At 70.7% G+C, this 326,824-nt stretch carries 248 protein-coding genes and 14 pseudogenes (1 of these 262 running past the window's edge); 141 read left to right on the forward strand and 121 right to left on the reverse strand.

The annotated features are described in order from the left end of the window. From NW895_RS16050 to NW895_RS16070, 5 genes are all read left to right on the forward strand, one after another. Nucleotides 1-1,206: the 3' portion of a cytochrome P450 gene (locus tag NW895_RS16050; protein WP_289936214.1), read on the forward strand. It extends 189 nt beyond the left edge of the window; only the last 1,206 of its 1,395 coding nucleotides appear in the window; its start codon lies beyond the left edge, outside the window; its stop codon occupies nt 1,204-1,206. 13 nt (nt 1,207-1,219) lie between these two features. Further along, the gene (locus NW895_RS16055; protein WP_289936215.1) at nt 1,220-2,194 is read left to right on the forward strand and encodes a (-)-alpha-amorphene synthase; all 975 of its coding nucleotides are present in this window, start codon (nt 1,220-1,222) and stop codon (nt 2,192-2,194) included. Nucleotides 2,195-2,376: 182 nt separating this feature from the next. After that, nucleotides 2,377-5,286, forward strand: a complete 2,910-nt coding sequence (locus NW895_RS16060) for an AAA family ATPase (RefSeq protein WP_289936216.1) — start codon at nt 2,377-2,379, stop codon at nt 5,284-5,286. A gap of 591 nt (nt 5,287-5,877) precedes the next feature. Continuing rightward, the gene (locus tag NW895_RS16065) at nt 5,878-8,793 is read left to right on the forward strand and encodes a glycosyl hydrolase 115 family protein (protein ID WP_289936507.1); all 2,916 of its coding nucleotides are present in this window, start codon (nt 5,878-5,880) and stop codon (nt 8,791-8,793) included. A 175-nt stretch (nt 8,794-8,968) separates the two neighbouring features. Further along, on the forward strand, nt 8,969-9,424 hold the full coding sequence (locus NW895_RS16070; RefSeq protein WP_289936217.1) for a (2Fe-2S) ferredoxin domain-containing protein: 456 nt from the start codon (nt 8,969-8,971) through the stop codon (nt 9,422-9,424). Here the strand turns inward: NW895_RS16070 and NW895_RS16075 are convergent. The 4 genes from NW895_RS16075 to NW895_RS16090 are packed head-to-tail and all read right to left on the reverse strand — an operon-like array spanning nt 9,384 to nt 14,212. After that, nucleotides 9,384-10,562: an XdhC/CoxI family protein gene (locus tag NW895_RS16075; RefSeq protein WP_289936218.1), complete on the reverse strand. Its 1,179-nt coding sequence runs from the start codon at nt 10,560-10,562 to the stop codon at nt 9,384-9,386. The genes NW895_RS16070 and NW895_RS16075 overlap by 41 nt on opposite strands. Next, a complete protein-coding gene (locus NW895_RS16080) occupies nt 10,555-12,672 on the reverse strand; it encodes a xanthine dehydrogenase family protein molybdopterin-binding subunit (protein WP_289936219.1) in 2,118 nt (705 codons plus the stop codon). The genes NW895_RS16075 and NW895_RS16080 overlap by 8 nt, the downstream gene beginning before the upstream one ends. Then, nucleotides 12,669-13,661 carry a xanthine dehydrogenase family protein subunit M gene (locus tag NW895_RS16085; RefSeq protein ID WP_289936220.1) on the reverse strand — a complete coding sequence of 331 codons (993 nt, stop codon included), beginning with the start codon at nt 13,659-13,661 and terminating at the stop codon, nt 12,669-12,671. Before NW895_RS16085 ends, NW895_RS16080 begins: the two co-directional genes overlap by 4 nt. After that, nucleotides 13,658-14,212, reverse strand: coding sequence for a 2Fe-2S iron-sulfur cluster-binding protein (locus tag NW895_RS16090; RefSeq protein ID WP_289936221.1), 555 nt, complete (start codon nt 14,210-14,212; stop codon nt 13,658-13,660). Before NW895_RS16090 ends, NW895_RS16085 begins: the two co-directional genes overlap by 4 nt. 294 nt (nt 14,213-14,506) lie before the next feature. Here NW895_RS16090 and NW895_RS16095 point away from each other — a divergent pair, with 294 nt between their 5' ends. The 11 genes from NW895_RS16095 to NW895_RS16145 all read left to right on the forward strand — a co-directional run bounded on the left by NW895_RS16095 (nt 14,507) and on the right by NW895_RS16145 (nt 29,054). Further along, nucleotides 14,507-15,085 (forward strand): TetR/AcrR family transcriptional regulator, encoded by a 579-nt coding sequence (locus NW895_RS16095; RefSeq protein WP_289936222.1) that lies wholly within the window; start codon nt 14,507-14,509, stop codon nt 15,083-15,085. 212 nt (nt 15,086-15,297) lie between these two features. After that, complete coding sequence (locus tag NW895_RS16100; protein WP_289936223.1) at nt 15,298-16,275, forward strand: cytochrome c oxidase assembly protein; 978 nt, start codon at nt 15,298-15,300, stop codon at nt 16,273-16,275. Between the two features lie 133 nt (nt 16,276-16,408). Further along, nucleotides 16,409-17,506, forward strand: a complete 1,098-nt coding sequence (locus NW895_RS16105; protein WP_289936224.1) for a GDSL-type esterase/lipase family protein — start codon at nt 16,409-16,411, stop codon at nt 17,504-17,506. A gap of 30 nt (nt 17,507-17,536) precedes the next feature. After that, the gene (locus NW895_RS16110) at nt 17,537-19,168 is read left to right on the forward strand and encodes a cellulase family glycosylhydrolase (protein ID WP_289936225.1); all 1,632 of its coding nucleotides are present in this window, start codon (nt 17,537-17,539) and stop codon (nt 19,166-19,168) included. Nucleotides 19,169-19,382: 214 nt separating this feature from the next. Beyond that, nucleotides 19,383-20,345, forward strand: coding sequence for a MoxR family ATPase (locus NW895_RS16115; protein WP_289936226.1), 963 nt, complete (start codon nt 19,383-19,385; stop codon nt 20,343-20,345). Between the two features lies 1 nt (nt 20,346). Then, nucleotides 20,347-21,378, forward strand: coding sequence for a hypothetical protein (locus tag NW895_RS16120; RefSeq protein WP_289936227.1), 1,032 nt, complete (start codon nt 20,347-20,349; stop codon nt 21,376-21,378). Further along, entirely contained in the window at nt 21,375-24,440 is a 3,066-nt protein-coding gene (locus NW895_RS16125) for an alpha-glucosidase C-terminal domain-containing protein (RefSeq protein WP_289936228.1), read from the forward strand. Before NW895_RS16120 ends, NW895_RS16125 begins: the two co-directional genes overlap by 4 nt. 21 nt (nt 24,441-24,461) lie before the next feature. Beyond that, nucleotides 24,462-26,099 (forward strand): alpha-amylase family glycosyl hydrolase, encoded by a 1,638-nt coding sequence (locus NW895_RS16130; protein ID WP_289936229.1) that lies wholly within the window; start codon nt 24,462-24,464, stop codon nt 26,097-26,099. Beyond that, nucleotides 26,096-27,328: a toll/interleukin-1 receptor domain-containing protein gene (locus tag NW895_RS16135; RefSeq protein WP_289936230.1), complete on the forward strand. Its 1,233-nt coding sequence runs from the start codon at nt 26,096-26,098 to the stop codon at nt 27,326-27,328. Before NW895_RS16130 ends, NW895_RS16135 begins: the two co-directional genes overlap by 4 nt. Nucleotides 27,329-27,397: 69 nt before the next feature. After that, the gene (locus NW895_RS16140; protein WP_289936231.1) at nt 27,398-28,513 is read left to right on the forward strand and encodes a hypothetical protein; all 1,116 of its coding nucleotides are present in this window, start codon (nt 27,398-27,400) and stop codon (nt 28,511-28,513) included. Nucleotides 28,514-28,718: 205 nt separating this feature from the next. After that, on the forward strand, nt 28,719-29,054 hold the full coding sequence (locus tag NW895_RS16145) for a hypothetical protein (protein WP_289936232.1): 336 nt from the start codon (nt 28,719-28,721) through the stop codon (nt 29,052-29,054). Here the strand turns inward: NW895_RS16145 and NW895_RS16150 are convergent. The 5 genes from NW895_RS16150 to NW895_RS16170 all read right to left on the reverse strand — a co-directional run bounded on the left by NW895_RS16150 (nt 29,046) and on the right by NW895_RS16170 (nt 38,066). Next, nucleotides 29,046-33,077 carry a tetratricopeptide repeat protein gene (locus tag NW895_RS16150; RefSeq protein WP_289936233.1) on the reverse strand — a complete coding sequence of 1,344 codons (4,032 nt, stop codon included), beginning with the start codon at nt 33,075-33,077 and terminating at the stop codon, nt 29,046-29,048. The two genes, NW895_RS16145 and NW895_RS16150, sit on opposite strands and share 9 nt — an antisense overlap. Beyond that, nucleotides 33,074-34,042, reverse strand: coding sequence for a hypothetical protein (locus tag NW895_RS16155; protein WP_289936234.1), 969 nt, complete (start codon nt 34,040-34,042; stop codon nt 33,074-33,076). The genes NW895_RS16150 and NW895_RS16155 overlap by 4 nt, the downstream gene beginning before the upstream one ends. A gap of 5 nt (nt 34,043-34,047) precedes the next feature. Beyond that, a complete protein-coding gene (locus NW895_RS16160) occupies nt 34,048-35,031 on the reverse strand; it encodes a MoxR family ATPase (protein ID WP_289936235.1) in 984 nt (327 codons plus the stop codon). A 32-nt stretch (nt 35,032-35,063) separates the two neighbouring features. Next, entirely contained in the window at nt 35,064-36,380 is a 1,317-nt protein-coding gene (locus NW895_RS16165) for a toll/interleukin-1 receptor domain-containing protein (protein ID WP_289936236.1), read from the reverse strand. 135 nt (nt 36,381-36,515) lie between these two features. Next, nucleotides 36,516-38,066: an MFS transporter gene (locus NW895_RS16170; RefSeq protein ID WP_289936237.1), complete on the reverse strand. Its 1,551-nt coding sequence runs from the start codon at nt 38,064-38,066 to the stop codon at nt 36,516-36,518. A 277-nt stretch (nt 38,067-38,343) separates the two neighbouring features. On the opposite strand from NW895_RS16170, the gene NW895_RS16175 reads away from it, so the two are divergent. The 3 genes from NW895_RS16175 to NW895_RS16185 all read left to right on the forward strand — a co-directional run bounded on the left by NW895_RS16175 (nt 38,344) and on the right by NW895_RS16185 (nt 49,061). Next, nucleotides 38,344-39,351, forward strand: a complete 1,008-nt coding sequence (locus NW895_RS16175) for a peptidase (RefSeq protein ID WP_289936238.1) — start codon at nt 38,344-38,346, stop codon at nt 39,349-39,351. A gap of 165 nt (nt 39,352-39,516) precedes the next feature. Continuing rightward, the gene (locus NW895_RS16180; RefSeq protein ID WP_289936239.1) at nt 39,517-47,565 is read left to right on the forward strand and encodes a type I polyketide synthase; all 8,049 of its coding nucleotides are present in this window, start codon (nt 39,517-39,519) and stop codon (nt 47,563-47,565) included. Then, nucleotides 47,565-49,061, forward strand: coding sequence for a tryptophan 7-halogenase (locus NW895_RS16185; protein WP_289936240.1), 1,497 nt, complete (start codon nt 47,565-47,567; stop codon nt 49,059-49,061). Before NW895_RS16180 ends, NW895_RS16185 begins: the two co-directional genes overlap by 1 nt. Before the next feature lie 11 nt (nt 49,062-49,072). On the opposite strand, the gene NW895_RS16190 is transcribed toward NW895_RS16185, so the two are convergent. The 3 genes from NW895_RS16190 to NW895_RS16200 form a co-directional block, all read right to left on the reverse strand. Continuing rightward, a complete protein-coding gene (locus NW895_RS16190; RefSeq protein ID WP_289936509.1) occupies nt 49,073-49,852 on the reverse strand; it encodes a carbohydrate ABC transporter permease in 780 nt (259 codons plus the stop codon). A gap of 50 nt (nt 49,853-49,902) precedes the next feature. After that, nucleotides 49,903-50,829 (reverse strand): sugar ABC transporter permease, encoded by a 927-nt coding sequence (locus tag NW895_RS16195; RefSeq protein ID WP_289936241.1) that lies wholly within the window; start codon nt 50,827-50,829, stop codon nt 49,903-49,905. 130 nt (nt 50,830-50,959) lie between these two features. Next, nucleotides 50,960-52,234: an extracellular solute-binding protein gene (locus NW895_RS16200; RefSeq protein ID WP_289936242.1), complete on the reverse strand. Its 1,275-nt coding sequence runs from the start codon at nt 52,232-52,234 to the stop codon at nt 50,960-50,962. A gap of 345 nt (nt 52,235-52,579) precedes the next feature. Between NW895_RS16200 and NW895_RS16205 the strand changes: the two genes are divergently transcribed. After that, entirely contained in the window at nt 52,580-53,332 is a 753-nt protein-coding gene (locus tag NW895_RS16205; protein WP_289936244.1) for a DeoR/GlpR family DNA-binding transcription regulator, read from the forward strand. Then, entirely contained in the window at nt 53,329-54,690 is a 1,362-nt protein-coding gene (locus NW895_RS16210; RefSeq protein ID WP_289936245.1) for a 6-phospho-beta-glucosidase, read from the forward strand. Before NW895_RS16205 ends, NW895_RS16210 begins: the two co-directional genes overlap by 4 nt. Before the next feature lie 14 nt (nt 54,691-54,704). On the opposite strand, the gene NW895_RS16215 is transcribed toward NW895_RS16210, so the two are convergent. Further along, on the reverse strand, nt 54,705-55,127 hold the full coding sequence (locus tag NW895_RS16215; protein WP_289936246.1) for a secondary thiamine-phosphate synthase enzyme YjbQ: 423 nt from the start codon (nt 55,125-55,127) through the stop codon (nt 54,705-54,707). A gap of 123 nt (nt 55,128-55,250) precedes the next feature. Between NW895_RS16215 and NW895_RS41195 the strand changes: the two genes are divergently transcribed. The 6 genes and pseudogenes from NW895_RS41195 to NW895_RS16240 form a co-directional block, all read left to right on the forward strand. After that, complete coding sequence (locus NW895_RS41195; RefSeq protein ID WP_313884353.1) at nt 55,251-55,334, forward strand: putative leader peptide; 84 nt, start codon at nt 55,251-55,253, stop codon at nt 55,332-55,334. A 133-nt stretch (nt 55,335-55,467) separates the two neighbouring features. Next, the gene (locus NW895_RS16220) at nt 55,468-56,337 is read left to right on the forward strand and encodes an ABC transporter permease (RefSeq protein ID WP_289936247.1); all 870 of its coding nucleotides are present in this window, start codon (nt 55,468-55,470) and stop codon (nt 56,335-56,337) included. Then, nucleotides 56,310-57,047: an ABC transporter ATP-binding protein gene (locus tag NW895_RS16225; protein WP_289936248.1), complete on the forward strand. Its 738-nt coding sequence runs from the start codon at nt 56,310-56,312 to the stop codon at nt 57,045-57,047. The genes NW895_RS16220 and NW895_RS16225 overlap by 28 nt, the downstream gene beginning before the upstream one ends. Before the next feature lie 33 nt (nt 57,048-57,080). Further along, nucleotides 57,081-58,109, forward strand: a complete 1,029-nt coding sequence (locus NW895_RS16230) for an ABC transporter substrate-binding protein (protein WP_289936249.1) — start codon at nt 57,081-57,083, stop codon at nt 58,107-58,109. A gap of 1 nt (nt 58,110) precedes the next feature. Continuing rightward, nucleotides 58,111-59,256, forward strand: coding sequence for an LLM class flavin-dependent oxidoreductase (locus NW895_RS16235; protein WP_289936250.1), 1,146 nt, complete (start codon nt 58,111-58,113; stop codon nt 59,254-59,256). A 42-nt stretch (nt 59,257-59,298) separates the two neighbouring features. Continuing rightward, nucleotides 59,299-60,030: pseudogene (locus NW895_RS16240) on the forward strand (NAD(P)-binding domain-containing protein); the annotation flags it as partial. A 118-nt stretch (nt 60,031-60,148) separates the two neighbouring features. Here NW895_RS16240 and NW895_RS16245 read toward each other — a convergent pair. Next, on the reverse strand, nt 60,149-60,460 hold the full coding sequence (locus NW895_RS16245; RefSeq protein ID WP_289936251.1) for a hypothetical protein: 312 nt from the start codon (nt 60,458-60,460) through the stop codon (nt 60,149-60,151). A gap of 172 nt (nt 60,461-60,632) precedes the next feature. Between NW895_RS16245 and NW895_RS16250 the strand changes: the two genes are divergently transcribed. Then, complete coding sequence (locus NW895_RS16250; protein WP_289936252.1) at nt 60,633-60,863, forward strand: winged helix-turn-helix domain-containing protein; 231 nt, start codon at nt 60,633-60,635, stop codon at nt 60,861-60,863. A gap of 378 nt (nt 60,864-61,241) precedes the next feature. Here NW895_RS16250 and NW895_RS16255 read toward each other — a convergent pair whose 3' ends face one another. From NW895_RS16255 to NW895_RS16280, 6 genes are all read right to left on the reverse strand, one after another. Continuing rightward, complete coding sequence (locus NW895_RS16255) at nt 61,242-62,018, reverse strand: hypothetical protein (RefSeq protein ID WP_289936253.1); 777 nt, start codon at nt 62,016-62,018, stop codon at nt 61,242-61,244. An 862-nt stretch (nt 62,019-62,880) separates the two neighbouring features. Beyond that, on the reverse strand, nt 62,881-63,147 hold the full coding sequence (locus NW895_RS16260) for a helix-turn-helix domain-containing protein (protein ID WP_289936254.1): 267 nt from the start codon (nt 63,145-63,147) through the stop codon (nt 62,881-62,883). 768 nt (nt 63,148-63,915) lie between these two features. Next, complete coding sequence (locus NW895_RS16265; RefSeq protein WP_289936255.1) at nt 63,916-64,485, reverse strand: hypothetical protein; 570 nt, start codon at nt 64,483-64,485, stop codon at nt 63,916-63,918. Nucleotides 64,486-64,489: 4 nt separating this feature from the next. Then, nucleotides 64,490-64,705 (reverse strand): hypothetical protein, encoded by a 216-nt coding sequence (locus NW895_RS16270; protein WP_289936256.1) that lies wholly within the window; start codon nt 64,703-64,705, stop codon nt 64,490-64,492. Nucleotides 64,706-64,787: 82 nt separating this feature from the next. Then, complete coding sequence (locus tag NW895_RS16275; RefSeq protein WP_289936257.1) at nt 64,788-65,030, reverse strand: hypothetical protein; 243 nt, start codon at nt 65,028-65,030, stop codon at nt 64,788-64,790. 93 nt (nt 65,031-65,123) lie between these two features. Then, the gene (locus tag NW895_RS16280; RefSeq protein WP_289936258.1) at nt 65,124-66,668 is read right to left on the reverse strand and encodes a recombinase family protein; all 1,545 of its coding nucleotides are present in this window, start codon (nt 66,666-66,668) and stop codon (nt 65,124-65,126) included. Nucleotides 66,669-66,757: 89 nt separating this feature from the next. Between NW895_RS16280 and NW895_RS16285 the strand changes: the two are divergent. Next, nucleotides 66,758-67,129: pseudogene (locus NW895_RS16285) on the forward strand (pyridine nucleotide-disulfide oxidoreductase); the annotation flags it as partial. A gap of 240 nt (nt 67,130-67,369) precedes the next feature. Here the strand turns inward: NW895_RS16285 and mltG are convergent. Both mltG and NW895_RS16295 read right to left on the reverse strand, forming a co-directional pair. Continuing rightward, the gene (gene mltG, locus NW895_RS16290; protein WP_289936259.1) at nt 67,370-68,266 is read right to left on the reverse strand and encodes an endolytic transglycosylase MltG; all 897 of its coding nucleotides are present in this window, start codon (nt 68,264-68,266) and stop codon (nt 67,370-67,372) included. A gap of 43 nt (nt 68,267-68,309) precedes the next feature. After that, nucleotides 68,310-70,112: an ABC transporter ATP-binding protein gene (locus NW895_RS16295; RefSeq protein WP_289936260.1), complete on the reverse strand. Its 1,803-nt coding sequence runs from the start codon at nt 70,110-70,112 to the stop codon at nt 68,310-68,312. A 94-nt stretch (nt 70,113-70,206) separates the two neighbouring features. Between NW895_RS16295 and NW895_RS16300 the strand changes: the two genes are divergently transcribed. Then, complete coding sequence (locus NW895_RS16300; protein WP_289936261.1) at nt 70,207-70,665, forward strand: MarR family transcriptional regulator; 459 nt, start codon at nt 70,207-70,209, stop codon at nt 70,663-70,665. An 85-nt stretch (nt 70,666-70,750) separates the two neighbouring features. On the opposite strand, the gene NW895_RS16305 is transcribed toward NW895_RS16300, so the two are convergent. The 3 genes from NW895_RS16305 to NW895_RS16315 all read right to left on the reverse strand — a co-directional run bounded on the left by NW895_RS16305 (nt 70,751) and on the right by NW895_RS16315 (nt 74,721). Next, nucleotides 70,751-72,133, reverse strand: coding sequence for a cation:dicarboxylase symporter family transporter (locus tag NW895_RS16305; RefSeq protein WP_289936262.1), 1,383 nt, complete (start codon nt 72,131-72,133; stop codon nt 70,751-70,753). A gap of 171 nt (nt 72,134-72,304) precedes the next feature. Continuing rightward, nucleotides 72,305-73,900 (reverse strand): peptide-N4-asparagine amidase, encoded by a 1,596-nt coding sequence (locus NW895_RS16310; RefSeq protein WP_289936263.1) that lies wholly within the window; start codon nt 73,898-73,900, stop codon nt 72,305-72,307. Nucleotides 73,901-73,977: 77 nt separating this feature from the next. Continuing rightward, nucleotides 73,978-74,721, reverse strand: a complete 744-nt coding sequence (locus tag NW895_RS16315; RefSeq protein WP_289936264.1) for a class I SAM-dependent methyltransferase — start codon at nt 74,719-74,721, stop codon at nt 73,978-73,980. A 524-nt stretch (nt 74,722-75,245) separates the two neighbouring features. On the opposite strand from NW895_RS16315, the gene NW895_RS16320 reads away from it, so the two are divergent. Beyond that, complete coding sequence (locus NW895_RS16320; RefSeq protein ID WP_289936265.1) at nt 75,246-75,890, forward strand: hypothetical protein; 645 nt, start codon at nt 75,246-75,248, stop codon at nt 75,888-75,890. A 70-nt stretch (nt 75,891-75,960) separates the two neighbouring features. Here NW895_RS16320 and NW895_RS16325 read toward each other — a convergent pair whose 3' ends face one another. Further along, complete coding sequence (locus tag NW895_RS16325; protein ID WP_289936266.1) at nt 75,961-76,716, reverse strand: L,D-transpeptidase family protein; 756 nt, start codon at nt 76,714-76,716, stop codon at nt 75,961-75,963. Between the two features lie 164 nt (nt 76,717-76,880). Between NW895_RS16325 and NW895_RS16330 the strand changes: the two genes are divergently transcribed. The 4 genes from NW895_RS16330 to NW895_RS16345 all read left to right on the forward strand — a co-directional run bounded on the left by NW895_RS16330 (nt 76,881) and on the right by NW895_RS16345 (nt 81,682). Continuing rightward, the gene (locus tag NW895_RS16330; RefSeq protein ID WP_289936267.1) at nt 76,881-78,686 is read left to right on the forward strand and encodes an ABC transporter ATP-binding protein; all 1,806 of its coding nucleotides are present in this window, start codon (nt 76,881-76,883) and stop codon (nt 78,684-78,686) included. Beyond that, on the forward strand, nt 78,683-80,464 hold the full coding sequence (locus NW895_RS16335) for an ABC transporter ATP-binding protein (protein ID WP_289936268.1): 1,782 nt from the start codon (nt 78,683-78,685) through the stop codon (nt 80,462-80,464). Before NW895_RS16330 ends, NW895_RS16335 begins: the two co-directional genes overlap by 4 nt. 411 nt (nt 80,465-80,875) lie before the next feature. Next, the gene (locus NW895_RS16340; protein ID WP_289936269.1) at nt 80,876-81,346 is read left to right on the forward strand and encodes a DUF5709 domain-containing protein; all 471 of its coding nucleotides are present in this window, start codon (nt 80,876-80,878) and stop codon (nt 81,344-81,346) included. Nucleotides 81,347-81,415: 69 nt separating this feature from the next. Further along, nucleotides 81,416-81,682 carry a type B 50S ribosomal protein L31 gene (locus NW895_RS16345; RefSeq protein ID WP_289936270.1) on the forward strand — a complete coding sequence of 89 codons (267 nt, stop codon included), beginning with the start codon at nt 81,416-81,418 and terminating at the stop codon, nt 81,680-81,682. A 29-nt stretch (nt 81,683-81,711) separates the two neighbouring features. Here NW895_RS16345 and NW895_RS16350 read toward each other — a convergent pair whose 3' ends face one another. After that, the gene (locus tag NW895_RS16350) at nt 81,712-82,506 is read right to left on the reverse strand and encodes a metal-dependent hydrolase (RefSeq protein ID WP_289936271.1); all 795 of its coding nucleotides are present in this window, start codon (nt 82,504-82,506) and stop codon (nt 81,712-81,714) included. Between the two features lie 145 nt (nt 82,507-82,651). Between NW895_RS16350 and NW895_RS16355 the strand changes: the two genes are divergently transcribed. Both NW895_RS16355 and NW895_RS16360 read left to right on the forward strand, forming a co-directional pair. Beyond that, nucleotides 82,652-85,165 (forward strand): DEAD/DEAH box helicase, encoded by a 2,514-nt coding sequence (locus tag NW895_RS16355; RefSeq protein WP_289936272.1) that lies wholly within the window; start codon nt 82,652-82,654, stop codon nt 85,163-85,165. Nucleotides 85,166-85,184: 19 nt separating this feature from the next. Further along, entirely contained in the window at nt 85,185-86,057 is an 873-nt protein-coding gene (locus NW895_RS16360; RefSeq protein WP_289936273.1) for an acyl-CoA thioesterase II, read from the forward strand. 39 nt (nt 86,058-86,096) lie between these two features. Here the strand turns inward: NW895_RS16360 and NW895_RS16365 are convergent, their stop codons facing one another. After that, on the reverse strand, nt 86,097-87,014 hold the full coding sequence (locus NW895_RS16365) for a DUF6397 family protein (RefSeq protein WP_289936274.1): 918 nt from the start codon (nt 87,012-87,014) through the stop codon (nt 86,097-86,099). Between the two features lie 133 nt (nt 87,015-87,147). Further along, the gene (locus NW895_RS16370; protein ID WP_289936275.1) at nt 87,148-87,561 is read right to left on the reverse strand and encodes a roadblock/LC7 domain-containing protein; all 414 of its coding nucleotides are present in this window, start codon (nt 87,559-87,561) and stop codon (nt 87,148-87,150) included. A gap of 105 nt (nt 87,562-87,666) precedes the next feature. Here NW895_RS16370 and NW895_RS16375 point away from each other — a divergent pair, with 105 nt between their 5' ends. Continuing rightward, the gene (locus NW895_RS16375) at nt 87,667-88,095 is read left to right on the forward strand and encodes a PPOX class F420-dependent oxidoreductase (RefSeq protein ID WP_289936276.1); all 429 of its coding nucleotides are present in this window, start codon (nt 87,667-87,669) and stop codon (nt 88,093-88,095) included. 53 nt (nt 88,096-88,148) lie between these two features. Here NW895_RS16375 and NW895_RS16380 read toward each other — a convergent pair whose 3' ends face one another. The 5 genes from NW895_RS16380 to NW895_RS16400 form a co-directional block, all read right to left on the reverse strand. Continuing rightward, the gene (locus tag NW895_RS16380; RefSeq protein ID WP_289936277.1) at nt 88,149-88,754 is read right to left on the reverse strand and encodes an ATP/GTP-binding protein; all 606 of its coding nucleotides are present in this window, start codon (nt 88,752-88,754) and stop codon (nt 88,149-88,151) included. Between the two features lie 166 nt (nt 88,755-88,920). Then, nucleotides 88,921-89,331, reverse strand: coding sequence for a DUF742 domain-containing protein (locus tag NW895_RS16385; RefSeq protein WP_289936278.1), 411 nt, complete (start codon nt 89,329-89,331; stop codon nt 88,921-88,923). A 22-nt stretch (nt 89,332-89,353) separates the two neighbouring features. Continuing rightward, entirely contained in the window at nt 89,354-89,788 is a 435-nt protein-coding gene (locus NW895_RS16390; protein WP_289936279.1) for a roadblock/LC7 domain-containing protein, read from the reverse strand. Next, on the reverse strand, nt 89,785-92,307 hold the full coding sequence (locus NW895_RS16395; protein WP_289936280.1) for a nitrate- and nitrite sensing domain-containing protein: 2,523 nt from the start codon (nt 92,305-92,307) through the stop codon (nt 89,785-89,787). The genes NW895_RS16390 and NW895_RS16395 overlap by 4 nt, the downstream gene beginning before the upstream one ends. A gap of 39 nt (nt 92,308-92,346) precedes the next feature. Next, entirely contained in the window at nt 92,347-93,120 is a 774-nt protein-coding gene (locus NW895_RS16400; RefSeq protein WP_289936281.1) for an MHYT domain-containing protein, read from the reverse strand. A gap of 152 nt (nt 93,121-93,272) precedes the next feature. On the opposite strand from NW895_RS16400, the gene NW895_RS16405 reads away from it, so the two are divergent. Then, nucleotides 93,273-93,872: a class I SAM-dependent methyltransferase gene (locus NW895_RS16405; RefSeq protein ID WP_289936283.1), complete on the forward strand. Its 600-nt coding sequence runs from the start codon at nt 93,273-93,275 to the stop codon at nt 93,870-93,872. 4 nt (nt 93,873-93,876) lie between these two features. Here NW895_RS16405 and NW895_RS16410 read toward each other — a convergent pair whose 3' ends face one another. After that, nucleotides 93,877-94,632 carry an alpha/beta hydrolase gene (locus tag NW895_RS16410; RefSeq protein ID WP_289936284.1) on the reverse strand — a complete coding sequence of 252 codons (756 nt, stop codon included), beginning with the start codon at nt 94,630-94,632 and terminating at the stop codon, nt 93,877-93,879. Between the two features lie 126 nt (nt 94,633-94,758). On the opposite strand from NW895_RS16410, the gene NW895_RS16415 reads away from it, so the two are divergent. From NW895_RS16415 to NW895_RS16425, 3 genes are all read left to right on the forward strand, one after another. After that, the gene (locus tag NW895_RS16415; protein ID WP_289936285.1) at nt 94,759-95,283 is read left to right on the forward strand and encodes a PadR family transcriptional regulator; all 525 of its coding nucleotides are present in this window, start codon (nt 94,759-94,761) and stop codon (nt 95,281-95,283) included. Between the two features lie 129 nt (nt 95,284-95,412). Continuing rightward, nucleotides 95,413-95,709: a hypothetical protein gene (locus NW895_RS16420; RefSeq protein ID WP_289936286.1), complete on the forward strand. Its 297-nt coding sequence runs from the start codon at nt 95,413-95,415 to the stop codon at nt 95,707-95,709. A gap of 135 nt (nt 95,710-95,844) precedes the next feature. After that, a complete protein-coding gene (locus NW895_RS16425) occupies nt 95,845-96,687 on the forward strand; it encodes a hypothetical protein (RefSeq protein ID WP_289936287.1) in 843 nt (280 codons plus the stop codon). A gap of 278 nt (nt 96,688-96,965) precedes the next feature. Here the strand turns inward: NW895_RS16425 and NW895_RS16430 are convergent, their stop codons facing one another. Next, on the reverse strand, nt 96,966-97,148 hold the full coding sequence (locus NW895_RS16430; RefSeq protein ID WP_187827720.1) for a hypothetical protein: 183 nt from the start codon (nt 97,146-97,148) through the stop codon (nt 96,966-96,968). Nucleotides 97,149-97,420: 272 nt separating this feature from the next. Between NW895_RS16430 and NW895_RS16435 the strand changes: the two genes are divergently transcribed. Together NW895_RS16435 and NW895_RS16440 are read left to right on the forward strand one after the other, a co-directional pair. Continuing rightward, nucleotides 97,421-100,279: a DEAD/DEAH box helicase gene (locus tag NW895_RS16435; RefSeq protein WP_289936288.1), complete on the forward strand. Its 2,859-nt coding sequence runs from the start codon at nt 97,421-97,423 to the stop codon at nt 100,277-100,279. After that, the gene (locus NW895_RS16440; RefSeq protein ID WP_289936289.1) at nt 100,276-101,550 is read left to right on the forward strand and encodes an SWF or SNF family helicase; all 1,275 of its coding nucleotides are present in this window, start codon (nt 100,276-100,278) and stop codon (nt 101,548-101,550) included. The genes NW895_RS16435 and NW895_RS16440 overlap by 4 nt, the downstream gene beginning before the upstream one ends. 12 nt (nt 101,551-101,562) lie before the next feature. On the opposite strand, the gene NW895_RS16445 is transcribed toward NW895_RS16440, so the two are convergent. Together NW895_RS16445 and xylA are read right to left on the reverse strand one after the other, a co-directional pair. Then, on the reverse strand, nt 101,563-101,991 hold the full coding sequence (locus tag NW895_RS16445) for an NUDIX domain-containing protein (RefSeq protein ID WP_289936290.1): 429 nt from the start codon (nt 101,989-101,991) through the stop codon (nt 101,563-101,565). Nucleotides 101,992-102,174: 183 nt separating this feature from the next. Then, nucleotides 102,175-103,341, reverse strand: a complete 1,167-nt coding sequence (gene xylA / locus NW895_RS16450) for a xylose isomerase (RefSeq protein ID WP_289936291.1) — start codon at nt 103,339-103,341, stop codon at nt 102,175-102,177. Nucleotides 103,342-103,532: 191 nt separating this feature from the next. On the opposite strand from xylA, the gene xylB reads away from it, so the two are divergent. From xylB to NW895_RS41200, 5 genes and pseudogenes are all read left to right on the forward strand, one after another. Further along, a complete protein-coding gene (gene xylB, locus NW895_RS16455) occupies nt 103,533-104,972 on the forward strand; it encodes a xylulokinase (protein WP_289936292.1) in 1,440 nt (479 codons plus the stop codon). A 34-nt stretch (nt 104,973-105,006) separates the two neighbouring features. Beyond that, the gene (locus NW895_RS16460; RefSeq protein ID WP_289936293.1) at nt 105,007-106,215 is read left to right on the forward strand and encodes an ROK family transcriptional regulator; all 1,209 of its coding nucleotides are present in this window, start codon (nt 105,007-105,009) and stop codon (nt 106,213-106,215) included. A 93-nt stretch (nt 106,216-106,308) separates the two neighbouring features. Continuing rightward, the gene (locus NW895_RS16465) at nt 106,309-107,580 is read left to right on the forward strand and encodes a GAF domain-containing protein (protein ID WP_289936294.1); all 1,272 of its coding nucleotides are present in this window, start codon (nt 106,309-106,311) and stop codon (nt 107,578-107,580) included. A 100-nt stretch (nt 107,581-107,680) separates the two neighbouring features. Continuing rightward, complete coding sequence (locus NW895_RS16470) at nt 107,681-109,204, forward strand: aldehyde dehydrogenase family protein (protein ID WP_289936295.1); 1,524 nt, start codon at nt 107,681-107,683, stop codon at nt 109,202-109,204. A 168-nt stretch (nt 109,205-109,372) separates the two neighbouring features. Next, a pseudogene (locus NW895_RS41200) lies at nt 109,373-110,160 on the forward strand (IS5 family transposase). Nucleotides 110,161-110,566: 406 nt separating this feature from the next. Here the strand turns inward: NW895_RS41200 and NW895_RS41205 are convergent. The 4 genes and pseudogenes from NW895_RS41205 to NW895_RS16505 form a co-directional block, all read right to left on the reverse strand. Further along, nucleotides 110,567-111,145 carry an AAA family ATPase gene (locus NW895_RS41205; RefSeq protein WP_354670094.1) on the reverse strand — a complete coding sequence of 193 codons (579 nt, stop codon included), beginning with the start codon at nt 111,143-111,145 and terminating at the stop codon, nt 110,567-110,569. 264 nt (nt 111,146-111,409) lie between these two features. Beyond that, nucleotides 111,410-112,023 (reverse strand): annotated as a pseudogene (locus tag NW895_RS16495) (IS5/IS1182 family transposase). Nucleotides 112,024-112,421: 398 nt separating this feature from the next. Beyond that, complete coding sequence (locus NW895_RS16500; protein ID WP_289936301.1) at nt 112,422-113,138, reverse strand: GPR1/FUN34/YaaH family transporter; 717 nt, start codon at nt 113,136-113,138, stop codon at nt 112,422-112,424. Nucleotides 113,139-113,419: 281 nt separating this feature from the next. Beyond that, nucleotides 113,420-113,995, reverse strand: a complete 576-nt coding sequence (locus tag NW895_RS16505) for a DNA starvation/stationary phase protection protein (RefSeq protein ID WP_289936302.1) — start codon at nt 113,993-113,995, stop codon at nt 113,420-113,422. A 230-nt stretch (nt 113,996-114,225) separates the two neighbouring features. On the opposite strand from NW895_RS16505, the gene NW895_RS16510 reads away from it, so the two are divergent. From NW895_RS16510 to NW895_RS16525, 4 genes and pseudogenes are all read left to right on the forward strand, one after another. Beyond that, the gene (locus NW895_RS16510) at nt 114,226-115,593 is read left to right on the forward strand and encodes an NAD(P)/FAD-dependent oxidoreductase (RefSeq protein WP_354670095.1); all 1,368 of its coding nucleotides are present in this window, start codon (nt 114,226-114,228) and stop codon (nt 115,591-115,593) included. 74 nt (nt 115,594-115,667) lie between these two features. Continuing rightward, nucleotides 115,668-116,812, forward strand: a pseudogene (locus NW895_RS16515) (low temperature requirement protein A). A 109-nt stretch (nt 116,813-116,921) separates the two neighbouring features. Continuing rightward, nucleotides 116,922-117,284 (forward strand): transposase, encoded by a 363-nt coding sequence (locus NW895_RS16520; RefSeq protein ID WP_289936303.1) that lies wholly within the window; start codon nt 116,922-116,924, stop codon nt 117,282-117,284. 42 nt (nt 117,285-117,326) lie between these two features. Then, entirely contained in the window at nt 117,327-117,734 is a 408-nt protein-coding gene (locus NW895_RS16525; protein WP_289936304.1) for a transposase, read from the forward strand. Between the two features lie 495 nt (nt 117,735-118,229). On the opposite strand, the gene NW895_RS16530 is transcribed toward NW895_RS16525, so the two are convergent. Together NW895_RS16530 and NW895_RS16535 are read right to left on the reverse strand one after the other, a co-directional pair. Next, nucleotides 118,230-118,955 carry an alpha/beta hydrolase gene (locus NW895_RS16530; RefSeq protein WP_289936305.1) on the reverse strand — a complete coding sequence of 242 codons (726 nt, stop codon included), beginning with the start codon at nt 118,953-118,955 and terminating at the stop codon, nt 118,230-118,232. A gap of 20 nt (nt 118,956-118,975) precedes the next feature. Next, on the reverse strand, nt 118,976-119,947 hold the full coding sequence (locus NW895_RS16535; RefSeq protein WP_289936306.1) for an alpha/beta hydrolase: 972 nt from the start codon (nt 119,945-119,947) through the stop codon (nt 118,976-118,978). A 373-nt stretch (nt 119,948-120,320) separates the two neighbouring features. Here NW895_RS16535 and NW895_RS16540 point away from each other — a divergent pair, with 373 nt between their 5' ends. The 7 genes from NW895_RS16540 (at nt 120,321) to NW895_RS16570 (ending at nt 127,377) form a co-directional block, all read left to right on the forward strand. Further along, nucleotides 120,321-122,213 carry an amidohydrolase gene (locus tag NW895_RS16540; protein WP_289936307.1) on the forward strand — a complete coding sequence of 631 codons (1,893 nt, stop codon included), beginning with the start codon at nt 120,321-120,323 and terminating at the stop codon, nt 122,211-122,213. Between the two features lie 126 nt (nt 122,214-122,339). After that, nucleotides 122,340-123,002 (forward strand): hydrolase, encoded by a 663-nt coding sequence (locus NW895_RS16545; RefSeq protein WP_289936308.1) that lies wholly within the window; start codon nt 122,340-122,342, stop codon nt 123,000-123,002. A gap of 38 nt (nt 123,003-123,040) precedes the next feature. Next, complete coding sequence (locus NW895_RS16550; RefSeq protein ID WP_289936309.1) at nt 123,041-123,568, forward strand: DoxX family protein; 528 nt, start codon at nt 123,041-123,043, stop codon at nt 123,566-123,568. Further along, complete coding sequence (locus NW895_RS16555) at nt 123,549-124,286, forward strand: YoaK family protein (protein WP_289936310.1); 738 nt, start codon at nt 123,549-123,551, stop codon at nt 124,284-124,286. Before NW895_RS16550 ends, NW895_RS16555 begins: the two co-directional genes overlap by 20 nt. A gap of 68 nt (nt 124,287-124,354) precedes the next feature. Continuing rightward, nucleotides 124,355-126,022, forward strand: a complete 1,668-nt coding sequence (locus NW895_RS16560) for an MFS transporter (RefSeq protein WP_289936312.1) — start codon at nt 124,355-124,357, stop codon at nt 126,020-126,022. Between the two features lie 101 nt (nt 126,023-126,123). Beyond that, a complete protein-coding gene (locus NW895_RS16565; RefSeq protein WP_289936515.1) occupies nt 126,124-127,008 on the forward strand; it encodes a pirin family protein in 885 nt (294 codons plus the stop codon). A gap of 30 nt (nt 127,009-127,038) precedes the next feature. After that, nucleotides 127,039-127,377 carry a GNAT family N-acetyltransferase gene (locus NW895_RS16570; protein WP_289936313.1) on the forward strand — a complete coding sequence of 113 codons (339 nt, stop codon included), beginning with the start codon at nt 127,039-127,041 and terminating at the stop codon, nt 127,375-127,377. Between the two features lie 98 nt (nt 127,378-127,475). Here NW895_RS16570 and NW895_RS16575 read toward each other — a convergent pair whose 3' ends face one another. The 11 genes from NW895_RS16575 to NW895_RS16625 all read right to left on the reverse strand — a co-directional run bounded on the left by NW895_RS16575 (nt 127,476) and on the right by NW895_RS16625 (nt 143,761). Next, the gene (locus tag NW895_RS16575; protein WP_289936314.1) at nt 127,476-128,333 is read right to left on the reverse strand and encodes a helix-turn-helix domain-containing protein; all 858 of its coding nucleotides are present in this window, start codon (nt 128,331-128,333) and stop codon (nt 127,476-127,478) included. Nucleotides 128,334-128,451: 118 nt separating this feature from the next. After that, nucleotides 128,452-129,447, reverse strand: a complete 996-nt coding sequence (locus NW895_RS16580; protein ID WP_289936315.1) for an alpha/beta hydrolase — start codon at nt 129,445-129,447, stop codon at nt 128,452-128,454. Nucleotides 129,448-129,558: 111 nt separating this feature from the next. Then, entirely contained in the window at nt 129,559-132,372 is a 2,814-nt protein-coding gene (locus NW895_RS16585) for a LuxR family transcriptional regulator (RefSeq protein WP_289936316.1), read from the reverse strand. Nucleotides 132,373-132,415: 43 nt separating this feature from the next. Further along, a complete protein-coding gene (locus tag NW895_RS16590; protein ID WP_289936317.1) occupies nt 132,416-132,859 on the reverse strand; it encodes an SsgA family sporulation/cell division regulator in 444 nt (147 codons plus the stop codon). Between the two features lie 60 nt (nt 132,860-132,919). Further along, nucleotides 132,920-133,996, reverse strand: coding sequence for a helix-turn-helix domain-containing protein (locus NW895_RS16595; protein ID WP_289936318.1), 1,077 nt, complete (start codon nt 133,994-133,996; stop codon nt 132,920-132,922). Between the two features lie 83 nt (nt 133,997-134,079). Continuing rightward, entirely contained in the window at nt 134,080-136,920 is a 2,841-nt protein-coding gene (locus tag NW895_RS16600) for a LuxR family transcriptional regulator (RefSeq protein ID WP_289936319.1), read from the reverse strand. Between the two features lie 179 nt (nt 136,921-137,099). Further along, nucleotides 137,100-137,714, reverse strand: coding sequence for an FMN reductase (locus tag NW895_RS16605; protein ID WP_289936320.1), 615 nt, complete (start codon nt 137,712-137,714; stop codon nt 137,100-137,102). Then, complete coding sequence (locus NW895_RS16610; RefSeq protein ID WP_289936321.1) at nt 137,711-138,796, reverse strand: LLM class flavin-dependent oxidoreductase; 1,086 nt, start codon at nt 138,794-138,796, stop codon at nt 137,711-137,713. Before NW895_RS16610 ends, NW895_RS16605 begins: the two co-directional genes overlap by 4 nt. Nucleotides 138,797-139,394: 598 nt before the next feature. Then, the gene (locus tag NW895_RS16615) at nt 139,395-140,231 is read right to left on the reverse strand and encodes an alpha/beta hydrolase (protein WP_289936322.1); all 837 of its coding nucleotides are present in this window, start codon (nt 140,229-140,231) and stop codon (nt 139,395-139,397) included. A gap of 694 nt (nt 140,232-140,925) precedes the next feature. Continuing rightward, nucleotides 140,926-142,230: an RICIN domain-containing protein gene (locus tag NW895_RS16620; RefSeq protein WP_289936516.1), complete on the reverse strand. Its 1,305-nt coding sequence runs from the start codon at nt 142,228-142,230 to the stop codon at nt 140,926-140,928. Nucleotides 142,231-142,330: 100 nt separating this feature from the next. After that, a complete protein-coding gene (locus NW895_RS16625; RefSeq protein WP_289936323.1) occupies nt 142,331-143,761 on the reverse strand; it encodes an endo-1,4-beta-xylanase in 1,431 nt (476 codons plus the stop codon). 688 nt (nt 143,762-144,449) lie between these two features. Here NW895_RS16625 and NW895_RS16630 point away from each other — a divergent pair. The 25 genes and pseudogenes from NW895_RS16630 to NW895_RS16750 all read left to right on the forward strand — a co-directional run bounded on the left by NW895_RS16630 (nt 144,450) and on the right by NW895_RS16750 (nt 179,559). Next, nucleotides 144,450-145,916: a non-reducing end alpha-L-arabinofuranosidase family hydrolase gene (locus NW895_RS16630; RefSeq protein WP_289936324.1), complete on the forward strand. Its 1,467-nt coding sequence runs from the start codon at nt 144,450-144,452 to the stop codon at nt 145,914-145,916. A 371-nt stretch (nt 145,917-146,287) separates the two neighbouring features. Further along, nucleotides 146,288-147,508, forward strand: a complete 1,221-nt coding sequence (locus NW895_RS16635; protein ID WP_289936325.1) for a metallophosphoesterase — start codon at nt 146,288-146,290, stop codon at nt 147,506-147,508. A gap of 335 nt (nt 147,509-147,843) precedes the next feature. Then, a complete protein-coding gene (locus NW895_RS16640; protein WP_289936326.1) occupies nt 147,844-149,457 on the forward strand; it encodes a glycoside hydrolase 43 family protein in 1,614 nt (537 codons plus the stop codon). A 542-nt stretch (nt 149,458-149,999) separates the two neighbouring features. Then, nucleotides 150,000-151,130: an MFS transporter gene (locus tag NW895_RS16645; RefSeq protein WP_289936327.1), complete on the forward strand. Its 1,131-nt coding sequence runs from the start codon at nt 150,000-150,002 to the stop codon at nt 151,128-151,130. Between the two features lie 727 nt (nt 151,131-151,857). After that, nucleotides 151,858-153,336: a sugar transferase gene (locus NW895_RS16650; protein ID WP_289936328.1), complete on the forward strand. Its 1,479-nt coding sequence runs from the start codon at nt 151,858-151,860 to the stop codon at nt 153,334-153,336. A gap of 82 nt (nt 153,337-153,418) precedes the next feature. Then, nucleotides 153,419-154,735 (forward strand): nucleotide sugar dehydrogenase, encoded by a 1,317-nt coding sequence (locus NW895_RS16655; RefSeq protein ID WP_289936329.1) that lies wholly within the window; start codon nt 153,419-153,421, stop codon nt 154,733-154,735. After that, nucleotides 154,725-156,019 (forward strand): annotated as a pseudogene (locus NW895_RS16660) (glycosyltransferase family 4 protein). Before NW895_RS16655 ends, NW895_RS16660 begins: the two are co-directional and overlap by 11 nt. Beyond that, nucleotides 156,016-157,410 (forward strand): Wzz/FepE/Etk N-terminal domain-containing protein, encoded by a 1,395-nt coding sequence (locus NW895_RS16665; protein ID WP_289936330.1) that lies wholly within the window; start codon nt 156,016-156,018, stop codon nt 157,408-157,410. The pseudogene NW895_RS16660 and the gene NW895_RS16665 overlap by 4 nt, the downstream one beginning before the upstream one ends. Further along, a complete protein-coding gene (locus tag NW895_RS16670; protein ID WP_289936331.1) occupies nt 157,407-158,960 on the forward strand; it encodes a Wzz/FepE/Etk N-terminal domain-containing protein in 1,554 nt (517 codons plus the stop codon). The genes NW895_RS16665 and NW895_RS16670 overlap by 4 nt, the downstream gene beginning before the upstream one ends. Nucleotides 158,961-158,963: 3 nt before the next feature. Beyond that, the gene (gene asnB, locus NW895_RS16675) at nt 158,964-160,898 is read left to right on the forward strand and encodes an asparagine synthase (glutamine-hydrolyzing) (protein ID WP_289936332.1); all 1,935 of its coding nucleotides are present in this window, start codon (nt 158,964-158,966) and stop codon (nt 160,896-160,898) included. A gap of 17 nt (nt 160,899-160,915) precedes the next feature. After that, entirely contained in the window at nt 160,916-163,093 is a 2,178-nt protein-coding gene (locus NW895_RS16680) for a bi-domain-containing oxidoreductase (RefSeq protein WP_289936333.1), read from the forward strand. Further along, nucleotides 163,090-165,048: an alginate lyase family protein gene (locus tag NW895_RS16685; protein WP_289936334.1), complete on the forward strand. Its 1,959-nt coding sequence runs from the start codon at nt 163,090-163,092 to the stop codon at nt 165,046-165,048. The genes NW895_RS16680 and NW895_RS16685 overlap by 4 nt, the downstream gene beginning before the upstream one ends. 148 nt (nt 165,049-165,196) lie before the next feature. After that, the gene (locus tag NW895_RS16690) at nt 165,197-166,732 is read left to right on the forward strand and encodes a right-handed parallel beta-helix repeat-containing protein (RefSeq protein ID WP_289936335.1); all 1,536 of its coding nucleotides are present in this window, start codon (nt 165,197-165,199) and stop codon (nt 166,730-166,732) included. 1 nt (nt 166,733) lies between these two features. Next, entirely contained in the window at nt 166,734-167,969 is a 1,236-nt protein-coding gene (locus NW895_RS16695) for an O-antigen ligase domain-containing protein (RefSeq protein ID WP_289936336.1), read from the forward strand. Between the two features lie 2 nt (nt 167,970-167,971). Beyond that, complete coding sequence (locus NW895_RS16700) at nt 167,972-169,216, forward strand: glycosyltransferase (protein WP_289936337.1); 1,245 nt, start codon at nt 167,972-167,974, stop codon at nt 169,214-169,216. Next, entirely contained in the window at nt 169,213-170,463 is a 1,251-nt protein-coding gene (locus NW895_RS16705) for a class I SAM-dependent methyltransferase (protein WP_289936338.1), read from the forward strand. The genes NW895_RS16700 and NW895_RS16705 overlap by 4 nt, the downstream gene beginning before the upstream one ends. After that, the gene (locus NW895_RS16710; RefSeq protein WP_289936339.1) at nt 170,460-171,266 is read left to right on the forward strand and encodes a glucose-1-phosphate cytidylyltransferase; all 807 of its coding nucleotides are present in this window, start codon (nt 170,460-170,462) and stop codon (nt 171,264-171,266) included. The genes NW895_RS16705 and NW895_RS16710 overlap by 4 nt, the downstream gene beginning before the upstream one ends. Beyond that, entirely contained in the window at nt 171,263-171,910 is a 648-nt protein-coding gene (locus NW895_RS16715; protein ID WP_289936340.1) for a PIG-L deacetylase family protein, read from the forward strand. Before NW895_RS16710 ends, NW895_RS16715 begins: the two co-directional genes overlap by 4 nt. A 3-nt stretch (nt 171,911-171,913) precedes the next feature. After that, on the forward strand, nt 171,914-172,948 hold the full coding sequence (locus tag NW895_RS16720) for an SDR family oxidoreductase (protein ID WP_289936341.1): 1,035 nt from the start codon (nt 171,914-171,916) through the stop codon (nt 172,946-172,948). Further along, complete coding sequence (locus NW895_RS16725; protein ID WP_289936343.1) at nt 172,936-174,219, forward strand: DUF4910 domain-containing protein; 1,284 nt, start codon at nt 172,936-172,938, stop codon at nt 174,217-174,219. The genes NW895_RS16720 and NW895_RS16725 overlap by 13 nt, the downstream gene beginning before the upstream one ends. 5 nt (nt 174,220-174,224) lie before the next feature. After that, nucleotides 174,225-175,511, forward strand: a complete 1,287-nt coding sequence (locus NW895_RS16730) for a hypothetical protein (RefSeq protein ID WP_289936519.1) — start codon at nt 174,225-174,227, stop codon at nt 175,509-175,511. Next, nucleotides 175,508-176,455, forward strand: a complete 948-nt coding sequence (locus tag NW895_RS16735; protein WP_289936344.1) for a glycosyltransferase family 2 protein — start codon at nt 175,508-175,510, stop codon at nt 176,453-176,455. Before NW895_RS16730 ends, NW895_RS16735 begins: the two co-directional genes overlap by 4 nt. After that, nucleotides 176,452-177,678 carry a polysaccharide pyruvyl transferase family protein gene (locus NW895_RS16740; RefSeq protein ID WP_289936345.1) on the forward strand — a complete coding sequence of 409 codons (1,227 nt, stop codon included), beginning with the start codon at nt 176,452-176,454 and terminating at the stop codon, nt 177,676-177,678. The genes NW895_RS16735 and NW895_RS16740 overlap by 4 nt, the downstream gene beginning before the upstream one ends. Beyond that, nucleotides 177,675-178,226 carry a dTDP-4-dehydrorhamnose 3,5-epimerase gene (rfbC, locus tag NW895_RS16745; RefSeq protein WP_289936346.1) on the forward strand — a complete coding sequence of 184 codons (552 nt, stop codon included), beginning with the start codon at nt 177,675-177,677 and terminating at the stop codon, nt 178,224-178,226. The genes NW895_RS16740 and rfbC overlap by 4 nt, the downstream gene beginning before the upstream one ends. Nucleotides 178,227-178,233: 7 nt before the next feature. Then, a complete protein-coding gene (locus NW895_RS16750; RefSeq protein ID WP_289936347.1) occupies nt 178,234-179,559 on the forward strand; it encodes a glutamate-1-semialdehyde 2,1-aminomutase in 1,326 nt (441 codons plus the stop codon). A gap of 7 nt (nt 179,560-179,566) precedes the next feature. On the opposite strand, the gene NW895_RS16755 is transcribed toward NW895_RS16750, so the two are convergent. The 3 genes from NW895_RS16755 to NW895_RS16765 all read right to left on the reverse strand — a co-directional run bounded on the left by NW895_RS16755 (nt 179,567) and on the right by NW895_RS16765 (nt 183,050). Continuing rightward, on the reverse strand, nt 179,567-180,226 hold the full coding sequence (locus NW895_RS16755) for a phosphatase PAP2 family protein (RefSeq protein ID WP_289936348.1): 660 nt from the start codon (nt 180,224-180,226) through the stop codon (nt 179,567-179,569). A gap of 695 nt (nt 180,227-180,921) precedes the next feature. Continuing rightward, nucleotides 180,922-181,785 carry a 3-hydroxybutyryl-CoA dehydrogenase gene (locus NW895_RS16760; protein ID WP_289936349.1) on the reverse strand — a complete coding sequence of 288 codons (864 nt, stop codon included), beginning with the start codon at nt 181,783-181,785 and terminating at the stop codon, nt 180,922-180,924. Between the two features lie 44 nt (nt 181,786-181,829). After that, nucleotides 181,830-183,050, reverse strand: a complete 1,221-nt coding sequence (locus tag NW895_RS16765) for an acyl-CoA dehydrogenase family protein (protein ID WP_289936350.1) — start codon at nt 183,048-183,050, stop codon at nt 181,830-181,832. Nucleotides 183,051-183,169: 119 nt separating this feature from the next. Here NW895_RS16765 and NW895_RS16770 point away from each other — a divergent pair, with 119 nt between their 5' ends. The 6 genes from NW895_RS16770 (at nt 183,170) to NW895_RS16795 (ending at nt 189,969) form a co-directional block, all read left to right on the forward strand. Then, entirely contained in the window at nt 183,170-183,991 is an 822-nt protein-coding gene (locus NW895_RS16770) for an enoyl-CoA hydratase/isomerase family protein (RefSeq protein ID WP_289936351.1), read from the forward strand. An 86-nt stretch (nt 183,992-184,077) separates the two neighbouring features. Next, a complete protein-coding gene (locus NW895_RS16775) occupies nt 184,078-184,695 on the forward strand; it encodes a hypothetical protein (RefSeq protein WP_289936352.1) in 618 nt (205 codons plus the stop codon). After that, entirely contained in the window at nt 184,692-187,265 is a 2,574-nt protein-coding gene (locus tag NW895_RS16780) for a putative PEP-binding protein (RefSeq protein ID WP_289936353.1), read from the forward strand. The genes NW895_RS16775 and NW895_RS16780 overlap by 4 nt, the downstream gene beginning before the upstream one ends. An 8-nt stretch (nt 187,266-187,273) precedes the next feature. Then, a complete protein-coding gene (locus NW895_RS16785) occupies nt 187,274-188,380 on the forward strand; it encodes an acyl-CoA dehydrogenase family protein (protein ID WP_289936354.1) in 1,107 nt (368 codons plus the stop codon). 18 nt (nt 188,381-188,398) lie between these two features. Then, a complete protein-coding gene (locus NW895_RS16790; protein ID WP_289936355.1) occupies nt 188,399-188,818 on the forward strand; it encodes an OB-fold domain-containing protein in 420 nt (139 codons plus the stop codon). Then, complete coding sequence (locus NW895_RS16795) at nt 188,815-189,969, forward strand: thiolase family protein (protein WP_289936356.1); 1,155 nt, start codon at nt 188,815-188,817, stop codon at nt 189,967-189,969. Before NW895_RS16790 ends, NW895_RS16795 begins: the two co-directional genes overlap by 4 nt. Before the next feature lie 71 nt (nt 189,970-190,040). Here NW895_RS16795 and NW895_RS16800 read toward each other — a convergent pair whose 3' ends face one another. Beyond that, nucleotides 190,041-190,694 carry a TetR/AcrR family transcriptional regulator gene (locus tag NW895_RS16800; protein WP_289936357.1) on the reverse strand — a complete coding sequence of 218 codons (654 nt, stop codon included), beginning with the start codon at nt 190,692-190,694 and terminating at the stop codon, nt 190,041-190,043. Between the two features lie 153 nt (nt 190,695-190,847). Here NW895_RS16800 and NW895_RS16805 point away from each other — a divergent pair, with 153 nt between their 5' ends. Further along, complete coding sequence (locus NW895_RS16805) at nt 190,848-191,453, forward strand: TetR/AcrR family transcriptional regulator (protein ID WP_289936358.1); 606 nt, start codon at nt 190,848-190,850, stop codon at nt 191,451-191,453. Nucleotides 191,454-191,462: 9 nt separating this feature from the next. On the opposite strand, the gene NW895_RS16810 is transcribed toward NW895_RS16805, so the two are convergent. The 4 genes from NW895_RS16810 to NW895_RS16825 form a co-directional block, all read right to left on the reverse strand. Continuing rightward, complete coding sequence (locus NW895_RS16810) at nt 191,463-192,845, reverse strand: 2-oxo acid dehydrogenase subunit E2 (protein ID WP_289936359.1); 1,383 nt, start codon at nt 192,843-192,845, stop codon at nt 191,463-191,465. 5 nt (nt 192,846-192,850) lie between these two features. Continuing rightward, nucleotides 192,851-193,876: an alpha-ketoacid dehydrogenase subunit beta gene (locus tag NW895_RS16815; protein ID WP_289936360.1), complete on the reverse strand. Its 1,026-nt coding sequence runs from the start codon at nt 193,874-193,876 to the stop codon at nt 192,851-192,853. Between the two features lie 5 nt (nt 193,877-193,881). Then, nucleotides 193,882-194,868 (reverse strand): thiamine pyrophosphate-dependent dehydrogenase E1 component subunit alpha, encoded by a 987-nt coding sequence (locus tag NW895_RS16820; protein WP_289936361.1) that lies wholly within the window; start codon nt 194,866-194,868, stop codon nt 193,882-193,884. 96 nt (nt 194,869-194,964) lie between these two features. Then, the gene (locus NW895_RS16825) at nt 194,965-195,396 is read right to left on the reverse strand and encodes a VOC family protein (protein WP_289936362.1); all 432 of its coding nucleotides are present in this window, start codon (nt 195,394-195,396) and stop codon (nt 194,965-194,967) included. Between the two features lie 169 nt (nt 195,397-195,565). On the opposite strand from NW895_RS16825, the gene NW895_RS16830 reads away from it, so the two are divergent. The 7 genes from NW895_RS16830 (at nt 195,566) to NW895_RS16860 (ending at nt 203,926) form a co-directional block, all read left to right on the forward strand. Further along, on the forward strand, nt 195,566-196,855 hold the full coding sequence (locus NW895_RS16830) for an aromatic ring-hydroxylating dioxygenase subunit alpha (RefSeq protein ID WP_289936363.1): 1,290 nt from the start codon (nt 195,566-195,568) through the stop codon (nt 196,853-196,855). 29 nt (nt 196,856-196,884) lie between these two features. Beyond that, nucleotides 196,885-197,676, forward strand: coding sequence for an SDR family NAD(P)-dependent oxidoreductase (locus NW895_RS16835; RefSeq protein ID WP_289936364.1), 792 nt, complete (start codon nt 196,885-196,887; stop codon nt 197,674-197,676). Between the two features lie 41 nt (nt 197,677-197,717). Continuing rightward, entirely contained in the window at nt 197,718-199,454 is a 1,737-nt protein-coding gene (locus tag NW895_RS16840; RefSeq protein WP_289936365.1) for a PEP-utilizing enzyme, read from the forward strand. Nucleotides 199,455-199,496: 42 nt separating this feature from the next. Continuing rightward, nucleotides 199,497-199,811, forward strand: coding sequence for a putative quinol monooxygenase (locus NW895_RS16845; protein ID WP_289936366.1), 315 nt, complete (start codon nt 199,497-199,499; stop codon nt 199,809-199,811). Nucleotides 199,812-199,903: 92 nt separating this feature from the next. After that, on the forward strand, nt 199,904-202,315 hold the full coding sequence (locus NW895_RS16850; RefSeq protein WP_289936367.1) for a glycosyltransferase: 2,412 nt from the start codon (nt 199,904-199,906) through the stop codon (nt 202,313-202,315). Between the two features lie 109 nt (nt 202,316-202,424). Next, nucleotides 202,425-202,817, forward strand: a complete 393-nt coding sequence (locus tag NW895_RS16855; RefSeq protein ID WP_289936368.1) for a hypothetical protein — start codon at nt 202,425-202,427, stop codon at nt 202,815-202,817. Between the two features lie 146 nt (nt 202,818-202,963). Further along, nucleotides 202,964-203,926, forward strand: coding sequence for a glycosyltransferase family A protein (locus NW895_RS16860; RefSeq protein ID WP_289936369.1), 963 nt, complete (start codon nt 202,964-202,966; stop codon nt 203,924-203,926). Nucleotides 203,927-203,945: 19 nt separating this feature from the next. Here NW895_RS16860 and NW895_RS16865 read toward each other — a convergent pair whose 3' ends face one another. From NW895_RS16865 to NW895_RS16880, 4 genes are read right to left on the reverse strand one after another with little or no spacing between them, the layout of a single operon-like run. After that, nucleotides 203,946-205,001, reverse strand: a complete 1,056-nt coding sequence (locus tag NW895_RS16865) for an NADP-dependent oxidoreductase (RefSeq protein WP_289936370.1) — start codon at nt 204,999-205,001, stop codon at nt 203,946-203,948. Nucleotides 205,002-205,005: 4 nt separating this feature from the next. Beyond that, on the reverse strand, nt 205,006-205,221 hold the full coding sequence (locus NW895_RS16870; RefSeq protein ID WP_289936372.1) for a transposase: 216 nt from the start codon (nt 205,219-205,221) through the stop codon (nt 205,006-205,008). Nucleotides 205,222-205,228: 7 nt separating this feature from the next. Then, entirely contained in the window at nt 205,229-205,561 is a 333-nt protein-coding gene (locus NW895_RS16875; protein ID WP_289936373.1) for a 2Fe-2S iron-sulfur cluster binding domain-containing protein, read from the reverse strand. Further along, nucleotides 205,546-206,952: an aromatic ring-hydroxylating dioxygenase subunit alpha gene (locus NW895_RS16880; protein WP_289936374.1), complete on the reverse strand. Its 1,407-nt coding sequence runs from the start codon at nt 206,950-206,952 to the stop codon at nt 205,546-205,548. Before NW895_RS16880 ends, NW895_RS16875 begins: the two co-directional genes overlap by 16 nt. A gap of 274 nt (nt 206,953-207,226) precedes the next feature. Between NW895_RS16880 and NW895_RS16885 the strand changes: the two genes are divergently transcribed. From NW895_RS16885 to NW895_RS16900, 4 genes are read left to right on the forward strand one after another with little or no spacing between them, the layout of a single operon-like run. Beyond that, nucleotides 207,227-208,369, forward strand: coding sequence for a substrate-binding domain-containing protein (locus NW895_RS16885; RefSeq protein WP_289936375.1), 1,143 nt, complete (start codon nt 207,227-207,229; stop codon nt 208,367-208,369). Between the two features lie 56 nt (nt 208,370-208,425). Continuing rightward, on the forward strand, nt 208,426-209,916 hold the full coding sequence (locus tag NW895_RS16890; RefSeq protein ID WP_289936376.1) for a sugar ABC transporter ATP-binding protein: 1,491 nt from the start codon (nt 208,426-208,428) through the stop codon (nt 209,914-209,916). Next, the gene (locus tag NW895_RS16895; RefSeq protein ID WP_289936377.1) at nt 209,913-211,037 is read left to right on the forward strand and encodes an ABC transporter permease; all 1,125 of its coding nucleotides are present in this window, start codon (nt 209,913-209,915) and stop codon (nt 211,035-211,037) included. Before NW895_RS16890 ends, NW895_RS16895 begins: the two co-directional genes overlap by 4 nt. A 1-nt stretch (nt 211,038) precedes the next feature. Next, entirely contained in the window at nt 211,039-212,082 is a 1,044-nt protein-coding gene (locus NW895_RS16900) for an NAD(P)-dependent alcohol dehydrogenase (protein ID WP_289936378.1), read from the forward strand. On the opposite strand, the gene NW895_RS16905 is transcribed toward NW895_RS16900, so the two are convergent. From NW895_RS16905 to NW895_RS16915, 3 genes are read right to left on the reverse strand one after another with little or no spacing between them, the layout of a single operon-like run. Continuing rightward, a complete protein-coding gene (locus tag NW895_RS16905) occupies nt 212,048-212,839 on the reverse strand; it encodes a ThuA domain-containing protein (protein ID WP_289936379.1) in 792 nt (263 codons plus the stop codon). The genes NW895_RS16900 and NW895_RS16905 overlap by 35 nt on opposite strands. Nucleotides 212,840-212,842: 3 nt before the next feature. Beyond that, nucleotides 212,843-213,607 (reverse strand): SDR family oxidoreductase, encoded by a 765-nt coding sequence (locus NW895_RS16910; RefSeq protein WP_289936380.1) that lies wholly within the window; start codon nt 213,605-213,607, stop codon nt 212,843-212,845. A gap of 16 nt (nt 213,608-213,623) precedes the next feature. Then, complete coding sequence (locus NW895_RS16915) at nt 213,624-214,877, reverse strand: acyl-CoA dehydrogenase family protein (RefSeq protein ID WP_289936381.1); 1,254 nt, start codon at nt 214,875-214,877, stop codon at nt 213,624-213,626. A gap of 194 nt (nt 214,878-215,071) precedes the next feature. Here NW895_RS16915 and NW895_RS16920 point away from each other — a divergent pair, with 194 nt between their 5' ends. The 8 genes from NW895_RS16920 (at nt 215,072) to NW895_RS16955 (ending at nt 225,257) form a co-directional block, all read left to right on the forward strand. Continuing rightward, nucleotides 215,072-216,607 (forward strand): AMP-binding protein, encoded by a 1,536-nt coding sequence (locus tag NW895_RS16920; RefSeq protein ID WP_289936382.1) that lies wholly within the window; start codon nt 215,072-215,074, stop codon nt 216,605-216,607. A 25-nt stretch (nt 216,608-216,632) separates the two neighbouring features. Next, nucleotides 216,633-217,229: a histidine phosphatase family protein gene (locus NW895_RS16925; RefSeq protein ID WP_289936383.1), complete on the forward strand. Its 597-nt coding sequence runs from the start codon at nt 216,633-216,635 to the stop codon at nt 217,227-217,229. Between the two features lie 30 nt (nt 217,230-217,259). Further along, the gene (locus NW895_RS16930; protein ID WP_289936384.1) at nt 217,260-218,456 is read left to right on the forward strand and encodes an acetyl-CoA C-acyltransferase; all 1,197 of its coding nucleotides are present in this window, start codon (nt 217,260-217,262) and stop codon (nt 218,454-218,456) included. 34 nt (nt 218,457-218,490) lie between these two features. Then, complete coding sequence (locus NW895_RS16935; protein WP_289936385.1) at nt 218,491-219,450, forward strand: PDR/VanB family oxidoreductase; 960 nt, start codon at nt 218,491-218,493, stop codon at nt 219,448-219,450. A gap of 187 nt (nt 219,451-219,637) precedes the next feature. Continuing rightward, nucleotides 219,638-221,341, forward strand: a complete 1,704-nt coding sequence (locus NW895_RS16940) for an NAD-dependent malic enzyme (RefSeq protein WP_289936386.1) — start codon at nt 219,638-219,640, stop codon at nt 221,339-221,341. A 122-nt stretch (nt 221,342-221,463) separates the two neighbouring features. After that, nucleotides 221,464-222,513, forward strand: a complete 1,050-nt coding sequence (locus tag NW895_RS16945; RefSeq protein ID WP_289936387.1) for an AEC family transporter — start codon at nt 221,464-221,466, stop codon at nt 222,511-222,513. A gap of 27 nt (nt 222,514-222,540) precedes the next feature. After that, on the forward strand, nt 222,541-224,262 hold the full coding sequence (locus NW895_RS16950; protein WP_289936388.1) for an FUSC family protein: 1,722 nt from the start codon (nt 222,541-222,543) through the stop codon (nt 224,260-224,262). Between the two features lie 56 nt (nt 224,263-224,318). Further along, nucleotides 224,319-225,257, forward strand: a complete 939-nt coding sequence (locus NW895_RS16955) for a LysR substrate-binding domain-containing protein (protein WP_289936389.1) — start codon at nt 224,319-224,321, stop codon at nt 225,255-225,257. A 275-nt stretch (nt 225,258-225,532) separates the two neighbouring features. On the opposite strand, the pseudogene NW895_RS16960 reads toward NW895_RS16955, so the two are convergent. The 8 genes and pseudogenes from NW895_RS16960 to NW895_RS16995 all read right to left on the reverse strand — a co-directional run. Continuing rightward, nucleotides 225,533-225,628, reverse strand: a pseudogene (locus NW895_RS16960) (hypothetical protein); the annotation flags it as partial. A 78-nt stretch (nt 225,629-225,706) separates the two neighbouring features. Then, on the reverse strand, nt 225,707-226,615 hold the full coding sequence (locus NW895_RS16965; RefSeq protein WP_289936390.1) for a dienelactone hydrolase family protein: 909 nt from the start codon (nt 226,613-226,615) through the stop codon (nt 225,707-225,709). 343 nt (nt 226,616-226,958) lie between these two features. After that, nucleotides 226,959-227,603 (reverse strand): response regulator transcription factor, encoded by a 645-nt coding sequence (locus NW895_RS16970; protein ID WP_289936391.1) that lies wholly within the window; start codon nt 227,601-227,603, stop codon nt 226,959-226,961. Then, complete coding sequence (locus NW895_RS16975) at nt 227,594-228,802, reverse strand: sensor histidine kinase (protein ID WP_289936392.1); 1,209 nt, start codon at nt 228,800-228,802, stop codon at nt 227,594-227,596. The genes NW895_RS16970 and NW895_RS16975 overlap by 10 nt, the downstream gene beginning before the upstream one ends. A 65-nt stretch (nt 228,803-228,867) precedes the next feature. Then, the gene (locus NW895_RS16980) at nt 228,868-229,530 is read right to left on the reverse strand and encodes a DedA family protein (RefSeq protein WP_289936393.1); all 663 of its coding nucleotides are present in this window, start codon (nt 229,528-229,530) and stop codon (nt 228,868-228,870) included. A 228-nt stretch (nt 229,531-229,758) separates the two neighbouring features. Then, nucleotides 229,759-232,698 carry a hypothetical protein gene (locus NW895_RS16985; protein ID WP_289936394.1) on the reverse strand — a complete coding sequence of 980 codons (2,940 nt, stop codon included), beginning with the start codon at nt 232,696-232,698 and terminating at the stop codon, nt 229,759-229,761. A 2-nt stretch (nt 232,699-232,700) separates the two neighbouring features. Beyond that, on the reverse strand, nt 232,701-234,557 hold the full coding sequence (locus NW895_RS16990) for an HSP90 family protein (RefSeq protein WP_289936395.1): 1,857 nt from the start codon (nt 234,555-234,557) through the stop codon (nt 232,701-232,703). 161 nt (nt 234,558-234,718) lie between these two features. Continuing rightward, nucleotides 234,719-235,705 (reverse strand): hypothetical protein, encoded by a 987-nt coding sequence (locus tag NW895_RS16995; protein ID WP_289936396.1) that lies wholly within the window; start codon nt 235,703-235,705, stop codon nt 234,719-234,721. Nucleotides 235,706-236,214: 509 nt separating this feature from the next. Here NW895_RS16995 and NW895_RS17000 point away from each other — a divergent pair. The 4 genes and pseudogenes from NW895_RS17000 to fdhD form a co-directional block, all read left to right on the forward strand. Beyond that, entirely contained in the window at nt 236,215-237,186 is a 972-nt protein-coding gene (locus NW895_RS17000) for a serine hydrolase domain-containing protein (RefSeq protein ID WP_289936521.1), read from the forward strand. Nucleotides 237,187-237,443: 257 nt separating this feature from the next. Next, nucleotides 237,444-241,106, forward strand: coding sequence for a LamG-like jellyroll fold domain-containing protein (locus NW895_RS17005; protein WP_289936397.1), 3,663 nt, complete (start codon nt 237,444-237,446; stop codon nt 241,104-241,106). 203 nt (nt 241,107-241,309) lie between these two features. After that, on the forward strand, nt 241,310-242,692 hold the full coding sequence (locus NW895_RS17010; protein WP_289936398.1) for an L-serine ammonia-lyase: 1,383 nt from the start codon (nt 241,310-241,312) through the stop codon (nt 242,690-242,692). 78 nt (nt 242,693-242,770) lie between these two features. Next, a pseudogene (gene fdhD, locus NW895_RS17015) lies at nt 242,771-243,409 on the forward strand (formate dehydrogenase accessory sulfurtransferase FdhD); the annotation flags it as partial. Between the two features lie 97 nt (nt 243,410-243,506). Here the strand turns inward: fdhD and NW895_RS17020 are convergent. Both NW895_RS17020 and NW895_RS17025 read right to left on the reverse strand, forming a co-directional pair. Further along, the gene (locus NW895_RS17020) at nt 243,507-245,801 is read right to left on the reverse strand and encodes an FdhF/YdeP family oxidoreductase (RefSeq protein ID WP_289936399.1); all 2,295 of its coding nucleotides are present in this window, start codon (nt 245,799-245,801) and stop codon (nt 243,507-243,509) included. 3 nt (nt 245,802-245,804) lie between these two features. After that, nucleotides 245,805-246,947 (reverse strand): aromatic ring-hydroxylating dioxygenase subunit alpha, encoded by a 1,143-nt coding sequence (locus NW895_RS17025; protein ID WP_289936400.1) that lies wholly within the window; start codon nt 246,945-246,947, stop codon nt 245,805-245,807. Nucleotides 246,948-247,186: 239 nt separating this feature from the next. On the opposite strand from NW895_RS17025, the gene purU reads away from it, so the two are divergent. Both purU and NW895_RS17035 read left to right on the forward strand, forming a co-directional pair. After that, nucleotides 247,187-248,059 (forward strand): formyltetrahydrofolate deformylase, encoded by an 873-nt coding sequence (purU, locus tag NW895_RS17030; protein WP_289936402.1) that lies wholly within the window; start codon nt 247,187-247,189, stop codon nt 248,057-248,059. A 95-nt stretch (nt 248,060-248,154) separates the two neighbouring features. Then, complete coding sequence (locus tag NW895_RS17035) at nt 248,155-248,946, forward strand: IclR family transcriptional regulator (RefSeq protein WP_289936403.1); 792 nt, start codon at nt 248,155-248,157, stop codon at nt 248,944-248,946. Between the two features lie 106 nt (nt 248,947-249,052). Here the strand turns inward: NW895_RS17035 and NW895_RS17040 are convergent, their stop codons facing one another. The 12 genes from NW895_RS17040 to betA all read right to left on the reverse strand — a co-directional run bounded on the left by NW895_RS17040 (nt 249,053) and on the right by betA (nt 267,254). Next, nucleotides 249,053-249,658, reverse strand: a complete 606-nt coding sequence (locus NW895_RS17040) for a sarcosine oxidase subunit gamma family protein (RefSeq protein WP_289936404.1) — start codon at nt 249,656-249,658, stop codon at nt 249,053-249,055. Continuing rightward, nucleotides 249,651-252,905: a sarcosine oxidase subunit alpha family protein gene (locus NW895_RS17045; RefSeq protein ID WP_289936405.1), complete on the reverse strand. Its 3,255-nt coding sequence runs from the start codon at nt 252,903-252,905 to the stop codon at nt 249,651-249,653. Before NW895_RS17045 ends, NW895_RS17040 begins: the two co-directional genes overlap by 8 nt. 20 nt (nt 252,906-252,925) lie before the next feature. Beyond that, nucleotides 252,926-254,158, reverse strand: coding sequence for a sarcosine oxidase subunit beta family protein (locus NW895_RS17050; RefSeq protein ID WP_289936406.1), 1,233 nt, complete (start codon nt 254,156-254,158; stop codon nt 252,926-252,928). Next, nucleotides 254,155-255,438, reverse strand: a complete 1,284-nt coding sequence (gene glyA, locus NW895_RS17055) for a serine hydroxymethyltransferase (RefSeq protein ID WP_289936407.1) — start codon at nt 255,436-255,438, stop codon at nt 254,155-254,157. Before glyA ends, NW895_RS17050 begins: the two co-directional genes overlap by 4 nt. Beyond that, a complete protein-coding gene (locus NW895_RS17060) occupies nt 255,435-256,298 on the reverse strand; it encodes a bifunctional methylenetetrahydrofolate dehydrogenase/methenyltetrahydrofolate cyclohydrolase (RefSeq protein WP_289936408.1) in 864 nt (287 codons plus the stop codon). Before NW895_RS17060 ends, glyA begins: the two co-directional genes overlap by 4 nt. Nucleotides 256,299-256,320: 22 nt before the next feature. Further along, a complete protein-coding gene (locus NW895_RS17065) occupies nt 256,321-258,759 on the reverse strand; it encodes an FAD-dependent oxidoreductase (RefSeq protein WP_289936409.1) in 2,439 nt (812 codons plus the stop codon). Nucleotides 258,760-258,984: 225 nt separating this feature from the next. Next, nucleotides 258,985-259,947 carry an ABC transporter substrate-binding protein gene (locus NW895_RS17070; RefSeq protein ID WP_289936410.1) on the reverse strand — a complete coding sequence of 321 codons (963 nt, stop codon included), beginning with the start codon at nt 259,945-259,947 and terminating at the stop codon, nt 258,985-258,987. Between the two features lie 13 nt (nt 259,948-259,960). Beyond that, nucleotides 259,961-261,973, reverse strand: a complete 2,013-nt coding sequence (locus tag NW895_RS17075; RefSeq protein ID WP_289936411.1) for an ABC transporter permease subunit — start codon at nt 261,971-261,973, stop codon at nt 259,961-259,963. Beyond that, the gene (locus NW895_RS17080; RefSeq protein WP_289936412.1) at nt 261,973-263,061 is read right to left on the reverse strand and encodes a glycine betaine/L-proline ABC transporter ATP-binding protein; all 1,089 of its coding nucleotides are present in this window, start codon (nt 263,059-263,061) and stop codon (nt 261,973-261,975) included. The genes NW895_RS17075 and NW895_RS17080 overlap by 1 nt, the downstream gene beginning before the upstream one ends. 20 nt (nt 263,062-263,081) lie before the next feature. Next, entirely contained in the window at nt 263,082-264,551 is a 1,470-nt protein-coding gene (locus tag NW895_RS17085) for an aldehyde dehydrogenase family protein (RefSeq protein WP_289936413.1), read from the reverse strand. A 195-nt stretch (nt 264,552-264,746) separates the two neighbouring features. Beyond that, complete coding sequence (locus NW895_RS17090) at nt 264,747-265,583, reverse strand: methylenetetrahydrofolate reductase (RefSeq protein ID WP_289936414.1); 837 nt, start codon at nt 265,581-265,583, stop codon at nt 264,747-264,749. Then, nucleotides 265,584-267,254, reverse strand: a complete 1,671-nt coding sequence (gene betA, locus NW895_RS17095) for a choline dehydrogenase (protein ID WP_289936415.1) — start codon at nt 267,252-267,254, stop codon at nt 265,584-265,586. A 208-nt stretch (nt 267,255-267,462) separates the two neighbouring features. Here betA and NW895_RS17100 point away from each other — a divergent pair, with 208 nt between their 5' ends. Continuing rightward, nucleotides 267,463-268,209 carry an IclR family transcriptional regulator gene (locus tag NW895_RS17100; RefSeq protein ID WP_289936524.1) on the forward strand — a complete coding sequence of 249 codons (747 nt, stop codon included), beginning with the start codon at nt 267,463-267,465 and terminating at the stop codon, nt 268,207-268,209. Here the strand turns inward: NW895_RS17100 and NW895_RS17105 are convergent. The 14 genes and pseudogenes from NW895_RS17105 to NW895_RS17170 form a co-directional block, all read right to left on the reverse strand. Beyond that, nucleotides 268,181-269,317: an aromatic ring-hydroxylating dioxygenase subunit alpha gene (locus NW895_RS17105; RefSeq protein WP_289936416.1), complete on the reverse strand. Its 1,137-nt coding sequence runs from the start codon at nt 269,315-269,317 to the stop codon at nt 268,181-268,183. The two genes, NW895_RS17100 and NW895_RS17105, sit on opposite strands and share 29 nt — an antisense overlap. A 132-nt stretch (nt 269,318-269,449) precedes the next feature. After that, the gene (locus NW895_RS17110; protein ID WP_289936417.1) at nt 269,450-270,613 is read right to left on the reverse strand and encodes an FAD-dependent oxidoreductase; all 1,164 of its coding nucleotides are present in this window, start codon (nt 270,611-270,613) and stop codon (nt 269,450-269,452) included. Continuing rightward, complete coding sequence (locus tag NW895_RS17115) at nt 270,610-270,972, reverse strand: bifunctional 3-phenylpropionate/cinnamic acid dioxygenase ferredoxin subunit (protein WP_289936418.1); 363 nt, start codon at nt 270,970-270,972, stop codon at nt 270,610-270,612. Before NW895_RS17115 ends, NW895_RS17110 begins: the two co-directional genes overlap by 4 nt. 169 nt (nt 270,973-271,141) lie before the next feature. Next, a complete protein-coding gene (folP, locus tag NW895_RS17120) occupies nt 271,142-271,972 on the reverse strand; it encodes a dihydropteroate synthase (protein ID WP_289936526.1) in 831 nt (276 codons plus the stop codon). A gap of 359 nt (nt 271,973-272,331) precedes the next feature. After that, a complete protein-coding gene (locus tag NW895_RS17125; protein ID WP_289936420.1) occupies nt 272,332-272,967 on the reverse strand; it encodes an MBL fold metallo-hydrolase in 636 nt (211 codons plus the stop codon). Beyond that, nucleotides 272,967-274,052 carry an S-(hydroxymethyl)mycothiol dehydrogenase gene (locus tag NW895_RS17130; RefSeq protein ID WP_289936422.1) on the reverse strand — a complete coding sequence of 362 codons (1,086 nt, stop codon included), beginning with the start codon at nt 274,050-274,052 and terminating at the stop codon, nt 272,967-272,969. The genes NW895_RS17125 and NW895_RS17130 overlap by 1 nt, the downstream gene beginning before the upstream one ends. A 122-nt stretch (nt 274,053-274,174) precedes the next feature. Then, nucleotides 274,175-274,639, reverse strand: a complete 465-nt coding sequence (locus tag NW895_RS41210) for a BCCT family transporter (RefSeq protein ID WP_354670097.1) — start codon at nt 274,637-274,639, stop codon at nt 274,175-274,177. Between the two features lie 9 nt (nt 274,640-274,648). Further along, a pseudogene (locus tag NW895_RS41215) lies at nt 274,649-275,258 on the reverse strand (BCCT family transporter); the annotation flags it as partial. Between the two features lie 211 nt (nt 275,259-275,469). Continuing rightward, entirely contained in the window at nt 275,470-277,272 is a 1,803-nt protein-coding gene (locus tag NW895_RS17145; protein WP_289936425.1) for a trehalase family glycosidase, read from the reverse strand. A 67-nt stretch (nt 277,273-277,339) separates the two neighbouring features. Next, a complete protein-coding gene (locus tag NW895_RS17150) occupies nt 277,340-278,164 on the reverse strand; it encodes a carbohydrate ABC transporter permease (RefSeq protein WP_289936426.1) in 825 nt (274 codons plus the stop codon). Continuing rightward, complete coding sequence (locus tag NW895_RS17155) at nt 278,161-279,147, reverse strand: sugar ABC transporter permease (protein ID WP_289936427.1); 987 nt, start codon at nt 279,145-279,147, stop codon at nt 278,161-278,163. Before NW895_RS17155 ends, NW895_RS17150 begins: the two co-directional genes overlap by 4 nt. Nucleotides 279,148-279,179: 32 nt before the next feature. After that, nucleotides 279,180-280,424 carry an extracellular solute-binding protein gene (locus tag NW895_RS17160; RefSeq protein ID WP_289936428.1) on the reverse strand — a complete coding sequence of 415 codons (1,245 nt, stop codon included), beginning with the start codon at nt 280,422-280,424 and terminating at the stop codon, nt 279,180-279,182. Nucleotides 280,425-280,553: 129 nt separating this feature from the next. Then, complete coding sequence (locus tag NW895_RS17165; protein ID WP_289936429.1) at nt 280,554-281,600, reverse strand: LacI family DNA-binding transcriptional regulator; 1,047 nt, start codon at nt 281,598-281,600, stop codon at nt 280,554-280,556. 289 nt (nt 281,601-281,889) lie between these two features. Continuing rightward, on the reverse strand, nt 281,890-282,909 hold the full coding sequence (locus NW895_RS17170; protein WP_289936430.1) for a LacI family DNA-binding transcriptional regulator: 1,020 nt from the start codon (nt 282,907-282,909) through the stop codon (nt 281,890-281,892). A gap of 301 nt (nt 282,910-283,210) precedes the next feature. Between NW895_RS17170 and NW895_RS17175 the strand changes: the two genes are divergently transcribed. From NW895_RS17175 to NW895_RS17195, 5 genes and pseudogenes are all read left to right on the forward strand, one after another. Next, on the forward strand, nt 283,211-284,602 hold the full coding sequence (locus NW895_RS17175) for an extracellular solute-binding protein (protein ID WP_289936431.1): 1,392 nt from the start codon (nt 283,211-283,213) through the stop codon (nt 284,600-284,602). 5 nt (nt 284,603-284,607) lie between these two features. After that, on the forward strand, nt 284,608-285,528 hold the full coding sequence (locus NW895_RS17180) for a sugar ABC transporter permease (protein ID WP_289936432.1): 921 nt from the start codon (nt 284,608-284,610) through the stop codon (nt 285,526-285,528). Nucleotides 285,529-285,532: 4 nt separating this feature from the next. Further along, nucleotides 285,533-286,375, forward strand: a complete 843-nt coding sequence (locus NW895_RS17185; protein WP_289936433.1) for a carbohydrate ABC transporter permease — start codon at nt 285,533-285,535, stop codon at nt 286,373-286,375. A 46-nt stretch (nt 286,376-286,421) separates the two neighbouring features. Beyond that, on the forward strand, nt 286,422-288,047 hold the full coding sequence (locus tag NW895_RS17190) for a glycoside hydrolase family 13 protein (protein ID WP_289936434.1): 1,626 nt from the start codon (nt 286,422-286,424) through the stop codon (nt 288,045-288,047). Between the two features lie 71 nt (nt 288,048-288,118). Next, a pseudogene (locus tag NW895_RS17195) lies at nt 288,119-288,550 on the forward strand (NUDIX domain-containing protein); the annotation flags it as partial. Between the two features lie 16 nt (nt 288,551-288,566). Here the strand turns inward: NW895_RS17195 and NW895_RS17200 are convergent. Next, nucleotides 288,567-288,815: pseudogene (locus tag NW895_RS17200) on the reverse strand (alpha-L-arabinofuranosidase C-terminal domain-containing protein); the annotation flags it as partial. Nucleotides 288,816-288,838: 23 nt separating this feature from the next. Here NW895_RS17200 and NW895_RS17205 point away from each other — a divergent pair. Beyond that, on the forward strand, nt 288,839-289,336 hold the full coding sequence (locus NW895_RS17205; protein WP_289936435.1) for a hypothetical protein: 498 nt from the start codon (nt 288,839-288,841) through the stop codon (nt 289,334-289,336). Nucleotides 289,337-289,525: 189 nt separating this feature from the next. Here the strand turns inward: NW895_RS17205 and NW895_RS17210 are convergent, their stop codons facing one another. From NW895_RS17210 to NW895_RS17225, 4 genes are all read right to left on the reverse strand, one after another. Next, complete coding sequence (locus NW895_RS17210) at nt 289,526-291,007, reverse strand: GH1 family beta-glucosidase (RefSeq protein ID WP_289936436.1); 1,482 nt, start codon at nt 291,005-291,007, stop codon at nt 289,526-289,528. A gap of 63 nt (nt 291,008-291,070) precedes the next feature. After that, a complete protein-coding gene (locus NW895_RS17215; RefSeq protein WP_289936438.1) occupies nt 291,071-291,874 on the reverse strand; it encodes a MerR family transcriptional regulator in 804 nt (267 codons plus the stop codon). Continuing rightward, complete coding sequence (locus tag NW895_RS17220) at nt 291,867-292,403, reverse strand: VOC family protein (protein WP_289936440.1); 537 nt, start codon at nt 292,401-292,403, stop codon at nt 291,867-291,869. The genes NW895_RS17215 and NW895_RS17220 overlap by 8 nt, the downstream gene beginning before the upstream one ends. Before the next feature lie 60 nt (nt 292,404-292,463). Further along, complete coding sequence (locus NW895_RS17225; RefSeq protein WP_289936442.1) at nt 292,464-293,435, reverse strand: aldo/keto reductase; 972 nt, start codon at nt 293,433-293,435, stop codon at nt 292,464-292,466. A gap of 324 nt (nt 293,436-293,759) precedes the next feature. On the opposite strand from NW895_RS17225, the gene NW895_RS17230 reads away from it, so the two are divergent. From NW895_RS17230 to NW895_RS17240, 3 genes are all read left to right on the forward strand, one after another. Beyond that, nucleotides 293,760-293,921, forward strand: a complete 162-nt coding sequence (locus NW895_RS17230; protein WP_289936444.1) for a hypothetical protein — start codon at nt 293,760-293,762, stop codon at nt 293,919-293,921. Between the two features lie 71 nt (nt 293,922-293,992). Further along, nucleotides 293,993-294,187 carry a hypothetical protein gene (locus NW895_RS17235; protein ID WP_289936445.1) on the forward strand — a complete coding sequence of 65 codons (195 nt, stop codon included), beginning with the start codon at nt 293,993-293,995 and terminating at the stop codon, nt 294,185-294,187. Between the two features lie 2 nt (nt 294,188-294,189). Next, nucleotides 294,190-294,615 (forward strand): aminotransferase class I/II-fold pyridoxal phosphate-dependent enzyme, encoded by a 426-nt coding sequence (locus tag NW895_RS17240; protein WP_289936446.1) that lies wholly within the window; start codon nt 294,190-294,192, stop codon nt 294,613-294,615. A gap of 54 nt (nt 294,616-294,669) precedes the next feature. Here NW895_RS17240 and NW895_RS17245 read toward each other — a convergent pair whose 3' ends face one another. Genes NW895_RS17245 through NW895_RS17260 form a run of 4 tightly spaced genes read right to left on the reverse strand, consistent with a single transcriptional unit; the run spans nt 294,670 to nt 300,008 of the window. Then, complete coding sequence (locus NW895_RS17245; RefSeq protein ID WP_289936448.1) at nt 294,670-296,367, reverse strand: amidohydrolase; 1,698 nt, start codon at nt 296,365-296,367, stop codon at nt 294,670-294,672. Between the two features lie 25 nt (nt 296,368-296,392). After that, nucleotides 296,393-297,373: an ABC transporter permease gene (locus tag NW895_RS17250; protein WP_289936450.1), complete on the reverse strand. Its 981-nt coding sequence runs from the start codon at nt 297,371-297,373 to the stop codon at nt 296,393-296,395. Continuing rightward, the gene (locus NW895_RS17255; protein WP_289936452.1) at nt 297,370-298,989 is read right to left on the reverse strand and encodes a sugar ABC transporter ATP-binding protein; all 1,620 of its coding nucleotides are present in this window, start codon (nt 298,987-298,989) and stop codon (nt 297,370-297,372) included. The genes NW895_RS17250 and NW895_RS17255 overlap by 4 nt, the downstream gene beginning before the upstream one ends. Further along, nucleotides 298,986-300,008 (reverse strand): sugar ABC transporter substrate-binding protein, encoded by a 1,023-nt coding sequence (locus NW895_RS17260; protein WP_289936455.1) that lies wholly within the window; start codon nt 300,006-300,008, stop codon nt 298,986-298,988. The genes NW895_RS17255 and NW895_RS17260 overlap by 4 nt, the downstream gene beginning before the upstream one ends. A 219-nt stretch (nt 300,009-300,227) precedes the next feature. On the opposite strand from NW895_RS17260, the gene NW895_RS17265 reads away from it, so the two are divergent. Beyond that, entirely contained in the window at nt 300,228-301,247 is a 1,020-nt protein-coding gene (locus NW895_RS17265) for a LuxR C-terminal-related transcriptional regulator (RefSeq protein ID WP_289936456.1), read from the forward strand. Between the two features lie 6 nt (nt 301,248-301,253). On the opposite strand, the gene NW895_RS17270 is transcribed toward NW895_RS17265, so the two are convergent. Further along, on the reverse strand, nt 301,254-302,195 hold the full coding sequence (locus tag NW895_RS17270; protein WP_289936457.1) for a TIGR03619 family F420-dependent LLM class oxidoreductase: 942 nt from the start codon (nt 302,193-302,195) through the stop codon (nt 301,254-301,256). A gap of 101 nt (nt 302,196-302,296) precedes the next feature. Between NW895_RS17270 and NW895_RS17275 the strand changes: the two genes are divergently transcribed. After that, on the forward strand, nt 302,297-302,869 hold the full coding sequence (locus NW895_RS17275; RefSeq protein WP_289936460.1) for a MarR family transcriptional regulator: 573 nt from the start codon (nt 302,297-302,299) through the stop codon (nt 302,867-302,869). 10 nt (nt 302,870-302,879) lie between these two features. On the opposite strand, the pseudogene NW895_RS17280 reads toward NW895_RS17275, so the two are convergent. The 3 genes and pseudogenes from NW895_RS17280 to NW895_RS17290 form a co-directional block, all read right to left on the reverse strand. Further along, nucleotides 302,880-303,335, reverse strand: a pseudogene (locus NW895_RS17280) (gamma-glutamyl-gamma-aminobutyrate hydrolase family protein); the annotation flags it as partial. Then, nucleotides 303,334-303,861, reverse strand: a pseudogene (locus NW895_RS17285) (aldehyde dehydrogenase family protein); the annotation flags it as partial. The pseudogenes NW895_RS17280 and NW895_RS17285, both read right to left, overlap by 2 nt. A gap of 71 nt (nt 303,862-303,932) precedes the next feature. Further along, the gene (locus NW895_RS17290; protein ID WP_289936462.1) at nt 303,933-305,393 is read right to left on the reverse strand and encodes an APC family permease; all 1,461 of its coding nucleotides are present in this window, start codon (nt 305,391-305,393) and stop codon (nt 303,933-303,935) included. 251 nt (nt 305,394-305,644) lie between these two features. Here NW895_RS17290 and NW895_RS17295 point away from each other — a divergent pair. The 11 genes and pseudogenes from NW895_RS17295 to NW895_RS17345 all read left to right on the forward strand — a co-directional run. Further along, nucleotides 305,645-305,866, forward strand: a pseudogene (locus NW895_RS17295) (cytochrome P450); the annotation flags it as partial. 702 nt (nt 305,867-306,568) lie between these two features. Beyond that, complete coding sequence (locus NW895_RS17300; RefSeq protein WP_289936463.1) at nt 306,569-307,411, forward strand: sugar phosphate isomerase/epimerase; 843 nt, start codon at nt 306,569-306,571, stop codon at nt 307,409-307,411. Nucleotides 307,412-307,453: 42 nt separating this feature from the next. After that, a complete protein-coding gene (locus NW895_RS17305) occupies nt 307,454-307,879 on the forward strand; it encodes an acyl carrier protein (protein ID WP_289936466.1) in 426 nt (141 codons plus the stop codon). Next, nucleotides 307,876-311,340, forward strand: a complete 3,465-nt coding sequence (locus NW895_RS17310) for a thioester reductase domain-containing protein (RefSeq protein ID WP_289936468.1) — start codon at nt 307,876-307,878, stop codon at nt 311,338-311,340. The genes NW895_RS17305 and NW895_RS17310 overlap by 4 nt, the downstream gene beginning before the upstream one ends. Before the next feature lie 14 nt (nt 311,341-311,354). After that, nucleotides 311,355-312,221, forward strand: a complete 867-nt coding sequence (locus NW895_RS17315; RefSeq protein ID WP_289936527.1) for a 3-hydroxyacyl-CoA dehydrogenase family protein — start codon at nt 311,355-311,357, stop codon at nt 312,219-312,221. Beyond that, complete coding sequence (locus NW895_RS17320; RefSeq protein ID WP_289936469.1) at nt 312,218-312,523, forward strand: acyl carrier protein; 306 nt, start codon at nt 312,218-312,220, stop codon at nt 312,521-312,523. The genes NW895_RS17315 and NW895_RS17320 overlap by 4 nt, the downstream gene beginning before the upstream one ends. Further along, nucleotides 312,520-313,632 carry an acyl-CoA dehydrogenase family protein gene (locus NW895_RS17325; RefSeq protein WP_289936470.1) on the forward strand — a complete coding sequence of 371 codons (1,113 nt, stop codon included), beginning with the start codon at nt 312,520-312,522 and terminating at the stop codon, nt 313,630-313,632. The genes NW895_RS17320 and NW895_RS17325 overlap by 4 nt, the downstream gene beginning before the upstream one ends. Beyond that, nucleotides 313,629-314,624, forward strand: coding sequence for a 3-oxoacyl-[acyl-carrier-protein] synthase III C-terminal domain-containing protein (locus NW895_RS17330; protein WP_289936473.1), 996 nt, complete (start codon nt 313,629-313,631; stop codon nt 314,622-314,624). The genes NW895_RS17325 and NW895_RS17330 overlap by 4 nt, the downstream gene beginning before the upstream one ends. Next, entirely contained in the window at nt 314,624-315,712 is a 1,089-nt protein-coding gene (locus NW895_RS17335) for an HAD-IIIC family phosphatase (protein WP_289936475.1), read from the forward strand. The genes NW895_RS17330 and NW895_RS17335 overlap by 1 nt, the downstream gene beginning before the upstream one ends. A gap of 38 nt (nt 315,713-315,750) precedes the next feature. Continuing rightward, on the forward strand, nt 315,751-317,010 hold the full coding sequence (locus NW895_RS17340) for an MFS transporter (RefSeq protein ID WP_289936478.1): 1,260 nt from the start codon (nt 315,751-315,753) through the stop codon (nt 317,008-317,010). A gap of 62 nt (nt 317,011-317,072) precedes the next feature. After that, on the forward strand, nt 317,073-318,620 hold the full coding sequence (locus tag NW895_RS17345; protein ID WP_289936480.1) for an amino acid adenylation domain-containing protein: 1,548 nt from the start codon (nt 317,073-317,075) through the stop codon (nt 318,618-318,620). 3 nt (nt 318,621-318,623) lie between these two features. On the opposite strand, the gene NW895_RS17350 is transcribed toward NW895_RS17345, so the two are convergent. Together NW895_RS17350 and NW895_RS17355 are read right to left on the reverse strand one after the other, a co-directional pair. Next, nucleotides 318,624-319,349 carry a 4'-phosphopantetheinyl transferase family protein gene (locus NW895_RS17350; RefSeq protein ID WP_289936481.1) on the reverse strand — a complete coding sequence of 242 codons (726 nt, stop codon included), beginning with the start codon at nt 319,347-319,349 and terminating at the stop codon, nt 318,624-318,626. 25 nt (nt 319,350-319,374) lie between these two features. Next, a complete protein-coding gene (locus tag NW895_RS17355) occupies nt 319,375-320,160 on the reverse strand; it encodes a hypothetical protein (protein ID WP_354670096.1) in 786 nt (261 codons plus the stop codon). A 154-nt stretch (nt 320,161-320,314) separates the two neighbouring features. On the opposite strand from NW895_RS17355, the gene NW895_RS17360 reads away from it, so the two are divergent. Continuing rightward, nucleotides 320,315-326,824: non-ribosomal peptide synthetase (locus NW895_RS17360; RefSeq protein ID WP_289936483.1), on the forward strand; the 6,510-nt coding region annotated here is incomplete at its 3' end.

Here is a 326,824-nt window from a genome sequence, read left to right on the forward strand (position 1 = left end):
GAACTGGTCCACCAGGTACTCACCGACACCCGCACTTTCGACAAAGGGGGACCGCAGTACGACAGGCTCCGTTCGGTGATGGGCGACGGCGTCGTCACGTGTCGTCACGGGGAACACCGGCGCCGGCGCAGCCTGCTGCAACCCAGCTTCCGCCCGTCCCGCGCCGCCGCGAGTACGGGTCTGATGGCCGAGGAGGCCCGGGCGGCGTGCCGCGACTGGCGGCCGGGGCGGAAGGTCGACATCGCCGGGGCGATGGTGACCCTGTCGACGCAGGTGGCGAGCCGGCTCCTGTTCTCCGACTCACTCGACGCCGCGAAGGTCGCCGAGCTGCGGGACTGTCTCACCGTCGTCGCCCGTGGCCTGTTCGTCCGTACGGTCGTGCCGGTCGACGCCCTGTTCCGTGTCCCCACACCCGGCAACCGGCGCTATCTGCGGGCGGTCGACGGTCTGCACGCGATCATCGACTCGGCCGTCGCCGAGCGCCGGCGGGGCGTTGCGCGCGACGACCTGCTGGGGGTGCTGCTGGAGGCGGCGCGCGGCGACGGCGGCGCGGCGGCGATCAGCGAGCAGGAGATCCACGACCAGCTCATCACGATCCTGCTCACCGGAGTCGATCCCACCGCGCTGTGTCTCACCTCGGCGTTCAGTCTCCTCGCGCAGCATCCGGACGTGGAGCGCCGTCTGCACGCGGAGGTCGACACGGTTCTCGACGGACGGCTGCCCGGCCCCGACGACGTGCCGCGCCTCGTCCACACCGGCCGCGTCATCACCGAGACGCTGCGTCACTCCCCGCCCGGCTGGCTCTTCACCCGCATCACCACCCAGGAGACCGAGCTCGCCGGGCACCGCCTCCCCCGGGGGACCACCGTGCTGTACAGCCCTTATCTCCTGCACCACGATCCCGCGTCGTTTCCCGACCCGGACCTGTTCCTTCCCGACCGCTGGCTGCCGGAACGGGCCGCCGCCGTGCCGGCTGGCGCCTGGTTGCCGTTCGCCGCGGGCAGGCGCACCTGCCTGGGCAACGCCGTCGCCCGGCAGGAGGCCGTGGTCGCCCTGGCGACCATCGCCGGCCGCTGGCGCCTGCGCCATCCGGCCGGACCGGTCGCACCGCCGCGTCCCGCGGCGACGCTGGGGCACAGGGCGCTGACGATGATCTGCGAGCCGCGTTCGCACGGGGGAGGTGACAACGGTGTCACAAACACATGAGGACGCCGCGGTCATGAGGCGGGACGACACTCCGGCCGCCAGTCTGAAGGACCTGATCGACGCCCACCTCTACATGCCCTTCCCCTTCCTGCGCAATCGCCACGAACGCGAAGCGGAGGCGGGCGTCGAGGCATGGCTGCGTACCTGGGGCCTGACCGACGAACCAGAGGTGGCGGCGATGATCGCCTACACCCGCCCCGCCGAGCTCGCGTCCTGCATCAGCCCGACCGTGGATCCCGGCCTCCTCCAGATCGTGGCCAACCAGGTCGCCTATCAGTTCGTCTTCGACGACCAGGCGGAGGAGACGGGCCGGCTGGGTCCCGGCCAGCTGTTGCCCATGTTGTGCGAGAGCATCGGAATTCTGCGGGACGACCGCCCGCCCAGTACTCCCCTCGGTGCGGCCCTGACCGATCTCTACCGTCAGGTTCAGCTGCGGTGCACACCCGCACAGGCGGCCCGATGGGCCTGGCAGAGCCGCGAGTACGTGCACGGTCTGCTGTACGAGGCGGTGGCCCAGAGTCACTCCGTCCCCGTACGGATGGAGCTGTGCTGTTCGATACGGGCCCTCATAGCGGGCGTCGAGCCCTTCTACCCGCTGTGCGAGGCCGCGCAGCCGGGCGAGCTGGCCGCCGAGGAGCTCCATCACCCGGTGATGCGCCGCCTCGGGCGGCTGTCCGCCGACGCGGCGGTGTGGATTCCCGACCTGTTCTCCGCGGTGAAGGAGCAGCGCGCGGGCGGACTGATCAACCTCGCCCTCGCCCACCAGCGCGCCCACCACTGCTCTCTGCCCGAGGCCGTGATGCTGGCCATCGGGCGGATCAACCGTACGATCCGCGAGTTCGAGGAACTCTACGAAGAGTTCAAACCGGAGTTGAGTCCCGCCGGCGTCGGCTACGTGGAAGGCATGATCGGCTGGATCCGCGGGTGCTACCACTGGTCCCGCACCGTGCCCCGCTACGCGGACGCGGCGGCTCCCGCCCTGCCGTGAGAACAGGGGGCGCCCGGAATCCGACTCGGGCAGGAATACCCGACGGGCAGGCACCCAAACCGTTGCGGCGGACAATTCACCCGTCCTGTCCTCCTCGTTCGGCACAGCGTTCTTGAGCATGCACGAGGCGCGTACGCTCGGCGCTGCCCTGCGAGGACCAGTGACGGGAAGTGGTAGAGCTCATGGCGCAAGAGTCGCGGCAACCGATCACCGAGGCCCGGCCGTTGCTTGAGCGTCAAAGAGAACTCCAGGCACTGGACTCCGCGTTGTCGGCGCTCCGCGGCGCCGCCGACGGAGTACCGCGAACGCGCCCCAACGGACTGCTCGCCTTCACCGGTCCGACCGGGCGGGGGAAGACGGCACTCGTGTCGGAAGCCCGCGCCCGCGCCGTGACACAGGGGTTCACGGTGCTTTCGGGCAGGGGCGGAGAAAAGGAACAGGAGCTGGCGTTCCATGTGGTGCGCCAGCTCGTCCAGCCCACCCTGGCCGTCATGGACGAGGCGGGACGCCGGGACTTCCTCGGTAGCTGGTACGGCATCGTCTGCGCCGCGCTCGGTCTGGAAGCGACGGGCACCGCCCATGTACCGGACCCGATCGGGGTGCGCGACGGTCTCGACTGGGTGATGACGCGCCTGACGGTGATGAAGGCGCCCGTCGTCATGCTCCTGGACGATCTGCACTGGGCCGATGCCGAGTCCCTCGCCTGGCTCACCTCCTTCGCCCCGCGTGCGGTGGACCTGCCGTTGCTGATCGTCGCCGCCTACCGGCCCGGCGAACTCCCGCCCGAGGCGGACGCTTTCGGCGCACTCGTCGCGGATCACGGCGACCGCCCCTACTCTCTCGCGCCCCTCAGCCGCGCCGGGGTGGCCCGGATCGTCCGGGACGAAGTGGGAGAGGGGGCCGAGGACGAGTTCTGCGAGGAGTGCTGGACGGTCACGGGCGGGAGCCCGTTCGAGGCGGTCGAGCTCGCCATCAGACTCGGCGAACGGAACTTGAAGGGCGCCCAGGAGGATTTGCCGGCGATGCGGGACCTCGCCGCGGCGGTCAAGGGTCCCGGACTGATCGAGAGCCTCCAGCGGCTCGGCACGACCACCGTCCGCTTCGCGCATGCCGCGGCCGTACTGGGTGCGCCCGTCTCACCGGATCTCGCCGCCACCATCGCGGTGGTCGGCAGCGAGGCGGCCGCCGAGGCGATCGAGAGGCTGCGTGCCGCGCGGATCCTGACGGACGGCCATGAGGCCGGACGGGGCCTGGAGTTCGTCCATCCGCTGATCGCGACGACCATCTACCGGTCCATCCCTTCGGGCCTCCGGGTGGGTCTGCACAACAGCGCGGCGGAGGCCCTCCGCGCGGCGGGGGGCAGTCCCACCGCCGCCGCACGGCACCTGCTGGAGGTTCCCTGCGAGGGCAAGCCCGAGGCAGTCCGGTGCCTGCGGGAGGCCGCCCGTGAGTATCTGCGTGCCGGTGCCCCCGAGGCTGCCCGGCGCGCCCTGACCCGAGCGCTGCAGGAACCGCCTCTTCCGGAGGACCGGGCCGCGCTCCTCCACGAACTCGCCTGCTCGACCTTTCTCATCGAGCCGAGGGCCACGGTCAGGCACCTGAGGGAGGCGCTGGCGGAGCCGCGCATCGACCCCGATCTGCGGGCCTCCATCGTCTACCGGCTGACCCAGGCACTGGCCCACACCGACCGGATCGCCGAGGCCGCGGAGGTGTCCGCCGACGAGGCGCGGCAGGCCGCCCATCCCCGCATCCGCCTGCGGATGCAGGCGGACCACTTCAGCTGGAGCTCGGCTCGCGCCGACGAACCCGACTCCTCCGCCCGGTCGCGCAGGCTGGCGCGGCTGGCCGAGCGGCTGACGGGCCGCGGCCTCGAGGAGCGGTCCGTCCTGGGACTGCGGGCCTGGGACGCCATGCTGCGCGGGGAGCCGCACCACACCGTGCTGGCGTGTGCCGAGGGCGCCCTGCGCGGTGGGCTGAGCTGGACCGACGAGGACCGGGGCTTCGAGGTGCCCGTCTCGGTCGCCATGGTCTTCGCGTACTGCGACCAGCCCCGCCGGGCCGAGGAACTGTTCACCAAGGGCATCGCCGAATGCGGGAGCAAGGGCTGGCGCGGCTCCCACCTGGCCCTGGGGCAGACCCTCTTCGGCTACATCCGCTACCGGCGGGGAAGTCTGGCCGAAGCGGAGCAAATGGCACGAGAGGGACTGCGTATCGCCGAGAAGGTCGAAGGCGCCGTCCCCGCCCAGACGTTCGCCATCGGCATCCTCATCCAGAGCCTGCTGGCCCGCGGACGGACCGGCGCGGCGCGCCGGCTCGCCGACCAGTACCGGTACGGCCAGACGGTCCCGAACGCCGTCATCTACCCCGACCCCCGCACGGTGTACGCCGAGTTGCTCCTGGCGGAGGGCCGCCATCGCGACGCCGCATGTCTGCTGACGCAGGTCGGGCGCTGGCTGGACGGGCGTGACTGGCGCAACCCCGCCTGGTGTCCCTGGCAGTTGGACCTGGCGTACGCTGCCGCCCGTACCGAGCCGGGCCGGGCGGTCGGCCTCGCCCGGGACGCCGTCAAGCGGGCCCGGGACTTCGGTGCGGCGTCCGTGATCGGTCAGGCGCTGCACACCGAGGCGGAGGTGACCGGCGGGCCGTCGGCGCTCGGCCTGTACGCGGAGGCCGTCGAGCATCTGGAACAGTCCCCTGCCTCGTACGAGCTGGCACGGGCGCTGGTCGGGCACGGTGCCGCACTGAGCCGGAACGGCCGACTGCAGGAGGCCGCCGACCGGCTGTACCGAGGCCTGGAATGCGCGGTCCACTGCGGCGCCGAGGCGCTGGCGCTGCGCGCCAGGGACGAGCTCTCCTCGGCCGGGCTGCGTCCGTTGCCGCTGCGGTACGGGCAGACGGACACGCTGACGGCGCACGAGCGCAGGGCCGCCGAGATGACGGCCCAGGGCGACCCGGTGTCGGTCGTGGCGAAGGAACTGCGTCTCAGGGAGCAGGGCGTGAGGCAGCTGCTGTCCTCCGTCTACCGCAAGATGGGCACCGACGCGTCCGGTCTCGCCCGAGCACTGGAGTCCTGTCCCCGGCCTCGGGTGTGAACCGCGTGCGGTAGGGCGGGGCAGGCAGCCGGGCGGGCCGGGACACCGCCCGGTTCGTGCGGTGCGAGGAGTTTCGCAGGGTGAGGAAGACCGTCGCCCGGGTCGCCGGCCCGGCCCCCGGCTCGCCGGGCGCGTGGCGCGCGTCGGCCCGTGGCCGCCCCCGCACTCCCGGCCGGCACGATGGTCGCGGCCGCCGCCCAGGCGCGGCGACCATGCCGAGCCACGAGTGCCGCCCGGGCCGCCCGAGGCCGCGTTCCCGGTGCCCGCGGCGTGCCGGCACACCGTCCGACAGGCGCGGGCACACCCCGGCGCGCCGGCCTCGCCCGCCGGGCACGCTCCCGGCGGAGCACCGCACGGGCGGAACCGCGGCCTGCTTGCTGCGCCACGTCGCCGACGGCATGGCTACGGGTGCCCCGAACACACCGCTCTGGACGAGCTGATCGGCCTACCTTAGGGTCAGCCGGAGCAAGCGCTTTCTAGCATGGTCATGCCATCCCTCCCTCGCTCAGCCGCGAAAGGAAGCGTCTCGTGCCGCACAGCGAACCCCGGGGACCGTCCCAGCCGTTGACCCGTAAGTCGTTCCTGCGGGGCATGGCGGCCGTCGGAGCGGCCCCGTTGCTCCCGGTGGCCCTTCCCGCGACCGCCGAGGCGGTGCCGTCGGGCCGGCCCGACTTCCCGCTGGTACAGGGCGGCACCGCGGTCGACGTGTTCGTGGACGCGGCCGACGACCCGGCCGTGATCCGCGCGGCCGGGGATCTCCAGGCGGACGTCGAACGGGTCGGCGGGGTCCGGCCCGGCCTGCGGCACACGCTGCCGGAGCGGGCCGCGCGGCTGATCCTGGTGGGCACCATCGGCGCGAGCCCCGTCATCGACCGGCTCGTCGCTCAGGGCCGTCTGGACGTCTCGCGGGTCAAGGGGCGCTGGGAGGCGTCGGTGACCCAGGTGGTGGACCGCCCGGTACCCGGCGTGGACCGCGCGCTGGTGATCGCGGGCAGCGACCGGCGCGGCACCGTCTACGGCGTCTACGACACCTCGGAGCGCATCGGAGTCTCCCCCTGGTACTGGTGGGCGGACGTGCCCGTGTTACGCCGCGACACCGTGACGGTGCCGACGCGCACCTTCAAGCGGTACGAGCCGTCGGTCCGCTACCGCGGCATCTTCATCAACGACGAGCAGAACCTCACCACGTGGTCCCACCGCACCCAGGAGCCGGACAAGAACATCGGCCCCGAGACCTACAAGCGGATCTTCGAGCTGCTGCTCCGCCTGAAGGCCAACTACCTGTGGCCGGCCATGCACCCCTACTCCGACTTCTTCAACAAGCACCGCGAGAACCCCGAACTCGCCGACCGCTACGGCATCGTCGTCGGCTCCAGCCACCCGGAGGCACTGCTCCGCAACGGCGTCCACGAGTGGGCCCCCTGGGCGGAGGAGCACCGCGGCCCGGACGGCACCCTGCCGGTGTACGACTACACGGTCAGCCCCGTCGTCATCTCCGACTACTGGAGAGCCCGGGCGCACCAGAACGCCGGGTACGAGAGCAGCTGGACGCTCGGCATGCGCGGCCTGCACGACTCCGCGCTGGAGACCAGGTACGCCACGACGATTCCGGAGAAGGTCGCGGTGATGAACGACATCATCGCCGACCAGCGCCGGATCCTGGCCGAGGAGGTCGGCCCGGCGGCCGAGCCGCAGATCTTCATCCCGTACAAGGAGGTCCTGGAGCTGTACAACGCGGGCGTGAAGGTCCCCGACGACGTCACGCTGATCTGGCCGGACGACAACCACGGCAACATGCGTCAGCTCCCGAACGACACAGAACGCGCGCGCTCCGGCGGCAACGGTATCTACTACCACCTCTCCTACTGGGGCCGCCCCAAGAGCTACCTGTGGCTGGACACCACCCAACTGGCCAAGGTGTGGCAGGAGTTGCGCCGGGTGTACGAGCACGGCGTCGACCGGATGTGGATCTTCAACGTCGGTGACATCAAGTCGATCGAGACCGGGCTGTCCTTCAGCATGGACATGGCCTGGGAGGTGGACCGGTGGGGCGCCGGGGAGGTCGAGGACTTCCTCGCGGAGTGGGCCGGGCGGCAGTTCGGGCACCGGCACGGCCGGGAGATCGCCGCGATCCGCACCGAGTACTACCGGCTCGCCGCCGAGCTGCGCCCGGAGTTCGTCGCCGGCGGACTGATCTCCACGGTCCACCACGGTGACGAGGCGGGACGACGGATGGGGGCGTACGACCGGCTGCTCCAGCGGGTCCGGACGCTGGGGGCGAAGCTGCCCGAGGCCTACCGGGACGCCTACTACGAGCTGGTCGAGTACCCGGTGCACGGCGCCTACTTGATGAACCTCAAGTACTACTGGGCGGATCGCAACGCCCTCGCGGTCCGGCAGGGGCGCGGCGCGGGGACGAACCGTTTCGCGGACCTGGCCGAGGCCGCCCACGCCGAGGAAGCGGCGATCACCAAGCGGTACAACACCCGGCTCGCGGGCGGCAAGTGGGACGGGATCGTCAACCCGTACCCCTCACAGATCCCGAAGGCTCCGGGTCGCCCGAGCGTCACCAGGGTCGCCCGGCAGGAGAACTCGGGGCTGGGGGTGGCGGCCGAGGGCAACGAGACCGGAGCGGACCGGCCGCTGTCCTTCTCCTCCTGCACCCGTGACCGGCGCTTCGTGGACGTCTTCAACACCGGCTTCCTGCCGGTGGACTGGACCGCCGAGGCCGGCCGTCCCTGGGTGCGGCTCAGCAGCGCGGGTGGCTCGCTGACCGAGCAGGTCCGGCTGTGGGTGGAGATCGACTGGGCGCGGGTCCCCGAGGGCACGCACGACACGACGGTCACCGTCAGCGGGGCCGGTCGGCGTATCGAGGTGCCGCTGCGGGTGCGCAACGACGGGGAGCGGGCGCGTCGGCGGGCCCGCGGCTTCGTCGAGGCCCATGGCTACGTGTCGATCGACGCCGTGCACGCCGACCAGCGGGTGGCGCGCTACGGCTGCCGCTGGCGGACCGTGCGCGGACTGGGGCGCCGTACGGCCGCGGTGGAGGCGGTGCCGTCGACGGCGGCCCCGATCACGGCGGACTTCGCCTCCAGGGCGCCGGAGCTGAGGTACCGGGTCCGCTTCGTCACCACCGGCACCTTCCCCGTCACCGTCTTCCGTCTGCCCTCCCTCGACGAGCGCGGCCACCGCCGGATCGCCGTCGCCCTCGACGACCAGCCGGTCACCGTCCTGTCGGGGCAGGCCGTCGCCACCGGCAACCGGGGCGACGCCTGGGCCCGCAACGTGGAGGACGGCATCGAGAAGCTGACGGGCACCGTGACCGTCGCCGAACCCGGCGAGCACGTCCTGCGGCTGTTCATGGCCGACCCCGCGATCGCCGTGGACCAGATCGTCATCGACACCGGCGGACTGCCCGCCACCTACCTCGCCCCGCCCGAGAGCTACCACCCGGTGTTCAACCCCGATCCCGCCACCGCGGCGGGACTGGACTCGGCGGACAGCTAGGCCCTGTCGTTTGGATCACCCCGGCGTCGCGGGGTCTGATCCAAACGACAGCGCCTAGGGCTCCGTCCGCAACGTCGCGCCTGCCCCGCGACACCCGGCACGCTCCCCCGGGCGAACGGCGCGACTTCGCGGACACCCCCAGGACCGGGCGCGGGCGGCGTGGCGGGCGGGACGTATGATCCACTACCGAACCCGGCGCACGCTGACGGAGGTGAACCGCGCCCTGAACGCCCGCTTTTCGCCCGTGTCGCGATCGCGTCCCTGCACCCTGGTCGTCTGCCGGGGCTGCTGCTGCGGCAACCCGCGCAAGCATCCCGGCACCGACCACGCCTGGCAGTTGGAGCGGCTGCGGGCCGGGGCGGCCGCGTCCGGGGGCGCCTTCGAGGTGCGGACGACGGACTGCCTCGGCCCCTGCGACCAGGCCAACGTCATCGTCGTCCAGCCCTCCACCGCAGGCCGGCTGGCCGGAGGCCGGGCGGCCTGGGTCGGTTTCGCCATGGACGACGACTGCACGGACGACATCCTGCGCTGGGCCGCCGACGGCGGGCCCGGGATCGCCGAGCCACCGGTCACGCTGGAGCTGCAGTTCGTCAGCCCGCCGCGCGGGGCGCGGGCCCGGTCACGCCGGTGACGGTGACCGGTCCGCCGAAGCCCGCCTCTCGACTCCCGTCGCGATGGATCGGCGTCTCCGAGTCCGTCAGCGGCAGGCCCGTCCCGCCCCTCCTGGACGCGACGATCTCCGCCGCGATGGACAGGGCGGTCTCCTCGGGCGTACGGGCGCCCAGGTCGAGGCCGATCGGCGACCTCAGCCGGGCCAGCTCCCGCTCGGACAGGCCGGCCTCACGCAGCCGCCGGTGACGGTCCGCGTGGGTGCGGCGCGAGCCCATCGCCCCGACGTACGCCACCGGCATCCGCAGTGCCTCCTCCAGCAGGGGGATGTCGAACTTGGCGTCGTGGGTGAGCACGCACAGCACCGTGCGTCGGTCGGTGTCCGTCCGCCGCAGGTAGCGGTGCGGCCAGTCGACGACGATGTCGTCGGCCTCGGGGAAGCGGGCCCGTGTCGCGAATATGGGACGGGCGTCGCACACGGTCACGTGGTAGCCGAGGAACTTGCCCGCGCGGACGAGCGCCGCGGCGAAGTCGACCGCCCCGAAGACGAGCATCCGGGGCGGCGGCACGCTCGCCTCGACGAGCAGGGAGAGGCCGCCGGGGCAGTGCGTGCCGTCCTCGGAGAGCTCGACCGTGCCGGTCCGGCCGGTCTCCAGCAGGGCCGAGGCCTCCGCGGCAGCCGTCCGGTCCAGGCCGGCCTCACCGCCGAGACCGCCCTCGTACGACCCGTCGGGCCGCACGAGCAGGGCTCGGCCGAGGAGGTGGGCCGGACCCCGGGCGACTCGTGCGAGGGCCGTCGGCTCGTTCCGGGCGGCGGCCGACAGTGCCGCCCGGAACAGCGGCGCCTGAGCGCCGACCGGCGTGACCAGGACGTCGATCACCCCGCCGCAGGTCAGCCCGACGGCGAAGGCGTCCTCGTCGCTGTAGCCGAACCGTTCGAGCACCGTCTCGCCGTCCGCCAGGGCCTGCCGGCACAGGTCGTACACCGCTCCCTCCACGCAGCCGCCGGAGACCGAGCCGATGACCGTGCCCTCGCTGTCGACGGCGAGGGCGGCACCGGGACCGCGCGGTGCGCTGCCGCCGACGGACACGACGGTGGCGACGGCGAAGTCCCGGCCCTCCTCGGCCCAGCGGCTCAGCTCCTCGGCGAGGTCAAGCATGCGGGCCGGCCATCAGGACGCGGTCGGGCCGGATGGGCAGGTTCCGGTGGCGTACGCCGGTCGCGTGCCAGACCGCGTTGGCGATCGCCGCCGCGGCGCCCACGATGCCGATCTCTCCGATGCCCTTGATGCCGACCGGGTCGTCGGGGTCCGGGTCGTCCACCCAGTCCGCCTCGATGAGCGGTACGTCGGCGTGCGTGGCGACGTGGTAGCCCGCGAGGTCGGCGCCGTAGTGGCCGCCCGTGGCGTGGTCCCGGACCGCCTCTTCGTGCAGGGCCATGGAGATGCCCCAGGTCATGCCGCCGACGAACTGGTTGCGGGCGGTGAGCGGGTTGATGATCCGGCCCGCCGCGAAGATGCCCAGCATGCGCCGCACGCGCACCTCCCCGGTGGCGGGGTCCACGGCGACCTCGGCGAACTGCGCCCCGAAGGAGTGCCGTTCCTTCTGGGCGAGGGCGCCGATGGCCGCGGTGGTGTCCGACCGTACGGTGATGCCCTCCGGCGGGACGCCGGGGGTCAGGGCGAGCCGCTCCCGCAGTTCGCCGGCCGCGGCCTGGACCGCCCACGACCAGGAACGGGTGCCCATCGAACCGCCGGCGATCATCGCCGGGCCGAAGTCGCTGTCACCGATGCGCACCTGGACGCGGTCCGGTGCCACCTCCAGCGCGTCGGCGGCGACCAGGGTGAGCGCGGTCCGGGCTCCGGTTCCGATGTCCGCGGCGTTGACCCGCACCGTGAAGGTGCCGTCCGCCTCGGCCGTCACGGCCGCCGTGGAGGGCATGGCTCCCACGGGGAAGGAGGCCGCAGCGGTGCCGGTGCCGAGCAGCCAGCGCCCCTCCCGGCGCAGGCCGGGACGCGGGTCCCGGTCCGCCCAGCCGAACCGGCGGGCGCCCTCCCGGAAGCAGGCGAGCAGGTTGCGGCTGCCGAACGGCAGTCCGGACACCGGTCCCCGCTCGGGCTCGTTGCGCACGCGCAGCTCGATCGGGTCGAGGCCGCACCGCTCGGCGAGTTCGTCGAGCGCCGACTCCAGCGCGAACGAGCCCGGTGCCTCGCCCGGCGCTCGCATCCAGGTCGGGGTCGGCACGTCGAGCCGTACGAGCCGGTTGGCGGTGTGGTGGGCGTCGGCGTCGTACATCGACCGTGAGGCCCCGGCGCTCGGCTCCATGAACTCGTGCACGGTCGAGGTGAGGCTCAGGGAGCGGTGCTCCAGTGCGCGCAGCCGCCCGTCGGCGTCGGCGCCGAGCCTGAGGCGCTGGGTGGTGGGGCTGCGGTAGCCGGCCAGCGTGAACATCTGACGACGGGTCAGGACGACGCGGACCGGGCGCTGCAGGACGGTCGCGGCCATCACGGCGGCCACCTGGTGGGCGCGCAGCCCCTTACTGCCGAAGCCGCCGCCGACGTGTTCGGAGCGCACCCGCACGGAGGCCGGGTCGAGCTGGAACATGCTCGCCAGCTCGCTCGCGACCCACGTGGTGCCCTGGTTGGAGTCGACGACCTCCAGTCGGCCGCCCTCCCAGAGCGCGGTCGCCGCATGCGGTTCCATCGGGTTGTGGTGCTCTTCCGGGGTGGTGTACTCGGCGTCCACCACGAACGCGGACGCGGCGAGTTCCGCCTCCAGGTCGCCCTTCTCCGTCACCGCCGGCATATGGCCGTCCAGCGGGTAGGCGTCCGGGCGGTCGGCGGAGAAGGTGATGTCGTGCGGCTCCTCCTCGTAGTGCACCACCAGCGCCTCGGCGGCCTCCCTGGCCTGCTCGGGCGTCTCGGCGACGACCAGCGCCACCGGCCAGCCCACATGCGGCACCCGGTCGTGCTGGAAGACGGCGGCGGTCGGGTCGGGGAAGCCGAGCAGGCCGGTGTAGCCGGTGTCGACCCGCGGAGCGTTCTCGTGGTGCAGGACGGTGAGCACGCCCGGCATGTCGAGGACGGGAGCGGTCTCCAGCGCGCGTATGCGGCCACGGGCGGCCGTGGACACCACCAGCCAGCCGTGGGCCAGTTCGGCGAAAGGTATCTCCGCCGCGTAGCGGGCCGCTCCGGTGACCTTGTCACGGCCCTCCACGCGGGTGTGCGCGGTACCGACGGAGCCCTTGTGCGCCGAGGGGGCGGTGGTCATCGGGCGGCCCCCTCGGCGAGTTCGGTCAGCACGGCCACGACGAGGTTGCGCATCAGTGTCACCTTGTATCCGTTGTGCTGGAGAGGCTTGGCGGCGGCCAGTTCGGCGTCCGCGGCCGCGGCGAAGGTGTCGGCGTCGGCCGGCGCACCGGCCAGCACCCGCTCGGCCGCCCGGGCCCGCCACGGCCGGGACGCGACCGCCCCGAAGGCCAGGCGGGCATCCCGTACGACGCCGTCCTGGACCTCCAGCGCGGCGGCGATCGAGCCGATGGCGAAGGCGTACGAGGCGCGCTCGCGCACCTTCCGGTAGCGGGAGTGGGCGGCCACCGGGGCGGGCGGCAGGGTGACGCCGGTGATGAGGGCACCCGGCGGCAGGGCGGTCTCCCGGTGCGGGGTGTCGCCCACGGGCAGGTAGAACTCGGCGAGCGGCAACGCTCCCGGCCCGTCGGTCGTTTCGAACGTCACGACGGCGTCGAAGGCGGCGAGGGCCACGCCCATGTCGGAGGGGTGGGTGGCCACGCAGTGGGCGGAGGCGCCCAGAATGGCGTGGTTGTGGTGCTCGCACTCGATGGCGGGGCAGCCGCTGCCGGGGACGCGCTTGTTGCACGGTTTGGTCACGTCGGCGAAGTAGCCGCAGCGGGTGCGCTGGAGCAGGTTTCCGCCGACGGTGGCCATGTTGCGCAGCTGACCGGACGCGCCGGCCAGCACGGCCTGCGTCAACGCCGGGTAGCGGCGGCGGACTTCGGGGTGGGCGGCGAGGTCGCTGTTGGTGACGGTCGCGCCGATGCGCAGGCCGCCGTCCTCGGCCGGCTCGATCCGGTCCAGGGGCAGTTCACGGACGTCGACGAGGCGGGCGGGCCGCTCGACGCCGGTCTTCATCAGGTCGACGAGGTTGGTGCCGCCGCCGAGGAAACGGGCGTCCGGGTCGGCGTCGAGCAGCGCGACGGCGCCGGCGACGTCGAGGGCGCGCTGATAGCCGAACTCCCTCATGCCACCGCCTCCGTCGTCTCGGTCCGGGCCGCGGCCGCGCGGGCGACCGCCTGGACGATCGACACATACGCGCCGCAGCGGCACAGGTTGCCGCTCATCCGCTCCCGGATCTCGTCGGGGGTCAGCGGAGGTGGTCCCGCCTCGGGACGGACGTCGTCGGTGACCGCGCTCGGCCAGCCCGCCGCGTGCTCCTCGATCACCGCCACGGCGGAACAGATCTGGCCCGGCGTGCAGTAACCGCACTGGTAGCCGTCCAGGTCGAGGAACGCCTGCTGCACCGGGTGGAGTCGGTCGCCCTCGGCCATGCCCTCGATGGTGGTGATCTCGCGCCCCTCGGCCGCCACCGCGAGCTGCAGGCAGGCCACGGCCCGGCGTCCGTCGAGCAGGACGGTGCAGGCGCCGCACTGGCCCTGGTCGCAGCCCTTCTTCGTGCCGGTCAGATCGAGACGCTCGCGCAGGGCGTCGAGCAGGGTCGTGCGGTGGTCGACGGACAGCGTGTACTTCTCGCCGTTGATCTTCAAGGTGACGGCGCTGGACGTCGATGGGGCCATGAGCAGCCTTCCTTCGTGTCCGGAACACGTCCGAGGGGACGGTCCGGCAGGCAGAGGAACAAGAGAACGAAGCAGGGGACCAGGAGATGGCGCTGTACAGGAGGTGATCGGTTCGGAACGATGCGGGATGCGGGACGGTACTCCGAGGGCTCTCGCCACCGGCCGGCCCGCACCGGCCGCGTCCACCGCTATCGTGGACGTAACCGGACAGCTGTCCGCTCATTGAGAACGTAACACGGACAGGTGTCCGCTTAGCAAGGACGGGATTCGGCCAGGAGCCCGCGAGGAGGACGAGTGCAGCAGAAGAAGGACGCGCCTCTGCGCTCGGACGCGCAGCGCAATCGCGAGCGCATCCTGGAAGTGGCCCTGGTCGAGCTGACCCACTGCGCGGACGCCCCGCTGAGCGCGATCGCCAAGAAGGCGGGCGTCGGTCAGGGCACGTTCTACCGCAACTTCCCCAATCGCGAGGCGCTCGTCCTTGAGATCTACCGCTACGAGATGCAGCAGGTGGCCGACAGCGCGACCCAGTTGCTCCGGACCCGGGAACCCGACCGGGCCCTGCGCGAGTGGATGGACCGTCTCGCCCGCTTCGCCATGGCCAAGGCCGGGCTCGCGGACGCGATCCGCCAGGCCACCAGCGGACCGGGAAGTCCTGCGAAGCCGGGCCACACCCCGGTGAGTTCCGCGGCCGAACTCCTGCTCCGGGCCAACGAGAAGGCCGGCACCATCCGCCCGGGCGTCACCGCGGACGACTTCTTCCTCGCCATCGCCGGGCTCTGGCAGATCGACCCCGGCGGAGACTGGCAACCGCGCGCCACCCGGCTCCTGGACCTGGTCATGGACGGGCTGCGGGCGGGGGCACGCGGCGGCTGAGAACCGCACAGGCCGCCGCAAGCCGCCACGCCGAGCTGCGGAGCGGTCCGGCCGTGTGCCGCTCGGAGTGACGGCGGCACCGGACCGGCAGCCACTCTCCCGGGTATGTGCCCGGTATGAGCCCGGTATGACGACGGTTGCCGCGGCGGCCGGGCGCCCCTCCCCCGCCCGTGCGCGGCGTAGAGTGCCTCGGCGTCAGGAGGGAGAGGGCGTTGGGGAGTCCGCCGGAGCTCACCCTGGGGCGGTTGCTGTCCTCGTGGGAACTGGACGTGCCGGTCCTGCTGCTCGTCGCCCTGCTCGGCGTGCCCTACGGCTGGGGCGTGCTGCGGCTGAGGCGCCGGGGCGAGCGCTGGCCTCTGCCACGCCTCGCCGCGTTCGCCCTGCTCGGCCTCGGCACGCTCGTCGTGGCCACGATGTCCGCGCCGGCCGTGTACGCCCACGCGCTGTTCTGGCCGGCCGCGCTCCAGAACGTCCTGCTCGACCTGGTCGCCCCCCTCGGCCTGGCGCTGGGCGATCCACTGCGGCTGGCCGTGCGCGCCCTGCCCGAACGGGCCGCCGGCCGCGTCCGGCGGGCGATGACCGGGCGGCTGGTGCGCCTGCTCACCTTCCCGCTGGTCAGCACGGCGCTCGTACTCGCGACCGAGCTGACCGTGTACTTCACCCCGTACTTCGGAACCGCCCTGCGACACGGCTGGCTGCACGAGCTGATGTATCTGCACCTGCTGCTCGCCGGATGCCTCTTCGTGGTGCCGGTGCTCACCCGCGAGGAGGCGCTGCCGCCGTGGTGCACGCACCCGGTGCGGGCGGCGCTGGTGTTCGTCGACGGGGTCATCGACGCCGTGCCGGGGATCGCGGTGATGACCCACGGCTCGTTGATCGCCGGTGCCTGGTACCTGCACCACGCCCCGTCCTGGGCGCCGGACGTGCACCACGACCAGCAGCTCGGCGGCGGCGCGATGATCGGCACAGCCGAACTGGTGGCGCTGCCCTTCCTGCTGGCGATCCTCGTCCAGTGGGCGCGCGCCGAACGCGCCGAGACCGCCGTACTGGACCGCCGTCTGGACGCGGAGCTGGTCCCGGCGGCGCCCGCAGCCGGACCGGCGCAGGGCCCGGAACTCGTACGGCCGTGGTGGGAGACCGAGAACGGCGAGGTCGCCCAGCGCATCAGGCAGCGGCGGCCGAGCCCCTGAGCTCCCCTGTTTTCCCCTCCCGCCCACCGACATCTTGACGCGTAAATGACAACGATGGCTTGATGTCCTGATGGGAGCGCTCCCACCCCGCGCGCGGAGCGCGCTGATGGATGCAGCCAGGGAAGGGAACACCATGCGCAGCACCCGCCGCTCGCCCTTACGGATCCTCCCGCTTCTGGGGCTGTTGGCCGCCCTGCTCCTGGGGCTGACCGTGGCACCACGCGCCGCGGCAGCACCCACGGCCGACGCCGTACGCATCATGCCGCTGGGCGATTCGATCACCGGCTCGCCGGGCTGCTGGCGGGCGGTGCTGTGGAACCGGCTGCGAAGCGCCGGGTACACGGACATCGACTTCGTCGGCACCCTCCCGCCCCAGGGCTGCGGGCAGGCACACGACGGCGACAACGAAGGCCACGGCGGCGAACTGGTCACCAACGTGGCAGACCAGAACCTGCTGCCCGCACGGCTGGCGGCCACCCTGCCGGACATCGTTGTCATGCACTTCGGTACGAACGACGTCTGGAGCAACATCGCCCCCGACCGCATCCTCGCCGCCTACACCAAGCTCGTGCAGCAGATGCGTGCCTCCAACCCGGACATGAAGATCCTCGTCGCGCAGCTCATCCCCATGAACCCCGGCAACTGCACGGCCTGCGCGCAGCGCGTCGTCGACTTCAACGCGCGGATCCCCGACTGGGCCCGGGCGACCAACACCAGCCGTTCCCCCGTGACCGTCGTCGACCAGTGGACGGGCTTCAGCACGGCCGCCGACACCTACGACGGTGTGCACCCCAACGCCTCCGGTGACAGCAAGATCGCTGCCCGCTGGTACCCGGCCCTGACCGCGCTCCTCGACGCGGGCACACCCGGAGACCCCGGCGACCCCGGTGACCCGGGCGGCGGCGACCCCGCCTGCACCGCGTCCTTCCGGGCCGTCTCCACCTGGCAGGGCGGCTATCAGGGCGAGGTGACGGTGACCAACACCTCCGGCTCTCCGGTCTCGGGCTGGACCGCGACGGTCGTCCCCGCCGAGGGCGTACGTCTCACCCAGGTCTGGAACGGCAGCCTCACCACGGCCGCCGACGGCAGGGCCACCGTCACCAACGCGGCGTGGAACGGCGCCCTGGCCCCGGGTGCGAACGCCACCTTCGGCTTCATCGCCACCACCCCGGCGACGGCCGGCACCCCCTCGGCCGCCGTCAGCTGCACCGTCCGAGCCGCTACCTCCTGACCCACCCCCCTCCCCCTCTTTGGAGCCGCCGTGAGATCCCGCATCCGCACCGCCCCGAGAGCGGCCGCCCTGGTGGGCGCCCTCCTGAGCCTCCTCGTCCCCTTGCTCTTCTTCGCCACGCCTGCCCAGGCGGCCGCCACCGGCCTGCACATCCAGAACGGCCGGCTGCTGGAAGGCAACGGAAACGACTTCGTGATGCGTGGCGTCAACCACGCCCACACCTGGTACCCGGGCGAGACGCAGTCGCTGGCCGACGTCAAGAAGCTGGGTGCCAACACCGTCCGCGTCGTCCTCTCCGACGGCCATCGCTGGACCAGGAACAGCGCCCAGGACGTGGCGGGCATCGTCGCGCAGTGCAAGGCCAACCGGCTCATCTGCGTGCTGGAGGTGCACGACACCACCGGCTACGGAGAGGAGGCCGCCGCCGGGACCCTCGACCACGCGGCCGACTACTGGATCGGCCTGAAGGACGTGCTCACCGGCGAAGAGAACTACGTCATCATCAACATCGGCAACGAGCCCTGGGGCAACACCAACCCGGCCGGCTGGACCAACCCCACCATCGCGGCCGTCAAGAAGCTGCGCAACGCCGGATTCGCGCACACGATCATGGTGGACGCTCCCAACTGGGGCCAGGACTGGCAGGGCGTCATGCGCGCCAACGCCCGGTCCGTCTATGACGCGGACCCGACCGGAAACCTGATCTTCTCGATCCACATGTACAGCGTGTACGACACGGCCCAGGAGATCACCGACTACCTGAACGCCTTCGTCAACGCGAAACTGCCCCTCCTCATCGGCGAGTTCGGAGGCCCGCCCGACCAGTACGGCGACCCGGACGAGGACACCATGATGGCCGCCGCCCAGCAGCTCGGACTCGGCTATCTGGCCTGGTCCTGGAGCGGCAACACCGACCCGATCCTCGACCTGGCGACCGACTTCGACCCCACACGGCTCAGCTCCTGGGGCCGGCGCGTCTTCAACGGCGCGAACGGCATCGCCGCCACCTCGGAGGAAGCCACCGTCTACTCCTCCGGCGGAGGTGACACCACTCCCCCGACCGCTCCCGGGACACCGACCGCCTCGGACGTGACCTCGTCCTCCGTGAAGCTGACCTGGTCCGCCGCCACCGACGGGACCGGCGTCACGGGCTATGACGTCGTCCGCGTCAGCGGCACGACCGAGACGGCCGTCACCAGTACGACCGGTACCTCCGCCACCGTCACCGGCCTCACCCCGTCCACCTCCTACGCGTTCGCCGTCTACGCCCGCGACGCCGCCGGCAACCGCTCGCAGCGCTCCGGCACGGTGACCGTCACCACGTCCTCCGGCGGATCGACGGCGTCCTGCGGGGTCGGTTACCGGGTAACGAACCAGTGGCCCGGCGGTTTCCAGGGCGAGATCGTCCTCCGCAACACCGGAAGTGCGGCGATCAACGGCTGGACGCTCCGCTGGACCTTCCCCGACAGTCAGCGCATCTCCAGCCTGTGGGGCGGCACCGCGACACAGACCGGCGCCGAGGTCAGCGTCGCCTCCGTCTCGTACACCGCGGCGATCCCCGCGTCGGGCTCGGTCACCCTCGGGTTCACGGCCACGCGGGGGAGCAGCAACCCCAGCCCCACGGCCTTCACCCTCAACGGCTCCAACTGCACGGTGGGCTGACACTGATCACTCGGACCCGTGGCTGACCCGGAGGGCAGGCGAATCGTCCTTCCGGGCGGCCACGGACCTGCGGCCGTGAACGGACCCCGATACCCGATCTGCGGGTGCTGCCCAGGGGCGCTCGATACACTCGAACCGGGGGAAAGGGGCCAACCACGCCTTTCCACATGCGTGTTGCTGCCCAGCCACGGGGTCCGAGACCGGGGGAAGCCGTATGAAGTACACGAAGCTCTTCAACCCTCCCCCTCCCGGCCCGCCGCCGTCCGCGGACGACGGCCCTGCCGTGCCGGCGTCCGCGGACGACGGCCCTGCCGTGCCGGACGACTCGACGGACAGCGTCTACGTCTTCTACGACGAGGAGTTGGTCCTCGCCGTCAACGTGGCACTGGCCACGCGGCGGCCCCTGCTGGTGTTCGGGCCACCCGGCTGCGGGAAGAGCTCACTGGCCAGGAGCGCGGCCCGGGAACTCCACCGGCGGTTCTGTCCGTACGTCGTCACCGCGCGCACGGAGCCGACGGACCTGCTGTGGACCTACGACGGCCTGCGCCGCCTCCACGACGCCCAGTCACGCAGACTCAGGAAGGAGGCCGCCTACTACGCACCGGGCGTGTTGTGGGAGGCGTTCAACCTCGGACTCGCACCACAGACGCAGCCGGGCGGCAGGACGGCCGCAGCCGCACGGCCGGCCGCGGACAGGCCAGCCGTCGTCCTCATCGACGAGATCGACAAGGCGGACCCCGATGTCCCCAACAGCCTTCTGGAACCGCTCGACACCCTGAGCTTCCGGCTTCCCTTCGGGGGAACGGTGCACGCCTCCGAGAACGAGTCCCCCCTCGTGATCATCACCAGCAACAACGAACGCGACCTGCCCCGCCCCTTCCTGCGCCGCTGTGTCACCACCACCGTCAAGCCCCCGACCACGGACCAGCTCCTGCTGGTTGCGCGAGCCCATTTCGGGGAAGGCACGGACGCACTGGCCGCAGCAGTGGCATCGCACCTGCAGCGGCTGCGGAGCGAGGGGACCGCGGAGGGCGAAGGGCTGAGCACCGCCGAGTACCTCGACACGGTCCGCGCCTGTCTGAGACTGGGCGTCACCCCGGACTCCCCCCAGGTCTGGCCGCTGCTGACGCGCGTGACGCTGCTGAAGAACCGGGGCCGGCTCGGCGAAGAGCGCTGAGATGAAACGCGAGATCGGCCTGGGCGACGTCGCACGGGCCCTGGCTGTCCTCCGGCCCGAGGACCCGCGCACAGCCAGGGCGATCGCGAGGATGCTCGGCCACGACCTCGGGGCGGCCGCGGAGGAGCGCGCTCCGTTCGCCACCGTGACGCCCTCCGTCGCCTCCCGGCTTTCGTCCCCGGCGGCGGAAGCCGCCCCGCCGTCGGCACCGCAAGGGCGGCGCACTCTTCCCGACCGCCCCGCCGCGCCGGCCGAGGACGTCCCGTCGGTGCTGGAAGAGCTCACCGTCGCCGACACCCGGCACTACCCGGCATGGCTGGAGGCCCAGACCCCACTGGTACCCGGAGGCCCGCCTCCGGCGGTACGGAACGACGGCCTCGCGTACCGGGGCCACCAGGAGTCGCACGTGCCCCTGACCGTTCCCCGCTGGGCACCGGGCATCTTCCACGCCGCCTCCCAACACCCCGACGCCACACGGGAGGTGGACCTCGGCGCGGTCCTGCGCGCGATGCTGTGCGGGCGGGTACTCACACGCGTGCCGTACCGCAGACGGCTGAGCAGCCGCCTGGGGGTGCAGCTGCTGCTGGACATGGGCCCCGGCATGGCGCCCTACCAGGCCGACCGCCACTGGCTGCGCGCGCATTTCCGCCGTCTGCACAGCAGTGACCGGCTGGAGATCCTGTCCTTCTCGACCTCTCCCCTACTCGCCGGCACCGGACCGCGTCACCGCTGGGCCCCCTACCGTCCGCCCCATCCGGGAACGCCTGTGGTGGCCTTCAGCGATCTGGGACTGACGCTGGGGTCCGAGGACGGGGACGACTCCGACGGCCCGGCGGAGGCCTGGCTGCGCTTCGCCGCCATGGCGGCGCGCGGTGGGGGCCTGCCGCTCTGCCTGACGCCGTACCCGGTGACCGCCTACCCGGCCGAACTGCGCCGGAGCCTCGTCCTGATCGAGATGAGCCGGACGACGACGGCCTCGCTGCTCAGGCACGCGGTGGTCAAACGGTCCGAGCCCGGCAGGAGGCGCTGGTGAGGAACAGACACCGGGACCTCGGCGCGGACGAGAACACGACGTACGCCCGGGCCCTGCTGGCGAGGACGCGGCCCGACATCGTCCGGCTCGCGGAGGTGGTCTCGCTCGCGCTGTACGTGGAGCTCCCACTGCTGCGCACCGCCCGGCTCGTCTTCCTGCCCGGTGCCCCGGCCTCGCTGGAGGCCAACCTGTGCTTCGGCCCTCTGGTCGACTCCTTCAGCTTCGGCAGGGTCGTGCTCGACACGGATGTCGCCGAGGTGCTGCGCGAGCGGCTGGCTGAAGATCCGGACACCCTGCGACAGAGCCGGGAGATCATCGCCCGGGCGCATGACCACGCCCCCGAGACCGTGCGGCTGTGCGAACGGCTGATCCTGAGATCCGTCATGGACACGGGGGACGCGTCCCGCCCGTACACGGAACTCGGCCGGGTGCTCCGCACCATTCTCGACGAGCCCACACGTGCGGACGACCTGAGCCGCTGGGCACTGACCGTGCTGCCCGGCCTCCCCCGGTCCGTCCGGGAGTCGGAGCCCGCCCGGTTCCTGCACCAAGCGGCGGCCGCCTGTCTGGGGCTTGAGCCGCCGACCCGCCCGGGTCCTGAGGGCTCGGCCACGGTGCCTCCCCTCGGGACCACTCAGGTGGGCGTACGGCTGACACGCACCGGAGTGACGCTCGGCGTGCCGCCCGGGGAAGGGGCGCACACCTGGCAGGTGGCCCAGCCGCTGCCGCTGAGCCTGCAGGTGGACATCGAAGGGGCGCGAGGCGTCCCCGTCACCGTTCGGCTGCGCCGCGCGGAAACGCACGAGGTGCCCCTGACCACGCTGCACTGGTCGGCACCCGACGAGCCGGACCAGCAGCCCCTGGGCATCGAGGGGGCCGTCGTCGCCCTGGCCGCGGACCGGTCGCTGAGCTGCTTCGCCGCGCTGTGCGCGGACGGAAGAGTGCTCATCGGCACCACCGGCGAGGACGAAGTCCGGCGGCTGGGGCGAGAGGAGGAGGAAGCTCGTGGCGGCCGGGGCCCCGGTCCGATCGTCGTCTCGCCGACGGGGGACCTGGTGGCGGTGGCCTCGGGCCCGGTCCTCGAACTCTGGGACCCCGGTTCGGGCACATCGCCGGGGCAGTGGCGGTTCGACAGCGAGGTGACCTCCCTCCGGTTCTCCGACCCTGATGCCGACCTGGTGGTGAGTACGGCCGACGGAACCGACCGGGTCATGCCCACGGCCAGTCGTGCCCCTGCGGGCAAAGCGTCCGGCCTTTTCGTCCGGGCGGCCCGCACCCAGGGAAGGCAGTCGGTGCCGGGCCCGTACGGCACGGCCACCTGGCCCCTCCCTCACGACCAGGACGGGGTCGGGTCCCCGCCCGTGCGGACGCTGCTGCCCCGGCGAGCTGCTGCTCTCCTACCGCTCTCCACCGACCCTGCGCACAGTGGCCCCGAGTTGCTCGTTCGCGCCGTCGGCGGAGGGATCTGCGTCTTCGCGGGGAACAGCACGCTCTGGCGCCTGGAATGCCGGCCCTCCGGCACCTGGTCCAGCACCGTGGCCGCAGTACTGCCGGGCACCGTGAGCGCCCTGGCTGCCGACCCGGAGGCACGCCGGGTGCTGGTCGCCGTCACCGGCGGGCCCGTACAACTGACGGCCCCTGGCGGACAGCGGGCACGCCTGGCCCCGGTGGACCGGCCAGGCAGATCACCGCAGCCGACCTGGTGGGAGACGGCCGTGTTCTACCGCGTCTGGCTGCCGGCCTTCATGGACAGCGACGGCGACGGGATCGGAGACCTGGACGGTCTGGTCGCCAAGCTGGACTTCCTCCAGTGGCTCGGCATCGACTGCGTACTGCTCGCCTTCCCCGAGGCGCTCGTCGCCGACGCACCCGAGACGCCGGCGTACTTCCCGATGTTCGGTACCTCCGTACCGGTCGATCGGCTGGAGCACGTGGCAGCACAGTGTCACGCGCGCTCCCTGCGACTCGTCGTGGAAACGCCCCTGAGCTGGACCTCGGCGCAACAGCGTCGTCATCTCCCGACGGCCCTGGAGGGACTGCTGCACCTGGGCCTGGACGGTCTGTGCCTGGACAGCACCACTGATCCGGAGGCCTGGCGGCTGGCCGACGAGCTGCGTGCTCGGATGACGCGGCATCACCCCGACCACGTGCTCGTCGTCCGGCCACTGCCGGACGCGCCGGGGGAAGCACCGGAGCCGGAAAGCCGTCGCCCCGGCGGCGGCCCCTACCACCTGACGCTGTCGACGGCCCTGCCGGCGACCGTGCTCACCGCCCTGGAGCGGGATTCCCGTCACCCGCTGCAGGAACTCCTGGAGAACCGTCGCCCGGGCACGCCCACGCCGTCGGCGTTCTTCCTGCGCGACCAGTTCGACCTGGACCTGGTGCACACATCCGCCGACCTGCGCGACCGTCTCCTGACCCGCAACCCGGAGCACGGACGTACAGCCCTCCGGCGCAGGCTGGCACCCCTGCTGGACTACGACCGCGGCCGGATGGAACTGCTGACGACCCTGCTCCTGAGCCTGCCCGGGCCCCCCGTGCTGTACTACGGGGACGAGATCGGCATGGGCGACGACCTCCGGCTCGGGGAGAACGCCGTGCGCACACCGATGCAGTGGACCCCGGACCTCAACGGCGGCTTCTCGCCTGCCGCCCCTGGCCGGACCGTCCTCCCTTCGGTCACGGACGGGCTGTACGGTCATCAGGTCACCAACGTCGATACGCAGATGTCGTCGTCCGCCTCCTTCCTGCTCTGGACCCGGCGCATGCTGGAGGTCCGCAGGCACAGCCCAGCCCTCAGGCGCGGCACGGGCATGACCCTGTGCCCCTCCTCGAACCCCGCGGTCCTCGCCTTCCTCCGGCAGCACGAGGACGAGTCCGCGATCTGCGTGTTCAATTTCTCCCGCTTCCCGCAGCCCTCGGAGTTCGAGCTGCGGGACCTCATCGGGCTGACGCCGACCGAGATGACGGGCGGTGTCCCGTTTCCGGCCATCGGGGAACTGCCGTACCTGATCACCCTGGCGGGACACCAATCGCTGTGGCTACGGGTGCGCCGCACGTGACCAGCAAGGAGCGATACCACCGTGATCGTCAACCAGCCCGTCCCGGAGGACCTCCCGAACACCCCCGCGGTGCAGGACCCGGAGTGGTACCGGCGCGCCGTCTTCTACGTGGTCCTCGTCAGTTCCTTCCAGGACAGCAACGGTGACGGGATCGGTGATCTGAAAGGCGTCACGGCGAAGCTGGACTACCTGCAGTGGCTCGGCATCGACTGCCTCTTGCTGTCTCCCGTCTTCCCCTCCCCCTGGCGCGACGGCGGCTACGACGTCTCCGATTACACCGGCGTCCATCCCGCCCTCGGTGACCTGGCCGACGTGGTCGAGTTGGTGGATGCCGCCCACCAACGGGGAATCCGTGTCTGTCTGGACGTCGCCCTCACCCACACCAGCGACCAGCACCCGTGGTTCGAAGAGTCCAGCACAGACCCCGACGGCCCCTACGGCGACTACTACAACTGGTACGACGACGACGGCCAGGACCGTGTGTTCTCCCCCTCACGCCGGCAGTACTACGCCCACGGCCGCCACACTCACGAACCGTCCCTGAATCTGGAGAACCCGGCCGTCCACGAGAAGCTGGTCTCCGCCCTGCGCTTCTGGCTCGGCCTCGGCTTGGACGCCGTCCGGGTGACCTCCCTGCCCCGCTCCGGCGACGAGTACCGTCTCGCGCGCTGCCACCTGCTCCTCAGGACGATCCGTTCCGTCATCGACGCCGAACACCACGGCGCGGTCCTCCTGGCAGAGGCCGACGAGTGGCTGCCCGACCTCGCGAGGTACTTCGGGGCCCCTGCCGAGGGCGAGCGCGAGTGCCACATGGTCTGTCACCAGCCCCTCGCACCGCAGGCCTTCCTTTCCATACGGCAGGAGTCACGGCATCCGGTGTCGGAGACCCTGGCCACCACACCGACCATCCCGCCCGATTGCCAGTGGGGCCTCTTCCTGCGCAACCGGGACGAGCTCGCCCTCGACAGGCTCACGCACGAAGAGCGCGCGTACCTGTACGCCGAGTACGCCCCGGACCCGCGGATGACCGACGGTCTCACCGGAATCCGCCGCCGGCTGGCGCCACTGCTGCAGAGCGACCCGAAGCAGGTGCAGCTGCTCACCTCCTTGCTGCTGTCCCTTCCGGGCTCGCCGATCCTCTACTACGGGGACGAGATCGGCATGGGCGACAACATCTGGCTGGGCGACCGGGACGCGGTGCGCACACCCATGCAGTGGGCCGCGGACCGCAACGCCGGCTTCTCGTCCTGCGACCCCCGCCAGTTGTTCCTGCCCGTCGTCGCCGATCCCCTCCATGGCTGGCGGGCCACCAGCGTCGAGGCACAGATGTCCCTGCCGACCTCCCTCCTGCACGGGCTCGGACGGTTGATCGACCTACGCCGACGGCATCCCGCCTTCGCCCTCGGCAGCTACACGGAAGTGGATTCCTCCAACCCGTCCGTCCTGGCCTATGTCCGCGAGCACGGCAGCGACATGATCCTGTGCGTCGTCAACTTCTCGCGGTTCTTCCAGCCGGTCGATCTGGACCTCCGGCATCTGATCGGCCGGTCTCCCTTCGAGCTCACCGGCGGGGTCCGCTTCCCCGCAGTCGGCGAGCTGCCGTACCTCCTCACGCTCGGCGGGCACGGCTTCTACTGGATACAGCTGCGGGCGTCATGACCACGGCCAGGGATGAGGAGCGACCGAAGCCGCTGATCTTCTTCAGCCACAGTGCCGAGAGCGAGGCGGACTTCGCGACGCTGTCGTCCATCAAGGCCACTCTCGTCGACGCGGGTTTCGACGTCTTCGTGGCGAGCGAGGACATCCGGAAGGGCGAGGAGTGGCGCCCGGAGATCCAGCGCAAGCTGATGCGCTGTCACGGATGCCTGGTCCTGCTGTCCCGGCCTGCTCTGAAGGCGCCCTGGGTCTTCCTGGAAGTCGGCGTCGTGATGGCGAGACGGGCCGACTCACAGGGCGCAATGCCGGTCCAGGCACTCCTCATGGAGGACGTCCGGGCCGGTGAGGTCATGGAGAGCAAGCTCCGGCACACTGGTCTGCCGAGCCTGCAGTACGACTTCCTGTCGGCGGACTGCGAGCTTCCCGGTCCCGTCCTCACCCAGCTCAGGGCTCTGCACGAGGAGTACGGCTACCACCCTTACGCGGCGTTGGAGGGCCGCTTCGCGGACGGCCTGAGCCTCCTCACGGACGGCAGTCTCCGCGTCGCCGCCAAGGCCCTCCCCGTCGATGTGGCACCGCACGCGGAGCGGCACCTGCCGAGGCAGATCGCCCGGGCGCTCATCACGGCCGAGCACAACCGGATGCGCGCCTTCCTGGAGCAGGTCGGCGCGCAGCTCGGCCAGAAATTCCGGAAGGACGCCATCGACGTCAGCACGGCATGGACGTCGATCCCGGAGGAGGCCGCGGCCCAGGTACTGGCCGTCAGCGGTTCCGCCTCCCGTTGCAGCGCCGCTCTGCCGGTGGAGAAGATCCGGACGGCGAAGCTCTACGTACGACGGGCCTGTCTCACTCCCCGGGTGTGGTGTACGTACGACATCGCACCCATGGAACCGGAGGACTGGGGAACGCGGCTGCGCCGGGAGGTCCGACGGACGTTGTCGGAGGAGCACTTCCGCGTGGACGACGGGGAACTGAGTGACGACGAGCTCAGAGAGGCCCTCGCGGAGCGCGGCGGAGACAGCCCCATCGTCTTCCTCCTGCGAGGGGTCGTCGACAGAGACCTCGTGGGACAACTGACCTCGGACTGGCCCGGTGTTCTCTTCCTGCACGTGGACACCAACGTCATGGGCGCGGACGGGGAGCCTCTCTACGAGCTGCTGGCCCCGCCCCCGACGCTCCCGGAAGGGAGGCTGCTGCTCCGGCTCGGAGATCTCAACAGCACCTACCTCTGACGTCGACCGAACCGGCGCAGTTCTGAAGATTCCCGGTCGCGGGAAATATGCCTGTGCCTAAACTGCCCCATGTCCTCAAGTCGCCCCGCACGACCGTTGATTGCCATTGTTGGCAGTGTCGACGCGACCCGCACCATCGTGCCCCCGCTGAAAGCCGTCGACGAGGCGTCGGATGCCTGCCGCCGGCTGGGACAGGAACTGGCACGGGCCAACTGTGACGTGGCGGTCTTCTCCAGCAAACCGAAGTACGTGGAAGCGGACGTGGTCCGGGGATACGCGGAGGGATGCAGCGCGGACAACCCGGGCCGGGTCGCCGCGTTCCCGCCTCGTCACCGGGACGTGGACTTCGCCCTGCCGGAGGGCAGTCATGTCACGGTGGACGTGGTGCGGGACACCAGCGGCGAATGGGAAGTCGCTTACTACCGGACCCTCTTGAAATGCGACGGTGTGCTGCTCGTGGGCGGCGGCCAGTCCACGCGCGTGGCGGGGATCATCGCCCTTGCACAACGGATTCCGGTGCTCCCGGTGGCCGCGTTCGGTGGTGGAGCGAGCCAGGTGTGGGTGAACCTGGACAAGGTCAGGAACGACACCGACGATGCCGATATCGCGCTCCTCGGCGGGAACTGGGCGGTGGACACGGCGCCGCGGCTGGTGGAATGCCTGCGCAGGCAGTTGCAACGGCGCGACGCGCAGACACGGGAGGAAGAGCAGCAGAGGCGTTCGGCGGCATGGGCGTCCGCGGCCGGGTGGCTGGTCGCCGTGTTGTGCATGTGCGCATCCGTGGCGGGCCTGGTCACGGCCGGCTCGCCGAGGGAGGCGGACCCGCACAATCTCTCCGTACTCGTCGGTGCGCCGCTGCTGGCCGCCGTCGCGGGCGCGGTCATCCGGAACTCGTTCGAGACCGAGTCCCGTTGGACACGTGCCTGTATTCGCGGTTTGGGAGCCGGTCTGGTTACGGTTTTGTTGTACGTCGCCTCTCAGTTGCTGAGTGTCCCTACCCTGATGGAGCGACTGGATGTCCGGCGGTTGCTGTTCATCACCATTCCGCTGGGTTTCACGGCCGGCTTCACGTTCGACTTGGTTTTCGAGCGTCTGAGGTCGGGGGCGGCAGGGGGCGCGCCTCCGGGTTCGGATCTGTTGTCGACGTCTGCTCCATCCGTGGGACAAGGGCAGCCAGGCGGATGACAGCCCGGCGCTTCAGGCTTCCGCAGTCGTTGTGACGGGTACGAACAACGCAATCGATGCCGGTTGCACGGCCCCGGCATCCTGCGGCTGGTGGACAAGGGGGGACCCAGTGGGCGCGGTACATGTGTCGGCGGCACTACTGGTGAAGGTGGCTTTGGAGGCCACTGGTTCGGGAGCTGCGCTGTGGCGCAAGCTTGAGTCGCTCGTGAGCGGTATGGGGGGATCCGGCGCCCTCGCCGGCCCGGATGCTCGGAGGCTGAGCGTCCTCGCGGACGCGCCGTACAGCGTGGAGGCGGCCCAGACTCTGTTCACCGAGCTGGCAGAGCGGGCGCGGCGGGACGACGGGTTTCGGGCGGCGCTGGAGGCCTGGGCGAACCAGGCGGCGGGACACCTCACCTACGAGTCACGCGGAAGCGTTCCCACAGGCTTGCTGAGGGTGTCCGCAGTGCAGGAGCGTCCCGCGGTCGAGGCGCATTACTCCATCTCGGGCGGCGCCGAGGACGGCCCCAGTCAGTCGTCGGGTGCCTTCGCCTCATGCTGAGGGGCGGCGGACCAGGTGAGCCGCGGCGCGGAGCGCCGCCTCGGCCCGGGTGTGATCGTCGGCGGCGGTCAGCAGGTGGCTCACCCGCAGAAGGTCATGGGTGAGGGCGTCGATCTCGTCGCGCAGATCGTTCTCCAGATGGGCCTGAGCGACCATCGCGTCGGCCGGGGCCGGTGAGTCGACCGCTCCGCGGTGTGTGTACGTCTGCTCGATGCCGAGTTGCTGATAGAGCTCCGCGCTGCCGGACAACGCCACGAGCGCGGAGGGAAGGTCGCCGTGCCGTTCGCATGCGTTGCCGAGACGGTGCAGCGCCTGGGCCTGACCCTGCTGGTCGCCCAACGCCTCGAAGTGCGCTCCGGCGTTGCGCAGGGCCGGGATCGCTTCTGTGTAACGGCCCATGTCGAGCAGGATCGTGCCGACGTTCCGCAGGGAAATGGCCGCCTCCTGGTCGTTCTGGCCTCGCTCGTACAGAGTGCGCGCCGACAGCATCTGTTCCAGCGCCTCCTCGTGACGACCGAGCCTGTGCAGGGCGAGGCCGAAGTCGGTGCAGGCATGCGCCTCGGCGATGGGGTCACCCAGTGCCGTGAACAGCTGGCGGGCGGTCATGAAGTGGTGGTGTGCCTCCTCCGGGCGCTGGGTTTGGAGGAAGAGCGCGCCGAGTTCCCGGTGCAGGCGAGCCTCGGTGACCTGGTCCCCCAGCTGATCGAACAGGCGGGCCGCGAGTTGGAGCCGTTCGGCTGCTTCCTCGGTGCGTCCCAGGGCCTTGAGCACCTCCGCCAGGTTGTGCAGGAGGGCACCCTCCTCCGCAGGGGGAAGCGAATACTGGGCGGCAAGTTGTTCCGCCTGCTGCAGGGTCTGCAGCGCCTGATCGGTCCGCTCCGCCTGGTGCAGGGCGGCCCCCAGGTTGCACAACAGGGAGATGAGGGCCACGGGGCGTTCGCGGCGGTGTTCCGAAAGGGCGTCCGTCAGCAGGGTGATGGCCTCCCTGGTGTGTTCGGTCTCCAGGAGAACCGCCCCGAGGTTGCTCAGCAGACGTAGGTACTCGGTTCGTTGGTGCTCGGCGTCCAGCAGCTCCGCCGCGGTGTCCATGATGGAGCGGGCCGTGTGGAAGTCACCGGTGGCGGCACTGCTCACCGCCAGGTTGTTCAGCGCGGCTGCCGCGGCGGCACGGTCGCCGCTCTCCCTCGCCCATTCATAGACACGCTTCATGAGCTGCAGCAGTGGGGTGAACTCCTTCTGGTGGAAGAGGAAGGAGGCGAGGCGGAGAGCGATGGCGGCACCTTCTTCGTCCCACCCCCGCTCGAAACACTGATTGCTCAGCGCTATCAGGTTTCCGTGCTCTTCCTGCAGCCATGTGATCGCCTTGTCGTGCTCGCCTGCGGCCGTTCCACCGCGTTGGTGGGAGAGGTTTTTGCGGAACGCCCGATCCGCCGCGAATGCGGCGGCGTGCTGCGCCTCGATAACCCGGCGCAGAGCCTCGTCTGCTTCCTGCCTGGTCATGTGCTGATCGGCGATGGTCCGGCCGTAGGTCTGCAGGATGGGATGCATGGCCCAACGGCCGGGCTGGTCCAGCTCGCTGATCAGGTGGTGCCGAGCGAGGCTGTCCAGCAGTCCCACCACGCTGTTGCGCTCGCCCAAGAGAATCCGGGCCAGAGCGCTCGTGAAGCTGGTACCGGGCAACAGGGCCAGGAGGCAGAAGGCCCTGCGTTCTGTGGGGGTTGCTCCGAGGAAGGTCAGCTCCAGAGCCCGCGCCACGGGGCGCTCGCCCCTGTGCTGCAGTTCGAGGGCTGAGGAGAGGCGCAGCATGACCTCCAGGTCGGCCACGCTCCGGTGCGGATCGGCGGTCAGCCATGCTGCCGCGGTCGCCAACGCCAGGGGGAAGTGACCACACAGGGCCACAACGCTCTGGGTCGCTTCCGGTTGGGACTGCAGACGGTGGTCGTCCGGGTCCCGCTGTTTCAGGAAGAACTCCAGCACTTGCACGGCGTCCGCCTCGGGCAGGGGTCCGAGTTCGACCACCGTCGCACCGGTCAGGCTCAGGGATTTGCGGGAGGTGGCCAGTATGGCCAGGCCGGCCGGCGCGATGGCGAGGACGTCCAGCAGCTGTTCCTGCGTCACGTCGTCGAGGACGAGCAGGATCCGGCGGCTCGGGCCCGACAGCAGCATGAGCTGGGCCGCGCAGAGGAGACGTGCGTGGTCCTCGTCCCAGCGCTGAGGCCTTGCCTCTCCCAGTGCCCGGAGCAGCGCGGCCCACGGAGGTCCTTCCGTGCCCACGGTCACCATCAGCACTCCGCCGGCGAACCACCCCCGCTCACGCGCCAGATGCGCCGCCTGAACCGCCGTGACCGTCTTGCCCGCTCCTGGCACTCCGGTGATCACGCTGAGCAGCAGCACCGCTTGCTCGGGAATGAGCCCGTGGGCAATCGACTCCAGATCGCTGCGCCGGCCTGCAAGGGCGGGCAGGGCAGGCGGCAGCGTTCCGGTTGGGTACAGACGGGGATACGGTGAGTCCCTCTCGTTCGCTGAGGTCGTCAGCTCGAATGCCAGGGCCTGCCGCAGGAGCAAGGTGGCCGACGGCCCCAGTCGGGACGCCGCTGTGTCTGCCGCGGCGGCCGTGGCCATGATGAGCACGGGTTGCCGGCCGGCGTCGTCGAGCAGGTCCAGCAGGGCGTCGGCCAGCTGCTCCCCGTTGTACGTGTCCGCCAGGGCCCGGTCGATGTCATCGAGCCACAGGACTGTCTGGGAGCCGATGCCGTCCTCGGCCAGGGCCTGCAGGACCGTGTGGTTGCGGTCGATGGGCGGCGGCGACCAGATCCACCAGGTGGGCAGGGTGTCCCGTACAGCCTCCCATGCGGCTCGGGTCCGTCCGCTTCCGGGAGCACCCCGGACCAGCACGATCTCGCTCTGGGAGGGCAGAGTGATCGCGCTGCGCAGGGCTCCGTCGATGTGGGTGGGCCGGTAGGGGTTCAACGGAGGCAGGAGCAGACCGGTCTGTTTGATGTCACGCAGACCTGGTGCGATGCCGAAGTGGGGGTAGTCGCGATCGTGCAGGTCATCGATGGGCTGACCCAGCAGGCGTGCTCTGGCCAGACGTCCGGAGGGAGGCCGGCTGATCACCTCCGACCCGCCAGGAGCCCCGACGCGGTACACCAGGCCGCGCGCCGTCCGCACGTACATGGGAACGTGGGCGGCTTCCGCGGCGGTGAATCCGCCGCGTGGGACCCTTACTTCCGCGGCGTTCTCCCAGTCGTCCAGGTCATGAGCCAGTTGCAGGATCCGCGGCTGGGTGTCCGGGACGAGGATGCCGTCGGCGGGCCAGGTGGAATCGCCGAACGCTATGACGTTGCCGTCGTGGCGGACGGGCAGGACGACGTCCTGGACGTCCGGAGAGACAGTCGACTGCTCGGCCGCCGAGATGAAGAGCTGATGCGAGGGCGGGCCGAGCAGTTCGTTCAGGTCCAGTGCCGTGGACGTCTGGCGGACGCGCCGGGGCAGGCGTTCCCACGCGTGGGCGAACCACCGGCGCAGCCCGTCCCGTCGACGCGGATCCTCCACGGCGGCGCGCAGCACGGACTGCAGCAGCCTGTCGACGTCCGCCGTGTGCGGTGGGTCGATGCCCGCTTCGGCTGTCAGCGCCGCCCACGTCACGCGCTCCTCCACGGCCAGGATGGGAGGAAGATGGTGGTGTGCCTGTTCGATGACCCATCCGGCTCTCCGGATCGGATCGGTGGGAGAGCTCCGGGCGAGTTCGTCGACGAGGAGGGCGCGGGCCTGATGCAGCACGGGGCGGCGCAGCGCCATGTACTGCCTGGCACGATGAGCCGCCCAAGGGCCGAACCACAGCCCGGACTCCGCCCCCACGTCCAGGGTGGGCCGCACCTGGAGACGCATCGCCCGGATGAGTTCGGGCTCGATACGCACAGCGGACGCGAGGGCCACCGCGAGGGAACGCGCCGTCTCCGGCAGGTCGTCGATGGACGGATCCCTGCGCAGCGGATGGTTCCTCAGGCGGGTGCGGGTCATGCCAGCCTCGTGTACGCGGTGGCCGCCGTGGTCGTCCGGTCCCAGGTGAGGACCGGCATCAGGGTGCGCAGCCACTGCGGCTGGAGACTCTGCGGCAGCGGCGTCAGGGCGACGGGCAGGCAGCCAGCGCGGTGGAGCATCGTCACCACCTTCTGCCAGGTGCCGGGATCAGCACCGGTTCGGGACCGCGGGATGCGGTGCCGCCCGAAGTCGCTGAGCACCAGCACGCGCGTGCCCAAGGGAGGCGCCGTGTACGGTTTCCACGTCCAGCCCGCGCCGCTTCCGTTGTACATCGGGTCGTCGGCGAAGTACCGGACGTCGCAGGCGTGCCGACCGGCCACGGCGGCGATCCGGTTGAGCAGTTCCTCCTCGTCACGCAGGAACAACTCCATGCCGTCCCCGATGTCGACGAGCACCTGCACCCCGAATCGCAGGGTGCGCACGGGGTGGCGCGGCAGGTAGCTCACGTACTGGCCGCTGGTCAGGATGGTCAGGGTCCGTTCCACGTCGATGGGCCCCTCGTAGACCCTGCGCGACAGCAACTGGCGGAGAATCGCCGGCTCGGACCGGGGAGGCAGCAGCGACTGGTAGACGCCGCGGGTGACGGTACGGCGTGCGGGTGTTTCGGCGAGCACGGGCTCGGTCCACGCACGCTGGACGGCCAGTTCCGTGCCGAGCGGGACGAGGAGGGACATGGGGGGCGCCGGTTCGCGCCGCGCCCGGGTGTTCTGCTGGTCCGGCCGTTGACGAGGGGGCGGCTGACTGTGGGGTTCTGCGCGGGAGGCCACTTCTGCGGCCGCCGTGCCCTGCTTCACGCGGTTTCTGGTCTGAGCCGGGCTTGTCTGCCGCAGGCTCAGCATGGCCGCGACCTTATGCAGGGCGGCGGCGTCCAGGGACGGCAGGGCGGTCATGGCGCGTGCCATGTCACCGATCCAGTTCTCGCCCTCCGGGAACTTCTTCGCCATCCGGCTCAGCCCTTCATGTGCTGGGGCTTGACGAGGGTGAGGTGACGCAGCTTGTCCCACCGGTCGTCGTCCCCTCCGACCCGGATGCCGAGGGCGCGGCAGGCCCACAGCGCGTCGAGGTACTCCGCGGTGCTGGGGGGGCGGATCCCGTCCCGCATGGCCGTGGCCCGCACTTCCAGCAGTTCCTCGGCGAGGGCCTGGGCCAGGGCGACGTCTTTCGCCACCGCGCGCCGCAGACGCGCCCGGAGGTGCGCTTTGGCGATCTTGACGAGATCGTCCACCGCTTCGGGTTCGGGAGCGCTCGCGATGACACAGCGGCGAAGGAACGCCTGGGGCAACTCCCTTTCCTCGTTCGTCGTGATGATGACCAGGTGGCGCGAGAACGGCCTTCTCGGTTGCGGCCGCTTGGGCGGTTCGACGTCGACCCGCCTGCCGGTCTCCGTGACGGTGAAACCGTTCGAGGCAAGGGGGACGAGCAGTCCGTTGGGAACGTCCGGGTCGGCTTTGTCGATCTCGTCGATCAGCACGACCGCGTGGTCGTGGTCGCGGCCCTGGTTCCACCGCTCGTCGCGGGGGTCGCCGCCGTCCACTCCGCCGGCGCGACGGTTGCCGCGCACAGTGCGGGCCTGGTCGACGACGTCCGCCGCCGATGTCGGAGCGAAGGCCCACCACAGCGGACCGGGCTCGACGTAGATGTTCTCGTCGACCTTTTCCGCTTCCTGCTGTGTGTACCGTGCCATCTGCGCGTCAGCCAGGCGGCGAACGCCGTCGAAGGTCCACAGGAGATCCGTCGCCCGAGTCTGCGAGGTCACGACGTACTCGTAATAGCGCCAGTTCGCCTTGCGGGCGACATAAGGAGCGAGCGACGACTTTCCCGAGCCGGGATTACCACGCAGCAACAGCGGCCTGCCGGTCGCCTTCGCCACCTCGACGGCCAGCTTCAGGTCGGGCGGCATCACATAGACCAGACCGTCTCGGCGATCCGGCATGTCGGACACGTTCGTCTCGGCCACTTCGGCATTCATGCACACTGCTCCAGGAGTTCATCGATCGACTTCACCATGGTGAACGCCGCGGCCTGCGTGGCTTCGTCGGGCGCGGGAGTGACGCGTATCGCGTCGGTCAGTCCGTTCGCTTCGAGCTCCTTGGGATCCGGTAAGCCCTCAGGAGTGAGAATCACAAAGCCGAGCCAGGGCCAGCGTGCCTGCAGTCTTCTGGCCACCTCGGATATCACGTCCAGTGCGTAATCCTCCCGGCTGACCACCAGGTACTGGGTCACGCGCTCGTCATGGCGGACCGTTTTGAGTTCCTTGTCCCACGGAGGTGCCCGGAACACTCCGGCAAGGCTGCTCAGACAGGCGTCGTACAGCCAGTCGGCCAGGGACTCGTCGCTGAGCGCCAGGTCGGGCTCGTCCTCCAGGGCAGCGCCGCGCCAGCTCATGGGTTTCACGAACAAGGCGCGCTGCACGTGGTGATCAGCCATCCAGGCGTCGTACGCCGGAAAAATGATCACCCGCCCTCGGGGGCCCTCCTGGGTCTGCTCGGGCAGGAAGCACCGCGCCGCGTCGGCGTCCACCCAGCCGGGCTTCAACTGTTCGGCGAGCTGCTTGAGCGAGGAGGTGCGCAGGGCGGGTTGCAGCTCCGCCAGCGCCTGGGCGAGAACGACGCCCTGACTCGCTGCCGCGAGCAGCCGGAACGCAAGGAGGAGGTGGGACCCTATGCGTGCCGCGATCTGCTGCAGATCGCCGCCTTGCAGGCCGAGCCGCTCCGCGGTCTTCACGACACGCTTGTGACTCCGCTCGCTGGCGGAATCGATGTAGTCGGCGATCCGGTCAGCCCACTCGAAAACGTATTCGTCGCTGCTCACGTGCCCGACGTGCGCGAATTCGCGGAGCAACCACTCCACGACCTCCTGGACGGTGGCGGCCTGGCCCGGCCGCGGGTTCGGGTTCTCCGCACGGTCATGGATCTTGGTCTGCAGGCGGAGCAGCGGGCCGTACCCCTTCGACCTGGCTTCCCTGGTCCCGGCCCCGCCCAACAGAGCCGGCAGTACGTGCGGCAGACTCCTCATGACATGGCGTGCCATGAGTATCTCGGTCTCGCGGCGCACCCACTCGGAGTCCGCGACCGTGTGCGGACCGAGCAGGACCACAGCGGCATCGCAGCGGAAGAGTTCCATATAGAGCTGCTCTGCCCATACGTCCCCCGAGCGAAGGCTCTTCACGTCGACGAACACCTCGTAGCCACGGTGCTCCAGCTCGGGTACCAGCAGCTCCAGGGCTTCTTCGACACACTCGTCCTTGCCCGCCCCGTGGCTGATGAAGACCTTTAAACCCACAGCCCCCCGCTTCACGTCCCCCTCGCAGGCACATATCGCCTGCCCGCACCGGGATTGTGACGTCTCGTCACCCCTCCGCGCAGCGCTTTCGGCAAATGCCTCTCACGCGACGGGCGTTCGTTTCGCCGAAGTGCTTCAGACCGGGCCGGCCCCCGTCCCGCCCTTGAGACGCTCCAGGTCGGACGGGCGGACCTGGATGACCAGGACGGCGATCAGCGCGGCGACGACTGTGAAGATCGCCGCCATGACGAACGCGGCCGAGACCCCGGCCGTGAGGACCTCGTCGCCCCAGGGCGGTGGGAGCTGATCGGTGCGCTTGAAGCTGAGGCGCTCGGCCGGGGTCGCCTGTGCCAGGAAGTCCGGAACCTGTTTCTCCCTCTCGTTGTTGCTTGCCGTGCCGAACATCGTGACGAGGATGGACAGCCCGAGGGAGCCGCCGACCTGTTGGGTGGCGTTGAGCAGTCCGGAGGCCGCACCGGTCTCCGGGACGGGCACGTTGGAGAGCGCCATCAGCGTCAGCGAGACGAACTCCATGCCCATGCCCAAGCTGAAGACGAGCATCGGGCCGAGGACGCTGCCCGCGTAGGTGGAGTGCACATCGGTCAGGGTCAGCCAGGCCAGGCCGGACGCCGCGAGGATCGCGCCCAGCACCATGAAGGGCTTGGGGCCGTACACCGGCAGGAACCGCGAGGCCAGCCCGGCGCCGGTCGCGATCAGGGCGCTCACCGGCAGGAAGGCGAGCCCGGCCTGCAGCGGGCTGAAGTCCAGCACGTTCTGCACGAAGAGCGTGAGGAAGAAGAACATGCCGAAGATCGCGGCGGCGAGGCACAACATAATGCCGTAGGTGCCCGCGCGGTTACGGTCGGCGAACATGTGCAGCGGAGTGATCGGCTGTCTGGAGCGCCTCTCGACCAGGACGAACGTGGCGAGGACGACGGCGGCCGCGGCGAACGAGGCCAGCGTGAGCCCGTCCCGCCAGCCGTCCTGCGCGGCCCTGATGAAGCCGTACACCAGCAGCACCATGCCCACGGTGGAGGTCAACGCGCCGGTGATGTCGAAGTGGCCCGGGTGGCGTTCGGACTCCCTGATCCAGCGGGGCGCGGCCAGGGCGATGAGCAGTCCGATCGGGACGTTGACGAAGAGCACCCACCGCCAGTTCAGCCACTCGACGAGGATGCCGCCCGCGAGCAGCCCGATCGCACCCCCGCCCGCGGAGACCGCGGCGAAGACCCCGAAGGCCCGGTTGCGTTCGGGGCCCTCGCGGAAGGTCGTGCTGATCAGGGCGAGAGCTGTGGGGGAGGCGATGGCGCCGCCGACGCCCTGGAGGGCGCGTGCGGCGAGGAGTTGGCCGGAGTTCTGGGCGAACCCGCCGAGCAGGGAAGCAAGCGCGAAGAGCAGTACCCCGAAGATGAAGACCCGCCGTCTGCCGAGGATGTCGCCGGTCCGGCCGCCGAGCAGCAACAGGCCCCCGAAGGTGAGCGTGTAGGCGTTGACCACCCAGGACAGGCTGGTGGTGGAGAAGTCCAGGGAGCGCTGGATGTGCGGCAGCGCGATGTTCACGATGGTGATGTCCAGCACCACCATCAGCTGGCACGACGCGATGACCAGTAGCGCCATCGCGTTTCCGCCGCCGGTTTCCCTGGCGGCGGTCTGTTGTGCGGAGGTCGGCTGCGGGCTGCTGCTCATGACGTGTCGCGCTCTCGGAAGGGGGCGAGCCCTCGCGAGGGGTCAGTGAACGCTTGCGTCCACTGCGGTATCCACCGTTCGACCGTACGCCCGTGTCCTGGCCGTCACCACTCGATCAACGACGGGGAAGATCCGTGCATTTTTGGACCAGGACTGACGTGTACCTGTCCAAGTACGCCGCCGGATGGCACCCTGCCTCCTGACCGCACGCAGCACCACCCTGCCGGCTCGGGCGGATGGCTCCCACCGCCCATCCCTCATCGCAGAAGGAGACCGCGTGAAAGGCAGCCTCCCCCGGCTTCGCACATCCGGCGGCATACGCGTCCGCCGCACCGTACTCGGCGCTCTGGCGGGCGCGGCCGCGCTGCTGGGCACCAGCGTCGTCGTAGCTCCGGCGAGCACCGCCGGTCCGGAACCGGGAGCGGTGGCGCTCTCGGCCCAGGAACGCGCCCGTGACTTCTGGACCCCGCAGCGGATGCGTCAGGCCACACCGCTCGACGTGCTGTCCGTCGACCGCTCCGACGTGACGGCGTCGGCTCCTCGTCAGGGCGAGAAGACCGTCGTCTCGCCCAGCGCGCCGGCCTCCGCCGTCGGCCCCCTCGCCTTTCCCCAGGGCGGCGGGCCCTGGAGCGGGGGCGGAGCAGTGGTGCGGACCGCGGGGCGGGTGTTCTTCAGCTACCAGGGCCGCACCGCCTCCTGCTCCGGCAACGCCGTCACCAGCGCCAACAAGAGCACCGTGATCACCGCTGGACACTGCGTGAAGCTGGAGGGCTCCTGGCACACCAACTGGGTGTTCGTCCCCGGCTACCACGACGGACAGGCGCCGTACGGCACCTGGGCGGCGTCCAAGACCCTGTCCACGCCGCAGTGGACGGCCAGTGAGGACATCAACTACGACATCGGCGCGGCCGTGGTGGCCCCGCTGGACGGCAAGCGGCTGACCGATGTCGTCGGTGGCCAGGGCCTGGCGTTCAACACGGGCTACAACAAGGCCATGTACGCCTTCGGCTTCCCCGCCGCGGCCCCGTACGACGGCGAGAAGTTCGTCTACTGCAGCGGTACCACCTACCGGGACTTCCTCCTGTCCAGCGACCACGGCCTGACCTGCGACATGACCGGCGGTGCCAGCGGCGGGCCCTGGTTCACCCAGTTCGACGAGGCCACCGGCACGGGGCTGCAGTCCTCGGTGAACAGCTTCAAGTACAACTTCCTGCCGACCGCCATGTACGGGCCGTACTTCGGCGCGGACGCGCAGAACCTGTACCGGACGGCCCAGTCCTCCTGAGCCACCGGCCGGGCACGCGGCTTCCCGGCCGCGTGCCCCCCGCTCGAAACGCCGTTCGCGGAAATGTCCGGTCATCCGGTCCTCCTGCCCGTAGGCTCAACGCCGTTGTGACGCGGGGAGATTGACGGCGACCGCGGCGGGGCGCGCGCCGGAGGGGCGGGGAACATGACGCGGGACGAGCTGATCCGGCCGCTGCCGGAGCTGCTGAAGACGCATGCCGGGACGGCACCCTCACGGGTGGCGTTCGCCGACGACGTGCGCGCCGTCACCTACGCCGAGTTGGAGCGGCGCACCGGTCGGCTGGCCGCTCACCTCGCCCGGACGGGCCTTCGGCGCGGGGACCGGGTGGCGATCTGCCTCGGCAACCGCGTGGAGATGGTGGAGAGCGTGCTGGCCGCCGTCAGGGCGGCGGCGATCGGTGTGCCTCTCAACCCTCGGTCCTCCGACGCCGAACTCGCCCACTTCCTCCAGGACAGCGGCGCCTCGGTCCTCGTCACCGACCCCGCGCACCTCGACCGCCTGCACCGCCTCGGCTCCGCCGTCGGCTCGATGCGCGTCCTGCTGACCGGCCCGGGACCGGTCCCCGCGGACGCCCCTGCCGGCACCGTCCTCTTACAGACCGCCGCCGAGAGCGACGACCCCGCCGAGCCGCCCCGGGACGACCTCGGGATGGACGAGCCGGCCTGGATGCTCTACACCTCCGGCACCACGCATCGCCCCAAGGGCGTCCTGTCCACGCAGCGCGCCGCCCTGTGGTCGGTGGCGGCCTGTTACGCCCCGCTCTTCGGGCTCTCCTGCGAGGACCGGCTGCTGTGGCCGCTGCCGCTGTTCCACAGCTTCGGGCACTCCCTGGCCATCCTGGGTGTCACCGCCGTCGGCGCGAGTGCCAGGATCACCGGCGACCTTCTGCCGCCCGGCGGTCTGCTGCAAGAGATCCGCACACCGCACCACGCCGTCGGCGGTTCCTACACCGTCCTGGCGGGGGTGCCCACGACCTACCACCAGCTGGTGGCGTCGGCCGGGGAGGACGCCTGCCCGCCCGGTCTGCGGACCTGTGTGGTGGCGGGCGCACCGAGTGCCCCGGCGCTGCGCCGCGCGGTGGAGGAGCTGCTCGGGGCTCCCCTCCTCGACGCGTACGGCAGCACCGAGACCTGCGGCATGATCGCGGTGAACCGTCCCGGCGGACCGCGGCCCGACGGTTCCTGTGGGCCTCCGGTCCCGGGCATGGAGGTGCGGATCGTCGACCCGGGCTCCGGCAACGATGTCGCCGACGGCGCCGAGGGTGAGATCTGGGTGCGCGGGCCGAGCCTCATGGCCGGCTACCACAACCGGCCCGAGGCGACGGAGGCCGCGCTGCGGGACGGCTGGTACCGCACCGGCGACCTCGGCCGCCGCGTCGAGCACGGCCATCTCGTGCTCACCGGCCGGGTCAGCGAGCTGATCATCCGCGGCGGGGAGAACATCCACCCCACGGAGGTCGAGCAGGCCCTGCTGCGCTGTCCCGGCGTGCGGGACGCGGTGGTGGTGGGCAGGCCGCACGAGGTACTCGGCGAGGTTCCGGTGGCCTACGTCGTCCCGGGACCGGAGGGGGTCGACGCGGGGCGGGTGCTGGCCGCGTGCCGTGTCCGGCTGGCCGAGTACAAGCTGCCTGTGGAGATCCACGAGATCGCCGCCGTCCCGCGTACGGCGTCCGGCAAGATCGCCCGCCATGCGGTGGCGCGGGAAGCGGCCGGGCCCGTGCCCGCCTCCTCCTCCACGCCGGCCGACGGGCCCCTGCGCCGGCGGCTGCTGTCCCTGCCGCCGGAGGGGCGGGAGCGTGCGCTGCGTGAGGCCGTGCTCGCCGAGACGGCCGCGGTCTGCGGAGGCGGACCGCACGAGCGGCTCGACGGCGACAGCACCTTCACCGATCTCGGGCTGACGTCCGCGGGCGCCGTCACGCTGATCGACCGGCTCGGCGAGGCGACCGGACTGGGGCTGCCCTCGACGCTCGTCTTCGACCACCCGACACCGGCCGGCCTGGCCCGGCAGGTGCACCGCGTCCTCTTCTCGCCGTTCGCCGCGGCTCCGCCCGCCTCAGCCGTGGAGGTGAGAGCGGACGATCCGGTGGTGATCGTCGCCATGGGCTGCCGTTATCCCGGCGATGTCCACTCCCCGGAGGACCTGTGGCGGCTGGTGTCGGACGGCCGGGACGCGATCACCGGCTTCCCCACCGACCGGGGCTGGGACCTGGCCGCCCTCCACGACCCCGACCCCGACCGGATCGGCACCTCGTACACCCGCAGCGGCGGATTCCTGCACCGCGCCGCGGAGTTCGACGCGGGCCTGTTCGGTATCTCGCCGCGCGAGGCGCTGGCCATGGATCCACAGCAGCGGCTGCTGCTGGAGACCTCGTGGGAGGTATGGGAGCGGGCGGGCATCGACCCAGCCACCCTCCGGGAGAGCGACACCGGCGTGTTCGTCGGCGTGATGCACGGCGACTACTCCGTCCGCTTCACCCGGCACGAGTTGGAGGCGCATCTGGCCCTGGGCTCGGCCGGCAGCGTGGCCTCCGGCCGGATCTCCTACGTGTACGGCCTGCGCGGGCCGTCCATCACGATCGACACCGCGTGCTCCTCCTCGCTGGTGGCGCTGCACTGGGCGGCGAGGGCGCTGCGCTCCGGCGAGTGCTCCCTGGCCCTGGCGGGCGGGGTCACGGTGATGGCGACGCCGAAGCCGTTCACCGCGTTCAGCCGCCAGCGGGGTCTCGCGCCCGACGGCCGCTGCAAGTCCTTCTCGGCCGCGGCGGACGGCACCGCCTGGGGCGAGGGCGCGGGACTGGTGCTGCTGGAACGGCTGTCCGACGCCCGGCGCCACGGTCATCCGGTGCTGGCCGTGCTGCGCGGCTCCGCCGTCAACTCCGACGGCGCGTCCAACGGCCTGACGGCCCCCAACGGCCAGGCCCAGCAGCGGCTCGTCACCCAGGCCTTGGCGGACGCCGGCCTGCGCCCGCAGGACGTGGACGCCGTGGAGGCGCACGGCACGGGGACCACACTCGGCGACCCCGTCGAGGCGCGGGCCCTGCTGGCCACGTACGGCCAGGGGCGGGGCGAGGAACGGCCGCCGCTGTGGCTGGGCTCGGTGAAGTCCAATCTCGGGCACACGCAGGCGGCGGCCGGGATCGCCGGGGTCATCAAGATGGTGCAGGCCCTGCGGCACGAGGAACTCCCCCGGACCCTGCACGCGGCGACGCCCACCCCGCACGTCGACTGGTCCGCCGGCCGGGTGGAGCTGCTGACCGAGGCCCGCCCGTGGCCGGCGACGGACGCCGGGCCGCGCCGGGCCGGCGTGTCGGCCTTCGGCATCGGCGGGACCAACGCACACGTGATCCTGGAGGAGGCCCCGCGGCTCGCGGACCCACCGGTCCGGGAGGAGCCCGACCCCGTTCCGTGGCTGCTCTCCGGCGCCGATGAGGGCGCCCTGCGGGCCCAGGCCCGCCGGCTGGCCGCCCACCTCGCGGCCCGGCCGCACCTCTCGGCGGCCGATGTCGGCTTCTCCCTCGCCGTGTGCAGGTCGGCGCTCGCCCACCGGGCGATGGTGCCGGCGGGCGACCGGGCGCGGATGCAGGCGGCGCTGCAGTCCCTCGCCGAGGGCGACGGCATCGACTCGGTGCGGGCCCTCGCCGATCCGGCCCTCCGTACGGCCTTCCTGTTCACCGGCCAGGGGTCCCAGCGAGCCCGGATGGGGGCCGAACTGCGCTCGGCGTTCCCCGTCTTCGCCGATGCCTTCGACGAGGTCTGCGGGGAGCTGGAGCGCAGGCTCGACGGACCACTCGGGCGGGCGCTGTCCGCCGAACCGGGTTCGCCGGAGGCCGCCCTGCTCGACCGTACGGACTTCGCGCAGGCCGCACTGTTCGCCTTCGAGGTGGCCCTGTTCCGGCTGCTGGAGTCCTGGGGAGTGCGCCCCGACTTCCTGGCCGGGCACTCGGTCGGCGAACTGGCGGCGGCGCATGCGGCCGGGGTGCTGGATCTGCCCGACGCGGCCGAACTCGTCGCGGCCCGCGGCCGGTTGATGCAGGCCCTGCCCGAGGGCGGGGCCATGGTGGCGCTGCACGCGACGGAGGAGGAAGTGCTCACCGCGCTCGCGGACTGCGGCGACCTGGTCGCCGTCGCCTCGGTCAACGGGCCGCACTCGGTGGTGATCTCGGGCGAGCGGGACGGGGTGCTGGCCGTGGCGGCCCGGTTCGAGGCGCGCGGCCGCAGGACGGTCCGGCTGCGGGTCGGCCATGCCTTCCACTCCCCGCTGGTGGAGCCGGTGCTGGACGACTTTGGCCGGGTCGCCGAAGGGCTGGTCTTCCGGCCGCCGCGGATACCGGTGGTCTCGGCGGTGACGGGCCGCCCGGCCGAGACCGCGGAGCTGTGTTCCCCGGAGTACTGGGTACGCCATGCCCGCCTGCCGGTGCGGTTCGCCGACGCCGTGCGATGGCTCGGGGACAACGGCGTGTCGGCGTTCCTGGAAGTCGGCCCCGGTGCCGCGCTCACCGCCGCGGCCGAGGACTGCCTGACGGACGCCGGCGTCGACGGCCCGCTGTGCGCCGCCGCCACCCGTGGCGGGGAGCCCGAGCGGCAGACCCTGCTGTCCGCCGTGGCCCGGCTCCATGTGCGCGGGGCGCCGGTCGACTGGGCCGCGGTGTTCGCGGGCACCGGGGCGAAGCCGGGAGCCTGGCGGAGGGTGGACCTGCCGACGTACCCCTTCCAGCGGCAGCGGTACTGGCTGGACGCCCCGCGTCCCGCGGAACCCGCGGCGGACCCCCACGGGCATCCGCTGCTGGGTCCGGCGTTCACCGTGCCCGGCACCGACCACACGGTGTTCTCCGGTCTGCTCTCCCCCACGACCCACGCCTGGCTCGCCGACCATGTGGTCGCCGGGAGAGCCCTCGTCCCCGCGACGGCGTTCGTCGAACTGGCCGTACGGGCGGGCGAGGAGGTCGGCTGCCGCGTACTCGACGAACTCGTCGTCCTGGCCCCGCTCGGTCTGCCCGCGGCCACGGACATACGGGTCCAGGTCGTCGTAGGCGCGCCGGACGAGTCGGGCCGTCGCCCGGTCGACATCCATGCCCGGTCCGACGAGACCGGCCCCGAGCCGGCCTGGACGCGGCATGCCACCGGGTTGCTGGGCCCGGCCCCCGCCGAGACGTCACCGCCGGACACGGGACTGGCCGCGTGGCCGCCGCCGGGCGCGACCGAGGTCGGCCTGTCCGACGACGCGTACGGCAGCCTCGCGGACGGTGGCCTCGCCTACGGGCCGGCCTTCCGCGGTGTCAGAGCGGTGTGGCGGCGCGGTGACGAACTGTTCGCGGAAGTCCGGCTGCCGGCGCCGGAGTCGACGGGTGCCGGCCGGTTCGGGATCCATCCGGCGCTGTGGGACGCGGCTCTGCACCCTCCGCTGCTCGCCAGGTCGGAATCCGCCCCACTGCGGGTGCCCTTCGCGTGGACCGGTGTGCGCCTGTACGCGGCCGGCGCGTCGGACCTCCGCGTGCGGGTCACCCCGACCGGGACGGACACGGTCTCGGTGACGCTCGCCGACCCGGCGGGCCGCCCGGTGGCGCGGGTGAAGTCCCTGACCGCACGCGAACTCCCCTCCGAAGCCGGCGACCTGACGGCTGACGTGGTGCGGCGTGCCCTGTGGCGCCCCGACTGGGCCGCCGTCGAGCCGTCCGACGGCGAGCACCGGCGGGACACCGGCCGCTGGGCGCTGATGGGCCCGGACGAGCTGGAGCTGCGCGCGCAGGTTCCCGGCGTCGTGGACACCGCCGTACCGGGACCGGACGCCGTCGCCGTCACCGCCGTGGGCCCGACGGGCCTCGACCCGCTGCGCGCCGTCCATCTGCTGACCGCCCGGGTGCTCCGCGCGGTGCAGGACTGGCAGGACGATCCGCGGGCAGCGGGCTCACGGCTGGTGGTGGTGACCCGGAACGCGACCGCGGCGGAGCCGGATCTGGCCGGCGCCGCGGTGTGGGGGCTGGTGCGTACGGCCCAGTCCGAGCTGCCGGGACGTGTCGTCCTCGTCGATGTGGACGGGCGGCCCGAGTCCCTACGGGCGCTCCCCGCCGCCGTGGCCACCGGGGAGCCTCAACTGGCCATCCGCGAAGGGAAGCCGGTGGCTCCCCGGCTGACGGAGGCGCTGGGAGACGCGCCCGGAGCGTCGCCCCGCCTGGACGGCACGGTGCTGATCACGGGCGGTACCGGCGCCCTGGGTGCGGCACTCGCCCGCCACCTCGTCCTCTCGTACGGCGTACGGCACCTGCTGCTCACCGGACGCCGTGGGCCCGAGGCACCGGGTGCCGGGGAACTGCGCGGCGCGCTGGAGGAGTTGGGCGCCGAGGTGCGGATCGTGGCCTGTGACGTGGGCGACCGTGCCGCGCTCGCCGAGCTGGTCGGGGGATGTCGGCCCGCGCTGACCGCCGTGGTGCATGCGGCCGGGGTGCTGGACGACGGGGTCCTGGCCGCGCTGACCCCCGAGCGGATGGCCGCGGTGCTCCGGCCGAAGGCCGACGCGGCCTGGCATCTGCACGAGCTGACCCGGGACCTGGACCTGTCGGCGTTCGTCATGTTCTCGTCGGTGTCCGGCCTGCTGGGCCGCGCCGGCCAGGGCAACTACGCTGCGGCCAACTCCTTCCTGGACGCCCTGGCCCGTCACCGCACCGCGCGCGGACTGCCCGCGGTCTCCTTGGCATGGGGCCCGTGGGCGACCACGGGCGGCATGACCGCCGCACAGCTCCGGGACGGTGAAGGTACCGGCGGTGATGTGGTGCGTGCGCTCTCCGTGGAACAGGGCCTGGCACTGTTCGACGCGGCACTGTGCGAGGGCGGACCCGTCCTGGCGCCGTTTCTGCTGGACCGGAGTGCCCTCGGGTCCGCCCCGAGACCGCTGCCGCCGCTCCTGCGCGGACTGGTACGCGCTCCCCGGCACGCCACCGCTCGCCCACCTGCCAAGGAGCAGCCGTGGGAGCCGGGAGCATGGCGGAAGCTGCTGGCCGAGCTGCCGGTCGGACAACGCGAGGAGAAGCTGGCGGAGTTGATGCGCGGGGACGTGGCGGCCGTGCTGGGGTACCCGGACGCCGGCGCGCTGCCGGCCGGCAAGTCCTTCGCCGAACTGGGCTTCGACTCCCTGATGGCGGTTCAGGTCCGCAACCGGCTGAGCATGGCCCTGCGGCTCAGGCTGTCCGCCGCCGTGGTCTTCGAGCACCCGACGGCTGAGGGGCTGGCCCGCCACGTACTCGGTCTGCTCGAAGACGAACTGCCCCGGACAGCGGGGGTGCCGGAGCCGGCGGGGGCGGGCGACGGCCGGCCTGTGCAGACGCTCTCCTCGCTCTACCGGCGAGTCTGCGATGCCGGTCAGGTGGTGTCCGCGATGCACATGCTGGTCACGGCGTCCTACGCGGTGCCGACGTACGACGCGTCCTCCAGCCGGCAGCACGCCCTACCGCCTCTGCGGCGGGCAGAGGGTCCGGGCGGCGGTCCGGTCGTGGTCTTCTTCGACGGGTATCACCCTCCCTTCCTCGGCCCGGGCGGAGGAGCCGCGGCTCTCCACCGCTGCTTCCAGGGCGACTGGGACGTCCTGGAGTTCCCGCACCCAGGTATCAGCGAAGGAGCGGCGGTGCCGGACGGCCGGGAGACACTGGCCCGTACCCACGCCGAGACGGTGCTGCGGCACGCGGGCGGGCGGCCCTTCGTCATCGTCGGCTCGTGCACCGGAGGCGCCGTCGCGCACGTCGTGACCCGGCGCCTCGAAGCGCTGGGGGCCGCTCCCGTCGGCCAGGTGCTGCTCGACACGTACCTCGTCCACGAGGGCAACCGCAGCACGTACTGGCTGCTTGCCCTGCCGGCTTCCTTCGTCCCAAGCCTGGAAGGGGACCGGTCGACCGGAGACGACGACACCGCCCTGGCGGCGATGGGCGCGTACACCCGGATGTTCCTCGGCTGGGACCCGGAACCCGTCGGCACCCCGACCTTGCTGGTCCGGGCCACACAGCCGACCCCGGAGATGGCAGCGAAGGCGGAGGCGGACTGGCGGACGTCCTGGCCGCTGCCGCACGACCGCGTCGACGTCCCCGGTGACCACTTCTCACTCGGGCAGGAACACGCCCCGGCCACCGTGGCCGCGATCCGCACCTGGATCGACTCCCTCGGCCGCGGGGACGCTCGGCCGACGCCGACCGCACCAGGAGGACAGTGATGAGCGCGAGCCCGCCCGTGGAGGAGTTCGACGTCATCGTCGTGGGCGGCGGCCCGGCCGGAGCCACCGCCGCCGCGGCCGTCGCCCTGCGGGGCCACCGCGTCCTCCTCCTGGAGCGGCAGACCTTCCCCCGGTACCAGATCGGTGAGTCGCTGCTGCCCTCCACCGTGCACGGCGTGTGCCGCATCCTGGGCGTCGAGGACGAGGTCGCCCGGGCGGGCTTCAAGCTCAAGCGCGGGGGCACCTTCCGGTGGGGCCGCAACCGGGACCCCTGGCAGTTCTCCTTCGCGCTGTCCCCCCGGCTGGCCGACCCGACGTCGTTCGCCTACCAGGTCGAGCGGTCCCGGTTCGACGCGATCCTGCTGGACAACGCCCGCCGGGTCGGTGTGGACGTCCGCGAGGGCTGCCGCGTCACCGGCGTGCTCGGCGACGAGGAACGGGTGCGGGGCGTCGGCTGGACCGGCCCCGGCGGCGCATCGCGTGAGGCCCGGGCACGCTACGTCGTGGACGCCTCCGGCCACGGCAGCCGGATCCACGGCGAGGTCGGCGGCAGGCGGACGTACTCCGACTTCTTCCGGAACATCGCGGTGTTCGGCTACTTCGCCGGGGGCGGACGGCTCCCGGAGCCGAACGACGGCAACATCTTCTGCTCCGCCTTCGACGAGGGCTGGATCTGGTACATCCCGCTCCGGGACGACCTCACGAGCGTGGGAGCGGTGGTGAGCCGGGAGAACGCCGACCGGATCCAGCGGGACCCGGTGGCGGCCTGGCGCCGGATGATCGACTCGTGTCCCGGGATCCGGGACTTGCTGCACGGGGTTCCGCAGGCCACGGAGGTGCCGTACGACCAGGTCCGCGTCCGCCGGGACTGGTCGTACTGGAAGTCCCGGCTGTGGCGGCCCGGCATGGTGCTGGCCGGTGACGCGGCGTGCTTCGTCGACCCGGTGCTGTCCTCCGGTGTGCACCTCGCCACCTACGGTGCCCTGCTCGCGGCCCGGTCCATCAACAGCGCCCTCGCCGGAATGCCGGACGAGGACCGCCTGTTCGGCGAGTTCGAGGCCCGCTACCGGCACGAGTACGGCCTGTTCCACGAATTCCTGGTCTCCTTCTACGACATGCACCAGGACGAGCGGTCGTACTTCTGGAAGGCGCGCAAGGTCACCGAGGTCGGTACGACGGAACTGGAGGCGTTCGTCGACCTGGTGGGCGGGCTGGCCTCCGGCGACTCGTCCCTCGGGGGGCCGGAGCAGGCGGGTGCCCGGCTGTCGGCGGCCGCCTCGGACCTCGACGGGGCCGTGGGCCGGCTCCCGTCATCCGACGGGCTGCGCAATCCGCTCTTCGAGTCCGCCACCGTCCGTCAGGTGTTCCACGAAGGTGCCGTCCTGCAGGAGCGTGGCGTCTTCGGCGGCCCGCTGGAGGACGAGACGCCGCTGCGGGCCGGCGGTCTCGTGGCCTCCGAGGACGGGCTCACCTGGGTGGACCCCGCGGACAGGTGAGTCATGCCGCCTCAGCGCAGGGCGCCCTTGGTGGCGTCGGCGATGAAACCGCGGGCGAAGAAGGTGAACACCAGCACCAGCGGGATGACCGCCAGCAGCACTCCGGCCATCACCATGCTGTAGTCGGTGGAGTGGCCCGCGTACAGCTGCGCCAGCGCCACCTGGAGGGTGAGATGGCTCGGGTCGACCAGCATCACCAGGGGCAGGATGTAGTCGTTCCAGGCGGCGATGAAGGTGTAGATGCCGAGGAATGCCAGCGCCGGGCGGACGCACGGCAGCACCACGTGCCAGTACTGGCGGAAGAACCCGGCGCCCTCGATGCGTGCGGCGTCCAGCAGTTCGTCGGGGACGCCGGTGCTGGTGTACTGGCGCATCCAGAAGATGCCGAAGGCGTTCGCCGCGGCCGGCACGATGAGCGCCTTGAGCGTGCCCAGCCAGCCGAGCTGCACCATGATCTCGTACTGCGGGATGATCGCCAGCTGTGTCGGCAGGATGTACAGCGCCAGCAGCAGCCCGAACAGGAACTTCTTGCCCGGGAACTCGTACTTGGCGAAGGCGAACGCGGCCAGCGAGTCGAAGAACAGCACCAGCGTCGTCGTACAGACCGCCACGAGCACCGTGTTGAACAGTGATCCCCAGAAGTCCATCTTGGCGAACAGGTGCTGGATGTTGGTCAGCAGGTTGCCGCCGAACCACAGCTTCGGTGGGTAGCTGTAGATGTCCTGCGAGGTGTTGGTCGCCATGACGACGATCCAGTAGAACGGGAACACCGAGATGGCGACGCAGGCCATCAGGATGATGTGGACGCTCAGACCTCGAAAGCGCCTGCGGTTCTGGCTGTTCACGGCCGTCGCTCCTTACGCTGCACCAGGCGCCAGTTGATGAGGACGATGAGCAGGATGACCAGGAAGAAGGCCCAGACGATGGCGGCGGCGTAGCCGAAGTCGTTGTGGTCGAAGGCCTGGCTGTAGAAGTACAGCAGCGTGGTCAGTCCCGCCTGGCCCGGGCCGCCGGAGTTGGGGTTGGTGGACGCGTCACTGCTGAACAGCACCTGGGGTTCGGTGAAGCTCTGCAGTCCGGTGACGGTGGAGATCACCACGGTGAACAGGATGATGGGCCGCAGCAGCGGGATCGTGAGGGAGAAGAAGATCCGTGCCGGGCCGGCGCCGTCCATCCTGGCGGCCTCGTAGAGCTCGGAGGGGATCGCCTGGAGGCCGGCCAAGTAGATGATGGCGTTGTAGCCGGTCCATTGCCAGGTCATCAGTGCCGAGATCACCAGCTTGATCGTCCACTCGTTGCTCATCCACGGCACGGCTGACAGGTGCAGCGCCCTCAGGATGGCGTTGATGAGGCCGAAGTTGTTGCTGAAGACGGCGCCGAAGAAGATCGCGACCGCCACCAGCGAGGTGATGCTCGGGATGAACAGGGCCACCCGGTAGAAGCCGGTGAAGCGCCGGGTGGAGTTCACCAGGACCGCCAGCACCAGCGCCATGAAGAGCATGGGGACGGTGGACAGCACCCAGATGACCAGGGTGTTGCGCAGGGACAGCCAGAAGATGGGGTCGTCCCACAGGAAGCGGAACTGCTGGAGTCCGACGAACTGCATGTCCCCGATGCCGTCCCACTTCTGGAACGCCAGGTACACGGTGTACAGCATCGGGAAGAGCATGAAGACCGTGAAGAGCAGGTAGAACGGCGAGACCGCCAGGTACTGCGGCCAGTACCGGGCGATCCCGCGTCGCGGCCCGCGCCGGGCCCCGGCCGACACCGGCCGGATCCGGCGGCCGGACCGCCCCGGACCGCGGCGGTGATCCGGGGCCGGGCGGCCCGTGGGTCCGGTGGCGGGTCCCGTGGACGGGCCGGTGGGGGCCGGGCCCGCTACCGGGCTTGACGACATGTCACTTCACTCCCTGCCGCTGGGCGATCTGCTTGGCCTGGCTGACCGCGTCCTGCCAGGCGTCCTCGGGCTTCTTGCCCTTGGCCTCGATGTTCGTCAGCTCGTTGAAATAGGCGGCGGAGACCGCGGCGTCGGCCGGGGCCTCGTAGGCGGCGGGGATCTTCTCGGCTGCCGGGCCGAAGATCTCGATGGTCTTCTGACCGCCGAAGAAGGCGTCGCCGCCGGTCAGCGCGGGCAGCTTGTACGCGGCCGGGGCGGTCGGGAACAGGGCCGCGTCGGTGAAGCCGCGGGCCTGGTTCTCGGGGCTGAGGATCCAGGTGATGACCTTGAACGCCAGTTCCGGGTTGGCGCAGGTCGCGGGCAGCGCCAGGAAGGACCCGCCGAGGTTGGAGGCGCCGCCCGGCAGGCTCGCCACCCGCCACTTGCCCTTGGTGCCCGGAGCGGCGTTGGAGATGTCCAGCGCGTGCCAGGCGGCGCCGAGCTCGGTGCCCAGGGTGCCGTTGCCGATGGCGGCGTTCCAGGTGTTGTCGTTGATCTTGGCGTCGATCTTGAGGGTGTAGGGCTTCACCGCGGTGGTCCAGGCGGTGCGGATGTGGTCCTGGTCGCCGATGAACCTGTTGTCCTCGTCGATGAACCGCTTGGTGCCCTGACCGATGAGCATCGAGAACACGGCGCCGATGTTGTTGATCAAAAAGGTCTTGGGTATGGCCTTGTGCAGTTCGACACCGGCGTCGAAGTAGTCGTCCCAGGTGGACAGCTGGGCGGAGACCTTCGCCGGGTCGGTGGGCAGGCCCGCCTTCTCGAAGAGGTCCTCGCGGTAGTACAGCGCGCAGGGACCGATGTCGATGGGGAAGCCGATGAGCTTGCCGTCCTGGCTCGTGGCCTGCTTCAGCTTCCACGACAGGTACTGCGGTGCCAGCTTGTCGGCGCCGACGGTGTTCAGGTCGATGAAACGGTTGGCGTTGGGCAGGAAGGAGGCGATGTCCTCGCCCTTGATGCCGGTGATGTCGGGGGCGGACGCGGCGGACTTCAGACCGGTGAGCAGCTTGGTCTTGAAGTCGCCGCCGACGACGGACGTCTTCAGGGTGGCGTCGGAGAAGTGCTTCTTGGCGTCGGCCACGACCTTGTCGCTCAGGCCGCCGGCCCAGTACCAGAACTTCAGGTTCTTGCTGTCCTTGCTGCCGCTCGCCCCGGAGCCGCCGCACGCCGCGGTGGCGCCGGCCGTGGCGGCCGTCAGTACGGCGGCCTGAAGGAATCGTCTGCGGGAAAGGTCCACGATCTTCTCCTAGTTTCGGCGTGTCCGGCATGTCCGGCAGGACCTGTGAGCCGTGGGCTTCGGGGGCGCGGCGGGGGCCGAGTGGCTGAAGAGCATCGGCGTGGTGGGAACCCTTCAGCCACCCGGGGCCTTTGACCTGGTCCTCTCAGACGGTGCCGACGCGTCCGTGACGGCGGAAACATGCCGTTCATCCGCTTCGGCCGACCGGAGTGGGGTCCGGACCCGGCTCGGAATTACGCAAGAGAGTGCACCCGGTGCGCGACTTTGACAAGGGTCAAGCAGAGATCGAGACATTCATGCGCGACTTTGCTTGAGTTTGGCGAGTTGGCGAGTATGGTCAGCGGCATGCTCCCTGACCGAAGACATCAGCTGATCCTGCGTGCCCTGCGCGCGGACGGGCCCATCACGGTGGCCTCCCTGGCCGAGAAGGTCGGGGCCAGCCAGGCCACGGTCCGGCGCGACCTCGCCCAGCTGGAGGAAGAGGGGCTGCTCAAGCGGGTCTACGGCGGTGCCGCCCCGGTCGTCGGTGAGGACGACCCGTTCGCCGATGTGGCCGCCGTCAGGGTCGAGGCCAAGGACGCGCTGGCCGCCTGGTGCGCCGATCTGGTCAGGGACGGCGAGACGGTGCTGCTCGACATCGGCACCACGGCCCACCGGGTGGCCCGCCATCTGCACGGCCGGTCCCTGACCGTGATCACCAGCAACCTGGCCGTCTACGAGGAACTCCAGGACGACAAGGACGTCCAGCTGATCCTGCTGGGCGGCGTGGTCCGGCGCGAGTACCGCTCGCTGGTCGGTTTCCTCACCGAGGACAACCTGCGACAGGTCCATGCCGACCGGCTGTTCCTCGGCACCAGCGGGATCCGCCCCGACGGGCAGGTGCTGGACACCACCGCCGTCGAGGTCCCCGTGAAGCGGGCGATGATCGCCGCGAGCGCCCAGGTGGTCCTGCTGGCGGACGCGGGCAAGTTCCCCGGCACCGGCATGGCCCGGGTGTGCGGTCCGGAGGAGCTCGACGTCGTGGTGACCAACGCCCCGGGGGACGAGAAGACCTGTAACCGGCTGCGCGAGGCCGGAGTCGAGGTGGTCGAGATATGAGACTCACGGTCCTGGGCGGCGGGGGCTTCCGCGTCCCCCTGGTCTACCGGGCGCTGCTGGGCGACCGCGGCGAAGGACGCGTCACCGACGTGACCCTGTACGACCTGGACGCCTCCCGGCTGGCGGCCATCCGCAAGGTCCTGGCCGACCAGGCCGCCGGGCACCCCGACCCGCCCGCCGTCACCATCACCACCGACCTGGACGAGGCGGTCACCGGAGCCGACTTCGTGTTCTCCGCCATCCGCGTCGGCGGGCTCGCCGGACGGGCGGCGGACGAGCGGATCGCCCTGGAGGAGGGCGTCCTGGGCCAGGAGACGGTCGGCGCGGGCGGCATCTCCTACGGGCTGCGCACCATTCCGGTGGCGCTCGGGATCGCCCGCCGTATCGCCGCCCTCGCGCCCGACGCCTGGGTCATCAACTTCACCAACCCCGCCGGCCTGGTCACCGAGGCCATGACCGCCCTCCTGGGCGACCGGGTGATCGGGATCTGCGACTCACCGGTGGGGCTCGGCCGGCGCGTGGCCGGAGCGCTCGGCGTCGACCCGGCACGTACCCGCCTGGACTACGTGGGCCTGAACCACCTGGGCTGGCTGTGCGGCCTGTACGCCGACGGCCGGGACCTGCTGCCGTCCCTGCTGGCGGACGAGGCCGCCCTGACCTCCTTCGAGGAGGGCAGGCTCTTCGGCGCCGACCTGCTGCGCACGCTTCGCGCTCTGCCCAACGAGTACCTGCACTACTACTACTTCCACCGCGAGTCGGTCGGCTCCGCGCGCGCCTTGGAGCAGACCCGCGGCGCCTTCCTCCACTCCCAGCAGCAGCGCTTCTACGACTCCCTGGGCACCGGCACCGACGGCTCGCCCGCACCCCGCGCCGCCTGGAACGCCTGGGACGCCACCCGCCTGGAGCGGGAGACCACCTACATGGCCGAGAACCGCGACGCCGTCGGCATGGGTGAACGGGACTCCTGCGACCTGGAATCCGGCGGATACGAGCAGGTGGCCCTCGCCCTGATGCGGGCCATCGCCCTGGACGAGCGGACCACCCTCGTCCTCAACGTCCGCAACCGTGGCCGCGTCCCCGTCCTCGACGACGACGCCGTCGTCGAGGTGCCGTGCCACGTGGACGCCAACGGCGCACGCCCCATCACCGGAGCCCCGTTGCCCGACCACGGCCAGGGCCTGGTGTGCGCGGTCAAGGCAGCCGAACGCGCGGTGATCCACGCGGCCACGACCGCCGACCGCGCCCACGCGGTCAAGGCGCTGACCATCCACCCGCTGATCGACTCGTACGCCGTCGCCAAGCGTCTGCTGGACGCCTATCAGCGGCACTTCTCCGAACTGGCCTACCTGGGCCGTTGAGCGTCAGCTCATGCTCAGCCCAGGAAGCTGAGCCGGACCCGGCGGTCGGCGTTGTCCTTGTTCGTGTCCACCAGACACACCGACTGCCACGTCCCCAGCTCCAGCCGTCCGCTCACCACCGGCAGCGTCGCGTGGGGCGGGACGAAGGCGGGCAGGACGTGGTCACGGCCGTGGCCGGGGCTGCCGTGGCGGTGCTGCCAGCGGTCGTCGGCGGGGAGAAGGGTGTGCAGGGCGGCCAGCAGGTCGTCGTCGCTGCCGGCGCCCGTCTCGATGATCGCGATGCCCGCCGTGGCGTGCGGGACGAAGACGTTGAGGAGGCCGTCGCGGCCGGCCGCCGCCTCGCGCAGGAAGGACTCGCAGTCGCCGGTGATGTCGACGACCCTCTCCGCGGAGCCGGTGGTGAGGTTCAGGACTCGGGTGGTGAAGGCATCTGACATGCCCCCATCCTGACGCATGCGCCCCGGTTTCACCCGGGCAGGTCCGCCCGTCCGGCGATACGTGCGTCCACCGGTCGAGACGCCCATTGACCGTGGGCACGCCATCTGGCTACGTTCAGGTGCATGTTGCGTTCAGCCCTGCTCACCACGCGCGGTCATATCGACCTGCTGCGGGTGGCCTCCGCAGCATGTCGCCGCGGCCGCTGACGCGCCTCCTCTTCTCTCTTCTCTCCCGCCATCGTTCCGCCCACCCGCACGCCCGCTGATCGGTTCGGCTGATCTCTCCGGCGTGGCGGTGACGAGGCGTGCTCGCCTGTCGTTCTCCTCCAGTGGAGCACTCATGAGCATCAGCCATGCCCCTCCCAGCACGACTGACTCTGACATTTCGGGAATATCGGGCCCCGTTCTCGACCTCGAACCGATCGTCCCCACCTCCGACCGCCGCACCCGTCTCCCCCGCTGGCTGCGCCGCACCACCGGCCCGGTCCTGTTGCTGGCGCTCTGGCAACTGCTCAGCAGCACCGGCGCGTTGACCCCCGACGTGCTGGCCGCCCCCGGCCGTATCGCCCAGGTCGCCGGGAACATGATCAGTGACGGTTCCCTGCCCTCCGCCATGGGCACCTCGCTCCAGCGCGTGGCGATCGGCCTGCTGTTCGGCACCGTCACCGGCACCGGACTCGCCCTGCTCTCGGGCCTGTTCCGGATCGGTGAGGACCTCGTCGACGCCCCCGTACAGATGCTGCGGACGGTGCCGTTCGTGGGTCTCATCCCGCTGTTCATCATCTGGTTCGGCATCGGCGAGGCCCCGAAGATCGCCATCATCACGCTCGGCGTGACCTTCCCGCTCTACCTCAACGTCCATGCCGGCATCCGCGGGGTGGACTCCCAGCTGATCGAGGCCGGGGAGTCCCTGGGGCTGTCACGGTGGGGACTCGTACGGCATGTGGTCCTGCCGGGGGCGCTGCCCGGCGCGATGACCGGCCTGAGGTACTCGCTCGGCATCGCCTGGCTGGCGCTGGTCTTCGCCGAGCAGGTCAACGCCGACTCCGGCATCGGGTTCCTCATGGTGCAGGCACGGGACTTCCTGAGGACCGACGTGATCGTGGTCTGCCTGATCGTCTACGCCTTCCTCGGCCTGCTGGCCGACTTCATCGTCCGCCTCCTCGAAAGGCTGCTGCTGCAATGGCGACCGACGTTCACCGGCCGGTGACCACCCATGCCGTCAGGGTCGAGGGGCTGACCCGCTCCTTCGGCGGCCGGACCGTCATCGGCAATCTCCAACTGGGCGTACGCCCGGGCGAGTTCGTTGCCCTGCTCGGCCGCAGCGGCTGCGGCAAGTCCACCCTGCTGCGCATCCTCGCCGGCCTCGACCGGGACATCGAGGGCACCGTCCTGGTCCCGCGCCGCAGGGCCGTCGCCTTCCAGGCGCCGCGGCTGATGCCGTGGAAGAAGGTGTGGCGCAACGTCCTGCTGGGCCTGCCCGGCAAGCCGGAACGCGCCGTCGCCGACCAGGCCCTGGAGGAGGTCGGTCTCAGTCACCGCTCGGACGCCTGGCCCAAGACGCTCTCTGGCGGCGAGGCCCAACGTGCCTCCCTCGCCCGCGCGTTGGTCCGCGAACCCGATCTGCTGCTGCTCGACGAGCCGTTCGGCGCCCTCGACGCGCTCACCCGCATCAAGGCCCAGCGTCTGGTGGGCGAGCTGTGGCAGCGCCGCGGCTGCGCCGTACTGCTGGTCACGCACGACGTCGAGGAGGCGGTGCTGCTCGCCGACCGTGTCCTGGTGATGGACGGCGGCGTCATCGCCCACGAGCAGCGCATCGACCTCGACCGGCCGCGCGACATCACCGACCCCCGCTTCGCGGAGCTGCGCGCCGCCCTGCTCACCCGCCTGGGTGTCGAGCCCACCGCCGAAGCCGCCTGAACGGCCCTGCGCAATCGAAGAACAGGAACCACCATGCGACGACGCCTCGCTCCCGCCGCACTGCTCCTCCCCCTCGCCCTCCTGCTCAGCGCCTGCGGCGGCACCTCGTCGGCCGGCACCTCGGACGGCGGGACCGACGGGCAGGGCTCCGTCACGCTCGACGTCGGTGACCAGAAGGGCGGTTCGGAGGCCATCCTGCGGGCCGCCGGAGAGCTCAAGAACCTCGACTACAGGATCAAGTGGTCGACGTTCACCTCCGGCCCGCCCCTGTTGGAGGCCATCAACGCCGGGGCCGTGGATACGGGCGGCGTCGGCAACACCCCGCCGGTCTTCGCGGCCGGCGCCAACTCAAAGATCAAGGTCGTGGCGGCCTGGCACGGCACGTCCAAGGGCGACACCATCCTCGTACCGAACGGCTCGAAGCTGACCTCCGCCGCGGAGCTCAAGGGCAGGTCGATCGCCGTCGCGCAGGGTTCCTCCGCGCACTACCAGCTGGTCGCGTCCCTGAAGAAGGCCGGGCTGAGCTTCGGCGACGTCAAGGTCAAGTACCTCCAGCCGGCCGACGCGCTCGCCGCGTTCACGTCCGGAAAGGTCGACGCGTGGGCGGTGTGGGACCCGTACACCTCGCAGGTGCTCCAGGCCAGGCAGGGCCGTGTCCTGACCACCGGCGACGGCGTCACCAACGGGCTCACCTTCCAGGTGGCGGCACCCAAGGCGCTCAAGGACGAGAAGAAGGCCGCCGCCCTCAAGGACTACCTTCAGCGGCTGCGACGCGCCTACAAGTGGGTGTACTCCCACGAGAAGGAGTGGGCGAAGGTCTGGGCGAAGGACACCGGTCTGCCCGAGGACGTGGCGCTGGCCGCGGTGAAGCGCACGTACACCACCCGGATCGCGGTCGCCGTCGACAAGCCGCTCATCTCCTCCGAGCAGCAGATCGCCGACACCTTCACCCGGCTGAAGCTCATCCCGCGCAAGGTCGACTTCGCCGACTTCACCGACGCGCGGTTCAACGACGACCTGCCGCCGTCGACCACCACACCCCGCCCCTCGGAAGGCTCGTGACATGACCGTACGTCTCCACTGGTTCCTGCCGACCGCCGGCGACGGCCGCACCCTCGTGGACCGGCACGCGTACGCGCCCAACCAGGCCGGGCAGCCGAGCGGCGTGCGCGCGCCCGACATCGCGTATCTGGCCCAGATCGCCAAGGCGGCCGAGCGGTTGGGCTTCGAGGCGGTGCTCACACCGACCGGCACCTGGTGCGAGGACGCCTGGCTGACGACGGTGGCGCTCGCCCAGCACACCGAACGGCTGAAGTTCCTGGTCGCGTTCCGGCCGGGCCTGATCTCGCCGACGCTGGCGGCGCAGATGGCGGCGACCTATCAGCGCGTCACGCGCGGACGGCTGCTGCTGAACGTCGTCACCGGCGGTGACTCGGCCGAGCAACGCCGGTTCGGGGACCGGCTCGACCACGACCGGCGGTACGCCCGTACGGACGAGTTCCTGTCGGTCGTCCGCGGCGTGTGGCGCGGTGAGCCGTACGACTTCCACGGCGAGCACTACCAGGTCGACGGCGGGCTGACCGCGCTGCCGCCGGACCCGGTGCCGCAGCTGTTCTTCGGCGGGTCGTCGCCGGCTGCGGGTCCGGTCGCGGCGCGGCACGCGGACGTGTACCTGACGTGGGGCGAGCCGCCCGCGCAGGTCAAGGAGAAGATCGACTGGATCCGGGCGCTGGCCGAGCGGGAGGGCCGCGAGGTCCGGTTCGGGGTCCGGTTGCACACGATCTCGCGTGACTCGGCGGCGGACGCCTGGTCGACCGCGCACCGGCTGCTCGACGACCTGGACGCGGACACGATCGCGTCCGCGCAGGCGGCGCTGGGACGCAGCGAGTCGGTGGGGCAGCAGCGGATGCTGGCCCTGCACGGCGGCTCACGCGAGGACCTGGAGATCTACCCGAACCTGTGGGCGGGCGTCGGGCTGGTCCGTGGCGGCGCGGGCACCGCGCTGGTCGGCAGTCATGCCGAGGTCGCCGAACGGATCGAGGAGTACCACGCGCTGGGCGTCGAGCACTTCGTGCTCTCCGGGTATCCACACCTGGAGGAGGCGTACTGGTTCGGGGAGGGGGTGATTCCCGAGCTCGCGTCGCGTGGGCTGCTGGAGACGACGGCCGCGGCGGGTGGCGCTCCGCTCCTCGTCGCGAGCGGGCGGTGAGCCGACGGGAAGATCCACGCCCTCGCCGGTGTTAGTACAACCGTGAACAACATGCGCGAGGTCGAGGTAGTCGTCATAGGCGCTGGTCAGGCCGGACTGTCCAGCGCCTATCACCTGCGGCGCACCGGGTTCGAACCCGAGCGGGACTTCGTGGTGCTCGACCACTCGCCCGGCCCGGGCGGCGCCTGGCAGTTCCGCTGGCCGTCACTGACGTACGGCAAGGTGCACGGGATGCACTCCCTGCCCGGCATGGAACTGACCGGCGCCGACCCTGCGCGGCCGTCCTCGGAGGTCGTCGCCGAGTACTTCGCGACGTACGAGCGCACCTTCGGCCTGCGGGTACGGCGGCCTGTCGACGTCCGTGCCGTACGCGAGGGCGGCGGTGGGCGGCTGCTCGTGGAGACCTCGGCCGGGGTCTGGTCGACGCGGGCGCTGATCAACGCGACCGGTACCTGGGACCGGCCCTTCTGGCCACGCTATCCCGGCCAGGAGACCTTCCGCGGGCGGCAGCTGCACACGGCGCAGTACGCCGGGCCGGAGGAGTTCGCCGGGCAGCGGGTGGTCGTGGTGGGCGGGGGTGCCTCCGGCACGCAGCACCTGCTGGAGATCGCCCCGTACGCGGCCGCCACGACGTGGGTGACCAGACGGCCGCCGGTCTTCCGTGAGGGCCCCTTCGACGAGGACGCCGGCCGCGCGGCGGTCGCGCTCGTGGAGGAGCGGGTACGGCAGGGGCTGCCGCCCAGGAGCGTGGTGTCGGTGACCGGTCTGCCTATCACAGGACTTTGACAACACACTCCCGTGACCAGGGATGATGACTGTCCGTAGATCTGAGCATGAGTAAGGCCCCTGGTCATGGTGCTCACCAGGGGCCGTGTCTCTGGGGTGCAGCCTGCTAGGGCAGGGTGTCTAGCCGCTCCTGCCTGGACTCAGCGACACGCACCGCAGCACGGGCGGACTGTGCCAGGAAGAACAGGGCCACCGTGAGTTCCGCCCTGGTGACCTTCTCGTCCTCTGCCACGGACAGGGCCCGGACCACGTCCATCCTGGCCACTCCCAGGATCGACTCTTCCCAGGACTGCATGTCCCTGGCCTCAGATGCTCGGGGAATGAGGAGAGCCCTCTTGAGAAGTTGCTCGATCCTGCCACCCGCTTCACAGATGACAGTCTTGGCCGGCTCTGACTGACCCTCTGGGATGATGCCCATAGTCCCTACCTCCATAGGGGCAAGGCCCCGGTGTCAGAGCTAGTCCCTCTGCCCGGGGCCGTTCTGTGTCTCCAGCGGGTACCGGAGAAGGGTCAGCGTACTCGTACCCTCGAATACTCGAAAGGTCGAATCATCGGATGCGTGTATCCCCGAACGGTCGCACGCTTGGCCCATGATCGACCGGACGCAGCCTGTCTACCCGCAGCTTGTGAGCATCCTCAGGGCCAGGATCACCGATGGCACCTACGCCTCAGGGTCACGCATGCCTGCTGTCCTCGCCGTGGCGAGTGAGTTCGACGTAGCTGCGTCAACAGTCCAGCGGGCATTTGCAGCCCTCAGGGCAGACGGACTGATCATCACTTGGTCTGGCCGCGGTTCATTCGTGGCAGACAAGAGCACTTAGCCAGAACGTTTACCCTGTGCCGTTGCCATGGGGCCCAAGTCTCTGCCCCTGACCTCTCCTGCTCTGTCTACTCTCTAGCTTGTCAGTGTCGTTTCGCATGCCACCCACCAAAGGCATGCCGGCATTGTCTGCACCTGCCCAGGTATATACACACGCACACCCCCGGGGTAATGCTTGGCTTTCCGCTTGGCGAACCCGCCGGGAGCGCCTTCCCGGAATCGTGTACGAGTTTGGGAACTTTCATGATCGGAAACACCCCCGTCTAGAGTCCTTGCATTCGAGCATGTACGGGTTTCAGGATTCCCAGAAGAGCCGGCGCCAAACACAAAAGCCGGGGACCCTGACAGCCACGAACGGCGCCAGAATCCCCGGAGTGTGTCAGTGCTCCCAATTACTACTATATCCGTCAGCCTTGGCAATGAACATCTTAGGCTTGTAAGTGCGCCAGAATTCAGCGTCAGCTTCCGCGGCCTCATCCTTTACCGGCTCTGGCATGACAATGAGTCCATCAATGACGCCTACTCCCTCATAGCCAAGGGCAATGGCTGCCTCTGTAGTGAGCCGGCCATCATCGGACAGCTCCCAATACTCAACGTTGTTACCGGCACTGGCCCCTTCAAGGGGCGTGGTCTCGTAGTCTCCTGAGGTGGCACACCATGCAAACAACCCTGCATGACGTTCCAGGGCGCGCCTAGCGTCCATGGCAGCCTTATAGAGCCGCTCCCACTCCTCGCGCGCCTTGGCAGCCTTCTGGGCCTCCTTAAGGCCCATGGTCAAGAGGTCATCCCTGAGTGCGTCTGAGTACTCCCGGTGAGCCTTCTCCACAAGGGCATTGAGGGCAGGCACCATACGCTTGTATTCGTCCACCTTGGCCTGAATGGGGCGCAGCACCGAATCCCTATCGGGCAGTGCCTTACCGGCCGCTACCGCGGCAACTTCCTGTTCCTGCAATTCCTGCTCAGCCTTGACCAGGGCCGGAATCTCGTAACGAGTAGTGGCCTCGTATTCCCTGGTCACATTCCGTGTGGCATAGGCTGCATTCTCTTGCTTGTACTCAGACAGCTTGGCCTTGGCATCCTCGTACGACTTACGCAGCGCCTTGACCTTGGAGGAAAGGGGAAGGTCATTCGGGGGCTCAACAATGTAATCAGTCATGGTCTCTCCCAGTCGGTGTCAGCATTGATGACACCTAGTTCTCAGTCAGTGTGTTCCTTACTCGCCCCGGACATTGAAGTGTCCGGCCCTAATGGCCTCATACACTTCTAGGGGCGTCATATCATTCACCTCTGCATGTGTCTGCTGTCCGGCTATCAGGCTGTCCGTAGTGTTGTCATCCATGGCAGTCCCCTAGGCAGTGAGCTGAGAGAGGTATCGGGCCCCGGTACGCTCCGAGACCTTGAATGCAGCAGCAAGAGCCTTGGCAGTGACCTTCTCGCCTACCGCGTCAAGGTTCTGTGCGGCATCCCGGATAGCCGCTAGAGACGCCTTAGGACGTCCCTTGGAGCGGCCTGCCAGACACTCATCAGGGGCCTGAGCCTCTGTGTCGTTCTCGTCACTATTAGGTCCCTCACCGACTGAATCGTCATGAGTGACACCGACAGCATCCTTTGGCGTAGCGCACAAATGGAGCATGTGACAGGCCGCGAGTGCGGGTACGGAACTGACTGCCGAAACCAGGAACGGGCCAGAAGTCATGTAGCCACTGGAGATTAGGTGTCCGACTACCTGAGCAGAGAGGGCCAGACCCAGGGCAACGCCACTGCCAGCAATGGCGGACTTCCGGCCCTTTGCACCACGTGGCCTAGTGGCAGCAATGACAGCAGATGCCGCGGAGTACAGGGAAAGCGTCAGAGGCATGAGGTATTCGAACCCGTCCCCAAATCCAGAGGCACGGGCTAGCTGAATCTCTGCCGGCATTGAGATGACGAGAGCAGAGATAAGGACCAGGGGTCGAGAGATGACAGCGGTAAGCCTGGCATACAGAGGAGTGTGATTCATTCGCCATGTGTCCTAACGTCTAGTCGTCGTAAGCGGCTCGAATAGCCGCTCTAACCCCAGGGTCCTTGATCTCAGACAGGAGGGTTCGCAATGGAATACCCAAGATCTTGGCCATGGTGATTTGGTGCTTAAGCTTGGGGTTACGGTTGGCACTGTTGCTGTTGAACCACTTCTCCGGAGTGCCCTCGTAAACGTCGCAAGCCTCGGCAATCTGCCGATAGGTAATACCCTTCACTTCTCGGATGGCGCCCCAAGTGCGCCTATCCCATACAGAGGTCTTGCTCATTGAGATCACGTCCTTATGCCATGTGTGGAGTTGTGGGGTCAGTGGGCACAAAAAATGACCCCGGTCCCTATGACATGGCGAACATAGGGACCGGAGCCACTTACCTAGGCAACCCTGAGCCAGAACCTAGGAGAGGGGAACGCATGACCACCGACTACGGAGGAGGTGTTGAGAGAGGGGGAAGCCTGTTTCCCCTCTCTCTTCACTTATGACGTCGGTGTCACTCAGGGGGGTAGTGAGACACAAAGTGAGGGAACTGAGAGCTAGATCACAGGAGAGACACTGTCCCCGGTCTCGGAGCCAAGGACAGGGCCCAACACAGCGGGCACAGACAGGCCTTGACGCTCTGTACGCCCTTCTGGGGGCCGCACAGAGGCTCAGATGACCAGAGAGGCCAGGAAGCTACTCAGAGGCCGCTACAGAGCCACACAGAGGCTCTGCGGGGCGCGGGACAATCTCTAGTCGAGACAAGCTCTCCACTCGACTAAGTCTCGTGTCTCACTGCCAGACCCCTAAAAGTCTGGCTAGCTCGACTAGCTCCCTCACTCCGTTCGGTCACTGCCTTGGCTGACCAGGATCCCCCTTGGCCCTTGAGAGGCCAAGGAACCTACTTACTAAGTCACTAGTACTAGTAGATGTTTAACTACCCTCCTACGTAAGTAGGAGGGTATGTATGTTTGGGGGGTCGTCCTGACCCTCCCTGGAGAAGGTTGTTACGACCCTCCCTTGTAGAGGGTCGTCCTGACCTCAGGTACCTAGGGAGGGTTCTTACGACCCTCCCTCTACCCATGTCCTCTGGACACCGATGTGCCGAACCTTGGTCCCGCTCATCCCAGGGCGCACCGCGGGACGCATGCCGTTCTCTCGGATCCAACCATCCTTGGTTAGCCGGCTCAGCCTCTTACGGAAGTTGGCCACGTCTATGTTGGCTTCCTCGGCCAAGGTCTCATTGGAGGCAGTGCAGCCACGGCTATTGACGCCACAGTGCAGCGCCACAACGCCAAGGACACTTTTGTCAGCATGGTTGAGGCTAGACCGGTAGACGTGACGCATGTAGTCCATATTCCTGGCAGTCATGTCTATCCAGTCAGGGTCATCAATCAGCACTAGGCCATTTCTGCCAATGGCCTCTGACACTTCCTCTGTCTGCTCTGTCTCGGGCCCGTAGACCTCTGCCAGGATCTCCGCTAGTTCCTCGGCAGACGGCATTTCCGGCCCATCCTCGGCCGTCTCAGAGCCTCCCTGCTGCACACTGGTGGTGGCGTCATTGAATCCCGGGGCGTACCTCTCCCAGGGACTCACAGCGCCCCAGGGGTCTACCGCCGTTTCGTCAGTCATCTGCTTAGTTGTCATTGGCGTTCCCAATCTTCACTAGGTTCGTGTCCACCTCTGCTGTCATTGCCTTTGTCATAGCGTCTGCCACTAGCGTTTCTGCCTCGGGATAGCTCACATGCAAGAGGCCGGCCACAAACCAAACGGCAGCATTGATAGCCATCGCACCTCCCCACGCCATCTGTCCGACGCTGTCTATGGCAAATGCCCTCTCTGCCTCTGTCACTTCCTGTCCCCTCCTGCTCGACACTCAGGCATGACAGAGGGCCCGTAACTGTTGTCACGGGCCCTCACGGGGTATTGCTTATTCAGTTGTCGCCGTACTCCAGCGCAGACACTCTGTCGTCAACCCAGAGGCCTATCAGGAACTCTGCGGCATCATCCTCGGTAAGGCACGCTGTCTGTGCGTAGACCTTGACTGCTGCTGCCAGGGTCAGTATTCCTGCGTTCCAGTAGTCCCCCAGAGCGTTGACTAGCTCAGTCAACGTCTCCAACTGCCCTTCCTCTCGGCCGGACAGCCCTTCCCCGTTCTCGTCAACGTACAGCGCCATGTATCCTGGCCCCTCCTTCACAGGAGACACGGGGCGTGTACTTGTTTGGCGACAGGCACGCCCCGTGCCTATGTAACAACGGTGTGTTGCTGGTTATTCCCCGGGCTCGCTGCTGACAGTGTCCGTGTCAGTCATGTGGCCAAGTCGGATGAGCCGAGCCTTCCTCTCGGGCCATGTCTCAGGCTCAGGCCCCGTGACCTCAAACTTCCCGTGAGCCAACTCAACTCGGAACCCGGACCGGATGAGTTGCTTCCTACGGCCCTCAGCATCGAGAGTTGGCCAGAGTTCCCCGTAGGTCTGTCCCGTGCTCACCTCAGACCAGTGACCCTCGATCACTGGTTCCGCGGCAAGCTCATCCCTGCGCCCCATGAGAGACGCCATGAGACCCCGGAAGCCTTCCTGATCGTCATCCCAGAGGCCGGCCACAGAGTCTCGCCTAAGCCGGTCAATGCGCTTGCGCACTTCCTCAAGCTCTCGGGTGTTGTCTGTGCCAGGAACCCATACCCTCTCGGTTACCGGCTCATGGAACCAGCGTTGGAGGAAGAGCACCTCCATCCACTCTTCAAGCTCATCTGCACGCACAGAGCCCTTGCAACGGTCTTCCTTGGGGAAGGATCCACAGACCGCGTATCGGTATGTGATGTCCCCTCGGGTACGGACTTTCTGCACTGCCTTGGCTCCGCAGATGGCACAGAAGGCGACACCGTACAGGGGGTTAACCTTGTTCGCCCTCTTGGCCTTACTGAGTGTCCGCCGCTGGATAGCGGCCTGGAGTGACTCCCACTCCTCCTCAGTGAAGACAGGCTCTGCCAACCGGACAGGTGCCCCATCCGGCCCATAGAGCAACTCTCCCTGATACTTCTTCAAGCCCTGGGTTGACTCACTGGTGAGGACGTTCTTGACCGTGGTCTCTGCCCACTTCTCCTGTACGCCCTCCCCCTTGCGGCTCTTGACAGGCTTACCCTTGCGGAGCCTAGCCCTGTCCCTGGCAGTCAGCACGCCCTTGGCGTTGAGGTACTTAGCCACCCCAAGGAACGACTGTCCGTCAATGATCTGCTGTCGCATCTCATGGAGGATCTCGACCATTTCAGGGTCACGTTCGAGATACGCCGCAGTCTTACCGTTCTCGTACCGGTTGACAGGGCGGAAGCCAAAGGGAGGGAAACCGCCGTGCCACCGTGCGGTGAACCTGCGCCGTTCGTGGCTGTCCCTGACTCGAACCTTGATGCGCTCTAGTTCCCTGGCAGGACCGATGGACTGTACGTAGGCAATGGCACGCCCCTCTGGCGTGCGGAAGTCAAGTCGGGGGTTGTCCAGGATGACAACCGTCTTACCCCACTCATGAACCACACGAGCCATGAACGCATGGGCATGCATGTCGTTACGAGACAGACGATCCTGCGTGGTGACCCATAGCTCATCCCACTTTTGCCGGCCCTCTTCTGTCAGCCACGGCCCCAACTTCTTGCGCTGGAACGGGTCAACGTCACCGGAAACAGAGATGTCGTCAGCTACGCCAATGATGGTCACGTCCTCTGCCTCGGCATGTCGACGCAACTTCTTGTCCTGCGCTTCAATGCTCTCGGAACGCTCCCCCTTGGCGTCACTGATGCGTTCACAGAGCAATACGCGGCGCATGCTGTCCCCTCCCCTATGCACTGGAGGACTGCGTGCCCTGTCCCCCTCTACCTCCAACTCTCCCAGGGGCTATGCATAGTTGTCAATCATCTGTGAGTGGGCTGCCGCTCAACGACGCGATCCGGCGGGGCATCGAGGACGGGGTCCTCGACCGGCAGCCCATGTTCGACCGCATCACGCCCGACGGGGTGGAGTGGAGCGGGGAAGGGCGGCGCGTGGACGCCGACGTCATCCTGTGGGCCACCGGCTTCCGGCCCGCCATCGACCACCTGGCCCCGCTGAAGCTGCGCGAGGCGGGTGGCGGAATTCGCGTCGAGGGAACCCGCGCGATCGCCGATCCGCGCATCCACCTCGTCGGCTACGGCCCCTCGGCCAGCACCATCGGCGCCAACCGCGCGGGCCGCGCGGCCGTACGGGACATCAGGCGGCTGCTCACCGAGGAACCACTCGCCGCCGCGTGACGGCCCCCGTGGGCATCACCGCCAAAGGCTCAGCCGGGACGGCGGGATCCGCGTCGAAGGGACGCACACGGCCGCCGCCCCGCAGACCCACCTCGCCGGCCGACACCATCGGTCGCCCACTCCGCCCCGCAGATCCACCTCGTCGGCCGGCAAACCCTCGGCGCGGGCCGCGCGGCCGTACGGGACATCAGGCGGCTGCTCACCGAGGAACCACTCGCCGCCGCGTGACGACCCACCGGGTCATCCCACCGTGGGCATCGTCGCCGGAGGTTCAGCCGGGACGGCCGGAGCGGCCGGAGCGGGTGAGTTCTGCTGGTTCCCGTTGAACTCGGCGACGTTGCGCTGGTGTTCGGCGTAGTCGGCGGTGAAGCGGGTGTCGCCCGGTCTGACCGTGACGAAGTACAGCCAGTCGCCCGGCGGCGGGTTGATCGCGGCATGCATCGCGTCCTCGCCGGGGTTGCCGATGGGGGTGGGCGGCAACCCCATGCGCTCGTACGAGTTGTAGGGGCTCTGGATCCGCGTGTCGCTCTCCGTCGTCCTGAGGGCGGAGCGCCCCAGGGCGTAGTTGATGGTGGAGTCCATCTGCAACGGCATGCCCCGTTCCAGGCGGTTGAAGATCACCCGGGCCACCTTGCCCATGTCGGGCTTGGTGGCGGCCTCGGCCTGCACGATGCTGGCGATGGTGACCGTCTGGTACACGTTCATCGCGTTGCGCTGCGCGCCCGCGGTGACCGGGGCACCGTTGAACTTCCTGTTCGCCGCGTCGACCATGGACGACAGCAGCCGCTCCGGCGTCGCCTTCTCGTCGAGCGGATAGGTCGCCGGGAAGAGGTAGCCCTCGGGGTTGCCCTGCGCCTCGCCCGGCAGCTTCAGATTCGCCTTGGAGAGGGACTTCTTGGTGGTGCCGGGCGGCAGGGTCAAGGCCTTGTCGACGGCCTCGTACACCTGGCCGGCGCGCCAGCCCTCCGGGATCACCAGCGTCCTGGGCTGGGGCTCGCCCTCGCGTCCCATGATCAGCAGCGGTACCGCCACAGCAGTGCCGGCCACGACGACTCCGGCCGCGATCAGGACGAGACGGCCCCGGCGCGTCAGTCGGATCGCGCTCCCAGTGCTCCGTGACGGAGTGTTCGTCTCCATGCGGGCACGGTAAACCACCTGAACCCATAAACCCGGCATATCATCATTTTGTCGGCTCCAGTCGGACGTCCCGGCGCACCAGCGCCGCATAGCGCCCGTCCCGCTCCAGCAGTTCCTCGTGCGCGCCCCGTTCGGCCACGCGCCCGGAGTCGAGGACCACGATCTGGTCGGCGGCCCGGATGGTGGATAGGCGGTGCGCGATGGTGAGCGTGGTGCGGTTGGCCGACAGGGCGTCGATGGCCTCCTGGACGGCGGCTTCGGTGCGGGTGTCCAGGGCGCTGGTCGCCTCGTCGAGGATGAGGACCGGCGGGTCGCGCAGGATGGTGCGGGCGATGGCCAGCCGCTGCTTCTCGCCCCCGGAGAAGCGGTGGCCGCGCTCACCGACGACGGTGTCGTAGCCGTCGGGCAGGGAAGCGATGTGCTCGTGGATCTGGGCCGCCTTCGCCGCCTGCTGGATCTCCTCGTCGGTGGCGTCGGGCTTGGCGAAGCGCAGGTTGTCGGCGACCGAGGCGTGGAAGAGGTACGTCTCCTGCGAGACGACGCCGACCGCGCGCGCGAGGGTGTCGAAGTCGAGGTCGCGGACGTCGACGCCGTCGAGGGTGACACGGCCGCCCGTCACGTCGTACAGCCGCGGCACCAGATAGCCGAGCGTGGACTTGCCGGCGCCGGTCGGGCCGACGACGGCGAGGCTGCCGCCCGCGGGCACGGTGATGTCGATGCCGTCCAGGATCGGAGCGCTCGTGGCGTCGTAGCGGAACGTCACGTCCTCGAAGCGGACCTCGCCCTTGATCCGGTCGAGCCGGATGGGCCGTTCGCGCTCGCTGATGTCGATCGGCAGGTCCAGGTACTCGAAGATGCGCTGGAAGAGCGCCAGCGAGGCCTGGATCTGGACGCCGGTGCCCAGCAGACTGACCGCCGGGCGGAACAGGCCCTGCTGGAGGGAGACGAAGGCGACGATCGTGCCGATGGAGACCTCCGGGCCGCCGAGCTGGAGAGCCATGCCCGCGGTCCAGTAGATGACGGCGGGCATCGCGGCCATGACGATCGTGATCACCGCCATGCGCCAGCGGCCGGCCATGTTCGACCTCACCTCCAGGTCGACCAGGCGCTCGGACTCGTCGGAGAAGGACCGGGTGAGCGAGTCGGAACGGCCCATCGTGCGACCGAGCAGGATGCCGCTGACGGAGAGCGACTCGGTGACCGTGGCGGCCATCGCGGCCATCTGCTTCTGCCGCTGGGTGGTGATCTTCTTGCGTTCGTTGCCGACGCGACGGCTGATCCACACGAAGACGGGGAGGAGGAGCAGTGAGACGACGGTCAGCCGCCAGTCGAGGGCGACCATCGCCACGATCGTGGCGACCACGCTGGTCAGGTTGGAGACCAGGGAGGTGGCGGTGGAGGTGACGGTGGCCTGCATGCCGCCGATGTCGTTGGCGATGCGGGACTGCACCTCACCGGTGCGGGTGCGGGTGAAGAAGGCGAGCGACATGCGCTGCAGGCGGCCGTAGACGGCGGTGCGCAGGTCGTGCATGACGCGCTGGCCGACCGTCGTGGAGATCAGGGTCTGCAGCACGCCGAAGACGCTGGTGAGGACGGCGCTGAGGATCATGCCGAGGGCGAGCAGGCTGAGCAGGCCGGTACGCCCCTCGGGGATCGCGACGTCGAGGATCGCCTTCAGCAGGAAGGGCGTGGCGACGCCGACCAGTGAGGAGGCGCCGACCAGCAGGCCGACGACCGCGAGGCGGCCGCGATAGGGGCGGAAGAGCCGCAGGATGCGGCGCACCTGCCGGGGCTGTTCCTTGGCGTCGGCCGGCGGGTTCCAGGAGGGTTCGTGGTCGGGGTGCATGGGCTCCTACGAGACATACGAGGGCGAGGACTGCGGGAGCATAGCTCATTGTTACCTATACTCACAATGAACGTCGTCCTGATATTGTTCCCGCATGACCAGCCCCGATTCCGACGGCCCGCTCGCCGATCAGCTGCTGCGGTTCACCCGGCGTGTGCACCGCATCCAGAAGCGGCACATCGAGAGGTGCGGCGTGGGCGTCACCCCGGCGCAGTCCCGGCTGCTGCGCACCCTCGCACACTACGACTCGCCGCCCCGCATGGCCGACCTCGCCGAACGCCTGGAAGTGGTCCCCCGAGCCGTGACGACGCTGGTCGACGGACTGGAGGCGAGCGGCAAGGTGCGACGGGTCCCCGACCCGGCCAACCGCCGGGTGATCCGCATCGAGCTCACGGACGACGGGCACAAGGCCCTGCGGGAGCTGCACGGCGCGCGCCGGTCGGCCGCGGAGGAGATCCTGGCCCCGCTGACGGACGAGCAGCGCGAGGTACTCGGGGGACTGCTGGACACGCTGGTGGACGGGGCCGTCCCCGGGCCTGGACGGCACTGCTGAGCAGCGAACGGCGAGCGCACGACGGGCCGCGGCCACCACTCCCCGTTGCCGGAGTGGTGGCCGCGGCCCGTCGTGCGCCGTGGGGTCAGCCGGTCTCGGCCGCGGTCTCCTTGGTGGGCTGGGCGGGCACGCCGGCGAGTTCGTCGGCGGGCGCTTCGGGCTCCGGCAGTTCCTGGACCTCCTCGCCGGCCAGGACCTTCTTCGCCCGTGCCGCGTCCAGCGCGCCCTCCCAGCGGGCGACCGCGAAGACGGCGACGCAGTTGCCGAGCAGGTTGGTGACGACACGCATCGAGTCCATGATCCGGTCCACGCCCAGCAGCAGGGCGACGGCGCCGGCCGGGATGGCACCCAGCGAGGAGGCGGTCGCGGACAAGGCGAGGAAGGCCGAACCGGGGATGCCGGCCATACCCTTGCTGGTCAGCATCAGCACCAGGACCACGGTGATCTGCTGGCTCAGACTGAGGTCCACGCCCACGGCCTGGGCGATGAACAGCGTGCCGATGGAGAGGTACAGCGAGGCGCCGTCGAGGTTGAAGGAGTAGCCGGTGGGCAGCACCAGGCCCACGGCGTCGTCGCGGGCGCCGGCCCGGCGCAGCTTCTGCATCACCCGCGGCATGACGGACTCGGTGGAGGCGGTGCCGAGCGCGAGCAGCATCTCCTCGCGGATGTAACGGATGAACTTCCAGAGGCTGAGGCCGGTGACCATCCGGAGCGCGACGGCGAGGAGCACGATGAACAGCGCCGCGGCCGCGTAGCACAGCACGATGAGCTTGGCGTACGTCTCCATCACGCCCAGCCCGTACTGGCCCACCAGGTAGGCCATCGCGCCGAACACCGCGATCGGGGCCAGCCGCATGATGAAGCCGACGACAGCGAAGATGATCTCCTGCGCCTGCTCGATCGCCGGCAGGACCTTCGGCACCTTGGTGTGCCCGAGGTGCAGCAGGGCGGCGCCGACCAGGCAGGCCAGGATGAGCACCTGCAGCAACTCGTTCTCCGCGAAGGCACCGATGAAACTCTGCGGGAGGGCGTTGAGGACGAACTCGGTCGTCGAGGGCAGATGGCCGCCGCCCGTCTTCTGGTCCACCGCCGCCGCGTCGAGCGTGGACGGATCGACGTTCATGCCCCTGCCGGGCCCCACGGCGTTGGCGGCGACCAGGCCGATGAGCAGGGCGAGCGTGGAGGCGACCTCGAACCAGACGAGGGCCTTGACCCCGATCCGGCCGAAGGCCTTCAGGTCACCGGCCTTGGCGATACCGACGACGACCACGCAGAACACCAAGGGCGAGATCACCGTTTTGATGAGCCGGGTGAAACCGTCGCCGAGCGGCTGGAAAGCCGTGGCCGACTCCGGCCACAGCTTTCCGACGACGATACCGAGCACAAGCGCACAGGCGACCTGCGTGAAGAGAGAGGTACGCAGCAGGCGTGCGACCCGTCGCGGGAGGGACGGTACGGACGGCGGCACGGGCACTCCTAGGGGGACGGCGGCGCATGCAGAAGCCGGGGACAGGACTTCTGCCATACGGAAAGCGGATTCCGTGACTGCCACTTTGTAGGTCCCGTTGCGTCCGCACAAGACCCTCGCGTTTCAGCCAGGTAAATCACGTCCCGAGTGACGCATCGCACGCCATCTGTCTCAGCAGCCCCTGCGATCCTCCGTGAGCACCCCCTGAACGGTCGTCAGGGAGCGGTCGTAGCAGCCGGATGAGCCCGTGAGGCGGTAGCGCTCACTCGTCGTGCCGACGGCGTGCCGCTGGTCGCGCGGAACGTTGAGGGTGAAGGTGGCATCGCCTGTGTAGGTGTCGTCGAGCCGTGACCACACGGTGCGCCCACGCCCCCGGGACTCGACCGCCGTGGCGCGGTCGCCGAGCGTCAGCACCGTGCGCAGCCGGTCGTCCGCGCCTGTGGTCGTCGTCCCGTCCATCGTGTACGTCCGGTGCGTTCGCGTCGTGCGGGCCGGTCCGCGCCCGTCGACGGTGACCGACTCGTCGTCCGTCCAGGTGGCGTCGAGCCCGTCCACGGTCTCGCCGTCGGTCCAGCGGTGCACGGAGGTGTTGGCCAGCGAGCGGCTGACGGTGGTCGTCACCCGGCCGTGCGAGGTGTCGACGTATCCGGCGACGGTGAGCCGGTGACTGCCCCGGGTGTCCAGGCGGTGCTCCGAACCCGGCGTGTATGTCGAGGAGTTGGCGAGGGCGCCTTCCCTGTGCGCGGTGAGCTCGCCGGTGACCTGCGCCGCGCGGGCGTCCTGCCAGACGAGGACGTTCACGGGAGCGCTCCAGCCGCTCTGCCCCTCGGGCACGCCGGCTACCGAGACCTCGACGCGGTGCGGGCGCCCGTCGTTGAGGATCCCGGCGAAGGGCGTCAGGTCGTATTCGATCGGCTTGATGTCGAAGGCACGCGGCCCCGGTACGACGTACCAGAGGAAGGGGTTGGACCAGCCACCGGTCCATACGTGCGGGAAGGGGGTCGCGATGCCGGCGAGTCGGCCGTCGACCTTGATCTGCACCTCTCGGTAGGGGCCGTTGCCGGCCTTGCAGGAGTACGGGGCGGAGTCGGGCACGGTCAGGTACCAGTACTCCTCGCAACCGCCACCGGAGCCGGTGGCGTACACCTCGGCGACTATGCGTTCGCTGTTGCGCGGGGTGGTGAGGGTGCCGTCCTGGAGCGTGCGGACACGGTCGGGGGTGTGCGCCCGGGGAGGCGTGCCCGGGTAGAACGTCAGAGTGACCTTGACGTCGATGACCCCGGTGTACGTGTCGTCGACAACGTTGCCGATGAGCATCTCGACGTCCTGGCCGCGGTGGAAGGTGTCGCTGTAGCGCGTGACGTCCTTCTCGACGGACCAGGCGATGCCGTCGGGGGACGGCTCGGGGGTCGACGTACGGAAGATCTCGACGCCGCCCACGTGCAGAGAGCCGAGCCGGTCGAACTGCCGCCCCTTGACCTTGCCGTCGAGGCGCAGCACGACCTTGCTCCAGCGGTCACCGCAGCCCTCGGGCGGCGTGTAAGTGCCCTTGTACGGCGTGAAATCGCGGAACTGCGCCTCGGCGACGGTGACTCGGCAGGACGGGCCCGAGGGCTTGGGGACGGGCGGAGCGGCTGTGACGGGGTCGTGCCAGTCCGTTCCGAACTCGGCGGGGACGTCGGCGGACCGAGCGGGACCCGCCCCGAGGAGGGTGCTCGCCAGGAGGGCCGCTCCGGCGAGCATGGACATGATGATCCGTCTCTTCATGGCCGGTGTTCTACGGGGCTCTCGACGCCTGCGCAACGGGTACCGTCCCCCGCTGCCAGACCCCGTCCCTGTGGCGGCTACGACGTCTGCGGCATGCGATAGACGGAGACATGAGAACGCGACTCGGCGGTGAATGCGGCGCCGCCCCAGTCCGCATGCCTGGTCTCCAGCTCGAACCCGGCAAGCTGAGCCATCAAGTCGAGTTCCGCCGGCCAGATGTAGCGGTGAGGGCTGCGGAACAGCTGGGCCTGCTCCGTCTCGTCGAATCGGATGTGATGCGATACGACGTGCTGCCGCAGGACGTCGTAGGTGTCCAGACCGATGTAGCCGGGTTCGGACTGCCACACGGTGGCCGTCTGACCCGGTGGGAGCTTGCGCAACTCGGGCACCCAGAGCTCGATCACGAACCGGCCACCAGGCTCAAGGTGCCGGGCCGCATTGCGAAAGCATGCGACCTGCTCAGCCTGGGTGAGCAGGTTGGAGATCGTGTTGTAGACGAGGTAGACCAGGCTGTACGTCCCCGGCACGACAGTGGTCGCCATGTCCCCGATGACCACCGGGATCGTCGCTTCGTCCGCCTTGGTCCGCAGTTGCTCCACCATCGGCCGTGACAACTCGATACCGGTGACGGAAACGCCCCGCTCGGCGAGCGGCACGGCTACGCGGCCGGTCCCGATGGCGAACTCAAGTGCCGCTCCCTCACCTGCGAGCTCAGCGAGACGATCCACGGTCGGCCCCAGGACCTCAGGCGCGAACATACCGTGTCCCGGCGTGTCATAGCGCTGCGCAACATCAGCGTCCCAGATCTTCCCTTGTTGCATTCCGCCAACGCTCGCCGCTGACGTTCGCGATGTCCAGCGAATATCTGCCGCCCCGGCGGGGCGGCGTGAGCGCCTGGGGCGCACCGGGCGCAAGAAGACAGCCTGCTACTTGTCATGAGATGTGCTGAACGCGGCGAGCCGCCCGCCCATGTCCCCCGTGGCGGGCGGCTCGTGCTCGTGTTCAGAGGTCAGAGTCGGCGGCGGCACAAGGCATCCTCGGCCACTGGACGACACCGGCCGAGGCCGGCGGCGGGATTCGAACCCGCGTCTCCCGCTTGACAGGCGAAGTAGCCGCAGCCTTCGCACCTGAACGACGCCCACCGTAGTGCGGGAGCCGTCGGCCCGCACGTGATTTGTGCGGAGCCGGGAGCGGGGCGCCGTGTGGCAAGTGAGGCGCCCGGCACAAGTTCACGGTCATCCATTGCGCCCTGGCGCGACACACCTCGGTGGCTGTCGGTGCGCGGCGCTACGCTGCGGCAGCAGCCGGCGGCTCCGTCAGCGGCGCGCAGACAGAGGAGAGACCGATGAGTCCGCTCGACTTGCTGGTCAGGGAGTATGTGGCGCCAGTGATGAGAGCAGTCGGCTGCAAGCGGTCCGGCCGCACCTTCCGCTTCGTCACGGACACTGGTGACCAAGCTGTTCTCGGGTTCGTCCGGCACTACGTCGACCCGGACGCCGCCGTGTTCGAGGTGGGGTACCGCATTGTTCCGGCTCCGTACTGGGAGTGGATCAACCGGCGGCACTGGACCAGCGGCGAGGTGGGGGCTCCCCGCGCCTTCGGTCCGGCGGTTGTGGCCGGCGACGTGATTCCACCACCACGGGCAGCACATGTGCCCGACAGCGAGGGGCGGCTCCGCTCACGCTGGGCTCTACGCGAGGACAACCGAGACATCCGCGGTGAGGCGCTGGCAAGCGCGTTGCGCGACGAAGCGATCCCGCAGATGGTTCACCTCCTCGACCGAACCAATCTCCTGCGGGAGTGCCGCCGTCCCACCATTCCGGTCATCCGACTCGTGCCGCTGACCAGATTGGAGATCTTGCTGCGCGTCGATGACGCATCCGGTCGCGAGATGGAAGCGATGCTGGCAGACGTGCAGCCGGCAGGACCCGGAGACGACTTCGCTGCCTGGGTGCGCCGGAGACTGGAGACACGCCGCTTCGCCACGTAAGGCGCCCGCTGAACAGTCGACCGGGCACCGAACTCCTGCGGTACCCGCAGCTCCATCACAACCCGGTGCCTCAGGCCCGCAGGCCCGCCCTGTCCCCCATCACCACCACAGGATGCCGACCCGGGTCGAGCGTGCGCAGCAGGTACCGCATCGCCGGCTTGGGCAGGCTGACGCAGGCCGACGTACCGCTTCCGTGGTCCAGATGCAGCCAGATTCCACCGCCCCTGGACGTGCCCTGGGGACGGGTCGGGTCGTTCGGAGGGGTGCCCTTGACGCGGTTGTAGTCGATGGCGATGACGTAGTCGAAGTCGTGCCAGTACGACCTGGCCCACCAGCGCGGGGCCGCGAAGGAGGCCGACCGCGTGTACGGGAGCCTGGCACCCGGGTCCGGGAGCACGCCGCCCGCGTCGCTGAGCGTGAACACCCCGACGGGACTGCGGTTGTCGCCCTCGTGATGGTCGGTCGTCCAGCCCTTCTTGCCGTTGTGCGCCGCCCAACTGCGGGTCCGCTGCCAGCTGGAGCCCTGCCTCGTGTACAGCACGACCGTGGAGTCGGCGGAATCCCTTCCCTCGCCGTAGACCACGACGACCTGGCGTGAGTCGGCGGGGATGCGCCGCTGGAGTCGGTCTCCGACGTCCGGGATGCGGGTCGGGTCCGTGGAGGCGGGACGATCGGCGGGGCGGGTGTGCGCTGCCTTGCCCGCGGTTCCCGTCCCGCCGCCGCCGTGGTGCCCGGTGCCCGAACCGCCGCAGGCCGACAGGGCCGTCAGCAGGGATCCGAGGGCCGCCGTCGCAACCACCGCACGCCGTACGCCGTCAGTCCGCATCACTCCATGCTCGCACCGTGGGCCGCTGCCGAATCCGCGCCACGGCCGGGGAAAACCGTTTGATTTTGACCATCCTGTGACGCGAACCTTTCACGGCTTGTTACCGCTCGATCCGCGTAGCGCGGCTCTCCCCCCATCCCCTGACACGAGCCACTTGGGACGTCATGCAGATTCAAGACCTTCCGTATCCCGACCCGGGTGTACCGGACGCGCGCTCGGGTCCCCGATTCCTGAGATGGCTCTTCCGGAACCAACTGGGCGGACAGCTCAGATCGCTGGCCTGGGGGCTGCTGCACTTCACCTCCGTGACCTCGCTGCCGTTCTGCGTCGGGTTCGCCGTCCAGGCCGTCGTCGACCACTCCGGCGCACGGCTGGCGCTCGCGGGCGCGCTGATGGCGCTGGCCTGCGTCGGCACCGCGGTCGGCGACACCTTCCTGCACCGCGCCGCGGTCACCAACTGGATCACGGCGGCGGCCCGCGTTCAGCAGCTGCTGGCCCGCAAGGCCGCCCTCCTGGGCTCGGCACTGACCCGGCGTGTCGCGGCCGGCGAGGTCGTGGCCGTGTCCACGGGTGACGTCGAGAAGATCGGCTGGTTCGTGGAGGCCCTCTCCCGGTTCACCGCGGCGGCGCTCACCATCGTGCTGGTCTGCGTCGGCCTGGTCGTCTACCAGCCGGCGCTCGGCGTGGTCGTCGCCGTGGGCCTGCCCGTGCTGGCGGTCGCGGTGCTGCCACTGCTGCCCCGGGCGACCCGGCGCGCCGACTTCCAGCGCGAGAAGGCGGGCCGCGCCACCGAACTTGCCTCGGACACCGTCGCCGGTCTGCGCGTGCTGCGCGGTATCGGCGGCGAGGAGCTGTTCCTCGACCGCTACCGCCGCGCCTCCCAGGAGGTCCGCCACGCGGCCGTGCGCACCGCACGGATGTGGTCCCTGATCTCCGCGGTCCAGGTACTGCTGCCGGGGCTGCTGCTGATGACGGTCGTCTGGTACGGCGTGCACCTGGCCCATCAGGGCCGGATCACCGTCGGCGAACTGGTCACCGTCTACAGCTCGGTCATGATCCTCACTTATCCGCTGCGGCACTTCGAGGAGATCGCCATGGCGTACTCCTTCTCCCGGCCCTCGGCCAAGCGGGCCGCGCGCGTGCTGGCGCTGGAGCGGGCCACGGACACCGCGGGGTCGCGCGCGGCCGACGTCCCCTCCGGAGACCTGTACGACCCGGCCACCGGTCTGCTCGCGCCCTCCGGCCGGTTCACCGCCGTGGTGTGCGGCGACCCGGACGCGGCCGGACGGCTGGCGGAACGGCTCGGCGGGCATCCCGCGGAGAAGGCCACGTCGGTGCTGCTGGGCGGTGTGCCGCTCGACGAGCTGCCGCTGGACGCCGCACGTACGGCCGTCCTGGTCCAGGACAAGGATCCGGTGCTGCTGTCCGGCACCCTGCGCGACCTGCTCGACGTGCCCGCGTCGGGCGACGTCGGCGCCGAGCAGGCGCTGGCGGCGGCGCAGTGCGACGACGTGCTCGCGGCGCTCGTGCAAGGGTCGATCGACGCCGAGGACCCGATGGACGCCCGTATCACCGAGCGCGGCCGGTCCCTGTCGGGCGGCCAGCGCCAGCGCCTCGCGCTGGCCCGGTCGCTGATCACGGACCCCGAGGTGCTCGTCCTGGACGAGCCGACCTCCGCCGTCGACTCGCACACCGAGGCGCGCATCGCGGAGGGGCTGCGGGAACTGCGGGCGGAACGCACGACCGTGGTGTTCACCTCGTCGCCGCTGCTGCTGGACCGCGCGGACCGGGTGGTGTTCCTGCACGACGGCGAGGTCGCGGCGGTCGGCGTCCACCGGGAGCTCGTGCACAGCGAACACCGGTACCGGGCCGTGGTGACGCGGGAGACCGATGACGAGGCCGCGCTGCGCGGCGCGCTTGACGAGCTGGACGACCTGCAAGAGCTGGAAGAGATCGAGGAGACAGCATGATCGGCGTGGCGCCACCGGCGTACGACCCGGCGGCTCCGACGACGGCGAGCACCCTGCCCGTCGGCGCCCCCGCGACCGTACGCGCCTACGTGGCCGAACTTCTGCGCCGGCACCGGCGTGCCTTCCTCGTCCTCGTCACCGTCAACACGGTCGCCGTCGTCGCCTCGATGGTGGGGCCGTACCTGCTGGGCGGGCTCGTGGAACGGCTGTCGGACGGCGCGCGGGAGCTCCATCTGGGGCTGACCGCCACGCTGTTCGTGCTGGCGCTGGTCGTCCAGGCCGCGTTCGTGCGGGAGGTGCGGCTGCGAGGTGCGATGCTCGGCGAGCGGATGCTGGCCGACCTGCGCGAGGACTTCCTCGTGCGGTCGGTCGGGCTGCCGCCGGGCGTTCTGGAGCGGGCCGGCACGGGTGACCTGCTGTCCCGTATCACGACCGACATCGACCGGCTCGGCAACGCGATGCGCGAGGCCGTGCCGCAGCTGGCGATCGGCGTGGTGTGGGCGGCGCTGCTGCTCGGCGGGCTGGTGGTCACGGCGCCGCCGCTGGCGCCGGCCGTGCTGCTCGCCGTGCCGCTGCTGGTGACCGGCTGCCGCTGGTACTTCCGGCGGGCCCCCTCCGCCTACCGCTCGGAGGCCGCCGGGTACGCCGCCGTGGCCGCCGCGCTCACCGAGACCGTGGACGCCGGGCGCACCGTCGAGGCCCACCGCCTCAGCGCCCGCCGCATCGAGCTGTCGGAACGCCGGATCAGGGAGTGGACGGCCTGGGAGCGCTACACGCTCTGGCTGCGGTCGGTGCTCTTCCCGGTCATCAACGTCACCCATGTCACGGTGCTCGCCTCGGTGCTGCTCGTCGGCGGGGTGTTCGTGCTGCGGGGCTGGATCGGAGTCGGCCAGCTGACCACGGCCGCGCTCATCGCGCAGATGCTCGTCGACCCGGTGGGGCTGATCCTGCGCTGGTACGACGAGCTGCAGGTGGCCCAGGTGTCGCTGGCCCGGCTGGTCGGAGTCCGGGACATCGAACCGGACACCGGGGACGGCGCGCTGGCTCCGGACGGGCGGGACGTACACGCCGACCGGGTGTACTTCGGCTACCGGGACGGCGTGGACGTCCTGCGCAAGGTGTCCCTGGAGGTGGCTCCCGGCACCCGGCTGGCGCTGGTCGGCCCCTCGGGCGCGGGCAAGTCCACCCTGGGCAGGCTGCTCGCCGGCATCTACGGGCCCCGCGCCGGCCGGGTCACCCTCGGCGGTGCCGAGCTGTCCCGGATGACCGCGGAGCGGGTCCGCTCGCACGTCGCCCTCGTCAACCAGGAGCATCACGTCTTCGTGGGCTCGCTGCGCGACAACCTCCGGCTGGCCCGCACCGAGGCCACCGACGCCGAGCTGTGGGCGGCACTGGGCGCGGTCGATGCGGACGACTGGGCCCGGGCCCTGGACGAGGGCCTGGACACCGAGGTCGGATCGGGCGGCTTCGCCCTCACCCCGGCCCAGGCCCAGCAGATCGCGCTGGCCCGCCTGGTGCTGGCCGACCCGCACACGCTGGTCCTGGACGAGGCGACCTCCCTGCTCGACCCACGGGCCGCCCGTCACCTGGAGCGCTCCCTCGCGCGTGTCCTTGACGGCCGCACGGTGGTCGCGATCGCCCACCGCCTGCACACGGCCCACGACGCCGACGTCATCGCCGTCGTCGAGAACGGCCGCATCAGCGAGCTGGGCAGCCACGACGAGCTGGTGGCCGCGGACGGGGCGTACGCGGCGCTGTGGCGGTCGTGGCACGGGTGACGGCGCTACGGGGGGCGGGGGGCTGAGCCGGCAGGGTCCGGCGGCGCCCCCGCCCGACGGGAGCTCCTGTGCGTCGACGGCTCCCCCTGCCCGGCGCCGGACACGCCCCGCGCCGGACACGCCCCGCTCCAGGCGCGATGCCCCCGGCAGGGCGCGCCCAGCAGCGCGCTGGATCGGTCGGGGCGCAGACCACGGGTGCGCCGGCCCGGGCCGTCGGTGGGCCGTTCCGGGGGCCGGGCCCGTGCCGTTGCGCGGTCCCGAACCGGGGTGGAAGTCTGGGGGTAGGCACCGGCTGGGGGAACGCCCGGGAACCACGCGGATCCTCGACGGGTGGCGCCAGTGCCCCGTGCAGCGGCGGCCCGGCGCGGGCCACGGTGAGAACGGGCCCGTCCCACCCCCCTGGAGGTACCCGTGAACAGCGCCGACGGTTGGGGAGACGACGTCTACCAGCCCGACAGGTCCGAGCAAAGAGAGGACACGGGGCTGCTCGACGCCGAGGACACCCTTGAATACGACGGCGTCGACGATCCCCTCGACCGGGGCTGGTCCCCTCCGGAGCGCCCCTGGGCCGTGGAGCACAGCGGCGTGACGGCCGCGGAGCGCCGGCGCGGCGAAACGCTGGACCAGCGGCTCGCCGAAGAGCTGCCGGATCCTGGCGAACCCGACGGTGACGGCCTCGGGGACTGCCAGGGCACTGACGGGGAACTGCTGGACAACGAGGTCGGCGCCGTTCGCTCCGGCCGTCTCGTGGCACCCGACGAGGGGGCGCACGAGGACGAGGAGCCCGCGCTGGTCGCCACGGACGTGGGTATCGACGGTGCGGCCGCCTCCGCCGAGGAGGCCGCGGTGCACATCGTCGACGAGGACACCCAGTCCCGCTGACCCCGTCGGCGCCACCGTCCCCACTGGCCCCGCACCGCCATACCGACCTGCGCCGCACAAGGAGCAGCCATGCAGCAGGGCAAGCACCCCGACTACCACCCCGTCGTCTTCCGCGACCGCGCCGCCGGTTACGCCTTCCTGACCCGGTCCACCGCGACCAGCGAGCAGACCATCGACTGGGACGACGGCGAGACGTACCCGGTCGTGGACGTGGAGATCTCCTCGGAGAGCCACCCCTTCTACACCGGCAAGGCGCGGACGGTGGACTCGGAGGGCCGTGTCGCCCGGTTCGAGCGGCGTTACGGGGGTGGCGAGGGCGCCGGCGGCACGGGCTGACCTGCCCGGAACAGGCGCCGGTCGAGGGCTCAGATGACGTTGAGCGCCGCCGCGCAGCCCACTCCGCCGAGCACCATGAACGCCGGCATCAGCACCTTGAGCTCGACCCAGCTGCCGGCCCGGAACCGCATGGCCTTCGGCGGACCGACCGGGTACCAACGCTTGCGGCCCACCGGGATCGGCCACAGTATCGGGCAGCCGGAGACGGTCAGCGCGTCCCCGATGTCGTGCACTATCGCGCCCAGCAGGACCGGCAGGCCCAGCCACAGGTACTCCTGCCCCGGCGCGCCGAACAGCCAGTCCGAGCCGTTGCCCGGCTTGTCCAGCACACCGGCGACGATCCACGCGCTGGTCGCGGCCAGCAGCCACACCAGGACGTCGGCGCTGGAGCCGCGCGTCGCCCGCCACAGCAGGCCTTCGATCGCCAGCACCAGGTGCACGAAAAGGATCGCGAGCACCCCCCAGCGGTCGCCGGTGATCGCCACGGCCGAGCTGCCCGCACCGATCAGCACGGCCCACAGCCAGGTGTGCGTGAGCGTGCGATGCCCGCCCGAGCGACGCGGGTCGCCCTGCTTCTTCGTGGCCTTGTAGACGGCGTAGGAGAGCTTGTCGACGATCTCGCACAGCCAGCGTGACAGCGGCCCGAAGGACCGCGAGATCGTGGCGGCCTTGTGGTCGAGATCGGGAGCGAGCGCGGCTCCGGCGCAGATCAGCGCCCCCGACAGCAGGACCGGCCAGGGCATCGGGTGCCCGGCTGCCGCGGCGGCCGCCCCGACGCCGAGCCAGGCCGCGGCGCCCGACAGTGAGTGTGCTGGTCCCATCATCGCCGTTGCCTGCCCCATTCCTCGTGTGCCGCTGTCCAGTTGACCGGGTGCGTTGACGCTCCGTCGGCGACACAGCGTAGCGTTCGCGATCTTCGGACTGGCATCCGATTCCCGCGGAGGGGAGGAGGCCAGGCAAGATGGGTGCGTGACCCTCATCGATCAGCTGCCGCCGACCGCCGACCCCGACGACCTGTACGAGGCTTTCGAGTCGTGGGCCCAGGAGCGTGGCCTCACGCTCTACCCCCACCAGGAGGAAGCGCTGATCGAGGCGGTATCTGGTGCGAACGTGATCGTGTCGACGCCCACCGGCTCCGGCAAGAGCATGATCGCCGCGGGTGCCCATTTCGCCGCGCTGGCCCGGGACGAGGTCACCTTCTACACAGCTCCGATCAAGGCGCTCGTGTCGGAGAAGTTCTTCGAGCTCTGCAAGCTCTTCGGCACCGAGAACGTCGGCATGCTGACCGGCGACGCGTCCGTCAACGCCGACGCCCCCGTCATCTGCTGCACGGCCGAGGTTCTCGCGTCGATCGCGCTGCGTGACGGAAAGGACGCGGACGTCGGCCAGGTGGTCATGGACGAGTTCCACTTCTATGCGGAGCCGGACCGTGGCTGGGCCTGGCAGATCCCCCTGCTGGAGCTGCCGCAGGCGCAGTTCGTCCTGATGTCGGCCACGCTCGGCGACGTCTCCTTCTTCGAGAAGGACCTCACGCGCCGCACGGGCCGCCCCACGGCGGTGGTCCGTTCGGCGACCCGGCCGGTGCCGCTCTCGTACGAGTACCGGTACACGCCGCTCACGGAGACGCTCACCGACCTGCTGGAGGCCCGGCAGGCGCCCGTCTACATCGTGCACTTCACGCAGGCGCAGGCGGTGGAGCGGGCGCAGGCGCTGATGAGCATCAACATGTGCTCGCGTGAGGAGAAGGACCAGATCGCCGAACTGATCGGCAACTTCCGCTTCACCACCAAGTTCGGCCGCAACCTCTCCCGTTACGTACGGCACGGCATCGGTGTCCATCACGCCGGCATGCTGCCCAAGTACCGGCGCCTGGTGGAGAAGCTCGCGCAGGCAGGCCTGCTGAAGGTCATCTGCGGCACGGACACGCTCGGTGTGGGCGTCAACGTGCCCATCCGGACGGTGCTGTTCACGGCACTCACCAAGTACGACGGCAGCCGTGTGCGTACGCTGCGCGCCCGCGAGTTCCACCAGATCGCCGGCCGGGCCGGGCGCGCGGGCTTCGACACGGAGGGTTTCGTCGTAGCCCAGGCGCCCGAGCACGTCATCGAGAACGAGAAGGCACTGGCCAAGGCGGGCGACGACCCGAAGAAGCGGCGCAAGGTCGTCCGCAAGAAGGCGCCCGAGGGCTTCGTCGCCTGGACGGAGAAGACCTTCGACAAGCTCATCGAGTCCGAGCCGGAACCGCTGACGTCCCGCTTCCGGGTGACGCACACGATGCTGCTGTCGGTGATCGCCCGGCCCGGCAACGCCTTCGAGGCGATGCGGCGCCTGCTGGAGGACAACCACGAGCCGCGCAAGCAGCAACTCCGGCACATCCGGCGGGCGATCGCCATCTACCGCTCGCTGCTGGACGGCGGCATCGTCGAGAAGCTCGACAAGCCGGACGCCGAGGGCCGCATCGTCCGCCTCACCGTGGATCTGCAGCAGGACTTCGCGCTGAACCAGCCGCTGTCCACCTTCGCTCTGGCCGCGTTCGAACTGCTGGACCCCGAGTCGCCGTCGTACGCACTGGACATGGTGTCCGTCGTGGAGTCCACGCTGGACGACCCACGGCAGATCCTCGCCGCCCAGCAGAACAAGGCGCGGGGCGAGGCCGTGGCCGCGATGAAGGCGGACGGCGTCGAGTACGAGGAGCGCATGGAACGCCTCCAGGACATCACCTACCCGAAGCCCCTGGAGGAGCTGCTCTTCCACGCGTACAACACCTACCGGCGGAGCCACCCCTGGGTCGGCGACCATCCTCTGTCGCCCAAGTCGGTCATCCGTGACATGTACGAACGGGCGCTGTCCTTCACGGAGCTGGTGTCCTTCTACGAGCTGGCCCGCACCGAGGGCATCGTGCTGCGCTACCTCGCCAGCGCCTACAAGGCCCTCGACCACAACATCCCGGACGACCTCAAGTCCGAGGATCTGCAGGATCTGATCGAGTGGCTCGGCGAGATGGTGCGCCAGGTCGACTCCAGCCTGCTCGACGAGTGGGAACAGCTCGCCAACCCGGAGGAGATGACCGCCGAGGAGGCCCAGGAGAAGGCCGACGAGGTCAAGCCGGTCACCACCAATGCACGGGCCTTCCGCGTCCTCGTCCGCAACGCCATGTTCCGTCGCGTCGAACTCGCCGCCCTGGACCAGGTCGAGGAACTGGGCGAGATGGACGCCGACTCCGGCTGGGACGCCGAGGCGTGGGGCGAGGCGATGGACAAGTACTGGGAGGAGTACGACGACCTCGGCACCGGTCCTGACGCCCGCGGTCCGAAGCTGCTGCTGATCGAGGAGGAGCCGCAGAACGGCCTGTGGCGCGTCCGGCAGATCTTCGACGACCCGAACGACGATCATGACTGGGGTATCAGCGCGGAGGTCGACCTCACGGCCTCCGACGCGGAGGGCCGCGCGGTCGTCCGCGTCACCGACGTCGGCCAGCTGTGAGCACAGGAGAAACGCACCCATGACGACGAACCCGGCCGAGAGGCTCGTCGACCTGCTCGACCTGGAGCAGATCGAGGTCAACATCTTCCGCGGCCGCAGCCCGCAGGAGTCCTTGCAGCGGGTCTTCGGCGGCCAGGTGGCGGGCCAGGCGCTGGTCGCCGCCGGGCGCACCACGGACGGCGACCGCCCTGTGCACTCGCTGCACGCGTACTTTCTGCGCCCGGGCAGGCCGGGCGTGCCGATCGTGTACCAGGTGGAGCGGGTCCGGGACGGGCGGTCGTTCACGACCCGCCGGGTCACCGCCGTGCAGCAGGGCCGCACGATCTTCAATCTCACCGCCTCCTTTCACAAGACCGAGGAAGGGAGCTTCGAGCACCAGCTGCCGCCGGCCCGCAAGGTGCCCGATCCGGAGTCATTGCCGACGGTCACGGACGAGATCCGGGAGCATCTGGGCTCGCTGCCGGAGCAGTTGGAGCGGATGGCGCGCCGCCAGCCGTTCGACATCCGTTATGTGGACCGGCTGCGTTGGAGTGCCGAGGAGGTGAAGGACGCCGAGCCGCGCAGCGCCGTGTGGATGCGCGCCGTCGGGCCGCTCGGCGACGACCCGCTCGTGCACACCTGCGCCCTGACCTATGCCAGTGACATGACTCTCCTCGACGCCGTGCGCATCCCGGTGGAACCCCTGTGGGGCCCGCGGGGCTTCGACATGGCGTCGCTGGATCACGCGATGTGGTTCCACCGGCCGTTCCGTGCGGACGACTGGCTGCTGTACGACCAGGAGTCGCCTATCGCGGTCGGCGGTCGGGGTCTGGCCCGCGGCCGGATCTACGACCGCGAGGGCCGGCTGGTCGTGTCGGTCGTACAGGAAGGGCTGTTCCGCAAACTGGGCTGACATGGCGGCGAGAGAACCCGACAGGCCAGGGCGCTGTGGTCACGAGCTTCTGCGGCGCAGCCAGTTCAGCAGGCCGCGGGATCGTTCGGTCTCCGCGGTCGGCTTCCGTTCCGGTGCGGGGCGGGCTGTGGCGGGCTTCGGGGCGGGGCGTGGCGCCGGACGGTGTGCGCGTGCGTCGTCCAGTTCCTGCGCCAGCCCGGCCCGGAGCCATGCGATCTCGTCCGGGTCGTCCGCGGTCATGAGTTCCTCGGCGAGCTGCGCGGCCGGTGAGCCGGGTGAGCCGTGGGCCGGTGGCGCCGGGCGGATCCGGTTCAGATAGGACCGCTCGTACGGGTCCCTGACGACCTCCGAGAGCTGAACCGGGTCGAGCAGCGACGCCACGACGGCGGCCCTCGCCCACGAGTCGTCCGCCTGACGGAGCATGAACCCCAGGTGCCGGTTGCGCCAGTTGCGCGGACGCAGATCCACTCCTCTGCCCAGCAGGGTCCTCAGTGCCTCTGGCGTACGCCCCTTCAGCAGCGGGGCGTTCTCCCTGTCCGCCGCGAACTGCCGTAGCTCGTCGGCCAGATAGAGCCAGATCACGGTCCGGTAACGGTTCAGGTAGAACTTCACGGGCATCAGCAGTCCCAGCCGTGCGAGGCGTGTGAACCGTTCCCTGGACACCTCCATCAGGGCCGCGCCCTCCGCGGCTCCCACGGCCTTGACGCTGTCCCGCAGTGCTTGAGGAAAGCCCTCCTGGGCGCGGAGCCGTTCGATCTCGGCGTGGGTGACGCGCCGGCCGCCTCCCCCGTCGTCGGGAACGGTGCGGATGCGCCCCAGATGTACGCCGATATCGAATTCGCTGCGCTTCAAGCCGAGTTCGCGTGCCGCTCGGCTCTGCGTGACCGAGGTGTCACGGGTGCTGGTGATCTGCTCGATGGTGCCCGTGGCCGCATGCGTGATGGTGTTGCCGGACATGCTCGTCTCCCCCGTGGAGTCGTGAAGTGTGCCTGGCCGGCTCCGTGTGCGCCCGCCTGAAAAAACCGTAGCCGCTTCGGCCGATCTCGTGGCGAGCCTGTGGATAACTCCGCGGGGGTGACGAAAGGCCAGGTCAGAGGTCTACGACAGGGGCCCGCTCGGGCTGCCGGGCGTCCACGTCGAGGTGCTCGCCGACCCGGTTGACGAGCAGCGTCATCTCGTAGGCGATCTGGCCGATGTCGGCCTCGGCGCCGCTGAGCACGCACAGACAGCTGCCGGTGCCCGCCGCGGTGACGAACAGGACCGCGTCATCGAACTCGATCATCGTCTGGCGTACTCTGCCGGCGCCGAAGTGGCGGCCCGAGCCCTTGGCCAGGCTGTGCAGTCCGGACGAGACGGCGGCGAGGTGCTCCGCGTCCTCGCGTCGCAGTCCCGTGCTCGCGCCCGTGACCAGTCCGTCGTTGGACAGGACGAGTGCGTGCCGCACATGTTCGACGCGCTCGGTCAGGTCGTCCAGCAGCCAGCCAAGTCCCTGGTTCTGCGCCATGATCCGGTCTCCCCGTGTTCTCCCCGTGCGATGCGTCCCCCTGGCCGGAGGATCTGTTCGCCAGCCTTCCCCACGGCCGGGCTCCGAGCAAGGAGGATGGGAGGCATGGCGCAGAAGATGACCGACGAGGAATGGCGGGAGTTCGTCTCGTACGGCACCCGCACCGGCAAGCTCTCCACCGTCCGGGCCGACGGGAGTCCTCATGTGACTCCCGTCTGGTTCCTGCTGGACGGTGACGAGGTGGTGTTCAACACCGGAAAGGACAGTGTGAAGGGACGCAATCTGGCGCGGGACGGCCGGGTCGCCCTGTGCGTGGACGACGACCGGCCGCCGTACGAGTTCGTGGTGCTGCGGGGCCGTGCCCGGCTTTCGGAGGACCTTGAGGAACTGCGGCACTGGGCCACCCGCATCGGGGCGCGGTACATGGGTGAGGAGCGTGCAGAGGAGTTCGGTGCCCGCAACGGCGTGCCGGGCGAACTCCTCGTCCGCGTCACGATCGACAAGGTTCTGGCGGAGAAGGGCGTGGCGGATTAGGCGCCGGTCCGCCGAACCGCGCCCTGCCGGTCCGCCGAACCGCGCCCTGCCGGTCAGCTCACGGAGTCGAGCAGTCGGGCGGTGTGCATCCGCCCGGCGTACTCGACGAGCCGGATCAGCACCTCCTTCCCCGAGTCGCGGTCACGGGCATCGCAGAGCACCACGGGCGTTCCCTGGTCGAGGTCGAGGGCGCGCGCGACGTCCTGGGCGCCGTGGAGTCGGGCGCCGGCGAAGCAGTTGACCGCCACCACGAAGGGAATGCGCCGGTGCTCGAAGTAGTCCACCGCGGGGAAGCAGTCCGCCAGGCGCCGGGTGTCGGCCAGGACGACGGCGCCCAGGGCACCCTGCGACAGCTCGTCCCACAGAAACCAGAAACGGTCCTGGCCCGGTGTCCCGAAAAGGTAGAGGGACAGCCCCGACCGAATGGTGATCCGTCCGAAGTCCATGGCGACGGTCGTCGTGACCTTCTGGTCCACACCGCCGGTGTCGTCCACCAACTGGCCTGCTTCGCTGAGCAGTTCCTCGGTACGCAGCGGCCTGATCTCACTGACCGCGCCCACCAGGGTGGTCTTGCCCACGCCGAAACCGCCGGCGACCAGAATCTTCAACGCCAGGGCGGTCGTCTCGCCGTCTGTGGCATCGGAGTGCTCGGAGACCATCGATCACTTCTCTCGGGAGTGCCGGAGTCAGCATCATGACAACTGACGTGTGCCTGTGGTGAGTTGGACAGTTATGCAGCCGATGTGACCGGTCGGCGGTCATTCGGTGCCCGGAACCATGCGCAAGGTGAGCGCCATCGGCGTCCGGGTGGGCGTGAACTTTCCTCTACAGCGCTCGCAATCCCGCGATCACCTCGCGCAGAATCCGCTCGTCAGGCAGTTGCGCGGGCGGTACGGGGCGGCTGACGGTGACGCAGGCGAGTTCGAGCAGGTCGCCGAGGAGCACCCTGACCACGCCCACGGGCAGGTCGGCGCCGGCGGCGAGTTCGGCGACCGACTGGGTCTCCGTGCGGCACAGGTCGATGAGCGCCCGGTGTTCCGGCCCGAGCGCGGTGTCGTCGACACCGGGCGCGCCCGGGTCCAGCGTGACGAGGGCGATCAGATCGAAGCGCACGCCGGTGGGGCCCGGCCTGGTGCGGCCGCCCGTCATGGCGTACGGGCGGACCAGCGGCCCTGCCTCGTTGTCGTACCACTGGCTGCCCTGCGCGCGCGGGGCGTCTGGCATGTCCTCGGTCATCCGTTCCGACCGCCCTTGCGTCTCATCCGGCGGGCGGTCGCGCGGCGGCGCGCGGTGCCGTGTGGAGGTGCTCACCGACGCGTTTGACCAGCCGTGCCATCTCGTAGGCCACGAGGCCTATGTCGGCGGTGACGGCGGTGAGGAGGGCGAGGCACGAGCCGTCGCCCGCCGCGGCCACGAACAGGAAGCCGTCATCCATCTCCACCATGGTCTGGCGCACGCCGCCGGCGCCGAAGTGGCGGCCCGCGCCCTTGGCCAGGCTGTGGAAGCCGGAGGCGACCGCGGCGAGGTGTTCCGCGTCCTCGCGCCTCAGGCCGGTCGACGCTCCCACGGCCAGCCCGTCGTTGGACAGCACCACGGCGTGCCGTACCTCACTCACGCGCACGACCAGGTCGTCCAGCAGCCAGTCGAGTTCTCCGGCTCGCTGGGCGGCCTTCATGCCCGGGTCCTGGATCATGCGGGGTCTCCTTCGCTGCTGTCACTGCCCGCCGCGGGACCGGAAGCGGCGCCGCGGCCGGGTTGCCTGCCACCACCGCGCGCCCAGCCGTCGCGGTACGCCGCCATGCGGTCCCGTACGAGTTCGGGGGTGCGCTCGTCGTCGCGTGGGGCGGACGCCGGCGCCGGTTCCTCGGGACGTCCGTCCCGCAGTTGGGGGGCGAGGCTGGCCTGCCGTACGCGGCGGGGCAGGTCGTCGGACTCGCCGGAGTCGTCCTGGGGGCGGTGCAGGCGCAAGGTGGCGACTCCCGGGGGTGGTGTGTGAGTCGTGGTCTCCGCGGCGGCCGGTACGGGAGCCACCAGTGCGGGCCGGCCGGCCGGTGCCGGCACGGGCTCCTGCTGCCGGTCGGTGCCGGGCACGCGCGCGTACGCGTGTTCCTCGGGCTGCCGTGCCTCCGCCGTCTCACGGGAGGAGGGTTCCGTGGCGCCACTGTGCAGCAGGGCGGTGGGCAGCAGGACGACCGCGGTGGTGCCGCCGTACGGCGATGGCCTCAGGTGCACCTGGATGCCGTGCCGGGCGGCGAGCCTGCTGACCACGAACAGGCCGAGCCGGTCGCTGTCGAACAGGTCGAGCGCCTCGGAGTGGGCGATACGCCGGTTGGCCTCGGCGAGGGTCTCCTTGCCCATGCCGAGACCTCGGTCCTCCACCTCGACGGCGTAGCCGTTGCCGACGGGTTCGCCGGTGACGCGCACGCGTGTGTGCGGAGGCGAGAACTGGGCGGCGTTCTCGATGATCTCGGCCAGAAGGTGGGTGAGATCGGCGACGGCCGCGCCGACGACGGACGCCTCGGGGAGTTGCCGTACCTCCACGCGCGCGTAGTCCTCGACTTCGGAGAGGGCCGCGCGGACCACGTTCGTCAGGGAGACGGGCATGCGCCAGGCACGGCCGGGTGCGGCACCGGAGAGGATGATCAGGCTTTCCGCGTGGCGCCGCATGCGGGTGGTGAGGTGGTCCAGGCGGAAGAGGTCGCTCAGCTCGTTCGGGTCGTCGGAGCGGCGCTCCATGCTGTCGAGGAGGCTCAGCTGACGGTGGACGAGGATCTGGCTGCGGCGGGCGAGGTTGACGAAGACTCCCGAGATGCCGCTGGCGAGTTCGGCGCGCTCGACGGCGGCCCGCAGCGCAGCGCGGTGCACGGTGGTGAGCGCTTCGGCGACCTGCCCGGTCTCGTCCTCGGCGGGCGGTCCCGACGGCGCCTCGGCCTGGATGTCGATCTCCTCGCCCGCGCGCAGTTTCCGCATGGCGCCGGGGAGTTTGCGCCGGGCGATCTCCAGGGCGCTGTTGCGCAGGCTCTCCAGTTCGACGACGAGGCCGCGGCCGATGCGCACGGAGATGACGAGGGACGCGGCGACGGCGGCGAGCCCGAGCAGGACCGCGGCACCGGCCGGCGTGAGCAGACCGCGGGTGAACGGGTCGGCCCGGTCCGCCACTCCGCGCCCGGCCTGCTCCTCGATCGCCCGCATGCCCTCCTGCACACGCGTGTGTGCCGTGTCCCACCTCGCTTCGGGTGCCGCGGCGACCGCCCGGGCGCCCGGACCGCTCGCGAGGACCTTGTCCTCGGCGGCGCTCAGGGCGGCGTAGGCGCTGCTGTCGGCAAGGTTGCGCCAGGCGGCGCGTTCGGAGCCGCGCAGGTCGGCGACGGCCGACTCGGTGAGGGCGCGGCGCCTGTCCACGGCACCGGTGAACAGCCGTAGCCGCTCGCCCGTGAGCCCGCCGGCGAGGTGGGCACTGGCCAGTGCCGCGTCCTCCTGGGCCAACGCCTCTCCCGCGCGGGAGAATTCGAGCAGCACGCGCGCGTCCGACCCGAGGTCGCCGTCCTGGATACCGGTGAGGGCGCCGCCCAGGCCGAAGGCCGTCGCGATGGTCTTCGTGTACCGCTCGTACGTCTCCTGCCAGCCGGCGCGACGGTCGAGCACATCGGCGCGCAGCGAGCGCAACCGCTCGGCTCCGGCGACGAAGGTTTCGAGCCGCTGGGCCACGCCGGTGGGCAGTTCCTCGCCGTCGGCGACGGTGTTGCGGTCGCCGAGCCGGAGCTTGGCCACAGCCTGGTCGGTGCTTTCCGAGAGTTCCTCGTAGTCGCGGCCCGGCACCGCGGACGGTTCGGTCGCACGGCGTACCGCTGCCGCGCGCTCGGCCTGCAGAGCGGCGACGGCGGCGGCGACGGGGGCTCGCACCCTGGCGTCGACGCGTTGCACCTGCCGCAGCCGGGAGATGTCCTGGGCGGTGCTGACGGTGGCGTACGCCCACAGGGCCAGCAGGGAGACGACCGGCACCATCAGCAGGCAGACGATCTTGGCGCGTACGGTGCGGGGCCGTATGTGCCGACGCCCCGCGCGCGGGGGCGCCCCGTCCGCCGCGGTGTCCGTGGGCGGCTCGTGCGGGCCTTCGTCGGCGGGTGGTCCGGCGTGCGCGCGGCGGCCGCGGACGGGCTGCGGGGGCGGCGGCTCGGCGCCGGCTGTGGGGGTGCTACGGGGTGTACGCATGGCCTCCTCGCTCGGGAGTGGTTCAGGGCGTGGCCGCCGCTAGCGGGCGGCGCTCTCGACCGGCTGCTGGGCCGAGGCTGACGCCTCCCGCTCCCCCGCCGTCGGCGACAGCGCGACGAAGGCCGAGGTGAGGAACAGGTAGGACCCGAGGCCGACGGCGAGGGGGAAGACGAACTGCATCGCCGTAGCGCCGGGCAGGACGTCGCTGGAGGGCGTGACGTGCACGGTCACCGCGAACATGGCTGTGTAGTGCATGCTGCTCACCGCCGCGCCCATGATCAGGGAGGCGACGGTGACCGCGAGGGGCGACTTGATGTTGAGCCCCGCCCACAGGGCCGCCGTCGCCGCGACGACGGCGATCAGGACGGACAGGGCGACGCGCATCGGGTCGTAGCTCACCTCGCCGTGCAGACGTACCGCGGCCATGCCCAGGTAGTGCATGCTCGCCACGCCGAGCCCGGTGGTGAGCCCGCCCAGCAGCAGTGCGCGTCCGCGGTCACGGCTGTGGCCGACGGCGAAGACGCCGGCACAGACGACGATCATGGCGACCAGCAGGCTCGCGACGGTGAGCGGCACGTCGTAGCGGATGTCGGTGCCGCTGACGCTGAAGCCGAGCATGGCCACGAAGTGCATGGTCCAGATGCCGGTGCCGATCGCCGAGGCGGCGGTGACGAGCCAGTTGCGGCGCGAACGGCCGGTGGCGGCGAGCGCGCGGACGGTGCAGCGCAGCCCGAGGGCGGCGCCGGTGCAGGCCATCGCGTACGACAGCACGGGGGTCAGCCAGCCGAGGGCGGCGTGGTCCAGGTGTCCCATGGCCCCGGGACGCTAGTCCTGGAGGGGGCGCACAACCGGAGCGCATTTCGAAAGCTGCTGGAATATGTCGAAGAGATGTACCTGAACGATCGCGTCATGCTCGAACGTGTGCACTGCGATGTCATCTGCGCCGGTGAGGGATCATGCGGAACATGAGCGACGACCACACACATGTCCAGGAGTTCTTCACGGCCCGCGCCGCCGACTGGGACAGCCGGTTCCCGGATGACGGTCCCGCCTACGCGGCCGCGGTCGCCGGCCTCGGGCTGCGTGAGGGAGACCGCGTGCTCGACGCGGGCTGCGGCACCGGACGCGCCCTGCCGCCGCTGCGTACGGCCGTGGGGCCCTCGGGAGTGGTCGTCGGGGCCGATCTGACCCCGGCCATGCTCCAGGCCGCCGTACGGGCCGGCAGGGACCGTGACGGGCACCTGCTGCTGGCCGATGTCACCGCGCTGCCGCTGCGGTCGCGGTCACTCGACGCCGTGTTCGCCGCGGGCCTGATCGCGCATCTGCCGCATCCGGCGGACGACTTGCGGGAGTTGGCCCGTGTGGTGCGCCCCGGCGGCGTCCTGTCGCTGTTCCATCCGATCGGCAGGGCCGCGCTCGCGGCCCGCCAGGGCCGCCGGATCACGCCGGACGACCTGCGCGCCGAGCCCAATCTGCGCCCGCTTCTGGAGCGTTCGGGGTGGCGCATGACGTCGTACGTCGACGAGGACGCCCGCTTCCTGGCGCTGGCAGTCCGCGAGGACTGACGGTTCAGCCCCGCCCCGCGACCGCCGCCGCGAAGGCGTCCGGGTTGTCGAACATGACGTTGTGCCCTGCGCCGGGCACGGACACCACGCGCACGCCCGCGGCCTCCAGGGCGTCCCTGCCCTCCAGGTCGCCGCTGAACTCGCCCTGCAGGTACACGCGCTCGATCGGCAGCCCTTGCAGGATGCTGCGCATCACGGGCTCGGATCCGTGCCTGAGCCCGACGGCCGAGCGGTGCAGGGCACGCGGGTCGGCCAGCCGCATCGTCGCCGCCCACGTGGGGCCGGCCTTCTCCAGCACGCGCGCGTACGCACCGTTCACGAAGGCCTCCTCCTCGTAGGAGGCGATGCCGCTGCTGCCGGCCGTCGGCGGCGGAAAGGCGTCGAGGTTGGCCTCCGTGAGGACCAGGCGGGAGACGAGTTCGGGCCGCCGGTGGGCGAGCACGATCGCGACGGCGCCGCCCATACTGTGCGCGATCAGCTCCGCGCCGGTCAGTCGGGCCGCGTCCAGCGCCGCCGCCAAGGCGTCGGCGTGGTCCTGGAGTGAGTAGCCGAAGTGTGCGGGCCGGTCGCTGATGCCATGTCCGGGAAGATCGACGAACAGGCTGCGCCGGCCGGCGAGTTCGGGACGGGCGGCTATGTGGGCGTGGTACACGGCCGAGACCGACCCGAGCCCGTGCACGTACACCCGCGCCGGCTCCCCGCCCGGTGCCTCTGTCCAGCGGATGCAACTCCCCTTGCCGTCGAACTCGGCCTGCTGCAACGCACCCTCCCTCATTCGTGACACCACCGTTGTCGGCGCGCCGAGAGAGAATACCTCGGTTACGAGGTATTCTTCACCCGATGTACAGAAGCTGCGATGTACAGCGGGATGCTGAAGAATGCGGGCATGCTGGAGCTCGCCATCCTCGGATTCCTGTACGACACCCCGCTGCACGGCTATGAGCTGCGCAAGCGCATCACGGCGCTGACGGGGCACGTGCGGCCCGTCGCCGAGAGCACGCTGTATCCCGCGATCAAGCGCTTGGAGAAGGCGGGCCTCCTGGCGCGCGCCACGGCTCCGGGCACCGTGGCCGCGCCGCGTCATGTCCTGACGCTCACCGAAGCGGGCAGGCAGGAACTGCGCCGCCGACTCGCCGAGCCCGCGCAGCGCGACATCACCGACGAGAACCGCTGGTTCACGGTGCTCGCCTTCCTCCGGCACCTGGACGACGCCGCCGCCCAGGCGGCCGTGCTCCGGCGCAGGCTGGCCTTCCTGGAACAGCCGGCGAGCTTCTTCCACGACGGAGACCGTCCGCTGCGCGCCGAGGAGATGGACGATCCCTTCCGGCGCGGGATCCTCACCATCGCGCGTGCCACGTCCCGGGCAGAACTGTCCTGGCTGCGCGAGACGCTCGGCTCACTCGACGGCTGAGCCGCGTTCCCGCCGTTCGCAGTGCTCGGCCGCCTCCTGCCCCTTCTGTCGTCGGGGCTCCAACTCCGGGTTGAGGATCGGGAGATGGGCGGTGTGTCATGGCAACCACACAGGGAGAAGGTGGTCAGCATGTTCGGCAGGGTCCGCAAGGCCTGCGCCAGATTCCTCGACGCCGCGCGCGCAGGGGCGAACACCGGCCGGGACAAACCCACACACAATCTTTTCGAAGCTGCCGCGGCGTACGTCTCGGCGTGCGCGGAGGACGATCGGGATGGGATCGACGAGGCCGCGGGCTGGGTGTCGCCGGAGGCGCTGTCGTTCGGCGTGAACGAGCTGGCCTGCAGGGCCGTCATCGCGCTGGCTCGGGAACGCGGCGAGTCGCCCCGCGCCGTCGCCCGCGCGCTCCTCGGGCTTCCGGCGGCCTGACCCGCCGGCGGCGTGTGGTCGATTCGCCCCGTCCAGCCGGAAAACTGCAGCTCCGAGTGGGCTGAGAGGTCGTGACAACCGCCTTCCTGTCGCACTAGGGTGCGCGCGATCGGACGAACTGATGGGGAGGCTGGGATGCCCGAGACGGAGGAGGACGCCGTCGCCACCGCCGACGACGCGCTCTATGTACTCACGGCGGCCCTGCTGACGCCGGCGCAGTACCCGAGCGTGCTGGGTGACGACTACCCGGAGGCGTGCGCGGCGCTCGGTCTGCCGCCGCTCGCCGACGGGTACGGTCTGGTACTCGGCCAGGACGGCGAGGGCGCCCGGTGGACCGTGGTCATCGACGACGTCTCCCTGGTCGCCGTCGCCATCGCGTCATGGGACTGCGGCATGGAGTACGAGTTGTCGCCCGACGATCGTTCGGTCGTGGCGGCGCTGCCCGGCTGGCCCCTGGAGGTCGCCGTCGCGGCTCCCGGCGTTCCCGCGCCGCACGACCCCGATCCCGGGCTCGGCGACGGTCCGGCGCTGTCGGCGCCGGACACGTCCACCTGGGGGCCCGCGCAACGGCGCCTGGGCGCCGACACGATCGCGCTGCAGTGGTCGCTGTGGCGGGAACAGGTCGACGACGCCGCCTTCTCTCCACCGGCCGACACGACCGATACGGCCGACGCCCCGCAGCAGGCCGGAAGCGACAACGGGCGCAAGGGCCACAGGGGGATCCGGCGGGCACTGGCGGAGGCCCGCGCCTACGTCGACGCGCCGCCGCCCCTGGGCCGCGTCCGGTCGTCCTTCGCGCCGGGTGACGCGCGCACGCTGCGTGTCGACGGTCCTGGCTGGTCGCTGGTGGCCAGGACCGACGACATCGCCTTCGTCCTGCTCGACGAGGAACCCGGCGAGGTGCTGCCGGTGGGCCGGGGACCGGAGCTGCCGGGCCTGCTGGAGGCCCTCGACAAGATGGCCGTACGTCCCAGCTGAACCCGGCGGGCGCCGCGGTGACGCCACAGGCCGGCCGGGAAGGGCGACCGACCCCGTCGGGGCCGGCGTTGGCCGCGTACGGACGGACAGCCGATCCCCTGCCTCTGCTCCGCGCCGTCGACCCGGTCGACGACCCCTACCGCCGTCGAACCGGCAGCTCCCCGTGCCAGGAATCCCGCCACAAAGCCGTCCGCGGACCACAGGTCGGCGGGCCCGCGGACGGCGACGCGGTCGGCTTCAGCAAGCCGGTGGTCCTGCCGCACCGGGACGTCAGGCGCTCAGCGGCCGAGCTCCTTGCGTGTGACACGGCGCAGCCTGCGCCGCTGCGAGGGGTCGAGTGTGAGGTATGCGGCGGCCGGGACTCCCAGGATTATCAGGAGGGCGGCCCACCAGGGCAGCCAGATCAGCAGGATGAGCCCGGCCGCCACACCCCCTGCGGCGATCTTGGCGTTCTTCGACATGTGCGTCGCCTCCTTCACGGCCATTGCCGCTCTCTGTCCTGAAAACGGACCCGCGATTCCCGCGGTTCCGCACCGCGACCCTGAGGCGCCCCTGAGGCGGGACCCTGACTCATCCCTGAGACCCCGCCGATGACCACTCCTCTCCGGGGGAACACCGCCCTCACCTTGATGGTGACCCAAATCACAGACCAGAGATACTGGGTAGCCGCCGGGAATGTTGTATCATCGGCAACTCCGCTCCACTAGTCAAATTTGAGGAATACACCACAGCCGTGCAGACGACTCCTGCGGCAACACCCTCCGAAATATCCCAACTGGCCCACTGCTGCGCGGTGTTCCTGCCCGGCGACCCCGCCCGCACCGGCTGCCTCGCCTTCTGGCGACCCGACGGTGCGGCCCCTCCGGACGCCGGATCGGGAACCACCGCCGACCTGGCGGTCGTGTTACCCGGCGGCGACGGTGCCGAGCTGGTGAGCGTGCCCGCCGTGCTGCTGCCGGTGCGAGCGGCTCTGCCGGTTCTCACACGTGCGCGCGCCGCTGGGCACGGGCACCGGGCGACGGCGTTCTGGGGCGCCGCCGCCGTGCACGCCCTGCACCTCGTGGCGCGCGGACTGCTGTTGCCCGGCCTGTCCGAGGGCGATCACGACGCCTGGCGCGCGGGCCCGCTGCGCTCGGAGGAGGTCGAGCGGATGCGTCACCTCGCCGCCGCGATGCCACCCGAGGCGCACGCCGTGCCGGTGGAGCACGCCCAGCCCCTGCTGCTGCCCGACCCGGAGCGGTTGCTGCGCGCCTTCCTGGACGCCGTCGCCGACACGCTGCCGCGCTCCCCCGCCGCCGCACTCCTGACGGGCGGACCTGCCTACGCGGTACGGGAGCCACTGTGCCTGCCCGAGCTGCGCACCTGGGCCGCCGATGTCGCGGCGGGCCATGACGCGGGTGTACGGCTGTCCCTGCGGATCGAGGTGCCCGGTCTGACGGCCACCGCGCCCGAGGGCGCGGCGCTGACGTTCCGGGCCGTACCGCAGGTGCACAGCATGAGCGATCCCGCGCTCGTCGCGGACGCGGCCGAGGTGTGGGGCGATACCACGAGCGTGGCCTTGGGCCCGCGCGCGCGGATGGACGCCCTGCTCGCGCTCCGGCGTGCGGCCCGGGCCTGGGCTCCGCTCGCGCCTCTGCTGTCGGCCGCCGTGCCGGAGGCGGTCGAACTCGCCGACGAGGAGATCACCGACCTCCTCGGGGAGGGCACCCGGGCGCTCGCCGGCGCCGGAGTCGACGTGCACTGGCCGAAGGAGCTGACCCGCGGCCTGACCACCCGAGCGGAGGTCGGCCCGCCCGACGACGAGCCGGAGCCCGGCACGCTCTCGCCGGAAGGGTCCTCGTTCCTGTCCGCCGACGCACTGCTCGCCTTCAACTGGTCGTTCGCCCTGGGCGACGAAAGGCTCACGCGTGCGGAACTGGACCGTCTCGCGGAGGCCCACCGCCCCGTCGTACGACTGCGTGACCAGTGGGTTCTGATCGACCCCCGGGAGGCGCAGCGCGCCCGCACGCGGCAGGACCAGAAGGTCACGCCCGTGGACGCCCTGGCCGCGGCGCTGACCGGCTCCGCCGAGATCGACGGCCGGCGGTTCGAGGTACGGCCCACCGGATGGCTGGCGGCGCTCAGGGAGCGCCTCGCGGACCCCGAGGCACAGGAGCCGGTGGGTCAGCCGGCCGCTCTCGCGGCCACACTCCGGGACTATCAGCGGCGCGGCCTCAACTGGCTGGCCCGCATGACCTCCCTGGGCCTCGGCTGCTGTCTCGCCGACGACATGGGTCTCGGCAAGACCATCACGCTGATCGCCCTGCACCTGCACCGGCAGACCGACGCCTCGGCCGCGGGCCCCACCCTCGTGGTCTGTCCGACGTCCCTCATGGGCAACTGGCAGCGGGAGATCGAGCGGTTCGCGCCCGGCACGCGCGTGCGCCGCTTCCACGGCACGCGGCGTGATCTGGAGGGCCTTGCCGACGGGGAGTTCGTGCTCACCACGTACGGCACGATGCGCCTGGACGCGCAGCGGCTCGCCGAGGTGGCGTGGGGCCTGGTCGTCGCGGACGAGGCCCAGCACGTGAAGAACCCGTACTCGGCCACGGCGCGGCAGCTGCGTTCCATCGGCGCACGCGCGCGTGTGGCGCTCACCGGCACTCCGGTGGAGAACAACCTGTCGGAGCTGTGGGCGATCCTCGACTGGACGACCCCGGGACTGCTGGGCCGGCTCGGCACGTTCCGCAGGCGGTACGCGCGAGCCGTGGAGGGCGGCCAGGACCCGGCTGCCGCGGAACGGCTCGCCCGGCTCGTACGGCCGTTCCTGCTGCGCCGCCGCAAGTCGGATCCCGGCATCGCGCCCGAGCTGCCGCCGAAGACGGAGACCGACCACGCCGTGTCGCTCACCAAGGAGCAGACGGGGCTGTACGAGGCGGTGGTGCGCGAGGCGCTCGCGGAGATCTCCGGCGCCGGCAGCATGGAGCGGCGCGGACTGATCGTGAAGCTGCTGACCGGCCTGAAGCAGATCTGCAACCACCCGGCGCAGTTCCTCAAGGAGGAGCGGCCGACGATCGCCGGCCGCTCGGGGAAGCTGGAACTCCTGGACGAGCTGCTGGAAACCGTCCTCGCGGAAGGGGCGAGCGTGCTCGTCTTCACCCAGTACGTGCAGATGGCGCGTCTCATCGAGCGGCACCTGACGGCCCGTGGCGTGGCCTCCTTGTTCCTGCACGGCGGCACGCCCGTCGCTGAGCGGGAGACCCTGGTGCGGCGCTTCCAGGACGGTGACGTTCCCGTCTTCCTGCTGTCGTTGAAGGCGGCGGGCACCGGACTGAACCTCACGCGGGCCGAGCACGTCGTGCACTACGACCGCTGGTGGAACCCGGCCGTCGAGGCGCAGGCCACCGACCGCGCCCACCGCATCGGCCAGACACGGCCCGTGCAGGTGCACCGGCTGATCGCCGAGGGGACCATCGAGGACCGCATCGCCGCTCTGCTCAGCCGCAAGAGGGAGCTGGCCGACGCGGTGCTCGGCTCCGGCGAGGCGGCGCTCACGGAGCTGACGGACGCGGAGCTGGCCGAACTGGTGGAACTGCGAGGGGGTACGCGATGACTCGGCACGACGGTGACACGGAGCGCACGTTCGCCGCGCTGCCACCCGCGCGGGGGCGGGGTTTCGCGCAGACGTGGTGGGGTCAGGCGTGGCTGAAGGCACTGGAGGACGCCGCGCTGGACTCGGCGCAGGTGAAGACGGGCCGCCGGCTCGCGCGCGCCGGAGCGGTCGGAGCGGTGTCGGTGCGACCGGGGCGCATCACCGCCGTCGTCCAGGACCGGGACCGTACGGCGCACCGGGCCGACGTCCTGCTGGAGGAGCTGTCCGAAGCACAGTGGGACCGTTTCCTGGACCTGGCCGTCGAGCGGGCCGGGCACGTCGCAGCGCTACTGGACCGCGAGATGCCTCCGCATCTGGTCGAGGACGCGGCGACCGCCGGCATCGAGCTGCTGCCGGGCATGGGCGATCTGGAAGCGGAGTGCGACTGCGGCGCCTGGGACCACTGCGGGCACACGACGGCGCTCTGCTACCAGGTGGCGCGGCTGCTGGACCAGGACCCCTTCGTCCTGCTGCTGATGCGGGGACGCGGCGAACGCGCCGTGCTGGAGGACCTGCAGGCCCGCAGTGGCGCGCCCGCCGAGGAGCGGTCCGCGCAGCCGGAGGGGGTGAACGCCGTCGAGGCGTATGCGGTGGGGGACATCCTGCCGCCGCTGCCCGGCCTGCCCGAGCTCCCCTGGGAGCCGGGTGTGCCGCCTTCCCCGGACACCGAGACCCCGCCCCCGCCCGGCATCGACCCGGCCGCCCTGGAGGTCCTGGCCGCCCGAGCCGCCGCGGAGGCCCACCGCCTGCTCGCCGAGGCGCTCCGAGCCGGTCACGAGCGGCAGGCGCTGGAAGCGGAGTTGACTGTCGCTCAGGACGCCGTGCGCCTGGCCGCGGGCGATCTCGGAAGCGGCGCGCAGGACCGGCTCGCGGGCGGGTCGGGGCGGGGTCGGGAGGAGCTCGCAGTGGCTGTGCGCGCGTGGGGCCACGGGGGCGTGGCCGCGCTGTCCGTGCTTGAGGAGGAGTGGGCGGTCGAGGGCGAAGCGCTCGCACGCGCGCGTGCCGCCCTGGAGTCGGCCTGGGACGAGGACGAGCGGCCGTCGCTGCGGCAGCGGAACAACCGGTGGACCGTGGTCGGCGCACCGAGTCAGCTGCGTCTGGGACGCGACGGCCGGTGGTGGCCGTATCGCAAGGAGCGCGGCGGTTGGGTGCCCGCCGGCGGCCCGGCGCAGGATCCGGCGACGGCTCTGGCCTGGACGGAGGTGGCCTTCGATGAGGAACCGTCCGGATGAAGCCGGAGGGAGTCACCGTGTCAGGGCACCGCGTCGCCTCAGCAGGGGGAGGATGTGGTCCGTGAGGGCGGGCGAGAGCCGGACGTCGCGCTCGTGCCCGGAAATCCATTTCAGGTCGGCGAGTTCGGCGGCCGGCCGGGGTGCCCGGTCGATGTGTGCCTCGAAGAGGGTCAACTTCATGGGCACCCCCTCCAGGGCGGCCACGGCCTCGACGTGCCCCAGGAACCGAGGCTCCAGGGGCTCGACCCCCAACTCCTCGTCCAACTCCCGGAACAGGGCCTCCAGCGGGCCCTCGCCCGCGTCGGGCTTGCCGCCGGGCAGGTAGAAGACATCGGGAGCGGCCTGCTTGCTCACCACCAGCAGGCGCCCCTCCTGAACGATCGCGGCCGCCACCACGGACAGCGGCTCGCCCTCACCCGGGCCCGGGGCGTCTTGCGTCATACAGGACATCCTCCCAGTGCACCTGGCCGAGATCCTGGCTTCCGCGGAAGGGGACACAGACTCATCCCATGGATCGCATGATGCCGGAGCACTCCGCGTGGGGGCCGCCCATCACCGCCGTCTACGCGCACCGCGCGCGACCGGTGTGTGCCGTCGGCAGACGGCACACACACGCGCGTGCGCTCAGCCGCGTGCCCCCAGCAGGTGGTCCATCGCCAGCTGGTCCAGGCGCTCGAAGGCCATCCCGCGCGCGGCGGCCGCCTCCGGGTCGAAGTCCTCGAAGGCCGTGCGGTCCGCGAGCAGCGCCTGCAGTCCGTCCGCCGCGGTGGGCTGCGCGAGCTGGTCCAGGCGGGAGGCGCGCAGGGCCTCCTGGACCTCCGGGTCGGCGCGGAAGGCGGCCGAACGCTCCTTGAGGATCAGGTAGTTGCGCATGCAGCCCGCGGCGGAGGCCCACACGCCGTCGAGGTCCTCGGTCCGCGGCGGCTTGAAGTCGAAGTGGCGCGGCCCGTCGTAACCGGCGCTCTCCAGGAGGTCGACCAGCCAGAACGCGGCCCGCAGGTCACCGGCGCCGAAGCGCAGGTCCTGGTCGTACTTGATGCCGGACTGGCCGTTGAGGTCGATGTGGAAGAGCTTGCCCGCCCACAGGGCCTGCGCGATGCCGTGCGGGAAGTTCAGCCCGGCCATCTGCTCGTGGCCGACCTCGGGGTTGACGCCGTACAGCTCGGGCCGCTCCAGGCGGTCGATGAACGCCAGGGCGTGGCCGACGGTGGGCAGCAGGATGTCGCCGCGCGGCTCGTTCGGCTTGGGCTCGATCGCGAAGCGGATGTCGTAGCCCTGGGAGGTCACGTACTCGCCGAGGAGGTCGAAGGCCTCCTTCATGCGGTCCAGTGCGGCCCGTACGTCCTTGGCGGCGCCGGACTCGGCACCCTCACGGCCGCCCCAGGCGACGTAGACCTTGGCGCCGAGCTCGACCGCCAGGTCGATGTTGCGGATCGTCTTGCGCAGGGCGTAGCGGCGCACGTCGCGGTCGTTGGCGGTGAACGCGCCGTCCTTGAAGACGGGGTGCGTGAAGAGGTTGGTGGTGGCCATCGGCACGGTCATGCCGGTCGCGTCCAGAGCCTGGCGGAAGCGCTTGATGTGCGACTCGCGCTCGGTGTCGGAGGACCCGAAGGGGATCAGGTCGTCGTCGTGGAAGGTCACACCGTAGGCACCCAGCTCGGCCAGGCGCTGCACCGTCTCGACCGGGTCCAGGGCACGCCGCGTGGCATCGCCGAACGGGTCCCTTCCCTGCCAGCCGACGGTCCACAGGCCGAAGGTGAACCTGTGCTCGGGGGTGGGCTGGTAGTTCATGCCGCGGCTCCTTGCTCGCTTACGACTATTTCGTCATGGCGGTTTACAAATTAGTATGCGGACGCATCCCTGGGAAGGGACAAGATGTCCCTGAAGGAGTGATGCTTGTCGGGCCAGGGCCGCCGTGGCCCCGGCACACCGCCACAGCCCCAGGTCAGATCCCGCTGAGCCGCGGAAGAGGGAGTAGCCCGATGTCAGCAGCCGAGGGTCCGCTCGTCGTCGGCGTGGACACGTCCACCCAGTCCACCAAGGCGCTGGTGGTCGACGCGGCCACCGGCCGGGTCGTCGCGAGCGGCCAGGCGCCGCACACGGTGTCCTCCGGGGCCGGCCGCGAGAGCGATCCGCGCCAGTGGTGGGACGCCCTGTGCGAGGCCCTGCAGCAGTGCGGGGAGGCGGCGCACGAGGCCGCCGCGGTGGCGATCGGCGGGCAGCAGCACGGCCTCGTCACGCTGGACGACCGGGGCGAGCCGGTGCGCCCGGCCCTGTTGTGGAACGACGTGCGCTCGGCGCCCCAGGCCCGCCGTCTGACGGAGGAGCTGGGCGGGGCGAAGTTCTGGGCCGAACGCACCGGTTCCGTCCCGGCGGCCTCCTTCACGGTCACGAAGTGGGCGTGGCTGGCCGAGAACGAGCCGGAGGCGGTCCGCGCGACCAGGGCCGTACGCCTCCCCCACGACTACCTCACCGAGCGCCTCACCGGGCAGGGCACGACCGATCGCGGCGACGCCTCCGGCACCGGCTGGTGGGCGTCCGGGACGGAGACGTACGACGAGGAGATCCTGGCGCACGTGGGCCTCGACCCGGCGCTGCTGCCGCGTGTGGTCCGGCCCGGCGAGGTGGCGGGCACCGTACGCGACAGCCACGACCTGCCGTTCTCCAAGGGCACCCTGGTCGCCCCCGGCACCGGTGACAACGCCGCCGCCGCGCTGGGCCTCGGACTGCGCCCCGGCATGCCGGTGATGAGCCTCGGCACGTCGGGCACGGTGTACGCCGTGTCGAAACGACGCCCCGCAGACCCGACCGGCACCGTCGCGGGCTTCGCCGACGCGCACGGCGACTGGCTGCCGCTGGCCTGCACCCTGAACTGCACGCTCGCCGTCGACCGCGTCGCCACCCTGCTGGGCCTGGACCGGGAGGCCGTCGAACCCGGCACGAGCGTCACACTCCTGCCCTACCTCGACGGCGAACGCACCCCGAACCTCCCGAACGCCTCCGGGCTGCTGCACGGCCTGCGCCACGACACGACCGCCGGCCAGCTGCTGCAGGCGGCGTACGACGGTGCCGTCCACTCACTGCTCGGTGCGCTCGACCTCGTGCTCGACGAGGACGCGGACCGCTCGGCGCCCCTGCTGCTGATCGGCGGCGGCGCCCGGGGCACGGCCTGGCAGCAGACCGTACGACGGCTGTCGGGGCGCCCCGTCCAGATCCCCGAGGCCAAGGAACTGGTCGCGCTCGGTGCCGCGGCACAGGCGGCCGGGCTGCTGACCGGCGAGGACCCGGCCTCGGTCGCCCGGCGCTGGAACACGACCGCCGGACCGGTGCTCGATGCGGTGGAACGGGACGAGGAGACGCTGGCCAGGATCGCCGGGGTACTCTCCGACGCGGCTCCGCTCCTGGAGAGGCCCGCTCACTGAGACCGTACCGACACCACTGAGGACTGACGGAGGCATGACCGCACCCCCGCACGAGGCGCGCCCGCCCGGTCGTGGGCGCGCGCTGCCGGACACTCAGCAGGGCATGCGCCGCCGCAACCTCGCCCGGGTGATGCACGCCGTCAGCGCCGAGGGGCCGCTCTCCCGTGCCGCCGTCGCCTCGCACATCGGACTGACGCGGGCGGCGGTGTCGACCCTGGTGGACGAGCTCATCCGCGCGGGCCTGCTGGAGGAGTTGGGCCCGGAACGTCCCGGCAGGGTGGGCCGGCCCGGCTCGGCGCTCGCCGTCAGCGGGCACGGTCCCGCCGGCATCGGTGCGGAGGTCGGCGTGGACCACCTGGCGGTCTGCGCCGTCGACCTGCGCGGACAGGTACGGTCGCGGGCCGTCCGGCACGGCACCAACCGCGCCCGCCCGCCCGAACCGGTGATCGAGGAGCTCACCGAACTGGTGCGCCGGGTCGTCGCGGAGGCGGAGGGCGAGGGGCTGTGGCCGGCCGGGCTCGCCGTGGCGGTCCCGGGGCTGGTGGCGCGGGACGCGCGAACCGTCGTACGCGCGCCCAATCTCGACTGGCATGACACGGACCTGGGCGCCCTGCTCCCCGTGGACCTCCCGCTGACCGTGGACAACGAGGCGAACTTCGGCGCGCTGGCCGAACTCTGGCTGGGTGACGGCACCCCTCGGGACTTTCTGCACGTCTCCGCGGAGATCGGCATCGGTGCGGCCGTGGTCGTGGACGGGCTGCTGCTGCGCGGAACGCGTGGTTTCGCGGGCGAGTTGGGGCACATACCGGTGCATCCGGACGGACCGGAGTGCGCGTGCGGCGGGCGCGGGTGCCTGGAGCAGTACGCCGGTGAGGACGCGGTGCTGCGCGCGGCCGGTCTGGAGCCGGGCGAGGACCGCGTCGGACTGCTCTCGGGGCGCGCCGCGGAGGGCGACGAGGACGTACGAGGTGCTCTGCGCGACGCGGGAACGGCGCTCGGCATCGCGTTGACGGGGGCGGTCAATCTGCTGGACCCGGAGAGTGTGGTGCTGGGCGGTGCGCTGTCCGGTCTCGCGCCCTGGCTGTTGCCGTCCCTGCGGGCCGAGTTGGCTCGGCGTACGGCGGGTCCGGTCTGCCCCGTGTCGGTGTCGGGACTGGGGCCCGAGGGACCCTTGCTGGGCGCCGCGCACTCCGTGGTGCGGGCCGTGCTGGACGATCCGGCGGCGGTGGCGGAACGGCCCTGAGGCGCGGCCGCCCCCATCCCTCCCCCAGAGCTTGTCGATACTCGCCCCCGGAGTGACGATGTCCCCAGCCGCATCGCCGTCGGGGAGGCAGAGTTGACCGATCCATGGGTGGCTCTGGAACCCGGAGCCGACCCCGTCGAGCGCGCGCGCATGCTGCGGCGCGCGCACGAGACGTTCACCGAGGCGGGCACGGTTCCGCGACCGGTGCGTACCGTGGTGGCCGATTCCTGGCGGCGTTCGGCCCGGGCCGGCGTCGGGCCGGACGGCACCGCCAGCGTGGAGCTCGTGGACGCCGACCTCGGCGCCTACCGGGCGGAACATCCGCTCGCGCGGGTGATGCCGCTGGTCCGTGAGCTCATGGGTACCTTCGCCGCCGACGGGGAGCATCTCCTCGCCGTGTGCGACGAGCACGGCAGGCTGCTGTGGGTGGAGGGCCACCCGGCCACGCGGCGGCGGGCGGGGCGGATGAACTTCGTGCCGGGTGCGCGATGGGCGGAGACGGCCGTCGGGACGAACGCGCCGGGCACGGCCGTGGCCGTCGACCGGCCGGTGCAGGTCTTCGCCGCCGAGCATTTCATCCGGCGGGTGCAGCCGTGGACGTGCGCGGCGGCTCCGGTGCACGATCCGCGCACCGGGCGGGTGCTCGGCGCCGTGGACATCACCGGCGGGGACGGGCTGGCGCATCCGCACAGCCTGGGCTTCGTGCAGGCGGTCGCGCGGGCCGCCGAGTCCCAGCTGGCGCTGCTCGCTCCTCGGCGGTCCGCCGTCGACACGGCCGAGCTGACGGCGCTGGGCCGTGACGAGGCGCTGCTGGTGGCCGGTGGTCACCGGATCCGGCTCAGCCGCCGGCACAGCGAGATCCTGGTGCTGCTGGCGCGGCACCCGGAGGGGCTGACCGGCGACGAGCTGCTGTGCGCGCTGTACGAGGACGAGTCGGTGACGCCGGTGACGTTGCGCGCCGAACTGGCCCGGCTGCGCCGGACGCTCGGGCCCGGTCTGCTGGCCTCGCGCCCCTACCGGCTCACGGTGCCGGTCGAGTCCGACGTCGCCGTCGTCGAGCGGCGCCTGCGGACGGGTGCGGTCACGGCGGCCGTGACCGCGTACGCCGGTCCGCTGCTGCCCGGTTCGCAGGCCCCGGCCGTGGTACGGCTCAGGGACCGTCTCGCCGACGGTCTCCGTACCGCGCTGGTCGCCTCCCGCGACCCCGACCTGCTGGCCGACTGGGCGTACGCGCCGTGGGGCGAGGACGACCTCGACGTGTGGCGGGCGCTCGCCGCGCTGCGGCCGACGGCCGCGGTACGGTCCCGTCTCGCGGCGCTGGAGTCGGAGTTGGGGGCACCACGAGCTCTCCGGGCATCTCCCTGACGCGGGTCGCTGGCGCAACCTGCTTGCAACGTCCCCTTTCCTAGCCTCGCGCCGAAAGCTGCCCAACGGCGGGCAGCGCTTCTCCGGGAGGCAGACCAGGATGACCCGTTACGCGGCGCCCGGCACCGAGGGCGCGATCGTCTCCTATCAGGCGCGCTACGACCACTTCATCGGCGGCGAGTACGTGCCGCCGGTGCGCGGGCAGTACTTCGAGAACCCCTCTCCGGTGAACGGGCAGCCGTTCACCGAGGTCGCGCGTGGTACGGCGGAGGACGTGGAGCGGGCGCTCGACGCGGCGCACGCGGCAGCCCCGGGCTGGGGGCGCACGTCCGTGACCGAGCGCGCCGACACCCTGCGGCGGATCGCCGACCGCATGGAGGCGAACCTGGAGGCGCTCGCGGTCGCGGAGAGCTGGGAGAACGGCAAGCCGGTGCGCGAGACGCTGGCGGCCGACATCCCGCTCGCCATCGACCACTTCCGCTACTTCGCGGGCGCGATCCGCGCGCAGGAGGGCTCGCTCAGCGAGATCGACGACGACACCGTGGCGTACCACTTCCACGAGCCGCTCGGCGTGGTCGCGCAGATCATCCCGTGGAACTTCCCCATCCTGATGGCCGCCTGGAAGCTCGCCCCGGCCCTCGCGGCCGGCAACGCGGTGGTCCTGAAGCCGGCCGAGCAGACCCCGGCCTCCATCCATTACTGGCTGAGCCTGGTCGCGGACCTTCTGCCGCCGGGCGTGCTCAACGTCGTCAACGGCTTCGGCGCGGAGGCGGGCAAGCCGCTGGCCTCCAGCCCGCGGGTGGCGAAGGTGGCGTTCACCGGTGAGACCACCACGGGGCGGCTGATCATGCAGTACGCCTCGGAGAACATCAAGCCCGTCACCCTCGAACTCGGCGGCAAGTCGCCGAACATCTTCTTCGACGACGTGTGGGCGAAGGACGACGACTTCCGGGACAAGGCTCTTGAGGGCTTCACGATGTTCGCGCTCAACCAGGGCGAGGTGTGCACCTGCCCGTCCCGGGCGCTGGTCCAGCGCGGCCACTACGCCGAGTTCGTCGAGGCGGCGGTGGCCCGCACCGAACTGATCAGGCCGGGCCACCCCCTCGACACCGACACCATGATCGGCGCCCAGGCCTCCAACGACCAGCTGGAGAAGATCCTCTCCTACCTGGACATCGGCCGGCAGGAGGGCGCGAAGGTCCTCACCGGCGGCGAACGCGTCGAGCACGACGGCGAGTTGAAGGGCGGCTACTACGTCCAGCCGACGATCTTCGAGGGGCACAACCGCATGCGGATCTTCCAGGAGGAGATCTTCGGGCCGGTCGTGTCCGTGACGTCCTTCGACCACTTCGACGACGCCATCGAGATCGCCAACGACACGCTGTACGGCCTCGGCGCCGGCGTGTGGACCCGGGACGTCAACACCGCGTACCGCGCGGGCCGCGCGATCCAGGCGGGCCGCGTCTGGACGAACTGCTACCACGCCTACCCCGCGCATGCCGCGTTCGGCGGTTACAAGCAGTCCGGGATCGGGCGGGAGACGCACAGGATGATGCTGGAGCACTACCAGCAGACGAAGAACCTGCTGGTGAGCTACTCGCCGAAGAAGCTGGGCTTCTTCTAGGCGCAGAAGAAGGGCGCCTGACCCCGGGCAGATGCCCACCAGGCGCCCTTCTTGGCACACATCCAAGAGGGTGGTATGTGAGTAAATAGATGGTTTGTCGTCACCTGAACGTGTGGCAGGACGGTATCCCGGCCGGTCGGGGGCCGTGGGCGTGCTGGGCTGGTCGTCGTGAGCGAGCGCAAGCCCTACAAGACCGACCTGACCGACGAGCAGTGGTCGCTGGTCGGGCCGGTGATCACCGCATGGAAGGCCGCGCACCCCTCGGTCAGCGGCCATCAGGGCCGCTACGCGATGCGGGAGATCGTCAACGCGCTGCTCCAGCAGGGCCGCGCCGGCTGCCAGTGGGACCTGCTCCCGCACGACTTCCCGCCGCCCGGCGCAGTGAGGTACTACTTCTGCATCTGGCGCGACGACGGCACCGACCAGACCATCCACGACCTGCTGCGCCGGCAGGTGCGGGAGAAGGTGCGCCGGAAGGCGGACCCGAGCCTGGTGGTGCTCGACACCCAGAGCGTGCACGCCGCGGCCGGGGTGCCCGCACAGTCGACGGGGCGTGATGCGGCAAAAAAGTGCCGGGCGCAAGCGCGGCCTGGCCGTTGACGTCCTGGGCTGGTGATCGCGGTGGTCGTGGTGGCCGCGTCGGCGCACGAGAACGCCGTCGGCATCACGCTGCTGGACAAGCTCGTTGCCGACACCGACACCATCGAAAAGGCGCTGGTCGACCAGGGCTTCAAGAAGCCGTCGTCACGCACGGTCAGAAGGTGGGCATCGAGGTAGAGATCGTCGAGCGCAACCCTGCACAGACCAGGTTCGTTCCGATCCCCGAACGGTGGATCGTGGAGCGCGCCTACGGGATCTTGATGCTGCACCGCAGGCTGGTACGCGACTACGCGCACCAGCCCCGCAGTTCGGAGTCGCGGGTGTACTGGGCGATGACCGCGGTGATACTGCGCTGACTGACCGGGGCGACCGCGCCGGCCTGGCGCACCGCATGACCGGCGGGGAACTGACACTCGGCGCGTTGCTGGCGCGACTGGAGCCCGCAAGACGCTGCTGGAGCTGCCCGAGCCGGTCCCGCCCGCGCCGCCGCCCCCGAAGCTGCCGGACCATCCGGCCTACCAGCAGATCATGGCGGCGTTCGCCGTGGCCGACGCCCCGCTGCGGGCGCGGCAGGTGTGTGAGGCGATGGACATGGAGATCGCACCCAGCATCAACGACACCCGCCTGAAGCTCAAGCGGCTCGCCGAGCGCGGGATCCTGGTCGGGACCGAGCAGGGCTTGTTCCCAGCCGCGGCCGTAGCCCCCCGGCGACACGGCGGCCAGCCCGCTTGCCCCTCCCGAAAGCGCGAAACGGACATCGACCTATGCGCCGCCTCTCAGCTCCTGAACTGCATCGATCACGCTATCCACCACCTCGGTCACCGGCTTGGACGCATCGATGATCGTCGCGCCACGGCTTTCGTAGATCGCTCGCATCCGAGGATTCCACTTCAGGGCCGCTGCGAGCTCTTCGGGATGTTGACCGAATGGGTTCGTAGTACGGGTCGCGAGCCGGTGACGGAGGGTGTCCTCGTCGATCACCAGGCACACGAGTACGTCGAAAAGATCGAGGACGTCTGCCTCGTTCTCCGCCGACCCGCACAAGAACGCGATTCGGGAACGAGACTCCTCGACGAGGGTCTCAACGCGCTCGCGGACGATCTCCCACCCGTGTCGATCGAGCCAGCCCCCGGGAACCGGATACGGGGGATCCGCTACGACCTCGCCATTGGCTCGGTCGATCCAGCGACTGAAGCCTTCTTCGTCGGCGTCAAGTGCGACGTGGCCACGCGCTCGTAACACCCCGCAGACCGTGGACTTACCAGTCCCTGAATTGCCCGTCACCCACACCAATGTCACACCGCCAGCGTAGACATGACCAACCCGGGCTAGCGACGCCACCGCCGCGATCAGGCAAGGTGTAGCTTCTACCGAGTGACTGCTCCGGCACAGCCTGCGGACCCTCAAAGCCCCAGCTCAGCTACCAAAGCCACGTGCATCAAGCACATCATCGCGACCGGTCGCTCAGCCTGACCTACACCCAAGCCGAAACAGGCATTGGCTTACATACCGCCCTCTCAGGATGATGTACGGGTCCTCCACGACCCGGTGGGCCACCCGTTCTGCCTCTTTGTGCGCACCAGCTCGAGCACCTGACAGGTTGGGTCAGGTGGTGAGTCGGCGGTAGCCGATGAGGGCTGCGGCCATCGCGACGAAGGCGAGAAAGCGCTCGGCCTTGCGTTCACAGCGGCGGTGCAGGCGTCGACACCCGGCCAGCCAGGACACGGTGCGTTCGACGACCCAACGGTGGCGGCCGAGAGCTTGGCCGGTCGTCGGCGCCGCGGGCCGCGCCGCGAGCGGATCGGTGGGATCCCGCGTACCAGCGGCTCAGGCCCAGACTGTCGTGCATTCTGGCGCCGGAGATGCCCAGCGACAGAGGTAGCCCGTTCCGGTCCGTGATCAGGTGGATTTCCGATCGGTTCTTGCCGCGGTCGGTCGGATTCGGTCCGGTCAGTGGCCCCCTTTTTGCAGCCCTGAGGCTGACGGAGTCGATGGCGCACCGCGACCAGTCCAGCTCACCGCGGGCGCCGAGCTCGTCCAGGAGGATGCGGTGCAGCCTGGCCCGAGGTGGCTACGAAAATGATCCCCGCCAGGCATTCGCGGTCACCCGCCCGCCGTCGGCCGCCGCCCTGCGGACGTATGACCTCCGTTGGCGGCACCACCCGCCGGAACAGCGTCCATAACTCATCCGGCACCAACCGCTCCGTCAGTTCCGTCATGCGCGGCTCAACAAACGATCACGCCAAATGAAACGACTTCCTAACGGAACACGCGTGGAGGCATTCTCCGGGGTCAACGCCGACCTCTTCACCCACCTGAGCCGCGGGCCGCCTGGAGCAGAGCTGAGTTGGAGCTTCGGGTACCCCTTCGCGATCGGCCCGATGGGGGTGGTTTACATGATTTTGTACGTAATTTTCAAGCGCCGGGACTGGCTCTAGGAGCCTCCCACCGCGCTCAGCCCTTCCTTGCTGCTCGCTCTCGCATCGGTCAGGGCTCGGGCCAGCATCACCCCTGGGGAGCCCCTGGGGAGCCCCTGGGGAGCCCCTGGGGAGAAACGAATGGCAGCCCACGTCTCGCTTCTCCCGAAATGAGCCCGCTTGACTCCCTGCTCAACGACTCACAGCGTCCGTCGCACACCCGCCTGACGTTCGAGGTTGCGCAGCTGCACAGCCAGGTCCCCTTCCACGGCGTCGTGCGCCGGGCCCCGGCGTCCTACAGGCAGTACCTCCCCGCCCCTCATGTCCTCCAACATGAGAGCGAACGCGGCATACATAGCCACACCCGCGAGGAGCAGTCCGAAAACTCCGGAAATGTAGCCAAGCCAGGCTGCCCCGGTGAAGTTGAAGAGCGAGGCCGCCGCGAAGCGGGGCACAGCCACACACAGCACGAGCCACATGGCACGCTTGCGGGTCGCGACGGTAGCCATCATCAGGGCGAACACGGCGAACACGAGATTGAGCACGCCGAGCACCTCGGTGCCCGCCCGCGGAGCGAGGGCAAGCACCAGGGAACTCGCCAACCAGGTACCGGAGAAGCACGCCATGAGCGTTGCCGCGAGAACGTCCCTCGCCCCGAACGCCAGAATGCTGACGATCAGTTGCAGGATGAAGGCGGGAAGGATCGTCAGGGCGACCGCCCGATGAGCATCGTCTCCCAGAAATCCCAGCTGCAGGCTTCCGACGATGACGGAGGCGATCGCCACCGCGAAGAAACCAACCGGCATCGGGGAGGCGATGGGATGGAGGTTGATGCGGGTCATCGGCCGCAAGTCCGGCTCGAAATGTCTACCTGTCGGCTCGGCCTGCTCCCCTGACGGGTGAGGACTGCTCCTCATGGTGAACTCTCCTCTTAGTCGTGTTTTGCAAAGGATCCGGAGGGCTGATGATCACGGCAGTCGGCATGTGACACTCCGGGCATCGCCAGTGCCAGCCCCGCCGAAGGCATGCCGTCCAGCACACAGCCGAGCCCGCTCCGTGTGACGTGGAAGTTGGGGAAGTCACTGATCGCCAGTGCACATCACGTGCACCACGCACTTACTCTCGAGGCGCGCTTCGCTCGGCGGCAATGCATGAAGCGGCCGAGCCGCCGCCGCGAGCGCCGGCGGCTCACACCCGTTCAGGCACGGACCAGGGGCGTGTCGACCAGATGCTCGGCAAGGAACCACGCCTGCAGTTCGCCGGTCCGGATCACCTGGGAGACCAACAGGTCATTGGTGCCGTCGTCACCCAACTCCCCTGTCCGGGATGCCGCGTCATGGGCTTCGGACAGAATCGCCTCGTGCGCTGCCAGCAGCCGCGAGAGCATGGCGGGCACTTCCTCCACGCCGTCCGGAGGCCGCGGGATCGAGGTGATCTCGGCGACGTGCCGGGGGTCGCCCACCGCGACACCGCCCAGGGTCTGGACCCGCTCGGCAAGGGTGTCGACGAGCGCTAGCTGTTCCCCGGCGTGCTTGTCCAGCACGAGGTGCAGTTGGTAGAAGGTCGCGCCGCGTACCAGCCAGTGGTGCTTCTTGTAGAGGCCGTAGAGGATCTGGGTGTCCGCCAGGATCTTGTTCAGGCGCTGGCAGGAGTACATGCGCGCCTCGTAGGAGAGGCCGAGCGGGAACTGCTTGACGGTCCCGAAATCCTGGATGATCTCTCCCCTCTGGTGCAGCCACGGCTGGCTGCCAAGGTGCTGCCTGCTGCTGGTCACTGTCCGCCTCCTGGGGTGTGGCTCTGCTTGCAGGAGTGACGCTAGGTGTCCACACGACGGCATCGTTGTCCAGAAGCGCACGTCCTGGTGCTCGGCAGCGCACTGAGCGAGGGGATGGCGCCCAGTGTTCGTTCTCGGGCAAGTCCCCGTGCGCGGGCGGGCGCGCCCCTGTGCCTCGCCCGCTCTAACTTCTCGCCGACGGCGTCAGCCGACGTACGGCGAGGAGAGGCATGAACGTGAGCGAGCAGGCCGATGTGGTCGTCCTTGGACTGGGGCCCGGCGGCGAGTACGTCGCGGGTTGTCTGGCGGAGGCCGGGCTGGATGTGGTGGGGATCGAGGCGGAACTCGTCGGGGGCGAGTGCCCGTACTGGGCGTGTGTGCCCAGCAAGGTGATGATCCGGGCCGCGAACCTGCTCGCCGAGGCAGGCCGCGTGCCGTTCCTCGCCGGTGAGGTGGAGGTGACGCCGGACTGGGGGCGGGTCGCCGGGCGTATCAGGGGCGAGGCCACCGATGACTGGAACGACCAGGTGGCCGCCGACCGGCTCGCAGCGAAGGGCGTCCGACTTGTGCGCGGAAGGGGACGGCTCACCGGGCCCCGGCAGGTGGCAGTCGGCGGACGCACGTTCCGGGCCCGGCGGGGCGTCGTCCTGGCCGCCGGCACCCGGCCGTGGATTCCCCCGGTCCCTGGCCTGGCCTCGACGCCGTACTGGACCCACCGGGACGTGATGGCGGCCAAGGAACTGCCGCCCTCGATGATCGTGCTCGGGGGCGGCGCCATCGGCGTGGAGCTCGCCCAGGTCTTCGGCCGTTTCCGGTGCGCGGTCACCGTGGTGGAGGGGCAGGACCGGCTCCTGTCGCAGGAAGAGCCGGAAGCCGGGCGGCTGGCCGAAAAGGTTCTGTGGGAGGACGGCGTCACTGTTCTCACCTCGGCCCGGGCCGGGCAGGTCGGTCATGACGGCACCGGCTTCTTCGTCCAGTTGGAGGATGAGGAGGAGCCCCTGCGCGCCGAACGGCTTCTCGTCGCCACCGGGCGCCGCGCCGACCTCGCCGCGTTGGGCGTCGACGCGGCGGGTCTGGATCCCTCGGCGCACGTCGTGCCGACAGACGGACAGATGCGTGCCGGGGACGGGCTCTGGGCGATCGGCGACATCACCGGCCACGGCAGTTTCACCCATGTGTCCATGTACCAGGCCGAGATCGCCGTACGGGACATCCTCGGCTGGCCAGGGCCCGACGCCGACTACCGGGCGCTGCCCCGGGTCACCTTCACGGACCCCGAGATCGCGGCCGTGGGACTGACGGAGCGGCAGGCGCGCGATCAGGGACTGCGGGTGCGCACCAGTCTGCTGCCGATCTCCTCCTCCACGCGCGGCTGGATCCACGGGCGAGGCAACGAGGGGTTCATCAAACTGGTCGAGGATGCCGACCGGGGCGTGCTGATCGGGGCGACGTCGGCAGGACCGGCGGGAGGAGAGGTGCTCTACGGGCTGAACGTCGCCGTCCACGCGGAAATTCCCGTCGAACGCCTCCGGCACATGATCTACACCTACCCCACCTTCCACCGGACCGTGGAAGCCGCTCTGGGAGCCCTCCGCTGAGCCGCTTCTCGCCCGTGCGTACGCTGCGGGCCGGGCGATGGCCGGGAGGACGGCACGGTGCATCCCACGGAACCATGCCGGGCCGGGACCCCGGTGAGCCGCACAGGACCGCCACCTCGTTGGAGCTCCTCTTCGACCTGTGCTTCGTCATCGCGGTGGCGCAGGCATCCGAGAGCCTGAGTGCGGCGGTGATCGGCGGGCACTACATCGCCGGTTCCCTGCGCTTCGCGCTGGTGTTCTTCACCATCTGGTGGGCGTGGATGAACTTCACGTGGTTCGCTTCCGCCTACGACCCGGACGACGTCCCGTACCGGTTGGCGGTACTGGTCCGGATCACGGGGTCCCTCATGCTCGCGGCCGGTGTTCCCCGGGCGTTCGAGGACGGCGACCTTCGCGTCATCACGCTGGGATATGCGGTCCTTCGCACCGCCCTGGCCGTTCTGTGGTTGCGTGCGGCGCGATCGGACCCCGGTCGGCGTCGAACGGCTCTCCGCTTCGCCGCCGGAGTGACGGGCTGCCAGATCGGCTGGGTCGGGATACTCTTCCTGCCTGCCCGGCTGCAGTTGCCGGCCATCATCGTGCTGATCGTTGCCGAGGTCTGCGTCCCGGTGTGGGCGCAGTCCGCCGGGATGACCCCGTGGCATCCGCACCACATCGCCGAGCGGTACGAACGTTCACCCTCATCGTGCTTGGTGAGTCCATCGCAGCCGCAGCGGTGGCCGTACGCGGTGCCTTCGACCGGAATCACGACGCCGGCGCGCTGTACACGCTGGCGATCGGTGGCCTGCTCATGGTCTTCGCCATGTGGTGGCTGTACTTCGCCAGACCGGCGCACACGCTGCTCGCCACGACGCACCAGGCCCATCCCAAGAGGTTCACCTGGGCGTACGGCCACTACCTGATCTTCGCCTCCGCTGCCGCTGCGGGCGCCGGACTGGCGGCGTACGCCGAGCTCGTCACGCGCAGCACCGATGTGCCCTCGGTGGCAGCGAGTGCCGCGGTCACCCTGCCGGTGGCGATCTTCCTGCTCACCACGTGGGCCGTACACATTCGGCCCCACCAGCAGAGCACGGTCGAGCAGTTCGCGTATCCCGGTGCCGCGATCGCTGTCCTGGCTGCCGCTCAGTCCCCGGCACCGGCCTTGGTCGCCGGTCTGCTGGCTGCGGCCCTGGTCGTCGTGGTCACGGTGGCCGACCGGGCCGGGGGCGAGAGGCTCTGAGGCCGAATTTGAGATCTGCCATGTCCCGTGGCGATAGTGGTCGTTGAGGCAGCCTTGACCGGTACTGCGGGGGGATCCGTCGGACCTGACCGATGAGCAGTGGACGCTGGTGGAGCTGTTGCTCCCGCCGCCACGGACTGGGCCGAAGGGCGGGAGACGTGAGAAGCACGCGCGACGACGGATCGTGGACGCAATCTTCTGCGTGGTGCGGACAGGCTGCGCTTGGCGGCAACTGCCGCACGACTTCCCGCCGTGGCAGACCGTGTACTGGTACTTCGTACGCTGGCACGACGAGGGCACCGCCACCCGAGTCCACGACGCCCTGCGCACCCAGGTCCGCCGGGCCGAGGGGCGAAGCCGGGAACCAAGCGCCGGGCTGATCGACTCGCAGTCGGTCCGCACCGCTGACACCGTCCCCGCGGCCACACGCGGCTTCGATGCGGGTAAGAGGGTCAAGGGCCGCAAGCGGTAACTGGTCACCGACACCCTCGGCCTGCTGCTGGCCGTCCACGTCATGACTGCGAGCATCCAGGACCACGACGGAGCCAAGCGCCCGCTGCTGTGGGCCCGGCTGGACCACCCGTCCGTGCGGAAATGCCGGGCCGATCAGGGCTTCGCTGGCCGCCTGGTCGACTGGACCGCCCAGATACTCGGCCGCGATCTGGAGATCGTCCCCAGGGACGCCGGCCAGCGGCGTTTCCGGGTCCAGCCCAAGCGGTGGGCGATCGAGCGGACCTTTTCCTGGCTGACCGCTCATCGCCGCCTGACCCGCGACTATGAGCACCATCCCGCCCACGCCGAGACCATGATCCGCCGGGCCGTGATCGCGTGGTGGTCCGTCGGCTCGCCCGGGGAGGCCCGGCCACGCGTCCAGGCCCTCGCCCCTTGCGCCGCATCGCTGCGGAGTGAAGCAGACCCGTAGGCGATGATCGCCGCATGGAACGTGTCGTAGACCTCGATGAAGCCGCTGCCGCCGTCGCGGCCCGTCGGCCTGCATGGCAGACTGCGGGGCTGGTCGCCGACCCCGTAACCTGGCGCGAGGAGGCGGCCCCGTGGCCCCAGCAACTGAAGACAGAGCGCTCCCAGGTCAAAGACCCCGACTCAGTCGGCATTCATCTGCACGGTCTCAATGAGGCCGAACTCCTCGTTGTCCTCTACTGCGGCGGGTGGGCCGACATCGACTACATGGTTGATGCCCACGACTCCGGTGTGATCCCTGCTCCGACGGTAGCCTCCGCTCAGGCGTTCGCCTCCCTCCTCGACGCCTGCATCACTCGCGTCTTCGGCATCAGCTACGACGTCGAGTGGAGAGCAGATCTCAAACGCGGTCTGAGGGGAAAAGCAGCTGCGCGGACGAAACGAGTTCATCCGCGCAGCTGGTGTACGTCCTCTGGTCAGCTGGTGTACCCCCCCCAGGTCAGCTCGTCGTCCGTACCGCGTCGCGGATCAGGTCGGCGACTTCCTTCGGCTGGGAGACGGCGACCGCGTGCGACGCCTCCGCGATCTCGACGACGGTCGCCCCGGCGCGCTTGGCCCCGAACCGCTGGACCTCGGGGTTGATCGCCTGGTCGGCTCCGGCCACCAGGGCCCACGACGGCTTGGTCTTCCACGCCGCCGCCGAGGCCGTCTCCTCGAACGCGGCAGCGGCCAGCGGCCGCTGGGCCACGGCCAGGACCTTGGTGACGTCGGCCGGCACATCCGCGGCGAAGACCGACGGGAACGCGTCGGCGGCGATGGTGACCTCGACCGCGGGGTCACCGCCCTCGACGGGGTACGTCCACTGCTTCAGGTTGCTCACCAGCGGGGAGAGAGGGAAGCGTCCCTGCAGCTCACCGAGGCTCTCGCCCTCCTCGAGGACGTAGGCGGCCACGTAGACGAGACCGACGACGTTCTCGCTAGCGCCGGCCACGGTGATCAGCGCGCCGCCGTACGAGTGGCCGACCAGGATGACGGGACCGTCGATCTGGGAAGCCAGGGAGGCGATGTAGGCGGCGTCGGCGGCCAGTCCCCGCAGCGGGTTGGGTGGGGCGATCACCGGGACGCCGTGACGCTGCAGTTCCGCTATGACCCCGGACCAGCCGGCCGCGTCGGCGAACGCGCCGTGGACGAGGACGACGGTGGGGGTGGGGGTGGATGTGGTCATGTGTGGTTTCTCCTTGTCGTTCAGGCGGTGTGCAGGGCGGAGCGCAGGGTGTCGGCGGCCAGCGTGATGGCGGCCTCGGCGGCGTGGGTCTCGCGCAGGGCGTTGAGCATCACGAAGTCGTGGATGATGCCCTGGAAGCGGACCGCGGTGACCGGGACCCCGGCCTCGCGGAGCTTGCCGGCGTACGCCTCGCCCTCGTCGCGCAGGACGTCGGCCTCGGCGGTGATGACCAGGGCCGGGGGCAGACCGGTGAGCTGCTCGGTCGTGGCGCGCAGCGGGGAGGCGGTGACCTGGGCGCGCTCGGCCTCGTCGGTCGTGTACTGGTCCCAGAACCACTGCATGCCGTCGCGGCGCAGGAAGTAGCCCTCTGCGAACTGGTGGTAGGAGCCGGTGTCGAAGCTCGCGTCGGTGACCGGGTAGAACAGCACCTGCTGCACCAGCGGGATACCGCCGCGTTCCTTGGCCATCAGCGTCAGCGCGGCGGCCATGTTGCCGCCGACCGAGTCACCGGCGACGGCGATGCGAGCGGGGTCCAGGCCCTTGGTCGCGCCCTGCTGGACGACCCACTGCGCGATCGTGAAGTTCTGCTCGATGGCGACCGGGTAGCGGGCCTCGGGTGAGAGGTCGTACTCGGGGAAGACCACGGCGGCGCGGGCGCCGACGGCGAGTTCCCGCACTAGACGGTCGTGGGTGTGGGCGTTGCCGAAGACCCAGCCCGCCCCGTGGATGTAGATGATCACCGGCAGGGTGCCCTCGGCACCGGCGGGCTTGACGATCCGCGCACGGACGCTGCCCGTCGGCCCGCCCGAGACGGTGATCCACTCCTCGTCGACCGCGGGCTTGACGACGTCGCCCGACTGCACCTCGTCGACGGCCTTTCGCCCTTCCGCCGAAGGCAGTTCGAACAGATACGGCGGATGGGCGGTCGCCTCCGCGAAGGCGGTGGCCGCGGGTTCCAGCACCGGCTGAACCGGCTCGACGGCATAGGGCATGGGAATCTCCTGGGTGCTCATGGGCGCGCCGGTTCTTCCGGCAAGGGCACGCTAAAGCTGTCGGCAGGCGGCAATTGCCCTTGAGCGCACTGCTTGTTTCCTCACAGTGCAGGGCTGTCTTCTGTCCTCCACGATGAAGTTCGGCGAAGAGCGCGACCGTGCGCGGTGAGGCAAACCGCTGTGCACTCGCAGGACATGGAGATGCGTCTGTCCTGCCTATCGTGTTGGCGAAGCAACAGCGGTCCCCCGCCCTTCCACACAGGGCTCGATTCGATCCGAGCAGACGGGCATTCGAGTGGGACTGCGTCACCGAAGTCCGCCGTTGCCGGCCATGACTTGGATCGAAGTCGTTTTCCCAGAGGGGTTTCAGGAGATGTCGACAATGCCCGTCGGCGGGCTGGTTCCGCGCGCCATGGACGAAGCCGCGGACCTCGTCGTCCGCAACGCGAAAATCCACACCGGGGACCCGGCCCGCCCGCAGGCGGAGGCGCTCGCCATCTGCGACGGCGTGATCACGGTCGTCGGTGACGACAAGGACGTGGCGCCCCACGTCGGCACCGGCACGAAGGTGGTTGATTCGCTGGGGCGACGGGTGATACCCGGCCTCAACGACTCACACCTGCACGTGATCCGCGGGGGACTGAACTACGTACTGGAGCTGCGGTGGGACGGTGTGCGCAGCCTGCGTCAGGGTCTGGCGATGCTGCGTGAGCAGGCAGCTCGCACCCCGAAGGGCCAGTGGGTGCGCGTGGTGGGGGGCTGGTCGGCCGAGCAGTTCGCCGAACGCCGGCTGCCGACCGTCGCCGAACTGAACGCCGCCGCGCCGGACACCCCGGTGTTCGTCCTGCACCTGTACCAGTCGGCCGTGCTCAACCGCGCGGCGCTCAAGGCCGCCGGTTTTACCCGGGACACCCCCGACCCCAAGGGCGGCCAGATCGTGCGCGGCCGGGACGGGGAACCGACCGGCATGCTGCTCGCCGCTCCCAGCGCCCTCATCCTCTACTCGACCCTGGCCAAGGCGCCGGTGTTGCAGAGCGACGAGGACAAGAAGACCTCCACCCGGCATTTCCTGCGCGAGTTGAACAGGTTCGGACTGACGTCGGCGATAGACGCCGCCGGCGGATTTCAGAATTTCCCTGACAACTACGCCACCGTCATCGAACTGGCGAAGGCCGGCCAGCTCTCGCTGCGCATCGCCTACCATCTCTTCCCCCAGACGCCCGGCCAGGAGATCGACGACCTGGCCCGCTGGATCGACATGGTCCGCCCCGAGGACGGGGACGCATGGCTGCGTCTGAACGGCGCGGGTGAGAACCTCACCTGGTCGGCCGCCGACTTCGAGAACTTCACCCAGCCGCGTCCGGAACTCACCGCCGGCTACGAGGCGGAATTCGAGAAAGCCGTACGCCTCCTCATGGAAAACGGGTGGGGATTCCGGCTGCACGCCACCTACGACGAAACCATCCGCCGTGACCTCGCGGTGTTCGAGAAACTCGCCACGGAAGGGCTCTTCCCCGCCGGGAGCCGGTGGCTGTTCGACCACGCGGAGACCGTCTCCACCGAAAGCCTGGACCGCATCGCCGCCCTCGGCGGCGCGATGTCCGTACAGAACCGTCTGTCGTTCCAGGGCGAGGCGTTCGTGCGGCGTTACGGCCCCGGAGCGGCCGCGGACGCCCCGCCTATCCGGGCCATGCTGGACCGCGGCCTGACCGTCGGCGCCGGCACCGACGCCACCCGGGTCTCCACCTACAACCCGTGGGTCGCCCTGCACTGGCTCGTCAGCGGCCGCACCGTCGGCGATCTGGCGCTGCGCCCGCTGGCGAACCGCGTCGACCGGCAGACGGCACTGGCGATGTTCACGCGCGCCGGCGCCGCACTGACCGGCGAGGACAAGGTCAAGGGCGTGCTCCAGCCAGGTTGTTACGCGGACCTTGCGGTCCTCTCCGACGACTACTTCACCGTGCCCGAGCCGGACATCGCCCACATCGAGTCGCTGCTGACGGTGACCGGCGGCCGGATCGTCTACGGCGCCGCCGAATACGAAGGGCTCGACGAGGAACTTCCCCCCGTCAGCCCGGCCTGGAGTCCGGTGGCGCACTTCGGCGGCTACCAGGCGTCCCAACGGTCGTCTCTCGTCGGCGCCCGCCAGGCGGAGTTGCTCGGCCAGGCCGTCGCCGAGTCGAAGCAGCACCGTCAGTGGCGCATCGCGCGCGGCCTCGCCGTGGACTCCGCGAGCACCCCGATCGATCCCTGCTTCTACCTCTGAGCTCCCGGAGGGGGCCTGGCCCTGAGCGCCCCTTCCGGGACACCCACAGGCTCCGTCCGACAGGACGGTCTTCCCAGGGCACGGACAGCAGTCCGCGCCACCACTTGCCGAGAAAGGCACACACTCATGGTCAACATCGCCGAGGTCACCGCTGCCCCCAGTCCCGACCTGCTCACCCCGGACAACTGCGCGGTGCTGTTCATCGACCACCAGCCGCAGATGTTCTTCGGCACCGGCAGCGGCGACCGCACCGCCATCATCAACTCCACCGTGGGCCTGGCGAAGGCCGCGAAGGTGTTCGACGTGCCCGTCGTGCTGAGCACCGTGGCCTCCGAGTCCTTCTCCGGACCGCTCATGCCGCAGCTCGCGGACGTCTTCCCCGACCAGAAGATCATCGACCGCAGCACGATGAACGCCTGGGAGGACGTCAACTTCGTCGAGGCCGTCAAGGCCACCGGCCGTGAGAAGCTCGTCATCGCCGGCCTGTGGACCGAAGTCTGCGTCGTCCTGCCGGTGCTGTCCGCCATCGCCCAGGGCTACGAGGTCTACGTCGTCACCGACGCGTCCGGCGGTGTCAGCCCGCAGGCCCACGAGCACGCCGTCCAGCGCATGATCCAGGCCGGCGCGGTCCCGGTGACCTGGGTGCAGGTGCTCCTGGAGCTCCAGCGCGACTGGGCCCGCACCGAGACGTACGCCGCCGTGGGCGACGTGGTCAAGGAGCACGGCGGCACCTACGGTCTCGGCCTGGTGTACGCGCAGGCCATTCTCGGCGCTCACGCCGCCGGCTGACGCACGGCACGGACACGTCAGGGACAGGCAGGTACACGATGGACGCTGGACTGTTGGTCCTCCGGCTGGTGGTGGGGCTGCTCATCGCCGCGCACGGTGTGCAGAAGGTGAGCTTCCGGCTCGGGGGCAACGGATTCGCGGGCGGGACCGAGGAGTTCCGCCGGGACGGATTCCGCGGCGGCCGGCTGACCGCGCTCGTCGCGGGAGCCAGTCAGATCGGTTCCGGCCTGTTCCTGACGGCGGGGCTGCTCACGCCCCTGGCCGCGATGGCCGCGATGGGTGTGATGACCGTTGCGGGCACCGTGAAATGGCCCAAGGGGCTGTGGGTCCAGAACGACGGCTACGAATATCCCCTGGTCCTGGTCGTCGTCTCCGCCGTCCTGGCCCTGACCGGGCCCGGACGGTGGTCCGTGGATCACGCGCTGGCCGTCACCCCCTGGCCGGTGTGGGTCTCCGTCGCCGCGATCGTGACGGGTCCGGCGAGCGGCCTGCTGACGCGCGTGGTGCTGCACCGGCCGGCCACCGCCGCACCGGAGAGGGCGCGGCATGCGCAGGCTGCTGAGTGACGCGCTGCGCACCCTGGTACCGCGCGGTGAGGAACGGCACGGCCCGCTGCCTCCCCTGATGCTGGTCCTGACGGTGGTCACCGGTCTGGTCGACGCCGTGAGCTACCTGGCACTCGGGCACGTCTTCGTCGCCAACATGACCGGGAACGTGGTCTTCCTGGGATTCGCTCTGTCAGGCGACGAGAGCCTGTCCGCGCTCGCGTCGGTCGTCGCGATGGGCTCCTTCCTCGTCGGCGCGCTCGCGGGGGGCAAGCTCAGCACTCGGTTCGCCACGCACCGGGGCCACCTGCTGAGTTCGGCCGCGGCTGTGCAGACCGTCCTGGTCTTGGTCACGGTGGTGGCCGCCGCCGTATCGGACGGCCGGGTCACCCCCGGCGTCCAGTACACGCTGATCGTGTTCCTGGGCCTCGCCATGGGTCTGCAGAACGCGGTCGCCCGGCGCCTGGGGGTCCCGGACCTCACGACGACCGTCCTGACCCTGACCCTGACGGGCCTGGCAGCGGACTCCACTCCGGCCGGCGGCGAGGCGCCGCGCCCCGGCCGCCGGGTCCTCTCCGTGCTCGCGATGTTCCTCGGCGCGCTCATGGGAGGCCGGCTCGTCCTGCACGGCCATCTTGTCCTCACCCTGGGCCTGGCCGTGGTGTTGCTCGCGGTCACCGCCGTGGTCACGCATCGTCTGTCGTCGGCCGATGCGAGCTGGGTCCGGCCGAGGCCCTGAATGACCCACCGGCCCACCGGTGGCTGCACCGACAGTCAACGCGTTCGCACTCACCCGCATGGACCAGCATGAGCACCTCACCGTCCTCCTCATCCACCCAGCCCCCGAAGCCGGATTCGCCATGGGCACCGCTCGCAGCACGCCTCTTCCGGGCCCTGTGGATCGCCCAGCTGGTCTCCAACATCGGCAGCTGGATGCAGATGGTGGGCGCACAGTGGCTGCTGATCGGACATGACGCGGCACTGGTGACGCTGGTCCAGACGGCCTCCAGCCTGCCCGTGGTGCTCCTGGCGCTGCCCTCCGGCGTGGTCGCCGACCGCTATGACCGTCGCGGAGTGCTCCTGACCGCGCAGCTGGCCATGCTCGCGGTCTCCGGCGTGCTGACCGCGCTGGCGTTCGCGGACGCGCTCACTCCCTTGCTGTTGCTGATCCTCACCTTCCTGCTGGGATGCGGCACCGCGTTGATGGGCCCGGCCTGGCAGGCCATCCAGCCGGAGCTGGTGGAACGCCGCCAACTGGGACAGGCCGCCGCGCTCGGCGGCGTGAACATGAACCTGGCCCGCGCCGTCGGGCCGGCCGTCGGCGGAGTGGTCGTGGCGGCGGCGGGCGCGGGCTGGGTGTTCGCCTTCAACGCCGCTTCCTATCTCGGCATCACCCTCGTGCTGATGCTCTGGCGGCGTCCCCGGGCTGTCGCCACCGCTGCGGGAGGCGAGAAGCTGCTGAGTGCCCTTGACGCAGGCCGCCGCTATGTCTGGTACGCGCCGGACGTCCGCAGGGTCCTGCTGCGGATGGCCCTGTTCATCCCCGGCGGCGCCGCTCTGTGGGCGCTGCTTCCCCTGGTCGCGAGTCGCTCCCTGCACCTGGGCTCGGGCGGCTACGGACTGCTGCTGGGCGCGGTCGGGGTCGGAGCGGTCGCGGGCGCCTTCGTGCTGCCTCGCAGCAACAGAGTGCTCGGCGCCAACGGCACTCTGTGCGGCGGCGCCCTGGTCTTCGCGGGTGTCCTCGTCGTCCTGGCCACCATACGGATCCCGTGGTTGGTCACCGTGGCGCTGCTGTTCGCCGGGCTGGCGTGGATCGGGGTGCTGTCCACCCTCAACGCGGCCATGCAGACGCGGCTCCCCGGCTGGGTCAGGGCCCGCGGCCTCGCCGTCTATCTTCTTGTCTTCCAGGGCGGCCAGGCGCTGGTGGCACCGCTGTGGGGCGCCCTCGCCGACCGGCTGGGGCTCACCGTCCCGCTCCTGACGGGCAGCACGTTGCTGCTGCTCAGCGCCACCAGCGTGCGTCGCTGGCCGCTGCACGGGACGGAAAGCATCGACCCCTCCCCCTCCGCGCACTGGCCGGTCCCGCCCCTGGTGTTCGAGCCGGGCCCAACCACCGGCCCGGTACTCATCACCGTTTCCTACCGCGTCGCGCCAGGAAAGGAACCAGCCTTCAGCGACTGCATGGACCACGTCGCCCGTTCCCGGCGGCGCACCGGAGCCCTGACCTGGGGTCTGTACCAGGACGGACAGGATCCCGGGCACTTCATCGAGACCTACCTCGTCGTCTCCTGGTCCGAGCATCTCGCCCAGCACAGCGACCGGCTCACCCGCACCGACCGCCGCTACGAGGAGCGGGCACGCCGTCTCCTGGTCCCCGGCACCCGGCCGGAGGTGACCCATGCCTTCGACGCGTCCTCGGGACCCGTCGTACCGGCGACAACGCATCCATCGTGGAAGGGAGACGGTGCACAGTGAGCAACGTCGAGACAGAGCCGACCGAGTCGCACGGCCCGACACCGGCCGACAGCGGCCGTGACGCGAGGGCTCCACGCGTCGACGTACTCGCCCCGAGGGACGTGCCCCTCGGCGGCCCACGGGCGATGAAAGTACGGCGCACACTGCCGCAGCGCGCCCGGACGCTGATCGGCGCCTGGTGCTTCGTGGATCACTACGGCCCCGACGACGTCGCCGACACGGGTGGCATGGACGTCGCTCCCCATCCGCACACTGGGCTGCAGACGGTGAGCTGGCTGTTCAGTGGAGAGATCGAGCACCGCGACAGCCTCGGCAGTCACGCGCTGGTACGACCGGGCGAGTTGAACCTCATGACGGGCGGGTACGGCATCAGCCACTCGGAGGTCTCGACGGCGCGGACCACGATCCTGCACGGCGTCCAGCTGTGGGTGGCGCTGCCCGACCAGCACAGGTACGGCGAACGCGACTTCCACCACTACGTGCCCGACCCCGTACGGATCACGGGAGCCGAAATCAGGGTGTTCCTGGGCTCCTTCGCCGGGTCCGTCTCCCCTGTACCGACCTTCACGCCTCTGCTCGGCGCCGAAATTCTCCTGGCTCCCCGTGCGACCGTCACGCTCGCCGTCGATCCCGCCTTCGAGCACGGCCTTCTCGTCGACCGAGGACCTGTCCGCGTGTCCGACGCCCTCCTGCATCCCGCGGAGTTGGGATACACGGACACCGGGGACCGCACATTGACGCTCACGAATGAGTCGGACCACGCGGCACGGACCGTCCTGCTCGGTGGAACGCCCTTCGACGAACAGATCGTCATGTGGTGGAACTTCATCGGCCGCGGCCACCAAGAGATCGTCCGGGCTCGCGAGGACTGGCAGAACGCCTCCGACCGCTTCGGCGCGGTCGAGGGATACGACGGAGACCGCCTTCCCGCGCCCGCCCTGCCGAACGCCGCCATCGCACCTCGCGGAAACCCCTCGCGCCGCTGAGCCGCACCCACCGAAAGGATCCCGACCCCCATGAGCCAGCCCTCCGCCACCCCGACCGTGGAACGGGTGGACGCCCGGCACCGTTACGAAATCCTGGTCGACGGCAGGCGCGTCGGCCTGACCGCCTACCGCGACCGAGGTGAGCAGCGGGTCTTTCACCACACCGAAGTCGACGACGCCTTCACCGGCCAGGGACTCGCAGCCCAGTTGGTCCATGAGGCACTCACCGACGTGCGCAGGTCGGGCAAGCGCATCGTGCCGGTCTGCCCCTATGTCGCCAAGTACCTGACCCGGCATGAGGAGTTCGACGACATCACCGATCCGGTGACCCCTGAGGTCCTGGAGTGGCTGGACACGGAGCTGGGCTGACGGCCGGGTCGGTCCACTCACCCACCTACGGATGTCCCGAGCCCGACGGGAAAGGGCCTGGCAGCGTCGGCTGCCGGGCCCTTCGTCGCGCAGCACGGTCAGCTGGCAACCCACGCGTCGGTGGCCGGAGAGCCGACGCCCGAGGCTGCCAGCGCCTGCCATTCGCTGGGGGACATCCCGTACGCGTCCCGGAAGGTGCGGCTGAAATGCGCTGGGCTGCTGAAACCCCACCGGTGCGCCACAGCGGCCACAGTGATCCGTCGGTTCGGTGTCCGGCTCAGTTCGTGTCTGCACGCGTCGAGTCTCCGCTGGCGCACCCACTGGCTCACCGTGGTGCCGTCGTTCTGGAAGAGCTTGTGCAGGTAGCGGACCGAGATGTGGTGCGCGCGTGCGATCGCCTCCGGTGACAGGTCCGGCTCCATCAGATGCTCTTCGATATAGGTCCGGATCCGGAGCAGCATCTCGGTGCCGGCCCTCGACACACTCGACGCCTCGGCAGCGGTCTCCGTCTCAAGGAGTTCCATGACAAGGACAGTGACGAGATCCATGGCACTGCGGGCGAGCCGGTCACCGATCACCGACGTCCGGAACTCCGTCTCGGCGGCGAGCGCGGAGAGAAGGTCCGACACCAGCGCGCCCAAGCCCCGGCAGCCTCGCACGGTCGCCCCCGCGACGCGGTCCAGATCCGACTCCGAAACTCCCAGATAGCAGCGCGGTATACGGAAGACCGTCATCCGGCAGTCGTCGCTGAACCGCAGGGAATGACGCCGACCTGGATCGCAGAAAGCAAGGTCACCCGGCTCCAGGTACACCTCGTCCCCTTCCCAGGTGATCGCGACCGAGCGGCGGTCGAACATTCCCAGGTAGAGGACTTCCTGATTCTCCTCGTCGGGCACGGCGGCAACGATCTGGACGCATCCGGATGCCGTGGTCGTTTTGGGTTCGGCGGTGGGCATGCTGCTCTTCCCAGGTGAAGGACGTGCCGACGTAGGCGGCCTCATGTCCCTTCAGCCTGGCAAGAGCCTGCTGCGCAGGCATCAGTAAGTTGACGGTCGATTCCTCAGGAGCGGGCCGTCAGCTCCGGTCGGCCAGGGCGTCCCCGAGGAAGTGGCCGCCCTGGCTGATCGCGGCCCGCGTCGGAGGGCTGTTCCGCAAAGGGTTCAGGGAGACGAAGTCGTGCACCGTCCCCAGATAGCGAACGGCGGTCACGGGCACCCCCGCCAGCCGCAGCGAGCGAGCGTACTGTTCGCCCTCGTCCCGTACGACATCCGCCTCCGCCGACACGACCAGGGCAGGGGGCAGTCCCGCGAGATCCTCGGGGGTGGCCCGCAGCGGCGCGGCCGTGGGCTCCGCGAGGTCGCGCTCGTCGTCGACGTACTGCCGCCAGTACCACTCGACAGCCGCGCGCGTCAGGAGGTAGCCGTACTCGAACTGTTCTGCCGACTCGGTGTCGCTGTCCGGGTCGGTCATCGGGTAGTAGAGCAACTGCGCGCGGATGCGGGGACCGCCGCGCTGCTTGGCCAGCATGGTGAGGGCCGTGGCCATGGTCGCGCCGACGCAGTCGCCGGCCACCGCCAGCCTGCGGTCGTCCAGGGCCAGTTCGGCCGCCTGCTCGACCACCCAGGTCAGCAGCGCGTACGACTCCTCCAGCGGGACCGGGTAGCGGGCCTCCGGAGTACGGGTGTATTCGGGCACCACGAAGGCGGCGCCACTGATGGCTGCCAGCTCGCTGATCATCCGCGCATGCGTCCGGCCGTCACCGAGCATCCAGCGGCCGCCATGGAGGTACACGACCACGGGAAGGGGACCGGTCGGCCGCGTCGGCCGGAACAGCCAGAAGCCGACGAGCCCGGAGGGACCCACCGGTGCCACCCTGAACTCCGCGTCCACGGCGAAGTTGTCCGGCGTGTGGCCCTGCATCTCCAGCAGTGCCTGCCGACCGTCGACGGGTCCGAGCTGGTGCAGGTACGGCGGTGCGGCACAGGCGTCGACGAGCCGCTGGACGAGGGGATCGAGGACGACGGCAGGACGGTCGCGTCCGCCGGAATCCGTGGGGGGGTCGAAGTTCACACATCTCCCTGCAACGTCACTGTTGCGCGCTGTCGGTCCTCATGCCGAAGGCCATGGCAGGTGAGGCCGAATGGCAGGAGTGCCTCTACCGTACGGCTCATCGTTGCGGCCTCACAGGTCCTCGAAGAGACCGCGGAGCTGGTTGCGGCTGCTGACCCCCAGCTTCGGATACACGTTGTAGAGGTGGGAACTGACCGTGCGAGGGGACAGCATCAGCTGCTCGGCTATCTCCCGATTGCGCAGCCCCCGCGCGGCCAGCCGGACGATCTCCCGCTGCTGGGCGGTCAGTTCCGCCAGTGGGTCGGCCTTGGCGGGCTCGGTGGCCACGCCGCTGGCCCGCAGCTCCACCCGTGCCTCGCCCGCCAGGGCCGCCGCGCCGAGCCGGGTGAACGACTCCAGGGCCGTGGCCAGGAGCGGGCGGGCATCCAGAGGGCGCCGCCGCCTGCGCAGCCACTGCGCGTAGTGCAGCCTTGCCTGCGCCCTTGCCAACGGCCACTGATCACCCGCCGGGTTCACCGTGGCGAGCCGGAAGTGGTGCTCGGCGTCCTTGGGGTCGCCGGTCAGCGCGGCGGTGTGGTGCAGCAGCAGCGTCATCCGGGTCGTCGGCTGCGGCCCCATCGCGGCGCGCACCGCCTCGACGATGCGCGCTGCCTCCTTCTCCCGGCCCGTGCGCTGGGCGGCCGCGGCGAGATCTGCGATCGACCGGGGTGACAGGAAGTAGTGCAGAGGCGTGCCGTCCTCGCCGAACAGCAGCCGAAACTGCCGGAACGCGCCGTCGAAGTCGCCGGCCGACACGGCAGCGGTACCCGCGGCCCGCAGGAGGCGGGCGTGGGTGGCGCGGTTCTCCTCCAGGCCGACCGCCGTCCAGGCCGGGTCCGCCGGCAGGTCGCCGGTCTCGCCCCGCAGGGCCCGCAGGGTGGCCCGCAGGGCCTCGACGTCGATCTGCACATGCCGCCACTTGTGGACGGCCGCCAACGCCGCGGACTTGTCCATGTGCTCGTCGGCCTCCGCCCATCGGCCGGTGTCGATCAGCGCCGTCGCCACCGCCGTGAGCGAGGGTGCGGCCGAGCCCAGGGCACCGTACGCGCTGAGCATGGCGTACCCCTGTCGGTGGGCGTCGACGCACAGGTCGGACTCGTCGGCGTACCAGGCCAGCGCGCCCAGCCCGAGGAGGCGGGTCATCGCCGCCACGCCGGTCGACTCCTCGGGCATCCCCGGGTCCAGGATTCGCCGGAGCAGCACGGGGGCCCGGGTGGGGTCGGCTCCGGCCAGGGAGGAGGCCTGCACCGCGTCGGAGCTGTGTCTCGTCGCCAGCTCGGCGTAGGGGGTCTCGGAGTTCCCGGTCCGCACTCCCTCCCGCAAAGCCACGACCGGGCGCCTGACTTCGGGCAGACCCGACTGGTAGCCGACTGCCGCGAGGATGCTGGTCAGAGCGACCACCGTCATGCCGTTCTCGGGGGGATTCGGCTCCAGCGCATTCATCAGTATCCGGAACGCCTGCCGCTGATGACCGAGCAGGGACATGCCCATGCCGGCGGCACAGGCCGCCATGCCCAGCAGATCCCGGTCCTCGGTCAGCGCGGTGACCTTGTCGAACAGCTCGCACACCCACAAGGAGTCGCCGACGTTCTGGGCGGCTCTCAGCGCCTTCGCGTACCGGCGGGCCCGGTCGGTGATCGCGGGGCTGCACTCGGCGGAACGTTGCAGCGCCTGGCCCGCCGCGTAGAAGCCGCCGCGCTTCTCGGCGAGTTCGGCGGTGTCCTCCAGAGCCGCCGCCACGGACTCGTCGTGGCCGACGCATGCCGCGGCCAGGTGCCAGGCGCGGCGGGCCGGGTCCGTCGTGAGGGCGTCCGCCAGGTCCCGATGAACCTGTTGCCGCAGGTGTGCCGGGGCCGCGTGATAGGCGCCCGTGCGGACCAGCGGATGCCGGAAGAGCACCTGCCCGTCCATGACGGAGACGAGGCCGATCTCCTCGGCCGGGGCCCATGCCGACAGATCGGACCCTGCGCCGGCGGCGGCCATGACGGCGGCGAGGTCTTCGCCCTGCGACGCCGCGGCATACAGGATCAACCGCTGAGTCATCTGCGGCAGTTCGCGAAGCCGGGCGGCGTACAGCTCCTGGATGCGCTCCGTCCTCGGCAGTCCGCTGCCGGGCAGCACGCCCAGGCCGCCCGTTCCGGCCGCGCGGCACAGCTCGATGATGGCCAGCGGGTTGCCACCGGCCTGCCGCAGCAGCTCGATCCGTGTCCGGCCTGTGGGTGCCTGCGGCTGGGCGTCCAGGAGTTCGGCCGCTGCCTGTTCGGTCAGCGGCCCCAGCAGCACGGTGGGCAGGTCCGCCGGGACCCCGGTGGGGGCCGTGTGGCCACGTGCGGTCAGCAGCACTGACACGTCCTGTGCCGAGATTCGGCGCATCACGAAACCGCACACGTCGAGGGAGTCCCGGTCGAAGTGCTGGACGTCGTCGAGGGCCAGCAGGACGCGCTGCCGGTTCGAGACCTCGCTCAACAGCGCCAGGACGGCCGTACGCAGCAGCATGGAGTCGGGCGGTCCCTCGACAGCGATGCCGAACGCAGTGTCGAGTGCCTTGCGCAGATGGTCGGGCAGCGCGGCGGCATCGGACAGAACGGGGAGGAGCAACTGGTGCAGGGACGCGAAGGACTGAGGCGACTCGGCCTCGATGCCCTGGGACGCCAGGACGAGCGTTCCCTTGGCCCGGGCGTGGTCCACTGCGGCCGCCAGCAGCCTCGACTTGCCCGTGCCGGCGTCGCCGAGCAGGAGCAGCGTCCGTGGTGCGGTCCGCCCCTCCTCGACGATGTCCAGGACCTGAGCGACCTCGGCCTGCCGGCCCACCAGCTGTATGCCGGATACCGGGGAGTGCGTGCTGCCGCGCCTGGCTCCCGGCTCGACCTCGGTCAGTTCGGCCACGCCGTCTCCTTCTTCGTTTCGTCCGGGCCCGCCCGGAGGGCGATCATTCGCTTCCCGCCATGAGCTCGGCGATGACACGGTCCACGTCCACATGAAGCCCCTCCGTGCCCGGTGGTACGAGCAGATCGGTCTGCCGCAGGAACGCGGTGACCGCGGAGGCCGCGATGTCGAGCAGGGTGGCTCCCACGGGGGACCTGACGACCACCCGTACCGACTGCCGGTGGCAGCAGCGGCGGGGTATCACCAGGACGTCTCCGACGCCCATCGGTCTGTGCAGGCCCTCCGACAGCAGGCTGCGGGCGAACACCCAGTCGACCGTGCCGGTCGACGTCGCTCCGAGGGAGAGGCACACGGCGTAGGGATCGGTCCTGTCGTAGCGCAGCTCCGCGGGCAGCGGTACAGGCGGCTGGTCCGCGAGGGCGACGTGCACCACGACTTCGTGGGTGACCGGTAGCTCGTCGGCGGCATCGGAAAACGGTTTGCTCATTTCGTACCCCGATCATGGGCTTCCGCAGAGGTGATCCCTCTGCGGACAACCTAAATCGGCTCATACGAACACCTTCTCCGGGAACGTACGGGGTGTTGCCTGAGAAGGAAGAGCAGATTCCGGCCGGTGGACGTCCCGCCATTCGCTGGGGGACACCCCATAAGCGGCCCGGAACACGCGGCTGAAATGGGCGGCGCTGGTAAAGCCCCACCGGCGTGCCACCGCGGCCACGGTGAGACCCGTGTTCTCCCGGCGGCCCAGATCCCTCAGGCACGCCTCCAGTCGGCGACTCTGGATCCACCGGCTGACCGTTGTGCCCTCGCGCTCGAACAGTTTGTGCAGGTAGCGCACGGAAATGTGGTGGGCGTGGGCGATGCTCTTCGGGGACAGATCCGGGTCTTCGAGATGCCGCCCGATGAATGCCCGGATCCGCAGCAGCAGCGCCGCGTCGCCGCTCGGGGTTCCGGTGGAGATCCTGCCGAGCCGCTCGTCGGCCAGCACGGTCAGGATGTCCACCACATTGCGGGCGATCGACTCGCCGGTGTGCGCACGGTACGTTCCGGCCTCGTCCGCGAGCCGAGCCAGGCAGGTGGACAGCAGCTCGCCGAGCGCCGTGCCGGAGCGCAGGGGAGATGCCGTGATGTGCCGCAGGTCCGACTCGCTCAGGCCCAGGACCTGCCGGGGTACCACGAGGGACTTGGTCTGGAAGCAGTCACCGAGGATCAGCCGGACCGGGCGCGCCAGGTCGTAGATGAAGACCTCCCCCTGCCGCAGGGCGACGTCGCGGTTGTCCTGCTCGAGCCGGGCGTCCCCCTTGCTCAGCAGCTTCACCACGACGTACTGCTCCTCGGCGCCCTGGGCGATGAGCCGCGGCGTGCGCCGGGCCTCCAGCGGACCACCGTCCACCGTGGTGACCTGGAGCCGGCCGAGCGGTGCCGTGCGGATCGTTCCCGAGTTCACCTCTCGGGGGACCGACATGTCCACGGCGCCGAAGGTCCGGGACAGGGCCTCGCGCCAGTAGGCGCGTCGTTGGTGGGCGGGCACCGTGGCCGTGGTGAGCACGTTGCCCGCGAAGCTTTCCTCGTCGGTTGCCGGTGCGCCCGCCATCTCCCCCTGCCCTGCGCTTTTCTGAACCACCGCTCCATCTTTCACGACGCGCCGGTGCCCGGACATCACACGGACCGTGCGATGCGGGACGGGCCCCGTATGATACGAAGCGGTTACTCTCCGCTGTCACGGGCGCCGGCCAGGTGGGCCAGCTCCACCCGCGAGGTGATGTCGAGCTTGGTGAAGGCGCGTCGCAGGTGCGAGCTCACCGTGTGCGGCGAGAGGGAGAGACGCTCGGCGACCTGCCGGTTGGTCAGTCCCTGAGCGACGAGCCGCACCACACCGACTTCCGAGACGGTCAGCTCCGGCCAGCCCTTCACGGTTCCCGTGGACGTGGTGCGGCGCCGGACGCCGGCGGCCCGCAGGCGGCTGCGGACGCGCGCGACGTCGCGCTCGGCGCCCGCCTCCGTGTAGAGGGCGAGGGCGGTGTCGAGGTAGGGCACGGCTTCGGACGCACGGGTGGCGGCCAACTTGCGCCCCGCGTCCTCCAGCGCCGACGCACGCGGCAGAAGGCGGGGACAGCCGTCGTACAGGCGTACGGCACGCAGGAGCTGAGCGAGGTCGTTGTCGAGCAGGCCGCGCGCGTGAGCGGCCGATGCCGCCAGGATGGTGAAGTCAGGGTTGAGCCTGGCACGTCGCTCCGCCACGCAGACTGCCACTTCGGCCTTTTCATGGGCACCGGCCCGCAGCGCCATGCGGACGAAGACAGGGGCGTCGGCGGGATCGTCCGGGCTGGCGAGGGAGGGGCGCTTCTCGGGGATCGCAACGGCCGCTTCGTCGAGTAGTCGCACGGCGCGGTCGGGTCGGCCCTCGAAGTCTGCCACCAGCGCCGTCATCCAGGAGCCGACATTGCGGACGAGCGGCGCCTCGTCCCGCAGCATCCGCTCTGCCTGGGCCGCGTACATGCGTGCGGCTTCCTGATCGTTGGTGTGGACGGCGACTCGCACCAGCGTGTACAGGAGTGTGGCGTCGGCGAAATTGCCCATGCCCAGCTCGTCGACCATCGCCGACGCGGCTTCCGCCTCGGCCCGGGCATCCGCCAGCCGCCCGGCGTCCAGAAGTGCGCGCGAGCGGTTCATGAGCCACAGGAGCATCGCGGCGGCCTGGCTCTGGCGCCGGGTGTCCCGGACGCCGGCCTCGGACTCCGCGAGCGCCTCACCGGACCGCCCTGCCGCGTTCAGCAGGAACGCCTTCCACAGTGCTTCCGGCACCCACAGGGAGTGGGCGATGCCGAGGTCGGTCGCCAGTGCGGCGGCCCGGTCCGCCTGCCGGAACGCCGCTCCCCAGTCCATCCGGTAGAAGAGCACGACCGAGTCGACGGCGATAGCGGTGGCCTCGGCACCCCGCTCCCCCGCCTGCGCAGCGGCGTCCAGCGCCTCGGTCACGGCGTGGGCGCATGCCGTCATGTCCCCCATGTTCGCCAGGTTGAGGCACAGCAGCGCCAGCAGCTGGGCCCGTAGCGGTGCCGGCAGACCGGGCAGCGCAGCCCCGGCACGGGCCTGCCGGACCGCTTCCATGAAGTCGAACTGGCTGGACAGGCGCGCCAGCCCCATGCGCACCTGTGCCTCGTCCTCGGGGCGGAGGATCCCGGGCAGGGTCGATGCACCGAGCGCCTTGGCACGCGCGGCCTGCCCGCTCTGCCACAACAGAAGGATCGTTTCGGCAACGATCGCGGGCCGTTCCGGCGCGTCCTCGGGGGTCAGCTCCAGGGCCCGACAGCTGAGTTCGGCCGCCGGCGTGGACGCGGTGGACGCGAGTTCCGCCGCAGCGGTACGCAACCGCTCGACGGCCAGACGGTCACCGGCCTCCGCGCTGTCGGCCAGGAGCGTGGCGGTCTCCACAGCGGGCGCACCCTGTGCCAGCAGCACGTCGGCGGCATGACGACGCAGGGCCCGGCGTACGGAGACCGGCAGTCCGGCTTCGACCGCCTCGCGGATCAGGTCGTGGCGGAAGTACAGACGTCCGTTCCGTTCGACCAGCAGGTCGGAGTCGAGGGCCTCCCGCACCGCGGTGAGCAGTGCGGCGGCCGGTCTCCCGAGCAGCTCGGCCAGCAGCTCCACGGTGACCGAGCGGCCCACGGCGGACGCGGTCTGCACGACGTCGCGGGCCGGTTCGGACAGCAGATCGATGCGGCGCCCGACGGTGGACAGCAGACGTGCTGGAATGGCTTGGCCCGACAGCCGGGCCACGTCGTCCGCGACGGTGACGAAGTCCTCGTCCCGCAGCCCGCCGAGCATCTCCACGAGCAGCAGCGGCAGACCCTCGGCGCGAAGAGCGACCTTCAGGACCTCGGAGTCGGGCACCGCGCCCAAAACGTCCTCGGCGATCTGCGCCACAGCCTCGTCCGCGAGCGGTCCAAGGCGCAACTCGTGCCCGCCGGCCTGTCGCAGTCGGTCCAGTGCCCCCCGCACCAACGGGCTCGTGGTCCCGCGGCGAACGGCCACCAGCCAAAGGATCGCGTGCGACGACAGCCTGGCCGAGAGGGTGCGGACAGCGAGAAGGGTCAGGTCGTCGCACCACTGAAGGTCGTCGAGAACAATGAGCAGCGGCCTGTCGAGGGCCATCTGCTCCAGCCGGTCCTGCAGTTCCTGGAGCAGCCAGAACCGCTGGTCAGGGGCCGTGGAGAGCTCCCGCAGCTTCTCGGCGTCGAGCAGAGGTTCGACGCCGGACTGCAGCCCGTCCAGCAGCGGGCCGAGCGGCACGAAGTGTTCGTCGGGGTCCGCGCCGCCCAGGAACGTGCGAAAGCCGCGCCGCACCGCGGCGGCGTGTCCCTCCGCCAGGAGCCGGCTCTTGCCACTGCCCGGCGCGCCCTCGACGCACACGACCCCGCCGAGGCCACGGGCGAGGGCGTCAAGTCGTGCGTCGAGGAATGCCAGTTCCTCGTCCCGGCCGCGCACCGGTGCCTGCGCGGCACCCGTTCCCCCGACAAGGAGCCGCTTCGTGAACCGGTCCACGCACCATCCTCATAAGCCATGGCCGCACGGAATGCGACTACGGCAGGCGTGCGACGAGGTGAATCTGCACGAAGCATGCTATATGCGCGCCGGAACGCAGGAGTGTCCTCCTTCATGGAGGTGCTCGCCCCCAGCGCCGGAGGCGGCCCTCGCAGTGGTGCGCTCCGCCAGGGTCGGCTTCAGTCGAACCGCAGGTCGGAGAGCTGCCGCTCGAGCGCGGTGATGTCGTCCTCGGGCGCCTCCCCGGCCGGTCGGGCGGCCATCATGGCGGCCAGCTCCCCGCCCGCCCGCCGTATGCGCGCGGGCAGCCCCGCGGTGTACTCGTCGCCGTCGGAGCCCCAGTCCTCGGACGCCGCGTACACCGCGGTGGGGACGACGGCGGCGCGCAGGTAGGCGAAGAGCGGGCGCAGGGCGTGTTCCAGGACCAGGGAGTGGCGGGCCGTGCCTCCGGTGGCCGCGACGAGGACCGGCTTGCCGGTGAGGGCGTCCGGGTCGATCAGGTCGAAGAAGGACTTGAACAGCCCGCTGTAGGAGGCGGTGAACACGGGGGTCACGGCGATCAGGCCGTGAGCGCCCGTCACCGCGTCGATGGCGGCGGCCAGGGGCGGCGGAGGGAATCCGGTCACGAGGTTGTTGGCGACGGCGACGGCCAGCCCCCGCAGCTCGATGACCTCGGTCTCCACCTCCTGGCCACGGGCGGCGAGTTCGCCGCGGGCCGACTCGGCGAGACGGTCCGCGAGCAGGCGGGTGGAGGACGGGGTGCTCAGCCCCGCGGACAAGGCGACGAGCTTCATGCGGCGGGCACCTCGCGAACGGCTCGCAGCGACTCGTGCGTGGGAGCGTCCGGCACATCGGCCGGGCGGCCGATCGCGAACTCCTTCCGCAGCACGGGCACCACCTCTTCGCCGAGGATGTCGATCTGTTCCAGCACGGTCTTCAGGGGCAGGCCCGCATGGTCCATCAGGAACAGCTGTCGCTGGTAGTCGCCGACGGTCTCACGGAAGGACAGGGTCCGCTCGATGACCTGCTGGGGAGAGCCCACCGTCAGCGGGGTCTGCTCGGTGAACTCCTCCAGCGAGGGGCCGTGCCCGTAGACGGGCGCGTTGTCGAAGTAGGGGCGGAACTCCCGCACGGCGTCCTGGGAGTTCTTCCGCATGAAGACCTGCCCGCCGAGACCGACGATCGCCTCCTCGGGCCGGCCGTGACCGTGGAAGGCGTATCGCCGCCGGTACAGCTGGACTATCTGCCTCGTGTGGTGGGCGGGCCAGAAGATGTTGTTGTGGAAGAAGCCGTCGCCGTAGAAGGCCGCCTGCTCGGCGATCTCCGGCGAGCGGATCGAGCCGTGCCAGACGAACGGCGGTACGCCGTCCAGCGGGCGCGGCGTGGAGGTGAAGCCCTGCAGCGGCGTACGGAACTGCCCCTCCCAGTTCACGACGTCCTCGCGCCACAGCCGGCGCAACAGGGCGTAGTTCTCCTTGGCCAGGTTGATGCCCTGCCGGATGTCCTGGCCGAACCAGGGGTAGACCGGTCCGGTGTTGCCACGGCCCATCATCAGGTCGACCCGGCCGTCGGCCAGGTGCTGGAGCATCGCGTAATCCTCGGCGATCTTCACCGGGTCGTTGGTGGTGATCAACGTCGTGGCGGTGGAAAGGATCAGCTTCTCGGTACGGGCGGCAATGTAGCCGAGCATCGTGGTCGGGGACGACGGCACGAACGGCGGGTTGTGATGCTCACCGGTCGCGAAGACGTCGAGGCCGGCCTCTTCCGCCTTCAGCGCGATGGCGACCATCGCCTTGATGCGCTCACGCTCCGAGGGGGTACGGCCGTTGGTCGGGTCGGGGGTCACGTCCCCCACCGAGAAAATTCCGAACTGCATGGGGCCTCTTCATTCCGGCAACTGTGTGGATGCCGGAAATGTAGGCAGCGGTCGGACGGTCGTCATGCCTGTGCGTGCAGGGGTGCTTGCCCGTGAGTGCCCTGTCCCGGCCCGCGTTGTGGGTCGCTGCCTGTGCAACCGCAACCGTGCAGCCTGAGTCAAGCGCAGTGGCGCTCGGGGGCAATCGTCGTACCCGGTCGGCTGTCTGGTGGCGGGGCCACAGGGCGGCGTTCATGTCGCCCACACACACCGGTGGGCCCCGGCGGACGCCTGCTGTCCCAGGCGCAGCGAAGGCGCCTTGACACGGCACGTGCCGTACTGAGGCGTCCACCGATGCCTGCTGCTCGACGAGCCGGTGGCCGGTCTGGACCACCCCACCGCCGAGGCGCTCCTGGCCGCACTGCCCGACACCGCACTCGTGATCGCCCTGTAGGAGCAGGACCTCACCGAACTCAAGCGGATGCCAACAGCGGTCGTTCACTCGGGCAGGCCGCCGAACGGCCGCTCCATCCTCAGCAGGTGGACTCACGGCGGGGACAACAACCTCGGACATGCGGGAGCCGGGCCGCCTTCGACAGACGGCCCGGCTCCCGTGTGATTACTTCCGCAGGAAGGTGAGGAGTGCCGAGTTGACCTCCTCCGCGTGGGTCCAGAGCAGGCCGTGCGGGGCGCCCTCGATCTCCACGTAGTCAGCGGACGGGAGCGCCTTGTGGAACGGCCGCGCCGTTCCCTCGACGGGCAGGATGCGGTCGCCCGTGCCGTGCAGGATCAGGGCCGGCACGTCGATGGCCGGTATGTCGGCCCGGAAGTCCGTGTACCAGGTCGAGGGCGCGGCGGCGGCTGCGAAGAAGCCACCGCCCCCAGCGACGTTCCAGCTGTTGCGGACGGCCTCCTCACTGATCCGGGTGCCGAGGTTCTCGTCGAGGTTGTAGAAGTCCTGGTAGAAGCTGGTGTAATACGCGTAGCGGTCAGCCTTGACGGCCGCGACGACGCCGTCGAAGAACTCCTTCGGTGCGACGCCGGCCGGGTTGTCGTCACTCTTGAGCAGGCAGGGCTCCAGCGAGGCCAGGAAAGCGACCTTGGCGACTCGGGCGGAGCCGTAAGTGGACACGTACCGGGCGACCTCCCCGGTGCCCATCGAGAACCCGACGAGAACGGCGTCCCGCAGGTCGAGGGTCTCCATCACGGTGTTCAGATCGGCCGCGAAGGTGTCGTAGTCGTAGCCGGCCGTCGGCTGACTGGACTGCCCGAAACCGCGGCGGTCGTAAGTGATGACGCGGTAACCGGCGTCGAGCAGCACGGCACTCTGCCTCTCCCAGGAGTGGCCGTCGAGCGGGAAGCCGTGAATGAGGACGACCGGCTGCCCGGTTCCGTGGTCCTCGTAGTAGAGGTCGATGGTCGTGGAGTTCTCCTGGCCCACTGTGATGAACGGCATGCGTTGATCCCTTCGTTCGCGAATGAGTGTGCGTGGTTACGGACTCGGTCACGCTAGGACGGGCGCCGCACGGGCAGTTGTCGCCGAGTGCACCAGTCCTTGCCCGCCCACGCAGGGATGCCGGGTCGGCATGCCAGGCCAGGCACATACCCGCCACGCTTGTCACTCAGCGTGCCTGCGGCAATCCTGCGGATGGGCCGGGCCTCCCGGGTCGCCACTGCCCTGGCAGTGGCAAGCTGTGGGGAGAATCTGGGGAGTCTCGACGGCTGTGGGGAGCGCGTGGGGAGAATCGGCTGCGTGACGCGAGACCATGCTGAAAGATGCCGAAAGACTCATCTTCGCAGGCCAGAGGCGGCCGGAGTCGCGTCGTCGCAGGTCAGAACCGCCAAGTAGACGACTTCAAGAAGACCTCCTCGTCTCCGGATTCCCGAAGCGTGGCCCGCCGGCCATGCCCGACCCGGGCCTCGCCCGGTTCACGACCAAGATCCGGACCATAGGCGGGCCAGAATCCACCAGCTGCCCTTTGAACCTCGCATCCGCGCTGGTGAGGGCCCTGCGAGGGGTGTACCACCAGCAGACGAAGAACCTTCTTTGCTCCTACAGCCCGAAGAAGCTTGGTTTCTTCTAGAGCGTGAAGTGGGTTCGACGGAGTGGAGCCAGGACCGTCCTGGCTCCACTCCGCGGTGCGGGCGGGTCACTGGAACTGTGCGAAGAACCTCCAGATCTCTGCCTTGGTCCAGGTGGCGACGCCGCTTTCGTTGGGGGAGCCGTCGACGGGACCGGGCATGTGGCCTCCGTCGAACGCGGCCCATTGGACCGGGTATCCGGCACGGCAGCCCGCGTAGGTGGTGGTGATGTGCGTTCGGCTGCCCGGTGCGGGCTCGCGCGGGCTCTGGGGGGTGCAGCCGTTGTTGCTGACGAATCGGTCGCGCAGGGACCGTCCTTGCGCGATGTTGAGGACGGAGTCGCTGATGCCGTGGATCCCGAAGTAGGCGATGGGCTGGGTGCCGCCGCTGCACCCGCTGATCTGAGCGCCGGACATGACCGCGACGGCCCTGAAGACGTTCGCCCGGCTGCACGCGAGCGCGTAGCTCATACCGCCGCCCCAGCTGAATCCCGTGGCGAAGCGCTGTGCCGGGTTGACACAGAGGCCGCCCTCGATTCGCCGGATCATGTCGTCGACGAAGGTGACGTCCTCACCGCCCGAATTGGCCCAGCCGTTGCCGAGGCCCTGGGGGGCGACGAGGATCGCGGTGTTGTTCGACTGTTCCTGTTGGCCGTAGTAGGACCAGGCGCTCCCGCTCGTGCCGCCCGAGGCGACCTCGCCGGCGGTTCCGCCCCGCCAGTGGAACGCGAAGATCAGCCGGTAGGGGTGGCTGTTGTCGTAGTTGGCGGGAACCCTGAGGATGAAGCTGCGGGTCTTACCGCCGCTCTGAATCGTGTGCGTACCGCTCGCCAGAGTCGGGGCCCTGCCGCATCCGCCGGCGCCGCCATCGGACGACAGCTTGATCATCTGCCATTGCTGGTTGGCGCCGCCCCAGTCGGTGTACTGGACGACGTTGCCGCCGTCGGCGGTGGAGGCGCCCTGCACCTCCACCGCCTTGCTGCTGGTGCGGTTGATCAGCCGGACGTGGCCCGCGTCGGAGTCGGCCAGGCGAAACTGCTGGTTGGCCCCGTTGTGGTCGGCCCACTGCTGGATCGCGGCGCCGTCTGCGGTCGAGGCGCCGGCCACGTCGAGAACCTTGCCCGAATGCCGGGCCTTGAGCCGGTAGAAGCCGTCGCCGGAGTCCACGAACTGCCACTGCTGGTTGGCTCCGTCGTTGCGCGTCCACTGGCTGACCCGCGCCCCGTCGGCGGTGGACGAGCCGGAGACGTCCAGCGCCTTGCCGCTGTTGCGATTGACCAGGACGTACCAGGCATTGGTGTCCACCGTCGCCGCCTCGGCGGGCGCCGGACTCACCGCGGTGAGCATGCCGATCGCGAGGGTCGCCGCCACCACGGCGGCGACCCGGGACCACCAGCGATGTCGTCGTGGAGGGGCGGGGGAAGCCGCACCATAGGGCTTCATCGATTCACCCTTTCGTCTGTGGCGGGCCCCATCAGGTGCGGGTCCAGCGTTGGTTGCTGCCGTTCGAGCAGGAGTAGAGCTGGATCAGGGTGCCGTTGGCGGTGCCGCCCGCGACGGCGTCGAGGCAGAGGCCGGACTGGACGCCGACGATGGACCCGTCGGAGTTGAGGCGCCATTTCTGGTTGTCGCCGCCCCAGCAGCTGTAGATCTGGACTTTGGCGCCGTTGCCGGTGCCGGCGGCGTCCAGGCACTTGTTGCCATAGACCCTGAGCTCGCCGGCTGCGGTGTACGTCCACTGCTGGTTGGTGCCGTTGTGGCAGTCCCACAGGTTGAGCTGGGTGCCGTCGGTGGTACTGGCGCCGGGCACGTCCAGGCAGCGGCCCGAACCGACGCCCTTGATCTGTCCGGAGTCCGAAGGGGGCGTGGAGGTGCCGCCGTTGAGTGCGTTGAGGACGGCGGTGTAGGCGGGCTTCTTGCTGCCGTCGCCGTTGAACAGCAGCGGCGTCTGCCCCGCTCGCCAGGAGTCGGTGTCGCGCACACCCCAGACGGTGATGCCGAGGCAGCGCGGGACGGCCAGGCAGTCGTTGGTCACGTTGGCGTAGGTCGTGGCCGAGGCGCCCTGGATGTCGAGTTCGGTGATGGCCACGTCGACGCCGAGGGCCGCGAAGCTCTGCAGGGTGGTGCGGAAGTTGCTGTTGTACGGGCTGTCGTTGTTGAAGTGCGACTGGAAGCCGACGCAGTCGATCGGCACGCCGCGCTGCTTGAAGTCTCGGACCATGGCGTACACGGCCTGGGTTTTGGCCCAGGTCCAGTTCTCGATGTTGTAGTCGTTGTAGCAGAGCTTGGCGGCCGGGTCGGCGGCGCGCGCGGTGCGGAAGGCGACCTCGATCCAGTCGTTGCCCGTGCGTTGCAGGTTGGAGTCGCGCCGGGCTCCCGAACTGCCGTCGGCGAAGGCCTCGTTCACGACGTCCCACTGGACGATCTTGCCCTTGTAGTGGGCCATCACGCCGTTGATGTGGTTGATCATCGCCTGGCGCAGCGTGCTGCCGCTGAGGCTCGCCATCCAGGCCGGCTGCTGGGAGTGCCAGGCCAGGGTGTGGCCGCGCACCTGCTTGCCGTTCTGCACCGCCCAGTTGTAGACGCGGTCACCGGCGGCGAAGTTGAACTGGCCCCGCTGCGGTTCGGTGGCGTCGATCTTCATCTCGTTCTCGGCCGTCACCGAGTTGAACTCACGGCCCGCGATCGTCGTGTAAGCCGAGTCGCCCAGCCTGCCCGAGGCGATGGCGGTGCCGAAGTAGCGGCCGCTCTGCGCCGCCGCGGCGCCGAGCGTGTTCTCGGCGGCGTGTGCGGCCGGCGGCGCGATCAGTGCGGCGACCGCAGGGAGGACGCCTAGGACCAGCGCCAACAGCAGGCCGTGGATCTTCCGGCGGATAACGGGTCTGGGAAGGGCATGCGTGCCCATGACTGTGCCTCCAAGGTAGAGATCACGGAAGGACTGAAGCGCAGGGGGATGCGTCGTCCGCTCCCCTTCGGCAGACGGACGGACGGTCGGTGGGACCGGGACTATCTCAGCCGGCACGGACGGCACCCGGTCGGTCGTCGGGTGGCGTACGGCGGGCGGCGGCGGTGTTTCGACAGAGGCATGGGGGTACTCCATCGCGGCTCAGCCGGGGGACCGCCACGCGGCGTCGCACCTGTCCCACTGCGCGAAGAGCCAGGATGCGCTGGTGCGAATTTCACCGGAACGTGACGGGGTGGCGCAGGCTTTGGTGCGCGGATCTGTCGTGCGGCTATGCGTGGGTCTGCCGTGCAGCACAGCCATGGTTCGATATTTCGAACTACGACCGGCCTTCAGGCAGGGATGATTGAGGTATTGACGATGGATCGTCAATACTCCCTGCAGAAAAATTTCGTTCCCCGCCCGAAACTTTCCGGCAACTCCGGCGAGCGGGACAGCGGAGCCCCGATCCGAGGGGAGGCGCATTGTGGACAGATCAGCGACAGACCTTGACCAGAAGGCCCAGCATTCCTAGCTTGTGGCGTCAACGCATTCGGAAATCCTTCGAAACATTCGAGATTCCCCTCCCCCAGTACGTCCGCTCTGCGGTTCATCGGGTCACCTCACCCCCGCCCCCAAAGGAGGCCCTCTGATGTGGTTTCGCCACCCGTCCCCGGTCCGTCCAAGACGCTTACTCGCCGTCCTCGCGCCCTTGCTGCTCGTGGCTACCTTCCTCGGCGCCCAGCCCGCCGGCGCGGCGACCATAGACCCCAACGCCTCGTATGTGCTGGTCAACCGCAACAGCGGCAAGGCCCTTGATGTCTACAACATGGCGACCAACGATGGCGCCCGCATCACCCAGTGGACCAGGAACGATCAGAACCAGCAGCAGTGGCAGTTCGTCGATTCCGGGGGCGGTTACTACCGCATCAAGTCCCGCCACTCCGGCAAGGTCCTGGACGTCCACAACTGGTCCACCGCCAACGGGGGCTCGATCGTCCAGTGGTCCGACCTGAACGGCACCAACCAGCAGTGGCGGCTGGCCGACAGCTCGGACGGTTACGTGAGGCTGATCTCGCGCCACAGCAACAAGGCCCTCGAAGTACAAGGTGCCTCCACCGCCGACAACGCGAACGTCGTCCAGTACGACGACTGGGGCGGCACCAACCAGCAGTGGCAGCTCGTCAAGGTCGGCGCCGGCGTCCCCGGCCCGTGCGATCTTCCATCGACATACCGCTGGACATCAACGGGCGCGCTGGCGCAGCCCAAGCCGGGGTGGGTCTCGCTCAAGGACTTCACCGTCGTCCCCTACAACGGCAGGCAACTCGTCTATGCGACGACGCACGACACGGGGACGCGCTGGGGCTCGATGAACTTCGGCCCGTTCACCAATTGGTCGGAGATGGCCTCGGCCAGCCAGAACACGATGTCGACCTCCACCGTCGCGCCCACGCTCTTCTACTTCGCGCCGAAGAACATCTGGGTGCTCGCCTACCAGTGGGGCAGGACCGCCTTCTCCTACCGGACGTCGAGCGACCCCACCAACCCCAATGGCTGGTCATCCGAGCAGGTGCTCTTCTCCGGAAGCATCTCCGGCTCCGGAACAGGACCCATCGACCAGACGCTCATCGGTGACGGGACGAACATGTACCTGTTCTTCGCCGGTGACAACGGCAAGATCTACCGGGCCAGCATGCCGATCGGGAACTTCCCGGGCAGCTTCGGCACTACCTCGACCGTGGTCATGAGCGATACGACGAACAACCTGTTCGAAGCCCCGCAGGTCTACAAGCTGCAGGGCCAGAACCGCTACCTCATGATCGTCGAGGCGATCGGCTCGCAGGGCCGCTACTTCCGCTCGTTCACGGCCACCAGCCTGAACGGCTCATGGACACCCCAGGCCACGACCGAGAGTCATCCCTTCGCCGGCAAGGCCAACAGTGGCGCCACCTGGACCAACGACATCAGCCATGGCGAACTGATCCGCACCAGCCCCGATCAGACCATGACCGTCGACCCCTGCAATCTGCAGTTGCTCTACCAGGGACGCAGCCCCAACTCCGGCGGCGACTACGGCCTCCTGCCCTACCGTCCGGGTCTGCTGACACTGCAGCGCTGACGGCGTGAGACGAGTCCGGCTCCGGCATGGAGCCGACGTGGCGGGCTCGGCGGAAGGCCGAGCCCGCCCGGGTCATGCGACAACGCCGGCGCGCATATGGGTGAGTGAACATCGCCCCGGCCCCTTGGGCACTCCAGCGCGCGGCGGCGACGCGGTTTCCCGACGCCTGCATGATGACGTCGTGGAAGGAGAGCCGGCCCGCCCGGCGCGTCCGGTGGTCCCGCTCAGGCCATCGTCACGCCGGGACACGCTCCACCGGCGGCAGTACCAAGCCGGGGCAGAGCGCCCTGATCGCCCATGAACGCCGGTCCGGTCTGCCCAAGGCGACCGGATACAGTGCGCGAGACGGCAGCCTGGTCAGGGAGGCAAGCGTGACCGACACCAGCAACACCCGGCCCGCCGAGGGTGCAGCGCAAGCTCCGCGGCAGAGCCGACTGCACCGCCTGATGCGCTACATGCCTCTGATCGCCCCCGTCCTGCTGTGGACCGTGCCCTGCTGGGTGCTTCTGCACACCGGCCAGCACTGGCCGCAGCCCGTCACGCTGGTCGGCACCGCCCTGTTCGTCCTCGGCCTCATATGTATGCCACTGGCGATGGTGCGCGGCCACGGCCGGCGTCAGCACGACCGGGCGGCGATCCTCGGTGACACCCTGTTGGGCGCGAGCTGGGTTCTGTTCACCTGGTCCGTTCTGCTCGGCGTCTTCTTGCGGCTCGCCCTGACCGTGGCCGGCGTCGGCGAGAGTCAGGACCGGGCCCGAATCGTCACCTGGACCGTCCTGGGTGTGACCGCCGTACTGCTCGCCTGGGGATACGCCGAAGCCCGGCGCGTGCCGCGCGTGCGCCGACTCGACGTGCAACTTCCACGGCTGGGTGCCGGGTTGGACGGCATCCGCGTCGTCCTCATCACCGACACCCACTACGGCCCACTCGATCGCGTCCGCTGGTCGGCACGGGTGTGCGAGACGGTGAACACCCTGGAGGCCGACCTGGTCTGCCACACCGGCGACATCGCGGACGGCACGGCCGAACGCCGCCGCGCCCAGGCCGCCCCACTCGGAACAGTGCGGGCCACCCGGGCCCGTGTGTACGTCACCGGCAACCACGAGTACTACAGCGAGGCTCAGGGCTGGATCGACCTGATGGACGAGCTGGGCTGGGAGCCGCTGCGCAACCGCCATCTGCTGCTCGAACGCGGAGGCGACACCCTCGTGGTCGCCGGCGTGGACGACGTCACCGCCGAGTCCTCCGGCCTGGCAGGCCACCGCGCCCACCTCGCCGGAGCCTTGAGCGGCGCCGACCCCGACCTACCCGTCCTGCTCCTGGCGCACCAGCCGAAGTTCATCGACCGAGCGGCAGCCGCCGGCATCGACCTCCAGCTCTCCGGCCACACCCACGGCGGCCAGATCTGGCCCTTCCACCATCTCGTCCGCATCGACCAGCCCGCCCTCGCCGGCCTCAGCCACCACGGCTCCCGCACCCTCCTCTACACCAGCCGCGGCACCGGCTTCTGGGGCCCGCCGTTCCGCGTCTTCGCCCCCAGCGAGATCACCCTGCTCGTGCTCCGCTCCCCGCACCTGCCCACCTCGACGTAACGGCCACGTTTTACCGAGACATCGAGGCAGCCCGGCGTGGACGTTGCGGATCGACCCGTCGGAGGTGATGGTCCACGTCTGGTTGGACAGGCCGATCTTCCGAATGTTTCGAATGTGCTTGCGCATCATGCGAGGGGTATTGACGGGGCCGGCCGGGCTCCTATCATCCAGGATGCTCGACAACCCGATCTGCGTTCGACATCACGAACCCTGTGGATCGACCTCGGTCACTTCCCACCGCACGAACCAGGGGCACTCCCGAGTCAACCCCGGACCACAACGGCCGGGCCGCACAAGGAGACTGACACATGGATATGTCATGCCCTCATCAAGGCATGCCTCGTCGGCGGGCGCTGGCCGCCGCCACCGGCCTGGTCACCGGCGCGTTCCTGCCTGCCTCCCGGGCCGCCGCCTCCGCTCCGGCCCAGGGGCCGGCCCTCGCGGCCGCCGCGGACTACACGAACCCGGTGATCTGGCAGGACTTCGCGGACATCGACGTCATCCGCGTCGGCGGCACCTATTACGCCTCGGCCTCGACCATGCACTACTCGCCGGGCGCGCCTGTCCTGCGTTCGTACGACCTGGTGAACTGGGAGATCGCCGGTCACTCGGTGCCCGTCCTCGACTTCGGCGCCAAGTACGACCTGAACGGTTCCCGTGGCTATGTCAGAGGGATCTGGGCGTCGTCGCTGGCCTACCGCCCGAGCAACAGGACCTTCTACTGGCTCGGCCAGATCGACTTCGCCCGGACGTACGTCTACACCGCCACCGCCGTCGAGGGGCCGTGGAGCAGGCTGACGACGATCAGCACTCCCTACTACGACGCGGGGCTGCTCGTCGACAGCGACGACTCCCTGTACGTGGCGTACGGGAACACCACCATCAGTGTGGCCAAGCTGTCGCCCGACGGCCGCAGCCAGGTCCGTACGCAGCAGGTCTTCACGACACCGTCGAGCGTCGGCACCCTTGAGGGCTCCCGCTTCTACAAGATCAACGGGCAGTACTACATCTTCCTGACCCGCCCCGCGAACGGGCAGTACATCCTGAAGTCGTCGAGCGGCCCCTTCGGTCCCTACACCATGCGCCAGGTCCTCCTCGACCTGCGCGGGCCGATCCCCGGCGGTGGCGTCCCGCACCAGGGCGGGCTGGTGCAGACGCAGAGCGGTGCCTGGTACTACATGGCCTTCGTGGACGCCTACCCCGGCGGCCGGATGCCTGCCCTGGCGCCGGTCACCTGGACCCCGGACGGCTGGCCCGTCGTGCAACTCGTGAACGGCGCATGGGGGACCTCGTATCCCAGCCCGGCCGTGCCCACGCCACCCCGCCAAGTCACCCCCATGATCGGCGTCGACACCTTCGACAGCACGACCCTCGCACCGAGATGGGAGTGGAACCACAACCCGGACAACACAAAGTGGTCCGTCGGCAACGGCCTGACCCTGCGCACCGCGACCGTCACCAACGACCTGTACTGGGCCCGCAACACCCTCACGCACCGCATCCAGGGGCCCACCTCCACCGCCACGGTCCGGCTCGACCACTCGGCGATGCGGGACGGCGACCGGGCCGGACTGGCGCTGCTGCGTGACTCCTCCGCCTGGATAGGCGTCAAGCGGGACGGCGGCAGGACGCGGGTGGTGATGGTCAACGGGCTGACCATGGACGGCAACTGGAACACCACCGGCACCGGCACGGAGGTCGCGAGCGCGCCCGTCTCCGGCAATCCGATCTGGCTGCGCGCGAGCGCGGACATCCGCCCCGGTGCGGCACGCCCCGGGACCTTCTCCTACAGCACCGACGGCACCAACTTCACCCGCCTCGGGCCCGCCTTCTCGCTGGGCAACGACTGGCGGTTCTTCATGGGCTACCGCTTCGCCCTCTTCAACCACGCCACGCAGGCCCTGGGCGGCGCGGTCCGCGTCACCCGGTTCGAGCTGTCCACACCCTGAACCGGTCCGGTCCATCGCAGGAGCCGGCGCCGAGCCTCGGCGTCGGCTCTCCTGGCGGCCGGCGCCCTGCTGGTCACCGGTACCGCGGCTGCCGCGCCCGACGTCACCGTCCGGGCATCCGCCCTGGGGGCCCAACAGATCGTCAACGGGGCGGCGGCCCGCGGGCAGCGAGTGCGCGAGCAGCGGCCGGCACCGCTCCCGGTGTTCCAGAACCTGCTGGGCGACGGCTTCATCGAGCGGGCGACGGAGGCCTGAGCAGCCGGTCTCTGCTCCGTCGAGTACGGCGACGGACAAGCGGTTGATCGCGCCGATCTTCCAGCGGTCATCTCAGTTGCAGTAGGTCACGTTTCCCGTTGATCCTTGGCCTACTCGACGAACAAGGGGAGAGCGGTCGTGGGGCTGATTCTGTGCCCGGGAGACGGAGACACGAGCAGCCCGGACGCCGACTCATGACCGACAGGTTCGCGACGAAGGCCACCTATGGCCAGGTCTTCGCGGTCACCCAGTTCCGTGCCATATTCGCGGGTCGGCTGCTCGGCGTCATGTCGGACACGCTGCGGTCCGTCGCACTGGCGGTGCTGGTGTTCAGCCAGACCAACTCTCCGTTGCTGACGGCGACGGCGATGACGATCGGTTTCCTCCCCCAAGCCGCAGGCGGCCTGTTTCTTGCCGCGATGGCGGACCGGTTCTCGCCGCGGACCCTCATCACCACGGGCTACGCTCTCCAGTGCGCGGTCGGGCTGCTGCTCGCGTTCGGACACCTCCCGGTCGCGGCCAGCCTGCTCCTCGTCGCGGCCGTGGCCTGCCTGACACCGGTCACCACCGGGGCCGCGGGCCGAGTCATGGCGGAGGTCCTCACCGGCGACACCTACGTGCTCGGGCGTTCGCTGTCCTACCTCGTCGCCGTTTCGGCGCAGATGGCGGGCATGGCCGCCGGCGGGACGCTGATCGTGTGGCTGGGCGTGGATCGGACGATGCTCGTCACCGCAGGGGCGCACCTGCTCGCGTCGGTGATCAGCCGCCTGTTCCTGTCGCGCACCGAGGCGGTCCGCGCGGGCGGGCCGGTCGTGGCGAACGGGTCGATCGTGCGAAAGACCTTGCAAGGCAACGCCGCGCTCGTCGCCGCCCCCGGGGTCATCGAGCTGATCATGGTCCAGTGCGTGCCCGCCGCGTACTTGGCCGCAGCAGGAAGCCTGCTCATCCCGTACTCCGCGCAGCGTGCGTTCAGCCCGACGGAGACCGGCACCCTCTTGGCAACCACGTCGGTCGGAATGCTCATCGGTGACGTCGTGGTCGGGCGAGCGTTCGCGCCTGCCACCCGGGAACGACTCGTCCTGCCACTGCTGCTGGTGATGGGCACGCCCCCGATCGCGCTCATCCTGGACCTGCCGTATCCGGCGATCGCCGCGGTGTACGTGATCACCGGCGTGGGTTCCGCCTACTTGCTCGGACTGCAGCGACGTTTCCTGGAGGCAGTCCCTTCCGACCGCCAGGGACAGGGTTTCGCCCTGCTCAACACCACCACCATGACCATCCAGGGGATCGGGCCCCTGGTTTTCGGCGTGTTCGCGGAATTCCTCGCGGTCGGCCTCGCGATCGCCCTGACCGGAGTGAGCAGCGTGATCACCACACTCCTCCTGCGCAACGCCATCCGACCACGCCCATCCGGCTGAGGCCGCAGCACCCGACCCCGATCAGAACCAGCGTCACATGCGCGTCAGCGCAGCGTCGAAGCCTTCGCGGCCGGGGGTGAGCCTCCCCCCGGCCAGAGCATGTTCGGAAGCCTTCCGGACGGGTTCTGCCGCCGAGCACCGACATGATCAAGCCGTTCAGCGACAGGCCGTGGTGCACGAACAGCGGGAAGCCGTTGCCGAACTTGCCGCCGTATCAGGCTTGCTGCAGCTCTCCGAGCTGCGGGGGCGGGCGGTGGCAGGCCGGGCGCCGGCGGGCGGTCGCAGATCGGAGAATCCAGTCTCAAAGCTGAGCACAAATTCCACACATCCCCTCTACATACTGACCCCCCATGGTCTAGATTGATCGAGCTTCAGCTATTCGAACACGAAGCGACCGTTAATGATCTATACGTCCGGCGTGACAAACAGCCAGTAGTCGCGTCCCCGGCGGCAGCCGTGGGTTGATCAATTCTTGGAGCCCGAGACGGGTCCTTGGGTGCGGGGAGCATCCGAGGTTTCGACGGGTTCCCGCACTTGGAGAGTCCGGCAGGACATGCGAGTCCGCCCACCGGGGTGGGCTGTTCAAGCAGCGCTGAAACAGCCGGGATGTTGTGCGCCGGGGGGCGGGGGTCTCCCGAGGGGAGGAACAGCGCGGGGGGCGGGGGCCTCCCGGGCGAAAGACAGTGTTGGGCGAACACGTCGAACCACTGGCGACAGGGGGGGTCCTGTGCAGCAGGGGGAATTGGTCGACCCGTTTCCGTCGGCGCGCGGGCGTCTGGCGAACGGTGCAATCAGCCGGCCCGCGATCGACTGGGAGCAGCGGTACCGCCGTGCCGTGATCACCAGCGATACCGTGGCCACCGCCTTCGTGGTGGCGGCTATCGGCAACTTCTTCGGGGCCCGGGACGCCGCCAACTGGCATGAGAAGTGGGGAATTCTCGCATTCGGCACCGAGCTGCTGGTGCTGGGGGCGCTTGCGGTGAGCCGGTCGTGGGCTCCTGCCGTGCTCGGCCAGGGCGCCGAGGAATTCCGCCGGCTCGGACGCTCACTGTTCATGGCGACCGTCGTACTGGCGCTCGGCGGGATCGCCCTCACTTCGCGCAACATCAAACTCTGGATCTTCGTCGCGATCCCCGCGATCGCGCTCATCACCATGATCGCGCGGTATCTGCTGCGCCTCTGGCTGCACAAACAGCGGAAGGAAGGACGGTGTCTGAGACCGGTGCTCGCTGCCGGGAGCCCGGCCACCGTGCGCGACCTGATCACCCGAACCCGCAAGTTCCCGCACCTCGGCTGGCGGGTGGACGCGGTGTGCACGACGGACGGTCTCGGGCTCGACGGTGACCAACTGGACGGAGTGCCGGTCGTCGGCCGGCTGGCGGAGGTCGCGGGCCATGTCCGCCGCGACGGCTACCGTGTCGTCGCCGTCACACCGGACCCGCACTGGTCACCGGACCGGCTGCAGCGGCTGGCGTGGAACCTCGAAGGCAGCGACGCCGAGATGGTCGTGGCCCCCGTCCTGATGGAGGTGGCCGGCCCCCGGCTGCACGTCGACGCGGTGCTCGGAATCCCGCTGCTGCGGGTCAGCATGCCGACCTTCACCGGGGGCCGCCGGGCGATCAAAGGGGTCGTCGACCGGATGGGCGCGGCGGTTCTGCTGATGCTGTTCGCACCGCTGATGGTGCTCATCGGGCTGCTGGTGCTGGCGGACAGCCGGGGCGGGGTGTTCTACCGCCAGCGCAGGGTCGGCAAGGACGGCCGCGAGTTCACCATTCTCAAGTTCCGCACCATGGTCGCCGGAGCTCACGGGGCACGTGCCGAGCTGGCCGACCGCAACGAGGGCGCCGGCCCGCTGTTCAAGCTCCGCCGGGATCCGCGGGTGACCCGGGTGGGAGCGGTGCTGCGCCGGTACTCGATCGACGAGCTCCCGCAGCTCTTCAACGTACTCACCGGATCGATGTCGCTCGTCGGTCCGCGGCCTCCGCTACCGGAGGAGTCCGCCGCGTACGGCCCCGACATCCGGCGGCGGCTGCTGGTCAAGCCCGGACTCACCGGCCTGTGGCAGATCAGCGGACGCAGCGACCTGCCGTGGGAAGAGGCGGTCCGCCTCGACCTGCGGTACGTGGAGGACTGGTCGCTCGCCCTGGACGCGGTGATCTTGTGGAAGACGCTGCGCGCGGTGATCCATGGGCAGGGGGCCTACTGATGCGCGGGGGGTTGCAACTCGACGGTCCCGCCGACGCGTGGACCGCAGGCCGCAAGGGCCTGCCTGGGGGGAGGAACGGGTCGTGAGAGTCAGCGTTTTCGGGCTCGGCTACGTGGGCTGCGTGTCGGCCGCGTGCCTGGCCAGCATGGGTCACGAGGTCATCGGGGTGGACGTCAACCAGGTGAAGGTCGACCTGGTCAACGACGGCAAGGCCCCGGTGGTCGAGGAGCGGATCGGCGAGCTCATCGCCGAGGTCGTGCGGACCGGGGCGTTGCGCGCCACCGGCGACGTCCGCGATGCGGTCATGGACAGCGAGATCTCGCTGGTCTGCGTGGGCACGCCGTCGGAGCCCAACGGCAGCCTGTGCACCACGTACTTGGAGCGGGTCACCGAGGAGATCGGCGCCGCGCTCGCCGAACGCGGCGGGCGGCACACCGTCGTGTTCCGCAGCACCATGCTCCCCGGCACCTGCCTGAACCTGCTGGTACCGATCCTGGAGAAGTACGTCGGCGGCACGGCCGGGGTGGACATCGGGGTCGCGGTCAACCCGGAGTTCCTGCGCGAGGGCACAAGCGTGCGGGACTTCTTCGACCCGCCCAAGACCGTGATCGGCGAGCTCGACCCGGCGAGCGGCGACGCGGTGACGGCGCTGTACGACGGTTTGCCCGGCGAGGTGTTCCGGGTGCCGGTCCCGACGGCCGAGGCGATCAAGTACGCGGACAACGCGTTCCACGGCCTCAAGATCGGCTTCGCGAACGAGCTGGGCGCGGTGTGCCAGGCGCTCGGGGTGGACTCGCACCAGGTGATGGACGTGTTCCTGGCCGACCGCAAGCTGAACATCAGCCCCGCCTACCTGCGGCCCGGCTTCGCCTTCGGTGGCTCCTGCCTGCCCAAGGACCTGCGCAGTCTGGTCCACGCGGCACAGCGGGCCGACGTCTCGGTGCCCATCCTCGCCCACGTGCTGCCCTCCAACTCCGACCATCTGCAGCGCGCGGTGGAGCTGGTCGAGCGCACCGGAAGGCGCCGGGTGGGCCTGTTCGGGCTGTCCTTCAAACCCGGCACCGACGACCTCCGCGAGAGCCCGCTCGTCGAGCTGGCGGAGAGGCTCTTCGGCAAGGGTTACGACCTGAAGATCTACGACGCCAACGTGAGCCTCTCCCGGTTGCTCGGGGCGAACCGCGAGTACATCGAGACCCGGCTGCCGCACCTCGCGCAGCTGCTCGCGGAATCCGTCGACGAGGTGCTGGAGCACGCGGAGGTGTGCCTGGTCGGGACCAGGGACCCGGCCGTGCTGTCGGCGCTGCCCCATGGCGACGGCCCGGTGATCGTCGACCTCATCCGCCTTCCCGACGCCGAGGCGCGCCGGGCCGAACCGGGGTACATGGGCCTTGCTTGGTGACACGTCTTTCGGTGACACGACTTTCGGTGACACAGCCGGCGGCGACCGGCCGGCCCGGCGCGCGCTGATTCTGGTGGAGAACCTGTCGGTGCCGTTCGACCGGCGGGTGTGGCAGGAGTGCACGACGCTGCGCGACGCGGGCTGGGAGGTGCACGTCATCTGTCCCCGGGGGGAGAAGCGGGACACGGAGCCGGAGGCGGAGATCGACGGGGTGCGGATCCACCGCTACCCGTTGCGCGCGGCCACCGGAGGGCCGGCGGGCTACCTGCGGGAGTACGGATCGGCGCTGTGGCACACGGCCCGGCTGGCCCGGAAGGTCGGCCCGGTCGACGTGGTCCACGCCTGCAACCCGCCCGACCTGCTGTTCCTGCCGGCACTGTGGCTGAAGCGGCGCGGCGCGCGGTTCGTCTTCGACCAGCACGACCTGGTACCCGAGTTGTACCTCTCCCGGTTCGGCCGCGGCGAGGATCTGCTCTACCGCGCCGTGTGCGCGCTGGAACGGCTGACCTACCGGGCCGCGGACGTCGTGCTCGCCACGAACGAGAGCTACCGGGACGTCGCGGTGCGCCGTGGCGGTCGACGCCCCGAGGACGTTTTCGTGGTGCGCAGCGCGCCCGCGGTCGACCGGTTCCGACCGGTGCCGCCCGAGCCGGAGTTGAAGCGCGGAAAGCCTCATCTGCTGTGCTACCTCGGCGTCATGGGCCCGCAGGACGGCGTCGACTACGCCTTGCGGGCCCTCGCGAAGCTGCGCGACGAGCTCGGGCGGCGGGACTGGCACGCGGTGTTCGTCGGCGCCGGCGACGCCTTCGACGCGATGGTGGAGCTGTCCCGGCGGCTCGGGCTCTCGGAGCAGGTGCAGTTCACCGGCCGCATTCCGGACGCCGACCTGGTGCGCTACCTGTCCACCGCGGACGTGTGCCTCTCCCCCGACCCGCGCAATCCGCTCAACGACGTGTCGACCATGAACAAGGTCCTGGAGTACATGGCGATGGGCCGGCCGATCGTCTCGTTCGACCTGAAGGAGGCGCGAGTCTCCGCCGGTGACGCCGCCGTCTACGCGCCCGCCGACGACGAGGCCGAGTTCGCCGGGCTCATCGCGGCGCTGCTGGACGATCCGGAGCAGCGGGCCCGGATGGGCAAGCTCGGCCAGGAGCGGATCAGCGGGCCGCTGTCCTGGCGGAACTCGCAAGCGTCGCTGCTCGCCGCCTACGCCGCTGCCTGCCGTGTCCATGTTCCGGCTCGGCGGACGCGCCGGTCCGGGCACAGAGGAGGCAGCGCCGTTGAGTGATGAAACGATACGCCTGGTCACGATCGGGCGGATTCTCCGTCGGCGCCGGCGGCTTCTCGCCATCGTCGCCGTGGTGGGCGCGCTCGTCGGCTACGGCGCCTCTGTGCTGTTCCCGCCGAGTTACACGACGTCGGCATCGGTGCTGCTGGCGGGGCAGTGGGAGGAGCGCGAGCTGCTGACGCAGGCGGAGATCGCGACGAGTTCGGTGGTGGTCGACCGCGCGGCTGCCGCGCTCGGCTGGACCGGGGTCAGCGGCAGCGAGCTGCGGGATCGGGTGAGCGCCAAGGCCGCCAACGGGAACATCATCAAGATCTCGGGCACGGCCGACACCCCGGAGCGCGCGCAGCGGCTCTCCGACCAGGTGGCCCAGCAATTCGTCTCCTTCGCCGCGCGGATCGCGGGCGACAGCACCGACTCCGACGCTGCGGCGGGGACCGAGGCGCTGCGGCAGAAGGTGGCGCAGACCAACCGCCGCATCACCGACCTGGCCGATGCGGCCGATCCGGGGCAGACCGTGGAGAGCGTGCAGGCCCGCACCGAGCTGGAGAAGCTGCGCACCACGCTGCAGGAGGCCATGCAGAAGCTGGACGAGGCCGACCCGGCGACCGACGAGGCCGACATGGTCGTCATGGGGCCGGCGGCCCGTCCGACCGGCGAGGCACCGCCGACCAGGGTGCAACTCATCGTCGCCGGGGCGCTGCTGTTCTTCCTGCTCGCGGTCATCGGCCATCTCGCCGCCGCACGGATGAGCCGCCGATTGCGCACCGAACCGGAGATCGCCGCGGCGCTGGGCTCGGCCCTGCTGGGTACCGTCGACGTGCCTGGTGAACGGCCCGCGCGCCGGCCGAAGGGCCGTGGTCCGGGAGCCTGGATCCGCTGGCTGCTGGGCGTCGACACCCGGTGGGACGTACCGACTCCGCAGCCGTCCGACGAGGCCGGCAGGCAGATCCGCTACCGGCGGGTGTGCGCTCGTCTCCGGGATCAGCTGCCGGCTCCCCGACGGCTGCTGGTTGTCGTCCCGGACGGCGACGAGATCGCCCGCCGGGCCGCCGGGCAGCTCGTCGCCGAGGCCGAGAGCGACGCTTCCCCAAGCTCGTCGAGCAGGGGGAACCCCATGCTGCGAGTGGTGGGTGTTTCGGTGTCCCGGCCGCTGGTGCCGGACCGCGACAACGAGTCCGGTGCCCTGGTCGTGCTCAGCGCGGGCAGCTGGACCGCGGGGGAGCTCGCCGGCCTCGCCGAGGCGTGTGCGGACGCAGGACATGAGGTCGTCGGCACCGTCCTCGCCGGCACGGTCCGGGCCCGTCCGAAGCGGACTGCCGGCGATCCTCCGCATCTCGCCAGGCCGGCGATCGCGGTCGGCGACGACGCGAGGGTGGGTTCAGTGTGACGACGAGCAAGACTTCGGAGTCGTCGACCGCCGCTCCGCTGCTGGACCTGCAGGCGCTGGTGGCGGCGGTGCGCAGGCGCCACCGTCTCTGGTGCTCCTTGGCGCTGCTGGGGCTGCTCGCCGGCGCGGCCGTGGCGGTCCTGCTGCCGCCACCGCCGACCGCGGTGACCACGGTGCTGGTCGCGCATCAGGAGGACCAGCCGAACGACACCGGAACGCTGATCCGCACCGACGTGGAGCTGCTGGGTACCACGCGGATCGCCGAGAAGGCCCTGCGGTCCCTCAAGTCCCCGGAGAACCCCGAGGACTTCATGCGGGACTACCGGGGTGCCGGCTTGACCAACAACCTGCTGCAGATCACGGTGGCAGGTGACAGCGACGCGGAAGCGGTGGCCCGGGCCAAGGCGCTGGCCGATGCGTTCGTCGCGGACCATGTGAAGCGGATGCGGGAAGCCGCGAACGCCGAGGCCGAGGCCCTGCTCGACCAGCGTGACCGCATGCGGGGCGAGCTCGCCGAGGTCAACAAGGCCATCGGAGACCGATCGCCGGAGAGCGACCCGAAGGCGTCGGCGAGCATGGAGACGCTCTTCGCCCGCCGGGCCGAACTCAACTCGCGGATCGCCGATTTCGACCAGCGCGCCGCGGAGGCGCGCACCGGCACGCCCAAGGTCATCGCCGGCACACAGATCGTGGACGCGCCGCGCGCGGTGCGACACTCCCTGCCCAAGGCCGCTGCCACCGACGCCGCGATCGGGCTCGTCCTCGGGCTCGTCCTCGGGCTCGTGCTGGCCGCGGTCGGCACGGTGGTGGCGGACCGCCCCGTGCTGCGCCGGGACATCGCGGCGAACCTGGGCGCCTCGGTCATCGCGGAACTGCCCCGCCGGTCGGGCAGGCTGTGGCAGCGCCGACGGACCCGGGCGGCACACGAACGGCTCACCACGACACTGGCCCGCACCGTGCGCGGCTCCGCGGATCCGGTGTCGTTGCTGGAACTGGGCTGTGCGCGCAGCACGAGCGTGATCGCGCTGAACGTCGCCAGGGCTCTGGCGGCGGAGGGGCCAGTGGTCGTCATCGACGGTCTGCCCGGCCCGCAGTTCGCAGGCCGCCGCCAGAAGCCAGGAGACCCCACCGTGGTCAGCGGCGAGCGTGCCGCGACCGTGCCGCCTCAGCAGCGCCGGCTCGGGGTCGGTTCGGTCGCGCCCGGCACGGCGTGGACCGACCTCCAGTACCTCGGTGGCCAGACCGTGCTCGTCGTGCGCGCCGGGCACGGCAGCGCCACATGGCTGCACACCGTGGCACGGCAGCTGGCGGACCAGCGCATCCCGGTGATCGGGGTGGTGCTGATCGACCCCGATCCGCGTGACCGGACCGACGGCACGCTGTGGGACGGGCTGCACATCGCGCTGCGGGGCCAGAGCGAGCGGCTGGCCCGGCAGAACGGTGGGGGTACCTCCCACGCCGTTCAGGCAGTGGGGGAGGGCCAGGTGCGGAACGAGCGGCTGCCGATGTGGGCCGCACGAGTCCCGGACAGCGACCAGGAGGCGCGGTAGGACATGTGTGGCATCGCAGGCGCATACCGATGGCCGGACGGGAAGGCCGTGACCGACCGGCTCACCGACACCCTCGCCCACCGCGGCCCGGACGGGGCGGGCCGGTACAGCCACCCGGCCGGTGACGGCGAAGTGCACCTCGGGCACCGCCGGCTGGCCATCATCGACCTGTCCGGGACCGGCGCCCAGCCGATGGTCTCGGGCGGCCTCGCCCTGACGTACAACGGTGAGCTGTACAACGCGCCGGAGCTGCGTGCCGAGCTGGCAGCCGCCGGGGTGCGCTTCCGCGGTACCTCCGACACCGAGGTGCTCCTTGAGGCCTGGCGGCGCTGGGGCACGGACTGCCTGCCCCGGCTGCGCGGCATGTTCGCGTTCGCGGTCTTCGACGAGCGCACCGGTGATCTGGTGCTCGCCCGCGACCAGCTCGGCATCAAGCCGCTGTTCCTGCTCCGGCGCGGCGAGGGCCTGGTGTTCGCCTCCGAGCTCAAGGCGCTCGCCGCCGCGACCGGCGGGTCGCTGGAAGTGGACCATGCGGCGCTGGTGGCCTCGTTGCTGTACTACTGGGTGCCGGACTCGCGCTGCGCGTTCCGCGAAGCGGAGAAGCTGCCGCCGGGGAGCTGGCTCAGGTGCCGGCCCGACGGCCGGGTGGAGCGCGGCCGGTTCTGGCATCTGAGGGACGTCGCCGCCGAGGGCCGGGAGCGGGCCCGCAGCGGCGAGCGGCCGGACCTGGCCGCCATCGTCGAGGAGTCGACCCGGCGCCACCTGCTCTCCGACGTACCCGTGGCGACCTTCCTGTCCGGCGGCCTCGACTCCAGTTACCTGACCGCGCTGGCGGCCCGCCACCAGCCAGGGATCTCGGCTTACACGATCGGATTCCGTGCTCAGGACGCCAAGTTCGAGGCGATGCCGGACGACCTGCGCTATGCCCGGCAGGTGGCCGAGCGGTTCGGCGTCGACCTGCACGAGATCGAGATCGCCCCGAATGTGCTCGACCTGCTGCCGCAGATGACGTACCACCTGGACGAGCCGATCGGCGACCCCGCCGCGATCAACACCTTCCTGATCTGCTCGGCCGCCCGGGAGGCCGGGGTCAAGGTGATGCTCTCGGGGATGGGCGCCGACGAACTGTTCGCCGGTTACCGCAAGCACCTGGCCAACCTGGTCGCGCTGCGCTACCAGCGCGTGCCGCGACCCCTGCGGCGAGGGGTGTCCAGGGCAGTGGACCGGCTGCCGGTCGCGACGAGCCGCCGGGGGTACCGGTCGGTGCGCTTCGCGAAGCGGTTCCTCTCCTTCGCCGATCTGCCGGAGGAGACCGCGTTCCGGCGCAGCTACACCATGTACGACCGGGACGAGCTGCTCGCCCTGATCGATCCGGACCTGGCCCAGGCGGTCGAGGACGTGCTGACCGAGCACGCGGACATCTACCGGGACAACGACCTCGACGACTTCGTCAACCGCATGTGCCTGGGCGACGCCCGGATGTTCCTGCCGGGCCTGAACCTCGCCTACACGGACCGGTCGAGCATGGCCGCGTCGACCGAGGTGCGGGTGCCGTATGTGGACGTCGAGGTGGTCAAGGCGGCGTTCGCCGTCCCCGGTGATCGCAAGATCGTCGGACGGCAGGGCAAGGCAGTCCTCAAGGAGGCGGCCGGCTCGATCCTGCCCCGGGAGATCGTGTACCGGCCCAAGGGCCTGTTCAGCGCCCCGCTGCGCGCCTGGATGAGCCGGGATCTGGCACCGCTGGTGCGCGAGGTGGTCAACGACGGCGAGCTCGTCCGCTCCGGGTTCCTGCGCCGCGACGCGCTTCGGCGGCTCGTCGCCGAGGACGCCGCCGGGCATCGGGACTTCTCCAAGCATCTGTGGCACGTGCTGACCCTTGAGTACTGGTATCGCGGCGCGACCTCCGGGTCCGGCCAGAACTCTCCCTTGACGGCGTAGAGACAAGAGGACTTCGGGTGAAACAGGTTGTGCAGAACTACAAGAGCGGCGAACTGGCGCTGCTCGACGTGCCGGTGCCGGGGTGCAAGCCGGGTGGTGTGCTGGTCAGGACCGCCTACTCGCTGATCTCCACGGGGACCGAGCTGATGAAGGTGTCCGAGGCCGGCATGTCGATGGTGGGCAAGGCCCGCTCCCGGCCGGACCAGGTGGCCAAGGTCATGCAGAGCGTGGCCACCAACGGGGTGCCCGCCACCTACCGCAAGGTGATGGGCAAGCTGGACTCCTACACGCCGCTGGGCTACTCGCTGTGCGGGGTGGTCGAGCAGGTCGGCGCCGGGATCGACGAGGTGAAGGTCGGCGACCTCGTGGCCTGCGCCGGCAACGAGCACGCCTTGCACGCCGAGCTGAACTGGGTGCCGAAGAACCTCTGGACCCCGGTACCGGACGGCCTCGCACCGCGGTACGCGGCCTTCGGCACCGTCGGGTCGATCGCGCTCCAGGGCGTCCGCCAGGGCGGGCCGCAGCTCGGCGAAGTGGCCCTCGTCATCGGCCTCGGGCTGATCGGGCAGCTGGTGGTGCAGCTCCTCGCCGCCTCGGGCGTCCGCGTCGTCGGCGTCGATCCCGACCCGGTGCGCTGCGAGCTCGCCGAGCGCCTGGGCGCCGCGGCCTGCGGCGACCCCGCCTCCGCGGCCGTGGAGAACTCGGTCGCCGAACTCACCGGCGGTCACGGCGTGGACCAGGTGTACCTGGCAGCGGGCGGCGGCAGCAACCAGCCCGTCGAGCTGGCCGCCCGGCTCTGCCGGGACCGCGGCCGGGTGGTCGACATCGGCAAGTGCCGCCTGGACCTGCCGTGGAACGCGTACTACGAGAAAGAACTCGACGTCCGGTTCTCCCGCAGTTACGGCCCCGGGCGCTACGACCCGGAGTACGAGCTTCAGGGGCGCGATTACCCGATCGGCTACGTGCGCTGGACCGAGCGCCGCAACCTGGCGTGCTTCCTCGATCTCCTCGCCCGCGGCAGCGTCGACGTGGAGCCCTTGGTCTCCCACATCGCCGACTTCGACGACGCGGTCGAGACGTACCGGCGTCTGAAGGACGGCGACCTGAAGGCCGTGGCTGTGCTGTTCCGCTACCCCGAACACGCGGGGGAAGCGGCAGCCCCGGCCGTGGCCGTGCCCGCGGTGAACGTGAAGCGGAGTCCGGCCCGGGCCGCCGAGGCGCCGGTGCGGCTGGCGTTCGTCGGCGCGGGCACCTACGCGACGTCGATGCTGCTGCCGCACCTGGCGCAGCGCGACGGCGTCGAGTTGTCCACGGTCGTCACCACGACGGCGCTGTCCGCGGCCAACGCGCAGCGGAAGTTCGGCTTCGCCGGGGCGACCACCGATCTCGACGCCGTGCTCGGCGACAAGTCCATCGACGCGGTGTTCGTGGTCACCCGGCACAGCTCGCACGCCGAACTGACCCGGAAGGCGCTGCTGGCCGGCAAGACGGTGTTCGTGGAGAAGCCGTTGGCGCTCACGGAGGACGAACTGGCCGGCGTGCTCGCGGCGGTGGAGGAGTCCGGCAACGACCGTCTGCAGGTGGGCTTCAACCGCCGGTTCGCACCGCTGCTGCGGGAGGCCAAGCAGCGGTTCGGCGCCCGGACCGGTCCGGCGAACCTCCGCTACCTGGTCAACGCCGGCCGGCTGCAGCACGGCAGCTGGTATCTCCAACAGGGCACCGAGGGCTCACGGTTCGCCGGCGAGGGCGGGCACTTCATCGACACGGCGAGCTGGCTGCTCGACGCCGATCCGGTCTCGGTGTACACGGTCGCCACGTCCGGCAACGAGGACCTCCACGTCGTGCTGCGCTACCCGGACGGGTCCACCGCCACCATCAGCTACGTCACCACCGGGCCGGCCGGCTTCCCCAAGGAGACGCTGGACCTGATCGCGGACGGCAAGGCGCTGCGGCTCGACGACTTCGTCCGTGCCACCGTTCACGATGGCCGCCGCAAGCGGTGGGTCGGTTCGCGGCTGCCCAAGGGCCGGGACAAGGGCCAGAACGCCGAGCTGGCCGCGTTCGTGAAGGCCGTGCGGACCGGCGGCCCGATGCCCGTGCCGCTTCAGTCGCTGGTCACCACCACGGCGGCCACCCTCGCCGTGCGGACCGGCCTGGCGGGCGGCGCGCCGGTGACGCTGGCGAGGACGCGATGACCATGAGCGCGGGCTGGTACCTGCGGCGGCTGTCCCGGATGGGACCGCGGGAGGTCGGCGGCCGGGTGGGCGACGCGGTGCGCAGGCGGCGGTGGCGGTCGGCACGGCCGCAGTGCCCGGGCGTGACCGGCGCCCGGTTCACCGCGGTGCTGCCCGCAGGGGCGATCGAGGCGGTGCCACCGGACGCCGCGAAACGTCTCATCGCCGAGGCGGACCGGCTGATGGCCGGGCACGCCGAGTATTTCGGGGTGGACCGCGACGACCTGGCCGACCCTGACTGGTGGTACGACCCGAAGACCGGGCGACGTGCTCCGTGGGGCTACGCCTTCGACGTGCCGTACCGGAACGAGGACGCGGTCGGGGACATCAAGCAGATCTGGGAGCTGTCCCGGCATCAGTACCTCACCGTGCTCGCCGCCGCCTACGCGATCACCGGTGACGAGCGGTACGCCGAGCGGGTGGCCGCGCACCTGCGGTCGTGGTGGGCGGCCAACGCGCCGCTGCGCGGAGTGCACTGGACCAGCGGCATCGAGCTGGGGATCCGGCTGCTGTCCTGGGTGTGGATCCGCCGGCTGCTCGACGGCTGGCCGGGCGTGGCCGGGCTGTTCGAGGACAACCCGGTGGCGTTGAACCAGATCTGGCACCACCAACGCTGGCTGGCCGCCTTCCCCAGCCGGGGATCGTCGGCGAACAACCACGTCATCGCCGAGGCCGCCGGGCAGTTCGCCGCGGCCTGCGCGTTCGGGTGGTTCCCCTCCTCGGCACGTTGGCGGGCCGACGCACTGCGGTCGCTGGAGCGGCAGCTGCGCAGCAACACCTTCGGCTCCGGGCTCAACCGTGAGCTGGCATCCGAGTATCACGGACTGGTGCTGGAGCTCGGCCTGGCCGCGGTGGCCGAGGCGGATGCCGCAGGCAGTCCGGTCCCCGCGTCGATCCGGCTGGTGCTGCTGCGGATGACCGACGCGCTCGCGGCCGTCGTGGACAGCCGGCTACGGCCGCCGCGCCAGGGGGACGCGGACGACGGTCACGGTCTGGTCGTGGACGGCGCGGGCACCGACCGGTGGGCCTCGCTGCTGGCCACCGGGGACGCCGTGTTCGGCCGGCTCGACTGGTGGCCGGTGGTGACCGGCACCGATGTGCGCACCCCGCTGCTGGCCGCGCTCATCCGGCCGTACGCGGAAAAGGGAACGGCACCGGCTCTGACCCGCCCGGCAAGCCGACCGGCCCACTTCGCCGACGCGGGGCTCACCATCCTGCGCGGTCCGGAGGAGATCTGGTGCCGCTGCGACGGCGGTCCGCACGGCTTCCTGTCCATCGCCGCGCACGCCCACGCGGACGCGCTGTCCGTGGAGGTCCGGCACGACGGGGTCGACGTGCTCGCCGACCCGGGGACGTTCTGCTACCACGGGCAGCCGGAGTGGCGGCAGTACTTCCGGTCGACCCTCGCCCACAACACCCTGCAGCTGGACGGCGGTGACCAGTCCGTCTCCGGCGGCCCGTTCCTGTGGACCCGGCATGCCCGCAGCCGCGTCCTGGCCGTGGACACCTCCGGTGACGGGGTGGCCCGCTGGTCCGCCGAGCACGACGGTTACCAGCCCTCCGTGCACCGCCGCCGGGTGGAACTGACCGCCGCGAGCCAGGAGTTGAGGATCGTCGACGAGGTGCGCGGCCCGCGCCGGGCCGTACGGCTGGCGTTCCACCTCGGCCCCGCGATCACCGCGGATCTGGAGGGGAACCGGGCACAGCTCACCTGGACCCGGGACGGCGAGGACCGCTCCGCGGTGCTCGACCTGCCCGCGCGGCTGTCCTGGCGGGCGCATCGCGGCGAGACCGATCCGCCGCTGGGCTGGTACTCCCCCGGCTTCGGGCGCAAGGAGCCCAGCACGACGCTGATCGGCACCGGCTTCGCCGACGGCGCGGAGGGGTTCACCACCGTACTCGGGTTCCGCGGCTAGGGGGCTTGGGATGGAGGTCCGCGGAGGAAGGAGCGCCCGCCGCGCGGCGGACGAAGACCGCAGTCGGTGCTCCCCCGCTTCGGTGGGGGCGCGCGCCGGGCGTCGCGACGCCGCGGAGATCCGTCAGCAGCCCCCTCGGGGGAGACGCGTGGGGGTCAAGTGGCGGAATTGGGCGTGGCCGGCGGCACCGCTGGGGCTGGTCCTGCTGGCTGCGACCGGCTGTACGAGCACGCCGGGTGCCCCGGCGGAGGCGTCCGCCTCGCCCTCCACGTCCGGGGCCCGGTCCGCCGTGGGCCGGGTGTGCGCCGAACCTGCGGCCGGGCCGGCGACGGCGCCGAAGGGCGCGGTGACGGTCGATCCCGCGGTGGTCGGTGACCTGGCCGCGAAGACGCGGAACAGCCCCCCACACACCACGTTCTGGCTTCGACCGGGCAGGCACAGGCTCGAACCGGAACGCTACGCCCAGGTCGTTCCCAAGGAGGGGAACCGCTACCTCGGCGCGCCGGGCGCGGTGCTCGACGGCCGGAGGAAGAACCAGTACGCGTTCGGCGGCAGTGCCCGCGACGTCACCATCCGCCATCTGACCGTGCAGGGTTTCGTCCCGCCGCACGACGAGGGCGCGGTCAACCATGGCTCGGCCGACGGGTGGGTGATCGAGCACGCGAAGATCCAGTACAACTCCGGTGCCGCGCTGATGGCCGGTGCCCGCCAGCAGGTCCGCGCCAACTGCCTGCGCGGCAACGGCCAGTACGGCATGAACGCGTACAAGGAAGGCAACTCCATCCGGGACCTGGTGGTCGAGGGCAACGAGATCGTGGGCAACAACACCGACGACTGGGAGCGGCGAAAGCCCGGCTGCGGCTGCACCGGAGGCATCAAGTTCTGGGCCGTCGACGGCGCCGACATCCGCGGCAACTGGGTGCACGACAACCGCGGAACCGGGCTGTGGGCGGACACCAACAACAACGACTTCCGCATCGAGAACAACGTGCTGGAGGCCAACGACGGTGCCGCGCTGATCTACGAGATCAGCTACAACGCGGTCATCCGGAAGAACACCATCCGGCGGAACAACTGGGTCGAGGGCCGCAGGAACGCCGACCGCGGCGACAGCTTCCCGTTCGCGACGGTCTACCTGTCCGAGGCCGGCGGCGAGCCACGGATCGACGCCCGCACGGACAAGATCGAGATCTACCGGAACGTGCTGGAGAACAACTGGAACGGGATCACCCTGTGGGAAAGCGCCGACCGGTTCTGCAACAGCCCGGCCAACACCTCGTCCGGTGACTGCACGTTGCTGGTGAAGGACACCGACCGCTGCAAGAGGCCGGCCATCGCCACCGCACCGCTCTATGCAGACTGCCGGTGGAAGACCCAGCGGGTGGACATCCACGGCAACCGCTTCGTGCTGGACAAGTCCGTCCTCGACTGCACGGTGAAGTGCGACCGGATGGCGGTGCTGGCCAACTACGGCACCTATCCGGACTGGTCGCCGTACAAGGGCGACGGGGTGGCCCGGGCGATCACCCGCGAGCAGCACAACCGCTGGCACGACAACGTCTACGTCGGACCTTGGAGGTTCGTCGCCCACGACCCGAGCCGGGTGTACGACTTCGCGCGGTGGCAGGGCACTCCGTACCAGCAGGACGCGGGCAGCACCCTGGACCCAGGGGCCGGTGGTTGAGATGACGGCGGATCACACACCGAAGAGCGTCGGGATCGTCTGGGCGCTGCTGGGCCTCAACACGCTGGGCTCCGCCGGGGCGCAGACCATCGTCCCGCTGCCCCGCTCCCTGATCCAGCTGGTCACCATGGGCTCGCTGGCCGCCGCGTTCACGCTGGCGCTCGCGCTCAATCTCCGGCTGCGCATCCGGGCCAGCGCCTTCCTGCTCCTGCTCACCCTGCTGCTGGTACCGAGCGTGATCTCCAGCGTGGACCTGGAGTCCGGCTTCGGCGCGCTGTTCCGCTGCGCCCGGCTGGCTGTCTTCGTCTGCACGCTGTGGCTGCTCAGCCGCTGGTGGGACGGCAGCCTGACGTTCGTCCGGTACCACATCCGGATGTACTTCGCGGTGCTCGGGTCGGTGGTCGCCGGCCTGGTCATCTCGCCGGGCGCGGCCATGCCGGAGCTCTACGGCGGGCGGCTGGTCGGCGCGTTGTGGCCGCTCACCCCGCCGCAGATCGGCCAGTACACCGCGGTGATCACCGGGCTCACCGTGCTGCTCCTGCTGGGCCGCCGGACCGACCGGGCGAGCGCGGCGGTCGTCATCGTGCCCTCACTCGTCCTGCTCGCGCTGACCCATACCCGGACGGCCACGCTCGGCCTGCTCATCGGGCTGGTCCTGGCGGTCGGCTCGCTCGTCCTGACCAGCGCAGCCGCCCGCCGGTTCTTCACCTGGTCGGTGCTGTGCGCCACGGTGGCCGCGGTGGGGTTCGCCTCCGCGCTGCGGACGTGGTTCCTGCGCGGCCAGTCCCAGGAGAACTTCACCAGCCTCACCGGCCGGGCCAAGGTCTGGGACGCCCTGCTGGCAGCGCCCCGGACGACCCGGGAGAAGTTGTTCGGCGTGGGCCTGGGCGACAAGTCGTTCGACGGGCTGCCGATCGACAACAGCTGGCTGGCCGTCTACAACGAGCAGGGTCTGACCGGCGTCACGCTGGTGGCGGCGTTCATCATCGTGCTGGGCGGTGTCGCGTTGCTGCGGCCACCGTCGCTGCCCAGAGCCTGCGCGGTCTTCCTGATCAGCTACGTCGCGATCTCGTCGTACACCGAGGCCGGGCTGGGGGACGCCTCGCCGTATCTGCTGCATCTGGCCCTGGCCGCCACGCTGCTGGCGGCACCTGCCGAGGCCACGCCCCACTCGACGCCCGAAGTCCCCCGACGACACCGTATCCCGCGCTGGACCCGGGACCGGGAGGTGGCCTGACCATGCACGTACTCGTGGTGCACAACCGGTATTCCTCGGCGCAGCCGAGCGGGGAGAACAGGGTCGTCGACGAGGAGGTGGGGCTGCTGCGCGCGGCCGGCCACCGGGTCGAGGTGTTCGAGCGGCGCAGCGACGACATCGCCACCCGGTCCCTGCTGGGCAAGGCCGCGGTGCCGCTGCTGGTGCCGTGGAACCCGGCGGTCCGCGCGGAACTCGCCGCGCGGCTGCGCGCCGAGCGGCCGGACGTGGTGCATGTCCACAACGTCTTCCCGCTGCTGTCGCCCGCGGTGCTGGCCGCCTGCGCCGACGCCGGCGTGCCCGCCGTCGCCACGCTGCACAACTACACCCAGGTCTGCCCGCCCGGCACGCTGCAGCGGGACGGCCGGACGTGCACCGAGTGCGTCGGGTCGGCGGCGGCCCTGCCCGCCGTCCGGCACGGCTGCTACCGGAACTCCCGGCTGGCGACGGTGCCGCTCGCGGTCAGCCTGTCGGTCAACCGGCGGCGGTGGTGGTCCGGCGTGGAGCGGTTCTTCTGCGTCTCAGCCACGCAGCGCGATGTCCTGGTGCGGGCCGGCATGCCACCCGGGCGGCTGGCGGTGAAGCACAACTTCGTGCCCGACCCGGGTGCCCGCCGAGCGGACACCGGCGAGCATCTGCTGTATCTCGGCCGGCTCGCGGAGCCCAAGGGCATACGGCTGCTGATGGCCGCGTGGGACGAGATCGCCGCGGCCGGCGGAGTCGGCGTACCGCTCGTGGTCGCCGGCGCGGGGCCGCTGGAGCGCCGGGTGACCGCCTGGGCGGCGGGCCGCGACGACGTGCGGTACGTCGGCCTGTTGGACCCGGCGGAGTCCCGGCGGGCCGTCGCGCGGTCGGTCGCGGTGGTGGCTCCCTCGATGGCCCTGGAGACCTTCGGCCTGGTGGTCGCGGAGGGGATGGCGGCGGGGGTCCCGGCCGTCGCCGCCGGTCACGGCGCCTTCGTCGAACTCGTCGAGGACGGGGTGACCGGGCTGCTGCACCGGCCTGGCGATGCCGCCTCGCTCGCGGACCGCATACGCCGGATCACGGCCGAGCCCACCCGCAATGGGGAGATGGGCCGGGCGGCCCGGCGCCGTTACGAACAGCACTTCAGCCCGTCCGTCGGGCTGGAGCGTCTGGTGGAGGGGTACCGCACCGCGATCGCGGGTCGGTCAGCACTGGCTCGTGGCGGGGACACCCGCACGAGCAGGGGGGATGGAGACAGTAGATGACACGATGCCGACTCTGCGGCTCGGAAGCGATGGCGAGCGTCGTCGATCTCGGGGCGACGCCACCGTGTGAGAGCTTTCTCGCCGCGGACCAACTGGACCAGCCGGAGCCGGCGTACCCGCTGCACCTGCGGGTCTGCACCGACTGCTGGCTCGCGCAGATCCCTCCGCTGATCACGCCGGAGGAGACGTTCACGCAGTACGCGTACTTCTCCTCCTACTCGACCTCCTGGGTGGAGCACGCGCGCACGTTCGTCGCCGACGCCGTACAGCGGGTGGGTCTCGGCCCCGACGCCTTCGTGGTCGAGGTCGCGAGCAACGACGGGTACCTGCTGAGGCATGTGGTGGACCGGGGGATCCGCTGCCTGGGCATCGAGCCGTCGGTGAACGTCGGCGCCGCGGCCCGGGAGGCGGGTGTACCCACGCTCACGGAGTTCCTGAGCCCGGACACCGGCTCGGCCGTCCGCGCCGAGCGCGGCCCGGCGGACCTGGTCGTGGCCAACAACGTGTACGCGCACATCCCCGACGTGGTCGGGTTCACCCGGGGGCTGCGCGCCCTGGTCGCCGACGACGGCTGGGTCTCCATCGAGGTACAGCACCTGCTGACCCTGATCGAGGAGAACCAGTACGACACGATCTACCACGAGCACTTCCAGTACTACACGGTCGCGTCCGCGACCCGGGCGCTGGCGAGCGGCGGACTCACGCTGGTGGACGTCGAACTGCTGCCCACGCACGGCGGCTCCGTCCGGCTGTGGGCCCGGCCGGCCGAGGTGGCGGGAGAGCCGAGCCGGCGAGTGGCCGACGCGCTGGCCCGGGAGAAGGCCGCCGGGCTGCAGGAGCTGTCCGGCTACACCGAGTTCTCCGCCCGGGTGGCCAAGGTGCGCCGGGACCTGCTGAAGTTCCTCATCGAGGCGGCCGAGCGCGGCGAGACGGTCGTCGGCTACGGCGCCCCAGGCAAGGGCAACACCCTGCTCAACCACTGCGGCATCCGGCCCGACCTGCTCCCGTACACGGTCGACCGCAACCCCTACAAGCACGGCCGGTTCACCCCGGGCACCCGCATCCCGATCCTGCCGCCCGAGCAGATAGCCGCCGACCGACCGGACTACGTCCTCGTCCTCCCGTGGAACCTGCGGGCCGAGCTGGTCGAACAGCTGTCCTACGTGCACGAGTGGGGCGGCCGGCTGGTCTTTCCCATCCCGGAACTGAGCATGGTCGAGGTCGCGTCCCGAAAGGTCACAGCATGAAGGTCGTTCTGTTCTGCGGCGGTTACGGGATGCGGATGCGAAGCGGTGCCGCCGACGACGTGCCCAAGCCGATGGCGATGGTCGGCCCGCGACCCCTGATCTGGCACGTCATGCGTTACTACGCGCACTTCGGGCACACGGAGTTCATCCTGTGCCTCGGGTACGGGGCGCACCACATCAAGGACTTCTTCCTCAACTACGAGGAGACGACGTCCAACGACTTCGTGCTGCGGGGCGGGCGGACCGAGCTGCTGTCCACCGACATCTCGGACTGGACGATCACGTTCGCGCAGACCGGCATCGAGTCACCGATCGGCGAGCGGCTGCGCCGCGTGCGGCACCACCTGGACGGCGAGGAGATGTTCCTCGCCAACTACGCCGACGTGCTCACCGACGCCCCGCTGCCGGAGATGATCGACCGGTTCGCCCGGCGCGACGCCGGTGCGTCGATGATGGTGGTGCCGCCGCAGTCCTCGTTCCACTGCGTGGAGTTGGGCGAGGACGGCCTGGTGGGCGGCATCACCGCGGTGAGCGAACTGCCGCTGTGGGAGAACGGCGGCTACTTCGTGCTGCGCCAGGAGGTCTTCGACCACATACCGGAGAACGGGGACCTGGTCGCCGACGGATGCGCCCAACTGGCCAAGCGCGGCCGGCTGGTGGCGCACCGGCACCGTGGCTTCTGGAAGCCGACCGACACGGTGAAGGAGCGGGCCGCGCTCGACGCCGCCTACGCCCGGGGCGACCGCCCGTGGGCCGTGTGGGAACGGGACGGTGCGGGAGCGGGCGCCGGGGTGACCGCGTGATCCGGCTCGGGGCCGGGCGCCTGGACCGGATCGTCGCGGTGGGCGCGCACTGCGACGACATCGCCATCGGCGCCGGCGGCACACTGCTGACGCTGTGTCATGCCCGGCCGGGTCTCCGCGTCGACGCGCTGGTCCTCTCCGGCGGCGGCACCGAGCGGGAGCAGGAGGAGCAGGCCGCGCTCGCCGCCTTCTGTCCGGGCGCCGACCTGCGGCTGACCGTGCACAAGCTGCCGGACGGCCGCATGCCCGTGCACTGGGACGAGGCCAAGGCCACGGTCGAGGAACTGCGCGCGCAGACCGACCCCGATGTGATCCTGGCCCCGCGCACCGACGACGCCCACCAGGACCACCGCGGCCTGGCGAAGCTGATACCCACCGCGTTCCGCGACCACCTGGTCCTCGGCTACGAGATCGCCAAGTGGGACGGCGACCTCGGCCGGACGGCCGCGTACCAGCCGCTGTCGCCGGAGATCGCCGAAGAAAAGGTGCGGCTGCTGCAGGAGCACTACGCCTCGCAGCGGCACCGGCCCTGGTACGACCGCGAAGCCTTCCTCGGACTGGCACGAATCCGCGGCATCGAATGCCACGAGCGCTACGCCGAGGCGTTCGCCGTCACCAAACTCACGCTCAACCTGGGGGGTTGAACCATGCGCGTACTCCTGACCGGACACCAGGGCTACCTGGGCACCGTGATGGCCCCGGTCCTCGCCGCCGCCGGGCACGAGGTCGTCGGCCTCGACGCCGGCCTGTTCGCCGACTGTGTGCTGGGCCCGACGCCCGCGGACCCGCCGGGGCACCGGGTGGACCTGCGCGACGTCACGGCCGAGCACGTGGCCGGGGTGGACGCCGTGATCCACCTGGCCGCCCTGTCCAACGACCCGTTGGGGTCGCTGGCGCCGGAGCTCACCTACGACATCAACCACCACGCGTCCGTGCGGCTGGCCCGGCTGGCCCGCGACGCGGGGGTGCGGCGCTTCCTGTACGCGTCGACCTGCTCGGTCTACGGCGCCGCCGGAGGCAGTGACTCGGCGCACTTGGTGACCGAGGACGCCCCGCTGCGCCCGGTGACGCCGTACGCGGAGTCCAAGGTGCGGGTGGAGGACGACCTGCACTCGCTGGCCGACGGCGACTTCACCCCGGTGTTCATGCGCAACGCCACCGCCTTCGGCTACTCGCCCCGGCTGCGCGCCGACATCGTGCTGAACAACCTGGTGGGTCACGCGCTGCTGTCCGGCGAGGTGCTGGTGCTCTCCGACGGCACCCCCTGGCGCCCGCTGGTGCACGCCGCCGACATCGCACGGGCCTTCACCGCCGCGCTGACCGCGCCGCGGGAAGCGGTGCACGACCGGGCCTTCAACATCGGCAGCGAGATCAACAACGTCACGGTCGCCGAGATCGCCGAGCAGGTCGCCGCGGCGGTGTCCGGCTCGCGAGTGGTGATCACCGGGGAGACCGGTGCCGATCCGCGGTCGTACCGGGTGGACTTCTCCCGGTTCCGCGCCGCGGTGCCCGGCTTCGACTGCGAGTGGACGGTGAAGCAGGGCGCGCTCGAACTCGCCGACGCCTACCGCGAACACGGGCTCACCCGGGAGGACTTCGAGCGACGCTTCACCCGGCTGGCCGTGCTGCGTACGGCGTCCGACGCCGGCGCCGTGGACGACACCCTGCGGTGGCGCCGGTGACCGCGTCCGGCGACGAGATGTACGCCCTGGTGGAGCGGCTGTACCCGCTCTGCCGGAGCATCACCGGCGACGGTGTGCGCGCCACCCTGGACATCGTCGGCGAGTACATCCCGCTGCAGGTGCACGAGGTGCCGACCGGGACGCAGGTGCTCGACTGGACGGTGCCGCAGGAGTGGAACATCCGGGAGGCGTACATCGCCGACTCCGCCGGCAACCGGGTCGTCGACTTCGCCGCGTCCAGTCTGCACGTGCTCGGCTACAGCGTGCCGGTGTCGGCGACCATGCCGCTGGCCGAGCTGCGCGGACACCTGCACACCCTGCCGGACCACCCGGCCTGGGTGCCGTACCGCACCAGCTACTACAAGCCGGAATGGGGGTTCTGCCTGGCCCAGGAGACCCTGGACGCGATGCCGGACGGCGAGTACGAGGTCCGCATCGACTCCACCCTGGCGGACGGCCACCTCACCTACGCCGAGCATGTGGTCCCCGGGCAGGTCCCCGACGAGGTCATCGTCTCCTGCCACGTCTGCCACCCGTCGCTGGCCAACGACAACATGGCCGGTGTGGCGGTGGCGACGTTCCTGGCCCGGGAGCTGGCGCGGCGAACGCCGTACTACACCTACCGGTTCATCTTCGCGCCCGGCACCATCGGGGCGATCACCTGGCTGGCCCGCAACGCCGAACGGGTGGAACGGGTCAAGCACGGCCTGGTGCTGGCCTGCGCCGGAGACCCGGGCCACCTGACGTACAAGCAGAGCCGGCGCGGCGACGCGGAGATCGACCGGGTGATGCGGCACGTGCTGACCGCCTCCGAACGCCCGCACCGCATCACCGAGTTCACTCCGTACGGCTACGACGAGCGGCAGTACTGCTCGCCCGGGTTCGACCTCGGCGTCGGCTCGCTCACCCGGACTCCGTACGCGGGCTACCCCGAGTACCACACGTCGGCGGACAACCTGGACTTCGTCTCCCCGGAGGCGATGGCCGACACGCTCGCCGTGTGCCGCGAGGCGTTCGCGGTCCTCGACCGCAACCGGCAGTACGTCAACCTGAGCCCTTACGGCGAACCGCAGTTGGGCCGGCGGGGGCTGTACGACGCGCTCGGCGGCCGCAGCGACACCAAGCAGGCCCAGATGGCCATGCTCTGGGTGCTCAACCTCTCCGACGGCGAGCACAGCCTGCTGGACGTCGCCGAGCGCTCCGGGCTGCCGTTCGACACCGTCACCGCCGCCGCCGACGCCCTGCACGGCGCCGGTCTGATCAAGGCATGACGCCGATGACCACCGAGGAGAGGACGACGACGCCGGCCGGATCCGCCAAGCGGGCCCTCGTCGGGCGGCTGTCCTGGGGGCTGGCCGACCAGGCGGCCTCCAGCATCAGCAACTTCGCGGTGGGCATCTACGTGGCCCGCTCGCTGGGCGTGACCGCGTTCGGCGTGTTCAGCCTCGCCTGGGTGACCTACGGCGTGGTGCTCAACGTCTCCCGGGGCCTTGCCACCGACCCCCTCGTGGTGCGCTTCAGTGGTGGTCCGGACGCGTCCTGGCGCGGGGCGGTGGCCAGGTCGTCGGGCGCCGCGCTCGGCGTCGGTGCCGCCCTCGGCGCTGCCTGTGTGGTGGTCGGCCTCGCGGTCGGCGACCGGGTGGGGCCCGCCTTCGCCTGCCTCGGCGTCGTCCTGCCCGGGCTGCTGCTGCAGGACGCGTGGCGGTTCGCGTTCTTCGCCGCCGGCGCCGGGCGGAAGGCGTTCGTCAACGACGTCGTGTGGGGCGTCGCGCTCGTCCCCGCCATGGTGGTGGCGGCCCGCGTGGGCAGCGTGTCCGCCTTCGTGCTCGCCTGGGGCGGATCCGCCGCCGTGGCCGCGGTGTACGGCTGCTTCCAGTCCGGCATAAGGCCCCGTCCCACCGGTGCGCGCGAGTGGCTTCGCGCGCACCGCGACCTCGGTACCCGGTACCTGGTCGAGAACGTCAGCAACAGCGGCGCGAGCCAGCTGCGGGCGTACGGGCTCGGCGCGATCGTCGGGGTCGGCGCGGTGGGCGTGGTCCGGGGCGCCGAACTGCTGCTCGGCCCGTTCATGGCCGTGCTGATGGGACTGTCGCTGGTCACCGTCGCTGAGTCGGCACGCGTGCTGCGGCGGGCCCCGCACCGGCTCGGCGCGTTCTGCCTCCTGCTGGGCGGCGGGCAGGCCGTCGCCGCGCTGCTCTGGGGCGGCGCGCTGCTGCTGGTGCCGGACCGGCTCGGCGAGCTCGTGCTCGGCGGTGTGTGGAGCTCCGCCTCCCAGCTCATCGTCCCGGTCACGCTCGGCGTCGCGGGCGCCGGCCTCGGCACCGGCGCGGCGGCAGGGCTGCGCGCGCTCGGCGCGGCCCGGCGCAGCCTGCGCGCCCAGCTGTTCGCCTCCGCCTGCTACGTCGGCGGCGGGCTCGGCGGAGCGGCCGTGGCCGGCACGGTCGGCTCGGCCTGGGGCGTCGCCGCGGCGACCCTCTGCGGCTCGGCTCTGTGGTGGCTGCAGCTGCGGTCCGCCCTGCGCGAGCACCACCGGAACACCCTTCGCGAAGTGAGGACGCCATGACTGCGCACCCCCGGCTGAGCATCGGCCTGCCCGTGTACAACGGCGAGGAGTACCTGGCCGAGTCGCTCGACGCCCTGCTCGGCCAGACCTACGAGGACTTCGAGCTGGTCATCTCGGACAACGCATCGACCGACGGGACCGAGGACATCTGCCGCAAGTACGCCGCGCAGGACTCCCGCATCCGCTACATCCGGCTGCCCCGGAACATCGGCGCCGCGCCGAACCACAACCATGTGTTCACCGAGTGCCGCGGCGAGCTGTTCAAGTGGGCGTCGCACGACGATCTGTACGCCCGCGACCTGCTGCGGCGCTGCGTGGAGGCGCTGGACGAGCGGCCCGAGGTGATCCTCGCGCACGCCGACCAGGCGGTCATCGACGAGGACGGCCAGGTGAAGGTCCCGTACGCGTACACGCTCGCGACCGCCTCGCCGCACGCGCCGGAGCGCTTCCGCAGCATGCTGTTCGAGCCGGGCGGCGACGACTTCTACGGGGTGATGCGGGCGAACGTGCTGCGCCGGGTGAGGCCGCACGACAGCTACCACCACGCGGACCGCACGTTCGTCGCCGAGATCGGCCTGCACGGGCCCTTCCACCAGGTGCCGGAGCTGCTGTACTTCCGCCGCGACCACCCCACCCGCGCCGAGCGGGCGAACCCGTCCAAGCGCTCCCGCTGCGTCAACCTGGACCCGCGCCGGGCGGGCCCGCTGCACCCGACATCGCGGCTGCTGGCCGAGTACGTCTGGGGCTTCGTCTCGGCGATCCGGCGGGCGCCGTTGTCCTCGGCCGAACGGCGCGAGTGCTACCGGCACTTGGCCGCGTGGATGACCAGCCGGGCCCGGCCGGGCGCCGGTGAGCGGGTCGAGGACCGCGCGCCGGTCGACCCGGCCAAGCTCTCCGTCTCGGTCGACGCGCTCGTCGCCGGCCGTGAGGGGCGGCGGACATGAAGACCGCGCCACGCGTCGGGGTGTTCGGCCTGCTCGGCTCCGGCAACCTCGGCAATGACGGGTCGCTCGAAGCCGTGCTCGGATACCTGCGCGCCGAGCACCCGGAGGCGGTCGTGGACGCGCTGTGCGGCGGGCCCGAGGTCGTCGCGGCCCGGTACGGGATCCCCGCGACACGGCTGCACTGGTATCGCGGGGAGTACCGGACCGCGTCCCGTGCGGGCGCGATCGTGGCCAAGGGCCTGGGCAAACTCGTCGACGTCTTCCGCACCGCCGCCTGGGTGCGCCGGCACGACGTGGTGATCGTGCCGGGCATGGGCGTCCTGGAGGCCACGCTGCCGCTGCGGCCGTGGGGCTTCCCGTACTCCCTGTTCCTGCTGTGCGCGTCCGGCCGGCTGCTGCGCACCCGGGTCGCGCTGGTCGGCGTCGGCGCCGCCCCGATCGGCGACCGGCCGACCCGGGCCCTGGTGCGCTGGTCGGCACGGCTGGCCGCGTACCGGTCGTACCGAGACGACCTGTCCCGTGACGCGATGCGGGCGATGGGCGTGGACACCGCACGCGACGAGGTGTACCCGGACCTCGCGTTCGCCCTGCCTGTGCCGGAGGCGAGCGCGCCCTCGGGCTCGCGGGACACGGTCTGCGTCGGCGTCATGGACTTCCACGGCGGCAACGACGACCGCGCCCGGGCCGAGGAGATCCACCGGCGCTACCTCGACGGGACGACCCGGTTCGTCCGCGCGCTGGTCGAGGAGGGCAGGCCGGTCCGGCTCCTCACCGGCGACGAGTGCGATACGTCCGTGGTCGCCGCGATCCTCGACGCGGTGGACTCGCCGCTGGTCACCGCCGCCGAGGCGGCCTCGCTGGCCGACCTGATGAAGGAGACGGCGGCCGCCGGCACCGTGGTGGCGACCCGGTACCACAACCTGGTCTGCGCGCTGAAGGCCGGCACTCCGACACTCGCGCTCAGCTACGCGGCAAAGAGCGACGCGCTCATGGACCGGATGGGCCTGGGCGCGTACTGCCACCCGGCGCGCGAGGTGGACGCCGACCGGCTGCTGGAGCAGTTCCGGGAACTGGAGCGGCGATCGGCGGAGCTGCGGCGGACCATCACCGAGCGGAACCTGGCAGCCGTTCGGCAACTCGAAGACCACTTCACCGCGTTGACCGCGGCCCTGTTCCCGGCGGCGGACCACGACCGTGCCCCCACCCTGCGGAAGGTTCCATGAAAGCGACCGAAGTCACGGAGATAGCCGGGGCGTTCCTGTTCGAGCCGACGCCGTACGCCGACGAACGCGGCTTCTTCTGCCGCACCTTCGACGCCGACGTGGTCCGCTCGGTCGGCCTCGACCCGCACGCCTTCGTCCAGGACAGCGTGTCCCGTTCGGCCAAGGGGGTGCTGCGCGGCCTGCATCTGCGCTCGGGCGCCGGCGAGGCCAAGCTGGTGCGGTGCTCGTACGGCAGGATCTTCGACGTCGTCGTGGATCTGCGGCCCAAGTCGCCGACGTACCGGAACCGGGCCTTCTTCGAGCTGTCCGGCGACACGCAGAAGACCCTGTACATCCCGGCGGGGTGCGCGCACGGCTTCCAGGCGCTGACCGACACCGCCGACACCTCGTACCGGATCGACCGTCCGCACGACCCGTCCGAGGACGTGACGATCGCCTTCGACGACCCGGAGCTGGCCATCCCCTGGCCGCTGCCGGTCACATCGATGTCCCAGCGGGACCGGGAGGCGCCGAGTCTCGCCGAGGTCCTGAAGCACACGGAGAGTTGAGGTCGGCGTGGACACCGAAGAGTTCCGACTGCCCCGGTCGCGCGCGGCGAACGAGCGGCTGCACGCCATGATCCCCGGGGGCGCGCACACCTACGCCAAGGGCGACGACCAGTACCCCGAGAACCTGGCCCCGGTCATCAGCCACGGCCGCGGTGCCCACGTGTGGGACATCGACGGCAACCGCTATATCGAGTACGGCTCCGGCCTGCGGTCGGTCAGCCTCGGCCACGCCCACCCACGCGTGACCGAGGCGGTGCGGCGGGAACTCGACCGCGGCAGCAACTTCGTCCGGCCCTCCATCGTGGAGGTCGAGGCCGCGGAACGCTTCCTGGCCACGGTGCCGACGGCCGAGATGGTGAAGTTCGCGAAGAACGGCTCCGACGCCACCACCGCCGCGGTGCGCCTCGCACGTGCCGCCACCGGGCGCCCGCGGGTGGCCCTCTGCGCCGACCACCCGTTCTTCTCCGTCGACGACTGGTTCATCGGCACCACGCCGATGTCCGCCGGTGTTCCGGCGGCGACCACCGAGCTCACCGTGGCGTTCCCTTACGGGGACCTGGCCGCCACGGAGGAGCTGCTCGCCCGGTACCAGGACGAGGTCGCGTGCCTGATCCTCGAACCCGCCACCCACACCGAGCCGCCGCCCGGCTACCTCCCCGGCCTGCGCGAGCTGGCCGACCGGCACGGCTGCGTACTGATCTTCGATGAGATGATCACCGGCTTCCGCTGGTCCGAGGCGGGCGCTCAGGGCCTGTACGGCGTCGTCCCCGACCTCTCCACGTTCGGCAAGGCGCTGGGCAACGGGTTCGCCGTCTCCGCGCTGGCCGGGCGCCGCGATCTCATGGAGCGGGGCGGGCTGCGTCACTCCGGCGACCGGGTGTTCCTGCTGTCCACCACGCACGGTGCGGAAACGCACTCGCTGGCCGCAGCGATGGCCGTGCAGACCATCTACGCCGAGGAGGGCGTCACCGCGCGGCTGAACGCCCTCGGCGAGCGGCTGGCCGCCGGTGTCCGCGACGCCGCCGCGAGCATGGGCGTCGGCGACCACGTCGTCGTCCGGGGCCGGGCCAGCAACCTGGTCTTCGCCACCCTCGACGAGAACGGGCAGCCGTCGCAGGAGTACCGCACCCTGTTCCTGCGCCAACTCCTCGCGGGCGGGGTGCTGGCCCCGTCGTTCGTGGTGAGCAGCGCGCTCGACGACGCCGACATCGACCACACCGTCGAGGTGGTGGCCCAGGCGTGTGCGGTGTACCGGAAGGCACTGGACGCCGCCGACTCCACCCCCTGGCCGGCCGGGCGACCGGTGAAGCCCGTGTTCCGGCGCTTTGCGTGACGTGCCGTCAGCGACGCTCCCGCCGACGGACGTCAGCCATCCGGTCGACCAGCCATGCGGTCGCCGGTATCACCGCCAGCGCGGTGCACCAGCCGCCGAGGACGTCGGTCGGGTAGTGCGCGCCCAGAGCGACCTGCGCCCAGCCCATGGCGGCGCCGGCAACCAGCGCCGCCGCGAGCACGAGTGACGTGCCGGCCGTCCTGCCGAGGCCGAGCCGGCCGGTCACGAGCAGCGCCACCACGAGGGCGAGCGCGGTGCAGAAGGCGGTGTGGCCGCTCGGGTAGGACAGGTTGCCGTCGCCGTGGATGGTGCGTCCCACCAGGGGCTTGAGCAGCGTGGTCGTCCCCACGGTGGTGCCGACGCCGGCAACGACCAGCACCGCTGCGCGAGGATGCCGAAGCAGCAGGCAGCCCGTCACGGTGGCCAGGACCAGGGTCGCCGCTCCGGCGGGCTCCCCCAGGAAGTCCGTGGCCAGAGCGACGTGCCGCCACGGCGGCCGCATACCCTCCACCGCCGGCTGGGTCCAGGCGTCCACCCTGCCGGGCCTGCTGTGGCCGGCGTACAGGGCCCCGAGCACGACGACCATCAGCGTGGCGAGGGCCGCGATCGGCCCGAGCCACGCGCGCAGCGGCGGGGGCAGCACCGCGGGCGCGGGCCGACCGGTCACACGCCCACCGTGTCCGGTCGGCCTGCGGCAGTTTGCCGTGATCGGTCCCGCCTCCCCACGCGTCAGTCCCTGCCTGCCACCCTGCCCAACCATGCGATCGTGGCAAACCACCGTCGGACGGTCCGCGTGTCAGCTCGCCGGTACGGCGTTACTCTCGGCTCCACCTCTGGGTGGCGTTCCCGAGAGTCGTCCACAGTTGCACGCCGTCACCGGCCGCCGCGAGTGTTGAGCAGGGTCGCAGGACTGGCAGCTCGTCCAGGACCCCCTGCCGACGGACGGGACCTTCACACTCAAGGTTCGCGTTGCCGGAGCGGTCGTGCCGGCGCTGCCCCCGGAGCGGCGGGCCGGCCGTGTGCGCGGCCTCGCCACCCGCACCGGAGTCACCGTCGACGAGCTGACGTGGAACGTGGACTAGGGAACGGCCCGAGCCGTGGTCGGCTCACCGCGCGAGCGGTCCGTCACCCTCGTGTGCCGCGACGCGCGGAAGCCCGCGGACCGACGCCGCAGTGTCCGCCTTCCGGCGGGCCCAGCCGTGACGATCACCGTCGCCCTGGCACACCGTCGCTGACCGTGGGGCGCGGCACCGAGGCCGGGACGTGCAGCACCACTTCGGTCGCCGGCTCGATCCGCTTCGAGGCAGGCTGCTCGTCCCGAACGAACGCCCCTGCTCATGTCGGACCGGCCGAGCCCCGGCATCAGGCGCTGTAGTCGTAGAATCCCTGCCCGCTCTTGCGGCCGAGGCGTCCCGCGGCGACCATGCGGCGCAACAGCGCGGGCGGGGCGTAGAGGGGTTCCTTGAACTCCTCGTACATCGACTCGGCGACAGCCTGGGCGGTTTCGAGCCCGATGAGGTCGAGCAGACGGAGGGGGCCCATCGGATGGGCACAGCCCAGTTCCATGCCACGGTCGATGTCCTCGGCGCGGGCGGACCCGGACTCGACCATGCGTACCGCGGCCAGCAGGTAGGGCACCAGGAGTGCGTTGACCACGAAGCCTGAGCGGTCGGTCGCCTCCACGGCCTCCTTGCCCAGGTGCTCGCAGGCGAAGGCACGGGTCCGTACCACCGTGTCGGAGCTCGTGGTGAGCGCGGGGATGATCTCGACCAGTCTCTGCACCGGTACCGGGTTGAAGAAGTGCATGCCGATGACCTGCGCGGGCCGCCCGGTGCTGACAGCGAGGTCGACGATCGGGATCGACGAGGTGTTGCTGGCGAGAACCGCCAGGGGATCGGTGACGACCCGGTCGAGGGCGGCGAACACGCCGGTCTTGAGGTCGCGGTTCTCGGCGACGGCCTCGATGACGAACTGACGGTCCGCCATGGCGCCGAAGTCGTCGGTGACCGTGAGACGGGCGCGTGCGGCATCCCGTGCGGCTTCGGTGATCCTGCCCCGGCGCAGTCCGCGGTCGAGGGATGCTTCGACACGTCGGCGGCCGGCTCGGGCGGCTTCCGGGGAGGACTCGGTGACCAGGACGTCGACGCCGCCGAGGGCGGCGACTTCGGCGATGCCGGAGCCCATGAGGCCGCAGCCGACGACGCCGAGGCGGGAGATGGTTTCCATGTGATGGTCCTTGGGATGGAGGGATTTTTCCTCGCCCGCCGCGATCACGAACCGACGGCGGCGTCCGGGCGAGGCCGCCGGTAGGGCTTCAGTGCGCGGCGTGCGATGGCGAACCGGTGCGTCTCGGAGGGGCCGTCGTAGATGCGGAAGGGCCGCACGTCCCTGAAGAGACGGGCCAGGGGGGCGTCCGCGGCCGAGACGCCGAGCGCTCCGCAGATCTGCACCGCCCGGTCGACCACTCGGTTCACCGCCTCCGCCACGAAGGTCTTGGACATGGAGCTGAGCTGCGGGGCGGCCGCCGAGCCGGTGTCCAGTTCCCAGGCGGTCCGAAGGATGAGCGCGCGACTGGCCTCGATGTCGATCTCGGAGTCGGCCAGCATCTGCTGCACCATGCCGAGGTCCCCGAGCACCGAGCCGAAGGCCGTCCGGCTTCCCGCCCGTTGCAGCGCGATGTCCTGAGCGCGGCGGGCGGCTCCCAGCCAGCGCATGCAGTGCGTCAGACGGGCGGGGCCGAGCCGGACCTGGGCGCCTTCGAAGCCGTGGTCCACCGTGCCCAGCACCTGGTCGCCGCCGACCACGCACCCTTCGAAGACGATCTCGCAGTGCCCGGCGAAGAAACCTTCGTCCAGGGTCTCGATGTCCCGTACGACGCGCATGCCGGGCGTGCCGGCGTCGACCAGGAACATGGTGGCGCCGCCCGGGTCTCCGGGGCCGCCGGTGGTGCGGGCCATGACGATGGTGAAGCCCGCGCCGTTCGCCCCGGTGATGAACCACTTGCGTCCGTCGATGCGCCATCCGCCGGGCACCCGGGTGGCGGTGGTGCGCAGGGACCGGGGGTCGGCGCCCGCTCCCGGGGCCGGTTCGGTCATCGCGAAGCAGGACCGGCACTCGCCGGAGGTGAGCGGACGCAGATAGCGCTTCTTCTGCTCCTCGGTGGCCACCTTCTCCAGCAGGTGCATGTTGCCCTCGTCCGGGGCGGCGCAGTTCAGCGCCAAGGGGCCGAGCAGGGAGTACCCGGCGGCTTCGAACACCGCCGCCTGTCCGCGCAGGTCGAGTCCGTGCCCGCCCCACCGCTTCGGCACGTGCGGCGCGAAGACTCCCGCCTCACGGGCACCTTTCTGCAGGGACTCGCGCAGGGCCTCGGGAGCGTCGTGCACGGATCCGCCGCACTCGCGCTCGGCCGGGATCACCACCTCGCGGACGAACTCGGCGGTGGTCTCGGCGAGTCGGGCGACGAGTGGGTCGACATCGAACTGGACAGGCACGGTTCCTCCCGCCGACGGGCGTACGGGCGCCCCTGCCCGTCGCGACCTAGAAACTGTACAACGTCTCCAGTATCTTGCGGAGCCCGAGTGGCAGCCGGTGACGTTGGGAGACGACCGCCATGAGCACACCGCCGGTCCGGGTGGTCCGCCACCCCGATGGAGTCGCGGAGTTGAGACTGGACGATCCGGGGCGGGGCAACGCCCTGGATCTCCCGACGGCCGAGGCACTGCGGGACCGCGCCGCCGAGGTGGCCGCGGACCCGGGTGGGGCGGTGCTGCTCCGGGCGTCGGGCCCCACCTTCTGCGTGGGTGGTGACCTGCGCGCCTTCGCCGGTCGCGGCGCGGGCACCGGTGCCTACGTGCACGCGGTCGCGACCGCCGCGCACGCGGCGGTGCTGACCCTGTACGACCTGCCGGTGCCGGTCGTGACCGCCGTGCGCGGCGCCGCGGCGGGGGGCGGCATCGGCCTCGCGCTCGTCGGCGACATCGTCCTGGCCGCCCGGTCGTCACGGTTCCGGCTGGCGTACACGGCGGTGGGCCTCACTCCGGACTGCGGGGCGTCGTGGCTCCTGCCGCGCCTGGCGGGTCCCCGGCTGGCGGCCGAGCTGATCCTGACCGACCGGGTCCTGACCGGCGAGGAAGCCGAGCGCCGCGGTCTGGTCACCCGGACGGTGGGCGACGACGACCTGGACGACATCGCGCACCGGACCGCCGCCGAACTGGCCGCCGGGGCGGGCGAGGCGCTGCGCGCGGCGAAGGGCCTGCTGCGCGGTGACACCGGCGACGACCTGCGCCGTCATCTCGCCGAGGAGGCTCAGTCGATCGCGGCTCTGGCGGACGACGCGGAGGCGCAGACCCGCATGGCGGCGTTCCTGGCCGCGCGGGCCCGCACGAGAGGTGGCGACCACACCGCACCGCGAGAGCCGGAAAGTGTTTCTTGAGTCCCTCTTCACTAACAGCCCCGCCGGAGCGTAACCTCCGGGCAACACAGCACCGAGGAAGAGGTGTGGCGATGCAACCTGCTGCCGTGACCGGGACGGACGCTCTCGACGAGACGCTCAGCGAAGCCGTGCTCGACCTGGTTCTGCGAGGCATGTGGCGCGGCAGGCCGGAGTCCGTGTACCGCCCCCTGGCCGACGCCGGGCTCGCCATGGTGAAGGGCCCGGTGGTACTGCCGACCGAGCACGCCAAGGCGATCGCCGCGCAGGCCCTGCGGGTCCCCGAGGGTTCCGAGCAGGAGGAGCGGATCACCGCCGCCTACCACGCCTTCCTGCCGGTCAACCGCCGGATCCGCGAGGTGTGCACGGCCTGGCAGTGCCGCCCTGACGGCGCCCCCAACGACCACACCGACAGCGTCTACGACGCCGAGGTGCGCGAAGCTCTGGAGGACGTGCACGAGGCCATCCAGCCCGTGCTGCGCAGGCTCGAACGGGTGCTCGCGGGCAGCGGGCGGTACCTCACCGACCTCGACGACGCGCTGGACCGCTTCGACGACGGCGCGGTGGAATGGCTCGCCTCGCCGCTGTGCGACTCGTACCACACGGTCTGGATGCGGCTGCACCAGGAGCTGCTGCTGGTGCTCGGCATCAGCCGGGCCGAGGACGAGGCCCTGGAAGAGGAGTTGGTCACGAGGAGCCGGGGTTGAGCGTCACCGAGCGTCCGGCCGGCGCACCCACCCGGGCGCACGCTCCCGCCCACGCCCTGGTGCCGTACGGCCAGGGGCGGATCCGCGGGCTGGGCGCCGATGACCTGGGCACGCACGGCATCGCCATGGACCGGCTGGTGGCCCTCGGGCTCCCCGTGGTGCCGGGGCTCACCGTGCCGGCCGGGTCGGCCGCGTCGCTGTGCGAGCCGGACATCGCACGAGCCGCTCTGGAACTCGTGGAGCAGCTGTCGGGGCGGCGGATCGGCGACCGGAGCAGACCGCTGCTGCTGCGTCTGTCGGCGAGTGCGTCGACCGAGGTCGCGGGGCTGCCTCCGGACCTCGCGGGGATCGGCCTGGCCCCGCCCGGTGCCGGCGACCTGTGCGCCGTCATCGGCCGCGAGGACGCGCTGCACGAAGTGTGGGCCTCGACCCTGCGGATGACCGCCGAGTACGCCCTCGACGTGCCCGGTGCCGAGCTCGACGACGCCCTCCTCGACGCCGCGTCGACACGGGCCCGCGTCGACGCGCTGCTCGCGGCCATCGCCCGGCACACGGAGCGCACCTACCCGGACGACCCGGCCGAGCAGCTCGCGCTGGCCGCCCGCGCGGTGCTGGCCCGCTGGGCCTCGCCCCGGGCCAGGCGGTCCCGCAAGGCCCAGCGGCTGCCCGCCGACCTGGGCATCGCGCTGCATGTCCAGGCGCTGCGCATCGGCCCGTGGGACCGCTCCGGCTACGGCACCGCGGCCGGCCGGGACCCCGGCAGCGGCCGTTTCGCGCCGCACGGCTCCTTCTTCCGAGGCGTACGCCGCAGCGCGCCGCCTCCGCACCCGGGGGAGCCGCTGGAGGAGCTGGGCCCGGCCTTCGCCCTGCTGGAACACGCGCTGCTCACCCTCGAACGCCATCTGCACGCCCCGGTCCGCGTCGACTTCGAGCTGCGCGACGGTGAGATCGCGCTGCTGGCCGCCTCCGAGGTGAGCCGCCCCCCGCTGCGCGCCTCGGTGTGTCTCGCCGCCGACCTGGGCGCACAGGGCGCGCTGGACCGGGAGGAGGCCGTACGCCGGGTCGCACCCGCCCAGGTGCAGGAGTTGCTGCACCCCAGGCTGGAACCGGCCGGAGTGGACGAACCCCTCGTCCGCGGGCTGCCCGCCTCCCCCGGAGCCGCGGCCGGCCCCATCGCCCTGTCCAGCGAGCGCGCCCTCGAACTGGGGGCGGCCGGCACGCCCGCCGTACTGGTGGCCCTGGAGACCACTCCGGCCGACGTGCCCGGCATGCTGGCCGCCGCCGCGGTGCTCACCGGCACCGGCGGCATCGCCTCGCACGCCGCCGTGGTGGCACGCGGCGCCGGCAGACCGGCTGTCTGTGGGGCCGAGGGCCTGCGCGTGGACCCGGCGGCCGGCACGGTCCGGATCGGAGACCGCCTGTTGCACGAGGGCGACCCGGTCTCGCTCGACGGCCGCACCGGTGCCGTCTACGCCGGAACGCTGCCGGTCACCGTCGCCGGTCCCCCGCCGGAGCTGTCGACCCTGCTGGACTGGGCGGACGGCATCCGACGGCTCGGCGTACGCGTCAACGCCGACACGGCGGCGGAGGTGAACACCGCCGTCGCCCTGGGCGCGGAGGGGGTCGGCCTGTGCCGCACCGAGCACCAGTTCCTCGGCGACCGGCTGCCGCTCATCCGGCGGGTGCTCCTCGCCGCCGGCCAGGCCGCCCGGGACGAGGCGCTGCGCGCCCTGGAAGAGGCCCAGCACGAGGACTTCCGGGCCCTGCTGTCCGCCGTCGGGGACCGCCCGGTCACCGTACGGCTGCTGGACGCGCCGCTGCACGAGTTCCTGCCCGCGCCGGGAGAGGCCGGCGGCCCTGAGGCCGAGCACCGGGCCGCCGCACTGCGGGAGGCGAACCCCATGCTCGGGCTGCGCGGAGTGCGCCTGGCGCTGCTGCACGAGCGGCTCTACCCGGCGCAGGCCGAGGCGCTCTTCGCCGCGTGGGCGGACGTCGCGGCCACCGGTGTCCGGCCCACCCTGGAGGTGATGATCCCGCTCGTCAGCCTGCCGGAGGAACTGGCCGCCGCGGCGGCGTACGTACGCGGGGCCGCCGACGCGATCGCCGAACGTACCGGCGTCCGCGTCCCGTACCGGCTCGGCACGATGATCGAGACTCCGCGCGCCGCCCTGCTGGCCGCCGAACTCGCCCGGCACGCCGAGTTCTTCTCCTTCGGCACCAACGACCTCACCCAGCTCACCTACGGCTTCTCCCGCGACGACGTGGAGCGCCAGGTGCTGGGCACGTACCAGGAGCGCGGGTTCCTCACCGCGAGCCCGTTCGCCCGGCTCGATCCGCACGGCGTGGGCGCCCTGATCCGCCTGGCGGCCGAGCGGGCCAGGAGCGTACGCCCCGGCATCAAGCTGGGGGTGTGCGGTGAGCACGGCGGGGATCCGGAGTCGGTCGCCCTCTGCGACGACCTGGGCCTCGACTACGTCTCCTGCTCCGCGCACCGGGTGCCGGTCGCCCGGATGGCGGCCGCGCACAGTGCGCTGCGGGAGCGGCGGAGCGAGAGCGAGAGCGCACCATGACGAGCACCGTGACCGACAGCACGGCCCTGTCGGACGCCGAACTGGACGACCTGCGCGAGACCGTGCGGTCGGTGTGCGCGGACGCCGGCGGCACCGCCGCGGTGCGCCGGCTGCCCGAGGACTCTCCCGGTATCGACGCCGAGCTGTGGGACACCCTCGGCCGGCAGGTCGGCCTGGCGGCCCTCGGCCTGCCCGAGGCGGCCGGAGGAGTCGGCGGCCTCGCGGAGATCGCCGTGGTGTGCGAGGAGTTGGGCAGAACGCTGGCGCCGGTGCCCCTGTTGTCGTCCACCGTGCTGGCCGGGCAGGTCCTGGCGGGCTGCGGCACGGCGGACACCGCGCTGGCGCGGCTGGCCGAGGGCAGGGTGCACGCCCTGGCGGTGGCGGCACCCGACGGCGTCTGGCGGCCGGAGGCCGTGCCGGTGGCCGTCGCCTGGCACGGCGGCGTCCCGGTGCTCGACGGCACCGCGCCCTTCGTGCTGGACGGCGCCGACGCCGAGGCACTGGTCGTCGCGGCCACCGGCACCGACGGCGTGGACCTGTTCCTCGTCGATCCGCGCGAGCCGGGGGTGACGGTGCGCCGAGTGCCCACGCTGGACATCAGCCGCGGCCAGGCGGTCGTGACCTTCTCCGGTGCGCGGGCCCGGGCCCTGACCGCCGGCGGCGAGGGCGCGGACGTCGTCACCCGCGCCCTGGACGTGGCCCTGGTGGCTCTGGCCGCCGAGCAACTCGGCGGCGCGCAGGCCGCGTTGGACATGACCGTCGCCCACGTACGGGACCGCACCCAGTTCGGCAGGGCCGTCGGAAGCTTCCAAGCGGTCAAACACACCTGTGCCGACATGCTGCTCCAGGTCGAGTCCGCACGGTCGGCCGTGGTGCGCGCGGTCCGCGCGGCCACAGCGCCTGACGCGCTGGCCGAGGCGGCCGCGGTGGCGCAGGTCTGGTGCGGCGAGGCGTTCGTGTCCGTCGCCGCCGAGTGCGTGCAGCTGCACGGCGGCATGGGCTTCACCTGGGAGCACGACGCGCACCTGTACTTCCGGCGCGCCCAGTCCGACGCGGTGCTGCTGGGCGGCGCCGCGCACCACCGGGAACGGCTGGCCGGGCTGCTCGGCTGGTGACGTGGAAGGCGGGACGGCATGACCAGCAGACTCATCGACGAGACCCTGTTCGACAGCGCGGATCCACCGCGTCTCGTGGGGGCGCGCTGCACCGGGTGCGGCACCGTGGTCTTCCCCCGGCAGGACTCCTGCCCCAGGTGCCCGGACGGGGCCATGTCCGCGCACGCGCTGCCGATGAGCGGGCGGCTGTGGTCGTGGACGCTTCAGGCGTTCCCGCCCAAGCCGCCGTACCGGCCCCCCATCGGGGGCTTCGAGCCGTACCACGTGGGCTATGTGGACCTCGGTGAGGTGCTGGTGGAGACACGGCTGGCGATTCCCCGCGAGCAGATACGGATCGGGCTTCCGGTGCGCCTGACCACGGTGGAGGCGTACCACGACGAGGACGGGACCGAGGTGCTGACCTTCGCGTTCGGACCGGATCCGGAGGGCGGAAGGTGAGCCGGAGGGACGAGGTGTACGTCGTCGGCTGCGGGATGCATGCCTTCGGCCGCGACGAGAGCGTCACCGGGATGGACATGGCCGAGCGGGCGGTGCGTGCGGCGCTGGCCGACGCCGGTGTCGCCTGGGAGGACATCGGGTACGCGGTGGGCGGCTCCGACGTGTCCGGGAAGCCCGACACCCTGGTGGGCAGGCTGGGGCTGACCGGAGTGCCGTTCGTCAACGTGCAGAACGGCTGCGCGACCGGCGCCTCCACCGTGCTCGCGGTGGCCGGCGCGCTGCGCGCGGGCGAGGCCACGCTCGGTCTGGCGGTGGGCTTCGACAAGCACGCGCGGGGCGCGTTCAACGCCTCCGCGGCCCGCTATGGGCTGGGCGACTGGTACGCCGAGAGCGGTCTGATGCTCACCACGCAGTTCTTCGCCCTGAAGACCCGGCGGTATCTGCACGAGCACGGCGTCTCGGAGCGGGTGCTGGCGATGGTGGCGGCGCGGGCCTTCCGCAACGGCTCGGTGCATCCCCTCGCCTGGCGCCGCAAGCCGCTGACCGAGCAGGAGATCCTGGACGCCGCCGAGGTCAGTCCGCCCCTCACCCAGTACATGTTCTGCTCGCCGGGGCAGGGCGCGGCGGCGCTCGTGCTGGCGCTGGGCGACCGCGCGTTCGACCTGTGTGAACGGCCGGTCAGGCTGGCGTCGTTGGCCCTGCGCACCCGGCGCTTCGGCTCGTTCGAGGTCTTCTCCCCCTGGCTGCCGCCGGGCCCGCACCGCAGCCCCAGCGTCGACGCGGCCGAGGCGGCCTTCCGCAGGGCGGGCGTGCGTCCGGCCGACGTGCGGGTGGCCCAGGTGCAGGACACCGACAGCGGATCGGAGCTGATCCACCTGGCGGAGACCGGGCTGTGCGGTCACGGCGAGCAGGAGGACCTGCTGGCCGCCGGGGACACCGATCCCACGGGCCGGCTGCCGGTGAACACCGACGGGGGCTGCCTGGCCGGCGGGGAGCCCGTCGGCGCCTCGGGACTGCGCCAGTTCCACGAGGTCGTACGGCAGTTGCAGGGCCGGGCCCCGGGAGCACAGGTGCCCGGCGGGCCGCGGGTGGGCTTCACGCACGTGTACGGGGCGCCGGGGATCAGCGCGTGTTCGGTGCTGACGGTGTGACCGTCCATCGGTGCCGCCACAGCCGGCACACATGCCCGCGGACCGCGGGACGGTTCGCCCGCAGCTGGTGCTCAGGCCGACGGGACGGCCACTCCCTGCTCCGCCGCGATGATCCGCAGCGCCGTCGACCTGACCGCCTGCTGCACGGCACGCGGCGGCAGCCCGGCCAGTGGCCCGCCTTCCGCCCGCAGCGCGGTGACCAGCATGGTGGTGCTGATGAGGGTGCGGACCGCGAGCGCCTGCGCGGCGTGCCTGGCCTTGGCGGCGCGGGGGCTGCGCGTGGTCGTCTCGGGCAGGTAGTCGTACGCACGCTGGATGTGCCGCTGCTCGAACTCGTCGCGCAGCAGCTTCACGTTGCCGTTGGCGGAGGCGATCTGGACCTGGAACAGCCGGGCCTCGTCCGGGTTCTTCTCCACCCAGTCCCACACGGCGTCGATGACGCGCAACAGCCCCTTGGCGTCGCCCGGCTCGGTGTCCGGACGGGCTTGCTCCACGACGGCGTTCAGCTCGTCGAAGACGCGGCGCATGGCCAGTTCGAGGAGTTCCTCCTTGCCGTCGAAGTGGTAGTAGACGGCCGTGGGCACCACCTGGGCCTCGTCCGCGATGTCCTGGATGCTGGTCTCCGCGAAACCCTTGCGGCCGAAGACCCGCACCGCGGCACCGATGATGTGCTGTCGCCGCGAGGGCCGGTGAGCCGGCTGCTTGCCGTTCTGCTTGGTGGCCATGTGTGCTCCCCTTGCGGCTTGACGATGCGATGCCCCTGCGTCCGGTCCACTGACCATGCTATCGAGGCTGTCGAGTAACTCGGTCGCGCAGGTGCCGTAAATCCTGGTACCACAGTGATGCTGGTGCAGGTGGGGGTTGGCATACTTGACACCATGACGACTTCCGGAACCCGCGCCGCTCACCGCCCCTCGCGTCGGCAGTGGGTGATCGAGGCCGCCACGGAGCTGTTCGCCACCCAGCCGCCGGACGAGGTGACGGTGGCCGACATCGCCGCGCGCGCGGAGATGACGTCCGCGGCGGTGTACTACCACTTCTCCTCCAAGGACCAGGTCCTGGTGGAGGGCATGCGGGTGTTCGCCGCCGCGCTGCGCGAGCAGCTGGAGTCGCTCACCGAGGCGCACACGCCCGGTTCGGGGATCGGCACGGAGGTCAACGCTCTGCTGGCCTGGCTGAGCGAGCACCGGTCGGCCGCCACCGTGTTCTTCGTCTCCTCGGCAGGGATGAGCCAGGAGGCGGAGGTGCTGCGTCATGAGATCCGTACCCGGTTGCTGGCGGAACTGGTGCGGCTGGTGCGCAAGGACCGGGAACCGGTCACCGAGGCGGAGGCGGCGGTGACCGGCCTGGGCGTGCTGGCGCTGCTGGAGAACGCCGCGATCTCGCAGATCCGGGGCGACGAGGTCTACCGGGCGCTCGGGCACCGGGCGTTCACCGAGGAGGTCCACCGGCTCGCCGACCGGATCGCCGGGGCGCAGGACTGAGCCGCCGCCTCACATCAGCAGCCGCAGCGGCCTGCGCAACAGGCCCTCCACCGTGCGCAGGTACTCGGCGGCGGGCGCACCGTCGACGGCCCGGTGGTCGAACGTGAGGCTGAGGGTGAGCACCCGCGTCCGGAGCGGCCGGTCGTCCACCCACTCGACGCCGTCCCGGAGTCTGCCCACCCCGAGGATGGCGACGTTGCCGGGGTTGATCACCGGGGTGAAGAAGTCGACGCCGTAGCCGCCGAGTGAGGTGACGGTGAACGTGGCCCCTTCCAACCGGGCCGGGGAGATGCGTCCCTCACGGGCGGCGTCCGCCAGTTCCCGCGACCGGCGGGCGAGCTCGGGCAGCGGCAGCGCCGCCGCGTCCTCGATCACGGGGACGAGGAGGCCGCCGGTCACCGCGACGGCGAACCCGAGGTGGATGTCCTCGTAGAGGTGGATGCCGTCCTCGTGCACCGCCGCGTTGAGCAGCGGGTGTTCGCGCAGTGCCAGGGCGGCGGCCTTCAGCAGGAAGTCGTTGAGGCTGGGCACCGGCAGGTCGCCGCCGGCCCACTCCTGCTTCAGCTGGGCACGCAGGGCCACGACGGCGTCCATCCGCACCTCGTAGCCGTGCGTGAGCTGAGCCATCTCCTGGAGGCTGGCGTGCATCCGGCGGGCGATGGTGCCGCGCATGCCGGTGAGCGGGATGACGTCGCTGGAGCGCACCGGGGCGGGTGCCGGTGCGGTGATCACGTCGAGGTCGGCCCGGCGGATCCGGCCGCCCGCGCCCGTGCCGCGTATGCCGGCGAGGTCGATGCCGCGCTCCTTCGCCAGACGGCGCACGAGAGGCGAGACGGGGACGACCTGATCGCCGGGCAGGACGGCGGGGGCCTGCTCCGCCGGGGCGGCGGCGAGGTGGTCCTCCACGTCCTCGGAGAGGATCCGGCCGCCCGGCCCGGTGCCGCGTACGGCGCCCAGGTCGACGCCGGCCTCGCCCGCCACTCGTCGCGCGTTGGGCGAGGACAGGATCCGGCCTCCGTTTCCGGGCCGGGCGGCGTCGCCCTTCATGGACGCCGCGCCGCCCACGGCGGGTGCCGCGGACGGGGCCGGGGAGGCGGTGCCGTTGCTCCCGGGCCCGGCGGGCATCGGCGTACCCCCCGGGCCCGGCGGCTGCTCGCCCTCTGCCAGCAGCCAGCCGATGAGCGTCCCCGCCGGGACGGTGGTCCCCGCGGGGACGGCAGGGTGGAACAGTCCCCCGGCCTCGGCCTCGACGTCCACGTCGACCTTGTCGGTGGCCAGCCGCAGCAGCGCGTCGCCCTCGCGTACTGCGGTGCCGGCCGGCACCAGCCACTCGTCGATCGTGCCGTCCTGCATGGTCAGGCCGATCTTCGGCAGCAGAACCTCGACCGCCACGTCCTTCACGACCTTTCGAGCAGACGCCGGCAGCCCTGTGCGATGCGGGCCGCGTCGGGGACGTACGCCTTCTCCAGCACCGGGGAGAACGGCACCGGGGAGAAGGGGGCGCCGATCCGCAGGACCGGAGCGTCCAGGTGGTCGAAAGCCGCGTCCTGGATCTGGGCGGCGATCTCGGCGCCGAGGCCGCCGAAGGTGACGGCCTCGTGCACGACGAGCACCCGGTTGGTGCGCCGCGCCGAGGCGATCATGGTCGCGGTGTCCAGGGGCTGCACGGTGCGCGGATCGATCACCTCTGCCTCCACCCCTTCGGCGGCGAGTTCCTCGGCCGCGGCGAGGGCCTCGCCCACCATGCGGCCGAGCGCGATGACGGTGACGTCGCAACCCGGCCGCGCGGTGTGGGCCCGACCCAGCGGGATGCCGTAGATCTCCTCCGGCACCTCGCTCCTGCTGCCCAGCAGCACCTTGTTGAGCATGACGACGACCGGGTTGTCGTCCCGGATCGCCGAGACGGTCAGGCCCTTGGCGGTGTACGCGTCGCACGGCATCACGACCTTGAGGCCGGGCACGTGAGCGAGCCAGGCCTCCAGGCTCTGGCTGTGCTGGGCGGCGGCGCCGAGGCCCGCGCCGGAGGCCGTGGTGATGGTGAGCGGCACGGATACGGAGCCGCCGAACATGTACTTCATCTTGGCGGCCTGGTTGACGATCTGGTCCAGGCAGACGCCGATGAAGTCCATGAACATCAGGTCGACGACGGGGCGCAGGCCCCGGGCGGCGGCCCCGACGCCGAGCCCGACGAGCGCGGCCTCGGAGATCGGCGTGTCGATCATGCGGCGGGGCCCGAACTCGTCCAGCAGGTTGTCGAACATCCGGAAGACGCCGCCGTACCCGGCCACGTCCTCTCCGGCGACGAAGACGTTCTCGTCCTCGCGCATGGCCTGCGCCAGCCCCTCGTTGAAGGCCTTGACGTAGGTCAGGGTGCGGGCCGTGCCGGGTGGGGCGACGGCCGGTGCTTCCGTGGTGGCGGTCATGGCGGTCACCCCGAGTAGACGTTGAGCAGCAGGTCAGTGGTGTCGGGCAGCGGGCTGCCCTCGGCGTACGCGATGGCCTCGGCGATCTCTTCGCGCGTGCGCCGCCATACGTCGTCCAGTTCCGCGCGGGTGGCGGCGCCGTCGGCGACGGCGCGGGCCTGGAGCAGGTCGATCGGGTCGCGGGCCTTCCACTCGTCGACCTCCTCCTGCGAGCGGTAGGGGTGGCGCAGGCCCTTGACGCCCTGATGGTCGAAGTAGCGGTAGGTCTTGGCCTCGATCATCATCGGGCCCTCGCCGGCCCGGGCACGTGCGACGGCCGCCGCGGCGGCCTGGTACACGGCGACGGCGTCCATGCCGTCGACGGTCACGCCGGGCATGCCGTAGGCGGCCGCCCGGTCGGCGACGTCGGTGAGCAGCATGTGCCCGGACTGCGGGGTGAACTCGGCGTAGCCGTTGTTCTCGCAGACGAACAGCACCGGAAGGCCCAGCACGGCGGCCATGTTGGCGGCCTCGTGGAAGGAGCCGATGTTGGTGGCGCCGTCGCCGAAGAAGGTGACGGCGACGCTGTCCTCGCCCCTGTAGCGGGCGGCGAAGGCGGCGCCGACGGCGATCGGGATGCCGGCGCCGACGATGCCGTTGGCGCCGAGCATGCCGAGCGTGACGTCGTTGATGTGCATGCTGCCGCCGCGGCCGAGGCAGGCGCCGGTGACGCGGCCGTACAGCTCGGCGTACATCTGCCGGAAGCCCACGCCCTTGGCCACGGCGTGCCCGTGTCCGCGGTGGGTGGAGGTGATCTGGTCGTCGTCGCGCAGCGCCGCCATCACCCCCGCGGCCACGGCTTCCTGGCCGACGTAGAGGTGCAGGAAGCCGGGCAGCCTGCCCGCCTCCATGAGCTTTCCCGCCTCGGTCTCGAACAGCCGGATACGGACCATGCGCTCGTGCAGGTCACGCAGGACCTGCGCGGTCGGCTTCTGCGGTGTGGTGTGAGCCATCGTCGGCCCCTTCGCCCCGAGGGAGGTGTCCCACCGATCGGACTTTATTGTGTCGGTCTACAGTAACTGACAGGGGCACCTTACTGAAGAGGCTGTCTAATTACTACGGCAGTCCACCACCTCGACGACATTGCCCTCCGGATCCGCCCAGAAGCTGATCCGCCGTCCGCGCGCTTCCACCACGACCGGGGACGACAGCGGCCGGGCACCGGCCGCCTCCAGCGCGGCGACGACAGGTATGACGTCGTCCAGGTGGAAGGTGAGATACGACAGACCGCAGCGCGCGGCGAGCGGCATCCCCGCCCGGCCCCGCACAGCGGCGACCCGGGGGTGCAGCAGCTTGATCCGGCCCCCCGACGGCACCTGGAGCCAGACCACCACGAGCTCCCCGCCCAGCCCCGCCGGTCCTGCGATCTCCTGCGGCACCACCGAGCGACGCACGGGAAGACAGCCGAGGGCCTCGCGGTAGAAGCACTCCATCAACTCTTGGTCCGCCACGACGATCCCGGCCTCGAAAGGCCGGGTCATCGACACACCGAACTCCACCGACCCTCACCCCCACACGGCGATCCGCCCGTCACTTTTCCTACTTACTATTGACAGACAACACTAAGCCCTGTTGTTTTGTCGCTCACAGCCCAGCTGCCGCAACCGGAGCCGTTCCCCAGCTCTCGGCTGGGAGGATTGTGAGGACACCGTGGTCCGGACCAGTTCCCCGGGGCCCCTGGAGGCGACTGACCAGCCTCAGCCGCCCAAGGCCCCCGAATACACCTCGTGGATCAGCCGGGACCGGTCCACCGATCCCGCCGCCACGGCGATGCGGCAGGACGCGGCCGAACTCGTCGAGCGCGTGCTGGAGCACTACCGCGCGGGCACGACGCACGAGGCCGCGGACCAGTGGACGGAACCCGTCGCGCACTACCTCGACGCCGACCGATGGCAGCGCGAGATGGACGCCGTCCATCGCAGCGTCCCGCTGCCGCTCGCCATGTCGTGCGAGCTCCCCGGGCCGCACTCGTACAAGGCGATCGACGTGCTCGGCGTTCCGGTCCTGATCACCCGTGACCGGCAGGGCACCGTCCACGCGATGATCAACGCCTGTCGGCACCGGGGGGCCAAGCTCCTCGAACCCGGCTGCGGGGTTTCGAAACGGCTGACCTGCCCTTATCACTCCTGGTCGTACGACCTGGCCGGGGAACTGCGGGGCGTGTACGCCGAGAAGACCTTCGGCCCGGTGCCGCGTGAGGGCCGCAGCCTGGTGCGGCTCCCGGCCGGGGAACGCGCGGGTATCGTCTTCGTCTCGCTGGACCCGGCGGCCGAGCACGACCTCGACGCGTGGCTGGGCGACCTGGGGCCGCTGCTGGAGGGGCTCCGCCTGGCGGAGTGCCACCACTACTCGACGAAGGAACTGACCAGCCCCAACTGGAAGGTCACCCTCGACGGGTACCTGGAGACGTACCACTTCGCCTCACTGCACCCCAAGACGGTGTTCGAGACGAACCTGTCGAACATGATGGCGCACGACACCTGGGGTCCCCACCAGCGCATCGCGCCGGCCCTGCGGCCCATCGCCCGGGCGGTGGACCTGCCGCCGGACCAGCGCGACCCCGGGGACTGTGTCGGCCCCATCTTCTGGCTCTTCCCGGGACTGGCGATCGCCGGCGGCTGGCGGCAGAAGATCGCCGTCTCGCTGGTACTGCCCCGGACGGCCACCGAATCGGTGACCCAGCAGATCATCCTGCTGCGCGAGCCGGCCGTCACCGAGGAGGAACGCAAGGCCGCCGACCAGTTCGGCGAGTGGTTCCACGAGGTGGTCCGCGACGAGGACTACGCGACGACGTACGGGGTCCAGGAAGGGCTGCAGGCCCTTGCCGGAGCCGGAACGGACTTCGTCTTCGGGCGCAACGAGCCCGGCCTCCAGCACTTCCACCGCACCGTTCATGAACACCTGGACGGCGCTGACAGCGCCGCGAGAGCCGCCAGGTGACGTACCGACAAGACACGCAGGAGAACAGCATGGTGGCTACGGGCAGCCTCGACGGACGTGTCGCGGTGATCACGGGCAGCACACGCAGCATCGGACGCGCCATCGCCGAGGCGTTCCTCGCCGACGGCGCCACGGTCGTGGTCAGCGGCCGCAGCGAGGTCAAGGGCAAGCAGGCCCTGGAGGAGATGGACGCCGGGGACCGGGCCGTCTTCCACGCCTGTGACGCGAGCAGCCAGGAGGACATCGAGGCCCTCGCCGACTTCGCCGCGGAGCGGTTCGGGCGGCTCGACGTCTGGGTCAACAACGCGGGCGGCAGCCAGGGCTTCGCCCCACTGCACCAGTTGAGCGACGAGGCCTGGAACCACGCCCTCGCCTTCAACCTCAACGCCTACTTCTACGGCACCCGCCGGGCGCTGCCGAAGATGCTGGAGCACGGCTGGGGACGGATCATCAACATCTCCTCCGTCGAGGGCAAGCAGGCCAACAAGCCCGCGATCAGCCACTACATCACCAACAAGCACGCCATCCACGGCCTGACGAAGGCGACCGCGTTCGAGTACGGCACCCAGGGCATCACCTGCAACGCCATCTGCCCCGGCGCCGTCGACACCGACCTGATGCGGGCGGCCGGTCCGGCTGCCGCCGAGGCCGAGGGCATCAGTTACGAGGAGTGGCTCGGCCGGTTCGCCGAGCATGCCGCCACCAAGAAGATCACCACGGTGGAGCAGATCGCGGCCGTCGCCTCGCTGCTGGCGAGCGACGCGGGCGCGGGCATCACCGGCACGCTGATCAGCGTCGACGGCGGAACGGCACAGTGGTAGGCCCCGGCAGCACCGGGACGGACGGCGGGAGACCTTCGGCCATGCAGAGCTGGATCACGGACTGGCAGCGCAGTGAGCGTCTGCCGCACTACACCCGCGCCAACGCGGGTGAGACCCTGCCGGACCCGGCCAGCCCGCTGGGCTGGACGCTGGTGTGGGGGCGCGGGCTGCAGGGCTGGCGCAGGGGCTTCGTCGGGTTCGGCGTCTACCACGAGCGGGAGGTGACCGGTCCCCGGCCGCCGTTCGTCGGGATGTTCGGCGGCTACTTCTACCTGAACCTGTCGCACATGCGGCTGTTCGGCATCCGTATGGGCCAGACGGCGGACCAGATCGACACGGCCTTCGTGGGCCAGCGCTCCGACACCCCGGTGTACGTGCCGCATCCGGAGGACCCGGACGAGGAGCTGACGGCCAAGGCGGGCGCGACGCTCCAGCGGATGCTCGGCCAGGCGAACTTCCCGGAGGCGGACGCCGACCGGGAGCGGCTGCGCCGCCTGCGCCGCGAGCGTCCCGGCCTGTCCCGGCTGTCCGACGCCGAACTGGTGGCGCACGCCCGCTCGTTGCTCGGCGAGGTGGAGACCACCTTCCAGCGGCACGTCGAGTCCTCGCTGCCCGCGTCCGTCGGACCGGCGATCCTCGGCCCGCTGTGCGCGAGCGTGGACCGCCCCGACGCCCTGCTCGACCTCATCGGCGGTCTCGGCGACGTCGACTCGGCGTCCCCCTCGACCGGGCTGTGGACGCTGTCCCGCCAGGTGGCGGCGTCCGCGGAGCTCACCGCGCTGTTCGACCAGGGTCCGGCCGCGGTGGAGCAGGCCCTCGACGGGGCGAGTGGGGACGTGAAGGCGTTCCGCGACTGCTTCGAGGAGTTCCTCGCCGAGTCCGGCGACCGCGGCCCCAACGAGTGGGACATCCACGCCCTGTCGTGGGAGGCGGCGCCGATCCAGGCACTGGCCCTGGTCGACCGGATCCGGCACAGCTCCGACGACGACTCCCCCGCCGCCCGCGGACAGCGTCTGACCGAGCGGCGTCAGCGAACGGCGCGGGAGATCCGGGCTGTGCTTCCCGAGGACGCGCAGCCGGTGTTCGACGCCGGCATGCACGCGTCCCAGGTCTGGATCCCGGCCCGGGAGCGCACCAAGGCGAACTGTGTGACCGTCGTCAACGAGATCCGGATGGCGCTGCGCGAGCTCGGCCGCCGCGGGGTGGAGGCAGGGCGCCTCGCCGAGCCGGAGGACGTGATGATGCTGCTGGACACCGAGTTGGACGACTATGTCGCCGACCCGGAGCGCTTCGGCCCGGTCATCGCCCAGCGGCTCCAGGAGTACGCGGCACTGCACGAGCTGGAACCGCCGTTCTTCGTCGCGGACGACACGCAGACCGACATCAGCACCTGGCCGCGGCGCGCCGAGGAGCGGTCCGCGGAGGCGGCCGAGGGCGATGTGCTCGGCGGCGTGGGCGGCAGCCACGGCACCTACACCGGCACGGTACGGGTGGTCACCGACCCGGCCTCCTGCGAGGCGCTGGAGCCCGGCGAGGTGCTGGTGGCGCCGATCACGGACGCGGCGTGGACCCCGCTGTTCCTGGTCGCCGGCGCGGCCGTCGTGGACGTGGGCGCCCTCAACAGCCACGCCGTCGTGGTCTGCCGCGAGCTGGGCATCCCCGCTGTCATCTCCGTCGAGGGCGGCACGGGGCGGCTGCGCGACGGGATGGTGGTCACGGTCGACGGGGACAAGGGCACGGTCACCGTGGACAGCGTTCCGGCGGCACTCGGCATCTGAGGAGGACCGCGGACCCGCGGGCACGACCGTGAAAGGAACACCGTGTCGGAGGAGATCATCGTCGCCGGCTGGATGGACTACGAGCCGGGCGACCGCGACCCGATGCTGGGACATCTCGTGGAACTCGGAAGGCGCACCCGGGAGGCGGAGCCCGGCTGCCTGGACTACGCGATGACCGCCGATCCCACGGACGGGCGGCGGATCCGGGTGTACGAGCGGTGGACCTCCCAGCAGGCGCTCGACGGGCACTTCACCACCGCGCACATGAAGGAGTTTCGGGCCGCCACGACCGGGCTGACCCGGGTGGGCGTGTCCCTGAACACCCACCGCATCGCCGCCTCACAGCCGATGCGCTGATCAGCAGGAGTCGATGGGCCATTCAGGTGATTGCCTCGGCAACGGGGCATCACCGTCATTTCCGTCGCCCGACAGCTCGCCATACTGTGCGAATGTCAGCACAGAAGACGATTCCCCCGTTGATCCATCAAACATGGAAAGACACTGATCTTCCTCCGAAATGGCAGAGGTGGGCGGAGTCGTGGCGGCTGCACCACCCCGGGTGGGGCTACCGGTTGTGGACCGACGCGGACAACCGCGCGTTTCTCCAGGAGCACTATCCCTGGTTCCTGCCGGTCTACGACGGCTATCCCGAGGCGATCATGCGGGCGGACGCGATCCGCTATTTCCTGCTGGACCATTTCGGCGGGGTCTACGCGGATCTGGACTTCGAGTGCCTGAAGCCGCTCGACGGAATCCTTGACGGGCAGGAACTCGTCCTGGGCTGCGAACCCGAGGCGCACACCCGATTGCTGCTGGCCCGCCAACGCGGATTCACACGCATCGTCGGCAACGCGTTCATCGCCTCACGGCCGGGCCACCCCTTCTGGGCCCATGTCCACCGTCAGCTGGTCGGCGCCCACAGACTGCCCGGCGCTCTCGACGCGACAGGGCCGTTCTTCCTCACCCGAGCGGTGGACAGCACCCCGGAGCCGGCCTCGGTCACGGTGGTCGGGGCCGAGCTGCTGTACCCGGAGGTGAGCCCGTACGCCACAGAGCTGTTCGGCCCTCAGGAGGCCGACCACGACCGTGCGTACGCCGTGCACCACTGGTCGGGCAGCTGGGCGTGCGACACATCCGGCCCGCCACGGGGCTCGGCGGGCAAACGCTTCCCGTTCTGGGCGAGCCAGGAGCTGCAACCGGTCGCCGACGGCCTGCTCAGCCTGGAGGCACAGCGCCGCCGCTGGACCGCGGGCGCACCCGCGCCGACCGTGTCCTGCCTGATGGTGACCAAGGACCGCTCGGCGACGGCACGACGAGCCATCAGCTGCTTTCGTGCCCAGACCTACCCGAACCTGGAACTGGTCGTGGTGGAGGACGGCACCGACGACGGCCTCGAACGGCACATCCGCGCCCTGGAGGACCCGCGCATCCGCCACCACCGGCTCCCTCCGGAGGGACGGACCCTGGGCGAACTGCGCAACGAGGCGGTGGATCGGGCCACGGGGCCCTACGTCTGCCAGTGGGACGACGACGACCTGTACGACCCCGAGCGGGTCGAGACCCAGATGGCGGCGATGCTCGCACTCGGCGCCGACGCGTGCTTCCTCGCCCGTGAGCGGCTGTGGTGGCCCGCCCGCCACAAGCTCGCGATCTCCTGTGCGCGGATCTGGGAGGGGTCGATGGTGTGCGCGAAGGAGCGGCTTCCGCGCTACCCGGCCGAGCGCCGGGGCGAGGACACCCCGGTGGCCGAAGAGGTGGTCCGCACCTGCCGGGTCGTATCGGTCGACGCACCCGAGCTGTACACCTATGTGTGCCACGGCGGCAACACGTTCGGCGAGTCCCATTTCGCGGAGCACTTCGAGGTGGCGACCCAGATCTGGGCCGAGCCGGGCGCCTACGCCGAGCGGTTGCTGGCCATGGCGACCCGGCTGCCGCTCGACCCGCGGGACATCGCCCACGCCGAGACCGTCGCCGGCACCGCCCGGACCTCCCGGCCGAGACCGCACGCGGCCCCCGAGCCCGCGCCGGCCCCGGCCGGCGAGCGCCCCTCGGTACTGGTCCTCACCCCTCTCAAGGACGCGGCCGCGTTCCTGCCCGGTTATCTGGACCGCCTTCGTGCGCTGGACTACCCGCGCGAGGCGATCTCGCTGGGCCTGCTGGAGGGCGACAGCGAGGACTCGACGCCGGAACTGCTCCGGCAGGCCCTGCCGAGCCTCGACGCGCGGTTCCGGCGGGTGACCCTTGTGCACCGCGACTTCGGCCTGCAGTTGCCCGGACCTCGCTGGGAGCCGGGCGTCCAGCGCCGGCGCCGGTCGGTCCTGGCCAGGGTGCGCAACCATCTCCTCTCGCACGCCCTCGCCGACGAGGAGTGGGTACTGTGGCTCGACGCCGATGTCACCGGCTACCCGTCGGACTTGGTGCAGCGGCTGCTCGGCGCGGGCAAGGACATCGTCGTTCCGCACTGCGCCACGGCGCCCGGCGGGCCGACGTACGACCTGAACACCTTCGTCCTCAAACCTGGGGCCGGCACGCTCAACTGGAACCAGTGGCTTCGCGACGGCATCCTTCAGCCTCCCCGGGGTTTCGGCCGGACGTACCTGGACGAGTTGCGCGGGCGGGGACTCGTGCGCGTCGACTCGGTCGGCGGTACCGCGCTGCTGGTGCGCGCCGATCTGCACCGCGACGGCCTGAACTTCCCGTCCTTCCCCTACCGGCGGCTCATCGAGACCGAGGGGCTGGCCGCGATGGCCCTGGACATGGGTGTCGCCTGCTGGGCGCTGCCCGATCTGGAAGTGGTGCATCCCCACCACGGCGTCCCGCAGCCGGAGCGGACCGGCACCATCGCTACCCACAGTGAGTAATCGTTTTGACGCATGGAGTGACCAAATTTACGGTGGCTTTGCTGCCCACGCCACGACGCACGCCGGCTTCCCTGGGCAGTTCCCCCGCATCCAAAGGAAAGGCGCCACCGTGAGAACCCGTGTCATGACCTCTCTGGCCCTGCCCGCCGCGCTGGCCACCGCCGGACTGCTGAACACCGCCGAGGCGGCCTACGCCGCCGTCGCCCCGGACGATCACACAGGGACGGCGACGTACGGGTACCAAGGACCGCTCCCCGACGGCGATGTCACCCTCATCCCCGGGTCCGCCCACCCCTGCCCGCCGATCGGCAACGTCACGATCACCGACTACGGTCACTGCTGTCCGCCGGTGGGCAACATCACCATCAGCGACTACGGCCACTGCTGCACGCACATCGGCAACGTGACCATCCCCGGCTTCGTGTTCTGCCGGGACGACCACGATCACGACCACGATCACGACCCCTACATCCACGCGCGCAAAGATCACCAGCACAGCTAGCGGACGTTCCGGCGGCCGGCCCGGGCGTGGGCCTGCGGACAGCACGGGGGGGGAGGGCCGACGCCCGGCACGCCTGATCCGACCACCCACTCGCAACGTCCCGGCTCCCGCCCCCCTGTTTCCCGTTCCGAAGCGAAAGACGGCGCATGCCTCTCAGTTCCGACCCTGCGGTCTCGGTCGTCATCCCCTGCCATGACTACGCCCGCTATCTGCCCGAGGCCCTGTCCAGCATCCTCGCCCAGACCTTCCGCGACTGGGAGGTCGTCATCGTCGACGACGGCAGCACCGACGACACCGCCGAGGTGGCCCGGTCCCTGATCGCCCGCCACCCCGACCGGCGCATCAGACTCGTCCAGCAGGCGAACGCCGGCGTCTCGGCCGCGCGCAACACCGGGATCGCCGCCGCCACCGGCCGCTACGTCCTTCCCCTGGACGCCGACGACGTGATCGCTCCCACGATGCTGGAGAAGACCGTCGCGGTACTGGACGGCGATCCCGGCATCGCGATCGCCTCCACCGATGTGTTCACCTTCACCGACGACGATCTGCCTCCGCAGCCGATGCCCCTGCCCGCCTACAGCAGAGAACTGATGCTCCAGCGGCTCATCATGTTCTACTGCTCGCTGTACCGGCGTGAGGTGTGGCAGACCGTGGGCGGCTACGACGAGAGCATGCGGGCCGGGGAGGACTGGGACTTCTGGGTCGGCTGCGTCGAGCACGGTTTCGACGCCCACCACATCCATGAGCCGCTGTTCGGGGCGCGCAACAAGGACACCGGGCTGCATGTGGAGGCCGCCGAGAACGACCTGGCCATCCGGGCGCGGATCGTGGCCAACCACCCGGGCCTGTTCAAGCCGATCACCCGGGGGTGGGCGCGGGCCGTGCTCAGTCAGGACGCGGAAGCCTGCCTGCGGGACGAGCACGTGCCCGACGACATCCTCACCCGGGCCGCCGAGATGGACCAGTTCCTCACCGCGGTCATGGCCCTGCAGCGCACCGCGAGGGTGCAGCACTACCACATCAGACGGCTGGAAAAGGAACTGGCCACCCACCGCCGCGCGGCCGGCCCGCCCGCCGGGGAGAAGGATCCCGCACCTGCCGCCGTCTAGGCCCTGTGGCGGTGGTGGCTCATCCGGTCGTCGTTCCCGTGGCGCAGGGGTCGGATGCCAGCCGTACCAGCATCTTGCCGACGTTACCGCCGCCGAGCAGGGACAGCAGCGCACCCGCCGCGTTCTCCAGGCCGTCCACCACGGTCTCGCGGGCGACCACCTCGCCCGAACGGAGCCAGCCGGCGACCCGGCGCTCGAACTGCGGCCGAAGGTCCTCGTGGTCGCGCACGATGAACCCGCGCAGTGTGAGCCGTTTGAGGACCGCCTGGATCAGCTGGTTGATGTCGGCGGACACCCTCTCGCGGCCGAACTGCGACATCATGCCGCACAGCGCGACCCGGCCGCCGGGCCGCAGGGCGTGCAGGGCGGCGGCGAGCTGCTCGCCGCCGACGTTGTCGAAGCAGACGTCGATGCCATCGGGCGCCAGCCGGGCCAGCGCGTCGCGGGCCGGCTCGGCACGGTGGTCGGCGGCGGCGTCGTAGCCGAACTCCTCGACCATCAGGGCGCACTTGCCCGGCCCGCCCGCGGTGCCGACGACCCGTTCGGCGCCCAGCAGCCGGGCGAACTGGCCGGCGGCGCTGCCCACCGCCCCGGCCGCCGCCGATACGAAGACCGTGTCGCCGGGCCGGAGTTCCGCGATCCGCGTCAGTCCGACGTACGCGGTGAAGCCGGTCTGTCCGAGCAGCCCCAACCACGTCGGCAGTGGCGCGAGTCCGGGGTCGATGCGCCCTGCGCCGTCCGTGTCGGCGGCGTCGAGGACGGCATGTTCCCGCCAGCCCAGCTGGTGGCGTACATAACTGCCCGGTGGCACCGAGGTGCAGCGGCTCTCCTCCACGATGCCCAGCGCCCGGCCGTCCAGAGGCGCTCCCGGCGTGAAGTTGTGCGTGTAGTGCTTCTCGGTGCTCTCCAGCCGGCCCCGCATCGAGGGGTCGACGCTCATGTAGAGGTTGCGTACGAGCAGCTTCCCCTCGCCGAGGGGCGGCAAGGGGCGTTCCTCGATCGCGAAGTCGCCGGGGACCGGCTCTCCGAGCGGGCGGCGGACCAGACAGACCACGCGGGTGGTGCGGGCCGTCACCGGCTCACTCCTCCGGCTGCCGGGCGGACCGCCGCTGGGCCAGCCGGCCCACCCAGCCCGCCATCTGCAGGTCGGCGTGGCGCAGTTCACCGGACTGCCAGCGGGCCTGGAAGTCGAAGATGCCCCGCGCCCCCGTCCTGGGATCGGTCACCTCGACCAGGCCGTCCTCGGTGAGCCGGTACACGTGTCCGGTCAGCGGATGGATCACTTGCTTGGGCATGCTGCTCTCACTCCTGCACTGGGCGGCGCACGCCGCGTTTCGTCACGGTCACCGGGCCGGCGACCCGGAGCTGGCAGGCGAGCCGGGTCCGGCCGTCCACCGGCTGCCGCAGAGCCTGGATGCCCTCGCGCTCCAGCGGGCCGACGGGTGAGCAGTGCTCGGCGCCCTCGTCGACCTCCACGAAGCACGTGCGGCAGGTGCCCTTGCCGCCGCAGACGGTGGGCCAGCGGTAGCCGAGGCGGCGGGCGGCGGTGAACAGGTCCTCGCCGTCGCGTACGTCCAGCTCGGCACCCGAGGGGCGGACCGCGACACGGTGGGCGGCGGTCACCGGTTCATCCACTGGTCGAGGGTGTGGTTGAAGTGCCGTATCCGGCTCTCCTGGTAGTTGGCCAGGGTGATGCCGGGCTTGCGCATGGTCTTCAGTCCCTGCTGCACGTACGGCAGGTTCTCGCAGTCCTGGTCGAACACCGGGCCGAGGATGCCGAGTTCGGGGATGTCGGCGAAGAGCAGGTCCTCAGGCACCCAGCGGATCTTCGCCGGGGGCGGTGTCTCCCCGGACTTCGGCGGGGACGACATGAAGAGGATCTCGGCGATGCACGAGTCCGGATCGAGCCCGTTGGGCCGGAACCGGTAGACGATGTTGGACTTCACGCCGCCCCACGGGTTGAAGTTGGGGAACAGCAGGTAGTTGATGGCGTCCAGCAACTCGCTGTCGGAGGTCTGTGAGAAGTCCTGGTCCGCGCGGGCCGCCAGTTGCTCACGCATGCGGTCCGCGAGGACCTGGCGGGCGGTGCCGCCGGGCGGGATCGGTGGGAGTTCGCCGCCGTCCGGGAGCGCCAGGTCACGGCCCTGGGTGGCGGCGTAGAAGGAGCGCGAGTAGTAGAACGTCTCCAGGACGTCCTCCTCGGTGACCGAGTCCGCCACATGGGGGCTCGGGGCGCCCTGGATGTTGATCATCCGGTTCCAGTGGGGCTGGCCGGCGGTGACGTCGTACTGGGAGTTGGCGTCGGCGAGCCACGGCAGCATCTGCGGGTGAGTGGCGATCACGTGGAAGGACTCGATGAACGCGTCCTGCGCGACCTTCCAGTTGCAGGGCAGCACCTTGGCGATGTGCAGCGACTTGTAGCGCTTCTCCAGCGGCCAGATGTAGTACTCGTCGAAGGTGCCCCGATAGGTGTCGAAGGACTCGGCGTACGGGTCCATGGTGATGAAGACGAAGCCGCGCCAGGTGGCCACCCGGGCCTCCGGCAGGGCGAACTTCTCCGGGACGACATGGGGGAAGTCCCAGGCGCAGGGCGGGGTCTGCATGGTCCCGTCGAGGTTCCAGGCGAAGCCGTGGAAGGGACAGCGGAACTCGGCGACGTTGCCGCCGGTCGTACGCAGCTTGCGGCCCCGGTGCAGGCAGGCGTTGACGAACGCGCGGATCTCGTCGGGGGCCGTACGCACGATGATCAGCGAGTCGGTGCCGATCTCGTAGACCTCGTGGTCGCCGACCTCGGGGATCTCGCTCTCCAGGCAGGCGAACTGCCAGACCCGGCGCCAGACCTGTTCCATCTCGCGCTCGGCCCACTCGCGCGAGACGAAGCGGGCTGCGTCGATGTCCTCGCTGCCGAGGTGATCGTTGCGGTCGTACCTCAGTGCGGGCGGGACCGGTCGGCTGTCCCGGTCGAGGTAGTCCTGGACGCTGGGCCCGGGGCACCGTGCGGTGACCGACTCCGACGATTCGTCCATCATCTCTCCTCCGGCAGAAACTATAGAACGAGTGTAGTTAGGCAGCGCGCACCGGAGCAACAGCCGCAAGGGCACCGGACGGCGTATCACCCGGGAGCCCTGAGAGATTCACCTGTCAGGCCTTGAATTTCTCGCGGCCACCCTCTCCCCAAGCCGATGGCGGCGTGCCACACTCCGACGCACTCAGGACTGTAGTCCCTCATAAGTTTCTTGCGCCCGGGGCGCGGCCGGGCCCCTCCACGTTCCTCGCGCCACCTCACAGGAGTGCTCAACGATGAGTTGCAGACCTGTCCGCGCGGTCCGCCGTGCGCTGACCGCGATCCTCCCCGTCACCGCCCTGCTCGCCCTGGCCGCGTGCGGCGGGGGTGCCACTCCCGCCGCCGGCTCGTCGCAGGCGGCGGTCTCCGACTCCCCCGGGCTGGCCGCGGCCCGGGCAGCGGCGCAGAAGTACTCCGAGCGCCCGGCACACATCCCCGTCACCGAGGCGGTGGGCAAGGACATTCCCAAGGGCAGGACGATCGACTTCATCCTGTGCGGCGTCCAGTCCTGCAAGGACCTCGCCGACCGCTTCACCGCCGCTGCCCGGGAACTCGGCTGGAAGGTCAGGACGATCGCCACGCAGGGCACGCCCGAGTCCGTGCAGGCCGCCTGGGAGCAGGCCGTGCGTGACAAGCCGGACGCGGTGGTGGCCTCGGGCTTCCCCCGCGCCGTCTACGCCAAGCAGCTGGCGCGACTGAAGGCAGCGCACATCCCCGTCATCCAGTCGAACGCCGACGACGTGGTGGGCGACGGCATATCCCTGCTGAAGAACGGCCCTGACGACGTGGGCGTCCAGGGCGAGATGATCGCCTCCTGGGTCGTGTCGAACAGCGGCGCGAAGGCCGACACCGTCTACTTCGACCTGCCCGCCTACACCATCCTGAAGCCCGTCAGGGTGGGGTTCGAGGCCAAGTACCGGAAGTGGTGCGCGGGTTGCCGGCTGGACACCGTCGACGTGCCGATCACCGCGATCGGCAAGGACATGCCGGACCGGGTCGTGTCGTACCTGAGATCGCACCCGAAGGTGACGCACGTCGTCTTCTCGCTGGGTCTGCTCAACGTGGGTGTCCCGGCCGCGCTGAAGACCGCGGGCATCACCGGGAAGCACATCGTCGTCAACGTCGGTGACGCGCAGAACTACCAGTACATCGCGAGCGGCCTCACCGACGCCGCGATGGCGCTGAACCAGTACGAGACCGCCTGGATCCAGGTCGACGCCCTGGCCCGCCACTTCACCGGTCAGTCCATGGGCGTGGACCAGAAGGCGGTGCTGCCCAACATGCTGATCACCAAGGACAACCTCCCGTCCACGGACGGTGACTTCCCGCTGGTCAAGGACTACGACGCGCAGTTCAAGGCGCTGTGGGGCCTGAGGTGACGGGGACGGCCCACCAGCGGGACGAGACAGTGCGGCCGGTACTGAAGGTGTCCCGGTTGTCCAAGCGATTCGGCGGGACCCAGGCGCTGAAGGACGTGGACCTGGAGATCGCCCCCGGCGAGATCCACGCCCTGATCGGTCCCAACGGTTCCGGCAAGTCCACCCTCATCAAGGTCCTCGCCGGATACCACCACGCCGAGCCGGGAGCGTTCGCCGAGCTCGACGGCGAGCCGTTCGGCCTGGGGCAGGTCACCGGGTCGCGGCACGACCGGCTGCGCTTCGTCCACCAGGAACTCGGGCTGGTGGAGGAGTTGAGCGCCACGGACAACCTCGCGCTCAGCCATGGTTTCGCCCGTACGGCGTTCGGCAACATTCACTGGCCGGAGATGGAGCGTCGCACCGGAGCACTGGTGGAACGCTTCGGTCTCGGCATCGACGCGCGCCGGCCGCTGGCCCTGGCCACGCCCGTCCAGCGCGCGGTGGTGGCGATCGCCGCCGCGTTGCAGGGCTGGGAGGGCCGACGTGGCGTCCTGGTGCTCGACGAGCCGACGGCCGTACTCCCGCCGGGGGAGGTGGCCAGGCTCTTCGACATCGTGCGGGAGGTCCGCGCGGCCGGCGCGAGCGTGCTGTACGTGTCACACCGGATGGACGAGATCTTCGCCCTCGCCGACCGGGTCACCGTACTGCGCGGCGGACGCCGGATCGCCACCCGCCCGGTCGCCGAGCTCACCCCCAGGTCACTGGCCGAGCTGATGGCGGGCCGCGAGGTGGAGACCGGCCACCGGCCGCAGCCGTCCTCCCCCGCCGTCGGTGAGGCCGCGCTGGAGGTCCGCGACCTGTGGGCCGGTCCGCTGCGTGGAGTCTCCTTCGATCTCGCCCGGGGCGAACGGCTCGGCATCACCGGCCTGGTCGGCTCCGGCCACGCGGCGGTGCCGTACGCGGTGAGCGGGGCGTGGAGCGGACCGGTGCGCGGCAGGGTGCGGCTGCCCGAACGCTCCGTGCGATGGGCCGACGTACGCAACGCCCGGGGACTCGGCATTGCCCTGGTGCCCGCCGACCGCGCGCGCGAAGGCCTGGTCGGTGAGTTCTCCGTCGCGGAGAACCTCACCCTGCCCCTGCTCGACCGGCTCCGCGCCCGCGTCGGCCTGCTGCACCGGGGACGGGAGAACGCGCTCGCCGAGCAGTGGGTCCGGCGCGTGCAGGTGCGCACGGCCGGACCCGGCGCCCGGATCACCACGCTCAGCGGCGGCAACCAGCAGAAGGTCGTCATGGCCCGCTGCCTGGCCCGGCGGCCACCCGTGCTGGCGCTGTGCGAACCGACCGCGGGCGTCGACATCGCCACCCGGCTGCAGCTGTACGAGCTGATCCTGCGTCAGGCGGCCGACGGAATGGGCGTGATGGTGTCCTCCTCCGACACGCAGGACCTGCTCGCGCTGTGCACCCGCGTCCTGGTCGTACGGGACGGCCGCGTCGCAGAGGAGATCAGCGGCCGGGACATCACCGAGCCCGCGCTCGTCCACGCCATGGAAGGAACCTCAGCGACATGACCTCCACCCCGATCCGCGCGGCGGATCACCGGCCGGCCGAACCGGACGGGTCCGCGGCGCCCGACGCGGACGCACCCCTCGCACTGGTCCGGCGGGTGGCAACCGCCCTGTCGTTCCGGAACATCGGCGCCGTCCACGTCTGGCTGCTCATCGTCGCGATCTTCTCCCTGTGGGCGCCGGAGACGTTCCCGACCCTCACCACCGTCAAGCAGGTCCTGAACGGCAACGCCGTGGCCGGGCTGGTGGCACTGAGCGTCGTCCCTCCGCTGGCCGCACGGGTCTTCGACCTGTCGGTCGCCTACACCATGTCGCTCACCAGTGTGCTGACCGCCCACTTCCTGGTCGCCTCGGGCCTCGGTCCGGGCGCCGCGATCGCGTCGGCCATGGCTGCCGCCCTGCTGGTCGGGCTGGTCAACGGGATCGTGGTGGTGGTCCTGCGCGTCGACTCGTTCATCGCCACGCTCGCCACCGGCGCGCTGATCCAGTCCCTCATCACCATGGTGACCGACGACAGCTCCATCACCGGCGTGCGGCTGCTCGCCAGACCGTTCGCCGGCATCGCCCAGCTGGAGGCGGGCGGCATCACCCTGCCGGTGCTGTATCTGCTCCTCGCCGCGCTGGCCGTTTGGTACCTGCTGGAGCACACCGCCACCGGACGCCGGCTGTACGCGACCGGCTTCAACGAGAACGCGGCACGCCTCCAGGGGGTGCGTACCGGGCGGCTGCGGTTCATGACGCTGGTGACGTCCGCGCTGCTGTCCGGATTCGCCGGAGTCGTCTTCGCCTCATCCGTCGGGTCCGGATCCCCGACCGCGGGCACACCCCACCTGCTGTCGGCCTACGCGGCGGCCTTCGTCGGCGCCACCCAGCTGCGTGCGGGCCGCTTCAACGCCTGGGGCACGGTGATCGCGGTGCTGCTGCTCGGCACCGGCGTCACCGGACTCGGGCTCGCCACCAGCGCGCCGTGGGCCACGAGCCTGTTCACCGGCTCGGTCCTCATCGTCGCGCTGGTCCTGACAGGCGGGCGGATCTCCCTGCCCGCCGCACTGCGCCGCCGGAGGGCGCGCCCCGCCGCCGCGGCGGGGGCCGCCGTGGTACCCGTCTCCGACAAGGAGGTATGACATGAAGGCCGTCCAGTACCTGACCGTGGGCCGTGCGCCCGAGGTCGTCGAGATTCCCGTGCCCGAGCCCGGCCCTGGCCAGGTGCTGCTGAAGGTGACGGCAGCCGGACTGTGCCACTCCGACCTCGCGGTCATGGGCTGGCCCGCGGAGCAGTTCCCCTATCCGCTGCCGCTGACGCTCGGCCATGAGGGCGTCGGCACCGTCGCCGCCCTGGGCCGCGGCGCCGGTGGGGTGGCCGAGGGCGACGAGGTGGCGGTGTACGGGCCATGGGGCTGCGGCCGCTGCCGCGTCTGCGCCGAGGGCAGGGAGAACTGCTGCCCGCACGCCCCCGCGCTCGGCATCATGCCGCCCGGTCTCGGCTCCCCCGGCGCCCTCGCCGAGTACATGCTGGTGGACTCACCCCGCCACCTGGTGCCACTGAACGGGCTCGACCCGGTGCAGGCGGCCCCGCTCACCGACGCGGGACTGACGCCGTACCACGCGCTGAGCAGATCCCTGCCCAAGCTGGTGCCGGGCAGCACGGCGGTGGTGATCGGCGTCGGGGGCCTCGGTCATCTCACCGTCCAGCTGCTGCGCGCACTGACCCCGGCCCGGGTGATCGCCCTCGACGTGAACAAGGAGAAGCTGGAACTGGCCGGCACCGTCGGCGCGCACGAGACCCTGCTGTCCGACAGCGGGGCGGCGACGCGGGTCCGGGCACTGACCGGCGGCGTAGGGGCGCAGGCGGTCCTGGACTTCGTGGGTGTGGAGGCGACCCTGGCGGTCGCCGCCGCCTCGGTGGCGACGGGGGGCGACGTGACCGTCGTCGGCATCGGCGGCGGCACCCTCGCGGTCGGCTTCGGCGGCGGTCTGCCGTTCGAGGTCTCCGCCTGCGCTCCCTACTGGGGGAGCGTGCCGGAGCTCTTCGACGTCGTCGAACTCGCCCGGCAGGGGCTGGTCTCCTGCCACGTCGAGACGTTCTCCCTGGAGGAGGCGCCCCTGGCGTACGAGCGCCTGCACGCAGGGGAGATCACCGGCCGGGCGGTCGTGCTGCCGCACGGCTGACCGCCCGCTCCACGCAGCGCCCGAGGACCGTACGGAACGCCGGCGCGTCCCAGGGCCCCCGGTCCACGCGCCCGGTGTCGGCCACGCCGAGGTCCTGTGTGTCGTACCGGCCCCGGCAGTGGCCGAGGGTGAAGTAGCAGACCTCGCCCCGCCCGTGCCGCTTCAGGTACAGCACCGGACGGGGAGCGTGGTCGAGTGCCGCCGTGTCGCCCTCGGCGAAACCGCGGCAGGGCCCGGTGTACTCGGCGTGCAGCAGGACGTCCAGGTCTCCGTGCAGCTCGCAGACGTACAGCTCGTCGGTGACCGTGAACGGCTCGACCCCGGCGACCAGCGGATGGTCCGGCCGGGTCACCCGCACCTCGTACGGCTCGATCGGCGGGTGGGCCACGAACTGGCTGCCGAGCACCCCGGCCAGCTCACCGAGGAGCCGCGGGGTCGTGAAGAGCCGTGGCCCGCCCGGGGTAGGTGGCTCGATCACGGAGTTGGTGCCGTGCAGGGCGAGCCAGTACCCGCCCCGCTCGACGAAGTGCGCGAGCGCCTTGCGCTGCCCGGTGTCCGGGCGTACGTCGCAGGTGTACGTGACCAGCAGGTCGGCGGCCTCCAGTGCGGGCAGGCAGTCGTAGTCCTCGTACACCCGGGTGCGGATCCGCGGCTGGTCCGCGAGCAGTTCCAGCAGTCGCAGCCGTGCGAAGTCGATGTCGTGCCATCTGCCGCCGCAGACGAGTACGGCGTCCAGGCGGCCGGCCGGGCCCGCCACGGCTCAGTACTGGACGCGGGTCAGCAGCCCGCCGTCCACCACGAGGTTGACACCGACACAGAAGGAGCCGGTGCGGCCGAGCAGGAACGTGACCGCGTTCGCCACGTCCTCCGGGGTGCCGTAGCGGCCGATCGGCAGCTTGGCCAGCACCTCCTCGTAGACCTCCGGGCGGGCGGTGCGGATCGTCTCCCAGGCGCCGCCGGGGAAGTCGATGGGGCCGGGCGAGACGGTGTTGACCCGGATGCCCTTCGGGGCCAGGGCGTGGGCGAGAGCTGAGGCGTGCTGGACGACGGCCGCCTTCAGGGCGGAGTAGGAGTTGGCTCCGGCGGGGCGAGCGGTGTCGGAGGCGTTGGTCGTGCCGATGGCCACCACGGCGGCCCGGTCGGAGGCCTCCAGGTGGGGCAGGGCCGCCTCGACCAGTCCCGCGAACGGCACCAGGTCACCGCGCAGGCTGGCCTCCCAGGATTGCGGCCCCTTCACGTTGCCCGCCGAGACGTTGGACACCAGCAGGTCCAGGCCGCCGAGTTCGTCCGCCGACCGCTGCACGAAGGCCGCGAGGGCGGCCGGGTCGGTGACGTCGACCGGTTCTGCGTGGACGGTCGTTCCGTCGGCGCGCAGTTCGGCGGCGGTCTTCGCCAGCGCCTCCTCGCCCCGCGCGCACAGCGCCAGCGTGCAGCCCTCGGCGGCCAGCGCCTCGGCGACCGCCCGGCCGATACCCCGGCTGGCGCCGGTCACCAGCGCCTTCGCGCCTGTCAGTCCTGTGTCCATCGGTCACGCTCCTCGGTCAGTCATGGGGCAGTTCGGAGAACGGCACCCGGTCGGTACGCGGCTCACCGGGCAGTCCCAGGACGCGTTCGCCGATCAGGTTGCGCTGGATCTGGTCGGTGCCTCCGGCCAGCCGGTAGCCGGGGGCACCGAGCAGGTGCTGCGTCCAGGCGAAGGTGTCCGGCTCCCCGGTGTCGGCGCTGATCCGGGCGCCCATGAGGTCGGCCGCCACCTGCCCGGTGCGGGTGAGCAGGTCGGAGGCCATGAGCTTGGTCAGCGACGCCTCCGGCCCCGGCCGGCCGCCGGCCGCGCTCGCCCGGGCGACCCGGTCCACGGTGGCCGCACGCAGCTCGGACCGGACGTACAGGTCGGCGAGGCGCTGGCGGACGAGGGGGTCCCGGGTGCGGCCGAGGGAGCGCGCGAGGGCGAGGACATCGGCGAAGGTGCCGCCCTTGCGCCGGTTGCCGCCACCGGAGGCGGTCCGTTCGAAGGCGAGGGTGGCGGTGGCGACCTCCCATCCCTGCCCGGGGCACCCGATCCGCAGCGCGTCCGGGACACGGACTCCTTCGAGGAACACCTCGTTGAAGGAGGCCCCACCGCTCATCTGGCGGATGGGGCGGATCTCCACGCCGGGGGCGTCCATCGGGACCAGGAAGGCGGTGATGCCGGCCTGCTTGACGACGGCCGGGTCGGTGCGGGCCAGCAGCAGCCCGTAGTCGGCGAACTGGGCTCCCGAGGTCCACACCTTCTGGCCGTCGACCATCCACTCCTCGCCCTCCTGCCTGGCGCGGGTGCGCAGCGCGGCGAGGTCGGATCCGGCGCCGGGCTCGCTGAAGAGCTGACAGGCCAGCAGGTCGGTGCGCAGGAACGCGCGGGCGTAGGTGTCGCGCTGCTCGGCCGTTCCGAACAGAGACACGGCCATCGCGACCAGCCGCACGGTGACGCTGATCAGCTCGGTCGACGGCGGCACCGCGAAGGCGGACTCCTCCTGGGCGAAGGCCGCCGCGTGGGCGGCGCTCAGGCCCGCACCGCCCTTGTCGGTGGGGAGGGTCAGGGCCTGGTAACCGGCGTCGAAGCGGGCGCGCTGATAGGCGCGGCAGCGCTCCAGCAGCAGGCGTTCCTCGTCGTCGGGGAGGTTGTGGAAGACGGCGAGACCGGCTGCTCGCGAGGTGGACTGCGGCGCCCGGCCCGGTTCGAGCACGGTGGCCAGCCACTGCCTGGCCGCTGCGCGCCAGGCGTCCATGTCCGGCTGGCCCACATCCGGCTTGGACATGGCTCCTCCTTGAGGCACTTACCAGATGACAGTTGCAGTAACGCGGGAAGGAAAGAGTCCGCGCTCGGCCATCGAGCAGGTGCGGACAGCATCGGCTCCGATCAGAGTGTTCCGCACTTTCTTGATAAACGCTACAGTCTCCGCATCGTCTCCCCACGGACGCAGGGGAAGACCGAGGAGCCGCCGGAGGAGCCATGTCCCTTCCACCACTCGACCGCCGCGCCCAGGAGACACCCCACGAGCCCGCCCTGGTGGACGACCGGGGTGTGCTGTCCTGGTCCGGGCTCGCCGACCAGGTCGAGCGGGCGGCCGCGCGGCTGCTGGAGTTCGCGCCCGGCCCCGGCCACCGCGTCGCCGTCCTCGGCGACAACGCGATCCCCACGCTCGTGGCCCATCTGGCCGGGCTGCGCGCGGGAGTGGGGACGGTGGCCACGTCCCGTCAGCTGCGGGTCGGCGAACTCGTCGACCAGCTCGTCGACGCCGGTGCGACCGGGATCGTCGCCGGACCGGTCGGCGCGGGTGTCGCCGTGGAAGCGGCCCGCGAACTCGGCCTGCCCGTCGTGACACACGGCACCGAGCCGGCCGGACACGCCTTCGACTGGGACCTGTGGCTGGGCGCGGCGCCCGCCACCGCCGCGCCGGCGGACCGGCCCGCGCGGCCCCTCCTCGTCTACACCTCGGGAACCACCGGCCGGGCGCGCGGCACCGAGGTGCGCTGGGTGAGCGGCCCGGTCGCCGACAGCGCCGCCTACCTGGCCGAACTGGCCGCCCGGCCCGGCTTCCCGCCGGGCCCCCACCTGGTGTGCGGCCCGCTCCAGCACAACGGCCCGCTGACCTCGCTCCGGCACCTGGCGGCCGGTCAGCCGGTGGTGATCCTCGGCAGGTACGACCCGGAGGCGTTCCTGCGCCGGGTCGAGGAGTGGCGGGTCACCTCCACCGTGATGGTGCCCACCCACTTCCAGCGTCTGCTCGCCCTGCCCGGGGAGCTGCGCGCCCGGTACGACGTCTCCAGCCTGCTCCAGGTCTCGCACACCGGGTCCGCATGCCCGCCGGACGTCAAACGCGCCATGATCGACTGGTTCGGCCCGGTGCTCACCGAGTCCTACGGTGCCAGCGAGGCGGGCACCCTCGCCCGCATCGACAGCACCGAGTGGCTGCGGCACCCGGGTTCGGTCGGCCGTGTCCAGCCCCCTTTCGAAGTGCTGGTGACCGACGACGACGGCACCCCGCTGCCGCCCGGCGAACTCGGCCTGCTGGCCTTCCGCGCCCCCGAAGGCCGGGGCGTGCGCTACCACGCCGACCCGGACAAGACGAAGTCCGCCTACCTCTCCCCCGGCGTCTTCACCCTCGGCGACATCGGCTACGTGGACGCGGACGGCTATCTCTTCATCACCGACCGGGCCGCGGACGTCGTGGTCTCCGGCGGGGTCAACCTGTACCCGGCGGAGAGCGAGGCGGTGCTGCGGCTGCACCCCGCGGTCGCCGAGGTCGCCGTCATCGGTGTGCCCGACCCGGACTTCGGGGAGGCGCCGCGAGCGCTCGTCGTGGCCGCCGGGGGCGAGCCGCCGGCCGAGGAACTGGACCGGTTCTGCCGCGAGAGGCTGGCCGCCTACAAGTGTCCCAAGTCGTACGAGTTCGTCGCCGAACTCCCGCGCAACGCCATGGGCAAGCTCGACAAACGCGCGATGCGCCGCCCCTACTGGCGCTCCGAGCGCACCATCGCCGGCTGAGCCGGTCCCACCGCGAAGGATCCTCATGACCGAACTCCTCCTCATCCGGCATGGCCTCCCCGTGGCCGGGGTGTACGACCCCGGCCTGTCACCGGAGGGCGCCGCGCAGGCCGAGCGGCTCGCCGCCTGGCTCGCGCGCGAGGACATCGACGCCCTGTACGTCAGCCCGTTCCGGCGTGCCCGGGAGACGGCGGCGCCCCTGGAACGGCTCACCGGCCTGACCGCCACGGTGCTGGACGACCTGCGTGAGTGGGACACCGACGTCTCGCAGCCCTACACGCCGCCGGAGCAGATCAACGCCGACGACCCCCGGTCGGTGGCGCTCGCCGAGGGACGGTACGAGGACTTCGTGCCGGACCTGGACCGGGACGCCTTCCGGGCCCGGGCGCTGCGGGCCATGGAGACCATGCTGGCCGCCCACCCCGGCGAGCGGATCGCGGCCGTGTGCCACGGCGGCATCACCAACACATATCTGGCGACGGTGCTCGGCCTGCCCCGCATGTTCTGGTTCCATCCCGGCTACACCTCGGTCAGCCGGGTCCGGCGGATGCCGGGCGGACGGATCGTCCCGCATTCGGTGAACGAGACCGCCCACCTCGTCGCCGAGCACGCTGTCGCCTGACCCCGCCCCCGCACCCAGGAGGTCCCGGCCGTGCCCGGATCCGTCATCGTCGCCGGAGCCAGAACACCCATCGGGAAACTGATGGGCGCCCTGAGCACCCTGTCCGCCGCCGGCCTCGGCGCGCACGCCATCGGCGCCGCCCTGTCCTCCGTACGGCTGGACCCGGCCGCCGTGGAAGCCGTCGTCATGGGCCACGTCGTCCAGGCCGGGGCCGGTCCGAACACGGCTCGGCAGGCGGCCGTACGCGCGGGCATCCCGTTCGCCGTCCCGGCGAGCACCGTCAACAAACTGTGCCTGTCCGGTCTGCACGCCATCGCCCTGGCCGACCTCATGGTCGCCTCCGGGCGCCACGAGGTGGTCGTCGCGGGCGGCATGGAGTCCATGTCGGGCGCCCCGCACCTGCTGCGCGGCACACGTGGCGGCTGGAAGTACGGCTCGGCCACCGCCGAGGACGCCCTCGACCGGGACGCGCTCGTGTGTGCCTTCGACGGCGTCTCCATGGGCGCGGCCACCGAGCGCCACCAGCAGCCGTACGGCCTGACCCGCGAGGAGCAGGACGAGTTCAGCGCGCTGTCGCACCAACGGGCCTCGCGCGCTCAGGAGTCGGGCGCGTCGGCCGAGGAGATCGCCCCGGTCACGGTGCCCGGACGCCGGGGCGAGACGGTCGTCGACACCGACGAGGGCGTACGGCCGGACAGCACCGCCGAGAGCCTCGGACGGCTGCGGCCCGCCTTCTCCGGCGACGGCGAGGGCACCATCACGGCGGGCAACTCCTCACAGCTGTCCGACGGCGCCGCGGCCGTCATCGTGATGAGCGCGGCACGCGCCGAGCGGGAGGGCCTCACCCCGCTCGCGGAGATCGGCGCCTACGGCACCGTCGCGGGCCCCGACCCCTCGCTGCTCGTCCAGCCGGCCGCCGCGGTCCGTGACGCCCTGGCCAGGGACGGCCGCCTCAAGGCCGCCGACCTGGACCTGTTCGAGATCAACGAGGCGTTCGCCGGGGTGGCCCTGGCCTCCGTGCGGGACCTCGACGTCCCGCTGGACAAGGTGAACGTCAACGGCGGGGCCATCGCCCTGGGGCATCCGGTCGGCATGACCGGTGCCCGGCTGGTCCTGACGCTCGCCACGGAGCTGCGCCGGCGTGGCGGCGGCACCGGGGCGGCGGCCCTGTGCGGAGGCGGCGGCCAGGGCGACGCGCTGTTGTTGCACGTACCGCCACACGTCTGACCCCGGCCCCCGTACGAGATTCAGGTTGCCCGCCATGACCGACCACCAGCCCCCGCACGAGGAGACCCTCGTCGTCGCGGCCCGCATCCCCGCCGCCGACGGTGTCGTCTCCCTGATCCTGCGCCGCCCCGACGGTGATCCGCTGCCCTCCTGGACCCCCGGCGCGCACATCGACCTGCTCCTGGACGGCGGCCTGATCCGCCAGTACTCGCTGTGCGGGAGCCCCGCCGCACGAGACGTCTGGCAGATAGCCGTGCTGCGCGAACCGCGTGGCCGCGGCGGCTCGGCGTACGTCCACCAGCACCTCGCGGAGGGCAGCAAAGTGCTGGTGCGGGGGCCGCGGAACACCTTTCCGCTGCGCCCGGCGGCACGTCACCTGTTCGTCGCGGGCGGCGTCGGCATCACGCCCATCCTGCCCATGGTCGAGGCTGCCCAGGCCGCGGGCGCGGACTGGCGCTTGCTGTACGGCGGCCGGACCCGCACGTCCATGGCGTTCCTGGACCGTCTGGCGCCCTTCGGGGAACGCGTCCTGATCCGGCCCCAGGACGAGTACGGCCTGCTGGACCTCGCCGCCTTCCTCGGCACCCCCGAGGAAGGCACCCTGGTGCACGCCTGCGGCCCCGAACCCCTGCTGCAGGCGGTGCAGGAGCGCTGCGCCGCCTGGGCGCCCGGCACGCTGGGGGTGGAGCGGTTCGCCCCGGTGCGGTCGGCCGGGCCCGGGCCCGCCGAGACCTTCGACGTGGTGCTCGCCCGTGCCGGCCTCACCCTCACCGTGCCGCCCGACCGTTCAGTGCTGCAGGTCGTCATGGAGGCAGGAGTTCCGGTGGACTTCTCCTGCCAGGAGGGCACCTGTGGCACCTGCGAGACCGACGTGCTCGACGGCACGCCCGACCACCGGGACTCACTGCTGAGCGAGGACGAGAGGGCGGCCGGCGACACCATGCTCATCTGCGTCTCACGCTCATGCGGGCCACGCCTGGTCCTCGACCTGTGATGTGTGCCGCCGGGCGACGTCCGTCACAGTTGCTCTGACGGACGGACGGCCATGGCAGGCGGAACCGCAGTTCAGACGGTCGAATGCGGTCAGGTTATGGATTCCCTGAATACCAGGCATTGGACGCATGCATCCGTGGTCTCCCAGCCTGGTGGATGTCCCCGTTCCCGACCGCGTAGGAGTAGTCATGGGCATCCACTGGAGCGCCACCGACGGACACATCCGGACGACCGCCCGCGCACATGCCGTACTCAACAACCCGCGTCTGAACCGGGGCACCGCCTTCACCCGGCAGGAACGGCGGGATCTCGGGCTGGTGGGCCTGGTGCCGCCGCAGGTGCTGACGCAGGACCAGCAGGCGGCCCGCGCCTACGCGCAGTTCCGTTCGCAGCCCGACGACCTCGCCAAGAACGTCTATCTGACGGCGCTGCGCGACCGTAACGAGGTGCTGTTCCACCGGCTGCTCGGCGACCACCTCGCCGAGATGCTGCCGATCGTGTACACCCCGACCGTCGGCACCGCGATCGAGCGCTACAGCTACGAGTACCGCCGCCCGCGCGGCGTGTATCTGTCGGTCGACGCGCCGGAGGACATCGAGCGCTCCCTGCGCGCGTCCGGGCTGGGCGCCGACGACGTCGACCTGATCGTGGCGACCGACGGCGAGGCGATCCTCGGCATCGGCGACTGGGGAGTGGGCGGCATCGACATCGCGGTGGGCAAGCTCGCCGTCTACACCGCCGCGGCCGGCGTCGACCCGGCGCGCACCCTGGCGGTGATGCTGGACGTCGGCACCAACCGGCAGGAACTGCTGGACGATCCGCTGTACCTGGGCAACCGGCACCCGCGCGTGGACCGGGAGAGCTACGACGCCTTCATCGACGCGTACGTCGCCACGGCCAGGGAGCTGTTTCCCAACGCCCTGCTGCACTGGGAGGACTTCGGCCCGGCCAACGCCCGCCGCATCCTGGACCGTTACCGCGAGAAGGCCTTCACCTTCAACGACGACATCCAGGGCACCGGCGCGGTCAATCTGGCCGCCGTGCTCTCCGGCGTGCGCGCCACCGGTGTCCCGCTCCGGGAGCACCGCGTCGTGCTCTTCGGCGCCGGCACGGCCGGCATCGGGATCGCCGACCAGCTCCGCGACGCGCTGATCGCCGACGGGCTGACGCCGCAGGAGGCCACCGACCGCATCTGGGCCGTCGACCGCCACGGCCTGCTCACCGAGGGCCAGCAGGGACTGCGTGACTTCCAGGCGCGCTACGTCCGTCGCGCCGCCGAGGTCGCCGGCTGGCGGCACGACGAAGCCCTCGGCGGCATCCCGCTGGCCGAGGTCGTCGACCGGGTGCGCCCGAGCGTCCTGATCGGCGCCTCCGGACAGGGCGGGGCGTTCACCGAGGACATCGTCCGCACCATGGCCGCGCACACCGAGCGCCCGATCATCCTGCCCCTGTCCAACCCCACCCGGCTGGCCGAGGCCGTCCCCGCCGACCTGCTCGCCTGGACCGGCGGCCGGGCCCTGATCGCCACCGGCAGCCCGTTCGACCCGGTGGAGGCCGACGGCGTCACCCACCACATCGGGCAGGCCAACAACGCGCTGGTCTTCCCCGGCCTGGGGCTGGGCGCCGTCGTCGTCCGGGCCGAGCGCGTCACCGACGGCATGCTCGTCGCCGCGGCCCGCGCCGTCGCGGAACAGACCGACGCCACAGCGCCCGGCGCTCCCGTACTGCCCCTGATCGACCGCCTGCGCGACACCTCCGCGGCGGTGGCCGTGGCCGTGGCCCGCGCCGCCGCCGAGGACGGCGTCGCACGGGAGCCCGTCGACGACACCATCGAGGAGCGCGTCCGCGCGGCCATGTGGCAGCCGGAGTACCCGCCGATCGAGGCCGTCTGACGGACACCGGTCCGCGGACCAGCCCCTCTCGCAGGAGTCAACGACCGTCAGCGTCTGGCACTGTGCCCTGCCGTCACCGGACCGCGCGGCCGAACCCCCTTGTTCGAAGGATTTACGCAGTCATGTCTTTCGCCGAGATCTTCACCGTCGTGGTGCCGGTCTTCCTCGTCATCGCCGTCGGTTACGCCACCGGCCGCCGTGCGCTCTTCGACGCCGGCGGGGCGCAGGCGCTGCGTGAGCTGACCATGCAACTCGCCCTTCCGGCGGCCCTGTTGCTGAGCATCTGGCAGACACCGCGGCAGGTGCTGGTCGAGCAACTGCCCTTGGTGGGGCTTCTCGCGTTCGGGCTGCTCGGGGTGTACGCCGTCCTGCTCGGCGTCCTGCGCCTCGCCGCCCGCCGCCCGCTCCGGCGGGCGGCCCTGTTCGCGCTGGCGTGCGTCCAGCCGCAGTACGCCTTCATGGGCACGTCCATCCTGGGGGGCCTGTTCGGCGCCGCGGAGGCCGCCGTGCCGATCGCCGTGGCGGGCGTCCTCGTCAACGTCGTCCTCGACCCGCTCGTCCTGATCCTGCTCGGCATGCCGGAACACCAGGCGTCCCGGACGGCCGCCTCCGTCGCCGCGGTACGGCGGCCGGCCCTGGTGACGACCGGCGGAGCGCCGACGGAAGGTGCCGCGCCGGCCCCCGCCGAGGCATCGTCGCCCGAGGACCGCCCCTCCGTCCTGCGCACGGTCGGGCACGCGCTGCGTGAGCCCTTCTGCTGGGGCCCGGTCCTGGGCCTGGTCCTGTCGGTCAGCGGGGTCGGCCTGCCCGAGGTCGCCGACGCCTCGCTGACCCTGCTCGCCGGGGCCTCGTCGGCCGCCGCGCTGCTGTATGTCGGCGTCTCCGTGTCCCGCATCGGCCGCCCGACGCTGACCCCCGCGGTGTGGGCGGTCTCCCTCACCAGCGTCGTCGTCCTGCCGCTGCTCGTCTACGGTGTGGGTCTGGCGGTGGCCTCCGCGGCAGACGCCGCCCAGGCCGCGCTGATCGTCGCGTTCCCCGTCTCCCCCGTCCCGCTGATGTTCGCCGCCCGTCACGGCTCGACGACCGATGTACGGACCATCGGCTCCGCTGTCGTACTGAGCCTGCTCCGCTCCTTCGTCACCCTGCCGCTCCTCATCGAGCTGGTCGGCTGACTCCGGCAAACGAAAGGACACGGCCGCATGGCACCAGCAGCAGACGCGCGCCCCTCCCGCATACGGTGGCCGCGTTCCACCGCCGTACCGCTCCCCCTCGCAGCGGCGGCGCGGGGTGCCGTCGCCCTCGCGCTGCCGCTGTTCGTCGGGCTGCGCACCGGGTGGGTGGTGCCGTCCGTGATCGCCGCGATCGGCGCCCTGTGGGGCGTGAGCCAGGACGGCTCCGATCCCTACCGGACACGGGTACGGCGGCTGGGCTGGACCGGCGTGTCCAGCGCGCTCGGCCTGCTCGCCGGTGAACTCGCCCTGCGCAGCGGGGAGCCGACGGCCGTGACGGCGTGCCTGGTGGCGGCCGCGCTGGTGGCGGGCACCGTCAGCCTGCGGGGGCGGATCGCCTCCGTGTCGGGCATGCACCTGCTCCTCGGCGTCACGATCGGCGCCGGCATCCCCGTGCCGGGGCCGTGGTGGCAGCCGCCGCTGGCCCTGCTCGCCGGTGTCGCCCTCGTCCTCGTGCTGTCCGCCGCCCCGTGGCTCTGGCGCCGGCACCACGTCGAGCGGGCCGCCGTACTCGCCGTCTACCGGAGGGCGGGCGAGGCGCTGGCCGCCGCCGGCACCCAGGACGCCGAGGAGGCCCGCCGCCGGATGACGCTGGCCCTCAACCACGCCCACGAGGTGATGGCCCCGCACCTCGCCCCGCGCGCACGGCAGCGGCAGCAGGCGGAGGTCCGGGAGCTGGTACGGGCGTTCCACTGCGCCGTACGGCTGGGTGAGGCCGTGACGGCGATGGTGTGGGAGGCCCGCCCGCTCCCGCCCGCCCTGACCGGCGTACCGCTGCACCTGGCCGAGCGCCTGCTGCCGGGACGCGTCCCGGCTCCTGTTCCGGCGGAGCATGCGGTGCCGGCGGGCGACGCGGACTCGCCGGGCAGGCGCGCCCTGGCCGACCTGTGCGCTGCCGTCGACGACGAACCGGACCCCGCCGACCCGACGCTGCACCTGCCGGCGCACTCATGGCCCGGACGGACGGCGCACCTGCGCTACGCCACCCTGCTGGCAGGCTGTGTGCTCGTCGCCCACCTGCTCGCCGAGGCTCTGCACGGCCCTCGCGGTTACTGGCTCCCCATGACGGTGGCCTTCGTGTACAAGCCCGACTTCGGCCCGCTGTTCACCCGGGCGCTGCACCGCTGCGTCGGCACGGTCGTCGGCGTGGCCGCCATCGGCGCGGTGTCCCTGGCGGCGACCGGCGCCTACCCGCTGATCGGCGTGGTGGCGGTCTTCGGCGCGCTGATGGCCGTAGGCGTGCGCCATCACTACGCGCTCGCCACCACGGGCCTGACCGCGGTCGTGTTCGTGCTCGTCGACCTGCTCGGTGACCATCGGGCGTTGTACGGCACACGCATCCTGGACACCGCTCTGGCCTCCGCGCTGGTGCTCGTCGCGCACTTCGCGGTGTGGCCCGACTCCGCGGCGCACCGGGCCGAGGCGCAGACCGAGGCCGCCGTCGCCGCCGCCCGGCGCTACCGCGACGTCGCCCCGGAAGCGGGCCCGGTCCACCGGCAGTCGCTGCGCCGTGCCGCCTACCACCAGCTGGCCGAGGCGCGTCGGGCCGTCGCTCACGCCCGCGGCGAACCGGCACGGCCCGGCCGGTCGCTGCCCGACTGGGAGGCCGCGATCACGGCGGCCGAGCGGCTCTGCGACAGGGTGACCGCGCAGGTGGTGGCGGGCGAGCCCGGACCTGCCGCCCGCACCTGACCGCGCTGCCGCACGGCCGGGACCCATACCGCTGTCGCCTGGATCCTCTCTGGTCCATGAGGGAGGAGAATGGCCGTATGGACCTTCAGGTGCTGCGCTCCTTCCAGGCCGTCGCGGAGGGAACGACGGTGACCGACGCCGCGGCGGACGCCCGTATCACCCAGCCCGCCCTGTCGCGGGCCCTGAAGCGGCTTGAGGACGAGGTCGGCGCGGAACTCTTCCAGCGGGTGGGGCGTGGATTGCGCCTCACCCCTGCGGGACGGGTGTTCAAGGAGTACGTCGACGCGACGCTCGACAACTACGACCGGGGCCGGCGAGCCGTGGCCGAGGTGGTGGACCCCGATGCGGGCGTGGTGTCGCTGGCCTTCCTGCACACGCTCGGCACCTGGCTGGTGCCCAGACTCGTCACGGACTTCAGGCAGTCGTTCCCGCAGGCCCGGTTCGAGTTGCACCAGGACGGCGAGGCCGGACTGACCCGGCACCTCCTCGACGCCACCGCGGACCTGATCATCACCAGCAGCGAGCCCGGCCACCCGCTGATCACCTGGCGGCGCCTCCTGGTGGAGCCACTACGGTTGGCCGTCCCCGCCCGGCACCGGCTGGCCCGGCGCCACCGGATCCGGCTGGCCGAGGTGGCCGAGGAGCGGTTCATCCTGCTCAAGCCCGGATACGGGCTGCGGGACATCACCGAGACGCTGTGCCGCGAGGCCGGTTTCGTCCCGCTCGTCGGCTTCGAGGGCGAGGAGGTGGAGACCTTGCGCGGCCTGGTCGCCGCCGGCCTGGGGGTGTCCCTGATCCCGTCGTCGCCGGACACGACGGCGACCCTGGACGCCCCGATCCGCTACCTGGAGATCACTGATGTACGCGGTGCCCGGGACATCGGCATCGCCTGGCTGAGCTCACGTGCCGTGCCGCCGATCGCCCGGCGCTTCCTCGACCACGCCATGGAGTCGGCCTCCGCACCCGCGGCTGCGCGAGCGGCCTCACGGGCCTGACGCCGATGCCCCGTCAGGGCGCCCAGCGGCCGGGCGCCCTCCGCCACGGCCCGAGAAGCGGTCGAACCGCACACGGTGCCGGGTGCTGCCTGAGATACCCGGCGAGCGGAAGGTTCTGCCGGCGACGAGCCCGGCGATCCGCCGCGCACCGTAGGTTTCGAAGTGGGTGCGGTCGTTGCAGAAGAAGGCGCCCACGGGCCCCGATCCGAGGAGAACACCGACACGTCCCACTTGCCGCCGCTCGCGGCGAAGCGGCTGGAGAACGTCGTCATCACGTCGTACTTCTGCGGCCGGGCCAGGTGGATGCACACCGTCGAGTTCGGCGACACCGCCTTCACCTGCGTGTACGCCGCGTTGAGCAGCCCGGTCATCTGCGCCGGGTTGGAGACACTGCCGACGGGGCGGCATTGGTCGCTGGAGGGGTTGACGAAGGTACGCAGCGACGACGCCTACTTGTTCGCCGGTGCGTAAGGGCACGTACTGCGGTACGTCGAGACGCCGGTGGGGTCGGCCAGTGTGGGGCACAGGAACTTGGTGTACCGGGTGTCGTTGTCCACGAATGTCTTGAGCCAGGGGATCAGGATCCGCATCTCAAGGGAGTTGGGCTTGGTGGGGAAGAGGTGACCGGCCCCGGTGAGCTGCAGGTACGCGTTCTCTGTCGCGGTCGGCAGGGTGGTGTACAGGCCGTCCAGGTAGGACGGGGTGACCGTGGTGTCCTTGGTGCCACCCATGATCATGGTCGGTACCCGGTCGCCGACGAGGTTTCCGGACGGCTTGAACGGTGTGAGTCCCACGGCGGCCTTCAACGACGGCCGCCGCTCGGCCGCGACCAACGCCCCGCCACCGCCCATGGAGTGGCCCACCACCGACAGCCGGCCGGGATCGACCCGGTTCCGTACCGGACTCTTCTGGGTGAGGTAGTCCAGCCCGGCCAGCAACTGCGTCCCCCTGGCCGTGTCGAAGTCGTTACGGCTGTTGGTCTCGATGCCGATCACCACGAACCCGAACGAGGCCAGCCAGTGCCCCATCCACGCCTCCTCGTCGGCGAACCGCGCGGTGTAGCCGGGCACGATCGCGACCGCACCCCACGTCCCCAGGCTGGTGTCGGTCGGGTAGTAGATCATCCCGCCGTTGAAACCGTTCCCCGGCGGCACACTCTGCTGCGCGGTGGCGAACGTTCCGCGGGTGGCCGCGACACTCGCCAGGGTCGGGTCCGGCCCCCGCTGGTACGGGTTCTCGGCTGCGGACGCCGGAACTCCCGCCACGATGGCCATGAGCGTCGCGAGGACGACCGTGACCACGGCGACGATGCGCCGCACAGGCCCACCCGGGGGTGGTTGCGTGTGTTCCTCTGGCACGACGACGAACCTCCTTTGGCGCGACGACGACCACCACACGAACGCCCGGAGAGCGAGGCATGCCCGAGGAAGGCACCCCCAGGAGTGTTGTGCGCGCTCCCAGTAGCGCGTGGGATGGCGGGTGAGCATCGGTGGTCAGCCGACTGTGATCGTTCCCAAGTCAGCCATGAAGGTGCATCAGGAAGTCTCGCCGTGGGGCACTTGACCTGTCAATCACTGGGCGCGGAGAAAGTCACGGATCCGAACAGGGGCGAACAACAGGGGCGAACACCAGAGTCCGACAGAATTCTTGACCGCGGGGCTGTCCTGGCGTGCGGGGCAGCACGATGAGACCCGCGGCGCTCTACGACTCCAGATACCTCAGGACCGCCAGGATCCGCCGGCTGTAACCGGTGGTGTGCGACAGCTCCAGCTTGTCGAAGATCATGTTGAGGTGCTTCTCCACCGCGCTCAGCGAGATGTGCAGTTTCTGCGCGATGGCCGTGTTGGTGTGCCCCTGGGCCAGAGTCTCGAGGACATTGCGTTCGCGGGGCGTGAGGCGGGTCAGCGGATCTCCGTTCGTCGTGCGGATGACCAGTTGCCGCACCACCTCTGGATCGATGGCGGCGCCGCCCGCCTGGACGCGCTCCAAGGCGTCGAGGAACTCCTCGACCTGGGCGACGCGGTCCTTGAGGAGATACCCCACGCGTTCCGCGCCCCCGGCCAGCAGCTGCGCCGCATAGTTGCGCTCGATGTGCTGGGACAGCACCAGTACGCCGACCTCCGGCCACCGCTCACGGATCTCCAGGGCCGCACGCAGTCCCTCGTCGGTGTGTGTCGGAGGCATCCGGATGTCGAGGACGACGGCGTCGGGTCGCCGCGACGCCATCTCCTCCAGCAGGGGACCGGCGTCGCCGAACGCGCCCAGGACCTCGTGTCCCTCCTCGACCAGGAGCCGGACCAGCCCCTCGCGCAGCAGGGTCGAGTCCTCGGCGATCATCAGGCGCATGGCAGCTCCGCGGTAATGGTGGTGGGTCCCCCTTCGGGGCTGTCGACGCGCAGGACGCCATCGAGCGCGGCCACCCGGCTGCGCAGTCCGCTCAGCCCGCTGCCCGCAGGATTCGCCCCGCCCTCGCCGTTGTCCCGGACCTGTACCGAGAGCACCCGACCGCGGAGCGCGACCCGCACGGAGACGGCCGTGGCCCGGGAGTGCTTGGCCGCGTTGTTCACGGACTCCGACACCACGAAGTACGCGGCGGTCTGCACCGGTTGCGGCAGCGGCCCATCGACGTCGAACTCCGTACGGACGAGGATGCCGCACCGCTCGGACACCCCGCCCAGTGCCTCCTCAAGCCCCAGGCTGTCCAGCGCCGACGGATAGATCCGCCAGGCCACTTCGCGCAGTTCCGCGAGGATGTCCTGCGACTCCTGATGCGCCTGGCGCAACAGGGCGTCTGCTCGCTCAGGGTGGCGTCCCCTGCGTGCCCGGCCGAGCAGCATGCCCAGTGCCACCAGGCGCTGCTGGATCCCGTCGTGGAGGTCCCGCTCGATGCGCCGGCGTTCGGTGTCCACCGCCCGCACGATCGCCGCCCGGCTGGTGGCCAGTTCATGGATGCGGCGCTGCAGCAGTTCTCGTTCGGAGGGGCCGAAACACTCGCGGGCGATGTGCCTGTCCAGGGTGGTGAGTGAGTGGAGCCCCTGGACGTCGAGGAAGAGCAGCACACCGCCGAGCAGCACCTGCGTCAGCAACTCGTCCCAGCGGAGGGTCCCCTGGGCCATTCCCCTCACGAGCAGCCCTGCCAGGACGATGCCGAAGCCCAGCAGTCCGAGGACGACGCCGCACAGCAGTCCTGTGTAGCTGCGGACCGCCAGATAGCGAAGGATCTTCTGCTCGGACGCCGTGTAGTGCTCGGGGAAGCGGTCACCGAAGAAGACGGCCCGGCGGAGCCGCTCCAGGGCCGTCAGCCGACGGGCTCCGGTCATGAGGATGCCGAGGGCACTGGTGCGGGTGAGCGGCCACAGCAGGAAGGGGCCGAGAGCGGTGCCCACGACGAGGAAGTAGAGGGAGTCGAGCAAGGCCGTGACGCAGCCGAGAAGCGTACCGACGCTCCGGCGCGGCAAGGAGGTCGGCCGGATCGCCGCGGCGTCGCCCTGGCCCCACCGGCCCGGCGGGTCATGGGCGGTGATGCCTGCGGAGTCCCCCTGCACAAGGGCTGAGCCTACTGACGCGGCCTGATCGCCGCAGCAAGATCGCTGAGAGTGCCTGTCGCGGGTCATGAAGTGCGGCGGTGCCGGGCCTGGTTGCGGCCGCGCAGCCGTACGGCCACGTAGGCCGCAAGGGCGGCGACCACCAGGACCAGCACCGCTTTGGAGAGGATCCCGACGTAGGTCTCCACCAGCTCCCACTGGTCGCCCAGCCAGTAACCGGCCAGCACCAGGACGGAGTTCCAGATCAGGCTGCCGAGCGTGGTCAGCATGACGAACACGGCCAGGGGCATGCGCTCCACCCCTGCGGGGACGGAGACGAGGCTGCGGAAGATCGGCACCATGCGGCCGAGGAAGACCGCCTTGGTGCCGTGCTTCGCGAACCACCGCTCCGTGCGCTCCAGGTCGGAAGCCTTCACCAGCGGCAGCTTCGCCCAGATCGCGTGCATGCGTTCACGGCCGAAGAGCCTGCCGATCCAGTAGAGGACCACGGCTCCCGCCACCGAGCCGAGCGTGGTCCAGAACAGTGCCGAGGCCAGGGTGAGAACTCCCTGCCCGGCGGCGAACCCGGTCAGCGGCAGGATCACCTCGCTCGGCAGCGGCGGGAAGAGGTTCTCCAGCGCGGTGGCCAGGCCGGCTCCGGGACCGCCCAGGGTGTCGACGAGATCGGCGGCCCAGCCCCCGATGCCGTCGGCGGGTTCCTGCGGCAGGGCCAAGGACATGAGGTGCATACGAGTCTCCAAGCTGGCGGGTCAGTCGCCCGGGGCCGGGGCCCCGACTGACCTCCAAGCTAGAAACCGCAGCTCAGCGGCGGTATGCGGATTGCCGTCAAGTCCGGTGCGGTGGTCCGCACCGGACACCCTGCGGAAAACCGCACCCCTGCGGAACGCACGGTGTCGCGCGTCTGGCGGCGCCGTGGTGCCGGGGCGGGCTGCCGCCCCGGCACCACGGCCCGCGCGTCACTCCTCGTCGCGCAGACGGGCCACCAGGGAGGTCAGCGGTTCGATCTCCTCGGTGTGACCCAGGGCGGTCAGGTGGGAGACCGCCGCGTCGAGACGGGTGAGGGCGGGGCCGGGGCGTTCCAGGTAGATGCCCTCCACGGCACCCGCGAGGCGGACGCACTCGGCCCACTCGCCGGCACGGTCGTCCTCCGGTCCCGGCTCGCCGAGCAGAGCGAGGGCCTTCTCCAGCGCGGCCAGTGCGTCCTCGTACTCGCCGGCGTAGGCGTTGACCCGCCCGTGTTCGTAGGCGAGTGCCGTGTCCAGGGAGCGGCCGTGGGCCTCGTATGCGGCAGCGCGGGCCTCGTCGGCGATACGGCCGGCGTCGGCCAGGTAGGCGAGGGCGTCGGCCAGGCCGTCGGGACCCTGCTTCTGGGCCTGGACGCGGGCGAGTTCGCGCAGGCAGTTGCTGAGCTGCTCGTAGCGCGGGGCCCGGGCGTGCGCGGCGATCGCCTGGTCCGCGGCCGCACGGGCCCGGCCGAACTCGCCGGACTCGCCGAGGAGTACGGCCGTCTCCGCGGCGATCATGGCGTGGCTGCCCGGGTCGTCGTCCCAGCCCGCCGACTCGGCCGCGAGGGCGACGAACTCCGCCGTGGCGGCCTTCAGATCCTCCCCCGCGTGCAGCGCGCGGGCGCGGGTCAGGCGCAGCTGGGCGATGAGCCGGTCGTCCAGCTCTCCGGCGGCGGCGTCCGGTTCGGCCAGCAGGGAGTCGAGCAGGGCGATGCAGTCCTCGACGCGGCCCAGGTCGAGACTGAGCTGGGCCGCGTTGCTGTAGGTGCAGAACGCGTCGATCCGGCTGCCCCGGCGAAGATGCACCTCCGCCGAGCGCGTCAGGTGCCGCAGTGCCTCCTCGGGGCGGCCCAGGTGCATGCAGGCCTCGGCCAGGTCACCGTGGAGGCGGGTGGTGTCGATCGTGTCGGCCGGCCAGTCGGCGGCCCGTCGCAGGCCCTCGGTGAGGTCCGCGTACGCTGCCTGCGCGTCCCGGAGGCCGAGTCGGAGCCGGCCGCGCAGTCCGAGGGTGCGGGGCAGGTGCCAGGTGGGACCGTGTGCCGTCAGCCGGTCGAGGAGTGCGTCGATCTCGGTGACCGCGGCGGGCAGGTCGCCGGAGATGGCGTACGTGCTGGCCCGCAGCAGCAGGGCGCCGGAGATCTGCCCGGCGATGTCGTGGCGGGTGGCGAACGCGTGCAGCAGGTCCACTTCGGCGAAGACCGGCGCGACGTGCTCCTCGCTGCCCGAGGTCTGCAGGCGCAGGGCGAGCGCGGTCACCCGCAGCCGCAGCAGGCGGGCCTCCTGGTAGGCAGCGAGGCCGGGCGTCTCCTCCTGCAGGCGGACGAGGGACGCGTGGGCGGCGGTCAGCGCGGCGGCCTTCGCCTCGGGCCCGTCCGCGCCCTCCGCGGGGATCTCGGCGGCGGCGAGCAGGGCGTAGGCGCGGGCGAGCGCCGCGTGGCCCGGCAGGCCGGCGTCGTCGTACAGGGCCGCGGCCTCCTCGTGGAGGGCGACGGAGTCGGCGTACTCGTCCCTCTCGCCCGCCCGGCCCGCCTCGTCGGCCAGCAGGTCGGCGCGCAGCTGGACGAGGGAGCCGACGGCCGGGTCGTCGGGGTGGGCGTAGTCGCGGGCGGCGACGAGTGTCCGCAGCCGCGCCCAGCAGACCTGTGCGTCCGGGTGGCCCTGCTCCTCCGCCTTCCTCGCCCGGAGGATGAGTTCGGGCAGTTCGTCGGGGACGGTGCCGGCCGTACGGCCTGCGGGTGCCGTGACCGGGGCGGCCGGGGCCACGTCGTCGAGGTGGCGGGTGCGCAGGGTGAGTTCCAGCGCGTCCAGGAGCGGGGCTCGGTCGAGGCGGGCCCTGCGGCGGTCGGTGTGGGCCGTCGTTCCGTTGCGGGCGTCGAAGCGGGCGGCGAGGTCGTCGGCGCGGCCGCGCACCTCGGCGCGCAGGCCGGCCACCGTCCAGGTGCGGCCCGCGTATCCGGCGGCGGGCAGTTCGCCGTGGCCGAGGAGCTCGACGCGCTGGAGGAGGACCTCCACGCCGGTGAGGAAGTCGAGCTGGTCCAGCGGCGAGTCGACCTCGTCGAACAGGTTCCGGTTCTCGGCGAGCAGTTCCAGGCCGCGTGCCTCGTTGCCGGTCAGCGCGCAGAACTCCAGGTGCCGGCCGACCTCCCCGGACATCGAGGGGTTGCGTCGGCAGCCGCGGTATCCGGCGAGGTGCAGTTCGCGGGCCCGGTCGGTGCGGTCGGTACGCAGCAGGGGCAGCAGCGCGTACGAGAAGGAGCGGGCGGGCTCCTCCTGGCAGGATTCCTTCCCGGCCAGCACGGGCTCCCAGATGCGCAGCGCCCGCTCGTCGTCGCCCGCCCTGAGGTGGTGGCGGGCGCGCTGGCAGATCTCGCAGGCCTCGCAGTCGCTGAGCCGGGTACGGGTGCGGCCGGCCCACAGCTCGTAGGCGAGGGTGGTGTCCTCACCTACGTGGGCCGCGAGCTGGTAGGCCTGGCCGTAGTAGGGCTGGAGGCCGAGGCCGGCCTTCTCGTAGCGGTCGCGCATCTCCGTCAGCCACTGGCGCAGGCTGGTCAGCGGCATCTCGGGAAGCTGGCGCAGCGCGTGGGCCACCCACTTGAACCGCCAGAACAGCAGGTGGCGCAGGCGGTCGTCGAAGACGTCGGGCTGCTCGTCGAAGAGGGTGAGCAGGCGGGCGAAGACGACGGGCGACTTCCGGGGTTCGGAGCCGTACGTGTACGCCTCCTGGAGTTCGAGGAGCGCGTGGACGAGCGGGAGGGGCTCCGCGAACTGCTCGGCGGCGTCGACGAGTTCCTCGGCGGTGACGGTGCGGGTGCGGCCGTAGGGGCGCCGGTCGTTCTCCTGGAGCGCCTGGTACAGCTCGTCCGTGCTCTGGGGATGGGGTGCGGTGGGCATCGTCAGCTGTCCTTGCGGAGGGCGTGGGCGAGAAGGTCGAGGAAGGAGCGGTTGATGAGGCTCGACTCGGCGGGCCTGAGCGGGCGCCGGGACAGCATCGCGGCCTGCCCGTAGAGGGCTTCGGCGCTGGTGCGGGCCAGCTCGGGCTCGTCGATGGTGACGGCGGTGCGGACCAGCGGGTTGAGCTGGTTGAGGATCAGCTGGGCCCGCGGGGCCTCCTGGCGCAGGGCGCCGAGGATGTCGCCCCACAGACCGCCCTCCTGCTCACGGGCGAGCCGGGAGCGGGTGCGCTCGTGCCGGGCCTCGCGGCTGTCGACGAGGAGGGCGGGGGCGGAGGCGGGCTGGAAGGTGCGCAGCGCCACGTCGCAGTCGAAGACGGCGAGGGCGTCGCGGGCCTGGGCGAGGTAGGCCGCGGCGGCCAGCTCCGTCTCCCGGTCGACGGGGTCGAGGTGGGCGGTGAGGGTCTCCGGGTCGAGATCGGCGACGCTGACTTCGGGCCTGATCTCGGGCAGCCGGTGGACCAGGTCGCGGTCGTAGGTGTAGCCGCCGTTGACGACGCCCAGCCCGGCGGCCGAGGCGATCGCCGCGACCTGCCGGAACTCCTCCACGCTCGACGTCACGAGCACGGTGCGGTGGGTGCGTGCGAACTCGTCGAGGGTGGTGTGCCCGTCGGTGGTCTCGAACGGCAGCCAGGGCAGCAGCATCCGCAGGATCTCGTCGTCGTACACCGCGAGCGACTTCACGGCCAGGTGGTGGGCCTGGAGGAAGCGGCCCAGCAGGTCCGGGTCGCTGGCGGCGACGCGGGCGATCCAGGCGCGCAGCCGCTCGGCGAGGGCGTCGCGGACGGCGGCGAGGGTGTCGTCCTCGTACAGGGACTCGCGGGACGCGGTCGGGCGCAGGCTCTCGGCGTCGACGACGCAGCGGACGAAGAACGCCCAGTCGGGAAGGATCTCCTCGGCCTGCTCGGACAGCAGCATGCCCTTGACGTGCACGCGATGGCCGTGGCGGCGGCCGGCCGGCACCGCCTCCGGCAGCACGCACGCGATGCCCTTCAGGCCTACGGCCGGCAGGTCCAGCTCGATGGTGTCCAGTGGCCTGAACCCGAAGACCTCCTCACCGTACGCGGCCAGCGCCCGGGAACGGGCTCCCGGCGTGGGGTACGTGCGCGTCCAGGGTGCGGGCTCGGGGTTGACGGGCGCGCCCGGGCCGCCGGTGCCGCCCGTGCCGTCGTCGAAGGTCACCGGGTGGCGCAGCAGGGAGCCGAAGTGGCGGGCCAGCGCGTGCACCTGCGCCGGGCGGGTCCACTCGGCCGCGTCGGCACGCGGGGTCAGCGTGACGGTGGTGCCCGGCCGGGGGCGGGCGGAGGCGGGCAGGGTGCGGACGGTGTAGCTGCCGTCGCCGCGTCCCCGCCACTCCACGGCGGGTGCGTCGGGGGTGCGGGCGGAGCGGCTCAGGACGTGGATCTCGTCCGCGACCAGGAAGCAGGAGAGCAGGCCGATGCCGAACTGGCCGATGAAGTCGCCACGTTGTTCGGCTATCCGGTCGGCGCGCTTGCTGCTGCGGCCGATGGTGGCGAGGAAGGTGTGCACGTCGGCCTCGGTGAGACCGACGCCGTCGTCCTCGACGCGTACCACCGAGCCGTTGGCGTACAGGCGGATGCCGAAGGGTTCGGCGGGGGCGGCCGGTTCGAGGGCGTGCCGGGCGGTCAGCGCGTCCACCGCGTTCTGCATCAGTTCACGCAGGTAGACGCGAGGGCTGGAGTAGAGGTGGTGGGAGAGGAGATCGACGAGGCCGCGCAGATCGACCTGGAAGGTGCGGTCGGCGCCGGCCGGGTCCGCGGCGGCGTGGGGCAGTGTCATCGGGCAGTCCGGAGTGGGAAGGGCGACGGGTGGGTGGGCGGGGCCGATGGGCGGCGCGTGCTCGGATGCGGTGGTGGTGCGTACTCGGACGCGGCGGTGGTGGTGCGTACTCGGACGCGGCGGTATGGCGCGCGCTCGGACGCGGCGGTGATGGTGCGTGCTCAAGCGCGGCGGTGATGGCGCGCGAACTCCTTCTCCGGCTCCGCGAAGTAGGTCCACGGCCACTTGGTGCAGGCGCCGTCCAGCGTCTGGAAGACGCGCCGGGCCGTGTGGCGCTCACCGGCCAGCGACAGGGCCATGGCGAACATGTTGAAGTCCTGTTGCCAGCCCGGGCGCCACACATAGGCGGGGTGGAGGATGCTGTAGTCGGCCGCCTCCCGCAACTGCGCCCGGATCTCGTCGGTTTGGAGGTAGTCCCCACGCTCCGACTCGACCCACTCCTCGATGTACGCCATGGCGATCACGCAGCCGAGGCGGTGGCCCTCCGGGGCGCGGGCGAAGGCCTCCTGGGCGAACGCCAGGGCCTGCCCCGGCTCGCCACCCCAACGGGGCTGCAACTGCGACACCCACTCGATGTGTGTCTCCAGGTCCAGCGGGTCACGGCGCAGGGCGGCGTCGAGCCGGGTCTCGTTGACGGCACGGCCCAGTGACATGCCGCGACCGGAGGTGAGGAGGCGGCGCCACGGCGTGACCCATTCCGGCCGCAACTCGGCGGCCTCCAGCAGCTGCTGCTCGGCGATGTGGAGCCGCTCGTGGAAGATCCGCCACTGTTCCTCCGTGACGTGCACGGCACGGGCGGCGGTGCGCGCCTCCCAGCCCCAGCTGATGTGACGCGTCCCGGATATCAGCAGGGCCGTCGCGCGGTGCTCCTTGTCCTCCTCGACGGCCCGGCCGATCCAGTCCTGCACACCGTCCAGGTCGGCGAGTTCACCCAGCACCTGGTGGTAGCGGCCGAGATCGAAGGGCGCCAGCGCCGCCTTGACAGCCTCCCAGTCACCCGCGTCGGCCGCTTCCACCAGCGCCAGCACCCGGGCGTCCCCGAGCGCGCGCAGCGTGTACATCCCGTTTTTCTGCCTGCGCGGGACGGGAAGGGCGTGCGGATCCGCCGCCGGTCTCTCCGCTCCTCTGCCGAACAGCTTGCCGAACATGCCGCGCCCTCCCCTGGTCCCGCGTGATCGTCCGGTGCAGCATAAACGGCCCCCCTGACACCGCTTCCACAGGGTTTTCACCGGCGCTTCACCGGCCCGGAATGCGGTGGCGCCGGCCCGGGCCGGCGCCGGAGTGCCCTACCGGCGGACAGGTGGGGAGGGCCCCACTCCGAAGCCTCGGGTTACCCGTATCGACCCCCATGATCAAGCCGACCTAATGTTCGAGCATGGGAATCATGAGAATACTGTCGCAGATGCGCGACTTGTCTCCAGTCGGCACCCGTATGCGTCGCCCGGCCCGGACGTTCGGCCGCATGGCGGGGCGTCGCACGGCGGCGGCCGCTGTGGCGCTGGCCGCTGTCCTTGCCACGGCCACCTCCCAGAGCGTGTCGGCCGAGTCCGGCCGGAAGAGTGACGACCAGGCTCGGTTACAGCGCGATGCCGATGCGATCCGTGCTCTGGGAGTCGTCGGCGTCCAGGCCCGTGCGGTCACCGCCGAGGGCCGGCACCTGGTCGCCACCAGCGGTGTCGCCGACCTTCGGACTCATCGTCCCCTCGCACCCAATGGCTACTTCCGCACGGCGAGTACGTCCAAAGCCTTCGTGGCCACCGTGATCCTGCAACTGGAGGAGGAGGGCATGCTGTCCCTGGACGACACCGTGGAACGCCGGCTGCCCGGTGTGGTGAAGGGCCATGGCAATGACGGCTCCGCGATCACCATCCGGCAGCTGCTCCAGCACACCAGCGGCATCCACGACGACTACCCGGACTTCTCCTCGCCCCGGGACTACTACGAACACCGCTACGACGTGTACCGGCCCGAGCAGCTCGTGGCGCGCGCGATGAACCACCGGCCCGACTTCCCGCCCGGCCACGGGTGGGCGTACTCCAACACCGGCTATCTCCTGCTCGACATGATCATCGAGCGGATCACCGGGAATCCGGTCCACCAGGAGATCACCCACCGCATCCTGGGTCCGCTCGGTCTCGCGCACACCCGGTGGACCGGCACATCGCCCACGCTGCCGCACCCGCATGCCGACGCCTATCAGCTCTTCGGCGGGGGCGCCCTGGTGAACGTCACCGAGCAGGTCCTGAATGACGCCGGGACGTCGTTCGTCTCCACCACCGCGGACATCAACCGCTTCTTTCGTTCACTGCTCGCAGGCCGACTGCTGCACCCCCGGCAACTGGACCAGATGCAACGGACCGTCGCCGTCAGCGGGGCCGCGGAGGCGATGTGGCCGGACGGCCGGTACGGGCTGGGGCTGGTGCAGCGGCCGCTGTCGTGCGGCGGAATCTACTGGAGCCACGAGGGTGGTGACGGAGGGTATGTGACCTTGAACGGTGTCACCGACGACGGCAGGCGCAGCGCCGTGGTCTCCATGTCCACCGCACGCGCAGACAGCGAAGCGCACGCACTTGAGCAGGAGGACGCCGCCAGCGCGCTCATCGACCATGCGTTGTGCCCGGCACGGTAGGCGGGCACACCAGGGCCAGACAGTCGGCGAAGTGCGGTGCGGTCGCGCCGTGGGCGGTGCGGCTCCCTATCCGAAATGTCGAACCGGTTCGAGCATGAAGCGAAGGAGCCGGGAGAACCTCGCGCAGGAGGGATTGCTGGCCCCGTTTACCGGTGCTAGCTTCCTCGAACCGGTTCGATGAACTGGTCCCTTCGTGCTACCCCGAGCCCCGTTCCGCACCCTCCCGGTTACTCGATCGAGGATTGAGGACGCAATCCATGCCATCCGCTGACAGATCCGCCCGGCGCCGGGCCCCGGCCGCGGTGGCCGTGGCTCTCGGCGCGGGCCTGCTGACCGCACCAGCCGCCCCCGCGCAAGCGGCCGACGCTCCCCAGCCCGCAGCCCGTTACACCTTCGACCAGGACGATCTGACCTCCGGCAGGATCACCGACAGTTCCGGCAACGGCCTGACGGCGACCCTGGTGAACGGCTCCACCGCCCAGTCCGTGGCGGGCACGGACGGCGGCAAGGCGCTGGCCCTGCCCGGCGGGGCGCCCGACTCCGACGGCGCGTACGTCCGCCTGCCCCGCGAAGTACTCGGCGCCGCGACCGACTTGACGGTCTCCGCCCGCGTGAAGTGGAGCGGTGACACGTCGTCCTGGCAGCGGATCTTCGATCTGGGCACCAACACCACGAAGTACCTCTTCACCACCCCGTACAGCGGAAACGGGGTGCTGCGCACCGCCGTGACCACCAATGGAGGCGGTGCGGAGGCACAGGTCAACGGCTACGCGATGCTTCCCGCGAACGAGTGGCGGACCGTCACCGTCACCCTCGACACCTCCGCCGGCCGGCTCACCACCTACCTCGACGGCGTGGCGGTCTCGTCCGCCCGGACCAGCATCAAGGCCAAGGATCTGCTGGACGGTTCGGCGACGGCCGCCGGTTACATCGGCAAGTCCTTCTGGCCGGATCCGCTGCTCAAGGGCGCGGTCGACGACTTCACCGTGTGGCACTCGGCGCTCAGCCCCGAGCAGGTGGCCGGCACGGTCGGCGCCCTGCCCACCCTCCAGCAACTCTCCCGGACGTCCTTCGAGGTCCGTACGACGACCGGGACCGCCCCGTCCCTCCCCGCGGCCGTCCGCTCCTCCTTCTCCGACGGCTACGACCGTGACACCCCGATCACCTGGGACGCCGTACCGCCCGAGAAGTACGACCGGCCGGGGACATTCACGGTGGCGGGCACGGCAGCCGGGCGCGCGGTGAAGGCCACCGTCACCGTGGTCCGCGAGGGACAGCTCACCGTGGACCTCGGCTCGGACACCGGCGCGTTCCACGGCGGAGCCTCCGGCACCCTCTACGGGGTGTACGGACCGGACGTGCCCACCAACAACCTCATGGAGGGCATGGGCCTGCGCACGGTCTCCACCAAGGCGCAGGACGGCCCGCAGCACCCCGGTGCCGACGCGCTGGAGGTGGTCAAGCCGCTGGCCGACTCCACCGACGGTGACGTGTACATCTACATGACCGACATCCACCGCGGCTTCCCGTACCAGTGGCCGGGCAACACTCCCGAGGAGAAGCTCAAGCTCTACGAGGAGAAGATCGCCAAGCAGGTGGATCAGGTACTGCAGCTGCCGAAGCAGTACCAGGACAACATCGTCTTCGTGCCGTTCAACGAGCCCGAGGGCAACATGTTCGGCACCGGCGAGTGGAGCTACAACAAGGTCAGCTGGCTGAGCGACCCGGACGACTACTTCGCCGCCTGGGACGACGCGTACAAGCTCATCAAGGGCAGGATGCCGGGCGCCCGCATCGCCGGCCCCAACACCAGCGTCCTCTACGACCAGGTGAAGGGCTTCCTCACGCACACCCTGGCCGCGGGCACCCTCCCGGACGTCATCACCTGGCACGAGCTGAGCCACCCGGAAGCGGTGCGCGAGAGCGTCGCCAAGTACCGGGCGTGGGAGAAGGAGCTGTTCAAGGGCACCGACAAGGAGGGCACCCAGCTCCCCGTCAACATCAACGAGTACGCCTTCAACTACCACACCTCGGTGCCCGGCCAGATGATCCAGTGGGTGTCCGCGATCGAGGAGTCCAAGGTGGACGCCGACATCGCGTACTGGAACATCGACGGCAACCTCTCCGACTCCGCGGTGCAGTCGGGCCGAGGCAACGGCCAGTGGTGGCTGCTGCACTCGTACGCCTCGATGAGCGGTCACACCGTGCAGGTGACCCCGCCCTTCCCCGGCGAGAACTACACCATGCAGGGCGTGGCCACACTGGACGAGAAGAAGAAGCAGGCCCGGCTGATCTTCGGCGGGTCGACCGGCAAGGGACACATCACCTTCGCGGGCGTCCCGAAGCAGCTCTTCGGGGACCGGGTGCACGCCTGGGTGCGCGAGATCGAGTGGAGCGGGCAGGTCGGTGACAACTCCGGCCCGAAGCTGCTGACGGAGACGAACCTGGAGGTCGGTGACGACGGCCAGGTCGTCGTCGACTTCGGTGACGGCGCGCTGCCGAAGCTGAAGGAGTCCTCGGCGTACGAGATCGTCCTCAGCCCCGCCGGGAAGGCGAAGAGCACGCAGTCCCCGCCCGCGCGCTGGCAGGGCTCCTACGAGGCGGAGGACGCCGCCCACAGCGGCTCCGGCTACTCGAAGAACGGCCCGGAGGGCTCGCCGCGCGATGTGTCGAAGTTCTACACCTCCGGCGGCTACGACGTGGGCGGCCTGCGCACCGGCTCGGACGTCACGCTCGACTTCACCGTGGACGTGCCCGAGGACGGCACGTACGACCTGAGCGTCTTCGCCAACTCCCTCAACACCTTCGACAAGGTGAGGGAGCAGGGCCCCACCAACGTCTTCCTGAGGGTGGACGGCGAGGCCGACAGCGAGCAGGAGCTGTACCTGCCCCTCGGCTACAAGTGGGTGGTGTGGGACCACACCGACACCGAGGTCCACCTCACCAAGGGCGAGCACACCCTGACGCTCGCCGCGAAGAGCCTCGACGGCAAGCGCGCCACCAAGGGCGACGCCATCGTCGACCGTCTCACCCTGTCCTTGCCGCGGGATGCGGTCGGCACGCAGGTGTACGAGGGTGAACTGGCCTGGCTGGGCGGCGGGGCGCAGCCGGTCTACACGCTGCCGAAGCACACCGAAACCCCTGCCACCGGCTCCGGCGCGGCCCGGCTCCCGAAGAAGGGGACCGCCACGTTCTGGGTGTACTCACCCGCCGACCGCGAGGCCACCCTCAAGGTCGACACGCTCGACGGCACCGGCGCCCGGCTCTCCGTCAACGGCCAGGACGTCCAGCGCCTCGGCAAGGGCGGGAACAGCGTCGCGGTCTCCCTGTCGGGCGGCATCAACAAGGTGACCCTGACGGGAGGTTCGTCCACCACCCTCGTGGACCGTCTCACGGTCACGCCCACGGAGGGAGAGCTGCCGACACGTACGTACGAGGCGCAGGACGCCGAGCTCGCGGGCTCGGCCACGCTGACTCCGCTCTCCCTGGCCACCGACGGCACGGCGATCACCGGCATCGGCGGCGGCCCCGGCAACGGCAACACCGCCACCTTCACCGTCGCCGCCGACCGCAGCGGGCTGTACGCGCTGCGCATCCGCTACTCCAACCCCGAGCAGTCCGAGGCCACCCACTACAACCCGGACCCGCTGGCCCGTCACGCCGACCTCACCGTCAACGGCGGCGAGATGCGGCGCATCGGCTTCCCGCACAGCTTCCACCAGAACAACTTCTGGGAGCTGACCGTCCCCGTCCACCTGAAGAAAGGACAGAACTCGATCACCTTCCGCTCCGAGGAACTGCCGAACTTCGACGGCACCACCTACGCCTCGGACACCTTCCCCGGAGTGCTGCTCCGCTCCCGCTACGCGCCGCTGATCGACCGGATCACCGTCGCGCCCTACGCGCGGCAGGTGCGTTGAGGTAACCGCCGCCGGCGGCGACGTGGCCCACACGTCGCCGCCGGCGGTCTGTTGTCATCTCGGCCAAGGCCGCGGTGCTGCCGTCTTGACAACCCTGTGCCCACGGGGAAAAGCTGTTGCGCATAGAGATGTACGTTGCTTCATCTGAAACCACCGGGGTTCGGTCCGAAGTTTCCGGAACCACTCCGGGAGGGAGCCCGCCCGTGGCCATCTCCGTTTTCGATCTGTTCTCCATCGGCATAGGTCCCTCCAGTTCGCACACCGTCGGACCCATGCGGGCCGCCCGCATGTTCGCCGGCCGGCTGGAAAGGGAAGGTCTGCTCACTCGGACGGCGTCGGTGCGGGCCGAGCTCTTCGGCTCCCTCGGTGCCACCGGCCACGGTCACGGCAGCCCCAAGGCCGTGCTGCTCGGACTGGAGGGCAACGAGCCGCGCACGGTGGACATCGGCCAGGCCGAACTGGACGTCGAGCGGATCAGATCGACGGGGCGGCTGCGTCTGCTGGGCCGCGACCTCGGCGATGCCCACGAGATCGGCTTCGACACGGACGGTCAGTTGGTCCTGCACCGCCGCCGTTCCCTGCGGTACCACGCCAACGGCATGACGTTCTTCTCGTACGACGCAGAGGGGCTGCCGCTGCTGGAGACGACGTACTACTCGGTCGGCGGCGGGTTCGTCGTCGACGAGGAAGCGGTCGGCGAGGACCGGGTCAAGCCGGACGACACGGTGCTGAAGTACCCCTTCGGCAGCGGTGACGAGTTGCTGCGCCTGACCCGGGAGACGGGTCTGTCGATCTCGGCACTGATGCTGGAGAACGAGCGGGCCTGGCGCACCGAGGAGGAGATCCGCGAGGGTCTGCTGGAGATCTGGCGGGTGATGCGGGAGTGCGTGGCACGCGGCCTGTCCTGTGAGGGGATGCTGCCGGGCGGGCTCAAGGTCCGCCGCCGGGCCACGGCTGTGGCCAAGGCGCTGCGGGCCGACGGCGATCCGGCGGGGCGGGCGTTGGAGTGGGTGACCCTCTACGCCATGGCGGTCAACGAGGAGAACGCGGCCGGTGGGCGGGTGGTCACCGCACCGACCAACGGGGCCGCCGGCATCATCCCGGCGGTCCTGCACTACCACGTCAACTTCGTCCACGGAGCCGACGACGACGCCGTCGTCCGGTTCCTGCTGGCAGCCGGCGCCATCGGGCTGCTGTTCAAGGAGAACGCCTCCATCTCCGGCGCCGAGGTCGGCTGTCAGGGGGAGGTCGGCGCCGCGTGCTCCATGGCCGCGGGCGGCCTGGCGGAAGTCCTCGGCGGCTCGCCGGAACAGGTGGAGAACGCCGCTGAGATCGGTATGGAGCACAACCTGGGCCTGACGTGCGACCCGGTCGGTGGCCTGGTGCAGATCCCGTGCATCGAACGCAACGGCATGGCGGCGGTCAAGGCCGTCACCGCGGCCCGGATGGCCCTGCGTGGCGACGGCCGCCACCACGTGTCGCTGGACAAGGTCATCAAGACCATGAAGGAGACGGGCGCCGACATGAAGGTCAAGTACAAGGAGACGGCCCGCGGCGGGCTCGCGGTCAACGTCGTCGAGTGCTGAGGGCGGAGGGTTCGGTCCGGGGAGGGTCCATGGGACGGGTCACCGAGCGACGGCGCGTACTGCGCATCCCAGCTGGCGAGCATCGTGTACTGCGCGGACGCCACCGCGGACGGCGCGAACACGTACAACGTCGTCGATGTGCGGCTCGCCCCCGGCGTGGTGGTGCCGGACATCTCGCTCGAGCGGAACGTGTACACCACCTCCTCCTGCGGCCTGTGCGGGAAGGCGAGCCTGGACGCCGTACGGACCACCGCCCGCTGGCCGGTCGCCGACACTCCCCCGGTCCGGGTCGGCCCCGACCTGCTGGCCGGCCTCACCGACCGGCTGCGCGCCGCGCAGCGGGTCTTCGACCGCACCGGGGGTCTGCACGCCGCCGGGCTGTTCTCGGCGGAGGGCGAGCTGCTGGACCTGCGTGAGGACGTGGGCCGCCACAACGCCGTCGACAAACTCATCGGCCGCGCCCTGCGGTCCGGCGCGCTGCCGCTGTCCCGGCACATCCTGCTGGTCTCCGGCCGCGCGTCCTTCGAGCTGGCGCAGAAGGCGGTCATGGCGGGCATCCCGGTGCTGGCCGCGGTCTCGGCTCCCTCCTCCCTCGCGGTGGACTTGGCGGCGGAGACCGGCCTCACGCTGGTCGGTTTCCTGCGTGGCAGCTCCATGAACGTGTACGCGGGAGAGCAGCGCATCATCCCGGGGCCGCGAGGAGGGCCCCCGGAGTGAGCCGTCGCCGCCCTCTACGGCGTGACGCAGACGGCCGCCGCGGCGACTGCGGACGTGTACGCGGCGGCGACGCGCGCGTGCCTGACCGACAGGCCGGTCAGTGCGCGGGTTCCAGCCGGACCACGATCGACTTGGAGGTGGGGGTGTTGCTGACGTCCGCGGTGGAGTCCAGCGGAACCAGGACGTTGGTCTCCGGGAAGTAGGCGGCGCAGCAGCCACGTGGGGTGGGGTACGCGACCGTACGGAACGCCGGTGCCCGGCGGTCGGCCCCGTCGGAGAACTCGCTGACGATGTCGACCAGATCGCCCTCGGCCAGGCCGTGTGCGGCGAGGTCGTCCGGATGGACGAAGAGCACCCTGCGGCCCTGGTGGACGCCGCGGTAGCGGTCGTCCAGGCCGTAGATGGTGGTGTTGTACTGGTCGTGCGAACGGAGGGTCTGGAGGAGCAGCCGGCCCGGCGGGACGCGCAGCACCTCCAGGGGGTTGACGGTGAAGTTGGCCAGCCCGGTCCCGGTGGGAAAGCGCCTCTCGTCCCGTGGAGGATGAGGCAGTGCGAAGCCGCCCGGCTGCCGTACCCGGGCGTTGAAGTCATCGAAGCCGGGGACCACCCGTGCGATCCTGTCCCGGATCCGGTCGTAGTCCGCTTCGAATGCCGTCCAGGGCACCTGCGGACCGTCGTTCCCGAGGACCGTCTTCGCCATCCGGCAGATGATCGCGACCTCGCTCAGCAGGGCGTCCGACGCCGGCGCCAGCCGCCCACGCGAGAGGTGCACCATGCCCATGGAGTCCTCCACCGTCACCAGTTGAGGCCCCGCGGGCCGGAGGTCGGCCTCGGTGCGGCCCAGGCAGGGCAGGATGAGCGCCTGCCGGCCGGCCACCGCGTGGGACCGGTTGAGCTTGGTGGAGATCTGCACCGTGAGCGCGCAGTTGCGCAGTGCCCGCTCGGTCAGCTCGGTGTCGGGAGCGGCGGAGACGAAGTTGCCGCCGAGAGCGACGAAGACCCGCACCTGCCCGTCCCGCATGGCCCGGATGGTCTCCACGGCGTCGTGGCCGTGGTGGCTCGGCGGCACGAAACCGAATTCCGCGCCGAGCGCGTCGAGGAAGGCGGTGTCCGGTTTCTCGTGGATGCCCATGGTCCGGTCGCCCTGGACGTTGGAGTGCCCGCGGACGGGGCAGAGGCCGGCGCCGGGGCGACCGATGTTGCCGCCGAGCAGCAGGAAGTTGACGACCTCGCGGATGGTCGGCACGGAGTGACGGTGCTGGGTGAGACCCATCGCCCAGCAGACCACGATCTTCCTGGCGGCCAGAACCTCCTGGAACGCCTCGCTGATCTCCTGTGCCGTCAGGCCGGTGGCCTCCAGGATGTCGTCCCAGTCCGCCTTGCGGGCCCGGTCGGCGAACTCCTCGAAACCGTGGGTGTGCGCGGTGATGAAGTCACGGTCGAGGACCGTGCCGGGAGCGTCGTCCTCCGCCTCCAGGAGCAGGCGGTTGAAGGCCTGGAAGAGGGCCTGGTCGCCGCCGAGCCTGATCTGGAGGAACCGGTCGGACAGTTGGGTGCCGGCGCCCAGCACGCCCGAGGGCCGCTGGGGGTTCTTGAACCGCAGGAGTCCGGCTTCGGGGAGCGGGTTGACGGAGATGACGCGGGCTCCCCGGGCTTTGGCGGTCTCGAGTGCCGAGAGCATCCGGGGGTGGTTGGTGCCCGGGTTCTGCCCCACGACGAGGATCAGGTCGGCCTCGTACAGGTCATCGAGGCGGACGCTGCCCTTGCCGATGCCGATGGTCTCGGTGAGGGCCGAGCCGCTGGACTCATGGCACATGTTGGAGCAGTCCGGCAGGTTGTTCGTGCCGAAGAGCCGGACGAAGAGCTGGTAGACGAAGGCGGCCTCGTTGCTCGCCCGGCCGGAGGTGTAGAAGGCGGCCTGGTCCGGGGAACCGAGCGCACCCAGCTCCCGGGCGACCACGGCGAACGCCTCGTCCCAGGAGATCTGCCGGTACCGGTCGCTGCCCGCGGGGCGGTACATGGGGTGGGTGAGGCGTCCCTGCTGACCGAGCCAGTAGTCGCTGCGGCCGGCGAGCTCTGCCAGGGTGTGCCCGGCGAAGAACTCCGGGGTGACCCGGCGCAGGGTCGCCTCCTCGGCCACCGCCTTGGCCCCGTTCTCACAGAACTCGGCACGGTGCCGGTGTTCGGGCTCCGGCCAGGCGCATCCCGGGCAGTCGAAGCCTGTCCGCTGGTTGACGCTCAGCAGGGTCAGCAGACTACGGCGGACGCCCATCTGCACGTGGGCGTGGCGCAGCGAGGAGGTGACCGCGGGAATGCCCGCGGCGTAGTCCTTCGGCGGGCCCACCCGCAGGCGGGAGTCACCGGGGTCCTCGGCAGGTGCCTCGCGGGTCATCGCCTAGCGCTCCGCGATGGTCGCGTGGGTGCCGAGGCGGTCCTGGACCCAGTCGTGGAACTCGCCGATGTGGTGCTCGCTGGGCACCAGGACACCGCCCTTGGCGTACAGGCGCGAACTCATCGCCGGCTGGCAGCGCTCACAGGCGTCGAAGTCCTGCCGGTTGACCCGGTCGAACAGCTCCACCGACCGGCTGACGTCCCGGCCGCTGTCCACCACGCCCTTCAGATAGAGCCAGTCGCACTCCACGATCGTCCGGTCGACCGCCACCGGGAACATCCGGTGGAAGATCACGTGGTCGGGGACCAGGTTGATGAAGACCTGCGGCCGTACCGTGATCGCGTAGTACCGGCGGTCCTGTTCCTCGGAGACCGTGGGGATACGGTCCAGGCCCTCCGAGCCGTCGACGGTGAATCCCCTGACGTCCGCACCGAACTCGGCGCCGTGCCCCACGTAGTACTGGGCGGCGTAGCCGTCGGCGAACTCCGGGAGCACCTCGGTCAGTTCCGGATGGATCGTCGCGCAGTGGTAGCACTCCATGAAGTTCTCGATGATCAGCTTCCAGTTCGCCTTCACGTCGTAGACGATCCGCTTGCCGACCTCCAGGCTCTCGATGTCGTACCGGTCGATGGACTCCACATCGCCCAGGCGCGCCACCACGTCCGCTGTCACCGACTGCTCGAACGAGGGCGGGTTCTCCGCCAGGCACACCCACACATAGCCCAGCCACTCGCGTACCGCCACGCTCGCCAGGCCGTACTCGGTCCGGCCGACGTCCGGCATCTTCGTCAGGTTCGGAGCGGCGACCAGCTTGCCGTTAAGGTCGTAGGTCCAGGCGTGGTACGGGCACTGGAACGCCCGCTTCACCTCGCCGGACTCCTGCGTGCACAGCTTGGCGCCCCGGTGCCGGCACACGTTGAAGAAGGCGCGGACGGAGTTGTCCCGCGACCGGGTCACCAGGACGCTCTCCCGCCCGACGTCCACGGTCCTGAACGCACCCGGCTTCGCCAGCTCCGACGAGCGTGCCACGCAGAACCACATGGACTCGAAGATGTGCTCCTGCTCCAGGCGGAAGATCTCCGGGTCCGTGTAGTGGTCACCTGGGAGGGTCGCGATCAGGCTCTCCGGCAGGCCGGTCGTAGTCATGGTTCACCTCGAAGAGAAGCGTGGTGGGCGGGCGGTGAGCGGTCGTCCGGTACTGCGGGGGTTCCTTCGATTCGAAGCCGCTAATGTTGCCTTATACGCAACGCACGTCTATCTACGCAACACACAGTGCAACCCGCCCGAAGCACTGTCAAGCCCTTGACCGCAGACGACCTCAGGCCGGACCATGTTGCGCATCAGTCTCACTGTTGCGTGATGCGCACCCCCTCAGGGAGGGCTCAGTGTCTCTTGGACCGACATCCGACCGCGAGTACGTCCTCACCCTGTCGTGCCCCGACCGATCCGGTCTCGTCCACGCCGTCACCGGCTTCCTGGTCCGGCACTCCGGGAACATCCAGGAGAGCCAGCAGTTCGACGACCGGCTGCAGGACCGCTTCTTCATGCGGGTGCACTTCGACGTCTCGGATCCGAGCACGTCGCTGGAGGTCCTTCGGTCCGGCTTCGCCCCGGTGGCGGAGGCGTACCGGATCTCCTGGCAGTTGTACGAGGCGTCGACTCCGACCCGCACACTGATCATGGTGTCGAAGTTCGGTCACTGCCTGAACGACCTGCTCTTCCGCTGGCGCACCGGCGCGCTGAACATCGAGGTTCCGGCGATCGTCTCCAACCACCGGGACTTCGAGCCGCTCGCCGAGAGCTACGGGATCCCGTTCCACCACGTGCCCGTGACCCCGGAGACGAAGCCCGACGCGGAGGCGCGTCTGCTGAAGCTCGTCGACGAACTGGACATCGACCTCGTGGTCCTCGCCCGCTACATGCAGATCCTGTCGAACGATCTGTGCAAGCAGCTCGAAGGCCGGGCGATCAACATCCACCACTCGTTCCTGCCGAGCTTCAAGGGCGCACGACCGTACGTCCAGGCGCACGAGCGCGGTGTCAAACTGGTCGGAGCGACGGCCCACTACGTCACCCCGGACCTCGACGAGGGGCCGATCATCGAGCAGGACGTGGTCCGCGTGAACCACTCGCAGGGTCCCGACAGTCTGGTCGCCCTGGGGCGGGACGTAGAGGCTCAGGTCCTGGCGCGGGCGGTGGAATGGCACACCCAGAGCCGCGTCATGATCAACGGCAACCGCACGGTCGTCTTTCGCTGAACGGCCAGGCCTGCCCCGGGGACGCCCACAGGGCGCCCACCGAAAAAGCCCCCCAGCCCCACACTTCTGTTGACCATTTCACATATGGTTTCGCTATGAGCAACTACGGCACTGAGCCCACAGTCGCTCCGAGTGGCGGAGTGCAATCCGTTGACCGCGCTGTCGCCGTGCTGGAAATTCTGGCCCAGCACGGCGAGGCGGGCGTCAGTGAAGTGGCCGCGGCGATCGATGTCCACAAGTCCACCGCCTTCCGCCTGCTCGGCGCGCTGGAGGCGCACGGGATGGTCGAGCAGGAGGGCGAGCGCGGAAAGTACCGTCTCGGCTTCGGAGTCGTGCGTCTGGCCGGTGCGGTCACGGGGCGCATCGCGGTCACCAGACATGGGCGGGGGATCTGCGAGCGTCTCGTCGACGAGGTGGGCGAGACGATGAACATCGCCGTCCTGGAATCCCACCACGCGATCAACCTCTACCAGGTGCGCGGCTCGTCCGCCATCGCCGCACAGAACTGGGTGGGGCGGCTGACTCCACTGCACTGCACCTCGAGCGGAAAGATCCTCCTGGCCCATCTCGATCCGAAGCGCCGCGACGAGTGCATCGCCGAGACCGGACTCCCTCGTCTGACCCCGCGCACGGTGACGTCCAGAAAGAAGCTGGAGGCGGAGCTCGCCGAAGCCCGCGAGCGGGGCTATGCCGTCACGATGGAGGAGTACGAGGAGGGCCTCAACGCCATGTCCGCTCCGGTGCGTTCAAGCGACGGCGAAACCATCGCCGCCCTTTCGGCGTCGGGGCCGGCCTTCCGCCTGACCGAGGAGCGGATGCACGAACTCGCGCCCGTACTGGTCGAGGGAGCGGCCGAGCTCAGCCGCCGTCTCGGCGGTACGAGCTGAGGTCCGGGAGACCGGACCCGGTCCCTGGCCTCGACAGGACAGGCCATACAGGCGGCGGTCAGGATCCGGTGTCCGGGTCCTGACCGCCGCCTTCGCGGTGGCCGTGTCAGGCCGTCCACTCCGAAGCCGCGTCCAGCAGCCAGTCCGTCAGGTACCCGGCGAAGGACGAACGGACCAGGACCCAGAACCCGGCCCGGGGTTCGGCCCGGGCGACCAGCACGACCTGGGTGCGGCCCAGGGTCGTCTGCGCGCAGCGGGCGGGGCCGAAGACCCTCGGGTGCAGATCCAGCGAGCAGCCGTGTGCCAGCAGGTCACGGGCGCGGGGGCCCGCGACGAGGAGCGTGGTGCGCTGAGCCGAGACATCGATGACGGACACCGGCTCGTCGCCCGCGCCCCCGCGGATCCGGCTCTCCACGTCCTGCTGACCGCCGGGCGGGCCCACCACGAGCCACTCGTCGGGGCCGAGCCAAAGCGCGGTCAGCTCTCCGGCGTGGACGACGGTGTTGGGTTCGACGGGCAGTTGGAGGCCCAGCGCCAGGCCCACGGCGTCGGCTGCCGCTCCCTTGGGATCGAGGCGCACGTTGATCTGGGTCAGGAAGGGGAGTTCCGCCAGCCGGATCGCGCCCCCGGACGTACGTGTCGCGGCGGCCAGGCGGTCGGCGGCGTGCGACAGAGGGCTGCGGAGCGGGGCGGTAAGGGCGGTGTCAGCCATCGCGGCGGGCTCCCTCGGGGTCGTAGAGAACGGGGCTTGCGACGGTCACCGGGACCAGCCGGTCGCCCACGGGGGCGTAGAGACGTTCGCCGATGCGGTCCCGGCCGCCCTTGATCAGGGCGAGGGCGAAGGTCCGGCCGAGGGCGGCACTGCGGTAGCTGGAGGTGACGTGTCCGAGCATCGGGACCGGCGGCGCGGGCAGTACACCGTCGGCGACCAGGTGCGTGCCCTCGGGGAGGAAGGTGCCCGGGTCCTCCGGGAGCAGACCGACCAGATGCTTGCGGTCGGGGCGGACGGTGTCGGCGCGCGCGAAGGAACGCTTGCCGATGAAGTCGGGCTTCTTCTTCGACACCACCCAGTTCATGCCGAGGTCCTGCGGCGTCACCGTGCCGTCGGTGTCCTGGCCGACGATCGGATAGCCCTTCTCCGCCCGCAGGACGTGCATCGTCTCCGTGCCGTACGGGGTGATGCCGTACGGGGCGCCGGCCTCGTACAGCGCCTCCCACAGGGCGAGGGCCTCCCACGGCGACACGTTGATCTCATAGGCGAGTTCGCCGGAGAAGCTGATCCGGCACACCCGTGCGGCGATGCCTGCGACGGTCGTCTCGCGCCACGCCATGAACGGGAAGTCCTCGTTGGCGACGGCCAGGTGAGGCGCGAGCGAGCCGAGGACCTCGCGGGACCGCGGTCCGACCAGGGCGACGGTGGCCCAGTGCTCGGTCACGGACGTGCAGTGGACGCGCAGATCGGGCCACTCGGTCTGCAGCCACTCCTCCATCCAGTCCAGTACGGCGGCCGCGTTGCCCGTCGTGGTGGTGACCAGGAAGCGGTCCTGGGCGAGGCGGATGACGGTGCCGTCGTCGAAGACCATCCCGTCGGGGCGGCACATCACGCCGTAGCGGATCATGCCGACCTTCAAGGTGCTCATCATGTTGGTGTAGAGCCGGTCGAGGAAGACGCCGGCGTCCGGGCCCTGTACGTCGATCTTGCCGAGGGTGGAGGCGTCCATGAAGGCGACGCCCTCGCGGGCGGCGGTGCACTCGCGCAGCACCGCGGCCTCCATGTCCTCGCCGTCCTGCGGGTAGTACCAGGGCCGCTTCCACTGGCCGACGTTCTCGAACAGGGCGCCGTGCGCGACATGCCACTCGTGCAGGGCGGTGGTGCGGATCGGGTCGTGCAGCGCCCCGCGGTCGCGGCCGGCGAGGGCGGCGAAGGAGACGGGGGTGTACGGCGGACGGAACGTGGTCGTGCCGAGCGCGGAGATGTCCACGCCGAGCAGTTCGGCGACGACGCCGCCGGCCAGGACGCCGGAGGTCTTGCCCTGGTCGTTGGCGGTGCCGGCCGTGGTGTAGCGCTTGGTGTGCTCGACCGAGCGCATTCCGGCACCGGTCGCCCGGGCCAGGTCGTCCACGGTGACGTCGCGCTGGAGGTCGACGAAACGCGGGGCGCCTTCCCGGCCCGGGACGGTGAAGACCTGCATGGGCGGCGTCTGCGGTTGCGCGGACACCTGCGGCAGACGGGGAGCCTCGGAGGTGTAGCCCTCGGCCTCGATCGCGCGGGCACCGGCGGCTGCCCCCTGCGCGAGGACTCGGGCCAGGTCGAAGACGCCGCTCGCGCCACCCGCGACCTCGACCGCCTGGCGGCAGGCGTCGGGGACGAAGGTGCCGAGCGTCTCGTCGTAGCGCAGCTTGCCGCCCGCCTGGCTGAACAGGTGTGCCACCGGGTTCCAGCCGCCGGAGACCAGCAGCAGGTCGGCGGCGAACTCCCGTCGGCCTGTCGCCTCCCCGTACGGGGCGACGCTCACGGCGGTGAGCCGGGCGGCGCCTTCGGTGGCGATCACGGCGTGGCCCGGCAGTACCTCGATGCCGGCCTGCCGGGCACGCTCCGCCCACTCCCCCGGTTCGGGGCGGGTGTCGACGACGGCCCCGACGGCCACGCCCGCCGCGGTGAGGTCCAGTGCTGCCGCATAGGCGCTGTCGTTGGTGGTGAAGACGACCGCGTGGCGGCCGGGCAGAGCAGCGTACTTGTGCAGGTAGGCGCGGGCCGAGGCGGCCAGCATCACACCGGGGCGGTCGTTGTCCGCGAAGGCCAGCGAACGCTCATGGGCGCCGGTGGCCAGGACGACGCGACGGGCGCGGATGCGCCAGACGCGTTCGCGGGACACGTGCTCCGGGGCCTCGGCGCCCAGGTGGTTGGTGCGGCGCTCCACGGCGAGGAGGTGGTTGTCGTCGTAGTAACCGAAGACGGTGGTGCGGCGCAGTACGCGTACGTCGGGGGCGGCGTCGAGCCGGGCGGTCGTCTCGTCCACCCAGTCGAGGAGTTCGCCGGTGCCGAGGAGGCTGCCGCCGGGTTCCGGTTGGTCGTCGGCGAGGATGACGCGGGCACCTGAGCGGGCGGCGGCCGCCGCTGCGGCGAGGCCGGCCGGGCCCGCGCCGACGATCAGCAGGTCGCAGTGGGCGTGTACGGCGTCGTAGCGGGCCGGGTCCGGTTCGGTGGCGAGGCGGCCCTGGCCCGGGAGGCTGCTCGCGACCAGGCCGTCGTAGAGCTCGACGGTCGTGGCGGGCAGCATCGGCTCGGGGAAGGGGGCCTCGATCTGGATGACGGCGTTGGGCTCCTCGACGCCGGCCGAGAAGATTCCTCGCGGGCGGCCGAGCTTGATGCTGGTGCCGGTCTGGATGACGCCGTTGGCGAGGAGGGCGGAGGCGAGGGTGTCGCCCCGGTAGCCCTGGTATTCGGTGCCGTCGAAGGTGAAGGTGAGGGGGGTGTCGCGGTGGATTCGGCCGCGGGTGGGGTGGCGGAACGGCTGGGTGTTCTCCCCCACCCCGCCTCTTCCCGAAACCAGGGGCTCCGCCCCTGGACCCCGCTGGGGGCTCTGCGCCCAGGCCCCCGTATCGGCCTGAACGGCCTCGTCCTCAATCGCCGGACGGGCTGGAGTCGCTGAACTCGGCTGAAGAGTGACGGGACGCGGCTCCACCGTCTCCGGGCGCTCCTCCCCCGCCCGGTACACCGCCAGCACCTCGTTCGTCGACGTGTCCCGCACCGCGTTGAACCAGCGGCGGCAGCCCGCCGCGTGGCTCCAGCGCTCGGCGAAGGGTCCCTTCGTGTTCTCGCGGAAGAAGAGGTACCGGGCCCACTCCTCGTCGGTGAGGGAGGCCGGGTCCTCCGGGTACGGCACGTGGGCCTGGCCGCCGTAGTGGAACTCGGCCTCGTCGCGGGGCCCGCACCACGGGCAGGGGATCAGCAGCATGGTTCGGCTCCCTAGTGGTCCTAGTGGGCCACCGCGGCCGCGCCGTGCTCGTCGACGAGCGCGCCGGTGGTGAAACGGTCGAGCGAGAAGGGGGCGTTGAGCGGGTGGGGGACGTCATGGGCGATGGTGTGGGCGTAGACCCAGCCGACCCCCGGAGTCGCCTTGAAACCGCCGGTGCCCCATCCGCAGTTGAGGTACAGGTTGTCCACCGGGGTGAGGCCGATGATCGGCGAGGCGTCGGGGCTGACGTCGACGATGCCGCCCCAGGTGCGCAGCACATGGGCCCGGGCGAAGACCGGGAAGAGTTCCAGGGCCGCGGACATCTGCTCTTCGATGATGTGGAAGGCGCCGCGCTGGGTGTAGGAGTTGTACGAGTCGATGCCCGCGCCCATGACCAGCTCGCCCTTGTGCGCCTGGCTGACATACACGTGCACCGCGTTGGACATGACGACCGTCGGGTGCACCGGCTCCAGCAACTCCGACACCAGCGCCTGCAACGGGTGGCTCTGGAGGGGCAGTTCGATGCCCGCCATCGCCGCCAGCACCGAGGTGTGGCCCGCCGAGCACAGGGCCACCTTGCCCGCCGCGATCGGGCCCCGGGTGGTCTGGACGCCGACCACCCGGTTGCCGACCACGTCGAGGCCGGTGACCTCGCAGTTCTGGATGATGTCGATCCCGGCGGCGTCGGCGGAGCGGGCCAGGCCCCACGCCACGTGGTCGTGCTTGGCGATCCCGGCGCGCGGCTGGTAGGTGGCGCCCAGGACCGGATAGCGCACGTCCGGGGAGATGTTGACGATCGGGCAGACGTCCTTGACGCCGTCGGCGTCGAGCCACTCGGCGTCCACGCCGTTGAGGCGGTTCGCCTCGACTCGGCGCACGCTGTCGCGGACGTCCTGGAGGCTGTGGGCGAGGTTCAGTACGCCGCGCTGGGAGAAGAGGATCGGGTAGTCGAGCTCCTCCGCCAGGCCCTCCCACAGCTTGAGCGCGTGCTCGTAGATGCCGGCGCTCTCGTCCCAGAGGTAGTTGGAGCGGATGATCGTGGTGTTGCGGGCCATGTTGCCGCCCGCCAGCCAGCCCTTCTCCAGCACGGCGACGTTGGTGATGCCGTGGTTCTTCGCCAGGTAGTGGGCGGTGGCCAGGCCGTGACCGCCGCCGCCGACGATGACGACGTCGTACGAGCGCTTCGGCTCGGGGGTGCGCCACAGCCAGTCGGGGTGTTCGGGGAGCTCGGCGCCGGGGGTGCGGGGGCTCATCGGGCGTCTCCGTTGTCGGACAGGTGGGGGTAGAGCGGGTGCTTGGCGGCCAGTGCCTCCGTGCGGGCGCGCAGGGCGGCCACGTCCGGCTCCGGCTGGAGTGCGAGGGCGATCACGTCCGCCACCTCGGCGAAGTCCTGCTCGGTGAAGCCGCGGGTGGCCAGTGCCGGGGTGCCGACGCGCAGGCCCGAGGTGACCATGGGCGGGCGCGGGTCGAACGGCACGGCGTTGCGGTTGACGGTGATCCCGATCTCGTGGAGCAGGTCCTCGGCCTGGCGGCCGTCCAGCTCCGAGTCGCGCAGGTCGACGAGGACGAGGTGGACGTCCGTGCCGCCGGTCAGCACCTTCACTCCGGCGGCCGCCGCGTCCGGCTGGGTGAGGCGTTCGGCCAGGATGCGGGCACCCGCGAGCGTGCGGGCCTGGCGTTCGGCGAACTCCGGTGACGCCGCGACCTTGAACGACACGGCCTTCGCGGCGATGACGTGCTCCAGCGGGCCGCCCTGCATACCGGGGAACACCGCCGAGTTGATCTTCTTGGCGAGGTCGGCGTCGTTGGTGAGGACGACTCCGCCGCGCGGACCGCCGAGCGTCTTGTGCGTCGTCGTGGTCGTGACGTGGGCGTGCGGTACGGGGTTGGGGTGCAGTCCCGCCGCCACCAGGCCGGCGAAGTGCGCCATGTCCACCATCAGCAGGGCGCCCACCTCGTCGGCGATTCTGCGGAAGGCCGCGAAGTCCAGCTGCCTCGGGTACGCCGACCAGCCCGCGATGATCATCTTGGGGCGGTGTTCCTTGGCGAGCCGCTCGACCTCGTCCATGTCGACGAGGTTGTCCGTCTCGGACACGTGGTACGGCACGACGTTCAGCATCTTGCCGCTGTAGTTGATGCGCATGCCGTGCGTGAGGTGCCCGCCGTGCGCGAGGTCGAGGCCGAGGATCGTGTCGCCTGGCTGGAGCAGGGCGAAGAAGACGGCGGTGTTGGCCTGGGCTCCCGAGTGCGGCTGCACGTTGGCGAACCCGGCGCCGAAGAGGGCCTTGATCCGCTCGATGGCCAGCCGCTCGGTGACGTCGACGTGCTCGCAGCCGCCGTAGTAGCGGCGGCCCGGGTACCCCTCGGCGTACTTGTTGGTCGCGACCGAGCCCTGGGCCTCCATCACGGCACAGGGCGCGAAGTTCTCGGAGGCGATCATCTCCAGGGTGGACTGCTGGCGGTGCAGCTCGGCGCGGAGCGCGGCGTGGACCTCGGGGTCCAGCTCCGCCAGGGGGGTGTTCAGCGCGTTCATACGGCGTTCGCGTTCCTCTCGGCGGCCTCGACGACGTTGGCGAGCAGCATGGCTCGGGTCATGGGGCCCACGCCCCCGGGCATCGGCGCGAGCCATCCGGCGACCTGGGCGGCGTCCGGGTGGATGTCGCCGACCAGGCCCTGGTCGGTGCGGGTGATGCCGACGTCCAGGACGGCCGCGCCGGGGCGCAGCATGTCCTTGGTGATCAGTCCGGGCGAGCCGGCGGCCGCGACGACGATGTCCGCCTCGCGCGTGTGCCAGGCCAGGCCCTTGGTTCCGGTGTGGCAGAGGGTGACGGTGGCGTTCTCGGATCTGCGGGTGAGCAGGAGCCCGATGGGGCGTCCGACGGTGATGCCCCGGCCGATCACGCACACCCGCGCTCCGGCCAGCGGCACGTCGTGGCGGCGGAGCAGTTCGACGATGCCGCGTGGGGTGCACGGCAGCGGGGCCTCGACGCCTAGGACGAGCCGGCCGAGGTTGACGGGGTGCAGTCCGTCGGCGTCCTTGGCCGGGTCCATGCGTTCCAGGACGGCGTTGGCGTCCAGGTGCCGCGGCAGCGGGAGCTGGACGATGTAGCCGGTGCAGGCGGGGTCGGCGTTGAGTTCGTCGATCGTCTCCTCGACCTGCTGCTGCGAGGCGTCGGCGGGCAGCTCCCGGCGGATGGAGGCGATGCCCACCTGGGCACAGTCGCGGTGCTTGCCGACGACGTAGGCGTGGCTGCCCGGGTCGTCGCCGACCAGGACGGTGCCCAGGCCCGGCGGGCGGCCCGTGGTCGCGGTCGACTTGGCCACACGCTCGGCGAGTTCGCGGCGGATGGCGGCGGCAGTGGCCTTGCCGTCGAGCAGGTGTGCGGTGGTCACCGGCGGTGTTCCTTCCCTGCGGTCAGCCACGGAGGCGGGACATGGTCGGGTCGAACAGGGGCTCCTCGGCGACCTGCGCCTCGACGCGCTGGTCGAAGTAGCCGATGTGCACGGTGGTGCCGGGGGTGGTGAGTTCCGTGGGCAGCCAGGCGTAGGCGATGCCCTTGCCGATCGTGTAGCCGTAGGCGGCGCTGGTGACGTAGCCGACCGCGCGGGCGCCGTCGTACACCGGCTCCTTGCCCATGACGACCGCCCGCGGGTCGTCGATCGTGAGGCAGGTCAGCTTGCGCCGTACGTCGGCCTTGCGGCGCTCCAGCGCGGCCTTGCCGATGAAGTCGTCCTTGTCGGGCTTGACGGCGAAGCCGACGCCGGCCTCGTAGGGGTCGTGTTCGTAGGTCATGTCGGTGCCGAAGGAGCGGTAGCCCTTCTCCAGGCGGAGGCTGTTGAAGGCGCCTCGGCCGGCCGCGATGCCGCCCAGTGGCCTGGCCGCCCGCCACAGGGTGTCCCACAGCTTCTGGCCCAGGTCCGCGGTGGTGTAGAGCTCCCAGCCGAGCTCACCGACGTACGACAGGCGCATGGCCGTGACGGGGACGGAGCCGATGTGGGCGCGCTTGGCGCGGAAGTACTTCAGGCCGGTCGCCGAGAAGTCGGCGTCGGTGAGCGGCTGCAGGACGTCACGGGCGAGCGGTCCCCACAGGCCGATGCAGCAGGTACCGGGGGTGATGTCGCGGACCTGCACCGTGCCGTCGGCGGGGAGGTGGCGGGTGAACCAGTCGAGGTCCAGGTTGCCGTTGGCGCCGACCTGGAAGAGACCGGGGGCCAGCCGGGCGACGGTGATGTCGCTGCGGATGCCGCCGTCGTGGTCGAGCAGGAGGGTGTACGTCACCGAGCCGACCGACTTGGCGACCTTGCCGGTGCACAGCCGCTCCAGGAAGTCCGCGGCACCGCGCCCGCTGACCTCCAGCCGCTTGAGGGCCGTCATGTCGTACATCGCGACGGTCTCGCGGGTGATCTGCGCCTCGGCGCCGACGACGGGCGACCAGTAGCGCGCGGCCCAGTCGTTGGGGGTGGGGATGGAACGGCCCTCGACCAGGCCCGCGTTGGCCTCGTACCACTGGGGGCGCTCCCAGCCGTTCGCCTCCAGGAAGAAGGCGCCCAGCTCCTGCTGGCGGGCGTGGAACGGGCTGGTGCGGATCGGGCGCGGGTCCCCGGAAGGCTGGAGGGGGTGCAGGATGTCGTAGACCTCGACGAAGTTCTGGCAGTCGCGGGCCAGTACGTACTGCGGGGAGAGCTGGTGCGGCTCGAAGCGGTTGACGTCGCACTCGTGCAGGTCGAAGGAGGAGCAGTAGCCGTCGACCAGCCACTCGGCCATGGCCCGCCCCACGCCCGCGGAGTGGGTGACCCAGACGGCCTCGGCGACCCAGAACCCCTTGACGTCCGGGGATTCGCCGAGCAGGGGCAGGCCGTCGGTGGTGAAGGAGAACAGGCCGTTGATGCCCTCCTCGACCTTCGCCTCCTTGGTGGCCGGGAGCAGTGACTGGGTCTCGGTCCAGGCGTCCTCGAAGTCCTCCTCGGTGAACTTCAGGACGGACGGCATCTCGTCGGCCTCGTCCACGGAGAGGATGTCGTCGGCGGATACCGGCATCGGGCGGTGTCCGTAGTAGCCGATGCCCAGGCCGTCGAAGCGGTCGCGGTAGTAGAGGTCGGCGTCCTGGTGGCGCAGGATCGGGCGGACCGCCTCCTGCGTCTGGCCCGCCAGGGCCGGTACCGGCCCCGTCCAGGCCAGTTGGTGGGCGAGCGGGGTGAGCGGGAGGTTCATGCCGGCCATGCGGGCGATCTTCGGGCCCCAGATGCCGGCGCAGCACACGACGATGTCGGCGGGGAGCTCGCCCTGGTCGGTGAGGACGCCGGTCACCTCGCCGTCGGCCTGAGTCACGTCGAGGACTTCGTGGCGGGCGAGGAAGCGCACGCCGCGCTCGGTGGCCCGGCGGATCTGCGCCTCGACGGCGAGGACGGCCTTCGCGAGGCCGTCCGTCGGCACCAGGAGGCCGGCGAGGACCTTGTCCGGATTCACGAGCGGGTGCTGCTCGACGCACTCTTCGGTGCTCAGCAGCCGGGATTCGATGCCCCAGGAGGTGAGCCAGCCGTGGCGGCGGTGGAGTTCCGCGACGCGCTCCGGGGTGGTCGCCACTTCGAGGCCGCCGACCTGCAGGAAGCAGGGCTGTCCGTCGACGTCGAGGGAGCAGAACTTCTCGACGGTGTAGCGGGCCATCTCGGTCATGGTCTTGGAGGGGTTGGTCTGGAAGACCAGGCCCGGGGCGTGCGACGACGATCCCCCGGTGGCGGGCAGCGGGCCCTGGTCGACCACGGTCACTTCGGTCCAGCCTCGCGCGGAGATCTCGTCGGCGAGCGCTGCTCCCACGACGCCCGCTCCGATGATGACCACCCGGGGTCCCGCCATCGCCGCACCTCCGACGTTGAAAGCGATCCAGTTGCTGTGTGCGCAACATGGTTCAGGTTGCGCAACTCAATGTGCCCGCCGGGGAGGGGCGTGTCAAGGGGTCCGTGACGCCGGAAAAACCCCCGAGGACGACCGGGAGAACCGCCCCGGACGCGACGAGGCCCGGCAGGCTGACAGCGCAGCCTGCCGGGCCTCTCCGGCGGGTTCAGGAAGCCGTCGTACGCCCTACTTGATCCAGGCGTCGACCTTGTCGCGGTTGGCCTCGACCCACTTCTTCGCCGCCGCTTCGGGCGCCATCTTGTCCACCGCGATGTACTTGGCCACGGTGTTCTGGTCGTCGTTCGTCCAGTGGAAGTTCTTCACCAGGTCATAGGCCGGGCTGCCCGACTTGGCGAACTTGGCGCTGACGATCTTGTCCAGGTTGTACACGGGGTAGTCGCACGCGACCTTCTCGGCGTCGGCGTCGCAGCCCTGCTTGTACTCGGGCAGCTTGACGTGCACCAGCGGCACCTCGGACAGGAACCACTGCGGCTCGTAGAAGTAGCCGATCACCCATTCCTTGTTCTTCTCGGCGTTCCGGTACGCCTGGATGAGCGCGGTCTCGCTGCCCGCGTACACCACCTTGAAGTCCAGCTTCAGGTTCTTCACCAGCGCCTCGTCGTTGGTGACGTACGAGGGGTCGCCGTCGAGGAGCTGGCCCTTGCCGCCCGACTCCGAGGTCTTGAACTTGGAGGCGTACTTGTTCAGGTTCTTCCAGTCGGTGATGTCCGGGTGCGCCTTGGCCAGCCACGGCGGTACGAACCAGCCGATGATGCCCTTGTTGCCGGTCGGGCCGGCCTCGACGGCCGTCTTCTGCTGGGTGATGTACTTCTTCTTCAGATCGTCGTGACCCCAGTTCTCGACGACGGCGTCGACCTCGCCCGTCCCGAAGCCCTGCCAGGCGATCTCCTCCTTCAGGTCCTTCTGGTTGACCTTGCAGCCGAGGTCGTGCTCGGCGACGTACGCGAGGACCGCCGCGTTCGCCTCGTAGCCGACCCACGGGTTGACCGCGAGGTTGAAGGTGCCGCACTTGTCCGAGCTGCCCGAGCCGCCGCCGCTGTCGGCACCGACCTTCGCGCCGCCGCAGGCCGTGAGGGTGAGGCCGAGGACGGCCAGGCCGGCCGCGCCGGCTCGCCAGTGTCTTGCCATGGTGTGGTACTCCCTATGCGCTGGTGCGGCGAGCCGCTGCCTGAGTGATTCGGTCGAACATGACTCCGAGCAGGACGATGGCGAGCCCGGCCGCCAGGCCCTTGCCGTACAACTGGCCCTGCGAGAACCCGGCCACGACGTCGTAGCCGAGGGCGCCCGCTCCCACCAGGCCGCCCACGACAACCATCGACAGCACGTAGATCAGGCCCTGGTTGGTCGCGAGGGTCAGGGCACCGCGGGACATCGGCAGTTGCACCTTGGTGATGAGCTGCCAGGTGTTGCACCCGGAGGACGTCGCCGCCTCGACGGTGGTCTCGGGCACGGCCCGCACCCCGTCGGCGATGATCTTGATGGCGACCGGCGCCGCGTAGACGACGGCGGCGACGATGGCCGTGAACCGTGTCGCGCCGAACAGCGCGAGGAACGGCACGAGATAGACGAACGGCGGCATGACCTGAGCCGCGTCCAGGGTGGGCCTGACCAGCCGGTCCACGAGCTCGCTGCGCCCCATCCACACCCCGAGGACGACGCCGAGCAGCATCACCAGCACCGTCGCCACGGCGGTGGACGCCAGTGTGGTCATGCCGTCCGACCACACGCCCGTACCGACGAGCAGCCCCACGCACACGGCGGCGGTGGCCCCGGCGCGCCAGCCGCCGAGCACCGTGCCGACTGCGACGAGCGCCGCGCCGACGAGCCACCACGGGGAGTCGGTCAGCAGGGTCTGGAACGGGTTGAGCAGGCCGTTGGTGAGGGCGTCGCGGAAGGCGTTCGTGAGACCCGACAGGTTGTCCTGCGCCCAGGTGGTCACGTCGGCGGCCGCCTTGGAGATGGTGCTGCCGGTGCCGCCCTCGCCCGGGAACTCCGCCGCCCATACATACGTGTGCGACAGATACACCAGCACCGCCGCCGCCACTCCCCCGGCGATCAGCAGATGCCGTCGCCACTTGAGGAAGGGGTTCTTCGAGCGCCGGGCCGTCTCCGCCCGCCCGCTCGCCGCGGTGGTGACCCGGTCCAGCACGATGGCCATGACGACGATGGCCAGACCGGCGTTGAACGCCGTGCCGACATCCAGTGACTGCAGGGCCTGGACGACGGTCGCTCCGAGGCCGGGCGCGTTGATCAGGGCGGCGATGGTCACCATGGCCAGGGCGGCCATGATGGTCTGGTTGACGCCCATCACCACGGTCCGCCGGGACATCGGCAGCAGGACCTTCAGCAGCGTCTGCCACCGCGTCGCGCCCAGTGAGTCCGCCGCTTCGACGGTGGTCTCGGGTACCGAACGGATCGCGTGCGCAGTGATGCGGATCGCCGGTGGTGCCGCGTAGATGGTGGTGGCGATCGTGGCGGAGGCGGGACCGATGAGGAAGAACAGGGTCAGCGGTGCCAGGTAGACGAAGGTCGGCATCGTCTGCATGAAGTCGAGGAACGGCGTCACGACCCGGTTGAACCGGTCCGAGAGCCCCGCCCACACCCCCAGGGGGATGGCGAACAGCAGCGCCACGAAGACCGCTGAGAGGGTCAGCGCCAGCGTGTCCATGCTCTCCTGCCACAGGCCCTGAAGGCCCAGGAAGGTGAAGCCCGCCACCGTCAGCAGCGCGACCCGCCAGTTGCCCACGGCCCAGGAGACATAGCCGGCGATGCCGACGACGCCGAGCCAGCCGATCTGCGGCACCGGGCGGCCCGGAGTCGGCTGCGAGATCAGTTCCTGGACGAAGGTCACCAGGGTGTCGATGACCAGGCGGATCTCGTTGAAGAAGTAGAGGAAGAGCGGGTTGGAGTTGCGGTTCGCCCCGATCGAGTCGTTGACGTCGTTGAACCAGCGGTGCAGATCGGTGAGGTCCGCCGCCGCCAGCGTCAGGGTCTGCTTCCCGCGCAGCACGGCGAAGAGCACCAGCCAGACGACCAGGATCGCGGCCAGCATCATACGGCGGCTGATCCCGCGCGCCCTCGCGACGGGCGGGACGGCCTGCTCCACCGTCTCGGTTTTCTCCGGTTTCTCCGGTTTCTCCACGGCGACGGTCATCACATGTCGCCTTCCTGCCCGGCGACCACCGCGAGGATCTCCTCGTCGCCGACGATGCCGAGCAGCTTGCCGTCCTCGACGACCTTGACCGGCTTGTCCGCCGCGAGTACCGCCCGGGTGGCTTCCTTCACCACGACGTCGGGGCCCAGCTCGGGCCCGTCCAGGGGGTCGTCGGGCTCCGCCGGGCGCATGATCCAGCGCAGGGTCAGCACGTCGCCGCGCGGGACGTCCTTGACGAAGTCGCGTACGTAGTCGTCGGCGGGGGCCCCGACCAGTTCGTCGCCGGTGCCGCACTGGACCATCCTGCCGTCGCGCATGATGAGGATGCGGTCGCCCAGCTTCAACGCCTCGGAGAGGTCGTGGGTGATGAACACCATCGTCTTGCCGACCTCGTGGTGCAGGCGGACGACCTCGCTCTGCATGTCACGGCGGATCAGCGGGTCGAGCGCCGAGAACGGCTCGTCGAAGAGGAGCACATCGGGATCGCCGGCCAGGGCCCGGGCCAGACCGACGCGCTGCTGCATACCGCCGGAGAGCTGGTCGGGGTAGGAGTTCTCGTACCCGGACAGGCCGACGAGTTCGACCACCTCCAGCGCCCGTCTGCTGCGCTCGGCCCTGCCCATGCCGCGGATCTCCAGCCCGAACGCCACGTTGTCGACGACGCGGCGGTGGGGCAGCAGCCCGAAGTGCTGGAAGACCATGGAGAACTTGTTGCGCCGCAGTTCGCGCAGGCGCTTGTCGTCCGCGTCGCGGATGTCCTCCCCCTCGAAGAGGATCTCTCCGGCCGTGGGTTCGATGAGCCGGGTCAGACAGCGCACCAGAGTGGACTTGCCGGAGCCGGACAGGCCCATGACGACGAAGACCTCGCCGGGCGCGACCTCGAAGTTCACATCGCGCACGGCGGCGGTACAGCCGGTGCGCTCCATCAGTTCACGGCGGGTGAGCCCGCACAGTTCCTCGGAGTCCGGTACCTGGTCGGCTTTCGGCCCGAACACCTTCCACAGCTTGCGCACGGAGATGACCGGCGTGGGGGCCGCGTCCTGGGGTGTGCCGCGCCGATGCGGCACCTCGGTCGTTGCTGGGGTCATGTTCGACCTCTTTTCGGCGTTCAGCCGCGGAACCAGTGCTGCGGCCGGGGTTGGATGTTCTGCCAGATGTGCTTGGGCTCTCGGTACTCGTCCAGGCCGGTCGGTCCCAGCTCCCGGCCCACGCCGGAGTGCCCGAACCCGCCCCATTCCGCCTGCGGTACGTAGGGGTGGTAGTCGTTGATCCACACCGTGCCGTGGCGCAGCCGCCGGGCGACCCGCTGGGCCTTGCCGGCGTCCTGCGTCCAGACGGCTCCGGCGAGTCCGTACTCGGTGTCGTTGGCGATGCGCACGGCGTCGTCCTCGTCGGCGAAGCGTTCCACGGTGAGCACGGGCCCGAAGGACTCCTCGTGCACCACGCGCATGTCCTGCCGGCACTCGTCGAGAACGGTCGGCGGGTAGTAGTGCCCGTTCGCCAGGGCCGGGTCACGGGGGCGTTCACCGCCGCAGCGCAGTACGGCGCCTTCGGCGAGACCGGCCGCGACATACGCCTCGACCTTCTCCAGGTGCTGCGCGGAGATCAGCGCGCCGGTCTCGGCCTGCGGATCGAAGGGGCCGCCGAGGCGGATCTGCCGGGCGCGGCGGACCACCTCGTCGACGAACCGGTCGTGCAGCGCGTCCTCGACGATCAGCCGGGCACCGGCCGAGCAGACCTGCCCTGAATGCAGAAAGACGGCCGTGAGCGCGAAGTCCACGGCCGCCTCGAAGTCGGCGTCGGCGAAGACGACGTTGGGGTTCTTGCCGCCGAGTTCCAGCGCGACCTTCTTCACGGTCGCGGCGGCGGTGGCCATGATCCGTCTGCCGGTGTCCAGGCCGCCGGTGAAGGAGACCATGTCGACGCCGGGGTCCTCGGCGAGCGGAGCGCCCACCTCGGGCCCGGTCCCCAGGACGAGATTGGCGGCGCCGGCCGGGATCCCGGCCTCTTCCAGTGCCTTCATCAGCAGGATCGAGGTGGAGGGGGTGAGCTCGCTGGGCTTGAGGACGATCGTGTTGCCCGCGAGGAGGGCGGGCGCGACCTTCCAGCTCGCCTGGAGCAGCGGGTAGTTCCAGGGGGTGATCAGTCCGCACACACCGACCGGCTCGTACACGACGCGGCTGACGGCGTCGTCGCGGCCGGTGTCGATCACACGGCCGGCGCTGGTGCCGCCGAGCCCGCCGTAGTAGCGGAAGCAGGAGACGACGTCGGCGATGTCGTACTCGCTCTCCACCAGCCGCTTGCCGGTGTCCAGCGATTCGGCGCGGGCGAACTGCCCGGCGTCGCGCTCGACGATGTCGGCGGTGCGCATCAGGAGCGCTCCCCGCTCCCGCTCGGGAGTGCGCGGCCAGGGCCCTTGATCGAAGGCACGGCGGGCCGCGGCGATGGCCGCCTCGGCATCGGGACGCGTACCTTCGGATACGGTCACGGAGAGCGTGCCGTCGGCGGGACAGCGGATGTCCCGGTAGCCTCCGGCGACGGGATCCCGCCATGTTCCGTCCACATACAGGTCTGCCACCTCGGGAGCCCTTCGAGCGAATCGTTGCGCATCACGCACCGCATTGCTTGTGGTGGAACACTCTGAAGAAGGAGGGATCCCACGTCAAGGGGTTGACCGATGACGTTTTCACCAAGCTGACGGCCGGGAGGACACGCTGAGCCCAGGCCGGATGCGCCTGGTTTCCGGACCAAGCGGCTGCCTGAAAACTCCGTGTTACGGCAGGCGGTCCAGCAGTTCACGGCGCCACCGCTCGGTCTCGGCGATCTGGTTGAAGGTGAACAGGTGCAGACCTGCCACGCCCGCCGACGGCGCGGTGAGCGCCTCGGAGCCACGGGCGAGCAGCCGCTCGGGCGCGTAGCCGCCGGGGGCCGCGAAGCGCAGGAACCAGGACGGGTGCCTGGTCAGGAAGCGGGTCGACTCCCCCACACCGATCTTCGTCGCCATGGACAGCAGCTTCGCCCGCTGCACCGGCCCCGCGACACCCACATGGACGGGCAGGGCGATGCCTCGACGGCGTATCCGGCCGACCCAGTCACCCAGCACACGCGAGTCGAAGCAGAGGTTGCTGACGATATACGTGGCATGCGCCTGTTTGTCCCACATCGCCTGGATGGTGAGGTCGTCGTGGATGAGCGGGTGACTCTCGGGGTAACCGGTGATGCCGACGCGGGCTAAGGGGCTGCCCAGTTCGCCCAGCCTGCGCAGCACCGGCAGCGCCCCGTCGTAGGCCCCGGCCGGCGGATCGGCGTCGCCTGCCGGTACGAAGACGTCATCGACGCCCGCTCCGCGGAGCCGGTCGATGACGTCCTTCAGGTGCGCGTCGTCCCGCAGCAGCCGCGCGGGCACGTGCGGGGCGACGCGGTAGCCGTGCGCGGCGAGCCGGCCTGTGAGGTCGAGCGTCGGCTCCAGGCCCTTGACCGGCGACGCCGTCACGGTGACGACGACGTCGCGCGGGACATGGGCGAGGACCTTGTCCTCCGTCGCCCTCGCGGGCAGCACCTCGTAACGCACGCTGTCCAGCAGCGCGCGGAAGTCTTGGGGGCCCGACACTTATCCGACCTGCTTGTGGGCGTCGCGGTACCGGTAGTACGCGGCCGTGGAGGGGGGCAGCGGCTCCTTCCCGAGGATGAGGTCCGCCGCCTTTTCCGCGATCATCATCACGGGCGCGTAGATGTTGCCGTTGGTGACGTACGGCATCACCGACGCGTCGACGACACGCAGCCCCTCCACGCCGTGCACCCGCATGCTGGCGGGATCCACGACGGACATCTCGTCGGTGCCCATCTTGCAGGTGCAGGAGGGATGCAGCGCGGTCTCGCCGTCCTTGGCGACCCAGGCGAGGATCTCCTCGTCGGTCTCGACGGAGGGTCCGGGCGAGATCTCCCCGCCGTTGTACGGAGCCAGGGCGGGCTGGTTGAGCAGCTTGCGGGCGACCCGGATCGCCTCGACCCACTCTCGGCGGTCCTGTTCGGTGGACAGGTAGTTGAAGCGCAGCGCGGGGTGCTCTGCCGGGTCCTTGCTCTTGATCTTCACCGAGCCGATGGCGTCCGAGTACATGGGCCCGACGTGCACCTGGTAGCCGTGCCCGCCGGCGGGCACGGAGCCGTCGTAGCGGACCGCGATGGGCAGGAAGTGGAACATCAGGTTGGGATAGTCCACGTCCTCGTTGCCGCGGACGAAGCCACCCGCCTCGAAGTGGTTGGTCGCGGCGGGGCCCTTGCGGAAGAGCCATTGCAGGCCGATGAAGGGAGCGCGCCATTTCGCCAGGTACGGCTGCATGGAGACGGGCTGCTTGCAGGCGTACTGGATGTACACCTCCAGGTGGTCCTGCAGGTTCTCGCCGACACCCGGCAGATCGTGCACGACGTCGATGCCGAGCGCGCTCAGCTCCTCGGCGTTGCCGACGCCCGAGAGCTGGAGCAGCTGGGGGGAGTTGATGGCACCTCCGCAGAGGATGACCTCGCGGGCACGTACCTGCTGGGGTCTGCCGCGGCCACGCCGGTACTCGACACCGACGGCGCGCTTGCCCTCGAAGAGGACGCGGGTGACCAGCGCGCGGGTGGTGACGGTGAGGTTGGGCCGCTTCCTCGCGGGCTTGAGGTACGCCTTGGAGGCGGACAGACGGCGCCCTCGGTGGACATTGCGGTCGAAGGGGGCGAACCCTTCCTGCTGATATCCGTTGACGTCGTCGGTGCGGGGGTAACCCGCCTGCTGTACGGCCTCCAGAAAGGCCGAGAAGAGCGGGTTGGCCGCCGGCCCGCGCTCCAGGACGAGAGGGCCGTCGTGACCGCGGAACTCGTCGTCCGGATCGGCGGCGAGACAGTTCTCCATGCGCCGGAAGTACGGCAGGCAGTGGGCGTAGTCCCAGGTCTCCATGCCGGGTTCGGCCGCCCAGCGCTCGTAGTCCATGGGGTTGCCGCGCTGGAAGATCATGCCGTTGATGCTGCTGGAACCGCCCAGCACCTTTCCCCGCGCGTGATAGATGCGCCGGCCGCCCATGTGGGGTTCGGGTTCCGACTCGTACTTCCAGTCGTAGAACCGGCTGCCGATCGGGTAGGTCAGGGCCGCGGGCATGTGGATGAAGACGTCCCAGGGATAGTCGGGCCTGCCCGCCTCCAGGACCAGCACGCGGTTGCCCGGGTCGGTGGAGAGCCTGTTGGCCAGTGCGCTGCCGGCCGATCCACCACCGACGATGACGAAGTCGTACTGCAGGGGAGCCATGGTGCCTCGTCTCGCTCGCGCCGTAGATACGCGCGGCATGCTAGTACCAGTATCGCTATATGCACCAGGTTGCGAGCAGCGCAACTTTCGGCTGGTCTGTACCGAACCCGTGATCCGCGTCGCTGCTGTTGTTGTTTATCGCCCGTATAGTTTCGCTGTGAGCAACTACCATCCAGATACCGAAACGACAGGTTCGCCGGCCGGTGGAGTGCAGTCCGTCGATCGCGCCATCACCGTGCTGGAGATCCTGGCCCAGCGAGGCGAGGCCGGCGTCAGCGAGGTGGCCGGCGAGATCGATGTCCACAAGTCCACCGCGTTCCGGCTGCTCGGCGCCCTGGAAGCGCGCGGCCTCGTGGAGCAGGCGGGTGAGCGCGGCAAGTACCGCCTCGGCTTCGGCATCGTACGCCTCGCCGGCGCGGTCACTGGACGCATCGACATCACCCAGCAGAGCCGCCCCGTCTGCGAGCGCCTCGCCGACGAGATCGGCGAGACGGTGAATCTCGCCGTGATGCAGGAGCACTACGCGATCAACCTCTACCAGGTGCGCGGCCCGGGTGCCGTCACCGCGTACAACTGGGTCGGCCAGCTGACCCCGTTGCACGCCACGTCCAGCGGCAAGATCCTGCTGGCCCACATGCCCGCCAAGGAGCGCGCCGCGCTGCTGTCCGAGGCCGGCCTGAAGAAGATCACCCCCCGCACCATGACGGCGAAAACGAAGCTGGAGAAGAATCTCGCCGAGGCTCTGGAGCGTGGCTACGCCTGGACCCTGGAGGAGCTGGAGGTGGGGCTGCACGCCATGGCCGCACCGGTCCGCAACCGGGACGGAGAGGTCATCGCGGCCATCAGCGCCTCCGGACCCGCGTACCGGTTCACCGAGGAGCGCATGCACGAACTCGCCCCGGTACTGGTCAAGGGCGCGGACGAGGTCAGCCACCGCATGGGCTACCTGGGTTGAGACGCTCCTGGACGAAGGCGTGGAACTCGCCGATGTGATGCTCGCTGGGTACCAGGACGCCGCCCTTGGCGTACAGCCGGGAGCTCATCGTGGGCTGGCAGCGCTCGCACGCGTCGAAGTCCTGCCGGTTGACGCGGTCGAAGAGCTCCACCGACCGGCTGACGTCCTTGCCGCTTTCGACGACGTGCCTCAGGTAGAGCCAGTCGCACTCGACGATCGTGCGGTCCGCGGCGACCGGGTACATCCGGTGGAAGATCACATGGTCGGGCACGAGGTTGATGAACACCTGCGGCCGGACGGTGATCGCGTAGTAGCGGCGGTCCTGCTCCTCGGTGACCCCCGGTATGCGGTCCAGACCCTCGGAGCCGTCGACGGTGAAGCCCTTGACGTCGGCGCCGAACTCCGCCCCGTGGCCCACGTAGTACTGAGCGGCGTACCCGTCGGCGAACTCCGGGAGCACCTCGGTGAGTTCGGGGTGGATCGTCGCGCAGTGGTAGCACTCCATGAAGTTCTCGACGATGAGCTTCCAGTTCGCCTTGACGTCGTAGACGATCCGCTTGCCGACTTCAAGGTTCTCGATGCCGTAGTGCTCGATCGACTCGACGTCGCCGAGACGTGTCACCACGTCCTGTACGACCTCGTCGAAGGGAGGCGGGTTCTCGGCGAGGCACACCCACACGTAGCCGAGCCATTCATGCGTAGCCACGGCTGCCAGGCCGTATTCGGTGCGGCTGACGTCGGGCATTTTCGTGAGGTTGGGCGCTGCGACGAGTTTGCCCGTCAGGTCGTACGTCCAGGCGTGGTAGGGGCACTGGAAGGCACGTCTGACCTCGCCGGTCTCCTCTGTGCAGAGCTTGGCACCGCGATGCCGGCAGACATTGAAGAAGGCGCGTATGGAGTTGTCCCGTGCGCGTGTGATCAGGATGCTCTCGCGGCCCACCTCGACGGTCCGGAAGGCACCGGGTCCGACGAGGTCGGCGGAGCGCACGGCACAGAACCACATCGCTTCGAAGATGTGCTCCTGCTCCTGGGCGAAGATCTGCGGATCCGTGTAGGAGGAGCCGGGGAGGGTGGCGATCAGGCTGTCGGGCAGGCCGGTCGAGGTCACAGTGCACTCCTCGGAGAACGTCGTGGATCGGTCATGCACGCGCCGGGAAGAGCGACACCGGACGTCGTTGGATAAAAAGGGCGCCGCAGGCCGTACGCGACAGCGGCAGGGTTTCTTGCCGGGTCGGCGCCGTCAGGACGCCGTGGCTGCGAGCTGCTTGCGCCAACGCATGAAGAGCCGTGGCTGGTTCATCCCGAGCACACCGACCGGATGTCCGGCACGCCGGTAGACGGCCAGGACGTTACGGTCGTCCGGGCTGCCTTCCTCGATCGTCACACTGTCGGCGCGGGCCGCGTGACCGGCGAACTGGATCTTCACGCCGTACTGGTCCGACCAGAAGTACGGGGGCCGGGGTATGCCCGGTTCCGTCGCGCCCCAGGACAGCAGCGCGGCCACGGCCGCGTCGGGGCGCTCGCGTGCACCGGTCCAGTGCTCGACGCGACGGTGGGTGCCCACGCGGGGGTCGTACCAGGAGGCGCAGTCGCCGACCGCGACCACCCCGGCCAGGCTGGTGCGACCGTCCGCGCCGCACTTGACGCCGTCGGCGAGGTCGACGCCGGATCCCTCCAGCCACTCGACGCAGGGGCGGGCGCCGACACCCACGACGACGATGTCGGCGGGAATGGTACGGCCGTCCTCCAGCAGGACGGCGTCGACCCTGTTCTCGCCGCTCAGCCCCTTGACGCCCACGCCGCACAACAGTCGTACGCCGTGGTCCGCGTGGAGGGCGGAGACGATGGCGCCCATGGTCTCGCCGAGCGGTCCGGCCAGCGGCGTGGGCGCCGCCTCGACGACCGTCACGTCGAGTCCGAGAGCTCGGGCGGTGGAGGCGACTTCGGCACCGATGAACCCGCCGCCGATCACGACCAGCCTTCCGCCCACGACCAGTTCGTCCCGCAGGGCGCGGGCGTCGTCCAGCGTGCGCAGGGTGTGCACACCGGCGAGGCCGTCCGTGCCCGGCAGGGTCCGCGCGGCCGCGCCGGTGGCGATGACGATTCCGTCGGCCCGCACCTCCCGGCCGTCGGTGAGCCGCACGGCGCGGGGCTCGGTGCCGAGTCCGGCGGCGCGGGCTCCGAGCAGCCACTCGGCCTGCAGGTCCTCGTCGTCCGGCTCCAGCGCGAGATCGGCTTCGCCGATGCCGCCGGCCAGGAACTCCTTGGACAGTGGCGGCCTGTCGTACGGGCGGTGGAGCTCGTCGCCGATGACGACCAGCCGCCCGTCGTACCCCTGCTTCCGCAGGGAGCGCGCCGCTGACAGACCGGCCAGCGACGCGCCCACCACGGCCACCGTCCTCACGCGACGCCCCCGGCGAGCCGCGCCGCGATGCAGGGCGGCAGGTTGGGGGCTTCCGTGGACAGCCGGACGTAGATCATGCCGTCCTCGACGAAGACCTCGTGCGTACGCACCGGGAGCTTGGCCGGCGGGGCGTCGACGGCTCCGGTCTTGAGGTCGAACTTCGAGGCGTGCAGGGGGCATTCCACCTCACAGCCCTCCAGCCAGCCGTCGGCGAGCGAGGCGTCCTGGTGGGTGCAGGTGTCGTCGATGGCGTAGAGCTCGCCGTCATCGGTGTGGAACACCGAGACCGGCGGGTCGATGTCGAGCCGGAGGGCCTCGCCTCGGGGCAGATCCACGAGACGGCACGCGGGAATCATCATGACACCTCGGTGCGTATAGCGAAACGGATTGCGGTTAACGCAACGCCAGTTTGCGGTCGGCCACAAACCCTTGTCAAGGCGTTCACGGGACGTGTAACCCCTTCCTTTGTGTTGCTTTTTACGCAACGCTCTGCGTGGTACGAAACGCAGGTCAGGGAGTCGGCACCTCTCAGAACAAAGGGGTCGGCAGTGCCGAGGCCGTGGCCTCCAGACCCCAGCGGGCGGTCACGCGCACCGCGTCGGCCGTCGAGGCGACGTCGTGCACGCGCACGCACCAGGCGCCCTGCGCGGCGGCCAGGACCGACACCGCGGAAGTGGCCGCGTCCCGCAGGTCCGGCGGGCGGGGCCGGCCCGTCGCCGGATCCGCCAGCAGCTGGCCCAGAAAGGACTTCCGCGCCGCGCCCACGAGGACAGGTCTGCCGAGTGCGGCGATCTCCCGGAGGCGGCCGAGCAACCGCCAGTTGTGGTCGGCCTGCTTGGCGAAGCCCAGCCCCGGGTCGACGACGAGGCAGTCCGGCGGGACGCCGGCGTGCAGAGCCGCTTCCACCCTCAGCCGCAACTCGTCGACCACATCGGTGACGACGTCGTCGTAGACAGCGTTCGCCTGCATGCCCGCGGAGTGGCCGCGCCAGTGCATGACCACGTAGGGCGTGCCGGCCTGCGCCATCAGCGGCAGCATCGCGGGATCGGCGAGTCCGCCCGAGACGTCGTTGACCAGCGCGGCACCGGCTTCGATGGCGCGGGCGGCGACCTCGGCGCGCATGGTGTCGACACTGACGGGCGCGCCCGCGGCCGCGAGTTCGCGAATGACCGGCAGGACGCGCCGCACCTCCTCCTCGACGGGTGGGCGTGCGGCGCCGGGGCGGGTGGACTCGCCACCCACGTCCAGGATGTCGGCGCCCTCGTCGAGCAGCGCGAGGCCGTGCGCGACGGCCCGCTCCGGGTCGAACCACCGCCCGCCGTCGGAGAACGAGTCGGGTGTGACGTTCACGATGCCCATCACCAGGGTCCGGCCGGGACGGGGAAGCCCTCGCGGGTACAGCGCGGGAGCGGCCTGGTCCGGCCGGGCGGCGGTGCTCATGCGGTGCGGGGTGGATCGGCGAGGGGGCACGCGGGAATCACCATGGGGACCTCGTTGCACATGAGGAAACATCATGCGATGTGTGCAACGAGTCTGGGGACGGTCGAGAGGCACTGTCAAGGCAGTGGGAAGGCTTCGACGCGGACCGGCCCGTACCCTCGGCCGGCTCCCCGCGCACGGTGGAGACCATCATCCCGGCCTCGTGGGGTCTGGCACACCGAACACACCAGACCCCACGACGGCGACGGCCGCCCCGGCCGGGCATGGCGGCGCCCGTCTCACCAGCCCCGGGCCGCCCACTCCTGCAGGTGCGGTGCTTCCACCGCGATGGTGGTCGTCTCGCCGTGTCCGGTGTGGACGACCGTCTCACCCGGGAGCGTCAGCAGCCGGTCACCGATCGAGGTGATGATCGTGCCGAAGTCGCTGTACGAACGCCCGGTCGCACCGGGCCCTCCCGCGAACAGCGTGTCGCCGCTGAACAGTACCCCCAGCTCGGGCGCGTACAGGCACACGGCCCCGGGAGCGTGACCGGGGGTGTGGAGGACCCGCAGGCCGATGCCCGCCACCCTCAGCTCGTCACCGTCGGCGAGCGGGCGGTCGGGCCGCCGGTTCGGGTGCACCATCTTCCACAGCACCTGATCGTCGGGGTGCAGGAGGATGGGCGCCCCTGTGGCGAGGGCGACGTCCGGCGCCGCGCGCACATGGTCGTCGTGGGCGTGGGTGCACACGACGGCCACCAGCCGGCGATCGCCGACGGCCGCCAGGATGGCGTCGGAGTCGTGTGCCGCGTCGATGACGACCACCTCGTCGTCGTCACCGACGATCCAGACGTTGTTGTCGACGTCCCAGGTGCCGCCGTCGAGGCTGAAGGTCCCGCTGGTGACGAGGTGCTCGATGCGCGGTGCGCCGGCCATCACAGCACCACCACGGAGCGCAGCACGTCGCCACGGTGCATCTTCTCGAAGGCCTCCTCCACGTCGCCGAGGCCGATGGTCTCGGAGACGAACGCGTCCAGGTCGAAACGCCCCGACAGGTACAGGTCGATGAGGGCCGGGAAGTCGCGCGAGGGCAGGCAGTCGCCGTACCAGCTGGACTTGAGCGAGCCACCGCGTCCGAAGACGTCGAGCAGCGGCAGCTCCACCTTCATCTCCGGGGTGGGCACGCCGACCAGCACCACCGTGCCGGCCAGGTCGCGGGCGTAGAAGGCCTGCTGGTACGTCTCGGGGCGGCCGACCGCCTCGACCACGACGTCCGCGCCGAAGCCTCCGGTCAGCTCGCGCACCGCCTCCACGACATCGCCCTTCGCGCCGTCGACCGTGTGGGTGGCGCCCATCCGCAGGGCCCGGTCCAGCTTGCGCTGGTCGATGTCGACGGCGATGACCTTGGTCGCGCCGGCGAGCTTCGCTCCCGCGACGGCTGCCATTCCGACCCCGCCGCAGCCGATCACGGCGACGGAGTCCCCTCGGCCGACGGCACCGGTGTTCACGGCCGCGCCGAAGCCCGCCATGACACCGCATCCGAGCAGGCCGGCCGCCGCCGCCGGGGCCGCCGGGTCCACCTTGGTGCACTGCCCGGCGGCGACCAGCGTCTTCTCCGCGAAGGCGCCGATGCCGAGTGCCGGTGAGAGCGGAGTGCCGTCGAGCAGCGTCATCGGCTGCGTCGCGTTGTGGGTGGCGAAGCAGTACCAGGGCTTGCCCTTGCTGCAGGCCCTGCACTGGCCGCACACCGCGCGCCAGTTCAGGATGACGAAGTCACCGGGTTCGATGCCGGTGACCCCCTCGCCGACCGCTGCGACGCGACCGGCCGCCTCGTGCCCCAGAAGGAAGGGGAAGTCGTCGTTGATCCCACCCTCCCGGTAGTGGAGATCGGTATGACAGACGCCGCACGCCTCGATGTCGACCAGCGCCTCACCCGGACCGGGGTCGGGGACGACGATGGTTTCGACGGAGACCGGTGCACCCTTCTTCCGGGCGACGACGGCACGAACCTCGTGAGCCATGAGTTGCTCCTCAAGCGGGAAACCCTCGCGAGTGCGTTGCCTCATCAGATACAAGCACCGCTATACGCAACTGAGCATCAGGGAGAACGACGCCGAGGGTCAAGAGGCCGGCTCCAACCAGCTCAGCCCGCGGCCTGCGGATCCGTCAGGGCCGCGGCCGTCCCGACACCGCCCTCCGGCTCCCGCTCGCCGACGGCGTCGGCAGCTCCCTCACGCTCCCGAAGCGGCTCCTCCATCGGCTCGGCGCGCAGCGCCTTCACCAGGGAGACGCACAAGCCGATCATCACGAAGAGGAACGGGAACGCGGCGATGACGGCCACCTGCTTGACCGCCTCCAAGCCACCGGCGAGCAGCAGCACGGCCGCGACCAGGCCGGTCAGCGCACCCCAGAGGATCACGACGAGGCGACCTGGGGTCATGCTGCCGCGGCAGGAGAGCATGCCCAGCACCACGGAGGTCGCGTCGGCGCCGCTCACGTCTTGGGGAGCGCGGTCAGGTAGCCCCCCACCGCCTCGGTCTGGCCGCCGTCCTGCTGCTGTTCTGGCGGAGAGCACGAACAGGACGGTCAGCACCGCGATGATCGTCACGGCCAGTGCCGTGGAGTTGGCGACCCCCCAGACCTCCTTCAGTCCACTGTTGATCTGCAGCGCACCCAGACCGAGGGAGACGGCGGAGCCGAAGAGGGTGGCGAAGATCGCCAGGATGTCGATGGACTTGCCCAGCGGTCCGTCCACCCGGTCGCCGAGCAGCGGACGGAAGGCGGAGCTGATCAGACTGTTTCCGCTCTTGCGGAATCCGAAGCAGGCGAGCGCCAGGCCGGCCACGGCGTACATCGCCCAGGGATGGATCGCCCAGTGGAAAGAGGAGTACTCCAACGCCAGACGGGCCGCGTCCGCACTCCCCGCCTCGGCGGTGCCCGGCGGCGGGCTGGACGAGTGCATGATCGGCTCACTCGCCGCAGAACATCAGACCGATGCCCATGCCGGCGCTGAACATCATCGCCACCCAGGAGGCGGTGCTGAACTCCGGGCGTTCGCCGTCCCTGCCGAGCCGGATGCGGCCGAACCGGCTGGGCGCCAGCAACGCCGCCAGCACGGGGTGTTCTTCACCGACAATCTGGCCGCGGTCGCCGAGACGACGTTGGGCCGGATCATCGACAGCTTCGGCTGGCTCTTCATCCTGACCAGTTCCGGATTCGTGACTCATCCGAAGCCTTCCGACAGGGGACGGGGGTAGCGGGTCTGCATCCCTGCGAGAGCACCGCGCACAGCGATGCACAACACGCAACTTCGAGCTCGATGTGCAGCATCGGTTTCTGCCCTGCCCCGGTGCGTCAACCCCCCGTACACCGACCGTTCCACCGGACGCGACGCGCCCGGCACCGGCTCTTCTCCCGCGCGATGCCGCGGCTTCCAGGTCAGTTGGAGCTCATGGGTGCCGGCCCTGTCGGTCGTCGGCCGGTGGGCGTTCGGGGGCGTGAGGCGGCTTCGGTGTCCCGGAGTGCGTGGGCCTCGGCCAGGAGGAGGTAGCCGGCCGCGGTCCAGGTGTAGGCGCGGTCGCGCAGGCCCTGGCCGGTGAGGGCGTCGAAGTTCTCCGCGAAGCCGTGGGTCTCGCACAGGCCACGGAAGCGGGCGCTGATCTCGTCCGCGAGGTGGTGGTGGCCGCCGCGGCGCAGGCCGTCCTCGATGAGGACGGTGGCCGGCGCCCAGATCGGCCCGCGCCAGTAGCCGTCGGAGTGGTAGTGGGGTGAGGTGGGGAGTTCGGTGGCCAGTCCGTGCGGGGTGAGATGGGCCTCGATGCGGGCCGCCAGTACAGCGGAGACGTTCCCGGGCAGGTGCTCGCCCAGCGCCATCGGCATGAGGTCCAGGAGGCTGGACGTGCCCCAGGTCTGTGAACTGCCGACGCCGCGGGCCAGGAACCGTTCCCCTGTCCACAGCTCGTCGAGCATCGCCGCCTGGGTGGCCTCGGCCGTACGGGTCCACCGGCGTGCCTCGTCGGGACGGCCCAGTTCGGTGGCGAGCGCGGCGAGTTCACGCAGTTGCAGGGCGAGGAAGGCGGCGAGGTCGGCGGTGACGACCACGCGCTCGGGGTCGAAGGTCGTGGCGTTGTCCCAGCCGCTGTCGTTGCCGTGCTGGTAGTGGGGCAGTACGGCGCCCGGTGCGCGGCGCGCGGTGAGCCAGAAGTCCGTCCAGCGGCCCAACCGGCGGTAGATCTCGGTGAGTTCCGTCCGGCCGAGGCCGTCGGGGAGTCTTCGGCGCAGGTGGGACAGGGTCCAGCCGTGGATGGGCGGTTTGACGAAGTTGTAGAGGACCTCCGAGTGGGTCACCGAGTCGGGCAGGGCGCCGCTCTCGTCCTGGTGGTCGAACGGCAAGGAGAACTGGTCCCAGGCCAGGGCGGGGGCCCCGGGTGCCAGGGCGAGGGCGTTGAAGCAGTGGTCCCAGCTCCAGACCTTGTCCATCCAGTGCTTGGACATCAGTACCGCGGGCCGGGTGACCAGGGACACCGGGCGGACCGTCGCCGACCACAGGACGTACGCGGCGAGTTCGGCGGCGGGGGTGCCGGACGAGCGCCAGGGGGCCACCGCGTCGGCGAAGTCGGCGAAGGCACGCTCCGCGGCCTCCACGACCCGGCCGAACGTCTGCGAAGAGGCGTAGGGGCGTCGTGCGCTGTCCAGCTCCTCCACCGCCGCTTCCCAGACGCCTCCGGCGTCCGCGATGAGCGTGAGTCCGCGGTCGCCGCTGCCCAGGGCCTGGCTGCCGGACGTCTCGGCGACGGAGCCGGACAGCACGGTGATCCGGTAGCGGCGCCCGGTCTCGTACGAGGTGAACACATGGGCACCGTCCACCGGGTCACGGAAGAAGTACGTGCCCGTGAAGGGTGTCAGGGCCTCCGCGGCAGCGGTGATGCGCAGCCCCAGTCCCTCACCCCGGAGACGGACGACGTCCGCTGACTCGTAGGCGCAGCCGATGGTCCCGCTGCGGTGGACCCATCTGAGCAGGCTCGGCGTCGTCTCGACGCGGGTCGCGGCCCGGTCGCCCGTCGTCGTGTCGAGGGGCACCAGACGCAAGACGGCGTGCATGCCGTTCTGGTGGGAGACCAGATGGAGGTCGTCGGCGTACGTCTTCTCCGCCACCACGGGCGAGAGGTCGAACCAGGAGCCGTGGGTGCTGAACGGGATGTCGTGGACGGAGAAGGCCGGGCCGGATCGGGCGGCGGTCATGAGACGTTACTCGTTTCTTCGACGGTGGGCGCGGCGGTCTGCCGGGAGGTGGATCGGCCGGAGGAGGTCAGTCCTTGACGGCTCCGGCGGTCACGCCTGCGGCGACATAGCGCTGGGCGAGGACGAGGATCACCGTGGCGGGCAGCGAGGCCACGACGGCGGTCGCCATGATGGCGTTCCACTCCTGGTTGTTGTTGCCTATGTAGTGGTAGATGCCGAGGGTGATCGGCTCGTGGGCCCCGCCGTTGGCAAGAGTGCTGGCGAAGACGAAGTCGGACCAGGACCACAGGAACGCGAACAGCGACACCGTGACGACGGCGTTGCGGCTCATGGGCAGCACGACGGACCAGAAGGTGCGCAGGGCCCTTGCTCCATCCATCTGCGCGGCCTGGATCAGCTCGCCGGGGATGCCGGACATGAACGCGGTGAAGATCAGGACCGCGAACGGGACGGCCAGTGTGGAGTCGGCGACGATCAGACCAGGGACGGACTGGAGCAGTCCGAGGCTGAGGTAGATGGCGTAGAAGCCCATCGCCATGATGATGCCGGGGATCATCTGGGCGACCAGGAGCAGGAAGCCGAGCACGCCCCCGCCGCGTGGGCGGAGTTTCGCCAGCGCGTAGCCGGCGGGCGCGGCCAGCGCCACGGTCAGTACGACGGTGCCGAGGCCGATGATCAGGCTCGTGCCGAGGTAGGGCACCTGCTGGTCGAGGACGGCGCGGTAGCCGTCCAGGGTGCCGTGGACGGGGAACAGGTCCGGCGGGCTCTTGCGCATGTCCTGGTCGCGGGTGAAGGACACGTTCAGCATCCAGTAGACGGGGAACAGCATGACCGCGGTCAGCAGCAGACCGACGGCCGTCTTCCACGACGTACGGCTGGGGACTCGGTTCATGACAGTGCCTGCTTTCGCTGGACCCTCAGGTACACCAGTCCGAAGACCAGCGCCGCGACGACGAGCAGGTTGCCGACGGCCGCGCCGGGGCCGAAGGCGGGCAGCAGGTTGCCGAAGCCGAGCCGGTAGGACCAGGTGGCGAAGGTGGTGGACGAGTCCGCCGGGCCGCCCTTGGTCATGATCCAGATGATGTCGAAGACCTTGAGCGTGTAGACGAGGCCCAGCAGCAGGGTGATCGCCGACACCGGGCGCAGCAGGGGGAAGGTGATGCGCGTAAAGCGCTGCCAGGTGTTCGCGCCGTCGAGGGCCGCCGCCTCGTACAGGGTCGAGGGGATGGACTGCAGGCCGCTGTAGAGCACGACCAGGTTGAACGGCACACCGATCCAGATGTTCGCGATGATCACCGAGGTCAGTGACCACGACGGCGAGGTCAGCCAGTTCACCGGACCGATCCCGACGGCGTGCAGGGCTGCGTTGACGACACCGGAGTCGCTGTTGAGCATCCACGACCAGGTGGAGGCCGACACGATCAGCGGCAGCAGCCACGGCACCAGGAACAGGGCCCGCAGAGTGGCGGAGAGCCGGAAGTGCTGGTTGAAGAAGACGGCGAGGGCCAGGCCGATGACGTACTGGAAGAACAGGCACACGGCGGTGAACACGACGGTGTGCGTCAGCGCTGGACCGAAGGTCGGGTCCTGGAAGACGGTTTCGTAGTTCTTCAGCCCGGTGAACGGTGCGTTGCCCTGGACGAAGGAGCGGACGGTGTAGTTGCGCAGGCTCAGGTCGAGGTTGCGGTAGAGCGGATAGGCGTAGAAGAGGGCGAGGTAGAGGGTCACCGGGGTGAGGAAGGCCCAGGCGGCCCACTGCTGGGAGGTGGGACGCCGGCGACGGTGGGTGGTGCGGGCCGGGGGCGGGGCGGCGGTGGCCGCCCCGTTCCGGTCGCGCACCGGCCGGCGGTCCGGCAGGCGTGTCGTGCGGTTCATCGAGGAGCCCCGTGTCACGGTTGCCTGCCGGTTTACTTCGCGGCGTCCTGCGCCGCGGTGAGCGCGTCCTTCGGCGACCTGGACCCGCTGAGGGCGGACTGGACCGCCTTCCACATCTGCTCGGAGATCTTGGGGTACTGGGTGCCCAGGTCGTCACTGGTGCGTCCCTTGGCCGACTTCACGGCCTGGACCCAGGGCTTGAGCTTGGGGTTCGCCGCCACCTGCTTGTCCTGGACCTCGCCGGTGGGGGCCACGTAGGACAGGGTGGTGTCGGTGTCGTACAGGTTGTCGGTGCTGGTCAGGCAGGACACCAGCTTGCGGGTGATGGCGTAGCGGCCGGTGTCGCCCTGGACCGGGACGGTGACGAACTCGCCGCCGGTCGGAGCCGCGGCGTTGCCCCCGTCGGCGCCGGGGATGGGCAGGACGCCGTAGTCGAAGCCGGCCTTCTCGGCGTTGGCGAGCTGCCAGGTGCCGTTCTCCGCGAACGCGTAGTCGCCGCTCGCGAACTCCTGCCAGCTGGTGGTCTGGGTGTTGTTGATCACCGAGTTGGGCGCGTAGCCCTTCTTCAGCCAGCCGGTCCACAGGGACAGCGCCGAGACGCCCTGGGAGGAGTCGAGTTCGGTCAGCTCGGCGCCCGAGCCCCAGAACCAGGGCAGGAACTGGAAGCTGCCCTCCTCCGTGCCGATCGCGGAGAAGGTGATGCCCTTCTTGCCCGCCTTCTTCACCTTCGCCAGCGCCGCCGTCAGCGACTTCCAGTCCTTGACCGAGGCGACGTCCACACCGGCCGCCTTGAGGACCTCCTTGTTGTAGTAGAGCGCGAGGGTGTTGGCGCCGATGGGCGTGCCATAGGTCTTGCCGCCCGACTGGCCGGCCGCGAGCAGGTTCGGGTCCACCTTGGAGGTGTCCAGCTTGTTCTCGTCGGTCGTGGTGAGCGCTCCCGCCTCGGCGAGCGTCGACACCACGGGGTTGTCGAGGATGAGCACGTCCGCGGAGTTGTCCTGCTGTGCGGCCAGCAGCGCCTTGTTCATCAGGTCGCTGGTGTCGAACGCCGTCCGCTTGACCTTGACCCCGGCCTTGCTGCCGCAGCCGTCCAGCAGCTTCACCCACGCCGAGTCCTTGGCGAACTGCGGGTACGGGTCCCAGATGGTGTAGGTGCCGCTGTCCGCCGCCTTCGCGGACGACGTCCCGTCACCGGAGGAGCATGCGGCGGTGCCGACGGTGAGGGCGACGACGGTCATGGCGGCGGCGGTGAGACGGTGTCTGGCGGGTTTGTTCATGGGTGTTCCTCTTGAGTGATCCGGGTGGCGATTCGGATGTGGGCATGCCAAGCCGACAGGCGGCGGAGGCGCATCACGCCGCCGGTACGGGCAGGTGCGGTCCGGGCAGGGGGCAGCCGGTCGGGCGGCTCAGGCGGTCACGTCGGAGCCGGGACTCGCCGGCGCGACCGTGCCGACGGGCCCGGTGCTGGCACGGAGAGAGATCGGCGGGGCGAGCAGGTGGTGGCGGGGCGGTGCGTCGGGGTGGTCGAGCCGCTCGACGAGCAGTTCGACGGCCAGACGCCCCATCTGCGCGGCCGGCACGTCGGCCGCGGTGAGCTGCGGGGTCATCGTCTCCGCCCACCGGGCGGCGACGACGCCGGTGACGGAGAAGTCGCGCGGCACATGGCGCCCGGCATGGGCCAGGCCCCGGTAGAGGCCGCCCAGTGCGGCCTCGTTCAGGGTGACGAGGGCCGTGGTGGCGGGATCGTCGCGCAGAATCCGTTCCAGGCAGGCCTGGCCCGAGGGGGCGTCGTCCCCGCAGGTGTACGTGCGGACGGTGAGCCCGCGCTCCGCGGCGGCCTTGGTGAAGCCGTCGAGCCCCCGGTGCGCGGACTCGTACCCGGCGCGCAGGAGCCGCTCGGGCCGGTTGACGAAGGCGATCCTGCGGTGGCCCAGGTCCGCGAGGTGGTGGACACAGGCCGCCGTCAGCGCGGTGTGGTCGAGGCCGACCCACCAGTCGCCCTCCGGCCGCGCGGTGCGGCCGATGCAGACGGCCGGGAAGTCCTCGGCGAGGAGGTGGTCGACGCGGTCGTCCTGAAGTCTGATCTCCATCAGGATGGCGCCGTCGACACGTCGCTCGCCCAGCAGCCGCTGGAACGAGCGGTCGCTGTCCACACCGCTCGGCGAGAGCAGTACGTCGTAGTCGTAGGTTGCCGCGGCCTCCACCACGCTGCCGATGAAGTCGAGCTGCATCCCCGTGTAGTGGTTGCCGGCGGGCGGGAAGACCAGACCGATGGTGCTGGTCCGGCCGTTGGCCAGGGCGCGTGCGCTCGCGTTGGGCCGGTAGCCGAGGTCGTCGATGACCCGCCGGATCTTCTCGCGGGTCTCCTCCGACACCGGGCGCTTGCCGCTCAGTGCGTACGAGACGGTGCTCCGCGAGACACCGGCCCGCTTGGCGATCTCACCGATGTTCACGGGGACTCCTTCATCGAGCTCATTCGACCTCATCGAACCGGTTCGCGTGAAGGGAAGGTAGGAGCTGGCCGGGCGGGTGTCAATGCCTTGCGCGGAGTTCCCGGAACTCATCGGAAACCCGGATGTACCGGCAGAGAGAGTCGCGCACGGAGTATTGCTGGCCAGGTCGGGCCGGTGCTACCTTCCGGCGAACCGGTTCGACAGGTGTCGTCGGGCGGACGACGTCATCTCGGCAGGTCTTGCCCACCCCGGTTTGGCGAGCACCCCGTCCGGACCGCAGTGAAAGCGGCTACCCGCGTGGCGGTGCCGTACTGCCCCGGATCACGAGCTGCGTCGGTACGACGACGTCGTGTTCGGTCTCCTCGCCGCGCAGGATGTTCAGGAGCATCCGCCCGGCCAGTTCACCCTGCTCACGGACCGGCTGCCGCACAGTCGTCAGGTCGGTCAGCTCGGCCACGGGATGGTCGTCGATGCCGATCACGGACATGTCGTCCGGGATGCGCAGACCCGCCCGTCGCAGGGTACGGATGGCGCCGAGGGCGACCTCGTCAGAGTGGGCGTAGACAGCGGTGGGCGGCTCGGGCTGGCTGAGGAGTTTGGCCATGGCGTCGGCACCCTGGTCGCCGCCCCAGTCGACGGTGGCGACGAGGCGTTCGTCCACCGGGATGCCCGCGTCGCGCAGGGCGGCGTAGTAGGCGTTGGAGCGGCCGGAGGGCTGTACCTCGTCGGGCTGGTCGGGGTCGACGGCAGCGATCATCGCGATGCGACGGTGGCCGAGGAAGAGCAGATGGTCCATGGCCTGCCGGCCCGCGGTCTCGTCATCGATGGACACGTTCGGGTAGGGCGCGTGCTGCCCGCCCGCGGCGATGATCGTGACGCCCATCAGCTCCAGGCGGCGCTGTTCCTCCTCCCCGACGGGGAAGGCCAGGACGACGACGGCGTCGACCTTGCGGCGCGCGGGCAGGCGGTGGAAGAAGTCGTGGCGGTCCTCGATGCCGTCGACGTGGTAGAGCAGCACGTCGAGGTCGGCCGCGCGCAGCACCGACTCCAGCCCCTCCAGCAGCGCCGCGAAAAACCAGCGGGAGATGTGCGGTACGACCACAGCGACCCGGCCGGTGGCACCGCCGGCCAGGCGGGACGCCTCGGGGGAGACGACGTAGGAGAGCTCCTCGGCGACCGCGAGGACGCGGCGCCGGGTGGCTTCTGAGACGCCGTAGTCGTTGTTGAGTGCGCGTGAGGCGGTAGCCATCGAGACGCCCGCCGCGCGGGCCACGTCGGCCATGTTGATCTTCTGGGAGCTCTGCGCCATGCCGGAAGGCTAACCCACAACCGGAGAAGTTCGGAAACGCTTCCGAAATCTTCGGAAGAGCTTCCGAGCCCCTCGGTAGCGTCAGTTACTCCCCGTACGGACATCTCATCGTTTTGGCACGTCAAATGTATGTTGCGGGTTCGTTACTTGACAGACCTGCTCGGCCACCTCAGTCTTTCGGCAACGGAAACGCTTCCGAAACGACCTTCGCACTTCCTTGTGGCCCGGTCGGGGAAGCACGCCGACCTCGGTCTGCCGACCGTGCCCTGGAACGGCAGCCGCATGGATGCGAGGAGGCATCATGCCTGAGCAGCACCCCACCTCCCCCGTCAGAACCGCGGTCCGCCGCCTGCGCGCCCCACTGGTGGCCGTCGCCGCAGCGTCCGCGCTGGTCACGCTGGCGGCGTGCAGCGCACCCGGCTCCGGATCGGATTCCGGATCGGCGGCGAACGCGACGCCGACCGCCGTCAACACCGCCGTCGCCGACACCCCGGCGACCCTGACCCTGTTCTCGGCGGCCGGCCTGCAGACGTACGAGCAGGGCCTGGCGGACGCCTTCATGGCCAAGTACCCGAAGATCAAGGTGAAGCTGAGGGTGGAGGCGGACAACAACTACAACACCGTCCTGCCGAGGCTGCTGGCCTCCGACTCCACGCCGGACCTCGTCCAGCCCTACGACCTCCTCGGCGGCGTCAAGGACAACCTGCTCACCAACCTCGACGCCTACGACAAGGCGTACGGCTGGAGTTCGAAGGTCCCCGCCTCCGCGCTGGCGCCCGGACGGGTGTCGAACGGTGCGGTCGGCGGCGGTTCGCTGTATCAGGCGGGCGGTTCCGCGGGGCCGCTGGTCGGTGTCTTCTACAACAAGGAGCTGGCCGCGAAGGTCGGCATGAAGACCGTGCCCGCCTCGATCGCGGATCTCGAGGCCGTCATGGCCAGGGCGAAGGAGTCCGGGATCACTCCGATCGTCGCCTCCAACCAGGACGGCCTGATCGGCCACCTGTACAACCTGCTGCTGGGCGACTACATGGGCGCCGAAAAGCTCAGCGACATCGTGTACCACCAGCCGGGCGCCACCCTGGACACCCCGGAGGCGGTCAAGGCCACCGAGACGCTCCAGAAGTGGATCAAGGCCGGCTACTTCGCCTCCGATGTCAACGCCATCAACCAGGAGGCGTCGTACGGGCAGTTCACGGGCGGCAAGGGCCTGTTCTTCTTCCAGGGCAGCTGGATCACGCAGACCATCGACAAGAACTTCAAGGGCAAGTACGGCGTCTTCCCGATGCCGCCGGCCACCGAGGACGGCGCGTACGCGTGCATGACCAGCAACACCCTCGCCTTCTCGATCGCCGCGCGCTCCAAGAACAAGGACGCCGCCGCGCTGTTCCTGAACTTCCTCACCACCCCCGAGGCCGCGAAGGTCGCCGTCAAGAACGGCTACGCCGCGCTGACTTCCGGGACGGCCGCCCCGGCCAAGCCATCACTGTCCGGCACGCTGACGGAGCAGATCCAGGCCGGTTACGCCGCCATCGCCGCCGACAACGGCTTTGACAGCTGGCTGCAGAACGCCGCCCCGGCCGTCAACACCAAGCTGACCCAGCAGCTCCAGCTGCTGGTCTCCGGCAAGGTCGAGCCCGCCGCGATGGTCAAGAGCCTCCAGTCCACCTACGCCGACGCACTGAAGAGCAGCTGAGCCCCATGCCTTCCACCACCCGACCGACGACGAAGGGTGCGGCCGCCCGGGGCCACCGCAGGCTCCGGGCGAGGCGGTGGGCCGGCTGGCTCTTCGCCCTCCCCGCCCTCGCCTTCTACGGCGTCTTCAACTTCCGCCCGGTCCTGATGTCGATCCAGTACTCCTTCTACGACTGGGACGGCGTTGGCGCCTCCACCTGGGTGGGCCTGAAGAACTACACCGAGGTCTTCACGGACAACGAGCAGTTCTCCTCCCTGCTCCACGCCTTCTACCTGATTCTTTTCTTCACCGTCCTGCCGGTGACCATCGCCCTGATCACCGCCTCCGTCCTACGGCAGATGCAAGGCCGCTTCACCGGAGCACTGGCCCGCACGCTCCTGTTTCTGCCGCAGATCATCCCCGGCGCCGCCGCCGGCGTCGCCTGGACGTGGATGTACTCCGACAACGGCGTGGTCAACCAACTCCTGCGCGCCGTCGGTCTCGACGACATCGCCCGCCCCTGGCTCGCCGACTTCACCTGGGCCCTGACCGCGGTCGGCTTCATCGGCACCTGGCTCTCCACCGGACTGTGCACGATGCTCCTGCTGGCCGGCATCGGAAAGATCGACAACAGCCTGTACGAGGCGGCCCGCATCGACGGCGCAGGCCCCATCCGTCAGTTCCTGTCCGTCACCCTGCCCGGCCTGCGCAACGAGATCGGTGTCTGCGTCACCATCACGATCATCGCCGCCCTCGCCAGCTTCGACGTCGTCTACCTCTCCACCCAGGGCGGCCCCGGCACCCAGACCATGGTCCCCGGCGTCGCCGTCTACAACCTGGCCTTCAACGACGCCCGCCTCGGCGCGGCCTCCGCCCTCGCCGTCGTCCTCGCCCTCGTCGTGATCGCCGTCGTCGTCCCGCTCCAGCGCCTGTTCCGGGAGAAGTAGTCCGATGCCCGAACGCACGCAGACCATACGGAACTTGCGCCGCCGCGCCCCCGGACTCATCCTCATCACGGCCGCCGCGCTCTACTCCGTCGTCCCGCTCCTGAGCATGGTCAGCGCGGCCCTCGCGCCCCAGGGCACGTTCCCCTCCGGACTGAGCTGGCCGTCCGACCCGCACTGGCACAACTTCGTCGACGCCTGGAACGTCGCCAACATCACGACGTTGCTGAAGTCCAGCACGCTCATCGTGCTCGGCGTCGTCCCGGTCGCGGTCCTGATCGCGACGATGGCCGCATACGCGATCGCCGTACTGGAGATCCCGCTGGGCGGCGTCTTCTACACCGTCCTGGTCCTGACACTGACCCTTCCGTACGAGATCGTGATCGTTCCCCTTTACGAACAGACCAGGGCCATGGGCCTGTTGGGCACGCAATGGGCGCTGATCCTCCCTCTCATCGGGATGAACATGCCGTTCGCGGTGTTCTGGATGCGGGCCCACTTCGTCGGCGTACCGAAGGAGTTGTCCGAGGCGGCGGGCATGGACGGCGCCGGCCCCTGGCGCGCCCTGTTCCACATCCACCTGCCCCTCGCTCGCCCCGCGATCGCCTCCCTGGCGCTGCTGATGTTCCTGTCCACCTGGAACCAGTTCCTGCTCGCCCTGGTGCTCATCGACGACCCCAACAAGCGAACCATGGCCGGCGCTCTTCAGGCGTTCACCACGAAATACAGCACCGACCAGGTCCTGCTGAATGCCGGCGCCCTGCTGATCATGGCACCCACGATCCTCGTGTTCCTTGTCCTGCAACGCCACTTCGTCAAGGCGCTGCTCCAGGGCTCGGTCAAGGGCTGACCACCACCCCCACCCCTCTCTCTTCAGAACAGTCAGGACCGAGTACATGACCCACGACTCCTGGTGGCGCTCCGCAGCCATCTACCAGGTCTACATACGCAGCTTCGCCGACGGTGACGGCGACGGAACCGGCGACATCGCCGGCCTGCGCTCACGTCTGCAGTACCTGGCCTACCTCGGTGTGGACGCGATCTGGATCAACCCCTGGTACCCGTCCCCGCTGGCCGACGGCGGCTACGACGTCTCCGACTACCGTGACATCCACCCCGCGTACGGCACGCTCGATGAGGCGAAGCATCTGATCAGCGAAGCCCACCAGCTGGGCCTGCGCGTGATCCTCGACATCGTCCCCAACCACACCTCCAACCAGCACGCCTGGTTCCGGCAGGCGTTGGCAGCGGCGCCCGGCTCGCCGGAGCGGGAGCGGTACTTCTTCCGCGACGGCCGAGGCGAAGACGGCTCCCTGCCCCCGAACGACTGGCACGCCGCCTTCGGTGGCCCCACCTGGACCCGCACCGACGACGGCCAGTGGTACCTCCACCTCTTCGCCCCCGAACAACCCGACCTGAACTGGGACAACCCCGAGGTCCGTGCCGAGTTCGAGTCCGTCCTGCGCTTCTGGTTCGACCTCGGCGTCGACGGCTTCCGCATCGACGTCGCCCACGGCATGGTCAAGGACCCCGCCCTCCCCGACCTCGGCCTGACGGAGTTCTCCGTCCTCGCCCGCGAAGGCCAGGACAACCACCCGCACTGGGACCGCGACGGCGTCCACGACATCTTCCGCAGCTGGCGCGCCATCGCCGACAGCTACCCCGACCGCCGCGTCTTCGTCGCCGAGGCCCACGTCCGCCCCGGCCGCATGCCCGACTACCTGCGCCCCGACGAACTGCACACCGCCTTCAACTTCGACTTCCTCAAATGCCCACTGGAAGCCGACAAGCTGAGGCAGGTCATCGACCGCACGATCACCGATCTGTCGACGGTCGGCGCCCCCTCCACCTGGGTCCTGTCCAACCACGACGAAACCCGCCACGTCACCCGCTACGGCCGCGCCTACACCGGCGTCACCACCCCGATGCGCGACCAGCGCCACCCCACCGACCTCGCCCTCGGCACCCGGCGCGCCCGCGCAGCAGCCCTGCTGATGCTGGCCCTGCCGGGAGGCGCGTACATCTACCAAGGGGAAGAACTGGGCCTGTACGAGGTCGAAGACCTCCCGGAAGAAGTCCTGCAGGACCCCACCTGGGAACGCTCAGGACACACGATCCGCGGCCGAGACGGCTGCCGCGTCCCCCTCCCCTGGACCGGCGACACCCCGCCCTTCGGCTTCAGCACCTCCGCCGCCGCCCCCTGGCTGCCCCAGCCCGAAGACTGGAAGTCCTACACCGCCGAGGCCAACCAGGCCGACAGCGCCTCCATGCTCCAGCTCTACCGCGCCGCCCTCCGCCTGCGCCGCACCGAACCCGGCCTGCGCGGCGAGGAGTTCCGCTGGCTGGACAGCCCGCAGGGCACGCTGCTCTTCGAACGGGGCAACGGCCTGCTGTGCGCGGTGAACCTGTCCGACCAGCCCGTCCCCCTCCCCGTCGGCCACAGCCCCCTCCTCGTCTCGGGGCCGCTGGACGGTGGCAGCCTGCTGCCCACGGACACCACCGCCTGGCTGCACCGGGGCTGACCTCACCCCAATCCACCAGGGCCTGTCCGGTGTACCTCCCCGCCGACCGGACGGGCCCTGGTCCCATTGCGGGAGCCATCCGGGTGGGGCGGCGCCACGGCCTGCTGGTGGGCCGGCACCGGCGGCGCACCTGGGAACTGCCCGGCGGGACCGTGGAGCCCGGCGAATCCCTGCCCGAGGCAGCCGTCCGCGAACTCGCCGAGGAAACCCGGCTGACCGCCCGGTCGGCCGACGTGCGCCTGCTCGGCACGCTCCTCGACCGCGTCGACGACGTCGTCCGCATCACCGTGGGCGCCGTCGTCACGGCCTGGCACGGAACGCCCACCGACCAGCCCGGCGAAAGCGTCGGCGACTGGCGTTGGTGACCGCTGGACGCCCTGCCGCCGGACCTGTTCGAGTGCAGCGCACGGATCCTCACCGCCTGGCGTCCCGACCTGCCCATCGACCACCCGACGGCCCACTTCGTCCCTTTCGCCGGCCCGCCGCCGGCCGCGCCTCGGTGACGAGCCGCCATGTGCGTCAGCCGCGCACCAGCCGGATCATGTTCCAGGACATCGGTTCGAGTCCGGCGCGCAGGACGCTCTCCGTGACCGTGGTACCGGTCGCGGGGTGCGGGGCGACGCGGTTCTGGTGGTCCAGGGTGTTACGTGCCTCGGGGTCGGCGTCGGCCAGGACCAGGTGCTCGGCCACGGTGTGGGCCTCGACCCCGCGCAGGTCGATCTCCAGCGGCAGGGCGGTGCGCCGGCCCCGGTTGACGGCGAAGACGGATGTATGTCAGCTACATCAAAGGTGTGCCGGACCGCTGGGACGGCGCCGGGTGGCGTATGTGGTACAAGGACGAGGCCCACGGCTCGCACACATGGGCCGCGGACTCGGCCGATCTGTACGACTGGCAGGTGCGGGGCCCGGTACTGGAGCACCGGCCGCACGAGGGGCCCAACGTCTCCGCGCTGGACGGCCGTTACTGGATGATCGTGGACTGCTGGGACGGCCAGGACGTCTTCCGCTCCACCGATCTCGACGAGTGGGTCCCGGCAGGCCGCGTCCTCAACGGGTCCGGCACCCGCAGGGACGACCAGGGCGTGGGGCACCACGCCGACGTCGTCGCGGGGCCCGACGCGGCCTGGGTCTTCTACTTCACCCACCCCCAGCGGGACGCGGTTCCCGCGCAGGGCCACGGCCCGGGACCGCGCCGCTCCGTGGTCCAGCCGGCCCGGATCACCGCCGACGGCGACCGGTTGCTGCTCGGCCGCGACACCGTGGCGTTCCACGGGCTGCCCCGACCCTGACCCGCGCGCCCGGGGCCGGCGCCCGCGAGCCGGCCCCGGCTGGTGCACGAACCTTGCCGACCCCGGGGTGGGCGGCAAGCGTGGAAGCACTTTCACGCGGCCTCGTCGGGCACCTGACACGAGGGAGCCTGCATTCCGGCGGCATCGTCCGCTACCCCGCCCTCAGCCGCGGCGCCTTCACCGGATGGGTCACGGGCCGGGGGCCCGCCCGGCGTGTCCGTCAGTCCGCTCGGTCGGCAGCGGTGGGATGCTACCCGTCAGCGCCAGGTCCCGGTACCACAGGGCGCTGTCCTTCGGCGTACGGCGTTGGGTCGCGTAGTCGACGTGGACGATGCCGAAGCGCTTGGAGTACCCGTATCCCCACTCGAAGTTGTCCATCAGCGACCACACGAAGTACCCGCGCAGATCGACGCCCGCGGCGAGAGCCCGGTGGGCGGCGAAGAGGTGGCTGCGGAGGTAGTCGATGCGCTCGGGGTCGTGGACGGCGTAGGTGCCGTCGGGGCGGGCGGAGAGGTGGTCGTCGAAGGCCGCCCCGTTCTCGGTGATGACCAGGGGCTGGTTCGGGTACCGGGTGTGCAGGTCGAGGAGGAGTTCTTCGAGGCCCGCGGGGTCGATGTTCCAGCCCATGGCGGTGTGCGGGCCCTCCTGTTCGAGGAACTCGACGTGGGGCGAGCCGGGCCAGGGCGAGCCGCCCATGTCCTTGTGGCCGTCGTGGTTCTGACGTGGGGTCTCGCCGTCCCAGAGGCGGACGGCGGTGGTGGCGTAGTAGTTGACGCCGAGCAGGTCCAAGGGCTGGTGGATCTGGGTGAGGTCGCCGTCCTGGACGAACGCCCAGTCGGTGACGGCGGCGGTGTCCTCGATCAGGTCCTCCGGGTACCGCCCGCGCAGCAGGGGTTCGGTGAACGAACGGTTGGCCAGCGCGTCGATGCGGCGCACGGCCTCCTCGGCACCGGCGCCCCTGCCCCGCAGCACATGGAAGTTGAGGGTGATGGAGTACTGCGGTGTGTTGGTGGTGACCGCCTTGAGCTGTTGAACCGCCAGTCCGTGGGCGAGGTTGAGGTGATGGACCGCCGTCAGCGCCGCGGCGCCGTCGGTGCGGCCCGGGGCGTGGGCCCCGGATCCGTAGCCGAGGTAGGCGGAGCACCACGGTTCGTTCAGAGTGGTCCAGACCGCGATGCGATCGCCGAGGGCTTCGCCGACGACACGGGCGTAGTCGGCGAAGGCGTGGGCGGTGGTGCGGTTCGTCCAGCCGCCGGTGTCTTCGAGGGCCTGAGGCAGGTCCCAGTGGTAGAGGGTGGCCACAGGGGTGATGCCCCGGTCGAGAAGGCCGTCGACCAGGCGGCGGTAGAAATCCAGCCCCTTGGGATTGGCCTGGCCCCGGCCGGTGGGCTGGATGCGCGACCAGGCGATGGAGAACCGGTAGGCCCGCAGGCCCAGGGACGCCATGAGATCGAGGTCTTCGTCGAGGCGGTGATAGTGGTCGGCGGCCACGTCACCGGTGTCCCCGTTCCATGTCTTGCCCGGGGTGTGGGAGAAGGTGTCCCAGATGGAAGGACCGCGACCGTCCTCGGTGGCGGCGCCTTCGATCTGGTAGGCGGCGGTCGCGGAGCCGAGGAGGAAGTGGGCGGGTAAGGCCAGGGGTTCGGAGGGCTCCTGCCAGGCTGTCGGCATGCACGTCTCTCTCTGTGTGTCGTGGGGCCGGCCCGCACGGGGCCGCTCGATGATCAGCACGCTCTACTGCCACGTTGCGGTGTCGGGGTCGATGCCGTGGGCGCGCGCGCTGGCGTCGACGATGCGACGGAACCACGTGGCAAGGCCGGCGCGGATGCCGTCGTAGTGGGCGGCAAATGCCGGATCGGCCTCATACATGCGGCCGAGACAGACCTGCATCCGCCTGGTGAGGGGAAAGTAGGAGGCGAAGACGTCGCGGTGCCGCTCGACGAGTTGGTTCGCTTCCGGGCTGCCAGGTGCGACGCCGGCGTCCATCGCATCCCCGAGGGCGCGGTCCAGGTCGGCAATGGTGTCGGCGATGGCCTGCCATTCCTCCGGACCGCGAGAGGCTGAGCGTTCGGCGTACTGCCGCCACTGCGGCGTGTCGCCATAACGCCGACGTGCCTCGGCGGGCCAGTCCGGGTTCCACTGGGGGCCGAAGATCGCGGCCTGCTGCTCGACGGTCAGCAGCAGGCCGCGCTCGTGGGCGTCGATCATCCGATCCAGTCCGGCGCCGAGCCGCTGGAGGCGGTCGATCCGTTCAGCGACCTGGGTGCGCTGCGCGCGCAATGCGCCGGACACGTCCGCGGTCGAGTCGTCCAGGATGACCCGGATCCTGTCCAGGCCGAGCCCGAGCTCGCGGTAGACGACGATGCGGTGCAGGCGTTCCAGATCACCGGTGGTGTAGAGCCGGTATCCGGCAGCCGTGCGCAGCGACGGTCGGGCCAGACCGATCTCGTCCCAGTGGTGCAGCGCGCGGACGGTCACACCCAGCCGCGTCGAGACCTGACCGACGGTCAGGCCATCGGCGTCGGTGGCATCAGGCATGCTCCTCATTGTCGCCGCGACCGACGCCCGGTGGGGTGATACCGACGGCTTCAAGGTTCCGCGCCTCCTGACTGGCCGGATCGAAGGGCTTCGCCGCAGTGAAAACGACCCGTGCGTTCTCGGGGGTGATCACCGTCACATCGCGGGTGTTCCAGGGAGTGTCCCGTGGGCCGTCGACCGAGTCCGGGCGCAACGCACGACAGGACTCGACAAGGGGATCGACCTGGCTGAGCACGCACGCGAAACTGAGGCTCATCGCCGGTGCCTGCTCGGGAACGCTCGCCGCCAGGACGAGGAGCACGTCCTGGAACGCCCACCGGCGCAGATGCACCAGCCTGCCGGGGATGCTGAACAGCTCGAAGAAACCGAGCCCGCGAATCCAGAAGTCCACCGACGCCGCCAGATCGCTCGTGGGGATCGTCGCGAAGGCGGGCATTCCATAGATGCCGCGGAACGGCTCCGGCGGAACCGTGTCCGGGCCCGGAGCGGGCACGGGGCTCATCTCGAACGCGTTGTAGTAGTCGCTCATGCACCCCACCCTTCAGCCTCACGCAACGTGAGGGTCAAGCCGAGTCCTTCCTGGAGCGGATCAGCTGTAGAAGTTCTTCTGCCAGCGGTGCTCGGCCAGCAGCTTGAGCTCCTCGGCGGTCAGCGGGGGCGCGTCGGCGATCGCCGCGTTGCGTTCCACGTTCGTCAGTGACCGCATCCCGACGATGACCGTGGAGACGGCCTGCCCGGCGAGCGCGAACCGCAGGGCGGTGGACGCGAGCTCCTCGACGCCGATCCCCAGGTCGGCGAGGAGCGCGTCCACGCGCTGTTCGACCTGGGTGGGCCGGTCGTCCCGGAAGTACCAGTTGCGCCAGTCGCCCTCGGGGAAGGTGACGCCCGCCCGGATCGAGCCCGTCAGGGCCCCCTCGTCGAGTGCCACCCGCCCGATCACACCGACCCCGTACTCCTCACAGGCAGGCAGCAGGGCGTCGGACGGGGCCTGCTCGAAGATGTTGTAGATGACCTGGACCGCGTCCAGCACCCCGGTGCGCAGCACCGTGAGCACGTTCTCGGGCTGGTGGTCCTTGACCGAGATCCCGAAGAACCTGATCTTGCCCTCCTGCTTGAGGGCGTCCACCGTCTCCAGCCAGTCGCCGCGGCCGGTCCACTCGTCCTCCCAGGTGTGCAGCTGAAGGAGATCGACGTGGTCGCGGCCCAGTTCACGCAGGCTGGTCTCCAGGCTCTCGCGCAGGTGCGAGCCGGGGAAGGCCGCCATGGGGTCGAGTCCGCTGGGCGACAGAGGGACCGGGACCTTCGGCCCGACCTTCGTCGCCACATGCACGCCGTCCCCGCCGCCCGGGAGCTCCCTGAGCGCACGGCCCACGATGCGCTCGCTGCGGTCGTACGCCCTGGCGGTGTCGATGAAGGTGACGCCCAGGTCGACAGCGCGGTGCAGGGCGCGTACGCCGGAGTCGTCGTCGGCGCCGACCCAGGCACCCTGGCCCAGTCCCCAGGCCCCGTAACCGATCTCGGACACGGTCAGTCCGGTGCGGCCGAGTTCCCGATAACGCATGTGCTGTTCGTTCTCCCGGTGACGCCCCCTGGTGGGGGCCGCTTCCGTGCGCTGCCTGCCGGCACCGCGCCTTGTCCGCACGACGCTACAGACGGTGGCACGCGGGCGACAGCACGGCCGGGACGGCGAAACTTTCGAATCGGCGACGCGTTTCGGGATTCCGCGCGGCGGGGCGGTGCTGTGCCGTACGGCGAGTTCCGGCGTGAGGTATCAGAGATCGCCATCTCAGACGGGTTCCTCGGTGATAGCCTCCAAAAAATCTTCATTCCTACGAGCTCAGGGGCGGGCGGCCGGCCCGGCTGCCGCCTTGCGGGAGGTGCCCTCGTGGCAGCCAGCCGTCTTTTAAAGGAGGAGCTGCACGCCAGCATCTCCGACCCGGTGCTCGACACGATGAATTTCCTCAACGGAATCACCCACCGTTATCCGGAGGCGATTTCCTTCGCCCCAGGCCGCCCGTACGACGATTTCTTCGAACCCTGTCGCTGACGGCCCGTCATGAGCTCCTCGAACTCGCCGCCCGGGAGGACATCCTCCTGCTGGAGGACAGCCCGTACCGCATGGTCAGTCCCGGACCGCAGGTGCCCACCCTGAATTCCCTGGACCGCGAGCGCCGGGTCGTCCACCTCGGCTCGTACTCCAAGACCCTGTTCCCCGGCGCACGCGTCGGCTTCGCCGTCGCCGACCAGGACGTCGTCGACCGGGACGGCAGCACCGGGCTGCTGGTGGACGAGATCACCAAGATCAAAAGGTGACGGTGAACACCTCAGCACTCGGCCAGGCCGCGGTGGGCGGAATGCTGCTGGCCGCCGACGGCCGCACGGCGGACCTCAACGTCGAGACCTCCCGTTACTACGGCGACGCGATGCGGGCCATCCTGCGCGAGCTCGCCGATGCCTTTCCCGAGCCGGAGCGCACCGCGCTCGGGGTGCGCTGGAACCAGCCCACCGGAGGTTTCTTCCTCACCGTGGACGTTCCGTTCCGCGCGGACAACTCCGCACTGCAACGCTCGGCGGAGGAATTCGGCGTCATCTGGACGCCCATGTCCTACTTCTATCCGCGGGGCGGTGGGGACAATACGCTCCGCCTGTCCATCAGCTATCTGACGCAGTCCGAGATCGTGGACGGCGTCAAACGACTGGCCCGTTTCATCAGGGAAGAAACGGCCGCTCAGCCCGAGTGACCCCTCACGAGAAAGCCGTCCAGCCGTCGGCTGTCCATCGCAACGCCTCCTGCCTCAGCGTTCGAAGACCACGCGTCCGTCGAACACGGTGAGATCCACCTGGGCCTCGGTGATGTCGTGCGGGTCGAGATCCAGCAGTGGGCGGTCCAGGACGCACAGGTCGGCGGCCTTGGCCGGCTCGATGGTGCCCTTCCAGTGGTCGGCGAAGTCCTGCCACGCCGGGGTGGCGGTGTAGGCGCGCAGGGCGTCGGCGAGGGGCACGCGCTGGCCGGGGCCGCTGGGCCGGCCGCTGGCCTTGGACTCGCGGAGCATCATCGAGGCCACGCCCTGGCGCCAGTCGGGCTCGGTGATCGGCGCGTCGGAACTGGCGCAGACCCGCACGCCCGCGTCGAGCGCGGAGCGCACCGGCCACTGGTAGGCCGAGCGTTCGGGGCCGACGACCTCGTCCATCAGGTCGGAGATGGTCCACTTGATGGCGGGGTTCATGTTGACGCCGTAGCCGTGCGCGGCGAGCTCGGCCAGGCTGCCGGGGCTGATGAAGTCGCCGTGAATGACGTAGTGCCGGGCGTCGGGGCGCGGCGCGGCCGTGTTCGCGGAGACGAAGGCGTCCACGACCGTGTCGATGGCCCGGTCGCCGGTGACGTGCACGCCGAGCTGGAAACCGGCCTCGTGCGCGACGCGGATCATCTCGCGCAGTTCGTCCACCTGGAGCGCGGGGGTGTCGCCGTGCACGCACAGGGCTCCGTGGCCGCCCTCCCGGTACGGCTCGCTCATCCACGCCGTGCGGTTGGGCGGCACGCCGTCGCCGAAGATCTTGACGCCGATGGCCCGTAGCAGCCGGGGGTCGCAGGACTCGGGACGGCGCAGTTCCGCCAGGCCCTTGCGGACGTCGTCGGCGGAGCCGCCCATCGGGGCCGGGAGCAGCAGGACACTGACGCGGGCCTCCAGCAGGCCCTCGGTGGCGAGTTCGGCGTACGCCGTCCAGTTGTCGGTGCTCAGACCGCCGAAGAGGGTGCCGGTGCCGCCGGGGCCGAGGCCGGGTTCGGTGTAGCTGGTGATCCCGCGGGAGTGGAGTTCGCGGATGACGCCCTGGATGGCCTGGCGGCGCTGCGCGATCGTCGGGGAGGGGAGCGCGGCCTGGACCAGGCGCTGGGCGGCCTCGCGCAGGATGCCGGTGGGCTCGCCGTCGGCGTCGCGGTCGATGACGCCGCCGGGCGGGGGCGTGGTGTGTGCGTCGATGCCGCACTGGCGCAGCGCCTCGCTGTTGGCCCACACCATGTGCGAGGAGAAGTCGGTCAGGCAGACGGGGTGGTCCGGTGCCACCGCGTCCAGATCCCTGCGGTGCGGGAAGCGGCGCGGGTCGGCCAGGCATTCGGCGAGGTAACCGGGGTCCCAGCCCAGTCCGATGATCCAGGCGCCCGGCCGTGCCTCCCGCGCCGCGCGCCCCACGGCCCGGGCGATGCCGGCGATCGAACTCACCGCCGGGTGGCCGACGTCGATGGCGAAGGGCGGTTTCGTCATCCCGTACGCGGCCCCGTGCAGATGCGAGTCGTTGATGCCGGGCAGGACGGTCCGGCCGCCCAGTTCGACGACCCGGGTGCCGGGTCCGGCCAGGGCGCGCATCTCCGCGTCGGTGCCGACGGCGACGATGTCCCGGCCGCGCACGGCCACGCCTTCGGCGACAGTGAAGCCGCGGTCGACGGTGAGGACCTGACCGCCGGTCAGGACGAGGGTGGGAGGGGTGTCGCTCACGGGAGACCTCTTTCCGATGAGGGGGTCATCGCCCCGGACGGGGCGCGAAGTACGCCAGTGCCGCACCGGCGACCAGGGCGGTGCCCTGGGCCATCTGCTGCCAGAACGTCGGCACGTTCAGCAGAGTCAGTCCGTTCTGCAGGCCGCCGAGGAACAGCACGCCGAGCAGGACGCCGAGGATCGAGCCGGAGCCACCGGTCAGCGCGACCCCGCCGAGCAGCACGGCGGTGAGCACGGTCAGCTCGAAACCGGCGCCCGAGGTCCCGGCGACCACGCTGTCCAGCACCGACGCCTTGATCGCCCCGGCGAGAGCCGCGGCCACGCCCGTGGCCACGAACAGCGCGAACGGCGTACGGCGGATGTCGATGCCGGACAGGTGGGCGGCCTCCCGGTTGACGCCGATGGCGAAGACGTGCCGCCCGGCGGGGGTGAGCGCCAGGAACAGCGCGCCCGCGGCCAGCACCACCGCCGCGATGACGACCGGCGCGGCGATCCCGGCGATCCGCGCCCCGCCGAGCCACGCGAACCCGGATCCGAAGCCGCTCAACGGCAGCGGGAACAGCTGCTGCGCGAGTCCTCGCACGGCCGTCAGCATACCGAGCGTGACGATGAACGCCGACAGGCCGAAGCAACAGCACAGGACACCGTTCACCGCGCCCACCGCCGCCCCGGCGGCCAGCGCCCCCAGCACGGCCACGACGGGGGGATGGCCGTCACCCGCCAGCCGGCCCGCGACCAGCCCGCCCACGGCGAGCGTGGAGCCGACCGACAGGTCGAGGTAGCCGCTGATGACGAGCAGGGCCAGCGGTACGGCGACGATGGCCAGGGTGGCGGCGTCGGTGGCGATGCCGCTCAGGTTGGCCGGGTCGAGGAAGCTGCCCGTGGACAGCTGGAAGCCCAGCACCATCACGGCCAGGACGGCGATCAGCGGATGGCGGCGTACGGTGGTCAGGCCGCCCGTGACCAGGACGCGCGGTCTCGTGAGGGCGGGGTCGGCGGTGGTCATGCTGCTCCTTCGGCGGGCACGGTGTCATGGACGGCGGACAGCAGGGCCTGTTCGGTGAGGCCGGTCCCGGAGAGCTCGCCGACGATCCGGCCTCCGGCGACGATCAGGCAGCGGTCGGCGAGCGCGACGGCCTCCTCCGGATCGCTGGAGGCGAACAGCACGGCCGTGCCCCGCTCGGCCGCGAGTGCGGACACCACCCGGTAGATCTCCTGGCGGGCGTCGACGTCGACGCCCTGGGTCGGCTCGTCCAGCAGCAGCACGTCGAGGTGCCGGGCCTCGTTGATCCACCGGCCGAGGACGAGCTTTTGCTGGTTGCCGCCGGAGAACGCGCCCGCCGGCAGCCCGGGACGCGCGGGCCGCAGCCCGACCGCCGCGGCCAGCGCCTCGAACACCCGCCGCTCGGCGCCCAGCGCCCGCACCCCGTACCGGGCCAGCGGGCGGACGGCCGGCAGCAGCGCGTTGTCCTGCGCGGACAGCGACGGGAACAGACCCTGTGCGCGCCGGTCGGCCGGTACGAGGGCGATCCCGGCGGCCAGCGCCTCGGCGGGCCGGGCCGGGGCGACGGTGCGGTGGCCGACCCGGACGGTTCCGGCGGAGGCACGGCGTCGGCCGTACAGGGTTTCCAGGATCCGCGTACGGCCGGAGCCGATGAGGCCGTAGAGGCCGACGCGTTCGCCCGCGGCGACGGTGAGGCCGACGGGGCCGAAGCCGGGGCCGCGCAAGCCGTCGACGGTGAGGCGGGGCGCGGCCGGAGGGCGTTCGCGCCCGGGCGGAAGTTCTCGCGCGTCAGCCGTCGGCCCGTCACCCGTCAGTCCTTCACCTCCCCCGGCCGGACCGCCCGGCGGTGCATGGCGCTGTCCGGGGCCGCGCGCACTGCGCGGTGCGGGGCCAGTCGGCCGGCCCGCGATCGCCTCGACCAGCCCGCGGCGCGTCCGGCCGGCCATCGGTGCGTGGTGGGCGACCCGGCCGTCCCGCAGGACGGTCACCTCGTCCGCCAGGCGCTCCACTTCCGACAGCAGGTGGGTGACGTAGACGACGGCGAGTCCCTGGGTGCGCAGGTCCTCGACCCGTTCGGCCAGGGCGTCGGCCTCCGCTTTGGACAGGGCGGCGGTGGGTTCGTCCAGGACCAGCACGGAGGCGCTGCGGCTGAGGGCCTTGGCGATCTCCACCAGCTGGCGCTGCCCCATGGGCAGGTCGGCCACCCGGTCGCGCGGCGAGCACTTGGCCGCGACCCGCCGGAGCAGCCCGGCGGCGACCTCTTCCTGAGCGCGCCGGTCGATGCGGCCGTAGCGGGTCCACTCCTGTCCGAGGAAGATGTTCTCCGCCACCGTCAGAGCGTCGACCACGCTGAGCGTCTGGAAGATGATCGCCACGCCCGCCGCGATCGACTCGCGCGGGCTGAGCCGGCTGTACGACGCGCCGCCCACCTCGATCGTGCCCGCGTCCGGCGGGTGGGCGCCGCCCAGGCACTTGATGAGGGTGGACTTGCCGGCGCCGTTGTGGCCGAGCAGGGCGTGGACCTGACCCATCGGCACGGTCAGGTCCACGCCGTCCAGGGCCCGGACCCCGCCGAAGGACTTGGTCAGCCCCCGGATGCGCAGGCCCGGCGCCGTCATGAGGTGCCCTGGGCGTTCTGGGCGAGCAGGTCGTCGATGCGCGCGGTGTCGTCGTGCTGGACGAGCGTGATCGGCACCTGGGCGCTGGGATCGGCCTTGCCGGCGGCGACCGCGCGCGGTACGTCCACGATGGCGGCCGCGATGTCCTTGGGCGCGAGGGCGGCGGAGGCCCGGTAGAAGGTGCCCTGCTTGACGGCGAGGAGGGAGGGTGCCGAGCCGTCCTGGCCGCCGACGAAGGTCTTCGCGTCGTCCTTGGCGCGGCCCGCCTGCTGGAGGGCCTTGAAGCCGCCGTACGCGGCGGCGTCCGTGACGCCGAGGACGATGTTGAGGTCGGGGTGCTTGGCGAGGATCGCCTTCGACTTGGACAGGCCGGTGTCGGGGTCGATGGCCTGCTCCCGCGCGACCACGTCGACGCCGGGCGCGGCCTTGGTGAAGGCGTCGATCATGCCCTCGGTGCGTTCGCGGCCCAGCTGAATGGTGCTGTCGGTGAGGAAGGCGATCTTGCCCTTGCCGCCCAGGTGCTGCTCGGCCCACTGGGCGGCGGCCTCGCCGAGGAGGGTGCCGCCCTGGCGGAAGCTGAACTGGATGTCGGCGCTCTGGTGCTGCAACGAGCCGCCGTACGTCACCCAGATCAGGCCGGCGTCCAGCGCCGCCTTGGCGATGGGCTCGGCGGCCTCGAAGACCATCGGGAACGACACGATCGCCGGGACCTTGCGGGCGACCCAGATGTTGAGGTTGCCGGCCTGGGTGTCGGCGCCGGCGTTGTCGCTCGTGGTCAGCAGGGAGATGCCGTGCTGCTCGGCCTGGGCGGTGGAGAGCTTCACCAGGGTGGAGTAGAGCGGGAGTTGGGTGAAGGGGTAGTCCAGGCCGATCTTCGTCAGGTGGGTGCCGCCGGAAGCCGAGGGCTTCGTCGAGGCGGCCGTGTTCTGTGGTGCCGAGCATCCGGCGACCGCGAGCGCGGTGGCGGCGGAGAGGGTGAGGAACTGTCTGCGTGAGGCGGCGTGGTGGGGTGGGGTCATGGCGGGGCTCTCCCGGTGGGCGGGCCCGTGGAGGCGGGCGTCCGGCTGTGCCGAACAGGAAAGACCCGCGGGGCCCGCCGCACCATCCGTAGAAATACCGACTGCCGACGACGCCCACCACCTCGCATGACTGTGCGGTGCACGCCTTGTCCCGCACACACCGGAGCCCTATCGTTAGATCCCAAACGACCTCGTCGCCCGAGCCGCACGGAGGCTCGTATGCTCAGCCACCACCAGATCGCGGCGGCCACCCGTATCGGCATGCTCACCCGCGAGCGCGACACCGCCTCCGCCTGCGCCCAGGCGCTGCGCGAGCTGGCCCGGGCCCTGCCCCTGGACGCGGCCACCCTGCTCACGATCGACCCGCCGACCGGCTCCCACGTCCAGGTCGCGGGCATCGGCTACCCCGCCGAGGTCTCGCAGGCGCTGGCCGGGGAGTTCGTCGCGACACCCTGGTACCGCAACGTCGTGCGGCGGGAGCTGCCGCCGTCCATCTCTCAGGACGCCGAGGACACCGGGCCGCGCTTCAGGAACGGCTGGTTCTACGCGGAGCGGGTCCGCCCGGCCGGGTTCCGCGACGGTGTGACGGGGGCGCTCAGGCAGCACGGCCGTCTCGTCGGCCTCGTGCACCTCTCGACCGAGCGCGCGAACGCCTACGACACCGACGCCCGCCGGCTGCTCGCCTCCGTGATGCCCGCTCTCGCCGCGCTCGCCGACCCGGTCGCGCACGCCGCTGATCTGCACGCCCTGGCGGATGGCGCGGCGAGCCTCGTGACGGCCGACGGCTGCGTGGTCGACCTGCCCGCCCGGGAACGTCCCCGCGTGCTGCGGGAGGACGGGGAGTTCCGTCCGCTGCTCGACGCCTTCGCCGGTACCGGCGGACGGCGGCTGCGGCTGCTGTGGCCCGCCGGGGGTGGCTGGCAGCGCGTCGTACTGCACCGGCACCCAGCGGGCCCCGGCCTCGCGCCGGACGCGGTACTGGTGCACGAGACGCCCACGGAACTGCCGTACGGACTCAGCCCCCGGGAGCTGGAGGTGCTCACCCGGGCGGCCACGGGACAGACCAACCAGGCCATCGCACAGGCGCTGTTCCTGTCCCCGCGGACGGTGCACAGCCATGTCGAGCACCTGCTGCGCAAGACCGGCTGCGCCTCGCGTGCCGAGGCCACGGCCCTCGCGGTCCGGGACGGGCTGCTGCGCCCGGGCCCGGACCATCTGCCGTACTTCGTCGAGGGCTGATCCTCGTCAGGCGGTCAGGGCCGCCACCCGCCGCATGACCTCGCGGCAGAAGGCGCCGACCCCGTTCGGGTCGTCGATGAACTGGTTGGGCTTGATGCAGAAGGTGGTGAAGCCCTGCTCCAGTTGCTCGGGGAGCGAGGCCAGGGCCGCGCCGAGGTCGGCCGGTGCGTGGTCGTCGGGGAAGACGGCCTGGGTGCCGCCGATCATCTCCAGGTCGGCACTGTCCCGTCCGGCCGCGGCCATCGCCTCCTTGAGCGCCTGGAGGTCCTCGGGGGCCGGCCGGCCGAGGGGGTGGAAGCCGTGGCCGTACTTCACCAGCCGGCGCAGGACCGGGCCGTGCAGGCGCTGCCCGCCGAACCACAGCCGGGGGCCGCCGGGGCGGTGGGCCTTGGGCTCGAAGTAGACGTTCCGGAAGGGGTAGTGGTCGCCGTCGTGGGAGATCGGGGACGGCCCCCATGCCTTCGCCCAGACCTCCAGGTGCTCGTCCAGCAGCCGCCCGCGCTCGGCGAAGGGCACGCCCAGGGCGTCGTACTCGTCCTTGCTCCAGCTGACCGTGGGCTGCACCACCAGGCGTCCCTCGCTGATCAGGTCGAGGGTGCCCAGTTCGCGGGCGAGCAGCAGGGGGTGGCGCAGCGGGGCGAGGACGGCCGCGGCGGCCAGGCGCAGCCGGGAGGTGACGGAGGCGATGGCGGCGAGCAGGAGCAGCGAGTTCGGCCAGGGGGTGTACGGGTCCTGGTTGCCCGGCAGGGCGTAGTCGCGGGGGTTGCCCATGACGCCGGCGGCGGACGCGTCGGGGCCGAGGACGATGTGCTCGCTGACCATGACGGCGTCGAAGCCGGCGTCCTCGGCCTCGCGGGCCCAGCGGACGGCGGCGGGCAGGTCGGCGCGGCCACCGGTGAGCGTCCAGTTCTCGCTGAGGACGAGGAGCATGCGGGGAGGGGTGGGCATGTCGGGTTTCCCTTTCGGCTTCGTACAATTTGAGCCCGAACGATGGGCGGTGAGGACGAGCCGCCCGCGTGACGCGTCGCCGCCAGACGAAGGAGCCGCCCGTGCCCGGCCAGCGATCCATCACCGAAGCCGAGAAGCTCGCCGCGGCGAAGCTCGGCGGCTCTCCGATCCGCCGGGAGCAGATGGCGGCCGTGGCGAACATCTACCGGGCCGCGTCCGCCGTGCGGCAGCATCTGGAGAACTCCGTGCTGCGCGGCTCCGACCTGACCTGGACGGCCTTCGTGGTGCTGTGGGTGGTGTGGGTGTGGGGCGAGTCGGAGACCCGGCACGTGGCCGAGGAGGCGGGGATCTCCAAGGGCACGCTGACCGGTGTGGTCCGCACGCTGGAGTCCCGGGGACTGCTGCGGCGGGCGGACCATCCGACCGACGGGCGGCTGGTGCTGCTGAGCCTCACCGAGGAGGGTGAGACGTTCATGCAGCGGGTGTTCCCGGCGTTCAACGAGGAGGAGGCGTTCGTCACCGCGCGGCTCAGCGACGCGGAGTGCCGCAGCCTCGCTGAGTCGCTGCGCAGCGTCGTGCTCCAGGTCGAGGAGCACGGCGAGGAGCGCCGCCAGGCCCTGCTGGACGGCGCGGAGCCCGCGCCCCGGCGCAGCGGGCGCCGGCCCCGCGCCTGAAACCGGCCTCTCACTCCCCCGCCGCGGCCCGTACCAGCGCATCGAACAGCCCCTGCTGGGCCGGGTCCTCGTGTGCGGTGTCCTCCGGGTGCCGCTGGACGGCCGTGAACCAGCCGCCGCTGCCGGGGAGTTCGAGCGCCTCCGCGGTGCCGTCCCACGCCCGGGCGGTGACGCGCAGGCCCGTGCCGAGGCGGTCGACGCGCTGGTGGTGGTAGCAGGACGCGTCGGCCTTCTCGACGCCGGTGGCGCGGGCGACGACGGAGTCCGGCTCCAGGGTGACGGGATGGACGCGGTGCCGGTGTTCGCGCTCCGGGCCGCCCATGTCCTGTTCCAGGGTGCCGCCGAGGGCGACGTCGACGACCTGGAGCCCGCGGCAGATCGCCAGCAGCGGCAGGCCCGACTCCAGGGCGTGGCGGGCGACTTCGAGGTCGAAGGTGTCCTGGAGGTCGTCGACGTCGTAGACGCTTCCACGAGGCCAGCGTCAGCGGGAAGTTCCACGGCACCACCGCATCGACGACACCGGCGGGCTCCCGGGTGACCAGGGCGAGGGCGTCGGGCGCGGTGTGCGGCGAGTCGTCCGTCAGTTTGTCGGCCAGCTGCCCGTACCAGCGGAAGGTGTTGACGGCGGCGCGCAGTTCGATGCCGTACGCTTCCGTGATCGGTTTGCCCATCTCCAGGCTGACGGTCAGCGCCAGTTCCTCGCGCCGCTCGTCGAGCAGGTCGGCCAGACGCCGGAGGACGCGGCCGCGCTCGGCGGGGGCCGGACGCGGCCACGGGCCGGTGTCGAAGGCCCGCCGGGCGGCGGCGACGGCCGCGTCCACCTCGGCGGGTCCCGCGTCGGCCACCTCGGCGAGAACCCGGCCGTCCCGCGGCGACACGACCGGGAACGTGCCCCCGCCGCCGGCCTCCTCGACGCCGTCGATGTGGTGGGCACCGGAGACTTCCAGCGCCTTCGCGCGGCGCAGCCACTCGTCGTGGGTGACAGCCGGCATGCGAACCTCCCCGAGGTCATTTGATTTCAAACAATGTGGATGCGACGGTCCGTCGACCGCGGCGGGGGCGGTCACCCGTGGGCGACCGCCAGGGCCCGTCGCCTGACCCACGCGGTCAGCATGCCCAGGGCCATGACCACCGGGACCGACACCACGAGCCACACGGCCGTGCGGCGTTCGCCGCCGATGAGGGTGGTGAAGTTGGCCAGGATGAGCCAGATCGCGCCCGCGATGCCGAGCGCGCCGAACAGCGGGGCGATCAGCGTGTTCCAGGGGCGGGCGTCCAGGCGTTCGCGACGGAAGAAGGCGACGACGGACACCGAGGTCAGCAGGTACAGGAGCATCATCGCCAGGACGGCGACCCCGCTGAACCACGAGAACAGCGTCAGCACCGGGTCCTTGCCCGTCAGGGCGAACGGCGTCACCAGCGCCACCGCGACGGCGGTCTGCACACAGCCCGCGCCCCAGGGCGAGTGGCGGCGGTTGAGAACGCAGAGCCCGCGGGGCAGCAGCCGGTCGCGGCCGAGCGAGAAGAGGTAGCGGTTGGCGGAGTTGTGGAAGGTCAGGATGCCGGCGAAGAGCGAGGTGGCGAGCAGGACGGGCAGGACGTCGTTCACCCAGCCGCCGAACTCGGCCGCGATGGGCGCGAACACGAACCCGGCCCCGTCCCCGCCCGCCAGCGCCTTGCCCGCGGCGGCGGTGGCCCTGGACGCGCCGTAGGAGGCGATGAGCATCCATGAGGTCAGGGCGAAGAAGCCGGTGACCACGACGACCGACAGATAGGTGGCCCGAGGGACCGTCTTCCTGGGCTCGCGGGCCTCCTCGCCGTAGATCGCGGTGGCCTCGAAACCGAACATGGACGCCACGGCGAACATCACCGCCACGCCCGGCGCCCCGCTCAGGGCGGCGCCCGGGGAGAAGCTGTCGGCGAATCCGAGACCCTCCGGTCCGCCGCCCTTGACGAGGGCCACCAGCGCGAAGACCGACAGGATGCTGAACTCCGCCAGGACGAACACGGCGAGCACCTTGGCGCCCATCTCGATGCCCGCGGCGCCCAGCGCCTGCACGACGGCCATGGTGGCCAGCGTCCAGACCCACCACGGCAGGTCGAGCCCGGCGTGGCTGGCGACCAGGCCGCTCACGATGGATCCGTACAGCCCGTACATGGCGGCCTGGACGGTGCAGTACGCGAAGAGCGCGACACCCGCGCTGCCGGTGCCGGTGGTCCGGCCCAGCCCCTTGCCGATGTACGTGTAGAAGGCGCCCGCGTCGACGACGTGGCGGCCCATGACGACGAAGCCCACCGAGAACAGCAGGATCACCACGCCCGCCACCAGGTAGGCGGCGGGCACACCGGGGCCGTTGCCGAGGGCCACGGCGATGGGGGCCGCACCGGCGATGCCGGTCAGCGGCGCCTGGGCGGACAGGACGAAGAAGAGGATGCCCAGGACGCCGAGGGCGTTGGGCTTGAGCATGCCTGCGGTGGGCGTGTCCGGTTCCGTGCGTTGCCGGGAGACCGTCCGACTGTCCACTCGGATCACCTGCCAGAGGGGAGGAAGGATCGTTTCAGGCCAAACGAGTTGCCTCATCGTGGGGTAGAACTATCCGTTTGGCAAGGGGGGCGGGGCGAGGAGTTCCGAGGTTTTACGCGGTCGAGACGTACCGGCCCTACGCCTCGCCGTCTCGCTCCTCGGCGAGCCGGCGCAGCACCGAGCGCAGCTCGTCCAGGGCCTGCTACGGGTTGCCGAAGACGCCGCAGGCCGGAGCTGCTGGCCCACCTGCGGACTTCGACGTCACCCGCGCGAACAACGACCACGTCACCTTCGGCAAGGGCAGCCCCCACCTGCGCCTGGGCAACCTGCTCGCCCGCACCGAGATCCGCCTCATGTTCGAGGAGCTGATCCCGCGCCTGGCGGACATCCGCCTGACCGGTGACGTGCCGCGTGTGCGCTCCAACTTCGTCAACGGCATCAAGAAGCTGCCGGCGGAGGTCGCCCTCGCGTAACCATCTGTTTATTCCCTCTGAACCACGGATAGTTCACCCAAAAAACCGGCAGACCGTCATTTAGCTGATGGCTCCACCGGTTCTCCAGCGCCGGCGGCCGTCCTCGCCGGCGCTTCAGCCATACACAGTGCGAGGGGTGTGAGGTCGCTCACTTTTGGGATGCCGTCCAGTGGGCAAGGAATCGCCTGGAGGCGGGGTATTTGCCCTGCACACGCAGCGCGCCGGGCAGCGGCGCGCTCGCGGGGCCTCGTGCTAGCATTCAAATGTTCGATCACGACATGGCGAAGCGTCAAATCGACGTTCAAGCGGGGGAACTGAGCGTGTTCGCAAGTGACGATGAGGTGCGAGTGGCGTTGACCGCCGCCACTCGACGGGCCGGAGCGGGCCGTGACGGCGCCCGGCCTGGCGGATTCCCTGAGCACCACCCATCCAGGGGCACAGGCGCCTGCGCGCTGAACTCGGCGTTCGGCGCTGCCAGTTACTGACGTACCACACATGATGAACGGCCCGGATCACGAGCGACCGGTGCAGCGTCGGGCGACGCGGCTTTCTCATGCGTAGGCGCGGAATGGACGCTGTTTCCCACTTCGGCGCGGTCTCCGCACGCTCGAATTCGGCCGGCCCGGAATGACGTGACGGTAAATCCACGGACGGGAATTCGACGGATGCGTGGATGCATCGAGCAACGAGCGGAGTGAAGCCATGACCGATCAGCACCGACTTGGCCTCTTAGTGGACCAGGCCTTCTACGGTTCCACGTACCAGGGCCGCGACGCATGGCGTGCCGCCGCGTTATCCGGAGCCGAATGGCTGTGCATCGTCGAAGAGGCGATGGACCTCAAACCCGAACGGTTGCTGCAACTCCGCGACGACGCGGACTCGGTCGGCCTCCCCATATCCCTGACCGCCTGCCACGCTTTCGGCCTCAGCGACCACCGTGATGTCGTCCGGGAGTTCAACATCTCCCGCACCGAGGCCCATATCGACCTTACGCGCGAACTCGGCGGGCATGTGATGAAGATGCTGCTCGGCGAATGGATCTGGCGCACCATGTGGCCGGAGGCGGCCCAGTGGCAGATCCTGGTCGATTCACTGCGCCGGCTCGCCGACTACGCGCAATCCCGTGACATCCAACTCAGCGTCAAGCCCGAGCCGTTGGACAGTGCCTTCGTCCCCGACGTGGACGCGCTGGTGCGGCTGCTGGACGACGTGGCCTCGCCGGGCCTGCAGGCCAACATCGACGTCTCGCATCTGGTCGTGCAGGGCGTGCCCGCCGCCGAAGTCGGCCGGCTGCCCGGCCGGGTGAACAGCGTCGACTTCTCCGACTCCAACGGCAAATACCACGAGCACCTTGTGCCGGGAGACGGCGTGGCGGACCTGCCGGCCTTCACCGAGCAGCTCCTCGCCGTCGACGCGCAGTGGATCGGTGTCGAGGTGGGCCCGTTCACCGACCCGGAGAACGCCCACGACAAGGTCGCCAGGTCACTCGCCGAGACCAAGCGCCTCTTCGACGCCGCGCGGCAGGCGCGGAACGCCCGTGGCTGAACGGTCCCGCGCGCCGTTCCCGTTCCCTTCCCGGAGGCCCTGATGCCGAACACCGCAGCCGATTCCGACGGCGGAGTCATACCCGAACGGCAGCCCGTCGCCGTACCGGAGGCCTCGCCCGACCCCGTTCAACTCGTACGCCAGGCCTGGGAGAACGTGCTGTGCATCGACACGGCACCCCTGGACACCGGCTTCTTCGACGCGGGCGGCAGCTCCATGCTGCTGGTCATGCTCGCCGATGAACTGGCCGACCTCACCGGCCGGGAGCTGGACGTCGCCGAGCTCTTCCGCCACGACACCGTTCTGAAGCAGGCCAGGCTGCTCGACCCCGACCACGAGACGGACAACCGCCCGGCCCCGCCGGCCGCCACCGGCCGCGGACGACTGCTCGGGGCCGGCCGTCGAGGCCGCGGCGGCACCGCGCCCACGCGCTCCGAGGCACAGCCGGAAGGATCCGCCGCCCGATGAACACCGAGACCGCCATCGCGGTGGTGGGCATCGGCTGCCGCTTCCCGGACGCCGTGACCCCGCAGGAGTTCTGGGACAACCTGGACAAGGGCCAGGTCTCCATCCGGGACATCCCGGACGAGGAACTGCGCCGCGCCGGGGTGGCCCCGGAGACGTCGGCCGCCGCCGACTTCGTGGCGCGGGCCGGGACGCTGCAGGACGCCGAGCAGTTCGCCGCCGAGTTCTTCGGCTACCCGCCGGTGGAAGCCGAACTCATCGATCCTCAGCAGCGGTTGTTCCTGGAAGTCTGCTGGGAGGCCCTGGAGCGGTCCGGCCATCCGCCCCATGACGAAGCCGGCCCGCGGATCGGCGTGTTCGCCGGGACCAGCCACAGCTCGTACACCAGCATGCTCCAGTTCGCCCGGGCCCGCGCCCACGGCGCCGTCGCGCTGGGCGACCTGACCTTGCAACTCGGCGGTTCCGCCGACTTCATGGCCGCCCGGGTCGCCTACAAACTCGGGCTGCGCGGCCCGTCGGTGGCCGTCCAGACGGCCTGCTCCTCGTCCCTGACCGCGGTGCACTACGCGGTGATCAGCCTGCTCTCCGAGGAGTGCGACATCGCCATGGCGGGCGGCACGGGACTGGCCCACCCGCCCGCCGGCTACCGCTACCAGCCGGGCGGCGTGTTGTCCGAGGACGGTTACTGCCGGGCCTTCGACATCCGCTCCTCCGGCACCGGGGCCGGCTCCGGCGTCGGCGTCGTCGTACTGCGCCGGCTGAACGACGCCCTCGCCGACGGCGACCCCGTCCTCGCGGTGATCCGCGGCAGTGCGGTCGGCAACGACGGCGGTGGCCGGCCGGGCTTCACCGCGCCGAGCCCCGCGGGCGTGGCCGACGTGGTGGCCGGTGCGCTCGGCGTGGCCGAGGTGGGCGCCGACGAGCTGCGCTATGTCGAGGCGCACGGCTCGGGCACCCCGCTCGGCGATCAGGTGGAGCTGCGCGGTCTCATCGACGGCCTGCGGGCCACGACCTCGCGCAGCGGGTACTGCGCCCTCGGTACGGTCAAGGCGAACATCGGGCACGCCGGTTCCGCGGCCGGTATCGCGGGGCTGATCAAGGCCGTCCATGTGGCGCGCACCGGCCATCTGGTCCCCCACCCGATGTTCGAACGCCCCCGCGATCCAGGGGTGCTCGCCGTCAGCCCGTTCCACATCCCCACCGAACTGCAGCAGTGCACCGAGCCCGACCGGCAGGTGCTGGTGAACTCGATGGGCCTGGGCGGCACCAACGCGGCGGTCGTGCTGGCCCCGCCGCCGCCCCCGACCCGCCCGTCCGCCGGTGCGCGCCCGGTGGTCCGGTTACAGCTGTCGGCCAGGACCCGTACCGAACTCGACGCACTGTCCCGCAGCCTGGCCGACGAAATCGACCAGGACCGTCACGCGCCCGCCGACATCGCCCACACCCTGCGCACCGGCCGGCACGACTTCGCCGAACGGCGGCTGGTGGCCGCCGCCCCCGACCGGCTGGCCGCCGCCCTGAGACTGCCCCGGCCTCCCGCGGCCCGCACCGTCCGCGCTCAGCCCCGCAGAGCCGTCGTGGCGGTCACGGCCCCGCAGGAGAAGGCGAGGCGCGTGCTGCCCACCCTGCTGGCGGGCCTCGGTGGCCGGGTGGAGCAGTGCGACGCGATCCCCGCGTCACTGCCTTCCGACGTCTACCTTCTGGTGGTCGGTGACGCCGACCCCGGTCCCGACCGGCATGTGCTGCGCGTCGGTACCGACAGTGCGGAAGAGCCGGCCGAGCAGGTGGCGGCCGCCCTCGCCGACGCCTGGCTGCACGGCGTCCCCGTGCACAGGACGCCCGACGACGGCACCGGCCTCCGGGTCCCGCTGCCCACCTATCCGTTCACCCGTCACCGCTACTCGGCGCTGGACGGCATCACCCTGGACGCCCACTCCCCCACCCCTGCCCCCGCTTCCGCACCCGTGGCCACGGACCGCGAAGCAGGCGGACTGGAAGGCGAACTGCTGACCCTGTGGGAAGAGCTGTTCGGCGTGACCGGCATCGGCCCGCACGACGAGTTCGGCGCGCTCGGCGGCAACTCGCTGCTCGGGCTGCGCATGGTGCTGGAAGTGCAGAGCCGGTACGGCATGCTGCTGAACCTGCACCGGGTCGGCGGCAGTCAGGCCACCGTCGTACGGGTCGCCGATGCCATCCGCGGCTGGTCCGCCGAGGACGGCGCCAGGACGGGCGACGCGTCCGACAGCGCTCTGATCGACGCCGACCTCGCCAGGGAGCTGCCACCGCTGCGGCCGCGGCAGGCAGAACCGGGCCAGGACGTCCTGCTCACCGGCGCGACCGGATTCGTCGGCGCCTTCCTGCTGGACGAGCTGCTGCGGTGTACCGAGGGCCGGGTCTACTGCCTGGTGCGGGCCGAGGACGAGGCGCACGGCCGCAGACGGCTGCGGGAGGCGGCGCGGCGCTTCCGGCTGCCCGAGCCCGACCCTCAGCGGGTGCACATCGTGCCGGGCGACCTGGGTGAGATCGCCGAGGTCTGCGAGACGTACCGGGACGGCGAGCTGGGCCGTCGGGTCGGCCATGTGCTGCACTGCGCCGCGCATGTCGTCTTCACCGAGCCGTACCCCGTGCTGCGGGCGGCCAACACCCTGGCCACCCATGCCCTGCTCGGCTGGATGCGGACCAACGGGATCGTGGACATCAGCTATGTCTCCACCCTGGCGGCGTGCGGCCGGGCGCTGGGCACGGGAGACCGGCTGCTGGAGCGCCGGGAGCAGCCCCTGGACCCCGCGGCCGGCGGCTACGGGATATCCAAGTGGGTCAGCGAGCGGATTCTGGAGCAGGCGGAGCGCGACGGCATGCGCGTGCGGGTCTTCCGCCCCGGGCTCATCGCCGGCGCCACCACCACCGGCGCCTGCAACGACCTGGACATGATGTGGCGTCTGGTCGCCGCCTGCCTGGCCGTCGGCGCGTACCCGCTGGACGACAACCGGCTGGCGATCGCCCCCGTCGACCTGGTGGCCCGGGCGATCGTCGAACTCGGCACGCGGCCCGGCTCGGTGGGCCAGGTCTACCACCTGGTGGGCGAGTCCAACGGCTCGCTTCCGGAGCTCTTCGCGGAACTGGCCGGGCTGGGCATGCCGACCCGCGGCGTCTCCGGCGAGGAGTGGGTGCGGCTGGTGTCCGAGCGGGCGCTCGCCACGGGCGACCCGGTGCTGTCCAGCATGGCGCTCTACGAGAACAACGGCGTCGACGCACCCCGCTGGTCGGTCGAGAGCGACGGGTGGCAGGACTGGCTGCGCACAGCAGGTCTCGACCCGCGACTGGACGGCGCCCGGGCCCTGCACACGCTGCGGTACCTCGCCGGACGACCCGAGTTCCAGAGCCTGTTGACCGGCCTGCCGCAGGCCCGCCCACCGCAGGACCGGGACGGTGCGGCACAGCCGGAAGACGGAACCACCCAGTGACGACAGACGGGACGATGATGAACGGGGCTTGGACCACCCGCAGGCTGGCGATCGTGGGCGCGGGCGTGATGGGCGTGGGGATCACCACGCTGGCCGTCGGCCATGGTGTTCCGGTGCTGCTCCTCGACATCAGCGAGGAGCGGCTGCGCCGGGCACAGGACGCGATCCGCCAGGAACTGCGGCTCGCCCGCATGATGGGCAAGCTCCCGGCCGGTGCCGCCGGGGAGCTGACCGTCAGTACCTCCTACGACGATCTGCGCGAGGCCGGCGCCGTCATCGAGGCGGTGACGGAGACCACCGACGCCAAGATGAAGGCGCTGGCCGCGATCTGCGACGCCGTGGCTCCCGGCACTCTGATCACCTCGAACACCTCGGCCATCCCGGTGGACGAACTGGCCGGCTACACCAGCCGGCCGGAGGACGTCGTCGGCACCCACTTCATGAACCCGCCCTATCTGATCCGGGCCGTCGAGGTGGTACGCGGACCGCGCACCGGCGAGGCGGCGATGGCCGCGCTGCGCTCGCTGCTCTCCGCGCTCGACCGGGACGAGGTGCTGGTCGGCGACGGCCCCGGCTTCGTCTCCAACCGGATCCTGATGCGCGTCATCAACGACGCGGCCCGGCTGGTCGAGGAGGGGCGCGCGCCGGCCGAGGCGGTCGACCGGGTCTTCACCGGATGCTTCGGGCACCCCACGGGCCCCCTCGCCACCGCCGACCTCATCGGCCTCGACAACGTCGTCGACACCCTGCGGGTCCTGCACGACCGCACCGGGGACGACGGCTACCTCGCCTGCGACCTGCTGCTGGACAAGGTGCGGTCGGGCGACCACGGCCGCAAGACCGGCAAGGGCTTTCACATCTACGGAGGAACGAGCGCATGAGCACCCTCGACAACGACCTGGCCCGGCAGCCCGGAGCCGAATCCGCTGCCGACCCGGTGCGAGAGAGCCTGCTGGGGTTCCTCCGTGCCCGGACGAAGACCGAATGGGCCGCCGACCAGGACCTGTTCGCCTCGGGAGTGGTCTCCTCGCTGTTCTCCCTGGAACTGCTGCAGTACGTGGAACAGGAGTTCAAGGTCACCGTCGAGGGCGATGACCTCACCTTGGACAACTTCCGTACCGTGCACGCCATGGCCGCACTGGTCGAGCGGCTGCGCGGGGGCGAGCCGGGACCGGGACGGTGAGGGCCGACACGGTCGGTGCCGCCTGTACCGAGCTGACCGAACTCGTCGGCGAACAGGCCGACGAGTGGGACCGGCAGGGGCGGATCCCGGAGGCGGTGGTCCGCGAGGCGTCCCGCCGCGGACTGCTGTGCGCCCAGGTCGGCCCGGAGCACGGCGGGCTGGGCCTGAACAGCCTGGACAACGGCGAACTGACCGCGCACGCCGGAAGCCTGTGCAGTTCGCTGCGGTCGCTGATGACCTCGCAGGGCATGGCCGCCTGGACCATCCAGCGCATCGGCAGTGCCGAGCAGCGCCGGACGTTCCTGCCCCGGCTGACCGGTGGCGAGGTCATCGGCGTGGCGTTCAGCGAGTCGGATGCGGGCAGCGATCTGTCCGGCATCCGCACCGAGATCCGCCGCGACGGTGACTCGGTGCGGGTCAGCGGCTCCAAGATCTGGACGACCGGCGGTGCGTACGCCGATCTGCTCGCCGTCTTCGGCACCTACGGCGACGGAGCGGCCGTGGTGCTGGTGCCCACCGACGCGCCCGGTGTCCGGGTGGAGCGGCTACCGGACCCGATGGGCTGCCGGGCGGCCGGGCACGCCGATGTGCACCTGGACGACGTCGGGTTGCCCGCCGGGCAGTTACTGGGCGGGGCGGGCATGCCGCTGGCCATGCTGGCCACCTCGGCGCTGACCTACGGCAGGCTCTCGGTGGCCTGGGGCTGCGCGGGCATCCTGCGCGCCTGCCTGGACGCCACGGCCCGGCACGCCAAGCACCGTGTCCAGTTCGGCAAACCCCTTGCCGAGCACCAGCTGGTGGCCCGCCACCTGGCCGAACTGTCCGTCGGCGAGCACGTCACCAGGCGCTGTTGCGAGTTCGCCAGCGCGTGCTGGGACGAGGGAAGTCCGCAGACCGGGACGCAGGCGGTGCTCGCCAAGTACGTGGCGGCCAAGGAGGCCGTCAAGGGCGCGGCCGCCGCCGTCCAGGTGCTGGCCTCCCGCGGAGCGCGGGACGGCCACCCGGTCGCCAGGGCGTACCGCGACGCGAAGCTGATGGAGATCATCGAGGGCAGCACGGAGATCAGCCAGCTGCTGCTCGCGGAACACGCACTGGTGGGTTCGATATGACCACGACTGTGAACGACGGCGACGCGGCGGCGGTGGGCATCGGTGCCATCCACTGCGTACTGCCCGATGAGCGCTTCCCCGTGGAGAAGCTGCCGGAGCTGGACAATCTGCCGCGCGAGGAGGCGGACTTCGCCCGCGGGTGCGGCATCCGTACGGTGAGCCGGTTCACCGACGAGGCCACCTCGGCCGGCCTTGCCGCCCAGGCGACACGGGAGTTGCTGGACGGCGCCGACCGGGAACCCGATGTGCTGGTGGCCGTGGGAGCACGCGCCCCGGAGGTCCTGCTCGGCTCGGACTCCGGCCACATCGCGAAGGAGGCCGGGCTGACCTCCGCCTTCTCCTTCGTGCTCGACGGACTCGGATGCACCGGCTCCAGCACGGCCTGGTCCCTGGCCAGGGACCTGCTGCTGGCCGACCCGTCCCGGCACAGCGTGCTGATCACCCATGCCAGCCGTCCGGTGTCGCTGGACCGGGTGCGCTACCCGGTGACCGTCATCGGCGACGGTGCCTTCGCGATGACCATGGTCCGCGGCGGCCGGCCGGTGCTGCGCGCCCACCGCCAGGAGACCGACGGCAAGTTCCACGACCTGTTCCGCGTCGACTACAAGAGTGCGCCCTGGTACGAGTGGCGAGAGGAGTGCCGGTCCGCCGACCGGTACCGGTTCGAGCTCGCCCTGCACAGCCAGCAGCGGCTGGCCCGGCTGGTCGACGAGGTGCTGGCCGAGGCCCAGGTCGACCGCGCCGGGGTCGCCGCCACGCTGATGCAGAACGTGACCGCCCCCGCCTTCCAGTTCTACGAGTCCTTCCTCGGGCTGCCCATCCACCCGGTCTGCCACCGGCACCTGGCGGAGTACGGGCACCTGGGCGCCATGGACGTGGTGCTCAACCTGGACCGGCTGCTGGCCACCGGCGAGCTGGCGCCCGGCGACCTGGTCCTGGTCCTCAACAACAGTCCCGTGGCGGCCTGGGCCGTGACCCTCTGGGAGGTGTGATGAGCACGGTCAAGTGTCTGGTGTGGGACCTGGACAACACCCTGTGGCAGGGAGTGCTGCTGGAGAACGACACGCTCACCCTGCGCCCCGGGGTGCTGGAGGTGCTCCGCCAACTGGACGAGCGCGGCATCCTGCACTCCGTGGCCAGCCGGAACGACCACGAAGACGCCTGGGAGCGGCTTGAGAAGCTCGGCGTGGCCGAGTACTTCGTGCTGCCGCAGATCGGCTGGGGCCGCAAGTCGGACTCGGTACGGACCATCGCCGAGCAACTGAACTTCGCGCCGGGGACCATCGCCTTCATCGACGATCAGCCCACCGAACGCGCCGAGGTCACCCACCACCTGCCGGACGTCCGCTGCTACGACGCCCAGGAGGCTGCGGGACTGGCGGAGCTCCCGGAGTTCAGTCCGGTGGTGACCGCCGACGCCCGTCAGCGGCGCACCCTGTACCAGCAGAAGTTCCGGCGGGAGGCGGCCCGCAGCGAGTTCACGGGACCCGACGAGGACTTCGTCCGTTCCCTGGGGATGCGCATGCACATCGACCGGGCGCGGGCGGAGGATCTGGCCCGGGTCGAGGAGCTCACCCTGCGCACCAGCCAGATGAACGCCACGGGTGTGCACTACTCGAACGAGTCCCTGCGCGCCCTGGTCGACGACCCCGAGCACGAGGTGCTGGTGACCACGGTCGAGGACCGGTTCGGCTCACACGGAGCTGTGGGCGTCGTCCTGCTGCAGCGGCAACCGCACAAGTGGCGCCTGAAGCTGCTGGCCACCTCCTGCCGTGTGGTCAACTTCGGTATCGGCACGCAGCTGCTGCGCTGGCTGATGGACCAGGCCGCCCGGGCCGGTGTCCATCTGGAGGCCGACTTCCGGCGCACCGCCCGTAACCGGATCATGGAGGTCGCCTACCGGTTCGCCGGGTTCGGCAGCGCGCCCTGCGAGTGCCGCGGCGGCGACGGGCCGTCCGAGTCCGGCGAGGGTGTGCAACGGCTGCATCTGGTACCGCAACGGCAGGCCGCTCCTCGGACGTTGACGACCTTCGGGCCCACTTTGTGGTCCGCGGACGACTCCCTGGGCCAGTGGTCATGACCGACGGGGCAAGTAGCACGACGCCGGGCGATCGGGGTGTGGCCGACAGCGTCCCGGACCGTCCCGGCGACGGCGCCGCGCCGTGGAGTGCCTTCGGTCGGCTGTGGACGGCCGGCGCCATCTCGTCGCTGGGCGACGGCATCCGGCTGACGGCGCTGCCGCTGGTCGCCGTCTCACTGACCGACGACCCGCTGCTGATCTCCCTGGTGACGGTGGCCAACTGGTCGCCTCTGCTGCTGTCGCCGCTGGCCGGTGCCTGGGCCGACCTGGTCGACCGGCGCTCGCTGCTCATCGGGATCGACATCGCGCGTGCCGTGGTCGTTCTGCTGCTCGCGCTGAGCCTGGCCACGGGCACGGCCGGCCTGGCGATCGTCTGCGTCGCGGCGGCGGCGATGGGACTCGGCGAGACCGTGTACGTGGTGGCCGCCCAGTCGTTCCTCCCCGCGGTCGTCGACAGCTCCCGGCTGGCGGCGGCCAACGGCCGGCTGCACATCGCCCAGCTGGTCTTCCGCGACTCGGCGGGACAGCCGTTGGGCAGCGTGGTCTTCGTCGCGGCGGCGGCACTGCCTTTCCTCATCGACGGTGTGTCGTTCCTGCTGGGCGCCGCGCTGCTCGCCACCATCGGGCGTCCAGGCACCACCCCGTCGACCGCCCGGCCGGCCGAGCGCGGAACCACCCCGCGCTGGCGTGTCCTGGTCGCCGACGGCGCTCGCCATGTGCGCTCCGACCGCCTGCTGATGTCACTGGCCGGCATGCTCGGCACGCTGAACTTCTTCATGGGCGCCATCGGGGCGCTGGAGGTGCTGTACGTCGTCCAGTGGCTCGGCCTGCCCGAGGGCGCCTTCGGTGTGTTCCTGGCCGTCGGCGCGCTGGGCGGCATCGCCGGTGGACTGCTGAACGCGCCCCTGTCCCGCGCGTTCGGCCTGTTTCCCGCCGCTCTGGCCGCGATGGGCCTGGTGGGCGCGGCCACCTTGGCGATCGGCCTGGTGCGGCAGCCGCTCGTCGCCGCAGCGTCCTTCGCCGCACTCTTCCTGGGCGCCGCGGTCTACCAGTCTCTGACCGTGTCGTTCCGCCAGGCGGTCACCGCACCGGAAAAGCTCGGCCGGGTCAACGGCTTCTACCGCCTGGTGGGAACCGGCACCATCCCCCTGGGCGCGCTGGCCGGCGGAGCGGTGGCGAAGCTGATGCAGGTCAACATCCCCTTCGTGGCGGCCGGCGTCGGCATCCTCCTGCTGGCCGCGCTCACCACGCGCCCCGTGCTGCGCATGGCGGCCCAGCAGCCGGATACCGCGCCATGACCCGATCCCCCGAGGACCCTGCCGCACTCGCAGTCCCGACCCAGTTCCGCGTGGAGCTCCCCTTGTCAGATCACACTCTCTACCAGTGGTTCGCCGAGTCCGTCCGCCGCTGGCCGGACGAGCCCGCGCTGGAACTGCGGGACCAGATCCTCACCTATCGCGAGCTGCACCAGCGGGTCCAGGCGCTGGCCGCCCGCATCGTCGGCGAGCACGGGCAGGTGCCGGACCGGATCGCCCTGGTGGCCTCGCGCACCGCGGCCGCCTATATCGGGTATCTGGCCATCCAGCGGCTCGGGGCTTCCGTGGTGCCGCTGAACGACGACTACCCGCGGCAGCGCAATCTCGACATCGCCCGGAGGGCCGAGGTCGGCGCGGTGCTGGCGCAGGAGGCCCACGGCACCGTCTTCGCCGACCTGCCCGAGGACTTCCGGCCCACGGTGCTCCTCGTCCCCTCGAACGACGCACCGTCCCCGCCGCCGCCCGCGGGCCGGCTGCCCGACTGCCCCACCGACCCGGCGCGGGAGGCGTATCTGCTGTTCACCTCGGGGTCCACGGGTCGGCCCAAGGGGGTGCCGATCCGGCACCGCAATGTCTCCCCGTACGTGGCGTACAACATCGCCCGCTACGAGGTGGGGCCCGGCAGCAGGGTGTCCCAGGCGTTCGGCCTGACCTTCGACCCCTCCGTCTTCGACATGTTCGTCGCCTGGGGGTCGGGAGCCGTCCTCGTCGTCCCGGACCGTGACGACCTCTACCGCCCGGTGGACTTCGTGGTGGACCGTCGCATCACCCACTGGTTCAGCGTGCCCTCGGTGGTCACCACCGCGCAGCGGCTGGGCAATCTGCCGCTGGGCCGGGTGACATCGCTGCGGCACAGCTGCTTCAGCGCCGAGCCGGTCACCGTGCAACTGGTCGACCTGTGGCGCGAAGTGGCACCGGGCAGCCGTATCCACAACCTCTACGGGCCGACCGAGCTGACCATCACGTGCACGGACCACGAGCTGCCCGCCGACCGCGCGCAGTGGACGGCCGGCTCCAACGGGACGGTGCCGATCGGCCGGCCGTACCCGCACATGGAGGCGGTCGTCCTGGACGAGCAGGGCCGGCCCTGCGAGGACGGCGAGCTGTGCGTCCGCGGGCCCCAGCGGTTCGACGGCTATCTGGACCCGGCCGACAACGCCGGACGGTTCCTGACGTACGAAGCGGGCGAGCCCGCCGTGCCCTACGACGGTACCGGCGAACTCACCGCACGCCACTGGTACCGCACCGGAGACCGGGTGCGGCGCGAGGACGGCCTGCTGGTGCACCGCGGCCGGCTCGACAACCAGGTGAAGGTCCTGGGGCACCGGGTGGAGCCCGGTGAGGTCGAGGCGGCGATGCGCCGCCACCCCGAGGTCGTCGACGCCGCCGTGGTCGTGGTCCGCGTGCAGGGCGAGGACCGGCTGGTGGCGGCCTATCTGGGCAAGGACATGCGGGCGCGGGACTTCACCCGCTGGCTGCGGCAGCAGATCCCGCTGCACATGGTGCCCCGCCGGATACAGCACCTGGAGGAGTTCCCCTACAACGACAACGGCAAGCTGGACCGCCAACGGCTCGCCGAGCTGCTCGCCTGATGCTCAGTCAGTGATGTCCGACAGCGGTGTCTCCGCGACCCCAAGCCTCGGCCGCCCGGCGCTCACCACGGCGGCCACGGCGTCCCTGCGGTCGTCGGTCCAGTCGAGGACATACAGCTCGCCGTGGCGGGACAGGCACGGCGAGCCGTCGGGTGTGTCCACCGGCAGGGCGGAAAGATCGGTCTTCGCCATGTCGCCCAGCCTGGTCTCGCCGATCTTGACCAGCGACTCCTTACGCACCCACTGCCGCAGGAAGTACCGGTCAGGCAGGGCCGACGCACGCATCGTCCGCAGCTCCACGTCGCTCAGCACCCGTTCGGCCGCGACCAGTACGGTGTCGGGCACCGTCGCCCGCTCCACGTCGACCCCCACCCGCTGCCGGCCGACGGCCGCGGCCACCACGCCCTGGGTGTGGGACAGACTGACGTGGACGTCCGGCAAACCGGCCAGCGACGGCTTGCCGTGCTCCCGCGAACCGCAGTCGGCGCAGTGCTGCACCAGCGAGAGGGTGTCGGCGGGCACCCCCAGCAGACGGCCGGCACACAGGCGCACCAGCAGGTGCGCCGCCACGAAGTCATCGCGGTCCCGGTCGAACCGGAAGGCCGCCGCCCGGCGTAGTTCGACCGACGTGAGCACGTTCCTTCGCGCCGCAGGGTGGCCGAGCACCTCCTGGGTGCTCACCACCACTGCCAGAGCCTGGTCGTCACGGACGGCGGTGGCCTGCCGCATCGGCGTGATCCTTTCCCTCACCGGGTCAGCAACTGGGAACGCTGCCACCGGCGCCGCGCAGGGCCTTCAGCGCGCTGAGAGCGTCATCGAGCGTATCGACGGGAACCAGTCGCAGCCCTTCGGGGCGAGCGGCCCGGGCTACGGAGCACTGGCTGCGGGGCATCAGGAAGATCCGTACCCCGTCCCGCCGTACGGCCTGCTCCTTGAGCTCGATGCCCCCGACGGCGCCCACCGTGCCGTCGGCGGCGATGGTGCCGGTGCCGCCGATGGTGCGCCCGCCGGCGAGGTCCCCGCCCTGTCCGTCGCCGTCGATCTTGTCGATGATGCCGAGGGCGAACATCAGCCCGGCGCTCGGTCCGCCCACGTCCGGCAGCGTCAACCGCACCCTGACCTTCTTCGGCGACAGTCCCAGGTGCTTCAGTGCCGCTGTCTCGGCGGCATTCTGGGAGTCGTTCATCTCCTGCACGTTGTGCCGCTCGATCTCCTCGATGGACTTACCCGCGGGGTAGACGGCGTCACGAGGCACGACGGCCCGGTTTCCGTCGAACCAGGCGCCCACCACTTCCGGCAACTTCACCGACGTGTCCGGCTGAGTAACCGAAACGACCGTCACCAGCCGGAGTTCGCCCGTCGTTCTCCGGGTCCGGGTGCCATCTATCGCAATGACCGGTTTGCCGTCCTGGGCGCTGAGCACATCGGCGGTGGGACCTGGCACGAGTACCGCGAACGGCAGTGGAGCCAGCAAAGCGACGCCGATCAGAGAAATGACCAGGGTGGCACAGACGACGAGCGTGCGGATGCGAGAAGTCACGGACGTCACCTTTTCAGACGCCATCGTGCCGAAGCAAGGCGGGAGTTGACCCGGTCCGCCCTTTCCGGTCAGCCACTCTTCACCTCGCCATTTACCTGTTTCCGACGGCCTGTCGCGGCCCTCGGTCTATGAGTCGGAGGAATACGTGAACGACATGACTCAGACGGCACCGCAGGCCGTTCTGCCCGACCTGTTCGAGGCTCGGGTGCGGCGGTGTTCTGAGGCTGTGGCGTTGGTGTGCGGGGATGGGGTGGTGTCGTACGGCGAGTTGAACGCGCGGGCAAATCGGCTGGCGCGGTTGCTGGTGGCGCGGGGTGTGGGGCCGGAGCGGGTGGTGGCGTGCGCTTTCCCGCGGTCGGTGGAATTGTTCGTCGCTTTGCTGGCCGTGGTGAAGGCGGGCGGGGTTTATCTTCCCCTGGATCCGGATTACCCGGCGGAGCGGATCGGCTTCATGCTGGCCGACGCCGAACCGGTGTTGGTGTTGACGGCGGGTGAGGTGGCGTCGAAACTCGCGACGGACGCGATACCGGTCGTGGTGGTGGACGACGCGGGAGTGGCGGCGGAATGTGAGGGCCTGCCGGATACGGATCTGACGGACACCGAACGCGGTGGTGTCCTGACGTCGTCGAGCGCGGCGTATGTGATTTACACGTCCGGTTCGACGGGAGCTCCCAAGGGTGTGGTGGTGTCCCACGCGGGACTTGGTTCCCTCGCGGCCTCGCAGATCGAACGGTTCGGTGTACGGGATTCCAGCCGCGTTCTGCAGTTCGCGTCACCGAGCTTCGACGCCTCGGTGTCCGAGGTGTGCATGGCCTGGCTGTCGGGCGCCGCTTTGGTGGTGGCGCCGGCATCACGGCTGCTGCCCGGCGCGGGCCTGGCACAGGTGATCGCCGAGTTCGCGGTCACGCATGTGACCTTGCCGCCGTCGGTTCTCGCCGTGCTGTCCGAGGACGACCTGACGGGCGTGGAGTGTGTGGTGGTGGCCGGTGAGGCCTGTCCGGCGGATGTGGTGGAACGCTGGTCGGCCGGACGCCGGCTGGTGAACGCCTACGGCCCGACCGAAGCAACGGTCTGTGCCACGGTGAGCGAGCCGCTGACGGGCCGCCGCGTACCACCGCTGGGCCGCGCGATCACCGGTGCACGGGTGTATGTGCTGGACGACGCCTTGCGGCCGGTCCCCGCCGGTGTGGTCGGCGAGCTGTACATCGCCGGTGCCGGCCTGGCCCGGGGCTATCTGGGCCGTGCCACGGTGACCGCGGAACGGTTCGTGGCCGACCCCTTCGGCCCCGCCGGATCACGCATGTACCGCTCAGGAGACCTCGTACGACGACGCACGGACGGAGAACTGGAGTTCGTCGGCCGCGCCGATGACCAGGTCAAGGTCCGCGGGTACCGGATCGAACCGGGCGAGATCGAATCGGCACTGCGAGACCACGCCATGGTCGAACAGGCCGTGGTGACCGCCCGCGAGGACCGAACCGGAGACGTCCGACTGGTCGGCTACGTAGTGCCCTCCGCACACGCCGAACCCGACGAACACGCCAACGCCCACCAGGTCGACGAATGGCAGCACATGCATGACCTGGTGTATTCGGAAGGCACCGGGAGCGAGGCCGCTACGGAATTCGGTGAGGACTTCTCCGGTTGGAACAGCAGCTATGACGGTTCGCCGATCCCGCTGGCTCAGATGCGGGCGTGGCGCGCCTCCACGGTGGAACGGATCCGCTCGCTGAACCCGCGCCGGGTGCTCGAACTCGGAGTCGGCAGTGGCCTGTTGATGGCGAAGATCGCCCCGGAGTGCGAAACATACTGGGGCACTGACTTCTCGGCGGCGGTGATCGAGAGGCTGCGCGGGCAGATCGCCTCTGTTCCCGAGCTCTCGGACCGGGTGGAACTGCGGAGTCAAGCTGCGGACGTGGTGGAGGGACTGCCGACCGGCTTCTTCGACACCATCGTCATCAACTCGGTGGCGCAGTACTTCCCCAACACCGAGTATTTCGTGCGGGTGATACGGCAGGCGACGGAACTCCTCACCCCCGGCGGGTCGTTGTTCATCGGCGACATCCGCAACCTTCGTCTGCTGAGGCTGTTCCGCACAGCGATCGAACTGCGACGGTCCGGCGGCTCTGCCGAAGTCTCGGTTCTGCGGCAGATCGTCGAGCAGAGTATGGCGCTGGAGAAGGAACTGCTCGTCGACCCCGAGTTCTTCACGGCTCTTGCGGATGTACTGCCCGATGTCGTGAGCGTTGATGTCCGGATCAAGGACGGCACCCACCACAATGAGCTGACCCGGCACCGGTACGACGCCGTGCTGCGCAAGCAGCCGGCACGTGCGGTGTCCTGGCGGGACGCGGAGCAGCTGCGCTGGGGCCAGGACATCACCGACCTGGACGCTCTGGAAGAACTGCTGTCACGGCGGGGCACGGAGCGCCTGCGGCTGACCGGAGTACCGAACCGCCGGCTGGCCGGAGAACTGGCGGCCGTCGAAGCGGTGGCGGACGGACGACCGGTGACCGAAGCACTGGCCCAGCTCACCACGGACGGACCCGGGATGGAGCCGGACACCTTCACCCAGCTGGGACACCGGCTCAGCCTGTGGACCGCCGTCACCTGGAACTCGCACGGCGACGACGGCCGCTTCGACGTACTGTTCGCGCCGCACGAGACCATGTCCGACGCCGTCCCGACGGACGTCTACCTGCCGGCCGCCCAGACACACGACGAGCTGACCGCCTACACCACCAATCCCGGAGCATCCCTCAGCACCGCCGCGCTGACCACCGAACTCCGCCACCACCTGCGCGAACGCCTGCCGGAGTACATGGTCCCCGCCGCCATCATGGCCCTCGGCACGATCCCGCTGACACCCAACGGCAAGGTGGACCGCAAGGCCCTGCCCGCCCCCGACTTCGGCACGGCGGGCAGCGGACGCGCACCACGCTCGCCCCAGGAGGAGATCCTGTGTGAGCTGTTCGCGGACGCTCTGGGCATCGCTCGGGTCGGTACCGACGAGAACTTCTTCGCGCTCGGCGGTCATTCCCTGCTGGCCACCCGTCTGATCAGCCGGATCCGCACGGTACTCGGCGTGGAACTGCCGATCGCGGTGCTGTTCGAGGCGCCGACGGTCGCGGGGGTGGCCGAGTGGCTGCGTACGGCAGATGCGGGGGTGCGCCCGGCGCTCGTGCCGGCGGTGCGGCCGGAGGTCGTGCCGTTGTCGTTCGCGCAGCGACGGCTGTGGTTCCTGCATCGGCTGGAAGGACCGAGCGCGACCTACAACATCCCCCTCGCGCTTCACCTCTCGGGCGCGGTGGATGTCGCCGCGCTGCGGGCGGCGCTGGGAGATCTGGTGGCCCGGCACGAGAGCCTGCGCACCGTCTTCCACGAGACCTCAGGTGAACCGCAGCAGGTGATTCTCGATCCTGAAGCAGTCCCCGACCTGTTGAGCACGGTGGAGACCGACTCCGACGAACTGAACACCCAACTGCGGCGGGCCGCTCGCCATGCCTTCGACCTGACCGCCGAACCGCCGTTGCGTGCCACGCTCTTCGTGGTCGAGCCGGACGCGTACGTGTTGTTGCTGCTGTTGCACCACATCGCGGGCGATGGATGGTCCGCGGCGCCGTTGTCCCGTGATCTGGCGACGGCCTATGAGGCACGGTGCCAGGGACGGACGCCGGGGTGGGCGCCGCTGCCGGTGCAGTACGCCGACTACACCCTCTGGCAGCGCGACGTCCTCGGCGACTTCACCGACCCGGACAGCCTGTACGCCCGCCAGCTGGCCTACTGGAAGGCCCGCCTGGACGGCATCCCCGAGGAAATCGCGTTGCCGTTCGACCGGCCACGTCCCCAGCGTGCCACGTATCGAGGCGACGCGTTGCCGGTGGAATTGCCGGCGGAGTCGCACCGGCGGCTGCGGGAACTGGCACGGGACACCGGCACCAGCGTGTTCATGGTCCTGCAAGCCGGCCTGGCCGCCCTGCTGACCCGGCTGGGTGCGGGCACCGACATCCCGATCGGCAGCCCCGTCGCCGGACGCACCGACGAAGCCCTCGACGGCCTCGTGGGCTTCTTCGTCAACACCCTGGTACTGCGCACCGACACCTCCGGCGACCCCACCTTCCACGAACTGCTCCAGCGGGTACGCGACACCGACCTCGCCGCCTGGTCACACCAGGACCTGCCCTTCGAACAACTCGTCGAAGCCCTCAACCCCACCCGCACCGCGGCCAGGCAACCCCTGTTCCAGGTCGTCGCCGCCCTGCAGAACGCGCCCGAGAGCGACTTCGACCGTCTCGGCGTACGGTCCCGTTCCGAACTGGTGGGGACGGCGACCGCCAAGTACGACCTGTTCCTCAGCCTCTGGGAGCGCCACGACGCGCAGGGCGAGCCGGGCGGTCTGGACGGCTTCATCGAGTACAGCACCGATGTGTTCGACCGAGGCACCATCGAGATGCTCTCCGCTCGGTTCATACACCTGCTGGAGACGCTGACCGCCAACCCCGACCAGCCTCTCGCGCACACCGACATCCTCCTGCCCGGAGAACAGGAGTCCCTGCTGGACCGGTCCGCGGAGGCGACCGGCGCGATCGAGGCAACGCCTCTTCCGCAGGCGTTCGAGGCTCGGGTGGGGCGGTGTTCTGAGGCTGTGGCGTTGGTGTGCGGGGATGGGGTGGTGTCGTACGGCGAGTTGAACGCGCGGGCGAATCGGCTGGCGCGGTTGCTGGTGGCGCGGGGTGTGGGGCCGGAGCGGGTGGTGGCGTGCGCTTTCCCGCGGTCGGTGGAATTGTTCGTCGCTTTGCTGGCCGTGGTGAAGGCGGGCGGGGTTTATCTTCCCCTGGATCCGGATTACCCGGCGGAGCGGATCGGCTTCATGCTGGCCGACGCAGACCCCGTTCTGGTGTTGACGGCGGGTGAGGTGGCGTCGAAACTCGCGACGGACGCGATACCGGTCGTGGTGGTGGACGACGCGGGGGTGGCGGCGGAATGTGAGGGCCTGCCGGATACGGATCTGACGGACACCGAACGCGGTGGTGTCCTGACGTCGTCGAGCGCGGCGTATGTGATTTACACGTCCGGTTCGACGGGAGTTCCCAAGGGTGTGGTGGTGTCCCACGCGGGACTTGGTTCCCTCGCGGCCTCGCAGATCGAACGGTTCGGTGTACGGGATTCCAGCCGCGTTCTGCAGTTCGCGTCACCGAGCTTCGACGCCTCGGTGTCCGAGGTGTGCATGGCCTGGCTGTCGGGCGCCGCTTTGGTGGTGGCGCCGGCATCACGGCTGCTGCCCGGCGCGGGCCTGGCACAGGTGATCGCCGAGTTCGCGGTCACGCATGTGACCTTGCCGCCGTCGGTTCTCGCCGTGCTGTCCGAGGACGACCTGACGGGCGTGGAGTGTGTGGTGGTGGCCGGTGAGGCCTGTCCGGCGGATGTGGTGGAACGCTGGTCGGCCGGACGCCGGCTGGTGAACGCCTACGGCCCGACCGAAGCAACGGTCTGTGCCACGGTGAGCGAGCCGCTGACGGGCCGCCGCGTACCACCGCTGGGCCGCGCGATCACCGGCGCACGGGTGTATGTGCTGGACGACGCCTTGCGGCCGGTCCCCGCCGGTGTGGTCGGCGAGCTGTACATCGCCGGTGCCGGCCTGGCCCGGGGCTATCTGGGCCGTGCCACGGTGACCGCGGAACGGTTCGTGGCCGACCCCTTCGGCCCCGCCGGATCACGCATGTACCGCTCAGGAGACCTCGTACGACGACGCACGGACGGAGAACTGGAGTTCGTCGGCCGCGCCGATGACCAGGTCAAGGTCCGCGGGTACCGGATCGAACCGGGCGAGATCGAATCGGCACTGCGAGACCACGCCATGGTCGAACAGGCCGTGGTGACCGCCCGCGAGGACCGAACCGGAGACGTCCGACTGGTCGGCTACGTAGTCCCCTCCGCACACGCCGAACCCGACGAGCACGCCAACGCCCACCAGGTCGACGAATGGCAGAAGATCTACGACGAGCACTACACGAAAACGGCTGATCTGCCCGTCGGTGAGGACTTCTCCGGTTGGAACAGCAGCTATGACGGTTCGCCGATCCCGCTGGCTCAGATGCGGGCGTGGCGCGCCTCCACGGTGGAACGGATCCGTTCGCTGAACCCGCGCCGGGTGCTCGAACTCGGAGTCGGCAGTGGCCTGTTGATGGCGAAGATCGCCCCGGAGTGTGAAACGTATTGGGGCACTGACTTCTCGGCGGCGGTGATCGAGAGGCTGCGCGGGCAGATCGCCTCTGTTCCCGAGCTCTCGGACCGGGTGGAACTGCGGAGTCAAGCTGCGGACGTGGTGGAAGGACTGCCGACCGGCTTCTTCGACACCATCGTCATCAACTCGGTGGCGCAGTACTTCCCCAGCACCGGCTACCTGGTGCGCGTGATACGGCAGGCGATGGAGCTCCTCGCCCCCGGCGGGTCGGTGTTCATCGGCGACGTTCGCAACATGCGCTCACTCAGGGCCTTCCGCACCGCGATCGAACTGGGGCGAGCCGGAAGCACTGCCGAGATCTCCGAGGTGCGCACGGCAATCGAGCAGAGCATGGCGCTGGAGAAGGAACTGCTCGTCGACCCCGAGTTCTTCACGGCTCTTGCGGATGTACTGCCCGATGTCGTGAGCGTTGATGTCCGG

The organism is Streptomyces sp. S.PNR 29, from assembly GCF_030386795.1.
Lineage (GTDB): Bacteria > Actinomycetota > Actinomycetes > Streptomycetales > Streptomycetaceae > Streptomyces.

Bases quoted from the DNA above. Each gene is read 5' to 3' on its own strand.
- NW895_RS16500 (WP_289936301.1), bottom strand. From the start codon at position 113,138: ATGAGGAGCAGTCCTCACCCGTCAGGGGAGCAGGCCGAGCCGACAGGT.
- NW895_RS16060 (WP_289936216.1), top strand. From the start codon at position 2,377: ATGGCGCAAGAGTCGCGGCAACCGATCACCGAGGCCCGGCCGTTGCTT.
- NW895_RS16225 (WP_289936248.1), top strand. From the start codon at position 56,310: ATGGCGACCGACGTTCACCGGCCGGTGACCACCCATGCCGTCAGGGTC.
- NW895_RS16220 (WP_289936247.1), top strand. From the start codon at position 55,468: ATGAGCATCAGCCATGCCCCTCCCAGCACGACTGACTCTGACATTTCG.
- NW895_RS16205 (WP_289936244.1), top strand. From the start codon at position 52,580: ATGCTCCCTGACCGAAGACATCAGCTGATCCTGCGTGCCCTGCGCGCG.
- NW895_RS16120 (WP_289936227.1), top strand. From the start codon at position 20,347: ATGAAACGCGAGATCGGCCTGGGCGACGTCGCACGGGCCCTGGCTGTC.
- NW895_RS16915 (WP_289936381.1), bottom strand. From the start codon at position 214,877: ATGTCCAAGCCGGATGTGGGCCAGCCGGACATGGACGCCTGGCGCGCA.
- NW895_RS16460 (WP_289936293.1), top strand. From the start codon at position 105,007: ATGACCGCACCCCCGCACGAGGCGCGCCCGCCCGGTCGTGGGCGCGCG.
- NW895_RS16385 (WP_289936278.1), bottom strand. From the start codon at position 89,331: ATGACCGAGGACATGCCAGACGCCCCGCGCGCGCAGGGCAGCCAGTGG.
- NW895_RS16630 (WP_289936324.1), top strand. From the start codon at position 144,450: ATGTGGTTTCGCCACCCGTCCCCGGTCCGTCCAAGACGCTTACTCGCC.
- NW895_RS16170 (WP_289936237.1), bottom strand. From the start codon at position 38,066: ATGAGCAGCAGCCCGCAGCCGACCTCCGCACAACAGACCGCCGCCAGG.
- NW895_RS16945 (WP_289936387.1), top strand. From the start codon at position 221,464: ATGTCTTTCGCCGAGATCTTCACCGTCGTGGTGCCGGTCTTCCTCGTC.
- NW895_RS16560 (WP_289936312.1), top strand. From the start codon at position 124,355: ATGAGCACCTCACCGTCCTCCTCATCCACCCAGCCCCCGAAGCCGGAT.
- NW895_RS17020 (WP_289936399.1), bottom strand. From the start codon at position 245,801: ATGACCCGCGAGGCACCTGCCGAGGACCCCGGTGACTCCCGCCTGCGG.
- NW895_RS17225 (WP_289936442.1), bottom strand. From the start codon at position 293,435: ATGCGTTATCGGGAACTCGGCCGCACCGGACTGACCGTGTCCGAGATC.
- mltG (WP_289936259.1), bottom strand. From the start codon at position 68,266: ATGGAGACGAACACTCCGTCACGGAGCACTGGGAGCGCGATCCGACTG.
- NW895_RS16950 (WP_289936388.1), top strand. From the start codon at position 222,541: ATGGCACCAGCAGCAGACGCGCGCCCCTCCCGCATACGGTGGCCGCGT.
- NW895_RS16685 (WP_289936334.1), top strand. From the start codon at position 163,090: ATGACCATGAGCGCGGGCTGGTACCTGCGGCGGCTGTCCCGGATGGGA.
- NW895_RS16640 (WP_289936326.1), top strand. From the start codon at position 147,844: ATGCCTCGTCGGCGGGCGCTGGCCGCCGCCACCGGCCTGGTCACCGGC.
- NW895_RS16570 (WP_289936313.1), top strand. From the start codon at position 127,039: ATGAGCCAGCCCTCCGCCACCCCGACCGTGGAACGGGTGGACGCCCGG.
- NW895_RS16530 (WP_289936305.1), bottom strand. From the start codon at position 118,955: ATGACCACATCCACCCCCACCCCCACCGTCGTCCTCGTCCACGGCGCG.
- NW895_RS17005 (WP_289936397.1), top strand. From the start codon at position 237,444: ATGCCATCCGCTGACAGATCCGCCCGGCGCCGGGCCCCGGCCGCGGTG.
- NW895_RS16700 (WP_289936337.1), top strand. From the start codon at position 167,972: ATGCACGTACTCGTGGTGCACAACCGGTATTCCTCGGCGCAGCCGAGC.
- NW895_RS16105 (WP_289936224.1), top strand. From the start codon at position 16,409: ATGCGCAGCACCCGCCGCTCGCCCTTACGGATCCTCCCGCTTCTGGGG.
- NW895_RS17065 (WP_289936409.1), bottom strand. From the start codon at position 258,759: ATGGCGGGACCCCGGGTGGTCATCATCGGAGCGGGCGTCGTGGGAGCA.
- NW895_RS16155 (WP_289936234.1), bottom strand. From the start codon at position 34,042: ATGGCGAAGAAGTTCCCGGAGGGCGAGAACTGGATCGGTGACATGGCA.
- NW895_RS16325 (WP_289936266.1), bottom strand. From the start codon at position 76,716: ATGCGGACTGACGGCGTACGGCGTGCGGTGGTTGCGACGGCGGCCCTC.
- NW895_RS16255 (WP_289936253.1), bottom strand. From the start codon at position 62,018: ATGACTGATTACATTGTTGAGCCCCCGAATGACCTTCCCCTTTCCTCC.
- NW895_RS16840 (WP_289936365.1), top strand. From the start codon at position 197,718: ATGCAGAGCTGGATCACGGACTGGCAGCGCAGTGAGCGTCTGCCGCAC.
- NW895_RS16265 (WP_289936255.1), bottom strand. From the start codon at position 64,485: ATGACTGACGAAACGGCGGTAGACCCCTGGGGCGCTGTGAGTCCCTGG.
- NW895_RS16645 (WP_289936327.1), top strand. From the start codon at position 150,000: ATGTCGGACACGCTGCGGTCCGTCGCACTGGCGGTGCTGGTGTTCAGC.
- NW895_RS16740 (WP_289936345.1), top strand. From the start codon at position 176,452: ATGAAGACCGCGCCACGCGTCGGGGTGTTCGGCCTGCTCGGCTCCGGC.
- NW895_RS16850 (WP_289936367.1), top strand. From the start codon at position 199,904: ATGTCAGCACAGAAGACGATTCCCCCGTTGATCCATCAAACATGGAAA.
- NW895_RS16575 (WP_289936314.1), bottom strand. From the start codon at position 128,333: ATGCCCACCGCCGAACCCAAAACGACCACGGCATCCGGATGCGTCCAG.
- NW895_RS17335 (WP_289936475.1), top strand. From the start codon at position 314,624: ATGAGCACGGTCAAGTGTCTGGTGTGGGACCTGGACAACACCCTGTGG.
- NW895_RS16550 (WP_289936309.1), top strand. From the start codon at position 123,041: ATGGACGCTGGACTGTTGGTCCTCCGGCTGGTGGTGGGGCTGCTCATC.
- NW895_RS17235 (WP_289936445.1), top strand. From the start codon at position 293,993: ATGGTCAGTCCCGGACCGCAGGTGCCCACCCTGAATTCCCTGGACCGC.
- NW895_RS17145 (WP_289936425.1), bottom strand. From the start codon at position 277,272: ATGACCGCCGCCCGATCCGGCCCGGCCTTCTCCGTCCACGACATCCCG.
- NW895_RS16825 (WP_289936362.1), bottom strand. From the start codon at position 195,396: ATGACCCGGCCTTTCGAGGCCGGGATCGTCGTGGCGGACCAAGAGTTG.
- NW895_RS16545 (WP_289936308.1), top strand. From the start codon at position 122,340: ATGGTCAACATCGCCGAGGTCACCGCTGCCCCCAGTCCCGACCTGCTC.
- NW895_RS16160 (WP_289936235.1), bottom strand. From the start codon at position 35,031: ATGCCGGATCGCCGAGACGGTCTGGTCTATGTGATGCCGCCCGACCTG.
- NW895_RS16535 (WP_289936306.1), bottom strand. From the start codon at position 119,947: ATGCCCTATGCCGTCGAGCCGGTTCAGCCGGTGCTGGAACCCGCGGCC.
- NW895_RS16525 (WP_289936304.1), top strand. From the start codon at position 117,327: ATGACTGCGAGCATCCAGGACCACGACGGAGCCAAGCGCCCGCTGCTG.
- NW895_RS16415 (WP_289936285.1), top strand. From the start codon at position 94,759: ATGCTGGAGCTCGCCATCCTCGGATTCCTGTACGACACCCCGCTGCAC.
- NW895_RS17320 (WP_289936469.1), top strand. From the start codon at position 312,218: ATGAGCACCCTCGACAACGACCTGGCCCGGCAGCCCGGAGCCGAATCC.
- rfbC (WP_289936346.1), top strand. From the start codon at position 177,675: ATGAAAGCGACCGAAGTCACGGAGATAGCCGGGGCGTTCCTGTTCGAG.
- NW895_RS16470 (WP_289936295.1), top strand. From the start codon at position 107,681: ATGACCCGTTACGCGGCGCCCGGCACCGAGGGCGCGATCGTCTCCTAT.
- NW895_RS16925 (WP_289936383.1), top strand. From the start codon at position 216,633: ATGACCGAACTCCTCCTCATCCGGCATGGCCTCCCCGTGGCCGGGGTG.
- NW895_RS16510 (WP_354670095.1), top strand. From the start codon at position 114,226: ATGAACGTGAGCGAGCAGGCCGATGTGGTCGTCCTTGGACTGGGGCCC.
- NW895_RS16610 (WP_289936321.1), bottom strand. From the start codon at position 138,796: ATGCAGTTCGGAATTTTCTCGGTGGGGGACGTGACCCCCGACCCGACC.
- NW895_RS17150 (WP_289936426.1), bottom strand. From the start codon at position 278,164: ATGAACCGAGTCCCCAGCCGTACGTCGTGGAAGACGGCCGTCGGTCTG.
- NW895_RS41195 (WP_313884353.1), top strand. From the start codon at position 55,251: ATGTTGCGTTCAGCCCTGCTCACCACGCGCGGTCATATCGACCTGCTG.
- NW895_RS16180 (WP_289936239.1), top strand. From the start codon at position 39,517: ATGACGCGGGACGAGCTGATCCGGCCGCTGCCGGAGCTGCTGAAGACG.
- xylB (WP_289936292.1), top strand. From the start codon at position 103,533: ATGTCAGCAGCCGAGGGTCCGCTCGTCGTCGGCGTGGACACGTCCACC.
- NW895_RS17265 (WP_289936456.1), top strand. From the start codon at position 300,228: ATGCTCAGCCACCACCAGATCGCGGCGGCCACCCGTATCGGCATGCTC.
- NW895_RS16250 (WP_289936252.1), top strand. From the start codon at position 60,633: ATGATCGACCGGACGCAGCCTGTCTACCCGCAGCTTGTGAGCATCCTC.
- NW895_RS17260 (WP_289936455.1), bottom strand. From the start codon at position 300,008: ATGACCCCACCCCACCACGCCGCCTCACGCAGACAGTTCCTCACCCTC.
- NW895_RS16895 (WP_289936377.1), top strand. From the start codon at position 209,913: ATGACCTCCACCCCGATCCGCGCGGCGGATCACCGGCCGGCCGAACCG.
- NW895_RS16335 (WP_289936268.1), top strand. From the start codon at position 78,683: ATGATCGGCGTGGCGCCACCGGCGTACGACCCGGCGGCTCCGACGACG.
- NW895_RS16735 (WP_289936344.1), top strand. From the start codon at position 175,508: ATGACTGCGCACCCCCGGCTGAGCATCGGCCTGCCCGTGTACAACGGC.
- NW895_RS16970 (WP_289936391.1), bottom strand. From the start codon at position 227,603: ATGCGCCTGATGATCGCCGAGGACTCGACCCTGCTGCGCGAGGGGCTG.
- NW895_RS16430 (WP_187827720.1), bottom strand. From the start codon at position 97,148: ATGTCGAAGAACGCCAAGATCGCCGCAGGGGGTGTGGCGGCCGGGCTC.
- NW895_RS16090 (WP_289936221.1), bottom strand. From the start codon at position 14,212: ATGGCCCCATCGACGTCCAGCGCCGTCACCTTGAAGATCAACGGCGAG.
- NW895_RS16190 (WP_289936509.1), bottom strand. From the start codon at position 49,852: ATGGCCTGCGTCGCCATCTCGGTGTTCCCGTTCTACTGGATCGTCGTC.
- NW895_RS16770 (WP_289936351.1), top strand. From the start codon at position 183,170: ATGAGCACACCGCCGGTCCGGGTGGTCCGCCACCCCGATGGAGTCGCG.
- NW895_RS17310 (WP_289936468.1), top strand. From the start codon at position 307,876: ATGAACACCGAGACCGCCATCGCGGTGGTGGGCATCGGCTGCCGCTTC.
- NW895_RS16235 (WP_289936250.1), top strand. From the start codon at position 58,111: ATGACCGTACGTCTCCACTGGTTCCTGCCGACCGCCGGCGACGGCCGC.
- NW895_RS16275 (WP_289936257.1), bottom strand. From the start codon at position 65,030: ATGGCGCTGTACGTTGACGAGAACGGGGAAGGGCTGTCCGGCCGAGAG.
- NW895_RS17180 (WP_289936432.1), top strand. From the start codon at position 284,608: ATGCCTTCCACCACCCGACCGACGACGAAGGGTGCGGCCGCCCGGGGC.
- NW895_RS16935 (WP_289936385.1), top strand. From the start codon at position 218,491: ATGACCGACCACCAGCCCCCGCACGAGGAGACCCTCGTCGTCGCGGCC.
- NW895_RS17160 (WP_289936428.1), bottom strand. From the start codon at position 280,424: ATGAACAAACCCGCCAGACACCGTCTCACCGCCGCCGCCATGACCGTC.
- NW895_RS16140 (WP_289936231.1), top strand. From the start codon at position 27,398: ATGTCCTCAAGTCGCCCCGCACGACCGTTGATTGCCATTGTTGGCAGT.
- NW895_RS16800 (WP_289936357.1), bottom strand. From the start codon at position 190,694: ATGGCCACCAAGCAGAACGGCAAGCAGCCGGCTCACCGGCCCTCGCGG.
- NW895_RS16345 (WP_289936270.1), top strand. From the start codon at position 81,416: ATGCAGCAGGGCAAGCACCCCGACTACCACCCCGTCGTCTTCCGCGAC.
- betA (WP_289936415.1), bottom strand. From the start codon at position 267,254: ATGGCTCCCCTGCAGTACGACTTCGTCATCGTCGGTGGTGGATCGGCC.
- NW895_RS16320 (WP_289936265.1), top strand. From the start codon at position 75,246: ATGAGTCCGCTCGACTTGCTGGTCAGGGAGTATGTGGCGCCAGTGATG.
- NW895_RS16920 (WP_289936382.1), top strand. From the start codon at position 215,072: ATGTCCCTTCCACCACTCGACCGCCGCGCCCAGGAGACACCCCACGAG.
- NW895_RS16375 (WP_289936276.1), top strand. From the start codon at position 87,667: ATGGCGCAGAAGATGACCGACGAGGAATGGCGGGAGTTCGTCTCGTAC.
- NW895_RS16295 (WP_289936260.1), bottom strand. From the start codon at position 70,112: ATGCACCCCGACCACGAACCCTCCTGGAACCCGCCGGCCGACGCCAAG.
- NW895_RS17190 (WP_289936434.1), top strand. From the start codon at position 286,422: ATGACCCACGACTCCTGGTGGCGCTCCGCAGCCATCTACCAGGTCTAC.
- NW895_RS16080 (WP_289936219.1), bottom strand. From the start codon at position 12,672: ATGACCACCGCCCCCTCGGCGCACAAGGGCTCCGTCGGTACCGCGCAC.
- NW895_RS17130 (WP_289936422.1), bottom strand. From the start codon at position 274,052: ATGGCTCACGAGGTTCGTGCCGTCGTCGCCCGGAAGAAGGGTGCACCG.
- NW895_RS16395 (WP_289936280.1), bottom strand. From the start codon at position 92,307: ATGCGTACACCCCGTAGCACCCCCACAGCCGGCGCCGAGCCGCCGCCC.
- NW895_RS16260 (WP_289936254.1), bottom strand. From the start codon at position 63,147: ATGAGCAAGACCTCTGTATGGGATAGGCGCACTTGGGGCGCCATCCGA.
- NW895_RS16350 (WP_289936271.1), bottom strand. From the start codon at position 82,506: ATGATGGGACCAGCACACTCACTGTCGGGCGCCGCGGCCTGGCTCGGC.
- NW895_RS16065 (WP_289936507.1), top strand. From the start codon at position 5,878: ATGGCGGCCGTCGGAGCGGCCCCGTTGCTCCCGGTGGCCCTTCCCGCG.
- NW895_RS17170 (WP_289936430.1), bottom strand. From the start codon at position 282,909: ATGGCGCAGAGCTCCCAGAAGATCAACATGGCCGACGTGGCCCGCGCG.
- NW895_RS16760 (WP_289936349.1), bottom strand. From the start codon at position 181,785: ATGGAAACCATCTCCCGCCTCGGCGTCGTCGGCTGCGGCCTCATGGGC.
- NW895_RS16820 (WP_289936361.1), bottom strand. From the start codon at position 194,868: ATGGCTCACACCACACCGCAGAAGCCGACCGCGCAGGTCCTGCGTGAC.
- NW895_RS16615 (WP_289936322.1), bottom strand. From the start codon at position 140,231: ATGCCGTTCATCACAGTGGGCCAGGAGAACTCCACGACCATCGACCTC.
- NW895_RS17210 (WP_289936436.1), bottom strand. From the start codon at position 291,007: ATGCCGACAGCCTGGCAGGAGCCCTCCGAACCCCTGGCCTTACCCGCC.
- NW895_RS16605 (WP_289936320.1), bottom strand. From the start codon at position 137,714: ATGAAGCTCGTCGCCTTGTCCGCGGGGCTGAGCACCCCGTCCTCCACC.
- NW895_RS16135 (WP_289936230.1), top strand. From the start codon at position 26,096: ATGACCACGGCCAGGGATGAGGAGCGACCGAAGCCGCTGATCTTCTTC.
- NW895_RS17115 (WP_289936418.1), bottom strand. From the start codon at position 270,972: ATGATGATTCCCGCGTGCCGTCTCGTGGATCTGCCCCGAGGCGAGGCC.
- NW895_RS17175 (WP_289936431.1), top strand. From the start codon at position 283,211: ATGCCTGAGCAGCACCCCACCTCCCCCGTCAGAACCGCGGTCCGCCGC.
- NW895_RS16720 (WP_289936341.1), top strand. From the start codon at position 171,914: ATGCGCGTACTCCTGACCGGACACCAGGGCTACCTGGGCACCGTGATG.
- NW895_RS16245 (WP_289936251.1), bottom strand. From the start codon at position 60,460: ATGGGCATCATCCCAGAGGGTCAGTCAGAGCCGGCCAAGACTGTCATC.
- NW895_RS17035 (WP_289936403.1), top strand. From the start codon at position 248,155: ATGAGCAACTACGGCACTGAGCCCACAGTCGCTCCGAGTGGCGGAGTG.
- NW895_RS16885 (WP_289936375.1), top strand. From the start codon at position 207,227: ATGAGTTGCAGACCTGTCCGCGCGGTCCGCCGTGCGCTGACCGCGATC.
- NW895_RS17350 (WP_289936481.1), bottom strand. From the start codon at position 319,349: ATGCGGCAGGCCACCGCCGTCCGTGACGACCAGGCTCTGGCAGTGGTG.
- NW895_RS17050 (WP_289936406.1), bottom strand. From the start codon at position 254,158: ATGAGCCCCCGCACCCCCGGCGCCGAGCTCCCCGAACACCCCGACTGG.
- NW895_RS16990 (WP_289936395.1), bottom strand. From the start codon at position 234,557: ATGACACTGCCCCACGCCGCCGCGGACCCGGCCGGCGCCGACCGCACC.
- NW895_RS17155 (WP_289936427.1), bottom strand. From the start codon at position 279,147: ATGAACCGCACGACACGCCTGCCGGACCGCCGGCCGGTGCGCGACCGG.
- NW895_RS17075 (WP_289936411.1), bottom strand. From the start codon at position 261,973: ATGACCGTCGCCGTGGAGAAACCGGAGAAACCGGAGAAAACCGAGACG.
- NW895_RS17080 (WP_289936412.1), bottom strand. From the start codon at position 263,061: ATGACCCCAGCAACGACCGAGGTGCCGCATCGGCGCGGCACACCCCAG.
- NW895_RS16115 (WP_289936226.1), top strand. From the start codon at position 19,383: ATGAAGTACACGAAGCTCTTCAACCCTCCCCCTCCCGGCCCGCCGCCG.
- NW895_RS16995 (WP_289936396.1), bottom strand. From the start codon at position 235,705: ATGTTCGGCAAGCTGTTCGGCAGAGGAGCGGAGAGACCGGCGGCGGAT.
- NW895_RS16860 (WP_289936369.1), top strand. From the start codon at position 202,964: ATGCCTCTCAGTTCCGACCCTGCGGTCTCGGTCGTCATCCCCTGCCAT.
- asnB (WP_289936332.1), top strand. From the start codon at position 158,964: ATGTGTGGCATCGCAGGCGCATACCGATGGCCGGACGGGAAGGCCGTG.
- NW895_RS16085 (WP_289936220.1), bottom strand. From the start codon at position 13,661: ATGAGGGAGTTCGGCTATCAGCGCGCCCTCGACGTCGCCGGCGCCGTC.
- NW895_RS17025 (WP_289936400.1), bottom strand. From the start codon at position 246,947: ATGACTACGACCGGCCTGCCGGAGAGCCTGATCGCGACCCTCCCAGGT.
- NW895_RS16360 (WP_289936273.1), top strand. From the start codon at position 85,185: ATGACGACGAACCCGGCCGAGAGGCTCGTCGACCTGCTCGACCTGGAG.
- NW895_RS16805 (WP_289936358.1), top strand. From the start codon at position 190,848: ATGACGACTTCCGGAACCCGCGCCGCTCACCGCCCCTCGCGTCGGCAG.
- NW895_RS16405 (WP_289936283.1), top strand. From the start codon at position 93,273: ATGAGCGACGACCACACACATGTCCAGGAGTTCTTCACGGCCCGCGCC.
- NW895_RS16330 (WP_289936267.1), top strand. From the start codon at position 76,881: ATGCAGATTCAAGACCTTCCGTATCCCGACCCGGGTGTACCGGACGCG.
- NW895_RS16880 (WP_289936374.1), bottom strand. From the start codon at position 206,952: ATGGACGAATCGTCGGAGTCGGTCACCGCACGGTGCCCCGGGCCCAGC.
- NW895_RS16900 (WP_289936378.1), top strand. From the start codon at position 211,039: ATGAAGGCCGTCCAGTACCTGACCGTGGGCCGTGCGCCCGAGGTCGTC.
- NW895_RS17255 (WP_289936452.1), bottom strand. From the start codon at position 298,989: ATGACGGCGCCGGGCCTGCGCATCCGGGGGCTGACCAAGTCCTTCGGC.
- NW895_RS16365 (WP_289936274.1), bottom strand. From the start codon at position 87,014: ATGTCCGGCAACACCATCACGCATGCGGCCACGGGCACCATCGAGCAG.
- NW895_RS16150 (WP_289936233.1), bottom strand. From the start codon at position 33,077: ATGACCCGCACCCGCCTGAGGAACCATCCGCTGCGCAGGGATCCGTCC.
- NW895_RS16590 (WP_289936317.1), bottom strand. From the start codon at position 132,859: ATGAGCAAACCGTTTTCCGATGCCGCCGACGAGCTACCGGTCACCCAC.
- glyA (WP_289936407.1), bottom strand. From the start codon at position 255,438: ATGAACGCGCTGAACACCCCCCTGGCGGAGCTGGACCCCGAGGTCCAC.
- NW895_RS16425 (WP_289936287.1), top strand. From the start codon at position 95,845: ATGCCCGAGACGGAGGAGGACGCCGTCGCCACCGCCGACGACGCGCTC.
- NW895_RS16625 (WP_289936323.1), bottom strand. From the start codon at position 143,761: ATGGGCACGCATGCCCTTCCCAGACCCGTTATCCGCCGGAAGATCCAC.
- NW895_RS16215 (WP_289936246.1), bottom strand. From the start codon at position 55,127: ATGTCAGATGCCTTCACCACCCGAGTCCTGAACCTCACCACCGGCTCC.
- NW895_RS16555 (WP_289936310.1), top strand. From the start codon at position 123,549: ATGCGCAGGCTGCTGAGTGACGCGCTGCGCACCCTGGTACCGCGCGGT.
- NW895_RS16815 (WP_289936360.1), bottom strand. From the start codon at position 193,876: ATGACCGCCACCACGGAAGCACCGGCCGTCGCCCCACCCGGCACGGCC.
- NW895_RS17185 (WP_289936433.1), top strand. From the start codon at position 285,533: ATGCCCGAACGCACGCAGACCATACGGAACTTGCGCCGCCGCGCCCCC.
- folP (WP_289936526.1), bottom strand. From the start codon at position 271,972: ATGGGCATCGTGAACGTCACACCCGACTCGTTCTCCGACGGCGGGCGG.
- NW895_RS16210 (WP_289936245.1), top strand. From the start codon at position 53,329: ATGAGACTCACGGTCCTGGGCGGCGGGGGCTTCCGCGTCCCCCTGGTC.
- NW895_RS17250 (WP_289936450.1), bottom strand. From the start codon at position 297,373: ATGACCACCGCCGACCCCGCCCTCACGAGACCGCGCGTCCTGGTCACG.
- NW895_RS17125 (WP_289936420.1), bottom strand. From the start codon at position 272,967: ATGGCCGGCGCACCGCGCATCGAGCACCTCGTCACCAGCGGGACCTTC.
- NW895_RS16230 (WP_289936249.1), top strand. From the start codon at position 57,081: ATGCGACGACGCCTCGCTCCCGCCGCACTGCTCCTCCCCCTCGCCCTC.
- NW895_RS17330 (WP_289936473.1), top strand. From the start codon at position 313,629: ATGACCACGACTGTGAACGACGGCGACGCGGCGGCGGTGGGCATCGGT.
- NW895_RS17300 (WP_289936463.1), top strand. From the start codon at position 306,569: ATGACCGATCAGCACCGACTTGGCCTCTTAGTGGACCAGGCCTTCTAC.
- NW895_RS17045 (WP_289936405.1), bottom strand. From the start codon at position 252,905: ATGCTGCTGATCCCCTGCCCGTGGTGCGGGCCCCGCGACGAGGCCGAG.
- NW895_RS16070 (WP_289936217.1), top strand. From the start codon at position 8,969: ATGATCCACTACCGAACCCGGCGCACGCTGACGGAGGTGAACCGCGCC.
- NW895_RS16870 (WP_289936372.1), bottom strand. From the start codon at position 205,221: ATGCCCAAGCAAGTGATCCATCCGCTGACCGGACACGTGTACCGGCTC.
- NW895_RS16420 (WP_289936286.1), top strand. From the start codon at position 95,413: ATGTTCGGCAGGGTCCGCAAGGCCTGCGCCAGATTCCTCGACGCCGCG.
- NW895_RS16300 (WP_289936261.1), top strand. From the start codon at position 70,207: ATGACCAGCCCCGATTCCGACGGCCCGCTCGCCGATCAGCTGCTGCGG.
- NW895_RS16985 (WP_289936394.1), bottom strand. From the start codon at position 232,698: ATGCCCACCGCACCCCATCCCCAGAGCACGGACGAGCTGTACCAGGCG.
- NW895_RS16280 (WP_289936258.1), bottom strand. From the start codon at position 66,668: ATGCGCCGCGTATTGCTCTGTGAACGCATCAGTGACGCCAAGGGGGAG.
- NW895_RS16400 (WP_289936281.1), bottom strand. From the start codon at position 93,120: ATGGGACACCTGGACCACGCCGCCCTCGGCTGGCTGACCCCCGTGCTG.
- NW895_RS16390 (WP_289936279.1), bottom strand. From the start codon at position 89,788: ATGATCCAGGACCCGGGCATGAAGGCCGCCCAGCGAGCCGGAGAACTC.
- NW895_RS16835 (WP_289936364.1), top strand. From the start codon at position 196,885: ATGGTGGCTACGGGCAGCCTCGACGGACGTGTCGCGGTGATCACGGGC.
- NW895_RS16955 (WP_289936389.1), top strand. From the start codon at position 224,319: ATGAGGGAGGAGAATGGCCGTATGGACCTTCAGGTGCTGCGCTCCTTC.
- NW895_RS16445 (WP_289936290.1), bottom strand. From the start codon at position 101,991: ATGACGCAAGACGCCCCGGGCCCGGGTGAGGGCGAGCCGCTGTCCGTG.
- NW895_RS16380 (WP_289936277.1), bottom strand. From the start codon at position 88,754: ATGGTCTCCGAGCACTCCGATGCCACAGACGGCGAGACGACCGCCCTG.
- NW895_RS16940 (WP_289936386.1), top strand. From the start codon at position 219,638: ATGGGCATCCACTGGAGCGCCACCGACGGACACATCCGGACGACCGCC.
- NW895_RS16540 (WP_289936307.1), top strand. From the start codon at position 120,321: ATGTCGACAATGCCCGTCGGCGGGCTGGTTCCGCGCGCCATGGACGAA.
- xylA (WP_289936291.1), bottom strand. From the start codon at position 103,341: ATGAACTACCAGCCCACCCCCGAGCACAGGTTCACCTTCGGCCTGTGG.
- NW895_RS17220 (WP_289936440.1), bottom strand. From the start codon at position 292,403: ATGAGCGACTACTACAACGCGTTCGAGATGAGCCCCGTGCCCGCTCCG.
- NW895_RS17315 (WP_289936527.1), top strand. From the start codon at position 311,355: ATGATGAACGGGGCTTGGACCACCCGCAGGCTGGCGATCGTGGGCGCG.
- NW895_RS16695 (WP_289936336.1), top strand. From the start codon at position 166,734: ATGACGGCGGATCACACACCGAAGAGCGTCGGGATCGTCTGGGCGCTG.
- NW895_RS17040 (WP_289936404.1), bottom strand. From the start codon at position 249,658: ATGGCTGACACCGCCCTTACCGCCCCGCTCCGCAGCCCTCTGTCGCAC.
- NW895_RS17305 (WP_289936466.1), top strand. From the start codon at position 307,454: ATGCCGAACACCGCAGCCGATTCCGACGGCGGAGTCATACCCGAACGG.
- NW895_RS16055 (WP_289936215.1), top strand. From the start codon at position 1,220: ATGAGGCGGGACGACACTCCGGCCGCCAGTCTGAAGGACCTGATCGAC.
- NW895_RS16910 (WP_289936380.1), bottom strand. From the start codon at position 213,607: ATGGACACAGGACTGACAGGCGCGAAGGCGCTGGTGACCGGCGCCAGC.
- NW895_RS17270 (WP_289936457.1), bottom strand. From the start codon at position 302,195: ATGCCCACCCCTCCCCGCATGCTCCTCGTCCTCAGCGAGAACTGGACG.
- NW895_RS17215 (WP_289936438.1), bottom strand. From the start codon at position 291,874: ATGCCTGATGCCACCGACGCCGATGGCCTGACCGTCGGTCAGGTCTCG.
- NW895_RS16710 (WP_289936339.1), top strand. From the start codon at position 170,460: ATGAAGGTCGTTCTGTTCTGCGGCGGTTACGGGATGCGGATGCGAAGC.
- NW895_RS16790 (WP_289936355.1), top strand. From the start codon at position 188,399: ATGACCAGCAGACTCATCGACGAGACCCTGTTCGACAGCGCGGATCCA.
- NW895_RS16980 (WP_289936393.1), bottom strand. From the start codon at position 229,530: ATGCACCTCATGTCCTTGGCCCTGCCGCAGGAACCCGCCGACGGCATC.
- NW895_RS16440 (WP_289936289.1), top strand. From the start codon at position 100,276: ATGACTCGGCACGACGGTGACACGGAGCGCACGTTCGCCGCGCTGCCA.
- NW895_RS16075 (WP_289936218.1), bottom strand. From the start codon at position 10,562: ATGCTTGACCTCGCCGAGGAGCTGAGCCGCTGGGCCGAGGAGGGCCGG.
- NW895_RS16315 (WP_289936264.1), bottom strand. From the start codon at position 74,721: ATGCAACAAGGGAAGATCTGGGACGCTGATGTTGCGCAGCGCTATGAC.
- NW895_RS17070 (WP_289936410.1), bottom strand. From the start codon at position 259,947: ATGGCAAGACACTGGCGAGCCGGCGCGGCCGGCCTGGCCGTCCTCGGC.
- NW895_RS16185 (WP_289936240.1), top strand. From the start codon at position 47,565: ATGAGCGCGAGCCCGCCCGTGGAGGAGTTCGACGTCATCGTCGTGGGC.
- NW895_RS16370 (WP_289936275.1), bottom strand. From the start codon at position 87,561: ATGGCGCAGAACCAGGGACTTGGCTGGCTGCTGGACGACCTGACCGAG.
- NW895_RS16730 (WP_289936519.1), top strand. From the start codon at position 174,225: ATGACCACCGAGGAGAGGACGACGACGCCGGCCGGATCCGCCAAGCGG.
- NW895_RS16310 (WP_289936263.1), bottom strand. From the start codon at position 73,900: ATGAAGAGACGGATCATCATGTCCATGCTCGCCGGAGCGGCCCTCCTG.
- NW895_RS16705 (WP_289936338.1), top strand. From the start codon at position 169,213: ATGACACGATGCCGACTCTGCGGCTCGGAAGCGATGGCGAGCGTCGTC.